We start from the raw sequence: 461,373 nt of genomic DNA on the forward strand, positions 1-461,373 counted from the left end.
CTGGCCTTGTCAAGCGACAGCGAAAAGTCGGCATCTTCCAATGAACACGACAGCGGCACATCGCATTTGATTTCAGCGAGTATTTTAGACAGTTTGAGGTCTTCAAGGCTTTCGGCGATTTTCTTCTGCTGGCTTTTTGTCAGCTGATCGAGGTTTTCAAGCATCTTTTCCACGGTTGAATACTCCCTGATCAGCTTGTAAGCCGTTTTTTCGCCGATTCCTTTGACACCGGGATAATTGTCGCTAGCATCCCCCATCAGCGCTTTAACATCGATCAGAGCATTCGGCTCGATGCCTGTTTCTTCAACAAATGTATCTTTTGTATACACTTTGTAGTTGCCGATCCCTTTTTGCATCAATGCGACTTTGACAGTGCCAGCCAAAAGCTGCAGCAAGTCTTTATCTCCCGTGAGGATGGTGATATCCGCTTTTTCGCGGAACAGCGCTGACAGCGTGCCGATACAGTCATCCGCTTCAAACCCCGCGAGGCCAATGTTTAAAACACCCAGCTCTGCTGCGGCTTCCTTTGCCAGGTCAAACTGGGGAACCAATTCAAGCGGCGGCTCGCCGCGATTTGCTTTATAATCCTTAAATAAATCATTGCGGTATGTTTTGCTCCCCATATCCCAGCAGCAGACGACATGGCTCGGTTGAAACGCCTCCACCGCCGTCAGCATATGCTTTAAAAAGCCGTGAACCCCGTTTGTGGGAATTCCTTTATCATTCATCATAAAATTCCGGTGTACCGCCGTTGCGAAGAACGACCGGAATAAGAGCGCCATCCCGTCAATAAGCAGCAGCTTCTTCGTCATCACTTTAAAACTTCCTTTCACTATACAATGCACCTATTGTACCACAGGAGCAAAAATGATCAAAACAGCGCCCAAGGACGCTGTTTTGATTGGTTATTCCTGATGGTTTTTCTTGTTTGAGATCATCTTCGCGGCTTCCATTTGCGCATAAGAATCAGAAGAAAACTCGGTATTAAAACCGTTTTTCTTTTTAGCGTTATTGTTGCGCTGCGCATTTGCATTGCCGAGCTTTGTTCTTCCCATTAACCTTCACCTCCAGCGGGCGGCTTGGATCTATTTTTTGCAATAAATCGAAAGCGCACTCGCGGAAGGATCAACCAGCTATGCGCGCGCGCTTTTACGGCTGACATATTCCTCGATCATTTCTTTGGTTACAAGCCGCCTTTCCGGGACGATGCCCTTCTTGGACAGTTCGTTCATTTTCCCCGTAATGTGATTGATGTTCTCGGTGGAAAACGGTTCATGTCGTTCACACTTGATCACGGCTTCCTCTATCGCTTTTTCTCTTTCCTGTTCGAGAAGAATGAACGCCTTGATATGCTGGTGCTGTTTTTTGGAATGTGCTGATATCGCTTTATGGACGTCTGTCATCGGTTTATCCCCTTCTCTTTTTATTTAGTCTATCATGCTTTCTTTCATGTATCCACATTCAAATTGGCTATGAATCGATCCCGGAGAGCCATTCACCCGCTGACGTATAGGCCTTTTCGATTTTGTCCCTGTCACCGCTTTCTAAAGGTTCGTGGAAATACGTTTCTTTTTGCTCGCTGATCTGCGTGAAAGCGGCCTGAACAGCAGCCTCCTCCAGATGGCGCGCGCTTTTTTCGGCGCGGCTGAAAAAAGCCTGTTTTTGCTCTTCAACCCAGTCGGCTGTTATCTCGGAAAGCTTTGAGGTGAGCGCTTCGATCAGCCTCGCTTTTCCATTTTGCTGAAAAAATGACTTCGGTGCTTTGAATGGTTTCAGCTCATCTTTAAACAATCCCTCATCTGCCGGAGGCTCCGCCCATTCTGCGCTGTTGCCTTCCGGAGACTCTGGGGCGATATGAACGGAAAAGTATGGATTGTCCGCTATTCTCTGCTTGATGGCCGCAATCCACTGCTTGTCGGTGATGCTGATCATCTCCTGCTCCAGCCGAATGTCGAGGGCTTTCAGTTCCTGCACGCATTCAAACGCATACTCCTTCAAACAGCTTTTCAAAGCTTTTTGCAGATTGTGCAGCCAACTCCCGTTTTGCAGGCCGGGATGAATCGCTGCTTTGAACAAATCATGCGCATAAAAAGACAGGCGCTGCTTCATATAATAAAATTGCTCTTCGATATCTTTTTCGATCATCTGAAAAACGGCGGACCCTTTTTCGACCTCGGCTATCGCTGTGCATGCGGCTTCATAGGCCTTCGCGATTCGCTTTTTCTCGGCTTCCGCTTCTTGTGCGGAGCGATGGAGAGAGCGGCGGAGCTGAATCACTGTCTCGCACAGCTTTTTGCCTTCATATATCAGCTGATCGACGGCCGCTTTTGTCAAGCCGTTTTCAATAAAATCGTCGAGCGCTTTTTTCAAGAAGCCGAAATCGTTAAACGACGAGGATTGACCGCTCAGTTCCTGTTTGCTTGAGACGTGATAGAAATGCGGATGCTGAATCCCTTCTTTCAGAAGCTCTCCCCTCACATATTCTTCGACTGTCCTCAATTCTTGCGAGCTTTCAGCCAGATCTGCCGCGTTTAAAATAAAGAACATTTTATCCAAGCTGAAAGCGTCTTTGATTAATCCAAGCTTTCGCAAAAACGACCGGTCCGCTTTGGAAAACGCATGCTGGTAATATGTGAGGTAAAGGAGGGCGTCAGCATCTTTCATATACTGAAAAGCGAGCTCAGTATGCCGCTTGTTGACGCTATTGGCCCCTGGCGTGTCGACAATCGTGATTCCTTTATCGGTGACAGGTGTGTGCAAATAGACGGTCACTTCCCGCACGACGCAGGCCGTTTCCTCTTCAGCCACATAGGGCTTTAGCTCGCCTGAGGCAATCGTTAATATATCCTGGCTTATGATAAAGTCGCGGAATCGTTGATACGCCTTGGCAAAATGTTCTGTGATGAGACGTTCATCATCATCGAGCTTGCCTTTTTTCAATAGGTGCTCAAGCTTTTCCGCAAGAGTGCCTCTTTTTAGAGCGGATATTTTCCCATCTAAAAGCTGATCCAGTTCGGCGGCGATTTCCGCTTCTGTTTTAAAGGATACATCAGCCGTCCCGTCTTGTTTGGCTCCCTTCGGTTTTGTGATTTTATTGATCGTTGCCGTTGTCGGCGTCGGAGAGGACGGGAGCACTTTTTGGCCGCAGAGCGCGTTGGCAAAAGAGGATTTGCCTGAACTGAAAGCGCCGAAAAGCGCCAATGTGAACTGTCTTGACTGAAGCCGCTCCGTTTTTTGCAAAAATGCCTCCCTCTGCTTTTGTAAAATCGGGATGCCTTCTAGATGACGGGCGAGCTCTGCAAATTTTTCCATGTATTCTGAAACGTTCATTTTTTGTATCTGTGTCTTTTCCGCAATGTCTGTTTTTTGGGAAATTCCGCTGTCACAAGGCGCGGCGGTCGCAAATGAATCTAGCACCGCCGCTTTTTCGGCCGCGTACCAGCCGCCTTGATCGGTGCCGTCTCCTCCGTTTTCCCACAGCTCCCAAAGACGTTTTGCCTTTTGATATGATTGCTGCTGCTGCTTCAGCCGTTCTTCTAATGCGGCGAGCTTCGCTTTTTCTTCTTCATATTTGCCTGTTGCCGCCTCCATGGCCCGCATTTCGTTTTGCTCCAGCAAGCTTCTAAACTGATCAATGAGCGGCTGGGCGCTCCGTTTTGCCTCTCTTCTGATGTTTTCAGCCAGATCCTTTGTATAGTTCAGCACATATTCAGACGTCAGTGAAGCCCCTTTTTTCAGCGAACGGAGCAAGTGGTCTTCACCTATGTCTGTCGTGAACTGCAAAGTTTGCTGCAGCAAATCATCGCTCTTAACCTCATAGCGGTTCATGTACGTTTTCAACACTTCTATGATGTGCCAGTCGATTTCAGCCTGGACCCTATTTTGGACGTCTGAAAGAAAGGCTTTTTTGCGCTTTTGTTTTTCTTCAAGCGTTTTCGTTTTGCTGAAAATAAACCCTTTTTTAAAGCCTTTATCGGTTGATTCCAAATAGGATGCTGCAAGCTCCCTCATATGAAATGGGGTTACATTCGCATTTTGAATGATGGTTTGGATTTCTTTTCTGATTTGTTCCTCCGCCTGTAGACGTTGATCTGCGGATTTGGCCAGCTGCTCATTCAGCGACTCGACTATGTTGGCCTGGGAAGCGGTTTCTTCGGCAAGGGATGAGTCCTCATCAGTGATGAGCATCTCAGCATGCTCATTCATTAAACGGACCACTTTTTGCTCGGTATAGGAATCCAATTGTTGTCCAGCCTGATGCTGCAGGCGCTTCAGCACGTCACGCAGCCGCTTGAATTCATTAAGAGGGTGTTCAATATCTGTTACCGATGTAAAAAAGAGATGATCCTCGCCGATTCCCTCTTTCTTCAGCATGTTAAGGACCTCATGTTTATAGCTGGCGAAATCCGTTTCTGTTTCATCGTGACGGTCAACTTGGTTGACGATAAAGTAGATGTTCGGAATTTTTTCTTTTATTGAACGAAGAAAATTGATGTTTTCCTCAGAGTGGACGTGATTGTAATGAACGACATAAAACAGTGCATCGGCCTGATGAAGAATCGAAGAGGCCGACAGAAAATGGGCGTCATCTGTTGAATCAATTCCGGGCGTGTCAATCAGGACGGCGTGAGGCTCGAGTCCGGAAAACGGCCCCTCGATTTCCACCATTTCAATTTGGCTGCCATCCTTGCAGTAGGCCTGCACTTTTTGTTTGTCATAAGCGCCCTTTAGCTCGGCGTATTTCCCATCGGTCGTGTGGAGCGCGGTTTTCAATTCTCCCCGGCGGACGAGGACGAGATTCGCGCTTGTCGGAATCGGACTGGTCGGCAAAACGTCTTCCTGAAGCAGCGCGTTGACCAAAGACGATTTTCCCGCCGAATAGTGGCCGGTTAAAGCGATGTAAACTTCTCTTTTTAGCCATTTTCGGATGATGCCCGCAAGCTGTGCCGCCCGCTTGTGATCTCCGTTTTTCTTCAGCTCGCTGAAAACAGCTCCGGCTCTTTTCGCCAGATCGTCTTTTATGTTGATGTGTGCCATGATTCTTACCCCTTTTATGCTTTGTTGTTAGCCACCTTAGCCCTTTTCCCCCATTTTACACAACATTTGTGTACTTTTGTTCACATTTTGCAAGAAAACATAAAAAAAGCCGCCGTTACAGCAGCTTTGCTTTATTTTATGCGGAGCGCTTGGCTATCCCCTTTAAGACAAACCCGATCAATAAGCTGTATGTACTCACAGCTGCCAGAAGAAAAAACATCGTCATAATCGCTCACCATCCTGTAATGAGAATGTTTTTCATTATTATACACGAGGTGAGAATCATTTTCAATGGCATAATTCTTTCAGCGCCCTTTCTTCGGCACGGATGCGGATCAACATCAAGACGGCATTTGAAACCGTGAATATTACTGCGGTTAAATACGCCTGAAACAGCAAGGGAAGGAGAAGCAATTCAAGGGCTACAGCCACATAATTCGGATGTCTGATCCACCGGTACGGACCTTTTCGAATAAGATCCGTTCTTGGGATGATGAGAATTTTTGTGTTCCAGCACTTTCCTAAAGAAAACAGTGACCAGTAGCGAAGCACCTGAACGAGGACAAGCCCCGCCAAAATGAGCGCTGCAGATGGTGCGGTTCCGCGCTGAAAAATGATATGTTCCCAAATCAAAGAAATGAAAAAGAGGACATGCATGGCGACGATATACGGATAGTGGTACTTGCCGTATTCGACAGCCCCCCGCTTGAACGCGTATTTTTCATTGCGCTTTGCAACCGCAAGCTCAATCAGCCGCTGGCCGATAAAGATGATCACAATCGTCCAAAACATGTCAACCACTCTCTTTTTGCGTCCATTCTATCAGGAGAAGTTCTGAAGAGAAGCCCGGACCCAGCGCTCCCATAAGACCGTATGTTCCTGATGGGGGGGTGTTGTTTAGCATATACTCTTTGAGACAATACAAAACGGTTGCCGAAGACATATTGCCGTGCTTCGCCAAAATCTTCCGTGAGCTTTCAAGGTGTTTTTCAGAAAAACCCAGACTTTCTATATAGGCATCAAGCACTTTTTTTCCGCCCGGATGAGCTAAAAACACCTCGATGTCGGGAAAACCGACATGCTTCTGCTTGAGAAAGGCTTCTACATCCGTCTTAAAATGGGTCTTGATCAAGGACGGAATATCCCGGGAAAAAACGACTTGAAAACCACTGTTTGCAATCTCCCAGCCCATCACATCTTCAGTGTGTTTTAAAGTGACCGACTGTGAACCCCGCACTTCCGGAAGCGTGTGAAGCTTGGAGAAAGCGGTCTCCGCTTTTGTTCCGCACATTAAAACAGCGGCAATTCCATCGCCGAATAGCGATGTGCCGATGAGATTGCTTTTCGTTTTATCCTGTACTTGAAATGTCAAACTGCACAGCTCCGCCGCGATGACGAGGACATGGGCCTTCGGAAAGGCTTTGCAGTACTCAAATGCACGGGCAATGCCTGATGCTCCTCCCGCACACCCGAGCCCCCAGATCGGAATGCGCTTCGTCCGATTTGAAAAGGGAAGAATGTTCATGAGTCTCGCTTCTATGCTGGGAGTTGAAATGCCGGTTGACGACACAAAAAAAACCGCTTCAATGTTTTCAAAAGGGCATTCATCTGTAAGAAACCGCTCATCGGTTAAGCACTTTGTGACGGCATCGGCACTGTGCTGAAGAGCCGTCTCTATGTACGCCTGATTTTTTTCCCTGAAGCTCTTTTCTTCTTTATACCATTCCAAAGGCATGACAAACTGCCTTGACTCGATTTCTCCATTTTTGAATGAAGCGAGCAGGCGATCAATGTCTTTAAAAGAATGTTTGAACATCTCCTTGGCAAATCGTGCGGCCTCTTCCTGATCCACATGAAAACGGGGAATGCTTGTTCCCGCCGATACGATATAGGCCATAGCACCACCTCTACCCTACAGCGTCTCCCAAAAAAAAATCTGTATGCAATCCTCATCTGACTGACTCAAAAAAATAAGCCATCAGCACCTCGTCTTCAAAAATTCCGTTTGCCAAAATTTGTTCCTTTTGCACACCCTCGATGATGAATCCGCTTTTTTTATATAATGCAAGCGCCGCTTCATTTGAAGGAAACACAGTCAGACACAGCTTATGGAGCGAATGGCGCCTGCACCAATCGAGTGTGTAGGACATGATTTTTTTGCCGATTCCAAGCCCCTGTGCCCTGCTGTGAAGCCATGTTCTGAACAGGCCGGTGTGCTTTTTCATCTGAAGTTCGCCGCGGATGACTCGGGCGATTCCATACACCTTTCCGTCCATTTCCACAGCCGCATACATATTATCCTTTTCTCTCATCTCATGGATAAAAGCCGTTTCTTCCTCAAGCGTCCGCGGACGCTCCTTTTGAATGTAGACGCCGGAATTCATCACATCCGCGACCGCTTCAATGATATCTCCCGCATCTTCCGGGCGGACGGGGCGGATCACTGCCTCTTTGCCGTCTTTTGTCCAGATGTGTTCGACATGCTCTTTCTCTGTACCCATCGGATAAGCCCCCCTTTTATACCGATAGTATGTCTTTTGACAGAACAAAAAAACCTCACGAATCGTGAGGTTTTAAACGGCGGATTTTTCGCCTGCTACCGTATCATGGCGCTCAATCGGACGGGAGAACGGGCGGATATGAAAGATCATATTCAATAAAATGGCGGTGAAACTTCCTGCGACAATCCCGTTTTCTGTCAAAAGCTTAAGCGCATCCGGAAGGTTTTGAAACATTTGCGGCACGACTGTCACGCCAAGGCCGATTCCGACTGAGCAGGCAACGATCAAAAGGTTCTCCTGTTTAGCAAAATCAACTCTGCTCAGCATCTTAATGCCGTAGGCGATGACCATGCCGAACATCGCCACCATAGCGCCGCCGAGCACCGGTTTTGGGATAATGGTCGTCAGGGCCGCGGCTTTCGGAAACAGGCCCAAAAGAATGAGAAATCCGCCTGCCAGAGCAATGACACTGTTCTTTTTGACGCCTGTCAGCTGAACGAGCCCGACGTTTTGCGAATAAGCCGTATAAGGAAAGGCATTGAAAATCCCGCCGAATAAAACGGCAATCCCTTCTGCTCGATATCCTTTTGCTAAATCTTTTTCCGACAGCTTTCTGTCCGTCAAATCACCCAATGCAAAGTAAACGCCTGTCGACTCGACAAGGCTGACGATTAATACAAGGGTCATCGTGATGATTGGTGTGATTTCAAACACGGGAGTGCCGAAATAAAAAGGATGAATCATCTGCATCCAGCCCGCGTTCGCCACTTCAGTAAATTCGACCTTCCCCATCAGGCTTGCTGCAGCTGTTCCGACAATGAGTCCGATCAAAATGGAAATCGATTTTAAAAACCCTTTTGTAAAACGGTATAAAAGGATAATCACCAAAAGAACCGAAAAGGCCAAAGCAAGATTTGACAGAGCGCCGAAGTCACTGCTGTTTTCTCCTCCAGCCATGTTGTTCATGGCAGCGGGAATCAGCGTAATACCGATCACCGTCACGACAGATCCGGTGACAACCGGAGGGAAAAACCGGACCAGCTTTCCGAAGAAAAAGGAAAGGATGATGATGATCACACCTCCGGCTATAATGCTCCCGTAGATGGCGGGAATCCCGTATTTTCCGGCAATCGCAATCATCGGAGAAACAGCCGTGAACGTACAACCCAGCACGACTGGCAAACCGATACCGAAAAAGCGGTTTTTCCAGACTTGAAGCAATGTCGCCAGCCCGCACATCAGAATATCGGCAGATACAAGGTAAGTGAGCTGCGCCGGAGTCAATCCGAGGGCATCTCCGACAATAAGCGGAACCACAACAGCTCCCGCATACATGGCGAGGACATGCTGAATACTTAGTGAAACGGCTTTACCGGCTGTGAGTTTCATGAACGAACCTCCTGTAAAAAGGTGACTTTACCGCCTGCAAGCGAGGCGATTCTTGCCAGTGACTCGACCCTGATTCCAAGTCCATCCAGTTCTTTTCTTCCGCTTTGAAATGATTTTTCGATCACGATTCCGATGCCGCTGACCTGTGCACCGGCTTGTTCGATGATGGAGACGAGCCCTTTTGCGGCTTGTCCGTTTGCCAAAAAGTCGTCAATGACAAGAACTTTATCATCTTTTGACAGATGGCTGGCCGATACGGCAATCGTGCTTTCTGTTTTCTTCGTAAATGAATAGACAGAAGCCGTCAGCAGATTTTCCGTCAATGTGAGGGATTGCCGCTTTCTTGCAAAAACGACCGGTACGCCAAGCTTCAACCCCGTCATGACGGCAGGTGCGATTCCAGAAGATTCGATCGTGACAATTTTCGTAATTCCTTCGCTTTGAAAAAGAGAAGCGAACTCTTCGCCGACGGCGAGCATGAGCGCCGGATCAATTTGATGATTTAAAAAAGCATCAACCTTCAGCACATCATCTGATAAAACAGTGCCTTGCTCTCTAATTTTTCGTTTTAGCTGTTCCATGAATAAACCCTCCGTTTATTGAAATGCCCTTTAACAAAAAAAGCATTGCCTGCTCAGTTCGACATACTGAGCGGGCAATGCTAAAAAAGACGAAAACCGTCTGCTGCATCAAGACGTTCGTTTACATGCGCCCACTCATAGTCGGACATTTACGGTGTCCGGTAGAAACTTGCGTGCCATATCCACGCGATTATACGAGTGATATAATGTATCAAATTATAACAACTTTCGCCCGGATTGGGAAGACTAAAACAAAAAATAACGAACCCGCAAGGTAAATTCAGAGGGAATCGTTCGTATTTAACAGAAAATTCAGACCTAAAAACCCTCCCGATACACCGGGAGGGTTTTTTTCGATTACAAATACAAGCTCGTGTATTTTTCTTCCAAGTAGCGGATTAAATAGCGGACGTTCAGTTCTTCGCCTGTCGCTGACTTTATCATATCAAGCGGTTTTTTTCTTTTGCCGTGGATATGGACGTGATCGGTCAGCCACTGTCTGATCGGCTGAAGATCGCCGTTTTCAATAAGCATGTCGAATTCCGGAAGATCTTTCAGCATGCTTGATTTCAGCTGCGCGGCATACATATAGCCGAGCGCGTATGAAGGGAAATAGCCGAAGTCTCCGCCGGACCAATGGACATCCTGCAAGATTCCCTTGGCATCGTCAGGCGGTGTAATCCCAAGATATGCTTCATATTTGTCGTTCCAAAGCTTTGGAAGATCCTCGACAGATGCTTCACCGCTGAAAATCGCCTTTTCAATTTCGTAGCGAATCATGATATGAAGCGGATATGTCAGCTCATCGGCATCGACCCGGATGAGTGAAGGCTTTGATTCATTAACCGCTCTGTAAAATCCTTCGGCTGTGACATCTGCAAATTGTTCGGGACAGACATCTTTGATTGTATTGAAATACCGTTTCCAGAAGCCTTGATGTCTGCCGATGAAGTTTTCGTAAAACAGAGATTGCGATTCGTGGATTCCCATTGAGGCCCCGTCTGCCAAATTGGTCCCGCTTAATGCTTCATCGATATTTTGTTCATAGATGGCGTGCCCGCACTCGTGAACCGTTCCAAAAACCGCTGAGCGTAAATCGGATTCGTTAAAGGCTGTCGTGACCCGGGCGTCCCCGCGGCTGATCGTCACCTGGAACGGATGAACCGTCTCATCAAGCCGTCCGGCATCAAAATCATACTCGAGCTCCCTTAAAAAGAAGTTGCATAGTTCGCGCTGCTTTTCTTTTGGAAAATGCTGATGCACAAAGCTTGTATCCGGTTTTTTCGGGCTTTGGGCGATCTTTTGGACGAGCGGTACGATCGCCTCGCGCAATTCGGCAAAAAGGCTGTCCAGCGCCTCCACGGTAACCCCCGGCTCATACAAATCCAAAAGCGCATTATAAGGATGCCCTTCATACCCCCAATATGTAATAAACCGTTTTTTAAAGTCGATGATCTTCTCCAAATAAGGGGCGAACAGCGAATAATCAGAGGCTTTTTTCGCTTTTTCCCAGACCGATTCCGCTTTGGATGTCAGCGTGGTATATTCTTTGAATTCGTCTTCGGGAATGTTGCAGTTTAGATCATACTCCTTTTTGGCTTCTTCAACCGCTTTCTGCGTATCAAACGGCAAGCTGTTTTTTTGAGCCCATAATTGATCCAGGAGCTCCTTCATCCGCTTTGATGTTTTCATTTGAAAAACATCGGCGGACAGCTGGCCGATCGCTTCAGCCCGGTGCTCTTCCCCCTTTTTCGGCGCACCGGTTCTCATATCCCAGTACATGACATTAATCGCTTGTTCATACTGGCTGATTTTTTTCAATGTGTCTAAAAATTCTTTTTCGTATGTATTGATGCTCATCATACCATCCTCCTCTTCCCATTGATGTTGATGAATTGTAATCAGACTAATGGAAATATTTACGAAAGTCAACTTTTTTGCAGTCGGCCGCAAAAAAAAGAAAAGCGAAAAAACCGCTTTTCTCTTACATATAGACGGGCTGAACAGAGAGAACAGCCTCCACCTCTTTTATGACGTCCCATTCTTTTTCATCTGCTATGAAAATGCCGATCGTGCCGCGGTCTTCATTTGACCGGATCAAACGTCCGATTCCCTGGCGCAGCCTTAACAGCATGTAAGGAAGATCGACTTCACGAAAAGCGTTTGCCACGCTGCTCCGCTTCGCTTCAAAGACCGGATCATGCGGCGGAAAAGGAAGCGACCAAATGATGACATTTTCCAGCGACGCGCCCGGAATATCGAGCCCTTCCCATAGATGGACAGAGCAAAGAACCGACTCTTCAATCGTTTGAAATTTTTGCACGATCGTGCTGATTTCTTCATCGCCTTCAAAATAGACTGGAAACGGCAGTGTTTCCCGGGATGCTTGCTGTTTAAACGCTTCAAGCTCCTCAAATGACGGGAACAGGATAAGCGTTCTCCCTCCGGATTCTTTCATGCTTGCAATGGCCGCATGTCCTTTTGATTCCGCGTCATCCATTCGGTGGATATGCACTTTCATCTGTTCTTCATAATCGTAAGGCGAATCGACCGTAAGCGATAGATAGTCGCGGATGCCGAGGCTCTTCGCCAAGTAATCGAAAGATCCGTTTTCCGATAATGTCGCGGAAGAAAAAATGAACGGAATCTCTTTGGAAAACACTTTCTCTCCAAGGACTTCCGATACCGTCCTCGGCATGACAACAAATGTCGATTCAAACTCTTTTCGTTCCAGCCAGCTGATCGCGTTCTTTCTGTACAAGGAAAGAGAATAAGCCATCTGCTCAAGGTATTCTTCGACGACTGTCAGCGCGTACTGGTCAATCGTGTACAATTCCCCTTCAAAAACGAGCGCTTCACCGATTTTTTCAAGCAATTCGTACAGCTCGCCGGCCGCGCTCTTCACTTTGGCATGATCCTTGATCCGCAGGCGGTCTGAACCTTCCGCTTTTTCAGCGCTCTCTTGAAGCAGGCTGAAAAATTCATCATTGACGCGGAGCGCTTCTTCCACAAGCTCTGCAAATTCCTCCCTGATGTCATTTCCGAGAAGGCGTTCAAGAAACATTTCCAATGTGGATTGTTTCACCCGGTATGTGAGCGCTTTTTGCGCCGCAAATTCAAGGAGATGTCCTTCATCAAAGACGACCGCGCTGTGGTCAGGCAAAAGCGGAAGCTGTCCTTCACGCTTTCTCGCTTCCTCTGTCCAGACATGCTCCATGTAGAAATCATGAGAACAGATAATGAAGTCCGTTGATTTCCGGTAATGGTCTCTTGACAGCGTCAGACCGCAGCGGTGCCGCATATCACAAGTCAGACAGTCTTGAAATGAATCATAACCGATTTCGGCCCATTCATCATTTGACAGAGCCGAATATTCCTTGCGGTCGCCGTATGGATAAAATGACTGCATGCCTTGGGACTCATGAACAAATTGAGGCAGCGCCTCATACAGATCAAGCCATTTCTCATCATCAGAGCGCTGCATCGTTTTCTCCAGCTTTTTCAAGCATAAATACTGGTCATGGGATTTGCTGAGCCGTGCGTCGATCGTCAGACCCAAGTGTTCGGAGATTTTTTGAATGTCCCCTTCTTTTTTGACAAGCTGCTCGATCAGCGTCTCGTCCGCACAGGCTATCACCGCGGGCTTCCCCGTATACCTGGCATAACTGAGTGCAAACAGAAGATAAACAAGCGTTTTTCCCGTTCCGACACCCGCTTCGGCAAACATGACGTTCTTTTCTTTAAATGCCCGCTCTAATTGAAAGGCCATAAAGATTTGCTCGTCACGCAAATCAAATCCCTTTTCAGGAAGAATATCGTAAAAGACATCACCAATCCAATTGTTCAGTTCTTCATAAAAATTTTTTGTTTTTGTTAAAGAAAAAGGCAGACGAGATGCTGTCACCCTGCTCCAACCCCCAACTATCAAGTTCTCAGAATTACTATCCTATCACTACGGCTAGAAGAATTCAACAAGAAAAAATTTCGCTAAAAAAAGCGGGGGGCCAGAAGCGTTTATTTCCGGTTAACCAGGTACGTCTGAAAGGGATGGTCTGTTGATTCCATATGACTGATTGCGTTTTTCAGATCTTCCTTTGCATATGTAAGCCGTTCTTCACCAAGGCTTTCCAGCTTGTTTGTTGTAGCCTCAAGCGCTTTTTGAATCATGTCGATATGCTCGTTGTTTAACATAACGTCACCTCTATACGAATGGAATAATCCCGAGTATATGCAGGATGATCCGCTTTTATACAGGCTGTTTTCACATTTTTTGCAAAGCTGTTTCCAGCGGCGAATGGCGTCTTTTCAGGAATTTGTCAACGCCTCTCACATCCCGGTGTTCTTGAAAAAGAGAGCTTTTGCTAGACAATGTGCTTTTGATCCAAAGCAACAACCCAGTCTATTCCATTTTTTCATCATATTCTGTAGGGAATTTAAAAATTATAGACAAAAGGTGGAGAGTTTATGTATTACTACGTACCGGCAAAAAAAGATTATTGGGATTATGATTATGATCCTTATCAAAAGCATGATGACTATTGCAAGAAAGATTTCTATTATCACGAGCCGTGCAAAAAGCATGATGACTTCTCTAAGAAAGACTGCTACCATCACGAGCCGTGCAAAAAACACCATGATTCCTACAAGAAAGACTGCTACTATTATGAGCCGCACAAAAAGCATGACGACGATTACAAGAAAGACTACTACTATTATGAGCCGTGCAAAAAATATGATGACTCCTATAAGAAAGACTGCTACTATTATGAGCCGCACAAAAAGCATCACGACTCCTACAAGAAAGACTGCCACTGCTATGAGCCGTGCAAAAAAGACTACGGATATGACCATTGCAAAAAAGATTATTACGATTATGAGCCGTGTAAAAAAGACTGCTATTACCGCGAGCCTCGCAAAAAATATGATCATTCATACAAAAAGAAAAATGATTCATGGATCGTCTAGTGAATCATTGGTTTAACCATGCCTTCCTTATCTAATCAGAAACCCCGCTTCTTTAAAAGAGCGGGGATTTTCTCCAAAAAAAGACGGCCTTTACCCGGCAGTCCGATTTATTCAGCTTTTTTTGGCCTTGGCGGCCTTTTGCCCCAATACTGATAATAATCCGTTTTAATAAAGCCGTTAAAAAGCTTTCGTTTTTTTGTCGCTTTTTTTCCGTAGCATTCCTCAAACCGTTCATTTGAAGTCAGCATATAAACAGACCATGTATCAAGCCCGGCAAATGCTTTCCCCATGTCCCTGTACATGTTTTCAACCGCCTGCTTTTCGCCGAGACGCTCGCCGTACGGCGGATTTCCGACAATGACACCATATTCCGCTTGTGTCGTAAAATCCTTTACCTGCATTTGTTTAAAATGAATGAGATCAGAAAGACCGGCTTCTTCGGCATTCGCTTTGGCGATCTCGATCATGCGGTGGTCGATGTCGTGCCCAAAAATGGCAAGCGGCTGATCGTAATTCGCCTTTTCTTCGACTTCCAGTCTCGCTTGATCCCAAGCCTCTTTTCCGATCCATTCCCATTTTTCAGAGGCGAAATCCCTGTTGAATCCCGGTGCGATGTTTTGTCCGATCAAAGCCGCTTCGATCGGAATCGTTCCCGAACCGCAAAACGGATCAACAAACGGCCTGTCCGGGGTCCAATTTGTCAGCAGGATGAGCGCTGCGGCGAGGGTTTCTTTCAGCGGAGCCTCCCCCTGGCCTGTACGATAGCCCCTTTTATGCAAGCCAACTCCTGATGAATCAAGCGTAATCACCGCTTTATCCTTCAAAAGCGAGATCTCTATTTTGTATTCAGGACCCGTTTCCTCAAGCCATTCGCTTTGCTTTCCGAATTGTGCTTTCAGCTTTTCGGCAATCGCTTTTTTCACGATCCGCTGGCAGTCGGGCACACTGGCGAGAACCGATTTGACCGATTTGCCTGTCACGGGAAAGGTCGCATTCTCAGGAATAAAGGCGCTCCAGTCAAGTGCTTTCGTTTTTTCAAACAACTCATCAAATGTTTTCGCCGTAAATTCGGCAACCTGGACCTTGACCCTGTCCGCCGTTCTCAGCCACAGGTTGGCTCTGCAGATGGCAAGAGCATCGCCTTTAAAAACCACTTTTCCATTGTCAACGGTACAGTCGTATCCGAGTTCCCGCACTTCTTTGGCGACGATGGCTTCGATGCCCATCGGCGCGGTTGCGATTAATGTAAAGGTTCTCATCATATCACCTGTTTTTATGTATTTTTTACATGATAAAAGCTCTCCTTTTGGCGGAGAGCTTATACATGTTCATGATCATTAATGGTGTGTAACGTTCTGTAAGCCATGTTTTGTTCCATCGTACTGCGGTCGGCTTTTTCAGCCTCGTACTCAGGTGGTAATCATCTATCTACAGAGTCATCTCTGTCCTTCTTTCCGTTCAATTCCTTCCAGAAGGTTCCCCTACCAAAATTTGGGTTTCTCGCTCGAGGGGTTTACCGCGTTCCACTCTCACCATTTCTAGTGAGACTTCGTCACTGTGGCACTTTCAAGGATACTCAGCCATATCTGAAAAGACGTAGGCTTTTTTCCTGCCGTCAGCCTGATACAGGCTGCCCTAGCTTATGGTTTCGCTAGGCACGAACACTACGGGCATCTCAGCACCGTGCGAGCATGGACTTTCCTCTACAGATTCAAAGATCTGCAGCGATTACCCGAACGTTAAGACATCCACTATTATACCCTACTTCCCATCAAAGGACAAGGTTTTTTCATTCATCGTATAATTTACTTCCAAATACATGTTTTTCCAAGTTGGACAGCCGTTTCAAGATATCAAAATTGGTCGTATTGGATTGTGCAGGCTGTCTCTTGCTGGCTTCTTCCAGCTGCTTTTTCAAATTCAGGTTCTCCTGCTGCAATTCCTCGATTTCCTGGTGGAAGGCTTCATAGTCTTTAATCACCATGTCCAGAAATTTATCAACATCTTCCTGTTTGTAGCCTCTGACGCCTGTTTTAAATTCTTTTTCTAAAATTTCTTTAGCAGAAAGCTTCACTTTATCAGCAAGCATCTTTTTCACCTCATATCGTGAATCATCATCTTATATTTTTTCAGAAAACGTGTGTGATGTCAAATTTTCTCTCCGGCTGTTTATTCTTCTGAAAAGCTGTGTTCTTCAACGGTCACTCTCAAATCATCCATCGTAATCGTGTAGATCGGATAATCGCGTTTTTCCTGGGCTTTTTTGGCCTCGTTCAGCATGTAAACCGGAGACCCTTCCACTTCTTCATCATAAAGAATCAGCAAGCCGTCAGATTTTTCAATAAAAAAACGGTTTTTCTGCCTAAATTGAACAGGGCTTTCATACGGCCTGTGCGTCAGGCTTTCCGTGTAGTCGCTTTGAGCTAATACGTCTTCATAAAGCTCCTTGTTTTTCTCATTCCAGTTCTTTTCCTGTTCCAAAAACGGAGTGATCACCGCCACCTTCAGCTCCGGATACTCTTCCTGAAGGGAAAAAGCGACCTGTGCCGTCCAGATTTCCGCTCCAAGCTGACCTGAGATGAGAATCCATTCGAGCCCTTCATCAAGCAAAGCGAGCATCCGGTTTTCAATGGCTTTTTTTATGTAAAAAAGGGCTTGATCATCTTGTTTAAATACTCCGATTTCAAACGGCTTGTACCCTGTGACAGCCAACACTTTCATTTGATCACCTGCTAAAAAATGGGGCCGGAATCCGCCCCATCTTTTGAAATATTCTGTTTCCGATCTTGATTCATCCTCGCAAAACGTCCGTCATGTTTTAGTAAGGGCCCATTCCCATTCCTGGGCCCATTCCCGGTCCTGGTACAGGTCCCTGTCCCGGGCTGACAAAATGCTGGTGGGAGGCCTCATTGACAGATGATTGTGTTTGCGGATAGTAATGGACGTGCTGAAAATGCTGATGATTAATATTGGTTGTATGCTGCGGATGAATGTGCGGAACGATCGTATTGCTTTGCGTATGATTATAACAGCATTGTGTAGGATGAACAATCGGCGACATCATGTTTGGTTTACAGTGCATGAACAAATCCCCTTTCCTAAAGCTTCTATATACACTACTAAACTATGAAGCAAGGGGTAAACATGTACTAATATAAAAACCTATTTTAAAAGTAAGCGATAAAGCTTTCCTTGAAATTGGTCAAAACAAAAACGATAAACAAGACAACGACAAAAAACAAATAAAACAACCCCTTATACATATCAGCGCTCCCTTCAAACATTTCTAACGTCATTTTACAAGAATCGCTCCGTTTCTACAATCCAAAACATGTTTCCAATGTTTACAGGCGAAGATCGTCGCTTCCTGCGCTTGCCCGGGGAATATTTTGCCCGTATTTCCTCTTCAATCGCTGACGGCGGAGGTCAAGGGCTTCTCTTTCTCTTTCCGTCAGCTCAACCTTTTCCGGGCTGCACCGCTCAAGAAGGTGCTGTGTCGTTCTTAAAGCCGCCGGTATATCGCGAACTTGATGTTCAAAATATTTGGCGAGCTCAATGCCGGCCCGGAAGACGGTCTTCCCGTCCGCGCCATTTTGCAGCTTCACCCATAGTCCGGCGGCTTTTTCAAGCTTGCCTTGTTTTTTATATTGCATCGATAAATCAAACGAGGCCCGTTCAGACTGTTCAAAACGCTCGAGTTCAAGCTCCTTTAGCTGCTCTGTCGCAAGCTCGGTTTCCCGGTTGGCCATGAGCCATTTAGCCAGCGCGTATTTTTCATTTGCTTCCGGTGTCTGATCAGGGGAAAGAATTTTCTTCGAGATATGGATATAAAGCGTAATTAAAGACAGGACGTCAAGCTCATTGTGATGCAAAACGCCTTCAATGATCTCCAGCCGTTCTTCCTTTAAAAATTGAAAATAGATCATCGGCGCGAGATACCCCGGTGTATCCTCCGTCCGCTGAACGCCGAGCTCTTCTTTTTCCACGGTGCTTAAAGACACGCGGTCGAATTTGTGCTTCCAGAGCCGCCGCGCCCCGTGAAGCAGGTCAAAGTGGCCGAAATCCGGGAGCTCGGGAACCCTGTCGCGGATCAGCGTGTGCCTCGTTTTGACCTGGGGCCAGTCAAAAGCTCGTCCATTATAAGTGACTAGCGATTTGATATCGACCTCGCTCAAAAAACTGTGGTAAAGCGCCGCTTCGTTTCCCGGCTTGGGCAATAGATGCTGTTTGACGACGACTTTGTCATCATAGACCCTGGCATGTCCGAGGAGGAAGATCGTGTTGCCCGCTCCCCCTCCGAGCCCGGTTGTTTCCGTGTCAAAGAAAAAAAGCTGGCTCGGGATGTATCCTTTGCTTGAAAGGTCGTGGGATACACCGCTCTGATTCCATTGATTGACCGTTTCATGAAGCTCGGCAAACGAGTACTTTCCGTGAACATGTGTCAGCGGATATTCGACTTCACGGATCAGGCAATAGCCGTCTTCAAACACGTACGGCCTTGCGCCGAGAGCAGTCCATTCTTTAGAAAACGAAGGGGCGGGATGCGCATTCTTGTCAGCTTGCTTTTCTTCTTTTTTTTGCGTATTTCCCAGGTGATGCTTAAAACGGTTAAGCTTTCTTTTTAAAGACATGTTCAACCTCAACCTTTCCAGCTTTCTAAAAGGCGCAGCGCATTGTCTTTGGTCTGATTGGTTTCACCGTGGACACCGATGCATGACGGACAGCCTGACCGGCACGGGCATTTGGCAATCAGCTGATGCGCTTCTCTGATGATGTTCGGCATTTGTTCGTAAACCTTCTCAGATAATCCGACGCCTCCGGGATAACGGTCATATAAAAAAATCGTCGGCTTTTCATTATGGACGGCTTTAATTTGCGGAAAAACATGCAAGTCAGACGGATCGCACATGACCTTGAGGGCGGCGACATATCCGAGGACATTCGCAGCCCCGAGCAAAGCCTCTTCCAATTTGATCTCGTTCCAATTCCGGCGCTCTTCGTCATTCACCTGCACCCAGGCAGCATTTGTGTGGAGCTCCTCTTCAGGGAGGTGAATCGGACCGGAGCCGATATTTTCATGTGTCTCAAATTTTATTTTTTTGAAAATAGTCGCCTTCGCTTGCACGGTGACATCGCCAAAACCGAACGCTGCCATATCTGTTTCCTTTATTTTATCTATTTCCAGCACTTTCAGCATGACGGCGAGATTGGCATCCGTATAATAGTCGGCTTTCACCTCGCGGACGAACGCTTTTTTCTCCTCCCAATCGAGCTTTTCCACCTGGTATTGAACCCCTTGATGCAAATAAATAGCTTCATCGTGCAGCAATGTCATCGCACTGAACCTGTCCATTTCACCAATCACTCGCGCCTTTTCACGTCTGGACTGGTCAATAATGACAACATTCTCCTGTGATGCCGATCTCAGGCTGATGCCGTGGGCCGGAAAGGCGTCATTCATCCAATGGTATGTGTCGCCGTTTAAGTACAGCACCCTTTCTTCAGCCAAATATTCTAAAATATCTTCTACTTCCGTCTCGCCAAAAGTCTCGTTTCGCTTGAAAGGAAGTTCAAACGCGGCGCATTTGAGATGATCGACAAGGATCACAAGATTGTCCGGGTTAATGACGGCCGTCTCCGGATTTTGTTTGAAGAAATAGTCCGGGTTTTGCACAATGTATTGATCAAGCGGCGCCGAGCTTGCCACCATGACGATCAGCGCTTCATTGTGCCTTCTTCCGGCCCTGCCGGCCTGCTGCCAGGCGCTTGCAATCGTCCCCGGATATCCCGTCATAATACAGGTTTGCAGCTGGCCGATATCGACGCCGAGTTCAAGGGCGTTCGTACTGACGACACCTTTGATATCCCCGCTGCGCAGCCCTTTTTCAATGGTCCTTCGTTCGTGCGGCAGATATCCCCCTCTGTATCCCTGGATGGAGTGGGCGCCGACAATCGGCTTCATGACATCCTGCAAATATGTCAAAATAATTTCCACCCTGACTCTGCTCCTTGCGAAAACAATCGTTTGAATCCCGTTTTGCAAAAATTCGGAGGCAAGCTTTCTGACTTCAAGTGTGGCGCTTTTTCTAATGTTCAGCGAGCGGTTGACAATCGGCGGATTATAAAATAAAAAGTGCTTTCTTCCCGCAGGAGCGCCATTTTTGGCAATGAGATGCATCGGCTGTCCTGTCAGCGTCTCGGCGAGCTCCAAAGGGTTGGCGATCGTCGCGGACGTGCAGATAAACTGCGGTTTGCTCCCGTAAAACGCGCAGATCCGTAAAAGCCTCCTGATGACGTTGGCAACATGGCTTCCGAAAACGCCCCGGTAGACATGAAGCTCATCAATCACGATATATTTCAGGTTTTCAAACAATGACACCCATTTCGTATGATGGGGCAAAATCGCCGAATGCAGCATGTCGGGATTGGTGATGACGATATGTCCGGCTTTTCTCACCTTCTGCCTTATCGCAGGCGACGTATCTCCGTCATACGTATAGCAGTTGATGGATGCATCGATTTCATCAATCAGTTCATTCAGCTCGCTTTTTTGATCCTGTGACAAAGCCTTGGTTGGAAACAGGTACAGAGCCCGGGCATCGGGGTCTTCCGTGATCCTCTGAATGACGGGAAGATTGTAGCAGAGCGTTTTTCCAGATGCTGTCGGCGTCACAAGCGTGACGTTTTTTCCGTTTTGACTCTGGTAAAACGCGTCAGCCTGATGGGAATAAAGCTTTTCAATTCCTCTTTTATGTAAAGCATGAACGATTTTTTCATGCAGTTGTTCCGGAAAGTCGCGGTAGTCCGCTTCCTTTTTCTCGATTGTATGCCAATGAACAATTTGTCTCTTGAAAGCTTCGTCTTCTTTCAGAAACTGGATGATATCGGTCAAATTTCGTTTTTGAAACAACATTGTCACCTCTTCTCTTATATTTTAGCGAATGTCCGTTCGTTCTGGAAGAGGTGATGGCAAGAAAAATAAAAAGCAGAGAATCGCTCTCTGCCTTTCATCTTTACTTGACTTTAAGCTCCATCAGCTTCGTCTCACTTTTTTTCGCTTCTTGTTCTTCATGCTTTGTCACGCGCTCCAGCACATCGCCGTTCATGATGACGATCGGCGTAATCGTGCTGCTCGCCTTCTCTTTGATCAGCTCCAGGTCACAAGTCATTAAAGGATCTCCGACACTCACTTTGTCGCCTTCTTTGACATGGGCGGTAAAGCCTTCACCTTCCATATTCACGGTTTCCAGCCCAATGTGGATCAAAATCTCCACCCCTGACAATGAGCGGATACCGATGGCATGCTTTGTATGAAACAGCTGGATCACTTCTCCGTCAACCGGTGACACGATCTCTCCGCTGGAAGGCTCAACGGCGATTCCGTCGCCCATCATTTTTTGAGAAAAAACGGGATCAGGCACTTCCGAAAGCGCCAGCACTCGTCCATCTACTGGGGAAAATACGGTTTCTTCTTTCACTTCATCCTGTTTTTGACCGATACCGAATAATTTTTTCAGCAAGACAATTGGGCTCCTTTCAATCAATATGCCTCTGTTTTCGCCTGGAAAAAGAGGGGCGATTGAATATCATTCTTTGGATTCCCCACTATTTAACCACACTTTCAAAATCCCATCAATTAATAACCATATGAACAGCTCCTGCATAAGCTGAAAATAAAATTTGAGGAGGTGGTCAGACATGGATTCTAAGGAAAATGAAAATCATTCCCTCAGCAAAAAGGACGATTTTCAAGAGGCCATTGAACAATTATTTTACGCCTCTCCTTTTCACGAAATCTTAAATTCATTCCAAAAACTCATATCTGATCAGCTGGAGTCCGCACGCATTTCAATGGAGATCAGAGAAGAAAACGGAGCGCTTTGTGTCGACATTGCTGTCCCGGAATCCTTTCAAAACGGTGACATCATGATCGAAGCGAAATCGAGATATCTGCATATCGCATTAAAAGAAGAAGCCAAAAACGGTGACTCGTCATCATGCACAAGCTTGTCAAGAACCATCCTGCTTCCTTATCCGGTGCGTGAAGAAACGATGAAAACCTCGTGGAAAGGCAATGTTCTCACCGTGACATTCCCAGACGTAAAAAAGCATGAATGATTTTCATCCATGCTTTTTTTATTTAAAGAATCCCATAAAGCTTTTGGCAAGCGTCCCCATCTGGTTGACCGTGTTCATCATTAAACCGGCCGTATCCATCATTTTGCTAAAATCAAGCTGTCCGTTCTTTTTCTTAAATTGCGACAGAAAGCCCTGAAACTGGGAAGGCTGATGGAGATTTGGCCGCGGCGACGGATATGGGTTCGGGTAAGGAGTGATATGAAATGGCTGGATCTGCTGATGAACGGGCTGCTGATAGCTTGAGTACGGATCAACATATGGCTGTTCATAAGCCGGCGGACGCTGGACTGGTGCAGAATATTGGAACGGTTCTTGGTATTGCTGGAGGTACTGGTTCGTGTCAAGCTGCGGATGAACGGGATAATACGGCTGTTGACCGGAAAAGGGGTATCTGGCGTCTCTCCTCTCTTCCATCTTTCATCTCTCCCTTTAGAGCCCTTTTTTTATCAGTGTATGACATGGGGGCAATTCCCGTTCCAATGGGCTGTCACAATTCTGTCAAAAAGTGTCGAAAGTTTTAATTTTTGAAAAACAGAAAAAAGTCGAATTGTTATGGTACTATATTATTAATACGAAACGAGAGGGGATGCACCACATGAACGTATCATACTTAAGAAATTGTTTTGCCGAGATGAAGCAGTACGAGACAGACTGTATGAATAAGCTGATGGATTTTGCCAAGTTTTTGTATATCCAGGGGCATCTGACATTAAACGAATTTCGCACGAGTATGAAAGTTCTTGAAGCCAATGGAGCACAGCACCCTGCCTATGACATACATTCAGACGCCGGCTGAACCGGCGATGGAAAAAGACGACCGGGAATTTATCCCCGGTCGTCTTTTTCAATGTCGTCTTCAAGATGTTTCAATGTATAAAGCACTGATTCGGCAAGATCTTTAAAGCGTTTTTTATGAATTTTGCCGAAATATGACTGCAGCACGATCTCATTCAGGTTTTCCTCAACCGCTCGCAGCTGTTCTTCATACAAGTACTTCGGGCGATATGCCTTAATATATGATAAACTTTCTTGCAGCCAGCTCTTCACTGCTTGTTCAGACCGCTCCACAGACGGTTTGACGACGCTGAAAAAGTCGTGCTCCGCGCCTTCCTCTCTGCCCTTTTGATAGCGGGCTTCCGCTTCTTTTGCCAGGGCGATCAGTTCCCGTGTTTTCTCAAGAAGAGATTGTTTTTCCAACATGCTCACCTCAAATGCTATCGTATCAAAGGAAAAGGTTCGGCACAATGAAAGAGGCTAAGCGGACTCCTCATGAGGCTTGACACCCATCAGCGTGCTGTTTAGGCAGGATGAAAGCTCCGTCAGTTCCTTTTCAATGAGATCAAGCCGTTCGTTCCAAGCTTTGCTTTTTTCGTCTTTCTCCCTGGTGACGGCGTCTGTCAGCGCTGTTTCCGCAGATTCCAGTTCTGTTTCCGTTTCCAAAAGCATTTGAAGGACCGAATCTTTGCTTACAAATCCGCTCATTTGCTTCCCTCCTTTTTAATAGCCATCTATCTTTTCTTCCTTTCCTCCGGCCTTTCCTTCACAGCTGACAAAACTAGAAGGAAAATGGCAAAGAAAATCAATTTCCCAAAAGAACGCCCGCGAATTCGACAAAGCGGGTTCTGCGAAAAATGGTATGAACGGCGCTTTTCCTGAGAAATCTATAGAGGTAAGGAGGTGCCCGCTGTGGAAAACAACAAAAAGAAATCACCTGCGAAAACCAAACCTGACGTGAAACAGACGGATACATTGGATAAGAAATTAGGCGGACCAAACCGGCCGTCCACTTAAAAAGCAAGGATTTTCCTTGCTTTTTTCTTTTGCTATTTTTTTTTCAGCAAGCGTTCCAGAGAAAAAACAGCCTCGAGCTGCCTCCTCTTTTGAAAATACCATTCCGTTAGTTCAATCGTTTTCGGCAGCTTTTCATCGCGAAACATCCCCTCCTTATCTTCCCCGCGAAACCAATCGCTTTTTGATCCGTCTAATGAATGGGTGATGACTGGATAACAGGTTCGCAAAAACGGCGAAGATCTGGATTTCACACCGGCCCAGCGCTCCATATCAAAGCGCGAGCCGGTATGCGGAACATAGGATGTAAAGTGGAAGAAAGACGGGAAAAGCTCAGGGCTGAACAAAAGCCGGCTTAATTGCTTGCCGAGCTTGATCCGTTCTTTTAAGCTTGTAAACCGCTTGACAGACACTCCGTAAAAAACGCCTTCAACCGTAGGAAAGATGACCGTGTTGAAGTGAAACCATTCATAAACCTGAAAAGGAATCGTGTGAAAAACATTCTTTTTGAACAGAGGATTTTGTATAATAGGAGTTTGGATAGTGTTTTGTTCATTGATGATGAGAGCGTACATGAGCCTTTTTTGATCGCGCTCGCGCCAAAATCGCTCCCACTCCGTTTTCATGAACAAAGACACGCCCAATCCGGGAAGCAAATCAAACAGCGGCTGTCCGATATCTTTGGACCACTGATATAAAAGAAGCTGCGGATAAGCGTCAGAAAAAATCAGCCAGTTCGCCCGTTCATATGTGATGAACAGCCATTTCTGCTGAAAAGCCGAAAGGCCGATCTGAAACAGGCGTCCTTTTAAATCGGTCATCGACCAGCCTGCATTACGGGAAACAAATGACGCCAAAAGCGACCACTTGATCTCCGGATGGCGGTCAAAGTAGCTTTTATAGGCATATGTCCGCGAAATATTATCTTTATTCAGCTTTCCGGTCAGCTCTAGTATATGACGCGTCAGCTCTCCCCCGGAGAATCTGTTTCGCAAGACCACCACTTCCGTTTATGTCCAGATTTTTTTAAAAGGAGGATGAAGAAAGTGATTCGCTATCCGAACGGCAAAGCCTATCAGCCGAAAAATGCTGCCTCATCCTTAAAAAAGAAGCCGTCATACAGCAATCGCGGGATGACCCTCGAAGACGACCTGAATGAAACGAATATGTATTATCTCAATCATTCGATTGCGGTGATTCATAAAAAACCGACACCTGTCCAAATTGTCCAGGTCGACTACCCGAAACGAAGCGCGGCAGTGATCAAAGAAGCCTACTTTAAACAGTCGTCAACGACTGATTATAACGGGATTTATAAAGGGCGCTACATCGATTTTGAAGCGAAAGAAACAAAGAGCCGGACATCGTTCCCCCTGCAAAATTTTCACGATCACCAGATCGAGCATATGAAGCAGGTGGTGGCCCAGGACGGTATTTGCTTTGTTATTATATCCGCATTTGAAGAAATTTATTTTTTGGAAGCAGAAAAATTATTTTATTTCTGGGACAGAAAGCAGAAAAACGGCAGAAAATCGATTCGAAAAGATGAACTGCAGGAAGCTGCTCATCCCATTTCACTTGGATACTCGCCAAGAATTGATTATATTAAAGTTATTGACCAGTTGTATTTTTCGCCATCATAAATTATGATTTTAAAGTCATGTGAGCGGAAAGGTTTTAACTACGAAAGGTTGAGATGTTATGTCAGATCAATTTAACAGCCGCCAGGAACGGCGAAAAGCCCAACAGGGCAAAAGCAGGTCTAATACTCATACGAAACCCAAGAAAAAGAAGAAAGCAGGACTTTTTAAGAAAATCCTTTTATCTATTTTGATCATTGGCGTCATCGGCCTGATCGCCGGAGGCGTGACGTTTGCAGTCATGATTGCAGACGCACCGTCGCTTGATGAGTCAAAGCTGAAAACGCCTTACTCATCCATCATTTATGATAAAAACGGTAAAGAAATAGCAGAAATCGGTGCGGAAAAACGGACATACGTGTCGATCAAAGATATACCCGACACTGTGAAAAACGCTTTTCTCGCCACTGAAGACGCCCGTTTTTACGACCACCACGGAATCGACCCGATCCGCATCGGGGGAGCGCTTGTCGCAAACCTTGAAGGCGGCTTCGGCTCAGAGGGCGGAAGTACGATCACACAGCAGGTCGTGAAAAACTCCCTTCTTTCACATGAAAAAACGGTCAAACGGAAAGTTCAGGAAGTATGGCTTTCATTCCAGCTTGAAAGAAAATATTCAAAAGACGAAATCCTTGAAATGTATTTAAACCGGATTTATTTCTCGCCGCAAGCCTATGGTGTCGGCAAAGCGGCTGAGCAGTTTTACGGGGTGAAAGACTTAAACGACTTGACAGTGGAACAGGCTGCAACACTCGCGGGAATGCCGCAGAGCCCGAATAACTACAACCCGATCAAACATCCGGAACAGGCCGAAAAAAGACGGAATGTCGTTTTAAGCCTGATGAACAAGCATGGCTTCATTTCCGACGCAGACTACAACAAGGCGAAAAAAGTATCGGTGAAAAAAGGCCTTGTTTCTTCTGAGGAGTATGCAAAATCGACTTCAAACAAATACAGCATGTTCGTTGAACAAGTCGTGGAAGAAGTTGAAGAGAAAGCCAACGTAAATCCTGGTAAAGACGGATTAAAAATTTACACAACGCTTGATACAGAAGCACAGGACTATGTAAATGAGCTCATGGACGGCGATTTAATCCCGTACACTGATAAAATGCAGGCCAGTATCACCCTGCTTGATACGAAAACCGGAGAAATCCGTGCGGTCGGAGGCGGTCGAAATCGAAAGGCCGGCAACTACAACTACGCAACCCAAGGAAGAACCCAGCCGGGCTCAACGATCAAACCGATCCTTGACTACGGGCCTGTCATTGAAAACAAAAAATGGTCGACTTATGAGCAGATTAAAGATGAAGAATATACGTATTCAACAGGGACACCGATCCACAACTATGACAACCGCCACAAAGGCTGGATGTCGATGAGAGCGGCGCTTGCCGATTCAAGAAACATCCCGGCTTTAAAAGCGTTCCAGGCAGCCGGCAAAGAAAACATCGTCAAATTTGCCAGCAACCTCGGCCTTTCGATTGATTCAGATGAATTAGTTGAATCATATGCGATCGGCGGCTTTAAAGATGGTGTGTCTTCTATGGAAATGGCAGGAGCGTACAGCGCCTTCGGCAACAACGGCTATTACAATGCGCCGCACACCGTCACAGCCGTGGAATTCAGCGACGGTACAAAGCTTGACCTAACGCCTGAATCAAAAGCAGCCATGAGCGATTACACCGCCTACATGATGACGGATATGCTGAAAACGGCCGTTCAAACGGGAACCGGAACCGCCGCCCAAGTCCCTGGCGTTACAGTGGCCGGGAAAACCGGGACAACGAACTTCCCTGAGGATATCGTCAACAAATACGGCTTAAACCCGAATGGTGCAAAAGATTCGTGGTTTGTCGGCTACACACCGCAATATACGGCAGCCGTCTGGACCGGAAAAAAAGGCTACAATTCGCTTAATACGAGCGAACAGCAAATCGCCAAGCTCTTGTTTAAAAAGCTGATTACCGAAGTCGACGACGGCAGCGGCTCATTTAAGAAGCCGGACAGCGTTGTCGAGGCGACCGTCTTAAAAGGATCAAATCCGGCGGTCTTGGCCAGCAGCAATACGCCGAGCGACAAAAAGGTCACCGAATTATTCGTGAAAGGCACACAGCCGACGACTGTTTCGAAAAAATATGAGGAAAAAGAAGAAGCTTCCAAGCCGACCGGCTTGAGCGCGGAATATGATGAATCATCAAAAAGCATCAAGCTGTCATGGTCTTACTCAGGTGAAGACGATGATGACGTCACATTTAAAGTCAAACAGTCTGTCGACGGCGGCGGATACAGCGAGATTCAAAACAGCAGTGCTAAAGAAGCCGTGATTCCGAACGCGAAAGAAGGATCTGTCTACAGGTTCCAGGTCACAGCCGTCACCGAGGATAATGAAAGCGATCCTGCTTCTGTGACGCTTCAAGTCAACGCTGCCAGCGACGATGAATCAAAAGAAGATGAACAGAAACAGCAGGACGATGATAAACAGAAGAATGATCAAGACAAGGACAAACAAAATAACGGAAACAGCAATCAGCCGGATGACAAAAAGCAGAATCCCGGCGATACGAACAATGGCAACCAAAACCCAGGCAATTCCGACAATAATGGCAGAAAAGATGATGAAGACCAGGATGATTCTCCTGACAATGGAACGGGCAATGACAAAGATCAAACCAATGATCCCGGAAGCCAGACGGAAACTCAATCCGGCACTTAAACAAAAAGACCACTCACACGTTGTGAGTGGTTTTTATTTATTCATCGCCGCATATTTATAAAACTGTTTTTTCATTTCCGTAAACAGTTCGTCAAGCTGAATAAAACAATGATATTGAGTCGGCTTGAGCAGGATAAATTCGAGCCGCTCCGTCCAATTGATCGGCTTGACGGGAAAATGTTTTTCAATGAGTGACTCCCAGTTCAGCGTAGTCACAGGCTCCCCCATCGTCCAATGGAAGCATGCGATCAAACAGCATATCCCGCCAAGCATCTCATCCTGGCTGCATCTCGACTTCCTCGTTTGAAATACGGGGAGAAGCCTTTCTTTCGTATTCTCCCAAATGTCAAAAAGGAGCGGCACCCATTCCTGCTGATCTTTCCATGGTTTGTGCGCCCCTTCTTCCGGCGAGAAATCAAAGTGGAGCGGATTTGCTGAAAGCACCGCAAACCGGTCACCGTTTACAGGTTTTCGGGCGCGTTCTCTCAACGTTTTTTCATAGGCATCTAACAGCGATACACTTGTCACGGCAGCTTCACCAGCCCTTTTTTATACCGTTTCTGCCCTTCCCTGCACAAAGAAAACAGCGGACATGTTTCACATTGCGGCCTTTGCGCCTTGCAGTGGTAACGTCCGAAAAAAATGAGCCGATGATGGGTGACCGACCATTCGGACTCAGGTATTTTTTTCATCAACGTTTTTTCCACTTCTGTGACTGAATCTTTCCAGCGGCAAAAGCCGAGCCTTTTTGACACGCGCTCGACATGTGTGTCCACGGCGATCGCCGGAACGCCGAAGGCAACGGAAACGACGACATTGGCGGTTTTTCTCCCGACGCCCGGCAGCTTTACCAGCTCGTCCCTGTCGCGCGGAACGTCTCCTCCGTATTCTTCAAGCAGCATTTTGCAGAGCTTTTGGATATTTTTCGCTTTATTGCGGTACAAGCCGATCGATCTGATATCCTGCTGAAGCTCTTCAAGCGGGACGGCTAGATAATCTTCAGGCTTTTTATATTTTTTAAAAAGCGTTTTTGTCACCTTATTGACCAGGGCATCTGTGCATTGTGCCGATAAAGCGACGGCGATGACAAGTTCAAATGGATTGTCGTGGACCAGTTCGCATTCAGCATGCGGAAACATGTCACCTATGGTTTCTAAACAATACTCGATTTGTTTTTTCGTTAACATCTCTTCACCTTTTCACTTTAATGTTCAAGCCAATTGTAAAAAGGAACCTGTCTTGTATACTCCTTTTGATCGCTTTGCCGTGGCGCCTTCCGCCTGAATTTTTGGCTGTAGCTTGCGGCTTGTTCAACTGTTGTGATTCCGTTTTTCTTCCATTCGAAAAGAATACGGTCGATATAGCGGAAATTCAATTTCCCCAACATGACGGCCTCTTTCAGCGCCTGCTTAATCATCTGCACATCGTGGTGATCCTGGTCAAGCCAGATGCTGAGCGTCTCGCATTCCAACGGAGACAAAGGTCTTGCAAACTCTTCTTCAAAAATCGTGTAGAGGCTTTTTTCTTCCCCTCTATTCTGTTCGTGCTGTTTTTCCTTCTCCTCCATTTCGAGATAATCAAACAGCTTGCCCCAAAGAGGCTCAAGCGAATATTTTTCATACTTGATGCCATTCTGGTCTTCGCATTCTTCTATATAGATAAAGCCTTTTTGGATAAACATCCTCAGCATATTCATGCATTGTTCGGTGGCGATCGTCATCGTTTTGCTCAACTCTTCGGGAGTTGGAAACAATGAGCCTCTTTCCACATGCATTTTGATGTTTAACAGCAGCATAAACTCTGTTTCATTCAGACCAAGCTCACGGTAATTGCTGAAGAGCAGATGAGGAATGCTGACAGATCCCATTTCCTGCATCTTGATAAATTGCTGTTTTTTCATTTGATACACCTCTTACCTTCCAGTATATCATGGATGACTGTGAAAAAGTCTCCTGTAAAAGCAGGAGACTTTTTTTTAAGGATATAAGCGATTTAAGAGTCTTGGGAACGGAATCGTTTCGCGTACGTGCGGCGCGCCGCTGATCCAGGCCACCGTCCGCTCCAATCCGAGGCCGAAGCCTGAGTGCGGAACAGAACCATATTTTCGCAATTCCGCATACCATTGATAAGCGTCAGATTCTAAACCGTGTTCTTTCAGCCGCGCTTCAAGAAGCTCAAGATCATGGATGCGTTCTGACCCGCCGATGATTTCACCATAGCCTTCCGGTGCGATCAAATCGGCGCATAACACAACATCCTCTCTGTCAGGCGCAGGCTGCATATAAAACGGTTTTAATGATGTCGGATAATGTGTGATGAACACAGGCTTGTCATAGCTTTCGGCAATCGCCGTCTCATGAGGCGCCCCAAAGTCATCTCCCCATTCAATATCATCAAACCCTTTTTCCTTCAGGAACTGAACCGCTTCATCATAGGTGATTCGCGGAAACGGCGCTTTGATCTGTTCAAGTTTGGACGTGTCCCTTCCGAGCGTATTCAGCTCGATTTTGCAGTTTTCAAGCACGCTTTGAACGATAAAAGAGACGTAATTTTCCTGAACTTCGAGGTTTTCATTGAACTCGACAAAAGCCATTTCAGGCTCGATCATCCAAAATTCGATCAGATGGCGCTTCGTTTTGGATTTTTCCGCTCTGAACGTCGGTCCGAATGAGAAGACTTTTCCTAAAGCCATTGCAGCGGCTTCCATATAAAGCTGGCCGCTTTGGGACAGATAAGCGTCTTCATCAAAATACTTCGTCGCAAAAAGCTCTGTCGTTCCTTCAGGAGCGCTTCCGGTCAGAATCGGCGGATCGACTTTGACAAAGCCTTCCTTATTGAAAAACTCATATGTAGCGCGAATGATTTCGTTGCGGATTTTCATGGTCGCATGCTGCCGTTTTGATCTGAGCCACAGATGTCTGTGATCCATCAAAAACTCAGTTCCGTGTTCTTTAGGTGTGATCGGGTAGTCCTTCGCTTCATGAATGATTTCAAGCGAAGTCACGGCAAACTCGAATCCGAGAGGTGAACGCTCGTCTTCTTTGACAATGCCCTTCACATATAAAGAGGTTTCCTGTGTGACCGTTTTAGCGGTTTGAAACACCTCTTCAGCCACTTCAGCCTTAACGACGACGCCTTGGATAAAGCCTGTTCCGTCTCTAAGCTGTAAAAACGCAATTTTACCGCTTGAACGTTTGTTCGCGATCCAAGCGCCGATTGTCACTTCTTCACCAACATGTTTGTACACTTGGTTGATTGTTGTTTTCACTATCGTTTCCCTCCAAAACACGAGAAAAAGGGTCTCTCCCTTTTCTCTCTGACATCCATAACGTATATTATACCTTTTTTGAACGGATCAGGTCAATGCAGTTCAGACCCGGAGTCGGTGCCGCAAAAAAGCGTCCGGGCAGACGGACGCTTTTATTGCCTTAGCGGCTGTGATTGACGACAAAGCGGCGGATTCGCTTTACCGCTTCTTCCAAAAGTGACAGGGATGTGGCATATGACAAACGGATATTATCCGGTGCGCCAAACCCTGATCCGGGAACAATCGCGACTTTCTCCTCTTCAAGAAGCGCTTCTGCAAACGTATCGACGCTCGCAAAACCGCAGGCTTCAGCTGCCTGTTTCGCATTCGGGAACAAGTAGAAAGCCCCTTCAGGCTTAAGGCAATTCAATCCAGGAATGTCGATCAGCAGTTCATATACTTTGTTGAGCCGTTCTTCAAATGCTTTTCTCATTTCTTCCACAGGCTCTGACGGACCATTATATGCGGCAATGGCTCCGTATTGGGCGACTGATGTCGGATTTGAAGTGCTGTGGCTGGCAAGGTTTGTCATCGCCTTAATGACGGTTTCGTTTCCTGCGGCATAGCCGATTCTCCATCCTGTCATACTGTGCGATTTTGAAACGCCGTTGATGATGATCGTTTGATTTTTAAGCTCGGGAGAAAGCTGTGCGATCGACACATGTTTTTTCCCGCCGTATATCAGTTTTTCATATATTTCATCGGAGACGATTAAAATATTGCGGCGGAGACACACTTCACCGAGGGCTTTCAGCTCGTCTTCGGTATACATCATGCCCGTCGGGTTGCTTGGAGAATTGATGATCACCGCTTTTGTTTTTTCCGTTACGGCCTCTTCGAGCTGCTCCGGAGAAATTTTGAAGCTGTTTTCTTCAAGCCCTTCCACAAATACAGGCTTGCCGCCTGCAAGCTTCACCTGTTCAGGGTAGCTTACCCAATACGGCGTCGGAATGATCACTTCATCTTCCTCATCCAGCAGCACTTGAAAAAGTGTGTAAAGAGCATGTTTTGCACCTGTGCAGACAATGATTTCAGACAGGCTGTATTCGATTCCCTGATCGCGCTTGAATTTTTCGCTGATGCTTTCTTTAAGCGCGAGAAGACCGCCGGACGGCGTATATTTTGTGTGCCCTTCATTCATGGAACGGACAGCCGCGTCAATGATGTGCTGCGGTGTATTAAAGTCCGGCTCTCCGGCGCCAAGGCCGATCACATCGTGTCCTGCCGCTTTTAATTCTTTCGCTTTTGCAGTGATTGCCAATGTTGCAGACGGTGTTAACGCTGATACTCTTTTAGCTAGATTCAACTTGATTTCCCCCTGTTTCATCTTATGGCGTAATATTTTTGTGAATTTTTCCGTTTATAAAGTCCACATAACTTAAACTGTACTGCCCATCTTGATTTAAGTATGTAACTTCCCACAATAGCACATTGCCTTCCCTTGCCAAGTGCACCTCTTGAAGCGATGACATCAGACCTTTATCCTGGACCGCTTTTGCGGCCTGGCGGCTTGTGATGCCATCCGATGCGTTTTTAACTATCGTTTTCTGCTTTTTGTCAGCCGGTACCCAAACGTACATTTTTTCGCCTTTTTTATTTTTGCCTATGACGATGTACTGCTTTTCTTTGCCGACAAATGTTTCTACATTGTCAACTTCTTTTAAGCCGGCTTCCTTTTTCGCCGTTTCAGCAGCTTCTTCATGGCCGCTTTCCTTTTGGCTCATTGCTGTCTGGTAGACATTCGCCCCCGTAAGAATGGCCGTTACAAAGATAATACCAAATATCAGTATGAAAATTAATGTTTTTTTGCCCATTTTTCCTCCTATGTACGATAAATTGTAAAAATGGCCTGTTTTTGATCCTCTTCGTCAAGGGCGAGTCCAAACATTAAATCATCCCGTTTGAGCGTCCGGTTTAACAGATCGACGATTTTGTAAAGATCTTCTGAGTGCTGCACACTGACGGTTGAAAGAATTTCAATTTTATTGTCCATATTCAAATACCTCCGAGACGAAACAATTATTGTCATTCATACTCTGTCTGGCATAAGCCATACTAGTTGTTACAACGGGAATCCCGTTTTAGATAGACAGCCAAAAAATAAACCTTAATCCACACCATTTTTTCAAGAGGAGCCGCTTTCATGCGGCTTTTTACATTTAAGTCCTGAAGACATAGTCTTCCAGCTCAAGAAGCGTCGGCTCTTCGATTGAAGCGGGAGGCAGCGCCTGCAAAAATACTCTGCCGTATGATGATGTCCGGATTCTGCGGTCAAGGATGACGACTGTACCGCTGTCTTCCTCAGTACGGAGGAGCCTTCCGATTCCCTGCCTGAAGGTTAAAACCGCTTCGGGCAAAGAAACAGCTTGAAACGGGCTTTCCCCCATTCGCTTCGCCCTTTCACACTTCGCCGATTCCACCGGATGGTCAGGCGGTCTGAAAGGGAGCCTGGCGATGATCAGCGTTGTCAGTTCATCACCGGGAAAGTCAACACCTTCCCAAAAATGATTGGTGCCGAGAAGAACGGCATGCTGATATGATTTGAACAGTTTCATGATCTTGACAGGACTTCCGCCTGAAATGCCCTGAGCCAGCAATTGACAAGGAAAGTCATCATCATTTTTCAATTCCTGATATACCGAGCGCAGCATGTCATGAGACGTAAACAAAACGAGCGTTTTCGCGTTCTGCTGTCTGGCCAGCGATTTAATGGACCGGGAAACGTCATGAATATAGCTTTCAGGATGATCATTGATCGGACTGATGTCGGTTGGAATCAAGATTTTCATACGCTTATCATAAGAAAAAGGCGACTCGATTTGCAATGTCCTCGGATAGAAATCGTTTAAACCAAGCTTTTTAATCATATAGCTGAATGAGTTTTCCACAACGAGGGTCGCCGAAGTCAGAACAACGCTCTTTTTCTCGGTGAAAAAACGATCGGCGAGCAATTCGCCAGCATCAAGCGGCTGTGCATAAACCGATGCGGCATTTTTGGCCCCTTTTGCATCGATTTCAATCCAGACGACTTCATCTTCTGCAGGATCAAAAAACAAACGGCCGAGCTTTTTTCCGTATTCCTCGAGATAGACCATGCACGATTGGTATTCTTCCAAAAGAAACGCCTGACGGCTCGTAAAAGAAGACTTTTGCTCAGAAAGCTTTTCCATTTGCTCGACAAACAGCCCGTGCATATCAAACAGCATGGCACACAGCCTTCTGGCTCCTTCCTCAAGCCTGTTCCACGCCCTGCCCTGTTCTTTTCCGACCTTATAAAGAAGACGATTCAGATCGTTTTTTGGTTTCCTGCGTTTAACAAAAGAATGGACTGAAGTAAAGAACATATCGCTTTCTTCGAGAAGCTGACTGAGCCATTCATCCATTTGAAAGAAGGACTCTGAAGTGAAGCCGGCGGACCGAAACAGCCGCTCGGCTTTTTTTAACAGCCCTTTCTGCTTCAAGGTGCCGAGCTGCATCAATTTTTTGTGCAATGAAACATAGTCGGCCCTCGCGCCAAACTGTTCACCCGCTACCCGTTCAAAGTGGTGGGCTTCATCAATGATCACCGTATCCGCGTGCATGGTGCGTTTATTCGCTTCGTCAGTCAACAGGAGGGCATGGTTGGTAATAATGAGATCGGCTTGTTTAGCCTTCGCTTTGGCCCGTTCATAAAAACAGTATTCCCTTAACGGAGCGTTGCGCGCAAATGATCGATCATCATATGAGATTCTGTCCCAAAGCAGTTTGCCTCCGGAGGGCAGATTGAGTTCAGACAAGTCTCCCGTTTCAGTATCGGTAAGCCAAACAAGGATTTGCGCCTTGGCGAGAACGGCATCGTAATTATCATCTTCCTCCTGCAAAATATGCTCGAATTTGTGAATCGATATATAATGGGAGCGCCCTTTCAAAACCGCCGCCTTGATCGGAAACGGAAAGACCTGCTCCAAAAGCGGGATATCCCGGGTTAAAATTTGCTGCTGCAACAATGTTGTAAAGGTGCTGATGACGACCGGTTTTCCGGTCTGTCTGGCGCGCAGGGCTGCAGGTACGAGATATCCGATCGTTTTGCCGATTCCCGCAGCAGCTTCAATCAGGACATGCTCATGATGATCAAAAGCGGTCCAAACCTCTTTCATCATTTTGGTTTGCCCTCTTCTATTTTCAAAATGCTCAAGCAATGAGCGAAGGCCGCCGTCCTCTTCCCAAATCAGCGGATCAGCATTGACGGGTTCGCGTTCTTCCCCGCGCTCTTCCATTGTTTGCACAGGCTCTTTAATCACAAATGAACCGGTCTTTATATAGCCTGCTTCAAGTTCTGCTCGGCTATCCTTCTCATGAATCAAACGGTCCAAAAGCTCCTGCGCGTCGCTGATCAAGTGCCAGGATAACCGCCTGATCGCTTTTAGAACAGGCAGAGGGAGCCGCTTCAGCTTCTCAAGCATATGCAGGAAGATCAAAGCGGTCACTTCCGCGTCACTGTCAGCCCTGTGAGGATTTTCATGCTGCAGGTTCAGCTCTTCACTCAGCTCTGTCAGTTTATACCCGTCAAAACGGGGAAATACGATTCTTGCCAGTTCTACCGTATCAAGTACACCGCATTCAAGTTCATCAAAGCCTGCCCGCATTAGCTCATGTTTCACAAAGCCGAGGTCGAAGTGAATGTTGTGGGCGATAAAACAGCTGCCGCTAAGGAGTTCATATATCTCTTCGGCAATGGCCGAAAACGGTTCTTCGCGTTCAACCATCTCGTTTGTGATTCCCGTCAGCTGTTCAATAAAAGTCGGGATCGGCTGATCCGGATTCACATATTTGGAGAAACGTTCGGTAATCTGTCCATTTTCAATGACAACCGCTGCAATTTGAATTATTTTATCGCCTTTTTTGGGCGAGTTCCCTGTCGTTTCCACATCAATTACTACATATCGTTGATTGTACATTAAATGGACACCTCAATTTTGTTGCGTTCGACAAAAGTGTAACACGTTTTGGAAAGATGCGGGAGCCGCTCAGTAAAAAAAGGCGGACTGACCGATGATCTATCCACATGAAAGCCCCCTAAGGCAAAGGGGGCTACAGAATGGTGCGGGCCGGCTCTTGACCCAGGATTTGCTCGATTTCGTTCTTTTCGTTCAAAACGGCTACTTTCGGCTTGTGGGTCTTTGCCTCTTCTTCAGACATCATTGCATAGGAGACAATAATGACGACATCTCCGACCTGTACGAGACGAGCTGCCGCGCCATTTAAGCAAATGACGCCGCTTCCCCTTTCACCGGGAATAATATATGTTTCCAGCCGGGCTCCGTTATTATTATTTACAATTTGCACTTTTTCATTTGCCATCATTCCGACAGCATCCAATAAATCTTCATCGATCGTTATGCTGCCGACATAATTTAAATTGGCTTCCGTTACTCGCGCTCTGTGCAGCTTGCCGCTCATTAACGTTCGGTACATGATCAATCCTCCTTTCGATCCAACGGGATATCGACGATGATATTATCAATTAAGCGGGCCTTTGAAAATTGAACGGCAACCGCTATGATGATTTTTCCAGCCAGTGTTTCCCGTTTTTCCAGATCGGGATAGGAATAAACATCTGCATAATCGATGACACCGCTTGTTTTTTCTATATGAAGGCGGACCTCTTTCTTAACGGCCTCCGGGTCCCGTTCCCCTTCCCGAATCAGCCGGGCTCCGCGCTTGAGCGCTTCATAAAGAGCGGGCGCTTCCTTTCGTTCATCCGCATTCAGATTGACATTGCGGGAGCTTTTGGCAAGCCCGTCTTCCTCACGCATCGTTTCAACCGGAACGAGCTCAATATCCATAAAGAAATCAGTGATCAATCCGTCAACAACTGCCACCTGTTGAGCATCCTTCATTCCAAAATAAACCCTTGTCGGAGCCGTGAGGTTGAACAGCTTCGTCAAGACGGTTGCAACACCGTCGAAATGCCCTTCCCTTGACCGTCCGCAAAGGACATCCGTTCTTTTTTTCACATTGACGATGACGGTTGATTCCTGTGGATAGATATCCGCCGCGCTTGGCGTGAACAATATATCCACTCCGCCTGCTTTGGCCAGCTTCCTGTCTCTTTCAATATCTCTTGGATAAGCTTCAAAATCTTCACCCGGGCCGAATTGCAGAGGATTGACGAAAATGCTCATGACCACGATGTCATTGTGTTTTCGCGCTTCTTTCACAAGCGACATGTGGCCTTCATGAAGAAATCCCATTGTCGGCACAAAGCCGATTGTTTTTCCTTCTTTCCGGTATGATGTTGTCAAGTTTTGTATATCTTTTGCGCGGTGGATTTCAATCATGATGATTTGCCTCCGTATAATCCTTCCAGCACTTCATGGTCGATGCGGAAGGAATGCGCGTCTTCGGGAAAAAAGCGGTTTCTCACATCTTTAACATAACCGGTAAGCGCTGCTTCAATCGGCTGATCGATTTGCGCATACTGTTTTACAAATTTAGGCGTCCGGCTGACTCCGTGTCCGAGCACATCATGGTAGACGAGAACCTGTCCGTCCGTACCTGCGCCGGCTCCAATGCCGATGACCGGAATGGTGAGCTCTTTTGCGATCCGTTCGGCAAGCGCCGCCGGGACGCACTCAAGAACGAGTGCAATCGCTCCTGCTTCTTCACAGCGCCGGCTGTCATCTATTAGTTTCCGAGCGCTTTCTTCGTCTTTCCCCTGGACTTTATAGCCTCCGAGAACGCCGACGGATTGAGGTGTCAGGCCCAAATGGCCGACCACCGGGATTCCGCCCCTAGTCAAAGCCGCAATCGTGTCAAACACACCGTCACCGCCTTCAAGCTTCAAGGCATCGGCACCGCTTTCCTGCACGATTTTCATCGCGTTTTTCAGTGCACTTTCCTGTGAGCAGTGGTAGGACATAAAAGGCATATCCGTGACGATGAATGTATCCTTTGCCCCGCGTTTGACGGCCTTTGTGTGATGAATCATGTCCTCGACAGTGACATAGACAGTCGAATCAAGACCGAGAACGACCATTCCAAGAGAATCGCCGACAAGGATCATGTCCACTCCGGCTTGTTCGGCAAGTTTCGCCGCCGGACAGTCATAAGCCGTCAGCATGACGATTGGCTCCCCGTGCTGTTTCATTTTTAAAAAATCAAGTTTTGTCTTCATGTTTCTCCTCCTCTTCATTCAGAGGAGATGAGCTGCCGTTTTTTCGGACAGTAAAAAAACCTTCCGCTAAAAGAAGGATTTTTTGACTCCGCGATCGGCAAGAATCATCCCTCTGTCCCAGTCCTTTTTTGGATCAAGGCAGACTTTTTTATTCCGCAATATTTCCTAAAAGGTGCAGTTCCCCAAGGATACTGCCCAACCGAAGTATACCAAAAACCAGCCGTTTCTTCCAACTAAGAAGGACTGATTTCGATATCGGCGGAGTATATTTTTTGTATGCCTTCACTTGTTTCCAGAAGCAGAACTCCCTCATCGTCTATGCCGAGCGCTTTGCCGTGAAACGTTCCATTCAGCGTCCTCGCCGTCAATTCGCGGTGCAATGATAGAGCGTAGCTTTCCCACAACAGCTTGATCGGCTGAAAACCGTGGGTAAGATAGTCTCTGTACCGTTTTTCAAATGTTAAAAGAATCGTCTGAATCAAGGCCGCCCTGTCGACCTTTTTGCCGCCTGAAAGCCGGAGGCTTGTGGCCGTCTCCTGCAATTCTTCCGGGAAATCGTCTCTCAGCTGATTGACATTGATCCCCGTTCCGACAATGACGGAATGAACCTGGTCGGCCTCGGCCTGAAGCTCAGTCAGAATTCCGACCGCTTTTTTGCCGCCGATTAAAATATCGTTCGGCCATTTGATTTCCGCGCTGATGCCGGTTGCTTCTTCGATCGCCTGAACAAGGGCGACTGCGGCCAAAAGGGTCAGCTGCGGCGTTTTTTGCACAGGGATTTCCGGCCTGAGGATGATGCTCATCCAAACGCCGTTCCCTTTAGGAGAATGCCAGCCTCTCGCCATTCTTCCCCTTCCTTCGGTCTGCTTGTCGGCGACGACGATCGTTCCTTCCGCGGCACCGTTGTTCGCCAGTTCATGTGCGATTTTTTGAGTTGAAGCCACGACGTCTTGAAAATAAATGGTTTGTCCCATTTTTTCCGTTTTTAAGCCGAGTCTGATTTCGTTTTCGCTGATTTTATCAGGTTTTTTTTTCATTTTGTAGCCGAGCTTTCGGACGGCTTCCAGCTCGTAACCCGATTTTCTTAAGTCCTCGATATGCTTCCAGACCGCCGTTCTGGAACAGCCGAGCTCCTCGCTGATTTTCTGGCCCGAAATAAATTCACCGTCAGCTTCTGTAAACAATTGAATCAGTTTTTTCCTTAAGTTTGATTGCATCCTTTTAGCCACTCCTCTATGGCTTTTTTTCGATTGGCAAGTTTCCCGTGCAGTACGGCCTGCTCAATTCGTTTTAAATCTTCAGATACCCATTTTCCAGGCGCTTTTTTCCTGAAGTTGACGAGATCCCCGCCGGTTACGGCCAAATCTTTCAGACTTTTGATCGGAAGCGCCTCGTACGCCTGCCTCACTTCAGCTAAATGGCGCTGATCGACTTCACGGCACTCATTCAGCATTTGAATCGTCAAGGCGGAAATCAGCGTCTCTTCCCCCGCTTCATACATGGAGGCCACATCCCACTTCTGCCCGATCCGGGCCGCGGTCTGCACCGCTTGTTTGATGACTTTGCCGGGCAGCTTCCACTCTTTTAAAAAGCCGTGTGCATCGGCAGGATCGATTGACATTAGAATCACGAAGGCCGCCCAGATGTCCGCTCTTCTTTCAAGTTTGAAAAAAGGAAAACGGCCGGCAGCCTGGATGTCTTCTTTTTTACCGTCCAGTCCCGGGAGTTCTCTGAAAAGGCCTGTTTCAGCTGCCGCTTTTAGCGCCTGTCCAGCCGCTTTTCCTTTTAAAAGCTTTTCAAATTCAGCCGTTTTCCGTTCTGTGGAAATATGCGCCAAAAGCCCGCTGTTTTCAAAAATCGCCTGTTTTGTGTTCGGCGAAAGCCTAAATTCAAGCTGGCTCATAAAACGAAGCGCCCGCAGCATGCGGAGCGCATCTTCATGAAAGCGCTCCGCCGGGTCGCCAACGGTTTGAATCAGCTTTTCCTTGATATCGTGAAGGCCGCCGAAATAATCGATCAGCCGTCCTTCAGCATCCATGGCCATCGCATTGATCGTCAAATCGCGCCGCTTCAAATCTTCCTTCAGCGATTTGATGAACTTAACGCCGCTCGGCCTTCTGAAATCCTCATATTCAAGCTCAGCGCGAAATGTTGTCACTTCATAAGACTCACCATCCATCAGCACAATGATCGTCCCGTGTTCTTTGCCGACATCAATCGTTTTCGGAAAAATGTTTTCAATTTCTTCCGGAGGTGCGTCTGTTGCGATATCCACATCGCCGACGGACCGGTTCATATGCGTGTCCCTCACCGCTCCGCCGACAAAATATGCCTGCCAGCCGTGCTTTTCCAGCTCATGAAGGAGAGGAAGAGCTTTTCGAAAGAGATCCTCCATTATCCGACTCCTCCTCTATCAATTGTTGATAAATATCCTCATACTGGCTGATGATGCTGCCGGAAGAAAAACGCTCCTTAATGTTTTTCAGCGCTGCTTGTGCAAAACGATGATGCAGACCGTCATCTGTTAAAAGTCGAACCGCCTTTTCAGCCGCATCATCAACATCTCCGACATTCACCAAATAACCGGAGGTTCCGTCTTTAATTACTTCCGGGATGCCTCCGATATTTGTGCCGATACAAGGAACACCGCAAGCCATCGCTTCGAGCAGGACAAGACCGAAGCTTTCCTTTTCAGAGAGAAGCAGCTTTAAATCGCTGATCGCGTAAAGCTCTTCAAGACTGTCCTGTTTCCCGAGAAAAAGGACATCGTCTTTTAAACCGAGCTGCCGGACGAGCTGACAGATGACCGTCATTTCAGGTCCATCACCGACAAGAAGCAGCTTCGCTTGCAAGTGTTTGACAATACGGCTGAACACATGGATGACATCCTGAACGCGCTTGACCTGTCTGAAATTCGAAACATGGATGACCACTTTTTCCTCAGGGGAAATCCCGTACTGCTCTTTTAAAGAATGACGGTCCTGTTTGACATAAACGCGTTCATCGACAAAGTTGTAGATGGTTTCGATTTTTTTGTCCGGCTTGATTAAATCATACGTCTGGGCCGCGAGAGCCGATGAGACCGCCGTTACGCGGTCGGAGGATTCGATCGCAAATTTGATCAGATCCTTTAAAGACGGGTCGTATCCGAGAACGGTAATATCTGTGCCGTGCAAAGTCGTAACCGTTTTGATATTTCCGTCAAGCATTTGTTTTGCCAGGAAAGCGGAAATCGCGTGAGGCACCGCGTAATGGGCATGCAGAACATCAAGCTGTTCACGTTTTGCCACTTCCGCCATTTTGCTGGCCAAAGCCAAATCATACGGCGGGTACTTAAACACGGCATATTGATTGACTTCGACTTCATGAAAATAGATATTGGAATACACTTTATTGAGCCTGTGCGGAATGCTTGATGTAATAAAATGGATTTCATGTCCTTTTTCCGCCAGCAGCTTGCCGAGTTCTGTCGCGATGATGCCTGATCCGCCGACGCTCGGATAACACGTGATTCCGATTTTTAGTTTTTTCATCATCAGCCCCCAAATAAATCATTGTTTAACAAAAGCGTTCCCTTGGAAAAGAATCCTTCCGCATATTGGACGCCGGCTTCTTTGCCCAACAGCTTCTCCCTGGCCTCAACCGTTTCAATATAGCCGTTTGTCAACGGTGTTTCCACTGATTGCTGCAATCGGCTGAACTGGCTCTTGTACGCCTTGAGGCTTTCGATTTTCACATTGATCGTCTCGGAAATATCGATGACAAATTCAGGTTTATGAAAACCGTTGATCATATAGTAGTAAATATTCTGCACTTTGTGCGCCGGCTGTTTGTTTTGATCTTCATATTTATGTATTCCGGCGGAAAAAACCGCTTCTTCGACGATGTCTGCCGCATGCCCATGGTCAGGATGCCGGTCTTTTTGATAAGGAACAAAGACGATCTTGGGCTTATACTTCCGAATGACGGAGACTGCTTCCCTGATTGCTTCCTGGCTGAGGAACAGCCCTCTGTCAGGAAGTGCGAGGGAAATCCGCGGACTGGCGCCCAAAATGTCAGCCGCCAGTGCCGCTTCGCTTTTTCTCGTATCGACAGTACCGTTTGAAGACAATTCAGCCCGGGTTAAATCGCAGATGCCGATTCGATAACCTTTTTTAGTATATTTGGCAATGGTTCCTCCCATGCCGATTTCCACATCGTCGCTATGTGCGCCAAAAGCCAGTATATCAAGCATCCTGATCCACGCCATGAACAAGCTTTCGAAAATCAAGCGCACCTTCTTCAACAGACCGGATCAAAATTTCCGCCGTTCCCATATTGGTTGCAAGCGGGATCGCATATACATCGGATAAACGGATTAATGCCGACACATCAGGTTCATGCGGCTGGGCAGTCAGCGGGTCCCGCAAAAAAATAACGAGATCGATGTCATTCTTTGCGATCATCGCGCCAATCTGCTGATCTCCGCCAAGCGGTCCTGATTGAAATCTCTCGATGGGCAGTCCTGTCGCTTCCGTGATTTTCAAACCGGTTGTTCCCGTTGCAAACAGTTCATGTTTTTTTAGGATGTGTTTGTAAGCGGTTGTCAGTTGAATCATATCCTGTTTTTTGCGGTCATGGGCAATTAAAGCGATTTTCAAAGCGATTTCCCCCTTTTTGTTACTCTATAATATTTTCCAGGCCGTAGACAAGCTGATCGATTTTCATGACTTGTTCAACAGCCAATTTCACCCCGGACATAAAGGATGCGCGGTTATATGAATCATGGCGGATTTTAAGAGTTTGGCCGTCTCCGCCGAACAGCACTTCCTGGTGGGCGATCAGTCCCGGCAAACGGACGCTGTGGAGGCGGATTCCGTTTTGCTCTGCACCTCTTGCGCCCGGCAAAATTTCTTGTTCATCAGGATGGCCCTGCTGTTTCGCTTCGCGGACTGCCGAAATCATTTCCGCTGTTTTCAAAGCTGTTCCGCTTGGCGCATCGAGCTTTTGATCATGGTGCTGCTCGATGATTTCAACATCGGAAAAATAGCTGGCGGCCATCTGTGAAAACTTCATCATCAGGACGGCCCCGAGCGCAAAGTTGGGCGCAATGATCGCACCGATCCCTTTCTCATCCGTCAGCTCCATCAGCTCATTCAGGTCGCTTTCAGAAAATCCGGTCGTTCCCACGACAGGACGGACGCCGTGCTCCAAGGCGATTTTGGTATGGACCTTGCCGATTTCCGGCGTTGTTAAATCGATCAGCACATCCGGAGCTGTTTCTGAAAAACATTCGTATATGTCTGTATATATGACGGCCTCTGACCGGCAAGGCATCACATCTGCCAGCTTCTCCCGATTGTATGTACGGTCTATTGCACCTCGCAGCTCAAAATGAGGGGTGTCTTCTACAAGCTTAACCGCTTCGCTTCCCATTCTTCCTCGCGGTCCTGCTATGACGATTTTGATTGTTTCCTTTGACATATGAATCTCCTCTACTTTCCTTCTTCTTTTCTTGTCCAGCGGTCTTTGTCACGGGTGTTGAATTTCTCCATGACCATATCATGCGCTTCATCCAATGATATATGAAGCGAATTGGCCAGACAAACCAAAACAAACAGAACGTCTCCTATTTCTTCGTCAATTTTCTTTTCAGCTTCTGTTTTTTTCTTTGGCTTTTCTCCGTAATGATGGTTGACTTCCCTCGCCAGTTCTCCGAGTTCTTCTGTCAGCCTGGCCATCATCGCAAGCGGACTGAAGTAGCCCTCTTTAAATTGGCCGATATATTCATCAACCTCACGCTGTATCTCTTTCATCGTTTTTTCCTTCGCCATTCGGTAAAACCTCCTGTCATCTCTTACATGTTAGCGAATTCAAACAAGTTTGACAAATGTTTAAAACGGGTTTGCTGTTTTAAGTGGGATAAACTATAATATTAACGCCAGCTTATGGAAGGAAAGGGGTTTTTTTATGCTCGGAAATATCAGAATGAAAAACGTCTTGTTTATATTGGCAGGTGCCGCAGTGTTTTCTTTTGGACTCGTGCATTTTAACATGCAGAACAACCTTTCGGAGGGCGGTTTTACCGGAATCACTCTGCTGCTTTACTTTTTGTTTCATATTGATCCTTCCATTTCCAACCTGGTATTAAACATTCCGGTTTTTATTATCGGCTGGAAGCTTCTTGGGCGAACGGTTTTTTCCTACACCATTCTCGGGACAGTCGGCTTGTCCGTGTTTTTGTGGATTTTCCAGCGTTATCAGATCCATATGCCCCTTCAGCATGACCTTGCGCTGGCCGCACTTTTTGCCGGAGTTTTTATCGGAACAGGGTTGGGGATTATTTTTAAATACGGGGGAACGACAGGCGGCGTCGATATTATCGTACGGCTCATCAACAAGTATTTTCAAGTCCCGATGGGAAAAGCGATGTTTGTTTTTGATGCCTGTGTCATCACGCTGTCGCTGATTTTTTACCTTTCCTATAAGGAAGCCATGTACACGCTTGTCGCCGTATTTGTCGCTTCCAAAGTGATTGATTTTATGCAGGAAGGCGGATACGCGGCAAAAGGTGCCACCATCATTTCTGAAAAGAACGATCAGATTCAGCAAAAAATCATTGAAGAAATGGAAAGAGGTGTCACCGTTTTAAAAGGCCAAGGTTCTTATACGAAAACAGAGCGGGATGTATTATACTGCGTCGTCCCGAAAAACGAAGTGTTCCTGTTGAAAAATGTGATTACTTCCATAGATCCGCATGCATTTGTCGCTGTAAGCGATGTTCATGATGTACTCGGGGAAGGTTTTACATTGGATGAAAACAAAAACCCCATCACCTGACCCTCAAAAAGCAAAAAAGAAGCTCTCAGATGATAGGAGCTTCTTATTTCGGCCAATCTTTTTCTCTTTTTTTGCGCTTGTCCCCTTCTGCTTTATACTTTCTGAACCCCACATATGTCAGGGTGGATAAAATGATGCTTCCGGTTGTCAAAATGACCCACAACAAGGAAGGGTCTGCGTCATCTTCCTCCACCTGATTAAAGACATCTTCCAAGTCTTTTTCCAGCATCGTCAAACGCTCAAGCTTGCTGCTTTCCGTCATCTGCTGAAAATCGCCGTGATCGACAACTTCGATATGGTTGGATACATTCTTTAACTGCTTCGGCGAGATATCAATCGTTAAGCTCGGATAAATCGTTTCATACAATGATAAAAAATGATTCCACTTTTCCCGAAACGTCAGGCTGTCTTCTTTCTGAATACCGGCTTTTAGCGCCCTGAATGAATCCATGATCGGTTTTTTTAATGAACCCCAAAGCGGATCATGATCGGATTCGATGGCATCCATCAGCATTCTAAACTGGGCAGCGGTTTTGAACTTGTCATTTTTCGCCATTCCTTCGTTTTCCAGGCTTTTCAGCAGATCGTGGTATGCCAGGTTAACCTGGCGGATCTCGGAACCTGTCATCACATCTTCAGCCCCGTCTCTCTTTGCGGTTTTCAGCCGCTTTTCAAAATATTGAAGAATCTGAACTGCCTCCTCATACTGAGCCTGTCTTGTTAATTGGAATACCGTATCAGACAGTTCGGTCAGCTCCTCTAAAGCGGATGAATCTTCCGCTTTTAAACCGTTCGCAGGAACAACAAGCGCAAGCAGCATGCAAAGGATCACCTTTCGTATCATTCACGGTCCCTCCCACTCCTTCTATTAAATCGTATGAAGAGAGGGACAAGGTTAGACCAAGATTGTTGAGCAAACCTTTACAGTTTGAATGCTTTTTTGGACAGGACAAGGTAATAGGCCAAGCCGATCGAAGCAATGCTGAGCCAAAATGTAAAATAGCCGATTTGCGGCATGTATTGATCAAGCATCGAATAATTAGGCATCATTCCAAACACATAATCAATGATGTCATTGTGCAGCGTCCAAACTGCCGCAAGCGCCAAATGCCATCCTTTGAACCGGTAATATGGTGCATACAGAACACCTTGCACTGCCATGGCAAAATGGGATGCAATCAGCATATATCCCGTCCAATGCAGGCTTCCGGTCGTCACAAGCACGAGGATATTCATGACAACGGCCCAGAGGCCGTATTTGACGAGCGTCACAAGCGCAAGCGCTTCAAAGAGAGAAGCGTTGCTCTTCAATAAAAGGCCGATTAGGACAAATAAAAAAAACAGGGTGGCTGTCGGGCTGTCAGGGACAAAGATCAAAAATTTTGCAGGTGTATTCGTCAGCTGGGGAAGATACCAATAATAGCCGTACACCGTTCCCAAAAAATTAATGATCAAAAGCATGATCGTCATCGGCTTTTGCCCAAGTATGTAAGATATCAATTTCAAACGAATCAACTCACAGTCTCTTTAAATCAAAAAATACGGCACGGGTCACTTCCTCAGGGATATGTCTGGAAAATATCGGACGCGACAGAACCTTTTTTGGCTCGCAAACGGCCCTATACATTCAGATGTCCAAACATGAAAGAGGCCATCGACATCGTCGACAGCCTTGAGAGGCTGACCAAGCGTCAGCTTCAGCTCTATCAAGAGTATAGCCTGCCTTTATCATCTTGACAACACTTTTTACTTGGCTGTTGTTTCAGAGATGAACTTAGACAGTTCTTTCAGTTCTTTATCTGATCCTTTAAAGACGCCGGCTGGCATTTGTCCCTTTCCTTCTTTGGCGATTTTCGCAATTTCTTCAGGAGACAATCCGTTATCGACGAGAGACGGTCCGGCGGCCCCTCCCTGCATATTATCTCCGTGGCATGAGATACAGCCCTGCTCCTGGTAAAGCTTGTAGCCTGCTGCACTCGTATCAATATCGGCTTCCTCTTTGATTTTCCCCTGCTCTTCAGCGGCGGCCCAATCGTGGGTGGCAACCGACTGCCATGTTAAGAAAACCGTCGCCGCCAGCGCTAAAAGCATTAGCCCTACGGCAACCGGGCGTTTATAAGGCCTTCTCTCTGGGCCCCTGTCGAGAAACGGGGCCAACAGGAGCGCCCCGAATGCAATCGCCGGAATGACAATGGCGCCGACCACCGTATACGGTCCGGCAGCATATTCATACTTGAGCAATTGGTACAGAAATAGAAAATACCAGTCTGGCAAAGGTATGTAGCCGGTATCCGTCGGATCCGCCATCCGCTCGAGCGGAGGTTCGTGAACGACTGTCAGCACAAGAAAACCGATGAGAAAAACCGCGCCGACAAGCCATTCTTTAAGCAGAAAGTTCGGCCAGAACGCTTCCGTTTTTCCCGGAAACTCGGAATAATCTTTTGGAATATTCGGTTTTCTTTCCGCCGGAATCCTCGAATCTCCGACAAATTTCATTCCTTTTCCCCTTTTCATGCCATCCCCTCCTTCTTTTGAGTCATTTGCTTAAAGCGGCCCTGAAATGCCTTGCTTCCGAATCATGATAAAGTGTGCTGCCATAAGGGCGAACAGAGCGGCTGGCAGGAAAAAGACGTGTATGGCGAAAAAGCGCGCCAACGTCTGAGCGCCGACAATATCAGGATGACCGGCAAGCAGTGTTTTGATTTGCGACCCGATCAGCGGTGTCGCTTCAGCAATCTGCAAACCGACTTTCGTCGCAAACAGAGCTTTCATATCCCAAGGCAGAAGGTAGCCTGTAAATCCTAACCCGAGCATGACAAAGAAGATCAGCACGCCGACGATCCAGTTCAGCTCCCTCGGCTTTTTATAAGCCCCCTGGAAGAAAACCCTCAGCGTATGAAGAAACATCATCACGATGACCAAGCTTGCCCCCCAATGATGCATCCCTCTTACGATCTGCCCGAATGCCACTTCATTTTGCAGGTAATAAACCGATTCCCAGGCGTTTTTAATGTCGGGAACATAGTACATCGTCAAAAACATGCCGGAAAGAACCTGAATCACCGTTACGAAAAACGTCAGTCCCCCGAAGCAGTATACAAAGGCGGAAAAATGGTGAGCGGGATTGACATGTTCAGGAACTTCATGATCGGCAATATCCCGCCAAAGCGGCGTGATATCCAGTCTTTCATCAACCCAGTCATAAATTTTGTTTAGCATGATCACCCTTCCTTCCTCGGCTTGGCTTTTCCTAAGTAAAGAAAGCCGTCTTTAACCTCTTGCTCATAGCGGTCTAGCGGAGCCAGAGGCGGAGTTCCGGGTACGTTGGTACCATCCTTTTCATAAAGCCCGTAATGGCACGGACAAAAGAACTTGTTCGGATTTTTAGGATCGCTGTTCCAGTTGACCGTGCACCCCAAATGTTTACAAACCGGTGATAAAGCTACAATTTCTTCCCCATTTTTGAAAACCCACGCAGACCTCGATTCTTCAGACTCGTACCAGGCGTCGACTTGCTTGATTTTAAAGTCGAAGCGCTGCGGTTCATTTGTCAGTTCATCAACGCTGACAACCTGAACCATGTCCTGTTCCTCAGTCGGTCTTAAAACCGGATCGAGCGCGAAGCGAACCATAGGCATGAGCATTCCGGCCGCCATAAAACCGCCGACTCCGGTCAGCGTGTAGTTCAAAAATTGACGTCTGGATACCCGATGTCTTTTTTCGCTCATCTTCATATCCCCCCTCAAGTCCCCAGCTACAATATAACTGAAATAGAAAAAAATTCATGAACTAGGACACCCTCATAATATATCAATATTTTAGGAAGGTCAACATTGCCAAAATCATTATCCAAAGGAAATGTAAGTGTTTTTATTAAGAGTTCCAATTTTGTAACAAAATGTTCAATATTTGCTCAATTTGGTCTTCCAAAAGCTTTTGCTTTAATGAATCTTTCATATGTTCGAGAGGAATCGCCGGAATCCAAAGCAGTTTCTGCTCATTTCCAAGCACTTGCTTCCAGCGCTCGTCCGTCGTCAAAAACACGATGTGCCGGAAATGCCGAGCTGCCATTTCCTCCAGATCAGCAAGATCCTCGGCGCTTTTCTCATCAGCGTGCAAATATGTATAGGGCGGAAACAGGTAGACGCGGCCCTTCAGCTGCCTCTCCAGCTCTTCTGCCAGTATAGACGTAAATTCCCCTTTTGATACGGCCGATTTGAATTGATCCCCCAACTGAACCGAAATCAGCGGGATCACGGCTGTATCGATATATTCTTTTGCATTCAGATAAACATCCGCATCATGCGCATTCCATTTCACGCTTCCGACTCCTCCTTATGACAGCGCTTACTCCGCCAGTTGAACAAGCCTTGCGTTTCGGCAAGGCTTGTTATTGGCGATTTATCGCAGCTGATTCAGTTGTTTCGCAAGTTTTTCGAAGCTTTCTTTATCTTGGCGGTCTAGTGCTTCATCTATTTCCCGCAGCAGCTTTTGTCTCTGAAATGTAGAAATGGAGTGCTCCAAAATCTGTTCAGCGACAATCTTATCTTTTTCATTTTCGTACAGGTCTTTCGGAATATGCGGATTAGCTTCCAAAACAGCCGCGTATTCCGGTGAATTATAAGCTGAACGGAAATTCAGCTGGATGAAGAGATCCTGCTGCTTATTCAGCCTGATATCATGAAACGATTTCTCTGCATCGGTCGTCATGACGTTTTCTTTATAAAAACGAAAAGGCACTTCTTCGACACAGTGGGTGGACATGATAATGCCCCTTGGGCAAAATTCGGCCTGCTCGACAAAATGCACTTTTTCCATCAGCGAGTCATGGCTCATTAAATAATTCAGAATCCATACACACTCTCTACGCTTTAGCTGATAGTGGTTTAAAAACCAGCGGATAAAATCTTTTTTTTCATTGACAGAAACAGGGGTCTGCATGTTATTCCCTCCTCTATCGCATCTTGTGTATTACATTAATAATTCCACACAAACCGGTCATATCCTTCTTATTCAAAGGAATTTTCGTCTTCGATTCTGAAAATCATCTCCTGGGTTTCCGTGTCTGCGGGGTTAAGCTCTGCCAGCTTTTTCAACAGCGGCAGCGCTTCTTTCCGCCTTCCTTCTTCAAGCAAAAAGCGCGAATACTCGTAAAGGAAATCTCCGTCATCCCGATAGTGCTCAAATGCGCTCTCATATTCCTGCGAAGCCTTCCCATACTCTTCCTCCCCCCTGTAAGCCGAAGCCAGAAACCAGCTGAATTTAGGGTCATCCTCGCCGTATTTGCGGACTTCGTGAACAAGGTCAATGATCCCCTCATAGTCTTCTTCTTCGAGGTAAAGAGCGAGCAGGGTTTGGACAGCTTCAATATAACCTGGATCAAGCGCCAGCGCTTCACGAAGGAGATCTGCCGCTTCTGAATGCCTTTTCGTTTTAAGGGCTGCTTTTGCTGCAGAAAGGTAAAGCTCTTTATTGAATTCATCTACGCGGATACCTTCTTTTGCCGTTTCAAAGGCCTCCTCATAAAGCCCCTCGGCTTCGTAGCTGTTCGCCAAAGGTTTATAAAGCGAAGAATAGGACGGATCCATTTCCTTGAGCTCTGTCAACTGCTTGATCGCAGTTTTAGAATACCCCGCTTTCCAAGCGGTAAAACCGAATCCGAACAGCGTATTGGGCTCCGGATTTTCCTGAGCGGCTTTTTCATACCATTCCAGCGCTTCTTCAAACTCCCCTGACGAGCTCAATGATTCAGCCAGCCTCTGATAAACATTGACACCCCCGATGACAGCTTTTTCACGGGCTGCTTTTTTGTATTGCCGCACCGCTTTTCCGTAAGCCCCTTGAGTAAAATACAACTCTCCCAAAGCAAAATCGATCACCGGTTCATCTGTCAAAATCGATTTCGCCTTCAAGAGCTTCTGCTCGCTGACTTCAAACAGTCCTTGCATCTGATAGAGATCGGCCATCAAGAGCAGGCTTTCCGGGTATGCCTGATCTGTTTCCGGAATCGTTTCCAGGACCGCGAGCGCTTTTTCTTCCTGATCGGTTTCAATGAGGAGCTCAGCATAAAAACAAGTCAGTTCTGTTTCTTCCGGATAAAGTTCATGCAAATCATTCACAATGGCAATTGCTTTATCAACAATTCCCCATTCATAGTACAGCTGGGCTGCTATTAATTTGTCTTCATCATGAAGACTGGACTCGATATCAGCAAGCTTTTTCAATCCGCTTTCCGTATGGCCTGCTTCAACTAATTTTATGGCTTCTTGAATCGAAGTATTCAAATCTAAACGTCCCTTTCTTTCGTCAAATCATCGCCTGCTCTCTTTTAGGCAATACTTTGTAAGATTATTTTTATCATAATTCACTGAAGGCGTTGTCGGCAAATTTGTTGCCCGGGTTTTTGTAAGAAAAGGGGAAGCGGATAGATTTCGCTTTAAGACAAGCTATGCTGTCATGCCCCGTTTTATGCGTAAAAAAGCCTGGAGCACGGAGGCTTCAGGCTTTTTTTGCAAGCTTTTCGATATGTTCAAAAAATGTCGGATACGATACGCTCACAGCTTCCGGATGTAAGATGTCGATTGGATGTTCACAGATCAAAGCGGCAATTCCAAGCATCATGCCGATGCGGTGGTCGCCATGGCTGGAAACTTCCGCTCCGCCTTTCAGCTGCGTCTTTCCGTAGATCTTCATGCCGTCTTCGGTCGGCTCGATACGCGCGCCAAGTTTTTTCAGCTCGGATGCGACGGTATCGATTCGGTTGGTTTCCTTCACCTTCAGTTCGGCGGCGTCTTTAATGATCGTCATCCCTTCAGCCTGTGTAGCAAGCAGGGCGATGATCGGAATTTCATCGATCAGCCGCGGAATCAAATCACCGGAAATTTCCGTGGCTGTCAGGGGCGCCGTCTTGATTTTCAAGTCGCCGTATGGTTCGCCGCTTGCGGCATCATTCGGCTCGATTTCGAGATCCGCACCCATCTTTTCAAGGACATCGATGATTCCCGTTCTTGTCGGGTTTAACCCGACATTTTTCAGAACGATTTCACTGTTTGGCACAAGCGAACCTGCTGCAAGGAAAAATGCCGCTGATGAAATATCTCCAGGGACGAATACATCGGCTGCCTTTAACGTCTGTCCCCCTGTAATCGAAACAGAGGTGTCGCTTTCCTCGAGCGTAACGCCGAACATCGAGAGCATCCGCTCTGTGTGATCTCTTGATTTGTGAGGTTCTGTCACCGTCGTGGTGCCGTCGGCCTGAAGTCCGGCGAGGAGGACGGCCGACTTGATTTGCGCGCTGGCAACAGGTGACTGAAAATCGATCGCTGTCAGATTGCCGCCCCGGACAGAAAGCGGTGTGTATTCTCCCCCGGCGCGGCCGTCGATTTTTGCACCCATTTGCTGAAGCGGTTCTGTTACACGCTTCATCGGCCTTTTGGCGATGCTTTCATCCCCAGCCACTGTACTGTGAAACGGGCGGCCGGCCAAAATGCCCAGCATCAGTCTGATCGTCGTTCCGGAATTTCCGACGTCAAGAAGCTCTTTCGGCTCAGAGAGCTGATCAAGCCCTTTGCCGTAAACCGTGACGTCGCTTTCGTTCTGTTCGATGCCAACGCCCATTTTTTTGAAGCACTCGATCGTGCTCAAACAGTCTGCTCCCGGCAAAAAGTTTTTGATGACGGTTTTTCCTTCTGCAATGGCGCCAAACATAACAGAACGATGGGAGATCGACTTATCCCCCGGAATATGAAGTTCTCCATTAAGTGAACTGACTTTTCCTCTTTTCATTTGTTCCACCTCAATCAGCGTAAAATGTTTCATATTTTGCGCGCGTTTGAATGCATTTTTCAGCTCGTTTGCGATCTTCGTCAGATTGAAAACTGATCCGGAGAACACCGTTTATCTCTTCCCTTGTCTCGATAATCCGGATGTTCGTGATGCTGATTTGTTCCTCGGCGAGAATCGCCGTTATTTCCGAAATGACCCCCGGATGGTCAGGGACATCGACATAAAGATCGTAAAAGGAAGGGATCGCGCCTTTTTGCCGCAAAGGCAGTTCATCACGGTATTCCTTCGCCTGCCGGAAAAATTCAAACAGCCCGTCTGCATCTTCATTTTCAACAAAAGACTGAATTCTGTCCAGCTCCTGCTTCCATTCGTCAAACCGCTCGATAATTTTGTCTTTATTGTGCAGAAGAATGTCCCGCCACATCGCCGGACTGCTTGAAGCAATCCGCGTAATATCGCGGAAACCACCTGCGGCAAAACGTTTGACGAGCGGATACTGGTCTTCGAATTTGACCGTCTGGTGGACGAGGCTGGCCGCCACGATGTGAGGGAAATGGCTGATGACGCTTGTGACGGCATCATGCTCTTCCGGAGTCATTTCCACAAACTTTGCATTCGTCCCTTTTAAAAGCTCTTTTAACGAGGCGACGGCTTCTTTGTCGGCGGAGCGGGAAGGCGTCAGAATATAGAACGCATTTTCAAACAGCAGTTCTTTGGCAGCGGCTACTCCTGATTTGTGGGAGCCGGCCATCGGATGGCCGCCGATAAACTGATACTCGTTAGGCAAAACTTTTTCAGCATGGCTGACCACCTTCTGCTTTGTACTGCCGACATCGGTAATCAGCATCCTTTTCATCATGCCGGATGCGGCCAGCTCATCGAGCATGTAGAGCGTCTGTTCGACGGGTGCGGCTAGAATAACCGTCGATGCTTCTTTGATTCCTTCTAAAAAAGAAGCGGCCGGGGCGTCAATGACACCAAGCTTCTGTGCGGCTCTTGCCTGCTCTCCGGAAACATCAAATCCGATGATCCTTCTTTCCGGATGCTCCTTTTTAATAGCTAGGGCAATGGAACCGCCGATTAAGCCCAAGCCGGCCAAAAATATCGTTTCATTTGATTGAGTCATGATTATCACCTGGTTCAATAGACTAAAGAGGTGACTGAAACATCACCTCTTACAACATACCGGCTAAAGTTTTTAAAAACGCTTCGTTTTGTTGTTTCGTGCCGACGGAAATTCTGATATAAGTCGGGAAGCCGAGCGCATTTCCGGATCTGACGATATAGCCCTTTGTAAGCAGTTCGCGGAAGAGATCGTCGCCATTCCGCTTAAAGTCGATCAGCACAAAGTTCGTTTGTGAAGGAAAATACTTCAGCCCATGCTCAGAGCAGAAATCGTAGTACTGCTTAAGCCCTTCATTGTTTTTCCTAACACAATCTTTGATAAACGCCTGGTCGCCAAGGGCGGCCAGCGCGGCAGCCTGACCAAGCCGATTTGTATTAAACGGCTGTCTCGCCGGTTCAATCGCCTGAACCAGCTGTTCTGAAGCGATGCCGTATCCGACCCTTAAAGCAGCCAAACCGTATGCTTTGGAAAACGTTCTGAGAATCATCAGATTCGGGTAGCGTTTTAAAAGCGGAATGGTCTCCGGATAATCCTCTGCTGTTACATATTCATAATACGCTTCATCGACAACAATGAGCACGTGCTCCGGCACTTTTTCCAAAAAGCGGAGCAGCTTTTGCTCTGATTCATAAGTGCCGGTCGGGTTATTCGGGCTGCAAACCCAGACGACCTTCGTTTGTTCATCGATCGCCTCAAGCATGGAATCGAGATCATGACATCCGTCCTCAAGCAGATCGATTTCCCGGATCTCTGCACCTTCGATGACTGCATTATGTTTGTATTGTGAGAATGTCGGGTTCGCCATGACGGTGTTTAGACCCGGCCCCAGCAAAGAACGGGAGATGATCTGAATGACCTCATCTGTCCCGTTTCCTAAGATGATGTTCGTTTCGTTTACGCCAAGGTGCCCCGCAAGCTTTGTTCTCAGTGCGGCGCTATAGCCGTCTGGATAAAGCGCCATTTGCTGGATTTCAGTCTGAATCGCTTCTTTGGCCGCTTCTGAACAGCCGTACGGATTTTCGTTTGAAGCAAGCTTGACGACTTTTTCCAGATTGAATTCTTTTTTGACCGCTTCAATCGGTTTGCCTGGCTGGTAAGGCTTTAACTGCTTTAATTGTTCTTTGATTTGCAAGATGCTGTCACCTCATTTTACCATGTGCGATACGCTGAATGTTTTAGCGTATTCCTCAAACGTTTTTAGGGCTTGCTCTCTTGTCTCGAGATTTGTGAGATCTTCTTTCAGCTCCTCGATTTTTCTGACAAGAGCGCTTCCTACGACAACACCGTCTGACAGTTCGTTCATCATCTCCACTTGTTTAAAGCTGGAAATCCCAAAACCGACGGCAACAGGGACGGAGCTTTTTTCTTTTACAGATCTGATAAATGAAGAAACAGAATCGTCAAATTCGTTGCGCACACCTGTGACACCGAGCGAAGACACGCAATAGACAAACCCTTCGGCCTGCTCTGCGATTTTTTGAATGCGGTTTTCGCTTGTCGGCGCGACAAGCGAAATATATGTGATACCTTGCTTCTTACACTCCTGCTGCAAATATACGCTTTCTTCAAAAGGCAGATCCGGAACTAAAAGTCCGTCAATTTGATTTTGTCGCAGTAAAGCGAAAAAGTGATCTGTATCTAATTGTAACACAGGATTGTAATACGTAAAGAGAATAATCGGGATATGGACGCCGTTTTTTTTCATTTCACCGCCGAGCTTGATCGCTTTTACAATGTTCATATCGTTGTCAAGCGCGCGTTTGGAAGCGCGCTGAATAACGGGTCCGTCGGCAAGCGGATCAGAATATGGAACACCGAGTTCAAGAGCCGATGCGCCCGCTTCCTGAAGGGATTTTGCCAGTTCGATCGAAACCTCCGGCAGCGGATCTCCGGCTGTAATAAACGGAACGAATAGTTTATCTGACGACTGATTTTTCAGATTGAACATCTTTATTCACCTCTTCTTCCAACACCTTCATCAAGGTGTGGACGTCTTTGTCTCCCCTGCCTGACAGGCAAACCAGAATACTTTTTTCTCCCGGCATTTCTTGTGCCATTTCAAATGCTTTAGCCAACGCATGGGCCGACTCGATCGCCGGCAAAATGCCCTCTGTCTCCGCAAGTTTTTTTAATGCCGAGACAGCCTCGCCGTCTGTTACCGATTCATAGCGGACGCGGCCTGTATGATGAAGATGGGCGTGCTCAGGACCGACGCCCGGATAGTCGAGTCCGGCCGAGATGGAATACGGTTCAATGATCTGACCGTATTCATCTTGAAGCAGATAGGTCAAAGAGCCGTGTATCACACCTTTGGTACCTTTTGTAATCGTGGCGGCATGAAGGGGCGTGTTGACGCCTTTGCCCGCAGCTTCAACACCGATCAGCTCGACAGGCTCTTCAATAAATGAAGTGAACATCCCGATTGCATTGCTTCCGCCGCCGACACAGGCGACCACTTTATCGGGAAGTTTCCCCTCCGTTTCATAAAACTGCTCCTTCGCTTCATCACCGATCATCCGCTGAAATTCTCTTACAATATAAGGGTATGGATGCGGCCCGACAACTGACCCGATCATATAAAAATGATCCTGGCAATGCTGGACCCAGTATCTGATCGCTTCGTTTGTCGCGTCTTTCAACGTTCCATTTCCGCTTGAGACCGGGACGACTTCCGCTCCCAAAAGCTTCATGCGGAAAACATTGAGCGACTGTCTTGCAACATCTTCCTCACCCATAAACACGATGCACGACATGCCGAACTTTGCGGCCACGGTTGCCGCGGCGACTCCGTGCTGTCCGGCACCTGTTTCAGCGATCAGCTTCGTTTTTCCCATTTTCTTAGCGAGCAGCGCCTGGCCGAGCGCGTTGTTGATTTTATGGGCGCCGGTATGGTTCAAATCCTCGCGCTTCAAATAAATTTTCGCTCCGCCCAAGCGCTTTGTCAGCTGGTCTGCAAAGGTCAGAGCGGTCGGGCGTCCCGAATATTCAAATAACAGTTTTTTGTATTCCTCTTGAAATGAAGGATCATCTTTTAATTGACGAAACGCTTTTTCGATTTCTTCCAAAGGCTGCATGAGTGTTTCCGGAACAAACTTCCCGCCAAAATCACCAAATCTGCCTTGTTCATTCGGATATGAATACATGATTGTACATCCTTTCTTCTAAAAGGTTGATCAGCTTTCCGCTTTTATGCCCGTTCTCTTCAATTCCGCTTGCCAGATCGATGCCCGGCGGCTCCCAGCGCAGAAGATCTGCTACGCTTTCGGGATTGACGCCTCCGGCAATCAACAGGCGCTTACCTGCCCCGGCAGCCGTTTCTTTATATTCCGGGACGCTTTCCCATGAAAATGAAATGCCTGTTCCTCCCCTCATGCCCTTTACGGAAGAGTCAATGACAAACCCGTCTGCATAGGGTGCGGCGGCTTTCATTTTCGCGATCGTTTCGCTACCGTGGTGAAGCGCCTTCCAAATCTCGCAATCTGTTATACTTCTGAGATGCTTGATATCCTCCACCGTTTCATCCCCGTGAAGCTGAATGACGTCCAACCGAACGTCTTTTACAATTTCGGCGATGCGGCGGCAATCCTCATTGACAAACACGCCGACAAGCTTTTTTTCTCCCGTATCAACCTGACTGCGCCAGCTTTTCACAACGGCGGGATCTGCCGCCCGTTTGCTGTCCGCAAAAATAAATCCAAGGTAGTCCGCCTTCGATCGGACCGTCAGCCGCAAATCTTCCAAAGAATGAATCCCGCAATATTTTAAGCTTGGTCTATTCATCGCCGGCTTCTCCGAATAAAGCATGGACCGCTTTCAGCTGTGACGCCTCTCTCATCAAGGATTCCCCGACAAGTACGGCTTGCGCCCCACAGGCTTTTACAAATGTGAGATCCTCCTTTTTGCCGATGCCGCTTTCGCTGACAAGAACGGTGCCGTCCGGAACCAGTTTCGCGACCTGTTCCGTCTGGCTGACGGAAGTTTCAAAGGTTTTTAGATTTCGGTTGTTCACACCGATGATCTCAGGCGTAAAGACGTTTAAGATCCCTTCAAGCGTCCCTTCCCCATGAACTTCAACGAGCACATCCATTCCTTTTTCAACAGCTTCTTCATGAAGTTCGAATAGTTTTCCGGGCTCAAGCGCCTCGCCGATCAGCAGGATCGCATCAGCTCCGATGCGGCTCGCTTCTTCAACCTGAATCGAATCGATGATAAAGTCCTTTCGCAAAACAGGCAGGGAAACCGTGCGCTTCACCGCTGACAAATAATCGTTTCTTCCTTGAAAAAAAGGAGCGTCCGTCAGCACAGACAAACAATCGGCGCCCGCCTGTTCGTATTGTTTCGCAATCGCTTCCGGCTGAAAATCCGCTTGGATGACTCCTTTTGAAGGAGACGCTTTTTTGACTTCGGCGATTAACGCGACAAATCGGTTTGGAGACAGGAGAGCCTTTTTAAATGACCGCTTCGGCAGATTCAGATCCTCCGGCAGCATGATATTCAACAGATCTTCCCGTTTTCTTTCAATAATTTGATTAAGCATACATCTCTTCCTCTTTCTGTTTTAATCGCTCCAGCTGGCTGAGCGCTTCACCGCTTGCGATGGTTTCAAGCGCCATTTCAACCCCTTCTTTCAAACCGCCCGCCTGACCGGCGACATACAAAGCGGCTCCGGCGTTGAACGCAGCGATGTGAAGCGCCGATTCAGCACTCCGGTTTTTCAGGATATCGATGATGAGGCGGCCGCTCTCTTCAGGCGTCTCTACCTGGATATCGCTAAACTTCCCCGCCGGCAGCCCCACATCGTTCGGGTCGACGGTATATTCATATCTTTTGCCGTCTTTCAGTTCTATCACATCTGTCGGCGATGTGATGGACAGCTCATCAAGGCCGTCCCTGCTGGAAACCAACAGGACATGATCCGGTTCAAAGGATTCTAAAGCTCCGGCCATCAGCTTCGCTTTCTCAAAGGAGTAGACGCCGATGACCTGGCGTTTCGCCTTCATCGGGTTGCTGAGCGGTCCAAGCAGATTAAACACCGTTCTAAATCCGAGAGCCTTTCTCGGCACGGTGACATGCTTCATGGAAGAATGATAGCTTGGCGCATATAAGAACCCCATATTGCGCCGTTCAATACTGCGTTTTGTTTCCTCAGGCGTCGTCTGTATGGAAACGCCGAGGTATTCCAGCACGTCCGCACTCCCGCTTTTCGAAGAAACCGATCGATTTCCGTGTTTGGCAATTTTAGCCCCGGCGGCTGACGCAATAATGGCTGCAGCAGTGGAAATGTTGAAAGTCGAATTGCCGTCTCCACCCGTCCCGCACGTATCGACAACACGTTCAGGACCGGCGATTGTAAAAGCTTTCTCCCGCATCGCTCTGACAAAACCGGTGACTTCTTCGACGGTCTCCCCCCGGTAGGCGAGAACGGATAGCAGCCCTCCAATTTCAGCTTCAGTCAGTTCACCGTTCATCATCAGATGCATGATGTTGTTCGCTTCTTCTTCATTCAGTGTGCGGCCATTAACGCATGATTTCAGCAGTTCGTTCATTGCCGTCCTCCTCCTTTTCCAGAAACATATCCTCAGCTATTTGGATCGTTTTCAGCAAAGCACCGGCCTTATTACACGTTTCTTCCCATTCATTTTCGGGGACTGAATCAGCCACAATCCCCGCACCGGCCTGGATGGAGGCCACACCGTCTTTGACGCTCATCGTGCGGATCGTAATGCAAGAGTCAATATTGCCGTCAAAGCCGATATAAGCGATGCATCCTCCATACGTTTCCCTCGGGGCGGGCTCCAGCTCATTTAAAAGCTGCATCGCCCTGATTTTCGGCGCCCCTGTCAGCGTGCCGGCGGGAAAAGCGCTCATTAAAGCGTCAACCGGATGGACATCTGCTTTCAGCGAACCGGTTACGATCGATATAATGTGCATGACATGGGAGAAGGAAACGATTTTTGTAAACTCGGGCACCTGAACCGATCCGTATTCGGCGACTCTGCCGATGTCGTTTCTCGCCAAATCGACGAGCATATAGTGCTCGGCTTTTTCTTTTTCATCTGCCAAAAGCTCTTTTTTCAGGCGCTCGTCTTCGGCATGGTCTGCTCCTCTTTTTCTCGTTCCGGCGATCGGATGGATTTCAAGATGGCCGTTTTGGACGTGGATCAGCCGTTCCGGGGAGCTTCCGACAAGCTCGCGGTCAGGCAGCTTGATATAGTACATGTATGGCGACGGATTGATCATTCTCAGCACTCTGTACAGCTCGAAGGAACTGACATTGACCGGGATATCAAACCTTTGGGAAAGCACTCCTTGAAAGATGTCCCCCGCTCTAATGTACTCTTTTAATCGTTCGACATCGGCTAAAAACTGCGGTTTTTCATATGTTGATTGAACATGTTCAAAGCTTGGAGTGTCATACCGTCCTTGCGGGAGAAAAAGCTCTTTCGCCGTTTTTCGGTCTGCCAGCCTTTTTGTAAGTTTTTTCAGCTCATTTTTAGCCTGTTGAAACAACAGCGATTTTTCGTTCTCTGTTTCACTGCCGTTAAGCCTTACATATTGAATAAAGTGCAGTTTTTTCTGCTCATGATCATAAGCGATCATGGTGCTGCAGACAAACAGCAGACATTTTGCCATCTCTGTTTCCTTTTCATGCCTTTTGATGGCCGGCTCAACAAGCGGCATCAGATCATAGCTTAAATAACCTACGGCGCCGCCGGTAAACGGTATATCAAGATCAGGCGCCTTAATTAAGCATGTTTCCGACATCCATTGAAGAACTTCCTTTAGCTGTGAAGCGGTGTATAGCTTCTCCATGTCCTCTCCGCAAGCATGAAACCGACCGCATTCTTCTTTAATCGTCAAAAAAGGGCGGAGTCCGATAAACGAATATCTTGACCATGCCGATGTGTCGTCTTTGCTTTCCAGCAAATACACGATGTCATTTTCAAGCTTTTCAACCATTTGAACAGGTGTCAGCGTATCGACGGAAAAGCTTTCTATAATGGGAATCGTTCTAAAATGTGAAGTGTCCTCCATAAACGAGGAAAAATCGCTTTGATATGTCAATGGTTTCTCACTCCTTTTTCAGGCGGAGGAGAATGAGAAGAAGCCTCTGAGGCAGACAAATTGATTGAAATGTGGGGAATAATAAACAAACCCAAAAGAACAGCGTCTTTTGGGTAGAATTTGATAAACGTTTTGTCTCAGCTCATCTCAACTCATTCTCTAACTACCCTAGTCTCATACTCAGCTTTCATTGTCAAACCTATATACACACTCCTGTGTATTTCCAAGGTTTCTACAATCGTATTACAATTCAGTCTTTTTTGTCAATGATAAATCTGGTCTGAGTGTCACCGCTTTTTCCAAATAGACGTGCCGGACTTCATCCTGGCGCTTTTCGGTCTGAACCGTCATCATCACCCTGATGCATTGTTTAAGACCATGCTCAACATCCATTTCCTGCATGCACATGACGGGGACGTGCTGCCAACCGTCAAACGTTCTGACGACTTTGGCAGGAAAAGCGGCGTGAATGTCGGAAGTAGCCGAGATCAAAATCTGCACCACTTGCTCAGGTTCGATTTTATTTTCAACAATCATTTTTTCGATCAGCTGCTTCGTTTTCGCCGTGATCTCTTTGTCTGTATCTTGTTCAACAGTTGTCGCTCCCCGAATCCCGCGCATCATCATTCGTCTCCCTCCAATCTCCACAGATTCAGCCATCGTTCGATTTCCCGAGCTTCAAAGGAGCTGAGATGTACACTGCCGATCTCATCAAGCAGGACAAATTGAATGATTCCACCGCGCGTTTTTTTGTCATTCATCATTCGGTTGACCAGCGCTTCTGTTGATATCTCTTTTTTCACGCTTCCCGGGTAGCCGAGCTTTTGCAGCCAGTTTGACATGCCTTTGACATCAATCGGAGCATTCAGGACCTTTTCACTGACAAACAAGGCGAATTGCATGCCTAAGGCAACGGCGTCTCCATGCGTGATCTCTCCATATCCATATTCGGCTTCAACAGCATGGCCGAGCGTATGCCCAAAGTTTAAAAAGGCTCTGATTCCGGCTTCACGCTCATCTTTTGAGACGATCGCCGCTTTTATCGAAATGCCTTTATAAACCATTTCATTCAGCTGTTCATTTGTCACTTCTTCAATCGAGTCTATTTTCAGAAGGTCTTGCAAGAACGATTCGTCGTGAATAAAAGCGTGCTTGATGACTTCGGCCATCCCCGACCTCATTTCTTTTTCAGGGAGAGTTGCCAGGCATTCCGTATCGTAAATCACCGCTTTCGGCTGATGGAAAGCGCCGATTAAGTTTTTGCCGAGCGGATGGTTGATGGCGACTTTGCCGCCGACCGCGCTGTCATGTGAAAGCAGAGTCGTCGGGAATTGAACATAATCGATGCCTCTCATAAAAGTCGAAGCCACAAATCCCGCAAGATCACCGACGACACCTCCGCCCAGCGCCAAAATGCATGATGAACGGTCAAGCTGAAACTGAATGGCTTCCGTTTGCAGCATCATGAACATATCGATCGATTTGGCCTGCTCGCCGCTGGGGACGGCTACCTTTTTCACTTGCCATCTGCTTTGGAGTAGATTGAACAGCTCTGTTCCGTAGCGTTTGTCAACTTCTTCATCGGTAATCAAAAGCAGTTTTGTCATGGGAAGGTTTAAAGATGACAAAAGCTCAGCCGCGTTTTTTCTGATTCCCCCTCCGATAAAAACCGGGTAAGACAGAGATGCGGTTTCGATTTGAAGTGATTTCATTAAAACTCCCTCGCAAGTCTTCTCATTTTCTCGACGTTTTCAGCGATGCGATCCATTTGATCGACGCCAAACTGTTCGACGACCGCATTGGCGATCTCCCATGCCACTACAGCTTCTGCCACAACGCTTGCCGCAGGGACAGCACAGGAATCGGAACGTTCAATGCTGGCTGTGAACGGCTCTTTCGTCTCGATGTCAACGCTTTTCAGCGGTTTATATAATGTCGGAATCGGCTTCATAACGCCTCTGACGACAATCGGCATGCCTGTTGTCATTCCGCCTTCAAGTCCGCCCAGACGGTTCGTGGCCCGCGTATAGCCTTTTTGTTCATCCCAAATAATTTCGTCATGGACTTCACTGCCGTTTTTCCTTGCCGCTTCAAAACCGATGCCAAATTCAACGCCTTTAAATGCATTGATGCTTAAAACAGCAGCCGCGAGCTTGCTGTCGAGTTTCCTGTCATAATGAACATAGCTGCCGACTCCGACCGGAACTCCTTCGACGATCACTTCGACGATTCCGCCGATGGAATCTCCGTTTGCTTTCGCCTCGTCGATCGCTGCCATCATTTTTTTGCCCGCTTCCTCGTCATAGCATCTGACAGGAGATTCTTCCGTCACTTTTTGCAGCTCTTCGATTGAAGCGTAATTTGTTTGTTCGGCCTTGACGCCGCCGATTTCAAGCACATGGCCGGCCACTTTTATGCCGAGCTGTGAGAGAATCTTTTTAGCGACAGCACCCGCCGCAACCCGAACGGTTGTCTCCCTTGCGGAAGAACGCTCAAGCACATTTCGCATATCCCTGTGGCCGTATTTGATCGCGCCGTTTAAATCGGCATGACCAGGTCTCGGCCTTGAAATCTGGCGCTTCATTTCGCTTTCCTCTTCGGCTGTAATCGGTTCGGAGCCCATGATTTTCGTCCAATGCTTCCAGTCATTGTTTTCAACGACAAGGGCGATCGGCGATCCGAGAGAACGCCCGTGCCTTACGCCGCTTGTAATTTGCGCCTCATCTTTTTCAATTTGCATCCGCCGTCCGCGACCGTAGCCTTTTTGACGTCTCTGCAGCTCATAGCTGATGTCTTCTTTCGTGATTTGAAGTCCTGCTGGAACCCCTTCAATAATTGTCGTAAGCTGCGGGCCGTGAGATTCCCCGGCTGTTAAATACCTCATGCTTTCGTTCTCCCTTCATCACATTAACGCTTTTAAGTAAAACTATAACATAACCTCTTATAAAAAGTCAGCTAACTTTTTTGATAGAAAAACGTATCTGTTGACCGGAAACCGTATTTTTCCGGATTGAAGATCTGTTCGGTGCTTCCCACAAACAAAACGCCGTTTTTCTTCAGACTTTTGCCGAATTTATGATAGATCGTCTCTTTCGCATCCTCCGTAAAATAGATTAATACGTTTCGGCATACGATAATATCAAAGTCTTTTTCGTAAGGATCAGCCAATAAATTGTGTTTTTGAAAGCGGATGTTTTTTCGAATGTCATCTTTAACGGTAAAACGGCTTCCATTTTGTGTGAAAAACCGTTCCTTCATTTCTTTCGGCACTTCCTGCAGGGATCTCTCCTGATAAATTCCTTCTTTTGCTTTGGCAAGCACCTTGTCATCAATATCAGTGGCGATGATTTGATAGTCTGACAGATCCTTCTGCCTGCTTAAAATCATCGATAATGTATAAGGCTCTTCTCCCGTTGAGCACGCCGCACTCCAAACCTTCAGTGTTTTGGAAGGCTTTAACAGCGGAAGAATCGTTCTCTCGAGCACATCCCATCTTTTATAGTTTCTGTAAAATTCAGAAACATTAATCGTCATCCTGTCTAACGTCTCCTGCAGAAGACGGTCATTCTTTTCAAGGGCGAGAGCAAACTCCCGAAAATCGCCAAATCCCTTCTTTTCATAAAGGGATGTCAGCCTTCTTTTCATTTGCGCCTCTTTATATAATGCCAAGTCAACACCCGTCATTTTTTTCCATTTATCAACGAAGAAGCTGTAATTGTCCATGTTTTCTCTCCTAATCCATCATGCTGATATGACTACAATTATAGCCTGTTTTCCTGAGAATTTGTACGTTTAAAATGAAAAAACGCCCGCTTCTTCGAAAAAGGGAAAGCAGACGTTAAGTTCCATATAAAAAATCAGCTTTTCAGCTGATTTTAGTAGATCAATTGGTTCATTAATTTTTCGTGTTCAACAAGTTCATCCTGTTTAAAAAACAAATTGATTTCGCGAAGTGCGCTTTCAGGAGAATCTGAACCGTGAATGATATTTTTCCCGACAATCATGCCGAAATCCCCGCGAATTGTACCCGGAAGCGCTTCCTTAGGATTCGTTTTCCCGATCAGCTGCCTGGCGATCGCAATCGCGTCTTCACCTTCCCATACCATGGCAAATACGGGACCGGATGTGATAAAGTCAACAAGCTCTCCGAAAAAAGGCTTCTCTTTATGCTCTTTATAATGCTCGCCTGCCGTCTCCTCTGAGACCTTCATCAGCTTGGCTCCGACTAAATGTAAGCCCTTACGTTCGAATCTTGACAAAATCTCGCCGATCAGCTGACGCTGAACGCCATCAGGTTTTACCATTACAAAGGTTTTTTCCATATTCGATTCTCCACCCCACTGTTATGTATAGGCTTTCAACACTACATCGGAAATATAACATTTTTCAATCAATTAATCAATAAAGGGTGGAGAATATTCATACTTTTGACTCAATTGCCGCCGCCTAGAATTTTCGTTTGCCAATATATTTCGCAATTTGTCCCAACGCTTTCCTGGCGCGGCTTTTCGGAAGCGTTTCAAGCAGGCGGAACGCCTTATTTAAATACATTTCACTGACTTTGAACGATTGTTCAATAGCATCGGTTTGTTTCAGATCTTCGATCAGCGGTTTGATTTGTTCAGGTGTCGTTTCACTGTTGACCAGCTTTAGGCGGGCTTTCAGTTCAGGCGATTTGAGCGCGTACAGAACAGGAAGCGTAACATTCCCCTGAAGCAAATCGCTGCCTACGGGCTTGCCAAGCTCTTCTGCGCTGGATGTAAAGTCGAGAATGTCATCAATGATCTGGTAAGACATTCCAACATAGTAACCAAACCAGTAAAGGGTTTGATGAATCTTTTCTCCGGCGCCGGCGGCGATGGCTCCAAGCTGGCAGCTCGACGCGATCAAAAGCGCCGTCTTGCGTTTGATCCGCCTTAAATAGGTTCTGAGGTTCTGCTCCATGTTATATTTATCTTTAATTTGTTCAATTTCTCCAAGACAGACTTCAACGATCGCCTTGGATAAAATTTCGTGGGCTTTCGGCTCGTTTATTTTTGTCATGGATTCCAGCGAACGGGCGAACAGATAATCGCCGGTATACATCGCAATCCGGTTATCCCACTTCGCTTTGATTGTCGGCTGTCCCCTTCTCAGCTCCGCATCATCGATGACATCGTCGTGGACGAGCGAAGCCATATGTATCAATTCCAATGAAACGGCGACATTTTTAATTTTGCTAATGTCGTATTCACCAAACATGCCGGAAAGCAGAACGAACACAGGACGGATCCGTTTGCCCCCGGCCTGCAGCAAATGAAGGCTCGCTTCACTCAGCAAAGGATAGTCGGAGTGCACGGTTCTTTCCAGCTCTTTTTCTATTAAATCAATATCGTCATTCAAAAAAGAATATAACGTTGTCAATTTCATTTCGATTCACCCGAGAGTTTCAGTAGTCATCATCGCTTCCAGCCGACATGTGTAGCAGCTACACCGCCTGTAAAGGGATGATATTGAACATTTTCTAATCCGGCCTTTTCAAATAAAGCGGCAAGCTCTTTCATACCCGGAAATTCCCTGGCGGACTCTTGAAGCCAGGAATACTCTTTATAGCTTTTGGCAAAGAGCTTTCCAAACACAGGCATAATAAAGCGGAAATACAGAAAGTAAAGCTGTTTGAATCCGAACATTTCCGGCTGGGACGTTTCAAGGCATATGACCCGACCGCCCGGTTTCGTGACCCGGGCCATCTCTTTTAGGACAGTTAAATAGTCAGGTACATTGCGAAGGCCGAAGCCGATGGTGACATAGTCGAACGTATTGTCCGGAAATGGAAGCTCCATCGCATTACCGTGGATCAGTTCGATCTGGCTGTAGTTCTTTGTTTTTTGCTCGGCGATGCTCAGCATATTTTTGCTGAAATCAAGGCCTTTGATCTCGCCATTTTCTCCGGCAGCATCCGCCAGCGCGATCGTCCAGTCCGCCGTTCCGCAGCATACATCAAGCGCTTTGGCTCCTTTTGGAACATTCATGATCCGCATCGTTTTGTCGCGCCATTTTTTATGCTGCCTGAAGCTGATAACGGAATTCATCTGATCGTAATTTTTATAAATTTTTTCAAACACGCCATGTACGCGCTGTTCTTTTGACTGCTCCATGATGGTTACCCTTCTTCCACTTTCTGATGATAAGTTCGTTTTTCAGGCCTGATCGCTTGCAGGCGGTCCAAAAGCCATTTCTGAAAGGCCGGCTTCTTTGCAAGGGATTGGTCAATCTGCAGCTTGGCTTTTGCATAAGCCGCGTCTGCCAATTGCCCGCATGAAGCCTCTTCCGGAAACTCTTCCTTTAAAATCGTCTCAAGCAAACGGGAGTCCGAAGCTTTTTCTTCGGCCGCAAACCTTTTAAACACAAGAAAGTCGTTGGCAGCTGTTTTCCAGTGAGGCAGATAAAAGTGGTCGGCGAGATGATGAAAAAGGGCAGCTTCTACGATGCTGACGCTTTTTGTCAGGCTGTTTAAGTCTTTTGCGGAATGATCATAAAGCCTAATTTTGTGTTCATTGATTTCTTTAATAGCGGCAGCCAGCGTCCGAATCATATAGATATCCTTCATTCCCGATAACAGGGAATAGTACATGCCGCTGAAATAGTCCCCGGCCAAAACCGTCAGCTGCCGGTTTTTATAGTCATCTTGCTTGATTGAAGCTGCGGTCGTGACTTCATCATGGGTGTCAAGGGCTGTTTGAACAAGCATCGCCGTTAAAATGTAATTTTCTTTGTCAGCTTCTTTTAATTCCGTTTCATCAAACAGGGCATAAAAAAGAAACAGCTTATCCTCATCCACTTTTGGCGCAGTCAAATGCTTGGCCAGATAAGGATGTGAGAGCTTTTGATTCAGCTTGAATTTCAAATGAGATAATTGTCCGTAGATGTCTTGCAAAGATATCACCCTTGTCCCAAAATTCGCAGTTTTTCTCATGATTGATTATATGCAGCGGAGAAAGTTTTAGTATATCATACTATGATAAAAAATAATCTTTTACGGCGCCTGAATAGGCTGAAAGATGTGCGCTATTTTTTCGCTTCGCTTTTCATTTCGCCGTAAGCTGTTTGAATCAAAGCCTCGCCGCGCACCTTTATGGCGGAGGTATGCTCTGTAAACTGGCAGATCATCACTTCGCCTTTGTCGAGCTTTTCAGAATGATGAAATCTCGTGTCTGTTCCTCTCGTGAGGCCGATCACGTTTACGCCGTCTTCAACGGCCTTGATCACCACATAGTCATTCGATTGAATATTGCTCATGTTCATCGCACCTTCTCATTTTTAATCGTGATGTTTAATGAGCTCCAATACTTCGGAGCGAGCGGCTACATCTTGTCTGAATGTTCCTCTTACAGCAGAGGTGACGGTTTTGGCCCCGGGCTTTTTCACGCCCCGCATCGTCATGCACATATGCTCAGCTTCAACGACGACCATCACGCCATGAGGCGTCAGCGTGTCCACGATGCTGTCTGCAATTGTCGACGTAATCCGTTCCTGCAGCTGCGGACGCTTCGCCACCGCTTCAACTGCTCTCGCCAGTTTGCTGAGACCGGTGACTTTTCCCCCCTTGGGAATATAAGCGACATGCGCTTTCCCGTAAAAAGGAACCAAATGATGTTCACACATGGAATAAAAGGGAATATCTTTAACAAGAACAAGCTCTTCGTGGTCTTCGCCAAAAATCGTTTTAAAATGCTCTTTCGGATCTTCGTTTAGACCCGCAAATACTTCGGCATACATCTTCGCGACCCGTTTTGGTGTATCAAGAAGGCCTTCGCGGTTCGGGTCTTCACCGATCGCTTCCAAAATCTGACGGACAGCTTGTTCAATTTGTTCTTTGTTGATTTCTCTCATTGTATTATCCTCCAGAAACGCATACATTTAATTCAGATTCTAGCACAATTCAGCTTATAAAAGCAAAATGAAAGGTATTGAACCGGGAAAAAAGAATCTCATCTGAAAAATATGAAAAGCCCCTTTTAAAAGGGGCTTTCCTGTGAAGAAACAATACGGTATGTATAACGCGTAAAAAACGGCATATACATACGATTATTTGCCTGCTACAGCATCTTTAAGCGCTTTACCTGGTTTGAAAGCAGGCACTTTGCTTGCAGGGATTTCGATTTCTTCACCTGTTTGAGGGTTGCGTCCTTTACGAGCAGAGCGCTCACGAACCTCGAAGTTACCGAAACCGATCAATTGAATTTTTTCACCGTTTTTAAGTGCATCTAAAATTGTATCAAAAACAGAATCAACTGCTTTGGTAGCGTCTTTTTTAGATAATTCGCTTGCTTCTGCAACCGCATTGATTAGTTCTGTCTTGTTCATGCATTTCACCTCCTCCCAAAAGATATCAATCAATAGATTATCATCATTTCTTCACAGTTCAACCTGTTTCTATACCTGTTTGAACAGAAATTTCAACTCAATATAGAAAAGGCATTTCACAGCTTTCAGGTGAAAATTTCACTTTTAGAGGAACGATTGTCCAACAAAGTGAAGATTTTCTGTATGTAGATTAACACATATGAAAAGCCATATCAAGCATTTTAAAGCTATGATCCCTTATTCGTCAAGGTTTAAGGCAAAATACGGCGAACGAATATTCCTGTTTTTCCTTTTTTCATCAGATTCTCTCCTATATTTCCAGCCCGCTGCGCCGACATTTGTACATAAACACAATAAAAAAAGACCTCCCGTATATAAAGAGGTCTTCCCTTTTATAAGATGATCGCAATCAAGCCGCCTGAGCCTTCGTTAATGATGCGCTCCAGCGTCTCCTTCAGCTTGTATCTTGCATTCTCCGGCATGAGAGACAGCTTTGCCTGTATGCCTTCCCTGACGATTGAGCTGAGGCTTCTGCCGAAAATGTCGGAATTCCAGATAGACAGCGGATCGTCTTCAAAGTCCTGCATCAAATACCGGACAAGCTCTTCGCTTTGTTTTTCCGTCCCGATGATCGGGGCGAATTCGCTTTCTACATCGACTTTGATCATGTGAATCGATGGCGCTACCGCTTTCAGGCGAACGCCGAATCTCGATCCCTGCCTGATGATTTCCGGTTCATCAAGGCTCATGTCGGTTAATGCCGGTGCAGCGATTCCGTAGCCGGTCTGTTTCACCATTTTCAAAGCGTCTGACACCTGGTCATATTCCGTCTTGGCATGGGCAAAGTCCTGCATCAGCTGGAGAAGATGGTCTTTTCCCCTGATTTCAACGCCGACGACTTCCCTTAAGATTTCATCGTACAGATCATCAGGAGCGTACAAATCGATTTCTGCGATCCCCTGCCCCATTTCAATTCCGGCGAGGCTTGCGCGCTCGATGAAATCAAATTCGCTGAAGTGCCCTACGACGCGGTCAACATCTCGTAATCTTTTAATATCTTTGACGGTCTCTTTTACTGAATCCTGATAGTTTTCCCGCAGCCAGTGATTTTCCTTCAGCACCATGACCCAGCTCGGAAGATTGACGTTTACTTCAAGAACCGGGAACTCGTAAAGCGCCTCTCTGAGAACGCTTAAGACATCGGCTTCTCGCATGCTTTCCACACTCATCGCCAGCACCGGAATATCATATTTTTCCATCAGTTCATTTCGAAGCGCCTCTGTTTCAGGATGATATGGACGGACGGAATTGATCACCATGATGAACGGTTTGCCAACCTCTTTCAGCTCATCGATCACCCGCTCTTCCGCCTCAATGTAATCCTGTCTGGCAATTTCGCCGATCGTACCATCGGTCGTAATGACGACGCCGATTGTAGAATGCTCCTGGATAACCTTTCTCGTGCCGATTTCCGCCGCTTCATGAAACGGAATCGGCTCCTCATACCAAGGCGTGTTGATCATCCTTGGGCCGTTTTCATCTTCATAGCCCTTCGCTCCAGGGACAGTATAGCCGACACAGTCTACAAGTCTTATATTCACATCGAGTCCGTCACTGACATGAACTGACATCGCCTGATTCGGAACAAATTTCGGTTCGGTTGTCATGATGGTTTTGCCAGCGGCGCTTTGAGGGAGCTCATCTTGTGCGCGCGCCCGGTCTGCTTCATTGTTGATATTCGGGAGCACCACTAGCTCCATAAATTTTTTAATGAACGTAGATTTTCCTGTGCGTACGGCTCCTACGACACCTAAGTATATATCGCCTCCTGTTCGTTCAGCGATATCCTTGAAAATATCGACCTTTTCCAAGTGATCCCCTCCCGGACTTCCAATCCTTTTCAATTTTTTACTTCTTCATCAATCAAAAACAGGACATTACAGTGTATGACGTTGTCCTATTTCAATATGACAGCTCAGGGAAATTTTTTCGGCATGCATGAAAAAACCTTTCTCCTTATTGTATGCTGCGGAGAAAGGTTCATGACTAATTCTTGCGCTTACCGTTTAGGTTGTTCTAAAAAAACCGGTTCCTGCTTATCATTGACGCTGTATTTCACAGAAAACGCCGGCACGAAAGGCGTTTCTTTCCACATGACATCCTGGATTTCATCACCCGGTTTTAAAGCCTTTTTTGATTTTTTCAGCAGTTTGGCCAAATCCATCCGGTAATCTACTTGTATGTCGCCTTTTTGATCGACAAGAAGCGGCAGTGAATCGCCTGTTACCGGACTTGTGACAGAAGGGGGTTCTTTCAGCCCCAGCTTCTGATAATCGAGTGTAAATAAATTTTTCGCTACGACTTTTTCATACGGGGGATACCGATGCTGATCTTTGTACATTTCGATCCGAAGCTTCAATTCCTTGACCGCTTCCGACATTTTCACGTCAATAAGCTTGACCGTCGGATTTTTTTCAACATCTACGAGAACATATACATACTCTCCGCCGTTTTCATAGGAAGTGCCGGGAGGCTCCTCCAAATACCGCGGAGACAGCCTGTTAAAATCGATAGGATATTTTTGATAGATTGGGATGGACATATCTTTTGTTTTAATCGGAAGGAGCCCGCCTGTCGCTTTCCTGAATTCGTCGACCGCGGCCTGCACTTCATTGAGCTGATGTTGATAGGGGACGTTGTTTTTCGCTCTTTTTTGTTCAGGGTATAAACATCCGCTTAAAAGAATGGCTGTGAGCAAAAGTGTGAACAGTACGCTGATTGTTTTCATATGCATCTTCCTTTTGAACATTATTCATTAACGGGACCGCTGAAGACGACGAAAAAAACGATCACGCCCGAGATCAGCATGCATGTATAAGCCAGAAACGACGTGACGATTTTGAGAAAAGGATTTTTGAATTTGTACCTGCTTATGTATATGGCAATCACCGCTAAGAACATCAGGCCCATCGCTCCTAAGGCAAACCACATTTTTAACAGACCGGGATTCACGCTAAAAGCCCTCCTTCTATCATTCTCTTGTGTTGTAAGCGTTATATTTCATTTTATATAAGAAAAACCAGAAGTTCAACAGCTTTTCCAATTTTTAAGAAGCGGGCATAGGCAGTAAAAAAACCTGAAGCAAAGAGGGGGACTTTGCTTCAGGCTTGTGAATGGTGACTATATAACCCAATGATTAGATACAGCTCTTCCAGACTTCGATTCTATTTTATGCAAGTGTTCGGACAAATGTATCCTCTCTTGCCTAAGTCTCCAAATGTTTCAGTTTTTTAAAAACGAACCTGGAGGAGAGCGTTAACGCCATTTCGGGCTGGTCATTTGATTTGATTTTCGAACGTGTTCACAAGATCTTCCATCTCGTGTGTTTTCACTCTTGCCATCAATGATTCAACGGCAATATCAACTTTTTTGCCATCAAATAAAACTTTATGCAGCGCTTCAGTGATCGGCATTTTGACGTCATATTTTTGTGAAAGCTGATATGCCGCTTTAGTCGTGCGTACCCCCTCAACGACCATCCCCATTTCTTTCAGAACTTCTTCAAGTTTGAAGCCTTTACCCAGCATATTACCGGCCCGCCAATTTCGTGAATGAACGCTTGTACAGGTAACGATCAGATCGCCGATTCCGGCAAGGCCTGAGAATGTCAGCGGATTTCCGCCCATTTTCGTGCCCAGGCGTGCGATTTCCGCCAAGCCTCTTGTGATTAAAGCGGCTTTTGCATTATCGCCGTATCCCAAGCCGTCGGCAATTCCAGCGGCAAGCGCAATCACGTTTTTCAGCGCACCGCCGACCTCTACTCCGATAATGTCCGGGTTGGTATAGACGCGAAAATTCTGATTCATAAACAAATCCTGAATGGTCTGTGCGACTTCGATGTTTTTCGAGGAAACCGTGACTGTTGTCGGGTGTCTTAAACCGACTTCTTCGGCATGGCTTGGACCGGAAAGGACGACGATGTCTTCCCGTAATTCGGCAGGAATTTCGTCTTCCATCATCTCTGAAATTCTGAGCAGTGTGTCAGGTTCGATTCCCTTTGAAACATGGACGAAAATCGTTTTTTTCTTAATAAAGGAGACAGCCTCTCTGAGAACCTCCCGGATCGCCTTCGTCGGAACGGCGACAATGATCGTTTGCACATCGGCCAATGCAGCCTGCAGATCCGTAGTACCGCAGACGGCATCAGGGAGTTTGACTCCCGGCAGATAATCTTCGTTTTCATGTTTTTCATTGATTTGCTTAATCAGCTCTTCGCGGTGTCCCCATACGCAAACATCGTGGCGATTGTCCGCCAGCACAAGGGCCAATGCTGTTCCCCAGCTTCCGGCTCCTAAAATCGATACTTTAGTCATTCCACTACACCTCTTTATTTTCTTGCTCTTGCGAAAATCTTGATCGGTGTTCCTTCAAATCCAAACGCATCGCGTATCCGGTTTTCCAAAAAGCGCTCATAAGAAAAGTGCATCAGCTCCGGATCATTGACAAACACGACAAAAGTCGGCGGCTTAACAGCCACTTGGGTCGCATAATAGATTTTCAAGCGGTTTCCGTTGTGGGTCGGCGTCGGATTCATGGCGACCGCATCCATAATGATATCATTCAGGATGTTCGTCTGCACCCTCATCGAATGGTTTTCACTTGCCGTCATGACGGCCGGCATCAGCGTATGAATCCGCTTTTTGGTTAGGGCGGACATGAACAGTACAGGCGCGTAATCTAGAAACAGAAAGTGATCTCTAATATTTTGCTCAAATTCCTTCATTGTCCGCTCATCTTTTTCGACCGCATCCCATTTGTTCACGACGATGACGACGGCTTTTCCCGCTTCATGCGCATAACCGGCAATCTTCTTATCCTGTTCAATGATGCCTTCCTCACCGTTTAAAACGACGACGACGACCTCTGAGCGGTCAATCGCTTTTAAAGCTCTGAGCACACTGTATTTTTCAGTTGACTCATAGACCTTGCCTTTCTTTCTCATCCCGGCCGTGTCAACGATGACAAAATCGCGCTGATTGTATGTAAACCTCGTGTCAATCGCATCTCTTGTCGTTCCGGCAATATCGCTGACGATCACGCGCTCTTCGCCGAGCATAGCGTTGACGAGGGACGATTTTCCGACGTTCGGACGTCCGATCAGGCAAAATTGCACCACTTCATCTTCATATCTCGTTTCCGGAATGTTTTTAAAATGTTCGCTGACGGCATCAAGCAGATCCCCGAGGCCAAGGCCATGCGTACCTGAGATCGGATACGGCTCCCCAAAGCCGAGCGAATAAAAATCGTAAATATTTGCCCTCATTTCCGGATTATCAAGTTTATTGACCGCCAGGACAACCGGCTTTTTCGTCCGGTATAAAATTTTCGCGACTTCTTCATCAGCAGCTGTGATCCCTTCGCGTCCATTCGTCATGAATATAATCACATCCGCCTCTTCCATAGCGATTTCCGCCTGATGGCGAATTTGCGCGAGAAACGGCTCATCACCGATTTCAATTCCACCGGTGTCAATCAGATTAAAATCATGGTTCAGCCATTCGGCAGAGCTGTATATCCGATCCCGTGTCACACCGGGTGTATCTTCCACAATCGAAATTCTTTCGCCCGCGATCCGGTTAAAGATCGTGGACTTCCCAACATTGGGTCTTCCAACTATGGCTACGACAGGTTTTCCCATAGTACCCTTCCTTTCAATTCTCTTCAGGAGCATTGTCAAATAATCATCGTGAAGAAAGAAACCCTTCTTTGTTCATGCAGAAGGGCTTAACTCATATATTATATCAATTTCTAAAGAGATCACAACTCTAATCAAAAATGTTTCACAATCAAATACAGATCATCCCCTATCCCATGGGCGATTCCGTCGAGAATGGCCTCAAGGTTTTTGGCATAGGTATCCATTTCCTCCTTGTTGTCGCAAAAAAACACGGCTGTGCCTCCAATCACCCGATCTCGCCTTGTTGTGACGACTGCCAAAATAAATTTTTCGATCGACTCGCTCATTTTATCACCTTACCGTGCTTTTCTTTTATAAATTCCATCGGCACCCGAATGGCATTTTCAAGCGTTGGGACATCTCCGATCACTTTGATGGCCATATCCTTATCCCTGATGGTCGGAAGGACAAATACTGCGACTCGACCGTCATTTAAATCCCTTTTCGCCAAAGGGGTGAGCGACGGTTCCCCTGAATCCCTGTAGACGCCGAGTACATTTGAGACATCGAATAATATCGCCTGCCTTTGGCCGAGATTGGCGAGCGTCACCGCTGAATTAAAATTTTTCGGCTTCAATATGAAGCCCATGCCATGTTCAAGGATCAACTTTTGCTTTTCGGGAATACCGATGTTCATGATGTAAATATCGTCGACATACAAGCCTGCGCCCTCAAAATGCGGCTTTTGATACTCTATATCGGCAATGTGCTTAATAAAACTGCCGGACATTAAAATTCTCCCGGCGATAAAACAGATCACGACAACCGCAAGCCCTGCCCATACGGAAGAAAAAAGGATATAGGCCAAAGTCGTTAAAAGCGATGTGAAAATGACGATATAGTTCCGGCTTTCAAAGGCTATCGCAATCCCTTCGATGTATGTGCTCCCTCTTGAAACGAGCTCATAGCCGTCAAGCTGTGTCAAAGTTTCCCTTTCCATATTGCGGACATCCCTGAATTGGGTGGCAGCCAGCGTTAAAAAGGTGATCGCTGTATAATCGGACTTTAATATGGACGGTATGATGATCGCTCCGATGCTTGCAGCGATCATCGCCAGTGCGATATGGATCGTTTTCCCGTGAAGATAGGTGGGATACTGGCGATAATCGGTCCTCAGCATATACACTCTGACGCCAATACCTGCTGTTATTCCCAAGATAATCGGATAAGTATAATGAGTCATGACATTTTTGTTGCTCCTTTATTCAATCGCTTCCATTTTTGATGAATCTGTTGGACAAGCCGCTCATATTGGGAAATCCCATACACGAGAACGATGCCGGCTGAGCACATGGACAGCCAGGTATATCCGCCGACAACGATGTCCCCGTAAAGCTTTCTGATGATAAGCGAGTACAAAAGCTCCCCCTGGCACATGCCAAGTACAAACAGCGCCAGGCGGCTGGCGAAGCTTTTTTCAAAAGCCGCCGTCATGATCATAAACAATACGATGATCAGCCATTCAGGCTTTAGGATAAACCAAACCGGATCATATAATGCAAAAAGAAACAAAAAGCCGTAGGCAAACACCATTGCAAGATGGAGAAACAGGCGCTTGATGCTTTTGTGAATCGACTGATAGCCGCCCATGATCAAAGCGCCTGTAAAAAAAAGCAGATACGCCGCATTAAAAGACAAGGAGAAGTGCAGCTGATACATACTTAAAATAATGTTGAGCAAAATAAATGCCGAAGCAAATAAACGGCTCCTGTTTTTCTTCAGGATAAACGTTGTCAAAACCCACAAAAACCACATTGACCAAAAGTAATAAAATTGTTCCATTTTTCCATCCTCCATATTTCAGTATGGAGCGGCTGACCGAATTTTAAACCTGTGTAAAGGAGGGGAGCAGGAATGGGAAAAGACAGGCAGGAAAAGAAATTGAGAAAAGACAGGCGCACCGAGTCTGACCGGGATCAGTCCATCAGGCATAACGGAGCGACCTCTCTCGAAAGCGCTGAAGAAGCACGCAGGCGAAACCCATAAAAAAACCGGCTTGGTTAACCAAGCCGGTTTTTTTAACGCAAACTGTAAGCGGAAGGATCAATACCTCTTGCTTTCAGCCAATGATATGTCTCCCCTTTTATGACGAGAGGAGCTTTTTTGAGTTCTTCAATGGTCTGACAGCCCAAAACGGTCATGATCCTTTTCAAATCTTCGATCAGGCTTGTGATTTCCTCGACTAAAGCGTCTTCGCCTGATTCTGTCAGCACCTTAAGAAAATAGCCGGCCATGCCTGCAGCAGACGCTCCTAAAGCAATCGACTTTGCCAGATCAAGAGCATCCTGAATCCCCCCTGAGGCGATAACCGGACGATTCCTGAAGGCAGAGCAGACCTCGGCTACACTTGCAGCTGTCGATATGCCCCATTGATTGAAAAACCTGACCGCTTTGTCCCTGCGCAGATTCTCGATTTTCGAAAAATTCGTTCCGCCAAAACCGCCGACATCCACCGCTTGCACCCCTGCTTCAAACAGTTTGGCAGCGGTGTCCCTGCTCATGCCAAAGCCCACTTCTTTCACAGAAACGGGCACAGAGACTTTGCGGCAAATGTCCTCGATCTGGCGCAGTCTGCCGGTGAAATCGCGGTCCCCTTCAGGCATGACCATTTCCTGAATGACATTGAGATGAATTTGGAGCATGTCTGCTTCAATCATATCAACGGCTCTTTTTGCCTCATCAACCGTCGCTTCGCTTCCTAAATTGGCGAACACAAGCCCATTCCGGTTTTCTTTACGGACAATTTCATAAGAGGGCCGTTCATCAGGGTCTTTTAAAGCGGACATTTGCGATCCTACGGCAACGGGTATGTTCACGGCTTTGGCCGCTCTCGCCAGCGCTTTGTTAATCTCAAGCGTTGCTCGTCCCCCTCCGCCGGTCATTGCATTGATAAAAATAGGCGAACTTAAGAACAGTTCGCCTATTTTTGTTGAAGTATCAACTTGTGACAATGCCGTTTCCGGAAGGCTGACGTGAACAAATGTAATATCATCAAACCCTGTCTCGCGTTTTTGTCCGGTGGACAAGGCGTGTTCAATGTGTTCCTTTTTTCTCTCGGCTCGCGTCACCATTATCACCAAATTACTTTAATTTATTCAGTTTATCTCCAATCATTTCACCAAGCTGGAATCCTGTCGATTCTTCCTTCGCCTGATATTGGCGGTAATCTTCCTGTTCAGCTTTTTCATTGTTTTCTTCAAGCTCTTTCATGCTTAAAGAAATCCGTTCTTCGGCTTCATTGACATCGAGAACCTTAACCTTCACGTCCTGGCCTTCTTCAAGCACTTCGTGAGGTGTTCCGATGTGTTTATTTGAGATTTGGGAGATGTGAACAAGTCCTTCAACCCCAGGAAGCACTTCGACAAAAGCACCAAAGCTTACCAAACGCTGCACTTTACCGTCAAGGACGTCTCCAGGCTTCACTTTTTCGCCGATGTTCGCCCATGGTCCAGGAAGCGTCTCTTTGATCGATAATGAAATTCTTTCATTGTCGCGGTCAACTGAGAGGACCTTGACTTTGACTTCCTGGCCTTCTTCAACAACGTCTGACGGTTTCTCAACGTGTGAATGGGAAAGCTGGGAAATGTGGACGAGGCCGTCAATGCCGCCGATATCAACGAATGCTCCGAAATCGGTCAAACGCTGCACCTTGCCCTCAATAACCTGTCCGGCTTCCAATGTCTGCAGGAATTCCTGCTTTCTTTCGGACTGCTCTTTTTCAACAACCGCGCGGTGGGATAAAATCACGCGGTTTTTATCTCTGTCAAGCTCAACGACGATTAATGTAAGCGTCTTTCCTTTATAATCTGCAAAATCTTCAACAAAGTGTGCTTCGACAAGTGACGCAGGGATAAATCCGCGCACGCCTATATCGACCACAAGACCGCCTTTGACGACGTCTTTGACTTCGGCTTCAAACACTTCTTTTGACTCAAATTTTTTCTCTAGGTCTTCCCAAGCGCGGTCTGCATCAACAGCACGTTTTGATAAAATCAATGCATCGTCTTCCACTTTTGTTACTTTTAATTCAAGCTCATCGTCGATATTCACGACATCTGACGCTTTTTCAACATGGAGACTTGATAATTCACTGATTGGGATAATACCGGTTTGCTTGCAGTTGGGGATGTCAACATCAACATGCTTGTCCTCAACTTTCGTTACAATACCTTTCACCACATCTCCAACCTCTGGCACCTGAACATCAATTTGATTCATTTCCTCTGTCATTTCAATAACCTCCTTGGTCCAAACCTACACAGCTTTTGTGAAAACGGTTATTCCGAACCGGATGCAACACCCAGTCCGGACAGCCGAATATGTATTCAAGAACCATTCAAAAATGGATATTTGAATGTTCTATAAAATGATTTATTATTACTAACTTCTAATAAAAGCCTGTGTTTGTCAAGTCAAAACATGTAGACAATAAGTAATTTGCCCGGAATTTTTATTTTTGAGCCTTTTTGTCTACAATTTGCAAAATTTTTTCAGCCACCTCATCAATGGACAATGATGTCGTATCGATTTCAAGCGCGTCTTCCGCTTTTCTTAAAGGGGAAATCTCACGCTCGGAATCCAGCTTGTCGCGGCGTCTGATTTCTTCTGCAAGCGTTTCATAGTTTACATTGTACCCTTTTTTGACGTTTTCTTCAAAGCGGCGTTTCGCCCGCTCTTCAACGGACGCCAAGAGAAAGATTTTCACTTCCGCATCCGGAAGCACATGTGTGCCGATGTCACGGCCGTCCATTACGACTCCGCCTTTTTCGGCAAGCTGCTTCTGCCTTTTTGTCATCTCTTCGCGAATGCCCCCGTGTTTGGCGACGATCGACACTTGATTGCTTACATCGTCCGTTCGGATGGCTTCCGTTACATCCTCGCCTGCGATATATACCTTCTGCTCCCCTTCTTTTGTAACCGAGAGATCGATGACGGCGCCTTTCAATAAAGCCGTCATCGAGGCTTCATCTGTCAGATCGACGCCCTTTTCGAGCGCTAAATACGTGATGGCCCGGTACATAGCGCCCGTATCAATATAAACATAGCCCTTTTTTTTAGCCACGATTTTCGCCACTGTGCTTTTTCCGGCAGCGGCCGGGCCGTCGATTGCGATACATAATTTCTTTTCCATAATTCCTCTCCTTGCTCTCTGGTACTCCTTATAGGATTGTATCATGTTCTAGGTGAAAAAGGGGAGATTTTCATGTGATTTACGGTTTAAATGTCTCGATCCATTCGCCGATTTTCATTTTGTTGACACCTTCATACTGCACAACTTTTGACAGATAAGGCTCGGCTTTTGAAAAATGAAAAAGAAGCTGGACACATAATAAAATCAGGCCTTGCACGATGAGAATTTTCAGCAGTATACGCTCAATTGTCTTCATAATGATTCCTCCGTGGAGACGTCCGGAAAACACCGGATCGCGCCATTTTTCAGGAAACGGCAGATGAAGCCGCTTTCCATACCATCAGTATGGAAATGTTCGGGTTTAATTATTCCACATGCCAAAAAGGAAAAGGCAGATGAGCGCCTTTTCCTTTTTGTTTAAAGATCCTTGTAGATCGGTTCCGCACTTTTCATTTTTTCGATTTTCTCTTCGCTGCCGTCATCGGCGTTGATGAACATTCGGAAGGTGTCATTTTCGATCGTACCGAGTATTTCATAGCATAACACTTCCTGAGAAAGGTCGTTTGTAATCAGTGCGAGGCGCGTTTCCTGAACCTTCACATTCGGGTTGAGGTTCGCTTTCGCTTTTTCCGGCGTCAATTTAGGCTTCGGCAGATCTCTTTTTTTATGAGCCGTGAGAAAATCCTTGGCGTTAAAGCCGACGATTTCACCGTCATCAAGAGCGACTTTGATCCGGATGCTGTCCGGATAAAGCCATACATCATCCTGGACCGGGACGAATGAAAAGACGCCGACACCGTCATATTGCGAGCTTTCATCCATTTCCAGTTCGCCGACGTTATAGCCGTTCTTTTTCAAAAACTGAAGCGCCCGGTTTGATGCATCATTCAAACTGATTTTTTCGTCTTTGATCTGTTTATTTTGGATGAGATAAACCGGATATCCGCCTTTTTCTGTAATATCCATATAAATATCCGCTTTTTGGTCAGGGTCTTTCATGCTGATGCTGTAGACATCCCTGTTCGTTTTCTTCCCGCTTTTTGCCACTTTGATATTATGGTTTTTATCCGGGGCGAACTTTTGGGCAATTTTGCGCGCTTCTTTTTCGGTTATTTTTTCACCCTCTAAATGACCGTATCCCTGCTGCTCTTTTTTCATGCTCGTCTTTGTGCCCGCGCCAAAATCGCTTTCCGAAATGGCGCTTGCGCTTTTTTCCACCGTTTTAAAGCCGTTGATAATCGTGTTGTCGCTCTGCTTTTGCCCTGATGCCAGCGCAAGCTCGACGTCCATCCATCTTAAATTATTGTCAATGACCAAATGCTGGACATTGCGCAGCTCATTTTGTATATCCTTTGCATTTTCATAAAGCTTGTTTAAAGAGGCGTACTCCTTTTTGCTCAGCGGCTCTTTATCAAGGTCCCGCACCGCTGCTTTATAGCTGAAATCCCCGACGTTTGCCAAAAACTCTTCCGTTTTGTTAAAAGGCATTAACGTCAGCGGCAGCTGGCTGACATTGTTGTGCGCTTCAGACGTCGTTTTCCACACTTCCGCCAAAGCGGGAGACAGCGTTTTTTTGCTGTTCATGGCAAGCGTGCTGCCGATTTTATCATGGAGCTGGTCCACCTGATAGGTTAAATCGTGGAACGCCCGCTGATAATTGTTTTCTGCGTGCAGGAGCACCGCATCTTTTTCCTGATGTTCTTTATAGCCCCAATAGCTTGTTCCGACAATGGCGATTCCTAAAACGGCGATTAATATTCCTCTGATCAATTGATAACACCTCGCTTTTATTCACAGAAAATGTGTTTGCCGATTCTTTTGATTTGAGGTCTTCCCCATATCCATGAGCTTGTGGCCGTATCGGGATTAAAATAGTACAAAGCGTTTTCCGAAGGGTCCCATCCGTTGATGGCATCAAGCACGGCTTTTTTCGCCGTTTCATTCGGCGTCATATAAATTTGCCCGTCAGCCACAGCGGTAAATGCCAGCGGCTCAAAAATAACGCCGGCAACTGTATTTGGAAAAGTGGAGCTTTCAAGCCTGTTTAAGATGACAGCCGCAATCGCAACCTGGCCGTCATACGGCTCCCCGCGCGCTTCTCCGTAAACCGCCTGGGCCAAGAGGTTGATGTCATTGTTTGAAAAACCGCCCGGCATGTTGGCAGCCACGGCATCTTGTTTCTTAGGTGCAGCATCCTTCGGCTTAGCCTGCTTTTTCGGCTGTTGAGGAGCTGCCTGCTGCTGTTGCTGCGCGGTATCCTGCTTTGGAGCGCCCTTTTGGCGCTGTCTGGCTTCCGCCTTCTGTCTCGCCTGACGCTGCACCTCTTTCGAAGGCTTCGTCTGATACTTCAGCGGCATACCGCCGTAATGTGTGAATTGATTGCCTTTTCTTAGCTGTCTGTGAACATAGTCTTTGTAATATTTCGTATGATTGATCAAATATCGTTTCGTTTTCGGACCGACGAGACCGTCAGTCTCATTTAATCCAAACTGATGTTGAAAATTGCGGACGGCCCAGTATGTCGCCCATCCATAAACTCCGTCAATTTTGCCATTATAATAGCTGTTATATTGAAGTCTTGCCTGCAGTTCAATCACATCATCCCCCGTTGCCCCCCGCTGTATCACCTGATCAGAAAAGGCGGAGCTTTTTTGACTGAATGGAAGTGAAAGACTGATGGCCATAATGGTACAAAACATGACTCTTAAACAAAAAGAACCTTTCGACTTCATGTTTTAAGCCTCCTCCAGCATTTTTGTATCCATATCTTTTGTAGAGAGGCAGATTTTATACACGCTTTCCTTTCTGTTTCATCCGCGGCAAAAAAATGGCAGGAACGCGATTTCAGCCAATAAAAAAAGCCGCCTCATTGGCGGCTGTCGAATTTTTGTCGTCCTTTCGCGGACTTTCAGCGGTGTGAGGACGCGGCTGTTCAGGAAGGACGTCCTGAGCCATCAGCCGCCGTTTCTCAGCACACCTGTCAACAAATATCAGCACTGAACCGGTTGACGAACGGCTAGAACTGCAGCGGCTGTTCTCCGGCATTGACTGAGCGGGCTTTTTTTGCTTTCCGCAAACCGAACCACCAGAGAAAAGCCATAAACGGCAGTATAAAATAAATCCAGTTGTTCAAGGCAAGAAGAATATAGTCATAAAGGCCGTGCAAAACGGCCGGGATCAGGAGCGAGAGCAAAAGCCATTTCCTCATCGTTTTCCGGGTTGAAAAACGGGCTTTGCCGATATAAAAACCCATGATCACGCCGAATAAGGCATGGCTTGAGACAGGGAGCAAAGCGCGCATGAATGCGTGCTCCACCCCGTTTCCGATGAGGTATAAAATATTTTCCAGCGTGGCAAACCCCAATGAAAGGCTTGTCCCGTAAACGATTCCGTCATAATGTTCATCAAAGTCGGCATGCTGAAAAATGCTGATCATCAGCAAAAACCACTTTAAAAATTCCTCTAAAAATCCGGAAGATAAAAACGAAATCAGAAAGCTGCCCTCGGAAATGTGTTCTTTTTCCAAAACATACTGTATAAACATTGTCGGAAAAACGAGCAAAACCCCCAGTATAAAGAGGCGGATCACCATATGAATGGGCTCTGATTCATATTTTTCCTTTAAGTAAAAATACATTAACAATGCGATTCCGGGAGCTATGCCTGCGGAGATAATTCCGAACATGAGGAAACCTCTTTCCTTTTCATCTGATTCTATCCTATCATGATTCGGAAGGTTTTGAAATTGAAAAAGACGCTCCGTTAGTAGCAGAACTTTTCCTTTATGCCGCTCTCATAGCTGGCAAGCAGAACCGCCAATTTCATCCTCGCTTTTTTGCTGTCGTAATCTTTGCCTAATATGACGCCTTTCTTTACCAAATCATAGCAGCTGCCGGCATAGTCATAAGTGGTATAAACTTCGCCTTCCTCAGCGCTTGTCGTGATGACGATATATACACCCCTTTTTAGCGCATCCTCAATATCCGCCATCATCTTCGGGGTCACCTGTCCCCTTCCGACCCCCTCCAGCACGATGCCGCTAGCGCCTTCATTTACAGCAGCGCGGACAAATTTTCCGTCTGCATCGAGATAGCATTTGATAATATCCACTTCCGGGAGAGGCTTTTTCAGTTGATGAACGTCCCGTCTTAATGGTTTTTGATAAACATACACTTTATCATTGTCAATGATCCCCAGATAACCAAAGCCAAAAACGTCAAAGCCCTGCAGATTGGAGGCATGGACTTTTTTGACATAGCGCGCATTAAATATTCTTTCGTTAAATACAACAACCGTGCCGGCTCCCATGAGTTCCTTGCTGCATGCCGTATAGACGGCGTGCCTGATGTTTGAATAGGCGTCACTTCCCTGCTGCTCGGGAGCGCGCTGCGAGCCTGTGACAACGACAGGCCGGTCATCCTGGATTGTTAAATCTAAAAAATACGCTGATTCTTCAAGCGAGTCTGTCCCGTGCGTGACAACGGCTCCGTTATAAGTCGGGTCCTGAAAAGCCTGTTCGACCGCGTGTTTAAGCTCCAAAAGATGCCGAAAGGTGATATGCATGCTTGGAAGCTGAAATGCCGGGAACACATCAATCTCAACATCTTCAGGAAGGTTGCAGATTTTGGCCAGCTCCGTCCCGCTGATAGCTCCCGCAGCAAGTCTTCCGCTTTCGGTTTTTCTGCTTGCGATCGTTCCGCCTGTTGTGATGAGAGCTACTTTGTTTTTCATCTCGTGCCGCCCCTTTTCGTCATGATCTGTGTGCCGATAAAAAAGAGCACATCTATGTATAGAATGTGCTCTTCTTTCCGCATTACACATCATGAAGCGGGAAATTTAGATCCGTTTGGCGATTTCAGCGGCGATTAAACCGCCGTGAAAGCGGCCGTTTTCAATGAAAATTTCATTGGCATTGTTGCCCGCTGCGATCACACCCGCTATAAAAATGCCATCCTCATTCGTTTCCATTGTGTCTTCATTGAAAAACGGACGGCCTGTTTCAGCATCGATCTGAACGCCCATTTTTTGCAGGAAGCTGTGGTCGGGATGATAGCCAGTCATCGCGAATACGAAATCGTTTTTGATGCTCTCCTCCTGCCCGTCAACTGTAAAAATCAGCCGGTCCTCCGTAATTTCTTTGACGACCGCACGGAACTCCATCCGGATTTTTCCGTGTTTGACAAGGGAGACAAATTCCGGAAGAATCCACGGTTTGATGCTTGAAGAATACTCTTTTCCCCTGTATAAAACCGTAACCCTCGCGCCTGCTTTCACAAGCTCCATCGCAGCGTCAACACTCGAATTTTTCCCGCCGATGACCGCTACATCTTTATCAAAATATGGATGGGCTTCTTTGAAATAATGAAAAACCTTCGGAAGATCCTCACCCGGTACATTCATATAGTTCGGATTGTCGTAGTACCCGGTCGCAATGATGCAAAAAGAGGCCAAATAAGTGTCTTTGGACGTTTCTACTTTAAACTGGTTCTTTTCGGTTTTCGTTACGGAATGAACCTTTTCAAAAGCGTTAATTCTCAATTTTTTCCGTTTCGCGACTTCTCTGTAATAAGACAGCGCCTGGTTTCTGACCGGCTTGTGATTCTCGGTGATAAATGCCACATCGCCAATCTCCAGCTTTTCGCTCGAACTGAAAAAGGTCTGGTGTGTAGGATATTGATAAATACTGTTTACAACATTTCCCTTTTCAATGATGAGAGCGTCCACCCCGATCTCTTGCATGTGGATGGCTGCAGAAAGCCCGCAGGGGCCGCCGCCGATAATGATCACTTTTTCTTCTTTCATGTTCCGTTCATCTCCTGTCATATCCGAAAAACAAAAAATCTCCTATTTTAGGATAGGAGATTTTTTGACTTGTTGCAAATGCTATGCTTAAATCCAGCCTCTGAACCTGGATGCTTCCGCCATCTTGCGGACGCCCACCATGTAGGCGGCCAGCCGCATGTCGATTCTGCGGTTGTGGGACATTTCATAAATATTATTAAATGACTTCACCATCATTTTTTCCAATCTTTCTTCCACTTCTTCTTCCGTCCAGTAGAAGCCCTGATTGTTCTGCACCCATTCAAAGTAGGAAACCGTCACACCGCCCGCGCTTGCCAGCACATCAGGCACAAGCAAAATATCGCGGTCGGAAAGGATTTTCGTCGCTTCAAGCGTTGTCGGCCCATTGGCGGCTTCTACAACGATTTTCGCTTTGATGTTGTGCGCATTTTCCGCCGTAATTTGATTTTCAATCGCTGCCGGCACTAAAATGTCGCACTCCAGTTCAAGCAGCTCCTGATTTGTAATCGTGTCATTGAACAGCTTTGTGACGGTTCCAAAGCTGTCACGGCGGTCAAGGAGATAATCGATGTCAAGTCCGTCCGGATCGTACAGACCGCCGTATGCATCGGAAATTCCGACGACTTTCGCCCCTGCATCATACATGAATTTCGCCAGGTAGCTTCCCGCATTTCCGAACCCCTGCACGACGACAGCAGCCCCTTCTATTTCGATGTCCTTTTTCTTCGCCGCTTCTTTAATGCAGATTGTAACCCCTTTTGCTGTCGCAGATTCTCTGCCGTGAGAACCACCTAAAACGAGCGGTTTTCCGGTAATGAAACCCGGAGAGTTGAATTCATCGATTCTTGAATATTCGTCCATCATCCATGCCATGATTTGAGAATTAGTAAATACATCGGGAGCCGGCACGTCTTTTGTCGGTCCGACAATTTGGCTGATCGCCCGAACATAGCCTCTGCTTAGACGTTCCAGTTCAGGAAAGGACATATCCCGCGGATCACAAATGATCCCGCCCTTTCCGCCTCCATATGGAAGGTCGATGATGCCGCATTTCAGACTCATCCATATAGAAAGCGCTTTAACTTCATTTTCTGTAACTCCCGGATGGAAACGGATGCCGCCTTTTGTCGGCCCTACTGCATCATTGTGCTGAGCGCGGTATCCCGTAAAAATTTTAACAGACCCATCATCCATGCGAACCGGAATTTTCACCGTTAAAAAACGAATCGGTTCTTTTAATAATTCATACACTTCTTCCGGATACCCTAATTTTTCAAGCGCCTTATGTATCACCGTTTGCGTTGATTTCAAAACGTCGAGTGTATTTTCTTCAGTATGACCGGTGTTTTGATCGGCTACCATTTTCAGTTAACCTCCTAAAGTCTTTCTGGCATGTTGTCCTTTCAGAGAATAGTATACACCCTCGCACTAATGATGCAAAGAACAATCAACCATTTTTCGTGAAAATATTCGAGAAAAATCTTATTTGTTATATTCTTATTTTCGGCAGAAAAAAACTGCTGTTTAACACAGCAGAAAAACTTTTGTAAATGCGGTCTATTTAAAGTATGTCTGAATGGTCTGGACGGCGTTGTTTTCCATGATTTTATTCCCGTATTCCTGAAGCCTGTAAATGGTTAAAGTTGTCGGGCTTCCATATTCGGCAAGGATTGAGATCACGCCGTCGACGGAACGGGAGTCGAAATCGTCGAGGCTCAGGAAGTATCTGTTTTCATAGTGATACACCGTTCCGCCTTGGATTCCGATCCGGTCGAGGTTTTTAGACAGCTCGATCAGATGCTCAAACGTTTGGAATTCATATATAATGTCAACACTTTCGCCAAGCTTGACCTGCATTTCGATATAATCCTCATCATACTCATTATCATCTTCATCTGTTTCTTGATTTTTGGTGACAATGATGACCATTCCTTGTGCCTGAAGAGAATACACTTCCACAGCAATTGGGCCATTCGCTTCAAACCCGAGCTCTGTATTCGCTTCGTTCATCATGTCTTTAAACAGCTGCTGAACTTTAAATGAGTCCTTCCAAAGGTCTTCTTTCGTCAGCCCCCGGTCTGTCAGATCATCAAGTGTCAGAAAAATCTTGATCTTATTGTAATTTAGACGCTCAAGCCGCATAACGTTCCCTCCTGCCTCTTCTTGCACACATCATATATCTTATTATATGGAGATGATGAGTCATAGGTTCTTAATTTTGATACCAGTTTACACTGTGTTTGGGTGGAAGACAAGCACTACGCCGTCTTTTCGTCCGTTTTCACTGAAAAATGCTTATTTATGTTTTGGTACGAGCTTGATGAGATGGGTTTCAGGTCGCGCCCCGAGCCTTAACGGAAGCTTAGTCGTCCCATAGCCGTTGCTGATCAGATAATATGCTTTGTGAACGGTTCCCGTTCCCCCTTTTTCATAAAAGCCCAGCCTGCCGATGCGAATTTGCCCGCCGTGTGTATGTCCGCTGAATACGGCGTCAATTCCGTCGGTCTCCTGTATTTGATGATGAATCGCCGGATTATGTGATAATAAAAGGGTCGGAGCCTCCTTTTGGATGCGGCGCACCGCCTCCTGATAATCATCCAATTCAAGCCTGATATCGTCGACTCCGCAAATATTGATGACTTCACCGTCATGATCGTATAAAACCGATTCATTGCGCAAGGCCGTGACACCATACTTCTCAAAAATAGCGGACAGCCTCTCCTGATCGACTTCATAATCATTGTTTCCCCACACAAAATACGTTTTTCCAAGGCTTGAAAGCCTTTTGATATTGTCTTCAATCGCCTGAAATGAAACGCCCTCTTCCGCCAGGTCGCCGCCGATGAACACGAGCTTAACCTTCTGCTCTTTCACTTTTTCAATGATTTCACTGCTGACGGTTCGTCTGTGAATGTCCGAAATAAAAAAGATGTTCAGCGGCTTTTTAAGTCCCCCGATCGGAAACAGACAAGAGACGATCCTCTCTTCTTTGGCGATGGCCGACATTTTCCAAATAAACGCGATGCCGCAAATCAACGCAACCATTAAGATGAGTATACAGATCATACCGATTCTCCATTCATTTTGGCTTTTTCTATAAGACGCTCTGATAAAAAAAGACGTTTCTCTTCTTAAGAAAACGTCTTCTTTCTTTTATTTGCTTTCGAAATAAAGGTTGATGTCATACTCTTGTTTCATGATCTTAAATACCGTTTCCCTTGATTTCCACATGTCAGGCTGAGGCCATAAATCCGTGCTTTTCTGAATAATCTCGCATCTCAGCTTATGGAATTCCCCCTCCGCTTTATCTTCCTTCTTTTTGAAATAATAAGCGGTGCTGTAGGCGAAAGCGGCCGACATGATCCAAAACAGGTAAATCGAATCATTGAGCACCTCGGATAAAAAACCGTTTTGCCCCAGTCCTTTCGCAGCAAGAAACAAACAAAACGAAGCGGCGCAAATCAGGGCGGCTGCCTGCCATCTGATTGTCTGCTTTCGGTAGTTTTCATACTTTCGCTTCCTTTTAATCAAACCGCGGAGCATTTGTATTGTAGGTTCGTCGGTAAAACGATCCAGTTGATCAAGCGCGCTTCCCACAGATCCTCACACCTTGTCCTATTTGTTAGTACAATGTATATGAAGATGCCGCGGGGATCATGCCATGGTTAATAAAAAGGGATATCCAGCACCTGTCCCACATAGACATCGTTGCCGGATAATCCGTTGTAGTTGCGAATGATTGCTTCTCCTGACCGATCCTTATAATATTTCATGGAAATTCTGAAGAGGTTTTCTTTTTCAGCGACCGTATGCTGAATCACCTTTTTCGGCTTTGGTTCGGGGGATTTTTGCGCCGGCTCTGATCTAGCTGTGTTTTTCTCTGCTGCCGCCCGCTTTTCCGAAGTTTTGGCTGTTTCTTTTTCTTCAGGTTCAGGCGCAGCCTTTTTTTCGGCCGGCTTTTGTTCAGCTTTTTGCTTTGGCTTCTCTTGCTTTTCGGCTTTTTCACTTTCCTTCGGTTTTTCTTCTTGGGAGGCAGCTGCAGCGGACTGGGCGTCTGCTTTTTGATCAGCCGACTGGCCGCTGTCTTGTTTTTCATTGAGCATCCCTGTCTCCCCCGATTTCTCATAAAACACATCATCATACTGGCCGGGCTCAGGATCGGAACCGTTTTGGTTCAGCATATACATGAACACAAGAAAAACGATGATCGGGATGAAAAAAAACATGACAGCAAGCGATGTAAATAAAGGATTTCTGTTTTTATTCTTTTTCCGGCTGTGTTTCTTTTTTTCACGATAGGACTGCCTGGATGGGAGCTCATCAGAGATCTCCGGCTCCGCCGGAGGCTCCCAGCTGAAGTCAGCCCGGGCTTTCTCCTGCTCCTGTTTCTTCCTTTTCCTCTCTATCCTGGACATCTCCGCCATGTGAACTCCTCCTTACATGTAGAAAACGAATCTGGCACGCAAATACAACATCAATCAAAAAATGCGCCGTGACAGGTACGAATAAGTTATCTGTCTGTTGAAAGCTCAGTCCGAGCAAAAAGCTGATCGAAACAACCATGACAAAAAGCAGCCATTTTTTCAGATAGCGAAAATGCAATATCGCAAAAATGATGCTTGCAGTCCAAATGCCGAAATGAGTCTGGATGACGCCCCTGAACAATATTTCCTCGGTAAACGCGATAAACAGCGTCAGGATCAGAATATGCGGATATGACCGGTTTCGAAAAAGCTTCTCATTAATCCCTTCATCGTCATACATATGCCGGGGAACCCATTTCATCACTGCCAGATCCGCCAGGATCACGAAAAACGCTAATGGAATCCCAAAAGTCAGGATGTTTAGGTCGAACAATTGCCAAAGCGAGAAAAAATCGCCGGCATCGGCAAATAAAAAGACGCCAAAAAGCATGGCCAACACCAGCATCAAAATTTGCGAAAAATAGAGCTGCTTCAACATTTCCCCGTCTGAAAGCCGCCTGATGATGTCGCTCTGTTTTTTCAGCATAACCGATCACGGCTGGCTGCGAATATCCTATCCAATTCCACATTCCAGGCTGTTAATGTATTCATCAATGGACGATCTCCTTTAATTTCATATGCTGCAAGGTCCAATCCGCAATATGTACAACAGGCTGAATCACCCGTTTTTTGCGGCTTTCGTTTTTCATTAAAATAAGCCAGCAGGTTTTCGCGGAAGCATTCTTCGTTTTCGGTGATCGCTGCGAAACCCGCCATCTTTTCTAATTTCAGCTGTTTGCGCCTGTCCATTTCCCGGTGGATCAGCTTACGGCCGTCATCGCCTAAATGGCGAACCTTAACGTAAAGGTGTGCGAAATGGCGGGCTTGCGTTTCTGTCAATCCCGATTGTTCGAGGATTTCTCTCAAACTACGTTCATCCTGCCGGTCGGCAAGCTTTTCATATAAAAAGCCGATCTCGCTTTGGCTGAGAGATTCGGTTTCAATCAGCTGTTCTTGAATGCCTTCATCTCCCGGGGCTTTCAAGAGGATGCTGATGCTCTCTTTCCCGTCGCGGCCCGCACGTCCGATTTCCTGCATAAAAGCTTCCGCGGTCTGCGGGAGGCTGAAATGGATCACGTATCTGACATCCGGCTTGTCAACCCCCATTCCAAAGGCGTTTGTACAGCAGACGGCATCAAGCTGATTGCGGATGAATTGCTGCTGGATGAGCATTCTGTCTACCGGATCCATGCCGCCGTGATAATGTCCCATCCTGAGCCCTGTCTCTTCAGCCAGCCTGTCAGCGAGCTCCTCAGCCCATTTTCTCGTGGGACAATAGATAAGGCCCGGCCCTTCCAATTTACGCACCAGTTCAACAAGCCTTTCCGCCTTCTCGGCTGCATCGTGCAACTTTTCAATATGGAGGGCGATATTCGGCCTGTCCACAGAATGAATGATAAATTGGGCTTTTGTCGTCTTGAGCATCCTGGAGATATCCTTTAATGTTTCCTCAGTAGCCGTCGCTGTAAGCGCCAGAGTGACCGGGTGGCCCAGCCGCGTTTTAATGTCGCCAAGCTTCGAGTAGTCGGGCCTGAAATCGTGTCCCCATTGCGAAATACAGTGGGCTTCATCTACGACAAAAAGGCTGATATTCATGGCTTCAAGCCGGCTCATCATCTGCTCGGACTGGAGTGCTTCAGGTGAAATATAAAGGAATTTCAGGCGGTGAAGCTGTCTTAAGATGTAGTCTTTTTCCTGATAGGTCAAGGCGCTGTTATAAGCGGCCGTCCTTTTTTCGCCGCGCATCTTCAGCTGCTGCACCTGATCTTCCATTAATGAAAGCAGCGGGGAAACGATCAGCACCATTCCATCCGCCAAAAACCCGGGGAGCTGGTAGCACAGCGATTTCCCTCCTCCAGTGGGAAGCATCGCTACCGTATCCCGCCCTTGCAGAACGCTTTTGATGATCGTTTCCTGTCCCTTTTTGAACGAGCTGTAGCCGAAATGGCGGCGAAGGGCCTGATGCAGCTTATCCATGGCGGCTCACCGTTTTCGACAGGGCCAGACGGATTTTAAAATAGCTGAATCGGCCCCCAAGACCTTCTTTAATATGTCTGATTTTATTCGTTTGATTGGTTTGTGCATAATCGGCAATGATTTTCTGCTCCTCTTTTGAGACATAGCTTTCAATGGAAAAAGCCGGGTCATGAATGGCGATTTCCACGATATGATCCTCGATCGTCGCCTTTTTCAGCTTCCGGATTTCCGCAATCCGATCGATGGATTTGCCTTCTTTCACGAGAAACAGCGTTTTTCTCGTCGATTGTGTCAGCGCATCTTTCAATGGGATGTCTTGAATCAGCGATTGCAGAGCAGGACTTTCACCATTTTGGGCGGATTGAATAAAATAGTGCAGCACATCCCAAAACAGCGCATATATGTACCATTCATCACGATGCATCTTTTCCGCAAGCTGTTTAACAGTAAAGCCGGCCTTTTGAGCCGATGTCAAAGAATGCACAAAAACGGAAGCCTGTTCGTGATGGTTCAATGCCTGAAGCCTTTCTTCCAGTTCCTTGTGAAGGCGTGCGGCCGTTTCTTCGGAATTGCGGTTTTTCAAATAGCGCTTGACCCAGTTTTGAATCTGGTAATCTTTTGTGATCGGCAAATAAACGCGCACACCGTGAAGCCTGTTTGACAGCACCTGGATTAATAGAGACATTCTCGCCCACATGATTTTGGCGGCCGCATGATAATATGCCCCGTGAAAGTGCGGCGGCCATGGATTGATGCTGAAGCAGCTGGCGAGTTCATCCGCGCCGCTCTCAGTGACAGTATAAGTGTCAGTTCCCGTTTTGTCGGCAATCAACGATTCCCGGTTCAATTTTTGAACACTTTCGTTTAACCGGTCTCTCGAAAGGGATGGACAAAATCCGAAATATTTTGAGACGGCAAACAAACCGGCGTCTTGTATCGTCTGTGACGATCTTTTCCCTTTTAATAAATGAAACACGGCGCTTTTCGACCGCTCTCCTTTCATAGACGAAAGGATGTCGAGGACAATGGCGTCAAAAAAATGAACCGACATAGCATCACCTGCATTCTTTTAGGACAGCATTCGAGATTTTTCTTCTTTTATTTTAACAGATTTTGCGGAGAAATCGATGTTTAAACTCATTTAAAAGGGGTATGTTAGCAGTAGAACCCTTATGTGATAAGCATTCTCAGTATTTTTGAGTTGAAATGTCAGATTAACACCATTACAATAAGGAATGGGAATAGGTTTCATATCGGATAGATAGAGGGTTAAACCATTTGTTCCACCGAAGAACAATCTGGGAGGTTTTTTATTCATGCCAAAATATACAATTGTAGACAAAGATACGTGCATCGCATGCGGTGCTTGCGGTGCAGCGGCTCCTGATATTTACGACTATGATGATGAAGGAATCGCATTTGTCACGCTTGATGATAATCAAGGTGTCGTCGAAGTTCCTGATGTCCTGGAAGAAGATATGATGGACGCGTTCGAAGGCTGCCCTACTGACTCAATTAAAGTAGCGGATGAGCCGTTTGAAGGCGACCCGCTTAAACACGAATAGAGCAAACAAATATCCGGCGCTCCTTCCGCCGGATATTTTTAAAGCAAAGCCCGGCGTTTCCCGCGCCGGGCTTCTTTATGATTATAATTGTTTGGCCATGCGCACATTTTCTTTCAGCCACGGCTTCAGCTGAAGGAAAATCGCGGTGGACACTAACGCCACTGCAAGGCCCTTGATGATATTAAAAGGCAAAATGCCTGCCAGTATCGTTGTCTTCAGCGCGCCTGCCGATAAAGCCGGAGCGTTTAAGAACCATGTGTAGGCAGGGAGAAACAAGACATAATTTAAGATGCTCATGGAAAGTGCCATCAAAATTGTCCCTGCAAAAAGAGCTGTCACAAATCCTTTGGCGGAATTTGTTTTTTTCAGCAGCAAAGCGGCCGGCATGATAAACAAGACTCCGGCGACAAAGTTTGCCGTCTGGTCGATCGGTACACCTGATGCACTTCCCGCAATAAAGTAATTCAGCACATTTTTCACCGCCTCAACGGCAATTCCCGCCCCGGGACCATACAATATAACAGCGATTAATGCAGGGATGTCGCTGAAGTCGATCTTTAAATATGGAAATGCGCCTAAAATCGGAAAGCTCAGCATCATTAAAATAAATGCAATGCTGCTCAGCATACTGATGGAGACGAGACGTCTCACCCTGGTGTGTTTCATTTTTTGTCACTCTCTCCTTTTCGATCACATCTCACGAAAAGAGGAATGGTTCTTCCCCCGCCTAAACACAAAAAACCCGCTTTTTAACGAAAGCGGGGCGGTTTTAAGACAGGTCGAATAAACGTTTGAAAGCATTTCATTTCAAAACGCGCGGAACCTCCATCTTCTCCCATCCAGACTATACTGTCGGCTTCGGAATCGCACCGAATCCTGCCTTAAAAAGGCTCGCGGGCTTAGAGCGTTTAAACTCATCACCGCCGGTAGGGAATTTCACCCTGCCCCGAAGATTGATCTGTATTTTTTAATTTTGATATTATTATAAATTAATTGTGAAGAAATGTACAGATCGATGCTCATAGGACCAGCAGTTTTCGGCGCAACGCGAGCCGTATGAAGAAAGCGCTATCTCTCATTTGTGCAAAAACCGCACATTCACAGTATTTTCATTTTTAATTTTCGTCTTTTGCCGAAAACTCATTGACACCTTTTATGGAATATGGTAAATTATCAGATATTTATGACGTCTATTTAGGAGGAAATCTTACATGTTTCGAGTATTGGTCTCAGATAAAATGTCAAGCGACGGCCTTAAACCATTAATGGAAGCAGATTTTATTGAAATTGTTGAAAAAAACGTCACTGAAGCGGAAGACGAGCTGCATACGTTTGACGCTCTGCTGGTCAGAAGCGCCACGAAAGTAACGGAAGAACTGTTTAGCAAGATGACCTCATTGAAGATCGTCGCCAGAGCAGGAGTAGGCGTAGACAACATCGATATTGACGAGGCGACAAAACACGGCGTCATCGTCGTCAATGCGCCAAACGGAAACACGATTTCAACCGCTGAGCATACTTTCGCTATGTTTTCAGCGCTGATGAGGCATATTCCGCAGGCGAATATCTCTGTTAAGTCCCGGGAGTGGAACCGTTCCGCCTATGTCGGTTCTGAGCTTTACGGCAAAACGCTGGGCATCGTCGGAATGGGGCGCATCGGAAGTGAGATTGCGAGCCGCGCCAGAGCATTCGGAATGACGGTTCATGTATTTGATCCATTCTTGACACAGGAAAGAGCAAGCAAGCTCGGCGTTAATGCGAACAGCTTTGAGGAAGTCCTGGCTTGTGCGGATATCATTACCGTCCACACCCCGCTGACGAAAGAAACGAAGGGGCTTTTGAATAAGGAAACCATCGCCAAGACGAAAAAAGGCGTGCGTCTTGTCAACTGTGCACGGGGCGGTATCATTGATGAAGCGGCCCTTCTTGACGCGCTTGAAAGCGGACATGTCGCAGGGGCGGCTCTCGACGTCTTTGAAATCGAACCTCCTGTTGATTCAAAACTGATCGATCACCCGCTGGTCATCGCGACTCCGCATTTGGGAGCTTCCACAAAAGAAGCGCAGCTGAATGTAGCCGCACAAGTGTCGGAAGAAGTGCTCCAGTACGCACAAGGAAATCCGGTGATGTCCGCGATCAACCTTCCGGCCATGACAAAGGATTCCTTCCAAAAAATCCAGCCTTATCATCAGTTTGCCAATACGATCGGAAGCCTCGTTTCCCAGTGCATGAACGAACCGGTTCAAGATGTGGCCATCGATTATGAAGGCTCCATCGCAAAGCTTGAAACATCGTTTATTACGAAAAGCCTTTTGGCCGGATTCCTGAAGCCCCGCGTAGCGGCTACAGTCAATGAAGTCAACGCCGGAACCGTTGCAAAAGAACGCGGCATCAGCTTCAGCGAAAAGATTTCTTCCAATGAATCAGGATATGAAAATTGCATATCTGTTAAAGTGACAGGCGATGTCACAACATTTACGTTAAGAGCAACATATATTCCTCATTTCGGCGGACGCATTGTCGCATTGAACGGCTTTGGCATCGACTTTTCTCCAGCCGGACATCTCGTCTACATTCACCATCACGATAAACCTGGGGTGATCGGTCATGTAGGTGCGATTCTCGGAGATCACGACGTCAATATCGCAACGATGCAGGTCGGACGAAAAGAAAAAGGCGGCGAAGCGATCATGATGCTTTCATTTGACCGTCATCTGGAAAACGAGATTTTAGATGAGCTGAAAAACATCGCAGGCATCGTCTCTGTTAAGGTAATCGACCTTCCGTAAACAGTGAGCGGAACTCAGGAAAGTGTCTTTCCCGAGTTCCGCTTTTTTTATGTCGTTCTTTTCAGGAGCTTTCCATAATTTTAAGCGGCTGCCGGGGATAGATCTCATCCCCTTTCAAATCGTTCCACTCCTGAATCCTCCTGACGGTTACACCCATTTTATCAGCAATCTGACCAAGCGTGTCTCCCTTTTGGACGATGTAAGTGCTTTGACCAGCATGACGGCCGTGGTCGCGAAGAAGCAATTTCTGCCCAATGTAGAGATGCGAATCGGCCAGGCCGTTGATTTCCATTAGCTTCTCGACAGATATCCCGTTTTCTTTGCTGATCCGCCACAACGTATCTCCTTTTTGCACGGTGACGGCCCAACCTTTCTCAGCATCCCCTTGCTGAACATGAACAGCATTTTGCTGAAACGCCTGTTCATGGTAAACCGCCAGCGGATTAATCGCATTTTTCTTATTTTCCGTCCATGAACCATGGTGCATTTCAAAGTGGAGGTGGGTTCCGGTCGATATGCCGGTATTGCCGATGATGCCGATTTCTTCACCTTTTGCAACGCGGTCATTCTTCTTTTTCAGACGTTTGCTTAAATGGGCATATACGGTTTCATACCCATTATCATGTTTGATAAAAATCACTTGGCCGTAAGAATCGGATCTGTACGATTTGCTGATCGTTCCATCTGCCGCTGCCAAAACGCTTTCTCCTTCAGGAGCAGCGATGTCCAGTCCTTTATGCTTGCCGCCTCTTGTACCAAATGGGTCGGTGATCTCGCCTTTTATCGGCTCGATCCATTCCGAGGCTTCGGCTGCCGGCGGGTTTAAGGCAAAACCTGATATCCATATTGCTGCTAACAGGAAGTGTAGATGTCTAAGCTGTTTCAAGTGGTCTAGGCCTCCTATTACATGCATCTTTCGGTAAAAATTTCTCTTTTTGGCGACAGCTTAGTATAATTCCAAATCCATTCTTTTTATACATCAAAAAAAGACCCATACGGGGTCTTTTCAGTTTTCTATCGTCATCGGATTCGGCGCATATGGAACCTGTACAGATTTTGACAAGTCATAGCTTCCGATCCTGTCGATTTTCGCATTTTCAAATCTGACTTGATTAAATCCAAAGTCCTTTGCTGTCAGGAGCAGACCTTCCACCATTAAGATGTCATCGGTTTGATTTTGAATGTCTGCAGCGGATGAGAATTGGATGACAAGCTCTTTTCCTTTTTCCTGAACATCTTGAATGAGCTTATCTCCGGTTATAATCGATTTTAAATGAGAGCCGCTTTCCGCTGTTTGCATCATTTTGACCGCTTCTTCTATACTTTGATACGATTCTTGTGACGGTGCGAGAAATCGCTTGCCGTCAGAACTTTCATATAAAAAATAGCCTCTTTGCCCCTGATGTGTGATCGCAATGTCTGCCTCCATTCCAAAAGAATCGTATTCAGCGCCAGACTCGCCTCCGTTGGATGACACAAACAATACAGAGTCATAGGACCCCCATTTAAAGGTTTGATTGATGGTTTCCCTCAACAGATTGAAATCCTCTTCAGAAAGCCCGGGGATCTTTTCATTGACTTGGATCGTCACTTTTTTGCTCTTTTTCTCTTCGCTGAATGTCACCTGATCAAGATAGGAAGTGTTGAATGATGTAAACTGGTCGACATCCAGCCGAGTGTAGGCATCCAATGCATCTTCCATATCATTGATGGCGACGTTTTTACGAAGGCTGATCGGCACAACGACAGACTTGGAATCATCAACAAATGCAAAGGTGATATAGTTGTCTTTTTGCTCGCGCGGGACGACAAAGGTGCTTGAAACTGCTGTGTCCGCGGTATCGGCCATCTCCTTTTTGCCGCTTTGGGGCTGCACCACAGAGGGCATATTCGCGTCAGAACCGTTTTGGGATCTGATTTGGTCGATTAATTGAGGAGACATCAGCATCAGAAGAAAGAGAACTAAAACCGTCGCAGCAACTGCGCCCGCCCGCTTTTTAGGCAATTTATGTTTCGGCTGTGCCAAAACCAACTTTTGATAGATCTGATTTGCCGAACGGTTATCCTTAACCGTTGGAAGTTGGCTTAGTAACGCCTTTAGCCGTTCTTCGTTCCATTCTGACTTCTTCATCCTTTTGATCCTCCTTCAAAAGCTCCATCTGTTTACGAAGCACTTTCAGACCGCGGTGCTGAGTCGTTTTCACCTTGCTTTCAGAAAAGTTTAAGGCTTTCGCCGTTTCTGAAATCGAATAGCCTTGAATGAACCGCAAAACAATGACAGATCTCTGGTCCAGCGTACATTTATCCAGCGCCGCAAAAATTTCTTTCAGATTTTCGCTCTGCATCACGATGTCTTCAGGCAGAGGCTTTCGGTCTTTTACCTCTTGTTTATCCCAGTCAAACGTCCCCAAAATCCGCTGGCGGATCGTCTGCTGCTTTCTGAACCAGTCGATTGCGACGTGACGGGCAATCGAAAGAAGCCAGGTTTTTTCGCTGCTTCTGCCTTCAAATGTCTCATATGAGTTCAAAACGCGGATATATACTTCCTGCACCAAGTCTTCCGCCTGATTTTTGTCTTTTACCATATAAAATAAGAATTGAAATAAATCCTGATGGTATTGATCATATATTTTCTGAAAGGTTTCTTCCACCGGAAACCCCTCCGTTCAATTTATTGTCGTTTGTCAATCGAAAAAAGTTACATTACAACTATTACAACTATATTACGGTTATATGAAATATGGAAGGGGATTTTGATAAAGTTAAGGTTAATTTTAACTAAACTAAAGCATAAAAGCACCCGTTCTAAATGAACAGGTGCCAAGCTTATAAGGAACCCTCGTTTTCACTAAGTGCGCTTTCGTTCTCCATATCGGCAAGTTGGCGGATTCTTTGACATGGACTGATTTCTATCCGTTTATGACTTTAAATCCAATTGTCGGCGTAGCTTTTTTGAGACCCCCTTTCTCTTTTCGTCAGTCACCAGGTGGTACCATAAGCCGTCAACTTTTTTATCTTCACCTTCAATTTCTATTTGTTTAATATCCTGACCAGCTTCTTTATAAGAGCTTTGAATATCGATCATGTTGTCAAGTGTTAAGTTCGTTTTGACGTTTTTTTCTAATGCCGTTAAAATCTCTTGATAGTTTGCTAATGATTTTAATTGTGCACCTTCATGAATAATTTGGTTGATAATCTCACGCTGACGCTCTTGACGTCCAAAATCACCGCGGGGATCGTCTTTTCTCATCCGGGCATATGTAAGAGCGGTCTGACCATCAAGATGTTGTTTCCCTTTTGCTAGATGCACCCCTTCAAGGGTAAAATCAATATGATTATTCACCGTAACTCCGCCAACCGCATCTACAATATCTTTAAACCCTTCCATATTTACTTTGATATAATAATTGATGGGAATGTTCAAAAATTGTTCCACAGTTTGAATAGTCCCTTCAATTCCGCCATAGGTGTACGCCGAATTCATTTTGGAAAAGGTATTCTTAGATTTTATAAATACCCTCGTATCACGCGGAATACTTGTCATTGTCGTTTTTTTTGTCTTCGGATTAACAGTGACCACAATCATCGAATCCGGACGGCCTTTATCACCGGGGCGCTCGTCTATCCCCAATAAAAGAATGGATATCGGATCGTGTGAAGCAGCTGCATTCTCCTTCTCGGATTCACGATGAAGAGGTTCGTACATATGACTGATTGATTTTGCCACGTTACGGTAAATGCCGTAAGACACCAAACCGCCACTAGATATCAATAGAACTAGAACCAGCAATATTATATTTTTCATTTTTAATTTTCTTTTTCTCATTTTCACTATCCCTTCCTTGTCGATGCCTGCTCATATTGCTTCCGCAGTCGAAACCGTTATCGTTCTCTGATTATTGTTGATTTATGAATTCCATCTAAAATGAACCGGCTTTATCGAATCGTGAATGGCTTTCATTTCATACCCGTTTTCTTGTAAGTATTTCAATAATTTTTCCAAATGCGCTTCAGTCGTCGGTTTTTCATGCATTAATACGACAAGCGGCTCAACTCCGGTCAGGTTATTGACTTGCTGAATCGCATTATTGACGAATTGACCATTTGTATTTGCAGACTTCCAGTCCTCTGAATCAACCGTCCAATCCCAAATGTTAAAATGCTCACGCCTAATGACTGCCTGAAATGGACCCGTAATATAAGGCTTTGATCCATATGGCGATCTGATCAAATGTGTGTTGACGTTGGCTGTTTCTTTGATCGTTTTAAGCGTATCGTTCATTTCTGCCGCAAAGCTTTCAGGAGATTGATAGATTTTCGATACTTGATGCGTCACTCCGTGTGACCCAACGGAGTGGCCGTTCTCCACCATTTTCCTCACGATTTCCGGATTTTGTTCGATATTAGGTTTTAACATAAAAAACGTCGCTTTTGCATGATATTGACTGAGCAAACTTAGAATTTTTTCTGAAGCAGCCGGGTTTGGCCCGTCATCAAATGTCAAATAGACGACCTTTCCGATTTCCGGCGGTGTTTGTTTACTTTCCTTTTTCTCTGCTGTATGTTTGCTCCTTTCCGCCACCTGCTCTGAAGCGGCGGCACTTCCTTTTATTGACTTCTGCTTTGAACCTGCAAGTGCATTCCAAGACATGCATAACAAAGTCACACCCAGGACAGTCAGCATACCCAACACTATTTTTCCTAGCCTGTTCAATTTATGAACTTTTCTTGGTGAATTCGACACTTTTTCCAACTCCTTGACTGTAGATATGATCACTAGGTTTCTTGTAAACTCGTCACATACAAATGACAATTTTTTAGTTTTGCTGATTAAAAACAAAGTTTGCTAAGAAGGATGCTCTTTTAATATAAGGGGAAGATATCGCAGAAGTTCGACCAACTTGTAAACAAAATGTCACAAAAAGAAAGAAAACATCATTTTTCGGGGATAGAAAACAGGGACTTATTACTCTGTTTGACATGATGTGATCGTAATCAACAGGAGAACATCACGAGGTAAGAAAAAAACCTTATTTCGGTATGAACTGAAATAAGGTTTTTTAGAGAACAATCGGTTATTTAAATGTGATGATATAAGCTTGATCATCAAAAAATCGCGCTGAAGCACTTTCCGTAGAAGAATACTGGTTTTGCGCATTCACGAGCAGGCTGTTGCCATCGGGACTCCAATATATTTTTGACGGTATGGTGCCGTGGTATACCGGTTCTTCACACAGGATATTTTTTCCTTGAAGCTTACCTGCATAAATACTGTCTTTATCATTCAAAAAGTAAGCGATTTTCTTTCGGTCATTTGAAAATGTGAACGCGGCTACTTTTTCGAGCAGAGCAGAAAGCTCGCCGTTTCGGCGATCGTATTCGTACAGGGTTTCCCCGGTACCGAGGAATACAAATTGATCATTGTTTAACCAAACAGGCTCGCCAAGGCTGTTTTGACGCTTGTCCTGAATATCGATGCGATTGCCGTTAACGGTTCCCATCATGATGCTTTCTTTCTTCCCCATCTGTAACACGGTAAGCAGCAAGCCGCGTCCATTATCAGAGATGTGAACTCCCGTAAGCGAATCTTTCTCGGCAAAACCCTTCAATAAATACGTTTTGTGCGTTTTGGAATCTGTATCGAAAACATGAAGGCTAGTCTGACCATCTTGCCCGGCATCTATGACTAGATAACAAACGTATTTGCTGTTATTTGACCATGAAACATCTTGGACATAAACCTCACTGCTTGAGGCGAAACTTGCGATTTCCGTTTTTTTCCCGTTTACCAACGAGATCAGATTCATTGACGCCTTATTTGATGACACGGTTACCCCGGCGATACTCTTTCCGTCCGGAGACACCTTTAGGTTGGACGTATTGCTTTCAATCCCTTGCAGATTTTCAGCTTTTTCATAAGGGGAGGATAGACGCTGAAGACGGTGTTTTGCACGTTCAGATGTCTCATCTCCCTTGAAAAACCCAACGACGGAGTCCGATGAAGACCATCCAAGCAACTGATCTGCTCTTGGAAGGCGATATATTGTTTTTACTTGAAAGGGGCGGTTCTTCTGAACATTCTCTTCCTTGCTTGGTATAATAATGGTTTCCGAGCGTTTTCCCACATTATAACTGGACACGATAATAACGAGAAACAACAGCACCCCTGCCCATATGATAAATGGTTTGTTCTTCATTATTTCTCAACCTTTGCGTAAGCTAATTCAACCTGAATCGTTGTATCGTTTTCCTTGTAGAACATCTCAATAGTTCCTCCGTGTTCATCAACAATTGTTTTCACAATGCTTAATCCCAAACCTACACTTCCCTCTTCCGTGATCTTTTGGTTGACCGAATAAAAGGGCTGAAACATTTTAGAGTGTTGGTTATGTTCAAATGGAGCACTCGGATTCTTGAACGTAAAAAGAACTTTTTCTCCAACGATCCCGGCTTTAATGATGATTTCCGAATGGGATAAGCTGTATTTGATCGCATTGTCCAGCAAATTGATAAAAAGCTGGCGCAGCCTATTCACCTGACCGTGAACGTATAGATCTTCTTCAATGTCACAGGTGATCGTTTTCTTATACCGTTCCGCCCGAAACTTCATCGATTCGCAAACATCTTTTAAAATGTCCCCTGCGTCGATTCTGGCAAACTGATCATCCTTGGACACTTCCCGGGATACTTCAAGAAGCTTGATCACCAAATTGTGCAGGCGCCGGCTTTCTTCAACAATGTGGTTCATTCCTTTATCAAAAAATACCCGATCCGCTTCCCCTTTTGCTTTTATGATCTCGGCATATCCTTGGATGGAAGTCAAAGGTGTTTTCAGCTCATGCGTCATATTGTCAAAAAAGCGTTTCTCTTGCTCGTTCAGTTCCTTTAAGCGATCCCGATCCCTTTCAATGGTTGAAATCTGTTCTCTAATCCTGTTGATCATATCATTGAAATTGACGGCAAGCTGGCCAATCTCATCTTTTCTCTGAAAGTGGATATCCACATCCAACTTGCCCTTTTTGACTTGTGATGAAGCCTCTGTCAGCTTCACGAGCGGAATCGTGATATGTCTGGAGAGGATATAGGAGAAAAGAAACGCCGCCACAAATATGGCAAGGGCGATGTAAAAAACGATATCGAGAATCTCTCCGCTTTGCTTATAGAGCAGGTCAAAATCTTTCGAAAAACGCAATATGCCTACTTTTGTTCCGTCAATGACAACTGGATATGAGAAAAATACCTCCGCTTTATTTCGATCATAGGTGATATGATAGGCGGTCTTTCCTTTGATAGCCTGTTTAAGATCATCATCACTTCCTTCGGAAAACACCTTTTTGTCGGAAGAAGACAGCAAAGTGCCATCCACGGTATAAACACCGACATTGCTTCCTGTAGAGTGATTTAAATTATCCACCATTTCATCGGCCATATCGCCAAAATAAAGTTCATTGTTTTTATAATGATTGATTAAAAATGCTTGGTTTACATACACGGTACTGTTTTTTTTCAATTCGACCAAATCCGATGTCACAATGTTTTCATTACTCGACCAAATGACGTTCTTGACCGTATGATTGAGCACAAGGAAGGAGAGAGAAAAAATCAGAAAAAAGCCCACAATAAACTTGCCCTTGATGGTGCGTAACACGCTCTACTCCTCCTGCTTCTCGAATTTATATCCGATACCGAACACCGTTGTGATCAAGTCGCTTGCATCAAGCTTTTTACGGAGTCTTTGAATATGGGTATCAACTGTACGTGTATCCCCGGCAAAATCGTATCCCCAGATGAATTCCAAAAGCTCTGAACGCGTGAAAACTTTTCCGCGATGGCCAATCAAAGTCATGAGCAAATCAAATTCTTTAGGAGTCAATTCGACTGCCGTTCCGTTTTTTGTCACAAGCCTTTCACCTGGAACAATCACAATATTTTTAAAGCGAATAACATCCTCTTTTACCGTTTCCTGCTCATTCAAATGATGAGCTTGTTCGAGACGGCGAAGTATCGTACGAATTCGGGCCACAACTTCGCGCAGATCAAACGGCTTTGTAATATAATCGTCGGCCCCGAATTCCAATCCAAGTACTTTATCCGTGATATCTGACTTTGCTGTGATCATTAGTATCGGAATATTGTAGCTCTCGGTTACTTTTTTACAAATATCCAATCCGCTGCAGTCCGGCAGCATCCAATCGAGAAGCAGAAGATCAGGTTTGGATTGATCTATTTTACTCATTCCTAACGAACCGCTATTGACAGTACACGTTTCAAATCCTTCCGCCGCCAGCCCGTAAGAAAGCAAATCAGCGATTGGTTCATCATCTTCAATAATTAGTATTTTGGTTTTATCCATTAAACATCACTCATTCCCTGTCTCATGCGCTTATTTTGCATTGCATCCTTCTATAGAGATTATACATAAATCCAGGCTAAAGTCTTCATTAGATGGACTCCACCTGATTCATTCCTCCCCAATCAATAGGGGATGGCTGCCATACTTCCGCTTTAAGCGGAAGCGGACTTTACGGTTTAGAAAAAAACGGACTGCCTTTATAGGGTATCAGAATGGAAACGACTATTTCCATATGCACTTACGACTATGAAAATTTCCGGCTTTTCGCATTCTCCGCCCGTTTTATTTTCATCTTCTCACTCTTTTAACGACAACGAAGACCTAAATGTTTCAAGGTGAGCGGAATGTTTACAAATTGGTTACATTTTTGCTGAAAAACATAAACACCTGTTCGAAATGAACAGGTGCTCTCTGTTTCTTATGGAACAATATTCTTCGTCAAATTTGGCCAGCATCTTTCCTTTTTCTTGGAATATAGAACGTAAATGTCGTTCCTTCATTCAGCCTGCTGTGGACCGCGATCGATCCGTTGTGCGCATCGACGATGTTTTTGACGATCGCAAGTCCGAGACCTGTTCCGCCTTTTCCCCTTGTTCTCGCTTTGTCGGCTTTGTAAAAGCGTTCAAAGATAAACGGAAGGTCTTCTTCCGGTATACCGCTTCCCGAATCTTTTACGGCAGTCTTCAAGCCGCTTGCGGCGGACTGCACTTCAACATGGACGGTGCCACTTGCATTTGTATGGCGCAAGGCGTTGTCAATCAGATTGGTCAGTACCTGCTCCATTTTGTCCGGATCAAACTCAAATTGCGCTTCCTGCAAATCGAGATTGTGGGAGAGGGTGATCTCCTTGTCTGCTGCCACTCCATAAAACTTGCGGAACACCCTCTCGAAAAATTCTTTGAGCTCAACAGTTTCCACATTTAAGGAAATATGTCCAGCTTCCATTCTGGCAAGATCAAGCAAGTCGTTTACCAATCTGCCCATTCGCAAAGATTCATCATAAATCACCTGGGCGATTTCCTTTTTCTCTTCTTCAGAGCTGGCGATATCATCCACTATGGCTTCGCTGTACCCTTGGAGCATCGAAATCGGTGTTCTCAGCTCATGGCTGACATTGGCGATAAAATCTTTTCTCAGCTTGTCGAGCCGTCGTTCCTCTGTCATATCCCTCAAGACGGCGACAGCTCCGCGCACATGTGCCTGGTTGTAAAGCGGGCTCATTAAGAGCACCCATGACCTTCCCTGCAACGTCATTTCAATCATCTGTTCTTTTTCCGTGCTGACGGTGTTTTGAAACAGTTCCCTCGCTTCGGGAGGCAGCTCATGTCCCTCTTTTACATTCATGTTCTGCTCATAATACCACGCCTGCAAAAAGCGCTCTGCCGGAGGGTTGGTGACAAGGATCGTGCCGTCGATATTGATGGTGATCACACCGTCGGCCATGCTGCTTAAAATGTTTGATAAATGCTCTTTTTCCTGATTTAAAGCCGTAATATGAAACTTCAGCTGGCGTCCCATTTGGTTAAAAGCGATCGCCAACTCGCCGATCTCATCCTGCGTTAAAATCGGAATTTTCGTGTCAAACTTTCCTTTGGCCAAATCCTGTGCACCTTGCCGCATTTTTCTGAGCGGGTAAGTGATCCGGCTTGACAGGAAGAACGCGAAGATCGTCGTCAAAACGATCGCGATCGCCGCAGCAAAAAGGATATATCTTGTCGTATGCTGTGTCGTATCCTTGACGGCGAGAAGCGACTGGGAAATAAACACCATGCCCCCGTTATCGCCTTTCCCGTATGGAACACCGACAATCAGCTGATCGTTTTTATGGTTTTTGAGGGCCAGCCGCTTTTGCACTTTTTGATGATGGGTGAGCGCATCATTCAAATCGGAATCCCGTTTGATTTCCTTTAAAGTGATCTGGGACACCTTTTCATTTTTGCGCGGAGAATTCCAATATTCATCATCACTTTTTATGATCGCGATACTCGTCAGTTCATCCGCAAGCTCCCATGAGATGGACCTGGCGACCTCCTGGTCTTTGTGGTTTTCCATAATCACAGCCACTTTGCTGGCGAGCTTCGTCAGATCGGCCTCCGCTTCATCGACATGGTAGTTTTCAATGAATTCAAGCAGAAAAACGGTAAGAATAAATAAGACAAATGAAACCAAAAGAAGGATGGTAAACCATAGCTTACCAACGACACTCTTCCAAAACTTCATTCGTTTCCGACCTCAAATTTGTAACCGACACCCCACACTGTGACGATTTTTTTGGCCGCCTTCGGAGAGACTTTGTTCAGTTTTTCACGTAAACGTTTGACATGGGTATCGACCGTTCTTAAATCCCCGAAAAACTCATACTGCCAAACTTCTTTGAGCAGCTTTTCGCGGTCGTAAACTTTATCAGGGGTTTTTGCCAAAAAGTAAAGAAGCTCATACTCTTTCGGGGTCAGGCTGACCTCTGTTCCGTCTGCCATGACTCTGTGAGCATCATGGTCGATGGACAAATGAGAAAAAACAAGAACATTCTTTGCTGTTGTATCCGTATTGAGATAAGAGGTTTGCGATGATCTTCTCAAGAGCGCTTTGACCCTCAACACCACTTCCCTCGGGCTGAAAGGCTTGACAATGTAATCATCTGTACCGACCTCAAATCCCTGCACCCGGTTGGCTTCTTCCCCTTTTGCCGTCAGCATAATGATCGGTGTCGCTTTTTTATCTCTGACTTGGCGGCACACTTCGATACCGTCCGTACCCGGCATCATCAAATCGAGCAGGATCAGATCATAGTGGTTGCCAAGCGCTTTTTCGATGGCTTCATCACCGTTTTCGGCTTCTTCAATCACATAATGTTCTCTTTCAAGATACATTTTTAAAAGACGTCTGATTCTTGCCTCATCATCTACTACTAATATTTTTGTCTCTTTTGTCTGTTCCATCGTAAACCTCCTGAATTGAATCTTCTTACATTCATTTTATTAGAAAAATGATAGTAATCCAAGCTGAGATTATTCCTCCATTTGACAAAAAACATCCGGAAGGTTCAGGAACCTCCTGAACCTTCCATTGCCTTCAATGGTTATGCATACGAATGTAGCCCTGCGATCACAAGGTTTACAAAAATAAGGTTGAACATAATAATGGCAAAACCGATCACGGCAAGCCATGCCGACTTTTCCCCGTGCCAGCCTCTTGAAAGCCTGAGATGCAGATAGGCGGCATAAAATAAAAAGGTGATCAGCGCCCATACTTCTTTTGGATCCCAGCCCCAGAACCTGGTCCAGGCCAGCTGCGCCCAAATCATCGCAAAAATAAGCGCGCCCAGCGTGAAAACGGGAAAACCGATGGATACGGAGCGGTAGCCGATTTCATCGACAAGATCGAGATTCACATTCTTCACCAGCGGCTGTAACAGCTGGCTGACGCGTTTTCTGATGATCAATCTGATCAAGCCGTAAAGCAACATACCGGCACCGAATGACCAAACGACCGTATTCAGCTTGCGCCCGGAAAAAACAGGCGGCACATTGAAAAGCGGCTCCATTTTTTCCTTTGTCAAAAGCTCTCCCTTATTCGGGCCGATGAGCGCAGGAAGCTCGTAAACCATGACATCTTCCTGACCGTTTTTATCGATCCACTTGAACTGCGCCTCATAACCCCCTATTCTGAATGCGGTGGTTACAATGATGAATGCAAGCGTCGTCACGAGCATAAACATCACAAACTCAAGCCAGAACGTTTTTTTGCCCGGTTTTGATTGATCGACATGCTTGAGCAGAAAGATGGCGCCGGCGACAAAGCTGATGGCGAGTATCGCCTGCCCGAGCGCAGCCGTTGTCACATGAATATACAGCCAGCTGCTTTGCAGCGATGGTATCAGCGGCGTAATATCAGTCGGGAACATGCTGGCATATGCGATTAAAAGCAGGACAACCGGCAGTGTAAACAGCCCCAAAGCGGAAAGCTTGTAAATAAAATAGATGATGAGAAAGGCCAGTACCAGCATCATGCTGAATGCCGTTGTAAATTCAAAGAGATTGCTGACCGGAGCATGTCCTGATGCGATCCATCTCGCAATAAAATATCCCAGCTGGCATACAAATCCGGCGATCGTGATCAAAACGGCGATGGATGCCCACCGGTTCTTTTTTACTGGCGCTGATGTTTTGCTTCTGATTGAGCCGCCAAAAAAGAAGACCGCTGCGAGATACAAGAGAAATGCCGCGTACAATAAATTGCCGCTAAGCTCTGCCATGAAAACCCCTCCCTATGCTGGCGTTTATTTTTTTTCCTTCAACAGTTCTTTTTGGTCGGCCGGTTCGCTTATCCCCGTGTCCGCCAGTACTGTCTGAAAGTCTTTTTTCAACCCGTACCAGTTTTTGTTTGTATGTCCGCTGGCGAGCACCTGTCCGTCTTGCGTTCTGAGCCAAATCCTTCTGTGGTGCCAATACATACCTTGTATAACACCGATCATAAAGATGATGCCGCCTGTCATGAGCACCCATAGTGTCAAATCTTTTCTGACCGTAAGCCCTGAGAGGTTCTTCGTTTCAACATGGTCAAACTTCATTTTGTATTTGTTGTTGTCAGAGCCTTCTATCGTCTCCTGAATCGCTACAAAGCTCTTTTCCCCTTTAGGCCTGTCCGGCGCGGTGATCTGAAAAACGAAAGCCGGATTGTTCGGATTTCTCGTTTTCGTGCTCGGTTCACCGGCTTTATTAAAATAAAAATCTGGCAGATAGCTTGCGAGATGCACCTTGTAACCGTTGCCAAGATCGTAGTCCGACTTCGGCTCCAGAAGGTCGATCGACACCTTGCCGAACGATTTCCCGCTGTCTTTTTCGATAAGCTGGAACACCATCTTGTCGAGCTCGCCTTCCCTGTAATCCAGCTGATAAAGCGCAAAAGAATCGAATTTCAGCGGATCGTTGACTCTGATCGTGTCGTTTTTCACTTTTTTTAATTCAGGGTCTTCACCGGGAAGGCTGGCATGTTCACTTTCATAAAGTTCGACATCTGTCTGAAAATTCTTCGCCACCATTCCGTCTCCGGCTTTATTGATCGCTTCCGAAAATACTTCTTTTTCCTTTTCACTCTTGTACATTTCCCTTTTAAACTGGTGGTTCTTCAGATAGTAGCGGCCGTCCGTACCCGGAATAGGGACGGTTTCCCCTTCCCTGATCCAAAGGGTTTCATCGACATACATCCCCGGAACAAAACGAAGCATGACACCGATGAGGAAAATGATCAGACCGACATGATTGACATAAGGGCCCCATCTTGAAAAACGCCCTTTTTCAGCAAACAGGTTGCCGTTTTCCTCCTTCACGCGGTAGCGCTTTTGTTTCAGCCGCTCGATGATTTGCGTCCTCACGCTTTCAGACATGACGGAATCGGTCCGGCTGAACAGCCTCTGCCTCTCCATAAAATTCGGATTGCGGATCACTCCCTGATTTTTCAAGGCCCTGTACAGCGGGACGACGCGGTCAAGGCTGCAAATGACCAGGGAAACGCCGATTGAGGCGACGAGGATGATAAACCACCATGAGCCGTAAAGGTTGTGAAACCCGAGAAGATAATAGATTTGTCCCAATAGTCCGTATTGTTCTTCATAATATGTATCAGCCTGCGCACCCGGCGGCAAAAACATTTCCTGCGGAAAAATCGTTCCGAAAGCCGAAGCGGTGAGCGTAATCACGATCAGCCAGACGCCGACCTTTACAGATGAAAAGAAGTTCCAAATTTTATCTACAATCGTTTTATTGTAAGTTTGGGAGCGCCTCGCGCTGCCGTCATATCGCATATCAAGGAGTTTGGCGTCCTGTTTTTTCAGCGGCTTTCCGCACGATTCGCACAGAACGGTTCCTGTCGGATTTACATGACCGCATTCGCATTTGATTTCTTTCATCATGATGATCCCTCAGGCTTGATCATTGTCATGTAATCATGGATCATGCGCTCCGTCATTGTCCCTGTGACCACTTTGACGATCTCGCCTTCCGGGTTGATCAAAAATGTGGTCGGAAGCGGGGTGACATCGTACGCATCCACCACCTGCCTGTCCTTGTCAAGCACCACGGGAAAATTGACGCCGTAGGCTTTCATAAAGTTTTGCACGGCAAGGTTTGATTCCCCGACATTGACGGCAACGATCTCCACTCCTTGATCCTTAAACTCCTTATACTGTTTAGCCATATAAGGAAATTCCTTTTTGCATGGTTCACACCACGTTCCCCAAAAGTTTAAAAAGACCCCTTTGCCTTTTAGTTCGTCCAGCTTGAGACGGTTTCCGTCCACATCCTCCAGCGAGAAATTGGGCGCTTTCTCCCCCACTGCCGCGCTTTCGTTGTTTTGAAATACAGCGCTGTAAAGCGTATAGCCAAGCGCCGCCAGCAAAACAAGGAGAATGACTGTCCGAATGTAAAAACGCTTTTTCTTCATATTCCGCCCCCTCATTTAGACACTCAGTATCATTATAGCATCCTGATACTGACTGCCTTTTTTCTTTTTTTGAAGGTTGTGTGAAAATTTAGAAAGCATGTTTGCCGTGTTCCGCCATGGCCCTGAGCCTCTTTACTTCATGCGGTGTCAGCTCTCTCTTCTCTCCCGTTTTCAGCCCCTGCAGATTCAAAAAGGCGTATTCCTCCCTTTTCAGTTTGACCACTTCATGGCCGATCGCTTCAAACATCCTCCGCACTTGCCGGTTGCGTCCTTCATGAATGGTAATTTGGACGATGCTGGTTTGCTTTTTCTTGTCGAGCGAAAGCAGTTTCACTTTAGCCGGGGCGGTTTTTCCTTCCTCAAGCTTGACGCCGCGCTCGAGCGTTTTTAAGTTTTCCTTTGCCGGGATGCCTTTCAGCTTGGCCACGTACGTTTTGTCGATCTGGTATTTCGGGTGCATCAATTTATTGGCGAAGTCCCCGTCATTCGTCAGCAGAAGCAGTCCGCTTGTATCATAGTCGAGCCGTCCGATCGGGTAAATCCGCTGCGGAACCTCTTGGAAAAAGTCGGTCACCACTTTCCGCCCTTTATCATCTTTCACCGCGGAAATCACGCCCCTCGGCTTATAAAAGAGGAAATAAACCGGCTCTTCGGATTCAAGCTGAATGCCGTTTACTTCTATCCGGTCTGAACTCGTCACTTTGACGCCGAGCTCTCTGACTGTTTTGCCATTGACCGTCACTTTTCCTTCTTTTATCAGCTCTTCCGCCTTTCTTCTTGATGCAATTCCGGCGTGAGCGATCACTTTTTGCAGTCGTTCCATATCTTTCACCTCATGTATTATCTTACTTTTTTCCAATTCAACAAACAAGCATTCAGTGCGGCTTGTTCGCGTAAAAACCTGAACTCCGCCCTTTAATGTATCCTTTCTCAGCCCAAAAGTAAAACAGTTTTGGCCAAAAAGCAAAAAAAGCGCCTGTTTAGGCGCTTCCAAACAACAAGGCAACAATGATGACAGAAGCGATGACACCCGCTAAATCGGCAAGCAGGCCCACCTTTAAAGCATCCCCCATTTTTTTGATTCCAACCGCCCCAAAATAGACGGTCAGGACATAAAGGGTCGTGTCTGTCGATCCCTGCATGACGGAGGCAAGACGGCCGATAAACGAATCAGGCCCGTAAACGGCGATCAGATCTGTCGTCATGCCGAGCGCCGCCGTTCCTGAAATCGGCCGGATCAAGGCGAGGGGCACGACCTCTGTCGGCATGCCGACGGCAGTAAAAACGGGTTTCAATATATCCATAAAAAAATCGAGCGCCCCGGAGGAGCGGAAAACCGTGATCGCCACAAGCATCCCGACCAGGTAGGGGATGATGGAAAACGCAATTTGGATCCCTTCTTTTCCCCCTTCTACAAACGCTTCATAAGTCGGAACTTTTTTAAATGTGCCATATAAAAGAATCGAGGCGATGATAAACGGGATAAGGGCTAAAGAAAGCCAATTGATGAATTCCAAACGCTCACCCCTTCTTTTTTCTTCTATAATAAAAATACCTGTCGATGATAATTGCAACAATTCCTGATATCAGCGTCGCCAAAATCGTCGGTCCGACGATGTCTGTCGGCGATTTTGAATCATAAGTCATTCTGACCGCAATCACCGTCGTCGGAATGAGTGTAATGCTTGACGTATTGACCGCCAAAAAGGTGATCATCGAACGGCTCGCCTCGGCGCGGTTTTGATTGAGCGCCTTCATTTGTTCCATCGCTTTGATGCCGAGCGGTGTCGCCGCGTTGCCAAGTCCGAAAAAATTGGCCATTAAATTGGATAAAATGTACCCCATCGCCGGATGGTCGGGAGGAATATCAGGAAACAGCTTTGAAATGAACGGACGGCACATGCGGCTGAATTTGTCGAGGAGCCCGGACTGCTCGGCTATTTTCATCAGCCCCAGCCAGAAGACCAGGACACTCATCAGTCCGATCGCGATGGTGACCGCTTCTTTCGCTCCTTTAAATACAGCTTCGTTCACTTCTTGAACCGTTCCGTTCACAAGCGCAAACACAAGACCGATGACCGTTAAACCGACCCAGATTATATTGACCATGATGGACCGCCCGCCGCTTTTTTAAAAACAGATTGAAAGGTATCAAGGAACGATTTTTTCGGCTTTTTGTTCCGTTCATTTTCATAGTACACAGGCAGGTCGGCAATCGTTTTTCCGTCCAGTTTCACCTTCATCCTGCCAATGATGTCCGGAATCGCTTTTTCGTTTTTCCGCCAAGATTTCTTCGGCTCGAGAAGTTCTAAGTCGATCTTCACCTCGTCTTTTTCCTCATCGCTTAAGAGATACTTGACATCGCGTTTAATAAAAACTTTGCTTCCATAAAACGAATCCCGCAGCCTGTGAATTTCTCCTTTTTTGGCAACAACATACGTTTTATAATGATCGTAACAATAGCTGAACATATTGATATGATCATTCCAATCATCAGGAGCGTTGATCGTGACCGCGATCAGATCTGTGCCGTCTTTAGAGGAAGTGGATACGAGCGTGCGCTTTGCAAGCTTTGTGTACCCCGTCTTGCCCCCTGTGCTGTAGCGGTACAAGCCTGTTAAAAGCTTGTTTTTGTTTCTCCAGATTCCCTGCATCGTTTCCGCTTTGTAATGCTTTGTTCCGGCGATTTTTCGGTATGTCTGATTTGTCATCGCATATTTTGTCAAAAGCGCCATGTCATATGCGGTTGAATAATGGCCGGCATGATCATCAAGACCGTGGGGATTGCGAAACACGGTGTTTTCCATCCCGAGATCGGCCGCTTTTTGATTCATCATATACACAAAGCCTTCAAGACTGCCGCCGACGTGTTCGGCAATCGCCACGGCGGCGTCATTTCCCGATCTCAGCATGAGACCGTATACAAGGTCTTTTAGCTTAACTTTTTGTCCGCTCGTCAAATATATGGAAGAACCTTCCGTACCTGCAGCCCTGTCTGAGACTGTCACGGTATCCTCCAATTTTCCCGACTCGATCGCCAAAATGGCCGTCATGATCTTCGTGATGCTTGCAATGCGCCGCTTTTCATGTTCATCCTTGGCAAATAAAACCCTGCCGGATTGACCGTCTATGACAATTGCGCTTTTTGCGCTGACATGAATGGAAGCCTCTGCTTCAGCGATTTGAAAAGAAGAGAAAAAAAGAAAAAAAAGAATGGCCGCTGCTGCAGTTCGTTTTAGAAAGCGCATTTTTCTCACGTCCTTGTTGTTGTTTGTACAAGTTTATGCGCTTGTCTAACCGATATGATCATCAAATGTGCAATTCTTAAAAAATCGCATGAAAAAACTCCCCCTCAAAAGGGAGAGTTCGGGTAATTTTATCTTGGATGAACCACCTTCATCTGATAGTCCGTTGCATAGTATTCCAATTCTTCTCTCATCGATTGGTATCCCGTTTCAAGAGAAGCCATCAATTTTTTTAATGAGGCCGGCGCTGGTTCGTGAAAGCGAATGGCGTGCCTTCCCGTATAAGCTGCTCTGCTGTCTTCATACCACGTTTCTTTTTTCGGTGTAAAAAATTCCTCTATGCATCGATGATAAATCTGATAGAGCGTCCTTTCCGCCGCAGCATCCCGAAAAGGCTCCTGCTGCAGCATGACTCGACAGGCTGAAAGTCCTTCTTCACAGTAGACCGTAAGCTTTCTTAAATTGCTGAGGACATCCCGGAAATAGGCGCTTCGTCCCGGTTCTTCCGTTTCCAGAGATGAAAGCGTTGTTTCGTTCAAATAATCGCTCAGCGTCTGTACAGCCTGTGATAAAAATTCCTCTGCCTGCTCGGTTTGGGCTCTTGCCATAGATTTTCCCATTGGTGTCGGCACCCTCTCCTCATCGCTTTGTTACAATCGTATTCTTACGTCGTTTAAATTAAACATAAAAAATACGATAATATATATTATCATACTTCGTTCTTAAGGTGAATCTATTTTAAATCTTCAAACGTCTGATTGAAATTCTCGAAGAATAAATCAGCTTCCTCCTGCACCCCGTCTTCTTCGACGTTTTCAGGCAGCGGCGGAAGTTCTTCAAGCGCCTTTAATCCAAACTGCTCTAGAAATGTGTCTGTCGTTCCGTATAAAATCGCCCGGCCCGGCCCATCCGCTCGTCCTACTTCACAGAGCAGCGCTTTTGCGACAAGGCTTTGGAGAATCCGTTCGGATTTAACCCCCCTTATATCTTCGACTTCAGCCCTTGTAATCGGCTGTTTATATGAGACGATGGCCAACACTTCAAGCGCCGCCTGGGAAAGCCCTTTTGAAGGAGCTTCGATCAGCTTTTTCAAATAGACGGCAAATTCTTTTTTTGTCGAAAGCATGTAAGTGTCTGCGTATTCAACAAGCTCAATGCCTCTGTCTTCCTGTTCATAGCTTTCCTTTACGTCATGCATAATATCCTGAAGCTCTGTTTCATCGATTTCCAAAACGGATAACAGCTGTTTTTTGGTAAGGCCTTCGTCTCCCGCCGCATAGAGCAACGCTTCGACAATGGCCTTCCAATTCACGATATCAAGCGTCATGAATCGCTTCACTCCCTGTGATGTAAATATCTGAAAAATTATGTTCCTGTTCAATGATGATCAGCTGATTTTTCATCAGCTCCAATATCGCTAAAAACGTCACGACCAAATGCTCTTTTTGTTCATACGGAAACAGTTCCGTGAAGTTGATTCTTTTTCGGGCCGATTTCAAATTGTCGACGATTTGCGCCATTCTTTCTTCGATCGGGATTTCCTGCCTTGAAATCCTCGTTTCCGAAGGACGGCTGATTTTCTTCCGGTTCAGCACCTTTTGAAATGCGCCGAGCATATCATAAACCGTTACCGAAAGCTTTTGTTCGCTCAGCTTGATTTCCTTGGCGTAGCTGCTTAAGTCGCTCGGCGGTTTGGCGAACGATTTTTGCCGCTCTTCTTCACGCTCTTTTAAATTTTGCGCCGCACTTTTGTACTTTCTGTACTCTATCAATTTTTCAATCAATTCTTCTCTCGGGTCCTCTTCCTCTTCAAGAAACTCCTCATCAAACAGCTCTTCTTCTTGTTTCGGAAGGAGCATCCGGCTTTTAATGCTGAGCAGGGTGGCGGCCATCACCAAATATTCGCTCGCTACATCTAACTCAAGCTCACGCATCGTATGCACATATAATAAATATTGCTCGGTTATCTTCGCAACAGGTATGTCATAAATGTCTATCTCGAGCCGATTGATAAGATGCAAAAGCAAATCCAACGGTCCTTCAAACGCCTCGATTTTCACCTGATATTCCATGATCATTTCTCACCATTTTCACAATCGCTTCTTTGCCGGCCTAAACTGGCTACCCTTAAGTATAAATTACGCGTCTATCCGAAGTCCAATATAATTTGCAAAGCCCCAGGAGGCATCCGCCTATACAAATTGAGAAATACACACATAGAATATGGTGAATTCTTAAATAGAGGAGGGAACAGCATGAGCGGTCAAGGCTTCGGCTACGGCGGAGGTTTTGCTTTGATTGTGGTTCTGTTTATTTTGTTAATTATTGTAGGAGCCGCATGGATCTATTAATATAAAAACGGCTGATCGCCATGAGCGTCCGCAATAAACGGACGCTCATTTTCCTAAAAACTCGCGGGCACTCCCTCGCGTTTTTTCTTTGCCGGGTTCTTGTGATACACTTGAACGGAAAAGAAAAGGAGGCTGTCGGATGTATCCCGAAGCTTACATCGATTATCTGGCTGAATTTCATGGATCAAGGGATTATTTTGAGTGCCATGAAATTTTGGAGGAACATTGGAAAAAAGAACCTCTGGGAGCACGGAAGCTTTACTGGGTCGGTTTGATCCAGCTGGCCGTCGCCCTCTACCATCAGCGGAGAAACAACTTCACCGGCGCGAAAAGGTTAATGGCAAACAGCATCCGCATTCTCGAAGGCGAGCAGACGGCCGTTGAATCACTCGGATTAGACTACAGCCGGCTCATCAGCCTGCTAAAGCATACTTACCGAAAAATCGAATCGCATTCTCCTTACGAAAGCATCATGCTTCCCATTGCAGACAAGGCGCTTGAGGAGCGATGCCGAAAAAAATGCGAACAGCAATCCTATCCATGGGGGCGGACAAGCGTTGTACAGGACGCCTTCCTCATCGATAAACACCGGCTGAGAGACCGGAGTGAAGTGCTGGCCGAACGGGAAAAAGAAATCGCGCGGCGAAAAAAGAGCAGAGGCCGATAGCAGCCTCTGCTCATTTGTTATATGTGATGTCTTCATTTTCGTGATCCTGACAGCGTTCAAAAAATCCTTTCGTTAATTCATTCGGAACCAGCGGTTTTGGGTCAAACATCTGCGAAACGGCCGATACCATTTTTTTGCCGATTCCTTGATGACGGTGAGACGGGTTTACACTGATATGCTTAATTTCAACTTCTTCTTCTCTTTTTTCTACTCCTACACAGCCGACGATATCCTCGCCTTCTTTCCAGAGGAAAAGCTGTCTTTCAGCGTCCGTTTCATAGTCTTTTATTGTCTGCTGAAGCTGCTTGACATCCTTCTCATTCGGCATGAACGAAAGGAGACCCATCGCAATCTTTTCGAATGACTTTTTATAACGAATTAACATAAATACCCCTCAATATATCAAAATGTGGATCTTACGAAGGCTAGTCGCTTCACATCACATTATAAACATTTTTAATACCTTTTTAAACTCTTTTTCGGCAATTATTGAAGCGACCGGGTCAGGTTTGCCATTTCAATCGCCGCAACAGCAGCCTCAGCGCCTTTATTGCCGGCTTTCGTTCCGGCGCGTTCTATCGCCTGCTCTATCGTTTCAGTCGTCACGACTCCAAAGATGACCGGAACACCAGTCGACATGCCGCTTGCTGCGATTCCCTTTGCCGCTTCATTGCACACATAGTCATAATGGCTTGTCGCCCCCCTGATCACCGTACCCAGCGTGATCACCGCGTCATACTTTTTCGTTTCAGCCATTTTTTTCGCGATCAATGGAATCTCAAATGCACCGGGAACCCAGGCGACATCGATATCATCAGATTTGACCCCATGTCTTAAGAGCGTATCTTCTGCACCGCTTAACAGCTTGCTTGTAATAAAATCGTTGAATCTTGATACGACAATGCCGATTTTCAAATCTGTTCCAACTACATGGCCTTCAATTTTATTCATATGAATCCCGTCCTTTTTTGTGATGATTTCTGTATTAAAAATGAAGCATATGCCCCAGTTTTGCTTTTTTCGTTTTTAAATAATGTTCGTTGTCTTTGTTCGCTTCCATCTGCAGCGGAATTCTGCCGGCGATTGTTAAACCGTAGCCTTCAAGACCGGCAATTTTCCGCGGATTGTTCGTTAAAAGCTTCATGTTTTTCACGCCTAGATCCCTTAAGATTTGAGCGCCGATGCCGTAATTTCGCAGGTCTGGACGAAAGCCGAGCTGTTCGTTTGCCTGTACGGTGTCATAGCCTTCCTCCTGAAGCTTGTAGGCCTTCAGCTTATTGATCAGACCGATGCCTCTTCCTTCCTGCCGTAAATATACGAGGACGCCGCGGCCGGCGTTTTCAATTTGCGACAGCGCGGCGGCGAGCTGCGGACCGCAGTCACAGCGGTGAGAGCCGAAAACATCGCCCGTCAGACACTCTGAATGAACCCTGACAAGCACAGGTTCGTCACCAAACGGAACATCCCCTTTGACAAGGGCAATATGCTCTTTATTGTCAATTTCGTTTGTGTAGCCAAACACCTTGAAGGTGCCGAAATCTGAAGGAAGCGTGATGCCTACTTCGCGGTTGATCAGCGTTCCTTTGCTGTATCGGTATTCGATGAGATCTTTGATCGTAATCATTTTCAGACCGTGCTGATCAGCAATTTTTTTGAGCTCCGGAACCCTCGCCATCGTCCCATCTTCATTCATGATCTCGCAAATAACGCCGGCAGGCTTGGAACCGCACGCCGCCGCAAGGTCAACGGCCGCTTCCGTATGCCCTGCTCTTTTGAGCACGCCGCCTTTTTTCGCGATCAGCGGGAAAATATGCCCCGGTCTTTTAAAATCAAGCGGGCCGGCGTTTTCGTCGATCAGCGACATCACCGTCAAAGAGCGCTCCTGAGCGCTGATTCCTGTCTTTGTCTCACGGTGGTCCACACTGACCGTAAAGGCGGTGTGATGAGCATCTGTATTTTCATCCACCATCGGATGAAGGTCGAGCCTTGACGCGATCTCTTCGGTCAGCGGCGCACAAATCAAGCCTCTTCCATGGGATGCCATGAAGTTGATCACCTCTGGTGTCGCATGTTCGGCCAGTGCGACGAAGTCACCCTCATTTTCCCTGTCTTCATCATCGACCACGATGATAACTTTCCCCTGCTTTAGATCGTGTATCGCTTCATCAATTGTATGAAACATGGGCATGCGCCTCCTTTCATCAAAACCCGTTTTCTTTTAAAAATGCTGCAGTGATTGTCGGTGTCTGCTGTTCTTGATTTTGCTGGTGAAGAAACCGGTAAATGTATTTGCCGATCATATCGCACTCAATATTGACGATGCTTCCGACCTTTTTTTCCGGAAAAATCGTTTCATCCAGTGTGTGCGGAATGAGCGAGACAGTGACTTGATCCTCGGTCAATCCGAAGATCGTCAGGCTGACACCGTCAACGGCGATGGAACCTTTTATAACAAGCATTTTCGCCAATGCTGGCTCAAGCTTTAAATCATAGTATACGGCGTTTTCCGCTTTTTCTATCCGGACAATGGTTGCCGTGCCGTCGACATGCCCCGACACCATGTGGCCGCCAAAACGGCCGTTCGCCGCCATCGCCCTTTCCAGGTTGACGGCACTGCCTTTTTTCAATGTGCCGAGCGATGTCGCTTTCAGCGTTTCCAGCATGACGTCGGCCGTAAACTGACCTTTTTTAAAATCATTGACGGTCAGGCAGACTCCGTTGACCGCAATGCTGTCGCCAAGCTTGACATCTTCGGTCACTATGTTTGATTGAATGACTAAAGACATGGCGTTTCCTGCCTTTTTCAAGTCTAAAATCGTTCCGACTTCTTCAATGATGCCTGTAAACATGGGCCACCACCCTATTCTTTTATCGGTTTAGCTGCCAGTTTTACATCCTGGCCGATTTTCGTAATGGTTGTGAATTGTAATAAGGGGACATCTTTCATCGATTGAAAGCCTTCACCGGAGATGGCACTGGGAGAAGAAAACCCTCCGATTAATTTTGGGGCAAGATAGAAGATGATCTGCTGATAAAGTCCTTCTTTGACAAAGCTTGCATGAACGGTCGATCCGCCTTCAACATAGACAGAAGCGATGCCGTTTTCCGCCAGATGCTGAAGCACTTCCTTTACTGAAATCGACTCGTTGCCGAAAACAATGATCTGAACGCCTTTTTCCTCGAGATGGCGGACGATGTCTGGATCGGCCTTGGATGTCGTGTAAATCCAAGTGGGCGCTTCTTTGTCATGAATCACCTTGGCGTCAAGCGGAATCGTCAGGCTGGTGTCGAGTATCACCCTGACCGGCTGATTCACCACACCGGGCAGCCGGCACGTCAGACTCGGGTCGTCCGCTTTTATTGTGCCCACACCGACTAAAATACTCTGATGATTTTTTCGGTACTTATGAGCATCCATCCTGGCTTCACTGGAGGTGATCCATTTGCTGTCGCCTGTACTTGTAGCCGTTTTGCCGTCAAGGCTTGCAGCGGCCTTTAATGTAACATACGGCAGTCCCGTCCGCATGAAATGCATGAATTTTTCGTTCAGCTCTTCCGCCTGCTCTTTGAGAACACCTGTCGTCACTTCAATTCCGGCTTCCTGCAGCATCTTGATTCCTCTTCCGGAAACAAGCGGGTTCGGATCTTCGGCAGCAACAACGACTCTGCTGAGCCCGGAGCGAATGATCAGCTCCGCGCATGGCGGCGTTTTTCCGTAGTGGCTGCAAGGTTCAAGCGTGACGTATATCACAGCTCCTTCTGCATGGCGCCCCGCCATTTGAATGGCGTGCACTTCAGCATGCGCTTCACCGTATTGTAAGTGGGCCCCCATTCCGACAACCTGACCGTCCTTTACGACGACAGCTCCGACAAGCGGATTGGCGCCGGTCTGCCCCTCGCCCTGTTTTGCCAGTTCTAATGCGAGATTCATATAATCCTCGTCCTTCAATTCCTTCCCTCCCTTCTTTTGTAAGCTTCACGCAAAAAACCCCGGAATATACATTCCGGGGTTTAATTTTTGTGCATGAGAAATAAAACTATGCATGACAATATTTTTCACATAGTTTACATCATCCTTCTCCCATCCAGACTTTCACTGTCGGCTTCAGCTTTTCACTGAATCCACCGCCTGCATAGCGCAGAGCGGGTCACGGGCTCTAAAGCGTCTCCAAAGCTTTACTACCGCCGGTCGGGATTTTCACCCAGCCCCGAAGGATACAATCGATATTTTCTTGTCCTTATGCGTATTATAGCGGCCCGATGTCGAAATTGCAATGAAAACCGCTTTCTATAGAAAAAACCCTCTGCAGGCAGAGGGCCGTTAGTTCGTCACCTTGACGACTTTTATCAATCCTTCGATTCTGTTTGAATTGCTGAAATATGCTTTGACTTTGTCTCCTTCTTTAATATCGGACAAGTCCTGATCGAGATTTTTCGCATCAAAAATAATTTTTGTTCCGTTATCAGCAATTCCGTGGTACTCAGTACCATCAATTTTAGTTATTTTATATTGATGAATGGTATAGTCTTTTTCTCCGGATGAGACCGTTTGACTGAGCGCTGTTGAAGCATCCTGCATGCTTCCGTTTTTTAAATAGTAGAAGCCCCCTGCCAGCACGGCGGCCAAAATCATCAGCACCGTGAGCTTGACTTTTATTTTCCCCATGATCAAAACCTCCAGAACACATTCTGAACTATCATATGTTTTTTCACTTTATTTGATGAAATAAAAACATTTTCGATTCAGACGGAAAATATGTGGTTTCTAAGTATAACGCAAAATAGTGGCAAATCGTTTCATATTCGGGCGAAATACTCCTTATAACCTACGAATGTACATTCTGTCTTCAGGGGTTGATAGGTCATTAAGACTAAAACGAGACTAAAAGACTACAAAGCCCGATCTGCCTCTTTCACCCGAGCCAAAATCGCCGGGAAGCTTTGCCCGGGGAACACCTGCCGATAACTGCAGATCTGCTGAACGGGCCATTTGATGCAGAATTTCAACAAAACACGCGCTGGCTTACCTATTATTATAAAAAAAGCCCATCCATCCTTCCAGAAAAACGCCGTGTTTTTTGTGTCGCTGTTCCTTATCAGGCGCCGAACCTAAAAAAGATCCCCAGGCAGGAATCTTTTTTGCAAGACGCACCGTCTCAGTGAAATTCAACATCTATTTTTCTTTTATGGTCTTGGTTTTCCTTTGGCATCCTTACTTCAAGCACCCCGTTTTTAGACGATGCTTTTATACCCTCATGGGAGACAGAAGCCGGAAGCATCACAGATCTGTGAAAACGGCCGACAAACCGCTCCTTTCTGTGCATGTTTTCTTCTTGCACTTCATTCGATCTGTTGACAGACCCGCTGATGTGCAGCATGTTGTTTTCAACATCAATATGAACATCTTCCTTGCTTTCAAGCCCCGGAATATCACAGGAGGCTACGATTTCATTTCCGGTTTCATGAACATCCACCCGAATGTCGCCGAACCCGTGCTCTCCTCCGGCATTTGCCGGAAAGTCCGCAAACACCCTGTCAAACTCTCTTCTGATCGTATTTAAATGTTTAAATGGGTCATAAGGTACTAACGGCATCTTTTTTCCTCCTCCTTGTTCTCATGCCTTATTCCTTATGATTCATTACTTTTTACATATTTATACATACAGAATCACCTAAGGGATGGGTGGCGGGCGATCTATAAAAAAAACAGCCCGCATATACCGGGCTGTTTCAAACATTTATGTTTTATGCGTCGTACACTTCGACTTTTTCCATTCCTTGTCCCTGCTCCATTGAAGTCACAGCATCAAGACCTGATGTGACTTTGCCGAAGACCGTGTGAACGCCGTTCAGGTGCGGCTGTGGCTCATGGACGATAAAGAATTGGCTGCCGCCTGTGTCTTTGCCGGCATGCGCCATTGAGAGAGAACCGGCTTCATGTTTATGGGGATTTCCCTCTGTTTCACATTTGATCGTGTAGCCGGGACCGCCTGTTCCTGTGCCGTGCGGGCAGCCTCCCTGGCTGACGAATCCCGGAATGACGCGGTGAAATTTCAGTCCGTCGTAAAACCCTTCGTTCGCAAGCTTTTCAAAGTTGGCGACAGTGCCTGGCGCTGCCTCCGGATATAATTCAAACTCGATTTTTTTGCCGTTTGTTAATTGTATGTATCCTTTTTTAGCCATCTTGATTCTCTCCTTTCATTTGACAAGGCTCATTATATCACAGAAGGGAATCGCAGAGCCAATGCCGAAGCAAATATACACGGCATCTTTTTTCCCGAGGAGGGCTTATAATTGTTGGAACTCTTAATGGCTCCAATGGCTGTCATCGCGATCAGCGTCCTATTGTTATCCTGTTTTATGGCTTCTGTCAAAAATTCAAGAACGATCGCCGAACAAAATGAGATCATCATTGATATTTTGCGAGACATCAGGAAGGAACTGAAAAAGAAGTGATTGAATGAAAAGGCGGGTGTAACAAGCAAATCATTTTGAAACCTCCCCCGCTTTTTATCCGTCTATATTGTCGGAATGGATAAATTCGTTCCGGCAGGCTTCTATCCCCTACAGCAATTTCTGCCTGAAGCCTGCATTTTTAAGGAGGGCATTTAGCTTGAAAAAAACACTACTTGGAATTTGCACAGCATTGTGTCTGCTCATCTTTCCGCAGGTCAGCTTTGCTGACGCCGCAGCGGGAGACGTGATTATTACACTGGGAAAAGACCTGTCAGCTCAGGACAGACAAAAAGTGCTGAATGAAATGAATGCGCCTGATAACGCGACGATCATTGAGGTGACAAATGCTGAGGAGCATAAATATTTAGGAGATTATATCCCGAAAGCGGACATCGGCACTAGAGCGATATCTTCTTCTTCGATTACGATAGCGAAAAAAGGCACCGGTTTGGAGGTCCAAACGAACAACATCAGCAAAATTACCGATGAAATGTATTTAAACGCGCTGATGACGGCAGGAGTCAAGGATGCCAAAATCTATGTCACCGCGCCTTTTGAAGTATCCGGAACAGCCGCTTTAACAGGGCTGATGAAAGCGTATGAAACAACTTCCGGCAAAGAGATTTCCGAAGATGTCAAAAAAGTCGCAAATGAAGAGCTTGTCACCACTTCTGAGCTCGGCCAACAAATCGGCGCTGACAATGCATCAGCACTGCTGGCCAAAGTCAAAGAAGAAGTCGCGAAAAACGGCGGTTCACAATCGAAGGAAGAGATAGAAAAAACGATTGATCAGGCTGCATCTGATTTGGGCATTACATTGACAGATGAACAGAAAAAATCGCTTCTGTCATTGTTTGACAACATGAAAAACATCAACATCGACTGGAACCAGGTTGGAGACCAGCTTGACAAAGCCAAAGACAAAATCACTAAATTCCTAGATTCTGAAGAAGGGAAAAACTTCATTCAAAAACTGATCGATTTCTTTATTTCCCTGTGGAATGCCATCGTTTCCGTCTTCACGGGCGGCGGCGCTTCGGAATCTAATGGATGATCGAATCTATAGTAAAAACACCTCCTTTGATTGCAGGAGGTGTTTTTCTATGAAAGAAGAGAAACTCTCTCAGTCTTGATAGTTTTTCTGAATGAAATCTGCTAACAGCTTTGTGAAGCGGTAAAATGCCGGATTTTGCGTGGACGCCCTGTCTTTCAGTGTGAAGACATCGAATAAAGATTTTCGAAAACCGGTGCTCATTTCAAGCTGGATGCTCAGTCCTGAAATGGATTTGTTGGCGATATTGTCCGGATGGGTTCCGGCATATTTGTCATCGGTGTCAAGCATTTCGGCGGCAAATCCCGCTTTGTTCAATTCGATGACCAGTCGTTTGATTTTTGTGCGGTCTGTCCCGCCCACTTTAATCAGACGTTCCTCCCCATAGTACCCGTGAAGCGACATGATATATTCATGGCTTGCAGCCATCTCGAGCGCTGTTGGCTCGTCGAAGCGGGTGCTTGTAATATGAAGCACACTGTTTCCTGAGGATTTCAGCCCTTCAAACAGGTACATGGAATAGCTTCTGGACAATTCGTTGGCTATTTCGCTTGTTCCCGGTTCTATTCCGCCCCCGTGGATTGCCATGATCAACATCCGGCTGCCGCCATGTTTGGCAACGATTCGGTAATCGGCCGGGTCTTCATGATTTTTTAGTTCTGCAAAGCTGTCATATTGATCAGCGGATTGTGAAGAAAATCCGTGAGCCGCTATTGAAAATGGGAATGAAATCACAGCTAAAATTAATAAAATATTCACAAATCTGTTGATTGCTGTAAATGACTTTGCTGTGTTACAATCAACACATTGCTTCAGGCAATGGAGCATGCGGTGGAGTAGGGATACTTTGGCCGGTTTCATCTACTCCGCCTCTACATCTGAAATCCTTCGCATTTTGATCATGTACTGAACCATCTCCTTTTGTTAAATTTTTGTTAAATTCCCAATATTATATACAATTAGCCCGGATGCTGTTCTATGTATGACATGTTCTTTTTCATAAAAAAAACACTTCCAAAAATCTGAAAGTGCTGTTTGACATTGAGCCCCGCCGCGAACGCATGAAAAAAGGAGATACCCATCGTGAGCATCTCCCTTTTGTTATGACTGTTTGACTTTCGACTTCAACGGCAGGTCCAGTTTGACAATATCTTCATAAGACTCCCTCTGAATGACGAGCTGCGCTTCCCCATCTTCAACAAAGACGACGGCCGGGCGCGGAATCCGGTTGTAATTGTTGGCCATGCTGTAGCCGTATGCACCGGTGCAAAAAACAGCAAGAACATCGCCGTCGCGGACTTCCGGCACCTCTAAATCCCATATCAGCATATCGCCGCTTTCACAGCATTTGCCGGCAATCGACACCGTATCATCACAGGCAACATTCATTCTGTTGGCGACCGCTGCTTCATATTTTGCTTCATAAAGCGCCGGTCTGATATTGTCGCTCATTCCTCCGTCAATCGCCACATATTTGCGGATGCCGGGCACCTGCTTTTGCGAACCGATCGTATAGAGCGTCGTTCCCGCATCTCCGACGAGCGACCGGCCAGGTTCGATCCAGATTTCCGGAATGTCAAAGCCGAAGTGTTCGGCGTTTGCTTTAACCGCCTCAATAATTTTCTTGACATAAACATCTGCACCCAACGGCTCATCCTCTTTTGTATAACGGATGCCGAAGCCGCCGCCAAGGTTGAGCACGCTCGGGATAAAGGAGTAGGATTCCCGCCACTCTGCGAGCTTTTCGAAAATTTTGTCTGCAGCCAGAACAAAGCCCGCCGTATCAAAGATTTGCGAACCGATGTGACAGTGTACGCCAAGCAGCCGGAAACCCGGTGCGCGGAGTACCTGCTCGATGGCTTGTTCCACCTGCCCGTTATGCAGATCAAAACCGAATTTGGAATCTTCCTGACCTGTCGTAATGTAATCATGTGTGTGCGCTTCAACTCCCGGCGTAATTCTGAGCAATACATCCACAGTTTGTCCGGAGCGTTTGCACAGCTCTTCCGTGATGGCAATCTCGTGAAAATTGTCGAGCACAATGCAGCCGATTTGATGCTGAAGCGCCATTTCGATTTCCTGCGGACTTTTATTATTTCCATGAAAATGAATCCGTTCTGGCGGAAAGCCTGCTTTGATCGCTGTAAACAGCTCTCCGCCTGAAACAACGTCCAATGACAGCCCTTCTTCATCGGCAAGCTGAATCATCGCCACAGATGAAAACGCCTTGCTTGCATAGGCGACTTGCGCCTTCAAACCGGCTTCCTGAAACGCTTGTTGGAATTTCCGGGCGCGTTCCCTGATCAAAGCTACATCGTATACATAAAGGGGAGTTCCATATTTTTCTGCTAATGATAGAACATCAACACCGCCGATTTCGAGATGTCCTCTTTCATTTTGTCTGCTGGTACCATGTAAAAACAATTGTCATCCCTCTTTCTCTATCTATAAAGGTGAAAGGAACAGTCCGGATCACTGCCCGATGCATCTTTCGCTTCATAGTGCAATTTCTTATGTTGTATTATAACATTTCGTATCAAAATCTAAACCACCATTTGTCTAAATTTTCTCGCTTTAAATTGAAAATGATTTCCATTCTTCTCTATTAACTCTAGCATAACAGAAAACAGCAATCGATCGAAATAGGCATTCTCAACATCTATGCGATATTGAAAGCCCGGCTTCATGCGGCTTCCAGAAAAAAATGAAAAATTGGGCGCTTCACCTATACAGGTAGGCACTTATCTGAATATACACATAAACAGAGTGTCAAGAAAAAATCATGTCAGAAAGAGGGTTTCAGCATGTATCAACACATTTACCCCCACCCTCCTCTTCCAGCCTATATGTATGAGGAGAGGCACGATCCATATGGGGCACCTCCGTACGATGAACTGAGAATTTATGAGCCATATGAAGGCCAGATTATAACCGCCCCTGCCAATACAAGGTTCTGGCGGAGAGGCACAGAGGTATTCCTTCATTCGTCAACCATTGATCCGTCCGGCCGCGAAATGCTGTACATCGTCTATCCGATCAGACGGCAGAACAATATTTGCAGCCTCAGGGCGGTGGCGATATCAGCCAATGAATACAGAGGAATGCAAAGATACGGATATTAAAAAAAGAGGCTTTTCATTTATGATAAGCCTCTCTAAAGTGATGGTTAAGAATGTTTCGGCTGCCTGACCCTGTTTTTCGGGTGAACAATACTCGGCCTCACTTTCCCTCCCGGAACGGATGTGCGGACAAGGACGTGCCAAAACGCTTTCCCGTTAAAGGGGAGGAGCGGCCAGAGATACGGCGTTCTCAAGGAACGGATGGAAGTCATCACAACGGTTAATATCGTTAAGCCGACGACAAACCCCTCGACCTTAAAGATGGCGACAAGGATCAGCATGAAGAGCTTCACCATTTTGTTCGCCAGGCTCAGCTCATAGCTCGGGGTAGTATAAGCGCCGATCGCTGACAAGGCCACATATAAAATGACTTCAGGGGAAAACAGTCCGACATCGATCGCGATATCGCCGATCAACACGGCGGCGATCAGACCCATGGCCGTTGACAGCGCCGTCGGCGTGTGAATCGCCGCCATTCTTAAAAACTCGACCCCGAGATCGGCTAAAAAAATCTGCATAATGATCGGGATGTGCGATTCTTTATTTAAGCCGATGTATGAAAGGTTCTTCGGTAAAAGCGACGGTTCAATGACAAACAAAAGCCAAAGGGGCAGCAAAAAGGTAGAGGCAAAAATGCCGAAAAAGCGCACCCATCTTAAAAACGTGCCGACAGCCGGCGTCTGCCTGTATTCCTCCGCATGCTGAACGTGATGAAAAAAAGTGGTCGGCGTGATGATGACGCTCGGCGATGTATCGACAATCACGATCACGTGCCCCTCCAGGATATGGCTGGCTGCCACATCCGCTCTTTCCGTAAATCTGACAAGCGGAAAAGGGTTGAAACCCTGGCCGACGAGAAATTCCTCGACCGATTTGTCAGACATCGGCAGCCCGTCGATTTTCACGTTTTCAATCTCTTTTTTTAAAACCTTGACAAGATCCGAGTCTGCCACATCTTCCAAATAGCAAAGGCAGATATCAGTCTTGGAGCGCTCCCCGATATGAAGCATTTTATAGCGGAGGCGTTCATCCCTGATCCGGCGCCTGATGAGAGCCGTGTTGACAATGATGTTCTCGACAAACCCGTCCCTCGCCCCGCGCACGACTTTTTCCGTATCAGGCTCTTCCGGCGTTCTTCCCGGATAGCTTCTGACATCGACAATAAAAGCGAAGTCCGCTTCTTCGACGATGATAGCGACCAGTCCGGACAGCACTTGATCGACAGCTTCATCAAGCGTTTTCGCTTTTGACACCTGCTGATTCAGCAGCCTGTTTTCAACGATTTCTTCAGGATCGCCCGACTCTTTTTCCGAATCATTCAGGTGAACCAGTTCTCTTAACAGGTGAATGATGTATTGCGTGTCACATAATCCGTTCACATAATAAAGCTGAACTTCACGGTCAAGGACCATGACCTTGCGGACGCCCAGGTCAAAGCTCTCCCCCATGCCGACGAACTTCTTAAAATACGCTTCATTCTTAGAAGGATCAAGGAATATTTTTGTCTTCTCTTTCTCTTTTGGCTGAGCACTCATGATACCCGCTCCTTTCTAAAATGAGCTCGACCGCTTTCATTGTGATCGGCGAACCTTTTTTCACATCGTCCTTTCTGCCCATTTTTCCAATATCGCCGATGCCGACGACAATCGGCACATCAAGCTGGTCAAGACAATAGACCGTATCACCGTTCATCCGCTGCACATCAAATTCTCTCACACCGTGTTTATCGACTCCGTATTCTGTCAGCTCACCCTCCGCATCAATCGACACATCGACTTTTGTCCACTCTGCATAATGGGTCTTTGAGGCGACGGCGATAACGCCGAGGACTTCGATATCGGGATGCTTCGCCACATATTTCATGGCCGCCTCCCCCGGTCCTTCCCCTTGCAGGCCGGAATCGTCAAACATGACAAAAACGGGATCATGCGGCGTTTTCAAAATCAGCGAAACAAGCTCGGGGCCGGTTTTCACGCTTGGGTTTCCCATCGATTGGGAAATCGAGCGGCCTCCCGTCTTCCTTGCTGCATATTCAATGGCTTTTGCAGCGTATATATCGCCGTCTGTGACCAAAATGACCTTGCGTTTTGCTGTCATCTTTTTTTATCCTTTCGGTTTAAAAATCACGGCTACGATAAAGGCGAACAAAATAGCGGCGGAAATACCGGCGGATGTCAATTCGAATATTCCCATTCCAATCCCGATCAAGCCGTGTTCTTTTGCCTGATGCATCGCTCCGTGCAAAAGGGAGTGTCCGAAGCTGACGATCGGCACCGTTGCGCCTGCTCCGGCAAAATCAATAAACCTGTCGTAGATGCCGAACCCGTCCAGAATCGCTCCTGCTACGACAAAGGTTGACATGACATGAGCCGGCGTCAGCTTAAAGATATCTAGCAGCAGCTGTCCGATGACACATATCAAGCCGCCCGCAATAAATGCAATCACATACTCCATGTTAGGCACTCCCCCTTTCGGATCGTTCAAATACGACGCCATGCGCAATGCAGGGAATCGATTCTTTTTGCTGGATAATGGTCGGGCTCAGAAGCGCACCCGTGGCGACGACAAGCACCTTCTGAAGCCGTCCCGCTTGGATTTCTTTAAAGATATGGGCGAATGTGACGACGGCCGAGCAGGCGCAGCCGCTTCCTCCTGCAAACACCTGCTGATCAGGCGTATAGATCATCAGTCCGCAATCATTGTGCTTTGTCCCGACATTGATCCCTTCTTCTTTTAAAAGGTCCTTTACAATCGGGCTGCCGACGCCCGAAAGATCCCCGGTCAAGATCAAATCATAATCATCCGGGGTGCGGCCCATATCTTCCAAATGCTGTTTAATCGTATCCGCAGCGGCAGGCGCCATTGCCGACCCCATGTCCTGTGAATCTGTAATGCCAAGGTCGATGACTTTACCGACCGTTGCACTGGTGATTTGAATATCGCCCGGATCTTGGCTGAGGACGACCGCACCGCTTCCCGTGACGGTCGAAGTCGCGGTGCCCGGCTTTTGCCCGCCGTATTCGGTCGGATAACGAAACTGCCTTTCGGCTGTGGCATTGTGGCTGCTTGTCGCGGCGAGCGCGCGTTTTGCAAAACCGCCGTCGATTAATGCCGAGCTGATCGCAATCGATTCCATGGAGGTGGAGCATGCGCCAAATAAACAAAGAAACGGAATCTTCAAATGTCTCGCTACATAGTTGGCTGTCACATTTTGATTGAGCAGATCTCCGGCTAAAAAGATATCAATGTCTTCCTTTTTGAGGTTTTGTTTCGACAAGGCGGCCTGAATCGCGTCCTCCATCAGCTTTCGTTCCGCCATTTCCCAATTTTTTTGGTTGCAATGCATTTCATCGTATGAATGATCAAATAAATGTCCTAAAGGCCCCTGCTTTTCTTTTGGCCCAACAGCTGTTCCGCTCGAATTAACATACAGCGGATTTTCGAATTCCCATGTTTGTTTTCCCTTCAGTTTCATGATGTTTTCCTCCTAAAACAGCTTGTCAAAGCAAAAGCGGATCAACCCGACAATATACGCGGCCACAACGCCGAAGACGATGACATTGCCGGCCAGTTTAAACATATTGGTGCCCACACCGAGAACATAGCCTTCACTTTTATGCTCGAGCGCCGCACTGGTCATGCTGTTGGCGAACCCCGTCACAGGAACGGCCGACCCCGCACCTGCAAACTGTCCGATTCTGTCATAGATCCCAAGCCCTGTCAAAAGGGCGGATATTAAGATAAGTGTGGCAACTGTAGGGTTTCCCGCCGTTTTTTCATCAAAATGAAAAACGGCCATATAAAAGTTTTGAAAGGCCTGACCGATCGCGCAGATCAGCCCCCCGACGAGAAAAGCCTTAATACAGTTCAGCACATAAGGCGGGGAAGGCTGATATTCTTTCACTTTTGACTGATAATCACCTTTTAAACTTGACATCATAATCCTCCTTTTATGACAGATGAACAAAGATAAGCCATTGAAACAGCGATCCGAGAATTTTCCCGAACACGATGGCCATCAAAAGAATTAAAATCCTGTCCCCCATGCCGATCCGCTTTGCCAAAATCGGCAGGACGTTCAGCACTTCTGTAAGCGCAGCTGCAAGCATTCCGATAAAAACGCCCGCGAGAAGCCCGATTGGAATGAGCAGCCATTTGGATAAAAAAAGCCGGGTCATATTCAGCGATTCCCAGCCTCCAAAAACGGCGCCCAAAATAACAGCCCATTCGTACGCCTGGATAAACGCCCCGGTTTTCGTCAGCTGGGTCAGCCTCGGAATAATGCCAAGGACCGTAAGGAAAGCGACAAATCCTGATCCTACCGCGATCCCTCCCGCAAAACCGAGAAAGATGATCAAGAGCGTATTAATGATCATGAATATCCTTTGTCGTTTCTTTATTTTCGTTCATCGCCACATACTGATCCAAATCAAGCTGATATTTAAACATCTCGACTTCCAGCGGACTGGGCTCCTCATTGAAACGTTTTTTAAATAAGTGGTTAAAAAACAAAATCATACCGAGGCCGAGGCCAATGCTGTACGGTATCTGCAACAGGTATGGATAACGATTGATCTTCCCCGTCACCATTTCATAGAGCAGAATATGCACGTCCCTCATGCTGACATCTTCATGAAAATTCATGACCGCAAGGCCGGCGCCGACAAACAAAAGCAGCCAGACAGCGATGAACAGCACTGGGGATAAATTCCGTTTTGGATATTGGATCTCCACGATGGTTTCAGAGCTGCCGACGGTTTGGACATCAAGGTCTGGACACGATATATGTATGGCTTCGATCACCTTCATCACATCCAGAACTACCATGCTTTGATCCGATTTCTTTACCTGGTAAACAGGCAGCTGTTCAAGCTTTTCCTTAAACCGACGGTCTCCCGCCACCTGTGCGATATGGCCGAGCCTGATCAATTCATCCGGATCTGCCTTGAGCCGGTGGCGGAGTCTGATAAAAACTTGACGTTCCATCTGGGTCACTTCCTATATGATGGTTATGGTTGTAGTATGTGGTTCATCCCATTTACGCATTCAGCAAGCTGCCAAAGTCCATAAATTACCACACGCAAAAAAGCCGGCCTCAGGAGAAAGCCGACATTTCAAGTTAAGGAGGCCGCCGTTAACGGCAGCCCTTTAGTTTTCCGAATGATCCATTTTGTTTTTGATCTGTTTCAAGATTTTTTTCTCGAGTCTTGATACTTGAACTTGTGATATGCCGAGGCGGTCGGCTACTTCAGATTGCGTCTTGTCCTTGTAGTACCTTAAATAAACGATCAGCTTTTCCCGCTCGTCCAGATCTTTGATGGCTTCCTTCAGAGCGATTTTGTCGAACCATTTATCCTCGGACTGATCGGCAATCTGGTCGAGAAGTGTGATTGGATCTCCATCGTTTTCATAAACCGTTTCATGAATGGACGAAGGAGAACGAACGGCTTCCTGAGCCATCACGACCTCTTCAGAGCTGATCTCAAGATGCTCGGCGATTTCCTGGACGGTCGGAATTCGTCCGTTTGACTTTGAGAGTTCATCTTTCGCCCTCCTGATTTTATTGCCGAGTTCCTTTAGCGATCTGCTGACTTTGACTGTCCCGTCATCCCTGATAAACCGCTGAATTTCGCCGATAATCATCGGAACAGCGTAGGTTGAAAACCGGACATCATAGGATAGATCGAATTTGTCGACGGATTTCAAGAGGCCGATACAGCCGATTTGGAAGAGGTCGTCGGGCTCATAGCCCCTGTTCAAAAAACGCTGAACGACAGACCAAACAAGACGCATGTTTTTTTCTATGAGGAGGTCTCTTGCTCTTTGATCGCCGTTCTGGCTGTTTTTAATCAGTTCTTTTACCTCGTGGTCTTTAAGCTGAGTGTTCTGGTTTTCTTTTTTAACCTCCACATCCATAACAAATCTCCCTTAATTGCAAAGCGCTTTGCTTTTTGATAAGTGCTTTGTTAAGTGTATTGTGGTCCCCATCTCAGGTGAGGAGTCAATCGTGATGTCGTCCATGAAATTTTCCATAATCGTAAAGCCCATTCCAGACCTTTCAAGCTCCGGCTTGGTCGTGAACAGCGGCTGGCGCGCTTCCTCCAAATCGGTGATGCCGATGCCTTCATCGCGAATCGTTAAATAGACGGTATGGTCTTCAAGGGTGACAGAAATGTATACGTTACCCTGGCCTGAGTTTTCATAGCCGTGGATGATCGCATTTGTAACCGCTTCTGAGACAACCGTTTTAATTTCGGTTAATTCATCCATTGTTGGATCAAGCTGTGCAATGAAAGCGGCAACCGTCACCCTGGCGAATGATTCATTTTGGCTGAGCGCGGAAAACTGAATGTTCATTTCGTTTTTCATGACGCCACCCCCAATGTGACAAGCGCATGCTGTTCCGACTGCTCCAGACGGATGATTTTGAACAGGCCTGACATATCGAACAGGCGCTTGACCGCAGGGGAAATCGCACAGACGATCATCTCTCCGCCCACCTGTTTAATTTCCTTATATCTGCCCAATATGACACCTAGACCTGAGCTGTCCATAAACGAAAGGTCTTCAAGATTCAAAACAATGTGGCGGATGCCGTACTGCACGAAATGATCGCTGACTTGTTTTCTTAAGGTTTCTGCTGTATGGTGATCAAGTTCACCTGTTAACCGAACGCAAAGCACGGATTCTTTGACGTTAAAGTCGATTCCGAGGCTCATCCTCATTCCTCCTTGATTTAAATCGGATAATGAGTGTTTCGATTCAGACTTTGCAAATTCCTTCACCATGACAAAACTAGTGGCCGTTCGGCATTATTCACTCCACTTTGTCCAATTTGTCATCGTCCGTTTGAACAGTGTCCACATGCCTGCTTTTTCCATATCTTTTTCTGCGACAAGAGGGCTTTCATGGAGCACCTTGCCGTCTTTTTTGAGGACGAGGGTGCCTAGTTCTGTGCCTTTTTTGACAGGCGCTTGAGTCTCGTCTTTCAGTTTGACCTCTTTTTTGACGGATTCCATATTTTCACCTTTTTTCGTCAAAAGGGAAATCGGTTCTGATGTCACGAGGTTGATGTTTTGATCGCGGCCTTTATTGACCTTCAATTCGGAAATGACTTCACCCCGCTTATACATCGGATGTGTTTCATATTGACTGAACGCGTAATCGAGCATTTTTGTGACTTGCGCATTCCGATCCTTTGGCGTGCTTGCGCCGAAAACAACGGCGATCACGCGCATGTCTCCTTTTTTCGCCGAAGCCGTCAGGCAGTATTTGGCTTCATTTGTGAATCCTGTCTTGACTCCGTCGACACCCGGATAAAATTTGATAAGCTTGTTTGTATTGACCAGCCAGAATTTTTTATCCGAATCTTCTCTCAAGTAGTCTTCATATGTGCCCGTAAACTTCGTGATTTTATCATATTTTAAAAGCTCTTTGGCCATGATGGCCATGTCATAAGCCGTGCTGTAATGGCCTTCTTCAGGAAGACCTGTCGTGTTTTGAAAAGATGTATCTTTCAGGTCCAGCTCAGCCGCTTTTTCATTCATTCTTTTGACAAATTCCTCTTCAGATCCGGCAATATGCTCTGCCATGGCTACAGAGGCGTCATTTCCCGACCCGATGGCGATTCCTTTCAGCATGTCTTCAACGGTCATTTCTTCACCGGGTTCAAGGAAAATCTGCGAACCGCCCATTGATGCGGCGTACTCGCTTGTTCTGACCTTATCCTTCATTTTAATCTTGCCTTCATCAAGGGCTTCCATGATCAAAAGCATGGTCATGACCTTTGTCATGCTGGCCGGCGGAAGCTTCTCATGGCTGTTTTTGTCATACATGATTTTTCCGGTGTCCCGTTCGATCAGAACGGCGGATTTCGCTTCATGAGCAAGCTCCGTCGATTTCTTTCCACTTTCTTTGGCAAACGCGGATGGCGCTGTCATAAGGATTATCGTAAAAATCAGCAATTTGGATAAATGACGTTTCATCACCCAGACCTCCATTTCGTAATCCTTTTTATTTTTTCCAAATCAGATGGATTTATACGGATGTTTTGGTAAAAATTTCTCCAAATCTCAAAAGAAAAAGCCAATGTCAGCTCTCTTTTTTAGAACTGGCATTGGCTTGGATGATCGTTTATTTATTGCATTTGACCGATTTTCGCAACGGCGGCTTTGACAAACCGTAAAAAGTCGGCTTTTACTTTTTCTGTTACCTCGATGACTTCATCGTGTGACAACGGCTGATCGAGAATCCCGGCGGCCGCATTTGAAATGCATGAAATACCAAGGACGCGGAGGCCGGAATGCCTTGCGACGATGACTTCCGGAACGGTTGACATACCGACGGCATCGGTGCCGATCGTTCTGAGAAAACGGACCTCGGCCGGTGTTTCATAGGACGGGCCGGAAACCGCCGTGTATACACCCTCTTGTACGCTGATGTCCAGCTCCTCGGCTGTTTTCTTCGCCATTAGGCGAAGCTTTCTATCATAAGCCGACGACATATCTGGAAATCGTACGCCAAGCGCTGAATCATTGGGCCCGATCAGCGGGTTCGTTCCCATATAGTTGATGTGATCCGAGATGAGCATCAAGTCGCCGGGACGGAATGATTCATTCACACCACCTGCAGCGTTTGTAACGATTAATGTCGAGACGCCAAGCTCTTTCATCACTCTCACAGGGAAGGTCACCTTATCGAGAGAGTAGCCTTCATAAAAATGAAAGCGCCCTTGCATTGCGACGACTTGCACATTGTCAAGCTCGCCGAAGACAAGCTGTCCGGCATGACCTTCAACAGTAGAGACCGGAAAGTCGGGGATGTCTTCATACGGAATGTGAACGGCATCTTCAATCTCATCGGCGAGCACACCGAGGCCAGATCCCAAAATCAAACCGACAGCCGGTTTGTGCTCCGTCTTTTCTTTAATATATTGCGCGGCATTTGAAATCATCTGTTTCACGTCGTTTCCTCCTATTTCAGCAGGGATAAAAAGCTTTTTCCGTATGTCGGCATTTTCGTGTTAAAGTTGTCGGCGATGGTCGCGCCGATATCCGCGAAAGTGTCGGCGAGCGGAAGCTGCCCCGTTTGTTTATGTTTCTTGCTGTATACGAGAAGCGGAACATATTCCCTTGTATGGTCCGTCCCGTGGTGGATCGGATCATTTCCATGGTCGGCGGTGATGATGAGCACATCATCTTCCCGCATTTTTTCAAATACCTCCGGAAGCCTTGCGTCGAATTCTTCGAGCGCTTTTCCGTATCCTTCAGGATCACGGCGGTGTCCGAATAAGGCATCAAAATCGACGAGGTTGACGAAGCTGAGGCCGGTAAAGTCCGCCTCAAGCGTTTGGATCAGCTTGTCCATCCCGTCCATATTGGATTTTGTTCTGAGCGATTCTGTAATGCCCTCGCCGTCGTAAATATCGGAAATTTTGCCGATCGCAATCACGTCAAAGCCGTCATCTTTCATTTCATTCATGACGGTTCTGTCAAACGGTTTCAACGCGTAGTCATGACGGTTCGGCGTCCGTTTAAACTCACCCGGCTTGCCGACAAACGGCCGTGCGATGACGCGGCCGACCATATATTTTTCATCAAGCGTCAGCTCGCGGGCGATCTCGCAGATCTTGTAAAGCTCATCAAGCGGCACCACTTCTTCGTGGGCGGCAATCTGCAAAACGGAATCCGCTGATGTATAGACGATCAGCGCCCCTGTTTCCATATGTTCGGCGCCGAGTTCGTCTAAAATCGCCGTCCCTGACGCCGGCTTGTTTCCGATCACTTTTCTTCCCGATCTTTTTTCAAGTTCATTGATCAATTCATCAGGAAAACCTTCGGGAAATACCCGGAATGGTTTGTCTATGTACAGCCCCATGATTTCCCAATGACCCGTCATGGTGTCTTTTCCATTTGAGGCTTCTTTCATTTTGCCGTGGTAGGCAAGCGGCTGATCTGCCACCGGCACTCCTTTGATCTCGCGGATGTTGCTGAGCCCGAGCTTCGCCATGTTCGGCAGGCTGATGCCTCCCATATGTTCAGCTATATGGCCTAATGTATCCGCACCCTTGTCATTAAATTTTTCAGCGTCAGGCGCTTCACCGATCCCGACGGAATCCATAACGATTAAAAATACGCGGTTGTAATGATATGCAGGCATTTGATGGCCTCCTTTTTCCTATGATCTTTATGCTTGGCATAAAAAAACCAAAATACCGCTATTAGCCAAGTATAAACCGTTTACACAACGGTTGACAATACGAACGGAAATAGTGAGAAACTTCCCGCAATTCGTACGCCAAAAAAGCCTTCCCCCGGCAAATGAAAAACCGCGCCTTGTTCTCTAGCGCGGCTATGCCCGGGGATGATACTGCTTATAGACGTCTTTCAGTCTCGTTTTCGTGACATGGGTATAGATTTGCGTCGTCGAAATGTCGGCATGTCCGAGCATTTCCTGTACCGCCCTGAGATCGGCGCCGTTTTCAAGGAGATGAGTGGCGAATGAGTGCCTTAAGGTATGGGGAGTGAGCTCTTTTTGAATCCCCGCCTCCAAAGCGATTTTCTTTAAGTTTTTCCAAAACCCCTGCCGGCTCATCTGTCTGCCGTGATGGTTCAAAAAAAGGGCGTCTTCCGTGTTTTTCTTCAAAAGCTTTCCCCTGGCCTTTGAGAGGTATTCTCCGATGGCATGTGAAGCCGCTTCGCCGAGCGGAACGATCCGCTCTTTCCTCCCTTTTCCGAAGCAGCGGATAAACCCCATCGACAAGTGGACATCGGAAAGCTTCAGTTCGATCATCTCGCTGACGCGGATACCTGTCGCATACAATAACTCCAGCATCGCTTTATCCCTGTACCCGAACGGGCTGGTGAGCTTCGGCGTGTCCAGGAGGATTTCGACCTCCTGTAAAGACAACACTTTCGGAAGCGTCCGTTCCGTTTTTTGCGATTCGATATGGACGGAGGGATCCTGGGCGGTCACTTTTTCTCTCAGCAGAAACTGGTGAAAGGCGCGGATGGAAGCGAGATGTCTGGCGATTGTCCTGCCCGATTTTCCGGCGTCTTTCAAATGCTTTAAAAACTGGATAATGTGGAGTCTTGTCACCTGATTGAGAGAAGTGAGACCTTCCGTTTTCTCCAAATGTGCGGCATAGTTGTTCAAATCCCGTTCATAGCTGACAACCGTGTTGTGGGAAAGCCCTCGTTCAACAACGGCATAATGGATAAAATCTTTAATATGAACTTTCACGCTATTCTACTCCCCGTTTAAATAAAAAAAGATTAACCGGTCAAACCAGCTGTTCTCGTCGTCTCCTTCCATCGAGGCGACCTTCATAGCGGCTCCTTCCGGTTTATCATACCGATGATAGTTTTCATACTCTGAATTTATCCATATCATAGCATAATAAAACAAGACGGTAAAACCGGTAAACAGCACGAACACTTTGATCATGTCGGCAGCCGTTTTCAGCATTTTCATCGCTCTCAGGTCCCTTCTTTTGATTCCATTACTAAAACTTATGCCAAAAGAGACAAGTTTTATACGTATGAATCAAAAAAGAACCCGCTCAGAGATGAAAGGGTTCTCGCTATCCGGTCTATTCCGCTTCTTTTTGCTGGCAGTCATGGCAGATACCATGGAATGTCAGCCTGTGGTCTTTTATTTTAAATTTCCAATCCTTTTCAACGATGTCTTCAACATCTTCAAGCAAATCTTCTTCAATTTCGACGACCGATCCGCATTCCATGCAGACGAGATGGTGGTGGAAATGAGCGGCTCCTTCTTTGCGAAGGTCATACCTTGACACACCGTCGCCAAAGTTGATTTTATCTACCACTTTTAATTCGGTTAATAATTCAAGCGTACGATATACTGTGGCAAGACCAATCTCAGGAGATTTCTCTTTTACGAGGAGGTATACATCTTCTGCGCTTAAATGGTCTTCCTCATTCTCAAGCAGCACCCTTACAGTTGCCTCGCGCTGAGGGGTGAGTTTATAGCTGGAAGAATGCAATTGTTTTTTAATTCGATCGATACGTGTTTCCATTGACTTTCCCTCCTACGCCGCATTACCTAGCTTATTATATCAAAATGGACGCGGAGAGCCAACTATAATCATTATAAATTGATAAACAAAATGAATATTTTCTAATAATGATTATAAATTAATGCTGTTTCGGCAAAATGTAGTTTGTCAATTTTTCCATCAACAGCGGTGAAAGATAAGCTTCCAATAATGAGGATGCAAAAGACATCGAAAGAATCAGCAAGAGGACAAGCGCGTACCGTCCAAACCATTGGGCCGGCGCTTCCGTGATGCTCCGCTTCACAAACAGCTGCCTGATGAGCCTGAGTGAAAAGGCAATCGCGCATGTGCCCATGATCAGGTAAGCCGGGATCAGAAGGACGTTTTGCGGGAGCACTGACACGAACGACAGGAAAAAACCGTTGATTCCCATTTGATTCACTAAAAAGCCGACTGTAAATCCGACGACGATCCCTTTTAAAAAAACCATGATAAAAATCACGGGCAGTCCGATGATCGAGATGCCGAGAATCCACATCAAACCCAAATATTTTATATTATGAAGAAAGCTTTGTACAAACATTTCCTTTGAGCCTGCCGCTTTTCCCTCGGAGAGCTGTCCAAAAAACCGGTTCAAATAATAGAACAAATCTTCTTTTTGGCTGATCGTCATACTGTTCACGATCACCGCGCCGAAAATCACACCCATCAAAAATAATACCGAAACAAATAAATAGATCGACAGATGATCCTTCAAATGCTGAAATATCTGTTCTTTCATCGTGTGTTTTCGCATCGTTCTTCCTCCCAGACGCTCTTTTGATTTTAATAGATTGTATGAGAGAAACGAGAACGGCATGACTTTTTTTAAAAAATAAAAGGAAGGCTTCAGGCAAGGCCTCCCTTTACGAGTGTTATGATTCTCGTTTTTCAGGCTGCTGATCCCCGCCGAGATTCGCTGTCTGATTGGCGGCGATCACAAACGGTAGATAGATGATCGTTGAAATGGCCAGACAGAGAAGCCCGACACCAAGCGCAATCCAATTGCCGCCCGTCCCGAGAAACGGAATCAGCGGGCCCGGGGTCGTCCACGGAACGGCATAGGCGATCGGCGGAATGATCTGAAACTTGATAAACAAATACCCGACGACAGTATTGACTGCCGGCACAATGATAAAAGGAATCATAAAGATCGGATTTAATACGACCGGCAGCCCGAAAATCACAGGTTCATTGATATTAAATAATCCCGGACCGATCGAAAGCTTGCCGATATCTTTGTAATCCCGGCGCTTTGAAGCGATAAAAATCGCGATCAAAAGCCCAAGCGTCATCCCTGAACCCCCGTAATTTGCAAACGCGTCATTAAGCGCCCATGTCTCCGGGAAAGGAGCATTCCAGGCAGATCCCGTCTTCGCCGCGAAAGCGAGATTTTCCAGATTGGCTTCGGCAAAAATCGTTTCTCTGATCGCCGCGATCGTATTGGGCCCATGGATCCCGAACAGCCAAAGGAAATTGGCGACGACACCGAGAAAGACAACCGTGAAAATATTGGTGCCCATATCCCTTAACGGCGCTTGCAGAACGGTATAAACCAGTTCGTGCAGACCGTTTTTCGTCAGCGATGTCAGCGCGAAGCTCAAGATGGCAAAGCCGATGGTGATAAAAATGATCGGAAACAGCACTTTGAACGTCCTTGCCACCGCCGGCGGAACTTGCGGGGGCATCTGAATCTGCAGACGCTTGGCGTTTGAAAGTCTGCTGAACACTTCACCGACGATGATCCCGATGATCAATGCGACAAACAGGCCCTGGGCGCCGAGCCATTTCATTGTTAAAAAGCTTTCGTTTTCGATCAGGTGATACGGCGCATAAATGATAAAATAGCAGGAAACAGCCGTCAGGCCAGCCAACAGCTCATCCGTTTTCATGGAGATCGCTAAATTGCGCGCTACGAGAAACACGACAAAGATCGACATAATGTCAAGCGATCCCCGTAATACAGGCGTGAAAACCGCCTGATAATCGGCTAAATTCGGAAACCATTTTTCAAGAAACAAGATTTTGGCGATGAACCCGTCCGGCGACAGGATGGCAAAGTTTAATAAGATGATAATGGAACCTGCCATAATAATCGGAAAGGATAAAATAAAAGCATCGCGTATCGCACAGATGTGTCGTTGTGAATTTAGTTTTGCCGCGATCGGAACTAAAAACCGTTCGACATTTCGTTCAAATTTCTCCATAAATCCGCTCAAAACACTGATCCCCTCCTTTTTATTCAATAAGCGCTAAAGCTTTTTCCAGCACGGCTTTGCCGTCCATTGTTCCGTAATCGCGCATGTCGATCACTCTAACGGGAATGTCTCCCGCTATTGATTCAACCTGGGATTTTTGATATCTGACCTGTGGACCTAAAAGAACGATGTCCGCGGAAGCAGCGGTGCTCCCAGCTTCTGAAACGGGCAAAGCGATGATGTCGACCTCTTCCTTCAGCACCTCTGCATGCTGTTTCATTCTGCTGACGAGCAGGCTCGTAGACATCCCCGCTGCACAGACCAATACAATTTTCTTCACATTGACCCCTCCTCATAGTGATCCGTAAAGAAAGCGTTTTCATTTTTGTGGATAAACGCCTTCCCGGTCTTTTATCCTATGAATGAAATAAACAACTGTTTCATAAAAAGCGAATATTTTTGCTCGCCCCTCTCCGGCATGTCTGATCCTGCTTTTAGTTAACCTTCATAAACGCTGCAAAAAAATTGTTTAGTTTGTCTGATGGAATTTTCAGATTCTTAAGTTATATTTCTTAAAAATGGAAGATCGGGAGGGATGACATGAAATCTAGCAGTCAAGAAAACATTCGCGGAGAACATATGCTGATGAACAAGGATTTGCTGCCTTTAAAGCCGGAGGAGCGCAACTGGAAAGCCGTCAATTTTGCCTCGATTTGGATGGGATGCATCCATAACATCCCAACATATGCAACAGTGGGCGGGCTCATATCTATCGGGCTTTCCCCGTGGCAGGTGTTGGGGATTATCGCTGTTGCTTCCCTTGTCCTCTATATCGCCCTTGCGCTGAACGGCCATGCCGGCGCGAAGTACGGCGTTCCCTTTCCCGTGCTGATTAGATCTTCCTTCGGGATTTTCGGCGCTAATATTCCAGCGCTTCTTCGCGGTTTTGTCGCGATTATGTGGTTTGGCATTCAAGCTTTCGCCGGCAGTACGGCGATTCACATCCTGGTTTTAAATCTGTGGAGCGGCTTTGAAAACATCGGCGGGGATTGGAATTTGTTTGGCCTTCGCTTGCCGGGCCTTTTGTCGTTTATTTTCTTTTGGGGGATCCATCTGCTCGTGCTTCACCACGGCATGGAGTCGATTAGGAAGTTTGAAGTCTGGGCCGGCCCGCTCGTTTATCTCGTTTTTGGCGGTATGGTATGGTGGGCGGTCGATATCGCAGGCGGACTTGGCCCCATCTATCAACAGCCGGGAACATTTCATACATTCGGCGACTTGATTTGGCCTTTCCTGGCCGGAGTGACGGGAATCATCGGCATCTGGGCAACGCTGATTTTGAATATTCCCGATTTTACGAGATTTGCCTCAAGCCAAAAGGAACAGATAAAGGGGCAGTTTTACGGTCTGCCGGGCACATTCGTGCTATTTGCCTTTGCAAGCATCACCGTCACGTCAGGTTCACAAGTGGCCTACGGCAAGCCGATTTGGGACGTGGTCGACATTTTGAATCATTTCGATAATCCGTTGATCATCGCGCTTTCAGTCATTACGCTCTGCATTGCCGCCATTTCGGTAAATGTCGCGGCAAACATCGTCTCTCCCGCCTATGATTTGGCGAATGCGCTGCCGAAATATATCAATTTTAAGCGCGGAAGCTATATGACCGCAGGCTTTGCCCTGTTTACGTTCCCGTGGAAGCTGATGGAGAATGAAGCAAGCGTGTTTTCCTTTCTCGGCACGATCGGCGGAATATTGGGGCCTGTCGCCGGTGTGATGCTTGCCGATTATTACATCATCCGCAGGCGCACGCTTCACATCGAAGAGCTCTACTCTCTAAACGGGAGGTACACGTACTATAAAGGCTACAATTACCGCGCATTTGCCGCAGTCGGGCTCGGAGCGTTTATGTCTCTGATCGGGACATACTTGCCGGCTTTGAAGCCGCTCTATGATATTTCATGGTTTTCAGGCGTGCTTCTCGCTTTTGCGGCATATGTCTTTTTAATGCGCATCCATCCACCCGGCGCCCTTAGAGATCAAACCGCTGATTACGCTGCCGAAAGCAATGGATAAGGTTAAGGCCGTAAGCTATAGACCGCGAAAGCGACCACCGCGGTCTATTTTTGTTATATTCAGTCATTTTCAACTAAAGAATGTGATAGACTATTGGATATAAAAAATGATTGGAGTACCTCATGAACGAAAAACACTTTGATGTCAAAGGGCTGAGCTACATTGTCAGGCCCGCCGGACGACAAGATGCAAAGGAATTGTCGGCTTTAAGGGTACAGATCGATGGAGAAACCGAATATTTGGACAGGGAAAAAGGTGAAAGCTTTATTGATGAAGCGGACTTTAGAGAACTGATAAAAAAAGACAGCGAACATGAACGCCGCTTGTTTTTAGTGGCGGTAGCGCAAAACAAAATCGTCGGCTTTTCAAGATGTGCCGGACAGGATTTAAAACGCTTCTCTCATCAAGTGGAGTTTGGTATATGCGTGCTGAAAGAGTTTTGGGGATACGGCATCGGAAACCGCCTTTTAAACGAATCGATTGTTTGGGCTGACACCGCAAGCATTCAAAAAATAACCCTGCGCGTGTCGGAAACAAATAAGAGGGCTTTTAGTCTATATCAAAAGCTTGGCTTTGAAATAGAAGGAATTTTAAAAAAAGACAAGCGGCTTTCCGACGGCACATATGAAAACACGATTGTGATGGGAAGATGGCATGATGAACCGGGCATTTAAGAAAAATTGGAGGAGACCCGTATGAATCCGATACTGCTTAATTTTCCGGACAGCTTTGAAACCCCGCGCTTTTTTGTCAGAGCTCCAAGGGCAGGCGACGGCGCGGCCGTCCATGACGCCATTCGAAAATCGTTGCCTGAGCTGAAGCCGTGGATGCCGTTTGCCAGGGAGCTGCCGAAGGCGGAAGAAACAGAAATCAACGTCAGACAGGCGCAGGCCGATTTTATTTTGCGGAAGGATCTGAGAATGCATATTTTCCATAAAGAATCCGGCGCTTTTATCGGCAGCACCGGCCTTCACCGCATGAACTGGGAAGCGAAGCGGTTTGAAATCGGCTATTGGTGCCATTCCGAATTTGCCGGAAAAGGATATATGACAGAAGCGCTCAAGGGCCTCATCGATTTCGCAAAGAACGCTCTCGGGGCAAAACGGCTCGAAATACGCTGTGACAGCACCAATCACAGAAGCAGAAAAATGGCTGAGCGGCTCGGTTTTCAGCTTGAAGCGGTTTTGCATCATGACGATCTTTCGAATGACCTGAGCGAATACAGGGATACTTGTATTTATGCCGCCGTATGTTAAGGTGTATTTTTTCCTTGAAATACAGTCAATGATATCATCAAGTCGGTTTTGAGCCGTGGATTCACCAAGCCCAGGAGCAGAGCATTAGAAAAGAGGATGTGCTGTGAAAAACGTTTGATCGGATTGGAAGAGGTTTGGTGTTTTGATACTTTTTCATGACCTTCTTTCAGAATCACGAATGATAATTCGTCCTGCTGAACGCGTTTTTTCAATTGAACTACAGAAAAAATTCCTATGGCCTATAAGGGTTTTATCATATACCTTTTCACTCGTTTCAAAATCCTTCGAAATACTAGAGCACTTAAAAATATAGCAAATAAAACAGTTCATACTTCATTACTTAAATCATATACAGAATTAAGAAACAATACTGCGATGATATACAGTGTTAAAAATATGTAAAACAACACTTCTCGTGTCCACCTCTATTCGTTTAAGAGCTTGAATTTGTTATTGTACCATGGATCCAAAAAGTGATAAAAATTCCCATACACATGGCAAAGAAAAAAATCTCTCTTTCCCTTCTGCTCAAATAAGAAAATGAATTTTGCATGAAAGGGCAAGCGAGCAAGTAGTTATAGACCCTCCAATGAGAAATACGCGCGCTTTGCGATGTTATGAAAAATGCGGTTTTAAAAAAGTGCGAATCCTTCCGAAATTAACTGCATGAGGCGAGCATCAAGATTGCGTGTTGATGGAATACAACAAACAAACTAAATCTCATCTCCTTTCACAACAGCCGCCTATTGCAAAGACGTCGCTCCCCTTCACCCGGTTTCTTGAATATTTTCCGGTATAACCTTAAGAAAAATGTACAGAAAAGAACTCGGAGAGTGAATCGATTTGAAAAAAGGTGCATCTAACCCTGAAGATGCACCTTCGGTTTTCCTTTACGGCTTTCGCCAATAAACGGAGTATGGATCGATGGGAACGAGCACGGATTGATCCAGCCCCTGTTCTTTCAGGAAATCAAGCACGGCTGCGCGGCATCCTTTTAGAGTGAAGTCATCAATAATGATAAAGCCGCCTTTTGACACCTTGTCATATAAATTGGACAGACTATCCATTGTCGATTCATACATATCGCCGTCAAGCCGCAAAATGGCGAGCTGGTCAATTGGAGCTTCAGGCAGCGTGTCTTTGAACCAGCCTTTCAAAAATTGAACGCCCTCATCAAGCAAGTCGTATTTTTGAAAGTTTTGTTTCACTTCCTCGAGCGAAACCCTTAAAAAATCAACCTTATGATGCCGGTCCCCCGTGTCTTGCGGGTATTTTTCGATGTCCGGCGCCGGCAGGCCTTCAAAGGAATCCGCCACCCACACTTTGCGGTTATCGACTCCATGCACTTTCAAGAACCCTTTCATAAAAATACAAGCACCGCCCCGCCATACACCTGTTTCGATGAAATCTCCCGCTATGTCTTCTTTCAATACCGTTTCCATGCACATCTGCAAATTGTTCATACGCACCCGGCCGATCATGCTGTGGGCAATCGGCGGCCAGTCCGTTCCCGCTTTGCGGGATTCAGGATTAGGAGCGACACAGCGCACAATTTTTAGATTGTTCCATCCGATCCTCCTTTGCAATTCATGCGGGACAGGTACATTGACCGGTATATAACGTTCATGCTCCTGCCAAATTTCAAATAAAATGGCTTTTTTTAATAGCTCTACATACATTTGCTCAGCCTGTTCCATATCATAAATGCCTCCTGTGCCAAACATTATATTTAGCATCTTATGTGTGATATGAAAGTCAGGTTCTGGTTATTTCAGCCAAAGAAAAATCCTCCTTTAGAAAAGGGAGGATTTTTCTCTGTTTTATTTTTTCTGTTGGACATTCTTGAGCATATCGACATGTGGGATGCCGTCTTCTAAATAGACTTCCGAAACTTCCGTAAATCCAAATGAGCTGTAAAAGGAGCGCAGATGGTCCTGGGCGCTGATTTTGACAGCCTTCTCTCTCCACTCGCTTTCCAAAAAACCGAGCGCCTTTTCAAGAAGCGTCTGCGCGTATCCCTTGCCTCTGTCCTCTTTGCGGACGATCACCCGGCCGATTGACGCCTCTTCATAAACCGCTCCGCCTGGAAACAGCCTGCAATAGGCCAATATCTCACCTTTTTCCTCTAAAAATAAATGGTGGGCCAGCTCATCCAAATGATCAAGTTCATGGTACGGACAGTTCTGCTCGACGACAAAGACGTCTATTCGCAGCTTTATGATGCGATACAGCTCGTCTTTTGACAAACCTTCAAAAGATTTCAGCTTCCACTCCATTCTCTTCCTTAAGTCTCCTTTTTACATTTGTACTTTTCCGTAGGTCCCTCCGCCTCCCGCTTTTAGCTCAAGCTCACCTTTTCTCGCTTTGATCACAAGCTCGGCCGTTTGCGGACGGAGCATGCCGAAAAGGTCGCTTTCCTCGGCGTAATGAAGAATATTCATTTCCGTTCCGAAGGCCTCTTTCAGCTTCTGAATCGTTTTCGGGCCGACGCCGGGGAGGAGCTGAAGCGGCACCTGGTGCACATAAGGCGGACGCTTGACCGGGCTTGTATGTTGATCGTACAGCTCTTTTAAGCGGGTGCTGACCCCTTTTGTAAACTTTGTGCTGCCGCATGCTGCGCATTCCGTTTCGCCGGCTTCTTTTAGGCGGCTGCATTTCTCACAGGCAGTCTGATAATACTTGCCAAGCTGCGGATTCATTCCGTAGTTAGCCGCGATGCGCCGCCCTTCCTCATTCTTCAAAGCAAGCGAAAATTCTTTAAAGCTCGCCTGCTTCAGCAGCAGCTTATTGTATTCCCTGCCGATTTTTGCGAGAGAATGGGCGTCGGAATTGGTCAAAAAAGCATACCGGTTCAGTTCAGACACATGCGAGGCCATTTCTGTGTCACTGCTCAGTCCGAGTTCGACCGCATCGATCAGCCGCTCATCAAAGACCTCTTTCAGGGAGTACCTGACTCCTTTTCCGTACAGGCTCTTATGCGGCGTGAAAATATGAGCGGGAATAAACAGACCGCCCAGTTCTTTGACCTTCTCCTGAAGGCGGACGCCTGTCTCATAGATGCGCTGTGAGCTGAGATGAATGTTTGTGACCCTTTCGGAGAGCCAGTCGGAAAACTGCTTCATCCTCTCGATCGTCGGCATGAACGCCAAGACGTGAATCGGCCCGCGGCATCTGCCATCATAGATTTCCAATTCAGATCCGCATAACAGCACGGTCTCTTTATATTTGATTCCGCCGTCTTCAAGCTCGGCATAGCGTCCGGACGCCACTCCTTTTTCGATTTCGGCCAGCACCTCAGGCGAATGGCAGTCGATAATGCCGATCAACCCCATTCCTTTATGTTCGCTTGCTTCAATTAAAATCTCGTCAAGCATGAGCGAGCGGGCCGCCGTTATTTTCACCGGCCTTCCTGATTCGGTCTGCCCGATATGGATATGCATGTCCGCAAAGATTTCTTTCATTTTTTTGCTTGCAAGGCTCTCTTAAGCTCAAGATACTGGATGGCATAAGCTGTCTTCGCATCGTAGATGTCCTGGCTTTCCATCATCTTCAGCGCCCCGTCAAGCGGCACCTCCATTACTTCAACAAATTCGTCTTCATCAAGTTCGCGCTTTTCTTCCAGAGGTGTCAGCCCTTCCGCCAAGTACAGATGCACCAGTTCGTCGGCAAACCCCGGAGATGTATAGAAAGCGGTGATTTTTTTGAGCACGGACGCCGTATACCCCGTTTCTTCTTCAAGCTCCCGCATTGCGGTATATTCAGGCTTCTCCCCTTTTTCGAGCTTGCCTGCCGGAATTTCGACAATCGTCCGTTCAAGCGCTTTTCTGTACTGTTTGACGAGGATGATGTTGTCTTCATCGGTCAGTGCCAAGACGGCCACAGCCCCGGGATGTTTGACGATTTCGCGCTTGCCTGTTTTGCCGTTCGGCAGTTCGACATCTTCCAGATACAGATCAATTACCTTGCCTGAAAAAAGCTTTTCTTTTGATATTGTTTTCTCCTCTAAGCGTTTCAGTTTGATCATCTCCTAAGTTCTGTTGCTGCTGTTTATCCCATACATTTTATCATACACCACGAAAAGGGGGACGCGCCATGAAGATCTACCGTTTAGCCGACAGAATCGTGATGTCGGGAAAAGCGTGGGAGATCCGCGCCAAGCTGAAAGAATACGGGCGGATGTATGAATATGTGAGAGAATGGATTTCAGATCAATAATTGACAACCTATGATGCGATATGAAATAATACTCGTCAGTAACATTACTGACGAGTATTATTATGTGAGGCGATTCAATGTGGAAAATGAAAAAGGACGAAAAGGAAAGGAAAGCAGACAGCGATTGCTTAAAGTGGCGACAAATGAATTTGCCAGCCGGGGATTTCACGACACAAAGGTGAGTACAATCGTCAAAAAAGCCGGACTGACCCAGCCCTCCTTCTATCTTTATTTTCAAAGCAAAGATGCCATCTTCAAAGAGTTAATCACCGATTTTCATACGAGTTTAAAAAAGCAGATCGAGTCCTTTCGCTTAGAAAGTGGAATCGAACGAAAAGATGTTGCAAAACGGGTGTTGTCTGCTGTAGAAACCGTTTTTATGTTTCTGGCTGAAGACTCGGATTTAACCCGCATCGGCTTTTTTCTCAATCCGGAAGCCAAACAAATCAAAAGGGATTTGACGGTGGCGCTGAAAGAAAACTTAGAAGCTGAACAGCGGCTCGGCTATTTTCGCTCCGGGTTGGATATGGAAACCGTTGCGGAATGCCTGATCGGGATGATCGAACACCTGACAGACTTATACTTGCTTACAGGAACAAAAGATCCGGCGGGTCTGGCGGCACACACAGTCGACCTTTTCATACACGGCATGCTGCCGTCTCCTGAACAGCCAGCGGAAACGGAGTGAATCTCAGATGGTATTGCTTTTTTTAAAAATCGGTTTGGCGGCGTTTATGTTGACTGGAGGCGTCATCAAGGTTTTACACGTTCCATTCCAAGTGGAACATTGGCGCCATTATCAATACCCGTTATGGTTTCTTTCAATGACAGGGGGTCTTGAAATCGTTGGGGCGCTCGGCATGGCATGGGGAGTGTGGAATCCGTATTCGGCTCTTTCTTCAGGGGTGTTGTTCTCCATTCTCATGATCGGAGCCATCCATGCTCACATATTCCGGGCCCGCCAATCTTTTTTAATGGCCATTCCCGCGGCAGTCTGTTTCATTTGCTCTCTGGCCATCGTGATAATGGAGCTGATTTAGTTGAAAACTTCGCTTCTTTGTATTACGTTCAAAGTAGCAGAAAAGGAGAGTGAAGCATATGGAAAAACGAACGCTTGGACGATCTGAATTAAAGGTGAGTGAAGTCGGCCTCGGCTGTATGTCCCTCGGAACAGACAAACAGCGTGCACGGTCCATCTTGGATGAAGCATTGGAGCTTGGCATCAATTATGTCGATACTGCCGATCTGTACGACTTTGGATTAAATGAAGAAATTGTCGGTGATGCAATCAAGGCGAGGCGCCATGACGTCATCCTCGCCACCAAAGCGGGAAACCGCTGGGAGGAAGGAAAACCGGGCTGGTTTTGGGACCCGAGCAAAGCGTACATAAAAGAAGCTGTCAAACGGAGCTTGAAGCGCCTGCAAACGGATTACATCGATCTCTATCAGCTTCATGGCGGAACGATTGAAGACAATATCGACGAAACGATCGAAGCGTTTGAAGAATTAAAGCAGGAAGGCGTCATCCGCTATTACGGAATTTCTTCGATCCGTCCGAATGTCATCAAAGAATACGTCAAAAAATCGAATATCATCACTGTCATGATGCAGTACAGCTTGCTCGACCGCCGGCCTGAGGAATGGCTGTCCTTCCTGGAAGAACACGGAATCAGCGTCATCGCAAGAGGACCGCTTGCAAAAGGTCTCCTCACCGAAAGACCTATTTCCCAGGCAAACGCCAATATCAAGAAAAGCGGTTATTTATCTTATTCTTATGGCGAGCTGATCAAGACAAAAGCTGATATTGAGAAAACGGCGCCGGATCTGACCGCAACCGAAACCGCCATGAAATACGTTCTCGCCCAGCCTGCTGTTGGCGCGGTCATCCCGGGGGCAAGCAAAATCCCGCAGCTTCGGGAAAACGTCAAATCTGTCGGCGGACGCCGTCTGACAGACCAGGAAATCAAAGCGCTGCGCTTTTATACGAAGCGCGGCGTGTATACCGCCCACCGCGGCTAGAAAACATGACAAAGCACCGTCTCACACAGACGGTGCTTTGTTATTTATACTGTCTCCAGTCGAGCCCGCTTTCATTGAGCAGTTCTTCAAAGGTTTTATTTTTTTCCTTTTCTTTTCTCTGTTTGATGAGACGCTCTTTCTCGCGCTCTTTTCTTTTTTCGTCTTCTTCTTTTAATTCGTTTTTCATTTGCTGAAGCTGCTGTTTTAGATCGTCGGCGAGCGCATCTTTCAGCTGCTGTTCATGTCGCGGCTCCTGTTTTTTCTTTGCCATGCGATTCCCTCCTCCTCCTTCGTTTGTGATGATAGTTTATCAGGAGCAGCCCATTTTCCACAAGCGGAAGGTCGTGAGGTTTTTTTACATATTTTCACGTTTTGATATGCTAAGATAGACTGCAGAAGCTTTATTTTACAGAAAGGAAGAAACAGCTGATGTACATTTTGTTTGCCGTGCTTGGGGCGGCGCTCCTGCTTCTCTTCACACTGGGCATCTATTTTACGAACCAAATCATGTATATTAAAACACGGACAAATCAATTCATTCTCGAACGGGAAACGGCGGACGGCCATTATGCGGAGGAAGAGTTTGAGGCCCTGCCCAAGGAAAGCATCACCCTGCGCTCTATTTACGGCTATGATATTAAAGGATACTATGTCCACCCCAACAAGACGAAAAACACCGTCATCATCTGCCACGGGGTCACCATGAATTTGCTGAATTCTATTAAATATATGAATTTGTTTTTGGAGCTCGGCTGGAATGCCGTCATCTATGACCATCGCAGACACGGGATGAGCGGCGGAAAAACGACAAGCTACGGCTACTATGAAAAACATGACTTGAAAACGGTGGTCGACTGGCTGAGAAAACGGAACGGGAATGATGCGCTCATCGGCATCCATGGCGAATCAATGGGCGCCGTGACGACGCTACTATATGCCGGCATGGCCGATGACGCTGCCGATTTTTATATCGCCGACTGCCCGTTCGCTACTTTTGAAGAGCAGCTGATCTACCGTCTGAAGGAGGATTTCCGCCTGCCCGGCACGCCGATTCTCCCGCTTGCCAACCTTTTTTTGAAATGGCGGGACGGCTACCGGATCCGCGATGTTGCGCCTCTTTCGGTCATCGATCAAATTCATAAGCCGGTGCTGTTCATCCACAGCAAAGATGACGACTACATCCCGGCGGAATCAAGCGAGACGCTCTACGAGAAAAAAACCGGGGAGAAACAGCTGTACATCGCCGAAAAAGGAGCGCACGCGATGAGCTACACGCAAAACCGGAACAGCTACAAAAAAGCGGTTCGGGAATTTCTCCAGAACGTCACAGGCATGAACAAAGAAAGCGAACGGGCATAAGACCCGTTCGCTTTTTTGCATTACAGGATATCTGTAATGTCTTTCATATTCTCGCCGATCCAGGCAATGGCCGACTCAATCGTATCGAATTCCTTTGTTTCAAAGGTCATTTCATCCTGAAGGAGCCAAACATCCTTTTGGACGGATTCTGTTCCGCCGATTGACCAATGGAGAAGGCTGTATGGATGATTTTGATGTAAAAACGATACCCATGTTTTGTTTTGAGCGGTTTGTTTTAACGATTTCACCTTTTGATTCAAAAAAAACGCCACCCTATTTCACTAAAATACTCATTCTCGGAGAAAGCACCTGGGCCGGACTCTTCAGCATCAGCGCCCCCGCTTTCTCATAATAGTCGATCGTCATCGCTTCATCAAAAAAGACTTTTTGCGATGATTGGATATAAACGGGAATCCCGTTTGTTTTTAACGGCTCACATGTTCCCGACAACTCGTCTGTCAGCCAAAGGACGGGAACGCCGCTGACCGCGCATCCGCAGCCTTCTGAATCATAGCGGAGCTGGATTTTTTTATCCGGATAGGCCGCTTTCGCTTGTTGAATGGCTTGTTTGGCCTGTTCGGTGATTTCAAGCTGCATCATATCATATCCTTTTGTTTTATTTTACCGACATTGTACCACATGATCAGGCCAAAGCGCATGGTTTCCGGGCTTCAGACATACATATGGAAGAGGATCGGAGGTGGAGAGATGTCAAAAAAAGCGCAGATTAAAGTGATGGATCACGGCGGATTCAGAGTGACGGGAGAAGTTGAACTGATCGACATGGAAGGAAATCCATTTCCTAAAAAAGCGGCTTTTTCCCTGTGCAGATGTGGAAAATCGCTGAAAATGCCATATTGTGACGGAAGCCATAAAGGCACGTTCGACTCTTGTGTCAGAGCCTGAAGCCGGAAGGGGCGTCACTAGTCCCTTTCGGCTTGCCCCACCCTTTAGCCAGGCGCTCCGTCTCTTTGATCCAGCCGGCTTTGCCGTTGACATAGCAATTGATTTGCCGCGGAAACCTCTTCGCCAGCCTTTTTTTCAATTCCGCGTACTCTTCCGCCCGCTCCGGATGGGCGATTAAATAATCCCTAAACAATAGATGCCGCCTGATATCAGGATGCCCGCTTTCATAAATGTGCACGTGGTGTGTCCGGTTTCGCCCGCCTTTTTGAAAATATCTTCTTCCTGGAATACCGTTTTCACCTTTCGCTTCATAGCCGAGCAATTCCATCCCTTTTTCAAAGCGGGCGCAAGATCCGATATCCTTCACTTCGAGCAAAATATCAATGACCGGTTTGGCGCTCATGCCCGGAATCGACGTGCTGCCGATATGATGGGTGTGAACAATTTCATCACGGTAAAGCGCTTCAAGCTGTCGCTTTTCTTTGATAAATTCATGCTTCCACTCTTTGTGGTAAGGCACGACTTCAACCTTTCTCGGCGCATGCAGAAAAAACTTTGAAAGAACAACCCCTTTTTCAGGCTCAAACTGCTCCATCTCAGTAAACCCCAGCTTTTGATACAGCGCTTTTGCCGGTTCATTGCGCGCTCCTGTGGTCACCTCGAACACCTCTGCTTCATCTTCCATCAGGACATAGTGAAGCAGCGCCAAGGCGATCCCTTTTCGAACATGAGCTGGATGAACGGCCAGCCTGCAAATGACAAGCTTTCCAGCCGCTAATGTGTATGAAGCTATTCCTGTCAAGACTCCGCCTTCAAACGAGCCGATAAATGTTTCATCTGTGTTGCTGATGTCAGAGACCGTTTCATACAGCTGCGGAATCCCGTCAAATTGAATGATCTCCGCTTCTTTTTGATAGGCCGGGATTTGAACATTTAAAATGAAGCGGGCGGTATCAGGATCTTTTTGATTGAGCAATTGAATCATCGCGATTCCTCTCTATCGACACCCTCAGCTTCCGAAAAACGTGCGCTTTCCACCTTCGCTACGCGCACCGCAAAGTCAGCATACCATTCTTTTCGTCCCCTTTCCTTCGCGTGCAAGTGTTCTGTGTGATACTTCCAGCCGTCAATGGCTTCAAGGCTTTCCCAATAGGAAACCGTTATCCCGTTGCCGTTTTTGTCCTTCACACTTTCCGCTCCCAAGAAACCGGGCTGGGCTTCGGCGAGCTTTACCATGTGTGCGGCCGTCTTTTCGTAGCCGTTATCCCCATCTGTTCTGACGGATGTGAAAATCACCGCGTAATACGGCGGCTCAGGTGTTTTTGAAATCATGTTCATCCTCCTTTTGTTCACAGCTCTTTTACAAACAGAACACGATCTTGATTCGGTCCGTCATAATTTGAAAACACATGGATGCCGTCCGATATTTTATCTCCTTTTTCGATTGAAAATCCCATTTTCCGGTGATAAGCGATGGACACTTTGTTGACAGGCGAAGTGATGCAACGGACTGTCTTGCACTCCGCCTCCTTCGCTTTCCGGTAAAAGGCTTCATAAAGTTTTTTGCCGACTTGGATTTTTCTGTAATCCGGATGAACACCGACAAAATGAATATACGATTCTTCCGGATTAGTCTGTGATAAAAAGCCGATCAGAAAGCCGATCAAATCTCCGCCTTTCTCAGCTATAAAACTCGTATGTTGAAAATGGTCGAAAAATAATCTCGGCAGTTTATCCTGCATGTTCCTTCCGCCCCACCAATCGTTAATGACCGGTGCAACCTTTTCATAATCTGCAGCTTCGGCATGGCGAATCAGCACTGTTCAACTCCCCCTTGTCACCTGAATGTTTCACTCGGACTTCTACCGGTACTCGTTCCTTGTTGCCTCCGCAATCAGCTTGTCATGATAATCGGCATCCCTTTTGCCGCGGGTGGAAAGGATTGCGAGCACAATCGGGTCACCTTGCACCCTTGCGGATCACCCCTTTATCAATAGATATTATGTTCTATTATAACGTTTTTTTCTTCCGCTCCGCCATTTTAATACGTCAGCAGATTAATAGGATAAAGCTCTTAGTTCTTATTCAACAGAACAAACATTTCCGCTCCCCTCTGGGAAAGCTCCTCTCTCCTTGTCCTAAAGAGGTCAGCAGGAAGCGGCGGGAAAGTAGTGTTTCATATACTGCTCTTTTTTCGGGTGGAAAAATAGATAGATGTACACTTCTTTGTCATATGTTCGTTTTATAGAATTGTCGTTGTGAATTTACTATTATTGAGGAGGAGAGACAATGCGTCGTCATTCATTTTTATCCATTCTATTGATTTGCATGCTGTCTGTTGTTTCCGTATTTTCGCTAAGGACTCCAACAGCTTCCGCCGCTTCCCACAATCCCGTTGTCATGGTTCACGGCATCGGCGGAGCCGATTATAATTTCATCGGCATCAAATCGTATTTGCAATCTAACGGGTGGTCAAGCAATCAGCTTTATGCCGTCAACTTTTTCGATAAAACCGGAAACAACCTCAACAACGGGCCGAAACTATCTGAATACGTCAAACAGGTCTTAAATAAGACGGGAGCGGAGAAAGTCGACATCGTCGCCCACAGTATGGGCGGGGCCAACACCCTCTATTACATTAAAAACCTGGACGGCGGAGATAAAATAGAAAATGTCGTCACGATCGGAGGAGCGAACCGGTTGGTCACAAACAAAGCGCTGCCGGGAACCGATCCTGATCAAAAGATTTTGTATACATCCATTTACAGCACGAGCGATCTCATCGTCTTAAACAGCCTTTCTAAATTGGAAGGGGCCAAAAATATCCAGATCTCGGGCGTAAGCCATGTCGGTCTGCTGTTCAGCAGCAAAGTGAACGCCCTCATCAAAGAGGGTCTGACAGGCGGAGGCCAAAATACCAATTAATGTGAAAAACCTTGGAGAGACAAGCCTCTTCAAGGTTTCACTTTTAGAAAGCACCATGTACGGTTTAAACTTTTCATCCGCGCAAAGCCCCTCTCTTTTTGTCCACCTGACGTGAAATAAAAAGGACTCTAAATAAACGCACCCTGTGATCGTTCATTCAGTGTCCGCGGAAGCCCACCGGTATGTTTTATTCTACAATGATTTCAAAGACTCTTTGTTCAAGGTTGTATTTAGCATCCTGGAAGGAAAATTTATAATCATCCGTTTCAGCATCAGGTGAAAGCCAAGCTCCGTATTTTCTGATTGTCTGGACGATATCTTCAATTTCAGCGGGAGTGAATTCTCCGATGTCCGTGCCTTCATTTTCGGCAGTATGGCGTATTTTAACTGTAATCCGCATCACTATGGCTCCTTTCACTTGCTGTTTCAACATCTTATTAACAGCATATTTTTTTTCTCTGAAAATCGTGCCATTAACTCTTTCGTTTCACATTATTCGGGCTTTCTTTTTTACAGACCTTTTTTTAGGGAAAAGCCGGCCTGTCCGACGATAAAATTGTGATCATGCAGAAGCCCCGCTAAAATCCAAATTGCCGGGGCAAAAATTCCTGTTTACAAAGGAGAAAATATCCCCTATGATAATGAAGATAAATCGTAACTATTACTTTTTGGAGGTGTAACATATGAATTACATAGCAAAGCGCTTCATCATGCCGATTGTTTCCCTTTTCCTGCTCGCTTCCTGCTCTCTCGGAGGCGCTGATTCAACCGCTGAAAACCAGGAAGGTGATGCGAAGAAACTCACCTTTCTTTTCAATATTCCTAGTCAAACCCTTGATCCGAATTTGGATGTCAATTATACCGCCGTCCGTGCAGGTGTCAGCGAAACGCTTGTCAAAATCAGTTCCGAGTTAACCATCGAGCCGTGGCTGGCAAAGGATTGGAAAAGCAAAGACGGGCAGACGTGGATTTTCACTCTTAAAGGCAATCTGACGTTTCAAAATGGCAAAAAAGCGGATGCAAATGCGGTAAAAGCGTCTTTGGAACGAACGATACGCGACAGCGAAGCCATGAAGAACGCTTTAAAGATCAAAGACATGAAAGCGGATGGACAAACATTGACCATTACAACGCAAGAGCCTTTTCCCGAATTCCCTTCAGAATTGGTTCATCCGAATACATCGATCATCGACGTCAGTGCGGGCGATATCGCTCAAAAACCGGTCGGAACAGGGCCTTTCCAAGTTTCCTCCTTTGAGGCCGGCCATAAGATTGAACTTGAACGATATGACGATTATTGGGACGGAAAACCAAAGCTGAAGCACGTCACATTCGCGTTTAATGAAGACGCAAACGCCCGCGTCATGGCTCTTCAGTCAAAAGATGCCGACATTATTTACAGGCCGAGTATTGAGAATATTGAACATATTCAAAAGGATTCATCAATTATTGTTGATTCGGTGCCGAGCCTGCGTGTTCACCAGATTCTCTACAATACAAAGAAGGAGGAGCTCGCCGATCGTCACCTGCGCCGAGCCTTTGATGCATTATTGGACCGCAAAGAAATCGCAGAAAGCATTTTAAACGGACATGCCCAGCCTGCGGACGGCCCTTTTTTGGCCGACTTCCCGTTTGCCTCTGGCAAGGTTCAGAAGCCAAGCGGACTGAAAGCTGCAAAAGCGGAACTGAAAAAAGCGGGCTACCAGCTTGAAAACGGCAAAGCCGTGAAGGATGGAAAAGCCTTATCTTTTACACTGCTAACCTATCAGTCTCGTCCGGAATTGCCTTTAATCGCGCAAATACTTGAGTCAAATGCGAAGGAACTGGGTATTTCGATTAAGATTCAGCAGGTGGAAAATATCGACGAGTATTTGGCGAAAAACAAGGATTGGGATTTGGCGACATACAGCTCGATGACCGCGCCTAGAGGCGACGCCGGCTATTTGCTGAACACCGCCTATATACCGAATGGCGCTTTAAACTACAGCGGGATCGAAAATCAAACCTTGATCAAATGGATTGAGGAATTCAACCGTACCATTGAGGAACAAAAGCGGAACCGCCTCGCCAAAAAAGCGGCTGAATTGATCGAGAAGGAGACGCTGAACTCTTTCCTCGTCACTCCGCAAAACATCACAGCCTATCAAAAGGATGTATTAAACTGGAAAACCAGCCAAAGTGAATATTATATGCTGACGAAGGATTTGGATGTGAAAACGAAATGAAGCAGATTGCCAAGCGGCTGTTTGAACTGATCCTGTTCTTATTCATGCTTTCATTTATCAGCTTTGTCTTTATGAAAGCAGCTCCCGGCGATCCGGTGAAACAGATGCTTCGCGTGGATGACGTGGCAGTGACAAATGAGCAGATAGAGGAATTCAGAGAAGAACTCGGATTGAACAAACCGGTCTATATTCAATATTGGAACTGGTTTAAGCGTTTTTTCCAATTTGATTTAGGACATTCCTATACGACCCGCCAGCCCGTCATCGACGAGCTCGGCCAAAAGTTCCCGGCGACATTGCTTTTGACCGGTACATCTCTTCTCATCATGCTGCTGATTTCCGTGCCGGTCGGAACGCTTTCCGCTTTATACCGGGATCGATGGGTCGATCATCTCGGCCGCTTGCTCGCTTTAGTCGGAGCCGCACTCCCCAGCTTTTGGCTCGGATTGATTTTGATTGATCTTTTTTCAGTGAGGCTGAATTGGCTGCCGTCGATGGGGGCCGGAACGTTCAAACATCTGATTCTCCCCTCTCTCACGCTTGGAATCGCAATGTCGGGCGTTTATGTCCGGCTTGTGCGGTCAAGCTTAATTGAAAGCCTTGGACAGGATTTCATCAGGTCGGCAAGGGCACGCGGCATCAGTGAAGCGAGAATTTTCTTCTTTCATGCGTTTCGCCACTGCCTGATCCCTGTGATTACGATATTCGGGACGAGCCTTGGCAGCCTGCTCGGCGGAACGGTGATTATTGAAGTCCTTTTCGCCTTTCCCGGCGTCGGCAAGCTTGTCGTTGATGCCATCATTCAGCGCGATTACCCGATCATCCAGGGCTATATTCTTTTCATGGGAATCACAGTCGTTCTGATCAATCTTTTGGTTGACCTCTCCTATCGGTACCTCAATCCGGAAATTCGCTTAAAGGAGGCTGGACGCCGATGAGAAAAAACGTCAAACACGTATTCCGCTCAAAAACAAGACTGCCAGAACTTATACTGCTGCTGTTTTTTGCCGCACTGTTTACAGCCCCCTTCTTTTTGCCGTTCGATCCGCTCCGCACCGATATGGCAAACCGGCTCCAGCCGATCAGTATTCAGCATTGGCTCGGGACCGATCATTTGGGAAGGGACTTATTTTCCCGGATGATCGCCGGTGCGAAAGCGACGGTCGGCACCGCCTTGGCCGCGATTCTGATCTCCGTTTTCATAGGTGTTCCCGCCGGACTCGCCTCCGGCTTTTTCGGCGGACGGCTGGACCGGATTATTATGAGAATCGTTGACGCTGTTATGGCATTTCCCGAGTATATTGTCGCGATTGTCTTAAGCGGTTTGCTTGGCCCGGGCCTGATGAACTTAATATTGGCCGTCGTCGCTGTCAAATGGGTCGGCTATGCGAGGCTGGTCCGCAGCACGGTTTTTGCGGAAAAACAAAAAGACTATATCGCTTTGGCCGAGCTCACGGGCTTACGGTCCGGAGCGATTTTAAAAAAACACCTGCTGCCCCACGTTCTCGGGAATGTTTCTGTGCTTGCCACCCTTGACATTGGAAAAACGGTGTTAATGATTGCCGCCCTGTCCTATATCGGACTGGGTGCCCAGCCTCCATACCCGGAATGGGGCGCCATGCTGAACGACGGAAAAAACTACTTTTTGCATGCGCCACAGCTCATGATGATCCCCGGCTTTGCGATCATGCTCATCGTCCTCTTGTCAAACCTGTACGGCGATCGCTTAAGAGACCGGTTTGATGTCAAAAACAACAAAGGAGTTTCTTAATATGCCGATTTTATCCATTGAGAGCTTATCGATCAGCTCTCGGCAGCAAACCATTGTCAAAAACGTTTCTTTTTCGATTGGCGAAGGGGAATGGCTCGCGCTGCTCGGGGAAAGCGGCAGCGGAAAAAGCCTGACCGCGTCAGCCATCACCGGGCTGCTTCCGGACGGATTAACGGCGTCCGGCGGAGATGTGCGATTCATGGGGCATCATATGCTTCAGGCCGGCCGCAAAGCGCTCCAGCGCATGCGCGGAAAAGAGATCGCCTGCATTTTTCAGGATTCTCACGGGGCATTCACCCCTTTTATAAGAGTCGGAAGACAAATTGATGAAATGGTCAAAACACATACGAATTGGCCGAAGAAAAAGCGAAAAGAAGCGATTCTCCGCTCTTTTCAAGATGTCTCTCTTCCGGAAAACAGAGTATATGAAAGCTACCCGTTTCAATTGAGCGGCGGACAGCTGCAAAGGGCTGCGATCGCTCAAGCGATGGTGCTCCGGCCGAAGCTTTTAATCGCCGACGAACCGACGACGGCTTTGGACAGCATCACGGCGGCGGACGTTTTAAAGCAGTTGGCCGTACTGCGCGATAAAACAAACTGTGCGATCCTTTTTATCACCCATGACTTGAGGCTTGTCAAAAAATATGCCGACAAGGCGGCCGTCATGCAAAACGGGGAAATTGTTGAAACCGGCTTAACCGCCGACTTCATCAACCATCCAAAACACGAATACACGAAGCGTCTATTCGCGGCCGTTCCGCCGCTTGAAAACCCTCCGCTCAGGCTGATGGCACAGCCTGCAGAAAAGAAAACGGCGCTTTCGGGAACAGGAGGTGCTTCATGACCCATCCAGAGGAGACCATCCTTCGTGTCAGCAATCTGACAAAACATTATGCTTGCGGCCACAAAGCGGTTGACAGCGTATCATTTTCCATTCGAAAGGGTGAATGTCTCGGGCTTGCCGGTGAAAGCGGCAGCGGGAAAAGCACCCTCGCCCGCTGCCTCCTGCTGCTGGAACAAATCGATCAGGGAGAGATTTGGCTTCATCAACATCGCTTGAGGAGCATAAACAAAAAAGAAGTACGCAGACAGCGCCGGAAGCTTCAGGCTGTTTTCCAACATCCAGCCGCATCATTAAATCCAAAGCTGAACATCATCGATTCATTAATGGAGCCGTTGGATGTTTCCAAACAAGACATACCGCCATTTTTAGAGGATTGCAGAGGCAGCCGCCGGCTGGCCGCTGAACGGCTGTTTTCCATGGTCGGTCTAAAGCCGCCCCTTCTTGACCGCTATCCCCATGAATTAAGCGGTGGACAGCTGCAGCGGGTTATGATCGCCAGAGCCATCAGCACCCAGCCTTCTTTCATCATCTTTGATGAGCCTACGGCAAGCCTTGATGTCACGAGTCAGGCGAAAATCCTGAACCTTCTCAAAGATTTGCAGGACGAGATGGGGCTTTCCTATTTGTTTATTTCCCATGATCTTGCGGCTGTCCACTTCATGAGCCATCGCATCATGGTGATGAAAGACGGGCAGATTGCCGATCAATTTGCAAAAGAAGAGCTGTTTTCCACAGGAAGGCACCCTTATACAAAAAAGCTGCTTCAGGTGTTTCAATCTTAAGGGGGGTTACAAAAAAATGAATCACAGGCATTATCTTGCGGTGGCCGTTCCGCTGATCATTTCAACGATCACCACTCCGCTGCTCGGAGCGGTTGATACGGCGGTGGCCGGACAGCTTTCTTCCCCTGCTTACATCGGCGGCGTTGCGGTTGGAACGATGATCTTTAATACGATGTATTGGCTCCTTGGTTTTTTAAGGGTGAGCACATCGGGATTCGCCGCTCAGTCGCTCGGCGCCCAAAACAGGTCGGAGAGCGTGCTGGCTCTCGCCCGGCCCGTTTGCATTGCGTTTTTTGCCGGACTGATGTTCATCCTTTTGCAAAAACCCCTTGAATATACGGCGCTGATCATGATCCAGCCGGATCAGCACACGGCGGAATTTGCCTCGCAATATTTTTCGCTCAGGATTTGGGGAGCTCCTTTTGCTTTAATGAGCTATTGCATTCTCGGCTGGCTGATGGGAATGTCCCTCATCAAAGTGACATTGCTTCTGCAAGTGTCGATGAATATCTTAAATATCGCCCTTGATATCGTCTTTGTTTATGTCTTTCATATGGAAGTGAACGGCATCGCGGCAGCCACCCTGATTTCAGAATTGACGGGCTGCCTGATCGGCTGCTGGCTTGTGAAAAGAAATGCCGCCATCTCGTTTAAACTTCCGCCTGTCAAGCTGTTGTTCGACCCAAAACCGTTTAAAAAAATGATGATCGTCAACCGTGATTTATTAATCAGAACATTGTGCCTGCTGACGGTTTTCAATTTATTTACGGCTAAAGGGGCTGATTTCGGAGCTGAAATTTTGGCCGCAAATGCGATCTTGATCCAAATTCATTACATGATGGCTTACGTTTTTGACGGGTTCGCCAATGCATCAAGCATTTTTACAGGCAAAGCCGTCGGGAGAATGGATCGGGAGCTCTATGCCCGCACGCTTTCCCTTTCGACCCAGTGGGCGCTTATCTCTGCAGTGCTGCTTTCGGCCGGCTATTTTCTCTTGAAAGATGCAATCATTCCTTTATTTACACCGCTTGAAAGCGTCCTGGAAGCGGCGAAAACATATGATGTTTGGATTGTTCTCTTTCCTTTGGCCGCAAGTTTTGGACTGATTTTTTACGGGATCTTCATCGGAGCCACTGAAATCGGCCCGGTTAGAAATTCGATTGCTTTGGCCGCTCTTGTCTTTTTAGCCGCCTTTTTCACCGCTGTGCCCGTTTTCGGAAACCATGGGCTGTGGCTCTCCTTTCTTTTATTCAGCTTCGGCCGTTCCTTATTTTTATGCATGGCTGTGCCTGGACTGACCGGACGGATTTTCGGAAAACGGGAGCTGCATGAGATGAAGGCTGAAGCCGAATCATAAAGAACCCGGCTCGGGAGCCCGAGCCGGGTTTTTCAGGTCAATATTTCGTTAATTGCATGACGAAATCGTTCAAATGATCTAGTGTCATGATATTTTGGTTGCATGTTTCACTGTCATAGCAAATGTAATTGCCCCTGTCCGTATAGGTTTCTTTGCCGCTTTTCACCCTGGACATGAACAGTCCGATCTCTTCGGCCCTGTTGCATATCGAACAGATTCCTTTTTTATTGCTGGGTCTGATCGTTCCGTATATTCCCGTCAGCTTTCCGCCGATATCCACAATCATATATTTTCTGCCCGAGCCTGCATCATTCCATCCTAAATAGGAATATCTCCTGAAATCCATCTGCTCAAATTCGGGAGTTTTTAACTTTTTCACCTTAGAAAACAGCTTTTTGACCTTTGCTGCCGTTACCTGCTGAAACGGGATCACAAGGTCCTCTAACTCGGCTAAAAAGCGCGCGGCTCCGCTGTTGTCTTCGACTTCAACCATTTTGCTCAGCAAAGCCTTTTGGTCATTGCTGAGATCAGGAAACAGATCTAAGACTTGATGGAAAGCATTGGATTTCAAAGCGTCAAGCACGTTTCCATCCTTGACGTTCGCATGCCCCTGGACAAGGCTGTCCGTTTGAAATTGAATAAAATGATATTGATCATTTCTGATAAAAGGTTCCATATTCGCTGTATTTACATTCTTCACTTGTGCCAGCTCCTTATTTATATATTTTAAAAATAAGGTGCAAAGCCGTATGATCAGAAATGATACCTTACAATCAGGCGATTCGTTTAGAGCTCCACCTCATGCAAAGTATCGCCTTTCAAGATAACAGGCTTTGCATGAGACGCTGCAGTTGGCAAATGAATGTCATTTACCATTTTACCACCTCCGAATGATGAATCTATTATACATGATCATCGTATTCAATCTCAATAATATCATCGAGCTTTAATCTGTGGTGTTGATCTGTACAGCTCATGATGCGGAGCTCCCGCTTCAGGGCGTCAACATAGTGAACGCGGCCGGCCAGCTTTTTCATTTCCCCTTGTTGGTAATAAGTAAATTGCAAAGGCCTGTTTTCTTCCATCGCTTCACAAATCCGTTCATTCAATTCTTCATATTTTTGTTCATCTAAAACCGGTTTTTCATGTTTATGAAGGCTCTCATGATACTCCCTAAGCAATTCCACGTGTTCCGGCAGCATCATCGAGACCCATTTGATGCTGCCTCTGTCTTTTAGCATCACACGTTCTCCTTTCTATGCCTGATGTCCGCCGACAAGCTTTGACCGCAGACGGGCGGTCCCGGCGTTTGTATAAGAAGCGGCGCGCAAAAGCGCTGTTGAACCGTACCGTTCCCTGATGCCGTCCATCACATAGCCGAGCATCCGCTTTTTTTCCTGATCGGGATGGAAAAGGTCGAGCTGCATATAGATGTCATCCTCGATATTGGAAAGGGAAACGGAAATTTTCCGAACCGTTTTTCCTTCATAAAAGCGGTCAAACAAGGCAAGGCATGTGTGATAAAGGTCCAGTGTAATATTTGAAGGACGCTCCATCGTTTTCGAACGGTAAAACCCGCCGCCAAGCTCATCGCGGCTGTATTCGATTCCGAGGCTGACGGTCCGTCCCGCCTGCCGGTGGGCGCGCGCCCTTTTGGCCACCTCTTCGCACATTTCAAGGATGACATGTTGGACTTCAGCCGGGTCCGGATAATCGCGAAGCAGAATCTGGCTCTTCCCATAGCTGACCTGTCCGGCCATGATCGGCGCTCCGAGCGCTGAAAGGTCAATGCCCCATGCATGATAGTACAGCTGGTTTCCCATCACACCGAATGTTTTCTCAAGGCGCTTGAGATCATATTGCGCCAGCTGGCCAACCGTAAAAATCCCCATCCTGTTCAGCCTTCTTTCCAGCCTGGAGCCGATTCCCCACATTCGCCGCAGCGGAGACAGCGGCCAAAGCTTCGTTTTCACATCTTCATAACCCCAAACGGCCACACCGTCCGGCGCCCTTTTCGCTTCAAGATCAAGGCACAGCTTAGCCATCAGCATATTGGGCCCAATTCCGACGGTACACGGCAGACCAAATTCCCTTGCCATGTCGTCCTGTATTTTCATGGCGATCGTCCGCGCGTCTCCCCACATGCTCTCGACGCCGTCCACCTGAATAAAGCTTTCATCAATGCTGTACGTGTGAATGGCGTCATGCGGAACATAGCGGCCAAACAGCCGGGTGAGCTCTGTGGAAACGCGGACAAATACCGCCATCTTTGGATTGACGAGCTGAATGCGCGGATCGTCCGGAATCTGATACACCCTTGTCCCTGTTTGAACACCGAACTCTCTTTTCAGAGCCGGAGAAGCCGCCAAGACGACGCTCCCCTGCCGCTCCGTATTCCCGACAACCGCCAGCAGGCAAGTCATCGGATCAAGTCCGAGCAAGACGGCGGCACAGCTTGCATAAAAACTCCGCATATCAACACACAAAATCGAGCGCGCCGGATATTGACTGTAATCCATCATCTTCACCTTCCAAAAGAACTGATGTTCGCACAATTAGTGTATGAATACTATACTGCGAATATACGTTCGATTTCCAGGTGTAAATTTACCCAATGAAAATATTCCCTTTGAGTCTTTCATTTTCCGTTAACTGAAACCGGGTTTTTGAGTAATAAAAAAAGCATCCCAAACCGGGATACTTTTTCTATTCGGTCAATTTTTCAATCTGGCCCATCACATCGCTGATCTGCTGAGCGCTTTGCACCAGCTCTGACTGCTCCAGCTTCTCAACTGTTAATTTTCCTTCCTCAACACTTTTTCAAAACATCCTCAGCGCTTTTTTGCAGTGTTTCATTATGCTTCTCAATCGTCTTATGAATCTCGGCTGCGGCATCGGGAGGGGTTAATTCATTAAAATCAGCTGCAGCCTGCCGAACAGACTCAAGCTGCGTTTCCAGCTTTTCTCTTGCATGCGTGTCGTTTACAGCCTGTTCAGCTAAGGAAGGTGCCTCCTCCGCAAATGTTTTCACTTTTTGAATATAGCCGGCCGCTTCATTTGTATAGTTCAATCCGTCAAGCATTCCGCATCCGCCCGCACCTAAAAGGCCGATTCCGGCAAGAACTGTAAGAATTCTTTTCATTGTTTACCTCCTCACCGTTTCTTCTTGATTTTTTCTTTCGCAATCGAAATTCATTTTTCTTTCGCTAAAGGCAGACCTTTCTTCACCAGTTCACGCTTCAGCCATTTCCTAAGCTTGGACACAGTCAGTCTCCTTTCCCTTTTGATAAAAATGAAAAAACTCCACCGATTTGGTGAAGTTGATAAACAAAAAGACCTTCACCAAATCAGATTTGGCAAAGGTCTCGCTAACAATTAGATTGCCAGCAAAGCCGAGGATTTAAGACATCCCGTAATGACGACTTTACTGTGACAGCTACTCCCCTTTGGAGTATTCATTTTTATTACTTTGATTTTAAAGCACAAAGCCTATCCAGTCAAATTCCTGCTAATCGGCTTATGAAAGAAATCGCTCTTTCCGCAAAAAAACCTTCTTTGGAAAGAAGGCGGTCTGGCTCACTCCCTGTGAAAAATATGATTGCCGTGTTGTCGAAACATAAAGCTTGAGCCCTGACAAGTTCGGGGATGGTCTATCTATGGGCCTGCTTTCCTACAAGCCGGAATGTTGCCGTATTCCCGGTTCTTTTTCATTTTGCGGTTTTATGCCCTCATTATACTCTACGAAAAAAAGAAAACAATTCAAAACAGGCTAAGCCGCTTGAGAACAGTGTTTTTTCTTAGTAAGATAAAAGAAGAAACGCCTAAAAGGAGAAGGCAAATGGATGAGAAACTGATTGAAAAAATGCTGGGACAGGCTCTGCGGCAGTATGGGCGAAATGTAGCAACCGATCCGCTCAGCCCCCATGAAAAGCAAATCCTGAAGCTGGCGCTGAAGGAAAGGCGGATCGAGGAGCCTGACGAGGGGCTGCATGCGCATATTGAAGACGTCATTTATGATTATGTGACAAACCAGGGCATGTTTTCCTAAACGTGACAGGCTTTAGGCTTCCTAGAAGGAGGCTTTTTTCTTTCCCACATTATAGAAAAACCTCTATTCAGCACCATCTGTTTCATGTATGATAGTACAATAAAACATGTCTGGAGAGTTCATCATGAAACAGAAATGGCAAAGTATCCACCCGCTCAGCTGGACCATTATTGTCGGAACGATTTTCGGACGGATGGGCACGACAATGAGCATTCCTTTTTTAGCGATTTACTTGACACAGGTAAAAGGCGCTTCAGCGTCTTTTGCCGGAGCCGTGATAGCGGTAAGCTCCCTGATCGGGATTGCGGCGAGCTTTTATGGAGGGTATTTGTCAGACCGGTTCGGCCGGAAAAAGATCATGCTGCTGTCGATTTTCGGCTGGGTGCTCGTATTTGCCGGCTTTGCCCTCGCTGATCACGTATGGACCTTCTTTTTGATGAATGCCTTAAACGGATTGTGCCGCGCCCTGTTTGAGCCGACTTCAAGAGCGCTGCTTTCGGATGTATCCAAACCTGAGACGCGCCTCTTTGTCTTCAACCTCAGATATGCGGCGATCAACCTCGGCGTTGTCTTCGGGCCGCTTTTGGGCCTCTACCTCGGCTCTTCGAAAACGACGCTGCCGTTTTTTATCGCCGCTTTTATTTATTTGCTTTACGGAGCGGGCCTGGTGATTCAATTTAAAAACCACGACGTCCCGGCGATGGAGACGAACAAGCGCATCAAAGTAAAGGATGCCTTGCAGGTGACAAGAACGGACCGGGTGTTTACGATCACACTGATCGGCTCGATTCTTTGTTTGTTCGGCTACTCCCAGTTTTCATCAACGCTGGCGCAGTATATGTCGGCAAGCCCTTTCATCGAAGACGGAACGAAGATATTCGGGATCATGCTGACGTTAAATGCTGCGACCGTGCTGATCGTACAGTACCCGATCGTACAAATCGCAAAACGGTTTTCGCCGATTTTGTCGCTCATCACAGGCAATGTTTTGGTCAGCATGAGTCTGTTCAGCCTTTCATTTTTCCATGACCTCTTGTCGATCACCTTCATTGTCATATTGTTTACAATAGGAGAAGTGCTGTTATTTTCGATGATGGATATATTGGTTGACCAAATTGCACGCCCTGAACTGAAGGGGACCTACTTCGGAGCGATGGGCTTCACCCAGCTGGGAAGCGTCATCGGCCCGTGGGCAGGCGGAATACTGCTGGATACGTTCGGAGCGGGAAAGCCTTTTTTCACCTTTTCGATCCTGGCCCTCGCCACCCTTTGCGGCTCACCTTTCCTCTTTGCGGCTTTCCGCAGAGTCAGAATGGTGGAAGCTGCAAAAGTGAACATCCATGCAAAGAAAACATTGCAGCATTAAAAAAAGCGCCTGGCCATCTTCCAAAGGCCGGCGCTTTTGATTATACAGTCTGACGAAAATCGGCCGGCGCCACGAGTTCAACTTTGATGCGGTCGGGATCTTCCGCATACAGCGCATAATGCCCGTCCCCGCCGGCGAACGGATGTCTGTCTTCATAGAGCAGCCGATAGCCGCGTTCCATCAGCTGCTCTGTCATATCATCGACCTGGGCTTTTGAATCCGCCTGAAAGGCAAGATGATTTAAGCCGACCCGGCGTCTGTGATAGCCCGCTTCTATAAATCTCTCTTCGGCCTGAACCAAAACGATGTAAGCCCGTTCCTTCTTCCAGCTGATGCCACCCTCCCAGCGCTGGTAAGCCTCATAGCCGAGCTCCTGTAAAAACCATCCCCAAAAACGCTTTGACCTGTCTAAATTGGAAACATACAGTTCGATATGATGAATCACAGCTTTTCCTCCCCGCTTTACACCCGTCTGACCAAAATCTTTTCGACCTTGTGGCCTTCCCCTTTTTTCAAAATTAAATCCGACCGGAATTTTGTCGGCAAAATGTTTTCATACAGGTTGGGGCGGTTGACCGTCTCCCATATCGATTTCGCCATCGCATCCGCTTCGGGATCTGTGAGATCTTTAAATTTATGAAAATAAGAAGTCGGATCTTGAAAAGCCGTCTCCCTGAGCATCCGGAACCGCTCGAGATACCATTTGATAATGAGAGCTTCCTCTGCATCCACATAAATTGAAAAATCAAAGAAATCAGATACGAAAACCCGCGGCTTTGTCCGATCATCTTCAATCGTCGGTGTTTGCAGCACATTGACGCCTTCAATAATGACAATATCCGCCTCCTCCACCGTTTCATAAACGCCTTCCATTCTGTCGTATGTTAAATGGGAGTAGACGGGTGCTTTGACGCTTTTCTTCCCTGATTTTAAATCGTTTAAAAATTCAAGCAGCGCCTTTACATCATAGCTTTCCGGAAATCCTTTTCTTGACATCATCTGTTTTTCTGAAAGAACCGCATTTGGATACAAAAACCCGTCCGTTGTAATCAGGCTGACCTTCAGACGCTCCCGCAAGCGGGAAAGCGCGGTTTGAATGATTCTGGCCGTCGTGCTTTTCCCGACCGCCACGCTTCCGGCAATCCCGATGATAAACGGAATTTTGGCTGCATGGGGGTAATTCAGAAAACCGTTCACACGGGAGTTCCGTTCATATTGAGAAGTCCGGTGCAAGTAAAGAAGCCTTGCCAGCGGAACATAAATCGTCTCAACCTCCTCCAAAGACAGATAATCATTTAAACCTTCAAGCTCTTTCGCCTCCTCTTCGGTCATCTCTACCGACATATGTCCGCCCAGATGCGCCCAGGCGTCCCGGGTATGACTCGTATATAACGTTTGCAAATTCAAATCTTGGTTTGCCATATTTCTCACCTGTCCCTCTGTTCATACGCTGTATGACTAGATATCTGATCCAAACCGCTTTTTCTATTATATAGAATTTTTAGAATATTTACGAGGGATCAGGATCGAGAAATGCTTATATCAGAAAACTGTTTTGATTTCCGTTTTAAATCAAACGGCTTCGTCAAGGTGCCCCCTGGCAGGCTCACCACGGAATGCTGAATTCGCCGGATGGGAGATCCTCAATATCCGCTTGGCTTTCTGCCGAATCCTTCTGTTTTGACAATAAAAAAAGAGCGCAGGTTCGCACTCTAAAAACAGCCGGGCATTCACACGACATATTTGCTTTGTCTGTGCGCCGCGTAATAAGCGGCGGCCGACAGCAGGCCGATGGCGGCGGCCAGAATCAGGATGATCGGAAAGATCTCTACCTTAACCGGTGTAAACAGCTTAAAATGGCCGTTGAAATTGAAAACCGCATGCCCGAGATTGGACAAAAGGTTTTTCAAATCAAATTTGCCCAGTACCGGAACCAGCAGGCTGTAGATGATATAAAGCAGAGCAGGCGCCGCAAAACTCCTCAACAGAATGCCCAAATAAAACCCGATCGTTGTGAAAATAAAGCTGACTGCCGCTATGACAATAAATTGAAGCAGGATATTGCTTTTTGACACCTCCGGTATTGTGAACTGGTCGACCGGAATCGTCCGCGCTGCCTGGGAATAAAGAATAAGGCTCGACACATATGCCGCACATAAAACGGCGGACATTCCGACAAGCATCACCATATAGACCGAGCACTGTTTGGCCAGCAAAACCGACTTCCAATCATGTCTGACCGCCTTGATTTTCACCGTCTTAAATCGCATGTCATAGGAAGAAATATAAATGGCGTAAAGCGTAAAGGCGAGCGGAAACAAAATAAACCCCATCCACTCCATCGTGGTGACGACCGCTTGTTTCGGCTGGAGATTGTGAAGCGACAGCACGAAATTCTCATAGTCATATCTTAAAATATTTTCAACGATCTCCCCGTCGCCGTCCTTGCTTTTGAGCTCCCCTTCCTTCACCTTGACTGGCGAGTCAAGCGCCTTTTGAATATCGATACCGAGCTGTTTGTATTCAGCTTCGGTTTTCAAAAACAGCCGGTAGCTGCCTTCTGTATTCTGATACTGAAAGTATATGTACCCGGATGAAATCAGCAACAGAGGAATGATCAAAAGCAAGAGCATTTTTGAATAGTATTGAAAGGCAAGCTCGTTCTTCAGGATTTTATAAATATTCTTTATAGACATCGCCCAAATCTGCCCCATTCGCTTTAAAATTTTCCACATGAACAGCCGAACCGTCTTTCAGCACGAACAATTGATCAACGATCGAAGAGTAAAATTCGAATTGGTGACCCGCAGCCACAATCGTCATTTCGCTTGACCAGTCATTGATCATCTCCTGAAGCTCTATCATTGAACGATAGTCAAATCCGTTTGATATCTCATCCAAAAACAAGTACGCCGGTTTGTTTAAGGCGGCGATCGTTAAAGCGAGCTTTTTTCTTTGCCCGTAGGAATAGGTTTTGACTTTCTTTTTCAAGAGCGAGTGATCGAGAAATGTTTGCGACGTCTGTTCGAGCTCTTCTTTTTTAACGGGTTTGTTTAATAAGATTTTGATGTTTTGATAGCCTGTGAGATTGAAATAAAACGGGGAATCATCATAAATGACATGCACCCGGTCTCTGACGGCTTCAAGGGGTTCGCCGTCATAGCGAATGCCGCCTTCGTAGTGTTCCAGCTTAAGCAGGCATTTCAAGAGCGTCGTTTTTCCGGCGCCGTTTTCCCCCATCAGGAAGCTGACTTTATTTTTTTCAATATTCATATTGAGACGGTTGAAGACCGTCTGATTTCCATACATTTTTGTCAAATGATTGATGTTAATCAATGGAAAAATCCTTTCTTAGGCGAGGATGGTGTTGCAACATTCTCCATTATACAACGCTGCCAAGATTTTCAAAATAGTCTTTTAGCAGCGTTGTATGCCGTTTGTTTATTTCAAATTAATCCTTTCCATATTTGCCTTTTTTGTTGACCCATCTTCTGTCGGTATAGGTTGTGCTGGCAAATTCAACATCTCCCCACGGCGTCACACTCCCGATACTGTGCGTTTTTTTCGCCCGCCATTTGTGAAGCCCCGTGGATTTGTAATACCTTTTGATCCCTTTCGCCCTCACGACATTCGGAAAGATGTAGCCCACATCCTGGAAGCCGCTGCTTTTGGATATTTTTTTGCCGTTGTAGTACCAGTCAATCTCATCTTTCGACCAAGCGAGAAAGCTCCCTCTTTTAATCGTGAGCCTTTTTCCCGAATAGGCCGAGAGACCGCTTTGAACACCGGCCTGTTTCGGAAGTGACTGGACATACTCTGTTTTGGCCTCAAGCAGTTCTTTCTGTTCATCTGTCAGCCGTCCGTCTTCTGAAGCCGCCGCAAACGAGGATGGAACCAGAAGCGCTGCCGACAAAGACACGCCTAAAATTGTTTTTTTCATTTTAACGCCCCCGTATTTTTTCAACATTTTTATGTATGTCTTGAGATGGCACCCGTGAAACATTTCCAGCAGCAAAAACGGTTTACGGTCGCGCATTCTATTATTTTAAGCGATGGAAAGAGTGAATCCTAGAAAATCAGACCATTTTATTATTACCTATTGGAAATTATCACCTCCTATATTCTATATTGTAGCATATTTTTCCTTATTAACAATTATATTTTCCAAGAAATAACGAATCTGTTACCGACTACTATATTCCATAAAATGATAATGGCATCTTCTTAATAGGGATTTTTTTAATTCTTGGAACTTGAGACCCAGGCGTCAGACTGATTCTCAAACTGAACGGAGGCCATGTGCAAAAAAGACGGCCAAAAATCAAGGCAGTCTTTAAATGTTGTTGGATTTATCGTCTGATTTACTTTTGGAAGGAAACATCCGCTGTTCACCCTTTTCATAAAGAACGAGCAATTGCCGAATGATAGACAGCTTTGGCGCTGTCCAGTATACAAACAGAGCTGACACGATGCCAAGGAGAGCTCCCGCGGCCACATCAAATGGATAGTGGACGCCGGACCAAATCCGGGAAATCCCTACGGCGAATGCGAGCACAAGCCACAGCCATCCCGTTTTTTTATGAAACAGGAAAAACATAAAACCGATTGAAAAAAACAGGATCGTATGGTCGCTCGGAAACGAATTGTCAATATCGTGTTCAATCAGCTTGTTGACATTTCTAAGCACGGCAAAGGGCTGATAGTTGGAATAAAGAGAGCCCGCCATTTTCCCGAGCATTTCGGCTATCGCAAATGAGATGACCGCATAAATGACCATCAATCTGTTTCTGGAAGTCCGGGTCAGCCAAAAAACGACAAGACCCAATGCGAGGACATACATCATATATTCAGCCAGAAAGTAAACGGCCGGATTCAGTATCGAATACATTTTTCCCAACTCATGAATGAAACGAAAAACGTGAATATTTAATTCTGAAAAAGACACGACTCAAACTCCTTTTTTATACTTAAATTCAATATATATCCATTTTAATTGCGTAAAAAAGCTTTAAACGATAATGAGGAATGTGCAATGGCCGGCCGCACATTCCCTTCATGTATCAATGAATATCGATTTTCTTAAAGTAGACGATCGTCGCGGCTAATCCAAGAACGGTTGTGGCGATGACACTGATAAAAGAGAATGCAGGCGGATATTCCGGAAAGAACGTACCCGAGGCGATCACCCATACCGCCGACCATGGGAATAAAGCGCTGTACTCCGTGCCGTATACCATAATGCTGACCATTGAGATAATGATCGTAAAGATAATGGTCGGCACATAATTTTTAAACAGCAGTGTCACAAATATAATTGGACTCAACAGGAAAAAAAGAAGTGCCCCGCCTGTCATAAATTGTTTCAACTCTTCTATTAAAACCGCCGAGCTGAGACCTTCAAATTGTCCGATCAGCCCAAACAGAAGCGTCAGCACCCAGGCGATTAACGTCAGCAGCATGATCCAAATGAAGAGCAGGACCAATTTGCTGATGATCAGGCTGATTCTTGAAACAGGAATCGTCAAGAGATTCTTCAGCGTGCTTTCGGCGTATTCCCGATTGAATAAATATGAAGTAATGACACCGTAAAGCGGGACTCCGATCAACAGGACAATGTACAGATTGGTATCGGAAAAAGTCTCGCTGAAGCGAATCGGTACATCAGGATACTTGGCTTTTTTAGCCAAAGATGATATAAAACAAATGAAAGGGGCTGCTGCCGCTCCCAAGATGCTGACCAGAAACATCTGTGAGCGCTTGAGCTTCAGCAGTTCGGTATACAGCAAATCAACCAATCGTCCCGCCCCCTATCAATTTGACGAAGTAGTCTTCAAGACTGTCTTCGCTCACCGTGATCTTCAATACGTCAATTCCGTTTTCGACAAACATTTTATTGAGCTTTCCCCGCTGGCCCAAGTGGGAATATACCCGGACGATTCCGTTCTGGTGAACGTCATAGTCGTGAATATTAAAATGCTGTTCCAGCAGCACGACGGCTTTATTTTGATCGGACAGTTGAAATTCCAGATATTTGCGGTTTCTTTTTCTGAGATGATCAAACGGAATTTCTTCAAGCAGCCTTCCTTCATGAATGATTCCGACATGATCGACGAGCTGTTCGATTTCAGACAAAATGTGGCTCGATATAAAAATGGTGATGTTTCTTTCTTTGGCGAGAGAATGAATGAGACTTCTCATTTCCTTGATGCCGATCGGGTCGAGGCCGTTTGTCGGTTCGTCCAGTATCAACAGCTCCGGATAATGAAGCAGGGCTCTTGCAATCCCCAGTCTTTGCTTCATTCCCAAGGAATATTTGCCGACGAGCTTTTTCGTTTCATGATGAAGCCCCACGATCTCCAATACTTCATCGATCGCATTTTTTTTATGGACACCGATGATTTTCGCGTTGATCAAAAGGTTTTCCCTTGCCGTCAGGTTCGCATAAAAGCCCGGCACTTCTACAATGGAGCCGATTCTCCTTAAAATTTCTTTTTTGTTTTTAAAAAAGTTGTCTCCGAAAATTTCAATCTGTCCATCGGTCGGTTTGATCAGCCCCAACAGCATTCTGATCGTCGTCGTTTTCCCGGCGCCGTTTCGGCCGAGAAAGCCGTATATACCTCCTTGTTTGACGTTGATATTGAGGCGGTCTACCGATCTTTGCGACCCGTACATTTTCGTGAGATTCGTCGTTTTAATGATCGTGCTCAAATTTGCATCACTCGCTTTCACTAACCTTATGGCTACATCATAAACAGAAGGATTTAATTCCTTCTTAACCAATTCTTAATTAATTCTTAAATGTATGGAGATAGCTTTGTTTAGGCAGTGAAAAAGCAAACGTCGTTTTTTCCCAGGGAACGCTCTTTGCCCATATGCGACCGCGGTTTTTTTCGACAAGCGATTTGGCGATGGCAAGCCCCAAGCCGCTGCCGTCATCAAGACTTCTCGAGCGGTCTCTGCGGTACATCCTTTCAAACACGTTTTCGATATCGCTTTCCGGAATCCCCGGCCCTTGATCCCAGACGAGAAGCTGATATTCATGCTCTGATTCCGTCAGCTCGATTCCGAGCACCTTTCCCTCTTTTCCATGGTGAATGCCGTTTCTGACGATGTTTTCGAGCACGCGGATCAGACTGAGCCGATCAGCGGTTACCCAACATTTCGTTTCCGGAATCTGCACCTTCAATTCCATATCGTGTTTTTTCAGCTCTGGCAAAAAGTCGATCAGCGTTTCTCTTGCGACTTCAGCAAGATCAAAGGACTCTGTTTTCAGCTGGATTTCGTTTGCATCGAGTTTTGCCATATTGAACATTTCATCGATCAATTGCTTTAAGCTGTTGGATTTTTTAGAAAGAATGTCGAGGTATTCCCGCCTTTCTGCCTCGGATGAAGCGACACCGTCTTTCAATGCATCCACATAGCCGATGATTGATGTGAGCGGCGTCCGGATATCATGGGAAATGTTGGACAGCAGCCGTTTCCTTGCCGCTTCCGATTTTGCGGCGTTGATTTGGATTTTTTCGAGCTTGTCGATCAATTCGTTAATGGATAACATGATGTCATGAAACGGCTCGTCGCCCTTTGCGAGCAATCTCCTTCTTACATTCCCGTCGGCCACGCGTTTCAGCTCGGTCTCGATCACCTTTAAGCGGCTGATGAAGCCAAGCCTCATCACAAACAAGAGGGCGCTGATCCCAAACAGAATGATAAACAGCGTGATGCTGTAGACCCCGAGGGATGCGCTCTTCATATGAATGAACAAAAGTCCGGCAAGCGCCGCACATTGCAGGATGAGAAGCAGCAGCTTTTTATCGCGCAGCATCTTTCTCACCTACAAACTTATAGCCGATTCCCCAAACGGTTTGAATCAATTGGGGATCGGACGGGTCCGGCTCTATTTTTTTTCTCAGCCTTCTGATATGCACCATGACCGTATTATCATCTTCTATGTATTGGTCTCCCCAAGCGTTTCGAAATAGCTGCGTCTTCGTAAATACCTGTCCCGGATTTGAGGCGAAAAACTTCAGCAGTTCAAACTCCTTCGCCGTCAGGGAGATGTCCCGTCCGCCTGCGGTGACCGTATATGTTTTCAAATCGATGGTCAATCCTTTAAATTGAATCTTTGATTGTTCATCAGAAGAGCGGCTTTCGCTGCCGAGGACCAAAAAACGCCTCAGCATAGCTTTGATCCGCGCAAGCACTTCGTTCACACTGAAAGGCTTCGTTATATAATCGTCGGCACCGATCGACAGCCCTAAAATTTTATCGCCTTCAAGGTCTTTGGCTGTCAGCATCAGGATCGGAATGTTCGTATGATTCCTCATCCTTCTGCACACTTCGATGCCGTCGATTTTCGGCATCATCACATCCAATACCACGAGGTGGTAATGGTTTTGTTCAAACAGCCTCAGCGCATCGTCTCCGTCAACTGCCACATCAACCTCATAACACTCTCTTTTTAAATATGCTTTCAATAAATCTCTGATCTCTTTTTCATCATCCGCTATCAGCACTCGAATAGCTTCCATTTGATTCACCCGCCTTGACTAAATTCGGAAAACTTCCCTCTCATTTCATTTTTACATTATAGCAGAGAAAAAACCTTCCAATTGAAAAAGGCACCTTTTTCAGGCACCTTTTTTAAACATATATTTCTTGCTCATCATTCAATCAAGAAAGCCATTGTCCAGCACATCAATGAAAGAAGAGGTTGTTTTCGCGTGCTTTTTCGTGCGTTCAACAAGTTGGATGATATCTTGATAGGCCTGCTGTGAACCCAAAACCAATAATGGTACGCCGAGCGGATCGATTTTCAGCCTTCTTGAAAACAAGCCCCCAAAGGTCATGGCTAATGGGACTGTGGGAGATGTATTTGAAAAAATCACTTTTTCACTGAGCATTCCACTGTTTTCAAACAGTTCAAGGACTCCCCGCATGGCCGGAATAACGGCTTTTGATGATCCCCTGCCGATCGTATACACCTTGCTGCCTTCTTCATCAAGTCCGTGATAGATTAATTTCCCCATTTCTTTGGGGCTGAGCCGGTTAAAGCAATCCGTGTTTAATATTTCGTTTTTGGTCGGCTTTCTGCTGAGCGGAAGTTTCTTAAGATGATAAGCGGCGGCCAGTGCAGATGAATGGGTGCCGCCATAACAATTGTAAATATAAATCAACATGATCACCCTCTGCTTGACGTCTTGTCTTTAATGTAGCCTAAATATACATTCTTTATTTCAATCTTTCTTCCAACACTTCTTTGATGACTGCTACATATTCATTAAACCGTTCATTCGACGTGCTTTCTCTCGTCTTCAATCCGAACCGCGCAAAAAAAGCCTCCCGCTGAGGAGTGCTGATCTCCAATTGAATGCTTAATCCCGTTTTACATTTATTATTCAGATTGTCCGGATCTGTCCCGGCAAATTTGTGGTCTTGATCCACCAGTTCAGCCGAAAAGCCATGCTCCTTCAGCGCCTTGGTGATGGCCTGTCCGCCTTTTTTGTCCGTTCCCCCGACAAGGGTATGTTCTTCCGTATCCTCATATCCATGAAAAGCCAAAATATAGTTGTGTGCGCTAACCGCTTCCAGCGCTGTCGGCTCATCGAAATGATTGCTCGTAATGTGCAGATCCCAATTTTGTGACGGCTTTATTCCTTCAAACAAATAGGTTGAATACTCATCGCTGAACGCCCGGACAAGTTCGCTGACCCCGCCTTCAATCCCGCCGCCGTGCGGAGATAAAACCAGGAGATCCGTTCCCATGTCGGTATATTCTATACGATAATCCTCCCCTTCTATTTCGTTTTCAGCAAGCTCGGCAAAGTTTACGTACTTATCCAAAGCCGCCGACGCTTTATTGTCCAGCGGAAATTGACAAAAGACGCATGTGCATACTCCCATGATCAACCCGATGATGCAACGTTTTTTCATCACTTGGTTCCATTCTTCCCGCACTGTTTGAAACTCCTTTTTAGCGTATTTTGTTCTCGTCATTCTTCCTTTCATTTCGGCATTTTCATAATATGGTAAAAATTTACTGATACCTTTCGTCCATTTGCCATTTTATATGTCGATTACAGCGGAATGAAACCGACCTTTACCTTATTTTTAAAAAGCGGCCCCGCCGTGTTTCCAGACGCACCGGAAGTGTTTCGAGACGCTGTTTTTATATCGATCGCCTCACACGGCCTCGGTGCCTTCAGATCACAGGTCGCCGAAGCTTGAACAGATGAAGCGCTTCCATTTTTTTAAAGGGTAAAAGTCTTCCTGCTTTTATATGATATTTTGCGTCCCTCATTCTCTGATGGAAGGGAGTAAACCAATAAAAAAAACGGATTTGCCTTGGGGCAAATCCGTTTTTTTAGAACCCGCCGAATGCGGTTCGGACTACTTTTTATAAAAAGCGCTGCGGCCAGCCCTTTCAACAAGAGCCGGAAACAGCTGGTATAGTTTGCTGACCGCGTTCATCCAGCGCGGCAGATTGATTTCACGCTTGTTCGTCATCATGATCGAAACGATTTTCAACGCCACTTGATCGGCGTCCAGCATCCATTTCCCGACGCTTTCCACATAATCACCCTTTTTATCGGCTGTCTTGAAAAAATCGGTCTTAATCGGACCGGGATTTACCGTAGTCACATGGACTCCTGTTCCGGCAAGCTCCATTCTCAGACTGTTGGAGTACCCAAGCACCGCATGCTTTGTCGCAGCATAAAGACTTGACTTCGGGGTAGAAATTTTGCCGGCCTGTGAAGCGATATTGATGATGTGACCGCTGTTTTGCGCGATCATACGCGGGAGTGCCAGCTTCGTGCAGGCAATCAGGCCAAAGACATTCACTTCAAACATCGCTTTCATATCTTCAAGAGATGATTCCAAGGCCGGCTCAAAGATCCCGAAGCCCGCATTATTGACGAGAATGTCAATCGGCCCGGCCTCTTCGAATGCCGCTGCAATTTCGTCCGTCCGGCTGACATCCAGAACGATCGTCCGGCACTTTGCATGGAGCTCGGTCGATATTTTTTCCTTCAATTGGTCAAGACGCTCTGCTCTGCGCGCCGCGAGAATCACTTCCGCTCCTGCCGCTGCGGAATAATAGGCGATCCGTTCGCCAAGTCCGCCTGAAGCGCCTGTGATCATAACCCTTTTGTCTATTAAGCTTTTTTTCATCCTTCTTCACCTACTTTGTACGATAATATTGAATTCCGATTCTTTCTTCGCTTGTGATGCGGCCGCGCGCCGCCAAATCGTCAAGCTGGCCGACCGTTTCAGACATTGTCAAAAACAGCTGCTTCTCATAGACCGAGGAAAACAGCTTCCGGCACAGGTCAAATGCGCTATGAGGTCTTTCCGCAAGCATGCGGTATACCTCGTCCGCCCTGTTTTGCTGCTTTTCCAGCCGCTTGGCGATCAGCTCCCCAGCATCATAAATCCTTTCGCCGTGGCCGGGGAAAATCACCTGTAATGGAAGCTCAGGCAGGCGTTTGAGTGATGATAGATAATCCAAAAGCGGCGTCGGACGCTCTTTTCCTTCTTGCGGCATTTCCAATAAAGGGTTGGAAGAAGACGGTTTCAACAGCAAATCTCCGCCGAACATGCTGCCGTTTGTTTCATGATAAAGGACGATATGTGAAGCTGCATGCCCCGGTGTTTCAAGAACCCGCCACCCTTTGAGCCCGTCAATCCGATCGCCTTCTGAAACGGTTTGCGTCAACGACCGTTTACACGAATACCGGTACGACTGCTTGATCGCGAGGCTGACTGGACTGATATCAACCGGGACGCCGAGCTTATGAAACAGATATGTAAAAAAGGACTGCTGTTTTTGGATAAAGGCGGGATTTTGGCTGATATACGGTTCATTATAGCGATGGCCGATGATCTTGATCCCGTCGGGCAATTCATCCAATAAACCGGCATGGTCTGCGTGATGATGGGTCAGCACCACCTGGTCAATATCGCTTACCGTCAGACCGAGTTCGCCGAGCTTTCTTGTTAAAATCCCGGCAGCTTCCTTTGTTTTCGGGCCTGCATCAATCAGTGTCAGCGCCTCTCCTATCACCAAATAAATGTTGACGTCTCCGATCGCAAACGGAGTCGGCAGCGAAACGGGGATAATACGTTCTTCTGTCATCATGTTCTTCTCCTATCCTGCAAATTGACGTTGATCATATTTTACCTTTTTCCCCCTCGTGTGTCATTTTTGCTTCACCTGCCTGTTGACATACGCTCGCCCCTCATTGCATAATGAACAACAAATATATGATGCTGATCATAAGAAGACGCAATGAAGAGGAATAGTAAACAGGCAATGGTTAAAGAGAGTGAAATTCCCGGCTGAAAGATTTCACAGCCCGCTTTCCTGTTGAACCTGCCCTCAGAGCGCTTAGGCAAACCTAAACGTTTCCCGCGTTACGGGACAAGAGCTGAGCATGTCATATGCTAATGAAGGTGGTACCGCGAAACCTTTTCGTCCTTTAAGAAGACGAAAAGGTTTTTTGTTTTTTTAAAAGGAGGACTTAAAGATGAAACGAATTGGATTTATCGGAGCGGGTTCGATGGCCGAAGCGATGATGAAAGGACTTGTCAAAAACGGTGCGGTTGCGCCCGGTCAGATTGCCGTTACAAATCATTCGAACAGCGTCCGGCTCAAAGAGCTTGAAGAAACGTACGGAGTGCGCGGCGAAACCGATACAGCAAAAGTCATCGGCTTTGCAGATACACTTGTGTTGGCGATGAAACCGAAAGACGCCGCAGACGGGATTGCCGCCATTGCACCGCATTTAAAAGAAGAACAGCTGCTGATTTCGATTCTTGCCGGCATTCCGATTGATACAATTCAGCACTACACAGGAAAAGAACTGCCGGTTGTCCGGGCGATGCCAAATACGTCGGCTTCCATTCAGCAATCGGCGACAGCCCTTGCGGCCGGCCCGCTTGTTTCAGCGGCGCAGATTGAGGAAGCCTCGGCACTTTTTGCGACGATCGGCAGCGTCACAATCGTGGAAGAAGCGGCACTCGATGCGGTGACAGCCATCGCGGGAAGCGGTCCGGCTTTTGTTTACCGTTTTGTGGAAGCGCTGGAGGCGTCGGCCCGGGAGTTGGGTCTTGATGAAGGGACGGCGAAACAGCTGATCACCGACATGATGGCGGGAGCAGTCAAAATGCTGGAAACCGGAAGAGACCCGTCTCTGATGCGAAAGGACATCACAAGCCCGGGAGGTACGACGGAAGCCGGCATTCGGGTTCTCGAAGAGCTGCAATTTGAACAAACGGTCATATCGTGTATAAAAGAAGCCGCACACCGTTCTCAAGAGATCAGAAAGCAGTTTGCCGTCCACATATAAAAGCCGGAACGAATCAAAACCGTTCCGGTCTTCCTTTAAAGCTGCACATTACTAGATAGCAATCTCTGAATTGCAAACTGAAGCAGATCGGGCAGTTTCCCGAATGAAAAAGGCACATGAAGGCGCTCCGTCCATTTATGAGGATCTTTGCCGACGGGTCCGATGTTAATAACCGGCACAAAGAGCGCATTCTCTTGTCCGGAAGGCAGTGAATAGCCATGATTAAACAGCGGCATGTTGTCTGTAAAAGCGGAAATCGACTGTTTTTGCAGCTGAAGATAGCTTAGATCCGAAAGTCCAGGGAAATATTGAATTTCCTGAAACTCAAAGCCGTACCGCTCCTCCGCATAGTCCGTCACTTCGCCGATCACCTTGCGGATGAGCGGGTCGTCTTTTGAAGAAACGGCAGGGTAGAACGGCGGACTGTAAAATAACACGATCATGGGGGTGTCATCTTTGCAGAGCGAAGCCAGGTCGGAAACCAATTTCGTGGAAAAATCGCGATCGCCAAGCTCTCCTCTGTTGGCGAACGCAAAATGAAGAATCCGCTCCGCCTCAGCCCTGCCGGCTTTTTCTTTTGCTCTATCCCACAATTCGCCAAAGGTGAGGACGGAGATGGTCCGCTCAATTGGCGTAAAAGCGGCGAACCGCTGAAAGTCCAGTGCTTTCCGTTCCATATTCGCTTTGATGTTAGCGGCCGCTTTTTTAGCGGTATCCATGAGCAGCTGATGAAGCTCCTCTGCCGAACGCTTCATCGTCAGCACATTGAACAGCGACACGGCCGTATGCGGAGTCTGTACAGAGTAGGCTTCCTTTAAATCTTTTTGCATCAGATTGACCGGAGGAGGTGTCACCTCTCCGTCGACTTCTTCGCAGTAGTCCGCACTTAATTCAAGGAGCCGGTTGATTTCCGATACCATCAAATTCGCGTTCAAGCCTGAAAACGGCTCGCCTACATGCGTTTCAATCCCTTTGCAGAAAAATCCGGCGAGCACTTTGCCGATGCTTCCCGAATAGACGTAGTGCTTCGGGTCCCCCGGGTATTGTTCAAACATCGGTTCGGAGTTTAAACAGGATGTATATTGCAGGTCAAATGCTTTTTCCCACGCTTTCAGCGTCGGCACAGCTTCAATCATCCCCTGTGAATTGACTTCTTCATCCGGTACGGTGATGAGAAGAAGGTTTCCGTCGAACTCGCCGTTCATGGCCCGTTCAAGCATGGATAACTGAACGGTAAGACCCGCTTTCATATCCATGCTCCCCCTTCCGAACAGCCACTCGCCGCTTTCCAAGTCTTTTTTGACCCGATCGGGCAGCGATTCTTTTTTTTCCGTCAATGCATCCATCAGTTCCGGCGGTTTGCATGCCATGTGCTGAAATTCCCCATAATCCGCTGTATCAACGACATCAAAGTGGCTGATGAGCAGCACCGTATTTTTTTTCGGCGACTGTTTGACAAGCGCTGTCAAAAACCAGCGTCCGTCTTTCATCGGATGAAGCTTCAAATGCTCCGGATGCTTTTGAAAATATGACCGCTCCTTTAATACATTGTACATATACTCTGCAAGCGCTACTTCCCCAGCCGTACCGGATATGCTCTCATATTGAATGAGAGAAACGAGCAGCTGCTTTAGTTCCTCCTCTGTCTGCCATTTCATGAAGCAAGCCTCCTCTTCTGATTGCCGAAGATATATTCGAAATCATATGTTGATAAAAATAGAATAATAGACAATTTTATTGTACAGAAAATTGGTATATACGGAAACGACTTGAGCAGTTTATATGACGAGGATGGTCCGAATTGGTATAATCGTTTCGAAAACTTACGGGAGGCGAAAAAGATTGAGTAATCGAAAACTGTTTACACCATGGAGCTTAAAAGGGGTTACAATAAAAAACCGTATCGTCATGTCGCCAATGTGCATGTATTCCTCCCATGAAAAGGATGGGAAAGTGCAGCCGTTTCACATGACGCACTACATAACACGCGCCGTCGGACAAGTCGGGCTGATTATGGTTGAAGCCACCGCCGTCAAGCCTGAAGGAAGAATTTCCGATCAGGATTTAGGAATCTGGGATGACAAACATATCGAAGGCCTGGCCGCTTTAACATCGCAAATCAAACCTTACGGCAGCAAAACGGCGATTCAGCTGGCTCACGCCGGAAGAAAGTCAGAAGTTGACGGGGCCATCTACGGACCGTCTGCGATTCCTTTTGACGAAAACTCCCGGACACCTGTTGAAATGACAAAAGATGATATAAAAGACACCGTTCTGGCATTTAAAAAAGGCGCGGAACGCGCGAAAGCTGCGGGCTTTGATATCATTGAAATTCACGGAGCCCACGGCTATTTGATCAACGAATTTTTATCACCTCTTTCCAACAAGCGCGAAGACGAATACGGCGGATCTCCGGAAAACCGCTACCGCCTGCTTCGCGAAGTGATCGACGCGGTAAAAGAAGTATGGGACGGTCCTTTATTCGTGCGCGTTTCAGCTTCTGACTATCAGACAAACGGCCTTGATGTAGCCGATTACGTCGGCTTTGGCAAATGGATGAAAGAACAAGGCGTTGATTTGATTGACGTCAGCTCCGGTGCAGTCGTACCTGCTAATATCAACGTATTCCCTGGATACCAGGTCGGCTTCGCCGATACGATCCGTGCACAAGCGGACATTCAAACAGGTGCTGTCGGTTTGATTACAAACGGATTGCAGGCGGAAGAAATTCTCCAAAACGGCCGCGCAGACCTCATTTTTGTAGCAAGAGAGCTTCTCAGAGATCCGTATTGGCCAAAAACGGCGGCAAAACAGCTGAATACAGAAATCGAAGGACCTGTTCAGTACGGCAGAGCCTGGTAAGCAGCAAACTTTAAAAAATATCCCGTTTTCCGCGGGATATTTCTTTTTTTCCATTCCGAGAGAAACGATCCTCCTCTATTATGCGTCTTTCCTAGTAGAACACCATATACAGAGAGAGGATGACCTCCATGAATCCAAATATTATGGAAAAAACATATACAGTTGAAGGGTGTAGATTTCATACAAAACATCGCAAAGGAAACAGTTGCGCCACCATTATCTTTGAAGCGGGCTACGGTTTTTCTTCGGATACATGGGCGCCGATTTTACCGGATATAGACGAAGATCTCGGGCTTTTTGCATATGACCGCGCCGGCCTTGGAAAGAGCGGACCGTCCCGCAAAAAAAGGACGGCGGATCAAATGGTGAAGGAGCTTATAGGGCTCCTGGATGCAGCAGAGGTTAAGCCGCCATACTTGTTTGTCGCCCATTCCTTCGGCGCCGTCATCGCCAGACTTTTCGCAAGTCGTTTTCCCGATGACGTCGTCGGCATGGTCCTGCTCGACCCCGCATGTGAAGACCAGGAGCGGAAAGTGCTGCCCCTTTTGCCTGAAAAAGCGCGCGAAGACTACTTCAATCAATTTTCTCTCGAAGCTTCACATGAAGAATTTGAGCAAAGCCTGAACATGCTGAAACAGGAAGAAGATCATTTAGGGACCATCCCTTTACTCGTCCTTTCGGCTGGAAAACGGACGCCTGTTATGAAAAAAGCCCATCAAGAATGGCTGAAGCTGCACAGCCGGCTGTTGTCGCTTTCACATCAAAGCGGCTGGATTCAGGCGAAAAACAGCTCTCATTTGATCCACCTTGATGAGCCCCATATCGTTCAGCTCGCCATTTATGATGTATGGTATGCCGCACAACAGTACGGTTTTACGTACCAAACCGCTAATTAATATAAAAAACCAGCAGGTCAGAGACCGCTGGTTTTTGATTATTTTGTTTCACGATGGATCGTGTATCTTTTCAGACGCGGGGAATATTTTTTCAATTCCAGCCGGTCCGGGTTCGTGCGTTTATTCTTTGTCGTGATATAATTTCGATCTCCTGTCTCAGTGCATGCCAATGTAATTTTAACTCTCATGCTGATCCTCCTTAAAACGTAATCATTACGCTTTATTATACAGGACTGCGGCTTCTTGTCAACAAAAAAAGCTTCTGAAGTTCCTGATTAGCGGAACAAGAAGCTTTTTTCACCGTCTGTCATCTGTTCACATCAAACTCATAAAAGTCATAAGCCGCCGTGCTGTTTGGAAAAACCTCGCGTGCTTCATCGACCAATTCACTGACGCTTTCCCCCTGATATCTGGCGCTGATATGAGTAAGAATCAATGTCTTGGCGCCGGCTTCTTTGGCCGTTTCGGCAGCCTGCTCGGCTGTGCTGTGATCATAATCACCGGCCAGTTCCCGGTCGCCTTTGGCAAATGTCGCTTCATGCACGAGCACATCAGCTCCCTCCGCCAGCAGTCTTACATTATCACACGGCTTCGTATCTCCGGAAAATGCGACTATCCGCCCCTTTTTCGGCGGGCCGATAAAGTCCGGACCATGGATTGTCCGTCCATCTTCCAGTGTCACCGTTTCACCGTTTTTCAATTTTTGATAGACCGGTCCCGGGGAAACCCCGATCTCTTTTAAGGCTCCGGCATCAAGAGCCCCGGGTATATCCTTTTCCTGCACCCGGTATCCGAAAGCCGCTATTCCGTGAGAGACTCGTTTTGCCGTTACGGTAAACTGGTCGTCTTCAAAGATTGTTCCCTCTTCAATCTCCTCGATGACCAATGGATACGTGACATACGTTCCCGTGACTTCGAGCGCGGTTTCAAGAAACGTTTTGATTCCTTTCGGCCCGTAAACGGTCAGGCGGCTCTCCCCTCCTTGAAAAGAGCGGCTGCTGATGAGGCCCGGCAGTCCGTATACATGGTCCCCGTGAAGATGGGTGATAAAGATTTTTTCGATTTTTCTCGGTTTAATGGATGTATGTAAGATTTGATGCTGTGTGGCTTCCCCGCAATCAAACAGCCAGACAGACCGCCGTTCTTCCAAAAGCTTCAGTGCGACAGATGTCACATTTCTTGTTTTTGCAGGAATACCTGCCCCCGTTCCTAAAAATAATAATTCCAATATCCTTTCCTCCTGTTGCTGATCAACATCTTACCTACAAGCATACAGGAAGTCGAAAAAAAAAGAAATGCAGGCCTTTTAGCGTACATTCAGCCTCGATCCTGAGCACAATTCCCCGCCTGTTTTCGGTAAACTTTTCATATGAAATCAGCTCAAATGTTTGCTTTACAGGATTATTAGCTTTAAAATGAAGAAAATAAACTTATGCTCGAAAAAGTGAGGTACGTTTAGTTGAAAAAAGATCAAATGCAACCAAAAGCAGTAATCGTTATATTTGGCGCAACAGGGGATTTGGCAAAACGAAAACTATATCCATCCATCCACAGGCTGTATGAAAACGGCCAGATCGGCAAAGAATTTGCTGTCGTCGGCGTTGGCAGACGCCCGTGGACGAATGAAGACCTCCGCGACACCGTTCAGCAGTCAATTTCGAAATTTCCGTTGAATGAGAAGGATGTAGATGAGTTCACCTCTCACTTTTACTACCATCCGTTCGATGTGACAAACCCAGGCTCATATCAGGAATTAAACAGCCTGTTGGAAAAGCTTGAAAGTACATATGATATTCCGAATAACCGGATGTTTTATTTGGCGATGGCGCCTGAATTCTTCGGAACCATCGCGAAGTTTTTAAAATCGGAAGGCGTCACTTCCACAACAGGATGGTCGCGGCTTGTCATCGAAAAACCGTTCGGCCACGACCTGCCAAGTGCAAAAGCATTGAATCAGGAAATACGCGAAGCATTTACGGAAGACCAGATTTATCGGATCGACCACTACCTTGGCAAGCAAATGGTGCAAAACATCGAGGTCATCCGCTTCGCCAATGCGATATTTGAGCCGCTCTGGACAAACCGGTACATCTCGAACATTCAAATTACTTCTAGCGAAGATTTAGGTGTTGAAGACAGGGCGAGGTATTATGAAAAATCGGGTGCGCTGAGAGACATGGTGCAAAACCATATTCTTCAGATGGTGGCGCTTCTTGCGATGGAACCGCCAATCAAGCTGAATACCGAAGAAATCCGCAGCGAAAAAGTCAAGGTGTTCAGAGCCCTCCGCCCGGTTCAAAAGGACGAAGTCGATCAATTTTTCGTGCGCGGGCAGTATGATGCAGGTGTGATTGATGACAAGCAGGTTCCCGCCTATCGCGATGAGCAAAATGTGGCGAAAGACTCCAATACGGAGACATTCGTTGCAGGAAAACTCTTGATCGACAACTTCAGATGGGCCGGAGTGCCGTTTTACATCCGAACTGGTAAACGAATGCAGAAAAAATCGACGCAGATCGTCGTGCAATTTAAAGATATTCCGATGAACCTTTACTACGGAAACGGAAATACGATGCATCCAAACCTTTTGGTCATCCATATCCAGCCGGATGAAGGCATCACCCTTCATTTAAATGCGAGAAAGCTTGGCGGCGGCACATTTGCACAGCCGATTAAACTCGACTACTGCCATAATTGCGGCGACGGGATCAACACGCCTGAAGCTTATGAAAAGCTGATTTTGGACTGTCTGCACGGAGACGCGACAAACTTCGCCCATTGGGATGAAGTCGCCCTTTCCTGGAGCTTTGTCGATGCGATCTCACAGCATTGGGAAGAGAACAAAACACTTTCTCCAAACTATGAAGCAGGTTCTATGGGTCCTAAAGCTTCCGACGATCTTCTCGCCAAAGACGGCTTCCATTGGTGGCCGCTTTAATACAGCAAAACAGCCTTCAATATGAAGGCTGTTTTTTTACGCTTTTAAAGCCGAAACTTCTTCCGGGCGGCTTCTGTCCCGCTTCCACATGAGCTGAAGGACGAACAGGAGAACGAACATTCCGAGCCCGATCAAATCTGTATATCCTTCGGGATAAATCAGCAATAGACCGCTAAGCGCCGCCCATATTCTTTCATACCAAAACACTTTTCTCATCCAGAAGCCGATCATCCCGGCCCCGATGGCAATCATCCCTGACAATGCGGTCACAATCACCCAGATGATCTCATACCAGTGGGCATCTATCATGAGAAGCTCCGGTGACAGGACGAATATATACGGAATAATAAAAGCGGCGATGGCGAGTTTGGCGGAATTGATTCCGGTTTTGATCGGCTCCCCTCCCGCAACGCCCGCCGCCGCAAAAGCGGCCAGGGCAACAGGCGGGGTGATATCCGCCACAATGCCAAAATAAAAGACAAACAGGTGGGCCGACAGATCCGGTACATTCAATAAGATCAAGGCAGGCGCGGCAATCGTGGATGTGATCACATAGTTCGCCGTTGTCGGCGACCCCATTCCGAGGATCAAAGCGGCGACCATCGTCAAAAAGAGTGAAGGCAATAATGCGCCGCCCGCCAAGTCGAGCAGTCCGTTTGCCAGCTTAAGCCCGAGCCCCGTCTTTGTAACGACGCCGACGATAATCCCGGCTGCAGCCGTTGCCGCGGCCACTGAAAGCGCCATTCTCGCCCCTTCAGCCAAAGCGAGCACAATCCCTTTCAGCCCCAGCCTCGTTTCTTTGTTGAAAAAACCGACAACAATAGCCAGCACGATCGAGTACAGCGCGGCATGCATGACGATGATTCCCGACATGAGCAGCAAGACGACTGAAATGATCGGCAACAGGAGGTAAATCTTTTTAAATACTTCCTTCCGATTCGGCATCTCTTCTTTTGATAGCCCCCGCAACCCCAGGCGCTTCGCTTCAAAATGCGTCATTATCCAAATGCCTGTAAAGTAAAGAACAGCCGGAATCATCGCCGCTTTTGCAATATCCCAATACGTAATCCCGCCGCCGATGAATTCCACCATTAAAAAGGCGGCCGCCCCCATAATCGGAGGCATCAGCTGTCCGCCAGTCGATGCGGACGCTTCAACGGCACCGGCAAACTCCCTTTTATAGCCAAGCTTTTTCATCATCGGAATCGTAAACGACCCCGAAGTGACGACATTGGCAACGGAGCTGCCGCTGATTGTTCCTTGAAGGGCGCTGGAGAAGATCGCTACTTTGGCGGGCCCGCCCGTGCTCCTTCCGGCGATGGCAACGGCAAGATCGTTAAAATATTGCCCCACTCCTGTTCGGACGAGAAACGCGCCGAACAAAATAAACAGGAAGATAAAGGTCGAGGAAACAGCAAGAGGCGTTCCCAAGATCCCTTCTGTCGTAAAATACATCGTTTGGACAAGCCTTTCCAAAGTCAGCCCGTTGTGAGACAGAAACCCCGGCAGATAGGAGCCGTAAAGCCCGTAAAGAAGAAACAAGCCGGCGATGATCGTAATCGGCAGGCCGACAGCCCTTCTTGTCGCTTCCAATACCAAAAGGACAGCCAGAAGACCGACATAAAAGTCGGTGGTTGTAATCAGGCCGATGCCGCCGACAATCGTTTTATAATTGATGACCCAGTAGGCGCCGACACCGGCTCCCATAACGGCTAACAGACAATCATACCAGGCCACTTTAAACTTGCCGGTTTTCCGCATGCGTTTTGTCGCCGGAAACAAGAGAAAGATCAGACCGAGCGCAAATCCTAAATGGACGGACCTTTGAATTTGAGCCGGAAAGACCCCGAAAATGGCTGTATATAATTGAAACAATGAAAATGCGAGCAAACCGATAAATGATATGGCCCCCGCCAATCCCTTCAGCTTTCTCGTTCCCTGTTCCGGATCGTATTTTTCCAGCAGTTCCTGCTGCTCTTTTTCAGAAAGTTCAGCAATGTGCTCCTTTTGCTCAGCCATTTATCTTCACTCCCCTCAATTGTTGCAAGACATTTAATTTTTGAACGGACATCCTTGTCCATGAGCCGGGGCGGATATACCGTTTTAATTCATGGACTTTGCCGTTGTACCTGATCCGGTGGTTCGCCCTGACTCTCCCGATTCTCATATCGATATATGGGAATGTCCGCTTCATATTGGAGATGGTGTATATGCCGTTTTTGATGACGAGCTTTTCCCCTTCTCCCGCGTTCGCCGGCATTCCGACTGCCGGATCATGATAGCTCAAAGCTGTTTGTCTGATCTTTTTGTTCTCCCATACATACGATTCAACCACCTTTGTTTTGTGGATGGAATGCGTATAGATCACATCAAAGTTTTTCTTCTTTTGGAGGGGAAGAAAAGCGATGAGATCACCGCTGTCTTCTTTCATGAATACAACGGCCGGCTGATATGGTATCAAACATGCTGCAATCGCTATGAAGATAAATGATAATGCGGCCAGCCCTTTCACCAGCTTCTTTTTTCTTATTTTTTCCACATCCTCATACCGAACAGAAAATCGATAGACCGTCGTTTCACCTAAAAGCGGTCTATCGATTTCGGGATGATTCCCGGTCAAAGTTATTCGTTTGGCTTTTCGATCCCTTTTTCTTTGTAATACTTGGCTGCCCCCGGATGGATCTCGATATCGCCCAATCCTTCAAGCGCTGTTTCCGGCTTGATAAACTCGCCCTTTGCATGATTGATTTTATCCGCTTCAAAAAGCGCTTTTGTCATCTTGTAGACGGTGTCTTCATCCAGCTTGTCGGTCGCAACAAGCATCGCTTTGACCGCCACTGTGTTCACATCTTTGTCGATCCCGTACGTTCCGCTTTTAATCGTATCCTTCGCATAAAACGGATATTTCTCCATCAGCTTTTTCTGTTTGTCTTCTCCAATGTTTAAGATTTTGATTTTATTTTGTGCAGACAGCCCTTCAACTGCCCCTGTAGGCGTTCCGGCCGTAATAAATGCAGCGTCGATCGCACCGGACTGGATGCCGTCGGTTGATTCTTCAAATGAAAGATTTTGCGGTTTGATATCGTCAAAGGTAAGCCCGTGGACCTCCAAAATCTGCTTGGCGTTGATGTTGACCCCTGCGCCCGCTGCGCCCACGGAAACCGTTTTTCCTTTTAAGTCTTCAATAGAATCGATCCCGCTTTTTTCCGTCGTCACAATCTGCACCGTCTCCGGATAAAGGGCGGCAATCGCTTTGATTCCGTCAATTTTTTCTTGAAACATCTCTTTGCCCTCTACGGCATAAGTGGCAATGTCAGTCTGAGAAAAAGCGACTTCAGCTTCCCCTTTTTGCAGAGTGGCCATATTTTCAGCCGATGCCCCTGTTGTCTGTGTGGTAAATTTGTCTCCTGTCGCATCCTCCCACAGATTTGCAAACTGCCCGCCAAGCGGATAATATGTACCGCCGGTTCCTCCTGTAAGCAGACTGTAGCTTCCTGATCCTTTTGACGCAGATCCCCCATCCTTATTTCCTGATGCATTGTCGCTTCCGCACGCGGCCAATCCCATGACAAGCGCCAGCATCAATACTAACCATGATAAGCTTTTCCACTTTTTCATTCATTCTCCCCCTTTGCTTGTTGGACAAATAACAATTCTATCGTACCATGAAAATTGGATTAATTGTCAATATATTCTTTCATTTCTAATTCTTTAGTCAATTTTATGAGCGACCGGTTCTTAATATGCCATGTCCGCGGCAAAATCCGTTCACCGGTCTAGGTTCGTCCAACCAACCACAAAATGGAAGTTTATTTACAAAGAAAAAATTAAAACCTGATAAAACGTCATCTTCTCAAGGACACGAAAAAGTGACCCGAGATAAAAGGACAAGTGAACCTGGAGCCAACGGTCTGCCGCACACTAAAAATGAGCATCCGCCTCCAAAAAAGAGGAAGATGCTCATTCGGTACATGATCACTTTGATATGAAATAATGGAGAAAAATCATTTATGCAGCTTAAAAAGGAATATGAATCCCAACCTTATGTTCAATAGCCTTTTGATAAAAATATTGAGCGACTACAATATCCACAACAGCTAATCCAACTGATTTAAAAACAGTGATTTCTTGATCATCGACTCGTCCGTTGCATTCTCCGCTTACAATTTGCCCAAGCTCTCCGTAGATGTCGCCAGGCTTAAAAACGCCTTCGCTTATCGGAACTTGTAAATCACCAGTCTCCTCTAATGCTGCTTCACTAGATTCCACTACGACTTTATCGGCTAGAGACATGACATGAGATGGTAACTCTTGCATTGCTGGTCTAAATGAACCTACTGCATTGACATGAACCCCCTGTTTTAATGGCTCTGAAAATACCGGTGTTGTAGAATTTGTTGTCGTTACAATAATGTCAGCTTCACGTACTGCTTCATCCGGGTCTGAATAGACGTGTACTCGTTTATTAAATTTCTTTTTAATATATTCGCTAAATTGTTGTGCTTTTTGTTCAGTTCGGTTATAAAGTAAAACCTCTTCAATGTCTCGAACAGCGAGTACAGCTTCAACCAGACCTTTTGCTTGTTCCCCTGTACCGATTATACATAGCTTTTTTGAATCTTGGCGGGATAAATATTTCGTTGCTACACCTGATAAGGCGCCTGTTCTCATCATCGTTAAATAAGAGCCTTCCAAAAGAGCGATTGGTTCTCCTGTTTTGAAGTCTGACAACATCACAACACCATTGATCGTTTTCTTCCCTAAGGTCTTATTATGAGGCGCTACGGTGACTATTTTTAATCCAAGGGTCCTGAGCTCTTCAGCTACCGAAGGCATGACCAATGCAGTATTTTGACCATGATCAAACTGTAATGCGGCACGAATCGGTGTAATTGTTCTTTCTTCTGAAAATTCTTTCAATGCGACAGCGGCGCATTCAATGATCTCATTCATATTGACTAAACTTTTTTGTTCATCAGCGTTTAAGATTAACATGTTTTTTCATCCTTTCCTGCAAATTGCGGAAGACTTATTCCGTTCTTTTGTTTCTGGTATGGTGTCTTCATGACGATCACTGCTTGACATGGACATTGAATCTGTCATACCGGAGTGGTTCAATCGGAATCGATGTATCATGTTCATTGATCATTTCTGAAATGACTTGACCTGTAATCGCCGCTAAGCTTATGCCGTCCCCTTCATGTCCCGCTGCTATATAAAATCCCGGCACCTTTTCAACATGTGAAATAATCGGAAGGTGGTCAGCGGTCCACGGCCGTAATCCCGCGTATGTTCTGATCACCGTCATATCGGCAATTTTAGGGTAAAAACGAACAGCTCTTTTGGCGATACATTTCATCACTTCATGATTCACTTTTGTGTCATATCCATTAAATTGACGACTGCTGCCAATTAAAAAGTTTTGGCTTTCGGTAGGCTCGAAAACCAATGCAACTCCGTATTGATCAGTTAAGGGATCCACTTTCCTCTCCCCGCCAAATTTTGAAATAAGGTAGCCAAATTCCATGACATTTCTTAATCCAACAGACTGTTGTCTAGAAGCAACCATGACCTGACCTTTACGCGGCTTTATTGGAATGTCTATACCGAGCATCTCTCCAATAAACGGAGCCCATACCCCGCACGCATTGACAACCTTATTCGCTGTAAAGGTTCCGTTATTTGTCTCAATGACAAATTGATTGACTTGATTTTGATAAAGCTGTTTCACTTCCGTATTCGTATGTACTTTCGCTCCGAATTGTTGGGCACGGTGAATCATCGAGTATGTGAGCATATAGGGACTGACGATCGAATCAGTCCTGCACTCAAGCCCGCCTGGGAGATCGTCTGAAAAGTAAGGAGATTCATTGCGCAAGTCTTCCCGATCCAACAGTCGAAAATCCAGGCCTGCATCTTGTTGTTGCCGGACCCATTTTTGTGCAGCTTCCATTTCCGTGTTGTTTTCACAAACTAAAACACTGCCAGGGTTCCGATATTCAAATGGGATTTCAAGCTCATGGCTTAATTCATGCACCAATTGTTGACTTTTTAGAGCCATTTGACTATCAAAGCCAGGATCCTTATCCACTGCTAAAATATTTCCATCGCATTTAGAGGATGTTCCACTCGCCAATTCATTTTTTTCGAGAACCGTGATATCCAAACCGGATTTTGAGCAATAGTAAGCGATCGCTGAACCGATAATTCCACCCCCGATGACAACAACATCGCGATGAAATGTGCTATTCATGTGACCCCGCCTCCTAGACTTCTTTTAGTAGATTGATAAACTTCCCATTGCTGTGAGATTTTCTTTCTTCCGGCCTCTATTTCCGGGTGGAATTGTATATATGCACGATTTCTGATCTGTTCAGTCATTTTAATAGAATCTTGAATCTCCATATCCAATCCTTTCTTTCCGGCGCGGTGTGCAATTGATAAACCTGCCGTTTTCCCCTGTGCAGCAGCAACCTTTGCTCCTTCAATACCCGTAATGTTTCCCGCAACATACAGTCCTTCTAAAGGGCTTTCCATCCTTTCATTATGTAAAGGGACATAGCCTCCCAGTTCTTCCACTAAATAAAATGGACAACCTGCAACTGCCGCTAATTCAGCTAATGGGTATAAACCTCCGGCAATACAAACGAAATCCACTTCAATCTGTTCCTCACTGCCATAAACGACTTCCCCATCGGCATTAATTGTTGCTATTGTCACGCCTTCCACTTTATTCTCGCCATAAATCTCGATGACAGCTTTTCGAAGTTGAATGGGAATGCCCCACATCTTCACTCCTTTTTTAGGGTATAACTGAACGCCCAATTTTTTCATAAAATCATTCTTCATGAATTTGCTGCCATAGCGAACAAGTCGAGACGGAGCCATATGGGAGACATGAAGAAGTGAATCCATGACTTCTCCTGGATGACCGGCACCCTTTGTCATACCGTTCATCTTTGGTAAAGTGAGACAAGCGATCTCTACGCCAGCTAGTTGTAATTCCATAGCAATGGCAGCCGAGAGAACATTCACACCGATTATCACCCCGCGCTCCCCGGGCTTGATCCGATGAACATTTGTCATCACCTGTGCGGCCCCAACCGACATAACGCCGGGTAATGTCCAACCGGGTACAGGTAGAGGGGATTCGGCTGCACCGGTTGCTAACAACAAATGATTGGTATGAAATGTTTGTTTTTCCGTATAAACAACCCAGCGTCCATTTGATTTCTCGATATGATGTACCGCTACATTTAAATGAAATGTCACGCCAAGCTTCACAGCTTTTTCATATAATGCAGCTGATTCTTTCATCCCATTCCACCAAGACCCATTCGGTTCTTCATAAAGCTGTCCGAGCAACCTGCCGCCAGCTTTCATATATTCATCAATGACGACAACATCCACTCCATTTTCTGCACAAGTCACTGCCGCTGTTAAACCTGCAGGTCCGGCGCCTATAATCATCGCATTATCCATTTCCCAGTCCTCCATCTCCTTTACTGGCTGGTTGCAGTCCGCCGCTGCTTTCAACAACCATTCCCTCTTTAAGAGGTGTAAGACATGCCCGGATCCCCTGTTGACCGTCTACCGATACTCTACACTCATAACAATGGCCAATATTACAATAGATACCTCTTGGTGACCCGCTCTTTTCGTGATGTCGAAGCGTGCGAATTCCATTGGCTAAAAGTGCCGCTGCCAAAGATTCATTTTCCAGCCCTTTGTAGACCTTATGATTAAATGTAAAGGAAACATCATGATCATCCTCAATTTTTCCGAGTATAGGGTGGTTTAAGATTCTGCGCGTCATCGATCTTCCCCTCCTAAATTTTTAAAGCTAACCGGTCGTATAGGCGGCTGATATTTCAATGATACACATGTCGGATTTTGATGATTCGCTGCCGCCGCTATTTGATCGACAATAGTCCGGCATGTTCTTCCGCCGCAATAGCCCATGCCCGCCCTCGTACGAAGCTTTAATTCCCTGGACGAGCATTTATACCTGGCGGCTGTAGTCTCCAATTCCTTGAAACTGACTTCTTCACACCTGCATATAATCATTTCATCTTCTTTCATTGGAAACACCTCAATTTATACTTGATGAATACGGGATGAAACCGGAATGATCGTTAGACGGTTACAATCTTAAATGAACGATATCAGGACACTTCTTCATTCCCTATATCAAGCTTTCTTTCTTCCGATTTATTCAAAACAGCGATAATCATACCGATAACAGCTCCAATCAGTCCAGTTACGATCCATCCCGCCCCGATATGAAACAGCGGGATGAAGGAAAAGGTTTGACTAATAAAATCCGCAAAAATATTTGCTTCTTTTAAAGCATCTAACAATGCGACAAATCCACTGCCAATAATTGAACCGATATATACGGATTGATAACCTTTGAATAGATTATTGATGAAGGAAAGAACAATTAACGTAATCGCTATTGGATATAAAAGAAGGAGAATTGGCGACGCTAACTCAAGTATTGTGTTCAAACCAAAATTGGTAATGATTAAACTAACAACAGCTAAGAGCACTACCCATTTTTTGTAAGAAACTTTCGGGTAGATTCTATTAAAATATTCTGCTACTGATGATAAACATGCTATGTTTGTTGTGATTCCGGTTAAAAATATAACAGTCCCTATTAAAAATACTCCGCCATATCCAAACAAATGGATTGCACTTTTTGCCAACACTTCTCCGCCATTGCTGGCATATCCAATCGCCTCAACACTCGATCCTCCTATCCAGGCTAAAGATAACTGCAAAAGCACCAAGCCAACGACCGTTATCATTCCTGCTTTCATAAAAACAACGGATATTTCTTTTTTCCCTTCAACTCCCACATTTTGAATCGATTTAATGAAAATTCCTCCGAATGTAAACGCGGCAAGAACATCCATTGTATAATATCCTTGAACAAACCCTTTAAAAAACGTATCTTGTATATACGGTTCTTTCGGTTCACCAAAGCTCCCCATTGGGGTCATCAATGACTTGACGATTAAGATGATTAAAAGCGTAACAAATATAGGCGTTATCATTTTCCCCAACCGATCGACAAACTTACTTGGGTTAAGAGAAAGCAAAACAGTCATGAGAATAAACAGAAAAGAAAACAGAAATAAGAAAGCATGATTTGATTGAACCCTCTCAGTGATGACAGGGTTTACCGATATCTCATATACGACTGATGTCGTTCTTGGAATGACGTAGATGGGTCCTAAGGTTAAAAAAAGAGCGATCGAAAATATCATCCCGAACTTTGGATGTACTCTTGACGCAAGCTTCTCTACCGTACCTCCCGAGATGGCTAATGCGATAATGGCTAATAAGACGAGTCCGACACCTGTAATCAAAAACCCTGACATCGCAATCCATGTGTTCGTTCCTGCAAGTTGACCGACCATTGGTGCGAATATGGTGTTACCGGCCCCGAGAAACATCGCAAATAACATCAGACCGATAGCCATAAGTTGTCCTGCCGACAAAGTATTTTTCATTTAAAGTCCCCCTTATCATGTAAAGAACCTCTCTCTGCATATCATCCATCCCCCTTTGTAAACGCTTTAATTTGATGCAGAGAAAATAAAAACGGTTAGCCATCACAGTGATACCTTATCCATGAATTGAACGGACACTAAAATCAACATTTAAAAATTTAAGTGACAATTAAATTTTAGACTAAAAATAATAGATAGAAGGAAACGCTAATAAAATAACTTCACCTCCTAAAGTCCATATTTTAAAACAAATTAAATTTTTAAGTGTCACTTAAATTTTAAGTGTTGATGTTATTATACTTTTCATTTTCTAAAAATTCAATCATTTAATGATTTTTCTTAAAGCATATCTTTGGTCACAGTTGTTTTTAAATATGAGAGGTAAAAATGAGATAACTTCACTTTCCAAGGTCGACATGTTAAAATTAAGAATAATTAAAAATGGATTCTTTTAAGCAGTGGTTAAATTATAAAATGAAACAAATCGGGTCGACAACTGCTTCGTGAGAACATATTACAGACGATTTCTTTTGACAAAGTTTTTTGAACCCGGATCTCTGTAATGTTGAACAGACCAGCAGCTTATTTTTTGGGGGTAAAAAATGGATTCAGATGTAGGACATTTAATTAAAAGGCTCCGCAAAGAGAAAAAAATGACATTGAAGGAAGTCTCCGAAAAAACAGGCTTATCGATCAGCTTCATATCCCAGGTAGAACGTTCTCTATGTTCCATTACATTGCTTTCCTTACGAAAAATATCTGAAGCTCTCGGGGTCAGTCCCAGTTATTTCTTTCCCGACAATATACAAATTGACAAAAACATGATTAGACGAGCTTCTGACAGACAAGTTGAACATAAGACATCCTTTACCTATTCGGATCTATCCGGCAATGTATCGAACCCCTTGTTTGTGCCCATTTTCGTTACCCTGATGCCTGGTGATAAAAGAGGCATACCTTTTTCTCATGAAGGGCAGGAATTTATTTACGTCATCGAAGGCATGATGACGATCATTTTTGATGACGTAGAATACGATCTTTTCCCCGGGGACAGCATCCATATAGAATCAACCAAACCTCACAACTGGTTTAACAAAACAGACAAACCTACGAATTTTATATTTGTTAGTGCCGCCCCCTCTCGTGATTGATTCCATATCTCAACAAGTGTCTTACGGGACAAGCAGTGCAAAATAAAGGATCGATTTTTTAAAAAAATCGATCCTTTTGTTATGGCTATGCAAACACTCCTACTCATGCAGTTTTGATCATTTCCGAATATGAACGCTGGAAAACACAAATTTATCATAGCGATGTCTTGCAAAAGAATATTCAAACGGCTCCCCCGTATTTAAAAATGCGACCTGTTCGACTTCAAGCACCGGATCGTCGGCAGCGCATTCCAGATATTTGCGGTCCAGTTCCGTCGGCTTATCCGCCCTGATTTTCCGGTGGGAGCCGGCGATTGTCAATTTCAGCGTTTCCGTGATATGCCGATAAACAGAGCTGTGAAGCACATCTTCGTTTAATTCTCGAATCACGTTGGAAGGCATGTATGTTTCTTCAATGACATACGGTTCGCCTTCGACCTTCCGGAGCCTGATGATGTGATACACCGGAACGCTCTTTTCGATTGATAATCGATCAGCCACTTCCGGCGACGGAAACTCAACATCAAACTGAATGATGCGGCTTTCGATCTGTTTGTTGGCGAGAAGTTTTGTCAATCCAAGGTTTTCACGGTCCGTCACGCTGACGGGGAGATCCTGAATGGATGATTTCACAATAAAGGTGCCGTGCCCCCGTTTGCGGTACAGCATACCTTCTGAAACGAGAATGTCGAGAGCCCTTTTCATCGTCATTCTGCTGCAGGAAAATTCTTTGGCGAGAGAAAGCTCATCAGGTATGGGCTGATCGACCGGATAGTATTCCTCCTGAATCCGCCTCCTCATTTCATTTGAAATATATTCGTATTTTCTCATGTTTTAACCACCAGTACTAAGGATTCTATTTTTATGTTCTGTCCATTCTTTCTTATTATATCTGTTTTAGGCTGGAAATAAAAAGATGGCCTAAAAGACCATCTCTTCTAACAGAACCGCTTAAAATCCGTTATTTTCGCTGACCCGCTTAAACCAGTGGCCGCTCTTTTTAACCGTCCTCTCGCCGTTTTTGTCAAGGTTGACAGACACAAAGCCGTAGCGGTTTTTATAAGCGTTCGTCCACGACCAGTTGTCCATGAATGTCCACAGGTGGTAGCCCTTTACATTCGAGCCTTCCTGAATGGCTTGATGCACCCATTTTAAATGCTCTCTAATAAACGCAATCCGGTAGTCGTCATGGATCATGCCGTCTTCGCCAAGAAAACGCTCCTCTCCTTCAACCCCCATTCCGTTCTCGGAAATAAAGCATTCAATATTACCGTAGTTGTTTTTGAGATTGATTAAAATATCATAAATACCCTTTTCATAAATCTCCCAGCCGCGGTGGCGGTTCATTTTGCGGCCCGGCATCTCATAGTTGTCAAAAAAGCGTTCAGGCATAAATGGCGCATCCGGGTGCGGCAGATGTTCTTTTGCTTTGACACGCCTCGGCTGATAATAGTTGACACCAAGCAGATCGACCGTATTCTCTTTGATCACGTCCAAATCGCCAGGCTTGGTTTCAGGCATGTATCCTTCCTCTTTTAAAATATCTGTTAAGTCTTGCGGAAACTCGCCTTTTACGGCCGGATCAAGAAACGACCTGTTGAAGAATGCGTCGGCAATTTCAGATGCTTTAACATCTGCCGGATGACGGCTTCGCGGATAGGATGGCGTTAAATTTAAAATGATGCCGATTTTTCCGTCCCCGCCAAGATTCCGGTAGGCTTCGACCGCCTTGGCGTTTGACAAAATTTCGTGGTAGGCCACCTGCACGGCTTTCGCAAAATCCACTTCATTCGGATAATGAAAATCGTATAAATAGCCGCCTTCCGCCGGAACAATCGGCTCATTATGCGTAAACCATTTTTTGACCCGGTCCCCGTAAAGGCGGAAGCAGGTTTCCGCGTATGAAACAAAATCGTCGACAACTTTCCGGTTTTCCCAGCCGCCGATTTCCTGAAGCGCAAGCGGCATATCAAAATGATAAAGGTTGACAAACGGTTCGATGCCTGCCGCAAGCAGCTCGTCGATGACTCGATTGTAAAAGGCCGCCCCTTCCTCGTTCAACAGACCTTTTCCTTCAGGAAACAGCCGCGACCATGAAATCGAAAAGCGGAAAGAATTGTGGCCAAGCTCCTTCATCAGCTGAATGTCTTCTCTATAAGTCTCGTAAAAACGCGACGTTTTTTTTGGCCCCACTCCGTCGAAAAAACGATGGGGTTCTTTTTCATACCAGTGGTCCCAAATATTTTTCCCTTTGCCTCCTTCATCGGCCGCCCCTTCGGTTTGAGTGGCTGATGCTGCCGATCCCCACCAGAAGTTTTTTGGAAAACGATATGGAAGTCGCTCTGTCTTTATTTCTGCTTTTGTCATGTCATCAATCTCCTTTTACAACCCTATCGTCGTCTTATTTTGTTCTGAAGCGCTGGTTTCCTGTTCTTTCTTCATATTCATACGGTCGATGAATTTCAAAAACGGGAACCAGATTAAAAAGACAACGGCTAAATTAAAAATCTGCAGGATGCCGCCGGCGAGCGAATTGGTGGCCATCATGCCGCTGATAAAAATCGGCACTGTCCAAGGAATCGTGACACCCGTCGGCGGCGGAACGATTCCTGAGGCCATGGCAAAATACGTGATCAGCGTGACGATCATCGGCGAGATGACCCACGGAATGAAAATCAGCGGATTCATGACGATCGGCAGGCCGAAAATAATCGGTTCGTTTACATTAAAAATGCCCGGAGCCGCACCAAGCTTCGCCACCTGCTTCATCTGCTTGCTTCTCATAAACAATAGAATCGCAACGATGACGGCCAGCGTCATCCCGGTTCCTCCCATTCCGACGGTATAGACTTCCATAAACTGTTTGTTGATGATGTGCGGCACCTCACCTGTTGCCGTATAGCTGTTTAAATTTTCAATAGATAGTGTATTCCAGATCGGATCCATCACCGAATTGATGATGATTTGTCCGTGCAGCCCGAAGAACCACAGCAGCTGCGTAAAAAAGATGGCGACAAGGGTCGGAATGATACCGCTTCCAAGTCCGACAAGCGGCGCCTGAACGAGAGTGTAGATCAAATCATGCATATTCGTGTTGAACACCTGGGTGATGATGATATTAATGATTAAATAGACCGACAGCGTCATCACCGCCGGAATCAGCGCGGCAAATGATTTAGAAACCGCCGGCGGGACACCGGAAGGCATTTTAATCGTATAATTTTTCTGGACAAAAAACCTGAATATCTCGGCCGATGTAAAGGCCGTTATCATGCCGAGGAACATTCCTTTTGCACCGAGCCTGTCAATCGGAATGACATTGGAGACCGTTTCTCCGCCTTCTCCGTTTAAAAAGAACGGCGTAAGCAATAGGAACGACGCCAAAGCGACGACTCCCCCAAACACCGCCTCGACTTTATAGCTTTTGGATAGATAGTATCCGATCCCGAATACGACAAACACAGACATGATGTTGATCGTGGCATTCGGAGCAATGCTTAAAACGGACTGAAAATTTTCAAGCGCTGATTTGCTCATCATTTTATTAAGGAACGGCAAATTCGTTAATACGACGATAATCGATCCGAAAATCGTGAGCGGAAAAGCCAGCATGAACGCGTCCCTAAGCACGCCTAAATACCGGTTGTTATTCAGCTTCCCGGCAATCGGAACGAGAAGATTGCTTAGTTTTTCAAACATGGTCGAAGTTTCCCCCTTATCCTTCGCCTTTTGCGGCTTATAGTTTTTTCTCTTTGAACAATTCCAGCAACTCAGAGACAAGTTCCTTCATCGTAAGCGTCGACATGAAATGATCTTCCGCATGCAGCAAAAGTAAAGAAAACTCGTTTTTCTCCCCGCCCGCTTCCCTTTGGATCATTTGAAAATGAATATCATGGGACTGCCGCAGATCATCCTCGGCCTGCTTGAGCAGCGCCATCGCTTTTTCTGCCCTTCCCTCTCTGTATTCCCTGAGGGACTGGATGACTTTGCTGCGGGCGTTTCCGCTGTGGAGAATCAGCTGAAAACAAATTTGTTCGTCTGTTAATTCGGCAAATGTTGTTTTTTCCATCACTGTCAATCCCCGATCAGGCTTAAAGCCTGCTCATATGCTTTTTTTCCGTCAGCCATGCCGTAAGCCATCATATCAACCACATCGACTTGGATGCCGTACTTTTCCGCTTCCTTTTGCAACTCGTCTTTCAAAAAGCTCATTTGCGGACCGATTAATACAACGTCGGCTTCTGCCATTTCTTTTTTAGCCTGGTCTTGTCCAACCGCCCAGATTGTCACTTCATCACCAAGCGATTTCGCGTATTCCTCCATTTTTGTGACAAGGAGGCTTGTTGACATTCCTGAACTGCATGCCAATAAAATTTTCTTCATGATGATCCCCTTCCTTTATTAAAAGCGCTTTCACATACTATTATTATATCGTTTTATTTTTAAATGTCTATACATTTAAAAATAAATGTTTGTATTTATTTTGTCATATCAAAAAGCCCCTCTCTTTCTGAGAGGAGCTTTTTCCGGCTATCGGGTATGCTTTTTAAAGAGCTTGACGGCTTCTTCCGGCACATAGAATGTTCCATTGCTTTCGACGATGACGCTGTCCAATTCATATTCTTTTCCTTTGATCTTGATGATGTTTTTGTTGACCGGCATTTCTGCTTTGGTGTTTTTGCGGGATGCGACCAGCACCGGGTTTTCCGGATCTTTTTTGTCGATGGTCACGCTGGCTCCCGCTTTCTTAAACGCCTGTTCGGCTTCAATAAACAATTTTTTCGTTAATTTGTTTAAGTTAAAGCCCATGGCCTTTGCCATCGTTTTCGCGATGTCGGTATTATCAACGAGCCCTTCAGGCTTTTTCGGACCGTACGAATACAGGAAGACGTCTTCCCCGGTATGACCGCCCGTTGTGAAGCCGATGTTCGCCCGGTTTGCCAGCATCTTTTTAAAGACGTCGGCTGCTTCTTCCTTGTTTTTGACACCTTGCAGCTTTTCCTTCTCAGAAGCCGTTAAATTGTCGAGGCCATACAGCCCGGCTGCTTCTTCGATATTTGATAAATCATCTTTCAGCTTTCCTGTTGCACCTTCGAGCGTCATTTTGGCTTTTTTCAGCGGATCAATATAGGCGGAAACCGGTGTTTTGTCATAGCCTTTTGTCGTATTGCTGTTCCCGATTGAAATGCCGCTGTTGCCATGGTCGGTGACGGCGATGACCATCGTGTTTTTGTCTTTCTTGGCAAAATTCAAGGCTTCTTTGACCGCGTCATCAAATGCCAGGACATCGCTGATGATGCCGATCGGATCATTTTGATGCGCCGCCCAGTCCGGCTTGCTGCCTTCAACGAATAAGAAGAAACCGTCTTTATCCTTGGACAGCGTCTGAATCGATTTTTTCGTCATCTCGGCCAGTGTCGGCTGATCGGGATTTGTGATGCTGCGATCCATATCATATGCCAGATCGCGCTCGGCAAAAGCTCCCCAGATTTTTTTCGATTTTGACTTGACCAGATCTTGTTTTGTTTCCACAAAGTCGTATTTTTTGTCATGAATCACGCTGACAAGATCTTCATTGTCCTTGCGGCTCTTTTCACGATTACCCGGCTTTAGCGATTCTTTTCCGCCGCCGAGAACGACATCGATGTTTTGATAAACCTGCTGTTCGCCCAGCACTTCAAAATTGTTTCGGTTCAAATGGTGCGCGGAATAAGAGGCAGGTGTCGCATGCTGAATTTCTGATGTCGCGACAATTCCGGTTGCTCTGCCTGTCTGTTTCGCTCCCTCGAGGACATTTGCCACAGGGCGGTAATGGTCTTTCTCACTGACGGGCTCTGCACCAGGCGAATTGACGACTGAAGGCAGTACACCGACATAGGAAGAATTTGATTTCCTCCCGGTTGCCATCGCCGTTCCAGCCGGTGCTGAATCTGTGATCGCCGATTCAGCGGAAAACGTTCTGACACCGCCGGTGACGATTTGATCCAGCGCTAAAGGCTCGCCTTTATACCAGCGCGCCAAAGTCGTCGCCGTTGAGCTTGTTCCGTCCATGACCATCATGATGACGTTTTTTGCTTTCGGTTCCTTTTTTTTCGCTGTCTCCATTGCCGCGCTGCCCGTTCCAGCTGAACCTAATGCGACAGCGCCCGCCAATGTAAAGCCGATGATTCTGTTGCGCAAAAAACCCATTATGTACCCCCTCCAAAGCTGTTGATTTGTTGACACCCCTTACTTTATCACCGCAATGTTAACAGGGTTTTTTCTGTCTATTAATCTTATGTAATGATTGTTGTCTTATGATGAAAAGAAGGCCTTTCGCCTTCTTTTTCATTACCCTTTTCCGGCTTGAAAGCCCGGGTATTTTGTCATTCCGCCGTCCACATACAAGGTCAGCCCCGTCACATAGCTCGCTTCATCTGACGCCAGCCAGGCCGCACATGCGGCGACTTCCTCCGGTTTTCCGATATAGCCGATTGGAATCAGTTCAATCACCCCTTGTTTTAATTCAGGATCGGCAAACTTCTCGGCGTTGATCGGCGTATCGATTGCGCCCGGTCCGATCGCATTGACCCGAATGCCTTTCGGAGCGTATTCAAGGGCGAGTGTTTCCGTCAATAATTTGGCGCCTCCTTTGCTCGCTGCATAATGGACAAAATGAGGCCACGGGATTTGCTGATGGACGGATGACATGTTGATCACAGACCCTTTGATGTCATGCGCAAGCATATAATCAATCGCTTCCCGGCAGCCCAAAAACATACCGGTCAAATTCGTCGAAATGACGCGGTTCCAATCTTCAAGAGATAAGTCTTCAGAAGGGACTTCGTTTTCCACTCCCGCATTATTGATCATCACATCGACTGAACCGAATGTATCAACCGCTTTTTTGATGAGCGTTTTCACATCTCCTTCTTTTGAGACATCTCCTTGAATCGCAACCGCACGGGAGCCGCCATCTTCTATTTCTTTCACCGTTTCCCCCGGATTTTCTTCTTCTTTAAAGTAATTGATGACAACATTGGCCTTTTCCGCTCCAAAACGCAGCGCCATCGCTTTTCCAAGGCCTGTCCCGGCTCCGGTGATGACAACCGTTTTTCCCTCTAAACTTGGATACATCGTATTGATTCCTCCTTATGAATGCTGATGTTTCATATGTTTCCACATAACCGCTGAAAGCATGCATTTCCGGAGTCATCAAAAAAACCGCAGCCTCTCGGCTGCGGTTTTTGCTTGTTTATTTCATCCACTCGGTGTGGAAAATGCCTTCTTTGTCTGTGCGCTCATAAGTATGTGCTCCAAAATAATCGCGCTGCGCCTGGATTAAGTTGGCCGGCAGTGTCGCAGTGCGGTAGCTGTCAAAATAAGCGAGAGCGCTTGAGAAGCAAGGTACAGGGATTCCCTGTTCAACAGCAAGGGCAATCGTTTTGCGGAGAGCCCCCTGATAGCTTTCAACAATGTCTTTGAAATAAGGATCAAGCAACAGGTTATCAAGCTCAGGATCACGGTCGTACGCTTCCTTGATTTTTTGCAGGAAGGCCGCACGGATGATGCATCCTCCGCGGAAGATCATCGCGATGTCACCGTATTTCAAATCCCAGCCGTATTCTTCTGAAGCGGCTTTCATTTGGGCAAAGCCTTGCGCGTAAGAACAGATTTTGCTCATGAAGAGAGCTTTTCTGACGGCTTCAATCAATTCTTCTTTGTTCTCCGCAACTGTTTTCGCCTCAGGGCCTGCAAGAAGCTTGCTTGCCTTGACGCGCTCGTCTTTCATCGCGGAAATGAAGCGGGCAAAAACGGACTCGGTAATGATCGGAAGCGGAACGCCAAGATCAAGGGCGCTTTGGCTCGTCCATTTTCCTGTACCTTTTTGGCCGGCTTTGTCCAAAATCACATCAACAAGCGGCTTGCCGGTTTCATCATCTTTTTTCGTAAAGATGTCAGCCGTGATTTCGATCAGGTAGCTGTCAAGCTCTCCCTTGTTCCACTCGGAAAATACCTCGTGAAGCTCATCAGATGACAAGCCGACAAGGTGTTTAAGAATAAAGTAGGATTCAGAAATCAGCTGCATGTCTCCGTATTCGATGCCGTTATGAACCATTTTCACATAATGGCCGGCTCCGTCCGGACCGATATAAGTCGTACATGGTTCTCCGTCGACTTTTGCAGAAATCGCTTCAAGTATCGGCTTGACAAGCTCATGGGCTTCCTTCTGTCCGCCCGGCATGATGGACGGGCCTTTCAAGGCGCCTTCTTCACCGCCGGATACGCCGGTACCGATGAAATGAATACCGCTTTCGGCAAGCTCTTTGTTTCTTCTTTGCGTATCTTTATAATATGTATTTCCGCCGTCAATCAAAATATCGCCTTTCTCAAGATGAGGCAGAAGTGATTGAATGGTAGCATCAGTCGGTGTTCCGGCTTTGACCATCAGGAGGATTTTGCGCGGCTTTTCAAGAGATTCAACGAATTCTTCTATGCTGTATGTGCCGACAACCTGTTTTCCCTCTGCTTCTTTGAGAAATTCGTCGGTTTTCTCGCTTGATCTGTTGTATACAGAAACCGAAAACCCGCGGCTCTCAATATTTAAAGCGAGGTTTTTTCCCATTACTGCTAAACCAACTACACCAATTTGTTGTTTTGCCATGTCTAACGTCCCTTCTAAAGCGTTTAGCATTATAGTTTAATTTTTATTTAAATTGAAATTACCACACTTTGACCCATCTTTTCAAGCTATTGATCTTTTCTCCCGTCTTGGAAAAAATCTTTGTTGAAACTTGTTCCGCTTGTACGGCTCTCTTTCCCTGCGATTTTGATTCCTTTTTGGATAAGATCCGTGCCATATTTCCCGTTCAGCTCCTCGATCACCTTTTGGATCGGCTCATCTTTGGCATCCTGCTGAAAAGAAAACAAATCAAGCTGTTTGACCGCTTCTTTCCGTTTGACAAGATCTGTCCCCGTCACACCTAAAAGCCTGACGGCGCTTCCTTGCCAATGCTGTTTAAACAGCGCTTTCGCCTCTTCGGCAATCGCGTCTGCGACATCGGTCGGATTGAGAAGGGTCTTGCTTCTTGTGATATTCGTCCAGTCAGCATAACGGATCATGATAAACAGTTTCGAAGCCATGACTTCTTTTCGTCTCAGCCTGTTGCTGACCGAAACGGACAGCTTGTCGATGAGGCCGGCGAGCTCTCTTTCATCTGTAGAGTCATGCGGAAGCGTCGAGGAATTGCCGACGCTTTTAAATTCATAAATTCTCTCCGGGTTCACCTCGCCTGTGTCGATTCCATTGGCCCGTCTTTTCAGCCTTGGACCGTTGATGCCGAGCAGCTGTTTTAAAGCGTGCTCATCTGCCGCGGCCAGATCCCCGATCTTCTCAATTTCCAGCCCTCTGAGCTTTTCGGCCGTTTTTTGCCCAACTCCGTACATTTCGCTGATATCAAGGGGCCAGAGCAATTGCGGCACTTCCCGTTTTCTTAAAATCGTAATTCCGAGCGGTTTTTTCATGTCTGAAGCCATTTTCGCCAAAAATTTATTAGGCGCAATCCCGATGCTTGACGGGAGAAGCAGTTCTTTTTGGAGGCGCTTTTGGATTTCCAGTGCGGTTTCATATGCTTGATTGCGGTAAGGTGTCTCGGTCAAATCCATATAGCCTTCATCAATGGAAACGGGTTCGACCAGATCGGTGTACTCCCTCAACACTTGAAACATTTCTTTTGAAGAGCTGCGATAACGGTCAAAATTCGGCGGTTTCACGATCAGTTCAGGGCAGATGCGCTTCGCTTCCCAAAGCGGCATCGGGGGCTTTACTCCGCGGGCTCTTGCTTCATAGCTGCATGTCACAACGATCCCCTTGCGCTCTTTCGCATTTCCCGCAATGGCGAGCGGCCTGCCGCTCAAGGAAGGATCATACGCCATTTCAACCGAAGCGTAAAAACTGTTCATATCGATATGAAAGATGACTCTTCCTTTTGGTTTTCCTGCAGTCAAAGCGTCCCCCTCCTGATTGTCCCATTAGACATCGAAACGTTCATATAGTAAGATGGTTATTGAAACGGAAGTGATCATGTTGATTCTTGAAACTTTTAACGATGCTTTTTTTCTGTTTGAGTTTTTCACAATCATTCTTCCCGCATTGACCGCCATTGGAATCGCCCTGATTTTAAAGGATTGCTGTACGGATAACGATTGGAAAAACAAACGGATTGAAGAATATAAAGCGATTCATTTTATTTACAAAATCGATTTTCTCGTTATCCTATATCATCGCATTACGGTATGGATAAGTAAAGTCATACGCATGAAGACTTCATCGAATGATGATGAAGACCATCGTCTCCTTCTTCTTTGATTTTCAATTGGACAAGGGGCTTAAAAAGAGCCCAAAAGAAGGAGGAGAACGTGTTGAACACGACATTAAAAAAATTCTTTACAGCAGCCTTGCTGCTGCTTTCAACGCTATTGATCGGAGGGCATGCCTCGGCTGCCACAGGCAGCTCCCCGGCGGGAGACGGCAACTTCTTCCAACATTATATCGTGGTTCCGTTTTCAGATCTGATCAAAGGAATCGCCGGTTTGTTTCACGGAAGCTACGGGCTTTCGATTATTCTGGTGACGATCATCGTCCGTTTTCTCGTCTTGCCTCTGTTTGCCAACCAGTTTAAAAAGCAGCGGGTCATGCAGGAAAAAATGGCGCTGGTCAAACCTGAAATGGATGCGATTCAAAGCAAATTGAAAAAAACGAAAGACCCTGCCAAGCAAAAGGAGCTTCAGCAGGAAATGATGAAGCTTTATCAAAAGCACAACATTAATCCGCTGGCGATCGGGTGCCTGCCGATGCTGATTCAATTTCCGATTTTGGTCGGTTTATATTATGCCATCCGGTCGACACCTGAAATTGCATCCCATTCATTCCTTTGGTTTAACCTTGGGCATGCTGATGTGTTCATGTCTTTATGTGCAGGCTTGATGTATTTCATCCAGTTTTATGTGACGCAAAAGATGAACGCGCAGACTTCTGCTCAGTCTAACCCGGCGGCTCAACAGTCCGCCAAGATCATGGGATTGTTTTTCCCGGTGATGATGACGATCTTTTCTCTCAACGTCCCGGCAGCACTGCCGCTTTACTGGATGACAAGCGGGCTGTTTTTGACGATTCAGTCCGTCGTTCTTCATCAGCTTTACCGAAAAAACAAGCACGCGGTTCAGCCGGCTGAACAAACATCAAAATAAAAAGGTTGCGCCTTTAAAAGGCGCGACCTTTTTTTACATTCCTTCGATGTTTCGGATGAGTTTTACTGGCAGAAAGGTTGGCATGTTGATTTCCATGTCAACCGCCGCTTTATGACGGATTGGCCACTTCCTCAATAATCGCAAGCACCATTTCTGCTGTTTTGACAAGTTCTTCAATCGGCATTTTTTCATTTTTTGTGTGAATTTCTTCATATCCTACCGCAAGATTGACGGTTGGAATGCCGTGACCGGCGATGACATTGGCGTCGCTTCCCCCGCCGCTAGTCAACAGCTCATATGGACGGCCGATTTTTTCGGCAGCTTTTTTGGCAATCTCCACAACGGGATCCCCGTCTTGATACTTGAATCCGGGATACATGACTTCGATCTCCACCTCGGCTCTTCCGCCCATTTCGGCGGCAGCCGTTTCAAAAGCCTGCTTCATTTTTTCCGCTTGCTTCTCCATTTTTTCAGGTACGAGTGACCGAGCTTCCGCCAGGATTTCGACCTGGTCGCACACGATATTGGTTTGTGTTCCGCCTTCAAAGCGGCCGATGTTGGCCGTCGTTTCCTCGTCGATGCGGCCAAGCGGCATTTTAGCTATCGCTTTTGAAGCGATCGTAATAGCGGAAACGCCTTTTTCCGGTTCAACTCCTGCATGAGCCGTTTTTCCGTAGACAGATGCCCTGATTTTCGCCTGTGTCGGCGCAGCCACGATAATATTGCCGACCTTGCCGTCTGAATCAAGGGCATAGCCATACTCCGCTTTAATGAGCGACCGGTCCAAAGCTTTCGCTCCGACAAGCCCCGATTCTTCTCCGGCCGTGATGATCAATTGGATCGTACCGTGCGGAATGTTCCTTTCCTTCAAGACTCTCACGGCTTCAAGCATGGCCGCAAGCCCTGTTTTATCGTCGGCTCCCAGGATCGTCGTACCGTCGGTTTTGACATAGCCGTCTTCAATGACAGGTTTTACCCCTTTGCCGGGGACAACCGTGTCCATATGCGATGTAAAGTAAATCGTGTCCGCCTCTTTTGTTCCGGGAAGTGTACATACCAAATTGCCGGCTCCATGTCCGGTTGATGACGCACTGTCATCTTCAACGACCTCCATTCCCAGAGCCGTAAATTTTTCTTTCAGCACTTTGCAGATGTCTGCTTCGTGCTTTGTCTCCGAGTCGATTTGCACAAGCTCTAAAAACTCTTCCAACAGTCGTTTTTCGTTCATGCTTGTTCCCCCTCCATTTTTAAAGCGGTATATTTCCATGCTTTTTTATCGGCCGAATCTCCTGCTTGCTCTTCAGCATGTCAAACGTCTGAATCAGTCTTTTCCGCGTCTCTTTCGGATCAATGATATCATCGACCATCCCGTGACGGGCGGCGATAAACGGACTTGAAGCCTGCTTGCACCGCCGGACCTTGCGAGCCCTTTCCGCCTCCGGATGTGCCGAGCTTTCAATTTCTTCGGCAAACAGCAGGTCAGCGGCTTCTTCGGCTCCCATCACCGCGATCTCGGCATTCGGCCAGGCAAATACGGCATCCGCCCCAAGGGCCTTGCTGTTTAAAGCCACATAAGCTCCTCCGTACGCTTTTCGAATAATAACCGTCACTTTGGGTGTGGTGGCTTCTGCATAGGCATAAAGGATTTTTGCTCCATGTCTGATCATCCCTCCGTGCTCCTCGCGGATTCCCGGAAGAAACCCTGGTACGTCGACCAGCGTCAGAATGGGGATCTGAAACGAATCGCAAAAACGGATGAATCGAGCAATTTTATCAGCCGCATCCATGTTCAGACTGCCTGCCAGATGTCTCGGCTGATTGGCGACAACGGCCGTCACTTCACCGGCGATCCGTATAAAGCCGATCACGGCGTTTTTGGCAAAATGCTGCTGTACTTCAAAGAATGTCCCGCAGTCTGCGATTTCATGGATGATGTTTTTCATATCGTACGGCCGCTGGCCATCGCTGGGCAGTATCGTCAAAAGAGTGGGCCTCATATCGTCGTCTTTTGCCGGCTTCATTTGAACAGGAGGTTTTTCTTCGTGATTCTGCGGGATGTAGGATAAAAGCTTGCGCACATCCTTGAGGACGGCCTCATCGGAATCCCCGGAAAAGTGCGCGTTTCCGCTGATTGAATTATGTATGGACGAACCTCCTAATTCACCGGCTGTGACATTTTCTCCCGTTGCTTTTTTGATCACTTTCGGCCCGGTAATAAACATCTGTCCGGTTTTTTCGCTCATCAGAACGAAATCGGTCAGCGCCGGTGAATAAACGGCGCCTCCGGCACAAGGTCCGAGAATGACAGAGATTTGCGGAATGATGCCAGAGCAAAGGACATTTCGATAAAAAATATGACCGTATCCATCTAATGATAGCACACCCTCTTGAATTCTCGCACCACCTGAGTCGTTCAGACCGATGAAAGGGGTTTTATTTTGAAGAGCCAGATCCATGACGGCGGCAATTTTTTTCGCATGCATCTCTCCAAGCGCCCCTCCGGTGACGGTAAAATCCTGTGAAAATAAATACACCGGCCGGCCGTCGATTTTTCCGAATCCAGTCACAACCCCATCTCCTAGAGGCCCGCCGGACTGCCTGCTTCTGACAAAGGCGTTCAGTTCAGTGAAGCTGCCTTCATCAAGCAAGAGCTCGATTCGCTCCCTGGCCGTCAGCTTCCCTTTTTGCTTCTGCCTGTCGATCCTTTCCTTCCCTCCGCCGAGAGAGGCAATGCGGCGGGTTTGAGCTAAATCATCGACTCTTTCAAACATGTCCATTATTTCTGCTCCTTCTCTAAAAAGATTGTGTTCTCGTGGCCTTCGCTTGTCCGATGAAGAAAAGCAGGATAAAATAGTGGAAGAATAGAAAACAGAGGTGAACAGCTTGTCCCAAAAATTTATCAAAATCATGGTGATTGTCATGATCAGTATTATGGTACTGACGAGCGTGCTTACAGGAATCAGCATGATATTTTAAACGATACATGTTTTAAAAGATCGTATGGATCACTGATCCGCCAGACAAAAAAAAGACCGCAGCGATTTCTCCTTCATTAGATTGGCCAATGAAGGAGAAACTCATGCGATCATGCAGGAGATTTAATCCCTTTAAAATAACTTTTGATCACCAAATACCTTTCCATTTCACCGAGAAAGTTAAAAAGGGCTGCGCGCGCTTCAAATTCCTCGCGCGTCGTCGGCAGCTCCATCTCTTCGAATGCCTCTCTCATCTCAACGAGACGCTTTAAAAATTTGTGAGCCGTATTTCCCGGATGGATGGCTCCCCTCAAATCATGAATAAACGCTGCGATGATATGGCCCTGTTCCACCGTCATCGAGATCGATGTAATCTTCGGCAGCACCCTTTCGATAATTTCGAATTGTTTTTCCCGCATTTTAAAGTAGTGATAATAAATATTTTCATGGCGCAGGACATGATTTTCGACATCGCGGTATGCCAATGTTTTCGCCTCGTCGATCAAACGATGCGTTTCAGGGATTTCCTTTCCCGTCCAATCCTGCTCTCCTGTCAGCAAATAGCGCTCGATCTCTTCGAAGATTTTGGCAAAGTTATCTTCGATTTTCTGCTGATACCCCTTAAGCTGTTTGTCCATGCTCGGCATATACAAGTTCATGAGAAGAGCGACCCCGATCCCGGTGACGATGATTAAAAATTCATTCCAGATCAACGGAAGGGTGATTCCCTCTGACATATAAAGATGAAGGACGATGACCGAGCTCGTCACAATGCCTTCTTTTATTTTCAAAAAAACGGTTGTCGGAATAAAGAACAGCAGCATGATCCCGATGACAATCGGATGATAGCCGATCAGTTCAAAAAAGCAGTAGGAAAAAACAATCGCCAGGCAGCATGCCGCAAAACGGGCCCATGAAGCTTGAAGAGACCGTTTTTTCGTCACTTGAATACAAAGGATTGTAATAATGCCTGTTGAAACAAAATTGTGGAGGCCGATGAGCTGTGCGATATAGATGGCCAATGCTGTTCCAAGCGCTGTTTTTAATGTGCGATAACCTATTTTAAACATCGTTAACCCCAATCTTTTCTGCTAGTCTTAGTGAATAAAAAAGAAGAAGATCAGCATCTTCTTCAGCTTATTTTATAGTATTTTCTCTAAAAAGTCTTGAGCTCTTTTCGATTTTGGAGAAGAAAAAAACGCTTTCGGATCATCGTCTTCGACAATGGTTCCTCCATCCATGAAAAGCACTCTGTCGGCGACTTCTTTGGCAAATCCCATTTCATGTGTGACAATCACCATCGTCATTCCGGTTTTCGCCAGATCCTGCATCACTTGAAGCACTTCTTTGACCATCTCCGGATCAAGGGCTGATGTCGGTTCGTCAAACAGCATGATATCCGGATTCATCGCCAGCGCCCTGGCGATCGCGACGCGCTGCTTTTGTCCGCCTGATAAACGGTTTGGATAATCATCTTTTTTATCGAGAAGGCCGACTTTCTCAAGCAGTTCTTCCGCTTTTTTGACTGCAGCCTGTCTGCTTTCTTTTTTTACATTAACAGGCGCATAGGTAATGTTTTCAAGAACCGTTTTATGCGGAAATAAGTGAAAATGCTGAAAGACCATTCCGATATTTTCTCTGACTTTGAGCACCTTTGCTTTTGGATTTGTGATTTCTTCGCCTTGGATGAAAATGCTTCCTTCAGTCGGTTTCTCAAGCAGGTTCAAGCATCTTAGAAATGTCGACTTGCCTGAGCCTGAAGGGCCGATAACTGCGGCTACTTCGCCTTTTTCAAAGGAAACGGAAATATTTTTGAGCACCTCATTCTTTCCGAAGGATTTCGAGAGTTGGCTAACTTTAATCATTGACATTCAGCTTCCTTTCAATCGCTTTACCGATAAACGTCAAAATCAGGACGAGCACATAATAAATAAGGCCGGCGAAAAGCATCGGTTCCAGCGGACTGTAGATGGCAGCCCCCGCCTGATAGCTCCGTCTCATAATATCGCCGAGTCCGATGACTGTCACAACGGCTGATTCCTTTGTCAGTGTAATGGACTCGTTGATCAAAGCCGGCATAATATTTTTAAATGCCTGCGGAAGCAGCAGATCCTTCATCATTTTTGCATACGGCACACCAAGAGCCATCGCCGCCTCTTTTTGCCCTTTGTCGATCGCATTGATTCCGGCTCTGATGATTTCTGATACATAAGCAGCGGAATTTAAGCCAAATGCTGTCACGGCCGCCCAATAGGCGTCAATATCAAAGCCCAGTAATTGCGGCAGACCGTAATAAACGATCATCAGCTGGAGAACAAGCGGTGTCCCCCTGAATATTGACGTGTAAAAATCCGCTATCCAAGCGAGCGGTTTTATCGAGCTGATTTTCAGAAGCGTGATCAAAACCCCTAGCAAAAATCCAAACACCGCCGCAGCAGCGACAACTTTTAAGGTAACACCCAAGCCTTCCAGGATGAAAGGCATCTCAGGTAATGTACTAGAAAAATCAAGAAAATTCATGATGATGACTCTCCCTCTCCCGCCTCAGGTAAAAGAGGCGTACAATCACTTTAGAAAAAAAGTTCAACAAAAAGTTGAACTTTTCATGCTTACTTTTTTGTTTCTCCGCCGAACCATTTTTCTTTCAGCTTATCAAGTTCTCCGCTTTTCTCCATTTCTTCAAGCGCTTTGTTGAACTTCTCGGTCAAATCGCTTCCCTTTTTGAAGGCGATCGCAGAGCCGGCTTTTTCATCCGGTTCTTTCGGCAGATTGTAGCCAACCAGTTCTTCATTTTTATCAATATATTTTTCGGCAACGATATCTTCAATGATTGCTGCGTCAAAGCGGCCCGCTTTGATTTCTTCAGTTAAATCCGAGATGCGGTTGCGGTTTTCCACTTTTAAGTTGTAGTCAGAAGTCAGTTCCTTCGCTTTTTCTTCCTGGATGGAGCCAAGCTGCACGCCGACCGTCTTACCTTTCAGGTCATCAAGCGATTTGATGCCGCTCGATTTTTTTGTGACGATCATGTTGTGGGCCGTATAGTAAACCTTTGAGAAATCAACTTGCTTTTTCCGTTTTGGAGTCGGTGTCATGCCTGACAGCACAATGTCTACCTTATTTGTTTTCAGCGCTGTCACCAAACCGTTGAAGTCCATGTCCTTGACTTCGATTTCATGACCGGTTTTTTTGGCAAGCGCTTTGGCCAAATCGACGTCAAAACCGACGATCTTGTCTCCGTCCTTCGATTCAAACGGCGGATAATCGGCAGAAGTTCCCATGACCAGCGTTTTTTTATCTTCAGAGCTGCTTGTCCCGCAAGCTGCTAAAGCCAATGTGATACAAGCTGTTACCAACAGCAACATCCATTTTTTCATGTTGTATATCCCCCTGCAATTCTTTTGAATATTTATTCGTTGTTATGTATTTTAAACATTTTTCGAGCCTATTGCAATACTTTTTGAAAAATTACTTAAAAACCCTTTTATATGCCTTGTTGAAACAACCGAAACAGAACCTTACCCGCATGTCATATTGCATATAAATAGAATTTTTATACATAAAAAAAGCCTGCCGCAAATGATCGGCAGGCGTGTGTTCTTATACTTCTTCGCAATATTCTTCAAACAATCCTTGAAGCTTCGTGATGACAGCCATCGGCTCATAGCCTTCTATTTCATGGCGTTCCACCATTTTTACAATTTTGCCGTCCTTTAATAAAGCAAATGACGGGGAGGAAGGCGGATACCCTTCAAAATATTCTCTTGCTCTTGCTGTGGCTTCTTTATCCTGCCCCGCAAATACGGTGACAAGCTGGTCGGGCCGCTTGTCATAATGAACTGCGTGATATGCGGCAGGGCGTGCGATTCCCCCGGCGCAGCCGCAGACTGAGTTGACCATGACAAGTGTAGTGCCTTTTTTCGTCAGCGCCTCGTCCACTTCTTCTGCACTTTTAAGCTCCTGGTAGCCGGCTGCCGTTATTTCCTGTCTGGCTTGGCGGACGACATCATTCATAAATAAATTAAAATCCATGTTCACCTTAAGATCTCTCCTTTTTAGCCGCTTTAGAACCAAGCAGCTGTATGATCCATCTTTTCTAATGATACTTGGAAACCGTTCATACCGCAAATCAGGTGTTTCATTTCCCCTTCAAGGGTTTATCGGTTTAAGCAATCGGGGAAAAATAAACAAACAGACGACTTACAGACAAAGGAGAGCAAAATGGATCGACGGAAAGCCTTATTGATTTATAACGGCAATGCCGGACAAAAAAACGTTGAAAAAACGCTCGGTACAGCGGTGCCGATTCTTTCCCAAGCCATAGATGAGCTGATTGTAAAGCAGACAAGACAAAAGCATGATGCATTCCGTTTTTGCCGGCACATCAGCGAAGATATCGAGCAGATTTATATTTTAGGCGGAGACGGGACGGTCCATGAATGCATCAACGGTCTCAGTCCGCTTGCGGTGAAGCCTGAGATCGGCATTCTTCCCGGCGGGACCTGCAACGATTTTTCACGGGCGCTCCAGATTCCGCAAAATATCGGGCAAGCGGCGGAAACACTTGTCAATGGTCACACCGTTGCCGTCGATGTGCTCAAGACGGAAAGCCATTACTGTTTAAACTTTTGGGGCATCGGCTTGATTACGGAAGCCTCAAGCCGGATCAATCAAACGGAAAAAGCGCTGTTGGGGAGGCTTAGCTATTTCACAAGTGCATTGCGGACAATCTCCGGCCTTAAGCCATTCCCCTTTAAGATGTCCATTGACGGAGAAAATCTGACAGATGAAGCGGTAATGATTATGGTGCTGAATGGCCATTTTATCGGCACGAGCCGCATTCCGCTTCAGGGGGCAAGCATTTGTGACGGCAAAGCCGAAATCCTTGTATGCAGAAATACGAATCTGGCTGCATTAAAAGAGCTCTTCTCCATGGAAGAACCAGAGCTGGAACCATTTAAAGGAGAGCTTTCATACTATCAAGGCAAGTCCATCAAAGTAGAAACGGCAGCGGAAATGGACGCTGATACGGATGGGGAAATCTGCACAAAAGCGCCGGCTTCGATTGATGTGCTTAAGGGGCATCTGCGGATGCTTGCACCGGCAAATAGAGAAAAAAGCTGATCCGTTAAAGGGATCAGCTTTTTCTTTAATAAACAGATGTATTCTCATCGATATGTTCAAGGATCTCTTTTACTCGGGCCAGGAATCGACCGCAGATCAGACCGTCGAGCACCCTGTGATCGAGTGACAGACAGAGATTGACCATATCTCTGACAGCGATCATGCCGTGGTCCATAACGACCGGACGCTTCACAATCGATTCAACCTGGAGGATGGCCGCCTGCGGATGGTTGATGATCCCCATGGACTGGACGGAGCCGAACGAACCGGTATTGTTCACCGTAAACGTCCCGCCTGACATATCAGCGCTTGTCAGCTTACCGGTTCGCACCTTATTCGCCAGCTCGGTGATTTCTCTGGCGATGCCCTTGATTGTTTTTTCATCGGCATGTTTGATGACAGGCACATACAAGGCATCTTCCGTCGCCACGGCGATGGAGATGTTGATGTCCTTTTTCTGAATGATTTTATCGCCGGCCCACATGCTGTTGACCTGCGGGAATTCTTTCAGCGCTTGCGCAACCGCTTTGACGAAGAAAGCAAAAAAGGTCAGGTTGAAGCCTTCTTTCTTTTTAAATTCGTCTTTTATTTTGTTGCGGTAGCTGACAAGGCTTGTGACATCGACCTCCATCATCGTCCAGGCGTGAGGAATTTCATGCTTGCTCTTGACCATATTGGAAGCAATGGCGTTGCGGATGCCTGTGACCGGAATTTCGATATCGCCCGCTGCGCTTTGAGGCGCAGGGCTCTCTTTTCGCGCAGGTTCTGGGGTCGGCGCCGCCTGTTCGGCCGGCTGATGATCAACTGCCGGCTCTTTTGCAGGTGTCACACCGGAGTCGATGATTTGCTGAATATCCTTCCTTGTAATCCTCCCGCCTCTGCCGGTGCCTTCCACCTGCTCCAAATCAATGTTATGCTCCCCGGCAAGCCGTAAAACGGCAGGTGAAAAGCGTTTTTTATTCGATGTATCCGCGGGTGCCTGCTGCCGCCCTGCCGCTTCTTTCGGTTCTTCTGAAGCTGAAGGGGTCTCCTCTTTTGTTGTTTCATTTGTTTCGACTTTGCAGATAATGTCTCCAACCTGCAAGGTCTCTCCTTCTTTTCCGACGAGCTCGGTAATCGTCCCGGTAAAAGAGGAAGGCACTTCAGCATTGACTTTATCTGTCATCACTTCGGCGATCGGGTCGTATTTGTTGACATGATCCCCGACGCTGACGAGCCATTTGCTGATCGTCCCCTCGGTGACGCTTTCTCCGAGCTGGGGCATTGTCATCTGTTCCACTGCCATACGATTGTCCTCCTTATGTGTTTAAAACTCGGCCAGTTCTCTCATTGCCGCTTCTGCTTTATCAGGATTGACCATAAAATATTTTTCCATTGTCGGCGCATACGGCATAGCCGGGACATCCGGTCCGGCCAACCGCTTAATCGGCGCGTCTAAATCGAACAAGCAATGCTCTGAAATGATGGCCGCCACTTCGCTCATGACGCTGCCTTCTTTCGTATCCTCGGTGATGAGAAGAACTTTGCCCGTTTTCGATGCCGCTTCAATGATCGCTTCCTTATCAAGCGGATAAACCGTTCTTAAATCAAGGATATGGGCGGAAATTCCGTCTTTTTCAAGCCTTTCTGCCGCCTGAAGCGCAAAGTGGACGCAAAGCCCGTACGTAATCACGGTGATATCGTCGCCTTCCCGTTTGACATCGGCTTTGCCGATCGGCAGTACATAGTCGTCATCCGGCACTTCACCTTTGATCAGGCGGTAGGCCCGTTTATGTTCAAAGAAGAGCACCGGATCTTCATCGCGAATCGCCGCCTTTAAAAGCCCCTTCACATCATAAGGCGTTGACGGCATGACAATTTTCAGCCCCGGCTGGTTGGCAAACACGGCTTCAACCGACTGTGAATGGTACAGCGCGCCGTGCACGCCTCCGCCGTAAGGTGCGCGGATGACGATCGGACAGTTCCAGTCATTGTTAGAGCGGTAGCGGATTTTTGCCGCTTCGGAAATAATCTGGTTGACAGCGGGCATGATAAAATCAGCGAACTGCATTTCGGCGACCGGTCTCATGCCATACATCGCAGCGCCGATACCGACGCCGGCGATCGCGGATTCCGCCAAAGGCGTATCCATGACCCGCTCTTCTCCAAACTGGTCGTAAAGGCCGGCAGTCGCCTTAAACACGCCGCCTTTTTTCCCGACATCTTCGCCTAAAACAAAGACGCGGGAATCCCTTTCCATTTCTTCTTTCAAAGCTAAAGTGACAGCATCTATATATGACATAACAGCCATTTGTGATTCCCCCTTACTCTGCGTAAACATGCCGCAGCGCCTCTTCAGGATCGGCATATGGGGCATGTTCGGCATAATCTGTTGCTTCATTGACAACATTTGTGATCTCGTCTGTCATTTCTTTTTCAGATTGCTCATCCAACAGGCCGGCATCTTTCAAGTATTGTGCGAATTTGATGATCGGGTCGTTTTTCTTCGCCTCCGCTACCTCTTCGCGCTCTCTGTAGCTTCTGTCATCATCATCACTTGAGTGCGGGGTCAGCCGGTATGAAATCGTTTCGATCAATGTCGGGCCTTCACCTCTTCCGGCACGTTCCCTCGCTTCTTTCACCGCTTTGTAAACTTCAAGAGGATCATTTCCGTCAACTGTCTGGCCGGGCATACCGTAGCCGACGGCGCGGTCGGAAATGTTCTCACAGGCCACTTGCTTTTCGTAAGGGACGGAAATCGCGTATTTGTTGTTTTCACACATGAAAATGACAGGAAGCTTATGAACAGCAGCAAAGTTTGCCCCTTCGTGAAAATCCCCCTGGTTTGAAGAGCCTTCTCCAAATGTGACAAATGTCGCGATATTTTGATTGTCGAGCCTGCCGGCAAGCGCTACGCCGACAGCGTGGGGCACTTGTGTCGTCACAGGTGAAGACCCTGTGACAATCCGGTTTTTCTTTTGGCCGAAGTGGCTCGGCATTTGTTTGCCTCCGGAGTTTGGGTCCTCCTTTTTCGCAAAGGCGGACAGCATCAAATCTTTTGCCGTCATGCCAAAAGCGAGCACCACTCCCATATCTCTGTAATACGGGAGGACATAGTCGTTGTCGCGGTCTAAAGCGAAAGCTGCACCAACCTGTGCCGCCTCCTGTCCTTGACAGGAAATAACAAAAGGAATTTTCCCGGCGCGGTTTAAGAGCCACATCCGCTCATCAAGCTTTCTGGCTAAAAACATGGTTTTGTACATTTCGATTGCTTGTTCATCCGTTAATCCCACTGCTTCATGACGATTATTGCTCATGTTTTTCACTCCTTCATGCTTGTTAAAAATGAATCGCTTTTCCATCCACGCCAAGAGCGGCTTCTCCGATGGCTTCAGATAGCGTCGGGTGCGGATGGATTGTTTGGCCGACCTCCCACGGCGTCGCATCGAGCACCTTGGCGAGCCCCGCTTCAGCAATCATATCCGTCACATGCGGGCCGATCATATGGACGCCGAGAATGTCATCTGTGTCCTCGTCAGCGACAATTTTGACGAAGCCGGCTGATTCGCCGTAGACGAGCGCCTTGCCGACGGCCTGAAACGGAAATTTGCCGATTTTGATCTTCCGGCCTGCCGCCTTTGCCTCTTCCTCAGTCAAGCCGACAGACGCCGCCTCTGGACTGGAGTAGATGCACTTGGAAACAAGCGAGTAGTCAATGGCATGAGGCTGATTGCCGGCGATGTGTTCAACAGCGGTGATCCCTTCGTGGGAAGCCGCATGGGCAAGCTGCAATCCGCCGATGACGTCACCGATCGCATAGATATGGGACTCTTTTGTTTGATACATGCTGTTTGTCGCGATAAAGCCGTTTTCCACCTGTATATCCGTGTTTTCCAGGCCGATTCCTTCGACATTGGCCTGCCTTCCGACTGAAAGGAGCATTTTTTCAGCGGCAAAGTGTTGCGTATCTCCGCCTTTTTCTGCCTGTATGGTGACAGACTCCCCTTTTTCCAGAGTGTCAGGAAGCACTTTTGCCCCCGTGACAATCTTGATGCCTTTTTTCGTCAGCAGGGTTTGCATTTCTTTTGAAACGTCTGCATCTTCCGTCGGCAAAATCCGTTCGGCATATTCAAGCACCGTCACGTCAACACCGAAATCGGACAGCATGGAAGCCCACTCAATTCCGATGACACCGCCGCCGACGATCAAGATGGACTCCGGAAGACGCTCAAGCTCAAGCGCTTCATCAGATGTCATAATCCGTTCACCGTCCGGCTCGAGCCCCGAGAGCGAACGGGGCCTTGAACCCGTGGCGATGATGACGTTTTTAGGGACGAGCATTTCATTTTCTTCTCCGTTCGCCATCTCGACAGATACCGTGCCCGGCATCGGCGAAAATATCGACGGTCCGAGAATCCGCCCGATTCCTTCATATACGTCGATTTTCCCTTTTTTCATCAAATGTTTGACACCATTATAAAGCTGGTCAATAATCTTTTGTTTTCGTGTTTGAACCTGGGAAAACCTCAGTTCGGTTTCAGGAATCACCACTCCGAATTCTTCCGCTTTTTGCGCTGTCCGATACACCTCTGCGCTTCTCAAGAGCGCCTTTGACGGAATGCAGCCTTTATGAAGGCATGTGCCGCCAAGCTTCCCCTTTTCCACAACAGCTGTTTTAAGCCCCAGCTGAGATGCTCTGATGGCCGCCACATAGCCGCCTGTACCACCGCCAAGAATGACGAGATCGTATTCAGTTGCCATGACTTTCCCTCCTCTGGTTCGGATATTGTTTCGCCTTTTCTTCGCCGTTCAATACGCGAAAAGCGCCTTCAGCCAAAGCCTGCAGCTCATTTTCACCGGGTAAGACGACGACATCCGAAATCCAGTCTATGTATTTTCTGATCGAGGCAACAAATGATTTTCCATAAGCCAGCCCGCCCGTCAAAATGATGACATCGACTTCACCCTTTAAAATGGCGCTGGCAGCCCCGATTTCTTTGGCGATTTGATAAGCCATCGCTTCATAGATGAGCGCGGCTTTTCGATCGCCTTCCTTGATCATTTTTTCCACTTTTACGGCATCGGTCGTGCCGAGATAGCCGGCAAGCCCGCCGCCGCCAACGAGCATCTTCATGAGCTCGTCACGGGTATATTCGCCTGAGAAACACATATCGATCAGATCTCCGGCCGGAATGGTTCCGGCCCGCTCCGGACTGAGCGGACCTTCCCCGTGCAGGCCGTTGTTAACATCGATGACACGCCCATTGTAATGAACGCCTGTCGTAATCCCGCCACCCATATGGGTGATGATCATTTTCATATCTTCATACCGCTTTCCAAACTGCCAGGCCGCTTTTCGGGCGACCGCTTTTTGGTTGAGCGCATGGAAGATGCTTCTTCTTTCGATTGCCGGGGTTCCGGAAATTTTTGCGACGGGAGACATTTCATCGACGACAACGGGGTCGACGATAAAGGCCGGTATATTTAAGCCGTCGGCAATTTCCCTGGCGATGATCCCGCCAAGATTTGAAGCATGCTCGCCGGCATAGCCGTTTTTCAAATCCTCGATCATCGCGGCGTTCACTTCATATGTGCCGCCTTCAATCGGGCGGAGCAGACCTCCTCTTGCACAGACGGCGTTCAGTTTTGAAATATTGATGCCCTGTTCATGCAGCGTCTCCAAAACAGCCTGCTTTCTGAACGCATATTGATCAATGATGGTTTCGAATTGCTTTAGCTCTTCCTCGTCATGACGGATTGATTTTTCAAAAATGGAACGGTCATCGTGAAAAACGCCGATCTTAGTAGATGTTGATCCCGGATTGATGACGAGAATACGCTTTTCCTGTATTTGCATTTCCTTGAACCTCCAGTGTATATAGGGGGTGTAATTAACGTCTGCTTAAAATGTGATGGCCGTTTTGCAAAAATTGGCTTCTGGAATGGCGCATCCGTTCTATCCGCTCCTCAGCCAGACGGTCCGCCGCCAAGTAAGTTGGAATTCGATCGCGCTTAGAGATTTCCAGAACCCGTTCGATGTTTCCGTAAATCCCTTCGACTTTTTTCAGCGCGCGCTCTGCATTATAGCCGTATAGTTCGTCGGCGACATTGATGACGCCCCCGGCATTGATGACATAATCCGGTGCATAGACGATGCCCATGTCGTGGATCTGGTCCCCATGGCGGGTCTCTTTCAGCTGATTGTTGGCTGCTCCGGCAATGACTTTGGCCTTCAGCTGCGGAATCGTATCATCGTTGATCGTCGCTCCGAGTGCACACGGTGCATAGATATCACAATTCTGCGAATAAATATCATCAGGGTCGACGGCGCGGGCGCCGAAATCCGCGACGGCGCGCTCAACAGCTTCTTTGTTAATGTCGGTGACGATCAGTTTCGCGCCTTCTTCGTGAAGATGGCGGCAAAGATTGTAGGCAACATTGCCGACGCCTTGGACAGCAACGGTTTTTCCTGCAAGTGAATCCGTTCCAAACGCCTCTTTCGCTGCGGCTTTCATCCCTTTATACACACCGTAGGCTGTGACAGGCGACGGATTGCCCGAGGAACCGAAAGCCGGTGAAATGCCTGTGACAAAGTCTGTTTCATCATGAATGATATCCATATCTTCAACAGTAGTGCCGACGTCTTCTGCGGTAATGTATCTTCCGTTCAGTCCTTGAATGTAGCGGCCGAATGCCCGGAACATTTCTTCATTTTTATCTTTGCGCGGATCTCCGATGATGACCGTTTTGCCTCCTCCGAGATTCAATCCGGCCGCCGCGTTTTTATAGGTCATCCCCCGCGCCAGGCGAAGCGCATCTTCAATTGCGGCTTCTTCGCTTTCATATGTCCACATTCTCGTGCCGCCCAAAGCGGGTCCGAGCGTCGTATCATGAATCGCGATGATCGCTTTTAAACCGGACTGCTTATCTTGGCAAAACACCAATTGTTCATAGTCATACTGTTCCATATATCGAAATAGTTCCATTTCTTATTCCTCCTCATGTCGTCCTTCAGACGTGCATAACGCCAAAGCAATCGAATACAGCTTGTTTTCTGCGGAATCGGCCCTGCTTGTTAAAGCGATGGGCGCTTTTGCCCCTGCTAAAACGGCTCCCACTTTCGCACCCGCAAAATGAATCAATGATTTATAGAGGACATTGCCTGTTTCAATTGAAGGAACAAGCAGGATATCCGCTTGGCCCGCCACAATCCCGGAAATGTTTTTATGCCGGGCAGCAATCTCTGAAATCGCGTTATCCAAAGCCAGCGGACCGTCAACGATGCAGTCCTTGATTTGTCCTCTGTGATTCATCTGTGTTAAAGCAGCTGCATTCAATGTGGCTTCCATTGCAGGATTCACCGTTTCAACAGCAGCCAGACAGGCGGCTTTCGGCATTTGGACTCCGACTGATCTTGCGACGCGGACGGCATTTTCTAAAATTTGCTTCAGCTCTTCAAGCTTCGGATTGATATTCATAGCCGCATCGGTTACATAGATGAGCCTGTCAAACCCGCTGACTTCGAATGCCGCTACATGTGACAGCACGTGAGAGGAGCGCAGCCCGTATTCCTTATTTAAAACGGCTTTTAACAGGACGGCTGTCGGCACATTTCCTTTCATGAGTACATCCGCATTCCCGCTTTTTACAGCTTGAACAGCGATTCTTGCTGAATCTGCGGGCGTTTCCGAATGGATGATATCAACATGCTGTTTTGAAATGTTCTGCTCTGTCATCATATGTCTGATTTTTTCTCTGTGCCCGATCAGCAAAAACCGGGCGAATTGCTTGTCAACCGCAAGCTTGACGGCTTGAAGCACTTGATCGTCTTCTGCATGTGCGACGGCGACCGTTTTGTTGTCGAGCTCCGCCGCTTTTTGAAATAGTTGTTTCAGCTTCATAGTACCCACCTTTCTAAGCAAACATCCGCACTCTTTATCATGCAAGATTCGTGCCACTGTCAATAAAGCGGATCGGCTCAATGATCTTGTTTTAAAGTTTGCATGATTCTGCATATTTAACTGCAACTTATTGCATGCCGCCTTTTGCAAGATTGTATTTATCCATTTTGTAATAAAGGTTGCGGATGCTGACGCCAAGCGCTTTTGCTGTTTTCGTCCTGTTATATTGATACTTTTCAAGCATTTCTTTAATCACATGAGCTTCAAACCGTTCAACGGCGTCGGAAAGCTTTTCATTTTCGATATCCGGAAAAGCGTATCCGATTTCTGTTTTCTTTTTCGGGAGGTCTGCTTCAGGCAAGTGTTCGAGATCGATAAATTCCATCTGCGGCTTCAAAAAAATCATAGCCCGCTCCAGGACATTTTCAAGCTCCCTGACATTGCCCGGCCACTTTCGCGCTTTTAAGGATTTGAGCGCATGTTTCGTCAGGCCCTTTACATTGCGGCCGTATTCCTGATTGATTTTTCCGATCAAATGCCGGCTCAAGGCTTCGATATCTTCCTTTCGCTGTCTGAGCGGCGGTATCGATATCGGATAACGATTGATCCGGTAGTACAAATCTTCGCGAAATCTGCCGTCTGCCAGCGCTTTTTCAATATTAACGTTTGTTGCGGCAATAATTCGGACGTTTACAGGAATCGGCTTCGTCCCGCCGACCCTGACGATTTCCTTCTCCTGCAGCACACGGAGCAGCTTTGCCTGTGTATTTAACGAGAGTTCCCCAATTTCATCCAAGAAAATGCTGCCGTTGTTCGCTTCTTCAAAAAAGCCCTTTTTTCCGCCGCGCCTCGCTCCGGAAAAGGCGCCTTCCTCATAGCCGAACAGCTCTGATTCCAGCAGCGATTCTGAAATGGCCGCACAGTTGACCCGGACAAACTTATTATACTTTCGGTCACTTTCGTTATGTATGGCATGGGCAAAAAGCTCTTTCCCCGTTCCGGATTCGCCTCTCAGCAAAATCGTCGCAGGGGTCTTCGCCCCCAATTTTGCCTGTTCAAGCGCGACAAGCATCTGCTCGCTTGAGCCGATAATATCGGCAAATGTATATTTCGCTTCAAGCGTACGGATAATTTGACGAGCCCTGTTGAGCTCGTTCGTCAGCGATTGGATTTCTGAAACGTCGTGGATGACGCCGATGCTGCCTTTCAGGATACCGTCAACGATAATCGGCGCGACATTGACGATCACTTCCTTTTTATTCGGTCCGACCTTCATTCTGACGCCTCTGACCGGCCGCCTTGTTTCAAGCACCTTTAAATGCATGCTTTCACCTTCTGAAATATCCGTGTTCGCAGGTTTGCCGATCACCTGCTCTTTCGTCAGGCCCGTCATCTTTGTATACGCCCTGTTGATCATCATTCCGTTTCCGTTTTCATCGACGACGGAAATGGCTTCATCAGAAGACTGAATAATCGCTTCAAGCATCGTTCTGACTTCCTTCAGGTTCGTCACCTCTTCAGCCAGTTCGACCGCATCGGTAATGTCTTTAAATATGCTGAGCGCACCTAAAAGCGTCCCTCCGTCATCGATGATCGGAATTCTCGTCGTGACAATCTGTCTGTTCGGATGCAAAAACTGTTTTTGGTTGTATTCAGGCTCCCTCGTATTCAGGATGCGGGGAAGCTTCGTAGTCGGAATGACATTCTTGATGTGCTGACCGATCGCTTCATGGCGCTTTGTTCCGGTCATTTCTTCAGCCATTTTGTTGAACAGGATAATCTCTTCACGAATGTCGATAAAAATCATGCCGTCATTCATTGAATTAAAAATGCGGTCATGCTTATAGGTTTGTTCTTTGAGCATCTGGATCAGCTGCTGTTTTTCATTCATCAGCTGGGAGATGATATATGCGAGCGAACCCGGCACAACAATCGTTCTGTCGTGTTTTTTCCGCATCACTTGCTGCAATACATCAGGATCACCGGTTGTTTCAATGATGATGTCGATCTGTTTTGTTATGTATGGCGTCCAGTCCAGAGCCGTTTCGATCTTATTCTCCTGAGCAAAGATGAGCCCGGGAGCCGCTGGGTTTTTGTCAATGACTGCGGCGATATTGAGCGACTTTGTTTTCAACAGCAAATCTAAGAGAGCTGTTCCCCCTTTTCCAGCACCAACAATCAGTACTTTTTGTATCATCCCTTAACCCCTTTGTATGAAAAATTTTGCATACCATAATCATCATTTGCAACAATTTGCACAACATCTATGTTATCATGTTTTCCATTCTTGACAAACTTTTTTTTCGAATAGACAATAAAGGTAAATCTTTGGTAAGGGGATTCGTGTATGGGGAGACTGATCGCATTGCTGATTTTGCTGATTCCCGGCGCTTTGGCTGCTGCAGGCATCAAATTAATGCGGGACACGGTTTTCGGGGTTTTAATCGATCCTTTTCAAATCCTTTGGCTTCAAGGGCTTACCGGTATGATTTGTTTTGCCGGCGGACTGTATTTGTTGGGCGGATTTATTTTTTACAGAGACCGCAAGCGAAACCAGGTGAGCCCTCGATTTAGAAAAAAACAGAACAATTAACGGCAAAAAAACCGCGGATCAATCTCCGCGGTTTTTTTACGACATGGTTTTCTTGAGCTGGAGCGCTTTTTCGGGAAAATCGGTGAAGAAACCGTCAACACCGGCTTCCATCAGTCTTTTCATATCCTCCTCGCGGTTGACGGTAAACGGCCTGACTGCTTTCTGCTTCTGGTGAGCGTTTTTGATCGTATGTTCCGACATGGAGCGGAGGTAGGGATGAAACCCGGAGGCGGGAATCATCTCAATATACTGTTCAGGCTGATAAATCACATCCATATAAAGGGCGGCCAGTTCGATTTCAGGGTTCAGCCGCCGGCAAAGAACGAGACTTTCATGATTAAAAGAAGAAAGAATCATCCGATCCTGAAGCTGATATTCGGAAATCAGCGCCATCACTTTTTCTTCCATTCCATGATAGCGGACAATGCTGTTTTTCAGTTCAACATTCACGAGAAAATCGCCTGTCGCCGCCCAATCAAACACCTCTTCAAGAGTCGGGACCGGGACAAAACCGGTCTTTTCAGAAAAGCGATGACTTGCGTCTCCCGTTTTGAGGTCCTGATATGTATAATCTTTAACATAACCTGTCAGCGATGTCGTTCTGTCAAGCTTTTCATCGTGAATCACGACAAGCCGGCCGTCTTTCGTCATTTGCACATCCAACTCGATGCCGTCGGCGCCTAAAGCGGCCGCATGTTCGAATGCCGTCATTGTATTTTCAGGAAACGTCCCTGAAGCGCCTCTGTGTGCAAAAATTTTCGTCATGTAGGTTTCACCTCTAAAAATGAAATAAACGTTACTCCTCATTATGAATACTTTACTGCTTTCTTTCCACCTTTAAGCCCTTTTTTAACATCAAAAACCTCTTCGCCTCGATGACATGCAAAAAGCCCCGGTGCTAACGGGGCTTAAAGAAGTTATTCATAATAAGAAACGACAGCTTCAGCGATCGAATCGGCCGCTTTTTTTTGATATTGTGAACTGATGAGTTTATCGGCATCAGATTCATTTGTGATAAAACCCAGTTCAACTAAAGCACTCGGCATTTTTGAATGCTTGATGACATAAAACGGCGACTCTTTTACTCCTCTGTCCGCGGTTTCCAACGCACCGGGAAGCCGCTCTTGGATTTCCGATGCCAGGCGCTCGCTTTCAGCCGCTTGATACGTCGAGTCAAAATACGTCTCTGTACCTGAAGCTTCAGGTACAGCAGAGTTTGCATGAATGCTGATGAAAAGATCTGAGCCGTCGGCATCCGCCTTTGCCACACGATCGTCAAGGGTCAAAAACGTATCATCCGTTCTCGTCATGACTGTGTCTGCCCCTTCATCCTGCAATTTTTCATTCAGCAACTTGGATACATCAAGATTAACATCCTTCTCCAAAAGTCCGTTTCCGACCGCTCCGCTGTCTTCTCCCCCATGCCCTGCATCGACATAAACCGTTTTTCCGGAAAGCGGTTCTGCCGCAAAAGCACCGGGAAGAACCATCACAAAAGAACATAGCACTATAAATAAGCTCTTTACTAGCCATTTCACCGTTTCTTCCTCCCACATCTCCATTTTACGATCCATCATTCTTTCTTTTTGATATCTTCAAGCTGCAATGTGCCGTCCTCAGCTTTCGTATAATTGACCTCCACCTTTGTCTGTTCTTCGATTCCTTTATAGCTGTCCCGTTTATCAGGCGGGACCTGCAGCATCGTCTCTTTGCCATCAATATTGACGGCTACGGTATGCTGATCAGCCAAACCGACAAATGTACCTTCCTTTGTCATGATTTCCGCGCCCGTTTCATCCTCGTTGCGGCCGTTGTGCTGAGAAGTGCCGCAGCCTGTCAAAAACAGTATGGCGGACAAAATCAGAACGACTCCTTTTTTCATTTCGATCACCTCATCCGCTGGATTTTGTACACCTGTACCTTATCTTCAACCCTCCTTAGCTGTAAAGCTCATCACTCCGGCCCATCACTCTTGAATTCCACCTTCCAACGGCTCAGCGATTTCCGGTTGTTAGCAGCCATCCGCTCTGATTCGTCCATGAAAAATGATCTATCCCGGACGGAAAATGGATGAAAAATGGAAGGGAGCCAATCTTTTTCATCATTTTTTGCTGAAAAGTTCAATAAGCGATTTTTTTGTATGAAAAAAACGCCTTTTTTCTTTTCAAAAAGACGTTTAACACGGCTTGGCTTTATATCCTTCAGTTTATGTAAAGGTTATGATGGCGTGCGACCGTTATCGCCATTTAGTCAGCTGTCTGAAACATACGGTTTCTGTTGGGTTGCCATGCTGAAAAATGGGCTTATCCTTGCTGCTGCACAACCTGTTTCCCTTTAATTTTTTTGGCCGGTACGCCGGCGATCGTTATGTTTGCTTCAGTAAAAGATTTGTTGACTACGGCGTTCGCTCCGATCGAAATGCCGTCGGCAATGTGAATGTTGCCAAAAAGCTTGGCTCCAGGTCCGATCCAGACATTGTCGCCAATCGTAGGAACATCATGATGATCATGATTTTGCCCGATGTTAACCCCTTGATGAATGTCGCAGTTTGCGCCTATTTTAGCATTGCTGTTGACGATGAGCATGCCGTAATGGTTGATTCTCAACCCTGGGCCGAATACATTCACCGGGATATCATAGCCGAGCCTCAATCCTTTCTTTTTATGCAGATACCGGTAGATGTGCTTGAACACCTTGGAATTGGTATTTGTATAATATTCATGTTTGCGAAGGGCTATCTGATACTTCCATATATCATCGCCAAACCATTTAGCCCGCTTGCGTTTGGAGATTCCCAACGCTTTTTTGTCTTGTTCGAGATAATAGCGAAGATCAGTTTTCGTTAAGATCACATCGTCACCCACTTTTTTCATAATTTTAACACAATCATCCTGCTTTGTGATCGGTTTTTCGGAGGTCTTTAGTCCATGTCAAAAAAATAATCCCGTCCGAAAAGACAGGATGTTAAGGCAAAAACAAAGGAGAATTCCCCCAGGTATCAAAGGCATTACTGAATTCCATCATATAGCTTTCGGGCATGTATCAAACGTGCTGCAATTACAATATTTCGGCATTTCGCAAGTGGGCAGTTAGGGCTTGCTTAACAAATGAGACAAATGACACATTGCACATGTTGTTTACGATTCACAAAAAATAACCTCGCCTATCAAAGACGAGGTCTTCACTTATTGGGTAAATCAATCAGCAATATCCGGGCTTAAGACGCCTTATGCTCCAGGCGCAGCTTGTCGGCGACCATCGCGATGAACTCGCTGTTGGTAGGCTTTGCTTTTGACATGCTGACCGTGTAGCCGAACAGCGATGAGATCGAATCGATGTTGCCTCTGCTCCATGCGACTTCGATCGCGTGGCGGATGGCCCGTTCGACTCGGCTTGCCGTTGTGTTGAATTTTTTAGCGATATCTGGATACAGCACTTTTGTGATGCTGCCTAAAAGTTCAATATCGTTATACACCATGGAAATGGCTTCACGTAAGTATAAATATCCTTTTATATGAGCGGGAACACCGATTTCATGGATGATCGTCGTGATGCTGGCATCGAGGTTTTTCTTCGGCGATTCAGGCTGCGGACGAAGCACGCTGCTTTGCGAAGACGGCGCGCGGTGCGTCAATTGTGAACCATTTCCGCTGACCTGGCGGATATGGCCGACCAGATTCTCCATATCAAACGGCTTTAGGATAAAATATGACGCGCCTAAATCAACAGCTTTTTTCGTCACGTCTTCCTGTCCGAACGCCGTCAGCATAATGACATTCGGCTGTTTTTTGAGCTGTGACTCCCTCAGCCTTTCAAGCACAGCCAGGCCGTCAAGATGAGGCATGATAATATCAAGAACGAGCACGTCGGGCTCCTTGTCTTTAAACAAAGAAAGACATTCCTGCCCGTTATAAGCCACACCGAGCACTTCCATGTCGTTTTGCCCCTCAATATATTCGCTTAACAGTCCGACAAGTTCTCTGTTATCATCAGCAACACATACTTTAATTTTCTCCACGTTTCTTCCTCCCCAATGTGTATGTTGATCATTTTCATTAATCTTTTTCTAATATGTTTAATTCGACAAGACCACTTTATTCCCTTTTTTAAAAAATGATTTTTCCAATATTAGTGGTTTATCTCTCTTTTTTTTCGTTTTTCTCAGATTTTCTTGATTTTTCGACTTGATATGCAGTTTGACAAACGGAAGAACGCGAATTTGTCGAAAAATCTTTCTTGTTTTATTTTAACTCACAGTGCGGGAGAATGAAAGGTGAAAACAAAAAACTGCCGGGGGATTCCCGGCAGTTAGCTTGCTTGATCCTTTTTGTAAATATCGATCCCGGCTTCGGACAGCATCCATTCGATGTGAACGCCGTAGCCGCTCGTCGGATCATTGACGAAAACGTGTGTGACCGCCCCAATGATTTTTCCATTTTGAATAATCGGACTGCCGCTCATTCCTTGAACGATACCGCCTGTCTTATTCAAGAGCTTGGGGTCGGTAATTTTCAGCACCATTCCTTTTGTTGCAGGAAACTTTTGCGGTGTTGTGCTGACGATTTGAATATCAAATTTCTCGACCTTATCGTTTTCAATGACTGTTAAAATTTGCGCAGGCCCTTCTTTGACTTCATTTGAAAATGCGATCGGCACCGCTTTGTCAGCCACATGGTTTTTGATCGATTCATGCAGCGTCCCGAATATCCCAAACGGGCTGTTTCTGTTAATGTCGCCGATCACTTTTCGTTCAGAAGTAAAGCGCGCCAGTTTTTCACCGGGGTTTCCGCCCTTTCCTTTTTCGATGGAGGTGACAGTCGATTTCACAATCTGACCGTTTTCCACGACAATCGGCTTTTTCGTATCCATATCGGAAATCACGTGGCCGAGCGCTCCGTATTTTTTTGATTTTGGTTCATAAAATGTCATGGTGCCGATCCCTGCGGCAGAATCCCTGATATATAAACCGATTCTGTATTTATCCTCAGCCTGATCTTTTTTCGGGACCAGTTTTGTTTTGATCTCCTGTTTGTCCCTTTTGATTAACAGATTTAGCGTTTCACCTGTTTTCCCTGCTTTTTGAATGAAAGGGGTGATGTCATTCATTTTTTCTATTTTCGTGCCGTTGATTTCGGTGATGATATCGCCTACCGCGATTCCGGCAGCCTCGCCGGGGGACTTTTTGCCATCAGGCGTATTGATTTGATGAAACCCGACGACCAGTACGCCGACAGAGTGTAGCTTGACGCCAATCGACTGCCCTCCTGGAACGACCTTAAGATCCGGCAGGACATTTACTTTTGTTTTTTTAACTGGAAATCCGGCAAAGTCATAAACGAGTTCTGCCTTTCCGTTTTTTTCACCTTTGATCTCGACTTCATGTTTATTCTCTTTTAATGTGAATGCCTCTGATGATTCATCTTGAGGAGTATGGACGGCTAAGCTTGTCTCTATTGCTCTTGAACCCGTCTCAAAAATGTTCATGTTTTTTGGTATTTCAATGTATTCTTTCACCGGTTTGTAAAATCCTACACTTATTAAAGAAACAAGGAGAATTATACCCACAGCTTTTCTGATTTTTTCAACATCCACCTTTTCACTCTCCTCGCACCTAACCCACACCATCTAAATTCTTTCGCTACATTCATTACTTTTGCCTTCCTGACAGTGATTTATAACTGCGAAGAGAAGAAAAACATTGGATAAAATGATAAAGAAACGTTGGAATAAGAAAATGAGACAAAAAATAAGCTGTTCAAAAGATTGAACAGCTTATCCGCCCGTTTTGACAAGTTTTGCTTGATGCAGAAGCTCTTTGGCGTGGCGTTTTGTCAAATCTGTCACTTCAACGCCGGCGATCATCCGGCCGATCTCAGCTATTTTTTCCTGTTTTGACAGCGGAGTGACGCTCGTCGTCGTCCTTCCGGATTTCGATTGCTTCGTGATCAAAAGGTGGGTATCCGCCATGGCGGCCACTTGCGGCAAATGGGTGATGCACAGCACTTGTGAACCGATTGAAACACGGTGGATTTTTTCAGCAATCGCCTGGGCCACTCTTCCGCTGACACCTGTGTCCACTTCATCAAAAATGATCGAAGTGACGTCCTGCTGCGCGGAGAAAATGCTTTTCATCGCCAGCATGATCCTTGACAATTCTCCTCCTGAAGCGACTTTTGATAAGGATTTGAGCGGTTCTCCCGTATTTGTCGATATTAAGAAGCGAACGCTGTCAATGCCTTGTTTCGTCAGCTGGACGGGTACGCCGTTGACGGTAGGAGCGTCATCGCGGGCATCTGCCGTTTTGATTTGAAATTGTGTATCAAATGTCGATTTTTCCATATAAAGCTCTTTGAGCTCCTGCTGGATTTGTCCGGCGAGCTTCTTCGCCCATGATTTACGAATGTCTGAGACATTTACCGCTTCAATCGCAACATCTTTGCCGACTGATTCAAGCTCTGCCTTTAATGCCTGAAGATGGCTGTCGCGATTTTGAATGCGGTCGATCTCTTCCTCTATTTTGGCTGAGTAGGCTTGTATGTCTTCGACAGTGGCGCCGTATTTCCGTTTCAGCTGCTTGATTTCATTCAAGCGTGATTCGATGAAATCAAGCCGTTCGGGATCATATTCCAATTCATCGAGCATGTTTCTGATCTGAAATGTTGAATCCTCAAGAATGTAATAGGCATTCGCCACTGACTCAGAGATTTTTTTGAGCCCGCCATTGATCTCTGATACATTCTCAAGCTCGCTTGAGGCCATCCCGACCCAATCGAGCCCGGCTTGCTCATTGCGCAGGGCGTTATAGGCATGCTGAAGCCCTTCATATATTTTCTCATAATTGGCAATTTGCTGGCGTTCTTCTTGCAGCAGTTCGTCTTCTTTCGGCTGAAGATTGGCGGATTCGATTTCATCAAGCTGAAATTGAATCAAATCGAGCCGGTGCGCCATTTCCTGTTCGCTTTCAGAAAGCTGCTTGACCTTTTTGACGACATTCATATAGCGGTCGTATACTTCTTGGTAAGCTTTTAATGCCTTATCAATTTCTTCGCCCGCATATCTGTCCAACAGCTGAAGATGCTGATCATCTTCCATTAGAAGCTGGTTGTCGTGCTGGCCGTGGATGTCCAATAAAAGTCTGCCGACTTCCCTGAGAGCTGCGATCGTCACAAGTTTTCCATTGACGCGGCAGATGCTTTTGCCGTTTGCATTAATATCTCTTCTCATAACGATCATATCATCCGAGGCTTCAATTCCAAGTTCGGCGCAGAGATCAAAAACGGGATGTCCGCTGTCAAGCAGAAACAACCCTTCTAATTCGGCCCTTTTCTCTCCATATCTGACATATTCACTCGACCCTCTGCCCCCGACAAGCAACGATACTGCATCAATGATGATCGATTTTCCAGCTCCAGTCTCTCCGGTTAATACAGTAAGCCCTTTTTCAAATGAAATGGTTAACTCTTCAATAATGGCAAAGTTTTTGATCGATAATTCAGCTAACAAACTTTTGTGACACCTCTTTTCGGGCCTATTTATAAAAGTTCCAGAATTTTTTTCTGAACATGTTCCGTATCTTCCTGAGTTCTGCAGATAATCAAAATCGTATCATCGCCGCAGATCGTCCCCATGATTTCTTCCCAATCCAAATTGTCCATCAACGCACCGATTGCCTGGGCGTTGCCGGGCATCGTCTTCAGGACGATCATGTGGCTTGCCGAATCAATTTTGACAAACGCATCCATCAATGATCGCTTGAGCTTGGAGAGCGGATTAAACCGCTGATCAGCAGGCAGGCTGTATTTATAGGAGCCGTTATTTGTCGGCACTTTCACCAGGTGAAGCTCCTTGATATCGCGTGAAACGGTGGCCTGTGTGACATTGTATCCGTCTTTCTTTAAAATATCGACGAGCTCATCCTGTGTCTCAATCTCATTTGCAGTGATAATTTCCCTGATTTTAATATGCCTTTGACCTTTGTTCATATTCCACCTCTGCTTATACACACATTGTGTATGTTTATACATTTATGTTATATGATTTTGCCGAAAAAGTACACGTTTGCAGCAAAAAAGGAATAATAGCCCACTATTATTCCTTTTCATCCGACTTTTTCGCTTTTAATGTGTCGTGAGCCTCTTCGACAATTTGATTGACCATATGTTCTGCGATCGGTGTTCCGGGCTTATCTGGCCCTTCCCAATGCAAATGAAGCAGAAATTCAATGTTGCCGTCTCCTCCTGTTATCGGAGAAAATGATGCATTTTTGCAATGATATCCTTCCCGGGCGGCAAATTGGCTGATATCGTTCAGCACAGCTTTATGGACGAGAGGATCGCGGACGATGCCTTTTTTCCCAACTGATTCACGGCCGGCTTCAAACTGCGGTTTGACCAGAGCGACGCAATCGCTGTCCGCCACCAAAATGTTTTTCAACACTGGCAATATGATTTTCAGCGAGATAAACGAGACGTCAATGGTGGCAAACTCCGGCATTCCTGCCGTAAAGTCAGCTGGAGTACAGTAGCGGAAATTCGTGCGCTCCATCACGATCACCCGCTCATCCTGCCTTAATTTCCAGGCAAGCTGATTATAGCCGACATCCACCGCATAGGAGCGCAAAGCACCGTTTTGCAGGGCGCAGTCGGTAAATCCGCCCGTTGACGAACCGATATCGATCATCAATTTGCCGCGGACGGAAAGTTGGAATTCCTTCAATGCTTTTTCAAGCTTTAATCCGCCTCTAGAGACGTATTTTAACGGGTTCCCTTTAATGGTCAGCGGAATCGTGCGGTCGACCTTTTCACCCGGCTTGTCCAGCCTGTTTTCATTCGTATAGACAATACCGGCCATGATCGCCCTTTTCGCTTTTTCCCGCGTTTCCATTAACCCTCTTTCTACTAATAAAACATCAAGCCGTTCTTTTTTTGCTGTCATGATCCAATTCCTTTATGAGTCTTTACAGGTGTCAGCATCCTTATTCGTCTGATGACTTCTTCTTTCGTTAAGCCGATTTCTTCAAGCAGCTTTGCAACGCTTCCATGTTCGATGAAACGATCAGGAATCCCCATTCTGTCAATCATCGGACTGTATGACTGATGGTCATGGGCAAATTCAAGAATCGAGCTGCCGAAACCGCCTTGAAGGACAGCCTCCTCGATCGTTAAGATCGGAAGACCTTCGTTCAGAATCCCCTTGAGCATCTTTTCATCAAGCGGTTTGATGAAGCGGGCATTCACTACTCTGACGGAGCGCCCTTCTTTTTGGAGCTCCTCCGCCGCGGCAAGCGCCATCGGAATGGTTGTGCCGAACGTTAAAATCACGGCATCAGTTCCGGGCCGCAACACTTCCCATGTCCCGATCGGAATCGTCTTCAACTCTTGATCCATTTTGACGCCAAGTCCGTTTCCGCGCGGAAAACGCATGGCGATAGGACCGTCATTGTATTTGACAGCCGTATTGACCATATGCTGGCCTTCATTTTCGTCTTTCGGCATCATCAGCACCAGATTTGGAATATGCCTTAAAAAGGCAATATCAAATACGCCTTGGTGGGTTTCCCCGTCTGCGCCGACAAGCCCTGCTCTGTCAATACCGATAAATACGTTTAAATTTTGCCGGCAGATGTCATGGACAACCTGGTCATATGCGCGCTGAAGAAAAGTGGAATAGATCGCCAAAAACGGCTTCATATCCTGTGTGGCAAGACCGGCAGCCATCGTGGCAGCGTGCTGTTCGGCAATGCCGACATCAAACATCCGCTCCGGAAACTCGCTTGCAAACCCTTCAAGCTTCGAGCCAACCGGCATGGCCGGGGTGATGGCCACAATCCGTTCGTCTTCGCGCGCAAGCTTCCGGACCGTTTCACTGACAAGTGAGCTCCATGACGGAGCGGCGGCTTTTGGCTTGACAAAATCCCCCGTATCGATTTTATAAGGGCCGGTTCCATGCCAAGTTCCGGTTTTATCTGTTTCCGCAGGTTTGTAGCCTTTTCCTTTTTTGGTGATGACATGGAGAAGGACAGGCCCCTTCGTTTTCTTCGCATACTGCAGGTTTTCGAACAGCTCTTCGTATGAGTGCCCGTCAACAGGCCCCAAATACGTGAAACCAAGCTCTTCAAAAAACATCCCTGACACCAACAGATATTTCAGGCTGTCTTTGATTCGCTCAGCCGTTGAGGCAAGTTTTCCGCCCACAGCGGGTATTCTTTTGAACAAATATTCGAGCTCATCTTTCACCCATTGATACTTTCCGGCTGTGCGCAGCCTTCCGAGCATGGAATGAATCGCTCCGACATTTGGAGCGATGCTCATTTCATTGTCATTTAAAATGACAATCATATCTTTTTGTTCGTGTCCGATGTGGTTCAGCGCTTCAAGCGCCATGCCGCCCGTCAGAGCGCCGTCGCCGATGATCGGGATGATGTACTCGTTTGTACCTTTTAAATCTCTGGCAGCTGCCATTCCCATCGCACCGGAAAGAGAAGTTGAGCTGTGGCCTGTTTCCCAGACATCGTGTTCGCTTTCATTTCGTTTCGGAAAGCCGCACAATCCCAGATGCTGGCGCAAAGTCGCAAAATCTTTTCCGCGGCCGGTCAAAAGCTTGTGTACATAAGATTGATGCCCGACATCCCATAAAAATTTATCTTTCGGACTGTTGAATTCTTTATGCAAAGCAATGGTCAGCTCAACGACGCCAAGATTCGGACCGATGTGCCCCCCTGATTCGGAAAGCGTTTCAATTAAAAAGCGGCGAATCTCAGCGCTTAAATCCTCCAGTTCCTGAAGGGAAAGATCTTTTAAAAATTTGGGGTCTTTTATAGATAACAGATCCAATCGGATCAACTCACTTTCAGCATGATTTCTGCAAGTATGCGCCTTGCTCATTTTCAACTGCATTTTAAGGACTGCTTTCATTATGATCAGCTTGGATTATTATATGATGAAAACATCCTCATGCGCAAACGTGCATATCGGGACGCTTTTTAATCTGAAAAAACAGCCGCTAACACATCGTGATAACGGCGCGGCGTTTCCGGTTCAACTGCTTCTATTTTAGCATAATCAGCCTTGTGTGCTCAAATGGAAACATAGGCATCAGTGATCCCGGCGGGCAATCATCTCGCAAAAATCATAAAGGAGTTCTTTTTCCAAAGAAAGCGTCGAGATTAGCTCTTTCGCCTTTTCAATATGCTCGCTGAGCTTTTGTTTAGCGCCATCCACAGAAAGGATTGCTGGATAGGTCGATTTCCCGTTTGTCGTGTCAGAACCGATCCGCTTGCCGATTTTATCCTCGGACCCCTCCAAATCCAAAATATCGTCTCTGATTTGAAAAGCGATGCCGATATGATGGCTGAATTCGCGGAGCTTTTCGATTTCATCTTCAGGTGCATCGGCCAGAACGGCGCCGGCAATCACGCTGAAGCTGAGGAGCTTGGCCGTTTTTCCTTCGTGAATCGTCTGCAGGTCCTCAAGGGAAATGGATCTTGATTCAGCTTCCATATCTAAAATTTGGCCGCCGACCATCCCTTCGGCCCCCGCCGCTGAAACCAGCTCATTTACCAGTCTCAGGCGCTTTTCGGCGGAGACGTCTGCCGGCATCTGCGAAGCAATCAATTTAAAGCTCTCGGTCAATAATGCGTCTCCTGCCAGAACCGCTGTCGCTTCTCCGAAAATTTTATGGTTTGTCGGTTTTCCTCTTCTTAAATCGTCGTCATCCATACAGGGAAGATCATCATGGATCAACGAATAGGTGTGGATCATTTCGACCGCACATCCGACCGGAATTCCGTCCGCTTCATTTTTGCCGTAAGCATGAAGAAGCGCAAGCACCAAAATCGGTCTCAGCCTTTTTCCTCCCGCTTCCAAAGAATAAAGCATGGATTCTTTCAGGGATGTCGGCGCTTGCAGTTCTTGTATATATATAGGAAGGCGTTCTTCGATCAATGCTTTTCTCGTTTTTAAAAAAACATCCAGATTAACGCTCACCTTTTTCCTCCTCCCGGACACTGAAAGGAGCTAATTCGCCATTTTCCCGCAAAATATAGTCCATTTGCTTTTCAACATTTTGCAGTTTTTCGTGGCACATTTTTGAAAGAGTCATGCCTTCCTGGAAGTAATCGATCGCTTTTTCCAAAGGCACATCCCCTTCTTCAAGCTTTGCTACGATCTGTTCCAGACCTTTCATGGCCTCTTCAAACGTAACGTCCTCCTGGTTTCTTTTCTTATCTTCAGCCATTTGTTTCGCCTCTCTTTTGCCGTACTTCACAGGCCAAAGTCCCGTCGTTTAATTTGACAAGGATTTCGTCTTTTTCCTCGACCTGTTCAATACTTTTAATCAGTTCGTTTTCCTTATATGTCAAACTGTACCCTCTTTCCATGACTTCAAGAGGGCTCAATGCATTCAGTTTACCAAGAACCGTTTGAAACTGCGAGTGAATGTGCTTAAGCTGCACTCTCATGTTCCGTTTCAGCCGGTTTGTCTGTTCCTCATGGCGCCTTTTCGCTTGTTTCAGCTGTTCAGCCGGATGTAGCATTTCCAATTTGTACGTCTTTTCGTTCAGCATCTGTTTTTTTTGCTCCAGTGTCAAGGCCAGCTGTTTTTGAAAACGGTCAAACGCGAGATCAAACTCCTGTTCTTTTTGGGCATAGAGCCTTTTGGGATAGCGGAAAGCATAGGACGACTGAAGGTGTTTCACCCGCTCCTGTCTTTTTTTTAGATCCTGTTGCATCGTGTTTGTGATTCTTGCTTCAAGTGTTTTTAAGCGCTCCAGCAAATCAATGATATTTGGGACCGCAAGCTCGGCGGCACCCGTCGGAGTTGCAGCCCGCAAATCAGCTGTGAAGTCGCTGATCGTAAAATCCGTTTCATGCCCGACGGCGGAAATAATCGGAATGTCGGACGAAAAAATGGCTCTGGCGACGATCTCTTCATTGAAAGCCCACAGCTCTTCAATCGACCCGCCGCCGCGTCCGACGATTAATACGTCGCACAACTCTCTGCGGTTGGCTTCTTCAATGCTGTTGACGATAGACTGGCTCGCGTTTGTTCCCTGAACGAGAGTTGGAAGGACGATCACTTTTACAAGGGGATATCTTCTTTTAATGGTGGTGATGACATCCCGTACAGCCGCTCCTGTAGGAGAAGTGACAACACCGATGACAGATGGAAAGGCGGGGATGGATTTTTTATGTTTTTCGTCAAACAAACCTTCTTGTGAAAGTTTTTTCTTTAATTCTTCATAAGCCAGATGAAGCGCACCGATGCCGTCTGGCTGCATTTCCTTCGCATAGAGCTGATAGCTGCCGCTCGGTTCGTAAACCGAAATGCCGCCTCTCACCAACACCTTCATCCCGTTTTCAGGGGTGAAGCCGAGACCTTTGTTTTGTCTGGCAAACATAACGGCCTGGATGCGGGCATTGTCATCCTTGAGCGTAAAATAAATATGTCCTCTGCTATGTATTTTCACATTTGACAGCTCGCCCTTGATCCAAAGATCATCAAGATGGGGATCGACGTCAAACTTGCGTTTAATATATTTTGTCAAAGCCGTGACCGTGACAAATGATACTTCACTCATGGCACAGTCTCCTTTCTTAGAGGCGCAGGTAGGTTCATCCGCCGGACATCATCCGGCGGGTGAACGTTTTTTTAAAGGGAACGTTTCGCTGATTTTACCGTGTTATGGGCAAGCATTGTAATCGTCATCGGACCGACGCCTCCGGGTACAGGCGTGATATATGATGCTTTTTCTTTTGCCTCATCAAACGCCACATCTCCGGTGAGCTTTCCGTTGTCAAGGCGGTTGACGCCGACATCAATGACAATGGCTCCTTCTTTTATCTGATCCGCTTTGATAAAATTGGCTTTCCCCACAGCTACGATCAGCACATCGGCTTTTTTCGTGTGCGCCGTTATATCGGCCGTCCTTGAATGGCAATATGTGACGGTTGCGTTTTCGTTCAAAAGCAGCTGGCCAACCGGTTTCCCCACGATATTGCTTCTGCCGACGACAACAACCTCTTTCCCTGACAGATCAATGCCGGTTTTCTTCAGCAATTCGACGATTCCCGCCGGTGTGCAAGGCAGGAATGTATCTTCGCCGAGCAGCATCTTTCCTACGTTCAGCGGATGAAAACCGTCAACATCTTTGTCAGGAGATATCCTTTCAATCACCGCTTGTTCGGAAATATGATCCGGAAGAGGCAGCTGGACAAGAATTCCGTGAAAGTCGTCATTCTTGTTGTACTGGTCGATGACTTCAAGAAGTTCCTGTTCAGAGAAATCTGCGTCAAAATGGTCCAATTGGAAGCGCATCCCCATAGCTTCAGCTGCTTTTTTCTTTCCGCGTACATATGAAAGAGACGCCGGATCATCACCAATTAAAATAACGGCCAATCCCGGGGTAACTCCCTGTTTTTTAAGCTCTTCAACTTCCTTGGCCAGCTGCCCGCGCTTTTCTTTCGCTGTTTCTTTTCCGTCGATGATGGTTGCTGTCATTTGCTCTCCTCCTAAATTATTCAAGGTCTGATTTAATGTTAGAAAGAACACCGTTTACAAACTTCGCTGACTTGTCATCACCAAATTGCTTTGCCAGTTCTATCGCTTCATTCATAGAGACGTTGACAGGTATGTCGTCCAAAAACAGCATTTCATAAGCGGATAAACGCAGAATCGCGCGATCGACATTGGCGAGCCTGTCGAGCTTCCAATTGACGAGATGACGCTTGATCATCTCATCGATTTTGCTTTTGTTCTCTAAGACCCCGTAAACAAGCTGTTCGAAAAAAGCATCGCTTTCAAGGCCGTCAAGGGCATGCTGCATTGCTTCTTTCGGTTCTATATCGCTGACATCAATCTGGAATAATGACTGCAAAGCCTTTTCTCTTGCTGTTCTTCTTTTCATCCTTACTTTTTCTCCTTTAATCCTCTTTGCTGCTGCCGCTTAAGCCACAAAGAGATCATATCATATTTTTAGTGTTTTCGCATGCGAAAATCGTGATTTTATCGCCAATAACCGAATAATAAACAATAAACTCCCAACAACATTCGTTTTTATTTTTGCGCCGGGTCTTTCATTGCTTTTATTTTTGATCGATACCACCGGAATGATGCTTATGAAAAATGATTTTTTAAACACACGGAACATGAAAAAACCAAAGGGCCGACATTCCCCTTGGTTCTCCCAAAAAAGTGCTACATCTCTTGATCGATTTCCACTTCTTGTGTTTTTGAATCAAATTGGACTCCAACGATATGAATGTTGATTTCGTTAATCGACAGAGCCGTCATATTCAGGAGCGTCTGGCGGATATTATCCTGGACGGCATTTGCAACTTTAGGAATGGAAACGCCGAATAGCATCACACAGTAGACGTCAATGATAATGCCGTCGTCGGTCAGATCAACTTTGACGCCCTTGCCGTGATTCTTTTTTCCAAAGCGTTCTACAACACCTGTTGCGAAATTGCCGCGCATTCCGGCAACGCCTTCAACTTCGGAAGCGGCGATTCCGGCAATCACCTCAATGACCTCCGGAGCGATCTCCACTTTTCCTAAATGATCTTCTTCATGGCTCATTTCCAATAAGCTGTTGTCGTCTTTCAATCTGCTCACCTCCGTATAAATTACGACCCCATTACATCATATATTTCTAAAAACTTCGTATTAAATTCTCCGCTTACAAATGTTTCATGGTCAAGCAGCTTCAAATGGAAAGGGATCGTCGTATGAACGCCTTCGATGACGAATTCGCTCAGCGCCCTCTTCATTCTTTGGATCGCTTCCTCCCGCGACTTTCCATATGTGATGACCTTGGCAATCATGCTGTCATAGTACGGCGGAATCATATAGCCCGGATATGCAGCTGAGTCCACTCTGACGCCGAGACCGCCCGGAGGCAGGTACATCTCGATTTTTCCCGGAGAAGGCATGAAGTTTTTCTCCGGATTTTCCGCGTTAATCCGGCATTCGATCGCCCATCCGTTAAAGGCGACTTCATCCTGGGTCAGGCTCAGCTTCTCGCCTGAAGCCACTTTGATCTGCTCTTTGATCAAATCGACGCCGGTCACCATTTCCGTCACCGGGTGTTCAACCTGAATCCGCGTGTTCATTTCCATGAAGTAATACTTTTGTTCGCGGTAGTCATAAATGAACTCGACTGTTCCCGCTCCCGTATACTGAACGGCTTCAGCCGCTTTGACCGCCGCCTGACCCATCTGCTCCCTGATTCCTTCATCAAGCGCAGGCGAAGGGGTTTCTTCAATCAGTTTTTGCAGCCTTCTTTGGATCGAGCAGTCGCGCTCACCCAAATGAATCGTGTTTCCGTGTGTGTCTGCAAGGACTTGAATTTCGACGTGCCGGAAATCTTCAATATATTTCTCGATGTACACACCGGGGTTGCCAAACGCTGTCGCGGCTTCCTGCTGGGTGATTTTGATGCCGTTGATCAGCTCTTCTTCCGTCCGGGCAATCCTGATTCCTTTTCCGCCGCCTCCGGCAGTTGCCTTTATAATCACAGGATACCCGATATCGCGTGCCAATGAAACCGCATCTTCTATATCCTCAATAATTCCTTGAGAGCCCGGTACGATCGGAACGCCGGCCTGCTTCATCGTTTCCCTTGCGACATCCTTTGTTCCCATTTTGGAGATCGCGTCCGCGGTCGGTCCTACGAAGGTGACGTTTACTTCTTCGCAAAGCTCTGCGAAATCTGAGTTTTCCGCAAGAAAGCCGTAACCCGGATGAATCGCGTCCGCCCCGGTCATTTTAGCAACGCTGACGATGTTGGTGATGTTTAAATAGCTGTCTTTTGAAAGCTTGGGTCCGATGCAGAATGCTTCATCGGCCATCTGTACATGAAGCGCCTCTCTGTCAGCCTCTGAAAAGACGGCAACTGTATCGATTCCCAGTTCTTTACACGCTCTGATAATTCTGACAGCAATTTCTCCCCTGTTCGCAATTAATAGCTTTTTTATCATCTCAATTGCTCCTTACTCTGCTTTTACTAAAAATAAAGGTTGTCCGTATTCAACAAGCTGGCCGTTTTCAACCAGCACCTCAACGATTTCACCTTTTACTTCAGCTTCGATTTCATTGAAGAGCTTCATCGCTTCGACGATGCAGACAACGGAAGATTCCGTCACCTTTGAACCGACGGTTACATAAGGATCAGCTTCAGGCGAAGACGATGCATAAAACGTCCCGACCATAGGGGAGGTGATTTTATGAAGGTTTTCATTGGCGTTGGCGGCTTCCTGTTGAGCCGGCGCTTCCTGGACGGGCGCTTGCTTTGCCTGAACAGCAGCTTCTTGTACCGGAGCCTGAACAGGAACGGCCGGCGCCTGCTGGATGGTTTGTACGACACCGCTTTGTTTTTTCAGTTCAACCTTCGATCCTTCGTTTTCATATGTAAATTCATTTATCGAAGATTCATCAATTAATTTTATCAATTCTTTAATTTCATCAATTTTTAACATGCTATCGCACTCCTAATGAAAAGATTTATCATGTTTATCAGTTAGTACTAAAAGTACATACTATATTCATCTTACAGGAGAGGAATGCCGAATTCAACTACAATCATAAAGGCGCCTTGTCAGCCCGCGGCTAATAGGCGCAAAAAATCCCGCTTTCTGCAAGCGGGAAACGGTTTAATCAGCAGGCTCAAACGTTACGGCCACATCGTTTAAGTTTTTGACTTCTTTTGCGACGATATCGATGATATCAGCAGCGGCAGATTTGGAATGTTCTTTCGCTTTGACGGTAATGTTGACTTTGTCGCCGTCAGCATTTACAAGAGCGTCCTTGTATCCTTTTGTTTTGATCAATGTCTCCAGCGTTTTTTCTGTTCCCTCCGCTTCGCTGAGCTCATTCATTTTATCGTAGGCTTCGCTTTTTTCCTTAGCTGTCGCTTTGTCGCTTCTGACGATCTCGGTTAGCTGCTCCCTCTCTCTGCTGCGCTGATCGTCCATTTCCATCCGATATGTCGTAAATACATCGTCGCCGGATGATTCCTCTGTGACAACCTCTCCATTGCTGCCGCTCTGTTCACTGGCTGACGTTTCTTTATCTTTTCCTTCGGTCTTTCCTTTTTCGGACTCTGTGCCTTTATCTTTCCCAGGTTCCTCTTTTGCAGGTTCCTCTTTCGCCGGTGCTTCCTGCTTTTCTTTTTCCGCGGCGACTTGTCCTTCTTGATCCACGGAAACGACGTTCTCTCCTTCAGGTGACATGATGTAATAGACACTCAGCACAACGACAAGACTTAACATGGTTAAAAGCCAGACCGTTTGTTTTTTCAGCATCATTTATGAATCCTCCTTCATTTTTTTAGGGGCGACAGCGACGCGGTGGCTCGGGACATCCAAAAACCTTGTCACTGCTTCAATAATGGTCTTTTTTATTTGAACGTTGTCGACTCCCTGAGCGACAACGAGGACACCTCTGATCTCGGGTTTTTTCGTCTGAACGACAACAGGTGTTTCTTCCTGGCCGTTTTTAATCATGACGATCTCTTCGTCTGAAGAAATTTCCGTCACCGTCCGTTTGCCTCCCTGTTTATCCGTCTCACTTGTCGATGTCTCTTGCGTCTTCTGATTTTTTTCAAATACTTTCAACGATGTTGCGTCAACATTGACGACGATCGAGACATCGTCAACACCGATGATCGTTTCCAAAATTTCTTTCAGCTGATTCTCGTATTCTTGTTCATAATCATCGATAGACTCCTTCGGCTTCTCATTGCCCGTCGGTTTAAACACTTCTTTTTCCCGGCCCTTTTCGCTCGTTTCAGTGCCGGCTTGCTGCGATGATGCGGGCTCGGTCTTGTGATCTTCAGAAGGTTCGGCAGAAAAGATCTGGCTTACCAGCATGAAGGAGACACCGAGAACAAACAACAGCAGAAAGTAATGATATTTTGTGAGCTTCTTTCCCTCTTTCTCTTCGTTCGGGAGCAGTTGTCCGATCAGCTTTCCGATCCAATTTTTATTCATGGCCGCTTTGTTCTCCCCCTTCTAAATGAACTGTGATCTTGCCGGGGTCCATTTCCCATATGTCTGCCAGCTGCTCGGCGATTCTTTCCGCTTCTTTCTCCTCTTGATCGCGCTTCGAGCTGTAGCTTTCCCCCGGGTTGATGTCCACCGGGGCGACGGCTTGGACCGTTTTTTCGGAAGCGGAGCCCATGAAGACTGCAACCTTCATATGTTCAGCGATGTCTTTCTCAGATTTCAGGTGTTCGTCTGAAGAGATTTTGACTTGTTCTATCATATATTGGTCATGATTGAACATCTCCTCCGCCCTCTTTTTTAATTGAACAGCCATCTGTTCTAAAATATATGCTTGCTGTGAGGCTTGTATTTCTTTTTTTTCTGAATTCAGCTGATTTTTTATTTCTCCTGACTGAACTTGTCCATTCTCGGTCAGATGTTCGAAAATGACTTCCGGATCGGTGCGGAACAGCGTGAAGATCGGCTTCAGGATGACGACGATCAACAGCAGGCTGATGACCATCTTCGCGTATTTTTGCATGCTGGAATTCGGCAGAAGCATATCGATGACGATGGCAAGCAGAATAAATAAAATAATATTTGTGAGCCACTCCGTCAAAAATTCCACATGAGCCCCTCCCCTACTTCATCATCATGGTCAGATTCCCGGCTGTAATAATGACGGTTAAGCTTAAGAAAAACATCAGCGAGACGATAGCCATCGCCGCGAAAATATAGATCACGCTTTTGCTGATGACATCAAGGCAGCTGATCACCGGCCCTCCCCCAAGCGGCTGCAGAACAGCGGCGGCTATTTTGTAGATCAATGCCAGCGAGAGGATTTTGATGGCGGGAAAAGCGGCGATGCAGATCAAGATCGCAACACCGAGGATTCCGACGGTGTTTTTCAGCAGAAGAGAAGCGCTGATCACCGTATCTGTCGCTTCTGTAAACATGCGGCCCAAGACGGGGATGAAATTGCCGGTGATGAATTTGGCCGTCCTCAGGGTGATTCCGTCCGTAACCGCAGCTGAGGCGCCCTGTACAGATATGACCCCGAGAAATACGGTTAAAAAAGCGGCCAGCGTCCCGATTGCCACATTCCTTAAAAGCTGGGCGAGCTGTGTGACCTTGTATTGTTCTGTCATCGTGCTGACGATGCTTAAGATCGCTGATAAAAACAAGAGCGGCAGGACGACATATTGGATAAACAAACCGCTGGAGTTCATTAAAAAGAGAATCACAGGATGAAAAAAAGCGGCTGAAACGGCTCCTCCTGAGCTTGCCAGCAGGGCGAGGAGCAGGGGTATGAGCGACAGAATAAAGCTTGTCATCGATTGAATCGCTTCATTCGCATACGTGACGGCGATCCGAAAACTGTTTAGCGCAAGAATAATCAGGACCATGTAAACGATCGCATAGGCGACTTTGCTGACGGTGCTCTGCTGGAACGCATTTTGCAGCAGCTGGAGCAGCACACAAAATATCGTTAAGAGAATCAAGGTCCCCAGGAGTTTTCCGCCAGCCAGCACTTCATGGAACAAGTAGGAAAACAGCGCCTTGACCCATTCTTCAGGGGAAAAATGCTTTTCTCCTTTTATAAAATCCAATAAACTTCCTTTTTGACTTTCAGGAAGATAGCCCCCATAGTCTGTCATGATCTTGTTCCAAAACTCTCCCACACGGTCGAGTTCCAATGCCTCGGCCTGCTCTTTTGCCATCGCTTCAGCGGATTCTTCCGTTTCTTGGGCTGAGCCTGCTTCCTGCGGCTCCTCGTCCGCTGCTTGTACATCCCGCGCTCCGAAGCATATCATCCCGATGACAAACAGCCAGAACAGAAAACGCTTCATACTAAAGAACATCCTCCTTTCTGACTAGGACATCGAAGGGATCAGCCCGATGATGGTTTCGATAATGACGGTTAAAATGGGAACGGCCATGACCAAAATGAGGATTTTTCCTGCCAGTTCGATCTTCGAAGCAATCGCCCCCTGCCCGGCGTCCTTGGCCAGCTGTGCGCCAAACTCCGCGATATACGCGATACCGATAATTTTCAAAATCGTTTCGACATACATCATGTTGATATTTGCATTGGCGGCTATTTTTTCAATCATGCGGATGATTTCATAGACCTGATCCATTAGGAATAAAAAGATAGTGCAGCCTGCAAAAACGACAATGAGAAAAGCAAAAGTCGGTTTCTGCTCTTTGACAATCAAGCTGAGGAAGGTTGCAATCATTCCCAATCCTACGATTTGAACGATTTCAATGAGTAAGCCCCCCTATCCTTGAAATAGAAAGACAGCTTTTATCTTTTGGAACAGATCATCGACGACAGTAGCCACCATGAATAAAATATAAATAAATCCTAAAAGCGTGACCCATTGGGCATATTCTTTCTTCCCCATTTGGTCGAGTATGGTGTGGAGAAATGCGACGACGATTCCGACGCCGGCTATTTGAAAAATAATGTTTACGTCTATTCCCATTTCATGTATGCTCCCCTCTTCATTACATCAATAGAAGAATCAGCAGCAGTCCTGACAGGAACCCAAGGCTTTTGACCATCTTTTCGTTTTTCGCCTGCGCCAGATTCGCTTCAGCTTCTTCTGTTTCTAAATGGGTTAACGCCAGTTTGATATGTTTTTGCTGAGAAATCAGATCATGACGGCCAAGGGTTTCTCCAAATTGCCGCAAAATATCAAGCTCTTTTTTCTTTAGAGCCGTTTGCGGCCATACTTTCTGCAAACTTTCTTCCCACGCCGCTCCGGCCGAGACGCTTCCTTCTTCCAGTTTTTCAGAAAAGGTTGCAAATATGGAAGCGACGGGCTCTTGCATCTGCTCTGCGATATGATGGGAAGCCGTGCGGAGCGGTGTGTGTCCATACATGATTTCAGCTTCCAGCGACTGCAAGGCGGCCAAGAGCTGACGGATTTGCTTCGGCCTTTCCCTGAAAGGTTTGGCCATTTCAAATCCCGTCCATGTGGCAGCTGCCAAAATCAGCGCTGCTCCCAAAAGCTTCAGCATGATAACACCCTCTGATTCGCCCCGAGCGGTTCTCCATCACCATTGTAGATGCGGTTTAAGCTGCCCGGGCCGTTCTTTCTGGAAAGCTCGACAATTCGCTGAAATACGCCGTATTCCCTGAGCAGCTTCAGCGACGGGCGCTTGGCGATATCTGAATATGTGAATCCGTGGGCGGACACAATAATTGTCACTCCTGCATGCACCGCTTCCAAAAGCGCTTCAGCGTCTTCCATTCGGCCAATTTCATCTGCAATCACAACGTCCGGGCTCATCGAACGGATCATCATCATCAGACCTTCCGCCTTCGGACAGGCGTCAAGAATGTCGATGCGATCGCCGAACCGGTATTGAGGAATGCCGTTAACACAGCCGGCAATTTCCGACCTTTCATCAACGATCGCCACCTTTTTGGCGGGGATGCTTCCGTTCCCCGCGCTAATCAGCCTTGCAAGATCTCTAAGCAGGGTTGTTTTGCCTGTTTGCGGGGGACCGATGATCAGCGTGTTGAGCCACATGTGTTGAAACAAATGGGATGCATACGGCTTGGCGATACCGATTTTTTCTTTGGCAATGCGAATATTGAATGATGAAATGTCCCTGATTCCTTTGACGGCCCCGTTTTCCACGACAACTCTGCCGGCCAGGCCGACCCGGTGTCCGCCTCTGATGGTGATATAGCCTTTTTTCAGCTCTTCTTCAAGCGTATACATGCTGTAATCGCCCAGTCTGGTCAAAAACAGCGCCGCATCTTCATGTGTGGCGGTATAATTCAAAAAAAGCGAATGCCCCTGGCGGACCAGTTCCAGCGGACGACTTGTCCTTATCCGAATTTCTTCTATTTGATCTGCTTCATGTTTTTTAAGTCCGCTGAGCGCGCGTTTTATCGTGTCAGGGAGAATCTCTGTGATGTGGTGCAAAAACACTCCCTCCTTCTCCAAGCTTGTCTTCTATAAAAATGTATGTTCAAAGGAAGACTTTATGACAAGTCCGTCTCTCCCCGCTGTTTTGGCTATTTGTAGATGCCTGCAATAATAAAAACAACACCCATGAAAATCAAAACAAGTTTGGCATATGACAGCTGCCCTGCAATTTGATATATTCCGATTGTCATCGTAATAATAAAGATCAGCGGTCCGACCATTGCCAGAACGCTGTTAACCGCCACCGCTTTGCGGACATCGTTCATCAAAAGCATCACGATGGCGGCCGTCAGCTCAATCAGGGAGGAGACAACCCTTAACGCAGCCATCGATAAAACCGTCGGATTGACTTGTCCAAAGAAAAACTTCATCATCTTAAACCTCCAGTAACACTTCCGGCTTTTTTTACAATCTATGCTCTCTTTTGAAAAAGTAGTCTTCTAAATTTTCCATTTGAAGGTAGAATGAAGGCAAAAAAAAGAGCCGGCTTTAAAAGCCGGCTCTTTATCCTGATGTTATGCTCTTGATACGTAGGATCCGTCAGAAGTGTTGACAACGAGCGTATCGCCTTCGTTCACGAAGAACGGCACGTTGACAACAAGACCTGTTTCAGTTTTTGCTGGTTTTGTTCCGCCAGAGGCTGTATCGCCTTTTATGCCCGGTTCTGTTTCAACAACTTTCAGCTCGACTGTATTCGGAAGTTCAATTCCGAGAGTCTCTGTCTGATACATCATGATTTGAACGGACATGTTTTCAAGCAAGAATTTGAGTTCGTGCTCGATTTGGGAAGCATTCAGCTCAAGCTGTTCATAGGTTGTTGTATCCATGAAAACGTGCTGATCGCCGTTCGCATATAAATACTGCATCGTTTTTGTTTCAATTTGAGCGCGCGCTACTTTTTCACCTGCACGGAAGGTTTTCTCCTGAATCGCGCCTGTGCGGAGATTTCTCAGTTTTGAGCGGACAAAAGCAGCACCTTTTCCCGGCTTGACGTGCTGAAAGTCAACAACGCGCCAGATGCCTCCGTCTACTTCAATTGTTAAACCTGTGCGAAAATCGTTTACTGAAATCATGATTATCCTCCTATTGCTCCAATCAACGGATTATAAAATAATTAATTCTTTTGCGGAATGGGTAAGGGATTCGTTCCCGCCGTCGGTCAGCACGATATCATCCTCGATTCTGACTCCGCCTTTACCCGGTATGTAGATTCCCGGTTCAACCGTGACGACCATGCCCTTTTCAAGCGTCTGGTCTGAACGCGCAGAAAGCGCCGGACTTTCATGAACTTCCATGCCAAGGCCATGGCCTGTTGAGTGGCCGAAGTAATCGCCGTAGCCCTTTGAAGTAATGTAGTCCCTTGTCAAAGCATCAGCCTGTTTTCCGGTGATTCCCGGCTTGATAGTCTCCATGCCGATGGCCTGTGCTTCAAATACGGTCTGATAAATTGTTTTCAGCTCGTCGCTCGGCTCGCCCACCGCGATCGTCCGCGTCATATCCGAGCAGTATCCTTTATAGTAGGCCCCAAAGTCGAGCGTCACAAAGTCGCCCTTCTCGATGGCTTTTTCGCTTGCCACTCCGTGGGGGAGGCTCGAACGCAATCCGGAAGCGACGATCATATCAAATGAGGAATGATCGGCTCCCTGCTTCCGCATGTAAAATTCAAGCTCATTGGCGATGGCGATTTCCGTCATGCCGGGCCGTATAACCGTGAGAATATGGCTGAATGCATCATCTGCTATCTTTGCAGCTTCCTTTAATATCTTAATCTCTTCACTTGACTTAATCAAGCGCAACTTTTCCACAGATTGTGAAACCGGAACAAGCTCGGCTGATGGAAGCTGCTTTTTATAAGAAGCATACGTCCCGTATGTCATTTTATCCTGCTCAAAACCGATTTTATTTAATCCCATTTCTTTGATCACTTCGGCTGCCTTTTGGACGATGCCGCCTGTATGCTGGACGACTTCAAAGTCTGCGACCTGCTTTTTCGCCTGCTCTGTGTAGCGGAAATCCGTGATGAACACCGCTCTGTCCTCTGAAATGACCGCAAGTCCCGATGATCCGGTAAAGCCTGTTATGTAACGCAAATTAATGCCGCTCGTCACCAAAAGCCCTTCGATTCCCAGGCCGCCGAAAAGCTCTCTCAATTTGTTCAGTTTCATTTTTGACTCCCCCTATTGGTTATTGTTCAAAAAATAACAGACAGCAAGCTTATAACCTTCAAATCCAAGCCCGGTGATCTGGCCTCTTGTGACAGGAGCAATGACCGATCGGCGGCGAAACTCTTCCCTTGCATGAGGATTTGATAGATGGACTTCGATCACCGGAATCCCGATCGCTGCCACCGCATCGCGGATCGCATAGCTGTAATGTGAAAAAGCCCCGGGATTTAAAACAACGCCATCATACTGTTCATCTGCTTCATGAAGAGCGTCGATGATATCCCCCTCATGATTGGATTGAAAAAAAGTCAGCTCGGCATGCACGCCTTCAGCAAATTGAAAAAGCTTCTGCTCCAAATCAGTCAATGTGTCTTTCCCGTATACTTCCGGTTCGCGTTTGCCCAAACGGTTTAAATTCGGACCGTTCACTATTAAAATGTGCGGCAATTCTCTTCCCCCCCTTTTCACTCAAAACATTCTCACGCCAAAAAAAATGTCCACTTACAGTGAACATTTTATCATATTGATCCGGCATCAACACTATTCCCTTGTTTCCCCCAGCGCCCGCGAAAGCTTTTCCTCATTCAGTTCATTGTACTCAAACGAAATCGAGTAACCGACAAACAAGCCGTAAAGCAGATAGATACAGAGCGTCGTCACCACTGTTTCCCTCTTTAACTCAGGGACAGTCCGGACATCGGGAAACATAGGGTTAAACAGATAAAAGACAATGAGCCACAAAACAACCCCATACGCCATACCGCCCCAGATGCCTTTCACTTGTTTCAGACAGCCGAAATAAATCAGTGCAGCTCCGATGGAGATGACTCCGATCAATAGAATACTGATCACCGTGCCGAGAAATCCGTTTTTCCAATCGCCGATGACAAAAGGCTGAAGAATCATGTTCGGATTGACTTCCGAAAATTTAAACAGATATGCCAGTTCACCGATGGTTCCCCAAATCAGTCCGCCGAAAAATCCCGTAGTGATCACCCTGCCGCTGAAGGACATCGGACTTTCCCGCTTATTCTGCTCCAACTCTTCCGATTGTTTCTGATTGTCTTCATTGCTCATGATGCTCTCGATCACCTCCATTTCCAGTATGTCCAAAAACAGCGGAGGCAACATCATTTTGCCAATATTTTTAAACCGGAGTGTAAAAATTGCACAGGCGGGTATACTTAAATTAGATTTGGCATTCGCCGGGTGTGAAATTCTTGATTTTTTAGGCCCGTCAATCTAGAGGTTTCAGCATTTTTCCTGTACAATAGGTGTAAGGAAATGGTTAATGTAATCATAGATTGATACAGATAGGTTGATGCATATGTCAAATCAAAAAAAACGCCCCGCATACGGAGGGCAGGCTGTCGTCGAAGGCGTCATGTTTGGCGGCAGGCGCCATTATGTAACAGCGATCCGCAGAAAAGACCGGAGCATTGAATTTTTCAAGCTGCCGCGCAAAACGAACCCGATGCTTGACAGGTTAAAGAAAATCCCTTTTCTCAGAGGGATCATCGCCATTATCGAAGCAAGCGCAAACGGGACGCAGCATTTGAATTTCTCCAGTGAACGTTATGACCGTGACCCCTCTTTAGATGAGCAATTGAAAGAGGAGAAGCCGTCGAAACTGACGATGATTTTCGGTCTTGCCGCAGTCGGTGTGCTTTCATTTGTTTTCAGCAAGTTTGTTTTTACGCTTGTTCCCGTGTTTCTCGCGGAGCTCACCAGGCCGGTATTTCAGTCCGACGTCGCACAGATTATGATCGAAAGCTTTTTCAAGCTGATCCTTCTCTTGGGCTATATATACGCGATATCGTGCACCCCTTTTATTAAAAGGGTTTTTCAATATCACGGAGCCGAACACAAGGTCATAAACTGTTACGAACAAAATCTGCCGATCACGGTTGAAAATGTTCAGCGCCAGTCAAGACTTCACTATAGATGCGGAAGCAGCTTCATTTTATTTACCGTGATCGTGGGCATGTTTGTTTACTTGCTTGTTCCTGCTGACCCTCTCTGGGTCCGTATTTTGAATAGAATCGCACTGATACCGGTTGTTCTCGGCATTTCCTTTGAAGTGCTGCAGCTGACCAACAAAGCGAGAAACATACCAGTGCTGAAAGTGCTGGGCTACCCGGGCCTTTGGCTGCAGCTTTTGACGACAAAAGAGCCGGCAAACGATCAGGTGGAAGTGGCAATCGCAAGCTTTAACGAGCTTCTTCAGATGGAGACCAAAGCAGAGGACGAACAGAAGGAACCTTCTAATATCGTAATTTGAATTTTAACGAATCGGTTAATTTTTTGGGAGGTGGACAATTATGAAGCAACGCGTACATCCTGTCTCAGCTTTAATTATGGCGTTTGGAATTTTTGGCTTTGCCTATTTTGCCTTCACAAGTCCAGGCCAGCTGCTGCAATACCTGCTCGTGTTTGCTGCAGTCGGCGCGATCATCTACTTTGTGATCAGGCGTATTTCCAATCGTGCTATGGGCAGTGAAGGAGCCGCTTTTAAAAAGGCAGCCAAACAATCCAACAGGCGTTTTCAGGACCATAAAAAACGCTCCTCAAAAGGCCGTGTCAATCATCTTAGAAGCGTGCCTTCTATCAATAAATCAAAGCCTGTACTGGTCAAGAAAAAAAGCCAGACGCAGCTGACAGTGATTGAAGGCAAAAAAAGCAAAAAGAAAAACAGGGCTTTCTTTTAATACGTCCACTGTTTCAAAAATAATTCTGTTCGTTTTTTACCTAGCTCAATCAGAGCTAGTTTTTTTTCTGCTGAAAGCGCAAATTCAGTCGACAGCACTTCTTCCACGGGCAAAAAAATCACGTTCCGTTCATGCTTCGTGGAAATATGCCTGGCATCGTGCGCTTCCTTCATGGTTTCAAAAAGCGCCCCGAACAGCTCAAACGCATTATTGATCGTTTTCTTCGGCCTCTCTTTTTCATTGGGCATCAATGTGACGCCTAAAACCGGGCGCTTTTTTTCAGCGGTAAACAGCCAAATCGGAAAATTGCTCAGCACCCCGCCGTCAACAACTGTACTAATGCCGGCCGAGGATTTCAGTTTAACCGGTTCAAAAAAATAAGGGATGCTGCAGCTCATCCGCACCGCCCTCGCAACCGAAAAACGGTCCGGATTCAAACCGTATCGATGAAGATCGTCAGGCAACACAAGCATCTTACCGTTCGTCAAGTCGGAAGCGATCACCTTGAGCTTTCCCTTTTCAAAATCGCCGAACACGGAAATGCCTTTCTCTTTTAATTTCGCGGAAATCCAGTTTTCTAATTTATCTCCTTTATATAACCCTAACCGCCAATAAATCGAGACCCACTGCAGCAGCTTTAAAGGCAAAAACGAAAAACGCGGATCAAGAAGATCGCCTTCATTTAGTTCCTCCAACATTCTGCGGATCTCTTGACTCGTATACCCGGCTGCAATAAACGATGCAATAATTGAGCCGGCGCTTGTTCCGGCCAGTCTCTTAAAACGGAAGCCCCGTTTTTCAAGCGTTTCATATGCCCCTGCCAGTGCGATGCCTTTCATTCCGCCGCCTGAAAAAACCCCGTCTATGTACATGCCCTTCTCCCCCCTTAAAAGATGGCCCTAACACCATTTTAAGAAGGGATCGGTAAAAAAAGACCATAAGACAAGGAGGCCGGCAAATGAAAAAAGCCGCCGGTGATCCGGTCGGCTTTTTTTACTGGTTTTCCTGTTCATTTCTTTTTTGAACGCTTCTCAAGTCGTCGATTCTTTTGCGGTCGTCTTCAAAGTATTGCACAAGATCTCCGACCCGATCGATGCTGTTCCAGCTTAAATGATGTTCAATGCCTTCGACATCATCATATATTTTCTCTTCGTCAACACCAATGATTCGCAAAAACTGCTCCAATAATTCATGTCTGTATACTAAACGCTTGCCTATTTTTTTCCCTTTAGGCGTCAGCACAAGTCCGCGATACTTCTCATAAATCAAATATTCGTCTTTATCGAGTTTTTGAACCATTTTTGTAACCGAGGAGGGATGGACGGCTAAAGCTTCTGCAATATCTGAGACTCTGGCATATCCTTTTTCTTCTATCAGCATATAAATTTGTTCTATGTAATCTTCCATACTCGGTGTTGTCATCAAATCCCTCCAAATCACACCTATTCAAATCATAACAAGTTTACACTATGTGCATGTAAAAAACAAGCAATCAGATAACGTTTTCACAGAGTTATCTCTTATAGTTCCATTCATCTGTCACATATTTCGTCCGGGCAAGTTCCTCGACAAATTCGGTTTCTTCCCGTGAGAGTTCATAGGGCTCCAAATGGATGTTCAGCCCTTTTTCAAACCCTGTTTTAAACGCAGCGCTCGCTTCTTCAATCGTCACCCGTTTGGCCGCGAGCTCATTAATGGCGACCGCCTTCTCCTTAAAGCTTCGCTGCATGCGCTCTCTGATGCGGTCGTTTTTGTAAATGAACAAATCAAACAGCTTGTCTTCATCAAGATCAAGGAGAATCGACCCGTGCTGAAGAATGACCCCTTTTTGTCTCGTCTGGGCGCTTCCGGCAACCTTTCTGCCCTCGACGACGAGCTCATACCAGGAAGGCGCGTCAAAACATACGGATGACCGCGGGCTTTTGAGGCTCTGCTTTTCTTTCTCTGTTCTCGGGATAGCGAAATACGCGTCAAGCCCCAGCTCCCTGAATCCTTGAAGGATGCCCTCAGAAATAACCCTGTAGGCTTCCGTCACCGTCTTCGGCATTTCCGGATGTTCTTCAGAGACGATGACACTATATGTAAGCTCTTGATCGTGGAGAACACCTCTTCCTCCCGTCGGCCTTCTGACAAAACCTAAACCGTGTCTTTTGACGGCTTCGAGGTCGACTTCCTTTTCAATGTTTTGAAAATAGCCGACCGATAGCGTTGGCGGATTCCATCCGTAAAAGCGGATGGTCGGCGGAATTTTCTGCTCGCTGTGCCAATAAAGCAGCGCCTCGTCAAGTGCCATATTATAAGCGGGGTCTTGTCGCCCCGAATCGATAAAACACCAAGTTTCCTTTTCCATCAACACATACCCTCTTTTTCTTTGGTATAAAATAAGTCTACCATTCCCTTTGAAAATTGAAAATAAATTCAGCTTAATCAGATGACAGATTTCTGTGCCTTTACTATAATAGTAGTTGTCTTACATATCGAAAAATCCCGCTTACAGGGATGATGGAAAAAGGAGTCGGATCAGATTGTCTACCAGCAGTATTATCATTCTCATCATTTGCGCCGCGCTCATTGTCTATGCGGTCGTTTCATACATCTATCAGCAGCGGATTATGAAAACCTTGACAGAAGAAGAATTCAGGGCCGGTTACCGGAAGGCGCAGCTCATTGATGTGCGTGAACCGAACGAATATGAAGGCGGTCACATTTTAGGGGCACGAAACATACCGCTCTCACAGATGAAACAGCGAAAAGCTGAAATCCGCCCTGACAAACCCGTTTATCTATACTGCCAAAACAATGTCAGAAGCGGGCGCGCCGCACAGATGCTGCGCAAGCACGGCTGTCAGGAAATCTACAACCTGAAGGGCGGCTTCAAAAAGTGGAGCGGAAAAATTAAAGCAAAAAAATAATGAAGCGAGCTGTCCCTTTAGACAGCAGACTGCACAAAATCCTAAAGCTTAAACGTTTTAGGATTTTGTTATGTTTATTCACCCGGCTTGGCCCTTTTAAAATACCGGGAACACAGCTTTTTTACGCAGAGAAAAAGCCGGCGCAACCGCCGGCTTCTGCATTATTTCTTCAGATCTTCAATTGAATTGACATCTTTCATATATGTTGGAACGACTAGGCCGAGTTTGACTCCGGTCATGCTTGTTCCGATGTCTTCAAACTTGCCTTCATATTTTTCCGCATATGTTTTGTGTGTTTTCGGCAGCCATGCAGCTGTTGAAGCATCGATGCTTCCGTTTGCGATTCCAGTCCACATCGGGCCGGCTTCCACTTGGCTGAGTGTGACGTCATAACCCAGATCTTCAAGAACTTTCGCGACTACATTTGTGCTGGCGATTTCACTGTCCCATGCGACATAGCCAAGCTTAATTTTTTCGCCGTCGGCTTTCTCAACGCCTTTTGTCCATTTTTCAACGAGATCTTGATGTTTTTTCACGAAATCAGCTGCAGCGTCTGCAGGTTTTTTGCCTTCCTGGATGGCAAGCATCACTTCACCCATGTCATCTTCCGTCCAGCTGAATTGGCTTAACAGCTTGTTTGCGCCTGGGTGATCGTCTTTAAATCCTTTGCGTGTTACGGTATGGATTTCTTCGGCATCACCGTATGAACCTTTAGGGTCTTTTAAATATTTAAGATCATATTTTGCGAACATCCAATGCGGTGTCCATCCCGTAATGATAATCGGTTCTTTTTTGTCGTACGCTTTTTTGAGGGCGGCTGTCATCGCCGAGCTTGATCCAGATGTTACCGTCCATTTGCTCAGATCATAGTCTTTCACCGCTTTATCCGTCGCAGTCATGATGCCTGCACCCGGATCAATACCGGTAATTTTATGATCGACCTGCTCACCTACTGAAGCATTTTCATTATTGCTGCTTCCGCAAGCGGCCAGCCCTAATGTCAGAGCAGCCGCGGCGCCGATTCCGGCCATCTTTTTCCACATTATGCATTCCCCCCGTTTTTTTTCAGTTTTATATTTTGTGTAACCCGGTCAAGTACGATTGCGATAATGACAATCGCAAGGCCGGTTTCAACACCAGTTCCCGTTTTCAGCTGTGTCACTGCGCGGTAGACTTCTTCTCCGAGTCCTGGCGCGCCCACCATTGAGGCGATGACAACCATTGATAAGGCAAGCATGATGCTTTGGTTGATACCCGCAAGGATCGTTTTTGTCGCCAGCGGCAGCTGAACCTTAAAGAGCCTTTGGCTTGTCGTCGACCCGAATGCTTCCGTTGCTTCGATCAAATCCTCAGGCACCTGCTGAATGCCCAGGATCGTCATCCGGATGGTTGGAGGCATCGCAAAAATAACGGAAGCCACAACACCCGGAACAACCCCGATATTGAAGAAGAAAATGGCCGGAAGCAGATAAACGAACGCCGGCATCGTCTGCATTAAATCAAGGATAGGCGTAACGATTCTTTGGACCGTTTTCTTTTGAGATCCCCAAATGCCGACGGGAATCCCGATAATGACGGAAATCAAAACGGATGTGACGACGAGCGCCAATGTCTCAAGCATCGCGTCCCAATACCCGAGATAATCGATAATTAAAAATCCGATCAATGTGAAAAGTGCGATTCCTCTTTTGCTGATCAGCCAAACGAGCGCGGCAAATATGACGGTCAAAATGACCGGCGGAATCATGCCGAGCCCTTGAACAATCGAATCAACAAACGTTTCCAGCCCGTTGGCGATTCCGTCGAACACGCCTCCGAACGACATGGTCAGCCAGTCGACGAACTGATCGATCCAATCGGCCAAAGGAATGCGGGGAAGCGAGGATAGTGTAAACATCTTATCTCACCTCCTGGATGACAGCTTCTGTTTCTTCAGCTGCTTGATGATCTGCGTTGATATATTGGTCATTACCGGCGAGGGCCCCGATCAGAGCGCCTTTAACGATAATGCCTTTCATCCGCTCATTTTCATCGACAACAGCGATTGGAATGCTGGCGTCTGAAACCATTTCAAAAATGTCAGTGAGGACGACATCATGTTGAACCGTCCTTATGTCTTTTGAAATGACCGTTTCCAGAGGCTGGCCTTTTTCAGCCGCTTTCTTGGCAGTCTCCGCATCAATTGTGCCAAGGAGCCTGCTGTGCTTATCAACCGCGTAAATGGATGAAATCCCCAGGTTTTTCATCAGCGTCAATGCAACACGGGGACCTTTATCAACGGGCACGGTTTCCGCGCGCTTCATAATGTGGCCGGCCGTCAGCACTTTGGATAAATCAACATCCTCAACGAATTTTTCAACATATTCGTTCGATGGATTCATCAGGATTTCTTCCGGCGTGCCGATTTGCACGATGTTCCCGTCCTTCATCAGCGCGATGCGGTCGCCGATTCGCAATGCTTCATCGAGATCGTGCGTGATGAAAATAATCGTTTTACCTACAGATTCATGCAAATCCAAGAGTTCATCCTGCATATCTTTGCGGATCAGCGGATCAAGAGCGCTGAATGCTTCATCCATCAGCAGAATATCGGGATCATTCGTTAATGCGCGGGCAAGTCCGACGCGCTGCTGCATCCCGCCGCTCAGCTGATCCGGATATTGGTGTTCATACCCTTCAAGACCGACAAGCTTTAATGATTCAAGCGCTTTTGCCTGGCGTTTCGCTTTGTCTACCCCCTGAAGCTCCAAACCATACTCCGTATTTTCCAGAATGGTTCTGTGCGGAAAGAGGGCGAATTTTTGGAAGACCATGCTGATTTTTTTCCGGCGGACTTCCCGAAGCTGGTCTTTGGACATATTTGTTATCATGTCACCATCTATGTACACATTTCCGGCAGTCGGTTCAATTAGGCGGTTTAACATCCGCACCAAAGTTGATTTACCGCTCCCTGATAGACCCATGATGACAAATATCTCACCATCGTACACGCTGAAATCTGCTTGGTTCACACCAACGGTTGCCCCAGTTTCTTTTAAGATTTCTTTTTTTCTTTTGCCGGCGGCAAGCAGCTGCAGCGCTTTTTTTGTCTGTTTTCCGAAAACCTTTGATACTTTTTCGACTTTTATTTTAATCGGTTTATCATCTAAATTCATATTTCTCCTCCCGTTCTAAGCAATCTTATATACCGTAACACTTATGTAACATATCAGACAAACGGCATATTCTCTTTAATTTTGTATCATACCTTCATATACCTCGCTGTCCCCCTGTAACCTTGCGAATGCTTCTAAATGCTCCGGTATCCTCTTTTATTAAGGTAAATTAAACCATTACCTTATGAAAAACCCTTGAAACTATCACGTTTTTAAAGATAATTATCATTTTTCATTTTAATTTACTCGTTTTTACTATTCCAGAAAGGTAAAATCCTGTTGGACCGCTATAGAATCCGCTTACAAATATAAAAAAAGCGGCGAGATCAACTCGCCGCTTTTTGGTCAGTTCTTTTGAAAGCGAAGCACGGGCTGGCGTGCCGCTTTTGTCTCGTCCATTCGCTTAACAACGGTTTTGTGGGGGGCTTCCTGAACGATTTCAGGGTTTTCCTCCGCTTCTGTTGCAATCTGGATCATCGTTTCGATAAACGCATCGAGCGTTTCTTTTGACTCCGTTTCCGTCGGCTCAATCATGATGCATTCTTCGACATTGAGCGGAAAGTATATGGTCGGCGGATGGAAGCCGAAATCCAAGAGGCGCTTGGCGATATCAAGCGTTCTGACACCGAGCTTTTTCTGACGTCTGCCTGACAGCACAAATTCGTGTTTGCAGTGGCGGTCAAACGGGAGATCGTAATGTGATGCAAGCTTTCTCATCATATAGTTCGCATTCAACACCGCATTTTCCGTGACCTCTTTCAGCCCGTCGGGACCCATGGAACGAATATACGTATAGGCTCTCAGATTAATGCCGAAGTTTCCGTAGTACGGCTTGACTCTGCCGATTGACTGCGGGCGGTCATAGTCAAATGTATAACGGCCGTCCTTTTTGACTAAAACAGGCTTCGGCAGATAAGGAATCAGCTCTTTTTTAACGCCTACCGGTCCTGAGCCCGGTCCTCCTCCTCCGTGGGGGCCTGTAAAGGTTTTGTGGAGGTTTAAATGCACGACGTCAAATCCCATGTCGCCGGGCCTTGCTTTGCTGAGCACGGCGTTTAAGTTGGCACCGTCATAATACAGCTTCCCTCCGGCTTGGTGAACGATTTCAGCCATCTCTAAAATATGTTCCTCAAAAAGGCCGAGTGTGTTTGGATTGGTCAACATCAATGCTGCCGTCTCTTCGTTTACAACCCGCTTTAAATCGTCAAGATCGACAAGCCCGTAGGCGTTTGATTTGACCGTAACCGTTTCAAAGCCGGCAACCGTTGCCGATGCAGGATTTGTGCCGTGGGCCGAGTCGGGTACGATGACCTTTGTCCTTTTATGATCGCCGTTTGCCTCATGAAAAGCGCGGATCATCATCAGCCCCGTCCACTCTCCGTGTGCGCCGGCCGCCGGCTGCAGTGTGACTTCGTCCATGCCTGTAATCTCTTCCAAATGCCCGCTCAAATCGTAGAGCAGCTCGAGCGCCCCCTGGACGGTCCGTTCATCCTGAAGCGGATGGATCGAAGAAAAACCGGGAATTCTCGCGATTTTTTCGTTCAGCTTCGGATTGTACTTCATCGTGCAGGAACCGAGCGGGTAAAAGCCCGAATCCACGCCGTGGTTGCGCTTTGATAAAGCGGTGTAATGGCGCATAATATCAAGCTCAGACACTTCCGGAAGCTCGGCCGGCTCTTCTCTGAGATAGGCATCATCAAGGAGGTCTGATACATCTGTTTCAGGGACGTCCAGCTCAGGCAGGCTATAGCCGATCCGGCCTTCTTTTGACACTTCAAAAATAAGCGATTGATCGTGATTATTCATGGCGATCCCCCAATTCGTTCATGAGTGTATCGATTTCTTCTTTCGTTCTGAGCTCTGTGACGGCAATCAGCATGTGCTGCTTTAAATCCGGGTATGCAGCGCCGAGATCGAAGCCTCCGATGATCTCTTTTTCAAGCAGGCGTTCATTCGCTTCTGAGACGGGCTCATTCAGCCTGACGACAAACTCGTTAAACATCGGCCCTTCAAATGCGACTGTAAGTCCCGCCCGTTTGGCAGCTTCTTTGGCGTACGCCGCTTTTTGCATGTTCTGCCAGGCGATTTCCCTGACACCCTGTTTGCCGAGCGCCGTCATGGCGACGGAAGCGGCAAGCGCGTTGAGCGCCTGGTTGGAGCAGATATTCGATGTCGCTTTATCGCGCCTGATATGCTGCTCTCTCGCCTGAAGGGTTAAAACGAAGCCTCGCTTGCCGTTTTCATCTTCCGTCTGGCCGACAAGACGGCCCGGAACCTTTCTCATCAGCTTTTTCGTGACAGCGAAAAAGCCGCAGTGCGGTCCTCCGAAAGCGGCCGGAATCCCGAATGGCTGGGCATCCCCGACGACGATGTCGGCACCGAATGCTCCGGGCGGCGTTAAAAGTCCGAGAGCGAGCGGATTGGCGGAGACAATAAACATGCATTTTCCTTTGTGGGCGATCGGCTCAATGTCTTTTAACGGTTCAATCCGGCCGAAAAAGTTTGGATACTGCACGACCACGGCAGCGGTTTCTTCACAAACTGCAGCATCAAGGGCTTCAAGATCTGCCATGCCATTTTTCGCAGGCACTTCAAGCACATCGATGTACTGTCCTTTTGCATATGTCTTTAAAACGTCGCGCGATTCGGGGTGAACGGTTTCGGAAACGACGATCTTTTTCTTTTTCGTATGCCCTGAAGCCAGCATCGCGGCTTCCGCCAATGCTGTTCCTCCGTCATACATCGATGAATTGCTGATATCCATTCCGGTCAATTCGCAGATCATCGTCTGAAACTCGAAAATCGCCTGAAGCTCCCCTTGAGAAATCTCCGGCTGATACGGTGTATAAGCCGTATAAAATTCAGACCGGGAAATCACATGGTCGACAATCACCGGCTGGTAATGATCGTAGACGCCGGCGCCCAAAAATGAAGCGTATGCGCCTGTGTCTTTATTTTTGGCCGCGAGCTTGACGAGTTCTTTCGTCAGCTCTGTTTCGGACTTCGCCCTTTTGATTTGATATTCGCCTTTAAATCTGACGCTTTCCGGAATGTCAGAGAATAAATCGTCGATCTTTTCGACTCCAATGGCTTCGAGCATCTCTTTTTTATCCTGATCTGTCGCTGGAAGGTAGCGGTGCTTCATCTTCAGTCTCCTTTCATGATCATGGCAAACTTATGGCTGCCGTTTATAAAATGGGGTTTTGACAACTTTTGCTTTCAGCCGCTTTTTTCTGATTTCCACTTCGACTTCGGTGCCGATTGCGGCGGCTTCTTTTTTCAGCAAGGCGAGACCGACGTTTTTTTTCAAAGTCGGCGACTGTGTTCCCGTTGTCACTTCACCGGCTTTTTCACCCTGGTAATAAACGGCGTATCCGTGTCTCGGAATCCCTTTATCAATCATTTCAAGACCGACGAGCTTTCTGTCCGGCCCGTTTTCTTTCTGGGCTGCCAAAGCGGATTTTCCGAAGAAATCAGCTTCTTTATTCGTTTTGACGGCAAAGCCGATCCCCGCTTCAACCGGAGTGATCTCTTTTGTAAGCTCCTGTCCGTATAATGGCAGCTTCGCTTCAAAGCGGAGGGTGTCTCTCGCGCCGAGGCCGCACGGCACAAGTCCCTCTTCCTTGCCCTTTTCTAAAAGAAGCTGCCAAATGTATGCGGCATCCTCATCTCGGCAGTAGATTTCAAAACCGTCCTCACCTGTATAGCCCGTTCTGGAGACAAGCGCCCGCACGGTGCCGATCGCTGTTTCATCACGGAAGGTAAACGGCGTTAACGCGGAGAGGTCAATGTCTGTTACTTGTTTTAAAATTCGTTCGGCTTTCGGTCCTTGAAGGGCAAGCAAAGATATATCGTCAGACAGATTGTTGATCACAACATCGCCTTCGGCATGCCTGTTCATCCAATCGATATCCTTGTCGATATTAGCCGCATTGATCACCAATAGATAGCGATTGGGTCCTTTTTGATAAACCAAGAGATCGTCAATCGTTCCGCCGTCTTCATAGCACATGGCCGTATATTGCGCCCCGCCTTCAGTCAGTGCGGAAACATCATTGGTCAAAAGCCTTTGCAAAAACGGAAGGCTGCCGGTTCCTGAGACTTCGACTTCCCCCATATGTGAAACATCAAACAGCCCCGCATTCGTCCTCACCGCTTCATGCTCTTCTTTAATCGATGAAAACTGAACAGGCAGCTCCCAGCCGCCAAAGTCAATCGTTTTCCCGCCATACTCCTTATAAAGATCAAATAAAGGCGTTCGTTTAAGCATTCTGCTTCCCCCTTCGATTTCAATCTAAACCAAGTTTGCCAATCATCAGAAAACGCGAAAGATTCCGTCATCAAATCCCGTTTGACGGCACAAAAAAGGACAGAGAACCCCCTTAGTCAGTTCGGAGGTTCTCTGTCCTGGCACCTGAAAGTTTACTTTGCTAAAAAACGCAAAGATGTCCCCTTTGGTGGTTTGCTAAACATGAAGATGATACAAACTCTCTCCAGAGTTGCGTCAAGCAAGAGTTCTTTTGCCTGAGAGATTCGCTATTTTTTGAGCTTGCTCCTTCGGCGCCGTCGGTTACGTTCCCCTTCGGTCTCTCCCCTTGCTCTCATTCGCTCATATTCATTTCTTTTCATGGACATACTAGATAAAGCTCACGATATTTTCGCTGATGATCTACAAATATCCTACCATCATCAAAGCGTTTGGGCAATAGAAAAAACCATTAACATTTTATTATTTTTTGTTTTCAATGTTCGTTTTTTATTGATTTCTGTATGAAATCATCTTTAAACAGAAAAGATTTTCTAAAAAAAGAGAACATTTATCTGATTTAGTATCGAGGAAAGGCGGCGTTACGATGAAACCAGACATTCATTTTGACAATGAATGGCCCGAACAGTTCAAAAAACATCTTCAGGAAGACGGACCTTGGGCGAATTGGGAGCTTTACCAGCTTTCCTGCGAGGTGCAAAAAAGGCTGGCGATTCCAACCTTTGAAGGACTGCAGGCTCCGTTTCATCTGCCTGATTTCACCCCGCTTCCCCATCAGCTTGAAGTCGCCCAGAAAGTGGTGGAGGAGATGAACGGAAAAGCCATTTTAGCCGATGAAGTGGGCCTCGGCAAGACGGTTGAAGCCGGGCTGATATTAAAAGAATACATGATTCGGGGGCTGGCAAAAAAAATTTTGATCCTTGTCCCCGCTTCCTTAGTGTCTCAATGGGTGAAAGAGCTGCGCGAAAAATTTCTGATCCCGGCCGTAGAACAGAAAAAAAGCTATGTATGGGAGCAGTGCGATGTTGTCGTCTCCTCTCTTGATACGGCCAAACGGTCACCGCACAGAGAAACCGTTTTGTCGATTCAATATGATGTCGTTATCATCGATGAAGCTCACAAACTGAAAAACAATAAAACCAAAAACTACGAGTTCGTCCGCAATCTCAAGAAAAAATATTGCCTGATGCTGACGGCGACACCGATCCAAAACAAGATTGACGAAATATTCAACCTCGTCTCCCTGTTAAAACCCGGCCATTTAGGCAATGAGAGCAATTTCAACAAAGACTATTCAAAGCAGATCAATTCAAAAGAAACGCATGAGCGCTTAAAATCGCTGATCAACAAAGTGATGATCAGGAACAGACGGCAGGATACGGGCATCACGTGGACAAAACGCCATGTCGAAACCGTACCTATCTCGTTTTCACCGACTGAGCAGGCTTTATATGACGAGATTCGAAAGCTGAAAAAAGACCATCTGCATTCATCAAGCATGTTTTCCATCATGACCTTGGAGCGGGAATGCTGTTCAAGCAGAGAAGCGGTCTACATGACGCTGAAAAACATGCTTGACAAAAAAGACAGAGAAGCGCCTGTTATCGGAGAGCCTGCGATTCATCATCTGATCGACAAAGTAAATGAAGTGGCGCAGAACTCCAAAGCCATGAAAGTCGTCGAGCTCATCCAGGAGCTCGATGACAAAGTCATTATTTTCACAGAGTACAGAGCAACGCAAATCTATCTGCAATGGTTCCTCCAGCAAAACGGCATCACCTCTGTACCGTTCAGAGGCGGTTTTAAAAGAGGGAAAAAAGACTGGATGAAAGAGCTCTTCCGCGGCAGAGTGCAAGTATTGATCGCAACTGAAGCGGGCGGTGAAGGGATCAACCTGCAATTTTGCAACAAAATTATCAATTATGACCTGCCGTGGAATCCGATGCGCCTTGAGCAAAGAATCGGACGGATTCACCGCCTCGGCCAGGAACGGGACGTCTACATTTATAATATGGCAACAAAGCATACGGTCGAAGAACATATCTTAAAACTGCTCTATGAAAAAATTCACCTGTTCGAAAAAGTAGTCGGGGACTTGGATGATATTTTAACAAAAATAGAGGTCGGCAATTTTGAAGAGCATCTGCACGACATCCTTTTTTATTCGGCTACTGACGATGAAATGAAGATCAAGATGGAAAACCTGGCGTCATTCATTTCCTATGGAAATGACGCGGCAGGAAGCCATAAACAGATTGGAGGCTGACAGATGCGTCAGGAAGAAATACACCGCTTTTTGGAACGCTTTTTCACGGCAAACGGATGTGATATCACCGACAAAAGCGACGGCCATTTAACCGTACAGCTGACGCCCGAAGTCGATAAACAAATCATGAACAGGCCGTTTTACTGGCATTGGCTTGAAAAGACGGGCGGCGAGCCAAACCCGATGAAAATCACGCTGATTACAAATGAAGATCTGGCGCCGGACGGTATCGAAGGCGATTTCATTCATTTTGGCTCGCCAAGACTTTTTCAAATTTTTCAAGCGGTCAAGAAAAACGGAAGATTCATCCGCCTTTATGAAAAAATCCATTCTCAAGGAACGCAAGTTCCACTTGAGCCCTGGCTGGGGATGAATGTGACGATCTCTTATCAGTCTGATAAGAAAAAAGACAAGCTTTTGTCTCTCGGCCTTCACTTGATCAGCGGTCAGCTCATAGAAGAGTTTCAAGAGCAAATGGAGGAGAGAGCTCTTTCTTCGCAAATATCCGATTACTGCTTTACGATGTCGCCATTGATCAAACCGGAGAGCGGCATCAAACGGATTGAGCGGTATATCGAACAGGCGGCCAGAAATGAGCCGCTCGACTGGGCGGAGGCTTCCCATAAAAGATGGGAGAGTGACCTTGCACTGCTGAATCAATTTTATGAAGAAACAGAGGAAAAACCGGAAGAGTATGAAATTGAAAAAAAGGCGCTCCAATCGCTTTACGAGCCGAAAATTGAAATAAAGGTGGAAAGCGGCGGGTTATTTTATTTGCAGAAAAAAATTTCAGGATAAATTTTCCGATTCGACATCGTTCTTGTTTTTATTCAAAAGCGGGGAATTATAATGAAATTATGGAGACAAACTATTGTTTCATTTTTTGGACAAGGATGGAAAAGTGGTGAGCCTTGAGATTTATCTTTGTTTATGACATCACAGTTGACTGAAATACATAATCAAGTATTTTAGGGGGGAAATATATGAATAAAGATAAAAATGAGAAAGAAGAATGGGATGAGGAATGGGCAGAGCTGATCAAAAATGCCCTGAAAGCAGGCATTAGTCCAGAAGAAATACGGTTTTTTCTTCGTTTAGGAAAGAAGTCTTCCGAAGCTTCCACATCAATTGAAAGAAGTCATTCAATAAATCCTTTCTGAATGTGCTATAATATCGAAAGGAAGGTGATGACATTGATTGGCCAGCGTATTAAACAATATCGAAAAGAAAAAGGCTACTCACTATCTGAACTAGCTGAAAAGGCTGGGGTAGCGAAGTCTTATTTAAGTTCTATAGAAAGAAACTTACAAACAAACCCCTCCATTCAATTTCTAGAAAAAGTCTCCGCTGTTCTGGACGTCTCGGTTCATACCCTGCTTGATGAAAAAGATGAAACCGAATACGATGGTCAATTAGATAGTGAATGGGAGAATCTAGTACGTGACGCTATGGCTTCAGGGGTTTCTAAAAAACAATTTCGAGAATTTTTAGATTATCAAAAGTGGAAGAAAAGACAAGAAAAGGAGTAAGTGCACATCTCTTACTCCCTTTTGGTCTTTTTACGCGAATACTGAGCCAATTCTTTAATAAACATAAAAAAACGGATCATTCAGATCCGTTTTTTCGCATTGCTCCATATTACTTATCTTCACTGTGAGCTCTTTCGTTTTCTTTTACATATCCGTTTTCGTCAGCATGTTTTTTGCCGTCGATTGTCAGGCCGTTCCATTGAGTGCCTTCGAATGAGAAGTCAAGCTGCACAGAATCTCCTTGATATTTGTTCTGCACCATTCTGCCATCCTTATCCGTTGTTTTGTCATTGACAAACTCAATAACAAGCTGCACTTTGTCAAAGTCATACGGATCTTTAGGAATGCCGTCATATTCAGGTGCAGTTTTGCCGTCGATTGTCGCGACATTGATTTTGCCGTTGTCATGCAGGAAGCCCGGCGCAATTGCTTTTTTGACTTTTTCCATTGCCGCTTTATCTTTCTTCGCAGACATATTGTACAGATCGTACAGGTTCGCTTCATCTAAAATGATGTTTTTAGGATAGCCGTTTCCGCCTTCAACTCCGACAGTCAGAACGCTGACTTTAAATTGTTTCAGGAAGTCTTCAGCAGAGTTTTTCCCGCCGTTTTTCGCGTTTCCGTCAATGAAATTGCTGTAGCCAAGCTGCATCAGTACTTCTTTAATAGCAAGTGAGCCATCATTTTTGAATTCGAAATCTTTGGTGAATTTGTCGCCTGGTTTCAGGTTAGACAAGTTCACTCTTGCAGATGTATCTTTAGCGTTTAGGTCAAGTGTACCTGCCGCATAAGTGGCTTGAGTTGTTTCGATATCGTTGAACGCAGCCCAAGTTCCTCCTCCTACTAATGCCAGTCCCAGCGCAGCGGAAGCAACGCCTAATCCGATTTTTTTCTTTGTACCCATTGATAAACTCCTCCTTTTATAATAAAAACTCTATATATGGAACCTGAATATCAGGTTGCCAACGAAGATTACATGGAAACTGATTGATCTTTTCCGGCAGCTTCGATCGCTTTTGCTTTTTGATCTATTTCTCTTAAAGCCGCTGATACTGTAATGACTGCGTAAAGAATCAATAAGAGTCCAGGCACGATTAACAAGATGGCCGTGCCGATTGGTTTGCTAGCAAAATCCAGCACATAGCCGGCATACGGTACCGTAAAACCCGAATATTTTGCTACTACATTTTCCGCCAAAACAGGATCGGAATCAGGGTTTTGGTTGTTGTCACCCTTTGTTTGAAAGATAAGATTTGATTTATTTTTTGTTATACCGATAATTCGGTGGGTAACCATTGTGTCTTTGTCTTGCATGAATGAAATGATGTCTCCCTTTTTCAATGAGGCGGGATTTTTCACCTTTTCAACGGCGATCACAGAGCCTGTCATAAACTCCGGCTCCATCGATCCGGATAAAACCGTTTTCAATTGATAGCCGAACAGCTGCGGCTCTCCGCCGGACGATTTCGTTGAAATCACAACGATCACCGCCGCGATGATCAGCGTGAAAATAATCACATACAAAATGTTGCTGACCCATTTCATTACTCTTTTCATGACGATTCCCCGCTTTCTAATGAATGGTCTTCGTTATTTTTTTCTTCATTGACCGATTGACTGCCGTCTGTTGTTTCTTTATGTGTGTCTTGTTTAGATTTTTTCTGTACGTCTGTCTTGTCTTTTTCTGTTGATGTTGCTTTTTTAGGTGGCTTAGGTGTTTCTTCCTTGCAATCTTGAAGAACCATTGCTTTAGACCAGATGAAAGCTTTTCCCTGTTTTTGATCAGGGTGGCCTTCAGGCTTGATCAGTTTAAACGCGTATGTTCCTTCCTTTACTGCCCGCTTTGACTCGATCCTGTACACGCCGCCTTTTCCTTCTTTTGAAACCACACCTTTATCAATGACAGTTCCGTCCTTCGGTGTCTTCGCCGGATTCTCCAGTTTGTGAAGCTCCCATTTCCATTCCGAGCTGGTTATCTTGTCACCGCTGTTTTTATATTCGGCATATAAGGCGCTAGGCGCACACACTGTCTTGTTCGTCTCGGTCTGTTTCTGAAGCTTCAAATCGCTTCCATCCCAAAGGACATCATCTGCTTGATCAAACTTTGCAGACGCTTTCAAGGGCATGCTGTAATATTCGACATCATGAAACGATGCGTTCGTATATTGATTCAGCTGACTCCCCAATCCAATTAAAAGGTAAATGATCAAAATCATTTGAAAACCGATAACTATTTTCTTGTCTCTTTTTCGGCATCTCCTAGTGCGAGAAAATCGGATCATGACCACCCTCCTAGCGAGTCAAAGTATATCCCGTTCGTTTTAAAGAACCTTATAGTTAGAGTATAAAGAACAGGGGTAAGGTTGAAAACTGTCAAAATAGTCGATTGAGTTCGTTTTACAGAACATTATCGTTTAATTCCTCAAAAAACCTCTTAAATTCTCATCTTTTTGAAAACTTTGAAGTTCTTTATAATGTACACAATTTCTTCTTAATTTTTGTATAAACCGTGTTGACAAGGAAAAAATAGTGAAGAAAGGATGATAACCCCATGCTGAAAAACTCCATCTTATGCTTGTTTTTATTGCTGGCAGGTTTCGGGCCGCTTCAACAAGCGGCAGCTCAAGACACAGCCCACATGTCAAAATGGGAAGAAAAAGCGGTTCAGGAAGCAAAAAAAAGGTATCCGTCAGCAGAAGTGCGCCTCACGAAAAAAGTATGGGATCGAAAGCGCACAGACGAAGCGGTCAAACAATACCATGTGACTCTTAGCGAAGGAAACAAAAACTTTGGTGTTTTTGTCACCATTTCATATGAACCCACAACACATAAAATTAATAAAGTGGTCGTCGTGGAAGAATATAAATAAGCCGCTTTGCGATGCAAAGCGGCTTTCATGTTAAACGAAAGGGAAGCGGTTTTCTCAGGTGGAAAGGATTTTGCCGACTGACCATTTTATTTATCGCGGCGTTTAAACAACATGGCACAGCCGACCGGCAATATGCCAAACCAGCGGTAAATTCTTGACGAAGGTTTGCTCTCCCTGCGCCTCTCTTTCATCTGTTTTCTTTCGTCCTTTGGCGTGTCCATATACTTCACAAGCTGTTCTGTCATATATTTTACATAATCGTTCGTTTTCATCAAATCACCTCATCATTCCTATATGAAGAAGTGTTGTCACCCGGCCTTTTATTTATACATGCTTGAAAGGTCTAATACTCCTTCCATTGAAGGATGTTATTTTCCTTGAAACGAAACAGAAATTCGGCATGTTTCACCGCTCCCTCCGCTGTCCTGGCCGTGATCTTCACACGCTTCATCTGTTGATCAGCTTGGGTAACAGTATATGTCGCAAGTCCATAAGCCGTTTCAACCTCTCCATCCGTCTCTTCGCGAATGTTCCGAACAGCGTGCAGTATGCCGTTTTGGAGAAGGTTTTGCTGAGTATAAAATTCTTTTGTCTGTTCTGCAAAGTCAGACCTGGTGATCAATGAAACAGCCGAATGGACAGCGCAAAGCATGCAGATCACAGCCATAAAAACAGATGCGGGATAAATGAACCCATTTGAATTGTTCACACTTGACCACCCTCTAAGCTGAATGATAGATCGGACATGCTGTATGATATGCCTTGCCGCTCAGACTTGTCACTTCAAGGTTCAATTGATGATCTTGAACCTGAAATGTGATCTGTTTGACATTTTGTAAAATCGGCACGTGGCCTTTTGAATCGACCCTTTTGCGGATGATTGTTTGATATTGTTCGTAGCGGACCGTCCGTCCCAGTGAGTTGATCATCTCCAATGCTTGACGACCGCTTTTCACTTTGACATCAACGGCAGCCCTGCACTCTTTTACAAGCTGCTCGGCTGTAATGGTCCACTCTTGCAAATTGAGATCTCCTTGTCTTGCGGGAGATAAAAACAGCTGAAAAATGGATGCCATTGTTCCGGCTATAAACAGGTAAACCGTAAATGAGAATAAAACATTAAGAAGGGTAAAGCCCTTTTGTCTGTAAAATGGTGAAGCAGTGTTTTTCCTTTTTTCCAGGTTCGATGAAAATACAGACTTTATAGTCATCCCCTTTCTCCTTCCAATCAATATTAAAACGGGTCCCCTGATACACCTCGGTTTCCCGCGGCTGAAACCGGCCTGTCAGCATGTAGCGGCTGATCTTTTCATCGAGTATGCGATACGCCTCCTCTTCTTTTTCTATCATGTCCCGATGTAATGCAATCTGATGAAACATTGGGATAAACGAGACGGTGATCATCGTCCAAATACTGAAAGCGGAGACGGCCTCAAGCGTTGTAAAACCTTTATTTCGTTTGAACATTGATTTTGCCGCTTCCTAAATAAATCGTCAATTCAAAATAAGCATCACCTGTTTCAATCACCATTTTCCCTCCTTGATTCGGGGCTCCGTTTGGACTGTAGGTTAGCTGCCGTTTCAGCGTCGATTTTTTGATGGAGATTTTACGATCATAGGTTCTTGTCAGATAAGGGTCAGAACGTTTATCAGCAGGCAGAATAACGTATTTGAAATGGTCAAAATCAAACTGCACCTTTACCTTCGTATTTTGTGCGAGCGCTGTCTGCTGCGCATAAAGCAAATCCTCCTCAAGCTGGGAAACGAAGTTCTGAACGGCTTTTTTTTCATAAATGGGAGGCAGTCCGGCAAATAAAATGACCATCATCAGTGAACTGATCATCAAAACCGTTAAGCTTTCTAAAAGAGTAAACCCTTTTTCATCCATCTCCATTAATCAGACTGCACCTTGCCGTTGGAAATCACAATCGCCTTCCCGTTTGGACATCTTACATTCTTTTTAACATATCCTTCTGATTCAAGCTCGCTCAAGCTTGGCGTCTTGCCGTCATGGTCCATCTGGTAAGCTGTGATTTGCGCTTGAATCATATTTTTCAGCCCTTCACAGCCCTTCTTTTGGATGCTTTGATTATGTTTTGTGACATTGGGGATTGTGATCAAAAGCAGAATGGATACAACGAGCATGACGACGAGCATTTCGATCAAAGTAAATCCCTTTTCATTCAAACTGTCGCCCTCCTTTATAGCTGATTCATCATTTGATACATTGGCAAAAGCATAGACAGATAAAGAATGAGTATCATCAGCGCGGTCAGTCCGTAAATCATTGGCTGGATCATGCCTGCCCACTTTGCCGCTTTCTTTTCGAGACGATCGAGCAGAAATTGGCTGTACGAATATAGTTCTCTGTGAAGATGACCGTTTAACTGGCCGTGAACAATCGCTTTGGACAAATCTTTTTCATAATAGGGGCGTCCGGCTATCATTTCATCGATCGCTTCCCCTTGTTTCAGCCTCTTGATCAAACACTTGGCCTCGTGCTGATAAAACGGCAAAAAAGGCTGGCTCTCAAATGCTTTTAGACTTTCGTATATAGACAAACCGGATTTTAAAAGGTTGCTCAGCTGAAGTGAAAAAAAATAGCTGTTAAATAATTTGAGGATTCTGCCAAGCAGAGGAATTTTGATGAAAAGAAGCATTCGGGCTTCAGGAGGCTTATGCCGGAAGCGGCAAACATAGTACACAGCTAAAACTGCGACCAACAGCAGCATGAGGATGAACAGCCATGTGAAACTGTCAAAAAACAAAAATATGAAGGAAGTCAAAAAAGTTCTCTCGATATTCATCGAATCGTAGATCGCTGAGAATTGCGGCAGAATGGCCGATTTTAAAATATAAGAGATGAGACAGACCGTCAAAATTAAGAATAAAGGATACTTTGCGGCTTTCTTGATTTTTTCGGCCTGGCCGATTTTACGGTGAAGCAGCTCTCCGCTTTGGCAGAAAGCGAAGGGCAAATTCCCATGCTGCTCGGCAAAATAGACAATGCTGACGGCGTCTTGATGAAATGACATCATATTCAAAACTTGAAAAACAGGGTGTCCTTCAGTAAGCTTCCGTATTCCAAACGAGATGTCCGCTCTTTGATGTTTGTTCAATTGCAGCGCCAGCATGCTTAAAGCGTCCAGCAGCGTATAGCCGTTTACTATCATCTCGCCGAGCTTTTCAAGAAGCTCCGCCTGTTCCCGCACAGGCCATTTGCCTTTATTCCGACTCATGATCAACCCAGCGCTCATAGGCTTCCGCCGGCAGATAGCCGAGCGCAATTCCTTTTCGAATCAGCATGCCTAAAGTTTCATCGCGGACAACGGCATATTCACCTTTTGCTTCTTTTACACATTGGTGAAGCCTTTTCCCATAAAGCAGCTCAAAAATGCTTGCTCTTCTCACAGGCCTGGACAATCGGCAAAACAAAGAGCATCTGTCGCCGCAAAACGGGCAGACAAGCCCTACCAGGCGCTGAGCGCTTACTGCGATGAGCGTCTGTTCAATTTCTGTTATGTCAATACCAAACTCAAGAAGCCTGTAAATCGCTCCCTTTGCATTTTTCGCATGCATGCTCGTGAGGACGAGATGTCCTGTCAGCGCAGCTCTGACTGCGGTTTCGGCTGTTTCGGCATCACGGATTTCCCCCAGTATGATCATGTCCGGATCATGGCGGAGAACCGCCTTTAAACCGGCCGAATACGACATTCCCGCTTTTTCATTCACCTGTACTTGCAAAATATTTTCGCTTCTCGATTCAACCGGATCCTCCAATGTAATGATGTTGCGGTTAAAGTGGCGTTTGGCATATTCGATCAGTGAATAAAGTGTTGTCGACTTGCCTGATCCGGTCGGACCGGTAAAGATCATTAAACCGTGAGCATGTTTCAGGAAAGACAGGAGCTTGAATGTTGCGCTTGGAAACAAAGAAAGCTTTTTGAGCGGCTGTCTGCTTGTCTGCGGCAAAACGCGGATCACCAGGCTTTCTTCATTTATGGTTGGCAATGTGGACATTCTTAAATGAACGGGCTCCCCCTTCATGTGCAAGGTCAAGGACCCGCTTTGCGGCTGCCTGCGTTCACCGATATCCATGGAAGACAAAAATTTAAAATGAGAAATAAGCCTCGAGCATTCATTTTTCGTTAATCGATGCTTTCTAAACAGCTCACCATCAATTCTGAAGCGTATCAGCGCGTCTTTTTCTCCCGGAACAATATGGATATCCGAAGCTTTCATCATGAATGCCTCTTCGATTAATTTCCCGCTAAATGATTCAGTCGTCTGCAAAAACCTTGCGCCTCCTTTCTAACCGCAGTTTAAACGAAAAACACCAGCAGCATCAAACCACAAAAAAATGAAAATCAGCTGAAACCGGCAGAAAAAAATAAGTTTTGGAAGGCGCAATTCTCTATTTTAGATAGCTTTCAAAGCTCATTTTATAAAATTCATCACGCGTCTACATTAGGTCGCTGCCGGCTTTATTTTCCTGCAAGCCGTGTTCTTCCCTGATGCAAAAGCCTTTTTTTCCAAGAGCTTTAGCCAAACTTTGCTCTGTTTTAATATGAGAAAAGTCGATGCCGAGCTTCACGACCGTCTGGGCGATTTCCGGGCGAATTCCCGAAATAATCGTTTCAATCCCCAAAAGTTTTGTACTGTCAACGACCTTGAACAATTGATAAGCAACCATTGTATCGACGACCGGCACACCTGAAATGTCGATAAACAGATGGGACAGGTGAAGTGCTGTACATTGGCTGAGTGCCGATTCAATAATCACTTTTGCCCGATGTGTATCGATTTCTCCAATGAGCGGTAAAATGCCGATTTGCGCTGAGATCGGAATAACCGGAGCGCTCAATTCATGAATCATCTCTTTTTGCGCTTTCAAACAGCTTGCTGTCGCCTGATCATATTCAGAAAGAAAATGTTCAATGATTTCATCCATCAGCGAGTGAAGCCGTCTGTTCCAAGCAAATAGATGTTTTTTTGAACAGTCATGATCATTTGAAAACGCTTGGATCTTATCCATTAAAATACAGCGGAAGATTTTAAATCCCTTTACGCTTTCCATAACAGGCATTTGCCTTGCGGCTCTGTCCCTGGCCATTTGTTTCAGACAAATGCCGGCTTTTTCCCAATATTTCTCCGTCTTTTCCTCTGTTAGCACATTCGAGACCGCGTGTACAAAATATTGAAATTCTGCCGCGGTGTTGTCTTTTTCCGAAGGAATTTGAGCCATCCATTCATCAGCGATTTGATCCGCTTGTTTCATCAAATAATGATAAAGAGCGGAATTCGTGCTATCCATTTTCAATCCTCCTCACTAAAATTGCTCACAAATTCAGAATGTTTCACCTGGATCTGAGAGTTTTTCATCCATATGTATAAAACAACAGATATTGTCCAACACTATTCCTACAGTACGTTGGGCTATAGCCAAGCGGTAAGGCAACGGACTTTGACTCCGTGACGCGCTGGTTCGAATCCAGCTAGCCCAGTTGTTCCATGCGAAAAAACGAAGATTGCTGAATGGGCTTTTCAGCAGATCTTCGTTTTTTTCAGGATACTGATCGATGCAGCGTGTTTTTCTTTAATTTCAAAAGTTCGCTGGGATTATATCCGACAACAAGCTTTTCTCCATTGACGATAATTGGACGTCTCAACAGTTTCGGTTTTTGAATTAACAGCTCCAATACTTCGCTGACTGTTAATTCTTCAATATTCAGGTTGAGCTCTTTAAACGCCTGGCTTCTTGTTGCCAGTATTTCATCAATGCCTTCGGTCGTCAGAGCCAGAATCTCTTTCAGTTCTTCTTGATTGGGCGTCTCTTTGAATAAATGACGCTCCTTAAAATCAATCTGATTGGCTTTCAGCCAATGTTTTGTTTTTCTGCATGATGTGCAGCTCGGGTATGAATAAAAGATCAAGTCTCCCATATGATGTCCCCTCCTCCTGTTATGTTTGCCTTTGTTATGTGTAGTACCCTTGATCTTTTTGCCTTAAACACGGCAAAGTGAATTTTTTATCCGTCATTTCATCACAAAATTGTAAAAAATGAATTGTTTTTCTCAAAATGAAAATGTTTACATTTAAAGTTCAATTGATTTATAATAGATGCAAAGGGGCTTTTTGGGAGGGATATCAATGAATCGCATGTTCCGCGTATTAGGTTTCTGGACAGGTATCTTTGCGGTCATGTTTTATTTAGGAGATATGAAAGATGCGTCACTGCTGTTTTTCGGTCAAACGGTTTTCTTCGTCTTCTTATCGTACCTTAACTTGACCGAACGAATGTATATTTATATTTTCGGGGCATACTTGACGATCTTTTTTGCCGCTTTTACATACTATTCTGTTTTTATCATGGTTCCCGGTCAGGGGGGCCATTAAGAAAAAAAGAGACGATCCTCCGGATGCGTCTCTTTTTTATGTTAAATCGTAAACCCGTTAATGAACGGATTTTGTTCCTGTTCTGTCGCTATATCTGTTTCAGGGCCGTGGCCGCTTAACACCAGCGTCTCTTCAGGAAGGGTAAGAAGCTTTTGATGAATGCTTTTAATTAAAACTTCATGGTTCCCTCCCGGCAGATCTGTACGGCCGATGCCTCCTCGGAACAAAACATCTCCCGAGATGATGAGTTGTTCTTCTTCCACATAATAGGAAACACTTCCAGGGGAATGTCCCGGGGTGAAGAAAACACGCAGCTGAAACGGACCGATTTCAAGCACCTGCTCTTCTTCGATCAGATGGTCGGCTTTTTCAGCTGTAATCGTCTGTCCGGTTAACAGAGCTGATCCGTTTAATGATGGATCTTGCAGCCACTCTGCTTCATTTTGATGTACATATACAGGAATGTCCCATTCTTTTCTTACCTTGTCCACCGCGCCGATATGGTCGAAATGGGCATGCGTCAGTAAGACGGCAAGCGGTTTAAGCCCTTTTTCTTTTATGTATTCGTTTAGTTTTCCGGCTTCGCTTCCGGGATCAAAGATCAGGCATGCGCCGTCTTCTTTTGCTAAGATATATGCGTTTGTTTGAATAGGGCCTAAAGGCATTCTTCTCCACTTCATTTCTTTCACCTCGGATTGATCATTCTTTGTTCCATTATGAAGGTTTTGTGAAAAACTTTCAATGAATCAGGTTGCCCTCGACAAAACAAATGAAAACGGTTAAAATTGAATTATTGGAAATAAACTGCAGGGGATCCAAACGAAGGGGGTTTATATTGATGTTGCTCGTGATCATATTCGGTCTTGTCACGATATTATCAGCTCTGGGTGTTCTTCGTTCGCTTAAACAAATCAATGTGCTCGGCATTTTGTTCGGCGGAGCTGCTTTTTTAGTCTTCGGCTGGTTTACGGTCATGACGATTATAAACAGCGGATATCCGACGGTACACTAAGCTGTTTCCTTTTGGACAATAGGACAGCCTTGCACCGGAAAACGCGGAGCAAGGCTTTTTCTCTGCCGTCTTTGATCATTTTAAGCGATTTTGTACGCTTGACAGCTTCCCTTCCATTGTCGTTTTCTTATCGCGCCGGTCATCAATCCTGATGTTTGTCGCCACTCTGTGTATGCCTTTTTGAAACGGCGCTTCATGAATGGTTTGAATCACCTCGAACAAAGCGCTTAGTTCCCCTTCGATTAACGTATTCATCGGTGTCAGCTGATATTTGATTTTTCCTTCTTTTTGAAATCCCTCTAAAATCGTCTGAATCTCTGCCACATACTCGCTTACGCTCGGCGTTTCCGTTCCGATCGGTATAATGGTTACATCTGCTATTGCCACTGTTTAATACTCCTTTCTATTCCTTGATCACAAGGGGCTCGTATTGACTGGTGCGGAGTGAAATGATCTGATCCCGTGTATACCCGTATAATGCATATTTCCCGTCAGGAGACAATTCAATCGGAAGCATATCGATATCCTTAACAATGACCTTCCGTTTTCCGGACTTGAGATTGACGGATATCAGATCAAACAGAGATCCTGATTCACTCGGCTGATATGTGTAAAACAATTGATGTTGATCATCATAGCCATATTCCGCTGGCGAAAGACTTGAATATTCGGAGAACAGCGGAAGCGTGAACGAGCGCAGCTTTTCCGAAGAGGAAACATCTGAAAATATGTAGGTCCCGTTTTTGCTGTCTGCGGATGTCTTAACAACCAGCCGCACGTTGTTGAAGACGTCGAGCAGCACAGCTTGATCAGCGATTTTCTTTTCCCGTCCGTCCGCCATATCATAGGAATAAACAGGAGCCGGTTTTTGCCGGTCCTGGTTATTCCATTTCAAGAATTCGAAAGAGTCGGGAGACGTCCAGTGAATAAAAGCGGCCTGGACGATGTCTCTTTTTATTTTGGCTTCTTTTGCATTGAGCAAATATGATTCATAATTCCAATCTTTCGTAAAAGCTGTCACATATAAAAGGTAAGGATCGTGCTCATTCCAGTCCACCTGCAGTTCATGTGTGCGAAAGCCTCTTGAAAAAAGCTCATCTCCCTGCACATTCATCAGCGTTAATTTGATTTCAGACCCGTCGCCGGCGGTTTGAATGAGCATCATGCCTTTTTCCCTGTTCAACTCCAGTGATATCAGTCTTTTATCTGTTTTGTAGATCGTTTCACCCGTCCCTTTAAATATATCATATGATCTGATTTCACTGCCTGCAACCGGATGTGTTCGCGTATATAAAATGGTTTCATGATCGAGCCAACCCGCAGCTTCATCAAAATGCCGGTCCTTGAGTGCTGCAACTTTTTTTTCCTCGACTACTTCATCGTTTTTCCGCTTTTTTTCAGAATGTTCCTGATGAACGTTTTCCGAGCCGCCTATGTGAAAGGGCGTACAGGCAGCTGACAAACCCGTCATCACAGCGGCAATGATACATAATGAAACTCTCAAACCGGCCATTCTCCCTCCATCAATGATTCTCTGTCTTACATTACGGTTTTGCATCAAAAAGGTTTCAGCTCTCAAAAAAACAGGATGCCCACAAGATTCCTCTGCTTTTACAATATATATCGTCAAATTGTTTCAACGGTAAAGGATTTTTCCCTTTGCCGAGTTCAACTGTATACCCTTCTTTTTGATAAAAATGAATGAACCAATCCCTGAAACCCGCATAGCTGTCAATATATCTGACTCCTTGATATCCGCTGAGACGCTCAAACGTTTGGATGACACTGAAAGATTCAGAAGGCTCAAAGCCTTTATATCCCCAATAAATTTCTTCACCCTGCGTATGAAGCGCCACAAGACGATCAGGCGGCCGGCTGGCGATTAAATCCCTCATGGCGACCGCCTCCGGCTCGGTCAGCGGCGCATCACCGGGATAGTCTCTGTACGACGGTCCTTTAGGAGGCTTGCGCTGTTTCTCGATTTCCCAAAAAGACGGAAACTGATTATTTAAATCGACCCCGTTGATATTGGCTTTCCATTCCTTAAAATCGGGCTGATGCTCATTTATGTCATCAAGTGCGCCTGACTCTATTCCCAGAGACTCGGGACCGTTCAACACCAGATCAACTCCGTCGGGATTCACGAGCGGCACGATTGAAAGCTTAGTCTGGCAAAAAAGCGCCGGTGGTGAGTAATCAAACAGTTGGCGGCCGGTACATAAATAAAGGCAATATTCTTTAAGCCATTTCATCAGCACAGAGGTGGTAATCCATTCGTTGGCATGGAATGAAGCATTGATATGAGTCGTTTTTTCTGCATCCCGGGATCCGAGGCGCAGTTCATAAATCGGCTGCCCCAGCACGGAGCGGCCAATCACGCGGGTTGTGATAAACGGGAAGCAAGACGTCAGCTTTTCGATTTCGTTTGTCAGCGCTGTTGAATCATACACGGCCGTTTCTGTCAGCCATTGTTCATCGAAGTTTCCCCGTTCCTTTACCAATAATTTCATCTGTTCATATGTTTCTGCTGTTGGGGTGTTATTTCCTGCTTCTAAAGATGCTCCCGGAAAATAAAATTCTTCTACAGAAGCGCCAAGGTTTGCGCTGATTAAAAGTTGTTCGGGTATGTTCAGGATGTCAGACAGCCTTGACAAGTTTTGTTTTAACTCCGGTTTGATTTTGATAAATGCCATCAATGATCCCTCCCACAATAGCATATGACCGATGATTCAAATGGTTTTCGCAGATTTTCATTCCCTTTCGATCCCTGCTTTATTTTGCTGTTCGTGTTGTTTTTTTGTTACTTATCAGTTGCCGTTTTTGCTGCCGGAACATATCAACATGCTCTGCGATAGACGAAAAAGGTCGATACTCGTTATGGGAAGAGTTATATGTGAGTCAATGTACCCCTGGCCATTTGCCGTATTTAAACCGCTGCCCTTTTTGAATGGGGCAGAAACCGGGGAAATCATTTAAAAATTCATTACATACATCAGATCAAGAAGGTTTTTCATGCCGCGGATTCAAAGGAGACACTAACCTCATTAAATTTGAGGATGTTGCAGGTGTAGAAATGAAGTAAGTCCTTCTTTCAGCAGAAAGGGCTTTACTCATTAGAAACTGTTTTTATTCCAAGCAGTTTTTTTGCTTCGATATGTTTTCTTATAATAATTGTCGTACGAATATGTTTTAGTGAGTTTTGACTCCTCCAAAAGCTTTTATGGCTTTTATGGCTTTTTTGATCTTTAACCGCTTTAACTAAGCTGGCCAGTACGTCACCAACAGCACCTATACAACCTAGGGCTCCTTCAGTTTTGAATGGCTTGTCCGATTGTTTAGCACATAAAAGTGTTGAGAATTCAAATATCACCATACTCAAGTCTTGGAAGTTGCCTAACTATTGATGTCTTCTTAGGTTTCTAACGATTAGCAATATTTAAGACAAAAATTGTAATGCATTTCATATGAATTGCAGGACTTCTCATCAATATTTGCTCATTGGATAATGAAAAAACACTCTCAGTGTTTGAAAGTGTTATGGTAAAATATTCATTGTACAAAGTTTTGGCTCACTCAAGGGAAGTTGGCTCATCCCCTATGAAAGGGGGTGATGCTAATGGCAACTTTTCATGCGATTTATTTAATGATCGCTTTTGGCACGTTTATTCTTGCCTTGTTGTCGTATATAAACAAGAAATAGACTTCCCTTGAGCCCGCAAAGTTCCAGGGAAAGTCTATTCAAAAGACGCTTTGAGCCAGCCCCTTGAGGGCCGCTTTGTACTTCTGACTCGACTGTTGGCGCAGTCGGGTCTTTTTTAGTTTATGCAAAGATGAATAAGAATAAACCATGTAATGCATTACATTCTTTATTTAATAGTAATCAAATTTCATTACGTTGTAAACGATTTTGTTTACATGTATGAACATTTAAAGTGCCTCTTCAACGTAAAAGAGCAGGCTTATATCCACAACCAATTTATGGTTATAAACGTGATTTTCCTGCCTTCGTCACGGCTTTCAATTCGGATTCTGTGTATGCTTTTAAAGAGGTCGATGCATTCTTTTCATCGTCTTCTTTTGATCCGTCATCCTTTGATTCATCTTTGCTCCCGGTTTCATCTTTGATTAATTCACAGTCAAATTGTTCATTGTCTTTGAGATAGAGATAAACCGATTTTTTGACGTTTCGCTCTGCTCTCAGAAGTTGATTCAAAAGCTCTTGCCTCAGTCATTATTTCCATTGTGGTAGCCTTTCTACGATAGGAGAGAGGCTATTCACCGTTAAATATCTAATGATATAGGTGCACATTAAGTCTCACTTAATAATGAACATACGTACTCTCCCCGTTTCCAAATAAAAAAGCGTCTTTGTAAACGCTTCCTCAACGAAAGAAAAAAGCTTCCGGCCTCTCCTCCGGAAACTTTAAGACAGCTTTTTATTCTACTTTGTTAAACTTTCAGTGATAAACTTCAGCTGGCCTTCCAATGAGATCGGATCAGAAAAATAGAAAGCCACCGGATCGATTTGATACACATGATCATGCTTGACGGCGTCGAGATTTTTCCAGATGGAAGTGTCAAATACACCGCCGTCTTCACCGCCTGACTGCCATGGCCCGATAAAAATATAGTCTCCGGCGAAATCAGGCAGCTTTTCAAGGGAAATGCTCGTATATCCCGGACCTTCTTTGATTGTTTTTTCTTTCGTCAGCTTTGTTGCATTCAATCCGAGGTCATGATAGACGATCCTTCCGCCTCTTCCGAATTTATCGCCGTACACATAGATCTCTTTGCCATTCGTTTGCATAATGGAAACCGTTTTGTTGCCGATGGCTTTTTGAACTTTTGCTTTTGCCGCGGAAACCTTCTTGTCCCACTCAGCCAGCCATTTTTCCGCTTTATCTTCCGTATCGGTCATTTTAGCGAAATCCTTCAGCTGTTCGAGGCTGTCCTTGCCGTATTTCAAGGCAACCGTCGGGGCGATTTTTTCCAGCTTTTCAATATCTGCATCCTGCGTCGTCCAAACCACAATCAGGTCCGGCTTTAATTTAATGATTTTTTCAGCGGAAACACCGTCTCCTATGTTTGTCACGCCATCGGTTTTCCCTTTGAAGTACGGGTTTTCAAATACCCTGTCAGGCGCCCCGACCACGTTGATCCCAAGCGTCTTGAAATATCCGTAATAGTCGTCAGCCATGACAACTACTCTTTTCGGATGCTTAGGGATTTTAACCGTTCCGTTTTCAGCCTTGTATGTAATGGTCTCTTCCTGCTTTGCATCAGAAGAAGATCCTTTATTCTCTGATTGATTTCCGCATGCCGCCAAAGCCGCAATCATGAGTAAGGCAAACAATGCAGCTCCGATTTTCTTGCACTTAAACGTCATCTGTCATACCTTCTTTCAATGTTTATATGATAAAGAAAATCATTATCAATTATACCATGGAAAGTATGCTTGACACACTGTTTTTTGTAAAGTGAGCGAACTTCACAGAACGGAAAAAACAGGCCGGATCTGTCGAAAACCGGCCTGTAAAAGCTGCCGCCGTTAAAGAACGGAAGCTTTTTTATTCTTTTTGGCTGCCCTTTTGTTGACCGGCAGCCGGCTGTTTTTTCAATCGTTCACTGTCGTAAAATCTCAACAAATCGCCGTATATGATCTGATCTGAGAGTGAAAGCTCCTGTTTGGCTTTTTCGATGTAGGGCTCACAGCTCTCTTGATTCTTCACAGGCTGTCCCGTTGATTTATCATAGCATACACCGTCTGTGTAAACTTTGTCTTTCGTAATAAAGCTTCCGTCGCGAAGCACCGTGAACTCCTCTTTATCTTTGGAAAACAAGTCATTTCCGAACTGGATTTGATCGCTTGAGTCAATTCCAAGCAAATTCAGCAGAGTCGGCCTGATGTCAATTTGCCCGCCGACGGTATCAATTGTTTTCGGCTCTTTGTCGGTTATGCCTGGAATGTGAATCACCAGCGGAACTCTTTGAAGCTGGACTTCCTCAAAAGGCGTTACTTCCCTTCCGAGGAACTGCCCCATCGCTTCATTGTGGTTTTCGGAAATGCCGTAATGGTCTCCGTATAACACGATGATGGAGTTCTCATAAAGGCCGTCCTCTTTCAGCTTTTCAATAAAACGCTTGAGCGCCTCATCCTGATAGCGGACTGTAGGAAAATATCTGTTTAATGTGCGGCTCTTTGAATCATATTCGTCAATCATCTTATCTTCTTCATCAAGTTCAAACGGAAAATGATTCGTCAGCGTGATCAGTCTCGTGTAAAAAGGCTGTGGCAGATCTTTCATCAGCTCTGACGTCTGCTCAAAAAATTCTTTGTCTTTCAGCCCCCAGCCGACAGAGTTTCCCTCATTGACTTCATATGAATTGATATCATAAAATTTGTCGTATTCTAAAGACTTATACATGATATCCCGATTCCAGAAACTTTTGTTGTTCGCATGAAATATCGCGGAATAGTAGCCGTGATTTTTCAAAATTTCCGGAGCTGCCGTATATTCATTTCCGGCATTCGTAAAGAAGACCGCTCCCCTTCCCAGCGGATAAAGGGAATTATCGACGATGAATTCTGAATCTGAGGTTTTTCCCTGGCCTGTCTGATGATAAAAGTTTTCAAAACTGTAGCTTTTTTTAATCAAGTCGTTCAAATATGGCGTAATTTCCTTGCCGTTCAGCTTCTGATTGATGACGAAGCTTTGGGTCGATTCTAAAGATACGAGAATCACATTTCGCCCTTTGGCGATACCGGCTAAATCTTTGTTTGTTTCCGTCCTGTTCGCATTGACAAAGTTTTCAACCTCTGTGAGGCTGTTGCTGTCTGCCAGAGCGCGCTGGGCGGACTGCTTCGACTGGATGAGGCCGTCATAGATATGGTAGTTGTAAAGGCTGATGTTTTTGACAAGCACCTCTCTGTCGAACGATCTCGTCAAGAGCTGCGGCCTTTCAGCCTCTGACATTCCCAAATTGAAAAAGAAAACGGCTGCGGCAAACAAAAAATATGCCGCTCGCTCCTTTCTCGTCAACGCGTTGCCGGATTTGGCGGCATGGCGTTTGTGAAGCCAAATCAAAATCGCGATGTCTACGACAAGAAGCAGGTCGGCAGGCATAAACAAAGATGTGATGCTGCTTCCCAAATCCCCCATATTATTCGTCTGGAATAAGACAGGAATCGTTAAGAAATCGTTGTAAAAACGATAGAAAACCATGTTGGCCAAAAGAATAAGTGTCAAAACGATACTCGTTCCGATAATGAAGCGGTTTCTGTTTTTTTCTTTAAAAAACAAGCCGATTCCGAAAACAACAAGCAAAAAGCTTAACGGGTTGATGAACAAAATAAACTCTTGCATGAAGTTTTCAATTTTAATGTTAAAGCTGGTTTTATAAACGACATATGTTTTCAGCCACATCAGCAATGTCGCAAGCAGCAAAAATGATACTTTCGAAAAAAATGGCTTTCTCATGCCAAACCTCCCTCTACAGCAAGACGCATAATTCCGGGAAATACTATTTCCACATCCTGTTTTTAGAAAATTAACAAAATGACTAAACGATATCTTAACCTGATTGGACAAAAAAATCAAACTTTTTTAATATTTGTTTCAAAGTGTTCAATATCTGCTTCCATTAACCGCGGAAAAGGTTTATATCACAGGCTTTGCTTGATTTTTAAGCCATGCGTTTTTCGCAATCCATGCGCCGCCGATGACTCCCGCGTCATTTCCAAGGGAGGCGATGACAATCTCAGCGGCCTTGCCCGCTCTTGGGAAGGCGTATCGCTGAAACGACTTTTCCACTTTTGAACGCAGGATTTCACCTGCTTTTGAAACGCCGCCGCCAATCACGATTTTTGCTGGGTTCAATGAGCTCGCCAAGTTGCCGAGAACAAGGCCCAAATGGTTCGTCACATAATCGATGACCTCCAAGGCGGCCGGATCGTTTTGTTCAGCGGCTTCAAAAATATGACGAGCCGTTACATCAGGAATGTCCTTTAAAACCGAATCACAGCCGGCTGCGATTTTCTCGTTGACGATTCTGACGATGCCTGTTGCAGACGCGATCGTTTCGATACAGCCGGTTTTTCCGCAGTTGCATGGCGCTCCGCCTTCAGGAACCGATGAGATGTGGCCGATTTCTCCCCCGGCTCCGTTTTTTCCGTGGACAATTTCTCCATTGACAATAATGCCGCCGCCGACTCCCGTTCCCAGCGTGACGAGAATCAAATCCTTCGCGCCGTCTCCGGCCCCTTTCCACATTTCGCCGAGAGCCGCGATGTTCGCGTCGTTTTCAATGGCCGCAGGCAAACCTGTCTCAGCCTCCAAATGGTCTTTTAAAGGATAGTTTTCCCAGCCCATATTGGTTGTTTTATAAACAATGCCTGTCTCTATATCGACCGGGCCGGGCGCTCCCATACCGATCCACTTCAATATCTGCTTCGGCTTTCCGATTTCCTCCAGTTTGCTGTCGATCGCTTTTGCAATGCTTAATGTAACGGTGTCACCCGATTTATCGGTTGGAATTTCCCACTTATGCTGGATCTCTCCATAAGCGCTTACAAAAGCGAGTTTTACAGTCGTTCCTCCAAGATCGATCCCGACCAGCCAGCTGTCATTCATTTATAAATCCCCCTAGTCCAACTGTTTTATTTTTTCTTTATATTCGTCAGTTCATTCTGCAAAATCGACATGGCTTGAATCCATTGTTCTTTTTCGATCAGATTTGAAAGGAAGATTTCTTTCAGTTCTTCCATCATGAACTCAATCTCGAGCTTTCGATCTCCGAAATATACGAAGCATCCGAATCGTTTCAGAAGCTGCTGTACATCATATACGGTTTTCATTTTATTCACCAAGCTTCCTGAGGTCTAACAATAGGTTATAAATAATGCCTGCCTGCGTCAAGCAAAAAAAGCCTGCTTTCGGAAATGAAAGCAGGCTTTTAACGGTCGGGATCCTGAGGATTTAAAAATACGGGCCGTCTATTTTTGAGAGGCATCGGCGTGCGAATCGCGATATCGCGAAACGCTCTGTAGTCAAAGGGAATGAACGGCCATAAGTATGGGACATGGAAGGACTTCATTCTGACCAAATAAACAATCCAGCAGAAGATGGCGATGACAAATCCAATCGGTCCGAATGCGCCGGCTGTGAGGAGCAGCACGATCCTGACCAGCCGGTTCGCAACACTCATTTCATAGCTTGGCGTGGCAAATGTGCCGATGGCAGCGACGGCCAGATAAAGGACAACCTCATGCGAAAACAGTCCGACTTGCACCGCGACTTCTCCGATCATTAACGCCGCGACAAGTCCGAGTGCTGTTGCAAGCGATGACGGCGTATGTATTGCAGCCATTCTCATCATGTCGACCCCTATTTCGATGATCAGAAACTGCGCGAGCAAAGGGATGGCCCCCTTTTTTTCAGGCCCGATATATTGAAGGGCATCAGGCAGCAGTTCAGGATGAACGGACAGCAAAAACCAGAGCGGAAGCAAAAAGATCGAAGCTAATACTGATATAAAACGGACAAACCGCATATAGGCACCGGCAAGAGGCTTGTTCCGATACTCTTCGGCATGCTGCAAATGGTGCCAGAAAGTAGCCGGAGTAATCAGTGCGCTCGGTGAACCGTCGACAAAGACGAGGATATGGCCTTCATATAAATGAACGGCAGCAGTATCCGGTCTTTCAGTATAGCGGACCGTCGGGTAAGGGTTCCAGTGCCGGCCGCCGATGTATTCCTCCAGCGTCTTTTCAGCCATCGTTAAAGCGTCCGTGTCGATCGCTTCCAATGACTGCTTTAGTTTTTTGACATTCTCCAAATCAGCGATGTCTTCAAGATAGCAGACGACGACGTCTGTTTTGCTTCTTCGTCCGATTTGCATATACTCCATCCTCAAGGAACGATCGCGGATTCTTCTTCTTGTCAACGCTGTGTTAAACACAATCGTTTCGACAAAACCGTCTCTCGATCCCCTGACAACCCGCTCATTATCGGGTTCTTCAGGGCTTCTGGCCGGATATGTTCTGGCATCTATGATAATCGCGTGATCAATGCCGTCGACAAGCAGCGCGGTCGGACCTGACAAGACCTGGTCTGCTACTTTGTCCAGATCGTCCTCAGTTGCAATTTCCACATAGGGAATATACGTCTTAATCAGATGTTCGAGCGGATCCTCTTCCAAACAAGCCGGTGAGAGCTTTGACAGATTTTTTTGGAGATAGTGCATGATATCGTCTTTTACAAACCCGTCGACAAGGTAAAACGCCATCTTTCTCCCCGCGTACACCACATCGAGCCTGATCATGTCAAAGCTCTTATCGACTCCAAGCTTTTCGTTTAAAAACTCAATGTTTTCAGCTAAATCTTTTTGCACAACATGCTTTTTTTCCATGATAAAAGCTCCCGTCAAATGAGTCTGTTCTCTGTTAGACCATTTTTAACATAACGGAAGCTTTTCATACTTGATCACCTAAGCCGTTTCTTTTTTAATTTGTCATGCAGCGTTTGATAGATGTCTTCATCAGGCTTTTCTTTTAAGGCCTTTCGGACGGATTGTTCCGCTTTTGACCATTCGCCTTGTCTCGCGTAAACAACGGCCAGGTTATAATGGGAGGCATGGTCTGAAGGATCTTTTTTGACAACCATTTTCAGGTGTTTTTCTGCACCTTCATATTGGTCGAGCTGCATTTCAGAGACGGCAAGCAGCTTCAGGCTTTCGATCGAAGCATTCGGGTCGTCGCCTGCCTCCTTCAACACCTCTTTTACCTTCTCATACTCGCCTTGTTCATACCATTTTCCCGCCTGATACAGCATGGAGGTTTCATGAATCGGCGCTGAATGTGTCCCCCAGTAAAGAGAACAGCCTCCAATAAGCAATAATAGCACCCAGCCGGCCAAGCGATGGACAGGCTGTCTTTTTCCCGGCAGACCGACTGCCAGCGCCGTCAGAAGTCCGCCGATCAATCCGCCGATATGGCCCGCGTTGTCAACATTTGAAATGGCGAAGCCGAGGCCGAGATTCAGAATGATCATCACCATAATGTTGGTGCCGATCGTTTTTAAGAAGGCTTTGCGATTTGAAAAGGCGAGATATAGTAAAGCGCCCAAACAGCCAAAAATGGCCCCTGACGCTCCTGCTGAAGGATACGGGTTGAACAGGAAGCTGCCGATCGAACCAAATATGCCGGCTGATATATAAATGACAAGAAAACGAAGTGAACCGAATACTCTTTCTGCGGCTGCCCCCACCGACAATAATGCAAAGGTGTTAAACATCAGATGGACGAGTCCGATGTGGAGGATGATCGGCGTCACAAGCCTCCACCATTCACCGGCTAAAAGAAGGCTGTTTTCCTTCGCTCCAAACCGAATAAGGGTATCGGTATTTTGACTTCCGCCCGACATTTCCAAAAGCAGAAACATCAAAACTTGAAGAACCGCGAAAAACCATGTAAAAACAGGCTTTCCTCTTTCAAATACCGCCGCTTCACGCCGCCTTTCTTCATCTCTCTTTTTGGCCGCAGCCAATACCTCGGCTCTGATCTGGTCAACATCTTCGTATGATGCATCCCGGATCAGGCCTGTGAGATCATCAGGACTTATATTTAAGGCAAGGGCAATCTTATGTAAGCCTTCTGCTCTTGAAGTCTGTTCGATAAAAATCGGCACGATGCTGACGCGCTGATCCGCAACCGGCTGGCTTGTGACATCCTCCCATTCATCAACAGGCGCCTGCTCCGATAAGTAGATATTCAATATGGACAGCTTGCGTCTTCCCGAAGCCGTTCTCAGACGTTCGGCCCTTTCAAAAAGATCTTCAAGATCGCGGACGAGCTCCTGCCTGAAATCGACATCCCGCCTGTAGATGCGGATCAAATCATACGGGGCATTCCCCCTCGCTTCAAGCCAAGCTTCTTCAAACGAAGGGTGAGTCTGTACAAGCTCAAAATCTCGTTTTAAAAGATTACCGATTAAATTCCAGTACATATAATCAACTGAATACATCTTTAGACGCTCCATCATTATTTTTGTCCATTATATCAGGAAACACGTCTGATTGCCCCTTTAAAAAACCCCGTTATTCAAAACGGGGTTTAGAAAGCCTGCTGGATAAATTTATTACGAACAAACGGAATCCTCATGATCCAGTGGATAAAATAATGGCGGATCCGGTTTTGGCCAAGAATGACATTGATTACACGATAGCGGTTTTGAAAAAGAATGAGAGCGGCAAGCGTGCCTAATAGAATAAACGTAACTTTTCTCATATGATCCCTCCTATAACCGTATCGTGTCTCAATTTTTTATATTTATTCAGGAGACTTCACTGACAAATGAGAGTCGTTTTTTCCGTGAAAATTTGACTGACAGGGATGTCGTGTGCCTCATGGGGAACCTTGTCGATGATCTGACAGTGGAATGCGAGAGAAGCCGTCTCTTTTGTAAATCCGGCCAAATACCTGTCATAATATCCTCCTCCATAGCCGATTCTGTACCCCCGCGGATCAAAGCATATCCCCGGAACTAGAATAAAATCGATGTCTTCGGGCGCAAGCTGCTCGGTTTTATGTACAATCGGTTCCTGCAAACCGAAGTAAACGACTTCCAATTCGCTTTCGTCTTGAAAGCGGCGGAAATGCATGTCACTTGTTTCCGGCAGACATTTCGGAATGCAAACCGTCTTCCCTTCTTTCCAGGCCCGCTCAATGATCGGCTTTGTCGCCACCTCGGGCTTTCTCGAGATCGTAAGGGCGATGACGGATGCTTCCTTCCATTGTTTTGAGCTGAAAAAAGCCTCGTGAATGGCATTTGTTTTTTGCTGATATTCTTTGTCCGTCATCTGTGCAAGCTTCGTTTTCATTTCATTCCGCAAAGCGCGCTTCATTTTTCTCCCCCCTTTAAAATTGAAAAAACAGCAGGAAAATCCCTGCTGCTTACTTTGTTTCGCGGTGTAAAGTTGTTTTTTTGTCACGTGGGCAATACTTTTTGAATTCAACGCGATCTGGATTGTTACGCTTGTTCTTTGTAGAAATATAGTTACGCTCGCCGCAATCAGTGCAAGCCAAAGTAATATTTACGCGCATTTATTTTTCCCTCCAAACTATATATCATTTGCTGTTCAGACTTATCTATAATACCACTTCTGGCGCCGGAATGCCAGGCGTTTTTTTCGTTTGTCCGCGGTTTATTCAAATGACGGGCTGTACACACCTTTCAAAAACGATTTTTTTATCCTCTCCGGGTGATGGAGATCGAAGATGAATGCTTTTCCCGCCTGTCTGACCTTTCTCAAAGCCGCCTTGTTGCGAAGAAGTCCGTCCAGCTTGCGGCCGGCTTCATACGCATCCGTAAAATCGATGTGAAAGCCTGTTTTAAAATCCATGACAAAATCGTTCCATCCTCCGGCTTTTCCGACAGCAACGGGAACGCCCGCTGCCATGCTTTCCTGAACAGCGATGCCGAATGGCTCATATCCGCTTGGAAAAACAGCCATTTCACAGAATCCGAGCCAGTTCTCCCTTTCTTGAACTGAGAGGAAAGGGAGAACTGTGAGGCGATCCTCCATGCCTAACGATCTGGCTTCTCTCTCATATGCGCTTTTGAGAGGGCCTTCACCGGCTATGACAAGTTCAAGGCCGTCCTGTAGCCTCGCGAGTTCTTTAAAGGCGCGGATGAGCTGCAAAAAACCTTTTTCCGGAACGAATCGGCCGTAAGAAAAAAGATATGGGGCGGTTTTCGGCCGGCTTTTTACCGTTTTTGTTTTTCGGCACGGATTGGGAATGATTCGAACTTTTTCCGCCGCTTCTGGAGATCTTTCTTTCACGAAGTCTTTCATCATGCTGCTCAACACGATGATGCGCCCGCTTTCTTTTAATAGCAAACGCTCAAGCAGCAGCCTATAGGGGTGCGCTTTCCGGCCAGCCGCTTTTTGCCGGTCGCTTTCAAAGCCGTGTACGGTGGAAATGAGCGGGAGATTTAAGGCGCGTTTGAGGTAAACGGCGGCGGAAGCCGTGACATCGTCATGAGCATGAATGATGTCAAAGCTGCCTTTATATTCAAACGTTTTTTTGATCATCTGAATATTCATCTCTGCCAGCGCATCCTCAAAAGAAGCGTGTGCTGCAAGTTCGAGCGGAATCTCAAGCGTTTTCCATTGACCGCCGCCATCAAAGCACCGTTCTCCTCTGTGCGTCGTTAAGACCGTAAACATGATGTCCTCTTTTAATAGGTCAAGCAGGTTTTGCAAATACCGTCCTGCTCCGCTTTTGATGGCACAAGGATTTTCAAGCGACAGCATCAGCACCTTCATCATGTGGCAGACCCCTTTCCTTCATTTAAAGAATATCCCGTATATGCGGAAAATTGATCGACCCAGTCAAGCCTTTTGTCCTCCGGGTAAAAGAGCCGGCCGGCTGCGATCCCGTTTTTCTCCAGATAGAAGCGGTCAGAGCTAAGAATCGACAGCGATATGTTCAGCGCATTATAAAGCCTGTACTCCGCTTTGTAATAAACGCCGCCTGCAGCCTGAGAAACGGTCACTTCCCCTTTGAACGATTCGATATGTATCGTCTGCACCATTTTTTGCCCGTCTTTTATGCAAGTCAGCCGTATTTGCTTTTTGATATCTCTTTTGTCTTCTAATAGCACGGCTTCAGCAGCCGAAAGGAGGGCGTCCGTTAATTCCCATGTTACGGTCAGTGCTGCTTGATCATCTGACGTTATTTTTAAAATATCGTTAGAAAACGACAAGTCGTTTCGAATACTTTCTTGAAAAGGTTTTTTCCCATCTGTCCTTTTCACCGCCACGCCCTCCCAGGGAAAGTTTTTTATTTCCTATCCTATTGGAAAGGTCCCTTGTGATGCAATAGAAATTAATTTTTTCGGCAAAATTTTTATTTTTTTGCGTAACTCCTTTTGAAGCTAGCGTTTTTATGGTATAAAAAAGAAGGAGAAAATAAGAATTGAAGGTGATGAACGTGGAAGTTGCTATCATTGCGCTGCTTGTTGTCAGTATTGCGCTGATCGCATTCTCATATTTTCAAAGAGAACCGATTAAAGAAGTCGAACAGGAATTGGAAACCCTTCAGCTGTCCGCCATGCAGGAAATTTATAAGCTGAAAAAGAAAATGACGGTGCTCGAGGAAGAGCTTCTCGATTCAAGCGTTGTCGTCCGCAGGCCAAACGCAGGAATCAGCCAGCATATCGCAAAGCAGATTCTTTCAAAATACCAAAACGGCATGTCAGTGGATGCCATTGCAAAAGCGGAGCATGTCTCTGTTGAGGATGTCAGGGCGATCATCAAAGACAACGAGAGGGTGCTTGTATGACCAGACAAAGTATACAGGCTTTTGCCGGAGGCATGATCTTGGCGACGGCGGTTCTTGCAGGCGCATTTTATCTGACTGACAACGGCAAGGCCGAAGCTTCAAAGGACGGTCAGAAAATCAGTGACGCGGATGTCAAAACCTATTTGAAAGACAACCAGCAGGTTTCTGTTAAACGTGAAGAATACCAGGAGCTTCTGCACTACAAAGAGACGGCGCTTAAGCAGGCTGACGCCTCCCAAACGAAAAAAGACAAAGAAAACGAGCAAAAAAACGAGAAGAAAAAAGAAACCAAATACAAGCTTGAAATTAAAAGCGGCATGAGCACTGCAGAGATCGCAGACCTCCTTGAAAAAGAAAAAGTCATCTCATCCGCCGACGACTTCAAAGATTATGTGAAAAAGACCGGATATGAATCCAAAATCAAAGCCGGCAAATTTGAATTAAAACGCGGAGACAGTTTGAAAAACATCGTCAAAACACTGTCCAAATAAAAAACCAGGCTGTTTCATTTCAGCCTGGTTTTTTCATATGTTTCGCTGCTCATATCAACAGGCCGCCGATTTGATCGGCGGCCTGTTTTTTTAACCGAAACGGCCGGTAATGTAGTCTTTTGTCCGATGGTCACTTGGGCTTGAAAACATTTTGACTGTATCATTGCACTCTATGAGCTCTCCCATTAAAAAGAAAGCGGTTTGATCAGAGATGCGGGACGCCTGCTGCATATTATGAGTGACAATGGCAATCGTATACTTTTCTTTCAGCTGCAGCATTAGTTCTTCAATTTTTAAAGTGGATACAGGGTCAAGGGCAGATGTCGGTTCATCCATCAGCAATACATCCGGATTTGTCGCCAGCGCTCTTGCAATGCAGAGTCGCTGCTGCTGGCCCCCTGAGAGGCCGAGCGCCTGAGAATGAAGACGATCTTTCACTTCATCCCACAGCGCCACATCAACAAGCGCCTTTTCCACTATTTCATGTAAAACTTTTTTATTTCTCTGTCCGTGAATTCTCGGGCCGTATGCGACATTATCAAAAATCGACTGCGGGAATGGGTTTCCTTTTTGAAAAACCATGCCGACTTTCTTTCGCAATTCGACAAGATCGACTTTGCTGTTTAGGATGTTGCTGCCATTATAGCTGATTTCACCGGTCATTTTGACATTCGGAACCATATTGATCATCAAGTTCAGCGTCTTAATGAACGTTGATTTTCCACATCCCGACGGTCCGATAATGGCGGTGATCTCATATTCAGGAATGGTCAGATGAATGTTTTTTAAAGCGTGATGCTCACCGTACCATAAATTCAAATCGTTGATCTGGTACACATTTTTTGTTTTTACTGCTGTTACAGCGCTCACGATGCCGTCCTCCTTATCCGAACCTGCCGTTGATATAGTCCTCTGTCTTTTTTTCCGACGGATTCATAAAGATTTTTTCCGTTCTGTCATATTCAACTAAATCGCCATTTAAGAAAAAGGCTGTTTTATCGGAAATTCTCGATGCCTGCTGCATATTATGAGTAACGATTATAATCGAATATTCCTCTTTTAACGAGACGATCAATTCCTCGATTTTCGCGTTTGAAATCGGATCCAGCGCAGAAGCGGGCTCATCCAATAGGAGCACTTCCGGCTTCATGGCAAGCGTCCTTGCGATGCAGAGGCGCTGCTGCTGGCCTCCTGACAGAGACAGAGCGGATTGGTGAAGCCGGTCTTTTACTTCATCCCAGAGCGCGGCTTTCGTCAAGCTTTCCTCCACGATATCATCCAGCACCGATTTCTTACGCTCTCCCGCATATTTCACCGCATGGGTGATATTGTTGTAAATCGATTTTGGAAAAGGATTCGGCTTTTGAAACACCATTCCGATTTCTCTGCGCAGGTTGACGACGTTAATATTGGAATCAAGGATATTCAGCCCTTCATACAATATGTTGCCCGTTGTTTTGGCGGACGGTATCAGATCATTCATCCGATTGATGCTTCTTAAAAAAGTCGATTTGCCGCAACCCGAAGGACCGATCAGCGCGGTTACGGCCTGTTTGTCAATATTGAAAGAAATGTTTTGGACCGCACGCTTTTCCCCATAATGGATATTTAAATTCTGCACTTTCAAAATATGCTCTTTTACTTCAGGGAGCGGAGCCAATCCGATATCGTCACGCACAATTTCCAAAGTCGGGACCTGAACCATATGATTTCACCCTTCCTATTTATTTCCCGTTAATTTTTTGTGAATAAAGGAGCCCAGCCATCTTGCAGCCAGATTAAAGACCAAAACGGATAAAACAAGAACCGCTGAAGCGCCGTTTGCGATCGCCTCGGCATCGGGAATAATGCCCTGTGTGTTGACATTCCAAATGTGGACGGCAAGCGTTTCCGCCGGTCTGAAAATATTAAGCGGAGACGTTTCCGAAAATGGATTCCAATCGGCAAAATTCAATCGCGGTGTTGTCAGTCCGGCTGTGAACAGCAATGCTGCAGCCTCTCCAAAAACCCGCCCTGACGCAAGGATCGCACCGGTAATGATCGATGGAACAGCCCCCGGAATCAAAACGGTTTTGATCGTATGCCATTTTGATACGCCTAATGCTAAGGAAGCTTCTTTTTGTTCTTTCGGCACGGAACGAATCGCATCCTCTGTCACCCGCACCATGACGGGAAGGTTAAAGATCGTTAAAACAAGCGCTCCGCCGATAATGCTGTATCCCCAGCCCGTCAGGTTGACGAACATCAGCATCCCAAACATCCCCATGACAATGGAAGGAAGGGATGACAAAACCTCAATACAGACTCGGATAAAATCGGTCAGTTTATTGTCTGGCGCATACTCCGCCATGTAAATACCGCCTCCGACACCTAGCGGAACAGTGATCAGCATCGTCAGCACTAAAATATAAAATGAGTTAAACAGCTGATCACGAATGCCCCCTCCGCTTGAAAGCGCGCTGGAACGCGATGTCAAAAAGTCGAGGTTGATTTGTGAAACACCGTTGATCAAAATATAAGCGAACAGTCCGACAAGAATGGCGGAGATAATCAAGGCAATCAATCCAAAAACACCGGTTGCTAGACGATCTGTTACTTTGCTGTTCATTACAGTTTCCTCCTGGATGACAGATAACGGATGAGCAGAATGAATAAGAATGACATGATCAACAGAACAAGCCCCATTGACCAGAGCGTATTGTTTTCCACGCTGCCATACGTTGTGTGACCCATGTTCAGCGTGATAATCGTGGTCAATGTTCCCGCTGGATCCAACAGGCTCTCGAAAAGATTCCGGGAGTTTCCGATCACCATCTGCACGGCGAGCGCTTCGCCGAATGCCCTCGCCATTCCCAAAACGACAGCTGTCAGAAGCGAAGGCAGCGCTGCCGGAATCAAAACCTTTCGGATCGTCTGCCAACGCGTAGCCCCCAGCGCATATGATCCTTCGCGGAGATTTTTAGGAAGCGACATGAGCGCATCTGTTGAAATGGATGTCACCGTCGGTAAAATCATGACGGACAGGACGATGGTTCCCGCCAACAGGCTGTGTCCTGATCCGCTTGCTTTAAACTGCCCAATAAACGGAACTAATACTGTAAGGCCTATGAATCCATAAACGACGGAAGGAATGCCTACAAGCAATTCAATTACCGGCTGCAGCACTTTTCTTCCCCATGAAGGTGCGATTTCCGTCATAAAAATCGCTCCTCCTATGCCAAGCGGCGCCGCAATCAGAGATGCAAGAAGGGTCACTGAAAATGATCCGATGATAAACGGAAGCGCCCCGTATTTGGGGTGATCATTCATTGGATTCCAATCTAGACTGGTTAAGAATTCAATCGGACTTACACCACTAGTCAGAAAAGATTGCAACCCCTTATTTCCCAGAAAAATCGTGATTGAAATCGCTGCTGCCATCATGATTAACGCGCACGATGAAACCAGAATTTTTCCGCGAACTTCATCCATTTTGCGGTTTTGCTTGGAGCTGATCAGCCGCTCTTTGGCGGACATTTTCTCTATTTGTTGAGTCATTTTTTACACTCCTATAAATACAAGTCATAATAGGGAAAGTGGCTAAGCAGCACACTTTCCCATCTTCTGTTTTCATTATTTTGCAGTTTGCTTTCCATCTGCGTCACGTTTGACTTCCATTTGTGTTGCCGGAATATAGCCCTGTTCTGTCACAATCGTTTTTTGAATTTCGTCACTCATTAAATAATCCAAAAATGTTTTAGCCAATCCTTCCGGTTCACCTTTTGTATAAGAATGCTCATAAGCCCAAATCGGGAATTTACCTTTTTGCACATTTTCTGCCGTCGGTTTCACACCGTCAATTGAAAGTGCTGTAACTTTATCATCCGTCAGATATGAAAATGCGAGATATCCGATCGCTCCAGGTGTTTCAGCGATTAATTTCTTCACCGTGTTTGAAGAATCCTCAGTGATTCCTTCAGCAGGAGTTTCTCCATCAAGCGCATACTTCACAAAAGTTGCGCGCGTTCCTGAAGAATCGGGACGGTTGACAAGAGTGATCTTTTGATCTTTCCCGCCAAGCTCTTTCCAGTTTTTGATTTTACCCGTGAATACCTTTTTCAGATCCTCTAATGAAAGATTATCGATGCCTACTTCAGGGTTGACGGCTGCTGCCATACCGACAACGGCTACCTGATGATCCTTGAGCTCATCGGCAGGAATGCCTTCTTTTTCTTCAGCAAATACATCAGAGTTTCCGATTTGAACGGTTCCTTCAGCCACTTGGGAAAGGCCGGTTCCAGAACCGCCCGCCTGCACTTGAATGTCGGCATCTGGATTTTCATCCATGAATTTTTCCGCCGCGGCTAAGACAAGAGGCTGCATCGCTGAAGATCCGGAAATCGTTAAAGAGCCTGAAGCCTTATTTTCTGTTTTATCGTTTTGTTTGCCTTCTTCTGCATTACCGTTTGTATTATTGCTCCCACATGCTGCTGCGAAGACAACTAAAACGGACATGATGAACATCAGTGTGATCTTTTTAAATGGTTTCACTTCTAATCCTCCCACGTAAATGTGTAATTTGTCCTACGTGTATAGCGTACCTTTCTTGTATTAATCTTGTTTAAATGAATTATTAAGGTTTTGTAAATTAAGCTTGAATATTGTATAAAAGCAGGAAAGAAAGGGAAAAGAAGCAAAAAAAAAGCACCCGCATGCTTGATGCGGGTGCTTCTTTCAAAAAAGGAACTTAAGACCTATTCGGTTGCTTCTTTTTCAATTTTGTCCTTATTTTTTTCTTTTGTGTTCTCTTTGTCCTGTTTTGATTTCAGCTCAAAATACTTATCCAGCACTTTTCTGCCAATATCATTCGTAATGGAGTATCTTTTGCTGTAATCATTGTAGGCCCAAGGAACAACGACGGAAATGGCGACCTCCGGGTTGTCGTAAGGCGCATAAGCGACAAGTGTCGTATTATACGTAGGCATTCCCGTCTTCGATTTATCCGGTCCGTCATAGAAAGACTGGGCCGTTCCCGTTTTACCGGCGGGTTTATACGATGCAGATGCAAACTCTCCTGCTGCCGTCCCATTCGTCATAACCCGTCTGAAACCTTTTTGGACGGTTTCGATTTCTTCCTTGCTCATGTCCACTTTGTTCAATACTTCCGGCTGAATCGATTCCGTCACGGCTCCGATGCCTTTTTTCGAATCAGGCTCTCTGATTTCCTTCACGATCTGGGGCTTCATGCGGTAGCCGCCATTGGCAATCGTTGACACATACTGTGCCAGCTGCAGCGGTGTGTACGTGTCATACTGTCCGATGGCAAAGTCGAGCAGGAAACCTGGCAGCTTTTTGGAGCCTTGGTATCCCGTTGCTTCATTCGGAAGGTCGATGCCGGTTTTAACACCGAGACCGAATTGATTGAAATAATACCTGAATGTACTGAAGGCTTTCGTATTAAGGTCCAGCGGCTGGTGGGGCTTATACTGCCCTTTTCCGACCGCTATCGCTGTTTTAAACATAAATACGTTCGAAGACTGTTCCAGCGCTCCCTGGATGCCCAATGTTCCGAGATTGCTGGACCAGGACTTTTTCGGTTTGCCTTGCCCGATATAAAGCGGTTCATCATAAAACGTCGTATTTAAATTAATCGCTCCCGTTTGCAGCCCTGTTAAAACGGTGGCTCCTTTGACAGCGGATCCCATTGCATACGAAGACGTCATCGTGCCGAGCGCATAGTCTTCGACTTTTAAATTGCCGTTTTTATTTTTAAGCTGCTTGCCGGCAACCGATAAAACTTCGCCGTTTCTCGGGTCCATCATGACGACGAAGGCGCGGTCGAGAAAAGGTGCGCTGTGCTGGGTTTTGGCTTTTTTCAGCTCATCCCCGATGATCTTTTCAATCGCCTTTTGCATCTCGACATCGACCGTCAGCACCAGGTCTTTGCCGCTTTCGCCCTTTGATAAGATTTCCGTGTCGACGATTTCCCCGTTTTTATCGGTTATATTTTTCACTTTCGATTTTTGACCCTGCAGCACATCTTCATATTCCGCTTCAAGATAGCTTTTTCCGACCCGGTCATTTCGGTTGTAGCCGCGTGACAAATAATAGTCGAGCTGGTTTCTCGGAAGACCTTCATTCGAATCGGAAATGCTTCCGATCATCGTTCTGAGCAGCCCGTTATACGGATAGTCGCGCTTCCAATCGGCCGTCACGTCAACTCCCGGAAGCTCGTCCAAGTGTTCGCTGACAACAGCCATTTCTTTTGAAGTCACGTCTTTATTTTTAATATATTGCGGTGTCGACGCATAACCGGAATCCATCTGCCGTTTAATCGCGAGCACTTCCAAATCTTTGTCCGTTAATTCGTTCAGCATGTCTTTTGTAATTCTGTCGAGCTGAAGCTGGTACAGATCGTCTTCGGATAATGTACCGTCTTTGACTTTCTTCCGGTCCTTTGCGGTGATCAGTTTTTCAGCTTCCTTCGGCCTCGTTAATATCCAATAGTCCTTTTTATCCCGCTCCGTTATTTTATCCGTGTCCACGTCGATCATCTCCGCCAGCTTTCGTGCAACTTCCAGGCGTTCCTTCTGCGGGGTTGAGGACGTCCTTGTGTATGTAATTGCGTTCAGCGGCTTATTTTTGACGATCGTATTTAAGTTCCTGTCATAGATTTTTCCTCTTGGAACAGTTGAAACGCCGACGTTATCCTCCTGCTGAACTTCGTTTTTATAGTCTTCCCCGTATACGATTTGTACCACGCCAAGGCGTACGACGACTGCTGTAAAAATCACAAACGCAAGAAAAAACAATATATTCAGCCTGATGGGCAGCGTTTTTCGCTTTTCTGTTTTCGGTTTCCTTTTTATCAATTGCATCACCTTCTTTAAATAAAGAAAAGACACCTTATGAAAAGGTGCCACATATATTGTAAAGTTTTTTTCGGCATTTTTCTACTAATTTCCCTCAAGATTAAAAAATTCACCTTTTGCCTTCGATATAGCTCGGTTCGGCCGTTTGCTTCTGCGCATCCTTTCCGACCGTTTCCCGGGCGGGTTCTGCCAGTTGAATATCTTTGACGAAGTAGTAAATCAGCGTATGGCCGGCCCCAAGCAATACTAAAGAAACGGGTATTCCCAAGTCCTCCTTTAATAATGAGACAAGGAGCAAAAAAACCAAAATGGAGGCAATCCGCCCGATGTTTAAAAAAACTTCCCGTACCACGATATATTCAATCCTTGCTTTCCTCGCGTACCTCGCTTTGCCGATCACATCGTAGGTCAGCGATGAATACGGAACAAGCAAAATCGGATAGCCGATCGCAATCGCTATGGCATAAAGAAGCAGTGTCACATATGTCATATGAAACAATATAAGGAAAAGGGCTCCGAATAAAACAAGGCCTCCGATTAAAATGGCTTTTTTGCGCGTGTTTTTTTTAATCATCCTTGTCGCAAAATAGTAAGCAAAAAAAGAAACAGCCGAATTCAACAGTCCGAATTTCCCCAGGGCCATCTCGCTCTTTGTCGTAATAAAGACAAAGACATTGATCAAAAAAACAAAAATCCCTTCACGAAGCCCCTGGAAAAAGTGGGCATTGGTAACGTTGCGCCAGTTTGCATCCGCATTTCGCTCCGCCCAGATTCTTTTCAACATATACCGGCCGCGCGACTCCCTTCGCTTTAAAAAGAAGCTGGTGATCACAGCTACTGTAAACAAAGCCAGCGAAAGGCTGAAGATCACCGTATATCCCGTATTGTCAGCGAGTCGCGAGATGACATAACCGGCGACGATCGGTCCGATCATGCCGGCGCCTGAATTTAAAACGCCGAGAAACCCGTTAAAAAAATCTCTCGTTTCCGGTTCAGTGATTTCAAATGTCAGTACATTAAAAGCAAGCCAATAAAATCCGTATCCGACTCCAAGGACACCGCCGAGCAGCACCAATCGCGATCCGGCATTTTCCCCCGCCAATAAAACGGTTAAATAAAACACGGCTAAAAAAGATACGCCAAACCTTAAAATAAAGACTCTGTCGATTTTTTTTGCCAAGCGCCCGGCTAACATAAAGGTAAGCGGCTGCATGACAACGATTGACAGATTATAAATCGCCAAGTCAAGAAACTTTCCCGACTGCTTCCAGAGATACACGTTCACAAACGTATTTGAAAGCGCAATGCTCAGCGAATAAAGGCCGCCGACAGTAAGCAAAAGCAGCAGGTCTCTGTTTACTTCAACATCGCCTATAATGTTTTTGATTCTGCTCATAACTGACTCCCCTTTACTGATACACCTTAGTCTGTCACATCAAAAGTCAGTTATGTACCAAGATCCAAAAGAAACGAAAAACAAAAAAGGCCCGCTTTCGCGGACCTTTCCTGCGGTCAATATTATTTTGCTTCGCTGTATAGGCGGGCAACTTCATCCCAATTGACGACATTCCAGAACGCTTTAATGTAGTCTGGACGACGGTTTTGGTAGTTCAGGTAGTAAGCATGCTCCCAAACGTCAAGGCCTAAAACAGGTGTTTTACCTTCTGAAAGCGGGGAATCCTGGTTTGGCGTGCTTGTGATTTCAAGCTCTCCGTTATTTACGACAAGCCATGCCCAGCCGGAGCCGAAGCGTCCTGCAGCTGCCGCAGCGAAATCTTCTTTGAATTGATCAAAGCTGCCGAATTTTTTGTCGATCGCTTCAGCCAGTTCACCGCTAGGAACGCCGCCGCCGTTTGGTGAAAGAAGCGTCCAGAAAAGAGAGTGGTTGGCGTGTCCGCCGCCATTGTTGCGAACCGCTGTGCGGATGCTTTCCGGAACAGCATCAAGATTTGCTACAAGCTCTTCAACAGACTTGCTTTCAAGATCTTGCTTGCCTGCCACCGCCTCATTCAATTTTGTAACATATGTGTTATGGTGCTTCGTATGGTGAATATTCATCGTTTCTTTGTCGATGTGCGGTTCTAACGCATCGTAAGCATAAGGTAATTCTGGAAGTTTGTAAGCCATTATCAATTCCTCCTTAAAATTGTATGTATTGAAATGCCGCCATTTAGCAAGCCTTTCCTCTTTCAATTTATCAAAAGAAAGGGCTTGTTTCAATGGAAATGCTCACAAAATGATCACAAATACATTTCTTTAGCGGACATACTCAACTTTATCCCTTCCTTCTTTATTTTAAACATCTTTTCGGGATTATTTCAAAACTGTATAGAGGAAAAAGCCGATCATGATCAGCTGGATCACACCTTTTGCAAACACACCGGAGATGAAACCGATGAGCGACCCGACTCCGATCTTCGCCGCGGTTTTGATGTCTTTTCGATGGACGATCATCTCTCCGGCCACAGCACCGATGAAGGGACCGAGTATAATGCCCGCCACAGGGATCGCAAACGGTCCGATCAAAAGCCCAGCCGTGCTGCCCCATATCGCCGCCCTGCTGCCGCCGAAACGTTTGATTCCGAGAAGATTTGTTACATAGTCGGCTGCAAATAAGACGGCCGTAAATATCCCTTCCACAATCCAAAATATGTATGAGTAATCGCCGAATGTAAATAAAAACCCATAGAGCACGAAGCCAGCAACGATAAATACGACACTCGGAATAATCGGAAAAACAAGCCCGGCAAAAGCAACGGCAAACATGGCCGCAATAATGAGCCAGTATAAAACGTCCATTTTTATGTCGCCTCCTGTCTAAAAATTTGCTTTTATTATACCTTGTTTCCCCCCAAAACACTCTTCCTGATCGATAAAGTTCCTTGTGTTCATTCATTTGTGACGATACAATAATGCAGATACATTATAGAAATAGGAAGTGAAGTCTGAATGAAGTTATTCCAGCTGCTATTTAAAAGTACATACTCCCCGCCCACCGTCGCCAAAACGCGATTTCAGGGGATAGGAAAATCCATTTTATACGTGTTTCTGCTCAGCATCATCGCCGCTCTGCCCAACCTTTACCATACGAGCAAAGGCATGGTGCAGACCATGAACAGCTTTCAAACAGCGGTTAAAGAAATTCCCGATTTCTCCATTAAAAACGGCACTTTGGATACGGATGCAAAGAAAGCGAAGGAAGCACAGTCGTTCGGATTTGTCGTCGTCTTTGATCCAACCGATTCTTACGGGACAAAACAGATTAAAGATAAGCGCAATTCCCTCGGCATTTTAAAAGACAAATTCGTGATCGCAATCGATGGACAAGTTCAGGAAATGCCTTACACCATGCTGCCGGAAGACATGACAAAACAGGATATATTGTCGCTCATCGAACAAAACAAATCGGTGATCGTTCCCGTATTGTGCGCGCTGCTGTTTTTGGCGACTGCTGCAGGCAAATTCATTGATGTGACAGTCCTTGCTGTCATCGGACTTTTGATTCGGAATGCGCAAAAGAAAAAGCTGTCCTATAAACAGCTGTGGGTGATGTCGGCTTATGCCATGACGCTTGCCACCGTTTTCTTCATGGTGATGGATAGCTTGCAAGCCCTTGTCCCGAGTCAGTTTTTATTAAATTGGGCTGTCAATTTTATCATGCTGTTTCTTGCTGTGAAAGAAGTGCCTTCCCAAAAAACAGCGGGATAAGCCTTTTTGTTGTCATGTTAAAAAAAGGACAAGCGTAAAATAGTAAAAAACAAACGAAATGGGGACAAGTTAAAATGAAGCGTCTTATCGTGTTCCTTTCTATTTTGCTGACCTTGTTCATTGTTTATTATGACATCAAATCAGGCACCATCCCGCAAAAGGCTCTGCCTGTAACAGCTGCAGCCCAAGAACCCGCCGGTGCCCTTCACTATAAAACGGTTACCGTAAAACCGGGACAAACGGTTTTTTCAATCATCGGCGAAAAGCATATTCCCGCTGACAAAATCGCGCAGGACTTTGAAGCGCTGAATCCGAATGTCAAAGCAGGCAGCATACAGGCAGGAGCCACCTACAAATTCCCCGTTTATCAGGAGTAAACGTTAATTTCTTGTCAGTTTCATGAACGGGCGTTACAATAAGACTTGTAAACGATTCGGTATAAGAAATGGGGCTTTCTGCTCCAGAATTATACTTAAGGAGCGAATTCAAGTGAGTGAAATCACACATCGTACAAAAACGCGTCCCGTCAAAGTGGGACCTTTAACAATAGGCGGCAACAATGAAGTCGTCATCCAAAGCATGACAACAACAAAAACGCACGATGTCGAAGCAACGGTCGCCGAAATCAACAGGCTGGCTGAAGCCGGATGTCAAGTCGTCCGCGTTGCCTGTCCTGATGAACGGGCTGCCGACGCGATCCCTGAGATCAAAAAACGGATCTCCATTCCGCTTGTCGTGGACATCCATTTCAACTATAAACTCGCGTTAAAAGCAATCGAAGGCGGAGCCGATAAAATCCGCATCAATCCCGGAAATATCGGCCGACGTGAAAAAGTCGAAGCCGTCGTTAATGCGGCAAAGGAAAAAGGCATTCCGATCCGCATCGGTGTCAACGCGGGATCTCTTGAAAAGCGGATTCTTGAGAAATACGGCTATCCAACGGCTGACGGTATGGTCGAAAGCGCCCTCCATCATATCAAAATCCTTGAGGACCTTGATTTTCACGATATCATCGTCAGCATGAAGGCTTCAGATGTCAATCTGGCTATTGAAGCTTATGAAAAAGCGGCGAAGGCATTCGACTATCCTCTCCATTTGGGGATCACAGAGTCAGGCACATTGTTTGCCGGAACAGTCAAAAGCGCTGCCGGCCTCGGTGCCATCCTTTCCAAAGGCATCGGAAACACCCTGCGCATTTCTTTAAGCGCGGATCCGGTTGAAGAAGTAAAAGTGGCAAGGGAATTGCTGAAATCTTTCGGGCTTGCTTCAAATGCCGCAACACTGATTTCCTGCCCGACCTGCGGAAGGATCGAAATCGACCTGATCAAGATCGCCAATGAAGTGGAAGATTATATCGCCAAAATTAAAGCCCCGATCAAAGTGGCCGTACTCGGCTGTGCAGTCAACGGTCCGGGGGAAGCGCGGGAAGCTGACATCGGCATTGCGGGCGCCCGTGGCGAAGGCCTTCTTTTCCGGAAAGGGGAAATCGTTCGAAAAGTCCCTGAGGAAACGATGGTCGAAGAGCTGAAGAAAGAAATCGACAAGCTTGCCGAAGAGCATTATGCCAAACAAGAGGCTGAAAAAGAAAAATTAAACACATAACAAAAAGCTTGACGGAAATCCGTCAAGCTTTTGCTTTAGAAAAATGGCGCTATAAATATGCCAAGTACTAAAGAAACTGCACCGATACCCATTGCCCAGGCTCCTAAGCCAGCTGCTCCTTGTCTTCTGGCTATATAACCGACAATGATCCCTGCGATTCCCAATAATACGGGAAGCATAAACAATGAAATAATGGAAAGCGCTAATGCGATATATCCGGTTACACGTCCGCCTGCTGCATCGGCATCACCGTTAACAGCTTCTCGATCGCGGCCGTTTTCCGCACGATACGGCTGCGGGGCAACTTCTGCGGCCGTTTCTTCTAAATATTCATCATTATCACCTAAAGTCGCATCGACTAGGTCTGCATCATAACCAGCACGGTTACGGGTTTTTTGATCTCGGTCCATTCGTTATCCCCCCTCTTTAATCCATAAAGGAGCATTTATAGTGTAAGCATTCTTGGACGAATTCATGTTTGCTAAACTTTACTGTAAATGTTAAAAGTTTATGATAAACTGAAGGAATGGATGAGAAGGAGTGTGGACATGTTACATTTAGGAATCGATATTGATGGAACGATCACAGCTCAGGATACTTTTGTTCCCTACTTAAACGAGTCATTCAGCCTTTCCATCACATTGGACGATATCAAAGACTATGACTTGACAAAGCTTTTGAACATTTCTGATGAGGATTTTTGGAAATGGATGAATGAAAATGAGCCCCGCATATATCAGGAAGCATTGCTTGCACAATACGCCAAACAGACGCTTGACGAGCTGAAACAGCAGCACAGGCTGATATATATTACAGCGAGAAGGAACCACCTCAAGGACATTACCTTTAACTGGTTCCGCCAACACAATATTCATTACGATCACATCGAACTTGTCGGCGGACACGACAAACTTGAAGCTGTGTTAAAACACGGCATTGATGTTTTTTTTGAAGATCATCATGGAAACGCCACAATGATCGCCAAAGAAGCTGATATCCCTGTCCTTCTGTTTAACACACCTTACAATCAGCTGCCGTCCGATTCAAATATTATCAGAGTCAACAGTTGGCTTGAAGCCGCAGACTGGCTCAGAAAAAACAAAAAATATCTCGAATACAAAAAAAAGCATGTAAGTCAGACTTACATGCTTTTTTTGCAAGTATAAACCGGCAATTGCCGAACGATGTCTACACCTCAATGCCGCTTTCTTCACAGTTCGGGCATGTGCCGTAAATTTCAAACTTATGACCGCTGATCTGATAACCGTCAAGATCATCGGTGAGCTTCTCCATCGGACACAGTTTAATTTCTTTCGTCTTGCCGCAAACCATGCAAATGAAGTGATGGTGGTGATGAACGGAAGAGCATTTGAAACGGAACAGCTTTTCACCTGAAAGCTCTGTCGTTTCCAATATGCCAAGCTCCTCAAACAGGGACAGATTTCTGTAAATCGTATCAAAGCTTAAACCAGGGTAATCATCATTCAAAGCGTTCAGTACATTCTTCGCCGTTAAATATTTATCAGAATCACTAAAAAGCTGAAGCATATCCTCCCGCTTGCTTGTGTATTTATACCCTTTCTCCTTTAACAGATCAAGCGCTTCCTGTACGTTCACGGCGAATCCTCCTTTTGATTTTATTAAAGCTGATGCATAATATCAGTATGAAAATAGACAGCAGCACGATCGTTCCGCCCGGTGCAAGATCCAGATGGTAAGCGAGCACAAGCCCGATAATGACGGACAGCTCCCCAAACAGTACGGAAAAGAAAATCGCCTGCTTAAACCCTTTCGCTATGCGCATGCTTGCGGCGACAGGGAGCGTCATCAGCGCGGAAACAAGCAATGTACCGACGATTCTCATCGAGGCGGCAATGACAAGTGCCACGATCAAAATAAAAATAAAATGAATCCATTTCGCGGAAATGCCTGATGCTTTGGCATGCTCTTCATCAAACGAAAGCAAAAACAGCTCTTTAAAAAGAGAAAAAATCACGATGAGAACGGCGGCCGAGATGCCGACGATCACCAGCAGGTCTTCGCGCGAGACCGCGCTGACGCTTCCGAACAGATAGCTGAACAGATCTGTATTAAATCCTTGTGCAAGCGAAATAAAAATAACGGAAACACCGATGCCCCCCGACATAATAATCGGAATCGCCAGCTCCTGATAATGCTTATAAACCGTTCTGAGCCTCTCGATAATCAAAGAACCGCCCACAGAAAACATCATCCCGAAATAGATCGGGCTGACACCGGCCAGCATCGTAAACTGCTTTCCCAAATAAAGGCTTGCAGCAATTCCGGCTAATGAAACGTGGCTGAGCGCATCTGCGATGAGTGACAGGCGCCTGACAACAATAAAGACGCCGAGCAACGGTGCGATCAAACCGATCAATATTCCTGAAATAAACGCGTTTTGCAAGAAATCATATTGAAAAAAAGGTGTCAGCATTATTCGTGTCCTCCATGATGATGGTTATGGCTGATGGCTTGGACATCATGACCGTAAAATTGCGAGAGGTCCTGATCTGTCATCGACTCAAACTCTTCCGCATTGCCGTGAAAATGAAGATGCTTATTCATACAGGCAACATGTGTGACTTTATCGGAAACCGTCCCGACATCATGTGTGACAAGAATCAATGTGATCCCTTTTTCCCGGTTTAAACTTTCCAGCAGCTGATAAAAGCCTTCAACCGTTTTTTGATCGACGCCAACCGTCGGTTCGTCAAGAATGAGCAGTTTCGGTTCGCTGACTAGCGCTCTTGCGATAAATGTCCTTTGCTGCTGTCCACCGGAAAGCTCGCCGATATTTCTGTCTTTCAATTGTGTAATCCCGACGGCTTCAATCGCCTCAGCCACTTTCTGTTTATCGGCTTTTGACATTCGTTTAAACAGGCCGAGCTTGGCGGTCAGACCGCTGGCCACCACTTCATATACCGAAGCGGGAAACCCGGTATTAAAGCTGTTTGCCTTTTGGGAAACGAAACCGATCTTATTCCAGTCTTTAAATTTTTTGATCGGGACGCCGAATAATTTCAACTCACCTTGTTGCGGCTTTATTAATCCGAGTATACATTTTAACAAGGTTGTTTTTCCCGAACCATTCGGACCGACCAACCCGAGAAAAGCGCCTTCATTAACCGTTAAATTGATATCTTCTATCACATTTCGATGTTCATAGGAATATGAAACATCTTTCATTTCGATAATGGGTTGTTTCACTTTCTTTCACCTTCAAATTCTCCAGAATCATTACGATTTAACACACAAAAAGAAAATGGCAGCCGGATGCCAGCAAGCCATTTTCAACCGATTGAACAGTTCATTCTTAAATTATACATAGAATCATAAAAAAAGTAAATAAAAGCCTAATGAATCGCGTTTTTAAACCGTCCGCCCCGCGTTTCATGCGTGTCCATGATCGTAATAAACGCCTGTTTGTCAATATCGAATACGATCGATTTAAGCTTCGTCACCTCAAGCCTTGTGACGACAGCGTAAATCACTTCTGTATCTTCATCAGAATAGCCGCCTTTTCCTTTCAGCTTTGTTGTCCCCCGTCCAAGACGGTGCAAAAGCGCGTCAGAAATTTCTTCGTATTGGTCTGATACGATAATAACGGCTTTTGTCTCATCAAGCCCTTGAATCACGGCGTCGATCGTTTTCATCGCGATATAGTACGTCATCACGGAAAACATCGCCTGTTCAGGCCCAAACACAAAGCCGGCCCACGTAAAAATAAAAACATTGACGAACATCACAAATTCGCCGACTGAAAACGGCAGTTTTTTTGTGAGCAAAATCCCCAGAATCTCCGTTCCATCCATAGAACCGCCGTTACGAATCACAAGCCCTACGCCGAATCCGAGCAAAAGTCCGCCGAAAACAGCAGCCAATATAGGCTGAGTCGTAACCCCTTCTACATGATGCAACAGTGTTTCAATAATGGACAAGCTGAATATACCGATCAGTGTAGAAATAACAAACGTTTTCCCAATATGCTTGTAGCCGGAAACCATGAATGGAATGTTCAGGACCACAACAAGAAGGGCGAAGTTGATGTAAGGTGTATCTTTAAAAAGGTAGTCTAAAATTAGAGAAATCCCAATGATGCCCCCATCGATAATGTTGTTTGGAACTAAAAATAATTCAATGCTTGCGGCTGCACAGGCAGCACCGATCAGAATCATGATGATCCGAAATAGCATCCGGACCGCTGATTCTTTTTTATGCTGTTTTTTCGTTGCCATGCTGTCTCTCCTTTTGAGCTGAACTGTCCTTTCTTATCATCATATCATTTAACAGAATGAAATAAAAAAAAGACACATTTTCCGTACTCCGCCATACATTAGTTCAGAGGGGAGGAATGGACGTGATTTTATTTCAGAAAATGGTCCTTCAGCGCTTAAACCAGGTGACGGCCGATGATGTGCTGAAGTATGCTAAACAATACGGAATTGATGTGACACGAAAACAGGCTCTCGAGGTCGAAAAGCTCGTCAACGGGAAAAACATTAATATTTTCAATGAAGAAGAGCGAAAAAAACTGCTGCGGCAAGTTGAGGCTGTTACTTCAAAGGAAGCCGTCCAGCTTTTAAATCAGCTGTTCGCACAATATGTATCATAAAAGGGGCTCTATAAGGCCCCTTTCATCATTGCGCTTTAATTTTTTCCAAAAGCTCTTCATCAAACGCTTTATTTTTAAGCATTTCGATTTCGAATTTGTATGGAGGCTTTTTATTTTTCTTATCCTCTCCTACATAAGGTGTTTCAAGGATCTTCGGGATGCTTTCAAGCTGATCGTGGTGAACGACGTATTGAAGCGCATCAAAGCCGATTTCCCCGAACCCGATGTTTTCATGACGGTCTTTTCTCGCTCCTCTGACATTTTTGCTGTCGTTGATATGAAGCACTTTTAAACGGTCGATCCCGATGATTTTATCGAATTCGTTCAACACCCCGTCAAAATCTGAAACGACATCATAGCCTGCATCGTGTGTATGGCACGTATCAAAGCAGACCGACAAATGTTCATTGTGGGTGACGCCGTCGATGATCTGTGCAAGCTCTTCAAATGTCCGGCCGCATTCCGAACCTTTGCCGGCCATGGTTTCCAGAGCGATTTGCACGTCCTGTTCAGGATCGATTACTTCATTTAGCCCTTCAATGATTTTTTTAATGCCTGTGTCAGCTCCGGCACCGACATGAGCGCCTGGGTGAAGGACGATTTGTTTCGCCCCGATGGCTGCCGTCCTTTCAATTTCAGACCGGAGAAAGTCGACGCCAAGCTCAAATGTCGCCGGGTTTGTCGTATTGGCAATATTGATGATATATGGCGCATGGACGACAATATCGCTAATCCCGTGCTCTTCCATGTGGGCTCGTCCGGCTTCAATATTCAAATCCTCGATTTTTTTTCTGCGGGTGTTTTGGGGCGCTCCCGTATAGATCATAAACGTATTGGCGCCGTATGAACTTGCCTCCTGACTGGCCGCCAGCAGCATATGTTTTCCGCTCATTGAAACGTGTGAACCGATTTTTAACAAAATGGTTTCCCCTACTTTCCTTTTCTGAATTGTTTTCTTTTTTCCTGTCTTTTGATCTTATTGATTTCTGTTTTCATTTTTTTCTTATAGCCGGGCTTGACCTTTCTCGGCTTTTTCACAAGCCGCTTGGCGGTTTCATCCGTTTCATCCGGCTTTTTTTTGCGATTTTGCCGGCGCTTTCGGTCATCGATCTTTTTCCATTCGCCTTTTTCAAGCCGCTTGTTTTCAAAGACGATCCCCATTTGCTCAAGCCTTGTCAGCGCGTCTTCATCAGATGTATCATAAAATGTCATCGCTGTTCCCGATGACCCGGCGCGCGCTGTACGGCCGACGCGGTGAACGTAAAAGTCAAGGTCTTCCGGCAGCTCATAGTTGATGACATGGCTGACGCCTTTAATGTCAATGCCCCTTGCCGCCAAGTCAGTCGCAATGATGTAGGTGAACTCAAGGTCGCCGATTTGCTTCATGACTTTTTTGCGTTCTCTCGGGGTAAGCCCGCCGTGAAGAAGCCCCACTTTCATCCCTTTGTCAGAAAGGAACGCGGCGATATCGTCAGCGGTTGTTTTTGTGTTGGCAAAGACGATCGCCAAATATGGGTTTAAGTGTGTCATGACCTCCAGCAACAGTTCATGTTTATCCCTGTGCCGTGAAGGGATCAAAATGTGCTCGATTTTTTCGGCTGTAATATGCCTCGGTTCAACATGCGCATATTTTGGATTGGCCATATATTTTTTTAAGAACGGTTTTAACTTTTCGGGAATCGTCGCGGAAAATACGAGCATTTGCAGATTTTCCGGCATGTGGGAACCGATAAAATCAACATCCTCTAAAAAGCCCATATCGAGCATTAAATCAGCTTCATCAATGACGAGCGTTTCCGCTTTGTGCACGTCAAGCGCCTGTTCTCTGATCAGATCGGCGATCCTTCCCGGCGTCCCGACTGCAAGATGAGGCTGTGTTTTCAGTTTATCGATCGTTTTCTGCTTATCAGTACCGCCGATAAAACATTTTGAACGAATCGCTTCATCCGGACGGCAAAATTTTGTGATTTTCAGCACTTCCTGATGAATTTGATTTGCCAGCTCTCTTGTCGGAGCCGTAATCACGGCCTGAACGATATCTTTTTCAGGATCGATTCTGCTCAAAATCGGCAACAGATAGGCATGGGTTTTTCCCGTCCCTGTCTGCGACTGCCCGATGGCGCTCTCCCCTTTGAGAGCTGAAGGGATCAATCGTTTTTGAATATCTGTCGGCTCATAAAAACCTAGCTGGTGTACGGCCTCTATGATAAACGGCTTTAAATCGTACATGTCAAATTTCGTTTGTTTCATTTTCCCAACTCCTTCTTGGAAGGCGTCAAAAGACGCTCCAAGCATTATCCTATATGGCTGAATTGTGCGCTTATGTATGCTTTTTTATGCCGCAGCGCCAAAAAAGGCTGGTATCATGTCCATCATTAAATTATAACTGATACCGCGAAAAAAAACCATCTTTGCCAACGCAGCTCGGGCGCCAGAGACAAAAGCACTTTAGACAGAGGCTGCATACCCTATCAAGAGAAGGATTTGGAAAGGAGGTACAAGTATGTATCAACAACAGCCGATGAGAAATCGGCCGGGATTTGGGCCGCAGCGGCCATCCAGAACCTTAATGCAGCGAAATACGGGAATGAGGATGTACCAGCAGCCTCCCGGACAACAGGGGTTTCAGCAGTTTTTTAACCCTCTCGGCCCCGTTCAGCAGCAGCCCGCCGCCCGCGGAGGCGGAATTCAGGGATTCCTGTCCAAATTGCTGCCGGGCGGATCAGCAGCAGGAGGAGGAACAGGCGCCGGATTCGGAGGCGGAGGTGCAGGAAGCGGACTCGGCGGAATTCAGGGGCTTGCCAACCCGTCTTCTATTTCAAACATGCTCGGCAATGTGCAAAAGGCGCTGGGCGTCGCTCAGCAAGTGACCCCGATGATACAGCAATACGGGCCGCTTGTCCGCAATCTGCCGGGAATGGTGAAAATGTTCAGACAGCTGAATTCGGAAGACAGCGCTGAGGAGAACGCAGAAGAGGAAAAAGAAGAACCGGAAAAAGAGACAGAAACAAGTGTCAAAAAAGAGGCTTCCAAACCGGAAAAAGCGAAATCCAAAGACAGCCTTCCGCAATCAGGACGTTCCGCCCCTAAAAAGGAAAGAAAAAGCGGAGACTCTAAACCAAAACTGTATATATAACATTCTTTGATATCTCCTCCTGGATCAGATATAATGAGGGCAAAGAGACTGCAAGAAAATAAGCCGTTTTTACGGCTTTTTATATGCTCGGTCTTAACGTTATAGGAGGACTAAAGAATGAACGTTATTAAAATATCGCCGCGCGGCTACTGCTACGGTGTCGTCGATGCCATGGTGATCGCAAAAAACGCGGCTCTTGATAAAAGTCTGCCAAGACCGATATATATTTTAGGAATGATCGTTCATAACAAGCATGTCACAGATGCATTTGAAAAAGAGGGCATCTATACGCTTGACGGTCCAAACCGACTCGAAATTTTAAATAAGGTTGACAAAGGAACCGTTATTTTTACCGCACACGGCGTATCTCCGGAAGTCCGCAAAGCGGCTGAAGAGAAAGGGCTGGTCGCCATTGATGCAACATGCCCCGATGTGACGAAAACGCATGATCTAATCCTGAAAATGAAAGCTGAAGGCTACCATGTCATCTATATCGGCAAAAAAGGGCATCCTGAACCAGAAGGCGCTGTGGGCGTCGCCCCTGACATCGTCCATTTGGTCGAAACCGAAGAAGATGTAGAGCGGCTGGATGTGGATTCAGACAAACTGATCGTTACAAATCAAACAACAATGTCCCAATGGGATGTCCACGATATTATGGAAAAGGTAAAAGAAAAATATCCTCATGTCGAGTTTCACCAGGAAATCTGTCTGGCCACCCAAGTTCGGCAGGAAGCGGTTTCTGAACAGGCGAAAAAAGCCGACCTGACGATTGTCGTCGGCGACCCGAAAAGCAATAATTCCAACCGCCTCGCGCAAGTGTCTGAGGAAATCGCCGGTACAAAAGCATACCGGATCGGCGATTTAAGCGAATTGAAGCTGGAATGGCTTGAAGGTGTCGAAACGGTGGCAGTGACCGCCGGCGCATCAACACCGACGCCGATCACAAAAGAAGTGATCCGCTTTTTAGAACAGTTTGACCATGAAGATCCGTCCACATGGTCCGTCAGCCACGATGTGCCGCTGCAAAAAATATTGCCTAAAGTTAAAGCAAAAAACTGAAGCTTCAGGTCAGCTTGTAGAGAAACCGATGTTTTTCTGCAAGCTTTTTGTTGTTTTAAATGGTTTTGATGCCAGCGTATTTTTCTGCTTTGAACTTTTTACCTCAGCATCATATGGCGTTTTTTGTTTTCTGCAGACTGACAAAGGGCTGTCTTACATATGATATGATTACAAATGACAACATGAGGGTAATTCTTTAGTTCGCATTAACAAAAGGAGGTCTCGATGGAACACTTAGACTTGCATCATATATTTGAACTAGGTTTTTTGTTGGTCATGATTGCAGCAGGAATCACCGCGATCGCCAAGAAGTGCAGGCAGCCTTATCCGATCGCGCTTGTGATTGTCGGGACGATCATAGGACTTGTACATATTCCGCTCTTTGAACCATTGAAAGATTTTATTACTGAAGGAGAAGTCTTTAACTTCGTCATCATCACGCTGTTTTTGCCGGCTTTATTAGGGGAAGCGGCGCTGAAGCTTCCTTTTTCCCATTTGAGAGAAAACAAACGGCCCGTTCTGGCACTTGCTTTCGGCGGTACGCTCATCTCGTTTCTGATCGTCGGCTTTTCTTCCATGTGGCTGATGCATTTGGCCATTCCGGCAGCATTTGTCTTTGCCGCACTGATGAGTGCCACAGATCCTGTCAGTGTATTGTCGATTTTCAAAAGCGTCGGCGCGCCAAAAAAGCTTGCGATCGTTGTTGAAGGAGAAAGTCTGTTCAATGACGGGCTGGCGGTTGTGCTGTTCAACATTTCCGCTTTTTACTTGATGACTTATTTGGATCTCGGCATCCAAGGCGCCGGTTTAGGCTTGTGGGAGTTCATCAAAGTGATTTCTCTCGGACTTATCATCGGTGGCGTTCTAGGATATGTCTTTTCCCAGCTCACCAAGTATTTTGATGATTACCCTTTAGAAATTATTTTCAGTATTATTCTGTTTTACAGTTCATTTCTTTTAGCTGAAATGGCGGGAGCCTCCGGGGTAATCGCCGTCGTGGTCGCAGCGCTTATTTTCGGCAATTATGGCGCCAGAATTGGCATGAGCCCGACGACAAAGCTGAATATCAGTAACTTTTGGGATGTCGCCGCCTTGCTCGCGAACTCCCTTGTCTTTTTAATGGTTGGGCTCGAGATCACGAGAATTGACCTGACTGACAAATGGGGGTTGGCCATGATGGCGATTGTGATAGTGCTCATCGCCCGAAGTGCCGCCGTCTATATCAGTCTGGCCTTTATCAAGAAATTCCCGGTTACATGGAAACATACCATCAATTGGGGCGGGCTGAAGGGTTCTCTGTCCATTGCACTCGTGCTGAGCCTGCCGAGAGACTTCCCAGGGCGTGAAGACATTCTCATTTTCGCCTTCAGTGTCGTTTTGTTCTCCCTTGTTGTTCAAGGGCTCACGATCAAACCGCTTCTTGAACGGTTAGGCGTGAATCAAAAAGAAGAAGGCAATCAGGAATATGAGGAATTGCTTGCAAAAGGACATCGCTTAGAAACCGCCATTCAAGAAGTCCAGCAAGTCAAACGCAATTTGCTTATACACGAAGCTGTCTCCAGCGAACTGACAGATCAGTACAAAGAAGAGATCAGCCAGCTGCATCAACAAACCAACAAATTATTCGACACATATCCGGAACTCAAAAACAAACAGCAAACCATCTTGAAAAAACATTCGTTATACGCCCAACATCAAGCGATCGAGAACTTATCAAAGGAAGGTATCATCTCAAACGAAGTCGCTGAACAAGAGCAAGCGCGAATCATTGATGAAATCGTTCGTTTGGAAAATGACCATTAACAAACACAGAAAAGCAGACTGCCCGCAGTCTGCTTTTGGCTTGTAGAGAAACCCATGTTTTTTCTACAAGCTTTTTTGTTATTTCATATCTTGATTCATGTTTCTAAAAACTTCTGGCACAGGGCTGTGAAGAAAACTGGTTCCGTTTTCCCCTCAATCTGCAACTAGCCTGGAGAAATCCACAGCCTTTTTTATATAAAAGTAAACGGATTTGTATTTGTTTCTGACGGAAAAATGGTGACATCGTATTTTTTCTTTTCACACATGACCGACAGCTTTTTTGTGACGCCCTCTTTCATGATTTGCTCGGCGTAGTGGCCTGGATCAACGACATTCAGACCGATCATCATCGCATCATGCGCCGTATGGAAATAAAGATCACCTGTAACGTAGACATCAGCCCCCATTCTTTTTGCCTGGTGGATATATTTATTTCCGTCTCCCCCGAGTACGGCGACTTTCTTCACTTTTGCATCAGGCTTCCCAACCATCCGTGCGCCATTCGCCTGAAGTTTTTCCTTCACATGGCGGGCAAATTGTTCAAGCGTCATGTCTTCCTCCAGCTCGCCGATCCGCCCGAGCCCTTTTTGCAGCGGCGCCTGCTCGACCGGATAGATGTCAAAGGCGACTTCTTCATATGGATGAGCCTTCTTCATCGCTTTGATCACCGCTTTTTCAAGACTGGCAGGGTAGACGGTCTCAATCCTGACTTCGTGAACCCGCTCAAGCTTGCCGGTCTCGCCGATAAATGGGTCGGCTTCATCTAGCGGACGAAAGCTGCCGATGCCTTCAGAGGAAAACGCACAGTGGCTGTATGCGCCGATATGGCCCGCTCCCGCATCTCCAAGCGCCGCCCGGACCTGATCCTCGTAATCCTTCGGAACGTAGACAGCGAGCTTTTTAAAGGGCTCTTCATAGGTTGGAATGAGCACCTTTGTTTTCGTTAACCCCAATGCTTCCGCGAGCATATCATTGACGCCGCCGTCCGCGACATCGAGATTTGTATGTGCCGCATAGACCGCAACATCATGCTTGATGCATTTTTCGATCAGCCTTCCGCCCGGCTGGTCTGTTATGACATGTTTCAGCGGCCTGAAAACCGGGGGATGATGGGCGATGATCAAGTCGACGTTCTTTTCAATCGCTTCGTCCACCGTTTCTTCAAGCACATCAAGCGTAACCATGACGTGTTTGATTTTTTTGTTAAGCGTACCGATTTGCAGACCGATTTTGTCTCCTTCAACGGCAAAAGACTTTGGCGAAAATTGTTCAAACAATTGAATGATTTCATTTCCGTTGATCGTTTTAACCACGTTCGAGAACCTCCTTGAGCTGCTTTATGCGCTTTAGCACGTCTTCATGCTTCAGTTTATTTTCCGCAGTCGGAGCCGCTTTCTCCAACCCGCGGCTAATACCTTCCAAATGGCTGAGCTCCTTTGACCATTTCTTTATAAAAACGGCGTTTTTTTCTTTGGACAAAAACGGGCCTGTCAACAGACCGATTTCAAAATCAACTCCCTGGTACGGACGCGCTTTGTCTCCCGGGCCGGCGGCGAGCACCTCGTAAAACTTGCCGTCTTCTTCAAGAATCTCCTCGCCGATTAGCTCATAATTCTCTTGATAGAGCCATTCCCTGATATGATAAGCGTGAATATTCGGCTGCAGAACAAGCCGCTTCACCCCGCTGAGCTTCCCCTTTCCATGTTCGAGAATGCTTGTGATCAATGCCCCGCCCATTCCGGCAATCGTCACCGTATCCGCTTCACCGGGCTTGACGACCTCTAGTCCGTCGCCTTTTCGAACCGATATCAAGTCGGACAGCTCCAAGCGCTCCACTTGATTTTTCGCGGAATTGAACGGGCCGTCTGTAATTTCGCCTGCGATCGCCCGCTTGGCCAAACCGTTTAAAAGCGCATAGCACGGCAAATACGCATGGTCTGATCCGATATCGGCAAGCACCGCGTTTTTAGGTATGTATTTTGCGACCGTTTCAAGTCTTTTGGACAACTTTACTTCATTCACTACACCATCACTACTTTTCTATATTCATTTTATCCCTTACCATCATATTAAAAAATCGCTTTTTTTCCAAGCGCCTTGCCGCCAAATAAAAAAGCCCTTTGTAAAAGGACTTTTTGGATACCTATTTAATGTTTGACACCCATTTGGCCATCTCATCAAGCTTTTCAGGCGGTACAAGTCCGGCGGGCATTCCGTTTCCGCCTTTTTGAATTTTCTCCTTAATGGCAGCTGTATCCATGTGATCGCCGACTCCTTTTAGCTTGGGACCTGAAACACCTTCATAGTTTTCACCATGACAAGTCACACAGTTCGCCTTGTAAATTTCTTCAGGCGACGCATCCGCTTTGCTTTCTTCAGCGGTTTTATTTCCTTCACCCGCAATTTCTTTTGCATCATTCAATCCCTTGAATGAAAGGAAAAAAACTAGTGCAATGCCCATAATGGCAATAAGCAGAAATGGTATCAACGGATTGCGGTTCATTTTACATCCCCCTTTTTAATTAACCCAGCCCCTTATGTAAACACTTCTAATTCTACTTTAATTTTACAAAAAGTAAACCGGTTATGAAACAAAAGCTGATGAAGTTCACACTTTAGACAAAATGATGAACAAAGAAGCCGATCATCCTGATTTTTTGATTTGCCATTTGAAAACCATATTTTGAATACGGTTACAGTAACAATTATAAAGGGCTTTTCCGGCAATCTCAAGGTTATAATGGCTTAAAATGAACTTCCACAAGTATTTGCAATATCGAAAGAAATTAAGTAAAATATAATCGAGTTTACCAATAATAGCGCTTTCATAAAAAAGATTGAAAAAAGAACGGATCTTGTGACCCGTTCAACTTATTCGAGAAAATCTTTCAAACGTTTGCTTCTGCTTGGGTGTCTCAATTTACGAAGTGCTTTAGCTTCTATTTGACGAATTCGTTCTCTTGTTACCCCGAATACTTTACCAACTTCTTCCAACGTCCTTGTCCGTCCATCATCTAGACCGAAGCGAAGGCGCAAAACGTTTTCTTCACGGTCTGTCAGCGTATCAAGCACATCTTCCAGCTGTTCCTTCAGAAGTTCATATGCTGCATGATCTGACGGAGACGTTGCTTCCTGATCTTCAATGAAGTCACCCAGATGTGAATCGTCTTCTTCACCAATCGGAGTTTCGAGTGATACCGGCTCCTGAGCGATCTTCAGGATTTCACGGACTTTTTCCGGTGTCAGATCCATGTCTTCAGCAATTTCCTCAGGCGTTGGTTCGCGGCCGAGATCCTGAAGGAGCTGTCTTTGCACACGGATCAGTTTATTGATGGTTTCCACCATATGCACAGGAATCCTGATTGTTCTCGCCTGGTCGGCAATGGCTCTTGTGATCGCCTGTCTGATCCACCATGTAGCATATGTGCTGAACTTGTATCCTTTGCGGTAGTCAAACTTTTCAACAGCCTTCATCAGACCCATGTTTCCTTCTTGAATCAGGTCTAGGAAAAGCATTCCGCGGCCGACGTAGCGCTTTGCGATGCTGACGACAAGCCTTAAGTTCGCTTCAGCCAGACGCCGCTTTGATTCCTCGTCGCCTTCTTCTATCTTTTTCGCGTATTCAATTTCTTCTTTCGCGGATAAAAGGTTTACCCGTCCGATTTCCTTCAAGTACATCCGGACAGGATCATTTATCTTAACGCCCGGGGGCACGCTTAAATCATTCAGGTCAAATTCTTCTTCGGCCTTGGCCAGCTGTTGAATATTAGGATCCTCAGTTTCTTCGTTCTCACTAATTAATTCAACACCTTGCTCTCCTAAAAATTCATAATACTCATCCATTTGGTCTGATTCGATATCGAAACTGGACATGCGCTCAGCAATTTCTTCATATGTGAGCACACCACGTTTTTTTCCGGCCTCTGTTAATTGGTCCCTTACCTGTTCAAACGTGAATTCAGTTTCGGTCTCGTGCGCTTGTTTATCAGCCATTCATGGATCCCTCCTTCCAAACTTACAGACGAATTCTAAAAAGCATCCCGCTTTATTTGTTCCTATTTCACGTTGAAAGCCTTCTTTCTAGTCTAGAGCTTCACGTAAAAGCAATCATAAATTGACAATATGTGATTAGGACAAGCATTTGCTCCTCCGTAAGGATTCATTGCCAAAAGCCCATCCTATTAGATATAACGTTTTATTTGAGCGAACGGTTCAACTTTATGATTTCTTGAGCCAATGCAGCCGCTTTGAGGAAATCTTTTTGCCTTTCGGCTTCAGCCCTTTCAGCTTCTTTTTCTTTTATCATTGACCAATTTCGATAATTCAACACTTTTTTTACATAATCAGATAATTCTGCTTCGCTCAGTTCTTCGTTTACCTGAAGCATTAAAATATCCGTCAGGAGCTGAGCAAGCTCCTGATCCTCGATTCTATTGAAGAGCTGCTGGGTGGAAATCTCAGCCCCCTCTTCATACATGGCATACAGATAAGCGGCAACAGCGCGATGCTGGTCAAGGTTGAATTCCAAACCCACCCGCTCCAACACCTTACCGATGACATCGCGGTCATGAATCATGTGGGCGAGCAGCATCCGTTCCGCATTCTCATGTGCCGGCCGCAGCCCCGTTCTCTTTCGCGGGGAGCGCGAGATAGCTGCGCGCTTTTCGTTTGATTCCTGACGGCTGCTCTCCTTATTGCGCCCCGCAACCTGCTTAATAAAGACGGATAGCTGATCCTTTAAGGAATCGAATGAAATTGAAAATTCATTTGCCAGCTGCTTGAGATATATTTCCTGCTCCAAAGGCCCGCTTAGCATGCTGGCTTCTTTGAGCACATCGTTGATGTAGGCCAGGCGGTCTCCTTCATCTGAAAGGTTTTTCCCCTTGCGGAAATAGTTCATTTTAAAGGTCATTAAGGTGACGCTGGCCCCTATTACATCCCGCTTAAACTTTTCGCTTCCGAATGTTTTGATGTAGTCATCGGGGTCCAGTCCGTCCGGTATCATGGCCACTTTGACCGTGCAGCCCTTTTTCTGAAGAATGTCGGCCGCTTTCAGCGTTGCTTCATAGCCGGCCTGATCCGAGTCATAGCACAGGATCACTTCACCGACATTGCGCCGGATGATTTTTGCATGCTCTTCAGTGAGCGATGTCCCCATCGTCGCGATCGATTCTTTCACACCCGAACTAACGGCTGATATGACATCGGCAAATCCTTCAAACAGGACCGCCCTCTCTTCTTTGCGGATATGAAGGCGAGCCTGATGAAAATGATAGAGCAGCCTGCTTTTTCGAAAGAGCGGCGTTTCCGGGCTGTTCATATATTTCGGCTGTTCACCCGTGAACGTCCGGCCGGAAAAAGCAATGGTTGTGCCGTGATGGTCATGTATCGGAAACATAATCCGGTTTCGGAAGCGGTCGAAATAACCGTCCCCGTTTTCGCGCCTGATAATGAGCCCTGCTCTTTCCATCAGTGCGGCATCAAAACCTCTCCGTTCCAAAAATTTCGTTATGAAATCCCATGAATCAAGAGCATATCCGATTTCAAACTGCTCGATCTGTTCCATCTTAAAGCCTCTCTCGAGCAGATAATCGAGCGCTTCCTGACCTTCCTTTGTATTGACCAGCAAATGATGGTAAAATTTCTTTAACAGCTCATGGGCTTCCGCCATTTTCTGTTCATTTGAGCTGCTGCCGGTAGCGGCGGTTGTTGAAATAGCCGCTTCAGGAAGATCGATGCGGTATTTGTCCGCCAAGTGGGACACCGCTTCAACAAATGAATAGCCTTCCATCTGTCTTAAAAATGAAAAAACGTTTCCTCCGGCTCCGCATCCAAAACAATGGAAAATCTGTTTTTCTCCAGAAACGGAAAAAGATGGTGTATTCTCACCATGAAATGGACAGAGCCCAAAATAATTACGCCCCTGTTTTCTTAGCTGGACGTACTCTCCAATTACTTCAACGATATCGGCTGATTTTTGTACTTGTTCCACAATTTCATCTGGTATACGATTGCCCATGTTCCAACACTCCGTCGTACATAATTCGCTGCTTAATACGTAAATCCTTCATTTTTCGACAAGATTTTTTGCAGCTCTTTGACAAATCGCTCCCGGTCTTCTTTGACCAATTTTTTCGGGCCTTTTGTATGGCGTCCGCTTCTTCTCAATTTTTGTGAGACGTGACGGCGGTATAGAGCATGGTCGATGGAACTCTCTTTGAAAAGAAAGCCTCTCTCCGACATCACAAAGACCTTTTTGCCCAGCAAGAGCGATGCAAGCCCGATATCTTGTGTGACGACCACATCGCCGGGACGAACATGGTTGGCAATATACAGATCGGCAGCTTCTTTATGAGGATCGACATAATGCCAATTCTCTTCTTCCTTCCTCGTGACTTGAAAATGTTCAAATGAGGCCACAAAAACGACATTCACTCGGAAGTCCGCTGCTGTTTTTAACACTTCATCTTTTACCGGGCATGCGTCTGCATCGACAAAAATCGTCCTTTCTTTTTCAAGAAGACTAATTCTCCATCCCTCCATCAATCTCCTGCTATAAATACAGGCAAAATCACACAGGTTTAAAAACGATCGAGCTATAAGAATTTGTCGAAAGTTTTTTTCTTGAAATTCTTGACACGATACCCATAATAGTTTATTCGTTCTGTACTTAGCTTAAACCTAAAAGTTAATTATTTTATCACAATTTTTTATTATAATACAAATGGGTAAAAGATGCTATCATTTTCAACTTTCCCGATACCGTCAAAGCAAAAACCCAGGATGGGGTGTCCTGAGTTTTGTTCGTTAGGCCCTTTTTGTCATCATGTTATGGATAATGTTGGCCGTTTCCTCGACCGCCTTATTCGATACATCTACGACTTCACAGCCGATGCGGTTCACGATTTTCTCAAAATATTCGAGCTCCTCTTTGATGCGGTTGATATTGGCATAGATCGCTTTGTCGTTGAGACCGAGCGATTTCAGGCGCTCTTTGCGGATATGGTTCAGCTTGTCAGGGCTGATTTTCAACCCGATACATTTGGCGGGGTCAACCGAAAAAAGTTCTTCAGGAGGATCCACTTCCGGAACGATCGGCACGTTGGCCACCTTGAGACGCTTGTGGGCCAAATATTGCGATAAAGGGGTTTTGGACGTTCTTGACACGCCGATCAGCACGATGTCCGCCTTCAGAATGCCCCGCGGATCTCTGCCGTCATCATATTTCACGGCAAATTCGATCGCTTCCACCTTTTTGAAATAATCTTCATCAAGCTTACGAACCCGGCCCGGTTCATATTTTGCATTGAAACCGTAGACGGATTCCATTTTTTCGATCAAGGGGCCGATAATATCATAATAGACAACATTCGCTTTCTCTGCTTCGGCAATTAAAAATTCGCGAATCTCCGGCACGACGAGGGTGAAGCAGATGATGCCGCCGTCCGCTTCGGCCAGTGCAATCACTTCTTTAATTGTTCCGCGGTCTTCCACATAAGGTATCCGCCTGATATTGGTATGTTCAGATGAACCGTTAAATTGACTGATCGCCGCCTTGACTACGAGTTCAGCGGTTTCGCCGACAGAGTCGGATACAACATAAATCGTGCGGTTACTCATGATATCCCCCCATTTGTTGTTTGCTCTACATGATTTCATTTTCAGATAAGCTGACAAGGATTTTTGTCATGTTCGTTTTGGTGATTCTCCCCACCACTTCATAGCCTTTTTCCGTATCTTTTACAACAGGCAATGCATCAATCTGTTTTTCAATCAGCATTTTGGCAATGTCCAAAATGAAATCATCACGCCTGCACAGCGTAATGTTCGGCATTCTCGTCATGATAATATGGACGGGAATTGAAGGGAGCTCCTGCTTGCCGATGCTTGCTCTGAGCAAGTCTTTTCGTGAAAGTACACCGACTAAGATGGCATTATCATCAACGACAAAAAGCGTTCCTACGTCCTCTAAAAACATCGTGCAGATCGCATCATAGACGGAAACATTTTCATGGATCACCACCGGGATGGACTGAAAGTCTTTTACCTGCAGCTTTTTAAGCTTATCTGCCAAGAGCTGCGTGCCTGTCTTTCCGGTATAAAAATAGCCGACTCTCGGCCTTGCTTCCAAAAAACCCGACATTGTCAAGATCGCCAAATCCGGGCGGAGAGTGGCCCTTGTCAAATTCAATTTCTCCGCTATATGCTCCCCTGTGATCGGTCCGTTCTCTTTGACGATCTGCAAAATTTGCTCCTGACGTTTATTTAGTTCGATTGTACTCACCACCTTTAAGTCAGCCCCGTGTTTCGTGCAATATGTATAAAAGTCGATAACATATTATAACGCATAAAGCCGCGAAAATAACAGCAATTATATTTGGATTCTATGAAAAAGACAGGCACATTTTGACAGGGATGTGAAAAATCGATACCGTTAGTTTAAAAAAGACGATTGCCGGGCTGTCAGCAACCGTCTTTTGCCGTTTATTTTACAATGATGGCATCGATGTTTGCAAAAGAGCGAATCAGCTCCGCCAGACTTGCCATTTGCGCCAGGCGGTTTTCTTTTAATCTTTCATCTTCAGCATGAACCATCGTATGATCAAAATATGCTTCAATCGGTGTTTTCAGCTTAGACAGTTCGCTGAAGGCACCATCAAAATCTTTTGCTTCATAAAAGCCTTCAATCCGACGTTTGCTTTCCTCATAAGCTTTAAAGAGCATTTCTTCCTGAGTGTTTTCAAACAGGGACGCATCCACATGGCCGTCTCCGCTTTTTTTGCTGATCGAGATGACCCTGGCCAGCGCTTCGGCCGTTTCTTTAAAGTCCGGCTTGGCGGCTGCATTCTCCAGCACAACGGCTTTTTTGAGCGCTGAATACGGCTCAAGACCGGTGCTTTCAAGCACGGCTTCGACAATATCATAACGGATGTGTTCAGCTGTCAGGACATATTTAAGGCGCAGTTTGAAGAAATCAAGCAGTTCGCTGTTTTCTTCCTGCCCTGCAAAAGAGGCGAGCTCCTCAAAGGAAATTCCCCAATTCCGGTCCAGCAGAATTTGCACGATTCCGCTCGCCTGCCGTCTTAATCCGTACGGGTCTTGAGATCCGGTCGGAATCACACCGATTTTGAAAAATGAAGCCACAGTATCAAGCTTATCGGCTAAAGCGACAACGGCACCGATGACTGATGACGGCGTCTGTCCGCCGGCTTGCCTTGGCATGTAATGCTCATTGACCGCAAGCGCCACTTCTTCTTTTTCGCCGAGCATCCGCGCATATTTTTCACCCATGATACCTTGAAGCTCAGGGAACTCGTATACCATATGGGTCACAAGGTCGAATTTGGAAATGTGTGAAGCGCGTTGAATCAGCTCAAGCGTTTCTTGATCGACACCGATTTTCCGGGCGATTCGTTCTGCGATTGCGCTTGAACGCCTTACCTTGTCTCCGAGCGAACCGAGCTCTTCATGGAAGACGATCTTCTCAAGCTTTTCAACATTCTCTTCGATATTCAGTTTTTGATCTTCCTTATAGAAGAAGGCTGCATCTGAAAGGCGGGCTCTCAGCACCTTTTCATTCCCTCTCGCAACGTTTTCAAGAGCGCGGTCATTCCCGTTGCGCACCGTCACAAAGTAAGGGAGGAGACTGCCGTTTTCGTCTTTGACAGGGAAGTAGCGCTGATGTTCCTTCATCGTTGTCACAAGGACTTCTTCAGGAATGGAAAGGAACTCTTCTTCAAATGCTCCGAACAGAACGGTCGGATATTCAACCAGATGGTTGACTTCCTCCAATAAACCTTCGTCTCTCGGAATATCCCATGATTTTTCCGCGGCTAATTCATCCAGCTGCTTCGTGATCAGCTGCTTTCGCTTTGCCGGATCAGCGATGACAAATTCGCTTTCCAGTTTTGTTTCGTATTCTGCAGGCGAACCAAGCTCCGCCGCTTTGCCGAGGAAGCGATGTCCTTCCGTCACCCGGCCGCTTTCAACATGGGCGACAGAAAACGGAACAATCTCGCTGCCGAAAAGGGCGACAATCCATTTAATCGGCCTGATGTATTTCAGCTCCTCGCTGCCCCAGCGCATATTTTTCGGAAAATGGAGACTTGTCACCAAATCGCGGAGCTCGGGAAGAAGTGTCATCGTCTCTTGGCCTTTTTGGAATTTCTGTACAAATACATACTCTGTTCCCTTTACATCTTTAAAATACAGGTCTTCCGGGCTCGCCCCTTGTCCCCGTGAAAAACCGATTGCCGCTTTCGTCCATTCACCGTTTTCATCAAGGGCGATTTTCTTTGCCGGTCCTTTGGCTTCTTCCTTCACATCTTCCTGTTTTTCAGCAACATCTTTGACAAGGACGGCAAGCCTTCTCGGCGAGTTAAAAAGCCTGACTTCCCCGTACGCGATTTTTTTGTCTTTCAGCCAGCTTTCAAGCTTTTCCCCCAATTGGGTCATGCTGTCGTGCATGAAACGAGCCGGCATTTCTTCCAGTCCGATTTCTAAAAGCAAATCTTGATTACTCATGTGAAGCCTCTTCCTCCTTCAGCATTGGAAAGCCTAACTTTTCGCGTTCATCATAATACGTTTTAGCTACTTTTCTAGCCAGGTTTCTGACCCTTGCGATGTATCCTGTCCTTTCCGTAACGGAAATGGCTCCTTTGGCATCAAGCAGGTTGAACGTGTGGGAGCATTTCAGGACATAATCATACGCCGGATGAACGAGTCCCTGATCCATTTGCCTGATCGCTTCTTTTTCATATGTGGCAAACAGTTCGAACAGCATCTCCACATCAGATGTCTCAAACGTGTAGACTGAATGCTCGTATTCGGCCATCAAGAATAAGTCTCTGATCGTATAGCCGTCTGTCCATTCCAGATCAAAGACATTTTCTTTATCCTGAATGTATGAAGCAAGCCGCTCAATCCCGTATGTGATTTCAACGGAAACCGGCTTGCATTCAAGACCTCCGACCTGTTGGAAATACGTGAATTGGGTGATTTCCATGCCGTCAAGCCATACTTCCCAGCCGAGCCCTGCGCAGCCGAGTGACGGGTTTTCCCAGTTGTCCTCAACAAACCGGATATCATGCTCCAAAGGATCAATTCCGAGCGCTTTTAATGAATCCAAATACAGCTCCTGAATATTGTCCGGAGACGGTTTGATGATGACCTGGAACTGATGATGCTGGTAAAGCCTGTTTGGATTCTCGCCGTATCTTCCGTCAGCCGGGCGCCTTGACGGCTCAACATACGCTACCTTCCACGGCTCCGGCCCGAGGCTCCGCAAAAATGTATAGGGGCTCATTGTTCCCGCGCCCTTTTCAACATCGTACGACTGCAAAAGGACACAGCCTTCATTAGACCAATGCTTTTGCAGTGTCAGAATCATTTCTTGAATATTCAAATCAAGCACCTCCACAGAACGTGTTTCGTTTTTTCATATTGGCATAGGGCTAAAGTTTTAAGCAGAAAAAACTCCCGTCCCTATGCTTGTTTTCCCACAAACATAGGGACGAGAGTTCTCCCGCGGTTCCACCCTAATTGCTGAGAGATTCGTCCCAGCCTCTTTTTTAAAAGTTGCTCATGGAATGCCTTTCATTACGCTCTCATCCCCGGCTTTCACCGTCCCGGGGTCGCTTCAATGAGGGGGCGCAACTACTTCTTTCCGTCGCCGCAACACATTATTGAAACTTATAAGCGGACTTTTAGATCCCGCAATCTTTATGACATGATCTTATAAAAAGATGAAGAGGATGTCAACTTTTGTTTTCTTTCCCCAGCATTTTTTTCATATTGTCCATTTGCTCCATGAAGCGCCGTGATTTCAAATAAATCCCGGAGTACTCATCATAATAAAGCTGGATGACTGTTTTCAGCTCCTCTTTCGTCTCCTGTTTGACCGATACATTGCCAAGCCTTGAAAGGTCAAAATAAAAAAACAGCCTCAAGAGCCTTACGGATGCAGGAGACAGCGGAACCCTGTACGGATCTTTCGCAAAACAGCGATGGCAAATGAAGCCGTTGTCCCGAATGGAAAAGTGGAATGTGCCTTCCTTACTTTTGCAGTGGACACATTCGTTTAATTCCGGATACAGGCCGAGCACACCGAGCATTTTGACTTCGATGAGATTGGTGATGATGTCGGGATCTGTACCGTCATTCAGCCTTCTCATCGACTGAAGAAGCAGTTCGAATAAAAACGGATTCGGCTTCTTTTCCTCAGTCCCCTTATCAATTAATTCTGCGATATATGCGGCATATGCCGTTAAAAAAAGATCCTCCCGGATATTCCGCATGCTATCGATCATTTCGCCCTGCTCCAATGTGCCGAGACCTGATGACGTTCTGAATAAAAACGAGCCATAAAGAAACGGCTGGGAAATGGCGGACAGGCGGCTGTTCGGCTTTTTTGCCCCCCTGGCCAGCACGCCGATTTTCCCATTTTCCCTCGTTAACAGTGTAATGATTTTATTTGATTCTCCGTAATCATTTGTACGAATGACGATACCTTCACATTTCGTCAGCATATGTGCACCATCCAAAAATCGGAGGGGTCAAGCTTGATCACAAAATTGGAAAGTCAACTTCTGCTAGCTCTTCGTCAAGTGCTTCGGGTCTTTCCAGGTTCTCCTTCTCCAATTCCTTGAAAAGGAGGTACGTATCAACGTTTCCTGTTTGTGAAAATACATTCCAAGTAAAATTCAACATAAAAGCCCCACCTTTCTGTTTATAACTAGCTTTTCAAACATCCAAATTCTTAAGATTATCTTGACCTTGAATCCTCCATTTCATGTTAAACAATTTTTTCTAATATCGCTTTGATTTCGAGAGATTTTGTAACGACTACCCGGTCAAGTGTGCCGATCAATACTCGTCTTCTCTAAATCCAAAATCACGAAGCTGAGACATCTTATTGCGCCAGTCTTTTTGCACTTTGACCCACAGCTCCAAATAAACCGATGAGCCGAGCAGCGCTTCGATATCAACCCGTGCCCGTTTGCCGATTTCTTTCAGCAGACTGCCTCTCTTACCGATGACAATTCCTTTTTGCGAATCGCGTTCGACGACAATGGTCGCACTCACATGTACAGACCCGTTTTCCCGTTTTTCGATCGAATCAATCGAGACCGCGATGCTGTGAGGGATCTCTTCCCTTGTCAGATGCAGCACTTTTTCCCGAATCAGCTCAGAAATGATAAAGCGTTCTGGATGATCGGTCACCTGGTCACTCGGGTAAAACTGCGGACCTTCCGGCAAATAATCTTCAATTTGCCTTAGAAGAGTGTCGGTATTATTCCCCTCCAGGGCGGAAATCGGGATGATTTCTTTAAAAGGGTATCTGGCTCTGTATTCATCAATAAGCGGAAGCAGTTCATCAGGGTGAATCTGGTCGATTTTATTGATGATTAAGAAAACGGGAGTGTTCAGCCCTTTTAAGCGCTCGATAATAAATTCGTCGCCTTTTCCATACCCTTCCGCCGCATTGATCATGAACAAAATTAAGTCGACTTCTTTCAGCGTGTTTTGCGCCACTTTCATCATAAAGTCGCCCAGCTTATGCTTCGGTTTATGAATGCCGGGCGTATCGATAAAAATCGTTTGAGAAGTTCCGGTGGTCAAAACACCCTGCACCTTGTTTCTCGTTGTCTGCGGTTTGTCGCTCATGATGGCGATTTTTTGGCCGATCACGCGATTTAAAAAAGTAGATTTTCCTACGTTTGGTCGTCCGATGATGGACACAAATCCTGATTTAAAGCTGTTCTGTGTCATTTAGATCCTCCGATGAAAAAGCTCCTGGCAGTAATTCTTGAACCGTCATTTCTTTCACTTGGCCGTTCAGATTGGTTAAAACAACAGGCATGTTTTTTGAACAAAGTTCAGAGATGACCTGTCTGCATGCTCCGCACGGTGAAACGGGCCCCGGTGTATCAGCGGCAACAGCGAGCATCTTAAAGGCTTTTTCACCTTCGGAATACGCCTTGAATAATGCCGTCCGTTCGGCGCAATTGCACAGGCTGTAAGCAGCATTTTCAATGTTGCAGCCTCTGTACACCTTGCCGTCCTCCGTCAAGAGGGCGGCTCCCACTTTGAACTTTGAATACGGAACATATGCATATTCTCTTGCTTTTAACGCTTCTGTAATCAATTCTTGTTTGTTCAATGTGTGTATTCCTTCCTATAGCGGCGATGATACCGCTAACACTTTTATTTTACATAAAAATGGCTGTTATTTCACGCCCAAATCAAAAATGTAAAATTTTTGTAAGAATCTTTTGCCAGGGCGCATACGCTGATCAAAACAATTTTGGCAAAAAGATGAGTAATCCAATGATACACGAAACAAAGGCAAACACGCAAACCGCTCCTGCCGCGGCATCCTTAGCGGCTTTTGCCAGCGGATGATTCTCTTTTGTGAAAAGGTCGACAGCATGCTCAACCGCGGTGTTCATGAGCTCCAATGCAAGCACTCCGCCGATGAGGATCAAAATGACGGCCCATTCCGAAGCGGTCAGCCTGAAGATGAAGCCGCAAGCGATCACAACGATTGCGGCTCCGGTGTGAATTTGAAAATTGCGCTCGGACATGAACGTTTTCAAAATTCCCGTGAAGGCGTGTGAAAAGCTTTTTCTCAGCCTGATCCATTCACTTTGTTTATGATGATCTTGAAAGCCCATAGCGATTTAACAGTTCCTTTTGCTTAGTGAACATGATTTTCTCTTCTTCCTCTGTCATATGGTCATATCCGAGCAGATGCAAAAAGCCGTGAACCGCAAGAAATCCCAGCTCTCTCATCAAGGAATGTCCGTACTCTTCCGCCTGTTCTTCCGCTTTATCTGCACTGATGATGATATCGCCGAGAACGGGCGGCATGTCGGCGCCGATAATCTCCACTTCTCCCTCACCGTCCTCTTCAAGAGCAAATGAGATGACATCTGTCGGATAATCTTTCCCCCGGTATTCTTTATTGATTTCCTGTATTTCTTCATTCCCTACGACCGTAACGGACACTTCGGCCTGATCGGCGACGCCTTCTTCCTTCGCCGCAAATTGAAGAAGCTTTTCAATTTCCTCGAGCTGCCCCTCTGAGAGACGCCCTGTTTCATCTGAGATATCGAGATTTAAACTCATGATTGTTTCACCTTCTGTTTTGGATTGGCCTCCGGATATTCGATCCGGGAATGGAAAATGCCTTTTAACGTTTCACATAGCGTCTTGGCAATGATGTTCAGTTCTTTTAAAGTCAGATCGCATTCATCAAATTGCCCGTCTTGAAGCTTGTCGGAAATGATGCCGCGCACAAGCTTTTCAATCCTTTCCGGATTCGGGTTGTGCATCGACCTGACGGCGGCTTCCACGCTGTCGGCCACGGAAATGATCGCCGCTTCTTTTGACTGCGGCTTCGGCCCCGGATAACGGAACTCTTCTTCTGTCGTCTGATCGCCTTTTTCCTTAGCTTTGTAGTAGAAAAACTTGAGCAGGGATGTACCGTGGTGCTGTTCGGCGATATCGACGAGCTCCTTCGGCATTTTATGCTCCCTCAGCATGTCCGCTCCATCTGTCGCATGCGAGATGATGATGTTTTTGCTCAGCTGCGGTGACAGTTTGTCATGCGGATTGTCAATATTCATTTGGTTTTCGATGAAATACTGAGGCCGTTTCGTCTTACCGATATCATGATAATACGCACCGACCCTTGCTAGCAATCCGTTCGCTCCGACCGCTTCGCACGCCGCCTCCGATAAATTGGCAACCATGACGCTGTGATGGTAGGTTCCCGGTGTTTCAGTCAGAATTTTGCGCAGGAGCGGGTGATTCGGATTGGAAAGCTCAAGAAGCTTCATCGTCGACAAGATCCCGAACCCGCTTTCAAAAAACGGCATGAAACCGAGGACAAGAACGGAAGATCCAATGCCTGAAACAGCTCCCATCACGAGATATGTGCCCATCTCCAGACCGGATTGGGCCGTATTTTGAATCAGCTGGAGGGTGAACATGACAACGATGTTGACAAACGAAACAAACAGTCCCGCCTGAAGGATCTTTGTTCTGGCATTATGCTTTCCTAAAAACAGTATGCCCGCTATCGAACTAATTAAGAAATACGTTCCGATCGCATAGTTAAAAGTGCCTGTGACACCCTGGTTAAACATCATGCTTCCGCAGATGGAAAGGATCATGCTCGCGAGAATCGCCAGCCGCTCGTTAATCAGCAGCTTGATCAGCATGACGCCCATTGCAATGGGCACGATATAGCCGATATGGCTGAATTCGAGCTCTTGAAACAGGCTGATGACTTCCATGACGATCAATACCATCGCTGTTATCAAGGAAAAGAGCATCAGCGATTTCGTCTTCGGCAGCCGATTGCTGTATTGTTTTTCAAAATAGTAAATCAATGCCGAGATGAAAAGCGCGATCAAAAGCAGCAGTCCGCCGACCGGTTTAAATATATTGGCTCCACTTAACAGCCCCGTCAATTGAAGCTTCCGGTACACTTCCCTGTCGATCAGCTGATTTTCCTCAACGAGAATCTGCCCCTGCTTGATCTGCACCTGCTGAACGCTGTCCGCCGCTTCCTGGCGCTTTTGCTCCGTTTTGTCGGGATCATAGACATAATTGGGGATGATCGCAAAGCGTCCGATTTCATTGGCGGCATTCTTCAGTTTTGAAGGGACCGAGTTGCCCTTCAGCTCCTTTGTAAGATTTTCTTTTGCTTCGTCAAGCTTTCCGGCAGGGATTTCTTTGCTCATCACATCGTTGACGGCCGTTATGACCGAATCCTGTGTCATGGAAAGCTCTCCGTCGCTCGCCCGCAAAAGGTTTTTGACAGAGTCCTCTGACAGGGAGTCCGTCACATCAGAAGTCAATTTTTCTTCCACGGATTTAATCTGTTTTTTTTCCTTTTGATCCCCGCTTTCTTTTTTGACTTCTTTAATGATGTCGAAGATAGACGATACAAGATCGACCCTGTTGTCAGAGTACTCTTTTTTCAGGGTGTACTGATCGGGGACCTCTTCCCTTGCTTCCTGTTTTTTGGCAGATGTTGCCTTTTGGTCTTCTACCGTAGCCGGTGCATAAATCGTATTTTCGCTGATTGAAAACAAATCAAGATCAAGCGACTCGGGTCTGACATGGAAAAAAAGCAGAATAAACATCAGCGCTGATATGGCTGTATAAAGAATAACGGGGAGAAAACGGGCTTTTTCCATTCGGGTAAGCCGGTTTTTACCGCCTCTTTTTTTCTTTTTCAACAATAGCACCTCTTTCCGGCGAGAAACTAAAAAATGGCCCGATAGCGGGCGATCGGGCCATTCGGAGTTATTTTGTCTGTTCGTATGCTTCGATAATTCGGGCGACAAGCGGATGTCTGACCACATCTGTCTGATCCAGTTCAACGAATGAAATTCCTTCGATATCAAGGAGCATGCTTTTCGCGACGGCAAGTCCTGACTTGACTCCCTTTGGCAAATCGATTTGCGTAATATCGCCTGTAATGACCATTTTAGAACCAAAACCCAATCTCGTCAAAAACATTTTCATTTGTGCAGGCGTCGTGTTTTGCGCTTCGTCCAAAATGACAAAGGCATCGTCAAGCGTCCGGCCCCTCATATAAGCGAGCGGCGCGATTTCAATGGTTCCCCTTTCAAGGAGCCTCGCTGTATGGTCCGTTCCGAGCACATCGTGGAGGGCGTCATACAAAGGCCTTAAATAAGGGTCGACCTTTTCTTTCAGATCACCGGGCAAAAAGCCGAGGCTTTCTCCTGCTTCAACGGCCGGCCTCGTCAAGATGATTTTTTTTATGCGTCCGTTTTTCAGTTCATGAACGGCTTTTACGACCGCCAAATAGGTTTTTCCCGTTCCGGCGGGACCGATGCCAAAGATTAAATCGTGCTTTTTCATTGCCGTGATATACTCTCTTTGCCCGATGGTTTTGACTCTGATCGGCTTCCCTTTGGCATTTTTCGTAATTTCCTCTTCATACATACTTTCAAAAAACTCAAGCTTGTGCTTTTTCGCCATCTTGATCGCATAGATGACATCCCGTTCAGAAACCTCAATTCCTTTGCGGATCAGATTCAAGAGGGACGCGAGCAGGCTGTCAACGATTTGAAACGTGTTCTCGTCACCGGCTACATAAACGGTTTCACCCCGTGTAACAATCGAGACGTTCAGCTCTTCCTCCATCATTTTTAGATGCGAATCCTGATTTCCAAACAGCGCCTGAGCTTCATTCGGACTTTCCAATTGCTGATTAATCGCAAGTAAGTGTTCTGTCATTCTTTAGTCTCCTGAACGATTGGTGTTGTTTGAACAATGTCTTCAATAACCTGGTAAAGGATGATCAATTTAACTTTACCATTCTCACTCGTTTCGTGCAAAACTTTTTCATTGATAATGTCCCCATCTTCGCCAATTTTTTTCCGGACGTCCCTTTTTCCCATTTTGATGCCTTCCTGAACCGCTTCTTTTTTGGTATACACCCTTTTGACCTGTTCGCTTTCCCGCGTCGTTTCTTTTTCATAAGCGATGGGAAGCTTAAAGTTCATGAAGTGAAGCGAATGTTTTTCGACTTCGGTCTTCGGACGCAAAAGCTCTTCTTTTTTCAATGCAAATCCCCAAAAAGGAACGGAAAGTGAACCGATGGAGAGCTTGTGCTTTGTCCTTACTTTACCCGTAAAAACATCAAATGATGTCTCAAGCGGTACCGTCACTTTAGACTTGTACCATGTTTCACCGTAAATTTTGCCTTTGGCGCCGACCTTTTGCTTCTCATCCTCTGTTCCGATCAGCCCTGAAACGAGCATCTCCCCTTTTTCAACATGCTGATTCACCGTAACGAGCGGCTCTCCTTTTTCAACAAACATCTTGGAGATGGTCGCTTCTTTTTTGGCGATGATATGCCTTGGACCGATGTATTTTTCCTTATCAGGCTCATTTTTCTCCACCACTTTCATGTGAAGGGCTGTCCCGTTTAATTCGATGCCGACCCAAGTAATATTTTCAACGCTCTTTGTCAGCGACTGCTGAATGTTCTCCGGGGTCAGCATGGTGAATTGAAAGCGGCCTTTTTTCACTCCGATCTGGTCAAGGTGCTGCCTGATTTGGTGCTCTGTTTCCGGATTGGCGCCGGAAATGTCAATCTTCCACAGCATATTGGAAAGGAGGAACATGATGATAAAAAAAGCTGCGATCCCCAAAGTAAACCCGCTGTTTCGCATCGATTGCCTGATGATGAAAGGCAGGCCTTTCCGTTTTAAAAAACGGCATTTGCAGTCAAAGGTCCTGATGACTTTTCGAAAGGCATGTACATCGGAAAGCAGAATATAAAGAAAGACAGAGTCTTTCTTTTTTTTCACATTAAACATCGGGATGCCGCGCCTTGTGCACTCATTTAATAAACGTTCGATTCCCATTCCCGTCACTTCAAGCTGAATCTTTCCTGAGAAAAAAGAAAGCCATTTATTCTTCACGTCTCTTCCCCCTGACTTATGAATCGATATAGCGGACGAGCTCTATCGTGCCTTCAAGCAAAATTTCCTCAGGCAGGATCGTTTTAATGACAAAGTCCTTGCCCTGGATGATGCACTGCCCCTGCTTCAGCAGCAGCCTTACTTCACGGTCGCTGAAAAGCAAAAGCCCTCTATGATTCTCGATATATATGTGAAGTCTCCCTATCATCGTCATTCGCGGAAGATCCATCATGACATCAGGGGGAATTTCCAATGTTCTTGTCAGCCACGCTTTAAATCGATTTTTCTTTTGCGCCATAAAAAAAGAACCCCCTTTCATCTCATATGTATGAGTGAGAAAGGGGTTCTAACACTTTAATTTTTAAGGGCGGCGCCTCATCGTGTAATGCGGTTTTCTTGAGCGCGGCGGACCGAATACTTCACCGAGGACAATTCCTTGGACAACACTTTTCTTATTGATGTCAAGCCGTTCGGCATGCGGCTCTAACATCCGCTTGCTTTGCTTTTTGACAGCCCGTTCCACAGCCGGCATCGACCGTTCGGCATCCGCTTTGATTCTTTCAAGCTCCTGAACGAGGTCATTGCTCTTTTTCATGGCAGCGGGCTTTGCAGTTGGCTTTTCCGCTGTCTGATGGCGCTTTTCCTGCTGCTTCGGCGCTTTTGTTTTGCGCTGTTCAGGCGCTTTTTTGCGATTATTTTCTTCGTTTTCATCATTTTTTCCGATCTTGTTGAAAATGACGGAAATGATTCCGACGATGACTGCCATGATGATCGGATTATCGAACAATAAATCAAGCAATGCGCTCCCTCCTTTTTACGGGGGCTTGTTTATTTATGATCGTCTTCATTTTGGTCTTTCGTCATTTTACCAAAGGAATCACGCATATCTGTGTCGGCATCGATGTTTTTCATATTGAGATAATCCATGACCCCGATTTTTCCGCTGCGCAATGCTTCGGACATCGCAAGCGGAACTTCCGCTTCCGCCTCGACCACTTTGGCGCGCATTTCTTCGACGCGGGCCCGCATTTCCTGTTCTTGGGCAACCGCCATGGCGCGGCGTTCTTCCGCTTTGGCCTGAGCGATGTTTTTATCGGCTTCAGCCTGGTCTGTTTGAAGAATGGCGCCGATGTTTTTGCCGATGTCCACGTCAGCGATATCGATCGACAGAATTTCAAAAGCCGTGCCTGAATCCAAACCTTTGCTCAAGACCGTTTGTGAAATCATATCCGGATTTTCAAGCACCTTTTTATGATTGTCAGACGAACCGATCGTCGAAACAATCCCTTCACCTACACGGGCGATGATTGTCTCTTCGCCTGCACCCCCGACAAGGCGGTCAATATTTGCACGAACGGTAATTCTCGCTTTCGCCTTCACTTCGATTCCATCCATCGCAACACCCGCGATAAACGGTGTTTCAATAACCTTCGGATTAACGCTCATTTGAACGGCTTCAAGCACATCGCGTCCAGCCAAATCAATGGCCGCACATCTGGCAAATGTCAATTCAATGTTAGCGCGTTGGGCGGCGATCAGCGCATTGACAACGCGGTCGACGTTCCCCCCGGCCAAGTAGTGGCTTTCAAGCTGGTTGATGGCTACATCCAGTCCCGCTTTGTGCGCTTTGATCAAAGGATTGACGACGCGGTTTGGAATGACGCGGCGGAGCCTCATACCGATCAGTGTAAAAATGCTGATTTTGACGCCTGCGGCCAAGGCCGAGATCCACAGCATCACCGGAACAAATGTAAAGAAGACAGCTAATAAAATGATGCCGGCTGCAATGATAACCAAAAGTAATAGAGTTGACGGATCCATAATATTCCTCCTAAAAAGTATGGTTTATATTTCTCTCACGACGATGCGCGAGCCTTCCACTTTCACCACTTTGACTTTCCTATCCTTTGCGGTGAACGAACCTTCGGAAACGACATCGAGCCGTTCATCGCCGATAATAACCGTTCCGGCCGGTCTGAGCGGTGTATATGTGACACCGGTTTTCCCGATCAGATCGCGCCGGGTTTCATTTGAGACATAGCCGCTTTCCGAATTGGTAGAGTCGGTTAATATTAATTTTTTAAAGAATTTCATTCTTTTCCCCAACACCCTTGTCAGTAGAATGGATGCCGCTATCGAAACAGCGGTTGCAATCAAAATCGAGACGGCCATGACCGTCACGCTTCCCGATGCTAAAAAGAGACTTAGAACAACGGCTGTGAGGCCGATAATTCCCGCGATGCCGCCCGGCAGAAAAAGTTCTAAAATAATCAATATGATACCGGCAATAAACAGAAGGAGGGTTTCCATTCCGGCGAGCCCAGCCACAAGGTGGCCGTAGAAAAAGAGCATCAGCGCCGCAAGGCCCATAGAGCCGGGAATTCCAAAGCCCGGTGAATAGAGTTCGACGATCAGCCCGAGGCTTCCGATTGAAAGAAGAATCGGAATCACGACCGGATGTGTGAGGAAGCGCGCCACTTTTTCGGCAAAACTCACTTCAGCATGCTCGATTTCGGCCCCTTTTAAATTCAGCTTTTTTAAAAGGTCGTCAAAGCTTGAGACCGTGCCTTCCGAATAGCCGACTTTCAACGCTTTGTCAGAGCTCAATGTCAAAAGCTCTCCCTTTGGCGCCCCTACTTCTTTGGCGTCAACGTCCGGATCTGCCATCGCGAGCGCATATTTTGGATCACGGCCGTTTTTTTTGGCCGCATCTTCCATTTCCGCCAGCCACAGAGATTCCGCCTTTTGATCAGCAGCGTTTCCCTCTGCATCAATGATCGCCGCGGCTCCCATTTTTCCGCCGGGCGCCATATAAATGTCGTCTGCATTCAAGGCGAGGTACGCGCCTGCCGAAAGGGCCCTTCTGTTGACATAAGCGGTCACCGGAATGTCGGAGTTATGTATCGTATCAGCCATATCAAGGACTGCGTCAACCGCTCCGCCGGGGGTATTGATATCCAAAATAATATGCTTGGCATTCATCTCTTTTGCTTCTTGAAATGAGCGCTCAAGAAATTTTGAGAGTCCCTTTTCAACCGTGTCTTCGACCGGGATCACATACACTTTGTCTCCATCGGCATCGGCTTTCACGGTCAAATGAACGCTTAATAATAAGAATAAAACAAAACCGCACGCCACAGCAACTAAAATTCTACTTTTTTTCAACAGCACCGATTTTGACTCCTCCTTCCTCCTTTATCATTAACATTACATACGTTGTAAATGTATCAAAGGTTTCAGATTTTTACTCCTTTTCTATTTTTATGACCGCGCATAAAAAAAGACACCTTTCAAATGGTGAAAGATGTCCTTTTCTTTAAGACAGTTGTTTGCTGACAAGCTTATTGACGAGGCCGCCGTCAGCCTTGCCTTTAACCTTCGGCATGATCGCGCTCATCACCTTGCCCATGTCCGCTTTTGAAGAGGCGCCGACTTCTGCGATCGTTTCGTTTACGATCGCAAGCAATTCCTCTTCCGTCAGCTGTTCAGGCATATAAGCTTCCAGAATGTCTAACTCTTTTTGAACTTTATCTACTAAATCTGAACGATTAGCGTTTGAAAATTCATGGAGGGAGTCTTTACGCTGTTTTAATTCACGAGAAAGAACAGTCAGTTCTTCATCTTCGGTCAGCCTGTCTTTCTTAAGCTTGATTGCTTCGTTTTGAAGCGAAGCCTTCACCATGCGAATGACAGTCAGTTTGTCTTTCTCACGGTTTTTCATATAGAGCTTCATGTCTTGATTCAGACGCTCAAGAAGACTCATAAATCCACCCTCTTTTAGTATTTGCGCTTTCTGGCAGCTTCAGACTTTTTCTTGCGTCTTACGCTAGGTTTTTCATAAAATTCACGCTTTCTTGCTTCTTGCAAAGTACCTGTCTTTGATACACTGCGTTTGAAGCGACGAAGAGCATCTTCAAGCGATTCGTTTTTTCTAACGACCGTTTTTGACATTCTCTTTCCCTCCCTCCGAATACACCAATCGACTGCTTTAAAAAAAGACATACATTTAAACATGTACCTTGACATTATAATATAAGCATTCGGCAAGGTCAACCAAACGAGATTGTTTTATTGTTTAGTCATCATTTCGGCAGCTTGTCTGTATACATTTATAAAGGAGGCTGTTCGAAAATCTGATGCTGATCTTGATCTTATTTGTGCTGCAGATCAGCCTTTTTCTGGCGGGCATGGGCATGCTGAGAAAAGGCCTGATCTCCCTGACGTTCGAGAAGATTGAAAAGCGCCTGCTTTTTTTTACGGATCATCCATTGAAGGCTTTCCTGGTGAGCATAGTGTTTACAGGCGTTCTGCAAAGCAGTTCGGCATTTATGGTGATCGTCATCGGGTTTGTCAGCATCGGCGCTCTTTCTTTTAAACGCTCGATTCCGCTGATTTTGGGGACAAACATCGGCTCCACATTCACAACTGAATTTTTGGCCGTCAAGCTGGAATTTTTGATTTTCGCCCTTTTTGCGGTTGGCGCGGTCCTTTTCCTCACCAGAAAACCGCCCTTTCGGCATGTCGGGGTGAGCCTGATCGGTTTGGGCGTGATTTTTTTCTGCATCAGCGGGTTCAGCAGGCTTGCCGTTCCCTTGTCACAGCTTGACTCAGGCGCCTATATCGTCCGCCTGGTCGAACATTCATCACTTTACGCACTTCTCATCGGCACGGTGCTGACTGCCATCATACATTCAAGCTCGGCCTGTGTTGGCATTCTGATGAGCTTTATGGATCAGGGGGTCGTCGGACTGACTGAGGCGATGAGCGTTGTCCTCGGCTCCAATATCGGGACATGCATTACTGCAGTCATGGCGGCTTTCAAAGGGGGCCCCGCCGCCAAGCAAACGGCTTATGCCCATGTGCTGTTCAATGTGATCGGCGTGGCGGCCGTCTATCCGCTGCTCACATCTTTAACCGGATTTATTTCCGCCCTTTCGGCAAGTCCGGCACAGCAGATCGCCCATTTCAGCCTGCTGTTTAACGTTGTGACTTCGCTGTTGTTTTTGCCGCTGACCCATTTATTTCATTCGTTTATCATGTTCCTCATCCCAAACAACGGCCAGGCCCGCTAATGTATTGCTCTAACTGTGGTACCGCGGCAGCAGCCGTCTGTAAATCCGCAAAAAAGCCGGGATCACATGGCTGTGAACCCGGCTTTTCATATTAAGAGGATAAGCGGATGTTCTCCTCCGCCGCATCCTCTGCGATGCGGACGAACAAACCTTTATTGTAAGGATAGCCCGCTTTGATAATCTTCACTTTGACAAGCTTGCCGATCATGTCTTCAGACCCTTCGAAAACAACTTTCATATAGTTGTCGGTATAGCCGACAAACAAGTTGTCTTCGCCTGTTTCGGTGAACGGCTCTTCAGGGATGATTTCGAGCACGTCGCCTTCATAGTCTGAAGCATACTCTTTTGCAAGCTGGTCTGAGAGGGCGATCAGCTTGTGAACACGTTCGTTCTTCACGTTTTCATCAACCTGATCGTCCATGCGTGCGGCCGGTGTGCCGGTCCGTTTGCTGTACGGGAAGACATGGAGTTCGGAAAACTTGTGCTCTTTAATAAAATTGTACGTTTCCATAAATTCTTCATCCGTTTCCCCTGGAAAGCCGACGATAACATCTGATGTGACCGCAAGCCCTGGAAGAGCTTTTTTCAGCTTTGTTAAACGGTCGGCGAAAAATTCCATCGTATATTTTCGTCTCATCCGCTTCAACACGCTGTTTGAACCGGACTGCAAAGGAATGTGCAGATGTCTGACGATTTTATCGGACCGATCCAGCACCTCGATGACTTCATCGGTGATCTGGCTCGCTTCAATAGAGGAGATTCGGATTCGTTTCAAGCCTTTCACACGGCTGTCCAATTCTTTCAAAAGCTGTGCAAAGTTATAATCTTTCATATCTTCTCCATATCCGCCGGTATGGATGCCGGTCAGGACGATTTCTTTATATCCGGCGTCAACCAGCTGCTGCGCCTGGCGGATGACTTCTTCCGGATCGCGGGAGCGAAGCAGGCCGCGCGCCCATGGAATGATGCAGAATGTGCAGAAATTGTTGCAGCCTTCCTGAATTTTCAGAGAAGCTCTAGTCCTGTCTGTAAACGCGGGAACGTCAAGCTCTTCAAAAACCCTTGCTTTCATAATGTTGCCGACGCCGTTGATCGGCTGTCTTTCTTCCTGATACTGCTCAATATATCCAAGCATTTTTTCGCGGTCCTGAGTGCCGACGACGATGTCAACGCCCGGAATGGCCATGATTTCCGCCGGAGACGTCTGAGCGTAGCAGCCCGTCACACAAATCACGGCATCGGGATTTTGGCGAATTGCCCGTCTGATCACCTGTCGGCTTTTTTTGTCGCCCGTATTGGTCACGGTGCACGTATTGATCACATATACATCAGCAGTGCTTTCAAATTCTTTTCTTTCATAGCCGGCTTCTTTGAAAAGCTGCCAGATCGCTTCTGTTTCATAATGGTTGACCTTGCAGCCAAGTGTATGAAATGCAACGGTTGCCATTGTTATTCACCTCTTAATAACTCTGTATGATAAGAAATTGCCGCCAGCGCGTACAGCGGGGCTGTTTCCGCTCTTAATATCCTCGGACCGAGACCGCAGGCGGCGGCTCCTTTTTCTTTAAGCGCCTCGATTTCCGCTTCTGAAAATCCGCCTTCAGGACCAAATACAATGAGCACCGAAGAACCTTCCGGCAGGCTTTTGACCGCGGATTGAAACCGGCTCTTCTCACCCTGTTTAGATGATTCCTCGTATGCAACGACACATTTATCGAAACCCTCAAGGCTGTTCAGCAAGCTTTGAAAAGTATGGACGGCGGCCACTTCAGGAACGATGTTTCGATGGGACTGTTCCGCAGCTTCTTTGGCGATTTTCGCCCATCTTTCCCGTTTTTTCTTTGCTTTTTTATCATCAAGCTTGACAACAGACCGGGACGCTTCAAAGGGGATAAATGAACTTGCGCCGAGCTCCGTCCCTTTTTGAATGATCCATTCCAGTTTATCGCCTTTCGGCAGGCCGTTTGCAATGTGGACCCGAACCGGCAGTTCGCGATTGTCACCGGTCCACTCGACAATGCTCAACACAACCTCTTCTTTTGATAATGACTCGATTCGGCATCTGGCCTCATGCCCGTCTTTGGCACAGCAAACGACGTGATCGCCGGCCGACATTCTCATCACATTGACGATATGGTGAACGTCCTCTCCTTGAATGGAGAGCATAGGTTCCGCTTGAACCTCTTGTTTTGTTTGTTCGATAAAATATCGTTGCATACGCTTTTTGACACCTACTAACGATTATTTTTGGGCAATGATGCTGACCCAGTCTTCCATCGAAAGAACTTCAATGATTTTGAATCCTTCTTTTACAAGGGCGTCTTTCACTTCCTGTTTTTTCTGCTGAATGATGCCTGAAGTAATGAAGTAGCCGTCCTTTTTCAACAGGCTGTGCGCCTGTTCTGTAAACCGCAAAATCACCTCAGCTAAAATATTGGCGACGATCACATCTTTTTCTCCCTCGACACCGTCGAGCAGATTGTTTTGTTTGATGGCGATCTGGCCGCTGACTTTATTCAGCTTTGAATTCAGGCGGGCGCTTTCTACAGCTACCGGATCAAGGTCGTACGCCTCGACACTGCCTGCCCGCAGCATGGCGGAAGCGATGCTTAAAATGCCCGTTCCCGTGCCGACATCGACGACTGAATCCCCTTCCTTTACATACCGCTCAAGCGCCTGGATGCAAAGAACGGTCGTCGGGTGCGTCCCCGTGCCGAAGGCCATTCCAGGGTCCATTTCGATAATCAGTTCATCCGTATGAACAGGCGTGTACTCTTCCCAGGTTGGAACGATCGTAAACTTTTCGGAAATTTTGACGGGGTGATAATATTTTTTCCACGCCGTCGCCCATTCTTCTTCATTCACTTCGCTGATGGTGATCTTATTTCTCCCAAGGTCAATGTCATATAACAGCAGGTTATTGATCGTTTCCTTGATTCCGTCCACCGTTTCTCCCAAAAAGCTGTTGATCGGGAGGTACGCTTTGATGATGACCCCTTCATCCGGGTAATCGTTTGGATCGAGCTGGTAGATTTCTCCGTACACATTCTCACGTTCTTTGATTAAATCAAGCGGATCTTCGATGACCACTCCACTTGCGCCAGCTTCATGCAAAATATTCGAGATGGGCTCAACCGCTTCATGTGTTGTGTGAATGCAGATTTCGGACCATTTCATACTACCAACTCCTCATCCAATCATTAATCGCCTTTAAATGCGCGCTTTACTTTGTCAAAAAAACTCATTTCCTGTTCATCTGGCATATTTCCGCTTACTTCAGCAAATTCGCGGAGAATATTTTTCTGGCTTTCCGTCAAATTCGTCGGCGTGACGACGCGGACAACGATATGCTGATCGCCCTGGCCGTAGCCGCGGACATTGGCAACGCCTTTTCCTTTCAAACGGAATTTCGTACCCGTTTGCGTTCCTGCAGGCACCTTTAACTTCACTTTTCCGTGAAGAGTAGGCACTTCGATCTCGTCTCCGAGCGCCGCTTGTGCAAAGGTCAACGGCATTTCACAGTAAATGTCGTCTCCATCGCGCTCGAAAAATTCGTGCGGCTGAACGCGGAACACGACGAATAAGTCACCCGACGGTCCTCCGTTCACCCCAGGTTCACCTTGTCCGGAGACCCTCAGCTGCTGGCCGTCATCCACACCCGCCGGAATGGTGACATTGATTTTTTTGCGTGTTTTCACTTTTCCGGTGCCGCCGCATGTTGAACACTTGTGTTTGATTTGTTTGCCCGTTCCATTACAGTAGTGACATACTCTTCTGTTGACGACTTTGCCGAACGGTGTGGACTGCTCCATGTTCAGCTGGCCTGATCCTCCGCAGTGTGAGCATGTATCCGGTTTTGTACCGGGTTTTGCTCCTGAACCGCGGCATGTGTCACACGTTTCTTCACGCGGGATTTCAATCGTCGTCTCTTTTCCGAAGGCCGCTTCTTCAAAAGACAGCGTCATCGTGTATTGCAGATCCGCTCCCTGCCGCGGGGCATTCGGGTCTCTCCGTCTTGTGCCGCCGCCGAAAATGCTTGAGAAAATATCGTCAAACCCAAAACCGCCGAAGTCGCCGCCTCCACCGAAGCCGCCGCCGCCGAATCCCTGGTTTGGATCGGTGTGGCCGAACTGATCGTAATGCGCCCGTTTTTGGTCATCAGAAAGTGTTTCGTAGGCTTCTTTGACTTCTTTGAATTGCTCAGCCGCTCCGGCCTCTTTGTTTATGTCAGGGTGATATTTTTTAGAAAGCTTGCGGTAAGCTTTTTTTATCTCATCTTTCGAAGCGCTCTTACTTACCCCAAGCACCTCATAGTAATCACGCTTACTCATCTTTTCACACTCCCGATTTTCTCACATAGATTAGATTGTATCATTTCAAATTACGTTTTTTCAATTCCTTTTGTCCCCTGGGAAGAAAAAAGTCAAAGCCAAGAGATCCTGACTTTGACTTTCGCGCCTGTAAGGTCATAATGACTGTGCGGAACGGAGCCGCACAGTCATTCTATTTTTCTTATTTTTTATCGTCGTCGTTTACTTCTTCATATTCAGCATCTACGACATTGTCATCCGCTTTTTTCGCTTCTCCGCCTTCTTGCTGGGCTTGAGCTTGTTGAGCCGCTTCTTCGTAAAGCTTCATGGAAAGCTCCTGAACGATCGTTTGCAATTCTTCTTTTTTCGCCTTGATTTCTTCAAGGTCATTTTTCTCAATTGCGCTCTTCAACGCGTCTTTTGCTTCATTCGCTTTTTTCACTTGCGCTTCGTCGACCTTGCCTTCGAGGTCTTTGAGCGTTTTTTCAGTTGTGAAAACGAGCTGATCGGCTTCATTGCGAAGCTCGATTTCTTCTTTTTTCTTCGCATCCGCTTCCGCGTTTTCTTCAGCTTCTTTGACCATGCGGTCGATTTCGTCATCGGACAGGCCTGAAGAAGATTTGATCGTAATGTTTTGCTCTTTGCCTGTACCAAGGTCTTTTGCGCTTACATTAACGATACCGTTTTTATCGATATCAAAAGATACTTCGATTTGCGGCACACCGCGCGGAGCCGGCGGGATGTCGGTAAGCTGGAAGCGTCCAAGCGTTTTGTTGTCGGCAGCCATCGGACGCTCACCTTGAAGGACGTGAATGTCAACCGCTGTCTGGTTGTCAGCCGCTGTTGAGAACACTTGGGATTTGCTTGTCGGGATTGTCGTGTTGCGCTCGATCAGCTTCGTGAACACGCCTCCCATTGTTTCAATACCAAGTGACAGCGGAGTTACGTCAAGAAGGACAACGTCTTTTACGTCACCTGTGATGACACCGCCTTGGATCGCCGCACCAAGAGCCACGACTTCATCAGGGTTTACGCCTTTATGCGCTTCTTTTCCTGTTTCTTTTTTGATCGCTTCCTGAACGGCTGGGATACGAGTTGATCCGCCGACAAGGATGACTTTGTCGATTTCGCTTGCAGAAAGGTCTGCATCTTGAAGCGCCTGGCGGACAGGGCCCATTGTGCGCTCAACCAAGTGTGAAGAAAGCTCTTCAAATTTCGCGCGGGTCAGCGTCAGTTCAAGGTGAAGCGGACCTGCGTCTCCCGCTGTGATAAACGGCAGTGAGATTTGTGTAGAAGATACGCCGGAAAGGTCTTTTTTCGCTTTCTCAGCCGCATCTTTCAAGCGCTGAAGCGCCATTTTATCTTTTGAAAGGTCGATGCCGTTTTCTTTTTTGAATTCTGAGACGAGATGATCGATGATCACTTGGTCAAAATCGTCTCCTCCAAGGCGGTTGTCACCTGCTGTAGAGCGGACTTCAAATACGCCGTCTCCCAGTTCAAGGATCGAAACGTCAAATGTACCGCCGCCAAGGTCGTATACAAGAATCGTCTGATCTTCTTCCGTTTTATCTAAACCGTAGGCAAGCGCAGCTGCAGTCGGCTCGTTGATGATCCGCTCAACTTCGAGTCCGGCGATTTTACCGGCATCTTTTGTCGCTTGACGCTCTGCATCATTAAAGTATGCAGGAACGGTAATAACGGCTTTTGATACAGTTTCGCCAAGATAGCTTTCAGCATAGGATTTCAAATGCTGAAGGATGATGGCGGACACTTCTTGAGGCGTGTACTTTTTGCCTTCGATTTCAACCGTATGGTCGGTTCCTATGTGGCGTTTGATTGACATGATTGTATTTGGGTTTGTGATGGATTGGCGTTTCGCCACTTCACCAACCTGGCGTTCTCCGTTTTTAAATGCAACAACCGACGGAGTCGTGCGGGCTCCTTCTGGGTTTGGGATGACTTTCGGCTCTCCGCCTTCAAGCACTGCAACGCATGAGTTCGTTGTTCCCAAGTCGATTCCGATAACTTTACTCATGTTCAAAACCTCCTGCTATGTAGTTATTGATTTACTTTTACCATAGAAGGACGGATTACCCGGTCCTTAAGTTTGTAGCCTTTTTGCAGCTCTTCAACGACTGCATTGGATTCGTATCCTTCTTCCTCAACCTGCATCACGGCCTGGTGCAGATTCGGGTCAAATTGTTCGCCGACTGAAGGAATCTGTTCAACCCCTTCATTTTTAAGGGCCTCCAAAATTTGACGGTGCACCATTTCCATCCCTTGCAGCAGGCTTTTCGTCTGCTCATTGTCAGGCTCGATCTGCAGGGCGCGTTCAAAGTTGTCAAGCGCCGGAAGCAAATCGCCGATGATGCGCTGTGAACGATATTTCTCCGCTGCCTCAAGATCAAGACGGGCACGTCTTTTATAGTTTTCAAAGTCTGCTTGAACACGTAAAAGTTTATTTTCTTTTTCTTCAAGGCTCTCTTGAAGCTCTTTTAATTGTTTTTCAAGCTCTACAGTTTGATTTTCTTCTGTCCGGTCATCGGCTTCCAAAGCCGCATCCTCTGCTTCGGCTGTTTCCGCCTCTGTCTGGTTCAGTTCTTCTTGATCCATTCGTTCTTCTTGATTTTGTTTTTCTTCTGCCATCTGTGTTCACCTCCCTTAAAGGTTCGTTTCATGATGAAGAGAAGGGAGCAGTCCCTTCTTCGGTGTTTGCTAATACTGCCTTACCCATCATACAAACTAGTCAGCGCTTTTGACAAGTCAGACGATACGTGCTGAAGCAAGCCGACGACTCGCGAATAGTCCATCCGCGTCGGACCGATGACCGCAATCGAGCCGATCTGTTTTGATCCGACTGTATATGTCGCGGTAATCAGGCTGCAGTTTTCCATTTCTTCATAGTCATTTTCCTTACCGATTTTAATGGTGATTCCGGATTCCGTCGATTGAAAGAGCCTCAGAATCTCCTGTTCTTTCTCGATCAGCGACAAGAGTGATTTTATCCTGTCAATATCGTGAAATTCGGGCTGATTCAGCATATTAATCTTGCCGCCGAAAAACAGCCGGTCGGTATGGACTGAAGAATCAAATGTAGCGCCGAGCGCTTGCAGGATTTGGTCATAGTTTTGAATATGCGACCGCAAAAAGATGACAACCTCTTTGAAAATCCTGTCTCTCAGTTCAGAGATCGGCACGCCTGCGAGGCGCTCATTTAATATATTAACCAGCTTTTCGAGATCTGACAGTTCGACCTCGGCCGGAAAATTAATCGTTTTATTTTCGACATGGCCGGTGTTCGTCACAAGAATGGCAACGGCCTTGTTGGGCTGAATCGGTACAATTTGAATTTGCTTCAAATGGTTTTCGCTCAGTCTTGGACCGAGGACAATCGATGTATAATTCGTCAGGTCAGATAATACTTGGGCTGACTTCTGAACGGCTTTTTCAAGTTCAAAGATTTTCTCTTTGAAAATGGAATGGATTAATCGCAAATCCGTTTGGCTCAGCTTCCCTGGAGAAAGCAGATGATCCACATAGTAGCGGTAGCCTTTTTCAGAAGGAATCCGGCCTGAGGAAGAGTGTGTTTTTTCGATAAAACCGAGCTCTTCCAAGTCGGCCATTTCATTTCTGATCGTGGCCGAGCTGAATGTGATGTCTTCCTTTTTAGATAGCGTTCTTGATCCAACCGGCTGAGCTGAACGAATGAAATCATTAACGATGACCTGCAAGATTAACAGCTGACGATTTGTTAACATCCATATCACCCCTGTTAGCACTCTCAGACAACGAGTGCTAATTGTATATCAAAATTACCAAACCGCAATCAAAATGTCAATTATAACTCACCTAAGAATGCCTGAAACACTTCATTTCCCAACAGTTTTCCATGATGTGTCAAACACACGCTTTTGCTCGTGTTTTGGATCAGCCCTTTTTCTTCGAGCGTGCGGAGCACTTCAGGAAAGAGGCTGTCAAGCGCTTCTCCGTATTTTTCAAAAAACCTCACCTTACTGACGCCGGCGGTTTTGCGGAGACCGAGAAACATCTCCTCTTCAATCCGTTCGTTTCGTGTCACCTGATGCGTTTCTTTATAAGGAAAACCGCAGTTGTCGATCAGGTCGATATAATGCTTGACAGGGCCGGCGTTGACGGTCCTTTTTCCATTGATATAGCCGTGTGCGCCCGCCCCGAAACCAAAGTACTCTTCATTGTTCCAATACGTGAGGTTGTGCTTGCTTTCACAGCCTTTTTTTGCGTAATTGCTGATCTCATACTGGCTGATGTCCGCTTCAGCCATCTTGTTCATGACAAGCTCATACATCTCGGCTTCCTGATCCTGCGGCGGGAGGTGGAGACGGCCTTTTTTCATCAAATTATAAAAGACGGTTTTCGGCTCGACAATCAGCGAGTAAACCGAATAATGCTCGGCGCCGAGCGCGAGCGCAGTGTCAAGTGAAGCGGCGAGATGATCGATTTGTTGCCCCGGAAGGCCGAACATCAAATCGAGACTGATGTTGTCAAAGCCGGCGCTCCTCGCTCTCTCAAAGGAGACGAGCACGTCCTTTTGCTTGTGGACCCGGCCGATTTTTTCCAAGAGCTCGTCTTCAAACGTTTGGACGCCAAAGCTCAGCCTGTTGACACCCGCGGCTTTCAAGACGTTCAGCTTTTCAGACGACAAATCGTCGGGATTGGCTTCCACTGCAAATTCGATCAGGTTTTCAGACGGCTTTAAAATGTTGCGGATTGAATCAAGCAATTGTTCAAGCTGGCCGGCTGACAAAGATGTCGGCGTTCCCCCGCCGATAAAGATCGTTCTTAGCTCCGGATGTCCGGCTTCTTCCATTGAATTGGCCATTTCCTTCTCAAGCGAACGCAAATATTCGTCAACAGGCTGGCTCTGAATAAAAAATTTATTAAAATCGCAATAATGGCATATATGCTCGCAAAACGGTATATGGATATATGCTGATTTCATCGTTTTCACCTTCTTTACAGGAAGAAGCCGCAGTTGTTACGCTGCGGCGAAAAAGGATTTATGATTTCTGGCCGCTGTCGTCCATTTTCAGGACAGCCATGAAGGCTTCCTGCGGTACTTCGACAGAACCGACCTGTTTCATTCTTCGCTTTCCTTCCTTTTGCTTTTCTAGCAATTTGCGCTTTCGGGAAATATCTCCGCCGTAGCATTTCGCCAAGACGTTTTTCCGCATCGCCTTGATCGTTGAACGGGCGACAATTTTTGTGCCGATGGCAGCTTGAACCGGCACTTCAAATTGCTGGCGCGGAATCAATTCCTTCAGCTTTTCGACGATGACCTTTCCGCGCTCATACGCATAATCGCGATGAACGATAAAGGAAAGGGCGTCGATTTTTTCGCCGTTCAGCATAATATCCATTTTCACAAGCTTGGACGGTTTATATCCGATTAACTCATAATCGAATGATGCATAGCCTTTCGTATTCGATTTGAGCTGGTCGAAAAATTCATAAACGATTTCAGCCAGCGGGATTTCATAAACAATGCTGACGCGGTTTGCATCAAGATACTGCATATCGATAAACTGGCCGCGTTTGCCTTGGCACAGCTCCATGACCGCTCCGACAAAGTCGTTCGGCACCATCATCGTCGCCTTGACGAACGGTTCCTCTACCCGGTCAATCTTTTGCGGATCAGGCATATTTGACGGGTTGTCGACGATGATCTTTTCACCGTCTGTCATGTAGACGTCATAAATAACGCTCGGCGCCGTCGTGATCAGATCGATTTTAAATTCGCGTTCAATCCGTTCCTGAATGATTTCCATGTGCAGCATCCCAAGGAAACCGCAGCGGAAACCGAATCCAAGGGCTTGCGATGTTTCAGCTTCATACTGCAGGGATGAATCATTGAGCTCAAGTTTTTCGAGCGCTTCCCGCAAATCGTTGTATTTCGCTGTATCGATCGGATACAGTCCGCAATAGACCATCGGGTTCAGTTTTCTGTAACCTGGCAATGCTTCCGGCGCAGGGTTCTCCGCGCTTGTAATCGTATCCCCCACACGAGTGTCCCCGACGTTTTTGATCGCAGCGGTCAAAAAGCCGACATCGCCGACCGTTAATTCGTCAACCGGAACAGCCTTAGGTGTGAACACCCCGACTTCAGTGACTTCAAACTCCTTTCCGGTCGCCATCATCTTAATTTTTTGACCGGCCTTCACCGTTCCCTGCACTACCCTGATATAGGCGACAACACCCCTGTAGGCATCATACAGCGAATCAAAAATCAAAGCTTGCAGAGGCGCATCAGGATCGCCGCTTGGAGCTGGGACCTTTTCAACGATCTGCTCAAGGATCTCTTCAATTCCGATGCCGGCTTTTGCCGAGGCAAGGACGGCTTCCGAAGCATCAAGACCAATGACGTCCTCCACTTCCTGGCGGACGCGCTCAGGCTCAGCGCTCGGCAGGTCGATTTTATTGATGACCGGCAGGATTTCGAGGTCGTTGTCGAGGGCAAGGTAGACGTTTGCCAGTGTCTGCGCCTCGATCCCCTGGGCGGCATCAACGACAAGAATCGCGCCTTCACAGGCGGCCAAGCTTCTTGACACCTCATAGGTGAAGTCGACGTGTCCCGGGGTATCGATCAGATGAAAAATATATTCCTCTCCGTCTTTTGCTTGATATTTGAGCTGTACGGAGTTCAGTTTAATGGTGATTCCTCTTTCGCGTTCTAAATCCATCGAGTCGAGCAATTGCTCTTTCATTTCTCTTTGAGTGATTGCCGCCGTTTTTTCCAATATTCGATCAGCCAGGGTTGATTTTCCGTGGTCGATATGGGCGATAATCGAGAAATTCCGGATTCTCGACTGTCTTTGCAATCGTTTGTCTTTGTCTGTCACACTTATCACTCCTACTATGAAACGCAACATGCGCTAGCTTAGATTATATCAATAGGGTTATGAAGATTCAATACGTGACAGCCTTGTGGCCGGTGCTCTGTTTTTTAAAGAAAAAAAACGAGGCGGGCGCCTCGTTTTCCGGCTATTCGGTTTTCTCTTTCACCCAGTCATAAACCGACCTGGCGGAGTTTGTAACAAAATCGGACAGCGCGCGGCCGGCAGAAGAAAAAAGGTTGAATGCTTCCAGTTGTTCAAGCTCTTTCTGTTTTTCTTCCAAATCGACTTCATGGCCGAGGATGGACGCCTCTTTTGCGTCTCCTTCGGAAACCGTGAGGGCGCCTTTTAAATCAGGGTCCTGATAGCCCTTCATTTCGATCATCCCGTTATTCGCCTGCTGCATGCCGAACAGCACACCGAAAAACATGACAGCGCAAGCCAGTATGCATTTCCCCAGAAAAGAAGCCACTTTCATCACCTGCTCCTATTGTTTTGTCTTATCGTCTTCACCTGAATTGCCATCGACCTTCTCAGCATCCCAATACATTTCGCTGAAGACGTCCGCCATGGCGTCCGCGGACCGTTCGAGTTCCTTGCGGTTATTGTCAACGCCGCCAAACTCTATTAAAATGGAGCGTTCATTTAAATCCTGGTTATAGACCCCATTATCCCCAGAAGCGCCTTTGGATATAACGCCGCGGCTTAAGCCGGGGTATTTTTTTTCAAGCCGGTCATGCAGCTCTTTCGCCAGCTTGAAGTTGGCTTCAAAATTGGAGCTTTTTTTGCCGATCACAAACGCGAGCCGCGCATAGCTTTTCCCGTTGATCGTCGTTGTCGTCGTTTTTTTGCGGGACGCATCCCTGTGAATGTCGATAAAATACTCGAGATTTTTATTTTCGGCCATCGCTTCTTTAACAACCGGTCTAGATTGGTCATATGACCGCGAATAATCCCAGCCCTTTTTCTTCAGGTTCGCCTGAACATCCGTTTTGTCAACCATCGCGCCGACGCCTTGGGATTCCAGCGCATCACCGAACATATCGCTGACAATCGTAACATTGGCCTTTGAATGAATGGCAAGATTCGGATTGGTCTCACCCTTTAAAAAGGGAAGATAGGATTCCGTATTATGGGTGTTGTAAATAAATACGACTTTGCGGTCCCCTGTGGACTGCTCAGGCGGACTTTTCTTCTCTTCTCTCTCTTTCCCGGTCCCTTCAAGCTCTGCAAGGTTTGCTTCTCTTTCTTCTTTTAACACTTCGGTCGGCGGCTGAGATTCAGATGGCATGTTCGTATAATCCGTCCCCTGCCCCGCCACGAGAATTTCTGAATCATAATGGGAAAAGCCCGGGAGCTCGCGGCCGAGAAAGCTGCGCGGATCTTTTAAATTAATGCTTGTCGCCAGCTTCAGGATCAGAGGTGAAAGCTCGAACTTCTTATGGGGTTCAGGCAGCTCGGAAGCAAAGTAGTGGTTTTCCATCCCTAAAATGCGGCCGAATGTCTCGCCCCCCAGCTCATCCGCCACCCGATACAATGTTGAAGACGGCCTTAATTCAGGACGGAGAGATGTAAGTGCTCCTGACAAAATAAAAATCAACACAAGGCTTGCGATAAACAGGAAGACCGCCTTCACCGCGTTTCTTCCATTTACAGCCAGAACCAACTGACGGTTTCTGCCTCTTCTTTTCATCATCTATCCCTCCAGAGCTTGTCTAGTAAATAGACTATGTACAAGATAGAAGAAGTAGAACAAGTTCTCGGGATTCGCAAAAAATACAAAAAGGCGGCTGTTCAGCCGCCTCTCCTTAGTGGTTGTACATCCCTTTGTTTTCCTGTGACACTTGTTCATGAAGTGCGGTGTTCAGCCCGTTTGCAATGACATTGGCCATATCATCGATAAATGTATCGACTTCTTTTGGCGTCACCATTAAATTATGGCCCAGTGGAGCAAGCACTTCATAAATAAGCTGTCTCTTTTCATCCTCTGCCAGGCCTCCGACGATGCCGAGAAACGATTTGCGCTCTTGTTCATCAGGAAGATCTTCATCAGTGAGCACTTTCTTTTTCCCAAAGCTCATCCCCGCCGGAACGAGGGAGCGGGACGGACTGTCATCTTTCATCTCCCGGCCGAAGTGCTTGAGCATATAATCGATCGTATCGCTTGTTATGGTTACCGCATCGACAACGGTCGGAACGCCGATTGCAATGACAGGGATGCCGAGCGTCTCCTTGCTCAGCTCTTTTCTTTTATTTCCTACGCCAGATCCGGGATGGATTCCGGTGTCAGAAATTTGGATGGTAGAGTTGACCCTTTCGATCGCTCTAGATGCCAGAGCATCAATGGCAATCACAAAATCAGGTTTTGAGCGGTCGATCACACCCTGGATAATATCGCTCGTCTCGATCCCCGTCAGGCCCATCACTCCAGGCGAAAGCGCGCTGACCGGACGATATCCATCCTCGACATTTTCCGGCTGCAGCTTAAACAGGTGCCTTGTGACCAATAGGCTTTCGGTGACCAGCGGTCCAAGCGAATCCGGCGTGACATTCCAGTTTCCAAGCCCTACGATCAAACAGCTGGCGTCTTTTTGGATATTTAAATAGTCCAGAAAAGCGGAAAATTCCTTTGCAAACACATTGATCACATTGTCTTGCATGTCTGAGTCCTGGTGGCGGATGCCCTGGGTCTCAAACGTCAGATAACGGCCGGCTTTTTTTCCCGACAGCTTTGCGCCTTCTTCATCAATATCCATCGTCTGGATCTTGATGCCGTCTTCTTCATACTCTTTGATTGTAAATCCTTTCAGCTTATTTGTCGGGGCAGCTTCCTTTTCCTGCGCCAAATCCTTTGCCTCAACGGCCAAATCTGTCCGCACGGTATATTGACTTAAGTCGAGCTTTTGATTGTCCATCACTAGCACTCCCTTCAAAACATTAACTGTTGTTTAGTGTTGCCCAGCCGATCTGTAAACATTCCCTTCAAGAGGTGCTTTCAAACAAAAATACTTTACATTTATATTGCAATCTAAAGGTGTGTTTGATAGAATACAATTTGTTCTATTGTGAAGATTTAACCTATCGAAAAGGAACAGAGGTTATGTCTTAGGAGGTGAAACACATTGCCAAACATTAAATCAGCGATCAAACGCACAAAAACAAACAACGAGCGTCGCGCACACAACGCTACAATCAAATCTGCAATGCGCACTGCGATCAAACAAGTTGAAACGCTTGTAAGCAACAACGAAGCAGACAAAGCGAAAGCAGCTCTTTCTGCAGCAGCGAAGAAAATCGATAAAGCAGCGAAAAAAGGTCTTGTCCACAAAAACACTGCAGCTCGTTACAAATCAAGCCTAGCAAAAAAAGTGAACGGACTTTCTGCATAATAGAAAGCTTGGCCAAAGCCAAGCTTTTTTGCTTGCCATCATAAAAACGGCTCTCTAAGAAATGAAGGGAACTTCCTTTGGAAGTTCCCTTTCTTGTCCGAAGACAGCAAATAAATTCTCGGTTATACAACTTTTCGTTACATATAATCATTCTTGATGTCTAGCTTTTAAATGTTAACCCATTTTCATTCAAAACAGCCCTTAATTTAGGTAAAGATGCCGGCCCCATACCGTGAAATTTCAAAATCTCTTTTTCGCTGTATTTTGATAGCTGCTGCAAAGAAGTTATTCCATTGTGTTCCAATGCTCGTCTGGCTGGTGCAGAGAGTAATGAAAGAAATCCGTTGTCAGGTTTGCGCTCTTGCTCACAAATCGGGCAAACAGGACAATCACTGCTTTTATAATACTGGTGTCCTTTGCTGCAAGTCCTTAAATTCTTTTTTGAGGTTGTCATTTTTACATTTCTCCCTTTCTCAATTATTATTTTCCAGCAGACGTTCAATCCTTTGCTGAATGGGCGCAAAATTGCATAAGCTCTGATAAAAGGCAGACCAAAATGTATGGCCGGACCTATATTTATTTGAACATGACAAGCAGCGAAAAATAGAAGGTATGTAAAGATTTTTAAGACAAACTCTCTTCATCATTTATTTGCCGCACAAAGTAGAGATGCTTATATCCCCAGCTGCACATACCGGTCAACACCGGCGCCAACGTTTTCCATGCTCGGTTAAACTATATTCGACCTTCGGAGGGATTTACTGACACACTTAAAACATCATGTTCAAGCTCCCGAAGCTGATTAGTCAGCATACCCTATGTAATTCCAGGGAGCATCCGGCTCAGCTCTCCGAAGCGTTTGGTGCCTTCATGAAGTAATATCAACCAGGATCAGCGTGATCCCATTTTCCCCTATGGCATCCAATGTGATGATGATCCCTTCTGTCGTCTTCATTTCTTAGACGTTTGACTTCACCTATATCAACTCCCGATTCGGTATTATCAGTTACGTTACCATATCATCCAGATTCGCGGCAGTACTCTTATTTTACATACATCGTACATTTTACCGTATTACTATGAAAAATTCTGCCGCCGTCAAAAGAACAAATAAAAGGCTGTCGAGAAAATCTCAACAGCCTGACGGCTCTCTCATCTAAGAGAACCGTTTTTTCAATCGGACTGCAAAAGCTTCAGCAAAAACAGCTCAAGCACAAGCTGCTTGTCCTTTTTGCCTGTTTTCATTTCATAATCCATGACGGCGAGCTGCTCGATGATGCTTTTCAGCTCTTCTTCTGAAAACAGCCTCGCCTGGTCAATCGCGAGCTTAACCCTGAACGGGTGGACTTTGAGGTTTGAGGCGATTTGCTTTTGCCCGTACCCCTGCTGCGAAAAATACTTGGTCTGCATTAAGAGTCTGAACTGGTTTGCGATCAGCGCCATCATTTTGATCGGTTCTTCATTTTGCTTTAACAGGTCATAGAAAATTTGCAGCGCTTCTGTACGCTTCCGGTTCACGACTTTGTTGATCAATTCAAAAATATTTTGCTCAAGTCCTCTGGCAACGAGCTTTTTGACATCGTCAAGCGTGATCGAGTCACGATCACCGATATATGTACTCAGCTTTTTCACCTCTTGGGCAATGGCCGACAGGCTGGCATTACACAGGATGACAAGCTCCTCCGCCGCCTCTCGTTCAATGAGCTTCCCTTCTGATTTTGCAAGCCCTGCGATAAAATCGGCCGTTTCCCGGCCGTTCAGCTCTTTCGCTTCGACCATTTGGGCGTGTTTTTTCAACAGCTTGGTCAGCTTTTTACGCTCATCAAGCTTCTCATAAGGGGCGAGCAGAACAAAAACGGAATAAGGCGCCGGCTGTGCAATATAATCCTCCAGACTCCCCAGGTTATGTTCCAGTTTATCTTTCTTTTTTTCAGCTGTTAAAAAAGAAGGGTTTTTGGCAACGACAAGACGCCTCTCCCCCATAAACGGAAAGGTTTCAGCATCTTCAACGGCAAGGTCTAATGCCTCTTCTTCCAAGTCAAATACGGAAAGGTTGAAATCCTTCGTCTCTTCATCAACGACAGCTTGTCTAATCCTTTGAACCGTCTCCTGCAAAAGATACGTCTCTTTCCCGTACAAACAGTAAACAGGATGAATATCGCCTTTTTTTAAGCTTTTCCAAACATCAAATACCATCATCTGCTCTTTCCTCTCTTTTCATCCTTCCCTTCATATCGTAAATCCTGTTCAGCAATTAGTAAAGAGAGAAGCGGACTCATCCGCTCTCTCATTTATAATAAACGCCTTCTATAAACCCCCGGGTCAGTTTATAAAAGACGATGTTCATAAATTGTAGAAAACGGTTGCATACAGCTTCTAGATTTTTGTAAAGAATTGAATTATACTGGATATCAATAGGAGGGGTAAATTGTGAATGAGTTTGAAAAAGACGTACAAAGCAAACGCAACGATCTTGTAGATTCAGGTGTCGGCTTTATTGTGACTTTTGGATTTTTCGCTACAATGTTTATCATTGCCACAGTTATCCATCTTGCCGCTTAGATCGAACTTGGCGGAAAAGCCGGATGCTGCTTCGAACGGGTTCCCGGCCGAAAGCTTCGCTTTTTATCAGCTCGGCTTTTTTATGACGACTGCTCAAGGCGGCAGTCTTTTTTATTGCGTGGAATGTACTTTATCATATGGGGGATGGAGCAAAAACGTTCCCTTTCCCCTGTCAAATAGGTATTGAACTGCTCCGTCGCGATCTGTCCGGTATACCTTGACGCGATGGCGTTTTAAGATGTCTAACACCTCCTTGTGCGGATGGCCGTACCGATTATGTTCCCCGGCTGAAATCAGGGCTGTCTTCGGCTTGATTTGTTTGATGAAATTCTCTCCTGTCGACCCTTTACTCCCGTGATGGCCGACTTTCAACACATCGGCTTTCAGTTCCGGATAGGCTTTCATGATCTCCCGTTCGCCATCCTGTTCCAAATCGCCTGTTAAAAGCCATGTTAAACCACCCAGCTTCATCCACAAAACGAGTGAGCTGTTATTTTTGCTATCGCCATCCACCTTTTCCGGTGAAAGCACATAAAATTGCAAACCGCCTATGTTCAGCTTATCGCCTCTTTTGGCAGCTTTTACAGCAACCCCATGTTCGATAGCAGTGCGAAGCAGCTTTTCATCCGCCGGATCGGCCGCATAGCCTATCGGAACAACCAGCTCTTTCACCTTATGTTTTTTGATGAGTACTTCCGCTTCACCGACATGGTCTTGGTCGGCATGCGTTAAAATCAAAGCATCAAGCTGTTGAACCCCTTTGGTAGCGAGAAACGGGATAATCACGTTTTCCGCCAGGGAAAAAGCTTTTTTTCTTTCTCTCCACGGCTCCTTTTTGAACGAAACCATTCCCCCGGTATCAATCAAAACATTCCCTTTCTGTCGGGGCCCACTGATATAGATGCTGTCACCCTGTCCGATATCAAGCATGGTAACCTCTCCATCTTGTGTGAAATGCGGCAGCATCACATGCCAGAGAAAAACGGAAATGAAAAGACAGGAAGGGATGAAAAGTTTTCGGAGGGAGACCGCATTTTCCATAGCAATAAGGAGCATACCGATGGACCCGAGATAAAAAAGCAGCTGCAGCCCATCCGGTTTGCTGGCAGCGAATGTGAACATATCTGCCGAAGATATGATTTTGACAGCCTCGTGGCTCCATCCAAGTAAAATGTCAAGGATTCCCGCCGCTATTTCCCCCGCGGGGCGAATCAACATCAGCCCCAGCAAGCTGGCGAACGACAGCGGGATCACGGCAAATAAATAAAATGGTACGAAAAATAGATTCGCCAGAACACTGAGAAAGGAAAACTCCTGAAAGTGAAAAAGGAGGATCGGAAGCGAGCCGAGCTGAGCAAGAAAAGATGCAAGCAGCAGCTGCGCCGTTTTGTTTTTCGGTCTGAGCAATATGCCTTTTGAAAGAATAAAAACGAAGGATACTGCAAAGGAAAGCTGAAAACCTGCCTGAAAGAGCAGATACGGGTTGTACAACAACAGGCCGAGGAAGGCTATGCTGAGAACATCGGCGCTTTTCAGCCGTTTTTTAGACAATGAAGAAAGCAGATAGATGTCCGACATAAACACGGCCCTCAACACGGACGGAGCTCCGCCGGTGATCACGGCGGCAGCGGGAAGTGCAAAAATCAAAATCCATTTTGCACCTTCCCTCGTAATGCCAAGGCGCAGCAGGCAATAAAACAGCGCGGCGGCCAAAATGCCGACATGGAGACCCGAAATCGCTAGCAGGTGGATGATTCCAAGGCTTTGATATCCGTCAAGGACTTCCTGTTCAATGAGAAACCGATCGCCGAATATCAGCGCACATACAACCCCGGCCGCGGTTTCCGACATGTTATCTTCAATAAAATCCAGGCCTGATTTTCTGATGTTTAACAAAATGGAAGAAAGCGCGTCTTTCTGCTTGCAGTTTTTGATAGATTGAATGGCAAAGTTCCAGTAGATGCCTTGTGTGCGCAAATATTCTTTTTCATTAAATGTTCCGGGGACCGTCGCGTTTTTAGGCTTTTTCAATTCGCCTTTCATGAAACATATACTGCCGGGGCCAAGGTCGGCCAGCTTTCTTTTTTCTTCCCGTGACTGAATGGTATAGCGGGCTTTCAAGGACTCTCCGTCCGGGGTTTCGGCTTTGAAAGAAAGGCGGTCGCCGTCGATTGTTGGAACATTTCCGACTGATGCGGACGTTTGAATGGCACCCTCTTGATAGATGGAGCCGTTTAAATGGTCAATCACCAAAAAATAAATCGAGTAAAAACCGCAGCACACTGCGCAAAATAGAAAAAGGAGGTACTGTTTTCTGACCATGCTGACGGCGGCCGGCACCGATATGAACACGGCGAAGAAGAGGAATGATGAAGAGTGGGCGAAGGCAATTCCAACCGCCGCTGAAATTGCCCCGCAGGGGAGGAGTCGGTGTTTGTCCATTCCAGATTAAACATAGCTTGTGAACAGTTTGTTGGCCTGCTCATGTATGTTTTTGATTTCCTCTTCCTCAAGCCCTTTTTCAGACAGCTTCCTGATCAAATCGGCTACAAATGATACTTTCTCCTGGTTTTTCAAATCAATAATCATTTCTTCCAATTCAACCTGCTCCACTTTAACGGAAGCCTGTTCAAACAGCTCCACTGCATAAGGGTGGTTTTTATAATCCTTCGCATAATAAATCGTTTTAATTCCTGCTTGTATAATCGATTTGCAGCATTGAATGCACGGAAAGTGGGTCACATAGATTTCGGCACCTTCTGTCGGAACGCCGAATTTTGCGCATTGCAGGATCGCGTTCATCTCGGCATGAATCGTCCTGATGCAATGCCCGTCCACGATATAGCAGCCTTCATCCGCACAATGGACGCCGCCTGCGATTGATCCGTTGTATCCTCCGGCTATGATGCGTTTATCTCTGACAATCGTCGCTCCCACGGCAAGCCTTGTACATGTGCTGCGAAGCGCGAGCAAATGGCTTTGCGCCATAAAGTATTGATCCCATGAAATGCGTTCCACTTGTTTTCCCTCCAAAAATACGATGTAAGCTTCCCTAAGTGTACATATGTTTATCCAAGGACGTCAATTTACTTTACCGATATTGACGATTTTATTTTTTCAAATGATTTTTCTCCAATACCTGACACATTGGTGATGTCTTCTATCGTCTGAAATGGGCCGTTTTCCTCCCGATATGTGACGATCGCTTCCGCTTTTGAAGGGCCAACACCGGGAATGCCCTCAAGCTCTTTTGCAGAAGCTGTGTTGATATTGATCATGTTTTCCGCTTCTCCTTCTGCCAAATACGCCCCTGATTCAGAATGAGCGGAGGCTTCTTCTCCTTGAAACGGAATATAAACGACCATGCCGTCCCGTAAAATGGCGGCTAGGTTGACTTGTTTTTGATCGGCTTTTTTCACGGTGCCGCCCGCTTTTTTTAGTAAATGATGAACTCTGTCACCTGCCTTCATTTCGTAAACACCGGGCTGCTTGACCGCCCCCTTCAGATCGATGACGATTTCTTCTTTTTCTTCGTTTTTCTTATCCTCTGGCAAACTTGCCGTCTTCTCAGGTGATTGCAAAGCTTCATCCGGCACACTCGAATGAGCTGAGGATAGATCGTCACCGCCCTTTGTGACGACTGCGGCGGCAATGATGACCACTAGCGCCAATCCCCCTGCCGCAAACCATTTGTATTGTTTGAGCCAATTTAGCATACAGTTCACCCGCTTTCATACATAAATTAACTGCCGCTTTCATATCGTTTAAAAGATACAGGTTGAAAAGGAGGGGAGAACGATTGAATATCGGCTTTATCGGAACAGGAAACATGGGGACGATACTCATTGAGGCGCTCATTGAATCCAAAGCGGTCATTCCCTCATCTTTAACAATCACAAACCGAACGATCGACAAAGCGTTGAACATAAAAAAACGATTTCCGGAAATCCAGGTTGCAGAGCGGCCGGAAGATGTCATTTCCGAAAGTGAAGCCGTATTGATTTGCGTGAAGCCGCTTGACATTTTTCCTTTGTTAAAACGATTGGCACCCGCGTTCACAAAAGATCAGATTCTCATCACGATAACCAGCCCGGTACAGGTCGAACAGCTGGAAGCGGTCGTTTCCTGCCAGGCGGCAAGGGTGATTCCGAGCATCACAAACAGGGCGCTTTCAGGCGTTTCACTTTTAACGTTCGGCGAAAGCTGCACCGAAGAGGCGAAAGAAAAAATCACAAATATGATGAAAAAGATTTCGATTCCGCTGGAAATCGAAAGCGGCATTACGCGAGTCGCCTCAGATATAGTCAGCTGCGGCCCCGCCTTCATCAGCTATTTAACCCAATTATTCATTCAAGCCGCTGTTGAAGAAACGGCGGTGTCAAAAGAGGACGCCATCTTGATGACGAAGGAGATGCTGGTAGGTCTTGGGAAACTCCTTGAAACAGAGCTTTACACACTGCCCGCTCTTCAGGAAAAGGTTTGTGTAAAAGGAGGTGTCACCGGGGAAGGCATCAAAGCGCTGGAAAACGGTGTCGGGGATATGTTCCGGCAGCTGTTCCGCAACACGCATCTGAAGTATGAAGAAGATATCGCCGCAGTCAAAAAGCAATTTCCCGTTTGAGCCATTGTTTCACATCTTGAACGCCTGCTCAACAATGGAAAATGGCATTTTTAAAACCATCGTCATATTAAACGATGGTTTTAGCTTTTTTAGCGATATAAAAATGCCGTTCTGTATCCGCCTCTGGTTCAAGACCGGAAAAATCGGCCGTGATCTTTTGAATGTCAAATCCGGCCTTCTCCAATAAGCGGATGTATACCTCAGTCTCAAATGTCCGTTGTTCATGGGATTCATCAAACCGTTCATAAACGCCGCCGCTTTCTACGAAAAACGTCAGGTCATGAATAACGGAATGAGCTTCTTCCCCTGCATAGCTTTGCCAGATGACGCTGATGGCCTCATCCTGGTCAGCGTACGTGCTGCCCGGAAATACAACGTCCATCTTGTAGACGGAATGGACATCAAACAACAGAAGGCCGCCGTCTTTTAACAACGAAAAAACGTTTTTAAAGGTAGCGAAAACACCTTTTTCATCAGGTAGATAATTTAATGAATCACAGCAAATGACAACGGCGTCAAATGCTCGGCCGAATCCCCCAAGCTCACGCATATCCTGCTGTAAAAATTGGATCTCCAGCCTGCGGTCAGCCGCTTTTTGCTGGGCCTGTGACAGCATATCTTCACTGATGTCAACGCCTGTGACATCATAGCCTTTTTCGGCAAGGCGCACAGATATTTCACCTGTTCCGCAGGCCAGGTCAAGAATGCGAATATCTTCTTTCCGTTTTTCGCTGAGCGCGTTCTCTATCCATTCGACCCACTGATCGTAAGGAGCATGGGCCATCAGGCTGTCATAAATGCCGGAAAAACCTTTATAAATCATTAATTGACTCCGAATGAAAGGTCTTCAAGAGGAGCATCTCCCCACAGTTTCTCAAGGTTGTAATAACCTCTTTCTTCCTTGTGGAAAACGTGAACGACGACATCGCCTAAATCAATTAAGATCCATCTGGCTTCGTCAAACCCTTCCATTTTCTTTACGTCAATTCCATTTTCTTCAGCCTGATCCTTTATTTCCCGGGCAATGGCTTGAACCTGCTTATCAGAATTTCCGTGGCAAATCAGAAAATAATCAGCGACAAGGGAAATCCCTTGCATATTCATGGCGATGATATCTTCTGCACGTTTATCATCACAGGCTTCGGCAGCTATTTTTAATATTGAAGCTTGATCCATTCACAAATTCCTCCTATTGTCTTTCTTTTACAAAAGCATTATATGTCGCGACCGTTTCCGGATAAACGGCTTGGTTCTTTGATAGTAAAAAGGTAATCGTATTTTTCAGCGCCTGAATGAGCGCAAGATCCAAATCTTCTTCAGCCAGTGAACGAACCTCGTCAACCCCCGGAAAACGGCGGCCCGGTTCAATATAATCGGCTACATAAACCACCTTGTCGAGCAGGGTCATGTTCGGCCTCCCCGATGTGTGATATCTGATCGCCGACAATATGTCTTCATCGGTGATTCCGACTTCGGCTTTGACAAGCGCCGCCCCGGCGGGTGCATGCCACAATTCATGATGAAAATCGAGCACATCCAAGGGCCTGCCTTCTTTTTGAATGATATGTTTCAATTCCTCTTTTGGACGAAATTTGGCATAGTCATGAAAAATCGCTGCGGTTTCCGCTTTTTTCACATCGGCGCCAAACCGTTCCGCCAGCTGCACAGCCGTTTCCATTACCCCGATTGTATGGATGTAGCGCTGCTCTGTCAGCTGCTCTTTCACACAAGCTAGTGCTTCCTCACGTTTCATATAAATGATGCTCCTTTACATAGACCTTTACATCGTCAGGAATTAAATAATCGGTCGGCTGACGATTTTTGATGCGGTCCCTGAGTAAAGACGATGATACTTCAAATACCGGCACGTCTACGAAAACAAGCGGATAGGGCGTTTCAATTTGAAAGCCCGGCCGCTTGACCCCGACGAATTGGATCATTTCGATCAGCTTGTCAATGTTAGACCATTTCGGTAAATATTCAATCATATCCGCCCCGATGATAAAATAAAATTCGTCATTCGGATACCGCTTCTTCAACAGACAGACCGTATCATATGTATAGGAAGGGCCTTCCCTTTCAAGCTCGATCGTCTCCAGTTTAAAATTCCTTTTTCCCTTGATGGCGAGCTTCAGCATTTCAACACGGTGACGGCTTTGCGAAAACGAATTTTCCTGTTTATGCGGCGGAATTTGATTGGGCATAAACCATATTTCATCAAGACCCATTTTATACAGCACTTCATTTGCCATCAGCAAGTGCCCGTTGTGCGGAGGATCAAACGTCCCTCCAAAAACCCCGATTTTCCTCATGTCTACCACCTTTTAAGAGCCTAAGGAAGTTCAATTTGTTTATTTTCTCTTGACTCCTTGTACAGCACAATGATATTACCGATCGTTTGCACCAGTTCGGCGCCTGCTCCGCTTGCCAAAGCATCCGCGACCTCGTCTTTCGGCTGTTCGCAGTTTTGCAGCACGCTTACCTTAATCAATTCTCTGGCTTCAAGCGCTTCGCTGATTTGTTTTACCATATTATCGTTGACTCCGCCTTTTCCGACTTGAAAAATCGGTGACAGATGATGCGCTTCTTTTCGTAAATAGCGCTTTTGTTTTCCAGTTAACATGTTGTTCCTCCTAATTTTCGCAAAACAATGGATTTCATTTTTTCAATATTCGGCTCACGTCCGGTCCACAGTTCAAATGATAAAGCGGCCTGGCCGATGAACATGCCGACACCGTCCAGTATTTTCAATCCCTTTGCTTCAGCTTCTTTCAATAAAGCGGTTTTGAGCGGATTGTAGATGATGTCGCAAACAAGGCTCGCCTCTTTTGCATTCGCTAAAGAAATCGGGGCGTCATCGACGTCCGGGTGCATGCCGACAGATGTCGTTTGAATCACGACATCGTACGCTGACAGGTTGGCTTCCGCCTCCTGCAAAGTCAGCGCCTGCACCTCTCCCTCAAAAAGCCCGGTAAACGCTTCTGCTTTTTCAGGTGTGCGGTTTGCCACATCAAGCCGCTGCGGCCGCTGTGACGCAAGCGTCGTAAAGATCGCCCGGGCCGCGCCTCCCGCGCCGACAATCAAAACAGAAAGCTCGCGAATCGGCCGATCAAGAGACTGTTTCAGCGATTTTAAAAATCCTTCCCCATCTGTATTATATCCGACAAGCCCGTCTTTTTCTCTTCTGACAGTGTTTACCGCCCCGAGCGCTTTGGCGCTTTCATCAATGCGGTCAAGGTATTTCATAATGGAGACCTTATGCGGCACCGTCACATTAAATCCTTGCACACCGAGGGCCCGCATACCTTTGACCGCATCTTCCAGATCGTCTTTTTCAACACGGAAAGCATGGTAATGCCCGTCCAAGGAAAGGTCTTGCAAAGCGGCATTATGGATGTCCGGAGACATGGAATGTGCGACAGGATTTCCAATCAGTCCGTAAATCGGTTTCATCATCCTCTCCCCCTATCTTCAGATTAATGATCTGCGCAAAAAGACGGAAACGCCTTTAGGAGCGTGTGCGACAATTCTTTGCTTAGCGCCCTGAATCGTCACCCAGCCAAGCCCTGAAAAGACGACATCGGTTTTCTGATCCTTTATCGTGAATGTGTGTCTGACAAACTCGGGAAACGTTTCAAGATCCTCTTTCGCAGGTGGGGCCAGCATGTCCCCCGCATGCTTTTCATAAAGCTGATCCGCGTTTTCAAGCTTTGTTCTGTGAATATTGAGTTCATTTGGCATATAGCATACAAACGGCGACCTGTCTCCGGATTCAAAGTCAAGCCTTGACAGTCCGCCGAAGAAGAGCGTCTGCCCGTCATTCAGCTGAAAAGTGCGGGGCTTCAGTTCTTTTTTCGGCGACAATATTTTCAAATCGCGTTTTGCGACGTAATGGGCCATCTGATGGTGATTGATGATTCCCGGAGTGTCGTACATTGATGAGCCGTCATCAAGCGGGATTTCAATCGCGTCAAGCGTTGTGCCGGGATACTGGGATGTTGTGATGATGTCTTCTTCTCCCGACACCTCTTTGATAATCCGGTTGATAAAAGTGGACTTTCCGACGTTCGTGCATCCGACGACATACACATCTTTGCCGTTTCTGTAATGCTCAATCGCATCGATCGCTTCTTTCATACCCTGGCCGCGCCCTGCGCTGACAAGCAGAACATCGACGGGCTTTAACCCGAGCTCTTTCGCTTCGCGTTTCATCCAATGAACTAGGCGATCCCGCTTGACCGATTTCGGCAGAATATCCGCTTTGTTTCCTATTAATAGGATCGGATTGCCTCCGACAATACGGCTTAATCCGTTAATCCAGCTTCCGTTGAAATCAAAAATGTCGACGATTTTCACGATAAGCGAATCCGTTTCCCCAATGCCGTGCAAGATGTTTAGAAAATCATCATCCGTCAGAGAGACGTCCTGGATTTCGTTGTAATTTTTCAGTCTGAAGCAGCGCTGACAAATCACGTCTTCCTTCAGGAGAGATGATTCAGGCGCATAGCCCAGTTCATTTTTATTTTCGGTTTGGATGGCAACTCCGCATCCGATACATACTACCTTTTCCATGCTTTAATCCTCCCACTGAATATGGCCTTTTCGTTTTAACGAACTGAGAATCCTCCGTTCCACCTGACGGTTAAAACGCGTAAAAAAGCCATCGGAAGCGGCCACAGGCACAACAAGAATCGTGTGAAAGCCATTGCGGTTTCCTCCGAGGACATCGGTCATGAGCTGATCCCCGATCACCACAACGTCCTCTTTTTTCAGTCCCATATTTTTCACAGCTTTCCTGAAAGCTCTGCCCATCGGCTTTTTCGCTTTATAAATAAACGGGATATTCAGCGGTTCCGAGAAAATTTTGACCCGTTTTTCATTATTATTGGAAACGATGGTAACTTTAATGCCGTTCTCCTTCATCTCTTCAAACCACTCGATGAGACGCGGTGTAGCGCTTGGCCTGTCCCATTCCACAAGCGTGTTGTCCAAATCCGTAATAATCCCTTTAACATTGCGCTCTTTCAGCTTTTCAGGGGTAATATGAAAAATATTTTTAACAAATTCATCCGGCAGAAAAAACTTTTTTAACACAAGCCGCACCCTTTCCTTTCACTTACTGCTTTTTTCTATGTGTCGAATCAAATCTAAAAGTGTCTTAAAAAATCGGCTGTCCGAAAAGTTTTCGACATATAATAGGATTCTTCAACAGGTGTGGATAAAATTACACACAGTATCCACTCTTATTTCATCAACCTTTTATTAAATTATAAACATGATACCCACAAGTTATCCACTTTTTGGTGTGGATAACAGAACGATTGTTCTTGCCCAATATTCATGATAGATTATAGGTACTTCAAACAAGATCATATAACTTAACATTTTATGCAGTTTCAAAACTGGTTATTCCAATTTTCATGAGGAGGTGTCTTCCCCATTAAATGGGTACCAAGTATGAGAAAGCTGTCTGATGAACTTTTAATAGAATCATACATTAAAGCAAATGAGATGAATTTAAACCGCGAATTCATCGAGCTGATTGAATCTGAAATCAAAAGAAGGTCGCTCGGTCATCTGCTTTCCGTCTCTTCTTAAGTTAGCACTTCCGGGCGTTCTTGCCGCTTTTTTCACTTAGGTTGATATTATATCACTTGAATAATACGCTTACTACTGTTTTTCATGAAAAAACACCTCTGTCAGAAGAGGTGCTATTTGAAGAATCCGTACGGACTCAACCAGTAAAATCCACCGATCACCAGCAATACGACCAAGAGAACGACAACAAAAGCATAGCCGTATGCTGCACCTGCGTAGCCGGGATAAGCCGGATATGAATACGGATATCCGAAGGCCATCACATCATTCCTCCTTTTAAGACTATTGTAGTAACAGCCTATGACCAAAAAGGAGAAATGGCTAGGCCGTTGACCGATTCTCAAGAAGTTTTTATGACGCCGCTTTTTTTGATGTCTTCAAAAATGATCCGAGCGCCTTTTGGGGTTAAGTGGTTTCCCGACGGATCGATATACCCCGATTTGATCAAGTGCTCATCCGTTTGTCCGCCAGCCTTGTCAACGATGCTTTTCCAGTTGTCAATGAGTGGCACATCCAATTTGCGCGCCGTTTTCCTTGTGACCTCATTATAGGAATCATGCCACTTTCTCGCTCCTCCGTACTTTTCAAACGAAGCAGCCCTGTATCTCGAATAATAAAAAATGTTGTTCCCGCTTCCTTCAACGAGCGGAAGACATGTCATCAACACCGGTTTTATCCCATGGCGGCGGCTTTCTTTGACGAAATAAGACAGATTTTCTCTAAATCTTTTTTTCGACACGCGCGGAACCCCTTTTGCAAGAATTGCCGCATCATTTGTTCCGAACATGATCAAAAGGTATGCCGGATGCTTGTCGAGCACATCCTTTCGAAAGCGAAATCTGGCGTCTTCCGTCGTTTCTCCGCCGATACCCGCATTCACGATGCTGTACTTCCCGCGAAGAGAAGTTTGTAGTAAATTGACCCACTTCTCCGCTTTTGGATATTCGCGAAACTGCCAATTTGAACCGCGTGTATTGCTGTCACCGAACGCAACGATTTTTCGGGTGCCGTCCTTTCCGCATCCGGAAAGAAGCAGCAGGAAAACGAGGACCATTGCAAACATTTTTTTCATCGTTTCACCTCCAAAAGCCAATAATACGATCATATAAAAGAGATTGGTCAATTTCAACGGAGAAACTCTCTCTGAATGATTGATACTACGCTTTTAATCTGTTCTTTTCGACTCAGGAACATTCACATCCGCCCGTTTATCCGACAAACAATGAATAGGTTTTGATGGGGCGAAACCCCAATTTCCCGGCGAGCCGGATGGACGCTTTGTTTTGCGAATCACAATCCCAGCGCGGCTTTATCCCAAGATCCTGACAGTATGAGATGAATGCGCGGGCGCATTGTGCGGCAAATCCCCGTCCCCTGAAATCCGAATGTGTGGCGATATCAATCTCAGCGAAGCGTTCCGAGCGGAAAATCGCGACGCATTCGCTGACCGTCCGCCCTTCATAGAGGATTTTAAAACCGAAGCCGCTCTTCAAAAAATTCGCGGTTCCTCCCCAATATTCATCAGCATACTGTTCATCGAAATGCACGCTGCGCTTCAGATCGCCTTCGGAAAACATTTCAACGACTGCACCGACGTCTTCCTCATCATGATCAGGCTCCTTTGTAAAGGAAAAGACGGTGCGCTTCATCTGTTTTATATCATCCAGGGCGGCTCTTAAAAAAGCGTCCCATTCCGCCGAGCCGGAAAAGACGGTAAACCGCCCGGCGTTCCTTTGCTCATTCAAGTAATGATGCCATTTGTCCCGCTTCATTTCAGGGGGACTCCCGGCAAGATAATAAATTCCCGAAGGTGTTTGAAAAAGCGCTGTGCGCGGAACATCCGATCGATCGGCAAATATTTTGCCGCCTGTGACTCCGTCTGCTATCGCATGGGCAAATGTCGGACTGCCCTCGTGCAGCATCAATTTTGCCTTGGACATATCTGCTGTTTTTAGCCGTATCATCTTATCCTCCAATTAATTTGCCGCCTCATCGCTTCCGGCGATGTTCCGGTCAAAAATAAACACGGAAACGGCAATATCCTCCTGGATTTTGATATCTGAAAACAGATGCTCCAATTTTGCACCGATCAGCTCTTCCATGCCCTCCGGGGTATGATTGGAATAATGATCCTGAATCAGGACCGTCCTAGCCGCATGCACCATTTCTTTGCCTTCAGGTGTACTTGCGATAAATTGCTCGCTTGCGGTCAAATTGCCGTAAAGCGTCGAAACCGCCATATTGTCGACAAATACGGTATGAATCCGTTCAGGCCCCTTGCCGAACAGCTCTTTCCGCAGCTTGCGAATGATATCATTAAACTGATGGATTTTTTTAGACATTGTTATACCCCTTCCCCTTTAAACCATGCAAATTATCGTGATGTTCCCTTAAACACTTAACTTGGTTAAAATTTTCCTGTTCTATTGAATTATAATAAATATTATTTTATAATAAAAGTTATGTTGATGGATTTATGATAGAGACATGTTATAAATCTATCTGTTTCTACATATTGGGATTGGTCTGTTAGTAAGGATTGCTAGTAAACTACTCCGCCATGTATGTTTATGCCGCTTGCCAGGACGGGAGCCGGTATATGTGTACATGGCTTTTTTTGATTTCTTGACAACGATGGAGGGACAAAAATGATGGACGAAAAGCCGCTCAAGATCTTAATAGACGGCACAGAATACGTGGCTCGGGAAGGGGCGACGGTTTTAGACATCTTAAATGAAAACGGGATCGAACATCCGCAAGTTTGCCATGTTCCCGAGGTTGATCCCATTCAAACGTGCGACACCTGCCTCATCGAAGCAGACGGAAAATTAAAGCGCGCCTGTTCGCTGAAAGCGGAAAACGGCATGTCGATCAGCCTTTCGAATGAGCGGGTGAAAAAATCGCAGAAGGAAGCGATGGACCGAATCCTCGAAAACCACTTCCTTTATTGTACGGTTTGCGATAATAACAACGGCAACTGCAAGCTGCATAATACGGCGGAAATGATGGGCATTGAAGAGCAAACATACCCTTATACGCCGAAGGAAGACCCGGCGACTGCCGTCGATATGTCGCATCCTTTTTACCGCTATGACCCGAACCAGTGCATTGCGTGCGGACAATGTGTGGAAGTGTGTCAAAATCTCCAGGTCAATGAAACGCTGTCGATCGATTGGGAGCGGGAACGCCCGCGGGTCATCTGGGATGACGGTGTTTCGATCAACGACTCTTCATGCGTCAGCTGCGGACAGTGCGTGACCGTCTGCCCGTGCAATGCGCTGATGGAAAAGTCAATGCTCGGGGAGGCCGGATTTTTGACAGGCATCAAACAGGACGTCATGGAGCCGATGATCGACCTCGTGAAAAACGTAGAGCCCGGTTACAGCAGCATTTTCGCCGTTTCCGAAGTAGAAGCGGCGATGCGGGAAACTCGGACCAAAAAGACAAAAACCGTCTGCACTTTTTGCGGTGTCGGCTGCTCCTTTGAAGTTTGGACGAAAGGCCGGGAAATCTTGAAGGTCCAGCCGGTATCAGACGCGCCCGTCAACGCCATTTCCACCTGTGTCAAAGGAAAATTCGGCTGGGATTTCGTCAATTCCGAAGAGCGGCTTACAAAGCCTTTAATCCGGAAAAACAATACGTTCGTCGAATCCACCTGGGAGGAAGCGCTTGATCTTGTCGCCAGCCGCTTAGGGTCGATCCGCCAGCAATATGGGAAGGGGTCTGTCGGCTTTATTTCTTCTTCCAAAATTACGAATGAAGAAAACTACCTGATGCAAAAGCTGGCACGGCAAGTCTTTGAAACGAATAACGTCGATAACTGCTCCCGCTACTGTCAATCACCGGCAACGGACGGGCTCTTCCGCACGGTCGGAATGGGAGGTGACGCAGGTACGATCAAAGATATCGCAAAAGCCGGCCTCGTCATTATCGTCGGGGCAAATCCGGCCGAAGGCCACCCGGTCCTTGCAACCCGCATTAAGCGTGCCCATAAGCTTCACGGGCAAAAGCTGATCGTCGCCGACCTTCGCAAAAACGAAATGGCCGAGCGTTCAGACCTGTTCATCAGACCGCGCCAAGGGACGGATCAAGTATGGCTGATGGCCGTGACAAAACACATGATCGATCAAGGCTGGCATGACCAGGCGTTCATTGAAGAAAACGTGAATTTCTTTGAGGATTATAAAGAATCTCTTGAAACATATACCCTTGAATATGCAGAAAACGTCACAGGCATCAAGCAACAGACGCTGATCGAAATCGCGGAAATGATCCGGGACGCTGACGGCACCTGTATCTTGTGGGGGATGGGCGTGACTCAAAATACCGGAGGCTCTGATACGTCTGCAGCGATTTCAAATCTCTTGCTTGCGACCGGAAACTACCGCCGGCCCGGTGCCGGAGCCTATCCGCTTCGCGGCCACAACAATGTCCAAGGCGCCTGTGACATGGGGACGCTGCCAGGCTGGCTTCCTGGATACCAGCATATTTCCGATGACAAAGCGCGGAAAAAATTCGCAGAGGCTTACGGCGTGACAATCGACAGTGCACCCGGCCTTGATAATATCGAAATGCTTCATTCGATCGAAAAAGGTGATATGAAAGCGATGTATATCGTCGGCGAAGATATGGCCCTTGTCGATTCCAACGCCAACCGCGTCCATGACATTTTATCCGGGCTTGAATTTCTCGTCGTTCAAGACATATTCCTTTCGAAAACGGCTCAGTACGCCGATGTTGTCCTGCCTGCGGCGCCTTCTCTCGAAAAAGACGGAACCTTTACCAATACGGAGCGCCGTGTTCAAAGGCTGTATCAAGCACTCCCTGCCCTCGGGGATTCAAAGCCCGACTGGCAGATCATCCAAGCCATCGCAAATCGGCTCGGAGCTGACTGGAATTACAATCACCCGGGAGACATTTTCTCAGAAATGGCGAGCCTGTCTCCACTGTTTGGCAAAGCGAGCTACGAAACGCTTAAAGGCTGGAACAGTTTTCTCTGGGGCAGCTTGAGCGGAGAAAGCACACCGCTGCTTTATGAAGACGGATTTCACTTTCCTGACAGAAAAGCGCGCTTTGCGCCGGCCGATTGGACGGAGCCGGCCGAATTCCCTGAGGAATACGACCTCCATATTAACAACGGGCGGATGCTTGAGCACTTCCACGAAGGAAATCTGACCAATAAATCGGCAGGGATTCAAGCGAAAGTACCGGACGTCTTTGTTGAGATTTCACCCGACCTGGCAAAGGAACGGGGAATCTGTGACGGATCTCTCGTAAGGCTCGTCTCTCCATACGGCGCCGTGAAATTGACCGCGCTTATTACGGATCGCGTGCGGGCGAATGAGCTGTACCTGCCGATGAACTCAACAAATAAAGAATCGGCGATTAACTTTTTAACCGGTCCGGCAGTCGATGCACGCACGAACACGCCAGCCTATAAACAAACGAAAGTGCGAATGGAAGTCCTCGAAGGCTGCACAGCGCCGCCACTGCCGAAAACGAATCCGCGCAACAAAAAACGCAACCCGCAAAACGGGGTCGAAGTGGAGCGTAAATGGAAACGTCCGGGATATATCCATCTGACAGACTAATGCAAGGAGGAAATCATAAATGGCCACCCCCATTACTGCGATTCAAAAGGAGCGCAAATCAGATGAGCAAATCAAGCTTGAAAAACTAGAAGAGCTAAAATCGCTATTGGCAGAAAATGAAGACGCCCTCTCTAAAACGATGACCCTCATCGGCGAGCTGAACGGACTCGGCGTCTTTGATGCCGCAGACAGCATGCTGCAGGCGAAAGAAGACATCGCTAAAATCGCGCTCGGCCAGCTGTCCCGAGAACCGGTCGTCAATTTGATCAACACGGCAATGGCGGCCGGCGGAGCCCTGTCAAAAGCCGATCCCGAATTGACGGGAAAGCTTGCGGAAAGCCTGGTAGCAGGTATAGAACAAGGACAGCGCTTTTTAAAGGAAGATCAAAAAGTCAGCGTCTTCGCCCTGCTAAAAGCCATGAACGACCCTGACATCAACCGCGCCGTCGGCTTCGGCCTTCAGTTTTTAAAAGGCATGGGGAAAGCGCTGAAAGAGTAAAATGAAAAAACCGGCTCGCTTGGTCCGAGCCGGTTTTCTGATGATGAGGGCCATCGTTCATTTGCTGTGTGTTCCATCCTGTTTGCTCAACGATTCTTTTAAAATCTGAAATACGGTCGTCACAATGACTACAATCATTAAACCGGTCGTGAGCGGGGTCGCATGTGTTTCCTGAATTCCAATCATAATGACGCTCAACACAATCAATGAAAGAATGAAAATACGTTTGTTTTTCATTTGCCGCACCGGACTTCATTTATGATCGCTTTTTGCTTGACCGTCCGGCACCCTCACCCCCTACCTTTATTATCACGCACCTGTTAACTTTTGTAAATACACAAAAGGCGGAAGCGGTTGCAAAAAGCATTGGAAGGCATGCCGGTTTAAGATTCGTCTAGCACTGAAGCCTCATTAAACTGATCAGCTTCAGCGCTCGGTTAGTTCTACTGCATGTCCATCTCCTCCTGATTTGATTATAAGGTTAAATCCCGCAAAAATCCGGTAATTTTATCGTACAGACACAGACGACCCCCAACCCACATACATTTACATATAGGCTTCTGCCTACATACATTTTGTGGAGGTGCCGTTAATGACAGGTGTTTTTGCAGCGCTCGGCTATGTCATCAAGGAACTCGTTTTTTTAGTATCGTATGTGAAAAACAATGCCTTTCCACAACCGCTATCAAGCAGTGACGAAAAAAAGTATTTAGAATTGATGGCCCAAGGGGATGAGCATGCGAGAAACATGCTGATTGAACACAATCTCCGGCTGGTCGCCCACATCGTCAAAAAATTTGAAAACACCGGCGAAGACGCCGAAGACCTGATCTCCATCGGAACGATCGGCCTGATCAAAGCGATCGAAAGCTATTCTGCAGGAAAAGGAACAAAGCTTGCCACTTATGCCGCGCGCTGTATTGAAAACGAGATTCTCATGCATTTGCGCGCCTTGAAAAAAACAAAAAAAGACGTCTCACTCCATGATCCGATCGGTCAAGACAAAGAAGGCAACGAAATCAGCCTCATTGATGTCCTCAAATCGGAAAACGAAGACGTCATCGACACCATCCAGCTCAACATGGAGCTTGAAAAAGTCAAAAAATACATCGACATCCTGGACGGCAGAGAAAAAGAAGTCATCGTCGGCCGCTTCGGCCTTGATTTGAAGAAAGAAAAAACGCAGCGCGAAATCGCGAAAGAGCTCGGGATTTCGCGGAGCTATGTGTCGCGGATTGAGAAACGGGCGCTGATGAAGATGTTTCATGAGTTTTATCGGGCGGAGAAGGAAAAGCGGAAGAAGGCGAAGGGGAAGTGAGATCAATGAAGAGGCTAGGAATAATATAAAACCCAGCCTCTTTTTATGCCAGCTAATTTGGCTGGATAACGGGTGCGTCTTCTGCTCGATGCAGTTTCTCCGTATGGAATAAATCAGCCAATTTTGATTGCTCTTGGAGCGTGTCAACTTCACCAGTGATCATTTGTTTATTTAGCTTTTTTATGTGTGGGATGAAGATTATGGCAAGGATAATTGTAGAAACTAAGAACCCGGCATGATAACCTTTTAAGCTATTCGCAATCGTTGGTTGCAATCCTTCCATGACAGTTGCGCCAACGGTTGCGATCACAGCTGAACCGAAGCTTGAACCAAGGTTTTCAATAATTAATTCCGACACTTGCTTCTGGAAGTTGTTTTCTGTCAAGCCCTGTATAAGCGTCGCTCGTCAAAGGAAGATTAATACCCCCGATACTTGTGCCGCGGATGAACAATACGGCGGATGGAAATCCAAATCATACTTGTTTTATCGGTGATAAGGATAAGCGGAATAGATCCGATAAGCGAAAGAACAATCATTTTTCCGATCATTGGTCTGGTAACGAGCATCCCGCCCCCCAAAGCAACCAAACAGATTTTTTCATTTCATCTGCCTACCTTTAGGGGAGCATATAATAACACGTAGATCATTTTATAACAAAAAACCATTTATATCCGTCCAGCCGATAGCAATAGCTTTGAAATAATCTTCACCGAATTGTATTTGTTTTGTTGTGCTCTGCCTTCCACCTAATTTTTCATAAAAATTTATCGATGGATTACCGGCTAAAACCCATACCATTAATGATTTTATGTTTTTCTTTACAAGCTCCTCTACAATCGCCTTCATTAGTTGAGATCCGATTCCTTTTTTCTGATACTGTAACAACAGATAAATCGCGGAAACTTCACCCTTATATTTGCTAAGATGATCGCGGTTTGGACCCCCGGAAGCAAAGCCTATAATTTTACCGTCGGTTTCTTCTGCAACATAGACAATATCTTGATTTTGAGGGTCACTTAATGAGGTTCTCCAAAGCTTTGCCTGATTTTCGACAGAAAGCTTAGATAACGTGTCATCAGGCAATACTCCTTGATATGTGGTTTTCCAACTTTCCACATGAACTTTGGCAATTGAATTAGCGTCTGACACTTTGGCTTTTCTTATTAAAATCATTTTTCCTCCTATAATTAATATTTTTCTTAAAGAGGATATCGCAAATATCTGCGGCTTCTCTTAAATGGTTAAAATCTGAATATATCAATTGTTCAGAAGGAATCTTCACAGATAAATTAACTAATGTAGATATTGCTTCACCCATATTTAACCCTAAGTTTATATGTTGTGTTAATAAAGCTTTTAATATTAAATAGTTATCTAATTTTTTTATTAAAGGGGAAGAAATATGACCCATTTTTTTATCTAATATTATAATTTGTTTAATTACTGTTGGTGTATCGGCAATCCGTTCGCAAACTTCTGTAGCTGGTACGTTTATTTTTATAAGCCCACACTCTGAATTATTTTCCCAAATTCCAAGTGGCCGTGGGTAAGGTTCAACTATATTACTTCGATTATGTATTATCGATAATTCATCAGTAACTAAATAATAACCATAATTGTTAACTAACTCTAAGGATAAAGTACTTTTTCCATATCCCCTTTCTCCGACAATTAACATACTATTACCATTATTGTCAGATATACAAGAGGCATGAATTCCAATAAATCGATTTGATAAAGGTGGTACTGAAAAAGGCGGCAAAGGGGGGTCAAGCTTGTCCCAAACAGTATAATCAGAAGAACCTCCAGGCAATTTTATACGAATACCTTCTAAATATACCAGTTTGATTTTCAGGTCTTGATCGAAACAAATATCGCCCTTGTTCTTTCCAGTCACACTCTACTATAATATCAGGACCTGTATATGGATCTTCACAAATAAAAATTGGGAAATGTTCCTTGATTTGTTTCAAGCATTCTTCATGTAAACATTCTACTTTTATAAGAGAACCAAACATTTCAAAAAAAGCTAAATGTTTTTTTACCATAGAATCATCCTTTATTTTTTAAAATATAAAGTTAGTTTATTTAATGAATCAAATTCACCTAATTTTTCAAGCAATAGCTTCAATTCCGAACCGGAAATAATAACCATGTATTTTTCTTTAGGATCGAATAAAAAAATTTTTTCTTTAGAATTTAATAAGGCACATTTCCATCCTTTTTTAAAAACTTTTTCAAACAATAATTCGAACAACATATTATCTTTCTCCTTTCGGAACTCCAATACTGAATAAATATGTTGCACATCTATCATATTGTGTAATTCCTAATTTTTTAAAAAGAGCCTTGTCTTTCACTGCAGGGGTTAAAAATACACCTAGTTCTTCTCTCGTAGCAGTTAAACATATGCGCTGACCTAATTTTCCTAAAGATATAAATTGTTCTTCGTATTTTTTTGATGAAGAACCATCCATTTCATTTATCATTAAAATATTAAACGCTCCTGCACTTGCAGGATACTGCCCAATTGCTAAATCCTGAAATTCTTTTCTGTTTAAACTGATCCCGGTTTTTTTTATTTGCCAGCAGTCATCTTTATTGATAATCTTATAACAACCATTTTTTATTTTTGTTATATTAAAAGCGACTATATATATATTTAAAGATAAACCTTCTGCTATAGGGAAAATTGAATCGATAATGTTTTTAAAAGATTCAAAGGTTACAATATCATTCTCGAATTCTCTAACTGTTCTTCTTTTCATTAATGAATTTTCTAAATTCTCAAATTCCCTTCTTGGACTTTCTTCATAAAGACTTGAATTTTTTTTGTAGCTCAGTTCTGTAATAGTATGGGCATGTTGAAGTAAAGAAGGATACCAACCATATATCGACCACTTGGCTATATGATGATACCAACCTTTAGCTATGGATTCAGGAATGAGTCCATAATTGTTTATGAGATTATAGAGTCTCTTTTCTGGATCTTCATTATAATAGTTAACAGAGTTTAATATGTTCTTTATATCAGTTAATCGATCCCCTCTTTGAGAGGGTAAACAATGAGTTAGTACTTCAAGGTCTGAAATATTTAAATGTAGTTGTCTTTGTTCTGGATAAATGATATTTAAGAAAATTACACCGTTTTTAATTTTAATCCAGGAAAATGAATTTGTTAATAAATTCAAAGCACTATATGAACTTTCTCTATTAACTAATTTTTTTAGAAAAGCCGGGGTGTAAATTTCGTTTTGGTTATTAAGATTCATTTTTTCTATACCAACATGTAAAATGTTAAATGCAGGCTCTTCCATCCAATTAATTCCCAATTCTTCTGCTACTTCAGTTGCTTCAGTTATTCCCCCTTTAATTAAATTATAACTGGCCTTTGATATTAAAAGTTTAAATGTTTCTATAACATGTCCAATATCGATTAGCATTGGACGAAAGGCTCGAATGTCTCTATATCTCCACATAGCTCTTTCTGGACAAACAGTGAATAATATTGAAAAATCTGTCCCTTCTGGTAAGATATGATCTAATTTAATATTACTGCTATCTAGTTTTACAAGTGAATGGGTTTCTGTATCATAGGCATAATTCCCCTCTTTAATATTCCCGATTGCTTTTCTGATAAGTAAAATCCCTTCAGTAGGATGTCTCCCACCTCCTGAAGAACTTGTTCTTTTTAACAAAGGTCCTGTAGGACCTTTAATTTCTCCTATTTTTCCAAGAGTTAAATATAATAAATTAGCAATGAAATTTTCATTTATTGGTCCGTTTTTAACAATGCTCACTGTATCATTCAATGTCGGTTTTTTTAGAAATATTGGTTCTCCTTCTACCTTACGATATATTGAAGGAGGTGTAGTATGTCTTTTATATTGGTCCATAATTTTTAAGTCCTTTTCTAGCCAAAGGGGATCGCTATAATCTCGAAAAGGATAATTAAAGTTTGATAACTGATATAAATATGTATAATTTGTTTGGATTTTCAAAGGAATTGATTTTCGAATTATATTTAAATCAATTAATTTATAGATTAAATCTTTTGTTACTTGGCTATCATTTTTAAAGTAACTTAAAAGGTCATCTATATTAATAGGAACAGAAGCTTCGGTTAATATACTGATTATTTTGAAATTTGAAATTAAAAAACTCTTTTTGTTCTCAGCATCGAAAATAATCCATTTAGCAGACGAATAAAGATTTGGATTATGGAGACGACTTTGAATGATTAATAAGTTAGGGTTTGTTACAATGTTTGTTTGAATGGTTTTTATTAAGGCTTTCAAATAAATCACTCCTTTTGTTATTCCTTAGAGTTTAAGATGAGCCACCATTAAGTTTTTTATTGGATTACATCGTAGGTCTAGGGGTATTGTTTTGAAGAAGACCTCGCCTTACACCTGGCAATTCTTCAATCAAATTATTTCTAGGAACTATAAAAGTTAGAGCTTCCTGAGGTATATCTCCCCAAGATTCTGGAAGATTGCATTTATATTTTGTTAGCTCCCCTGAATTGATATAATAAGCAACATTGTTTTCGGGATCTTGAATTAAAATACTAATTTCCTTTGATTCATCAACAGGAGTTATCTCTGTCAATTCTTGCAATAACCCTTCATTCGAAAGGACAAATGTAACCGTTCCTGCTTCAAGATTTGTCCATCCTTCAGTTAAATATTTGTTTAAAGCAGTGCTTGATAGATAATAAGCACAATTACGAGCAGGATCTTGAATTAATATGGTATTTATTTTAGTTTGTTGACAGTCTTTTTCTTTTAACATGAACTAATTACCTCCTTAAAACCCCTTTACCTAATGGTGGATACAATAACAAAATTATCCAAATAAAATAAACAGTCAATACAATTCTGAATTTTCGATCTTTTATACTAAGTTAAATAAAATTACTTAATATACATAAAACAGCGCGAAATCGCGAAGGAGCTTGGGATTTCGCGGAGCTATGTGTCGCGGATTGAGAAGCGGGCGCTGATGAAGATGTTTCATGAGTTTTACCGGGCGGAGAAGGAGAAGCGGAAGAAGGCGAAGAGGAAATGATGTCGTAGAGGCCGGTCTAAAATTCCGGCTTTTTTCTATTTCATTTCACTAGCACCAATTAAGTAAAAGGTTGTTTCTCCCCCCCCCACCTTTGACAAATGCACTTATTTTAAATATAAATAAACATTAGTCATCTCATTGAATACTCGATCTTTTAATGTGATATGATTGGTGACCGACAATTACCTATTTTTAAACCAATCTTTTTATAATGGGCCTTTATATTAACAATGGGTTGACCGTTTGTAACTTCATTGATGAGATCGTTTAATTTATTTCGGTTAACAGGTTTATTTTCTAACAAGTTATTGAAAGCTTCTTTGATTTCTTTAGGATAAACATTTCCAACCATACTGGATAACCCGTTGCATCCATGATTGATCATCTCTGCGAAATCTACATCTCCTGCTGCAAACATAATAAAATCGTTAGGGAAATTTGTTTGTCGGTGACGACGAACGTCGCCTCCTTCTTTAAGTCCAATCATATTAGGATGCCAGCTGATTAAGTCTTTAAGTGCTTTCTCGCTCAAATCAAAGCAGGTTCGGGAAGGATTATTATATAGTACAACCTTTTTAGATGTGTGCTTAAGAAGTTCCTCCACATAATAAACAGCTTGCTGTTGTGTTGGTTTTATATAAGGTGGAAAGCCAAGTAATATAACATCAATATTCGTTTTCTCGATTTTTTCAATAAGCTTTCTAGCATCACTCGTTCTTGTCGATGACACGCCAAACATGAGTTCAATATCTTGAAATTTTTGTTGATCGAAGTACTCGATGATTTGTATGCGTTCATCAATGCTGAGTGAATGTTGCTCACCAGTAGTGCCGCAGATAAGTAATGAATCGATGCCGTTGTTTTTCAAATGTTCAACAATAGGGTCGAATCCTTCTAAAAATAGACTTTCATCCTCATGTAAAGGAGTAGGGATCGCAACATTCAAATTTTTCATTGTAAAATTCCTCCAATTTAATATTCTATTGATTAGCTTCCTCGTTCTGTAGTTTGACAGGAATCTCGGTATTGACTCAATTTTTATTTATATTTTCTTGCATGAGACTGGAGATGGTCTGTTCATTTGTATGTGGTATTTGCTTGAGTTGTTTAACGACCATTTCTTGTCGCAAAATTGAATGGTTTTGGCTTAATTTCGCTTTCCCCTCGATTTTGTTGGTTTTGATTTTAAAACCTTTTACTCCTTTGTTCATGCCCGCCAACAATTTAGAATCAACTTCCTCCAATTTATATGGACTGTCAGGGCTTTCATATTTCAATACCAAATCACTCATTGATTTTGCAGTTTCTTCCTCGTCTAGAAGTTCAACTTCCCCGTAAACATGAACAGCTACATAATTCCATGTAGGAACAGCTTGATTCGTCTCATACCACGAGGGCGAAATGTAACAATGAGGTCCTTGAAAAACTGCTAAAACGGGTTGGTTTACAATATCTTTCCATTGGGGATTTGCCAGAGCAAAATGACCGTATAAGCAATTTTTGTCGACACTCATCATCAATGGCAAGTGAGTTGCATATGGCATACCATCATGCATTGAAAACAATGTTGCAAAACCGTTCTCTTTGATCACATCGCAAGCTTCTGTTTCACTCAGTTTAAAATGAGCAGGGATAAACATGAAAAACTCTCCTCTCGTACTAAATTGGAACACATGTATTTGAGTTCTAAAATGGTTCCATTACAGCTTTTAGGATATAATATGATACAGACTGACATTTTCAAAGGTACAATTTCGGATAAATAAGCATGTCAGAGGAGAAAGCGATGAAAAATATCATTTTTGCTTTTAAAGATGATGCTCCAAAATACAAACAAATTTACGAGCAGTTTAAATTATTAATTGAACAAGGAAATATACATGCCAATGAGCAATTACCATCTATTCGTGAACTGGCGAACTCCCTGCAAGTAAGCCGCAATACAACGCTTATGGCCTATGATCAGCTTTTAGCGGAAGGCTACATTCGGGCAGAAAAACGAAAAGGGTATTTTGTAAATGAAGTAGAACCCCATTTATTTCAAGGGAAAGATGACTCTTTACAAAATAAGCAAACAGAAACGATACAACCGGTTTTAATTGATTTCCGTGCGGGTGCCGTAGATCAAGCGCATTTCCCCATGAAAATATGGAGGAAATTGTCCAATCAAGTTTTGACATTACAGAAAAGCTATCAATACGGTGAAGCATTCGGAGAAATGTGCCTCCGTGAACAAGTGGCTACGTATCTATTAGAATCCCGGGGAGTAAAAACAGAGGCAAATTCCATAATCATTGGCAGCAGTACACAGCAGATGCTGATTTATCTTGGTCATATTCTGAAAGATGAGTTTTCTGGAGTTATAATTGAAGATCCCGGATACGACGGTGCGAGAGAAGCATTTCGATTTCATGGGTTTACTCTGGAAACGTTACCGGTTTTTGAGACAGGAGCTGATTTTTCTAACTTAAATCGACTGCAAGAAAGATTAATCTATGTGACACCTTCTCATCACAGTCCTTACGGAGTAAGCATGCCGATTCAGCAACGGCAAACGCTTATTAATTGGGTCAATAAAAAAGAGGGGTATATTCTTGAAGATGATTATGACAGTGAATTCCGTTATACGCAGCAGCCATTTCCTGCCCTTGCCTCCATTCATTCAGAAAGAGTTATTTATTTAGGGAATTTCTCAAAGTCCTTTCTCCCAGGCATTCGTCTCAGCTACATGGTATTGCCGCAGCCGATTTTACACCGGTACAAAAAACGATTTCGTCAATTCGAAAGCACCGCTTCTGTACTCAGCCAGCTCACCATGGTCGAGTTTATGAAGGAGGGAGAATGGCTTCGCCATATTAAACGCATGCGCGTTGTGTACAGAAAAAAAATGCAGCACTTTATTTCCAATATAAAGCACGAGCTCGGAGATCATGTAACGATTATTGGCGAGCAGTCTGGATTATACATCTTAGTGAAAGTTCATCTGAACTGTTCAGAAGAAAGGCTAATACAGCGTGCCTTTAAATACGGAGTAAAAGTATATCCTACTAAGATTTATTTCGTTAACAGAAATCCTGAAACACCCGTCATTAAACTAGGTTTCGGCCATCTTGACTTTGATGAAATAACACAAGGTGTAAAACTTTTGAAAAGTGCTTGGTTATCATTACACAGATAACTTCTTCATCTAATATAATTTGGTCATTCCATAGGTTACGCAATACGATTTTTTACGGGTTGACTTTCCATATAAACTCTTGAAGTACTGTTATGTTAACAAAGTTGCTAAATAAGAGATGAATTTGACCTTGTGATTCCTGAACAAAAAAAGCCAAACTCTTTATCACTTTAACGAAACAAAAACGGATAACCTGTGAGTGGCATTGAAATTTCGCTCATCGATGTCTTAAAATCTGAAAACGAAGACGTCATCGACACCATCCAGCTCAGGCACAGAGCTTGAAAAAGTCAAAAAATACATCGACATCCTGGACGGCAGAGAAAAGGAAGTCATCGTCGGCCGCTTCGGCCTTGATTTGAAGAAAGAAAAAACGCAGCGTGAAATCGCGAAGGAGCTTGGGATTTCACGGAGCTATATGTCGCGGATTGAAAAGCGGGCGCTGATGAAGATGTTTCATGAGTTTTACCGGGCGGAGAAGGAGAAGCGGAAGAAAGCGAAGGGGAAATGATGTCATGGAAGCCGGCCTAAAACACCGGCTTCTATTTCTTTCCACCAGGCCCTCAATAAAGCTGGAGCTTGTTATCCAATTACAGAGGCCTGTTGAAGTTACCTTTTAATTTTCTTCTGGGTTTACTTGTGTTGCTATAATGTTCATAACCTTTTTCATAAATTCCTCTTTTGTTAATGAAGCAGTCCCTCCGCCTTGAGCGAACATTTTATTTCCTCCGCCTTTTCCATCAATGAGGGAAAGGGTTTCTTGCATTAGGTCTCTCATGTTCATTTTATTTGCTTCTCCTCGCCCGCAAACCAATTGGAAGCGATGATCGTTCTCTGATAAGAAAAAAATAAGGGACCGTTTTTCTCGATCAGCGATCATTTTTGCTAACTTTTGAAGTTCTTGAAGCGATCGATCTGAAAACGTTTCTATCACCATTACAGTATCATTTTCAATTGCGCTTTTTGCTAATAATTCATTGGCTTCATACTGAAGGTTTTTTTCATTAGATTCTAGAAGCGCTTTGTCTAGCTTCTTTACATTTTCTAGTAACCGTTTGACAGCTTCGCTTAATTCCCCTTCAGGACGATTAAGTAATCCAGTCAATTCAACGATTGCTTTTTGTTTTTGATCGAATTGGGTTATGACCCGATTACCGCATACAAAATACAGACGAATTTTTTTCCTCTGTCTTTCCCAATTCAATACTTTTATTGCTCCGACTTCTCCTGTAGCGCTCGGGTGTGTTCCGCCGCATCCGTTGTAATCAAATTCATCAATCATGACAAGACGAATATTTTCTTTTACAGATGGGAGTTTACGAATCGGATAATTTACTAAGTCATCATATTCTACCCACTTCGCGACGATGGACCTATTTTCCATTATGATCTCGTTTGCAAGCTTCTCTGCTTTGCCTGCCATTTCCTCTGTTAATTCTGATACATCAAGGTCAATGGTAACCGTATCATTTCCAAGATGGAATCCAACTGTATGAAGATCATACAACTGCGCGAATGCCGCCGACAAAATATGCTGCCCGGTGTGCTGTTGCATGTGATCAAAACGACGTTCCCAATCAATAACCCCAACCACCTGATCATATAAATGCGGCAAAGGCCTTTCTACATAATGACGAATTTCTCCATCTATCTCTTCAACGTTTAAAACTTTGACTCCGTTCAATGTTCCTGTATCATGAGGCTGGCCCCCGCCTGTTGGATAAAAGGCTGTTTCCTCTAGGGTAATATAAATATCACCTTTTTTGTCCTGTTGTTGTTTCAAGATTTTCGTTTTAAACGTTTTAAGATAGGGATCTTTGTAAAAAAGTTTGTGATGATTCGGACTCATGCCATCTCCCCTTATTTTTTAAATTATTGAAGTCTTCCTCTACCTTCAATATTTAATTCGTCTACAACCTCTCCATTATCGACTAGATAGGCTTTATCGTGCAAGTTACATACTGGACAGATATGATTTGGAATAATTCGCACCTTATCTCCAATGCTTACTTTTTTGTTGAATTCTTCATGATAAATAATAGCATGTTCGTCGAATACGCCATGAATATAAACGTCCTCGTATTCTTTGATACGGCCAAGCCCTTTGGTTGCAGTAAGCCCTTCGCTTCGTGTTTGGGCAGTAATTCCCTTAGCCCCTACATCTGTAATGACTCGTTCTTTTGTTGGTTTACTAATCACGGTTGTGAGCACAGAAGCAGCACAGCGATCATACGTACCAATTACATTTGCTTGTGAGGCGTCCATAAAAATGTAAGTGCCAGGTCTAATTTCTGTAACCCCTTCTGGAATATCAAACTTAAACATGAAGGGAGGAGTAGAGCCAATACTAACCACTTTCGGCTTTAGATTCATTTCTTCCGCAATTCGGGCGAAATGTAATGTTCGTTCTACACTTTCTTTATAGATTTCTTTACAATGTGCTATACTTTTCGCTTTATAAGAATGTCCGTCATGTGAGAAGATTCCTTTAAGCTCGACATTTTGACACGTTTTGATTAATTCTAATAAAGTACGAAAATCATCTTCTTCAATAATCCCGGAGCGTTGTTCTCCTACTTCAATTTCCACTAACACTTGGGCTTTCTTTGTGGCTCCTTCAAATACTTCTTCAATTTCACGTACTTGATACGCACTATCGATTCCCAAAGAGATATCAATCGTTTCAGATAGTTTTCTAATACGTTCAAGCTTTGGTTTCCCAACAATTTCATTTGCGATAAAGATATCTTTTAAGCCATTTCTGGCCATCACTTCAGCTTCTCCTACTTTCGCTACAGCGATTCCTACAGCTCCCATTTCTTCTTGCAGTTTAGCTAATTTAGGCATTTTATGTGTTTTTGTATGAGGGCGTAAGCTTACCTTCTGTTCGTTAGCGTAATTTTGCATATCCTTCATATTGCTTAACATCACGTCTTTATCGATTAAAAGAGCTGGTGTATCTAATTGTAAATCATTCATTGTGCCCCCTCCTTTATCGCTGCAATGGCTTCAACTTCCACCAGACATCCGGCATATAAATGATTTGATGGAACAACTACTCTTGCCGGTTTATGATTGCCGAAGAAATGAGCATAAACCTCATTGATATCCGGCCAATACTTGACATCTGGGGTATAAAGTCTGCATAATATCACATCTTCCTTGGCTAATCCCCGTTCCTTGAGGACAAGCTCCATATTTGCCAATGCCTGTTTTGCTTCTTCTTTTATGCCCCCAGCTGGAATTTTCCCCGTTTCCGGATTCATCGACAGCTGCCCTGAAATATAGAGAACATCATTGTGTTCCATAGCTGGCACGTAATGGCCTCCATCACGTGTTGAATATTTCGTGTGTACAGACTTCAATATAATCTCCCCCATTCCTAGTATTTAAAGCTAGCCTCATCAATCTTCTGGTCAGCAGCCAGCAAAACAGCCAGTTTGATCCTTGCTTTCTTACTGTCATAGCTGCCGCCTAGTATGATTCCGACATCTGCATATGTTGAAGCACTTCCTTGGAATCCATATACTCCCTTGACTTCACCTTCGTCAGCACTTGTTGTCAGAACGACAGTAATTCCTTTCTCTGCGGCTTTCTTTGCACTTTCTAAAATTGCCGGAGCCGTATGGCCTCTTCCCGGCGCCTCAATAATGATTCCTGCACTCCCGCACTCGGCTGCATAATCTATAAACTTTCCGTCTGATCCAAGTGAACACTTAATGAGTTCTACATTTGGCAATGGTTGAATCAGCTGATACGTCTCACGCTTGATTAATCTTTGATGAATTGCGATCTCATCTTGATCGGCCGTTCCCAAATAACCGAATCCCGGTGAGAAAAAACCATCAACATTTGACGCATGCTGTTTTTTCACATATCGAGCAGCAAAGACCCTCTCATTAAACAACACTGTTACCCCTAAGCCTCTCGCATCAGGATGTGCCGCTAATAAGAAAGCTTGTCTTAGGTTCACAAATGCATCTGTACCGTCAAGTGTCGGTCCTCTTTGTGACCCTGTTAACACAACCGGCCTTTCATCAGAAATAACCAGATCAAGGAAATACGAAGTCTCTTCAAGGGTATCTGTCCCATGCGATATCACAATTCCGGCAACATCTTCATTCCGGAAAAAACTCTCTATATTTTCTTTTAAAATTTTAAGGTGATGAAATGTCATATGGCTGCTGGGTAATTGAAAGACTGACTTAATTTCAATATCTATATGAGAAGGCAGTCGGCACATTTCAGAAAGCTCTTCACCTGTCATAGCACCTGCTTCTAATAGACCTGTTTCAGGATCAGGCTTACTTGCAATTGTACCGCCGGTACTCAGCAAAATGATTTTCTTGTTTTCCATGTTAACTCCCCATTTTCATATTAAAGGTTTCTCTCTTAGTTCCTAATTAGATTTAATCCCAGCCCCGCATAATGGAATCACGATTTTTTCATCAGAAGAATGACTGTATTTTAAATATCCTGCATAGTTAGCCGCTGTTGTTGGCTCAACATAAAAGCCTTTACTTGCTAATGCTGTACGAGCTTTTAGAATCTCTTCCTCATTGGTTGTAATGATTTGACCGTTTGTGGCACGGATGGCTTCTAATATTTGAGCAGATCTTGCCGGTTTGGCAATCGCGATGCCCTCTGCAAGTGTTCCGCTGTTTTCGACGGGTTCAGCAGCTTGTTGATTGTTGATAAATGCCTTTGCCAACGGCGCACAATTCTCTGCCTGTATCGCAACCAGCCTTGGCATTTTGTCTATACATTTGTTCTCTAGTAACTCTTTAAATCCATAGTAAACCCCAAGTAATAACGTACCATTGCCAACTGGAATAATAAGCGTATCCGGCGCTCCATTCATTTGTTCCCAAATCTCAAAGGCATACGTTTTTGTTCCTTCATAGAAATATGGATTAAAAACGTGACTGGCATAGAATTTTTTCTCTATATCCACAGCCTTTTGCGCTGCTTCAGCCACATCTTCTCTTGTGCCTTCAATTTCGCGAACGTTGGCTCCATGCGCTTTCACCTGCGCGATTTTCTTAGGCGATGTACCCTTTCGAAGAAAGATGTCACATGCGATGTCAGCCCGCTTGGCATAAGCTGCAATAGATGTCCCTGCATTTCCGCTGCTGTCGGCGATCACATGCTTCACTCCCAGCTGCTTTGCCTTAGCTATTAATACAGCCGCACCGCGATCTTTAAAAGACAAAGTAGGCATCATATAGTCCACTTTCACAAAAGTATTCGGCTCCCCGCTGTCTAACACGATGAAAGGCGTGTATCCCTCCCCCATCGTGATACCGCGCCATATGTCGGAGTCGCGATCAAATGGCATAGCATCAATATATCTCCACATAGAAGGCATATCCTTGAGCACTTTTGAATCGGACCATTCTACTTTTTCTTTTACAAGGTCTAACACTCCGCCACACTGGCATTTCCACACCTGTTCAGACACATTGTATTTCGTACGGCAGGAATGACATTGATACTGTTCCATTATTTTTAGACCTCCTATTATATATTTTTTTATATGTTATATATTTTTTTATATTCTTTAGACAAAAAAATATATTACAGACTGGCGATTGCTTCAATTTCAACCTGAAAACCGTAATGCAGCTCGTTCGTCGGAACAACTGACCGTGCTGGGCGATAATCGTGAAAAAAACCCTGACAGACATTGTCAACACGGTCTAATAAATTGATATCGTGTAGATATAGGGTCATCTTTACAATTTTGCCTTTATGACTGCCGGCTTTTTTTAAGATATACGCTATATTTGACAATGCCTGTAAAGTCTCTTCTTCAATGGTGCCAAATTTCTTTTCCTGCGTGATGGGATCAATGGCAAATTGCCCTGATACATAGACCGTGTTTTGATGAACCACAGCTAACGCATAATGACCGTTCGATTTTAAATTGCCTGCCTCAAAAATACTCTCCACTTCGCTCACTCCGATTGTCTTTTTTTCACTTCATCCAAATAGCTGTAGACTGTGACCTTTGAAATGCCTAATTGTTCTGCTACTTTATCAATGGCACCTTTCATGAGGAATATCCCCTTTTCATCCATAAATCTGATCAGCTCGATTTTTTCCCGGCGTTTCATCATAGAGTGTTTGCGGTTCGCTACAATTTGTTCAATTAACTGGTTCGTGATCTCTTCTACATTCTGAATCGAAGCTTCCTGTTCCGCCGTATTCGAAGTTTGTATTTGATTTTTCTTTTCAACACCAGGCATAAATGCATCTAACATTTCTTTCATTTGAATCATTACATTCATGTCATAGTTGATGCAAAAAGCCCCAATCACCTGCTGTTGGCCATCTCTAATGAGGGTAGTCGATGATTTTATTGTTCTCCCATCATCTGTTTGAATTTCATATCCAGCTAAGTAATCCTCTTTAAATTCATTGGATAAAAGAACCTTTTTCACTAAGTGGTCAAAGGATTGGCCAACCTCTCTTCCTGTTACATGATTGTTGATTGTGAAAATGACGGAAGACTGTGGTGTTGTCAAATCGTGAATGACGACCTCACAATTTGGACCAAACATTTCCCCTATCGTTTTTGCAAATGGTATGTAACTTTTTAAAATCTGTTTTGCTTCAGTCAAAACCTGAACACCTAACTTTCATTTACCTGCATTTATCTCAAGTGATTTCATTCATGGATTCATTATATAATTTTTTATACAAAAATGAAACAAAAATATATTTTTTTATACAAGGGATTGATCATTCATTACACTTATTTGCACCTTTTTTGGGCCACAAAATGGGCTATATTTTAAGCTATAAATAAACCACTGAACAATTGTTGTCGTGCATCGATATCCTCTGGCGAGAGAGAATACATCGTCGGCCGCTTCGGCCTTGATTTGAAGAAAGAGAAAACGCAGCAGCGGGAAATTGCAAAGGCTCTCGGAATTTCGCAGAGTAGTGTCCGGACCTGAGAAGCGTGCACTGCTGAAGATGTTTCACGAGTTTTATCGGGCGAAGAAGGAGAAGCGGAAGTGACAAATAAGAAAATATGAAGCTACTTATATTAAGTACGTATGGAATCTTTCGTTCTTCATGGAAATACGTTGATGCATTAAGACTGCTTCACGACTTAATAAGAAAATAATGAATGAATAAGACTTAAAGCTCTTGGATGGTTTTTTATGCAATGAACATAAAAGAGGCTATACTACAGCCCCTTTCTTTTGCACGTTTAACATACTTGATTCAACATTTAAAAAACTAATTTAAACACAAAGAAAATAACTAACGTTGTAAAAATTTGACTTCCTATAAACACTACATATCCTTTGCGAACTTGGCTATGTTGAAGAAATTCACTTCGCTTACGAAAGATTACTTGTTTTTTCTCCTCAAAATGTTTAATCAATAGATACTCGGTAGCAAAACAAGTGAAATTGGCAAGAAATAAGAAAATGAACGTTAAATAAAATCCATTCTCATCGCCTATGAATGCCCGGGAAAATAATATGATTGTTATTCCAAGAAAAATATACGAAAAGTAAAATTTTCTAAAATAATTCATTATCTCTCAACCCTTTTTAAAAATTACACATTTTTAACACAGGGTGCTTCCTAAATAATATGCAGTGGATATGATAAATGGAATCGAGGCTGAAAGCCCGCCTGAAATCCCAAGAGCAAGAGCGGCGGCGGTATAAGAACCAGAATGAATCAAACCAATAGCCCCTAGTACATTACTACATGTGATAACACTGTTGATCCTTATTTCGCTAGCCCCATCTTTTGTAATTTCGGCTAAGTCACTAGAAACATCATTTGTAAAATCAGATACAGCGCCATCTTTCCCAATTCATTCATTAAAGTTATGAATATAACCTTCCAATTCAGAGGCAGTCATCGAATATTCTAATTCAGCAAGCCCCTTATCTAAAGCTTTTTTATCAACAACTTTCATTAACTTTTTACCATTGTCATCAACATATGTATGTAGGTGTTTCATTATTAATTCAGCCGCTTCGAAGTCTTTATCGCTCCATAAATCACTGACGGTTTTTGATGATGTAGCTTTAGCAATAAACGGATCCGAAAAAGTCGTTATTGCAAGTATAAGAATCAGAAAAAAGCATTTTTTAACATTCAACCATTCAATCCTAATTTTGCATTTTAATTGGTATTTCATTGCCATGCTAACATAATTAAGAAAATCCTCGCAATATCAAAAATTAGGAGCATTTAAAAAAATACATTGATAAAAATCCCATGCTTCTTTCTGCGATCTTTTAGAAAAAAACGATCTTATTTTTTTATATCCTATTCTACATTTATATTTTCTCACAGAAGCTTTTATCCTCATTTCGATAACCAAAATACGCTGCTGATTGTATCATCACTTACACGGATAACCTCTAATACTCAATGAAATCAGCAAGAGGAAGCCGGATTTCATTTTCCGGCTTCCTCTATTTCATTTTAAAAAACAAGAAATCACTTTATGCTGCTGGATATAAACATTGAAGCATCTTGATCCATAAAAATACGATGGCCGTGATAGAATGTCTTCATTTCAGTTGATTTAAATCCAACATCGGATAATCTTTTTTTCAATTCTTCGTGCGAAAAACCGCTGTGAACTTTCGGATGTTGAATTTTATCGTTTTTGTCAAAATCAATAATCAAGAGCTTGCCGCCATTATTTAAAACACCGAACAATTCTTGTAAAATTTTATTCGTATCCGGAATATGAAGAAGGACGAGTGACATTAAAACGATGTCTGCCTTCAGTTCAGGAGTTTCTTCGGTAAAATCTGAATAAAGCACTTTTGCGTTGGCAATTCCTTTGCGAAAAATTTTAGCTTTCGCCACCTCCAACATTTGTTTTGATGAATCGACCAACAAAATAGAGTGTACTAAATCTGATAATTCTAAACTAATGAGACCAGTACCACTCCCATAGTCGATTAAAGATTTTGATTGACTATTTCGCAATTCCGGTCTTACTTCATTCACGATCACTTTTGCTATTTCAATTCTTTCTTCTGTATCATATCGTTTTGCCATCTGTTCAAAAACGTTATGTTCCATATTCCACTCCCTATTTTTATTTAAAAATAAAGCTACATCGTGGTCATTATAGCTTGAGGTGCTCCACTCAGGACTTATGGGCGGATTCTATTTGCACTTTTGAGCAAGGATATAAAACCATACAATTTTGTCAGCTTGCGGCCCGTTGAAAAAAAGCCGCACCGGTATACTGCCAAGCTGACGGAAAATATCCCAGACATCCTCATGAAATATCCTGCCTGAAAGGCCTTCAAACGAAGCCAAATCAGCTGATCACTACTTTTGTTTTTTCAGGTATGTTTTCATAATCCATTTTGCATCTGGAATCGCAAGCCTGATGCATCCATGGGAAGCTTTTTTTCCTAATTTTTTTGCTTCCTTTTCAATGACCTTCTTATCTTTGGTGAATGGTACGCTATGAAATAAGAATTCACCATGATTTTTCCATGAAACCCAATACTCTGCACCTTCCTGATATTTTGGAGAGAAAAACCACTCACCTCGTTCAGGCTCTACATAATATGTACCCTTTGGTGTTGAATCATCCTCTGTTTGATCAAGACCTGAGGAAATATTCATCGTGTAGATTGTTTGACTTCCATCTTTGATGTAGGCCTCCTGTTTTTTTGTAGACACATCAATCCAGATAGAATCTTTATTTTTAATGTCAGGGTATTTTCCGTCTGAAGGTTTTGTCCAGTCGATTTCTTTTTTCTCTATTTTTGTTTTTACATTGTTAGATGTTTCTGTTGATGACGTATCAGCAGGCTTGCTTACTTCAGCGTTCACCTGTTCCATTTCAGCTTTTGACTTTGAACAAGCTGCCATCATGCCAACCAGAGATACAGAAGCTACTAATATTAATCCAATTCGCCGTTTATGCTTCATATGAAGTCTTTCCTCCTTGCTTCCCCATATAAATCTTAAACATTACGATTTAGATTGTAGCTTAGTGTATCATTTTTTGTCAAAGCACAAGGCCATTCAAAAAGCTCAGGCTTCATTCAAACTCGGAGCATCTTCATTTCCATGCTTCTCTAAAACTCGTTTTAATCCAAGCACTGCCGGCACTTTAGTCAATTGTTGTCGTGGTCATTTTTAAACGTTAGCTAAAATCTTTCCTTAGATTGAAATTCCTTTTTTAGCACCGAAACTATAAGCTGGTCAGCAGGCTTTCCCTGAAATTCTCCGCTTTCTCGCAAACAGCCCTCATAAGAGAAACGGAGTCTCTGAGGTACAGCGAGGCTTCGTTTATTTTGGCTGATCACTTTTATTTCTAAGCGATTTAGCCCTCGCGTCTGATAGGCAAAAGCAGCCAGCTGTTTTACAGCTTGTGTCACGAGTCCTCTTCCCTCAAAATCCGCACCTATATAGTAGCCAATAGAGGCTGTTTTGATTCTGTCATTGATTTGATATAAGCACACTTTCCCTGCCAAACGGCCTTTTTCAAAAATGTCGAGATGCAGCGAAGATCCGGATTCCGCTTCTTCTTGTGCAAACGTAATGAACCCTTGACTGTCTTTCACACTTTTCACCTCATCACCCACGGAAGCCATTCATTCAAAAAACAGGTTCAATATCCACTTTTTGCAAACCATTAATAATACCGGTTCTTTTATCAATGAGCAGTTGATCATCCAGAGGTAAACTCATATGAACACCTCTCTAACAATGAATTTTCTATTGGTATTTTGAGATGTGACAGCATGTGTTCAGAATGCCATAATGCAATATGTCCATTGCACCACGAAGCGAGCTCCGGGGTTTTGGATTAGAAAGCCAAGGATAAGTAAGGGAATTATGGTTTCATCACCTTCGCCACCCGCGCCTCAAATTCCGCGTACGTGATTTTACCCGAAGCCAAATCCATACTATGAAGGTAAATCTGTTCTGTTTTAGAATAGTCACCATTCACTTTCAGTGATTGCTCCTCTCCCGAAATGGGTTTCAGGATATGGTACTTTTTCGAAAAAGCCTCGAAATAGCGGTAACCGAATTTGCGTTGTGAAGCTGCGTCTAAATGAATGCCATCAGGATTCGCAGTCAAACCTGCTGCAGTAACAAAATAACAATTCTGTTGTTCATTAGCAAAACGCAGCAATTGTTCATTAACCTGTCGAAATTCGGTCGCGTGCTTTCCAAAACCGGTCTTCCCAAGAAAGTCACCAAGCCCTCCAATAATCAACGGTACCTCATCAAGTTTCAACTCGTTTCTTAGCGTTTCGATAATAAGGGTTAATTTCTCGTAATAAGTTTCATGTAGCGAACGATAACTGTCACTCTCACCTTGGTGCCAAAGGATTCCACAAATTTGACTGGACCGGAGGGCGAAGCGGGCTTCGGACAAAGCATGCTGAAAAAGGATGCCTTCCGGATGCCAGTCATTCAATGAACTGCCACCTTCCGCACAAGGGATCAAGCCAATTTCTTCATCGGGATGAGCTCTCGACCATGCATCTGCAAAAGATGCCGCCAGGCCAACGCCGGAAACCGGACGGTCGTAATTAATCGGCTCTGTCATCATCTGCCACTGTCCATTGCGCAGCATTTTTATTTTTTCATTATAGATAGGGTCTACTTCATTCAAAAATCCACGGCCCGCCATATTCGACTGCCCCAACATTAAAAAAGACTTTATCATCTAATTTTCACTTCTTTACATCAATATTTTGGTCTAATTAGACTATAGTGAATTCAGTTTGTCTTGTAAAGTTTTAACAGTTTTTATTTTTTTATTAGCATGTATGAAAAACAAACTAACATTGAAAATTTGGTGGATGTATTTGTGAAATAGCATGTTCTTTTGCTTTTCTTATTCAACTATCGGGGGCTTTAGTTTAATAATAACGATCTTCCACAATCGGGCGCGATTATTGAACAAGAACTAAAGGAGTTATACATATTAGTCATGTAAAATATGTATAACTCCTTATTTTTTATGACTTTTTTTGATTTAGGTCTTGATAAATAACGAAATTTCTCGTATAAAAATACACAATTAGATGACCGGGTGTATTGCTGAAACATACACCCGGTCATCTTTATGCAGCTTTTCAATTACTTCCCTGAATGTGCAGGTATTCTTCAGGAAAGCGGTCAACTTCCCCTGCCTGCCCCGCAAGTAAAAACGTTCGAAAAAAGTTAAATCCTATTTAATTTGAATTTCCTTCACTTTTTTTATCTGTTTTGCTTGGAACAGGATCAAAGCCTCCCGGATGAAGAGGGTGGCATTTCAGTAATCATTTGATGAGCAGATAACTGCCTTTGATAAACCCAAACCTTTGAATCGCTTCAAGACCGTAGTTGGAACATGTTAGATAAAATCTGCAAGTTGGTGGGAAAAGAGGTGATATCGCCTTTTGATAGAATCGAATCAATACTTCGCTGCCCGTTTCATGATTCCTCCCGAAGAAATTTTGCTATATCCTTTGCAAAATATGTAACAATCAGATCCGCACCCGGCACTGCCGCTGATCTTTCGTCAGCCGACAGGTCACCATATTAATCGGTTAAAGTAAATGTTTAGAATAAAAAATAGAAGATAACATGACTCCAACGAGCTATCGCTTTTGTCAAAATTGTGACCAAAAAAAGCTTTTCTTGTTGATATGAACGTTACATCTGCATGATTCAGAAAAGTGGTTTTTCTCGTGAGATTCTTCACTTGACAAGATCTCTTTTTCGGGGAAATAAAGAAGAGTAGCGGGAGATCATGTTAGCAGATCAGTTTCTTTGTTCATTTTTTGGACACTGAGCAGAAACCTTCAATGAAGAGCCTCCATCTCATCTCTCGTCACTATACTATCCTCTGTGTCTGCTCTCGTTTAGATATTTACTGGTTGTGGTAAAATAATATGAAGAAATTCAATGCAATATCTGAACAACAAGGCAGGCGATGCCGGATTCCTTGATTGTGCGTGAATATGATCACCCGACAACACAAGGCTCTGAAGTGAAATTCAAACAAAGGTTAGAACAAATTTCAGATTGGACTAAAAGGAATAATGAATAATTGGAACACTTGGCATTCCTCTAAGATCAAGTTGTATAGAAGAAGCCTATATCTTTTTGGATATTCATATTCTTTGCAGCCGTTCTTACACAATGTGAATTTTACAAAGAATGGAGGTGTCCTATTTATGACGAAAGCTGAAATAATCGAGTACTGCCTGTCTTATTCAGATACTTATAAAGACCACCCTTTTGGTGAAGGATGGACTGCGATGCGTCACAACGGTAATAAAAAGTTGTTTGCTCTTATCTTTAATCTTGATGGCCACTTATGCGTAAATCTTAAATGTGAACCTCATCGCGCTCATTTTCTCCGCGGCATATTTAAAGAGGTGAAGCCTGGGTATCATATGAATAAAGAGCACTGGAATACCATCATATTAGATGGTGATCTCCCAGAGGATGATCTTCATGATATGGTGCAGCATAGTTTTGAATTGACTAAGCCAAAGGCACGTATCTGATACACATTTATTTATTGCATTAAATCGATAACGTCTCTAGGTATTAATGAACTCCCCTTAGGGATTGACCGAGTTGTTTATAAAGAAAAGGAACCTCTGATGAGTTCCTTTTTGTATATCATTGTGTTTATATAAAATACCTCTGTAGAGCCCTGACATATAAGAACTCAAAAGTCAGCCCATTTCAAAACATGATGAAAACTTCTGTGCCGGAGTTTTTTTAACGCTTAATTATACAGATAACTCACCTTCAAACACTTTTTCCTCACTTTGATTGTAGGTGAACAACTATAGGCTCAAGCACTCTTCATTTTGTGAGGACATGATAGGAGCATCTTTCCATGGTGAGGGAACATAAATATCAAAAGACCGCCAAGCTTTCTTGAAGAAGCTTGGCGGTCTTCGGGTCTCTTTTTTGCTTAGTATATGTCAATGGATTTCCAGCAAAATCCACTGTCCATACATCATTGATGTTTTATTTTGATGTTTCCTCTTACGAATCATTTGTCTGAGAAGATAGAATTCATTTGGACCGTGTGAGATGAACCCAAGCCATAGCGGCTTTATGCCATGTAACAATAAATGTGGAGGAACCTGCATGTCTCAGTTAGTTTCGGGATAAAATGCGTGTTGATGTTCCTCTGCTTCACTATTTAATATGCGATAGCTAGACCCTCCAATATGAAGCGGAATATCCAGTTTCTCTAAATTTGGCATTCCATTTCTTAAGAAAAGCTCTTTATCTTGATATCTCTGTAAAACTTCTCCCACAATCCACTCTTGATCCCCTAAAGTGGAAACACTGTGTACTTTACACTCATAAGCAAAATACGTATCAGTTAAAATCGGTATCTCAGCTCTTCGTCCTTCTTCGTATTGAATATGAAATGCTGCAAACTTATTGATATCTCTGCCGCTATGGGTGCCTAATGCTTGAATTAATCCCGAGCATCTTCCCGGAAGAAAATTCACACCGAAAACACCGCTTTTCTCAATCAATTTGTAGGTATATGTCTCTTTGTTTACTGATACCCCATACATTCCGGGAGAAGATCCGATATACGTATGCCACCCGGAGGCCATTGCGTTTTTTTCACCTTTATATTGAGCCGTAACGACAGCTACCATGCCGGGGTAGGCGTACCAAATTGGTTCATCGATCGGTGCTCTCATCTTCATCGCTCCTTTTGTTTTAGATTCATTTTTTATTAAAATTTGAGAGGCTCGCATCAACATCGACATGTTCTTCTTCAAATGGACCGTTCGTTTTAGCTGCAAGCCAGTTTAACAAATGGACTCCCGGCGGGTTGTTTCCGACTTGCCATTGCGGCGTGAGTAACCGAAGCGTCTTATTTTCTGTCATCTTACACATCCTTCCTTTCCAATATTCACGAGAAGATGCATAAATAATAAACCCTATAGCAACTATAGGGTCAAGGGGTTCGTTATTTTTTCAGCACTCTAAATTCTGTGAGGAAGTCTTCTTCTTTTAATGAGTTATAGCTGTTTGGAAAAGAAACTTGATATACTTTTCCATCCGTTTGAATGCCGTGAGATTCAATAAAATGGTACAGTTTTTGATAGTATGAAAAATAATTTGTTGAAGAGCAATCAAATGAAATACATACATATTCACCGGACGGGATCGTATCTATCCCAATATTTTGTTCGTCTGTATCTATCTTTACTCCATCATAAATCGTCGTATAAACACTGTTGCAATAAATATCACCGGAATTTTTATAAGGCTTTAAATCATAAATCAGTCCATAATAGTTATCAACCATATCTCCTCTTTCTTCAAGGACTTCAGCCAGTTTGCGGTAATACCAATCTGATTGATTATGAGGATTCACTTGAGGTGTCGCTGCTTTTAAAATGGTTTGGCCTTCTATATGCCGAACATAAACCAGACCTTCTTCTTTTTTAGTGCGTATCTCCAATTGTTCGTGAAGCTGATTCTTTCTTCTTTGAAGCAATTGCCTGGCACGTTCGAGTCTTTCCATTTCACGCTCAATCACGCTTTCTTGCTCTTCAAGAAAGGTTTGCATCAGTTCAGGGGTACATGTATATGAGATCATGCGCTTAATTTCTTCCAAAGGCGTTTTAATAGATTTGAGATATTTTATAATATCCAAATAAAAGAACTGTTTAACATGGTAATATCGATAGCCATTATCCCGGTCTGTACATTGAGGCTTGAAAATTCCGATCTTATCATAATAGCGCAATGTTTGAATGGAAATGTGATTTAGACGGGCTGTTTCCCCAATTGAAAAATATTCCTTCATCAATCCCACCCTTTCTTTTATTCTTTCTTCCACTATATACGATTACCTTCAAAATCCTAACTGAACGACCTTGAGAAAAAACCTGTCTAAGACGATCTTCATTTTGTTCTATGTTGAACATATCCACGAAGACATGATCTTTCCTGTCTCATCACGATTGTATGAGCCGCTCAGGAAATATCGGCTTCTTTGAACAGATTTTTCGTAAAAAGGATATACAGCAAAGACGACATCAAACAGGCTGACTCCGCTTTACGTTAAAATCGCACCCATCAATACGATAGCGACCAGCCTGACAATGGTCTTCGCAATCGACGCAACCAAACCGGAAATCTCGACGACCTTCCCGAAAATAGCGCCAAGCAGAAATACCGGAAAGTACAGCTTAAAAAACCCGCCATCTTTTCCATAAATACTGTTAGAAAAAGGAAGTGTAAAGCTTGGATCTGTCAACAGCACAGCAAATAAAGCACCAATCGGAGCAAACAAGATGACGACAAATCCCCGATAGACGAAAAACATCAGCAACCCCACCGCCAAAAGAGTAATGATCATGTCCACAAACATCCCCTCCCTTTCCGCCATATTATCGTGCAAGTTCCGTGCCAGTTGCCAAAACTCCATTTCAGCCTCCCATATTTTCAGGGAACATGAGCAACAACGATTCCGGCCAGGCGGATTTTTCCGCTTTTACGGAAAAAAAGAAAGCTCTTTTTTAGAGCTTTTCTCATCTCCTTCCCGGGACGGCAATAAAAGCAATCCGGTCACCAAGCCCTCTCTCGAGCCCCTTATTCGTCGGAAGCCGCTAAAAAACCTCCCGTACATACACGGGAGGCCGTCATTAAAACTCAATTTTAATTTTTTGCGAATCACTGATTTTCTTGTGGTTTTTATCAAAAACGTCACTCGTGGTGATCTCGATCCACTTCAAATCCTTTGTCTTCTTGTTGTCTTCTGCTTCCTTGTGATGCCCGTGTCCGCTTGCTGTGTTAACGATAAAACCTAAGTTTCCGGCTTTTGCAGCGCCGCCTTCTAATTCTCCATTTAACTCCTCAAGGTAAATATCCTTTTGCCAATCAAAGGTTTCACCTGTGTTTGTTTTCAGTAATGCAATTGGTGCAAAATTCACTTTCTCAGAAGACTTGTTTTTGATTTCAACGAAAACCTTAACGAAATCAAACTCCTCATCATGTGTCAACACGTGAAAATAATCAATCATGCTGTAATCCGGACGTAGGTGAATCAGCTTCATGTTTCTTACGGTTAATTCGATTGCTCCGATGTCATATGTTTTGTTCACGTTTTTGATATCTTTTAAAACGGCTTCACCTTTGTCATCAGCAAATGTTTGATTAACCTTTTCTAAAGACCTGTCATCTGTAACTTGCGGATTAGGCTGGTACTCATTTATTTGCCTGTCTGCTTGAGCTGAAACGTTCTGCGTTTTGACTTCTGCTGTTTGGCCGCCGCCTGTATTGTTATGGCCGGCGTTTGATGAGCAGCCGGCAAGCATCATGATCGAAAAAAAGATGAAAAGAGCCTTTCTCACCTTAATGGCCTCCATTCAAAATAGAGATCCCGTCACTTCATACAAGCAACGGGACACCTTGTATTCTCTTACTTATCGTTAATCTTGATTTTGTATTGTAAAGCATCAAAAACATTTTTGGCGATTTCAGTGTTATCGATTTGCCCGGCAAATGTCTCGCTTGACGGTCCGTATGCATAGACAGGAACATCTTCACCTGTATGTCCGCTCGTTGTCCAACCGGTGTGAGAGCGCTTGTTGAAAATGTCTTCAATCGCATTGTCGATATCAAGCACTTTCTTCGATTTGGCTGCTTCTTCAACCGATTGAATTTCCCCTTTCGTTAAGGCTAACTTTTTTTGATCAATATATGTCTTTAATGTTTTTTCCACATCCGCACCGCCGGCGATTTTTTCTGCCATAAAGTCAGGCGTGCGCTTTGCGGCTTTAATCGGTTCACTGAACCAGTTGTAGATGCCGTCTGCACCGATGGAGTATCCGCCGGTTGAGTGGTCAGCTGTTGCGACAACCAATGTATGCTTGTCTTTTTTGGCGAACTCAATAGCCGCCTTATAAGCTTGTTCGAAGTCTTCCATTTCACTCATCGCGCCGACAATATCATTGTCATGGCCCGCCCAGTCAATCTGGCTGCCTTCAATCATAAGGAAGAATCCGTCTTTATCCTTGCTTAATTTTTTAATCGCTGTGTTTGTCATATCTTTTAATGAAGGAATATCCTTCGTGCGATCCATTTTTTTAGGCAGGCCGCCGTCAGCGAATAGGCCGAGAACTTGGCTGTCTTTATTTTTCAGCATGTCCTTGCGGTTATCCACATAGCTGTATCCCGCTTTTTTGAATTCCTTGATCAAATTGCGGTCCTTACGGTCAAAATTGCTTTTTCCACCGCCTAAAAGGACATCGATTTTGTGCTTGCCGTTTACCATTTCATCAAAATAATCATCGGCAATTGCGTTCATATTTTTCCGGCTGTGGTCATGTGAACCGAAAGAAGCCGGAGTGGCATGTGTAATTTCTGAAGTGGCCACAAGTCCTGTTGATTTCCCTTTTTCTTTTGCCGCTTCAAGAACGGTTTTGGCCTCTGACCCGTCGTTATCCACCGCAATGGCGTTATTGTATGTTTTAATTCCCGCAGACATGGCCGTTGCCGCAGCTGCAGAATCCGTCACATTTTGCTCAGGGTCTTCGGGGTAAGTCGTTTGCTGGCCGACAAGATATTGGTCAAAAGCCGTAGGCTCCACAGCCTTTGTCTTTTTATTATCCTTTAAGTAGCGATAAGCGGATGTATACGACACACCCATGCCATCACCGATTAGAACGATGACATTTTTAATGTCATTTTGCTTCCCCTTCTTCTTTTCTTGAGCGCTGGCTTCAAGCACACTGCCGCTTGCTAAGCTGCTGAACGCAATAGATGATAAAACCGCGATAGGCAGTAATTTCTTCGGGAATTTTTTCAACTGGATAACCTCCTAAAAATATATGAATCTCAGGGTGACAACCCTATTATATTTTTAAAGTATTAAGTTCATATTAATCGTTTATAAAGATTGGATTTACAAGATGAGAAACGCGGACAAATTATGTAAAGGAAGCGGGATGGTGGTTTGCGAATTCTGACCTTCCATTCTCTATCACTTTCATGTAAACGAAATGTCTTCTTTTTTACATCCAAACCTAACTCTGTCTTCATGCAGGAAATTTAAAAATCTAAAACAGGATCTTTAAATGTTTTGCTAGAAACCAAATGTCTATATTCTTACATTGACAAGAATATGCTTCCTCCTTAAAATGAAAATGATTATCAACATCATTCAGGAGGAAACTATGCATGTTTAGCGGAAGGATTAGTTTGAAAATTAAAATTACTTTCTTATCGATACTCGTCTTTTCAATCTTATTAGCTGGATGTACAAACGCAGAAAATTCAACAGAGACGAAAGATCATAACAATATGATCACAATGGCTTGGCCAAGAGATATAGGCGAACTGAATCCCCATGTCTATAATCCTTCTCAATTGTTTGCCCAGTCGATGGTATATGAACCTTTGGTCACTTATGAAGCGGGCGGAAAGCTTAAACCGCATTTAGCAGAATCATGGGATATATCTGATGACGGCAAAGTGTATACGTTTCATTTGCGTAAGGATGTCAAATTTTCAGATGGAACAGCGTTTAATGCAAAAATCGTGAAAAGGAATGTTGATTCCATTTTAAAACATACAGAGCTGCACAGCTGGTTGGGGTTTATCACAAAAATAGCTCAAACGGAAGTGATCGATGATCATACATTTCAATTGACGCTGACTGAACCATATTACCCAACCATTCAGGAGCTGGCAGTTGTTCGGCCGGTTCGGTTTTTAGGAGAAGCTGGATTCCCTAAGGATGGCGATACATCAAAAGGTGTCGAAAAACCGGTGGGAACGGGTCCATGGGTATTGGAAGAGTATAAAGCTGATGAATATGCGGTTTTTAAACGCAATGAACATTATTGGGGCGAAAAGCCAAAAGTCGAGAAAATCAAGGTGAAAGTCATCCCAGACGCAGAAACAAGGGTGCTGGCATTTGAAAAAGGTGAACTGGACCTCATTTACGGTGAAGGCGTCATCAGTTTGGATGCATACAAGCAGCTGCAATCGACAGGTAAATATGAAACAACCCTTTCTGAACCAGTGGCGACGAGACAGCTTGTCATGAATACGAAAAAAGAACAGCTTTCAGATGAACGGGTGCGCCAAGCCCTTCATTATGGTTTTAATAAAGACGCCATGGTCGAAGGTATCACCTCAGGGTTAGAAGAAAAAGCAGATTATATTTTGCCGACAACCTTCCCATACACGTCTGATATTGATGTAAAACCAGTAAAATATGATATTGAAAAAGCGAAAGAGCTGTTAGATGCTGCAGGCTGGAAGCTTTCGAACGGAAAGACGGTGCGTGAGAAAGACGGAAAGCCGCTTGAATTTAGTTTAATGTATGATTCAGCAGAATCCATTCAAAAAACAATGGCAGAAACCCTGCAAGCAGAATGGGCAGCGATCGGGGTAAAGTTGAATCTTGAAGGAGTAGAATTGGCAACTCAAGTAAAACGGTTTAAAGCGAATGAGTTTGATATGAACTTCTTTAGCAACTATGGTGCGCCTTATGACCCGCATACATTTTTAAACATTGTCGCGTCAAAAGGATTTGGATTTAATGAAGCGATCTCAGCCTATCCAAACAAAGAGGAGTTATTGAAGCAGATGTCAAAGGTCCCTCAAACAACTGATGAAAAAGAGCGGCAAGAGCTTTATTCATCTATTTTAAAATCTCTTCAAGAACAAGGAGCCATCGTTCCGATCTCTTATATTAAAAAGACAGCGATCTATCAAAAGAATATCACCAACTTTACTTTCCCTGCTAACCGTGACGAACATCCGTTTACAGGTATTCGCATTAAGCAGTAGGAGGCTTTTATGGTCAACTATATATTGAAACGAATCATATCCATTATTCCAGTGTTTCTTTTAGCTGCGCTTTTGACAACTGGAATGATTCATCTCTCACCTGTTGACCCAGCTGAAGCGTATTTAGCCGCAGCGCATATTCAGCCAACCGATGAAATTTTAGCGCAAAAAAGGCATGAGTTTGGCCTAGATCAACCATTCTTTATTCAATATGTCAACTCTATTTTGAAGATATGCCAATTCGATTTTGGCATATCTTATGTTTCGAATCAGCCGGTTTGGGACGAGGTTGCACTCAGAATACCAGCAACGATCGAGCTTGCGCTTGGGAGTTTATTGATCGCGGTGCTTGTCAGTGTCCCTCTCGGCTTCTTTGCGGGAATCAAAAGAAATGGGGCAATTGATCATATCAGTCGCTTCATTTCCTTTTTCGGAGCATCCATTCCGACCTTTTGGTTAGGGTATATGTTGGTTTTTTTCTTTTCTGTTCAATTAGATCTTTTTCCGGTAGAGGGAATTGGGACTTGGCAGCACCTCGTACTGCCGTCAATGACGTTGGCGCTTCCTTTAATTGCGATGTATACAAGGCTTTTGCGCGCCAGCGTGATTGAAAACTTGCAAGAACCATATGTACAATTCGCACGAATCAGAGGACTGAAGAATCAACACATATTGGCCAAGCATGTGTTGAGAATGGCCATTTCTCCGATGATTACAGGACTGGGAATGAATCTTGGGAAGCTGCTTACCGGAACCATTATTGTTGAGGTGGTTTTTTCTTGGCCTGGCTTTGGCCGCTATTTTATTGAGGCGATTTTCAATCGCGACATCCCTGTCATTCAATGTTATGTGTTCATAGCAGCTACCTTATTTATATTGAGCAGCTTAATCGTTGATCTGATTCAAATGTATATTGATCCGCGCATTTCGAGGAAAGAAGGACAGCATCGATGATCACAAGCATACGCAGAATATACAAAGGTCAAAACGTGATAACGGCATGTATCATCATATTATCCATTCTGTTTATCATCGCTGTATTTGCCCCCTGGATTGCGCCGCATAACCCAGTTGCTGTTCATTTGGCTTATAAGCTGCAGCCTCCGTCCTGGACGTTTCCTTTAGGAACCGATCATTTAGGAAGATGCAACTTATCCCGCCTTTTGTATGGCGCACGGATTTCTCTGGGGTTTGCGATGCTCATTTTTATTTCCTCCCTGGTTATCGGTCTCATTGTCGGTACGATTTCAGGGTATAAAGGCGGCTGGATTGATCAGCTGTTAATGAGACTTTGTGATGGTGTGATGGCTTTTCCGAACTTAATTTTAGTTCTTGGTCTTGTGGGCATATTCGGACCTGGACTTCCTCAAGTCATTCTTGCCCTCATCCTTGTGCAATGGGTCTATTATGCAAGAATCTTTAGAGGAATGGTGCTAAGTCTGAAAGAGAAGAACTTTATTGCGGCTGCAAAAATCAACGGATCTTCGCAGTGGAAGATTATTAAAAACCATATCATTCCCAATGTGCTCCCCCCTCTCGTCGTTATGGGTACATTGGAGATGGGCTGGGCGATTATGGATATATCCGCTATGTCGTTTCTTGGATTGGGGGTTCAGCCTCCGGCGGCTGAATGGGGAGCGATGATTCATGAAGGTAAATCGTATATTCGGACGAATCCTGAGTTGATGATTTATCCAGGGATGATGATCATGATTGTCGTTGTGACGTTCAATTTATTGGGCGAAACCTTATCAGAAAAATACGGAATCAAACGTCGATAATAAAAGGAATGAGGAAGTTGGGAACAGAACAATCACCGGTGCTGAAAGTGAGAGATTTACATGTCCAGACCAAAACGCCAAAAGGCGCTTCTACCCTCGTGCAAGACATCAATTTCGACCTGAAGCGCGGCCAAGTCTTCGGTCTGATTGGCGAGAGCGGATGTGGAAAAACGGTCACAAGCATGTCTATTCTTCAAATACACGATCAAAAAACAACCAAGGTGGAAGGAAGTATCGGATTACAAGGTCGAGAACTGAACGGATTAACAGATAAGGATATGCGTAAAATCCGCGGCAAAGATATTGCCTACATTATGCAAAATCCGATGAACGCTTTCACACCCGTTTTCACGATTGGTCAGCAAATGATCGAAACGATTCGCTCCCATACGTCACTCACAAAGAAACAGGCAAAAGAGCTTGCAATCGAAGCATTGCATGATATGAACTTACCCGCTCCTCTTAAGCTTTTAAAATCTTATCCTTTTCAATTAAGCGGGGGAATGCTTCAACGGGTTATGATTGCAATCGCTGTATGCATGCATCCAGCCATTCTCATAGCGGATGAGCCCACCACTGCACTGGACGTGAATAATCAAAAGACAGTGCTGAAACATTTAAACGACATGCGTTCTAAATTTGGAACAGCGATTTTGCTCATATCTCATGATTTAGGAGTCATTGCTGAAATGGCAGATGAAGTCGCTGTGATGCAGTATGGAAGAATCGTAGAAAAAGCAGATGTGTTTCAGCTGTTTGATGCACCAAAGCATGACTATACAAAGAAGCTGTTAAATGCACGTATGACCTTGCCAATTGCTATTGGGTCAATTTAACAAAAGATCGGCATTTTAATGGGGTGAACAAGTGAGTTTATTACAAGTGAAGGAAGTCACTCATCGTTATGCGGAGCGTTCATTGTTCAAATGGAAATTTCAGTCTAAACAAGTCCTTTCCGATGTCAGCTTTTCGATTGAGAAGGGCACATGCTTAGGCATGATTGGGCCAAGCGGGGCTGGTAAGAGTACATTGGGAAGAGTGCTGCTTGGTTTAGAGCGGCCGCAATCAGGTCAAATCCTTTTCCAAGGCCATGATGTATATCAAGCAGATCAATCGATCCGCCGCAAAATTCGCCGCGACCTTCAAGCCGTCTTTCAGGATTCATACTCGGCCGTCAATCCGCGAATGACGGCGGAACGGATTATTGCAGAACCATTAGAAAACTATGAAACTCTCACCATCTCAGAGCAAAGGCGAACCATTATCGAGCTGCTGGAACGAGTCGGCTTGAGTGAAAAGGATTTAACAAAATACCCACACCAATTCAGCGGCGGTCAATTGCAGCGGATCAATATCGCAAGAGCCATCTCGCTCAAACCGAAGCTGATCGTATTAGACGAATCAGTCAGCAGTCTGGACATGGTGACCCAAACGCTCATATTAGATTTGTTAAAAGAGCTCAAAGACGATTTTGGGTTATCGTATTTTTTTATTACGCATGATTTGAAAGCCGCTTATCAATTGAGTGACACACTAGCTGTATTGGATAAAGGCAAATTAGTTGAGCTTTACGAGTCCAAACATCAGTTTTTTTCGTCAGATCATCCAGCTGTAAAAAAGATGAAAAGTTCCATACTTGCAGAACACCCGCGCTTTCGTTCGATAGGAACAAAGACGATGCAACAATAGTTGGTTACTTAGCTTAAGGCCCCGCGAATGATTGGGGGTGTTACAGCGAACCGGCCCTGCTATATTCCCCTGTGCTTTCCCTTCTGTTTGATCAAGTGGTGCTTTTTTTCCGTTGCGCTGTTTGATCTTTTGTTACCTGATCATCAGGTTTCTACTGAGTGTTTTCAACCCAAATATGAGCCACTTTTAGAAAGGTGGCTCATATTATTTTTCATATTTTCCCCTGAACACTTTCCCGCCAAAATTCCCTTTAAAAAACAGCTTTCAGGGATACTAAACCTGTGACTCAGCATCAAAGTGCGAGTTGACAGGGCGGTATTCAACACATATCGAAGGAACTGTATATGACAAGTGTCATGTATGAAGCATGATGTGTGCTACTACAAAGTATGTGTCTCTTAGGCGTATACTTAAGCGAGACACATCAATGAGAGGATACTTTACTATGACTGAACAAACCATCGCCCATAAGCAAAAACAGCTGACAAAACAAGTTGCTGCTTTTGCTCTGCCTGATAACAAAAAAAGTCTGATTCAGCTCTTCAATACGTTTGTCCCTTACTTTGGACTGTGGTTTCTTGCCTATCTCAGCCTCGATGTCTCCTATCTCCTTACTTTAGGATTAACAGTGATTGCCGCGGGGTTTTTGACGAGAATTTTCATTATTTTTCACGACTGCTGCCATCTCTCCTTTTTCAAACAAAAGCGTTATAACCATATGCTTGGTTTTTTGACAGGCGTTCTGACGCTATTCCCATACCTTCAATGGCAGCACAGCCATTCGATTCATCATGCGACCAGCAGCAACCTTGACAAACGCGGGACGGGTGACATCTGGATGTTGACGGTAAACGAATATAAAGCCGCGCCTCTCCACACAAAAATCGCATACAGACTTTATAGAAATCCGTTTATCATGTTTATTCTCGGACCGATTTATGTTTTTCTGATTACAAACCGTTTTAACAAAAAAGGCGCCAGACGGAAAGAGCGTGTGAACACATACCTGACGAACCTTGCAATCGCGGCTTTGGCTGCTCTGTGCTGTGTCATCTTTGGCTGGCAATCGTTTTTGCTCGTGCAAGGTCCGATCTTTCTGATCTCCGGTTCAATCGGCGTTTGGCTGTTTTATGTTCAGCATACATTTGAAGATTCTTATTTTGAAGCGGATGAAAACTGGAGCTACGTTCAGGCCGCGGTAGAAGGAAGTTCATTTTATCAACTTCCGAAACTGCTTCAATGGCTGACAGGCAATATCGGGTACCACCACGTTCACCATCTGAGTCCAAAGGTGCCCAACTATAAACTTGAAGCAGCTCATGAACAGCACGAACCATTAAAAAACGTCCCGACAATCACCTTAAAAACAAGCCTGCAATCACTCGCCTTCCGCCTTTGGGATGAAGAGAAAAAGCAATTTGTGACATTTCGGGATATCAAACAAATACCGATCCACCTTCCGCCTGATTCTATAGAAAGACAGAAGCTGCGGAAAAACGCCTGATGAAGAGGAGGTCTTCTTATATCCAAGAAGACTTCCTTTTTATGGTTCAGTGATGCAATCCGGCTCTGGCAATGGTAAAGTTACTCTTAAGACGAAAAGTTGAAAATGAGGTTATATCATGGTTAAAAAGCATTTTACATTTCAAAAACTAAGCGGGATCTCGCCATATATATGGACGATATTTTTTATCCTCCCCTTCTACTTCATATTCCAATCACCATCAACGTTTGTGATCGTCGTCGGCATCATTTTGACGCTTTTATTTTTTTCGATTTACAGATTTGCTTTCGTCTCAAAAGGCTGGGCCGTTTATTTATGGGCGTTTATTTTAATCGGCATTTCAACGGCTTCGATTACACTGTTCAGCTATATTTATTTTGCTTTTTTTATCGCATATTTTATAGGAAACATTAGAGAACGCGTCCCTTTTCACATTTTATATTACATTCATTTAATAAGCGCAGCCGTCGCCAGCAACTTCAGTCTCGTGTTAAAAAAAGAATTGTTTCTGACACAAATTCCTTTTGTGGTCATCACGCTCATCAGCGCGATTTTATTGCCATTCAGTATAAGAAGCCGCAAGGAGCGCGAACGGCTTGAAGAAAAACTCGAAGATGCAAATGAACGGATTGCCCATTTGGTAAAATTAGAGGAACGGCAGCGGATCGCCCGCGACCTCCACGATACACTTGGACAAAAGCTGTCTCTAATCGGTTTAAAAAGCGACTTGGCGAGAAAATTAATTTACAAAGATCCCGATCAGGCAGCGTATGAGCTAAAAAGCGTTCAGCAAACAGCGAGAACTTCTTTAAATGAAGTCAGAAAAATTGTATCCTCTATGAAAGGCATCCGGCTCAAGGATGAAATCAGAAACATCAAACAAATTCTCGAAGCAGCTGACATCACGTTGATCTATGAAGAAGAAAAATTGCCGGAAAATATCTCATTGCTCAATGAAAACATTTTGAGCATGTGCTTAAAGGAAGCTGTCACAAATGTCGTCAAACACAGTCAGGCGAAAACCTGCCGTGTTGACATTCAGCAGCTTTGGAAGGAAGTTGTCATTACAGTGGCGGACGATGGAGAGTTTCAAGGTGAAGAAATGTACTTTTCAAAAGGACATGGCTTACTCGGGATGAGAGAACGGCTTGAGTTTGCCAACGGCAGCCTTCACATCGATACCAAAAACGGCACAAAGCTTACCATGACAATCCCTAATAACTCAAAATAAACAAAAAGGATGGCTTAGCATGATTAGTATATTTATTGCGGAAGATCAGCAGATGCTCTTGGGTGCATTAGGATCGCTCTTGAATTTAGAAGATGATATGAAAGTCGTCGGCAAAGGAACAACCGGGCAGGATGCCGTTGACTTCACCAAAAAACATCGGCCTGATGTATGCATTATGGATATTGAAATGCCCGGAAAAACGGGACTTGAAGCTGCTGAGGAATTAAAGGATACAGGCTGCAACATCATTATCTTAACCACTTTTGCCCGCCCCGGCTACTTTCAGCGAGCGATTAAAGCCGGTGTTAAAGGCTACTTGTTAAAGGACAGCCCGAGCGAAGAGCTTGTGAGCGCCATCCGCAGCGTCATGAACGGAAAGCGCATCTATGCGCCTGAATTGATGGAAGATATGTACGGTGAGGCCAACCCTCTCACAGATAGAGAAAAAGAAGTGCTCGAACTCGTAGCCGATGGAAAAAACACAAAAGAAATCGCCCAAGAACTCAGCATCAAAAGCGGGACGGTCCGCAATTATATCTCAATGATTCTTGAAAAGCTGGAGGTGAAAAACCGAATCGAAGCCATTACCCGTTCTAAGGAAAAAGGCTGGTTTAAATAAAAAGAGGATCTGGTCAAGATCCTCAGCAGGTAAGTGGATTGGCTATTCAACTCGGCATTTCTGCCACATCATGGATACTTTAGAGAGACTAAGTAAATGGCGACGAAGGAAAAACCACCAACTAAATGAGATCGGCAGTAGACCACTTCCCCAAAATATTGAATACTTCCGTCAATTCTTTCTTTTATTTCAAGGAATTGTATTTTTCATTGGAGCAATTTATGCGTTTAGGCTGCACAGAAATGAAACGAAATAATTTTTAAAAAGAATTGTTATACAAGTATGGCAGCAAGTCTTTTTTAGACTGATCCATTAAACTTCTTTTCACATTTCATTCTTGAGGCTACGGCATAAGTTCGCACATAACTTTTATGTTCCGCGGATAGAGTTCTATATTCCTTCTATTAACGGATAGTTCAGGTTGTTAAAATGAATATATTTAGGATTCAACCTTCTCACGAACAAAGGGCGTTCCTTGGTCTGAAATATCAGAGCCGGCGAACACCCTTTTGCTTTTTGTTTTTATCTTGAGTGTGCCTTCGGGCTACCCGAACATCTTCTTCACAAGCTCGCGGTTGCGCTCTTTGAAAACCTCATTATGCGACGACACCATCGCGCTCTTATGCGCTTCGGGATCAATATAGCGTTTGGCGCTGTTCACTGCGTTTGCCGCATCCTGAAACGCACCGGCGATCAGGTGCAGCTTGCCGTCGTAATGCAGGATATCCCCAGCCGCATACAGCCCTGGCACCGAAGATTGAGAGTTGGCGGTACCCGCGATAAAATAGTCATCAACCCGGGTAATATCCAGCCGGCTGTTCTCCAGCAGCGATTTGTCGCGTTCATATCCATGATTAATAATGACTTCGTCTACAGGCAGCTCGATAACCTCACCGGTTTGAGCATTTGTGAGCTCGACTCGTTCGATCACCTCATGATCATCTGAAGCGATCAGCTTGGTAATCTCGGTATGGAAGAAGCAGCTCACCGAGCTGTTCAGAAGCTGATCCACCTGGGCCTCATGCCCGCTGAGCGCTTCTTTACGGTAAGCGAGGTAAACCTTCTTCGCTACAGGCTCAAGCTCGTTGGCCCAATCGACAGCCGAATTGCCGCCGCCTGAGACAATGACCGTTTTATCTTTAAAATGCTGCAGCGACTTGACCGTATAATTCAGATTGGACACTTCAAAACGCTCTGCCCCTTCAATCTGAAGCTTTTGCGGATTCAGGATACCACCGCCTACAGCAACGATGACCGTCTTGGACAAATGCACCCCTGAGGCAGCCGTATGTAATTCAAACAGCCCTTCTTCATTACGGGCAATCGACTCCACTTTCTCATTCAGCAGCACTTCCGGATGAAATGTTAATCCCTGCTGCACCATCTGTTCAATCAGCTTCGCTCCCGATATCGGCGTTTGCCCTCCGACATCCCAAATCATTTTTTCCGGATAAACATGGACCTTCCCCCCCAGCACGGGCTGATATTCAATAATCTTTGTTTTCATCCCCCGCAGTCCGCTGTAAAAGGCGGAATATAATCCAGCCGGTCCTCCGCCGATAACCGTCACATCATATACTTCATTCCTGTTCATCGCTCTTCACTCCTAGTATAGTGCATGGCTTATCTCCATGTCGTAAATGATTATCATTATCATTTAGTGTACTTTGACTTGTTCATTTTTACAATCCATTTTTGATTAAAAATTGATCTTGCGGGTCCACACAATCATCAAAGCAGCCGATCATCAGTGAGGCTTTTAAAAAAAAACTGCAACCTCTCCATTACAAAAAGATTCGATAAAGTCATAAATCTTTTGTAACAATGTGAAAATGTGTATATCTTACACGAGCAAAGATGAACAATACACTCGTCTTTATCGGTGATGATTTAGACCATGACAATCTTCAGAAAATGCTGTGTGACTTAAAGAATAGGAGCGTATCAACGGCTCATTCATGCAATTTAGCCTTTTCTTCTGTTTGCTTTTGACTTTGAAAAGAGATAAAATAGGTTGTAAATCGTAATTATTACGATTTAATTGACTATGGATCGGTGCAAAAGCTGGCGAGCGGTTTATCCCCTGCTCGTTTGTATCATCTTTGTGAAATGACAAAAAGAGCCGGAGGATGTTTAAGACAGTTTATGATCGGCGCTTTGATGCATTTAAATGCTCCATTACAAATCGTAATAATTTTGTTTTATTTGGAGGGAAATGACACATATGGCGACATGGGATTTAAGTAATATGAAACATCATATCTTTATTTGCAACGGCAGCAGTTGCAATCGGGTCGGAGCTGAGGAACTGACTCAAGTGATTCGGCAAGAAATCTCAGACCGGGAGCTTGACAATGTTATTCATACAACGCGCACGCGCTGTAATGGCAGATGCCAAGATAAGTGCGTGGTCATCCACTACCCGAAAGGAACTTGGTATAAAGATTTAAAACCTGAGGATGTCCCCCTCCTGATTGACTCGCTTTGTACCAATGAAGATTATAAAGAAAAAGCAAGCCATTTGTATGATGGCCAACGTTTCGAGCGTTCATCTGACGTCATCGCCGGAGTTGCAAAAGACAAAGAAAAAGTAGTCAAAGTATCGAAAAAATTTTAAATGGAGTCGAATGATCATGCCTTTAACTAAAAAGAAAATTCCTGTCACCATTCTCACTGGATATTTAGGCGCCGGGAAAACCACACTTTTAAATCGAATACTTACGGAAAAACACAATCAAAAGGTTGCGGTTATTGTTAATGAGTACGGAGAAGTCGGGATAGACAATCAGCTCGTCGTTGATTCTGAAGAAGAAATTTTAGAAATGAACAACGGCTGCATCTGTTGCACGGTCCGCGGAGATTTGATTCGTATTCTGAGAACTCTTGTATTCTCAATGGATCAAGGGAAAGTTGCATTTGATCGCGTTTTAATCGAAACAACGGGACTGGCTGACCCTGCCCCCGTTGCCCAGACTTTTTTTATGGATGAACTGTTATCCGACATATTTGAAGTTGACAGCATCGTCACGGTAGTAGACAGCAAGCATGTCACCAGACATCTGGATGATCAGGATGAAGCGCAAGAGCAAATCGCATTTGCTGACGTCATCATCCTCAATAAAACAGATTTAGTATCGAATAACGATCTGAAATCCTTGGAGCAAAGACTTGTCAACATTAATCCTACGGCTAAGAGGCTGCATGCCAGAGATTGCAAGATCAATTTAAGAGATATACTGGGAATCAATACGTTTGACGTCAATCGAAAAATTGAAATCGATCCTCATTTTCTAAAGGATCATCATCACCACCATCATGATGATAAAGTGTCTTCTATTGCTTTTCGGGAAGAGAAGCCTCTTGACTTGGCAAAGGTGGATCATTGGATGAGTTATCTCGTACGGGAAAAAGGAGAAGATTTATTACGTTATAAAGGAATCCTTTCTATTAAAGGGGAAGAATATCGAATCGTATTCCAAGGGCTTCATATGTTGTTTTCAGGACGTCCCGATCGGAAGTGGAGCGAAAACGAGACAAGACAAAGCGAACTTGTTTTCATTGGAAAGGACTTAAACAAAGAAGAATTGGAACAGCAATTTAAAAACTGCATAGCGAAGTAGCCTTAAATATTTATGATCAACTGTTGACATCAATCAAGAGCAATATGTGCTTCTACGCTTGGACGTTATAATAAAACGAACAAAATAGCAGCCTTCCTCAAGGGAGGCTGCAAATATAATATCTTAAATAATGGTTTCAGTTATCTACATGTTAACCTCAGCTATCATCTCCGCTTAACCATATTCAATAGGATGAAACTTCGCTCTGTTTATTCAACACATCCCATGAATGAGAGGCAATGAAAAAAACGAACTTCTCTTCCTGTACTTACTCAAATATATGTCCTGTGGTCAGGATAAAATATCAATGGGTTTCCATTGATATAATGAGTCTCTGTTTTCAATCATACCAAGCCCCGGGTAAGGAAAATGACAGGAATGAATGAAGGCTTGCTCCTTGCAAGCCAATTGTATCAATTGATTCCTAGTAGTTATCCCCTGTACAGGATCTTCTTCTAGTACGACACGCAAACTTGTATTAGAAATGCTGTGTGGAATATTGAATACATCATTCGTGATCAAATATACGCCATGATTTGTACGGACTTCAACAGTTAGATGTCCGGGTGTGTGACCCGGTGTATGTTTCAGCCATACATCCGGTAATATTTCAGTATCCTCTTCAATCAATGTCAGAAGCGGAAGTACTTTGTTTATGACCTTGAATTGTCTGGAATCAGGAGTTTGTTTCGCATATAACCATTCTTTCTTACTCATGATATGAACGGCATTTGGAAAAGCAGGTTTTTCATTTTTTACAAGCCCTCCGGTATGGTCTGCATGACTGTGTGACAAAACAACGTAATCAATCATATGACGATGAATCCCAGATTGTTCTAAGCGTGTTAATAAATGCCCTGACTCCTGTTCGCCTGCCTCTCCAAACCCTGTATCAATTAAAATAAGCTTACTCCCGATTTGCAGGCAGACAAAATTCAGCGCTACCTCGAATTCACCAGGAAAGCGCTCAACTTCCCGGTCACCATTTGCCCCTGCCAGAAAAAAATCCTTTGTTACAGGAAACTGTCCATCAGAAAAAACCATCATGCGAAAAGAGTCAAATTTGATTTGATATGGCCGGTTCACAGGGAGTCCCCCTCACTTTTTTGATCTGTTGCTCGGAACAGGATCAAAGCCTCCCGGATGAAGAGGGTGGCATTTCAGCAATCGTTTGATGAGCAGCCAGCTGCCTTTTATAAATCCAAACCTTTGAATCGCTTCAAGCCCATAGTTGGAGCATGTTGGATAAAACCTGCAGGTTGGCGGAAATAGAGGTGATATCGCCTTTTGATATAATCGAATGAATGCGATCGCTGCCTGTTTCATGATTCCTCCCGAAGATATCTTGCTATATCCTTTGCAAAATATGTAACGATAAGATCGGCTCCGGCCCGCTTCATAGAAAGCATGCTTTCCAATACTGTATTTTTTTCATCAATCCAGCCGTTTTGCGATGCTGCTTTTATTTGCGCATATTCGCCGCTTACTTGATATGAAACCAGCGGAATATGGAGAGAATTTCGCATATCCCTCATGATATCTAAATAAGGAAGACCCGGTTTAATAATAATAAAATCTGCTCCCTCTTCAAGGTCAGACTGAGCCTCGCGAAAAGCTTCTAAACGATTTGCCGGGTCCATCTGATAGGTTCGACGATCACCGAAAGCAGGCGAATTATCCGTGGCATCTCGAAATGGTCCATAATAGCTTGAAGCATACTTGATACCGTACGACATGATCGGTATGTCTTGATAACCGGACTCATCCAGCGCATGTCGTATATACGTCACAAATCCATCCATCATGCTTGAGGGCGCCAGAATATCGGCACCTGCCTCAGCTTGAGATATGGCGACTTTTGCATGTATATCTAAAGACACGTCATTATCAATCCTGCCGTTTACCGGTATGCCGCAATGGCCTTCTGTTTGATAGTGACATATACATGTGTCTGTTATGATGACCAAATCAGAATCTAAAGCCTTGATTTGCCTAACCGCTCGTTGAACAATGCCATCTGATGTATAAGCAGACGTTGCCAAATCATCTTTCCAACTCGGAATGCCGAAGAGAAGAATCGCTTGAATCCCCAGCTGTTTTAATTCTTGAATTTCCTTATCTAATAAATCTAATGTCAGTTGATAAACGCCTGGCATGGAAGGTACTTCTGTCTTTAACCCGATACCCTCTTGGACGAACAGAGGATATATGAAATCGTTAATGGAAAGCCGATTTTCTCTTACTAAATCCCGTATACCTGGCGTTGAACGCAGTCTGCGATGCCGAGAGAATGTGAAAAATTGCTTCAATGTTATTGCACCACTTTTCTAAATGAGTTAACCTTAAATCGTAATGATTTCGATTTGTATTTTAAAGTATATACAATCACATCAATCATTTCAATGTTAAAGGAAAGGAGCAATCATGATGTTAGAAGATTTATATCGAGCCGTTATCATGGACCACTCAAAATATAAGCGGAATTTTCGAAGAATCGAGCATCCCAACGCTTTATTTGTTCATTATAAAAACCCCACTTGCGGCGACGTCATCACTCTGTATATTGATATAGAGGATAACAGGATAAAGGACGCTTCCTTTATAGGGGAAGGATGCAGCATTAGTATGGCGTCTTCATCCATAATGACTGACCTTATAAAAGACAAAACAATGACAGCAGTCGAAGACATGCAAAAATCCATGGAAGATATGATACGCAATGGGACAGAACCACAAGAGGAAACACTGGGAGATGCGGTTTCCTTCATAGGCGTTCACCCTTTAAAAGCTCGCCATAATTGTGCTTTAATGCCTTGGCAAGCCTTAGAAAAAATGAAAAAATTGACGGGAAAACCGCAATAAATAAAAACGACCAAGCTCGCAAAAGTATCCCATGGTTCATGCAGCCTCACGATAAATGAGCCTGCAAACGACTGCCAGCTCCCTCCTTCCCTGTCAGGAAGTCTGTGGCTTGTTCCGACCTGCTGACATTCGATCTATGCATAAAAGGTCGTAATACTGACGATCTCGCACCTAAAAATAAAAAACACTTCACAAATCGTAATGATTATGATTTAATAGGGAATTAGTTCATGAAGTTAAGTGTTTTTGTTGATTTGAATGATCAATCACACGAAATGAACGAATCAATACTTTTCAAGAAAGAAGGAATAAACATGAAAAAATATACGACAGCAGCTTTGATTGCGGCGACATGTCTTTCACTATTTGCTGGATGTTCGGGAAATGAGGAAAAACAAGCAAGCGGTTCCTCATCAGATGATCAAAAATTACAGGTCATCACAACATTTTACCCAATGTATGAGTTTACAAAGCAAGTTGCCGGAGAAAAAGCAGATGTTGATCTTTTAATTCCATCTACTGTTGAACCCCATGAATGGGACCCCTCTCCAAAAGATGTTCAAAAGATCGGGGAAGCGGATGTCCTGATTTATAACAGTCCTTATATGGAAACATGGGAACCCTCTATCGAAAAAAGTGTAGGAAAAAATGGACCGACTTTTGTAAAAGCAAGCAAAGGCATTGAACTGATGAAAGGAACTGGAGAAGAGGAAGAAGAACATGAAGAATCCGGGCATGAGCATACATATGATCCCCATGTATGGTTAAGTCCTGTCCTTGCCCAGCAGGAAGTAAAAAACATTACAAAAGCGCTTGAAAAAGCAGACCCGGACAATAAAGCTTACTATGAAAAGAATCGCGATGCGTTTTTGCAGAAATTAGAGGATCTCGATCAACAATATGAGTCAACATTAAAAGATGTTCCAAACAAAGAGCTCATTACACAGCATGCAGCGTTCGGATATTTAGCGAAACAATATGGATTAACGCAAGTGCCTATCGCAGGCCTTTCCCCTGAACAGGAGCCAAGTGCAGCTAAGCTCGCAGAATTAAAGAAGTTTGCCCAGAAACACCATATTCAAACCATTTTCTTTGAAGAACTCGCTTCTCCGAAAGTTGCGAAAACATTAGCAGATGAAATTGGAGCTAAAACAGAAGTGCTCCATACGTTAGAAGGACTAAGTAAAGAGGAGCAAAAACAAGGGCTGGATTATATTGATTTAATGAAAAATAATTTAAAACAGTTAGAATCGTCATTATCTCAATGATGAGACACGCAACATGTTTTTGATGGAAAGGTAAGATTGATATTGGAACTTATTTCATTACACAATGTGATATACGGATATGAGCATACACCTCTATTGGAAGATATCACATTCACCATTAATAGCGGAGAATTTGTCGGGATTACGGGACCTAACGGAGCCTCAAAATCCACGCTTCTCCGCCTTATGCTTCGTTTGTTAAAGCCCTGGCATGGACGTGTGGATATCAGCACAACCAATTCTAGCGGAGAACGTTTGAAAATCGGATACTTGCCACAGCAGATCGCATCTTTTAATGCAGGGTTTCCGAGTACTGTACTTGAGCTTGTACGCTCAGGGCGGTACAAGAAAGGAAGCTGGTTTAACAAATTAAAGGAACAAGATCATAAAAAAATAGAAGAATCACTAAAGATGGTCGGAATGTGGGAATTTCGTGATCGCAAGATTGGCCATTTATCTGGGGGACAAAAACAAAAAGTTTGTATAGCAAGGATTTTGGCTTCAGAACCTGACATACTTGTCCTGGATGAACCTACAACAGGTATGGATGTTGAAAGCCGCCGGTCCTTTTATCAAATGATGGACCGGCAAGTGCAGCAACACCAACAAACCGTTATCATGATCACCCATGACCAAGACGAAGCGGAGCCATATTTAACAAAGAATATTCGATTAGAGAGAGGTGAGAACAGCAGATGGAAATGTTTCATTTGGAATTCATGCAAAGAGCCTTCTACGCAGGATGCTTAATCGCGATCATCGCTCCATTACTCGGGGTCTTTCTCGTCCTCAGACGACAGGCTCTAATGGCCGATACTCTATCTCATATTTCACTAGCCGGCGTCGCCATCGGTTTCTTTGTCCATACGAATATCACGTTATCAAGTTTTTTAGTTGTAACGGTTGGAGCCGTAGGCATTGAATATATGAGGAGGGCTTACCGTACGTATTCCGAGGTCTCCATTGCCATTTTAATGGCTGCTGGTCTTTCTTTTGCCCTCTTTTTATTAAGTGTTACAGAGGGCGGTATGACAACGAATATTGAGCAATACTTATTTGGCTCTATTGTAACGATCAGCACTGAACAGCTTTACATTATGGGCGGAATTACGCTGCTTGTCTTATTATATTTCTTTATGTTTAAAAGACAGCTTTATTTAATGACTTTTGATGAGGATACAGCCGAAACAAGCGGAGTAAATGTTCGGCTGCTTTCTCTTTCATTCAGCATTCTAGTTGGAATGACAGTCGCTGTGATTATACCAACAATCGGCGTTTTGCTTGTGTCGGCATTATTAGTGCTTCCAGCGGCATTTGCCATTCGGCTGTTCAAAGGCTTTACAGCTGTTTTTTCGGTTTCTATCATCATTGCTCTTTTTAGTATTCTCTCTGGTCTTACCTCTTCTTATAAGTGGGGTACACCTCCGGGAGCAACCATCACTTTATTGCTAGTCGTATTTTTAATAGCGGGATTTATGATACAGAAGGCCGCTTTTCTGGTCAAAAGAACACGACTTTAAGATTTTTTAAAGAGGTTGAATCGGGCACAAAAAGGAAAAATCAATGAAGAGGCCTGGGATGATATAATCCCAGGCCCCCTTTTTAATTGGTGTCGCTTTAAGTAAGGGAATCATTTAAACATAACTGCCTGACGGGGCGAGTAGTCAGCTCCATTCCCCCGGCTTCTAACCGTAGCATTCCAGACAGCTAATGATACTTTTTGTGAAATAAGTTACGCCAAGGTAAATGTGTCTCTTTCAAATTTCCTCAATCATCCCTTTCGAGACCTTACAGCTTCCCAGTCAAAAACTGCGCTTCGCCGAGGCCGAAACTCCAATCGGCATCTCCGTTTTCGGTAATGGAAACCATTACATCTTCAGGGGAAATTCCGCATTCTGCTTCAAGTTTTTCAGCCAGTAAGGGGTACAATTTCTCTTTTTGACTCTTCGTTCTCGTTTTACTGGTGATACTGATCACAACCAAATCCTTGGATCTATTTAATCCCAAACCTGTATCTTGAATAATGAGCTCATTTGCCGGATGCTGATGGACAATTTGATAGCGGTCTCTCTCAGGAACGTTAAAAGCTTCCACCATCGCATCGTGTGCGGCATCCAACAATGTTTTTAATGCTTTTTCATCGCGGCCCTCTATTAAATCGAAACGTAATAATGGCATCTTGTTGATTTCCTCCTTCATGGTTTCAAAGCTTGTTAGACAAATAAAAGGGTATTATTTCGATTTGTACACAACGGTTATATCCAAAATGATTTCTGCTAACTTGATAACAACATATCACATAACCAAAACATAATCAACAATTAATCATTTGTTGTTTTGTCTGACACAGGATAGAAAACGTCCATTCTGAACGCAAAAAAGTGTTGATGATACATTGTGACAAGATTAGTATGGAAATAACAGTTAACCAAAACATAACAATAAAATAATCATAAAGTGATTGATCCATATTTCAGAAAGTGCCTTTTTGTATTCTGGTTTGATGGTCATTGTTTGGCTCTGTTAAAAGACACACAATCTCCCGGAGGTTATGTGATGTCGATTTTCATTGTGGCCATTGGCATTCTTATTCTGCTGTTTCTCATCATCAAAGTAAAATTAAATACCTTTATCTCGCTTTTGGTCGTTTCATTATATAGTGGCAATCGGGCTTGGGATGGCTCTTGACAAAATCGTTCTTTCTATTGAAGCCGGAATCGGCGGTCAGCTTGGTCACTTAGCTCTCGTTTTCGGGCCGGGTGCGATGTTAGGGAGGCTTGTGTCAGACGCAGGCGGCGGTTTGATTCATCTTCCGCTCCGCGCCTCCTATGGCTGAACCATAACAAAAAAGCTATGCTCCTCTGTCCCTTTTCAGGCCCTCCCCTATCTACAACCATCGTAAAGTTGCTGTTCAAATGAAACGATCTTCCAAGATAAAAGGAACGAATACTGTCTTAACAATTTTGAATATCACTTCATATGAGAGGTTAATGATAAAATGAAGCATCGGCTGCATCGATAGCAGCCGGCTTGTTGCAGCCGTTACAAATTTCGACGTAATCGGCAAGTAAAATGGCGCCATTTGCTAGTTACAAAGCGCCATTGGGTAGGTAAAGTCATAACTGTCCCGGCAACAAGGCGGAATTCTAAAACGAAAACTTAGGAGGCCGATCTGTATGACGTCCCATACTCGTATAAAAATGCCGGCGGGATTTTGGGCAGGATTACGTCAATTAGGGATTGCCCCCCACGATGTGGTCCGAAAAGCACGACTGCCGCTCACCATTATAGCTGAACCGGTTGTCACCACCGCCCAATATTTCGCGATTTGGCAGGCTTATTCCGATCTCATTGATGACATTGCCGAAGGAATCATCAAGCTTACAACCGCCTTTGAAACAGCACATTTCCCACCGACCGTCTTAGCGACTTACCATGCCCGTGACTATCGCGACGCGCTCAAGCGAATGGCCCGCTACAAACAACTGTGCCCCCCGGAAAGGTTACACATCACTGAGAAAGGTGAGCACTGTACAATCGAACTGGAATCGCTGAATACCGAACAATCGGTTCCTCCGATGCTGGTGGGTATTACGCTGGCATTTCTTCTGGAGCTGGGCCTCCGGGGGACTGGTCAACATTTGCAGGCGAGGTTCGTCGAATTTTCGCAGCCAATGGGCAATGTGCAAACACTTGAAGCTTACTTCGGCTGCCGTATTCAGATCGGTACAAATTGTAACCGGTTGACATTGCATCGAGAAGATCTGGACCGCCCCTTTATCTCGTACAACGCTGAGTTGCTGGAGGTTCTGACCCCTGTGCTGGACCAATCGTTGAATCAGCAGCAAGCAAGCCTCTCAATCACCGGAATGGTCAAGTGGATATTGAAACGCAGCCTAACGAGCGGGCGGCCCGATATTCAGACTGTCGCGAGCGAATTGGGGATGAGCGATCGTACCTTGCAGCGTCGGCTTACAGACGAAGGCACAAGCTTCAAACAGCTGTTGACACATGTCCGTCACGAGCAGGCTCGAGAGTACTTGGCAGACCCCTTGCTTGATATTAAAGAAGTGGCCTTCCTGATTGGCTATGAAGACCAAAACTCGTTCTACCGCGCCTTTCGCCTTTGGGAAGGTGAGACTCCTGCAAATTGGCGTACTGAACACTTAGGTGCAAACTCGGATAAATGAACATTGTCTTAAACGTAAATTTTTCAACACGATAAAAGGAGAACTCGATAATGGATATGGGATTAAGCAATAAAACAGCTTTAGTTACTGGATCAACGAAAGGCATCGGTAAAGCCATTGCCATCGAACTTGCCAAGGAAGGCGTGAATGTACTCATCAACGGCCGAAGCGCTGAAGAGGCGGAACGAACTGTAAAGGAAATCAAATCCGCTTTTCCGGCCACCTCTCCGCAAAATGCTGCAGCCGACATTGTCGATATCGGACAAAGAGAAGCTTTATTTGAAAAATATCCCAATGTTGATATTTTAGTTAACAATATGGGGATCTATGAAATAATGCAATATGAGGACGTGGATGATGAAGTATGGGAAACATACATCCGCACCAATGTTCTTGCTGCAAATGGTTTATCTAAATTTTATTTACCTAAAATGCTGAACAATAATGATGGCCGGATTATCTTTATTGCGAGCGAAGAAGCCATTATGCCTTCAGGACAAATGCCTCAGTACTGTATGACAAAATCAATGCTGTTATCTTTGTCAAAAAGTCTATCGAAATTAACAAAAGGAACAGAAGTGACTGTCAATACGATCATGCCGGGACCAACACTTTCTGAAAATGTGCAGCAAATCATTGAGGGTATGTACCTTGATGAAGAGATGACGTTTTCAGAAAAAGAGAAAGACTTTATGGCAGCAAACTTGCCTCAATCTGAAATACAGCGTTTTATCAAGCCAATTGAAATCGGCAGACTCACAACATTTGTATGCAGCCCTTATGCATCCGCCTTTAAAGGTTCGCCAATCCGTATGGACGGAGGGATGGTACCGACTATTTTTTAATATTTTCATAGTTAGAGAAATTAACCGTGATCAAGGGTGAAATTCAACGGTTTAGCGATTTGACTTTTCGGTGATGGATGAAACGGCGGTTTTGATGTTGGAGCATCCTATCGTTTAACAAAACATACTGCATCTTTCCTGCGCTCTCTTATGAGGGCTTTTTTCACATTAAAAACAGCAATATTTTTTGTAAATCCTCTTGAAAATGACATGTTTTTGGAGGATGATTATAGATGTTTTTTAAACGATAGGGGGAATTCTTTTTGAAAAAATGTTTACTGGCTATAGCTGCATTGACTTTCAGTTTTTCATTGACAGCTTGCAACTCAAGTACCGCTTCTCATAAAACCGAAGAAACCGCCGATGTGACGGCTGAAAACGCGGATCGTGTTCCTGTAACACTGACGAAAGCTGTTGATGGAGATACAATCAAAGTCAAGTACAAAGGAAAAGAAGAAACAGTCCGCTATTTACTGGTTGATACTCCGGAAACAAAAAAACCAAATTCATGTGTCCAGCCCTACGGAAAAGACGCTTCTGAGAGAAATAAAGAATTGGTTAGCAGCGGAAAACTCGAATTGGAATTTGATAAAGGTGACCGCACTGATAAATATGATAGACTGCTGGCCTATGTTTATGTCGACGGTCAATCCGTCCAAGAAAAGCTGTTAAAAGAGGGCCTTGCCAGGGTGGCTTACATATATCCTCCAAATACAAAATACGTGGAGCAATATAAAGAAGTTGAAAAAAGCGCGCAAAGCAAACAACTTGCGATTTGGAGCAAATCCGGCTATGTAACCGATAAGGGTTTTAATGGGTGCGTTTCCGCCAAAGCAAAAACGGTACAAAAAACAAATCCAAAACAGAGCACTCCTCAAAAACCGGCCAATTCGCCAAGTGAAAAAAGCGCTTCTGACTCCGCTCCGGCAACAGGAAGTACTGAAGTTTTTGCAAATTGTACCGAATTGAGAAAGAAATACCCGAATGGTGTGCCAAGCTCTCACCCCGCTTATCAATCAAAAATGGATCGCGATCATGACAATTATGCTTGTGAACGATAGATAACTCGACCACGGGCTTTTTAGGCTTCAACACATTCAAAACAAGCTGGGGCGATAAGCGCCAGCTTGTGAGGTATATGATTGAACTTATAGGGCCGGCGCTTTTCTGATCACCATTTAAGCCGGCAGGACTCAAATCGACTTAGACTCGATTTTCAGTTTGATACTGTTGGATTTATAGATCACCTTCACATTGTACTTACTCGGCAAACCCTTCGTCTCGATTGAAGAAAATGATCCATGACCTTTATTAAAGGTGATGATCGCAGCTCCATCGGCCGGTACATAATTGTTCGAAAAATGGAGGCGCAATGTCCCTTTCATTTTTGCCTTGCCTTTGATTTTAAGGATATCTTCTTTACCGCTAAGATTGAGCTCAAGTACACCTTTGGCAGATTGTTTGTAGTCTCCCCCGATGATCAGTTTTCCTGACACATCTTCCTTCAGAGTGCCTCCGTTGTTTGACACATCACCTCTTCCAAAGGCTGTTTCCGAGCCGCCTTCAAGTGTTCCCTGGTCAATCCTTGTACCGCCGGAATAGGTATTGTTCCCCTCCAGCTTTAAAGTGCCTGTCCCTTTTTTGGTCAGCTTTCCGGAGCCGGAGATATCGTTGCGCCAGCGATCCCATGCATAGAAGCCGCCTTTTGCAGAATCCATGGTCACGGTAACGTCTTTAGGAAGTGCCCCATATCCATCGGCTGCGGAAAAGAGATTAAGCCGCCCCCACCCTTCAGCATCATCAAGAACAGGATATCCGGAAGGAAGTCCGGTAGTCGCTAAAACCAAACGGCGCTGCTTTTTATCAAAGTATGGGAAGCGTGTTTCCAGCAGGACTTCAGCGCCCTTAGGAACCACCACCGGTTTCGTCGTCCGCTTGATTTGACCAAATCCATATGTTAGTCGCTGCGTATATTGTTTTTTATTGACACTATAATCGTTGAATCTATCTTGGGCTGTACCTGTTTCGGTTAACAGCTTGCTGTGAGCTTCATCATAAGCAGCCTTCTTCAAGCTTTCATTGGCTGGATCAGATAGGATAGCAGCTGCCAATGCGGTTGCCATGACCCGTCCTCCCATGACATCGAGCGGGGAATGCATACCGGCGACAATACGGTTATGGCCGAGCTCCGAAGCCCTGGTAAGCAGCTCCTGATAGCGCTCCGGTATTGCATAGGCCATGGCAAAAGCGCTGAGATATGCGGCATTTGTATGTCCGCTCGGAAAACCTCCATCTTTGTTTGGATCAGGATTGATAGCGGGAACAAGGGTTGGAACAATGATGGAATTGTCTTTCCAGCGAAACGGGCGAGGATAATTGAAATAGCCTTTAGCCGGATTCGTTGAAGAATAGTTGCCGCGTAAAGTGTTGACCAAGCTCACGACGTGACCAAGACTCGAACCCGTGCTGCCTGAATTGGTTCCTTCATCATGATATTTTATCATCGAGGCGTCGGCCGGGATGCTGTTGATCGTTGTCGTCGCTCCCGCTTTCGTTCGATATACGTCAGTAAGTGAACCAAGACCATCAATCACACTGTAGCTCTGCTGCCTGCGATCATCAAAATATGCAGCATTTTCCTCAAGCGGGGTCCGGCTTTCAGCAATATCAACGACTTTTTGAATATTGGCATCCAACACGCCGCTGTTCAGCTTGATACCGCTATCCCACGTATGTCCGGGAACCCAAAGCTGATTAAATCCGGAAAGCATCCCGATCACCGGATTGGAATTCACTGTCATATTAGCAGCGTTATTGTTTTTGTAATGATCTATGAAATGTCCTGAAGGGGTCGGAGCTGCTGTTCCCATTTTGGTTGCCGCGCCCGCATGGCTTACACTCAGGGAACTTTGAAGAAGCGCCAAAGAAAATACAGCGGCCAATAGCTTTCTCATCCTTAGTCGTTTCATTCTCACATCATATCTCCCTTACTCTTAATCTCCAAAAGCGTTTCCCAACGATCAAGTTATAAATGATCGTATCGTAAATTTGTTAATCAAATCGTGTTGTTTTATTAATGTTTTGTTTATATTTTGGGATTTACGGGCTGGAGAAAAGCTAAAAAGAGGCCGGAAAAAATTCCGCCCCCTTTTATGAATTCCATTTTCGCAGTGGTTCGCGTGCCTTTACTTTACATCTGCCCTTTAAATTTTAACAGCCTTAATGCGTTTAAAATGACGATCAAGGCTGCGCCTGTATCACTTAATACGGCCATCCAGAGGGTAAGCCAGCCGGGAAAGATCAAGGCTAGCGCAGTGATTTTAATGATGATCGAAAACCATATATTTTGTTTGATAATGGCTAAGGATTTCCGGCTTAATGTTAGGGTGTGAGGAAGTTGATCGAGATGATCCGCCATTAAAACAATATCTGCTGTCTCCATCGCTGTGTCGGTTCCTGCTCCCCCCATGGCTATCCCTAAATCAGCCGTTGCCAACGCGGGAACGTCATTAATGCCATCTCCAACCATGGCTGTTTGATACCCTTCCTTTTGCAATGTCTTGACGATATCAACTTTATCCTCCGGTAATAATTCAGCAAAATAACGATCGACCTTCGCTTCTGCAGCCACCATTTTTGCAGTTCCTTTGTGATCTCCAGTCAACATGACCGTTTGCGCTACTCCGCTGTCTTTTAATGCTTTTAAAGCAGAAGCAGTGGTTTCACGAATAGGATCAGAAACGGCGACAAGCCCAATCAATTGCGTTTCCGTCCCTATCAAAACAACCGTTTTTCCATTGCTCTGCATCTCTTGAACATGTTCCTTCACATTCTCTAATGATATATTCTTTTCACTGAACAGTTTAGGATTTCCCGCATAAAAAAGAGTGCCATCAATTGTCGCCTGAACGCCTTTTCCGACTATGTTTTTGAATAATCCGGCATTCTTAGCCTTTATTCCTTTTTCATTCGCGTAATCGACAATCGCTTTCGCAATAGGGTGTGTTGAGTAGGTTTCCAGCGTTACAGCTGTTGAAAGCAATTCTTCCTCCGGGACATTCAATGCTTTTATTTCTGTCACTTTAGGCTTACCTTCGGTTAAAGTACCTGTTTTATCAAATGCAATCGCATGAATAGAGCCTGCGACCTCTAAGAACGTTCCACCTTTGATTAAGACTCCGTTTTTCGCCGCATTGCCGATGGCAGATACAATGGCAACTGGAGTTGAAATGACTAAAGCGCACGGACAAGCGACAACGATTAGTTCGAGCCCTTTATAAAACCATTCTCCCCAGGCGCCGAATCCAACAACCGGAGGCAGAACCATGACCGCTAAAGCTAAAAGGAAGACAACCGGTGTATAAATACTTGCAAACCGATCAACAAATGCTTCAGTCGGCGCTTTTTGCTCCTGAGCTTCTTCAACTAAGTGAATGATTTTTGATATGGTTGTATCTTCAACCAGCTTTGTCACTTTGATCTCCAGTGATCCATTTTCATTGATCGTCCCTGCGTATACTTTGTCACCACGTACCTTATCGACAGGAATGGATTCTCCTGTGATCGGAGCCTGATTGACGCTTGATTCTCCTTGTATGATTTCACCATCTAAAGGAATCTTATCGCCCGGCTTGACGATGATCGTCTCCCCTATGGATATTTCTTCGACAGGCCTCTTCATGATCTCAGCATTCCCTTTAACCCAAGCTTCAGGAGGGGCCAGATCCATTAGATCCCGTATCGAACTCCTTGTACGATCAATTGATTTGGTTTGCAGAAAGTTGCCGATGGCAAATAGCCAAATCACAGTAGCACCTTCAACCCATTCCCCTATAAGAGCGGCTCCGATTGCCGCAGCAGACATCAGTACATTCATATCAAGGGATCGACTTTTGATTGCATAAAAAGCACTTTTAACCGGCTTATACCCACTGATCACCATTGCAGCTGCATAAAGCAAGGCAGACACCAATGCTGAAACACCTGTCAAGGATCCGATAAAACCAAAGGCAATGAATAAACCGGACATGATGATCAAGCCGCTTTCCTTATTGCCCTTTTTCACTTGTATTGGTTGGCTTCTCGAATGTAATGAAGCTTTATAACCGATTTTAGCTGCTTCAGAAATGATTTCTTCAACACGGCCGGAATGCGCAATTTTCATTTTTCCGGCGGAGAAATTCACACTGACATGTTGAACAGACGGATGAGTGTGAAAGTGATTTTCAATGCTTTTGGCACAACTTCCACAATCCATACCTTCAATATTGTATATTTTAATATTTTTATGTTGATTGAAAGATTCTATAGCATATCCGAGTCTGTTTATTTCATTCTCAATCGGAAGCAAAGCATCTGCGCGATCTGCAGTCACAAGCATTTTTGCTGTACCGTAGTTAACCTTGACCTCAACGATATCACTTAAGGCCATTAAACTTTTTTCGATCGTTTTTGCACAAGCGGGACAATCCATACCGTGAACGCTATATTCTTTCCGTACCGTTTCTTTTGAACTGCAGTTCTGTAACCGCTGGGCTGCAACAGCTGCCGTCTTCTTGTGTATTCTTGTTGGATTGAGAGTGACTGCAGCAATTAACTTCACCCGGAATGCCATCAGACACCGAAGAAGAATGAATAAATCCAGCTTTGTTCGCGGAACAACAACTTGACATCATTTTTCCAGTTTTTTCGCTGTTGTGATTTGTACTGCAACATTTGTCAGCCATTTTCATTCCCCCTGATCGATATGCCTGTCACAACACGCAACATCATGCTGAACATCACCTAAAACAATATCGAACATCGCCAGCAAGTCTCTTATATGTTGATTGCGTAAACTGTAATAGCAGTATTTCCCCTCATTTCTGCCGACAATAATTCCACAACCTTTTAGGCAGGCAAGGTGTTGTGAAATATTTGATTGATTGCCGTTGATCTCTTCTACAATCTGAGAGACTGTTTTTTCTTTGTCTTTGATACATTCAAGAATTTGCAGTCTTGTTTTATTTGAAAAGCCGTGAATTAATTTCACTTTTGTATCTATTTTGTTATGTTCCATCTATTCTCCCCCTCACATATTAGCCACACCTAATATGTTTGTTGCTATCATATTAGCGCTGTCTAATATGTGTGTCAATCAAAAGAAGAAGAAAATGGCCGTTACAATAGAAGTTTAGCGACTCTTTTTCTATATATGCGGCGCCATTGATCCTTGATCCCCTCCTGCTGAAGCTGCAAAACCCGCTGCAAAATTAAGCTTTTCCTTTTGAAAACCGGATGAATTTTAAAAAAGTGCAGTTCAGCACATTCACAATAAAACTCAAGCTTGATTGTTCTTTTATCTTCATGCAAATACATACTTTCAAAAATCAAGTCAAACCGCAGAAAGACTTGATTTGTTCCATGTATTTATTAAAAGGCTGTATTTATACTATACATATCTTAAAGAAAAGGAGTTTTACACGTGAACATTCAACAAATTCGTAACGCTACACTTGTTGTCGAATATGCAGGCAAAAAGTTCTTAATAGATCCAATGTTAGCCGAGAAAGGTGCTTATCCTCCATTCCCGAATGCGCCAAGACAGAATCAAAACAATCCTTTAGTTGAATTACCAACATCTGTCGACAATATGATTAAAGATATTGATGTTGTTATTGTTACCCATCTACATTATGATCATTGGGATGAGGCTGCTAAAGAGGTATTGCCAAAAGATATCAAGTTGTTCTCCCAAAATGAAGAAGATGCAGCTGAAATACGAAATGCCGGATTCAAAAATGTCGAAGTGTTAACAAAAGATACAGTATTTGAAGGTATTCAATTAATCAAAACGAAAGGCGAACACGGAAGAGGAGACATGTTAAAAATGGCAGGCCTTGTATGCGGCGTCGTCTTCAAACACCAAAGCGAGAAAACATTATATGTAGCTGGAGATACCGTATGGTATGAGGGGATTCAAGAAGAGATTGATACACATCAACCAGAAATTATTGTCGTAAATGGCGGTGATAATCAATTCTACGAGGGCGGTTCTCTCATCATGGGTAAAGAAGATATCTATAAAACGCATAAGGCTGCCCCGCATGCGAAAATGATCGTGAGCCACATGGAAGCTGTGAACCATTGGGGATTATCAAAAGAAGAATTAAAATCCTTTATTCATGAAAAAGGAATCGCTTCTCATGTTTTAGTGCCTGATGATGGGGAATCCTATTCATTTTAAATTGAAGCGTGAGTGTCTTGTAGTTAAGGAGAGGAGTGTTCAGATGTCAGTTGAAAACAATAAAGAATGAATCCGTCGATACTTTGCAACAATTGAACAGGAAAAGTACGATGACTTAAAAGACTTTTGCCATAAAGACTTTGTATTCTATCCGCAATTAGATACACTGTTTCCAGGTGTAGAGGGTTTGCTTTCCCAAGTTTCAAAATGCCGATTAAAGCGATGACAGCTGAAGGTGATCTTGTAGCCGTTTATTTTATTTTTGAAGGTAAGCACACAGGTGCCCCATTTGCCGGAGTTCCTGCGACGAGGAAATGTTAAATTCTCTCTTATGATGTTGTTACGTATTGCCATGTGGATGTACATGATATTCTTGTCCAGCTTGGCGCCAATGCCTAGTGAGAGAAATAAGAAAATCATTTTACTTCAGAGATCAAGCAATGGCTTGGTCTCTTTTTTTATGTTGTGAAGCCTGCCTCGGACTATTTTTAGACGATGATAGCATTTCATCACTCTAGATCACCACCTGTTACAAATCCGATCTTCGCGGTCATATCACATCATGATCTCAATCCAAATGTTCAAAGCGGTACCAAGAATCAACACCGCAAGAATGGCCCGAAGAACTTTGGTATTCATTTGCTTGCTTAACATCGTTCCCAGTGGCGCAGCCATCATACCGGCGATCACCATGATGAGAGAAGGCCAGACTAACACAGCACCAGCCATCAATTTCCCGATAGCTGATCCGATGGATGATATGAATGTAATGGCAAGTGAAGATCCAATCGCGATTCTCGTAGGAATCTTGAGGATGATCAGCATCATTGGGACTAAGATAAACGCGCCTCCAGCTCCGACAATACCGGAGGCGATTCCGACAATCAATGCGAATAATACAGCAGTTGTTTTATGAAAAGTAACGCTCGTTACCTCCCGCTCATCGATTCCCCTTTTTGGCATGAACATCATGATCACAGCCATAGTAGCCAAGATGGCATACACGACATTGATGACATCTGCCGAGAGGAATCTTCCGCCATATCCTCCCAACAGACTTCCGATAATAATAGCGCTACCCATATACAAAACGAGCTGATAATGGATCAGCTTGTCTTTTCGTAAAGACCAGAGAGCTGAAAGGGTGGCAGAAAAAGTTTGGATGACAATGATTCCGGATACTTCGTGGGATGTGTAGGCCGCAAATCCGAGCGCTGGAGGAATGTACAGAAGCATGGGATAATTGATGATCGATCCCCCGATTCCAAAAAGCCCGGACATAAAAGATCCTGTAAAACCGATCAAAAACAATGTCATAATCAAACTGATTGTCATATGTTCCCCTTTCACCCTAAGCGCAGTTGGAAATGTCAAACATGTGTCTTCCAGTTGCGCCGGGGAATCGATTTGCATAAAAGATTAGAGGCTGCCCCTTATCACACCAGGGCCAGGCCGTCTTTCTGCCACTGGACAATTCCGCCCTTCAAACTCAAGACTTGTTTGAAACCGCCGTTAGCTTGCAAGATGCTGGCCCCAATGGCAGACCGGGCTCCGGAACGGCATTGCACAAGGATCGGACCGTCTTTGTTGATTTCTTCCAGCCGCTCTTGAAGCGTTCCCAGCATGATGTGCTGCGCATTCGGTATGTGACCTTCCTGCCATTCAGTCAGATTGCGAACATCAAGTACGTGTACAAAACCGTCTTCCACTAATTTTGCGATCTCAGGTGGTGTGATTTCCGCGTATGTTTCAAGTGAAAAAGCACCGCTTGCCAGGATTTTTTCACGATCCACAAACCCTCCCACATTGTCAATGCCAATGGAGCGGAGTGCTTTTAGGAGTTCATCCACTTCATCCGGAGTCGTGATGAAGTACACAGGACGATTGTAGTCGATAAACCAGCCTGCCCAGTTCGTAAATGCTTTGTTAAATGGAATGTTGATCGTACCTTCCACATGTCCTTCGGCAAATTCCCGGGAAGGGCGGGTATCGACAATTTGTCTGTTTCCCTGCAAACTTTTTACTTGGTCCATCGAGGTGATTTCCCGCACGGCAGGGAGGTCTTTAAGCAAGGCAGGGCCTTCTTTATTGACCCGTTTCATCACGGCGAAATATGTTGGCGGTTCCGGTTGTCCATCAAGCAAAGCTTTGACGAATTCCTCTTCATCGCTGTAACCCATTGCCCAGTTAAACATCTTCTCATAGCCAACGGTGGAAGAAGGAATCGCTCCAAGTGCCTTGCCGCAAGCGCTGCCCGCGCCATGAGCCGGCCACACCTGCAGATAATCCGGAAGTTGTTTGAACTTCAAGAGAGACTTGAACATCGCTTTTGCCCCCGCTTCTGACGTTCCCTTGATCCCCGCCGCTTTTTCCAGCAAGTCGGGTCTGCCGATGTCGCCTACAAAGACGAAATCTCCTGTAAAGATGCCGATAGGACGGTCTTTATGTCCTCCGCGATCTGTTAACAGAAAAGAAATGCTTTCAGGGGTATGACCGGGGGTATGGATAACCTCAAACATCAGGTTTCCGATCGAAAAGCGATCGCCAGCTTTCACTAGTTGATGGTTCAATTCATCGGCATATTGATATTTCCAATCTGCATCGCCTTCATCGGAAAGATACAGCTTCGCTTGATGGGTAACGCCGAGTTCGCGTGCACCGGAAACAAAATCGGCGTGAATATGAGTTTCAGCGGCCGCTCTGATTTTTAGCCCTTCTTCTTTGGCTGTTTTCAAATATGGTTTTAGATTGCGGCCTGGATCAATTACAATCGCTTCCCCTGTTTTTTGGCAGCCAACCAGATAGGATGCATGGGCCAGCTTTTCATCGTAAAAGTAACGCAGCAACATGTTACATTCCTCCTCTTGGATCATGATTTGTTTTTCTCTATATGCACTTTTAATAGCGATTGGATAGCGCAGCATTTTTACCGGAGATTATGACCGTTTCGGGGCTTGTCCTTTTTTCGGTGTGACGTCTTACATCCATCCTTTTAACATGCCATTCCAATAAATCATGGGAAGCAGCCTTCTTTTCAGCAGGTACATGCTGAACCGTTCCTTAGACTGATCAAACGGAAACGTTTCCTGCGGCACCTTGTTGTAGTCAAACTCAGCCAGTACCAATTTATTGTATCCTGTCACAAGCGGGCAAGAGGTATAGCCATCGTATTTCGCATTTAATGGCGAGCCGTTCATCAAAGACGTCAGGTTTCGGACCACAACCGGCGCTTGTTTGCGAATCGCTGCTCCTGTTTTGGAGGTCGGGAGGCTTGCGCAGTCTCCAATTCCGAAAACATTGGCAAACTTTTTGTGCTGCAGCGTATACGGATCAACATCGACCCATCCGCCGGCATCCGCCAACTCGCTGTCTTTTATACATTCAGGCGCTTTCATCGGCGGGGTGACATGAAGAAGATCGTATGTTAATATTTCCTGTTCATTCGTCTCCAGATTCTCGAACAAAGCTTCTTTTGAATCCGGCCGAATTTCGATCAGGTTTCTTTTGTACATCGTTTGGATGCCCTTGCGCTGGACGACTTTTTCGAGCGCATCTGCATATTTCGGGACATCAAAAATGTTTGCTTTCGCTGACGCAAACATCAATTCCGACCGGTTGCGAACATTTGACTTGCGGAAATAATCGTCTGCCAAGTACATAATTTTCTGTGGAGCTCCCCCGCATTTCACGGGAGAATCAGGATGAGTGAAAATGGCGGTTCCACCTTTAAAACTGCGGATATTTTCCCATGTGCTGTCCACCGTATGGTATGAATAGTTGCTGCAAACCCCGTTTTTTCCCACCGCATCTTTCAAGCCTTTGATCCCGTCCCAATCGATTTGCAAACCGGCTGCTGCAACGAGATAATGATAGGAAACAATCATTCCTTGTTTGGTCAAGAGTTTGTTTTGTTTCGGCTGAAACCCTGTTACAGCATCGCCAAGCAAGTCAACGCCGGCAGGGATCAGGGTGGCTAGATGACGCTCCGACTCTTCCTTCTTCACTACACCTCCCCCAACTAATGTCCACAAAGGTTGGTAGTAGTGCTTGGTTTTCGGGTCAATGATGGCAATTTGTCCTTTGAGTTTTTTCGAAGCCCGGACAAGACGGGCAGCTACCGAAATACCAGCAGTCCCAGCCCCTACAATGATCACCGAATAATGAACGTGTTTTGTCATAGTTCCCCCCCTTTTCTGTAACTGGATCCTTTAGTGCGTGTTGATTTTTCATAAGATGCATATCTCTATTTTTAAGTATACGCTCGTACCATTTTTTCCATATAGGGGAACTCCCCTATTTATGCAGGCCCCTGCACCCTCAAAAAAAATCCCCTGAACTGCCAAGAGACAGGTCAAGGGACGAGAGGTTACAACGCCAGCTCCAAATACTTGTTTTTGATCGCATATTGGATTAACTCGTGTTTGGAATCCAGCTCTAACTTCTGCATGATATTCGATTTGTGGTTTTCCACTGTTTTAACACTAATTGACAGTTGATCAGCGATTTCCTTATTGGCATAGCCCAGTACAATGAGCCTGACAATCTCCTTTTCGCGAACGGTTAAAACAGAAGGCGGTTTTTCCGACTCTGATTTCAGCCATTGACTGATCATGTGTTGGGATACGGATGTCTTGTAAAAGTATTTTCCCCTGTTTACCTCGACAATTGCCTGAAAAAGCAGTTCGCAATGGCTATTTTTTAAAACATACCCTTGAGCCCCTGCTTCGATTGCTTTATGGACAAAGATCTCCTCGTCATGCATCGTCAAAATGACGATTTTAACCGATGGTTTCAACTTTCGGATCTGACTGCTCGCTGTAAATCCATCCAATCCATCTGGCATCGACAAATCCATCAGCACCACATCAGGTTCCAACTGATTCGTCTTGATGATAGCCTCGTTACCATTGTGGCTTTCTCCCACAATGGTGATTTCGGGATAACCTTCTAAAAGCACACGGATACCTTTCCGAATCATCGTATGATCATCGACCAGCAATACCCTGATCACTCTCCTTCCCCTCCCTATACTGTACTTGCACATGAATAGATGTCCCTTTCCGGGGAATGGAGTGAATCTGAAGACTTCCTTCAATCTGATCTACTCTTTCTTTTAGATGGTTAAGTCCCAGACCTTCCTGCACCAGTTCGCGCTTAAATCCTATGCCGTTGTCCTGAATCTTCAACATCAAATCGTCGCCTACTTTGAACAAGATGACCTCAATCAGCGTGGCTTTCGCATATTTCAGGGCATTATGCAGCGCTTCCTGAATGACACGGTATAAATTGATTTCCAAAACCGGCTGCAAACGATCATTGACATTGCTGCAGGTAAACGTAATCGAAACATCCTGATGAGTCTTGTTCAAGCTGCTAACGAGATGCTTGATCGCAGGGACGAGTCCCAGCTGATCGAGACTTTGCGGACGTAATTGGAGAGAGTAGAGCTTGACGTCTTGTATCGCTTTTTCCAGCTCATCCACGATCTCCTGCATGTACGTTCTATATTTCTCTTCCTGGTCAATGCGCGATTGAATCGCTTGAATACCTACTGAAACCGAATAAAGCGATTGTCCTAAGCCATCGTGCAGCTCCTGAGCCAACCGCTTGTGTTCGTTTTCCTGCGCTTCCAACGTCTTCTGCAAAACCAGCTTGGAGATCCTCGCTTCTTCTTCCTTTTTCTTCATCGTTAAATCTTTTAAAACCAAAAGGACTTTCTGTTTCTTTTGTTCACCGTTTTCATAGATGACAGCCGTGCTCATCTCCATGTCGACGAATCGTCCCTCATAGGTAGGCATTGAGGAAAGAAAATAAGGAGCTTCCCGCTTGGCCAGCAAATAACAACGCTCCTCTCCCGCTTCCAGTTTTCTCGCTTGACAGTAGGAACAGTACGGTACCTTGTCCCCCAATTTCCATCCCGTCATCTTCTCTGCTGATGGATTCATCACCAGAATTCTACGTTCTTGATCCATCATAATGATTCCATCTTGCAAGTGTTCGTAGATTTGCCTTAAATAGCGGCATTCCAGCGCTCTTCCTTTTCCATCTGGTAGCAAACCATTAGAAAATGTGCCTGTCTCCAATGATTGACAACAATTTTTGTCGCCGCGGGCCAGCTTTTTACGTTTCAATTTAGATCCCCCTTACTCATGATGAGAGAATGACCTTCAAAGATTCGATAGATTCCGCCATTTATAACAAGGATGTCTCGCTATGCGGGTTGCTCTCTCTTTGGACAGACTCATCAAAGTGGTCTACATGCGGTTGATTGGCAATGACTGCATCGAACGTGGTCAAGCTGACTAAACAATTTTATTAATCTCTTGTAAGAATTCAGGAATGGCGGGCAGGTGCCTTGCTCCGATCGCGATTCAAAATGTTTCATTTCGAATGATTGAATAACTCTTTTCTTTATTTTACCTCTAGCCGATGACGGAATACATGGACAAAATCAAGTCTTTTTGCCGTTTGAATTGATTTTTGAAAGAGTTTAATCTATGGATCAATGCCCTTTCCCTGGAGTGAAATGACTCTTTATACAATTGATAGATTGTGTTCAACTTTTGTTCCAATTGTTCAAAATGTATAAAACGGGCTTCTCTTAAAAGAAGCACAGGAATTGTGAAGACTGAAAGCCAATTGAAATACGGGTTGAAGCCCGATTCTGAACCTCTTGGGTGTAAAACAAACGATTTAATTAAAAAAACCCTTTTGAGGGCTTTTTTATAAGAAAGCTTGTGCCGCTTCAGCACTTTACAAATCAACTTATTTGTTTTTCTCCTTTAAAAACGCCATAACAGCTTTTGTCAAATCCTGTGCTTCTGTCGGTGCATCCGGAGAACCGAGCATTTTATTTAAATTGCTGTGAGATAAGTTCTTGACTCGGTAAACAAAATCAGACCCTTTCGCATGGTTTGCGATTTCTGCAAATTTGTAAACAGCAGGATCTTCCCATCGGGTAACTAAATAGGCCGGCGGCAGATTGGAATGGTTGATGTAGGTGAGCGGTGATGCTTCTGTCCACACCTTTTCATCAGAGCCAAACACCTTTTTGTAGGACGGGATCGCTCCGATGAATGACTTCAGATTCAAAGGCCCGTCTAATATCACAATCGACTTGAGTGATGCCGGTTTTAGGCCTACACTGTTTAAATATTTAGCATCTGCGGCGATTAAGCCCGTTAAGTGCCCTCCTGCCGAATGTCCCATCACATTGATTTTCGATTGGTCGATTTGATACTCATCTGCATGATTCACCACCCATTTGATGGCTTGGGCAACATCATAGGCCATATCATCATACTGAGCATCAGGATGAAGCCGATAGTTTAAAGACACGAAAACATAGCCGTTTTCTGTAAAAAACGCCGGCTTGGAAGCAGCCCCGCTCTTGTCCCCGCCTGTCCATCCCCCGCCGTGAATGTAGATGAGAACGGGATGTTTTTCATTTTCGTCGGTCTTCGGTGTATAAATATCCAGTGTTTGTTTTTCGTCCTTTGCATATTGAATATTTTTTGCGTTTTTGTCTGCATTACATGCGATGAAGCTGATACATAGAATGACTAATGCTGTAAATGCTGTCCATTTGATGATGTTTCTCAAATTTACACACCTTTCTTCTTCAGCGTTTTCAAGCTTTCCGACGGTGGACTCATATTCCGATCAATTTCTCAAATCTCAATGGGTGTTTCAGTTAAAATGCCATGCTTGTTTTGCTTCTAAGGTTTCTCAAATGCATATCCTTTTTTATCACCGATGACACCGATAAGAAAACACTTTTTCAAGCTTTGATCTATCTGCTCTGATGCCGAATTAGGCGTATGATGCTCCATTTTTATAATAAAAACTACTTCTGAAGTTGTTTTTATTATATTTTAATTTCCTGCTTAAAGATACAGGTTTGTTCTGTTTTTCACACAAATTCTACCACAAGACCAAGCACTTCATTTCCTGGCGAACAAAATTTTTTCTGTTAGCACCCCTACTGTGATATGCTAAAAGTACTAGTTTGCGTCATAGGATAAAGGTCTTCTCCGGCTCCTTAATCTGCGATTTATAGCAATCATCATAATTTGATTTTTGGAAGAACACCAATAATACAAGTGAATCTAATTGCTATTTCCCTTCTAAAGTACATAAGCAAAAAGAACTGAAATCTTTAACAAAAATGGTAAATCACTGTTGAAAAAACATGAATTTTAACCTATGATAAAAGACGTATAAAATAACATAGGGGGACATGATCATGAAAAAATTTTTAGTCTTATTCTTATCGCTTGGTTTAGCTATGGCATTAGCTGCCTGTGGCTCAACTGATGATGTATCAACTGGGGCAGATGATTCAAAAGATAAGAAGACAGAAGAAAAGAAAGATGATGATTCAAGAAAGATTGATGCCAGCAGCCAAAAGACTGAAGCTTTAGGAATGAAAGTTAACTTAGGTGATATTAAAATCATGAAAGACAAAATTAATGTCGGCATCAACATTGAAAATACGACTGATAAAGTATTAAACTTTTATCCTGATCAAGGAAACGCAGTAGTTGGAGATATGCAATTGTCAGCCAACATGTTTTTAACTGACGGTGATGTTGGTGGAGAAGTCCAAGGCGGGGTTAAACAAGATGGCGTTCTTGAATTTACAGTGCCGGAAGGAAAAGAGCTTGATATTGATCAAGTAAAAGAAATCAAGTTAAACTTTGGTGATGTAACGACTGAAGACTTTATGAAAAATCAAGCTGTTTCACTGACTGTTCAAGTAAAATAGCTCATCTCTGATTTCCTGCTGTCCGCTTGGACAGCAGGAATGATCAATATTAAAACGGCGGGCAAGCACGGTTCATTCCTTTCCAACCCTCTTTTTCTTTTAAGATACTTTCCCGTTTATCGTTCCGAAAGAGCCCAACCTCCTCTTTCCGCCGGTATTTGGACCATCAGAGGCATACCCCTATTCAAAAAATGGCAGCGAACCCAATACCCTTACATCCGCTTTTTCAGCAAAGCCTCCTTTTCGGAAATGAATCCATCAAAAAGTGAAAGACTCAGGATTCCCTTCCTTCAGATGGATAGCACGACATGATTAGAAACGCAATGGCAGTTCTTCTAAAGCTCGCATCAAAAAGTTCCCTTTCCATTTGATCTGTTCCCTTTCGCCATTTATCTGTAGATTTGGGCAGCGGCGCAATAATGTTGAAATGCCTATCTTTGCTTCCAAGCGGGCAAGCGGTGCGCCGAGGCAAAAGTGGCTGCCGTGGCCAAAGGCAATATGGCGATTGTTCTTTCTTGCAATATCAAACATTTCGGCATTCTGGAATACTTGTTCGTCGCGGTTTGCCGATGCCAATGAAATGATGATCACATCTTTTCTTTTGATTTCCTGTCCGTGTAATGTAAACGGTTCAGCCGCCCAGCGCAAGGTCGTTAATTCCACAGGGCTGTGGAATCGTAACGCCTCTTCTATCGCTGAATCCATCAAGCCCGGATTGCGGAGAAGCTTCTCCAATTGGTCAGGGTGACTCAGCAAGGCATATGTCATATTGGCGATCAGGTTTACGGTCGTTTCATGACCTGCAACGATAAGCAGCATAATCGTCGAGTACAGCTCTTCTGTGCTTAATGTTGTTCCTTCACTTTCCGCCTCAATTAATGCACTGATTAAATCTTCTGCAGGCTCATCTCTTTTTTTATGAACTAAATATTCCAGGTATTTTGCGAATTCTCCTATTTTCTGATTGTTTTCCTCCATGCTTTCAGGGGTATCTGGAAACTCAATAATCGCTTCCGACCAAACCCTGAAATTTTGTCGATCTTCAAGGGGAATGCCAAGCATTTCACTGATCACGATAATCGGCAGAGGGAAAGCGAAATCGTCTAGAAGGTTCATAGAATGGGTGGGATATACTTCATCCAGTAAAGAATCAGCGATATGTTGGATTCTGTCTTCAAGCTGCAAAATCATCCGGGGAGTAAATGCTTTTTGAACAAGGGTCCTCAAGCGGCTGTGATCAGGAGGATCTGAGTTCAGCATATGCTTTGTCAAGGCTTCTTCATTTTCCGAGAGAATGGGGCGGTTCTCTTCTTCCTCGGTGAATACATTTTCATAGTTTTTCTTTAATTTTGCATCCTTTAATAGACGTATTGCATCATCATACCTTGTCATGAGACAGCCTTCCCCCAGATCGCCCAAAGATACAGGATAAAGAGGGCGGGAAACGCGCAATTCTTTGTAGAACTCATACGCCTCATCTTTAAATGCCGCCGACGATAAGTGTTGTTCCGATAAAATAGCGGAGCTTTCCTCATTTTTTGAAACCATTCCTGCAAGCCTCCTTTTCCCGTAAAACATTGTTAATTTAATCCTTTGTTAGCATTATAAACCACAATGGTAGATTATGCTATCTATATCCAACATTCGAAAAGTGCAGCAAAGTATTTTCAAATGCCGGTTCTTCCTTACAACTTTTAGATATGATGAAAGAATGAGCTTCGATATCTTAAAATCCGTACACGAAGAAAAACCGCGGAAATGAAGAAACGTTAAAAACGTGATATACCCTCACATTGAAGGCATACGCTGGATGGAAAATTGCGTGCGTTCGGCTGAACTTGAGTCAGCATGGGTTGATTTTAAATAAATGCGCCGCTATATCACAAGGCATTTTAGGCCGTGGTATGATCACGGCCTCTTCTATTGAACACTTAAAATTTAAAGCTCTTTATACATAAAATAGGAAAAGTCGGCATGTTTACACGCTCCGCTTGTATCCTGGCACTGTATGCCTACAAAAGCTCCTGTGAAGAATCCCCCTCCTCGGATATAATCGTCTGATAACTTTTTAGACTCTAACATGAGCTCAATTTTATGCCAGTCTTCTTTGTTAAAAGAATACGAGTAATGATACGTCTCATATTCTACATTTACCCTTAAATAAACATATTCTGTTTCGCCGGGGATAACAATTTTATCTTTTAGCGGCTGTGAAAACGAAAAGTTATCACATACCGTTACATCCAGAATGCGCCCAAGGTTTTCATCATACGTGATTTGCAGAGCCGTCCAATTCTCGGTGTTGTAGTAATTCACCAATCCGGCTGCTTGCTGAAAGGTATCGGGGTGGAATTCAACGGCCGTTTCCGCAACAAAATGGAGGCTTTGCCAGCGCCTTGCCACAAACGACTGGGTAAATGTGGATGTTAATGAGTCCTGGCCGAATAAGCGTAAATGGTTCGGCCTTTCCGTTAGTGAGCCTAATTCTTTCGTAAATGGAATCCGTAATGTCTGAAAGTTGATATTTAATGTTGAATCTTCAAATTGATCAATTTGCGGGTATGTCGATGGAAACTTTGTTTCACAAATACGGGGCGCTTCCACCTCAAGGCTCCCTTCTTTTCCCCCGACCACATAAGGCCATCCGTCTTCCCATGCCAACTTTTGAATCGCTGTTTCTCTTCCCAGAGGACAATATCCTCTTTGGTGAATCACCGAATCGTCATCCGGGTGAATCGGACGCCCTGTCAAATGAGCCAAATACCACTCACCTGTATGTGTTTGCACAATTGATGCATGTCCGCATTTTTGCAATGGATGTTGCGGAGCGTGCCAAGACGTTAAAATTGGGTTATCAGGGTGAACTTCGTACGGCCCTTCAATGTTTTTTGAGCGGGCAATCGTGGCTGCGTGCTCGAACCGTGTTCCGCCTTCCGCCGTTAATAAATAGTAATAATCCCCGATATGATAAAGGTGCGGTGCTTCAGTCAGTTTGATATCTGTACCTTTAAAAATGATTGTCGGATGTTTGATCAGCCTTTTTTCCTTTTCCGAATATTCCTGCATCACAATGCCCCCAAATGAATGGCGGTCTGTTCGATGGTCCCACAGCATATTTAATAAATATTTTCTTCCGTCCGTATCATGGAACAAAGAAGCATCAAAGCCGGAACGATTTAATGTGATGGGTTCCCCCCAATCACCGTCAACGGTTTCACAAGTGACCAAGTAGTTACGGCAGTCTTTCCATGCTCCATCGACAACCTTTACATCCGTATATACGAGCCAAAACTTGCCCTCGCTGTAGCTTAAACAAGGCGCCCATACCCCGCCTGAGTCGGGATTTCCTTTCATATCCAATTGCGAAATCCGCTGCAATGGACGGGCAACCAAACGCCAATTCACCAGATCTTTTGAATGATGGATTTGCACCCCCGGAAACCATTCAAAGGTGGATACAGCTATATAATAATCCTCACCGACTCTGCAGATGCTCGGATCGGGATTGAAGCCTTTCAGTACCGGATTGCTAATTTTCATCTTCATTCCTCCTCATCTTGAAAGTGCTAAGCTACCTTAAATGTCCAAGTCAACTTTATCTCTATTCTCTAATTCACGTACGACTTTGGCATATTTTTCTTCGTTTAAATGATAAAAATTAATGTCGATCATCGCTATGATCAGGAATATAACAGGGACGACAGTTGTCGTGATTAATATCCCTGTCAATGCTTCAGGAGATTGAACTTGACCGGCAACATAGCCGAACTTGTCCAGTATCAGTCCCGGAACGATTCCGCCGAGTGCCATGCCGAACTTAAAGAAAAAGCCGATAATCGCATAAATCAATCCGCCCAAGCGTTTTCCTGTCCGATATTCGCCGTATTCGATCGTTTCCGGAATAAGCGCCCACATATATCCCCCTGCTGTAACACTTCCTACTGCGGCAATGACACGAAAGAAGAGCACCAGAAACACATTGCTTGGCGGAATAATGAGAATGGCTAAAAGTCCAATGATATTTAATAATAAAGCGGCATTTAACAGCTTTCTCTTTCCCAGCCATTGATTGATTCGCGGTATAAACGGCAGAACGGCCAATGCAGGAAGACTTCCCAGCAAGCCATACCATTTCACAAGGTCTTCTCTGCCAACATTGTATGTCATGTAATAGATTCCGACAGAATTGCTGATCGAGTTGACGCCAAAGATAATAATGAAGAAAATGCTCAGTACAACCAATGGCCGATTCACCCGGAATTGCTCAAAAATATCAGAAAATTTGATTTTCTCATCCGGATTTTTCAGGGTGACCCTCTCTTTTGTACTTTTAAAACAAAAGATTAACAAACAGGCGCCAATGATGCTTAACATGCTCATCGTCAGCTGCCAGCCAAGAGCTTTGTTTCCGGTTGTATCACCTAAATAAGCAGATAATAATGGAACGAAAAAAGATACGATCAGTCCGCCGAGATTGGCAAAGACCATCCGAACAGATGTGATGCTGACGACCTCTTGATGATTTCTCGTCATTGCGGAAGTTAACGCACCGTATGGCACATTTATCGTCGTGTATGTAAGCGATAAGCCGACATACGTCACGTAAGCGTAGACTAATTTGCCCATATGGGAAAAATCCGGTGTTGTGAAACAGAGGATGGCAAGTACAGAAAGAGGAAACGCACCAAACAGCAAATACGGTCTAAAACGCCCAAATTTACTATTTGTTCTGTCTACGATTGTTCCGATAAAAGGATCGGCAAGCGCATCAATCATTCGCACAACTAAAAACATCGTGCCGGCAGCCGCTGCTGATAAACCGTACACATCGGTATAGAAAAATAAAAGATACGTTGAAACGGTCGTGTAAATCAAATTACATGCCAGATCTCCAGAGGCGTAGGCAGATTTCTCAAACATACTGATTGTTTTAACATGTTCACCAGCCATATTCTTTCCCCCCCTAAAAGCAGACGCTTTTTGATATCTACTAACCACTCAAGGTTTGTCCCCATCACAAGCTTTCAAACAATCGCGCTGCAATTCAGCGGATTTCTCCTCCAAACACGGCAAGCCTCCTTTCATTTTTTGTTCTGGACAGTGATCGCCCAACTTTGTTTATTCGTTAAACTAAGTTTAGTTCGTTATGAAAGCGTTGTCAATCATTTGTTATATGACACAAAAACAGATAGAAACAATGTGCTAAAAGGCACTAAAAAGTACCTATGTGACTTAAAAGTGCGCACTTCTTTTTTTGACTCTTCTGTTTGATAATGGGTATAGATGGTTATAAAGAAAACGGAGGGATGGATGATGAAACTTGATTTACAAAGAAAAACGGCATTGGTGACCGGGTCCACATCAGGGATCGGCAAAGCCATTGCCGCTTCACTCACGGAAGAAGGGGCGGCTGTCGTCATCAATGGGCGCCGGGAAGAGAAAGTCATAGAAACGATAGACGAATTGAAAGCGCGGTATCCTGAGGCTGTTCTTTATCCGGCGGCTTTTGATCTTGGGACCGAAAACGGATGCCAAGACTTGTTTGCCGCATTCCCTCAAGTTGACATTTTGGTGAATAATTTGGGGATTTTTGAGCCGGCGGATTTCTTTGAGATACCGGATGAGGAATGGTTTCGCTTTTTCGAGGTGAATATCATGAGCGGGGTAAGGCTCTCGCGCAGGTATTTACAGAAGATGATCGAGAAAAAGGAAGGCCGGGTCATTTTTATTGCAAGCGAAGCCGCGGTGATGCCATCACAGGAAATGGCGCATTACAGTGCGACGAAAACGATGCAGCTCTCCATTTCCCGGAGCCTGGCAGAGCTTACATCGGGCACAAATGTGACGGTCAATACCGTTATGCCGGGCTCAACCTTAACTGAGGGCGTTGAAACGATGCTGCATTCTCTCTATCCGGGCGAAAACCTGACCGCAGAAGAAGCGGAACAGCGTTTTATGAGAGAAAACCGGCCGACATCGATTATCCAGAGGCTGATTCGTCCGGAAGAAATCGCACACTTTGTCGCGTTTTTAAGCAGCCCGCTTTCCTCGGCGATCAATGGTGCCGCATTGCGGGCGGATGGCGGATTGGTCCGCAGCGTCATTTAAAAAAAGGCTGGAATGTTGATTCCAGCCTTTTTTTCATTGATTGACGTAAACATTTTGAAAGAATGCCGTCGCCTCCCACACGTTTAAACCAAGTAAGCCGCTGGAAAAAGTTGAGTCATTGGCATCGATCACTAAGCGGCCATCTAAATAGATGTTAAAGCGGGTACCGTTAGCCACCGTTTTAAGATGATAGGTTTGATTGATATCGATCGGTGTTTTATATTCGGCGATGATTGTAGCGTTTCCGTCTACAAACTTAAAAAATTTAACGACGTCATGTTTGGCGTCAACATTGGCAAGATAGCCGTTTTTGACATCTTGGTCAGCCCGAAACACAAGAGCCCCCGCCCCTCTTCCATTTCCATCCTTTATCGTGATATCGGATTCGTATGTGAAGTCTGTTCCCGATTTTGAAGATACAATGAAAGAATCACCGTCAGAGCGCCCTTGTTTTCCATCTATTGTGTCGGCCCACACGCCGTTGACAGTCGTCCAGCCGGTTAAATTGGACTTGAAGGGTGACGACCTCCATATGTTTTGCAGAGGTTGGATCGTAAGCGAGTTTAGCTTGACTAAACCGTTTGACGCATACAGCTCAAGACCTTTGCTGGATGGATCAGGGAGAATGATATCGGTGATCACCCGCCGTCCATCGTTTCCAAAGACTTCGACTGACGAGCGGTCCACAAAAATGCGCATCTTCACCTTTCCATCAATCGGACGCATTGGCGCCATATGCTTCCCATTGTTAAAGCTCGGATTGAAGGATATGTTTCCTGAACGGCTCCGGTCAACGAACAGACCGGCGCTGTTTGAATCATAACCGATTTTTGTATATTGATCTCCTTTTTTTCGCACCTTAAAACCGAATTCGGACGCCATCCCCGGCAATATTTGAAATTCAGCATTGATTTCATAGGCATCCCCTGAAAAACCGGCCAGCAAATTCCTGCTTCGCGGTGAAATCATCTTGTGTCTCCACTCTTGTGACGCTCCCCGGATTGATTGAAGCTCCGCGACTGGGGTTTGAACGACTCTGAATCCCTCAGAAAGCGCTTTCAATTTTAGCTGTCTTGGAAGGGTCATGGCCCCTCTCCACGGGGATGTCGGCACATCGTTGGCATATTGCCAGTTGCTCATCCATCCTAACCAAAGCCGCCGTCCGTCTGAAGACGGGATGTCTGACCAAGTAACAGCCGCATAGAAGTCTTTACCGTAATCTGTCCAAAGGACCTGTTCCGGCGGATTTTCATTCTTAAAGGTCGTTCCATCAAAGCTGCCAACGAAGTACTGCATGCCTGATCCTCCTGAAACCGATCCGTTTCCAACACTGACTTGCATGACCCATTTTTTTTGATTTGGACGGCCTTCCACAGGAAGCTCAAATAAATCCGGACATTCCCATACTCCTCCATGGCTCCCCTGCCCGTGGCCAAATTGACTTGCATAAGCCCATTCCTTCAAATCGGGCGATGTGTACATCAAGATGCGATCTCCGGCGGCAAGCACCATCACCCACTTGTTTGTCTTTTCATGCCAAAACACTTTCGGATCGCGAAAGTCTTTTTTGCCCGGGTTTGGAATAACAGGGTTGCCTGCGTATTTCGTCCATGTTCTGCCTTTGTCATTGCTGTAGGCAATGCTTTGCACTTGAACGCCACCCCGATCTTGTGTGTAAATGGCGACAAGCGGCTTCTCTGCACCTGTTTGAAAACCGCTTGTATTATGCCAATCTACCACGGCGCTTCCGGAAAAAATCGTCCCTTTATCATCCGGTTCGAGCGCAACCGGAAGGTGTTCCCATGAGACTAAATCTTTGCTTACCGCATGACCCCAGTGCATCGGCCCCCATTTGAGGCCGTATGGATGATATTGATAGAACAGATGGTATTCCCCTTTATAATAAACCATTCCGTTTGGATCGTTCATCCAGTTGGCTTCAGGTGTGAAATGGTACTTTGGCCGATGCTTTTCATCATAGTAGCCCGGGTCGGCTGCAGAAACAGGAAGGGCTGACAACCACATCATCATCAAAATGATTCCAACTTGCATACATGCCTTTTTCACTTTTTTGCTCCTCTCTTTTTCCTTTTTAACACCTTACCGCCGCTTCCTGCTGCAGCTAAGCTACTATGATTATTGTCCAACAGCTGCTAAACGGCCAAGAATGTCTACGGCCGCACAGCCCGCTTCCATTTCGCGGCTGACTTTCTCCCTACTTCAAAAATCCAGCCCAATAGCCGAGAATCCCAATTACAAAAATACCCAATATAATCAACAGAGGATTCACACCTTTGCGCAGCATCCAGGCCACGAACAATGTCAATCCCAAAGGGAGAGCTCCCGGCATGATGCTGTCTAACACATTTTGCACCGTTTGAACATCGACTTTGCCTGACTCATCCTTAATTCTTGACACCACGACCGGGATGTTGATGGTGGTCCACTTGGAGACGAGGGCTCCCATGACAAACAAGCCGAGGATGGTGGCGCCTTCCGTCAACTTTTGAATGCGGTTTCCGACCAAGTCTTGCAGAATTTCCATTCCTTTTACATAACCGTATTTTAAACCGTAATACTTCGTGCTTAATCGAATCGCATTGATTAAGAAGAAAAACAGCAAAGGACCGGCGATGTTCCCGCCTAAAGCGAGCGATGCCCCTAAAGCCGCCAGTACCGGGCGCAATGTTCCCCAGAAAATAGGGTCGCCCACACCGGCCAAAGGTCCCATTAATCCGATTTTCATTCCGCTGATCGCTTTGGCGTCAATTCCTTTATTGTTGGCCATTTCTTCTTCCATGGCGGCTGTGACGCCGAAAATGGGCGCTGTCAGCCATGGATGCGTGTTGAACCATTCCAGGTGGCGCTGGAGCGCTTCACTTCTTTTCGCTCCCGGGCCGTAAAGCTTTTTAATCGCCGGAATCATGACATAGCAATACCCCATGGCCTGAACACGCTCAAAGTTAAATGATCCCAGCAAAAAATTGGAACGTATAAACATGCTGAAAATTTCTCTTTTCGTTAATCTTTTTTCTGTATCCATCTTCATCCCTCCTTATGATTTAGGCATCGAGATCATCATCGTCGTCATCATAGACAGCCACACTGCTGTCGCTGGCAGCGGCGACTGCGCCATGCGCGGTGTTTTTTTGCATGACCTGCTGATATAAGAGCGCCAGACAAAGCCCCAGTGCGCCAAACCCAACCAGGTTGAAATCTGTAAATGCTGCCAGTAAAAATCCGATATAGAAAAATGGCTTTAAATAAGGGATGTTCATCATATTGATGACCATGGCATACCCGACGACAACGATAATTCCCCCGCCTACCTGCAAACCTTTTGTGATGACTTCAGGTATATTTCCCAAGAAGGCCTGAACGGCGCTGACGCTGATCAATGCCACAATCAAAGTCGGGATCATGACCCGCAGCGCTTGAAAGACCATCGCGGTGATGTGCATGATTTCGATTCCTTTAAAATTCCCGTCTTTCGCATATTTGTCAGCGCGATGAATGAGAAAGACGGTGATTGTGCGGACAAAAATGGTCAGCGCCTGCCCTGCAGCGGCGAGTGCGACAGCCACGGCAATGCCTTCACCGATTCCCTGATCAGCGGTAATGACTAAAATCGTTGAAATCACAGAGGCGATCGCTGTATCCGGCGCCATGGCAAGACCGACATTCATCCAGCCGAGCGCCATCAGCTCAAGTGTTCCACCGAGAATGATTCCCGTCTTTAAATCACCGAGCACCAAGCCGACCAATGTGCAGGCAATCAGCGGACGGTGCGTCTGCCCCTCGTCCAGCACGCTGCCTATGCCTGTAATGGCTGCGATGATCAGCAACAAAACGATTTGTATGGTCGTCATCTTGTTTCATCCTCCTTTTATTTTGCGGCGTTTCTTAAAAGCTGCATAAAATCTTCACTGTTATCGGAAGGAAGCTGCCGCAGCTCCAGTTTCACACCCATTTCATGCAGTGCTTCAAACGCCTCGATATCTTTTTCTGTAACACTGACCGATTTTGTTATTTGCCTGCGGTTATTCTCAAAGCGCATGCCGCCGACATTGACTGTCTCGATTGGTACACCTGCTTCAACGAGGGATACGATATCACCCGGTTTTTCAAATAAAAGCATCGCTGTTGTATCCTGATAGCGCGGACTGTGAAACGCTTTGGCCATCTTCGAAATCGAGACGGCGCTCGCTTTTACATTAGAAGGCGCCACAGAAAGGATCAGCGTTTTTCTCATTTCATCAGCCGCAATCTCATCTGAGACGATGATGATGCGGTCGGCGGCATGAATTTTAATCCACCTTGTTAGCACCTGGCCGTGAATGAAGCGGTCGTCAATTCTTGCAAGTACAATCTTCATAATAATTCATCCTCTCTTTCTTGATGGGAGATCTTTACTTTTTCTAAATGTTCACTGCACACTTGAAAGGTTTCTTGACTCATCTTTTTCAAATTGCCGAGCAGCTCTTTCAGCGGCATATGTCCTCTCAAGCTTAAGGCTTCCAACAGAATCGGCAGGTTGACGCCGGCGGCCATATCGATTCTTCGGTCGCCGACGATGTAAGGGGTGGCCGCGTTATATGGCGTCCCTCCAAAAATATCCACCAAAAACAGAACTTCATGTTCCTCGGGAATGCCCTTCAGCGTCTCTTTATATTTTTCTTGCAATGTTTGGATGCCTTCACCTTTCAAAAACGGCACCGCCATGAGGTTGTCTTCTTCACCGAATATCATGCCTGAAGACTCTTTTAATGCTGTGGGAAAATGTCCATGTCCACTGATAATGACTGAAATCATGATGTTTGCTCCTTTCCTTTTTTCGTTCGCTTATTATTCATGCAAGTATCGTGCCAAGGTAGGAGTATCAGCATTTTTTATTGAATCTTAAGTCGGTGATTTTTTCGGTATGAAACACATTTCAAATAAAAAATAAACCTGTATTAAAATGGGGGTCCATTTAATACAGGTTTATAGAAAAAAGGCGGATTTAAAACAGCCTGCATTTCATGAAGACTGCAATTCTTCGGCAAAAATCGAGGCGATAAACAGTTTTTCATCACGGCTGATGTTGAGTCCGAGCTTTTCTTCGTAAGGTATTAATGTCTGCTCCGTCACGCGGTAGACCCGTTCCAGCTGATCGGTTATCTCTTCTTCGTCCGCAAAAGCGATCGGGTTCTGTTTGATCACCCTTTCAAAAGCAAATGCGGTGTGTACGATGACTTTGATCATCACTGAGTTGTTTAAGATGATGCCCAATTCGTCCTGGATTGTTTGCAGCCACTCCAATAAAATCTCTGTAATATGGTACGGGTTCAAAAAGACCAGATACTTTTTCAAACTATCTTCGCAAAGCTCCCGCACAACGATATTCGGGCTGGTTAGTCCGACGTTTGCCGGTGCATGACCTTTTGTGATCGCCTGCTGAAGAATTTTTTCGCCTTCTCCTTCAATTAATACTTCCAAAGATACATGGGGAGCGTCGATTTTCGGGTTTTTCGTTCCGACTGTGGCAACGATCTCATATTCTTGTTCGATTTTTTTGATGCTGTTTGCCAATTTCATGGATGAAACGGTCAGGATTTTAATCGGATCATCAGATGCTTTGTTGACGATCGTTGTTAAAATCTCTTCCAGCTTTTTGGCCGTTCCGCTGCCTGTCGTGCAAATCGAGACCAGCGCCTTCCTTTTGCCGGATGCCGCAGGCTGCTGGTCCCATAATTCGATAAAGTCCTTTTTAACCGAATCATAGATCGCATGAAGGTTTAGATTCAGATAGTTCACCTTTCGAACCGCATCCAGCACCATTGCTGTGGTAACATTGCTGATCGTTTTGATTTTGACGCCGGTTTTTTCTTCGAGCCTGCTTCCCAGCATTGCAAGCGATCCCATGTCGACGAGCATTAAAACGCCCTCTCCTTCGTCCACTTCCTCAACCTTTACCGCCAGGCATTCGATGATTTCCGCCGGTGATACAGTAAGGGGCATATCCACGGCTACAATCGGGGTGCTGCCCAACAGTTCAGTTGCCACCTCCACCAGGGAACTTGCCATGCTGTTTCCGTGCGCAGCCACGACAATCCCCACCCTTTTCGTTTCCTCCAATGATTTGATCGAATGAATGAGCATCGTTAAATAGATGACTTCGATTTCCGGAATGACGACTCTAAAATATTCTTCAATCTTATCTTTGAAAATCAGGGCGACCTGATATTCTTTCACATGGGTGTCACGGATTTCGTCCGTCTCCTGTGTATTCAAGACATCAATTTGCTTTCCGCGCTTTAAAAATGAGTCGATATGCATGCTTAAAAAGTAGATGAATTTACGGTCAAATTTGCAATTCAGCTCATGTTCGGCAACTTCTTTTAATGCTTTCGTAATGTGAAGCACATCGTCTTCCACAAATTTCAGCAGGCTGTAGTTTTGAAATGTTCGTTGATGGAAAAAGCTGCGGACATGCAGATGGATATCAGTTAAAATGTATTGATTAATCTCCTTTTTTGATAAACCTTCCTGATTTAAGATTTTGACTTTTTCCTCTATCAAATGATACAGATTAAAGGAAAGATCGTCTTCGATCTTGGTTGTTTCATCCTCGACAATCGGCGAAATGATCGTGGTAATATTGACATATTCAGAAATCATTTTGCTTCTTTCAATATTTTTGCTGCTGGAAATCCAGTCTTGCTTGATGTCCTCCGGAAGGTCGCGGACGGTCAGTTCCACAACATCTTCCCGGTCCAGGTGGTTTAAAAACCCGTGTGCACAAACAAGCTGTACATTCGATTTCAGCTGTCCCACATTTCCGAATTTCGCCGAATGAATCAGCGCGTTGTACACATCAATGTGGACGCTTAAATTTTTCTTAATCCGCTCTGCTTCTTTCCCCAACAAAAACGTCGTCAGCTCGACTCTTTCCTGCAATGATCGTTCATCAAGCGAGGGAATATGTATCGTCATCGGAATTCTTCGCAGAAATGTTTTTAATAGAGCAGAGCTCGGGTTTTCTGTCGTCGCGCATATGAACAATACCTTTGCTGTCCGTTTATGTTCCGTCTCCCCAAGCCTGTTATATGTTCCGCTGTCAATAAAATAAAACAGCATTTCCTGTCCTTCCGGGGGAAGGCGGTGGATCTCATCCATAAACAGAATGCCGCCGTCGGCCTGTTCGACCAAACCGACTTTATCGTCGCCGGCGCCGGTAAAGCTCCCTTTTTTATGTCCAAACAATTGCGAAAGCAGCAATTGCGGATTGTTATAGTAGTCTGCACAGTTAAATGTAATAAACGGAGCGCCCGGCTTCAATATGTCGGAATAAATGGCGAACTGGTAAATCCGGTTGGCAAAAAGCGATTTGCCCGAACCCGTCGGTCCTAAAAGGAGCATATGGAGGCCGTGCGGAGGATAAAAGACAGCGGCTTTCGCTTGCGAGATCGCTTTTTTTAAGCTGCCTTTCGCCCCGATCATAAGTTCCAGCGGATTCGTGGAAATATCCCGGCGGGGCTTTTTCGAATGGCCGGCATACTGCTTCAGTTCCTCGACTTCCATCACGTCTTTATTCCATTTACGTCCGAACGTTTTTTCCACCGTTTCAACAGGGACATAACGAACAGGGAATGTTTTAACTTTGATGACCTTTTTCGAGCGTACAAGGTTGTTCAATTCAAAGCTAACATTGGAGCGCTCCATTTTCAGCTGTTCAGCGATTTCTTTTGCAGAATATCCTTGCACCTTTAAAAGGTGATCCAAGGTTGTTTCATGAAAATTTTGCATAAGCTGCTGATACACTTTATCGATTCTTTTCATGTCTATCATCCTTTGTCCTTTTTGGATATTGTCCGTTGCCGTTTGCTAGTTTTTTAGAAAATTCCGAATACGAATCCTGAGTGTTAGCCGGACGTTTGAACGCATCAAGCGTTTCATCTCATATTAAAAAGGATTCTAGATATTCCATATGCGATATTGGTCATAGATACCCCCTTCCAAAGTACTGTTTGTCAATAGTTTACCATTCTCTGAAACGATCATATATATCGATGATGATATTTTTCTTGCAAATGACAAGAGCGGAAGGTAAGGAATATTGATGCCTATTCAGATGAGTAGGATGCGGGGGAACGATTTCAAATCAAACGGCCCTCATCTGATGAGGGCCGTTTTAACCTTTGGCGGGAACATTCGCTTACTTGCCTCTATGCTTCGCTTTTGCCTTTTGCTTTTTCAAGCGGTATTTTTGCATGTTTTCCTGTTCCCGGCGGTGTTTATTCAAGCGTTTTTTCTTTTCTTTTTTGGCTTGCTGTTCCTGTTTGATGGCTTCTTGAGCTTTAGTGGATATCCGGGCATGCTTCATTTCTTTGGCCACTTGGCGCTGAAGCCTTTTCGGATTGATTTTCCTTTCGGGTTCAGCTTGTATCCGAATCCCTTCCTGTTCAGCATCTGCAATGATCCGCATAAGCTGATGGTTGACAAACTCGAGCACTTCCTTATCTTTCGGCTCCTGGCCAAACATATGGCGAAATGCCCTTAATTTGCCTTCCCGTACAACTTCAATAATCCCGACGTAAAACTGGCCATCATGGTAAATCGTTAATTTCATCACGATTCCCTCCTCTATTAAAACTTACGAAGAATGATGGACATCCCGAGGAGGGGAAGGTTACTGACATCATCAAGATGCATCTGGACTACCAACCGGATCGTGTTTTTTCATTCTTCTAGATCAATGTAGCAGACTTTTCAATTCAATGGAAGGGTGTTCCGTTTATTTTCTATGACCTTTTATGTCGCCCCCATCAGTTGCGGGCATTCGATGTGAATGTAAATGTCTCCTTTAACATTCTTCCTTCAGTTCCTTTTTCCGTCCATAGGATATCGACTTCTAATTCCGATGCTTTTTCGGCTACCAAAATATTGCTGTAGCTGACAGGCGTTCCATTATTCAAACTTTTGGCCAACAAAGCTTC

At 45.4% G+C, this 461,373-nt stretch carries 494 protein-coding genes, 1 tRNA gene, 1 other RNA gene, 13 pseudogenes, 4 riboswitches and 1 other annotated feature (2 of these 514 cut by a window edge); of the genes and pseudogenes, 101 read left to right on the plus strand and 408 right to left on the minus strand.

Features of this window, described 5'->3' with window-relative positions; translation table 11 throughout:
- From M654_RS14280 to M654_RS23600, 13 genes are all read right to left on the minus strand, one after another.
- Window positions 1–812, minus strand: partial view of a 5'-3' exonuclease gene (locus tag M654_RS14280; protein WP_026587554.1) — the 5' portion only. The gene continues 76 nt to the left of window position 1, outside the view; only the first 812 of its 888 coding nucleotides appear in the window; its start codon is at window positions 810–812; its stop codon lies off the left edge, out of view.
- A 93-nt stretch (window positions 813–905) separates the two neighbouring features.
- Window positions 906–1,055 (minus strand): hypothetical protein, encoded by a 150-nt coding sequence (locus M654_RS23595; protein WP_179115717.1) that lies wholly within the window; start codon window positions 1,053–1,055, stop codon window positions 906–908.
- A gap of 78 nt (window positions 1,056–1,133) precedes the next feature.
- Entirely contained in the window at window positions 1,134–1,403 is a 270-nt protein-coding gene (locus tag M654_RS14285) for a YpbS family protein (protein ID WP_026587555.1), read from the minus strand.
- Between the two features lie 67 nt (window positions 1,404–1,470).
- Entirely contained in the window at window positions 1,471–5,037 is a 3,567-nt protein-coding gene (locus M654_RS14290; RefSeq protein WP_026587556.1) for a dynamin GTPase, read from the minus strand.
- A 136-nt stretch (window positions 5,038–5,173) separates the two neighbouring features.
- Window positions 5,174–5,263: a Fur-regulated basic protein FbpC gene (fbpC, locus tag M654_RS14295; protein WP_035428152.1), complete on the minus strand. Its 90-nt coding sequence runs from the start codon at window positions 5,261–5,263 to the stop codon at window positions 5,174–5,176.
- Window positions 5,264–5,325: 62 nt separating this feature from the next.
- On the minus strand, window positions 5,326–5,829 hold the full coding sequence (locus M654_RS14300; protein WP_026587557.1) for an isoprenylcysteine carboxyl methyltransferase family protein: 504 nt from the start codon (window positions 5,827–5,829) through the stop codon (window positions 5,326–5,328).
- A 1-nt stretch (window position 5,830) separates the two neighbouring features.
- Window positions 5,831–6,934, minus strand: a complete 1,104-nt coding sequence (locus M654_RS14305; RefSeq protein ID WP_026587558.1) for a type III polyketide synthase — start codon at window positions 6,932–6,934, stop codon at window positions 5,831–5,833.
- Between the two features lie 52 nt (window positions 6,935–6,986).
- Window positions 6,987–7,538: a GNAT family N-acetyltransferase gene (locus M654_RS14310; protein ID WP_026587559.1), complete on the minus strand. Its 552-nt coding sequence runs from the start codon at window positions 7,536–7,538 to the stop codon at window positions 6,987–6,989.
- 72 nt (window positions 7,539–7,610) lie between these two features.
- The gene (locus tag M654_RS14315; protein WP_026587560.1) at window positions 7,611–8,927 is read right to left on the minus strand and encodes a nucleobase:cation symporter-2 family protein; all 1,317 of its coding nucleotides are present in this window, start codon (window positions 8,925–8,927) and stop codon (window positions 7,611–7,613) included.
- Window positions 8,924–9,508 (minus strand): xanthine phosphoribosyltransferase, encoded by a 585-nt coding sequence (locus M654_RS14320; RefSeq protein WP_026587561.1) that lies wholly within the window; start codon window positions 9,506–9,508, stop codon window positions 8,924–8,926. The genes M654_RS14315 and M654_RS14320 overlap by 4 nt, the downstream gene beginning before the upstream one ends.
- Window positions 9,509–9,626: 118 nt before the next feature.
- Window positions 9,627–9,726: riboswitch (purine riboswitch) on the minus strand.
- A gap of 139 nt (window positions 9,727–9,865) precedes the next feature.
- A complete protein-coding gene (locus M654_RS14325) occupies window positions 9,866–11,368 on the minus strand; it encodes a carboxypeptidase M32 (RefSeq protein WP_026587562.1) in 1,503 nt (500 codons plus the stop codon).
- A 124-nt stretch (window positions 11,369–11,492) separates the two neighbouring features.
- Window positions 11,493–13,412 (minus strand): ATP-dependent DNA helicase, encoded by a 1,920-nt coding sequence (locus M654_RS14330; protein WP_026587563.1) that lies wholly within the window; start codon window positions 13,410–13,412, stop codon window positions 11,493–11,495.
- Between the two features lie 110 nt (window positions 13,413–13,522).
- Window positions 13,523–13,699, minus strand: coding sequence for a hypothetical protein (locus M654_RS23600; RefSeq protein WP_179115715.1), 177 nt, complete (start codon window positions 13,697–13,699; stop codon window positions 13,523–13,525).
- A 273-nt stretch (window positions 13,700–13,972) separates the two neighbouring features.
- Here M654_RS23600 and M654_RS14335 point away from each other — a divergent pair, with 273 nt between their 5' ends.
- Window positions 13,973–14,473 carry a hypothetical protein gene (locus M654_RS14335; protein WP_026587564.1) on the plus strand — a complete coding sequence of 167 codons (501 nt, stop codon included), beginning with the start codon at window positions 13,973–13,975 and terminating at the stop codon, window positions 14,471–14,473.
- Window positions 14,474–14,580: 107 nt separating this feature from the next.
- Here the strand turns inward: M654_RS14335 and M654_RS14340 are convergent, their stop codons facing one another.
- The 8 genes from M654_RS14340 to M654_RS14375 form a co-directional block, all read right to left on the minus strand.
- Window positions 14,581–15,732 carry a THUMP domain-containing class I SAM-dependent RNA methyltransferase gene (locus M654_RS14340; RefSeq protein WP_026587565.1) on the minus strand — a complete coding sequence of 384 codons (1,152 nt, stop codon included), beginning with the start codon at window positions 15,730–15,732 and terminating at the stop codon, window positions 14,581–14,583.
- A gap of 94 nt (window positions 15,733–15,826) precedes the next feature.
- Window positions 15,827–16,213: RNase P RNA component class B (gene rnpB, locus M654_RS14345), an RNA gene on the minus strand.
- Window positions 16,214–16,262: 49 nt separating this feature from the next.
- Window positions 16,263–16,562: a cell division regulator GpsB gene (gene gpsB, locus M654_RS14350; protein WP_026587566.1), complete on the minus strand. Its 300-nt coding sequence runs from the start codon at window positions 16,560–16,562 to the stop codon at window positions 16,263–16,265.
- Window positions 16,563–16,642: 80 nt separating this feature from the next.
- Entirely contained in the window at window positions 16,643–17,194 is a 552-nt protein-coding gene (locus M654_RS14355; protein ID WP_026587567.1) for an SLOG family protein, read from the minus strand.
- Between the two features lie 97 nt (window positions 17,195–17,291).
- A complete protein-coding gene (locus tag M654_RS14360; protein ID WP_026587568.1) occupies window positions 17,292–17,555 on the minus strand; it encodes a CotD family spore coat protein in 264 nt (87 codons plus the stop codon).
- Between the two features lie 262 nt (window positions 17,556–17,817).
- Entirely contained in the window at window positions 17,818–19,104 is a 1,287-nt protein-coding gene (locus M654_RS14365) for a ribonuclease H-like domain-containing protein (protein WP_026587569.1), read from the minus strand.
- A gap of 8 nt (window positions 19,105–19,112) precedes the next feature.
- A complete protein-coding gene (locus M654_RS14370; RefSeq protein WP_035428154.1) occupies window positions 19,113–21,386 on the minus strand; it encodes a DEAD/DEAH box helicase in 2,274 nt (757 codons plus the stop codon).
- Between the two features lie 100 nt (window positions 21,387–21,486).
- On the minus strand, window positions 21,487–21,993 hold the full coding sequence (locus M654_RS14375; protein ID WP_026587571.1) for a PTS sugar transporter subunit IIA: 507 nt from the start codon (window positions 21,991–21,993) through the stop codon (window positions 21,487–21,489).
- 178 nt (window positions 21,994–22,171) lie between these two features.
- On the opposite strand from M654_RS14375, the gene M654_RS14380 reads away from it, so the two are divergent.
- Window positions 22,172–22,591, plus strand: coding sequence for an Hsp20/alpha crystallin family protein (locus tag M654_RS14380; protein WP_026587572.1), 420 nt, complete (start codon window positions 22,172–22,174; stop codon window positions 22,589–22,591).
- Between the two features lie 18 nt (window positions 22,592–22,609).
- Here M654_RS14380 and M654_RS14385 read toward each other — a convergent pair whose 3' ends face one another.
- Window positions 22,610–23,026 (minus strand): YppG family protein, encoded by a 417-nt coding sequence (locus tag M654_RS14385; protein ID WP_026587573.1) that lies wholly within the window; start codon window positions 23,024–23,026, stop codon window positions 22,610–22,612.
- 181 nt (window positions 23,027–23,207) lie between these two features.
- Between M654_RS14385 and M654_RS14390 the strand changes: the two genes are divergently transcribed.
- Window positions 23,208–23,408 carry a YppF family protein gene (locus M654_RS14390; RefSeq protein WP_026587574.1) on the plus strand — a complete coding sequence of 67 codons (201 nt, stop codon included), beginning with the start codon at window positions 23,208–23,210 and terminating at the stop codon, window positions 23,406–23,408.
- 29 nt (window positions 23,409–23,437) lie between these two features.
- Here M654_RS14390 and M654_RS14395 read toward each other — a convergent pair whose 3' ends face one another.
- Both M654_RS14395 and M654_RS14400 read right to left on the minus strand, forming a co-directional pair.
- On the minus strand, window positions 23,438–23,812 hold the full coding sequence (locus M654_RS14395; protein ID WP_236251137.1) for a YppE family protein: 375 nt from the start codon (window positions 23,810–23,812) through the stop codon (window positions 23,438–23,440).
- A gap of 54 nt (window positions 23,813–23,866) precedes the next feature.
- Entirely contained in the window at window positions 23,867–24,094 is a 228-nt protein-coding gene (locus tag M654_RS14400) for a YppD family protein (RefSeq protein WP_026587576.1), read from the minus strand.
- 204 nt (window positions 24,095–24,298) lie between these two features.
- On the opposite strand from M654_RS14400, the gene sspM reads away from it, so the two are divergent.
- A complete protein-coding gene (sspM, locus tag M654_RS14405; RefSeq protein ID WP_026587577.1) occupies window positions 24,299–24,403 on the plus strand; it encodes an acid-soluble spore protein SspM in 105 nt (34 codons plus the stop codon).
- A gap of 32 nt (window positions 24,404–24,435) precedes the next feature.
- Here sspM and M654_RS14410 read toward each other — a convergent pair whose 3' ends face one another.
- Window positions 24,436–25,368, minus strand: a complete 933-nt coding sequence (locus M654_RS14410; RefSeq protein ID WP_051290419.1) for a DUF2515 domain-containing protein — start codon at window positions 25,366–25,368, stop codon at window positions 24,436–24,438.
- 78 nt (window positions 25,369–25,446) lie between these two features.
- Between M654_RS14410 and recU the strand changes: the two genes are divergently transcribed.
- Together recU and M654_RS14420 are read left to right on the plus strand one after the other, a co-directional pair.
- On the plus strand, window positions 25,447–26,043 hold the full coding sequence (gene recU / locus M654_RS14415; protein ID WP_026587579.1) for a Holliday junction resolvase RecU: 597 nt from the start codon (window positions 25,447–25,449) through the stop codon (window positions 26,041–26,043).
- Between the two features lie 58 nt (window positions 26,044–26,101).
- Window positions 26,102–28,756, plus strand: a complete 2,655-nt coding sequence (locus M654_RS14420; protein WP_026587580.1) for a PBP1A family penicillin-binding protein — start codon at window positions 26,102–26,104, stop codon at window positions 28,754–28,756.
- 33 nt (window positions 28,757–28,789) lie between these two features.
- Here M654_RS14420 and M654_RS14425 read toward each other — a convergent pair whose 3' ends face one another.
- The 18 genes from M654_RS14425 to M654_RS14510 all read right to left on the minus strand — a co-directional run bounded on the left by M654_RS14425 (window position 28,790) and on the right by M654_RS14510 (window position 45,032).
- Complete coding sequence (locus M654_RS14425) at window positions 28,790–29,284, minus strand: YpoC family protein (protein WP_026587581.1); 495 nt, start codon at window positions 29,282–29,284, stop codon at window positions 28,790–28,792.
- Window positions 29,281–29,943 carry an endonuclease III gene (gene nth / locus M654_RS14430; protein ID WP_026587582.1) on the minus strand — a complete coding sequence of 221 codons (663 nt, stop codon included), beginning with the start codon at window positions 29,941–29,943 and terminating at the stop codon, window positions 29,281–29,283. The genes M654_RS14425 and nth overlap by 4 nt, the downstream gene beginning before the upstream one ends.
- A 17-nt stretch (window positions 29,944–29,960) precedes the next feature.
- Window positions 29,961–30,656, minus strand: a complete 696-nt coding sequence (locus M654_RS14435) for a DnaD domain-containing protein (RefSeq protein WP_026587583.1) — start codon at window positions 30,654–30,656, stop codon at window positions 29,961–29,963.
- Between the two features lie 75 nt (window positions 30,657–30,731).
- On the minus strand, window positions 30,732–32,024 hold the full coding sequence (asnS, locus tag M654_RS14440; protein WP_026587584.1) for an asparagine--tRNA ligase: 1,293 nt from the start codon (window positions 32,022–32,024) through the stop codon (window positions 30,732–30,734).
- Window positions 32,025–32,184: 160 nt separating this feature from the next.
- On the minus strand, window positions 32,185–33,369 hold the full coding sequence (locus M654_RS14445) for a pyridoxal phosphate-dependent aminotransferase (RefSeq protein WP_026587585.1): 1,185 nt from the start codon (window positions 33,367–33,369) through the stop codon (window positions 32,185–32,187).
- Between the two features lie 22 nt (window positions 33,370–33,391).
- Window positions 33,392–33,877 (minus strand): cell wall elongation/penicillin-binding protein regulator TseB, encoded by a 486-nt coding sequence (gene tseB / locus M654_RS14450; RefSeq protein WP_026587586.1) that lies wholly within the window; start codon window positions 33,875–33,877, stop codon window positions 33,392–33,394.
- An 8-nt stretch (window positions 33,878–33,885) separates the two neighbouring features.
- Window positions 33,886–34,056, minus strand: coding sequence for a YpmA family protein (locus M654_RS14455; RefSeq protein ID WP_076758946.1), 171 nt, complete (start codon window positions 34,054–34,056; stop codon window positions 33,886–33,888).
- 166 nt (window positions 34,057–34,222) lie between these two features.
- Entirely contained in the window at window positions 34,223–37,000 is a 2,778-nt protein-coding gene (gene dinG / locus M654_RS14460; RefSeq protein WP_026587587.1) for an ATP-dependent DNA helicase DinG, read from the minus strand.
- 133 nt (window positions 37,001–37,133) lie between these two features.
- On the minus strand, window positions 37,134–37,517 hold the full coding sequence (panD, locus tag M654_RS14465; RefSeq protein WP_026587588.1) for an aspartate 1-decarboxylase: 384 nt from the start codon (window positions 37,515–37,517) through the stop codon (window positions 37,134–37,136).
- Window positions 37,518–37,519: 2 nt separating this feature from the next.
- Window positions 37,520–38,383 (minus strand): pantoate--beta-alanine ligase, encoded by an 864-nt coding sequence (gene panC, locus M654_RS14470; RefSeq protein ID WP_026587589.1) that lies wholly within the window; start codon window positions 38,381–38,383, stop codon window positions 37,520–37,522.
- Complete coding sequence (gene panB, locus M654_RS14475) at window positions 38,380–39,219, minus strand: 3-methyl-2-oxobutanoate hydroxymethyltransferase (protein ID WP_026587590.1); 840 nt, start codon at window positions 39,217–39,219, stop codon at window positions 38,380–38,382. The genes panC and panB overlap by 4 nt, the downstream gene beginning before the upstream one ends.
- Before the next feature lie 233 nt (window positions 39,220–39,452).
- Window positions 39,453–40,436, minus strand: coding sequence for a bifunctional biotin--[acetyl-CoA-carboxylase] synthetase/biotin operon repressor (locus M654_RS14480; RefSeq protein WP_026587591.1), 984 nt, complete (start codon window positions 40,434–40,436; stop codon window positions 39,453–39,455).
- Window positions 40,421–41,614, minus strand: coding sequence for a CCA tRNA nucleotidyltransferase (locus M654_RS14485; protein WP_026587592.1), 1,194 nt, complete (start codon window positions 41,612–41,614; stop codon window positions 40,421–40,423). Before M654_RS14485 ends, M654_RS14480 begins: the two co-directional genes overlap by 16 nt.
- A complete protein-coding gene (gene bshA, locus M654_RS14490; protein ID WP_026587593.1) occupies window positions 41,574–42,752 on the minus strand; it encodes an N-acetyl-alpha-D-glucosaminyl L-malate synthase BshA in 1,179 nt (392 codons plus the stop codon). The genes M654_RS14485 and bshA overlap by 41 nt, the downstream gene beginning before the upstream one ends.
- Window positions 42,753–42,754: 2 nt before the next feature.
- Window positions 42,755–43,453, minus strand: coding sequence for a bacillithiol biosynthesis deacetylase BshB1 (gene bshB1, locus M654_RS14495; RefSeq protein ID WP_026587594.1), 699 nt, complete (start codon window positions 43,451–43,453; stop codon window positions 42,755–42,757).
- Window positions 43,446–43,859: a methylglyoxal synthase gene (gene mgsA, locus M654_RS14500; RefSeq protein ID WP_026587595.1), complete on the minus strand. Its 414-nt coding sequence runs from the start codon at window positions 43,857–43,859 to the stop codon at window positions 43,446–43,448. The genes bshB1 and mgsA overlap by 8 nt, the downstream gene beginning before the upstream one ends.
- 19 nt (window positions 43,860–43,878) lie before the next feature.
- Entirely contained in the window at window positions 43,879–44,682 is an 804-nt protein-coding gene (dapB, locus tag M654_RS14505; RefSeq protein ID WP_026587596.1) for a 4-hydroxy-tetrahydrodipicolinate reductase, read from the minus strand.
- An 11-nt stretch (window positions 44,683–44,693) separates the two neighbouring features.
- Window positions 44,694–45,032, minus strand: coding sequence for a nucleotide pyrophosphohydrolase (locus tag M654_RS14510; protein ID WP_026587597.1), 339 nt, complete (start codon window positions 45,030–45,032; stop codon window positions 44,694–44,696).
- Window positions 45,033–45,168: 136 nt separating this feature from the next.
- Here M654_RS14510 and M654_RS14515 point away from each other — a divergent pair, with 136 nt between their 5' ends.
- On the plus strand, window positions 45,169–46,038 hold the full coding sequence (locus M654_RS14515; protein ID WP_026587598.1) for a YitT family protein: 870 nt from the start codon (window positions 45,169–45,171) through the stop codon (window positions 46,036–46,038).
- A gap of 43 nt (window positions 46,039–46,081) precedes the next feature.
- On the opposite strand, the gene ypjB is transcribed toward M654_RS14515, so the two are convergent.
- The 36 genes from ypjB to M654_RS14695 all read right to left on the minus strand — a co-directional run bounded on the left by ypjB (window position 46,082) and on the right by M654_RS14695 (window position 77,879).
- Window positions 46,082–46,882: a sporulation protein YpjB gene (gene ypjB, locus M654_RS14520; RefSeq protein WP_026587599.1), complete on the minus strand. Its 801-nt coding sequence runs from the start codon at window positions 46,880–46,882 to the stop codon at window positions 46,082–46,084.
- Window positions 46,883–46,959: 77 nt separating this feature from the next.
- Window positions 46,960–47,508: a lipoprotein heptaprenylglyceryl N-acetyltransferase LhaT gene (locus M654_RS14525; RefSeq protein WP_163170580.1), complete on the minus strand. Its 549-nt coding sequence runs from the start codon at window positions 47,506–47,508 to the stop codon at window positions 46,960–46,962.
- Window positions 47,509–47,784: 276 nt separating this feature from the next.
- On the minus strand, window positions 47,785–48,552 hold the full coding sequence (locus M654_RS14530; RefSeq protein WP_026587601.1) for a menaquinol-cytochrome c reductase cytochrome b/c subunit: 768 nt from the start codon (window positions 48,550–48,552) through the stop codon (window positions 47,785–47,787).
- Window positions 48,553–48,582: 30 nt separating this feature from the next.
- The gene (qcrB, locus tag M654_RS14535; RefSeq protein ID WP_026587602.1) at window positions 48,583–49,257 is read right to left on the minus strand and encodes a menaquinol-cytochrome c reductase cytochrome b subunit; all 675 of its coding nucleotides are present in this window, start codon (window positions 49,255–49,257) and stop codon (window positions 48,583–48,585) included.
- A gap of 2 nt (window positions 49,258–49,259) precedes the next feature.
- Complete coding sequence (locus M654_RS14540) at window positions 49,260–49,766, minus strand: QcrA and Rieske domain-containing protein (protein ID WP_026587603.1); 507 nt, start codon at window positions 49,764–49,766, stop codon at window positions 49,260–49,262.
- A 145-nt stretch (window positions 49,767–49,911) separates the two neighbouring features.
- Window positions 49,912–50,358 carry a YpiF family protein gene (locus M654_RS14545; protein ID WP_026587604.1) on the minus strand — a complete coding sequence of 149 codons (447 nt, stop codon included), beginning with the start codon at window positions 50,356–50,358 and terminating at the stop codon, window positions 49,912–49,914.
- An 81-nt stretch (window positions 50,359–50,439) separates the two neighbouring features.
- On the minus strand, window positions 50,440–50,979 hold the full coding sequence (locus tag M654_RS14550) for a ReoY family proteolytic degradation factor (RefSeq protein ID WP_026587605.1): 540 nt from the start codon (window positions 50,977–50,979) through the stop codon (window positions 50,440–50,442).
- A 68-nt stretch (window positions 50,980–51,047) separates the two neighbouring features.
- The gene (locus M654_RS14555) at window positions 51,048–52,322 is read right to left on the minus strand and encodes a tetratricopeptide repeat protein (RefSeq protein WP_026587606.1); all 1,275 of its coding nucleotides are present in this window, start codon (window positions 52,320–52,322) and stop codon (window positions 51,048–51,050) included.
- Between the two features lie 214 nt (window positions 52,323–52,536).
- On the minus strand, window positions 52,537–53,823 hold the full coding sequence (gene aroA, locus M654_RS14560; protein ID WP_026587607.1) for a 3-phosphoshikimate 1-carboxyvinyltransferase: 1,287 nt from the start codon (window positions 53,821–53,823) through the stop codon (window positions 52,537–52,539).
- Between the two features lie 10 nt (window positions 53,824–53,833).
- Window positions 53,834–54,949, minus strand: coding sequence for a prephenate dehydrogenase (locus tag M654_RS14565; RefSeq protein ID WP_026587608.1), 1,116 nt, complete (start codon window positions 54,947–54,949; stop codon window positions 53,834–53,836).
- Window positions 54,950–54,998: 49 nt separating this feature from the next.
- Window positions 54,999–56,081: a histidinol-phosphate transaminase gene (hisC, locus tag M654_RS14570; protein WP_026587609.1), complete on the minus strand. Its 1,083-nt coding sequence runs from the start codon at window positions 56,079–56,081 to the stop codon at window positions 54,999–55,001.
- 12 nt (window positions 56,082–56,093) lie between these two features.
- A complete protein-coding gene (gene trpA, locus M654_RS14575) occupies window positions 56,094–56,897 on the minus strand; it encodes a tryptophan synthase subunit alpha (RefSeq protein ID WP_026587610.1) in 804 nt (267 codons plus the stop codon).
- Complete coding sequence (gene trpB, locus M654_RS14580; protein ID WP_026587611.1) at window positions 56,866–58,092, minus strand: tryptophan synthase subunit beta; 1,227 nt, start codon at window positions 58,090–58,092, stop codon at window positions 56,866–56,868. Before trpB ends, trpA begins: the two co-directional genes overlap by 32 nt.
- Window positions 58,073–58,729, minus strand: coding sequence for a phosphoribosylanthranilate isomerase (locus tag M654_RS14585; RefSeq protein ID WP_026587612.1), 657 nt, complete (start codon window positions 58,727–58,729; stop codon window positions 58,073–58,075). Before M654_RS14585 ends, trpB begins: the two co-directional genes overlap by 20 nt.
- Entirely contained in the window at window positions 58,722–59,486 is a 765-nt protein-coding gene (gene trpC, locus M654_RS14590) for an indole-3-glycerol phosphate synthase TrpC (RefSeq protein ID WP_026587613.1), read from the minus strand. Before trpC ends, M654_RS14585 begins: the two co-directional genes overlap by 8 nt.
- A complete protein-coding gene (gene trpD / locus M654_RS14595) occupies window positions 59,479–60,495 on the minus strand; it encodes an anthranilate phosphoribosyltransferase (protein ID WP_026587614.1) in 1,017 nt (338 codons plus the stop codon). The genes trpC and trpD overlap by 8 nt, the downstream gene beginning before the upstream one ends.
- Window positions 60,467–62,014 (minus strand): anthranilate synthase component I, encoded by a 1,548-nt coding sequence (gene trpE / locus M654_RS14600; protein ID WP_026587615.1) that lies wholly within the window; start codon window positions 62,012–62,014, stop codon window positions 60,467–60,469. The genes trpD and trpE overlap by 29 nt, the downstream gene beginning before the upstream one ends.
- 243 nt (window positions 62,015–62,257) lie before the next feature.
- Entirely contained in the window at window positions 62,258–62,641 is a 384-nt protein-coding gene (aroH, locus tag M654_RS14605) for a chorismate mutase (protein ID WP_026587616.1), read from the minus strand.
- Window positions 62,638–63,726: a 3-dehydroquinate synthase gene (aroB, locus tag M654_RS14610; RefSeq protein WP_026587617.1), complete on the minus strand. Its 1,089-nt coding sequence runs from the start codon at window positions 63,724–63,726 to the stop codon at window positions 62,638–62,640. The genes aroH and aroB overlap by 4 nt, the downstream gene beginning before the upstream one ends.
- Window positions 63,726–64,898: a chorismate synthase gene (aroC, locus tag M654_RS14615; RefSeq protein WP_026587618.1), complete on the minus strand. Its 1,173-nt coding sequence runs from the start codon at window positions 64,896–64,898 to the stop codon at window positions 63,726–63,728. Before aroC ends, aroB begins: the two co-directional genes overlap by 1 nt.
- A gap of 71 nt (window positions 64,899–64,969) precedes the next feature.
- Complete coding sequence (locus M654_RS14620; RefSeq protein WP_026587619.1) at window positions 64,970–65,737, minus strand: CheR family methyltransferase; 768 nt, start codon at window positions 65,735–65,737, stop codon at window positions 64,970–64,972.
- A gap of 152 nt (window positions 65,738–65,889) precedes the next feature.
- On the minus strand, window positions 65,890–66,336 hold the full coding sequence (gene ndk, locus M654_RS14625; protein ID WP_026587620.1) for a nucleoside-diphosphate kinase: 447 nt from the start codon (window positions 66,334–66,336) through the stop codon (window positions 65,890–65,892).
- A gap of 124 nt (window positions 66,337–66,460) precedes the next feature.
- Window positions 66,461–67,423: a heptaprenyl diphosphate synthase component II gene (hepT, locus tag M654_RS14630; RefSeq protein ID WP_026587621.1), complete on the minus strand. Its 963-nt coding sequence runs from the start codon at window positions 67,421–67,423 to the stop codon at window positions 66,461–66,463.
- Between the two features lie 29 nt (window positions 67,424–67,452).
- Window positions 67,453–68,151, minus strand: coding sequence for a demethylmenaquinone methyltransferase (locus M654_RS14635; RefSeq protein WP_026587622.1), 699 nt, complete (start codon window positions 68,149–68,151; stop codon window positions 67,453–67,455).
- A gap of 5 nt (window positions 68,152–68,156) precedes the next feature.
- A complete protein-coding gene (locus M654_RS14640; RefSeq protein ID WP_026587623.1) occupies window positions 68,157–68,930 on the minus strand; it encodes a heptaprenyl diphosphate synthase component 1 in 774 nt (257 codons plus the stop codon).
- Window positions 68,931–69,061: 131 nt separating this feature from the next.
- Window positions 69,062–69,292 (minus strand): trp RNA-binding attenuation protein MtrB, encoded by a 231-nt coding sequence (gene mtrB, locus M654_RS14645; RefSeq protein ID WP_026587624.1) that lies wholly within the window; start codon window positions 69,290–69,292, stop codon window positions 69,062–69,064.
- 21 nt (window positions 69,293–69,313) lie between these two features.
- Window positions 69,314–69,886: a GTP cyclohydrolase I FolE gene (folE, locus tag M654_RS14650; RefSeq protein ID WP_026587625.1), complete on the minus strand. Its 573-nt coding sequence runs from the start codon at window positions 69,884–69,886 to the stop codon at window positions 69,314–69,316.
- Between the two features lie 195 nt (window positions 69,887–70,081).
- Window positions 70,082–70,360 (minus strand): non-specific DNA-binding protein Hbs, encoded by a 279-nt coding sequence (gene hbs, locus M654_RS14655; protein WP_003183006.1) that lies wholly within the window; start codon window positions 70,358–70,360, stop codon window positions 70,082–70,084.
- Window positions 70,361–70,752: 392 nt separating this feature from the next.
- On the minus strand, window positions 70,753–72,231 hold the full coding sequence (spoIVA, locus tag M654_RS14660) for a stage IV sporulation protein A (RefSeq protein WP_026587626.1): 1,479 nt from the start codon (window positions 72,229–72,231) through the stop codon (window positions 70,753–70,755).
- 188 nt (window positions 72,232–72,419) lie between these two features.
- The gene (locus M654_RS14665; RefSeq protein WP_077736576.1) at window positions 72,420–73,148 is read right to left on the minus strand and encodes a hypothetical protein; all 729 of its coding nucleotides are present in this window, start codon (window positions 73,146–73,148) and stop codon (window positions 72,420–72,422) included.
- A gap of 20 nt (window positions 73,149–73,168) precedes the next feature.
- Window positions 73,169–73,372 carry a DUF2768 domain-containing protein gene (locus M654_RS14670; protein WP_026587628.1) on the minus strand — a complete coding sequence of 68 codons (204 nt, stop codon included), beginning with the start codon at window positions 73,370–73,372 and terminating at the stop codon, window positions 73,169–73,171.
- 323 nt (window positions 73,373–73,695) lie between these two features.
- Window positions 73,696–74,733 (minus strand): NAD(P)H-dependent glycerol-3-phosphate dehydrogenase, encoded by a 1,038-nt coding sequence (locus M654_RS14675; protein ID WP_026587629.1) that lies wholly within the window; start codon window positions 74,731–74,733, stop codon window positions 73,696–73,698.
- 14 nt (window positions 74,734–74,747) lie between these two features.
- The gene (gene der, locus M654_RS14680; protein ID WP_026587630.1) at window positions 74,748–76,058 is read right to left on the minus strand and encodes a ribosome biogenesis GTPase Der; all 1,311 of its coding nucleotides are present in this window, start codon (window positions 76,056–76,058) and stop codon (window positions 74,748–74,750) included.
- Window positions 76,059–76,189: 131 nt separating this feature from the next.
- On the minus strand, window positions 76,190–76,384 hold the full coding sequence (locus M654_RS14685; protein ID WP_026587631.1) for a capping complex subunit for YIEGIA: 195 nt from the start codon (window positions 76,382–76,384) through the stop codon (window positions 76,190–76,192).
- Window positions 76,381–77,280 carry a YIEGIA family protein gene (locus M654_RS14690; protein WP_026587632.1) on the minus strand — a complete coding sequence of 300 codons (900 nt, stop codon included), beginning with the start codon at window positions 77,278–77,280 and terminating at the stop codon, window positions 76,381–76,383. The genes M654_RS14685 and M654_RS14690 overlap by 4 nt, the downstream gene beginning before the upstream one ends.
- The gene (locus M654_RS14695) at window positions 77,277–77,879 is read right to left on the minus strand and encodes a YphA family membrane protein (RefSeq protein WP_026587633.1); all 603 of its coding nucleotides are present in this window, start codon (window positions 77,877–77,879) and stop codon (window positions 77,277–77,279) included. Before M654_RS14695 ends, M654_RS14690 begins: the two co-directional genes overlap by 4 nt.
- Before the next feature lie 72 nt (window positions 77,880–77,951).
- On the opposite strand from M654_RS14695, the gene M654_RS14700 reads away from it, so the two are divergent.
- Window positions 77,952–78,083: a YpzI family protein gene (locus M654_RS14700; protein WP_077736575.1), complete on the plus strand. Its 132-nt coding sequence runs from the start codon at window positions 77,952–77,954 to the stop codon at window positions 78,081–78,083.
- Window positions 78,084–78,115: 32 nt separating this feature from the next.
- Here M654_RS14700 and fni read toward each other — a convergent pair whose 3' ends face one another.
- The 17 genes from fni to M654_RS14785 form a co-directional block, all read right to left on the minus strand.
- The gene (gene fni / locus M654_RS14705; RefSeq protein WP_026587634.1) at window positions 78,116–79,165 is read right to left on the minus strand and encodes a type 2 isopentenyl-diphosphate Delta-isomerase; all 1,050 of its coding nucleotides are present in this window, start codon (window positions 79,163–79,165) and stop codon (window positions 78,116–78,118) included.
- 13 nt (window positions 79,166–79,178) lie between these two features.
- Window positions 79,179–80,327 carry a 30S ribosomal protein S1 gene (gene rpsA, locus M654_RS14710; protein WP_026587635.1) on the minus strand — a complete coding sequence of 383 codons (1,149 nt, stop codon included), beginning with the start codon at window positions 80,325–80,327 and terminating at the stop codon, window positions 79,179–79,181.
- A gap of 220 nt (window positions 80,328–80,547) precedes the next feature.
- Window positions 80,548–81,228, minus strand: a complete 681-nt coding sequence (gene cmk / locus M654_RS14715; protein WP_026587636.1) for a (d)CMP kinase — start codon at window positions 81,226–81,228, stop codon at window positions 80,548–80,550.
- Window positions 81,229–81,307: 79 nt separating this feature from the next.
- Window positions 81,308–81,484 carry a YpfB family protein gene (locus M654_RS14720; RefSeq protein WP_163170561.1) on the minus strand — a complete coding sequence of 59 codons (177 nt, stop codon included), beginning with the start codon at window positions 81,482–81,484 and terminating at the stop codon, window positions 81,308–81,310.
- A gap of 161 nt (window positions 81,485–81,645) precedes the next feature.
- Window positions 81,646–82,998 (minus strand): germination protein YpeB, encoded by a 1,353-nt coding sequence (gene ypeB / locus M654_RS14725; protein ID WP_026587637.1) that lies wholly within the window; start codon window positions 82,996–82,998, stop codon window positions 81,646–81,648.
- Between the two features lie 17 nt (window positions 82,999–83,015).
- Window positions 83,016–83,927: a spore cortex-lytic enzyme gene (sleB, locus tag M654_RS14730; protein WP_372709714.1), complete on the minus strand. Its 912-nt coding sequence runs from the start codon at window positions 83,925–83,927 to the stop codon at window positions 83,016–83,018.
- A gap of 317 nt (window positions 83,928–84,244) precedes the next feature.
- The gene (prsW, locus tag M654_RS14735) at window positions 84,245–84,913 is read right to left on the minus strand and encodes a glutamic-type intramembrane protease PrsW (protein WP_026587639.1); all 669 of its coding nucleotides are present in this window, start codon (window positions 84,911–84,913) and stop codon (window positions 84,245–84,247) included.
- Window positions 84,914–84,990: 77 nt separating this feature from the next.
- The gene (locus tag M654_RS14740) at window positions 84,991–85,959 is read right to left on the minus strand and encodes an asparaginase (protein WP_026587640.1); all 969 of its coding nucleotides are present in this window, start codon (window positions 85,957–85,959) and stop codon (window positions 84,991–84,993) included.
- A 105-nt stretch (window positions 85,960–86,064) separates the two neighbouring features.
- Window positions 86,065–87,030 carry a YpdA family putative bacillithiol disulfide reductase gene (locus M654_RS14745; protein WP_026587641.1) on the minus strand — a complete coding sequence of 322 codons (966 nt, stop codon included), beginning with the start codon at window positions 87,028–87,030 and terminating at the stop codon, window positions 86,065–86,067.
- 87 nt (window positions 87,031–87,117) lie between these two features.
- Entirely contained in the window at window positions 87,118–88,392 is a 1,275-nt protein-coding gene (locus tag M654_RS14750) for a Glu/Leu/Phe/Val family dehydrogenase (protein ID WP_026587642.1), read from the minus strand.
- Window positions 88,393–88,587: 195 nt separating this feature from the next.
- Window positions 88,588–89,172 carry a genetic competence negative regulator gene (locus M654_RS14755; protein ID WP_026587643.1) on the minus strand — a complete coding sequence of 195 codons (585 nt, stop codon included), beginning with the start codon at window positions 89,170–89,172 and terminating at the stop codon, window positions 88,588–88,590.
- Window positions 89,173–89,325: 153 nt separating this feature from the next.
- The gene (locus M654_RS14760; RefSeq protein WP_026587644.1) at window positions 89,326–90,096 is read right to left on the minus strand and encodes a metallophosphoesterase; all 771 of its coding nucleotides are present in this window, start codon (window positions 90,094–90,096) and stop codon (window positions 89,326–89,328) included.
- Between the two features lie 87 nt (window positions 90,097–90,183).
- The gene (locus tag M654_RS14765) at window positions 90,184–90,573 is read right to left on the minus strand and encodes a YpbF family protein (RefSeq protein WP_077737215.1); all 390 of its coding nucleotides are present in this window, start codon (window positions 90,571–90,573) and stop codon (window positions 90,184–90,186) included.
- Between the two features lie 122 nt (window positions 90,574–90,695).
- The gene (locus M654_RS14770) at window positions 90,696–91,454 is read right to left on the minus strand and encodes a LysM peptidoglycan-binding domain-containing protein (protein ID WP_026587646.1); all 759 of its coding nucleotides are present in this window, start codon (window positions 91,452–91,454) and stop codon (window positions 90,696–90,698) included.
- Window positions 91,390–92,040 (minus strand): CPBP family intramembrane glutamic endopeptidase, encoded by a 651-nt coding sequence (locus M654_RS14775; protein WP_026587647.1) that lies wholly within the window; start codon window positions 92,038–92,040, stop codon window positions 91,390–91,392. The genes M654_RS14770 and M654_RS14775 overlap by 65 nt, the downstream gene beginning before the upstream one ends.
- Window positions 92,034–93,530, minus strand: coding sequence for a RecQ family ATP-dependent DNA helicase (locus tag M654_RS14780; RefSeq protein WP_026587648.1), 1,497 nt, complete (start codon window positions 93,528–93,530; stop codon window positions 92,034–92,036). The genes M654_RS14775 and M654_RS14780 overlap by 7 nt, the downstream gene beginning before the upstream one ends.
- Window positions 93,523–94,581: a YpbB family protein gene (locus M654_RS14785; protein ID WP_026587649.1), complete on the minus strand. Its 1,059-nt coding sequence runs from the start codon at window positions 94,579–94,581 to the stop codon at window positions 93,523–93,525. Before M654_RS14785 ends, M654_RS14780 begins: the two co-directional genes overlap by 8 nt.
- A 265-nt stretch (window positions 94,582–94,846) precedes the next feature.
- Here M654_RS14785 and M654_RS14790 point away from each other — a divergent pair, with 265 nt between their 5' ends.
- Entirely contained in the window at window positions 94,847–95,095 is a 249-nt protein-coding gene (locus M654_RS14790; protein ID WP_003183064.1) for a ferredoxin, read from the plus strand.
- Between the two features lie 81 nt (window positions 95,096–95,176).
- Here M654_RS14790 and M654_RS14795 read toward each other — a convergent pair whose 3' ends face one another.
- Entirely contained in the window at window positions 95,177–95,761 is a 585-nt protein-coding gene (locus M654_RS14795) for an ECF transporter S component (RefSeq protein WP_026587650.1), read from the minus strand.
- A 157-nt stretch (window positions 95,762–95,918) separates the two neighbouring features.
- Window positions 95,919–96,053, minus strand: a riboswitch (FMN riboswitch).
- Window positions 96,054–96,306: 253 nt separating this feature from the next.
- Here M654_RS14795 and serA point away from each other — a divergent pair.
- Window positions 96,307–97,884, plus strand: coding sequence for a phosphoglycerate dehydrogenase (gene serA, locus M654_RS14800; RefSeq protein ID WP_026587651.1), 1,578 nt, complete (start codon window positions 96,307–96,309; stop codon window positions 97,882–97,884).
- A gap of 61 nt (window positions 97,885–97,945) precedes the next feature.
- Here the strand turns inward: serA and M654_RS14805 are convergent, their stop codons facing one another.
- The 20 genes from M654_RS14805 to M654_RS14900 all read right to left on the minus strand — a co-directional run bounded on the left by M654_RS14805 (window position 97,946) and on the right by M654_RS14900 (window position 117,998).
- Window positions 97,946–98,770: a M23 family metallopeptidase gene (locus M654_RS14805; protein ID WP_026587652.1), complete on the minus strand. Its 825-nt coding sequence runs from the start codon at window positions 98,768–98,770 to the stop codon at window positions 97,946–97,948.
- Between the two features lie 120 nt (window positions 98,771–98,890).
- Window positions 98,891–100,015 (minus strand): hypothetical protein, encoded by a 1,125-nt coding sequence (locus tag M654_RS14810; protein ID WP_026587653.1) that lies wholly within the window; start codon window positions 100,013–100,015, stop codon window positions 98,891–98,893.
- Window positions 99,951–100,535 (minus strand): RNA polymerase sigma factor SigX, encoded by a 585-nt coding sequence (gene sigX, locus M654_RS14815; protein ID WP_026587654.1) that lies wholly within the window; start codon window positions 100,533–100,535, stop codon window positions 99,951–99,953. Before sigX ends, M654_RS14810 begins: the two co-directional genes overlap by 65 nt.
- 266 nt (window positions 100,536–100,801) lie before the next feature.
- The gene (locus tag M654_RS14820; RefSeq protein WP_026587655.1) at window positions 100,802–101,719 is read right to left on the minus strand and encodes an LCP family glycopolymer transferase; all 918 of its coding nucleotides are present in this window, start codon (window positions 101,717–101,719) and stop codon (window positions 100,802–100,804) included.
- Between the two features lie 72 nt (window positions 101,720–101,791).
- Window positions 101,792–102,628, minus strand: a complete 837-nt coding sequence (locus M654_RS14825; protein ID WP_026587656.1) for a polysaccharide deacetylase family protein — start codon at window positions 102,626–102,628, stop codon at window positions 101,792–101,794.
- A gap of 331 nt (window positions 102,629–102,959) precedes the next feature.
- Window positions 102,960–104,081 carry a hypothetical protein gene (locus M654_RS14830; protein WP_035428156.1) on the minus strand — a complete coding sequence of 374 codons (1,122 nt, stop codon included), beginning with the start codon at window positions 104,079–104,081 and terminating at the stop codon, window positions 102,960–102,962.
- On the minus strand, window positions 104,081–105,532 hold the full coding sequence (locus M654_RS14835; protein WP_026587658.1) for a sensor histidine kinase: 1,452 nt from the start codon (window positions 105,530–105,532) through the stop codon (window positions 104,081–104,083). The genes M654_RS14830 and M654_RS14835 overlap by 1 nt, the downstream gene beginning before the upstream one ends.
- A 3-nt stretch (window positions 105,533–105,535) precedes the next feature.
- On the minus strand, window positions 105,536–106,237 hold the full coding sequence (locus M654_RS14840) for a response regulator transcription factor (protein ID WP_026587659.1): 702 nt from the start codon (window positions 106,235–106,237) through the stop codon (window positions 105,536–105,538).
- A 438-nt stretch (window positions 106,238–106,675) separates the two neighbouring features.
- Entirely contained in the window at window positions 106,676–108,457 is a 1,782-nt protein-coding gene (locus M654_RS14845; protein ID WP_026587660.1) for an ATP-binding protein, read from the minus strand.
- Window positions 108,454–109,176 (minus strand): response regulator transcription factor, encoded by a 723-nt coding sequence (locus tag M654_RS14850; RefSeq protein WP_026587661.1) that lies wholly within the window; start codon window positions 109,174–109,176, stop codon window positions 108,454–108,456. The genes M654_RS14845 and M654_RS14850 overlap by 4 nt, the downstream gene beginning before the upstream one ends.
- A 140-nt stretch (window positions 109,177–109,316) precedes the next feature.
- Window positions 109,317–110,492 (minus strand): c-type cytochrome biogenesis protein CcsB, encoded by a 1,176-nt coding sequence (gene ccsB / locus M654_RS14855; RefSeq protein WP_026587662.1) that lies wholly within the window; start codon window positions 110,490–110,492, stop codon window positions 109,317–109,319.
- Window positions 110,493–110,516: 24 nt separating this feature from the next.
- Window positions 110,517–112,145: a cytochrome c biogenesis protein ResB gene (gene resB / locus M654_RS14860; RefSeq protein ID WP_026587663.1), complete on the minus strand. Its 1,629-nt coding sequence runs from the start codon at window positions 112,143–112,145 to the stop codon at window positions 110,517–110,519.
- Entirely contained in the window at window positions 112,145–112,678 is a 534-nt protein-coding gene (resA, locus tag M654_RS14865; RefSeq protein WP_026587664.1) for a thiol-disulfide oxidoreductase ResA, read from the minus strand. The genes resB and resA overlap by 1 nt, the downstream gene beginning before the upstream one ends.
- A gap of 88 nt (window positions 112,679–112,766) precedes the next feature.
- Entirely contained in the window at window positions 112,767–113,501 is a 735-nt protein-coding gene (rluB, locus tag M654_RS14870; protein WP_026587665.1) for a 23S rRNA pseudouridine(2605) synthase RluB, read from the minus strand.
- Window positions 113,502–113,658: 157 nt separating this feature from the next.
- On the minus strand, window positions 113,659–114,195 hold the full coding sequence (locus tag M654_RS14875) for a spore maturation protein (RefSeq protein WP_026587666.1): 537 nt from the start codon (window positions 114,193–114,195) through the stop codon (window positions 113,659–113,661).
- A 4-nt stretch (window positions 114,196–114,199) separates the two neighbouring features.
- Complete coding sequence (locus M654_RS14880; RefSeq protein WP_026587667.1) at window positions 114,200–114,787, minus strand: nucleoside recognition domain-containing protein; 588 nt, start codon at window positions 114,785–114,787, stop codon at window positions 114,200–114,202.
- Window positions 114,775–115,926, minus strand: coding sequence for a D-alanyl-D-alanine carboxypeptidase family protein (locus tag M654_RS14885; RefSeq protein WP_026587668.1), 1,152 nt, complete (start codon window positions 115,924–115,926; stop codon window positions 114,775–114,777). Before M654_RS14885 ends, M654_RS14880 begins: the two co-directional genes overlap by 13 nt.
- Before the next feature lie 128 nt (window positions 115,927–116,054).
- Window positions 116,055–116,543 carry a YpuI family protein gene (locus tag M654_RS14890; protein ID WP_026587669.1) on the minus strand — a complete coding sequence of 163 codons (489 nt, stop codon included), beginning with the start codon at window positions 116,541–116,543 and terminating at the stop codon, window positions 116,055–116,057.
- A 113-nt stretch (window positions 116,544–116,656) separates the two neighbouring features.
- Window positions 116,657–117,250 carry an SMC-Scp complex subunit ScpB gene (gene scpB / locus M654_RS14895; protein ID WP_026587670.1) on the minus strand — a complete coding sequence of 198 codons (594 nt, stop codon included), beginning with the start codon at window positions 117,248–117,250 and terminating at the stop codon, window positions 116,657–116,659.
- Window positions 117,240–117,998: a segregation/condensation protein A gene (locus M654_RS14900; protein ID WP_026587671.1), complete on the minus strand. Its 759-nt coding sequence runs from the start codon at window positions 117,996–117,998 to the stop codon at window positions 117,240–117,242. Before M654_RS14900 ends, scpB begins: the two co-directional genes overlap by 11 nt.
- A 180-nt stretch (window positions 117,999–118,178) precedes the next feature.
- On the opposite strand from M654_RS14900, the gene M654_RS14905 reads away from it, so the two are divergent.
- Together M654_RS14905 and M654_RS14910 are read left to right on the plus strand one after the other, a co-directional pair.
- Window positions 118,179–118,274, plus strand: coding sequence for a YjcZ family sporulation protein (locus M654_RS14905; RefSeq protein ID WP_077736562.1), 96 nt, complete (start codon window positions 118,179–118,181; stop codon window positions 118,272–118,274).
- A 139-nt stretch (window positions 118,275–118,413) separates the two neighbouring features.
- A complete protein-coding gene (locus M654_RS14910; RefSeq protein ID WP_026587672.1) occupies window positions 118,414–118,941 on the plus strand; it encodes a DUF309 domain-containing protein in 528 nt (175 codons plus the stop codon).
- Between the two features lie 10 nt (window positions 118,942–118,951).
- Here the strand turns inward: M654_RS14910 and M654_RS14915 are convergent, their stop codons facing one another.
- The 8 genes from M654_RS14915 to M654_RS14950 all read right to left on the minus strand — a co-directional run bounded on the left by M654_RS14915 (window position 118,952) and on the right by M654_RS14950 (window position 125,124).
- Window positions 118,952–119,326: a GNAT family N-acetyltransferase gene (locus tag M654_RS14915; RefSeq protein ID WP_026587673.1), complete on the minus strand. Its 375-nt coding sequence runs from the start codon at window positions 119,324–119,326 to the stop codon at window positions 118,952–118,954.
- A 101-nt stretch (window positions 119,327–119,427) separates the two neighbouring features.
- Window positions 119,428–119,892 (minus strand): 6,7-dimethyl-8-ribityllumazine synthase, encoded by a 465-nt coding sequence (gene ribH, locus M654_RS14920; RefSeq protein WP_026587674.1) that lies wholly within the window; start codon window positions 119,890–119,892, stop codon window positions 119,428–119,430.
- Between the two features lie 34 nt (window positions 119,893–119,926).
- Entirely contained in the window at window positions 119,927–121,123 is a 1,197-nt protein-coding gene (locus M654_RS14925; RefSeq protein WP_026587675.1) for a bifunctional 3,4-dihydroxy-2-butanone-4-phosphate synthase/GTP cyclohydrolase II, read from the minus strand.
- A gap of 19 nt (window positions 121,124–121,142) precedes the next feature.
- Window positions 121,143–121,790, minus strand: a complete 648-nt coding sequence (gene ribE, locus M654_RS14930; protein WP_026587676.1) for a riboflavin synthase — start codon at window positions 121,788–121,790, stop codon at window positions 121,143–121,145.
- A gap of 11 nt (window positions 121,791–121,801) precedes the next feature.
- Window positions 121,802–122,872, minus strand: a complete 1,071-nt coding sequence (gene ribD, locus M654_RS14935; RefSeq protein WP_035428352.1) for a bifunctional diaminohydroxyphosphoribosylaminopyrimidine deaminase/5-amino-6-(5-phosphoribosylamino)uracil reductase RibD — start codon at window positions 122,870–122,872, stop codon at window positions 121,802–121,804.
- 138 nt (window positions 122,873–123,010) lie between these two features.
- Window positions 123,011–123,161, minus strand: a riboswitch (FMN riboswitch).
- 101 nt (window positions 123,162–123,262) lie between these two features.
- On the minus strand, window positions 123,263–123,607 hold the full coding sequence (locus M654_RS14940; RefSeq protein ID WP_026587678.1) for a hypothetical protein: 345 nt from the start codon (window positions 123,605–123,607) through the stop codon (window positions 123,263–123,265).
- Window positions 123,608–124,097: 490 nt separating this feature from the next.
- Window positions 124,098–124,535: an Hsp20/alpha crystallin family protein gene (locus tag M654_RS14945; protein ID WP_026587680.1), complete on the minus strand. Its 438-nt coding sequence runs from the start codon at window positions 124,533–124,535 to the stop codon at window positions 124,098–124,100.
- A gap of 151 nt (window positions 124,536–124,686) precedes the next feature.
- Entirely contained in the window at window positions 124,687–125,124 is a 438-nt protein-coding gene (locus M654_RS14950; RefSeq protein ID WP_026587681.1) for a peptidylprolyl isomerase, read from the minus strand.
- Window positions 125,125–125,235: 111 nt separating this feature from the next.
- Here M654_RS14950 and M654_RS14955 point away from each other — a divergent pair, with 111 nt between their 5' ends.
- Together M654_RS14955 and M654_RS14960 are read left to right on the plus strand one after the other, a co-directional pair.
- Window positions 125,236–125,397 (plus strand): hypothetical protein, encoded by a 162-nt coding sequence (locus tag M654_RS14955; RefSeq protein WP_163170562.1) that lies wholly within the window; start codon window positions 125,236–125,238, stop codon window positions 125,395–125,397.
- A gap of 157 nt (window positions 125,398–125,554) precedes the next feature.
- The gene (locus tag M654_RS14960; protein ID WP_026587682.1) at window positions 125,555–126,451 is read left to right on the plus strand and encodes a DUF1002 domain-containing protein; all 897 of its coding nucleotides are present in this window, start codon (window positions 125,555–125,557) and stop codon (window positions 126,449–126,451) included.
- A gap of 69 nt (window positions 126,452–126,520) precedes the next feature.
- Here M654_RS14960 and M654_RS14965 read toward each other — a convergent pair whose 3' ends face one another.
- Both M654_RS14965 and lysA read right to left on the minus strand, forming a co-directional pair.
- The gene (locus tag M654_RS14965; RefSeq protein ID WP_026587683.1) at window positions 126,521–127,309 is read right to left on the minus strand and encodes a poly-gamma-glutamate hydrolase family protein; all 789 of its coding nucleotides are present in this window, start codon (window positions 127,307–127,309) and stop codon (window positions 126,521–126,523) included.
- Window positions 127,310–127,549: 240 nt separating this feature from the next.
- Window positions 127,550–128,872, minus strand: a complete 1,323-nt coding sequence (lysA, locus tag M654_RS14970; protein ID WP_026587684.1) for a diaminopimelate decarboxylase — start codon at window positions 128,870–128,872, stop codon at window positions 127,550–127,552.
- A gap of 380 nt (window positions 128,873–129,252) precedes the next feature.
- On the opposite strand from lysA, the gene M654_RS14975 reads away from it, so the two are divergent.
- A complete protein-coding gene (locus M654_RS14975; RefSeq protein ID WP_026587685.1) occupies window positions 129,253–129,570 on the plus strand; it encodes a hypothetical protein in 318 nt (105 codons plus the stop codon).
- Window positions 129,571–129,614: 44 nt separating this feature from the next.
- Here M654_RS14975 and M654_RS14980 read toward each other — a convergent pair whose 3' ends face one another.
- The 19 genes from M654_RS14980 to M654_RS15070 all read right to left on the minus strand — a co-directional run bounded on the left by M654_RS14980 (window position 129,615) and on the right by M654_RS15070 (window position 144,163).
- The gene (locus M654_RS14980; protein WP_026587686.1) at window positions 129,615–131,102 is read right to left on the minus strand and encodes a spore germination protein; all 1,488 of its coding nucleotides are present in this window, start codon (window positions 131,100–131,102) and stop codon (window positions 129,615–129,617) included.
- On the minus strand, window positions 131,056–131,664 hold the full coding sequence (locus M654_RS14985) for a stage V sporulation protein SpoVABEA (protein ID WP_026587687.1): 609 nt from the start codon (window positions 131,662–131,664) through the stop codon (window positions 131,056–131,058). The genes M654_RS14980 and M654_RS14985 overlap by 47 nt, the downstream gene beginning before the upstream one ends.
- 6 nt (window positions 131,665–131,670) lie before the next feature.
- Window positions 131,671–132,021, minus strand: coding sequence for a stage V sporulation protein AE (spoVAE, locus tag M654_RS14990; protein WP_026587688.1), 351 nt, complete (start codon window positions 132,019–132,021; stop codon window positions 131,671–131,673).
- Window position 132,022: 1 nt separating this feature from the next.
- Window positions 132,023–133,042, minus strand: a complete 1,020-nt coding sequence (spoVAD, locus tag M654_RS14995) for a stage V sporulation protein AD (RefSeq protein WP_026587689.1) — start codon at window positions 133,040–133,042, stop codon at window positions 132,023–132,025.
- 12 nt (window positions 133,043–133,054) lie between these two features.
- The gene (gene spoVAC / locus M654_RS15000) at window positions 133,055–133,504 is read right to left on the minus strand and encodes a stage V sporulation protein AC (RefSeq protein WP_026587690.1); all 450 of its coding nucleotides are present in this window, start codon (window positions 133,502–133,504) and stop codon (window positions 133,055–133,057) included.
- Between the two features lie 13 nt (window positions 133,505–133,517).
- Window positions 133,518–133,943: a stage V sporulation protein AB gene (locus M654_RS15005; protein ID WP_026587691.1), complete on the minus strand. Its 426-nt coding sequence runs from the start codon at window positions 133,941–133,943 to the stop codon at window positions 133,518–133,520.
- Window positions 133,933–134,553, minus strand: a complete 621-nt coding sequence (locus tag M654_RS15010; protein ID WP_026587692.1) for a stage V sporulation protein AA — start codon at window positions 134,551–134,553, stop codon at window positions 133,933–133,935. The genes M654_RS15005 and M654_RS15010 overlap by 11 nt, the downstream gene beginning before the upstream one ends.
- Before the next feature lie 162 nt (window positions 134,554–134,715).
- A complete protein-coding gene (gene sigF, locus M654_RS15015; RefSeq protein ID WP_026587693.1) occupies window positions 134,716–135,483 on the minus strand; it encodes an RNA polymerase sporulation sigma factor SigF in 768 nt (255 codons plus the stop codon).
- A gap of 12 nt (window positions 135,484–135,495) precedes the next feature.
- On the minus strand, window positions 135,496–135,936 hold the full coding sequence (gene spoIIAB, locus M654_RS15020) for an anti-sigma F factor (protein WP_026587694.1): 441 nt from the start codon (window positions 135,934–135,936) through the stop codon (window positions 135,496–135,498).
- Window positions 135,933–136,286 (minus strand): anti-sigma F factor antagonist, encoded by a 354-nt coding sequence (spoIIAA, locus tag M654_RS15025; protein ID WP_026587695.1) that lies wholly within the window; start codon window positions 136,284–136,286, stop codon window positions 135,933–135,935. The genes spoIIAB and spoIIAA overlap by 4 nt, the downstream gene beginning before the upstream one ends.
- A 93-nt stretch (window positions 136,287–136,379) precedes the next feature.
- Entirely contained in the window at window positions 136,380–137,552 is a 1,173-nt protein-coding gene (locus M654_RS15030) for a D-alanyl-D-alanine carboxypeptidase family protein (RefSeq protein ID WP_026587696.1), read from the minus strand.
- Between the two features lie 152 nt (window positions 137,553–137,704).
- Window positions 137,705–138,520: a purine-nucleoside phosphorylase gene (locus tag M654_RS15035; RefSeq protein ID WP_035428355.1), complete on the minus strand. Its 816-nt coding sequence runs from the start codon at window positions 138,518–138,520 to the stop codon at window positions 137,705–137,707.
- 20 nt (window positions 138,521–138,540) lie between these two features.
- Window positions 138,541–139,725, minus strand: coding sequence for a phosphopentomutase (gene deoB / locus M654_RS15040; RefSeq protein WP_026587698.1), 1,185 nt, complete (start codon window positions 139,723–139,725; stop codon window positions 138,541–138,543).
- A gap of 192 nt (window positions 139,726–139,917) precedes the next feature.
- Entirely contained in the window at window positions 139,918–140,808 is an 891-nt protein-coding gene (gene xerD, locus M654_RS15045; RefSeq protein WP_026587699.1) for a site-specific tyrosine recombinase XerD, read from the minus strand.
- 6 nt (window positions 140,809–140,814) lie between these two features.
- On the minus strand, window positions 140,815–141,039 hold the full coding sequence (locus tag M654_RS15050) for a YqzK family protein (protein WP_026587700.1): 225 nt from the start codon (window positions 141,037–141,039) through the stop codon (window positions 140,815–140,817).
- Window positions 141,040–141,157: 118 nt separating this feature from the next.
- Window positions 141,158–141,607, minus strand: a complete 450-nt coding sequence (gene fur / locus M654_RS15055) for a ferric iron uptake transcriptional regulator (protein ID WP_026587701.1) — start codon at window positions 141,605–141,607, stop codon at window positions 141,158–141,160.
- 118 nt (window positions 141,608–141,725) lie between these two features.
- Window positions 141,726–142,382: a stage II sporulation protein M gene (spoIIM, locus tag M654_RS15060; protein ID WP_026587702.1), complete on the minus strand. Its 657-nt coding sequence runs from the start codon at window positions 142,380–142,382 to the stop codon at window positions 141,726–141,728.
- A 118-nt stretch (window positions 142,383–142,500) separates the two neighbouring features.
- Complete coding sequence (locus tag M654_RS15065) at window positions 142,501–143,832, minus strand: PTS sugar transporter subunit IIC (RefSeq protein WP_035428357.1); 1,332 nt, start codon at window positions 143,830–143,832, stop codon at window positions 142,501–142,503.
- A gap of 31 nt (window positions 143,833–143,863) precedes the next feature.
- Window positions 143,864–144,163: a PTS sugar transporter subunit IIB gene (locus M654_RS15070; RefSeq protein ID WP_026587703.1), complete on the minus strand. Its 300-nt coding sequence runs from the start codon at window positions 144,161–144,163 to the stop codon at window positions 143,864–143,866.
- A 299-nt stretch (window positions 144,164–144,462) separates the two neighbouring features.
- Here M654_RS15070 and M654_RS15075 point away from each other — a divergent pair, with 299 nt between their 5' ends.
- The 3 genes from M654_RS15075 (at window position 144,463) to M654_RS15085 (ending at window position 147,155) form a co-directional block, all read left to right on the plus strand.
- Window positions 144,463–145,899 carry an NCS1 family nucleobase:cation symporter-1 gene (locus tag M654_RS15075; protein ID WP_372709710.1) on the plus strand — a complete coding sequence of 479 codons (1,437 nt, stop codon included), beginning with the start codon at window positions 144,463–144,465 and terminating at the stop codon, window positions 145,897–145,899.
- A 122-nt stretch (window positions 145,900–146,021) separates the two neighbouring features.
- A complete protein-coding gene (locus M654_RS15080) occupies window positions 146,022–146,573 on the plus strand; it encodes a GNAT family N-acetyltransferase (RefSeq protein ID WP_035428160.1) in 552 nt (183 codons plus the stop codon).
- A gap of 21 nt (window positions 146,574–146,594) precedes the next feature.
- Window positions 146,595–147,155 (plus strand): GNAT family N-acetyltransferase, encoded by a 561-nt coding sequence (locus tag M654_RS15085; protein WP_026587706.1) that lies wholly within the window; start codon window positions 146,595–146,597, stop codon window positions 147,153–147,155.
- Window positions 147,156–148,045: 890 nt separating this feature from the next.
- On the opposite strand, the gene M654_RS15095 is transcribed toward M654_RS15085, so the two are convergent.
- The 4 genes from M654_RS15095 to M654_RS15110 form a co-directional block, all read right to left on the minus strand.
- Window positions 148,046–148,852: a TylF/MycF family methyltransferase gene (locus M654_RS15095; protein WP_026587708.1), complete on the minus strand. Its 807-nt coding sequence runs from the start codon at window positions 148,850–148,852 to the stop codon at window positions 148,046–148,048.
- A 123-nt stretch (window positions 148,853–148,975) separates the two neighbouring features.
- The gene (locus tag M654_RS15100; RefSeq protein WP_026587709.1) at window positions 148,976–149,431 is read right to left on the minus strand and encodes a GNAT family N-acetyltransferase; all 456 of its coding nucleotides are present in this window, start codon (window positions 149,429–149,431) and stop codon (window positions 148,976–148,978) included.
- Window positions 149,432–149,452: 21 nt separating this feature from the next.
- On the minus strand, window positions 149,453–150,616 hold the full coding sequence (locus M654_RS15105; protein ID WP_026587710.1) for a TIGR00375 family protein: 1,164 nt from the start codon (window positions 150,614–150,616) through the stop codon (window positions 149,453–149,455).
- Window positions 150,613–151,170 (minus strand): NUDIX hydrolase, encoded by a 558-nt coding sequence (locus tag M654_RS15110; RefSeq protein WP_026587711.1) that lies wholly within the window; start codon window positions 151,168–151,170, stop codon window positions 150,613–150,615. The genes M654_RS15105 and M654_RS15110 overlap by 4 nt, the downstream gene beginning before the upstream one ends.
- A 77-nt stretch (window positions 151,171–151,247) precedes the next feature.
- On the opposite strand from M654_RS15110, the gene mciZ reads away from it, so the two are divergent.
- From mciZ to M654_RS15130, 4 genes are all read left to right on the plus strand, one after another.
- The gene (gene mciZ, locus M654_RS15115) at window positions 151,248–151,370 is read left to right on the plus strand and encodes a Z-ring formation inhibitor MciZ (RefSeq protein ID WP_026587712.1); all 123 of its coding nucleotides are present in this window, start codon (window positions 151,248–151,250) and stop codon (window positions 151,368–151,370) included.
- Between the two features lie 79 nt (window positions 151,371–151,449).
- Entirely contained in the window at window positions 151,450–152,058 is a 609-nt protein-coding gene (locus M654_RS15120) for a TetR/AcrR family transcriptional regulator (protein WP_026587713.1), read from the plus strand.
- 7 nt (window positions 152,059–152,065) lie between these two features.
- On the plus strand, window positions 152,066–152,410 hold the full coding sequence (locus tag M654_RS15125) for a DoxX family protein (RefSeq protein ID WP_026587714.1): 345 nt from the start codon (window positions 152,066–152,068) through the stop codon (window positions 152,408–152,410).
- 58 nt (window positions 152,411–152,468) lie between these two features.
- A complete protein-coding gene (locus tag M654_RS15130; RefSeq protein ID WP_026587715.1) occupies window positions 152,469–153,389 on the plus strand; it encodes an aldo/keto reductase in 921 nt (306 codons plus the stop codon).
- Window positions 153,390–153,429: 40 nt separating this feature from the next.
- Here M654_RS15130 and M654_RS15135 read toward each other — a convergent pair whose 3' ends face one another.
- The gene (locus M654_RS15135) at window positions 153,430–153,660 is read right to left on the minus strand and encodes a YqkE family protein (protein ID WP_026587716.1); all 231 of its coding nucleotides are present in this window, start codon (window positions 153,658–153,660) and stop codon (window positions 153,430–153,432) included.
- Window positions 153,661–153,818: 158 nt separating this feature from the next.
- Here M654_RS15135 and M654_RS15140 point away from each other — a divergent pair, with 158 nt between their 5' ends.
- Window positions 153,819–154,748: an alpha/beta hydrolase gene (locus M654_RS15140; protein WP_026587717.1), complete on the plus strand. Its 930-nt coding sequence runs from the start codon at window positions 153,819–153,821 to the stop codon at window positions 154,746–154,748.
- 20 nt (window positions 154,749–154,768) lie between these two features.
- Here the strand turns inward: M654_RS15140 and M654_RS15145 are convergent, their stop codons facing one another.
- Both M654_RS15145 and M654_RS15150 read right to left on the minus strand, forming a co-directional pair.
- Window positions 154,769–155,008: a YqkC family protein gene (locus tag M654_RS15145; RefSeq protein WP_026587718.1), complete on the minus strand. Its 240-nt coding sequence runs from the start codon at window positions 155,006–155,008 to the stop codon at window positions 154,769–154,771.
- A gap of 13 nt (window positions 155,009–155,021) precedes the next feature.
- Window positions 155,022–155,345, minus strand: coding sequence for an iron-sulfur cluster biosynthesis family protein (locus tag M654_RS15150; protein WP_026587719.1), 324 nt, complete (start codon window positions 155,343–155,345; stop codon window positions 155,022–155,024).
- Window positions 155,346–155,456: 111 nt separating this feature from the next.
- On the opposite strand from M654_RS15150, the gene M654_RS15155 reads away from it, so the two are divergent.
- A complete protein-coding gene (locus M654_RS15155) occupies window positions 155,457–155,654 on the plus strand; it encodes a CDGSH iron-sulfur domain-containing protein (protein ID WP_026587720.1) in 198 nt (65 codons plus the stop codon).
- Here the strand turns inward: M654_RS15155 and M654_RS15160 are convergent.
- Genes M654_RS15160 through M654_RS15170 form a run of 3 tightly spaced genes read right to left on the minus strand, consistent with a single transcriptional unit; the run spans window position 155,644 to window position 157,474 of the window.
- Window positions 155,644–156,639: a GNAT family N-acetyltransferase gene (locus tag M654_RS15160; RefSeq protein ID WP_026587721.1), complete on the minus strand. Its 996-nt coding sequence runs from the start codon at window positions 156,637–156,639 to the stop codon at window positions 155,644–155,646. The two genes, M654_RS15155 and M654_RS15160, sit on opposite strands and share 11 nt — an antisense overlap.
- A complete protein-coding gene (locus M654_RS15165; protein ID WP_026587722.1) occupies window positions 156,636–156,992 on the minus strand; it encodes an antibiotic biosynthesis monooxygenase family protein in 357 nt (118 codons plus the stop codon). Before M654_RS15165 ends, M654_RS15160 begins: the two co-directional genes overlap by 4 nt.
- Window positions 156,993–157,003: 11 nt before the next feature.
- Window positions 157,004–157,474, minus strand: a complete 471-nt coding sequence (locus M654_RS15170) for a GNAT family N-acetyltransferase (protein ID WP_026587723.1) — start codon at window positions 157,472–157,474, stop codon at window positions 157,004–157,006.
- Window positions 157,475–157,943: 469 nt separating this feature from the next.
- Here M654_RS15170 and M654_RS15175 point away from each other — a divergent pair, with 469 nt between their 5' ends.
- Window positions 157,944–158,579, plus strand: a complete 636-nt coding sequence (locus M654_RS15175; RefSeq protein WP_026587724.1) for an esterase/lipase family protein — start codon at window positions 157,944–157,946, stop codon at window positions 158,577–158,579.
- Between the two features lie 187 nt (window positions 158,580–158,766).
- On the opposite strand, the gene M654_RS15180 is transcribed toward M654_RS15175, so the two are convergent.
- A complete protein-coding gene (locus M654_RS15180; RefSeq protein ID WP_026587725.1) occupies window positions 158,767–158,979 on the minus strand; it encodes a hypothetical protein in 213 nt (70 codons plus the stop codon).
- 283 nt (window positions 158,980–159,262) lie between these two features.
- Between M654_RS15180 and nikA (M654_RS15185) the strand changes: the two genes are divergently transcribed.
- From nikA (M654_RS15185) to M654_RS15210, 6 genes are read left to right on the plus strand one after another with little or no spacing between them, the layout of a single operon-like run.
- Window positions 159,263–160,804 carry a nickel ABC transporter substrate-binding protein gene (nikA, locus tag M654_RS15185; protein WP_026587726.1) on the plus strand — a complete coding sequence of 514 codons (1,542 nt, stop codon included), beginning with the start codon at window positions 159,263–159,265 and terminating at the stop codon, window positions 160,802–160,804.
- On the plus strand, window positions 160,801–161,742 hold the full coding sequence (gene nikB, locus M654_RS15190; protein ID WP_026587727.1) for a nickel ABC transporter permease: 942 nt from the start codon (window positions 160,801–160,803) through the stop codon (window positions 161,740–161,742). The genes nikA (M654_RS15185) and nikB (M654_RS15190) overlap by 4 nt, the downstream gene beginning before the upstream one ends.
- Window positions 161,739–162,575 carry a nickel transporter permease gene (nikC, locus tag M654_RS15195; protein ID WP_026587728.1) on the plus strand — a complete coding sequence of 279 codons (837 nt, stop codon included), beginning with the start codon at window positions 161,739–161,741 and terminating at the stop codon, window positions 162,573–162,575. The genes nikB (M654_RS15190) and nikC (M654_RS15195) overlap by 4 nt, the downstream gene beginning before the upstream one ends.
- A gap of 1 nt (window position 162,576) precedes the next feature.
- On the plus strand, window positions 162,577–163,419 hold the full coding sequence (locus M654_RS15200; protein ID WP_026587729.1) for an ABC transporter ATP-binding protein: 843 nt from the start codon (window positions 162,577–162,579) through the stop codon (window positions 163,417–163,419).
- Window positions 163,416–164,201: an ABC transporter ATP-binding protein gene (locus M654_RS15205; protein ID WP_026587730.1), complete on the plus strand. Its 786-nt coding sequence runs from the start codon at window positions 163,416–163,418 to the stop codon at window positions 164,199–164,201. The genes M654_RS15200 and M654_RS15205 overlap by 4 nt, the downstream gene beginning before the upstream one ends.
- Window positions 164,202–164,217: 16 nt before the next feature.
- On the plus strand, window positions 164,218–165,558 hold the full coding sequence (locus M654_RS15210) for an MATE family efflux transporter (RefSeq protein ID WP_026587731.1): 1,341 nt from the start codon (window positions 164,218–164,220) through the stop codon (window positions 165,556–165,558).
- A gap of 37 nt (window positions 165,559–165,595) precedes the next feature.
- Here the strand turns inward: M654_RS15210 and M654_RS15215 are convergent, their stop codons facing one another.
- The 4 genes and pseudogenes from M654_RS15215 to M654_RS15230 all read right to left on the minus strand — a co-directional run bounded on the left by M654_RS15215 (window position 165,596) and on the right by M654_RS15230 (window position 168,700).
- Entirely contained in the window at window positions 165,596–166,234 is a 639-nt protein-coding gene (locus M654_RS15215) for a FusB/FusC family EF-G-binding protein (protein ID WP_026587732.1), read from the minus strand.
- Window positions 166,235–166,460: 226 nt separating this feature from the next.
- Window positions 166,461–166,799, minus strand: coding sequence for a YolD-like family protein (locus M654_RS15220; RefSeq protein WP_026587733.1), 339 nt, complete (start codon window positions 166,797–166,799; stop codon window positions 166,461–166,463).
- Window positions 166,800–166,814: 15 nt separating this feature from the next.
- The gene (locus tag M654_RS15225; RefSeq protein ID WP_026587734.1) at window positions 166,815–168,077 is read right to left on the minus strand and encodes a Y-family DNA polymerase; all 1,263 of its coding nucleotides are present in this window, start codon (window positions 168,075–168,077) and stop codon (window positions 166,815–166,817) included.
- Window positions 168,078–168,264: 187 nt separating this feature from the next.
- Window positions 168,265–168,700 (minus strand): annotated as a pseudogene (locus M654_RS15230) (DUF6376 family protein).
- Window positions 168,701–169,396: 696 nt separating this feature from the next.
- On the opposite strand from M654_RS15230, the gene M654_RS15235 reads away from it, so the two are divergent.
- Both M654_RS15235 and M654_RS15240 read left to right on the plus strand, forming a co-directional pair.
- A complete protein-coding gene (locus tag M654_RS15235) occupies window positions 169,397–169,606 on the plus strand; it encodes a YqzH family protein (RefSeq protein ID WP_026587735.1) in 210 nt (69 codons plus the stop codon).
- A 124-nt stretch (window positions 169,607–169,730) separates the two neighbouring features.
- Window positions 169,731–170,972 carry an MDR family MFS transporter gene (locus M654_RS15240; RefSeq protein ID WP_026587736.1) on the plus strand — a complete coding sequence of 414 codons (1,242 nt, stop codon included), beginning with the start codon at window positions 169,731–169,733 and terminating at the stop codon, window positions 170,970–170,972.
- Between the two features lie 40 nt (window positions 170,973–171,012).
- On the opposite strand, the gene M654_RS15245 is transcribed toward M654_RS15240, so the two are convergent.
- The 14 genes from M654_RS15245 to M654_RS15310 form a co-directional block, all read right to left on the minus strand.
- Complete coding sequence (locus tag M654_RS15245; protein ID WP_026587737.1) at window positions 171,013–171,414, minus strand: VOC family protein; 402 nt, start codon at window positions 171,412–171,414, stop codon at window positions 171,013–171,015.
- Window positions 171,415–171,434: 20 nt separating this feature from the next.
- Window positions 171,435–172,394, minus strand: a complete 960-nt coding sequence (gene coaA / locus M654_RS15250; RefSeq protein ID WP_026587738.1) for a type I pantothenate kinase — start codon at window positions 172,392–172,394, stop codon at window positions 171,435–171,437.
- Between the two features lie 308 nt (window positions 172,395–172,702).
- On the minus strand, window positions 172,703–173,668 hold the full coding sequence (locus tag M654_RS15255) for an ABC transporter permease (protein WP_026587739.1): 966 nt from the start codon (window positions 173,666–173,668) through the stop codon (window positions 172,703–172,705).
- Window positions 173,646–174,308 carry an ATP-binding cassette domain-containing protein gene (locus tag M654_RS15260; protein ID WP_026587740.1) on the minus strand — a complete coding sequence of 221 codons (663 nt, stop codon included), beginning with the start codon at window positions 174,306–174,308 and terminating at the stop codon, window positions 173,646–173,648. Before M654_RS15260 ends, M654_RS15255 begins: the two co-directional genes overlap by 23 nt.
- Window positions 174,309–174,423: 115 nt before the next feature.
- A complete protein-coding gene (locus M654_RS15265) occupies window positions 174,424–174,912 on the minus strand; it encodes a hypothetical protein (RefSeq protein ID WP_026587741.1) in 489 nt (162 codons plus the stop codon).
- Window positions 174,913–175,305: 393 nt separating this feature from the next.
- The gene (locus tag M654_RS15270; protein ID WP_026587742.1) at window positions 175,306–175,917 is read right to left on the minus strand and encodes an undecaprenyl-diphosphatase; all 612 of its coding nucleotides are present in this window, start codon (window positions 175,915–175,917) and stop codon (window positions 175,306–175,308) included.
- Between the two features lie 115 nt (window positions 175,918–176,032).
- A complete protein-coding gene (locus tag M654_RS15275) occupies window positions 176,033–176,767 on the minus strand; it encodes an ABC transporter permease (RefSeq protein ID WP_026587743.1) in 735 nt (244 codons plus the stop codon).
- A complete protein-coding gene (bcrA, locus tag M654_RS15280; RefSeq protein WP_026587744.1) occupies window positions 176,760–177,680 on the minus strand; it encodes a bacitracin resistance ABC transporter ATP-binding subunit BcrA in 921 nt (306 codons plus the stop codon). The genes M654_RS15275 and bcrA overlap by 8 nt, the downstream gene beginning before the upstream one ends.
- Window positions 177,681–177,759: 79 nt before the next feature.
- A complete protein-coding gene (locus tag M654_RS15285) occupies window positions 177,760–178,794 on the minus strand; it encodes a sensor histidine kinase (RefSeq protein ID WP_026587745.1) in 1,035 nt (344 codons plus the stop codon).
- Window positions 178,781–179,500: a response regulator transcription factor gene (locus tag M654_RS15290; protein ID WP_026587746.1), complete on the minus strand. Its 720-nt coding sequence runs from the start codon at window positions 179,498–179,500 to the stop codon at window positions 178,781–178,783. Before M654_RS15290 ends, M654_RS15285 begins: the two co-directional genes overlap by 14 nt.
- A 138-nt stretch (window positions 179,501–179,638) precedes the next feature.
- Window positions 179,639–180,145, minus strand: coding sequence for a DUF3189 family protein (locus M654_RS15295; RefSeq protein ID WP_026587747.1), 507 nt, complete (start codon window positions 180,143–180,145; stop codon window positions 179,639–179,641).
- A 55-nt stretch (window positions 180,146–180,200) separates the two neighbouring features.
- Complete coding sequence (locus M654_RS15300) at window positions 180,201–180,926, minus strand: poly-gamma-glutamate hydrolase family protein (protein ID WP_026587748.1); 726 nt, start codon at window positions 180,924–180,926, stop codon at window positions 180,201–180,203.
- A gap of 432 nt (window positions 180,927–181,358) precedes the next feature.
- Entirely contained in the window at window positions 181,359–182,141 is a 783-nt protein-coding gene (locus tag M654_RS15305) for an SDR family NAD(P)-dependent oxidoreductase (RefSeq protein ID WP_026587749.1), read from the minus strand.
- Window positions 182,142–182,151: 10 nt separating this feature from the next.
- Window positions 182,152–183,105 carry an MBL fold metallo-hydrolase gene (locus tag M654_RS15310; protein WP_026587750.1) on the minus strand — a complete coding sequence of 318 codons (954 nt, stop codon included), beginning with the start codon at window positions 183,103–183,105 and terminating at the stop codon, window positions 182,152–182,154.
- Between the two features lie 144 nt (window positions 183,106–183,249).
- Window positions 183,250–183,452: a binding site (T-box leader), on the plus strand.
- Between the two features lie 44 nt (window positions 183,453–183,496).
- Between M654_RS15310 and proC the strand changes: the two genes are divergently transcribed.
- Window positions 183,497–184,318 (plus strand): pyrroline-5-carboxylate reductase, encoded by an 822-nt coding sequence (proC, locus tag M654_RS15315; protein WP_026587751.1) that lies wholly within the window; start codon window positions 183,497–183,499, stop codon window positions 184,316–184,318.
- A gap of 35 nt (window positions 184,319–184,353) precedes the next feature.
- On the opposite strand, the gene M654_RS15320 is transcribed toward proC, so the two are convergent.
- On the minus strand, window positions 184,354–185,976 hold the full coding sequence (locus M654_RS15320) for a M20/M25/M40 family metallo-hydrolase (RefSeq protein ID WP_026587752.1): 1,623 nt from the start codon (window positions 185,974–185,976) through the stop codon (window positions 184,354–184,356).
- A gap of 133 nt (window positions 185,977–186,109) precedes the next feature.
- On the opposite strand from M654_RS15320, the gene namA reads away from it, so the two are divergent.
- Window positions 186,110–187,180 (plus strand): NADPH dehydrogenase NamA, encoded by a 1,071-nt coding sequence (gene namA / locus M654_RS15325; RefSeq protein WP_236251272.1) that lies wholly within the window; start codon window positions 186,110–186,112, stop codon window positions 187,178–187,180.
- Between the two features lie 128 nt (window positions 187,181–187,308).
- Window positions 187,309–188,076, plus strand: a complete 768-nt coding sequence (locus M654_RS15330) for an alpha/beta fold hydrolase (protein WP_026587754.1) — start codon at window positions 187,309–187,311, stop codon at window positions 188,074–188,076.
- Window positions 188,077–188,114: 38 nt separating this feature from the next.
- Here the strand turns inward: M654_RS15330 and rpmG (M654_RS15335) are convergent, their stop codons facing one another.
- Window positions 188,115–188,264 carry a 50S ribosomal protein L33 gene (gene rpmG, locus M654_RS15335; RefSeq protein WP_006637447.1) on the minus strand — a complete coding sequence of 50 codons (150 nt, stop codon included), beginning with the start codon at window positions 188,262–188,264 and terminating at the stop codon, window positions 188,115–188,117.
- Between the two features lie 119 nt (window positions 188,265–188,383).
- Entirely contained in the window at window positions 188,384–189,304 is a 921-nt protein-coding gene (gene rnz / locus M654_RS15340; protein ID WP_026587755.1) for a ribonuclease Z, read from the minus strand.
- Window positions 189,305–189,550: 246 nt separating this feature from the next.
- Here rnz and zwf point away from each other — a divergent pair, with 246 nt between their 5' ends.
- Window positions 189,551–191,014, plus strand: a complete 1,464-nt coding sequence (gene zwf / locus M654_RS15345) for a glucose-6-phosphate dehydrogenase (RefSeq protein WP_035428361.1) — start codon at window positions 189,551–189,553, stop codon at window positions 191,012–191,014.
- A gap of 36 nt (window positions 191,015–191,050) precedes the next feature.
- Here the strand turns inward: zwf and M654_RS15350 are convergent, their stop codons facing one another.
- The 9 genes from M654_RS15350 to brnQ all read right to left on the minus strand — a co-directional run bounded on the left by M654_RS15350 (window position 191,051) and on the right by brnQ (window position 200,535).
- A complete protein-coding gene (locus M654_RS15350; RefSeq protein ID WP_026587757.1) occupies window positions 191,051–193,033 on the minus strand; it encodes a TRAP transporter permease in 1,983 nt (660 codons plus the stop codon).
- Window positions 193,026–193,553, minus strand: a complete 528-nt coding sequence (locus tag M654_RS15355) for a DUF1850 domain-containing protein (protein WP_236251139.1) — start codon at window positions 193,551–193,553, stop codon at window positions 193,026–193,028. Before M654_RS15355 ends, M654_RS15350 begins: the two co-directional genes overlap by 8 nt.
- 83 nt (window positions 193,554–193,636) lie before the next feature.
- On the minus strand, window positions 193,637–194,632 hold the full coding sequence (locus M654_RS15360) for a TAXI family TRAP transporter solute-binding subunit (protein WP_026587759.1): 996 nt from the start codon (window positions 194,630–194,632) through the stop codon (window positions 193,637–193,639).
- 399 nt (window positions 194,633–195,031) lie between these two features.
- A complete protein-coding gene (locus M654_RS15365; protein WP_026587760.1) occupies window positions 195,032–196,009 on the minus strand; it encodes an ornithine cyclodeaminase family protein in 978 nt (325 codons plus the stop codon).
- A gap of 76 nt (window positions 196,010–196,085) precedes the next feature.
- Window positions 196,086–197,267 (minus strand): NAD(P)/FAD-dependent oxidoreductase, encoded by a 1,182-nt coding sequence (locus M654_RS15370; protein ID WP_026587761.1) that lies wholly within the window; start codon window positions 197,265–197,267, stop codon window positions 196,086–196,088.
- Complete coding sequence (locus tag M654_RS15375; RefSeq protein ID WP_026587762.1) at window positions 197,264–198,496, minus strand: NAD(P)/FAD-dependent oxidoreductase; 1,233 nt, start codon at window positions 198,494–198,496, stop codon at window positions 197,264–197,266. Before M654_RS15375 ends, M654_RS15370 begins: the two co-directional genes overlap by 4 nt.
- On the minus strand, window positions 198,489–198,830 hold the full coding sequence (locus M654_RS15380) for a (2Fe-2S)-binding protein (protein WP_026587763.1): 342 nt from the start codon (window positions 198,828–198,830) through the stop codon (window positions 198,489–198,491). The genes M654_RS15375 and M654_RS15380 overlap by 8 nt, the downstream gene beginning before the upstream one ends.
- Window positions 198,827–199,096, minus strand: coding sequence for a (2Fe-2S)-binding protein (locus M654_RS15385; RefSeq protein WP_026587764.1), 270 nt, complete (start codon window positions 199,094–199,096; stop codon window positions 198,827–198,829). Before M654_RS15385 ends, M654_RS15380 begins: the two co-directional genes overlap by 4 nt.
- Window positions 199,097–199,179: 83 nt before the next feature.
- Window positions 199,180–200,535: a branched-chain amino acid transport system II carrier protein gene (gene brnQ, locus M654_RS15390; protein ID WP_035428176.1), complete on the minus strand. Its 1,356-nt coding sequence runs from the start codon at window positions 200,533–200,535 to the stop codon at window positions 199,180–199,182.
- A gap of 602 nt (window positions 200,536–201,137) precedes the next feature.
- Between brnQ and M654_RS15395 the strand changes: the two genes are divergently transcribed.
- A complete protein-coding gene (locus tag M654_RS15395) occupies window positions 201,138–201,686 on the plus strand; it encodes a helix-turn-helix domain-containing protein (RefSeq protein WP_026587766.1) in 549 nt (182 codons plus the stop codon).
- Between the two features lie 117 nt (window positions 201,687–201,803).
- Here M654_RS15395 and M654_RS15400 read toward each other — a convergent pair whose 3' ends face one another.
- From M654_RS15400 to M654_RS15440, 9 genes are all read right to left on the minus strand, one after another.
- On the minus strand, window positions 201,804–202,517 hold the full coding sequence (locus M654_RS15400) for a GntR family transcriptional regulator (RefSeq protein ID WP_026587767.1): 714 nt from the start codon (window positions 202,515–202,517) through the stop codon (window positions 201,804–201,806).
- A gap of 120 nt (window positions 202,518–202,637) precedes the next feature.
- Window positions 202,638–204,053: a glycoside hydrolase family 1 protein gene (locus M654_RS15405; protein ID WP_026587768.1), complete on the minus strand. Its 1,416-nt coding sequence runs from the start codon at window positions 204,051–204,053 to the stop codon at window positions 202,638–202,640.
- Between the two features lie 15 nt (window positions 204,054–204,068).
- A complete protein-coding gene (gene celB, locus M654_RS15410) occupies window positions 204,069–205,385 on the minus strand; it encodes a PTS cellobiose transporter subunit IIC (RefSeq protein WP_026587769.1) in 1,317 nt (438 codons plus the stop codon).
- A gap of 37 nt (window positions 205,386–205,422) precedes the next feature.
- A complete protein-coding gene (locus tag M654_RS15415; protein WP_026587770.1) occupies window positions 205,423–205,755 on the minus strand; it encodes a PTS sugar transporter subunit IIA in 333 nt (110 codons plus the stop codon).
- Between the two features lie 5 nt (window positions 205,756–205,760).
- Complete coding sequence (locus M654_RS15420; RefSeq protein WP_026587771.1) at window positions 205,761–206,069, minus strand: PTS sugar transporter subunit IIB; 309 nt, start codon at window positions 206,067–206,069, stop codon at window positions 205,761–205,763.
- A 147-nt stretch (window positions 206,070–206,216) separates the two neighbouring features.
- Window positions 206,217–207,875, minus strand: coding sequence for an alkaline phosphatase (locus M654_RS15425; protein ID WP_026587772.1), 1,659 nt, complete (start codon window positions 207,873–207,875; stop codon window positions 206,217–206,219).
- Window positions 207,876–208,016: 141 nt separating this feature from the next.
- On the minus strand, window positions 208,017–208,802 hold the full coding sequence (locus M654_RS15430) for a glucose 1-dehydrogenase (protein ID WP_026587773.1): 786 nt from the start codon (window positions 208,800–208,802) through the stop codon (window positions 208,017–208,019).
- A gap of 118 nt (window positions 208,803–208,920) precedes the next feature.
- The gene (gene gndA / locus M654_RS15435) at window positions 208,921–210,330 is read right to left on the minus strand and encodes an NADP-dependent phosphogluconate dehydrogenase (protein WP_026587774.1); all 1,410 of its coding nucleotides are present in this window, start codon (window positions 210,328–210,330) and stop codon (window positions 208,921–208,923) included.
- Window positions 210,331–210,416: 86 nt separating this feature from the next.
- Window positions 210,417–211,673: a DNA polymerase IV gene (locus M654_RS15440; RefSeq protein ID WP_026587775.1), complete on the minus strand. Its 1,257-nt coding sequence runs from the start codon at window positions 211,671–211,673 to the stop codon at window positions 210,417–210,419.
- A 79-nt stretch (window positions 211,674–211,752) separates the two neighbouring features.
- Here M654_RS15440 and M654_RS15445 point away from each other — a divergent pair, with 79 nt between their 5' ends.
- Together M654_RS15445 and M654_RS15450 are read left to right on the plus strand one after the other, a co-directional pair.
- Window positions 211,753–212,034, plus strand: a complete 282-nt coding sequence (locus tag M654_RS15445) for a hypothetical protein (protein ID WP_026587776.1) — start codon at window positions 211,753–211,755, stop codon at window positions 212,032–212,034.
- Between the two features lie 53 nt (window positions 212,035–212,087).
- A complete protein-coding gene (locus M654_RS15450) occupies window positions 212,088–212,915 on the plus strand; it encodes a membrane protein insertase YidC (RefSeq protein ID WP_026587777.1) in 828 nt (275 codons plus the stop codon).
- Between the two features lie 109 nt (window positions 212,916–213,024).
- On the opposite strand, the gene M654_RS15455 is transcribed toward M654_RS15450, so the two are convergent.
- Together M654_RS15455 and M654_RS15460 are read right to left on the minus strand one after the other, a co-directional pair.
- The gene (locus tag M654_RS15455) at window positions 213,025–214,143 is read right to left on the minus strand and encodes a tripeptidase T (RefSeq protein WP_026587778.1); all 1,119 of its coding nucleotides are present in this window, start codon (window positions 214,141–214,143) and stop codon (window positions 213,025–213,027) included.
- A gap of 19 nt (window positions 214,144–214,162) precedes the next feature.
- Window positions 214,163–215,692: an acyl-CoA carboxylase subunit beta gene (locus M654_RS15460; protein WP_026587779.1), complete on the minus strand. Its 1,530-nt coding sequence runs from the start codon at window positions 215,690–215,692 to the stop codon at window positions 214,163–214,165.
- A 97-nt stretch (window positions 215,693–215,789) separates the two neighbouring features.
- On the opposite strand from M654_RS15460, the gene prli42 reads away from it, so the two are divergent.
- The gene (prli42, locus tag M654_RS24410; RefSeq protein WP_372709190.1) at window positions 215,790–215,891 is read left to right on the plus strand and encodes a stressosome-associated protein Prli42; all 102 of its coding nucleotides are present in this window, start codon (window positions 215,790–215,792) and stop codon (window positions 215,889–215,891) included.
- A gap of 109 nt (window positions 215,892–216,000) precedes the next feature.
- Here the strand turns inward: prli42 and M654_RS15470 are convergent, their stop codons facing one another.
- The 5 genes from M654_RS15470 to M654_RS15490 all read right to left on the minus strand — a co-directional run bounded on the left by M654_RS15470 (window position 216,001) and on the right by M654_RS15490 (window position 219,925).
- Window positions 216,001–216,960, minus strand: coding sequence for an aromatic acid exporter family protein (locus tag M654_RS15470; RefSeq protein WP_026587780.1), 960 nt, complete (start codon window positions 216,958–216,960; stop codon window positions 216,001–216,003).
- Between the two features lie 72 nt (window positions 216,961–217,032).
- Window positions 217,033–217,755, minus strand: coding sequence for an arginine ABC transporter ATP-binding protein ArtM (locus tag M654_RS15475; RefSeq protein ID WP_026587781.1), 723 nt, complete (start codon window positions 217,753–217,755; stop codon window positions 217,033–217,035).
- Complete coding sequence (locus tag M654_RS15480) at window positions 217,748–218,410, minus strand: arginine ABC transporter permease ArtQ (RefSeq protein WP_026587782.1); 663 nt, start codon at window positions 218,408–218,410, stop codon at window positions 217,748–217,750. Before M654_RS15480 ends, M654_RS15475 begins: the two co-directional genes overlap by 8 nt.
- An 89-nt stretch (window positions 218,411–218,499) precedes the next feature.
- Window positions 218,500–219,264: an arginine ABC transporter substrate-binding protein ArtP gene (locus M654_RS15485; protein ID WP_026587783.1), complete on the minus strand. Its 765-nt coding sequence runs from the start codon at window positions 219,262–219,264 to the stop codon at window positions 218,500–218,502.
- Between the two features lie 223 nt (window positions 219,265–219,487).
- Window positions 219,488–219,925 carry a BrxA/BrxB family bacilliredoxin gene (locus tag M654_RS15490; RefSeq protein WP_026587784.1) on the minus strand — a complete coding sequence of 146 codons (438 nt, stop codon included), beginning with the start codon at window positions 219,923–219,925 and terminating at the stop codon, window positions 219,488–219,490.
- Window positions 219,926–220,108: 183 nt separating this feature from the next.
- Between M654_RS15490 and M654_RS15495 the strand changes: the two genes are divergently transcribed.
- The gene (locus tag M654_RS15495; RefSeq protein ID WP_026587785.1) at window positions 220,109–221,011 is read left to right on the plus strand and encodes a YegS/Rv2252/BmrU family lipid kinase; all 903 of its coding nucleotides are present in this window, start codon (window positions 220,109–220,111) and stop codon (window positions 221,009–221,011) included.
- Between the two features lie 25 nt (window positions 221,012–221,036).
- Here M654_RS15495 and M654_RS15500 read toward each other — a convergent pair whose 3' ends face one another.
- The 8 genes from M654_RS15500 to M654_RS15535 form a co-directional block, all read right to left on the minus strand.
- Window positions 221,037–222,296 carry a dihydrolipoamide acetyltransferase family protein gene (locus tag M654_RS15500; protein WP_026587786.1) on the minus strand — a complete coding sequence of 420 codons (1,260 nt, stop codon included), beginning with the start codon at window positions 222,294–222,296 and terminating at the stop codon, window positions 221,037–221,039.
- Window positions 222,297–222,317: 21 nt separating this feature from the next.
- Window positions 222,318–223,301 (minus strand): 3-methyl-2-oxobutanoate dehydrogenase subunit beta, encoded by a 984-nt coding sequence (bfmBAB, locus tag M654_RS15505; protein WP_026587787.1) that lies wholly within the window; start codon window positions 223,299–223,301, stop codon window positions 222,318–222,320.
- A 13-nt stretch (window positions 223,302–223,314) separates the two neighbouring features.
- The gene (locus M654_RS15510) at window positions 223,315–224,307 is read right to left on the minus strand and encodes a thiamine pyrophosphate-dependent dehydrogenase E1 component subunit alpha (RefSeq protein ID WP_026587788.1); all 993 of its coding nucleotides are present in this window, start codon (window positions 224,305–224,307) and stop codon (window positions 223,315–223,317) included.
- 22 nt (window positions 224,308–224,329) lie between these two features.
- The gene (gene lpdA, locus M654_RS15515) at window positions 224,330–225,751 is read right to left on the minus strand and encodes a dihydrolipoyl dehydrogenase (protein WP_026587789.1); all 1,422 of its coding nucleotides are present in this window, start codon (window positions 225,749–225,751) and stop codon (window positions 224,330–224,332) included.
- Complete coding sequence (gene buk, locus M654_RS15520; protein ID WP_026587790.1) at window positions 225,741–226,847, minus strand: butyrate kinase; 1,107 nt, start codon at window positions 226,845–226,847, stop codon at window positions 225,741–225,743. Before buk ends, lpdA begins: the two co-directional genes overlap by 11 nt.
- Window positions 226,848–226,881: 34 nt before the next feature.
- The gene (bcd, locus tag M654_RS15525; RefSeq protein WP_026587791.1) at window positions 226,882–227,976 is read right to left on the minus strand and encodes a branched-chain amino acid dehydrogenase; all 1,095 of its coding nucleotides are present in this window, start codon (window positions 227,974–227,976) and stop codon (window positions 226,882–226,884) included.
- Window positions 227,977–227,979: 3 nt separating this feature from the next.
- Complete coding sequence (gene yqiS, locus M654_RS15530; RefSeq protein ID WP_026587792.1) at window positions 227,980–228,891, minus strand: phosphate butyryltransferase; 912 nt, start codon at window positions 228,889–228,891, stop codon at window positions 227,980–227,982.
- Window positions 228,892–229,018: 127 nt separating this feature from the next.
- Window positions 229,019–231,085: a sigma 54-interacting transcriptional regulator gene (locus M654_RS15535; RefSeq protein WP_026587793.1), complete on the minus strand. Its 2,067-nt coding sequence runs from the start codon at window positions 231,083–231,085 to the stop codon at window positions 229,019–229,021.
- 153 nt (window positions 231,086–231,238) lie between these two features.
- On the opposite strand from M654_RS15535, the gene M654_RS15540 reads away from it, so the two are divergent.
- The gene (locus M654_RS15540) at window positions 231,239–231,484 is read left to right on the plus strand and encodes a DUF2627 domain-containing protein (protein ID WP_026587794.1); all 246 of its coding nucleotides are present in this window, start codon (window positions 231,239–231,241) and stop codon (window positions 231,482–231,484) included.
- A gap of 36 nt (window positions 231,485–231,520) precedes the next feature.
- Here the strand turns inward: M654_RS15540 and M654_RS15545 are convergent, their stop codons facing one another.
- The 31 genes from M654_RS15545 to M654_RS15695 all read right to left on the minus strand — a co-directional run bounded on the left by M654_RS15545 (window position 231,521) and on the right by M654_RS15695 (window position 257,653).
- Window positions 231,521–232,249, minus strand: coding sequence for a glycerophosphodiester phosphodiesterase (locus M654_RS15545; RefSeq protein ID WP_026587795.1), 729 nt, complete (start codon window positions 232,247–232,249; stop codon window positions 231,521–231,523).
- Window positions 232,250–232,401: 152 nt separating this feature from the next.
- Window positions 232,402–233,022, minus strand: a complete 621-nt coding sequence (locus M654_RS15550; RefSeq protein WP_035428363.1) for an N-acetylmuramoyl-L-alanine amidase family protein — start codon at window positions 233,020–233,022, stop codon at window positions 232,402–232,404.
- A 35-nt stretch (window positions 233,023–233,057) separates the two neighbouring features.
- Window positions 233,058–233,366, minus strand: a complete 309-nt coding sequence (locus M654_RS15555; protein ID WP_026587797.1) for a hypothetical protein — start codon at window positions 233,364–233,366, stop codon at window positions 233,058–233,060.
- Between the two features lie 421 nt (window positions 233,367–233,787).
- Window positions 233,788–234,357, minus strand: coding sequence for a serine O-acetyltransferase (locus M654_RS23610; RefSeq protein WP_236251141.1), 570 nt, complete (start codon window positions 234,355–234,357; stop codon window positions 233,788–233,790).
- Window positions 234,358–234,701: 344 nt separating this feature from the next.
- A complete protein-coding gene (spo0A, locus tag M654_RS15565) occupies window positions 234,702–235,502 on the minus strand; it encodes a sporulation transcription factor Spo0A (RefSeq protein WP_026587799.1) in 801 nt (266 codons plus the stop codon).
- Window positions 235,503–235,792: 290 nt separating this feature from the next.
- Window positions 235,793–237,076, minus strand: a complete 1,284-nt coding sequence (spoIVB, locus tag M654_RS15570) for a SpoIVB peptidase (protein ID WP_026587800.1) — start codon at window positions 237,074–237,076, stop codon at window positions 235,793–235,795.
- A 180-nt stretch (window positions 237,077–237,256) separates the two neighbouring features.
- Window positions 237,257–238,987: a DNA repair protein RecN gene (gene recN / locus M654_RS15575; RefSeq protein WP_026587801.1), complete on the minus strand. Its 1,731-nt coding sequence runs from the start codon at window positions 238,985–238,987 to the stop codon at window positions 237,257–237,259.
- A gap of 29 nt (window positions 238,988–239,016) precedes the next feature.
- Window positions 239,017–239,466 carry a transcriptional regulator AhrC/ArgR gene (gene ahrC / locus M654_RS15580; protein ID WP_026587802.1) on the minus strand — a complete coding sequence of 150 codons (450 nt, stop codon included), beginning with the start codon at window positions 239,464–239,466 and terminating at the stop codon, window positions 239,017–239,019.
- 106 nt (window positions 239,467–239,572) lie between these two features.
- The gene (locus M654_RS15585; RefSeq protein ID WP_026587803.1) at window positions 239,573–240,418 is read right to left on the minus strand and encodes a TlyA family RNA methyltransferase; all 846 of its coding nucleotides are present in this window, start codon (window positions 240,416–240,418) and stop codon (window positions 239,573–239,575) included.
- Complete coding sequence (gene dxs / locus M654_RS15590; protein WP_026587804.1) at window positions 240,415–242,316, minus strand: 1-deoxy-D-xylulose-5-phosphate synthase; 1,902 nt, start codon at window positions 242,314–242,316, stop codon at window positions 240,415–240,417. Before dxs ends, M654_RS15585 begins: the two co-directional genes overlap by 4 nt.
- Before the next feature lie 261 nt (window positions 242,317–242,577).
- The gene (locus M654_RS15595; protein WP_026587805.1) at window positions 242,578–243,468 is read right to left on the minus strand and encodes a polyprenyl synthetase family protein; all 891 of its coding nucleotides are present in this window, start codon (window positions 243,466–243,468) and stop codon (window positions 242,578–242,580) included.
- The gene (locus M654_RS15600; protein ID WP_026587806.1) at window positions 243,458–243,718 is read right to left on the minus strand and encodes an exodeoxyribonuclease VII small subunit; all 261 of its coding nucleotides are present in this window, start codon (window positions 243,716–243,718) and stop codon (window positions 243,458–243,460) included. Before M654_RS15600 ends, M654_RS15595 begins: the two co-directional genes overlap by 11 nt.
- A complete protein-coding gene (gene xseA / locus M654_RS15605; RefSeq protein WP_026587807.1) occupies window positions 243,711–245,060 on the minus strand; it encodes an exodeoxyribonuclease VII large subunit in 1,350 nt (449 codons plus the stop codon). The genes M654_RS15600 and xseA overlap by 8 nt, the downstream gene beginning before the upstream one ends.
- 71 nt (window positions 245,061–245,131) lie before the next feature.
- Window positions 245,132–245,980, minus strand: coding sequence for a bifunctional methylenetetrahydrofolate dehydrogenase/methenyltetrahydrofolate cyclohydrolase FolD (folD, locus tag M654_RS15610; RefSeq protein ID WP_026587808.1), 849 nt, complete (start codon window positions 245,978–245,980; stop codon window positions 245,132–245,134).
- Between the two features lie 16 nt (window positions 245,981–245,996).
- Complete coding sequence (gene nusB / locus M654_RS15615) at window positions 245,997–246,386, minus strand: transcription antitermination factor NusB (protein WP_026587809.1); 390 nt, start codon at window positions 246,384–246,386, stop codon at window positions 245,997–245,999.
- Window positions 246,387–246,676: 290 nt separating this feature from the next.
- On the minus strand, window positions 246,677–247,060 hold the full coding sequence (locus M654_RS15620; protein WP_035428366.1) for an Asp23/Gls24 family envelope stress response protein: 384 nt from the start codon (window positions 247,058–247,060) through the stop codon (window positions 246,677–246,679).
- A gap of 47 nt (window positions 247,061–247,107) precedes the next feature.
- Window positions 247,108–248,460, minus strand: a complete 1,353-nt coding sequence (gene accC / locus M654_RS15625) for an acetyl-CoA carboxylase biotin carboxylase subunit (RefSeq protein WP_026587812.1) — start codon at window positions 248,458–248,460, stop codon at window positions 247,108–247,110.
- 12 nt (window positions 248,461–248,472) lie between these two features.
- Window positions 248,473–248,958, minus strand: a complete 486-nt coding sequence (accB, locus tag M654_RS15630; protein ID WP_026587813.1) for an acetyl-CoA carboxylase biotin carboxyl carrier protein — start codon at window positions 248,956–248,958, stop codon at window positions 248,473–248,475.
- Window positions 248,959–249,132: 174 nt separating this feature from the next.
- Window positions 249,133–249,783 carry a SpoIIIAH-like family protein gene (locus M654_RS15635; protein ID WP_026587814.1) on the minus strand — a complete coding sequence of 217 codons (651 nt, stop codon included), beginning with the start codon at window positions 249,781–249,783 and terminating at the stop codon, window positions 249,133–249,135.
- Between the two features lie 3 nt (window positions 249,784–249,786).
- Window positions 249,787–250,470 (minus strand): stage III sporulation protein AG, encoded by a 684-nt coding sequence (spoIIIAG, locus tag M654_RS15640; protein ID WP_026587815.1) that lies wholly within the window; start codon window positions 250,468–250,470, stop codon window positions 249,787–249,789.
- On the minus strand, window positions 250,463–251,092 hold the full coding sequence (gene spoIIIAF, locus M654_RS15645; protein ID WP_026587816.1) for a stage III sporulation protein AF: 630 nt from the start codon (window positions 251,090–251,092) through the stop codon (window positions 250,463–250,465). Before spoIIIAF ends, spoIIIAG begins: the two co-directional genes overlap by 8 nt.
- A 13-nt stretch (window positions 251,093–251,105) precedes the next feature.
- Window positions 251,106–252,314, minus strand: coding sequence for a stage III sporulation protein AE (spoIIIAE, locus tag M654_RS15650; RefSeq protein WP_026587817.1), 1,209 nt, complete (start codon window positions 252,312–252,314; stop codon window positions 251,106–251,108).
- A gap of 24 nt (window positions 252,315–252,338) precedes the next feature.
- Window positions 252,339–252,734 (minus strand): stage III sporulation protein AD, encoded by a 396-nt coding sequence (gene spoIIIAD, locus M654_RS15655; protein WP_256860478.1) that lies wholly within the window; start codon window positions 252,732–252,734, stop codon window positions 252,339–252,341.
- 12 nt (window positions 252,735–252,746) lie between these two features.
- Window positions 252,747–252,953, minus strand: coding sequence for a stage III sporulation protein AC (gene spoIIIAC, locus M654_RS15660; protein WP_026587819.1), 207 nt, complete (start codon window positions 252,951–252,953; stop codon window positions 252,747–252,749).
- Window positions 252,954–252,975: 22 nt separating this feature from the next.
- On the minus strand, window positions 252,976–253,491 hold the full coding sequence (spoIIIAB, locus tag M654_RS15665; protein WP_026587820.1) for a stage III sporulation protein SpoIIIAB: 516 nt from the start codon (window positions 253,489–253,491) through the stop codon (window positions 252,976–252,978).
- Window positions 253,485–254,408 (minus strand): stage III sporulation protein AA, encoded by a 924-nt coding sequence (gene spoIIIAA, locus M654_RS15670; protein WP_026587821.1) that lies wholly within the window; start codon window positions 254,406–254,408, stop codon window positions 253,485–253,487. Before spoIIIAA ends, spoIIIAB begins: the two co-directional genes overlap by 7 nt.
- Before the next feature lie 92 nt (window positions 254,409–254,500).
- Window positions 254,501–254,782: a YqhV family protein gene (locus M654_RS15675; RefSeq protein WP_026587822.1), complete on the minus strand. Its 282-nt coding sequence runs from the start codon at window positions 254,780–254,782 to the stop codon at window positions 254,501–254,503.
- 144 nt (window positions 254,783–254,926) lie between these two features.
- Window positions 254,927–255,484, minus strand: a complete 558-nt coding sequence (gene efp, locus M654_RS15680) for an elongation factor P (RefSeq protein ID WP_026587823.1) — start codon at window positions 255,482–255,484, stop codon at window positions 254,927–254,929.
- Window positions 255,485–255,514: 30 nt separating this feature from the next.
- Window positions 255,515–256,576, minus strand: a complete 1,062-nt coding sequence (locus M654_RS15685) for a M24 family metallopeptidase (protein ID WP_026587824.1) — start codon at window positions 256,574–256,576, stop codon at window positions 255,515–255,517.
- A 12-nt stretch (window positions 256,577–256,588) separates the two neighbouring features.
- Complete coding sequence (aroQ, locus tag M654_RS15690) at window positions 256,589–257,023, minus strand: type II 3-dehydroquinate dehydratase (RefSeq protein ID WP_026587825.1); 435 nt, start codon at window positions 257,021–257,023, stop codon at window positions 256,589–256,591.
- A gap of 93 nt (window positions 257,024–257,116) precedes the next feature.
- Window positions 257,117–257,653 (minus strand): YqhR family membrane protein, encoded by a 537-nt coding sequence (locus M654_RS15695; protein ID WP_026587826.1) that lies wholly within the window; start codon window positions 257,651–257,653, stop codon window positions 257,117–257,119.
- Window positions 257,654–257,903: 250 nt separating this feature from the next.
- On the opposite strand from M654_RS15695, the gene M654_RS15700 reads away from it, so the two are divergent.
- Both M654_RS15700 and M654_RS15705 read left to right on the plus strand, forming a co-directional pair.
- The gene (locus M654_RS15700; protein WP_026587827.1) at window positions 257,904–258,857 is read left to right on the plus strand and encodes a DUF1385 domain-containing protein; all 954 of its coding nucleotides are present in this window, start codon (window positions 257,904–257,906) and stop codon (window positions 258,855–258,857) included.
- Window positions 258,858–258,897: 40 nt separating this feature from the next.
- Entirely contained in the window at window positions 258,898–259,284 is a 387-nt protein-coding gene (locus M654_RS15705) for an SA1362 family protein (protein WP_026587828.1), read from the plus strand.
- Here M654_RS15705 and M654_RS15710 read toward each other — a convergent pair.
- The 3 genes from M654_RS15710 to M654_RS15720 all read right to left on the minus strand — a co-directional run bounded on the left by M654_RS15710 (window position 259,281) and on the right by M654_RS15720 (window position 261,634).
- Complete coding sequence (locus tag M654_RS15710) at window positions 259,281–260,156, minus strand: patatin-like phospholipase family protein (protein WP_026587829.1); 876 nt, start codon at window positions 260,154–260,156, stop codon at window positions 259,281–259,283. The two genes, M654_RS15705 and M654_RS15710, sit on opposite strands and share 4 nt — an antisense overlap.
- 121 nt (window positions 260,157–260,277) lie before the next feature.
- Window positions 260,278–260,706: a transcriptional regulator MntR gene (mntR, locus tag M654_RS15715; RefSeq protein WP_026587830.1), complete on the minus strand. Its 429-nt coding sequence runs from the start codon at window positions 260,704–260,706 to the stop codon at window positions 260,278–260,280.
- 91 nt (window positions 260,707–260,797) lie between these two features.
- Window positions 260,798–261,634 carry a lipoate--protein ligase family protein gene (locus M654_RS15720; RefSeq protein ID WP_026587831.1) on the minus strand — a complete coding sequence of 279 codons (837 nt, stop codon included), beginning with the start codon at window positions 261,632–261,634 and terminating at the stop codon, window positions 260,798–260,800.
- A gap of 175 nt (window positions 261,635–261,809) precedes the next feature.
- Here M654_RS15720 and M654_RS15725 point away from each other — a divergent pair, with 175 nt between their 5' ends.
- Complete coding sequence (locus M654_RS15725; protein WP_026587832.1) at window positions 261,810–262,196, plus strand: rhodanese-like domain-containing protein; 387 nt, start codon at window positions 261,810–261,812, stop codon at window positions 262,194–262,196.
- 161 nt (window positions 262,197–262,357) lie between these two features.
- Here M654_RS15725 and M654_RS15730 read toward each other — a convergent pair whose 3' ends face one another.
- From M654_RS15730 to gcvT, 6 genes are all read right to left on the minus strand, one after another.
- Window positions 262,358–263,239: a glycine betaine ABC transporter substrate-binding protein gene (locus M654_RS15730; protein WP_026587834.1), complete on the minus strand. Its 882-nt coding sequence runs from the start codon at window positions 263,237–263,239 to the stop codon at window positions 262,358–262,360.
- On the minus strand, window positions 263,239–264,093 hold the full coding sequence (gene opuAB / locus M654_RS15735) for a glycine/proline betaine ABC transporter permease subunit OpuAB (RefSeq protein ID WP_026587835.1): 855 nt from the start codon (window positions 264,091–264,093) through the stop codon (window positions 263,239–263,241). The genes M654_RS15730 and opuAB overlap by 1 nt, the downstream gene beginning before the upstream one ends.
- A 1-nt stretch (window position 264,094) precedes the next feature.
- A complete protein-coding gene (opuAA, locus tag M654_RS15740; RefSeq protein WP_026587836.1) occupies window positions 264,095–265,351 on the minus strand; it encodes a glycine/proline betaine ABC transporter ATP-binding protein OpuAA in 1,257 nt (418 codons plus the stop codon).
- Window positions 265,352–265,696: 345 nt separating this feature from the next.
- The gene (gene gcvPB / locus M654_RS15745) at window positions 265,697–267,157 is read right to left on the minus strand and encodes an aminomethyl-transferring glycine dehydrogenase subunit GcvPB (RefSeq protein ID WP_026587837.1); all 1,461 of its coding nucleotides are present in this window, start codon (window positions 267,155–267,157) and stop codon (window positions 265,697–265,699) included.
- On the minus strand, window positions 267,150–268,496 hold the full coding sequence (gene gcvPA / locus M654_RS15750; RefSeq protein ID WP_026587838.1) for an aminomethyl-transferring glycine dehydrogenase subunit GcvPA: 1,347 nt from the start codon (window positions 268,494–268,496) through the stop codon (window positions 267,150–267,152). The genes gcvPB and gcvPA overlap by 8 nt, the downstream gene beginning before the upstream one ends.
- Window positions 268,497–268,526: 30 nt before the next feature.
- Window positions 268,527–269,621, minus strand: a complete 1,095-nt coding sequence (gcvT, locus tag M654_RS15755) for a glycine cleavage system aminomethyltransferase GcvT (RefSeq protein ID WP_026587839.1) — start codon at window positions 269,619–269,621, stop codon at window positions 268,527–268,529.
- 232 nt (window positions 269,622–269,853) lie between these two features.
- A riboswitch (glycine riboswitch) is annotated at window positions 269,854–269,956 on the minus strand.
- Window positions 269,957–270,204: 248 nt separating this feature from the next.
- Between gcvT and M654_RS15760 the strand changes: the two genes are divergently transcribed.
- The 4 genes from M654_RS15760 to sinR all read left to right on the plus strand — a co-directional run bounded on the left by M654_RS15760 (window position 270,205) and on the right by sinR (window position 273,413).
- Entirely contained in the window at window positions 270,205–271,884 is a 1,680-nt protein-coding gene (locus M654_RS15760) for a DEAD/DEAH box helicase (RefSeq protein WP_026587840.1), read from the plus strand.
- A 3-nt stretch (window positions 271,885–271,887) separates the two neighbouring features.
- Window positions 271,888–272,682: a YqhG family protein gene (locus M654_RS15765; protein ID WP_026587841.1), complete on the plus strand. Its 795-nt coding sequence runs from the start codon at window positions 271,888–271,890 to the stop codon at window positions 272,680–272,682.
- A gap of 185 nt (window positions 272,683–272,867) precedes the next feature.
- Complete coding sequence (gene sinI, locus M654_RS15770; protein WP_026587842.1) at window positions 272,868–273,044, plus strand: anti-repressor SinI; 177 nt, start codon at window positions 272,868–272,870, stop codon at window positions 273,042–273,044.
- A 33-nt stretch (window positions 273,045–273,077) separates the two neighbouring features.
- Window positions 273,078–273,413: a transcriptional regulator SinR gene (sinR, locus tag M654_RS15775; RefSeq protein WP_006637528.1), complete on the plus strand. Its 336-nt coding sequence runs from the start codon at window positions 273,078–273,080 to the stop codon at window positions 273,411–273,413.
- 109 nt (window positions 273,414–273,522) lie between these two features.
- On the opposite strand, the gene tasA is transcribed toward sinR, so the two are convergent.
- The 3 genes from tasA to tapA form a co-directional block, all read right to left on the minus strand.
- Complete coding sequence (tasA, locus tag M654_RS15780) at window positions 273,523–274,317, minus strand: biofilm matrix protein TasA (protein WP_026587843.1); 795 nt, start codon at window positions 274,315–274,317, stop codon at window positions 273,523–273,525.
- 68 nt (window positions 274,318–274,385) lie between these two features.
- Complete coding sequence (sipW, locus tag M654_RS15785) at window positions 274,386–274,970, minus strand: signal peptidase I SipW (RefSeq protein WP_026587844.1); 585 nt, start codon at window positions 274,968–274,970, stop codon at window positions 274,386–274,388.
- Entirely contained in the window at window positions 274,967–275,695 is a 729-nt protein-coding gene (tapA, locus tag M654_RS15790; protein WP_026587845.1) for an amyloid fiber anchoring/assembly protein TapA, read from the minus strand. The genes sipW and tapA overlap by 4 nt, the downstream gene beginning before the upstream one ends.
- 269 nt (window positions 275,696–275,964) lie before the next feature.
- Here tapA and M654_RS15795 point away from each other — a divergent pair, with 269 nt between their 5' ends.
- On the plus strand, window positions 275,965–276,282 hold the full coding sequence (locus tag M654_RS15795; protein WP_026587846.1) for a YqzG/YhdC family protein: 318 nt from the start codon (window positions 275,965–275,967) through the stop codon (window positions 276,280–276,282).
- An 86-nt stretch (window positions 276,283–276,368) separates the two neighbouring features.
- Here M654_RS15795 and M654_RS15800 read toward each other — a convergent pair whose 3' ends face one another.
- From M654_RS15800 to M654_RS15840, 9 genes are all read right to left on the minus strand, one after another.
- On the minus strand, window positions 276,369–276,554 hold the full coding sequence (locus M654_RS15800; protein ID WP_026587847.1) for a YqzE family protein: 186 nt from the start codon (window positions 276,552–276,554) through the stop codon (window positions 276,369–276,371).
- A 71-nt stretch (window positions 276,555–276,625) separates the two neighbouring features.
- Window positions 276,626–276,991 (minus strand): competence type IV pilus minor pilin ComGG, encoded by a 366-nt coding sequence (comGG, locus tag M654_RS15805; protein ID WP_026587848.1) that lies wholly within the window; start codon window positions 276,989–276,991, stop codon window positions 276,626–276,628.
- Between the two features lie 13 nt (window positions 276,992–277,004).
- Window positions 277,005–277,493 carry a competence type IV pilus minor pilin ComGF gene (comGF, locus tag M654_RS24145; protein WP_077736493.1) on the minus strand — a complete coding sequence of 163 codons (489 nt, stop codon included), beginning with the start codon at window positions 277,491–277,493 and terminating at the stop codon, window positions 277,005–277,007.
- Window positions 277,402–277,749, minus strand: coding sequence for a competence type IV pilus minor pilin ComGE (gene comGE / locus M654_RS15815; protein ID WP_026587850.1), 348 nt, complete (start codon window positions 277,747–277,749; stop codon window positions 277,402–277,404). The genes comGF and comGE overlap by 92 nt, the downstream gene beginning before the upstream one ends.
- Window positions 277,733–278,176, minus strand: coding sequence for a competence type IV pilus minor pilin ComGD (gene comGD / locus M654_RS15820; RefSeq protein WP_236251143.1), 444 nt, complete (start codon window positions 278,174–278,176; stop codon window positions 277,733–277,735). Before comGD ends, comGE begins: the two co-directional genes overlap by 17 nt.
- The gene (comGC, locus tag M654_RS15825) at window positions 278,176–278,469 is read right to left on the minus strand and encodes a competence type IV pilus major pilin ComGC (RefSeq protein WP_026587852.1); all 294 of its coding nucleotides are present in this window, start codon (window positions 278,467–278,469) and stop codon (window positions 278,176–278,178) included. Before comGC ends, comGD begins: the two co-directional genes overlap by 1 nt.
- A gap of 14 nt (window positions 278,470–278,483) precedes the next feature.
- Window positions 278,484–279,521 carry a competence type IV pilus assembly protein ComGB gene (gene comGB, locus M654_RS15830; RefSeq protein ID WP_026587853.1) on the minus strand — a complete coding sequence of 346 codons (1,038 nt, stop codon included), beginning with the start codon at window positions 279,519–279,521 and terminating at the stop codon, window positions 278,484–278,486.
- A complete protein-coding gene (gene comGA, locus M654_RS15835; protein WP_026587854.1) occupies window positions 279,508–280,575 on the minus strand; it encodes a competence type IV pilus ATPase ComGA in 1,068 nt (355 codons plus the stop codon). Before comGA ends, comGB begins: the two co-directional genes overlap by 14 nt.
- A 169-nt stretch (window positions 280,576–280,744) precedes the next feature.
- Window positions 280,745–281,596, minus strand: a complete 852-nt coding sequence (locus M654_RS15840; protein WP_026587855.1) for an STAS domain-containing protein — start codon at window positions 281,594–281,596, stop codon at window positions 280,745–280,747.
- 118 nt (window positions 281,597–281,714) lie between these two features.
- Between M654_RS15840 and M654_RS15845 the strand changes: the two genes are divergently transcribed.
- Window positions 281,715–281,786: transfer RNA gene (locus tag M654_RS15845), tRNA-Gln, on the plus strand.
- Window positions 281,787–281,846: 60 nt separating this feature from the next.
- Here M654_RS15845 and M654_RS15850 read toward each other — a convergent pair.
- Window positions 281,847–282,224, minus strand: a complete 378-nt coding sequence (locus M654_RS15850) for a Spx/MgsR family RNA polymerase-binding regulatory protein (protein ID WP_035428189.1) — start codon at window positions 282,222–282,224, stop codon at window positions 281,847–281,849.
- A gap of 208 nt (window positions 282,225–282,432) precedes the next feature.
- On the opposite strand from M654_RS15850, the gene M654_RS15855 reads away from it, so the two are divergent.
- Entirely contained in the window at window positions 282,433–282,678 is a 246-nt protein-coding gene (locus M654_RS15855; protein ID WP_026587856.1) for a DUF2626 domain-containing protein, read from the plus strand.
- Between the two features lie 41 nt (window positions 282,679–282,719).
- Here the strand turns inward: M654_RS15855 and M654_RS15860 are convergent, their stop codons facing one another.
- Window positions 282,720–283,358: an MBL fold metallo-hydrolase gene (locus M654_RS15860; RefSeq protein WP_026587857.1), complete on the minus strand. Its 639-nt coding sequence runs from the start codon at window positions 283,356–283,358 to the stop codon at window positions 282,720–282,722.
- Between the two features lie 158 nt (window positions 283,359–283,516).
- Between M654_RS15860 and M654_RS15865 the strand changes: the two genes are divergently transcribed.
- Entirely contained in the window at window positions 283,517–283,690 is a 174-nt protein-coding gene (locus M654_RS15865) for a DUF2759 domain-containing protein (RefSeq protein WP_003183486.1), read from the plus strand.
- A 75-nt stretch (window positions 283,691–283,765) separates the two neighbouring features.
- Here the strand turns inward: M654_RS15865 and M654_RS15870 are convergent, their stop codons facing one another.
- From M654_RS15870 to M654_RS15885, 4 genes are all read right to left on the minus strand, one after another.
- Window positions 283,766–284,077: an MTH1187 family thiamine-binding protein gene (locus M654_RS15870; RefSeq protein WP_026587858.1), complete on the minus strand. Its 312-nt coding sequence runs from the start codon at window positions 284,075–284,077 to the stop codon at window positions 283,766–283,768.
- A gap of 16 nt (window positions 284,078–284,093) precedes the next feature.
- A complete protein-coding gene (locus M654_RS15875) occupies window positions 284,094–285,203 on the minus strand; it encodes a YqgU-like beta propeller domain-containing protein (RefSeq protein WP_026587859.1) in 1,110 nt (369 codons plus the stop codon).
- A gap of 55 nt (window positions 285,204–285,258) precedes the next feature.
- Entirely contained in the window at window positions 285,259–286,383 is a 1,125-nt protein-coding gene (locus M654_RS15880) for a M14 family metallopeptidase (RefSeq protein ID WP_026587860.1), read from the minus strand.
- Window positions 286,384–286,796: 413 nt separating this feature from the next.
- A complete protein-coding gene (locus tag M654_RS15885; protein ID WP_152520976.1) occupies window positions 286,797–287,069 on the minus strand; it encodes a hypothetical protein in 273 nt (90 codons plus the stop codon).
- Between the two features lie 237 nt (window positions 287,070–287,306).
- On the opposite strand from M654_RS15885, the gene M654_RS15890 reads away from it, so the two are divergent.
- Complete coding sequence (locus M654_RS15890; RefSeq protein WP_201278511.1) at window positions 287,307–287,390, plus strand: putative holin-like toxin; 84 nt, start codon at window positions 287,307–287,309, stop codon at window positions 287,388–287,390.
- Between the two features lie 282 nt (window positions 287,391–287,672).
- Here M654_RS15890 and M654_RS15895 read toward each other — a convergent pair whose 3' ends face one another.
- The 12 genes from M654_RS15895 to M654_RS15945 form a co-directional block, all read right to left on the minus strand.
- On the minus strand, window positions 287,673–287,903 hold the full coding sequence (locus tag M654_RS15895) for a hypothetical protein (protein ID WP_051290388.1): 231 nt from the start codon (window positions 287,901–287,903) through the stop codon (window positions 287,673–287,675).
- A 228-nt stretch (window positions 287,904–288,131) separates the two neighbouring features.
- Window positions 288,132–289,076 carry an iron-hydroxamate ABC transporter substrate-binding protein gene (locus M654_RS15900; RefSeq protein ID WP_026587862.1) on the minus strand — a complete coding sequence of 315 codons (945 nt, stop codon included), beginning with the start codon at window positions 289,074–289,076 and terminating at the stop codon, window positions 288,132–288,134.
- 181 nt (window positions 289,077–289,257) lie between these two features.
- Window positions 289,258–291,168: an LTA synthase family protein gene (locus M654_RS15905; RefSeq protein WP_026587863.1), complete on the minus strand. Its 1,911-nt coding sequence runs from the start codon at window positions 291,166–291,168 to the stop codon at window positions 289,258–289,260.
- Between the two features lie 180 nt (window positions 291,169–291,348).
- Window positions 291,349–292,320, minus strand: a complete 972-nt coding sequence (locus M654_RS15910; protein WP_026587864.1) for an ROK family glucokinase — start codon at window positions 292,318–292,320, stop codon at window positions 291,349–291,351.
- A gap of 26 nt (window positions 292,321–292,346) precedes the next feature.
- Window positions 292,347–292,544 (minus strand): YqgQ family protein, encoded by a 198-nt coding sequence (locus M654_RS15915; protein ID WP_026587865.1) that lies wholly within the window; start codon window positions 292,542–292,544, stop codon window positions 292,347–292,349.
- Window positions 292,545–292,642: 98 nt separating this feature from the next.
- Window positions 292,643–294,097: a spore germination protein gene (locus tag M654_RS15920; RefSeq protein ID WP_026587866.1), complete on the minus strand. Its 1,455-nt coding sequence runs from the start codon at window positions 294,095–294,097 to the stop codon at window positions 292,643–292,645.
- Between the two features lie 74 nt (window positions 294,098–294,171).
- Window positions 294,172–295,710 (minus strand): rhomboid family protein, encoded by a 1,539-nt coding sequence (locus tag M654_RS15925; protein ID WP_026587867.1) that lies wholly within the window; start codon window positions 295,708–295,710, stop codon window positions 294,172–294,174.
- An 89-nt stretch (window positions 295,711–295,799) separates the two neighbouring features.
- A complete protein-coding gene (locus M654_RS23615) occupies window positions 295,800–295,973 on the minus strand; it encodes a hypothetical protein (RefSeq protein WP_201278477.1) in 174 nt (57 codons plus the stop codon).
- A gap of 56 nt (window positions 295,974–296,029) precedes the next feature.
- Window positions 296,030–296,590, minus strand: a complete 561-nt coding sequence (locus M654_RS15930) for a 5-formyltetrahydrofolate cyclo-ligase (protein WP_026587868.1) — start codon at window positions 296,588–296,590, stop codon at window positions 296,030–296,032.
- 49 nt (window positions 296,591–296,639) lie between these two features.
- Window positions 296,640–296,789, minus strand: coding sequence for a 50S ribosomal protein L33 (gene rpmG, locus M654_RS15935; RefSeq protein WP_077736422.1), 150 nt, complete (start codon window positions 296,787–296,789; stop codon window positions 296,640–296,642).
- A 101-nt stretch (window positions 296,790–296,890) separates the two neighbouring features.
- Entirely contained in the window at window positions 296,891–298,018 is a 1,128-nt protein-coding gene (locus tag M654_RS15940) for a glycosyltransferase family 4 protein (protein WP_035428192.1), read from the minus strand.
- Window positions 298,015–298,506 carry a hypothetical protein gene (locus M654_RS15945; protein ID WP_026587870.1) on the minus strand — a complete coding sequence of 164 codons (492 nt, stop codon included), beginning with the start codon at window positions 298,504–298,506 and terminating at the stop codon, window positions 298,015–298,017. Before M654_RS15945 ends, M654_RS15940 begins: the two co-directional genes overlap by 4 nt.
- A 176-nt stretch (window positions 298,507–298,682) precedes the next feature.
- On the opposite strand from M654_RS15945, the gene M654_RS15950 reads away from it, so the two are divergent.
- Window positions 298,683–299,033: a hypothetical protein gene (locus M654_RS15950; protein WP_026587871.1), complete on the plus strand. Its 351-nt coding sequence runs from the start codon at window positions 298,683–298,685 to the stop codon at window positions 299,031–299,033.
- Window positions 299,030–299,524, plus strand: coding sequence for an endolytic transglycosylase MltG (locus M654_RS15955; RefSeq protein WP_026587872.1), 495 nt, complete (start codon window positions 299,030–299,032; stop codon window positions 299,522–299,524). Before M654_RS15950 ends, M654_RS15955 begins: the two co-directional genes overlap by 4 nt.
- Window positions 299,525–299,614: 90 nt before the next feature.
- Here M654_RS15955 and pstB (M654_RS15960) read toward each other — a convergent pair whose 3' ends face one another.
- The 9 genes from pstB (M654_RS15960) to M654_RS16000 all read right to left on the minus strand — a co-directional run bounded on the left by pstB (M654_RS15960) (window position 299,615) and on the right by M654_RS16000 (window position 309,174).
- Entirely contained in the window at window positions 299,615–300,394 is a 780-nt protein-coding gene (gene pstB, locus M654_RS15960) for a phosphate ABC transporter ATP-binding protein PstB (protein WP_026587873.1), read from the minus strand.
- 13 nt (window positions 300,395–300,407) lie between these two features.
- Window positions 300,408–301,229, minus strand: a complete 822-nt coding sequence (gene pstB, locus M654_RS15965; protein WP_026587874.1) for a phosphate ABC transporter ATP-binding protein PstB — start codon at window positions 301,227–301,229, stop codon at window positions 300,408–300,410.
- Window positions 301,230–301,244: 15 nt separating this feature from the next.
- Complete coding sequence (pstA, locus tag M654_RS15970) at window positions 301,245–302,132, minus strand: phosphate ABC transporter permease PstA (RefSeq protein ID WP_026587875.1); 888 nt, start codon at window positions 302,130–302,132, stop codon at window positions 301,245–301,247.
- A complete protein-coding gene (gene pstC / locus M654_RS15975; RefSeq protein ID WP_026587876.1) occupies window positions 302,132–303,061 on the minus strand; it encodes a phosphate ABC transporter permease subunit PstC in 930 nt (309 codons plus the stop codon). Before pstC ends, pstA begins: the two co-directional genes overlap by 1 nt.
- A 75-nt stretch (window positions 303,062–303,136) precedes the next feature.
- Window positions 303,137–304,054 (minus strand): phosphate ABC transporter substrate-binding protein, encoded by a 918-nt coding sequence (locus M654_RS15980; protein WP_026587877.1) that lies wholly within the window; start codon window positions 304,052–304,054, stop codon window positions 303,137–303,139.
- A 203-nt stretch (window positions 304,055–304,257) separates the two neighbouring features.
- On the minus strand, window positions 304,258–306,375 hold the full coding sequence (locus M654_RS15985) for a peptidoglycan D,D-transpeptidase FtsI family protein (protein WP_026587878.1): 2,118 nt from the start codon (window positions 306,373–306,375) through the stop codon (window positions 304,258–304,260).
- 109 nt (window positions 306,376–306,484) lie between these two features.
- Window positions 306,485–307,771, minus strand: coding sequence for an MFS transporter (locus M654_RS15990; RefSeq protein ID WP_026587879.1), 1,287 nt, complete (start codon window positions 307,769–307,771; stop codon window positions 306,485–306,487).
- Between the two features lie 122 nt (window positions 307,772–307,893).
- The gene (gene sodA, locus M654_RS15995) at window positions 307,894–308,502 is read right to left on the minus strand and encodes a superoxide dismutase SodA (RefSeq protein ID WP_026587880.1); all 609 of its coding nucleotides are present in this window, start codon (window positions 308,500–308,502) and stop codon (window positions 307,894–307,896) included.
- Window positions 308,503–308,688: 186 nt separating this feature from the next.
- The gene (locus M654_RS16000) at window positions 308,689–309,174 is read right to left on the minus strand and encodes a DUF456 domain-containing protein (protein ID WP_026587881.1); all 486 of its coding nucleotides are present in this window, start codon (window positions 309,172–309,174) and stop codon (window positions 308,689–308,691) included.
- Window positions 309,175–309,324: 150 nt separating this feature from the next.
- On the opposite strand from M654_RS16000, the gene M654_RS16005 reads away from it, so the two are divergent.
- From M654_RS16005 to ispG, 3 genes are all read left to right on the plus strand, one after another.
- Complete coding sequence (locus tag M654_RS16005; RefSeq protein ID WP_026587882.1) at window positions 309,325–310,083, plus strand: DUF1189 domain-containing protein; 759 nt, start codon at window positions 309,325–309,327, stop codon at window positions 310,081–310,083.
- Between the two features lie 74 nt (window positions 310,084–310,157).
- A complete protein-coding gene (locus M654_RS16010) occupies window positions 310,158–310,460 on the plus strand; it encodes a LysM peptidoglycan-binding domain-containing protein (protein WP_026587883.1) in 303 nt (100 codons plus the stop codon).
- 106 nt (window positions 310,461–310,566) lie between these two features.
- On the plus strand, window positions 310,567–311,685 hold the full coding sequence (gene ispG, locus M654_RS16015) for a flavodoxin-dependent (E)-4-hydroxy-3-methylbut-2-enyl-diphosphate synthase (protein WP_142246142.1): 1,119 nt from the start codon (window positions 310,567–310,569) through the stop codon (window positions 311,683–311,685).
- Window positions 311,686–311,720: 35 nt separating this feature from the next.
- Here the strand turns inward: ispG and M654_RS16020 are convergent, their stop codons facing one another.
- A complete protein-coding gene (locus tag M654_RS16020; RefSeq protein ID WP_026587885.1) occupies window positions 311,721–312,095 on the minus strand; it encodes an MFS transporter in 375 nt (124 codons plus the stop codon).
- Window positions 312,096–312,233: 138 nt separating this feature from the next.
- Between M654_RS16020 and M654_RS16025 the strand changes: the two genes are divergently transcribed.
- Complete coding sequence (locus tag M654_RS16025; RefSeq protein WP_051290389.1) at window positions 312,234–312,851, plus strand: nucleotidase; 618 nt, start codon at window positions 312,234–312,236, stop codon at window positions 312,849–312,851.
- 22 nt (window positions 312,852–312,873) lie between these two features.
- On the opposite strand, the gene M654_RS16030 is transcribed toward M654_RS16025, so the two are convergent.
- The 5 genes and pseudogenes from M654_RS16030 to M654_RS16045 form a co-directional block, all read right to left on the minus strand.
- Complete coding sequence (locus tag M654_RS16030; RefSeq protein WP_026587886.1) at window positions 312,874–313,302, minus strand: zinc uptake transcriptional repressor Zur; 429 nt, start codon at window positions 313,300–313,302, stop codon at window positions 312,874–312,876.
- Window positions 313,280–314,140: a metal ABC transporter permease gene (locus M654_RS16035; protein WP_026587887.1), complete on the minus strand. Its 861-nt coding sequence runs from the start codon at window positions 314,138–314,140 to the stop codon at window positions 313,280–313,282. The genes M654_RS16030 and M654_RS16035 overlap by 23 nt, the downstream gene beginning before the upstream one ends.
- Window positions 314,140–314,460 carry an AAA family ATPase gene (locus tag M654_RS24415; protein ID WP_409444678.1) on the minus strand — a complete coding sequence of 107 codons (321 nt, stop codon included), beginning with the start codon at window positions 314,458–314,460 and terminating at the stop codon, window positions 314,140–314,142. The genes M654_RS16035 and M654_RS24415 overlap by 1 nt, the downstream gene beginning before the upstream one ends.
- A gap of 6 nt (window positions 314,461–314,466) precedes the next feature.
- Window positions 314,467–314,892, minus strand: a pseudogene (locus M654_RS24420) (metal ABC transporter ATP-binding protein); the annotation flags it as partial.
- Between the two features lie 167 nt (window positions 314,893–315,059).
- Window positions 315,060–315,941 carry a YitT family protein gene (locus M654_RS16045; protein ID WP_026587889.1) on the minus strand — a complete coding sequence of 294 codons (882 nt, stop codon included), beginning with the start codon at window positions 315,939–315,941 and terminating at the stop codon, window positions 315,060–315,062.
- A gap of 122 nt (window positions 315,942–316,063) precedes the next feature.
- Between M654_RS16045 and M654_RS16050 the strand changes: the two genes are divergently transcribed.
- On the plus strand, window positions 316,064–316,318 hold the full coding sequence (locus tag M654_RS16050) for a DUF2624 domain-containing protein (protein ID WP_026587890.1): 255 nt from the start codon (window positions 316,064–316,066) through the stop codon (window positions 316,316–316,318).
- A gap of 25 nt (window positions 316,319–316,343) precedes the next feature.
- Here the strand turns inward: M654_RS16050 and M654_RS16055 are convergent, their stop codons facing one another.
- Window positions 316,344–317,237 carry a deoxyribonuclease IV gene (locus tag M654_RS16055; protein ID WP_026587891.1) on the minus strand — a complete coding sequence of 298 codons (894 nt, stop codon included), beginning with the start codon at window positions 317,235–317,237 and terminating at the stop codon, window positions 316,344–316,346.
- A gap of 11 nt (window positions 317,238–317,248) precedes the next feature.
- Window positions 317,249–318,568, minus strand: coding sequence for a DEAD/DEAH box helicase (locus tag M654_RS16060; RefSeq protein WP_026587892.1), 1,320 nt, complete (start codon window positions 318,566–318,568; stop codon window positions 317,249–317,251).
- A gap of 253 nt (window positions 318,569–318,821) precedes the next feature.
- Here M654_RS16060 and vrrA point away from each other — a divergent pair, with 253 nt between their 5' ends.
- From vrrA to M654_RS16075, 3 genes are all read left to right on the plus strand, one after another.
- Window positions 318,822–319,454, plus strand: coding sequence for a VrrA/YqfQ family protein (gene vrrA / locus M654_RS16065; RefSeq protein WP_026587893.1), 633 nt, complete (start codon window positions 318,822–318,824; stop codon window positions 319,452–319,454).
- Between the two features lie 117 nt (window positions 319,455–319,571).
- The gene (locus tag M654_RS16070; protein WP_026587894.1) at window positions 319,572–320,516 is read left to right on the plus strand and encodes a 4-hydroxy-3-methylbut-2-enyl diphosphate reductase; all 945 of its coding nucleotides are present in this window, start codon (window positions 319,572–319,574) and stop codon (window positions 320,514–320,516) included.
- A gap of 225 nt (window positions 320,517–320,741) precedes the next feature.
- A complete protein-coding gene (locus M654_RS16075; RefSeq protein ID WP_026587895.1) occupies window positions 320,742–322,319 on the plus strand; it encodes a Na+/H+ antiporter in 1,578 nt (525 codons plus the stop codon).
- Window positions 322,320–322,510: 191 nt separating this feature from the next.
- Here M654_RS16075 and M654_RS16080 read toward each other — a convergent pair whose 3' ends face one another.
- The 25 genes from M654_RS16080 to rpsU all read right to left on the minus strand — a co-directional run bounded on the left by M654_RS16080 (window position 322,511) and on the right by rpsU (window position 345,742).
- Window positions 322,511–323,632: a Nif3-like dinuclear metal center hexameric protein gene (locus M654_RS16080; protein ID WP_026587896.1), complete on the minus strand. Its 1,122-nt coding sequence runs from the start codon at window positions 323,630–323,632 to the stop codon at window positions 322,511–322,513.
- A complete protein-coding gene (locus M654_RS16085) occupies window positions 323,625–324,341 on the minus strand; it encodes a tRNA (adenine(22)-N(1))-methyltransferase (RefSeq protein ID WP_026587897.1) in 717 nt (238 codons plus the stop codon). Before M654_RS16085 ends, M654_RS16080 begins: the two co-directional genes overlap by 8 nt.
- 121 nt (window positions 324,342–324,462) lie before the next feature.
- Window positions 324,463–324,822 carry a cytochrome c550 gene (gene cccA, locus M654_RS16090; protein WP_026587898.1) on the minus strand — a complete coding sequence of 120 codons (360 nt, stop codon included), beginning with the start codon at window positions 324,820–324,822 and terminating at the stop codon, window positions 324,463–324,465.
- 368 nt (window positions 324,823–325,190) lie between these two features.
- Window positions 325,191–326,312, minus strand: a complete 1,122-nt coding sequence (gene rpoD, locus M654_RS16095) for an RNA polymerase sigma factor RpoD (RefSeq protein ID WP_003183609.1) — start codon at window positions 326,310–326,312, stop codon at window positions 325,191–325,193.
- A gap of 202 nt (window positions 326,313–326,514) precedes the next feature.
- Window positions 326,515–328,338 carry a DNA primase gene (gene dnaG, locus M654_RS16100; RefSeq protein WP_026587899.1) on the minus strand — a complete coding sequence of 608 codons (1,824 nt, stop codon included), beginning with the start codon at window positions 328,336–328,338 and terminating at the stop codon, window positions 326,515–326,517.
- Between the two features lie 32 nt (window positions 328,339–328,370).
- Window positions 328,371–328,862: a YaiI/YqxD family protein gene (locus M654_RS16105; RefSeq protein WP_026587900.1), complete on the minus strand. Its 492-nt coding sequence runs from the start codon at window positions 328,860–328,862 to the stop codon at window positions 328,371–328,373.
- Window positions 328,863–329,126: 264 nt separating this feature from the next.
- Window positions 329,127–329,939, minus strand: a complete 813-nt coding sequence (locus M654_RS16110; RefSeq protein WP_026587901.1) for a pyruvate, water dikinase regulatory protein — start codon at window positions 329,937–329,939, stop codon at window positions 329,127–329,129.
- A gap of 25 nt (window positions 329,940–329,964) precedes the next feature.
- Window positions 329,965–330,603 carry a transcriptional regulator CcpN gene (locus M654_RS16115; RefSeq protein ID WP_026587902.1) on the minus strand — a complete coding sequence of 213 codons (639 nt, stop codon included), beginning with the start codon at window positions 330,601–330,603 and terminating at the stop codon, window positions 329,965–329,967.
- A gap of 200 nt (window positions 330,604–330,803) precedes the next feature.
- Entirely contained in the window at window positions 330,804–332,843 is a 2,040-nt protein-coding gene (gene glyS, locus M654_RS16120) for a glycine--tRNA ligase subunit beta (RefSeq protein ID WP_026587903.1), read from the minus strand.
- Window positions 332,836–333,723, minus strand: coding sequence for a glycine--tRNA ligase subunit alpha (gene glyQ / locus M654_RS16125; protein WP_026587904.1), 888 nt, complete (start codon window positions 333,721–333,723; stop codon window positions 332,836–332,838). The genes glyS and glyQ overlap by 8 nt, the downstream gene beginning before the upstream one ends.
- A 352-nt stretch (window positions 333,724–334,075) precedes the next feature.
- Window positions 334,076–334,846 (minus strand): DNA repair protein RecO, encoded by a 771-nt coding sequence (recO, locus tag M654_RS16130; protein ID WP_026587905.1) that lies wholly within the window; start codon window positions 334,844–334,846, stop codon window positions 334,076–334,078.
- A gap of 37 nt (window positions 334,847–334,883) precedes the next feature.
- Window positions 334,884–335,027, minus strand: coding sequence for a YqzL family protein (locus M654_RS16135; RefSeq protein WP_077736405.1), 144 nt, complete (start codon window positions 335,025–335,027; stop codon window positions 334,884–334,886).
- 156 nt (window positions 335,028–335,183) lie between these two features.
- Window positions 335,184–336,089 carry a GTPase Era gene (era, locus tag M654_RS16140; RefSeq protein ID WP_026587906.1) on the minus strand — a complete coding sequence of 302 codons (906 nt, stop codon included), beginning with the start codon at window positions 336,087–336,089 and terminating at the stop codon, window positions 335,184–335,186.
- Window positions 336,070–336,480, minus strand: a complete 411-nt coding sequence (locus tag M654_RS16145) for a cytidine deaminase (RefSeq protein WP_026587907.1) — start codon at window positions 336,478–336,480, stop codon at window positions 336,070–336,072. Before M654_RS16145 ends, era begins: the two co-directional genes overlap by 20 nt.
- Window positions 336,481–336,613: 133 nt before the next feature.
- Entirely contained in the window at window positions 336,614–336,994 is a 381-nt protein-coding gene (locus M654_RS16150) for a diacylglycerol kinase family protein (protein ID WP_026587908.1), read from the minus strand.
- Window positions 336,972–337,448, minus strand: a complete 477-nt coding sequence (gene ybeY, locus M654_RS16155; protein ID WP_026587909.1) for an rRNA maturation RNase YbeY — start codon at window positions 337,446–337,448, stop codon at window positions 336,972–336,974. Before ybeY ends, M654_RS16150 begins: the two co-directional genes overlap by 23 nt.
- Complete coding sequence (locus M654_RS16160; protein ID WP_142246141.1) at window positions 337,445–339,529, minus strand: HD family phosphohydrolase; 2,085 nt, start codon at window positions 339,527–339,529, stop codon at window positions 337,445–337,447. Before M654_RS16160 ends, ybeY begins: the two co-directional genes overlap by 4 nt.
- Window positions 339,530–339,638: 109 nt before the next feature.
- On the minus strand, window positions 339,639–340,598 hold the full coding sequence (locus M654_RS16165; RefSeq protein ID WP_026587911.1) for a PhoH family protein: 960 nt from the start codon (window positions 340,596–340,598) through the stop codon (window positions 339,639–339,641).
- Window positions 340,595–341,791, minus strand: a complete 1,197-nt coding sequence (gene yqfD / locus M654_RS16170; RefSeq protein ID WP_026587912.1) for a sporulation protein YqfD — start codon at window positions 341,789–341,791, stop codon at window positions 340,595–340,597. The genes M654_RS16165 and yqfD overlap by 4 nt, the downstream gene beginning before the upstream one ends.
- A gap of 16 nt (window positions 341,792–341,807) precedes the next feature.
- The gene (gene yqfC, locus M654_RS16175) at window positions 341,808–342,089 is read right to left on the minus strand and encodes a sporulation protein YqfC (protein WP_026587913.1); all 282 of its coding nucleotides are present in this window, start codon (window positions 342,087–342,089) and stop codon (window positions 341,808–341,810) included.
- Window positions 342,090–342,152: 63 nt separating this feature from the next.
- Window positions 342,153–342,590 carry a hypothetical protein gene (locus M654_RS16180; protein ID WP_026587914.1) on the minus strand — a complete coding sequence of 146 codons (438 nt, stop codon included), beginning with the start codon at window positions 342,588–342,590 and terminating at the stop codon, window positions 342,153–342,155.
- A 29-nt stretch (window positions 342,591–342,619) separates the two neighbouring features.
- On the minus strand, window positions 342,620–343,612 hold the full coding sequence (gene floA / locus M654_RS16185; RefSeq protein ID WP_026587915.1) for a flotillin-like protein FloA: 993 nt from the start codon (window positions 343,610–343,612) through the stop codon (window positions 342,620–342,622).
- A gap of 24 nt (window positions 343,613–343,636) precedes the next feature.
- Window positions 343,637–344,962, minus strand: coding sequence for an NfeD family protein (locus M654_RS16190; protein WP_035428196.1), 1,326 nt, complete (start codon window positions 344,960–344,962; stop codon window positions 343,637–343,639).
- A gap of 145 nt (window positions 344,963–345,107) precedes the next feature.
- A complete protein-coding gene (locus M654_RS16195) occupies window positions 345,108–345,554 on the minus strand; it encodes a GatB/YqeY domain-containing protein (RefSeq protein WP_026587917.1) in 447 nt (148 codons plus the stop codon).
- 14 nt (window positions 345,555–345,568) lie between these two features.
- Window positions 345,569–345,742: a 30S ribosomal protein S21 gene (gene rpsU, locus M654_RS16200; protein ID WP_003183654.1), complete on the minus strand. Its 174-nt coding sequence runs from the start codon at window positions 345,740–345,742 to the stop codon at window positions 345,569–345,571.
- Between the two features lie 185 nt (window positions 345,743–345,927).
- On the opposite strand from rpsU, the gene M654_RS16205 reads away from it, so the two are divergent.
- Window positions 345,928–346,863: a Na/Pi symporter gene (locus tag M654_RS16205; protein ID WP_026587918.1), complete on the plus strand. Its 936-nt coding sequence runs from the start codon at window positions 345,928–345,930 to the stop codon at window positions 346,861–346,863.
- A gap of 91 nt (window positions 346,864–346,954) precedes the next feature.
- Here M654_RS16205 and mtaB read toward each other — a convergent pair whose 3' ends face one another.
- The 12 genes from mtaB to gpr all read right to left on the minus strand — a co-directional run bounded on the left by mtaB (window position 346,955) and on the right by gpr (window position 360,957).
- Complete coding sequence (mtaB, locus tag M654_RS16210) at window positions 346,955–348,310, minus strand: tRNA (N(6)-L-threonylcarbamoyladenosine(37)-C(2))-methylthiotransferase MtaB (protein WP_026587919.1); 1,356 nt, start codon at window positions 348,308–348,310, stop codon at window positions 346,955–346,957.
- A gap of 2 nt (window positions 348,311–348,312) precedes the next feature.
- Window positions 348,313–349,080, minus strand: coding sequence for a 16S rRNA (uracil(1498)-N(3))-methyltransferase (locus M654_RS16215; protein WP_026587920.1), 768 nt, complete (start codon window positions 349,078–349,080; stop codon window positions 348,313–348,315).
- 24 nt (window positions 349,081–349,104) lie between these two features.
- The gene (gene prmA / locus M654_RS16220) at window positions 349,105–350,040 is read right to left on the minus strand and encodes a 50S ribosomal protein L11 methyltransferase (protein ID WP_026587921.1); all 936 of its coding nucleotides are present in this window, start codon (window positions 350,038–350,040) and stop codon (window positions 349,105–349,107) included.
- A 23-nt stretch (window positions 350,041–350,063) separates the two neighbouring features.
- Window positions 350,064–351,194 carry a molecular chaperone DnaJ gene (gene dnaJ / locus M654_RS16225; protein WP_026587922.1) on the minus strand — a complete coding sequence of 377 codons (1,131 nt, stop codon included), beginning with the start codon at window positions 351,192–351,194 and terminating at the stop codon, window positions 350,064–350,066.
- 181 nt (window positions 351,195–351,375) lie between these two features.
- Window positions 351,376–353,208 carry a molecular chaperone DnaK gene (dnaK, locus tag M654_RS16230; RefSeq protein ID WP_026587923.1) on the minus strand — a complete coding sequence of 611 codons (1,833 nt, stop codon included), beginning with the start codon at window positions 353,206–353,208 and terminating at the stop codon, window positions 351,376–351,378.
- A 23-nt stretch (window positions 353,209–353,231) separates the two neighbouring features.
- On the minus strand, window positions 353,232–353,819 hold the full coding sequence (gene grpE / locus M654_RS16235) for a nucleotide exchange factor GrpE (protein WP_026587924.1): 588 nt from the start codon (window positions 353,817–353,819) through the stop codon (window positions 353,232–353,234).
- Window positions 353,820–353,899: 80 nt separating this feature from the next.
- On the minus strand, window positions 353,900–354,931 hold the full coding sequence (hrcA, locus tag M654_RS16240) for a heat-inducible transcriptional repressor HrcA (RefSeq protein ID WP_026587925.1): 1,032 nt from the start codon (window positions 354,929–354,931) through the stop codon (window positions 353,900–353,902).
- 80 nt (window positions 354,932–355,011) lie between these two features.
- A complete protein-coding gene (hemW, locus tag M654_RS16245) occupies window positions 355,012–356,151 on the minus strand; it encodes a radical SAM family heme chaperone HemW (protein ID WP_026587926.1) in 1,140 nt (379 codons plus the stop codon).
- A 58-nt stretch (window positions 356,152–356,209) separates the two neighbouring features.
- A complete protein-coding gene (lepA, locus tag M654_RS16250; protein WP_026587927.1) occupies window positions 356,210–358,048 on the minus strand; it encodes a translation elongation factor 4 in 1,839 nt (612 codons plus the stop codon).
- 142 nt (window positions 358,049–358,190) lie between these two features.
- Window positions 358,191–358,514, minus strand: coding sequence for a YqxA family protein (locus M654_RS16255; protein ID WP_026587928.1), 324 nt, complete (start codon window positions 358,512–358,514; stop codon window positions 358,191–358,193).
- Window positions 358,515–358,529: 15 nt separating this feature from the next.
- Window positions 358,530–359,735, minus strand: coding sequence for a stage II sporulation protein P (gene spoIIP / locus M654_RS16260; RefSeq protein WP_026587929.1), 1,206 nt, complete (start codon window positions 359,733–359,735; stop codon window positions 358,530–358,532).
- A 115-nt stretch (window positions 359,736–359,850) separates the two neighbouring features.
- Entirely contained in the window at window positions 359,851–360,957 is a 1,107-nt protein-coding gene (gene gpr, locus M654_RS16265; protein ID WP_026587930.1) for a GPR endopeptidase, read from the minus strand.
- A gap of 207 nt (window positions 360,958–361,164) precedes the next feature.
- Here gpr and rpsT point away from each other — a divergent pair, with 207 nt between their 5' ends.
- The gene (gene rpsT / locus M654_RS16270) at window positions 361,165–361,431 is read left to right on the plus strand and encodes a 30S ribosomal protein S20 (protein ID WP_026587931.1); all 267 of its coding nucleotides are present in this window, start codon (window positions 361,165–361,167) and stop codon (window positions 361,429–361,431) included.
- Between the two features lie 160 nt (window positions 361,432–361,591).
- Here rpsT and M654_RS16275 read toward each other — a convergent pair whose 3' ends face one another.
- The 3 genes and pseudogenes from M654_RS16275 to holA all read right to left on the minus strand — a co-directional run bounded on the left by M654_RS16275 (window position 361,592) and on the right by holA (window position 363,627).
- Window positions 361,592–361,885 (minus strand): RNA polymerase alpha subunit C-terminal domain-containing protein, encoded by a 294-nt coding sequence (locus M654_RS16275; RefSeq protein WP_026587932.1) that lies wholly within the window; start codon window positions 361,883–361,885, stop codon window positions 361,592–361,594.
- A gap of 170 nt (window positions 361,886–362,055) precedes the next feature.
- Window positions 362,056–362,386, minus strand: a pseudogene (locus M654_RS23965) (winged helix-turn-helix transcriptional regulator).
- Between the two features lie 218 nt (window positions 362,387–362,604).
- Window positions 362,605–363,627 carry a DNA polymerase III subunit delta gene (gene holA / locus M654_RS16280; protein ID WP_026587933.1) on the minus strand — a complete coding sequence of 341 codons (1,023 nt, stop codon included), beginning with the start codon at window positions 363,625–363,627 and terminating at the stop codon, window positions 362,605–362,607.
- Window positions 363,628–363,861: 234 nt separating this feature from the next.
- Between holA and M654_RS16285 the strand changes: the two genes are divergently transcribed.
- Window positions 363,862–363,993: a YqzM family protein gene (locus M654_RS16285; RefSeq protein WP_026587934.1), complete on the plus strand. Its 132-nt coding sequence runs from the start codon at window positions 363,862–363,864 to the stop codon at window positions 363,991–363,993.
- A 111-nt stretch (window positions 363,994–364,104) separates the two neighbouring features.
- Here the strand turns inward: M654_RS16285 and M654_RS16290 are convergent, their stop codons facing one another.
- The 3 genes from M654_RS16290 to M654_RS16300 form a co-directional block, all read right to left on the minus strand.
- The gene (locus M654_RS16290; protein ID WP_026587935.1) at window positions 364,105–366,435 is read right to left on the minus strand and encodes a DNA internalization-related competence protein ComEC/Rec2; all 2,331 of its coding nucleotides are present in this window, start codon (window positions 366,433–366,435) and stop codon (window positions 364,105–364,107) included.
- Window positions 366,436–366,441: 6 nt separating this feature from the next.
- The gene (locus tag M654_RS16295; RefSeq protein WP_026587936.1) at window positions 366,442–367,011 is read right to left on the minus strand and encodes a ComE operon protein 2; all 570 of its coding nucleotides are present in this window, start codon (window positions 367,009–367,011) and stop codon (window positions 366,442–366,444) included.
- Window positions 367,012–367,079: 68 nt separating this feature from the next.
- Entirely contained in the window at window positions 367,080–367,709 is a 630-nt protein-coding gene (locus M654_RS16300) for a helix-hairpin-helix domain-containing protein (protein ID WP_026587937.1), read from the minus strand.
- 83 nt (window positions 367,710–367,792) lie between these two features.
- On the opposite strand from M654_RS16300, the gene comER reads away from it, so the two are divergent.
- Window positions 367,793–368,614, plus strand: a complete 822-nt coding sequence (gene comER / locus M654_RS16305; RefSeq protein ID WP_026587938.1) for a late competence protein ComER — start codon at window positions 367,793–367,795, stop codon at window positions 368,612–368,614.
- Window positions 368,615–368,681: 67 nt separating this feature from the next.
- On the opposite strand, the gene M654_RS16310 is transcribed toward comER, so the two are convergent.
- Genes M654_RS16310 through M654_RS16345 form a run of 8 tightly spaced genes read right to left on the minus strand, consistent with a single transcriptional unit; the run spans window position 368,682 to window position 373,708 of the window.
- Complete coding sequence (locus M654_RS16310; protein WP_026587939.1) at window positions 368,682–369,437, minus strand: class I SAM-dependent DNA methyltransferase; 756 nt, start codon at window positions 369,435–369,437, stop codon at window positions 368,682–368,684.
- On the minus strand, window positions 369,437–369,790 hold the full coding sequence (gene rsfS / locus M654_RS16315; RefSeq protein ID WP_026587940.1) for a ribosome silencing factor: 354 nt from the start codon (window positions 369,788–369,790) through the stop codon (window positions 369,437–369,439). The genes M654_RS16310 and rsfS overlap by 1 nt, the downstream gene beginning before the upstream one ends.
- 13 nt (window positions 369,791–369,803) lie before the next feature.
- Entirely contained in the window at window positions 369,804–370,367 is a 564-nt protein-coding gene (gene yqeK, locus M654_RS16320; protein WP_026587941.1) for a bis(5'-nucleosyl)-tetraphosphatase (symmetrical) YqeK, read from the minus strand.
- Window positions 370,357–370,926 (minus strand): nicotinate-nucleotide adenylyltransferase, encoded by a 570-nt coding sequence (locus M654_RS16325; protein ID WP_026587942.1) that lies wholly within the window; start codon window positions 370,924–370,926, stop codon window positions 370,357–370,359. Before M654_RS16325 ends, yqeK begins: the two co-directional genes overlap by 11 nt.
- 20 nt (window positions 370,927–370,946) lie before the next feature.
- Window positions 370,947–371,237 carry a ribosome assembly RNA-binding protein YhbY gene (yhbY, locus tag M654_RS16330; RefSeq protein WP_026587943.1) on the minus strand — a complete coding sequence of 97 codons (291 nt, stop codon included), beginning with the start codon at window positions 371,235–371,237 and terminating at the stop codon, window positions 370,947–370,949.
- Window positions 371,231–372,067, minus strand: a complete 837-nt coding sequence (aroE, locus tag M654_RS16335; protein WP_026587944.1) for a shikimate dehydrogenase — start codon at window positions 372,065–372,067, stop codon at window positions 371,231–371,233. The genes yhbY and aroE overlap by 7 nt, the downstream gene beginning before the upstream one ends.
- Before the next feature lie 18 nt (window positions 372,068–372,085).
- Entirely contained in the window at window positions 372,086–373,186 is a 1,101-nt protein-coding gene (yqeH, locus tag M654_RS16340) for a ribosome biogenesis GTPase YqeH (protein ID WP_026587945.1), read from the minus strand.
- A 3-nt stretch (window positions 373,187–373,189) separates the two neighbouring features.
- Window positions 373,190–373,708, minus strand: coding sequence for a YqeG family HAD IIIA-type phosphatase (locus tag M654_RS16345; protein WP_026587946.1), 519 nt, complete (start codon window positions 373,706–373,708; stop codon window positions 373,190–373,192).
- Window positions 373,709–374,071: 363 nt separating this feature from the next.
- On the opposite strand from M654_RS16345, the gene M654_RS16350 reads away from it, so the two are divergent.
- The gene (locus M654_RS16350) at window positions 374,072–374,212 is read left to right on the plus strand and encodes a sporulation histidine kinase inhibitor Sda (RefSeq protein ID WP_026587947.1); all 141 of its coding nucleotides are present in this window, start codon (window positions 374,072–374,074) and stop codon (window positions 374,210–374,212) included.
- 113 nt (window positions 374,213–374,325) lie between these two features.
- Here the strand turns inward: M654_RS16350 and M654_RS23620 are convergent, their stop codons facing one another.
- From M654_RS23620 to M654_RS16365, 4 genes are all read right to left on the minus strand, one after another.
- Window positions 374,326–374,472: a hypothetical protein gene (locus M654_RS23620; protein ID WP_179115706.1), complete on the minus strand. Its 147-nt coding sequence runs from the start codon at window positions 374,470–374,472 to the stop codon at window positions 374,326–374,328.
- A gap of 80 nt (window positions 374,473–374,552) precedes the next feature.
- Window positions 374,553–375,284, minus strand: a complete 732-nt coding sequence (locus tag M654_RS16355) for an SGNH/GDSL hydrolase family protein (RefSeq protein WP_035428200.1) — start codon at window positions 375,282–375,284, stop codon at window positions 374,553–374,555.
- A 136-nt stretch (window positions 375,285–375,420) separates the two neighbouring features.
- Window positions 375,421–376,176, minus strand: a complete 756-nt coding sequence (locus M654_RS16360) for a GNAT family N-acetyltransferase (protein WP_026587949.1) — start codon at window positions 376,174–376,176, stop codon at window positions 375,421–375,423.
- A 12-nt stretch (window positions 376,177–376,188) separates the two neighbouring features.
- Window positions 376,189–376,554: a Na-translocating system protein MpsC family protein gene (locus M654_RS16365; protein WP_026587950.1), complete on the minus strand. Its 366-nt coding sequence runs from the start codon at window positions 376,552–376,554 to the stop codon at window positions 376,189–376,191.
- Window positions 376,555–376,863: 309 nt separating this feature from the next.
- Here M654_RS16365 and fdhF point away from each other — a divergent pair, with 309 nt between their 5' ends.
- Together fdhF and M654_RS16375 are read left to right on the plus strand one after the other, a co-directional pair.
- A complete protein-coding gene (gene fdhF / locus M654_RS16370; protein ID WP_026587951.1) occupies window positions 376,864–379,803 on the plus strand; it encodes a formate dehydrogenase subunit alpha in 2,940 nt (979 codons plus the stop codon).
- Between the two features lie 19 nt (window positions 379,804–379,822).
- Window positions 379,823–380,302 (plus strand): helical membrane plugin domain-containing protein, encoded by a 480-nt coding sequence (locus M654_RS16375; protein ID WP_026587952.1) that lies wholly within the window; start codon window positions 379,823–379,825, stop codon window positions 380,300–380,302.
- 57 nt (window positions 380,303–380,359) lie between these two features.
- Here the strand turns inward: M654_RS16375 and M654_RS16380 are convergent, their stop codons facing one another.
- Window positions 380,360–380,539: a hypothetical protein gene (locus M654_RS16380; protein WP_051290390.1), complete on the minus strand. Its 180-nt coding sequence runs from the start codon at window positions 380,537–380,539 to the stop codon at window positions 380,360–380,362.
- Between the two features lie 355 nt (window positions 380,540–380,894).
- Here M654_RS16380 and sigK point away from each other — a divergent pair, with 355 nt between their 5' ends.
- The gene (gene sigK, locus M654_RS16385) at window positions 380,895–381,620 is read left to right on the plus strand and encodes an RNA polymerase sporulation sigma factor SigK (protein WP_003183729.1); all 726 of its coding nucleotides are present in this window, start codon (window positions 380,895–380,897) and stop codon (window positions 381,618–381,620) included.
- Window positions 381,621–381,783: 163 nt separating this feature from the next.
- Here sigK and M654_RS16390 read toward each other — a convergent pair.
- The 7 genes and pseudogenes from M654_RS16390 to M654_RS16420 all read right to left on the minus strand — a co-directional run.
- Window positions 381,784–382,199, minus strand: a pseudogene (locus M654_RS16390) (hypothetical protein); the annotation flags it as partial.
- A gap of 70 nt (window positions 382,200–382,269) precedes the next feature.
- Window positions 382,270–382,794: a GNAT family N-acetyltransferase gene (locus M654_RS16395; protein ID WP_026587953.1), complete on the minus strand. Its 525-nt coding sequence runs from the start codon at window positions 382,792–382,794 to the stop codon at window positions 382,270–382,272.
- Window positions 382,757–383,434, minus strand: a complete 678-nt coding sequence (locus M654_RS16400) for a phosphoenolpyruvate carboxykinase (ATP) (protein WP_152520978.1) — start codon at window positions 383,432–383,434, stop codon at window positions 382,757–382,759. Before M654_RS16400 ends, M654_RS16395 begins: the two co-directional genes overlap by 38 nt.
- Complete coding sequence (locus tag M654_RS16405) at window positions 383,415–383,669, minus strand: hypothetical protein (protein ID WP_152520979.1); 255 nt, start codon at window positions 383,667–383,669, stop codon at window positions 383,415–383,417. The genes M654_RS16400 and M654_RS16405 overlap by 20 nt, the downstream gene beginning before the upstream one ends.
- A gap of 11 nt (window positions 383,670–383,680) precedes the next feature.
- Entirely contained in the window at window positions 383,681–383,881 is a 201-nt protein-coding gene (locus M654_RS16410) for a hypothetical protein (protein WP_026587955.1), read from the minus strand.
- Window position 383,882: 1 nt separating this feature from the next.
- Window positions 383,883–385,919 (minus strand): nitroreductase family protein, encoded by a 2,037-nt coding sequence (locus tag M654_RS16415; RefSeq protein ID WP_026587956.1) that lies wholly within the window; start codon window positions 385,917–385,919, stop codon window positions 383,883–383,885.
- A gap of 64 nt (window positions 385,920–385,983) precedes the next feature.
- Window positions 385,984–386,415, minus strand: coding sequence for a hypothetical protein (locus M654_RS16420; protein ID WP_026587957.1), 432 nt, complete (start codon window positions 386,413–386,415; stop codon window positions 385,984–385,986).
- A gap of 141 nt (window positions 386,416–386,556) precedes the next feature.
- Here M654_RS16420 and M654_RS16425 point away from each other — a divergent pair.
- Window positions 386,557–386,691: pseudogene (locus M654_RS16425) on the plus strand (sigma factor-like helix-turn-helix DNA-binding protein); the annotation flags it as partial.
- Between the two features lie 154 nt (window positions 386,692–386,845).
- Here the strand turns inward: M654_RS16425 and M654_RS16430 are convergent.
- Both M654_RS16430 and M654_RS16435 read right to left on the minus strand, forming a co-directional pair.
- A complete protein-coding gene (locus M654_RS16430; protein ID WP_026587958.1) occupies window positions 386,846–387,646 on the minus strand; it encodes a dihydrodipicolinate synthase family protein in 801 nt (266 codons plus the stop codon).
- A gap of 76 nt (window positions 387,647–387,722) precedes the next feature.
- Entirely contained in the window at window positions 387,723–388,331 is a 609-nt protein-coding gene (locus M654_RS16435; protein ID WP_026587959.1) for an FMN-binding negative transcriptional regulator, read from the minus strand.
- A 146-nt stretch (window positions 388,332–388,477) separates the two neighbouring features.
- Between M654_RS16435 and pdxR the strand changes: the two genes are divergently transcribed.
- Window positions 388,478–389,869 (plus strand): MocR-like pyridoxine biosynthesis transcription factor PdxR, encoded by a 1,392-nt coding sequence (gene pdxR / locus M654_RS16440; protein ID WP_026587960.1) that lies wholly within the window; start codon window positions 388,478–388,480, stop codon window positions 389,867–389,869.
- Between the two features lie 201 nt (window positions 389,870–390,070).
- Window positions 390,071–390,380, plus strand: a pseudogene (locus tag M654_RS16445) (sigma factor-like helix-turn-helix DNA-binding protein); the annotation flags it as partial.
- Window positions 390,381–390,485: 105 nt separating this feature from the next.
- Here M654_RS16445 and M654_RS16450 read toward each other — a convergent pair.
- From M654_RS16450 to M654_RS16480, 7 genes are all read right to left on the minus strand, one after another.
- Window positions 390,486–391,718 carry a serine-tRNA(Ala) deacylase AlaX gene (locus M654_RS16450; protein WP_026587961.1) on the minus strand — a complete coding sequence of 411 codons (1,233 nt, stop codon included), beginning with the start codon at window positions 391,716–391,718 and terminating at the stop codon, window positions 390,486–390,488.
- Between the two features lie 23 nt (window positions 391,719–391,741).
- On the minus strand, window positions 391,742–392,848 hold the full coding sequence (locus M654_RS16455) for a D-TA family PLP-dependent enzyme (protein WP_026587962.1): 1,107 nt from the start codon (window positions 392,846–392,848) through the stop codon (window positions 391,742–391,744).
- A complete protein-coding gene (locus M654_RS16460; protein ID WP_026587963.1) occupies window positions 392,845–393,234 on the minus strand; it encodes a RidA family protein in 390 nt (129 codons plus the stop codon). The genes M654_RS16455 and M654_RS16460 overlap by 4 nt, the downstream gene beginning before the upstream one ends.
- Before the next feature lie 17 nt (window positions 393,235–393,251).
- Window positions 393,252–394,226 (minus strand): asparaginase, encoded by a 975-nt coding sequence (locus M654_RS16465; protein WP_026587964.1) that lies wholly within the window; start codon window positions 394,224–394,226, stop codon window positions 393,252–393,254.
- A gap of 42 nt (window positions 394,227–394,268) precedes the next feature.
- A complete protein-coding gene (thrC, locus tag M654_RS16470) occupies window positions 394,269–395,372 on the minus strand; it encodes a threonine synthase (protein WP_026587965.1) in 1,104 nt (367 codons plus the stop codon).
- A gap of 74 nt (window positions 395,373–395,446) precedes the next feature.
- Window positions 395,447–395,821 (minus strand): RidA family protein, encoded by a 375-nt coding sequence (locus M654_RS16475; RefSeq protein WP_026587966.1) that lies wholly within the window; start codon window positions 395,819–395,821, stop codon window positions 395,447–395,449.
- 5 nt (window positions 395,822–395,826) lie between these two features.
- On the minus strand, window positions 395,827–396,492 hold the full coding sequence (locus M654_RS16480; RefSeq protein ID WP_026587967.1) for a helix-turn-helix transcriptional regulator: 666 nt from the start codon (window positions 396,490–396,492) through the stop codon (window positions 395,827–395,829).
- A gap of 228 nt (window positions 396,493–396,720) precedes the next feature.
- Here M654_RS16480 and M654_RS16485 point away from each other — a divergent pair.
- A pseudogene (locus M654_RS16485) lies at window positions 396,721–396,895 on the plus strand (sigma factor-like helix-turn-helix DNA-binding protein); the annotation flags it as partial.
- A gap of 817 nt (window positions 396,896–397,712) precedes the next feature.
- Here M654_RS16485 and M654_RS16490 read toward each other — a convergent pair.
- From M654_RS16490 to yidD (M654_RS16515), 6 genes and pseudogenes are all read right to left on the minus strand, one after another.
- The gene (locus M654_RS16490) at window positions 397,713–398,003 is read right to left on the minus strand and encodes a hypothetical protein (protein WP_026587969.1); all 291 of its coding nucleotides are present in this window, start codon (window positions 398,001–398,003) and stop codon (window positions 397,713–397,715) included.
- Window positions 398,004–398,347: 344 nt separating this feature from the next.
- The gene (locus M654_RS16495; RefSeq protein WP_026587970.1) at window positions 398,348–398,944 is read right to left on the minus strand and encodes a class I SAM-dependent methyltransferase; all 597 of its coding nucleotides are present in this window, start codon (window positions 398,942–398,944) and stop codon (window positions 398,348–398,350) included.
- 244 nt (window positions 398,945–399,188) lie between these two features.
- Window positions 399,189–399,637: pseudogene (locus tag M654_RS16500) on the minus strand (L,D-transpeptidase); the annotation flags it as partial.
- Window positions 399,638–400,032: 395 nt separating this feature from the next.
- Entirely contained in the window at window positions 400,033–400,449 is a 417-nt protein-coding gene (locus M654_RS16505; RefSeq protein ID WP_163170564.1) for a GNAT family N-acetyltransferase, read from the minus strand.
- A gap of 272 nt (window positions 400,450–400,721) precedes the next feature.
- Window positions 400,722–401,564: a sialate O-acetylesterase gene (locus M654_RS16510; RefSeq protein WP_026587971.1), complete on the minus strand. Its 843-nt coding sequence runs from the start codon at window positions 401,562–401,564 to the stop codon at window positions 400,722–400,724.
- 511 nt (window positions 401,565–402,075) lie between these two features.
- Window positions 402,076–402,300 (minus strand): annotated as a pseudogene (yidD, locus tag M654_RS16515) (membrane protein insertion efficiency factor YidD).
- A gap of 762 nt (window positions 402,301–403,062) precedes the next feature.
- On the opposite strand from yidD (M654_RS16515), the gene M654_RS16520 reads away from it, so the two are divergent.
- Window positions 403,063–403,398: an MmcQ/YjbR family DNA-binding protein gene (locus M654_RS16520; RefSeq protein ID WP_026587972.1), complete on the plus strand. Its 336-nt coding sequence runs from the start codon at window positions 403,063–403,065 to the stop codon at window positions 403,396–403,398.
- Window positions 403,399–404,001: 603 nt separating this feature from the next.
- Here M654_RS16520 and M654_RS16525 read toward each other — a convergent pair.
- The 6 genes and pseudogenes from M654_RS16525 to phoB form a co-directional block, all read right to left on the minus strand.
- On the minus strand, window positions 404,002–404,571 hold the full coding sequence (locus M654_RS16525; protein WP_026587973.1) for a flavin reductase family protein: 570 nt from the start codon (window positions 404,569–404,571) through the stop codon (window positions 404,002–404,004).
- Window positions 404,572–404,596: 25 nt separating this feature from the next.
- A complete protein-coding gene (locus M654_RS23625) occupies window positions 404,597–404,761 on the minus strand; it encodes a hypothetical protein (protein WP_201278478.1) in 165 nt (54 codons plus the stop codon).
- An 82-nt stretch (window positions 404,762–404,843) separates the two neighbouring features.
- Window positions 404,844–405,689 carry a MerR family transcriptional regulator gene (locus M654_RS16530; protein ID WP_026587974.1) on the minus strand — a complete coding sequence of 282 codons (846 nt, stop codon included), beginning with the start codon at window positions 405,687–405,689 and terminating at the stop codon, window positions 404,844–404,846.
- A gap of 176 nt (window positions 405,690–405,865) precedes the next feature.
- Window positions 405,866–406,250: pseudogene (locus M654_RS16535) on the minus strand (GntP family permease); the annotation flags it as partial.
- A 280-nt stretch (window positions 406,251–406,530) separates the two neighbouring features.
- Window positions 406,531–407,238 (minus strand): DUF4352 domain-containing protein, encoded by a 708-nt coding sequence (locus M654_RS16540; protein WP_026587976.1) that lies wholly within the window; start codon window positions 407,236–407,238, stop codon window positions 406,531–406,533.
- Window positions 407,239–407,306: 68 nt separating this feature from the next.
- Window positions 407,307–408,695, minus strand: a complete 1,389-nt coding sequence (phoB, locus tag M654_RS16545) for an alkaline phosphatase (RefSeq protein ID WP_026587977.1) — start codon at window positions 408,693–408,695, stop codon at window positions 407,307–407,309.
- Window positions 408,696–409,066: 371 nt separating this feature from the next.
- Here phoB and nikA (M654_RS16550) point away from each other — a divergent pair, with 371 nt between their 5' ends.
- The 8 genes from nikA (M654_RS16550) (at window position 409,067) to desR (ending at window position 417,510) form a co-directional block, all read left to right on the plus strand.
- Window positions 409,067–410,686 carry a nickel ABC transporter substrate-binding protein gene (gene nikA, locus M654_RS16550; RefSeq protein ID WP_026587978.1) on the plus strand — a complete coding sequence of 540 codons (1,620 nt, stop codon included), beginning with the start codon at window positions 409,067–409,069 and terminating at the stop codon, window positions 410,684–410,686.
- Between the two features lie 9 nt (window positions 410,687–410,695).
- A complete protein-coding gene (gene nikB / locus M654_RS16555) occupies window positions 410,696–411,640 on the plus strand; it encodes a nickel ABC transporter permease subunit NikB (protein WP_026587979.1) in 945 nt (314 codons plus the stop codon).
- Window positions 411,637–412,467 carry a nickel ABC transporter permease subunit NikC gene (gene nikC, locus M654_RS16560; protein ID WP_026587980.1) on the plus strand — a complete coding sequence of 277 codons (831 nt, stop codon included), beginning with the start codon at window positions 411,637–411,639 and terminating at the stop codon, window positions 412,465–412,467. Before nikB (M654_RS16555) ends, nikC (M654_RS16560) begins: the two co-directional genes overlap by 4 nt.
- Window positions 412,468–412,484: 17 nt before the next feature.
- Entirely contained in the window at window positions 412,485–413,303 is an 819-nt protein-coding gene (gene nikD, locus M654_RS16565) for a nickel import ATP-binding protein NikD (protein WP_026587981.1), read from the plus strand.
- Window positions 413,304–413,334: 31 nt separating this feature from the next.
- The gene (gene nikE / locus M654_RS16570; RefSeq protein ID WP_026587982.1) at window positions 413,335–414,156 is read left to right on the plus strand and encodes a nickel import ATP-binding protein NikE; all 822 of its coding nucleotides are present in this window, start codon (window positions 413,335–413,337) and stop codon (window positions 414,154–414,156) included.
- Between the two features lie 445 nt (window positions 414,157–414,601).
- On the plus strand, window positions 414,602–415,660 hold the full coding sequence (desE, locus tag M654_RS16575) for a Delta(5) desaturase DesA (protein ID WP_026587983.1): 1,059 nt from the start codon (window positions 414,602–414,604) through the stop codon (window positions 415,658–415,660).
- Window positions 415,661–415,778: 118 nt separating this feature from the next.
- Window positions 415,779–416,891 (plus strand): two-component sensor histidine kinase DesK, encoded by a 1,113-nt coding sequence (locus M654_RS16580; protein ID WP_026587984.1) that lies wholly within the window; start codon window positions 415,779–415,781, stop codon window positions 416,889–416,891.
- Between the two features lie 19 nt (window positions 416,892–416,910).
- Window positions 416,911–417,510, plus strand: a complete 600-nt coding sequence (gene desR, locus M654_RS16585; protein ID WP_026587985.1) for a two-component system response regulator DesR — start codon at window positions 416,911–416,913, stop codon at window positions 417,508–417,510.
- A 544-nt stretch (window positions 417,511–418,054) separates the two neighbouring features.
- On the opposite strand, the gene M654_RS16590 is transcribed toward desR, so the two are convergent.
- Entirely contained in the window at window positions 418,055–419,104 is a 1,050-nt protein-coding gene (locus M654_RS16590) for an NAD(P)/FAD-dependent oxidoreductase (RefSeq protein ID WP_026587986.1), read from the minus strand.
- Window positions 419,105–419,734: 630 nt separating this feature from the next.
- Here M654_RS16590 and M654_RS16595 point away from each other — a divergent pair.
- Window positions 419,735–420,127 (plus strand): (2Fe-2S) ferredoxin domain-containing protein, encoded by a 393-nt coding sequence (locus M654_RS16595; protein ID WP_026587987.1) that lies wholly within the window; start codon window positions 419,735–419,737, stop codon window positions 420,125–420,127.
- A 10-nt stretch (window positions 420,128–420,137) separates the two neighbouring features.
- Complete coding sequence (locus tag M654_RS16600) at window positions 420,138–421,130, plus strand: CobW family GTP-binding protein (RefSeq protein WP_026587988.1); 993 nt, start codon at window positions 420,138–420,140, stop codon at window positions 421,128–421,130.
- 291 nt (window positions 421,131–421,421) lie between these two features.
- On the opposite strand, the gene M654_RS16605 is transcribed toward M654_RS16600, so the two are convergent.
- The 3 genes from M654_RS16605 to hemB are packed head-to-tail and all read right to left on the minus strand — an operon-like array spanning window position 421,422 to window position 423,439.
- A complete protein-coding gene (locus M654_RS16605; protein WP_026587989.1) occupies window positions 421,422–422,216 on the minus strand; it encodes an MBL fold metallo-hydrolase in 795 nt (264 codons plus the stop codon).
- 12 nt (window positions 422,217–422,228) lie between these two features.
- Window positions 422,229–422,456, minus strand: a complete 228-nt coding sequence (gene yidD / locus M654_RS16610) for a membrane protein insertion efficiency factor YidD (RefSeq protein ID WP_026587990.1) — start codon at window positions 422,454–422,456, stop codon at window positions 422,229–422,231.
- Entirely contained in the window at window positions 422,453–423,439 is a 987-nt protein-coding gene (gene hemB / locus M654_RS16615; RefSeq protein WP_026587991.1) for a porphobilinogen synthase, read from the minus strand. Before hemB ends, yidD (M654_RS16610) begins: the two co-directional genes overlap by 4 nt.
- A 112-nt stretch (window positions 423,440–423,551) precedes the next feature.
- Between hemB and sufU the strand changes: the two genes are divergently transcribed.
- From sufU to M654_RS16635, 4 genes are all read left to right on the plus strand, one after another.
- On the plus strand, window positions 423,552–423,992 hold the full coding sequence (gene sufU / locus M654_RS16620; protein ID WP_152520980.1) for a Fe-S cluster assembly sulfur transfer protein SufU: 441 nt from the start codon (window positions 423,552–423,554) through the stop codon (window positions 423,990–423,992).
- A 314-nt stretch (window positions 423,993–424,306) separates the two neighbouring features.
- Entirely contained in the window at window positions 424,307–425,260 is a 954-nt protein-coding gene (locus tag M654_RS16625) for a metal ABC transporter substrate-binding protein (protein WP_026587993.1), read from the plus strand.
- A 42-nt stretch (window positions 425,261–425,302) separates the two neighbouring features.
- Window positions 425,303–426,010, plus strand: coding sequence for a metal ABC transporter ATP-binding protein (locus tag M654_RS16630; RefSeq protein WP_026587994.1), 708 nt, complete (start codon window positions 425,303–425,305; stop codon window positions 426,008–426,010).
- Window positions 425,956–426,780, plus strand: a complete 825-nt coding sequence (locus M654_RS16635) for a metal ABC transporter permease (protein WP_026587995.1) — start codon at window positions 425,956–425,958, stop codon at window positions 426,778–426,780. Before M654_RS16630 ends, M654_RS16635 begins: the two co-directional genes overlap by 55 nt.
- 268 nt (window positions 426,781–427,048) lie before the next feature.
- On the opposite strand, the gene M654_RS16640 is transcribed toward M654_RS16635, so the two are convergent.
- On the minus strand, window positions 427,049–427,438 hold the full coding sequence (locus M654_RS16640; RefSeq protein WP_026587996.1) for a tautomerase family protein: 390 nt from the start codon (window positions 427,436–427,438) through the stop codon (window positions 427,049–427,051).
- A 378-nt stretch (window positions 427,439–427,816) separates the two neighbouring features.
- Here M654_RS16640 and M654_RS16645 point away from each other — a divergent pair.
- From M654_RS16645 to M654_RS16660, 4 genes and pseudogenes are all read left to right on the plus strand, one after another.
- A pseudogene (locus M654_RS16645) lies at window positions 427,817–428,060 on the plus strand (GntT/GntP/DsdX family permease); the annotation flags it as partial.
- A gap of 376 nt (window positions 428,061–428,436) precedes the next feature.
- Complete coding sequence (locus tag M654_RS16650) at window positions 428,437–429,450, plus strand: AraC family transcriptional regulator (RefSeq protein ID WP_026587997.1); 1,014 nt, start codon at window positions 428,437–428,439, stop codon at window positions 429,448–429,450.
- Window positions 429,451–429,500: 50 nt separating this feature from the next.
- On the plus strand, window positions 429,501–430,295 hold the full coding sequence (locus M654_RS16655) for an SDR family NAD(P)-dependent oxidoreductase (RefSeq protein ID WP_026587998.1): 795 nt from the start codon (window positions 429,501–429,503) through the stop codon (window positions 430,293–430,295).
- Between the two features lie 263 nt (window positions 430,296–430,558).
- Window positions 430,559–431,356 carry a thermonuclease family protein gene (locus M654_RS16660; protein WP_026587999.1) on the plus strand — a complete coding sequence of 266 codons (798 nt, stop codon included), beginning with the start codon at window positions 430,559–430,561 and terminating at the stop codon, window positions 431,354–431,356.
- Between the two features lie 132 nt (window positions 431,357–431,488).
- Here the strand turns inward: M654_RS16660 and M654_RS16665 are convergent, their stop codons facing one another.
- The 3 genes from M654_RS16665 to M654_RS16675 all read right to left on the minus strand — a co-directional run bounded on the left by M654_RS16665 (window position 431,489) and on the right by M654_RS16675 (window position 436,353).
- Entirely contained in the window at window positions 431,489–433,264 is a 1,776-nt protein-coding gene (locus M654_RS16665) for an acid phosphatase (protein WP_035428213.1), read from the minus strand.
- Between the two features lie 221 nt (window positions 433,265–433,485).
- Window positions 433,486–435,897, minus strand: coding sequence for a heavy metal translocating P-type ATPase (locus tag M654_RS16670; protein ID WP_236251144.1), 2,412 nt, complete (start codon window positions 435,895–435,897; stop codon window positions 433,486–433,488).
- A gap of 126 nt (window positions 435,898–436,023) precedes the next feature.
- On the minus strand, window positions 436,024–436,353 hold the full coding sequence (locus M654_RS16675; RefSeq protein ID WP_026588001.1) for an ArsR/SmtB family transcription factor: 330 nt from the start codon (window positions 436,351–436,353) through the stop codon (window positions 436,024–436,026).
- Window positions 436,354–436,758: 405 nt separating this feature from the next.
- Here M654_RS16675 and M654_RS16680 point away from each other — a divergent pair, with 405 nt between their 5' ends.
- Entirely contained in the window at window positions 436,759–437,520 is a 762-nt protein-coding gene (locus M654_RS16680) for an MBL fold metallo-hydrolase (protein ID WP_026588003.1), read from the plus strand.
- 222 nt (window positions 437,521–437,742) lie between these two features.
- Window positions 437,743–437,841 (plus strand): ester cyclase, encoded by a 99-nt coding sequence (locus M654_RS16685; protein WP_236251279.1) that lies wholly within the window; start codon window positions 437,743–437,745, stop codon window positions 437,839–437,841.
- 234 nt (window positions 437,842–438,075) lie between these two features.
- Here the strand turns inward: M654_RS16685 and M654_RS16690 are convergent, their stop codons facing one another.
- From M654_RS16690 to M654_RS16720, 7 genes and pseudogenes are all read right to left on the minus strand, one after another.
- Window positions 438,076–438,855, minus strand: coding sequence for a sulfite exporter TauE/SafE family protein (locus M654_RS16690; protein ID WP_026588004.1), 780 nt, complete (start codon window positions 438,853–438,855; stop codon window positions 438,076–438,078).
- Between the two features lie 101 nt (window positions 438,856–438,956).
- The gene (locus tag M654_RS16695; RefSeq protein WP_026588005.1) at window positions 438,957–440,369 is read right to left on the minus strand and encodes an MBL fold metallo-hydrolase; all 1,413 of its coding nucleotides are present in this window, start codon (window positions 440,367–440,369) and stop codon (window positions 438,957–438,959) included.
- A 129-nt stretch (window positions 440,370–440,498) separates the two neighbouring features.
- Window positions 440,499–441,698 (minus strand): NAD(P)/FAD-dependent oxidoreductase, encoded by a 1,200-nt coding sequence (locus M654_RS16700; RefSeq protein ID WP_026588006.1) that lies wholly within the window; start codon window positions 441,696–441,698, stop codon window positions 440,499–440,501.
- 188 nt (window positions 441,699–441,886) lie between these two features.
- On the minus strand, window positions 441,887–442,531 hold the full coding sequence (locus M654_RS16705) for a response regulator (RefSeq protein WP_026588007.1): 645 nt from the start codon (window positions 442,529–442,531) through the stop codon (window positions 441,887–441,889).
- Window positions 442,506–443,576, minus strand: a complete 1,071-nt coding sequence (locus M654_RS16710; RefSeq protein WP_026588008.1) for a PAS domain-containing sensor histidine kinase — start codon at window positions 443,574–443,576, stop codon at window positions 442,506–442,508. Before M654_RS16710 ends, M654_RS16705 begins: the two co-directional genes overlap by 26 nt.
- Window positions 443,577–444,053: 477 nt before the next feature.
- A pseudogene (locus M654_RS16715) lies at window positions 444,054–444,152 on the minus strand (thioredoxin family protein); the annotation flags it as partial.
- Between the two features lie 133 nt (window positions 444,153–444,285).
- Window positions 444,286–445,122 carry an alpha/beta hydrolase gene (locus M654_RS16720; protein WP_026588010.1) on the minus strand — a complete coding sequence of 279 codons (837 nt, stop codon included), beginning with the start codon at window positions 445,120–445,122 and terminating at the stop codon, window positions 444,286–444,288.
- A gap of 643 nt (window positions 445,123–445,765) precedes the next feature.
- Between M654_RS16720 and M654_RS16725 the strand changes: the two genes are divergently transcribed.
- Complete coding sequence (locus tag M654_RS16725) at window positions 445,766–446,287, plus strand: hypothetical protein (protein WP_026588011.1); 522 nt, start codon at window positions 445,766–445,768, stop codon at window positions 446,285–446,287.
- A gap of 312 nt (window positions 446,288–446,599) precedes the next feature.
- Here the strand turns inward: M654_RS16725 and M654_RS16730 are convergent, their stop codons facing one another.
- Window positions 446,600–447,835, minus strand: a complete 1,236-nt coding sequence (locus M654_RS16730) for a cytochrome P450 family protein (protein WP_026588012.1) — start codon at window positions 447,833–447,835, stop codon at window positions 446,600–446,602.
- 197 nt (window positions 447,836–448,032) lie between these two features.
- Here M654_RS16730 and M654_RS24425 point away from each other — a divergent pair.
- Window positions 448,033–448,154 (plus strand): annotated as a pseudogene (locus M654_RS24425) (gfo/Idh/MocA family oxidoreductase); the annotation flags it as partial.
- Window positions 448,155–448,225: 71 nt separating this feature from the next.
- Here the strand turns inward: M654_RS24425 and xynB are convergent.
- Together xynB and M654_RS16740 are read right to left on the minus strand one after the other, a co-directional pair.
- Window positions 448,226–449,827 (minus strand): xylan 1,4-beta-xylosidase, encoded by a 1,602-nt coding sequence (gene xynB, locus M654_RS16735; RefSeq protein WP_026588013.1) that lies wholly within the window; start codon window positions 449,825–449,827, stop codon window positions 448,226–448,228.
- A gap of 36 nt (window positions 449,828–449,863) precedes the next feature.
- The gene (locus tag M654_RS16740; protein ID WP_026588014.1) at window positions 449,864–451,237 is read right to left on the minus strand and encodes an MFS transporter; all 1,374 of its coding nucleotides are present in this window, start codon (window positions 451,235–451,237) and stop codon (window positions 449,864–449,866) included.
- Window positions 451,238–451,600: 363 nt separating this feature from the next.
- Between M654_RS16740 and M654_RS16745 the strand changes: the two genes are divergently transcribed.
- Complete coding sequence (locus tag M654_RS16745; RefSeq protein ID WP_026588015.1) at window positions 451,601–452,395, plus strand: SDR family NAD(P)-dependent oxidoreductase; 795 nt, start codon at window positions 451,601–451,603, stop codon at window positions 452,393–452,395.
- Between the two features lie 33 nt (window positions 452,396–452,428).
- Here M654_RS16745 and M654_RS16750 read toward each other — a convergent pair whose 3' ends face one another.
- The 8 genes from M654_RS16750 to M654_RS16785 form a co-directional block, all read right to left on the minus strand.
- Complete coding sequence (locus M654_RS16750; RefSeq protein WP_026588016.1) at window positions 452,429–454,462, minus strand: glycoside hydrolase family 32 protein; 2,034 nt, start codon at window positions 454,460–454,462, stop codon at window positions 452,429–452,431.
- A 148-nt stretch (window positions 454,463–454,610) separates the two neighbouring features.
- On the minus strand, window positions 454,611–455,438 hold the full coding sequence (gene levG / locus M654_RS16755; RefSeq protein WP_026588017.1) for a PTS fructose transporter subunit IID: 828 nt from the start codon (window positions 455,436–455,438) through the stop codon (window positions 454,611–454,613).
- Between the two features lie 19 nt (window positions 455,439–455,457).
- Window positions 455,458–456,264, minus strand: coding sequence for a PTS fructose transporter subunit IIC (gene levF / locus M654_RS16760; RefSeq protein ID WP_026588018.1), 807 nt, complete (start codon window positions 456,262–456,264; stop codon window positions 455,458–455,460).
- 17 nt (window positions 456,265–456,281) lie between these two features.
- Window positions 456,282–456,770, minus strand: coding sequence for a PTS sugar transporter subunit IIB (locus M654_RS16765; RefSeq protein WP_026588019.1), 489 nt, complete (start codon window positions 456,768–456,770; stop codon window positions 456,282–456,284).
- The gene (locus tag M654_RS16770; RefSeq protein ID WP_026588020.1) at window positions 456,767–457,207 is read right to left on the minus strand and encodes a mannose/fructose/sorbose PTS transporter subunit IIA; all 441 of its coding nucleotides are present in this window, start codon (window positions 457,205–457,207) and stop codon (window positions 456,767–456,769) included. Before M654_RS16770 ends, M654_RS16765 begins: the two co-directional genes overlap by 4 nt.
- A gap of 207 nt (window positions 457,208–457,414) precedes the next feature.
- Complete coding sequence (locus M654_RS16775; RefSeq protein WP_026588021.1) at window positions 457,415–460,216, minus strand: sigma-54-dependent transcriptional regulator; 2,802 nt, start codon at window positions 460,214–460,216, stop codon at window positions 457,415–457,417.
- 376 nt (window positions 460,217–460,592) lie between these two features.
- The gene (locus M654_RS16780; RefSeq protein ID WP_026588022.1) at window positions 460,593–461,006 is read right to left on the minus strand and encodes a YjdF family protein; all 414 of its coding nucleotides are present in this window, start codon (window positions 461,004–461,006) and stop codon (window positions 460,593–460,595) included.
- Between the two features lie 196 nt (window positions 461,007–461,202).
- Window positions 461,203–461,373, minus strand: the 3' portion of a protein-coding gene (locus M654_RS16785) for a hypothetical protein (protein ID WP_026588023.1). Its footprint extends 321 nt past the window's final position; the window shows 171 of its 492 coding nt (coding positions 322–492); its start codon lies beyond the right edge, outside the window; it ends in the stop codon at window positions 461,203–461,205.

The sequence above is a fragment of the Bacillus sp. NSP9.1 genome (assembly GCF_000465465.2).
Taxonomy (GTDB): domain Bacteria; phylum Bacillota; class Bacilli; order Bacillales; family Bacillaceae; genus Bacillus; species Bacillus sonorensis_A.

Bases quoted from the DNA above. Each gene is read 5' to 3' on its own strand.
- aroC (WP_026587618.1), bottom strand. From the start codon at position 64,898: ATGAGGTATTTAACAGCCGGGGAATCTCACGGCCCGCAGCTTACGACA.
- M654_RS14325 (WP_026587562.1), bottom strand. From the start codon at position 11,368: ATGAGCATCAATACATACGAAAAAGAATTTTTAGACACATTGAAAAAA.
- spoIIAB (WP_026587694.1), bottom strand. From the start codon at position 135,936: ATGAAAAACGAAATGAACATTCAGTTTTCCGCGCTCAGCCAAAATGAA.
- spoIIIAG (WP_026587815.1), bottom strand. From the start codon at position 250,470: ATGAATAAAAATTGGATCGGAAAGCTGATCGGACAACTGCTCCCGAAC.
- M654_RS15235 (WP_026587735.1), top strand. From the start codon at position 169,397: ATGGATGAGAAACTGATTGAAAAAATGCTGGGACAGGCTCTGCGGCAG.
- M654_RS14790 (WP_003183064.1), top strand. From the start codon at position 94,847: ATGCCAAAATATACAATTGTAGACAAAGATACGTGCATCGCATGCGGT.
- pstC (WP_026587876.1), bottom strand. From the start codon at position 303,061: ATGACTCAACAAATAGAGAAAATGTCCGCCAAAGAGCGGCTGATCAGC.
- M654_RS15540 (WP_026587794.1), top strand. From the start codon at position 231,239: ATGGGGAGACTGATCGCATTGCTGATTTTGCTGATTCCCGGCGCTTTG.
- opuAB (WP_026587835.1), bottom strand. From the start codon at position 264,093: ATGTTTACACTATCCTCGCTTCCCCGCATTCCTTTGGCCGATTGGATC.
- M654_RS15165 (WP_026587722.1), bottom strand. From the start codon at position 156,992: ATGAACATGATTTCAAAAACACCTGAGCCGCCGTATTACGCGGTGATT.
- M654_RS15400 (WP_026587767.1), bottom strand. From the start codon at position 202,517: ATGAGAAAATACGAATATATTTCAAATGAAATGAGGAGGCGGATTCAG.
- floA (WP_026587915.1), bottom strand. From the start codon at position 343,612: ATGGATCCGTCAACTCTATTACTTTTGGTTATCATTGCAGCCGGCATC.
- mntR (WP_026587830.1), bottom strand. From the start codon at position 260,706: ATGACAACACCGAGTATGGAAGATTACATAGAACAAATTTATATGCTG.
- M654_RS14915 (WP_026587673.1), bottom strand. From the start codon at position 119,326: ATGTTAATTCGTTATAAAAAGTCATTCGAAAAGATTGCGATGGGTCTC.
- M654_RS16530 (WP_026587974.1), bottom strand. From the start codon at position 405,689: ATGAAGGAATATTTTTCAATTGGGGAAACAGCCCGTCTAAATCACATT.
- vrrA (WP_026587893.1), top strand. From the start codon at position 318,822: ATGTATCAACAACAGCCGATGAGAAATCGGCCGGGATTTGGGCCGCAG.
- M654_RS23620 (WP_179115706.1), bottom strand. From the start codon at position 374,472: ATGGCCTTCGGATATCCGTATTCATATCCGGCTTATCCCGGCTACGCA.
- recO (WP_026587905.1), bottom strand. From the start codon at position 334,846: ATGCTGACGAAATGTGAAGGTATCGTCATTCGTACAAATGATTACGGA.
- rluB (WP_026587665.1), bottom strand. From the start codon at position 113,501: ATGGAACGACTGCAAAAAGTGATCGCTCACGCCGGAATTGCATCAAGA.
- M654_RS14565 (WP_026587608.1), bottom strand. From the start codon at position 54,949: ATGACTCAATCAAATGAAACGATATTTTTGGCCGGCTTGGGCTTAATC.
- M654_RS16740 (WP_026588014.1), bottom strand. From the start codon at position 451,237: ATGGCTGGTGAACATGTTAAAACAATCAGTATGTTTGAGAAATCTGCC.
- M654_RS15730 (WP_026587834.1), bottom strand. From the start codon at position 263,239: ATGTGGAAAAAGATGGCCGGAATCGGCGCCGCGGCTGCTCTGACATTA.
- M654_RS16070 (WP_026587894.1), top strand. From the start codon at position 319,572: ATGAACGTTATTAAAATATCGCCGCGCGGCTACTGCTACGGTGTCGTC.
- M654_RS14360 (WP_026587568.1), bottom strand. From the start codon at position 17,555: ATGCACTGTAAACCAAACATGATGTCGCCGATTGTTCATCCTACACAA.
- M654_RS15365 (WP_026587760.1), bottom strand. From the start codon at position 196,009: ATGTTAATCTTAAACGCTGATGAACAAAAAAGTTTAGTCAATATGAAT.
- M654_RS15130 (WP_026587715.1), top strand. From the start codon at position 152,469: ATGGAAAAACGAACGCTTGGACGATCTGAATTAAAGGTGAGTGAAGTC.
- M654_RS15585 (WP_026587803.1), bottom strand. From the start codon at position 240,418: ATGACAGCAAAAAAAGAACGGCTTGATGTTTTATTAGTAGAAAGAGGG.
- xynB (WP_026588013.1), bottom strand. From the start codon at position 449,827: ATGAAAATTAGCAATCCGGTACTGAAAGGCTTCAATCCCGATCCGAGC.
- M654_RS16135 (WP_077736405.1), bottom strand. From the start codon at position 335,027: ATGTTGAATTTTACTTGGAATGTATTTTCACAAACAGGAAACGTTGAT.
- M654_RS14885 (WP_026587668.1), bottom strand. From the start codon at position 115,926: ATGCGCTTTCTAAAACGAACTGCAGCAGCGGCCATTCTTTTTTTTCTT.
- M654_RS14620 (WP_026587619.1), bottom strand. From the start codon at position 65,737: ATGGACAATTACAGCTTCTTCGTTGATAAATGGAAAAAAATGACGGGT.
- M654_RS14775 (WP_026587647.1), bottom strand. From the start codon at position 92,040: ATGCTGAAAAAACAGAGCGACATCATCAGGCGGCTTTCAGACGGGGAA.
- brnQ (WP_035428176.1), bottom strand. From the start codon at position 200,535: ATGAAAAATACTTTGTCGGCAGGACAACTTATGGCTATCGGTCTGATG.
- M654_RS16700 (WP_026588006.1), bottom strand. From the start codon at position 441,698: ATGACAAAACACGTTCATTATTCGGTGATCATTGTAGGGGCTGGGACT.
- M654_RS14455 (WP_076758946.1), bottom strand. From the start codon at position 34,056: ATGGACAATAAAATTGAAATTCTTTCAACCGTCAGTGTGCAGCACTCA.
- M654_RS15460 (WP_026587779.1), bottom strand. From the start codon at position 215,692: ATGGACATGTTTGAAAGAGTCGATGATTTAGCTCAAACCCGCCGCATT.
- M654_RS16420 (WP_026587957.1), bottom strand. From the start codon at position 386,415: ATGTTAAAAGAAAAAGACTGTCAACAAACTAAAATAAATACCATATTA.
- rpmG (WP_006637447.1), bottom strand. From the start codon at position 188,264: ATGAGAGTTAAAATTACATTGGCATGCACTGAGACAGGAGATCGAAAT.
- bcd (WP_026587791.1), bottom strand. From the start codon at position 227,976: ATGGAACTATTTCGATATATGGAACAGTATGACTATGAACAATTGGTG.
- opuAA (WP_026587836.1), bottom strand. From the start codon at position 265,351: ATGAATTTAGATGATAAACCGATTAAAATAAAAGTCGAAAAAGTATCA.
- M654_RS15485 (WP_026587783.1), bottom strand. From the start codon at position 219,264: ATGAAAAAATGGATGTTGCTGTTGGTAACAGCTTGTATCACATTGGCT.
- M654_RS16195 (WP_026587917.1), bottom strand. From the start codon at position 345,554: ATGAGTCTTCTTGAGCGTCTGAATCAAGACATGAAGCTCTATATGAAA.
- M654_RS15035 (WP_035428355.1), bottom strand. From the start codon at position 138,520: ATGATTTCAAATGCCGCGCAATATATTAAAGAAAAGACGGAGCACAAA.
- M654_RS16075 (WP_026587895.1), top strand. From the start codon at position 320,742: ATGGAACACTTAGACTTGCATCATATATTTGAACTAGGTTTTTTGTTG.
- ribD (WP_035428352.1), bottom strand. From the start codon at position 122,872: ATGAATCTCGCATTAGAACTGGCAAAACAGGGCGAGGGGCAGACCGGC.
- M654_RS16770 (WP_026588020.1), bottom strand. From the start codon at position 457,207: ATGATTTCAGTCATTATCAGTGGACATGGACATTTTCCCACAGCATTA.
- M654_RS15955 (WP_026587872.1), top strand. From the start codon at position 299,030: ATGACCAGACAAAGTATACAGGCTTTTGCCGGAGGCATGATCTTGGCG.
- sinI (WP_026587842.1), top strand. From the start codon at position 272,868: ATGAATAAAGATAAAAATGAGAAAGAAGAATGGGATGAGGAATGGGCA.
- M654_RS14695 (WP_026587633.1), bottom strand. From the start codon at position 77,879: ATGGAACAATTTTATTACTTTTGGTCAATGTGGTTTTTGTGGGTTTTG.
- era (WP_026587906.1), bottom strand. From the start codon at position 336,089: ATGACACAGAACAGCTTTAAATCAGGATTTGTGTCCATCATCGGACGA.
- M654_RS14785 (WP_026587649.1), bottom strand. From the start codon at position 94,581: ATGTCGGTTCATTTTTTTGACGCCATTGTCCTCGACATCCTTTCGTCT.
- M654_RS15420 (WP_026587771.1), bottom strand. From the start codon at position 206,069: ATGAAGAAAATTTTATTGGCATGCAGTTCAGGAATGTCAACAAGCCTC.
- coaA (WP_026587738.1), bottom strand. From the start codon at position 172,394: ATGGCAAACCAAGATTTGAATTTGCAAACGTTATATACGAGTCATACC.
- M654_RS14320 (WP_026587561.1), bottom strand. From the start codon at position 9,508: ATGGAACAGCTAAAACGAAAAATTAGAGAGCAAGGCACTGTTTTATCA.
- accB (WP_026587813.1), bottom strand. From the start codon at position 248,958: ATGTTAAAAATTGATGAAATTAAAGAATTGATAAAATTAATTGATGAA.
- M654_RS15350 (WP_026587757.1), bottom strand. From the start codon at position 193,033: ATGGCTGAGCAAAAGGAGCACATTGCTGAACTTTCTGAAAAAGAGCAG.
- resA (WP_026587664.1), bottom strand. From the start codon at position 112,678: ATGAAGAAAAAGCGTTTTTACATTCGGACAGTCATTCTCCTTGTTTTG.
- M654_RS16350 (WP_026587947.1), top strand. From the start codon at position 374,072: ATGAGAAAGCTGTCTGATGAACTTTTAATAGAATCATACATTAAAGCA.
- ribE (WP_026587676.1), bottom strand. From the start codon at position 121,790: ATGTTTACAGGCATCATTGAAGAAGTCGGAACGATTTTAGACTTGAAA.
- M654_RS16215 (WP_026587920.1), bottom strand. From the start codon at position 349,080: ATGCAACGATATTTTATCGAACAAACAAAACAAGAGGTTCAAGCGGAA.
- M654_RS16590 (WP_026587986.1), bottom strand. From the start codon at position 419,104: ATGAACAGGAATGAAGTATATGATGTGACGGTTATCGGCGGAGGACCG.
- spoIIM (WP_026587702.1), bottom strand. From the start codon at position 142,382: ATGCGAAAACACACGATGAAAGAACAGATATTTCAGCATTTGAAGGAT.
- trpA (WP_026587610.1), bottom strand. From the start codon at position 56,897: ATGTTCAATCTGAAAAATCAGTCGTCAGATAAACTATTCGTTCCGTTT.
- M654_RS23610 (WP_236251141.1), bottom strand. From the start codon at position 234,357: ATGAAAAAAGTGGGTGACGATGTGATCTTAACGAAAACTGATCTTCGC.
- M654_RS14795 (WP_026587650.1), bottom strand. From the start codon at position 95,761: ATGAAACACACCAGGGTGAGACGTCTCGTCTCCATCAGTATGCTGAGC.
- M654_RS15095 (WP_026587708.1), bottom strand. From the start codon at position 148,852: ATGGAACAGGCTGAGCAAATGTATGTAGAGCTATTAAAAAAAGCCATT.
- M654_RS16685 (WP_236251279.1), top strand. From the start codon at position 437,743: ATGACAGCTGAAGGTGATCTTGTAGCCGTTTATTTTATTTTTGAAGGT.
- M654_RS15620 (WP_035428366.1), bottom strand. From the start codon at position 247,060: ATGAGCCATGAAGAAGATCATTTAGGAAAAGTGGAGATCGCTCCGGAG.
- ribH (WP_026587674.1), bottom strand. From the start codon at position 119,892: ATGAATAAAATTGAAGGCCATGTAGTTGGAACAGATTTGAAAATCGGC.
- M654_RS14585 (WP_026587612.1), bottom strand. From the start codon at position 58,729: ATGAATAGACCAAGCTTAAAATATTGCGGGATTCATTCTTTGGAAGAT.
- nusB (WP_026587809.1), bottom strand. From the start codon at position 246,386: ATGAAAAGAAGAACAGCAAGAGAAAAGGCTTTGCAGTCATTATTCCAG.
- M654_RS14540 (WP_026587603.1), bottom strand. From the start codon at position 49,766: ATGAGCGAAAAAAGACATCGGGTATCCAGACGTCAATTTTTGAACTAC.
- M654_RS23600 (WP_179115715.1), bottom strand. From the start codon at position 13,699: ATGTTAAACAACGAGCATATCGACATGATTCAAAAAGCGCTTGAGGCT.
- M654_RS15765 (WP_026587841.1), top strand. From the start codon at position 271,888: ATGCGTCAGGAAGAAATACACCGCTTTTTGGAACGCTTTTTCACGGCA.
- M654_RS14845 (WP_026587660.1), bottom strand. From the start codon at position 108,457: ATGAAGTTTTGGAAGAGTGTCGTTGGTAAGCTATGGTTTACCATCCTT.
- celB (WP_026587769.1), bottom strand. From the start codon at position 205,385: ATGTTTGAAAAACTAAGCAATCTTCTCGTTCCGATTGCCGGGAAGCTG.
- M654_RS15160 (WP_026587721.1), bottom strand. From the start codon at position 156,639: ATGATTCAATTGCTCAATCAAAAAGATCCTGATACCGCCCGCTTCATT.
- spoVAD (WP_026587689.1), bottom strand. From the start codon at position 133,042: ATGAAACTGAAGGGAAAACAAACATGGGAATTCGAAAATCCGCTGTAT.
- namA (WP_236251272.1), top strand. From the start codon at position 186,110: ATGGTCCGAATTGGTATAATCGTTTCGAAAACTTACGGGAGGCGAAAA.
- M654_RS15150 (WP_026587719.1), bottom strand. From the start codon at position 155,345: ATGCAGCTTGAAATCACCGAACAGGCCAAACAAGCCATTCAACAAGCG.
- M654_RS15225 (WP_026587734.1), bottom strand. From the start codon at position 168,077: ATGGATTACAGTCAATATCCGGCGCGCTCGATTTTGTGTGTTGATATG.
- M654_RS15155 (WP_026587720.1), top strand. From the start codon at position 155,457: ATGTCAAAAAAAGCGCAGATTAAAGTGATGGATCACGGCGGATTCAGA.
- M654_RS16595 (WP_026587987.1), top strand. From the start codon at position 419,735: ATGGCGACATGGGATTTAAGTAATATGAAACATCATATCTTTATTTGC.
- aroH (WP_026587616.1), bottom strand. From the start codon at position 62,641: ATGATGATGCGCGGGATTCGGGGAGCGACAACTGTTGAACAAGATACA.
- M654_RS16695 (WP_026588005.1), bottom strand. From the start codon at position 440,369: ATGTTGCTGCGTTACTTTTACGATGAAAAGCTGGCCCATGCATCCTAT.
- M654_RS14700 (WP_077736575.1), top strand. From the start codon at position 77,952: ATGGGAAAAGACAGGCAGGAAAAGAAATTGAGAAAAGACAGGCGCACC.
- M654_RS14810 (WP_026587653.1), bottom strand. From the start codon at position 100,015: ATGAAGAAGTCAGAATGGAACGAAGAACGGCTAAAGGCGTTACTAAGC.
- M654_RS15705 (WP_026587828.1), top strand. From the start codon at position 258,898: ATGAAGCAACGCGTACATCCTGTCTCAGCTTTAATTATGGCGTTTGGA.
- trpC (WP_026587613.1), bottom strand. From the start codon at position 59,486: ATGCTTAATCAAATTATTGAAAGAAAACGGGAAGATCTGTTGAATATC.
- zwf (WP_035428361.1), top strand. From the start codon at position 189,551: ATGCAACCAAAAGCAGTAATCGTTATATTTGGCGCAACAGGGGATTTG.
- M654_RS14480 (WP_026587591.1), bottom strand. From the start codon at position 40,436: ATGCAATCAAACTTAAGGAAAAAACTGATTCAATTGTTTACAGAAGCT.
- scpB (WP_026587670.1), bottom strand. From the start codon at position 117,250: ATGACGCTTGATATCGTGAATTGGAAGGCCATTGTCGAAGCGTTGCTC.
- M654_RS16150 (WP_026587908.1), bottom strand. From the start codon at position 336,994: ATGGGCTTTCAAGATCATCATAAACAAAGTGAATGGATCAGGCTGAGA.
- M654_RS16290 (WP_026587935.1), bottom strand. From the start codon at position 366,435: ATGGACAAACACCGACTCCTCCCCTGCGGGGCAATTTCAGCGGCGGTT.
- yqfC (WP_026587913.1), bottom strand. From the start codon at position 342,089: ATGGCGCAAAAGAAAAATCGATTTAAAGCGTGGCTGACAAGAACATTG.
- M654_RS15030 (WP_026587696.1), bottom strand. From the start codon at position 137,552: ATGAAACGTCATTTATCCAAATTGCTGATTTTTACGATAATCCTTATG.
- M654_RS15080 (WP_035428160.1), top strand. From the start codon at position 146,022: ATGAACGAAAAACACTTTGATGTCAAAGGGCTGAGCTACATTGTCAGG.
- buk (WP_026587790.1), bottom strand. From the start codon at position 226,847: ATGCAAATACAGGAAAAGCGTATTCTCGTCATCAATCCGGGATCAACA.
- M654_RS14880 (WP_026587667.1), bottom strand. From the start codon at position 114,787: ATGGTCAATATAATCTGGGTCGGTTTAACGGTCATCGGTCTTGTGTTT.
- M654_RS16430 (WP_026587958.1), bottom strand. From the start codon at position 387,646: ATGAAAAATTTGAATGTTGCGATCCCTACTCCTTTACATGAGGATGAA.
- M654_RS16600 (WP_026587988.1), top strand. From the start codon at position 420,138: ATGATCATGCCTTTAACTAAAAAGAAAATTCCTGTCACCATTCTCACT.
- fur (WP_026587701.1), bottom strand. From the start codon at position 141,607: ATGGAAACACGTATCGATCGAATTAAAAAACAATTGCATTCTTCCAGC.
- resB (WP_026587663.1), bottom strand. From the start codon at position 112,145: ATGAAAGAAATCAAATGCGAATGCGGTCATGTAAATCCGACAGGAACC.
- M654_RS14355 (WP_026587567.1), bottom strand. From the start codon at position 17,194: ATGAAAGTGTTGGCTGTCACAGGGTACAAGCCGTTTGAAATCGGAGTA.
- M654_RS16005 (WP_026587882.1), top strand. From the start codon at position 309,325: ATGAAGTTATTCCAGCTGCTATTTAAAAGTACATACTCCCCGCCCACC.
- rpsU (WP_003183654.1), bottom strand. From the start codon at position 345,742: ATGTCAAAAACGGTCGTTAGAAAAAACGAATCGCTTGAAGATGCTCTT.
- spoIIIAE (WP_026587817.1), bottom strand. From the start codon at position 252,314: ATGAAGCGTTTTCTGTTCTGGCTGTTTGTCATCGGGATGATATGCTTC.
- M654_RS15105 (WP_026587710.1), bottom strand. From the start codon at position 150,616: ATGAAAGAAATCTTTGCGGACATGCATATCCATATCGGGCAGACCGAA.
- gcvT (WP_026587839.1), bottom strand. From the start codon at position 269,621: ATGCTTAAACGAACGCCTTTATTTGATCTTTATAAGGAGTATGGCGGG.
- M654_RS16405 (WP_152520979.1), bottom strand. From the start codon at position 383,669: ATGGTAAAAAAACATTTAGCTTTTTTTGAAATGTTTGGTTCTCTTATA.
- lpdA (WP_026587789.1), bottom strand. From the start codon at position 225,751: ATGGCAACTGAATACGATCTCGTCATTCTTGGCGGTGGTACAGGCGGC.
- xseA (WP_026587807.1), bottom strand. From the start codon at position 245,060: ATGAGTGAAGTATCATTTGTCACGGTCACGGCTTTGACAAAATATATT.
- M654_RS14285 (WP_026587555.1), bottom strand. From the start codon at position 1,403: ATGACAGACGTCCATAAAGCGATATCAGCACATTCCAAAAAACAGCAC.
- pstB (WP_026587874.1), bottom strand. From the start codon at position 301,229: ATGGTTCAGGTCCCGACTTTGGAAATTGTGCGTGACGATATCGGATTG.
- M654_RS15385 (WP_026587764.1), bottom strand. From the start codon at position 199,096: ATGAAAGAAGATGAAATGATTATATGCAGGTGTGAAGAAGTCAGTTTC.
- folE (WP_026587625.1), bottom strand. From the start codon at position 69,886: ATGAGAGAAATCAACAAAGAACAAATTGAACAAGCTGTCCGTCAGATT.
- M654_RS15720 (WP_026587831.1), bottom strand. From the start codon at position 261,634: ATGGAAAAGGAAACTTGGTGTTTTATCGATTCGGGGCGACAAGACCCC.
- M654_RS14765 (WP_077737215.1), bottom strand. From the start codon at position 90,573: ATGCTCCGCGGTTTGATTAAAAGGAAGCGAAAGTATGAAAACTACCGA.
- M654_RS15990 (WP_026587879.1), bottom strand. From the start codon at position 307,771: ATGAGCAGAATCAAAAACATTATAGGCGATGTTGAAGTAAACAGAGAC.
- gcvPA (WP_026587838.1), bottom strand. From the start codon at position 268,496: ATGAAGCACCGCTACCTTCCAGCGACAGATCAGGATAAAAAAGAGATG.
- M654_RS16160 (WP_142246141.1), bottom strand. From the start codon at position 339,529: ATGGAAAAAGCCCGTTTTCTCCCCGTTATTCTTTATACAGCCATATCA.
- M654_RS16725 (WP_026588011.1), top strand. From the start codon at position 445,766: ATGAAAAAATTTTTAGTCTTATTCTTATCGCTTGGTTTAGCTATGGCA.
- M654_RS15330 (WP_026587754.1), top strand. From the start codon at position 187,309: ATGAATCCAAATATTATGGAAAAAACATATACAGTTGAAGGGTGTAGA.
- M654_RS15305 (WP_026587749.1), bottom strand. From the start codon at position 182,141: ATGAAAAAAAGCTTAATAGACAAAAGGGTTATGATCACAGGCGCTTCA.
- bshB1 (WP_026587594.1), bottom strand. From the start codon at position 43,453: ATGCTTGATATACTGGCTTTTGGCGCACATAGCGACGATGTGGAAATC.
- M654_RS15760 (WP_026587840.1), top strand. From the start codon at position 270,205: ATGAAACCAGACATTCATTTTGACAATGAATGGCCCGAACAGTTCAAA.
- hemW (WP_026587926.1), bottom strand. From the start codon at position 356,151: ATGAAATCAGCATATATCCATATACCGTTTTGCGAGCATATATGCCAT.
- M654_RS16105 (WP_026587900.1), bottom strand. From the start codon at position 328,862: ATGGAGGGATGGAGAATTAGTCTTCTTGAAAAAGAAAGGACGATTTTT.
- sigF (WP_026587693.1), bottom strand. From the start codon at position 135,483: ATGGATGTGGAGGTTAAAAAAGAAAACCAGAACACTCAGCTTAAAGAC.
- hbs (WP_003183006.1), bottom strand. From the start codon at position 70,360: ATGAACAAGACAGAACTAATCAATGCGGTTGCAGAAGCAAGCGAATTA.
- comGD (WP_236251143.1), bottom strand. From the start codon at position 278,176: ATGGAGATGGATGAAAAAGGGTTTACTCTTTTAGAAAGCTTAACGGTT.
- M654_RS15915 (WP_026587865.1), bottom strand. From the start codon at position 292,544: ATGAAAACCGTATATGATGTACAGCAGCTTCTGAAACGATTCGGATGC.
- M654_RS15210 (WP_026587731.1), top strand. From the start codon at position 164,218: ATGAATCACAGGCATTATCTTGCGGTGGCCGTTCCGCTGATCATTTCA.
- fbpC (WP_035428152.1), bottom strand. From the start codon at position 5,263: ATGACGATGTTTTTTCTTCTGGCAGCTGTGAGTACATACAGCTTATTG.
- yhbY (WP_026587943.1), bottom strand. From the start codon at position 371,237: ATGTTAACTGGAAAACAAAAGCGCTATTTACGAAAAGAAGCGCATCAT.
- M654_RS14850 (WP_026587661.1), bottom strand. From the start codon at position 109,176: ATGGAACAGACAAAAGAGACAAAAATATTAGTAGTAGATGATGAGGCA.
- M654_RS15920 (WP_026587866.1), bottom strand. From the start codon at position 294,097: ATGGAAAAAAAGCATGTTGTGCAAAAAGATTTAGCTGAAAACATTGAG.
- M654_RS16640 (WP_026587996.1), bottom strand. From the start codon at position 427,438: ATGCCATTATTACGTTTCGATTTAATAGAGGGCCGCGATGAAAAAGCA.
- M654_RS15220 (WP_026587733.1), bottom strand. From the start codon at position 166,799: ATGCTAAAAGACAGAGGCAGCATCAAATGGGTCTCGATGATGCTGCCG.
- M654_RS14390 (WP_026587574.1), top strand. From the start codon at position 23,208: ATGAACGTATCATACTTAAGAAATTGTTTTGCCGAGATGAAGCAGTAC.
- M654_RS14370 (WP_035428154.1), bottom strand. From the start codon at position 21,386: ATGTTGTTTCAAAAACGAAATTTGACCGATATCATCCAGTTTCTGAAA.
- M654_RS15425 (WP_026587772.1), bottom strand. From the start codon at position 207,875: ATGGGTTTTTTGCGCAACAGAATCATCGGCTTTACATTGGCGGGCGCT.
- hrcA (WP_026587925.1), bottom strand. From the start codon at position 354,931: ATGTTAACAAATCGTCAGCTGTTAATCTTGCAGGTCATCGTTAATGAT.
- M654_RS23615 (WP_201278477.1), bottom strand. From the start codon at position 295,973: ATGAGAAAAGTTACGTTTATTCTATTAGGCACGCTTGCCGCTCTCATT.
- M654_RS14530 (WP_026587601.1), bottom strand. From the start codon at position 48,552: ATGAAAAGGGGAAAAGGAATGAAATTTGTCGGAGATTCGAGGATTCCG.
- panC (WP_026587589.1), bottom strand. From the start codon at position 38,383: ATGATTGAAATCCACCGCGCAAAAGATATACAAAACTTGACAACATCA.
- M654_RS16510 (WP_026587971.1), bottom strand. From the start codon at position 401,564: ATGATAAAGTCTTTTTTAATGTTGGGGCAGTCGAATATGGCGGGCCGT.
- prmA (WP_026587921.1), bottom strand. From the start codon at position 350,040: ATGAAATGGTCCGAAATCTGCATTCACACAACACATGAAGCGGTTGAG.
- M654_RS16655 (WP_026587998.1), top strand. From the start codon at position 429,501: ATGGATATGGGATTAAGCAATAAAACAGCTTTAGTTACTGGATCAACG.
- M654_RS16650 (WP_026587997.1), top strand. From the start codon at position 428,437: ATGACGTCCCATACTCGTATAAAAATGCCGGCGGGATTTTGGGCAGGA.
- M654_RS14665 (WP_077736576.1), bottom strand. From the start codon at position 73,148: ATGAAAACAATCAGCGTACTGTTCACACTTTTGCTCACAGCCATTCTT.
- gpr (WP_026587930.1), bottom strand. From the start codon at position 360,957: ATGGACAATCAAAAGCTCGACTTAAGTCAATATACCGTGCGGACAGAT.
- M654_RS14395 (WP_236251137.1), bottom strand. From the start codon at position 23,812: ATGTTGGAAAAACAATCTCTTCTTGAGAAAACACGGGAACTGATCGCC.
- mtrB (WP_026587624.1), bottom strand. From the start codon at position 69,292: ATGAGCAATATTCAATCGAATGACTATGTGGTGATCAAGGCCGTTGAA.
- rpoD (WP_003183609.1), bottom strand. From the start codon at position 326,312: ATGGCTGATAAACAAGCGCACGAGACCGAAACTGAATTCACGTTTGAA.
- panD (WP_026587588.1), bottom strand. From the start codon at position 37,517: ATGTACCGAACGTTAATGAGCGGCAAGCTGCACAGAGCGCGAGTAACG.
- M654_RS14675 (WP_026587629.1), bottom strand. From the start codon at position 74,733: ATGACTAAAGTATCGATTTTAGGAGCCGGAAGCTGGGGAACAGCATTG.
- nikC (WP_026587980.1), top strand. From the start codon at position 411,637: ATGATCACAAGCATACGCAGAATATACAAAGGTCAAAACGTGATAACG.
- M654_RS16395 (WP_026587953.1), bottom strand. From the start codon at position 382,794: ATGATTTTAATAAGAAAAGCCAAAGTGTCAGACGCTAATTCAATTGCC.
- rpmG (WP_077736422.1), bottom strand. From the start codon at position 296,789: ATGCGCGTAAATATTACTTTGGCTTGCACTGATTGCGGCGAGCGTAAC.
- M654_RS15310 (WP_026587750.1), bottom strand. From the start codon at position 183,105: ATGACAGAAGAACGTATTATCCCCGTTTCGCTGCCGACTCCGTTTGCG.
- yqeK (WP_026587941.1), bottom strand. From the start codon at position 370,367: ATGAAACGTGAGGAAGCACTAGCTTGTGTGAAAGAGCAGCTGACAGAG.
- ccsB (WP_026587662.1), bottom strand. From the start codon at position 110,492: ATGGCAGAGCTTAGCGGCAATTTATTGTACGCGGCATTTCTCTTGTAT.
- M654_RS14305 (WP_026587558.1), bottom strand. From the start codon at position 6,934: ATGGCCTATATCGTATCGGCGGGAACAAGCATTCCCCGTTTTCATGTG.
- M654_RS15875 (WP_026587859.1), bottom strand. From the start codon at position 285,203: ATGGCCGGTTTGAGAGTTTCATTATGTATCATTGCCGCTGTGATGACG.
- M654_RS15075 (WP_372709710.1), top strand. From the start codon at position 144,463: ATGCTGATGAACAAGGATTTGCTGCCTTTAAAGCCGGAGGAGCGCAAC.
- M654_RS15010 (WP_026587692.1), bottom strand. From the start codon at position 134,553: ATGGAACGTCAAGTTTTTATCAGACTCCGCCACCGGCTCAAGGCAGAT.
- M654_RS15180 (WP_026587725.1), bottom strand. From the start codon at position 158,979: ATGCGGATTACAGTTAAAATACGCCATACTGCCGAAAATGAAGGCACG.
- M654_RS23625 (WP_201278478.1), bottom strand. From the start codon at position 404,761: ATGACAGAAAATAAGACGCTTCGGTTACTCACGCCGCAATGGCAAGTC.
- M654_RS15855 (WP_026587856.1), top strand. From the start codon at position 282,433: ATGAATCGCATGTTCCGCGTATTAGGTTTCTGGACAGGTATCTTTGCG.
- aroE (WP_026587944.1), bottom strand. From the start codon at position 372,067: ATGAAACCGATTTACGGACTGATTGGAAATCCTGTCGCACATTCCATG.
- M654_RS23595 (WP_179115717.1), bottom strand. From the start codon at position 1,055: ATGGGAAGAACAAAGCTCGGCAATGCAAATGCGCAGCGCAACAATAAC.
- M654_RS15065 (WP_035428357.1), bottom strand. From the start codon at position 143,832: ATGGAGAAATTTGAACGAAATGTCGAACGGTTTTTAGTTCCGATCGCG.
- M654_RS15050 (WP_026587700.1), bottom strand. From the start codon at position 141,039: ATGAAAATGCTGAAAACGGCTGCCGACATGATCAAAGTGTTCGTGCTG.
- M654_RS16520 (WP_026587972.1), top strand. From the start codon at position 403,063: ATGACGAAAGCTGAAATAATCGAGTACTGCCTGTCTTATTCAGATACT.
- M654_RS15795 (WP_026587846.1), top strand. From the start codon at position 275,965: ATGCTGAAAAACTCCATCTTATGCTTGTTTTTATTGCTGGCAGGTTTC.
- M654_RS16025 (WP_051290389.1), top strand. From the start codon at position 312,234: ATGTTACATTTAGGAATCGATATTGATGGAACGATCACAGCTCAGGAT.
- M654_RS15175 (WP_026587724.1), top strand. From the start codon at position 157,944: ATGCGTCGTCATTCATTTTTATCCATTCTATTGATTTGCATGCTGTCT.
- M654_RS15710 (WP_026587829.1), bottom strand. From the start codon at position 260,156: ATGTACATAGACGGGGTTTTTTCAGGCGGCGGAATGAAAGGCATCGCA.
- M654_RS14940 (WP_026587678.1), bottom strand. From the start codon at position 123,607: ATGGGGAAAATAAAAGTCAAGCTCACGGTGCTGATGATTTTGGCCGCC.
- serA (WP_026587651.1), top strand. From the start codon at position 96,307: ATGTTTCGAGTATTGGTCTCAGATAAAATGTCAAGCGACGGCCTTAAA.
- M654_RS14985 (WP_026587687.1), bottom strand. From the start codon at position 131,664: ATGACAGCAAAACGCAAGGTCATTTTGGTCACAGACGGCGATATATAC.
- accC (WP_026587812.1), bottom strand. From the start codon at position 248,460: ATGATAAAAAAGCTATTAATTGCGAACAGGGGAGAAATTGCTGTCAGA.
- M654_RS15255 (WP_026587739.1), bottom strand. From the start codon at position 173,668: ATGTCTATAAAGAATATTTATAAAATCCTGAAGAACGAGCTTGCCTTT.
- M654_RS14890 (WP_026587669.1), bottom strand. From the start codon at position 116,543: ATGGGAAAATCTATGGCAAGAGCCCAAACCGAGCAGGCAGAGGAATTT.
- cmk (WP_026587636.1), bottom strand. From the start codon at position 81,228: ATGGAAAAGAAATTATGTATCGCAATCGACGGCCCGGCCGCTGCCGGA.
- grpE (WP_026587924.1), bottom strand. From the start codon at position 353,819: ATGGCAGAAGAAAAACAAAATCAAGAAGAACGAATGGATCAAGAAGAA.
- M654_RS16495 (WP_026587970.1), bottom strand. From the start codon at position 398,944: ATGGAACATAACGTTTTTGAACAGATGGCAAAACGATATGATACAGAA.
- desE (WP_026587983.1), top strand. From the start codon at position 414,602: ATGACTGAACAAACCATCGCCCATAAGCAAAAACAGCTGACAAAACAA.
- M654_RS15265 (WP_026587741.1), bottom strand. From the start codon at position 174,912: ATGAAAAAAACAATTTTAGGCGTGTCTTTGTCGGCAGCGCTTCTGGTT.
- M654_RS14515 (WP_026587598.1), top strand. From the start codon at position 45,169: ATGCTCGGAAATATCAGAATGAAAAACGTCTTGTTTATATTGGCAGGT.
- M654_RS16410 (WP_026587955.1), bottom strand. From the start codon at position 383,881: ATGTTGTTCGAATTATTGTTTGAAAAAGTTTTTAAAAAAGGATGGAAA.
- spoIIAA (WP_026587695.1), bottom strand. From the start codon at position 136,286: ATGAGCCTCGGAATCGACTTTAACGTCAAAGAATCCGTGCTTTGCGTT.
- M654_RS16205 (WP_026587918.1), top strand. From the start codon at position 345,928: ATGCTGATCTTGATCTTATTTGTGCTGCAGATCAGCCTTTTTCTGGCG.
- M654_RS16625 (WP_026587993.1), top strand. From the start codon at position 424,307: ATGAAAAAATATACGACAGCAGCTTTGATTGCGGCGACATGTCTTTCA.
- desR (WP_026587985.1), top strand. From the start codon at position 416,911: ATGATTAGTATATTTATTGCGGAAGATCAGCAGATGCTCTTGGGTGCA.
- M654_RS15395 (WP_026587766.1), top strand. From the start codon at position 201,138: ATGGATTCAGATGTAGGACATTTAATTAAAAGGCTCCGCAAAGAGAAA.
- M654_RS14780 (WP_026587648.1), bottom strand. From the start codon at position 93,530: ATGGATAAGCTGCATCAGGCCCTTCGCCGCCATTTCGGCTACAGCTCG.
- dinG (WP_026587587.1), bottom strand. From the start codon at position 37,000: ATGTACAATCAACGATATGTAGTAATTGATGTGGAAACGACAGGGAAC.
- M654_RS16300 (WP_026587937.1), bottom strand. From the start codon at position 367,709: ATGCTAAATTGGCTCAAACAATACAAATGGTTTGCGGCAGGGGGATTG.
- M654_RS15860 (WP_026587857.1), bottom strand. From the start codon at position 283,358: ATGAAGTGGAGAAGAATGCCTTTAGGCCCTATTCAAACAAACGCATAT.
- dnaK (WP_026587923.1), bottom strand. From the start codon at position 353,208: ATGAGTAAAGTTATCGGAATCGACTTGGGAACAACGAACTCATGCGTT.
- M654_RS15545 (WP_026587795.1), bottom strand. From the start codon at position 232,249: ATGACGAAAATTTTTGCACACAGAGGCGCTTCAGGGACGTTTCCTGAA.
- dnaJ (WP_026587922.1), bottom strand. From the start codon at position 351,194: ATGAGTAAGCGTGATTACTATGAGGTGCTTGGGGTAAGTAAGAGCGCT.
- M654_RS15925 (WP_026587867.1), bottom strand. From the start codon at position 295,710: ATGTATTCAGTTGATTATATGTACTGGAATTTAATCGGTAATCTTTTA.
- M654_RS16000 (WP_026587881.1), bottom strand. From the start codon at position 309,174: ATGGACGTTTTATACTGGCTCATTATTGCGGCCATGTTTGCCGTTGCT.
- cccA (WP_026587898.1), bottom strand. From the start codon at position 324,822: ATGAACCGCAATCCGTTGATACCATTTCTGCTTATTGCCATTATGGGC.
- dapB (WP_026587596.1), bottom strand. From the start codon at position 44,682: ATGTCAAAGGAAACAATCAAAATCGTCATAGCAGGACCGCGAGGAAGA.
- sodA (WP_026587880.1), bottom strand. From the start codon at position 308,502: ATGGCTTACAAACTTCCAGAATTACCTTATGCTTACGATGCGTTAGAA.
- M654_RS14770 (WP_026587646.1), bottom strand. From the start codon at position 91,454: ATGGCGGAGATGTCCAGGATAGAGAGGAAAAGGAAGAAACAGGAGCAG.
- M654_RS16435 (WP_026587959.1), bottom strand. From the start codon at position 388,331: ATGTTTATCCCTGCTCATTTTAAACTGAGTGAAACAGAAGCTTGCGAT.
- M654_RS16355 (WP_035428200.1), bottom strand. From the start codon at position 375,284: ATGAAAAAAATGTTTGCAATGGTCCTCGTTTTCCTGCTGCTTCTTTCC.
- spoVAE (WP_026587688.1), bottom strand. From the start codon at position 132,021: ATGGAGTATGTGATTGCATTTATTGCGGGCGGCTTGATATGTGTCATC.
- nikA (WP_026587978.1), top strand. From the start codon at position 409,067: ATGTTTAGCGGAAGGATTAGTTTGAAAATTAAAATTACTTTCTTATCG.
- M654_RS15375 (WP_026587762.1), bottom strand. From the start codon at position 198,496: ATGGATAATGCGATGATTATAGGCGCCGGACCTGCAGGTTTAACAGCG.
- spoIIIAC (WP_026587819.1), bottom strand. From the start codon at position 252,953: ATGGGAATAGACGTAAACATTATTTTTCAAATAGCCGGCGTCGGAATC.
- bshA (WP_026587593.1), bottom strand. From the start codon at position 42,752: ATGAAAAAACTAAAAATCGGAATCACGTGTTATCCGAGCGTCGGCGGA.
- M654_RS15205 (WP_026587730.1), top strand. From the start codon at position 163,416: ATGACCCATCCAGAGGAGACCATCCTTCGTGTCAGCAATCTGACAAAA.
- M654_RS16060 (WP_026587892.1), bottom strand. From the start codon at position 318,568: ATGAAACAAACGAAATTTGACATGTACGATTTAAAGCCGTTTATCATA.
- M654_RS15900 (WP_026587862.1), bottom strand. From the start codon at position 289,076: ATGACGTTTAAGTGCAAGAAAATCGGAGCTGCATTGTTTGCCTTACTC.
- M654_RS14525 (WP_163170580.1), bottom strand. From the start codon at position 47,508: ATGACGATCATGCTTTTGATCATTAATTTTTTGGGAACGGTGTACGGC.
- M654_RS14510 (WP_026587597.1), bottom strand. From the start codon at position 45,032: ATGGCGAAGGAAAAAACGATGAAAGAGATACAGCGTGAGGTTGATGAA.
- tseB (WP_026587586.1), bottom strand. From the start codon at position 33,877: ATGGGCAAAAAAACATTAATTTTCATACTGATATTTGGTATTATCTTT.
- rpsA (WP_026587635.1), bottom strand. From the start codon at position 80,327: ATGACAGAGGAAATGAATCAAATTGATGTTCAGGTGCCAGAGGTTGGA.
- M654_RS15510 (WP_026587788.1), bottom strand. From the start codon at position 224,307: ATGAGCAATAATCGTCATGAAGCAGTGGGATTAACGGATGAACAAGCA.
- M654_RS15890 (WP_201278511.1), top strand. From the start codon at position 287,307: ATGGCAACTTTTCATGCGATTTATTTAATGATCGCTTTTGGCACGTTT.
- M654_RS15685 (WP_026587824.1), bottom strand. From the start codon at position 256,576: ATGAAACTGAACAAATTGAGAGAGCTTTTCGGCGGCCTGGGAATCGAA.
- M654_RS16310 (WP_026587939.1), bottom strand. From the start codon at position 369,437: ATGATTTATAAAGGTTTTTCCGGCATTTATGACAGCCTGATGGCCCAT.
- M654_RS16360 (WP_026587949.1), bottom strand. From the start codon at position 376,176: ATGATACGGCTAAAAACAGCAGATATGTCCAAGGCAAAATTGATGCTG.
- qcrB (WP_026587602.1), bottom strand. From the start codon at position 49,257: ATGCTAAACAAAATTTATGACTGGGTTGATGAAAGACTGGATATCACG.
- M654_RS14980 (WP_026587686.1), bottom strand. From the start codon at position 131,102: ATGAGTGCTCAGCCAAAAGAGAAAGAGAAGACAAAAATATTCCTTGAT.
- M654_RS15675 (WP_026587822.1), bottom strand. From the start codon at position 254,782: ATGAAGTTTTTCTTTGGACAAGTCAATCCGACGGTTTTATCGATGGCT.
- M654_RS15800 (WP_026587847.1), bottom strand. From the start codon at position 276,554: ATGAAAACGAACGATTATGTAAAATATATGACAGAACAGCTTGTGAAG.
- ahrC (WP_026587802.1), bottom strand. From the start codon at position 239,466: ATGAACAAAGGTCAAAGGCATATTAAAATCAGGGAAATTATCACTGCA.
- M654_RS14550 (WP_026587605.1), bottom strand. From the start codon at position 50,979: ATGCAGACCCCTGTTTCTGTCAATGAAAAAAAAGATTTTATCCGCTGG.
- M654_RS15910 (WP_026587864.1), bottom strand. From the start codon at position 292,320: ATGAATGACAGCTGGCTGGTCGGGATCGATCTTGGAGGAACGACTGTA.
- M654_RS15905 (WP_026587863.1), bottom strand. From the start codon at position 291,168: ATGAGAAAGCCATTTTTTTCGAAAGTATCATTTTTGCTGCTTGCGACA.
- M654_RS16745 (WP_026588015.1), top strand. From the start codon at position 451,601: ATGAAACTTGATTTACAAAGAAAAACGGCATTGGTGACCGGGTCCACA.
- pdxR (WP_026587960.1), top strand. From the start codon at position 388,478: ATGAAAAATATCATTTTTGCTTTTAAAGATGATGCTCCAAAATACAAA.
- yqiS (WP_026587792.1), bottom strand. From the start codon at position 228,891: ATGAAGCTGAAACAACTATTTCAAAAAGCGGCGGAGCTCGACAACAAA.
- M654_RS15930 (WP_026587868.1), bottom strand. From the start codon at position 296,590: ATGAAGCGCGCTTTGCGGAATGAAATGAAAACGAAGCTTGCACAGATG.
- M654_RS14945 (WP_026587680.1), bottom strand. From the start codon at position 124,535: ATGCCGTTAGTACCTTATGACCCATTTAAACATTTAAATACGATCAGA.
- M654_RS16035 (WP_026587887.1), bottom strand. From the start codon at position 314,140: ATGCTGACACCTTTTTTTCAATATGATTTCTTGCAAAACGCGTTTATT.
- mciZ (WP_026587712.1), top strand. From the start codon at position 151,248: ATGAAGATCTACCGTTTAGCCGACAGAATCGTGATGTCGGGAAAAGCG.
- M654_RS16580 (WP_026587984.1), top strand. From the start codon at position 415,779: ATGGTTAAAAAGCATTTTACATTTCAAAAACTAAGCGGGATCTCGCCA.
- tasA (WP_026587843.1), bottom strand. From the start codon at position 274,317: ATGGGTACAAAGAAAAAAATCGGATTAGGCGTTGCTTCCGCTGCGCTG.
- M654_RS15470 (WP_026587780.1), bottom strand. From the start codon at position 216,960: ATGTTTAAAATAGGTTATCGCACATTAAAAACAGCGCTTGGAACAGCA.
- M654_RS14400 (WP_026587576.1), bottom strand. From the start codon at position 24,094: ATGAGCGGATTTGTAAGCAAAGATTCGGTCCTTCAAATGCTTTTGGAA.
- hepT (WP_026587621.1), bottom strand. From the start codon at position 67,423: ATGAAATTGACAACGTTATATTCTTTTTTGAATGACGATATTGATTTA.
- M654_RS16775 (WP_026588021.1), bottom strand. From the start codon at position 460,216: ATGAAAAGAATCGATAAAGTGTATCAGCAGCTTATGCAAAATTTTCAT.
- comGE (WP_026587850.1), bottom strand. From the start codon at position 277,749: ATGTTCAAACGAAATAAAGGTTTTACAACGCTTGAGGCCGTCTCCGCT.
- M654_RS14760 (WP_026587644.1), bottom strand. From the start codon at position 90,096: ATGATCTGTATACTCATCTTAATGGTTGCGTTGATTTGCGGCATCGCG.
- comGB (WP_026587853.1), bottom strand. From the start codon at position 279,521: ATGAGTCGGAATAAAGGCAAATGGCCTGTGCGGGAACAGGCGGAGCTT.
- ybeY (WP_026587909.1), bottom strand. From the start codon at position 337,448: ATGAGTTTAAATCTCGATATCTCAGATGAAACAGGGCGTCTCTCAGAG.
- M654_RS15635 (WP_026587814.1), bottom strand. From the start codon at position 249,783: ATGCTGAAAAAACAAACGGTCTGGCTTTTAACCATGTTAAGTCTTGTC.
- yidD (WP_026587990.1), bottom strand. From the start codon at position 422,456: ATGAAACAGGCAGCGATCGCATTCATTCGATTATATCAAAAGGCGATA.
- glyS (WP_026587903.1), bottom strand. From the start codon at position 332,843: ATGAGTAATCAAGATTTGCTTTTAGAAATCGGACTGGAAGAAATGCCG.
- M654_RS15880 (WP_026587860.1), bottom strand. From the start codon at position 286,383: ATGGCATTTATCAAAATCAAACCGGAGTTAAAACAAAACTTGTCAAGG.
- M654_RS14420 (WP_026587580.1), top strand. From the start codon at position 26,102: ATGTCAGATCAATTTAACAGCCGCCAGGAACGGCGAAAAGCCCAACAG.
- panB (WP_026587590.1), bottom strand. From the start codon at position 39,219: ATGAAGACAAAACTTGATTTTTTAAAAATGAAACAGCACGGGGAGCCA.
- M654_RS15940 (WP_035428192.1), bottom strand. From the start codon at position 298,018: ATGATGAAGGTGCTGATGCTGTCGCTTGAAAATCCTTGTGCCATCAAA.
- M654_RS16275 (WP_026587932.1), bottom strand. From the start codon at position 361,885: ATGACAACCTCAAAAAAGAATTTAAGGACTTGCAGCAAAGGACACCAG.
- M654_RS15850 (WP_035428189.1), bottom strand. From the start codon at position 282,224: ATGGGAGACTTGATCTTTTATTCATACCCGAGCTGCACATCATGCAGA.
- dnaG (WP_026587899.1), bottom strand. From the start codon at position 328,338: ATGGGCAATCGTATACCAGATGAAATTGTGGAACAAGTACAAAAATCA.
- M654_RS14905 (WP_077736562.1), top strand. From the start codon at position 118,179: ATGAGCGGTCAAGGCTTCGGCTACGGCGGAGGTTTTGCTTTGATTGTG.
- M654_RS16110 (WP_026587901.1), bottom strand. From the start codon at position 329,939: ATGAGTAACCGCACGATTTATGTTGTATCCGACTCTGTCGGCGAAACC.
- spoIIIAB (WP_026587820.1), bottom strand. From the start codon at position 253,491: ATGCTGAAGCTTTTGGGAGCAGCGCTGATTTTGGCAGCTGCCACATGG.
- M654_RS15475 (WP_026587781.1), bottom strand. From the start codon at position 217,755: ATGATTAAAGTTAGCCAACTCTCGAAATCCTTCGGAAAGAATGAGGTG.
- M654_RS14745 (WP_026587641.1), bottom strand. From the start codon at position 87,030: ATGAAAGAAGAAAAAGTGATCATTATCGGCGGCGGCCCCTGCGGGCTT.
- M654_RS14290 (WP_026587556.1), bottom strand. From the start codon at position 5,037: ATGGCACACATCAACATAAAAGACGATCTGGCGAAAAGAGCCGGAGCT.
- sigK (WP_003183729.1), top strand. From the start codon at position 380,895: ATGACAGGTGTTTTTGCAGCGCTCGGCTATGTCATCAAGGAACTCGTT.
- nth (WP_026587582.1), bottom strand. From the start codon at position 29,943: ATGTTAACGAAAAAACAAATCGAGTATTGTTTAGAAACCATAGGTGAC.
- prsW (WP_026587639.1), bottom strand. From the start codon at position 84,913: ATGTTCGGAATTATCTCCGCAGGCATAGCTCCCGGAATCGCATTGTTA.
- M654_RS16455 (WP_026587962.1), bottom strand. From the start codon at position 392,848: ATGAATGATTTACAATTAGATACACCAGCTCTTTTAATCGATAAAGAC.
- M654_RS15320 (WP_026587752.1), bottom strand. From the start codon at position 185,976: ATGAAATGGCAGACAGAGGAGGAACTAAAGCAGCTGCTCGTTTCTCTC.
- mtaB (WP_026587919.1), bottom strand. From the start codon at position 348,310: ATGGCAACCGTTGCATTTCATACACTTGGCTGCAAGGTCAACCATTAT.
- M654_RS16675 (WP_026588001.1), bottom strand. From the start codon at position 436,353: ATGGAACATAACAAAATAGATACAAAAGTGAAATTAATTCACGGCTTT.
- M654_RS14750 (WP_026587642.1), bottom strand. From the start codon at position 88,392: ATGGTAGCCGATCAAAACACCGGTCATACTGAAGAAAATACACTCGAC.
- M654_RS14300 (WP_026587557.1), bottom strand. From the start codon at position 5,829: ATGTTTTGGACGATTGTGATCATCTTTATCGGCCAGCGGCTGATTGAG.
- M654_RS16450 (WP_026587961.1), bottom strand. From the start codon at position 391,718: ATGAGTCCGAATCATCACAAACTTTTTTACAAAGATCCCTATCTTAAA.
- M654_RS15500 (WP_026587786.1), bottom strand. From the start codon at position 222,296: ATGGCAGTGGAACAGATGACAATGCCCCAGCTCGGAGAAAGCGTCACC.
- M654_RS15200 (WP_026587729.1), top strand. From the start codon at position 162,577: ATGCCGATTTTATCCATTGAGAGCTTATCGATCAGCTCTCGGCAGCAA.
- M654_RS16525 (WP_026587973.1), bottom strand. From the start codon at position 404,571: ATGAGAGCACCGATCGATGAACCAATTTGGTACGCCTACCCCGGCATG.
- M654_RS14635 (WP_026587622.1), bottom strand. From the start codon at position 68,151: ATGGAGCAGTCAAAAGAACAGCGCGTACATGGCGTGTTTGAAAAAATT.
- M654_RS16375 (WP_026587952.1), top strand. From the start codon at position 379,823: ATGGCCACCCCCATTACTGCGATTCAAAAGGAGCGCAAATCAGATGAG.
- M654_RS14925 (WP_026587675.1), bottom strand. From the start codon at position 121,123: ATGTTTCATACAATTGATGAAGCGATACACGATCTAAAGCAGGGGAAA.
- M654_RS14340 (WP_026587565.1), bottom strand. From the start codon at position 15,732: ATGAGAACCTTTACATTAATCGCAACCGCGCCGATGGGCATCGAAGCC.
- M654_RS14485 (WP_026587592.1), bottom strand. From the start codon at position 41,614: ATGGAGGATCTCTTTCGAAAAGCTCTTCCTCTCCTTCATGAGCTGGAA.
- M654_RS14380 (WP_026587572.1), top strand. From the start codon at position 22,172: ATGGATTCTAAGGAAAATGAAAATCATTCCCTCAGCAAAAAGGACGAT.
- M654_RS15455 (WP_026587778.1), bottom strand. From the start codon at position 214,143: ATGAACGAAAAACGACTGTTGGAAGAGTTTTTAGAGCTTGTGCAAATC.
- M654_RS14310 (WP_026587559.1), bottom strand. From the start codon at position 7,538: ATGGGTACAGAGAAAGAGCATGTCGAACACATCTGGACAAAAGACGGC.
- M654_RS14975 (WP_026587685.1), top strand. From the start codon at position 129,253: ATGTATCAACACATTTACCCCCACCCTCCTCTTCCAGCCTATATGTAT.
- M654_RS15380 (WP_026587763.1), bottom strand. From the start codon at position 198,830: ATGACGCGCAGAATCTTAAACCACCCTATACTCGGAAAAATTGAGGAT.
- comGF (WP_077736493.1), bottom strand. From the start codon at position 277,493: ATGACTATAAAGTCTGTATTTTCATCGAACCTGGAAAAAAGGAAAAAC.
- M654_RS15240 (WP_026587736.1), top strand. From the start codon at position 169,731: ATGAAACAGAAATGGCAAAGTATCCACCCGCTCAGCTGGACCATTATT.
- nikB (WP_026587979.1), top strand. From the start codon at position 410,696: ATGGTCAACTATATATTGAAACGAATCATATCCATTATTCCAGTGTTT.
- M654_RS15405 (WP_026587768.1), bottom strand. From the start codon at position 204,053: ATGACAAAAGCAGAAATAAAGACAGAGCGACTTCCATATCGTTTTCCA.
- M654_RS16045 (WP_026587889.1), bottom strand. From the start codon at position 315,941: ATGGCAACGAAAAAACAGCATAAAAAAGAATCAGCGGTCCGGATGCTA.
- ypjB (WP_026587599.1), bottom strand. From the start codon at position 46,882: ATGATACGAAAGGTGATCCTTTGCATGCTGCTTGCGCTTGTTGTTCCT.
- sleB (WP_372709714.1), bottom strand. From the start codon at position 83,927: ATGTTTTGTACCATTATGGCCATCAGTCTTTCACTTCCATTCAGTCAA.
- M654_RS14740 (WP_026587640.1), bottom strand. From the start codon at position 85,959: ATGAAAAACAAAGTAGCTCTCATCACAACAGGCGGAACGATCGCAAGC.
- M654_RS15085 (WP_026587706.1), top strand. From the start codon at position 146,595: ATGAATCCGATACTGCTTAATTTTCCGGACAGCTTTGAAACCCCGCGC.
- M654_RS14950 (WP_026587681.1), bottom strand. From the start codon at position 125,124: ATGGCTAAAAAAGGATACATACAATTAACAAACGGCAAAAAAATCGAG.
- aroB (WP_026587617.1), bottom strand. From the start codon at position 63,726: ATGAAATCACTTCAAATCGAAACCGCATCTCTGTCTTACCCGGTTTTT.
- M654_RS15290 (WP_026587746.1), bottom strand. From the start codon at position 179,500: ATGGAAGCTATTCGAGTGCTGATAGCGGATGATGAAAAAGAGATCAGA.
- M654_RS14755 (WP_026587643.1), bottom strand. From the start codon at position 89,172: ATGCGGCTTGAGCGTCTAAATTACAATAAGATCAAGATTTTTCTGACA.
- M654_RS14910 (WP_026587672.1), top strand. From the start codon at position 118,414: ATGTATCCCGAAGCTTACATCGATTATCTGGCTGAATTTCATGGATCA.
- M654_RS14690 (WP_026587632.1), bottom strand. From the start codon at position 77,280: ATGACTCATTATACTTATCCGATTATCTTGGGAATAACAGCAGGTATT.
- M654_RS14720 (WP_163170561.1), bottom strand. From the start codon at position 81,484: ATGAAGACAATTGAGCGTATACTGCTGAAAATTCTCATCGTGCAAGGC.
- levG (WP_026588017.1), bottom strand. From the start codon at position 455,438: ATGGATACAGAAAAAAGATTAACGAAAAGAGAAATTTTCAGCATGTTT.
- M654_RS16780 (WP_026588022.1), bottom strand. From the start codon at position 461,006: ATGAAATTAACGATTTACCATGATGGCCAGTTTTACGTCGGGATTATT.
- sipW (WP_026587844.1), bottom strand. From the start codon at position 274,970: ATGAAAAGAGTAATGAAATGGGTCAGCAACATTTTGTATGTGATTATT.
- M654_RS14830 (WP_035428156.1), bottom strand. From the start codon at position 104,081: ATGAAGAACAAACCATTTATCATATGGGCAGGGGTGCTGTTGTTTCTC.
- M654_RS16730 (WP_026588012.1), bottom strand. From the start codon at position 447,835: ATGGTTTCAAAAAATGAGGAAAGCTCCGCTATTTTATCGGAACAACAC.
- M654_RS15865 (WP_003183486.1), top strand. From the start codon at position 283,517: ATGTTGCTCGTGATCATATTCGGTCTTGTCACGATATTATCAGCTCTG.
- der (WP_026587630.1), bottom strand. From the start codon at position 76,058: ATGGGAAAACCTGTCGTAGCCATAGTTGGAAGACCCAATGTTGGGAAG.
- M654_RS16465 (WP_026587964.1), bottom strand. From the start codon at position 394,226: ATGGAAAACAAGAAAATCATTTTGCTGAGTACCGGCGGTACAATTGCA.
- M654_RS15370 (WP_026587761.1), bottom strand. From the start codon at position 197,267: ATGAATAGCACATTTCATCGCGATGTTGTTGTCATCGGGGGTGGAATT.
- holA (WP_026587933.1), bottom strand. From the start codon at position 363,627: ATGGTATTTGATGTTTGGAAAAGCTTAAAAAAAGGCGATATTCATCCT.
- bfmBAB (WP_026587787.1), bottom strand. From the start codon at position 223,301: ATGGCTGTTATGTCATATATAGATGCTGTCACTTTAGCTTTGAAAGAA.
- thrC (WP_026587965.1), bottom strand. From the start codon at position 395,372: ATGGAACAGTATCAATGTCATTCCTGCCGTACGAAATACAATGTGTCT.
- rsfS (WP_026587940.1), bottom strand. From the start codon at position 369,790: ATGGATCAAGCTTCAATATTAAAAATAGCTGCCGAAGCCTGTGATGAT.
- M654_RS16020 (WP_026587885.1), bottom strand. From the start codon at position 312,095: ATGGACCGAGATCAAAAAACCCGTAACCGTGCTGGTTATGATGCAGAC.
- M654_RS15430 (WP_026587773.1), bottom strand. From the start codon at position 208,802: ATGTATCCAAGTTTAGAGGGAAAAACGGTTGTCATCACCGGAGCCGGG.
- gpsB (WP_026587566.1), bottom strand. From the start codon at position 16,562: ATGCTTGCTGATAAAGTGAAGCTTTCTGCTAAAGAAATTTTAGAAAAA.
- M654_RS16380 (WP_051290390.1), bottom strand. From the start codon at position 380,539: ATGAAAAACAAACGTATTTTCATTCTTTCATTGATTGTGTTGAGCGTC.
- M654_RS14385 (WP_026587573.1), bottom strand. From the start codon at position 23,026: ATGGAAGAGAGGAGAGACGCCAGATACCCCTTTTCCGGTCAACAGCCG.
- M654_RS16665 (WP_035428213.1), bottom strand. From the start codon at position 433,264: ATGAAACGACTAAGGATGAGAAAGCTATTGGCCGCTGTATTTTCTTTG.
- M654_RS14315 (WP_026587560.1), bottom strand. From the start codon at position 8,927: ATGAAACTCACAGCCGGTAAAGCCGTTTCACTAAGTATTCAGCATGTC.
- M654_RS15480 (WP_026587782.1), bottom strand. From the start codon at position 218,410: ATGAATTTTCTTGATTTTTCTAGTACATTACCTGAGATGCCTTTCATC.
- M654_RS16765 (WP_026588019.1), bottom strand. From the start codon at position 456,770: ATGAAGATTGTACTTGCAAGAATTGACGACCGCTTCATTCACGGCCAG.
- M654_RS14685 (WP_026587631.1), bottom strand. From the start codon at position 76,384: ATGAGCGAGTCGATCGAAAAATTTATTTTGGCAGTCGTCACAACAAGG.
- M654_RS15360 (WP_026587759.1), bottom strand. From the start codon at position 194,632: ATGAAAAAGTGGAAAAGCTTATCATGGTTAGTATTGATGCTGGCGCTT.
- pstA (WP_026587875.1), bottom strand. From the start codon at position 302,132: ATGAACAGCAAAGTAACAGATCGTCTAGCAACCGGTGTTTTTGGATTG.
- trpD (WP_026587614.1), bottom strand. From the start codon at position 60,495: ATGAACGAACTGCTGAAATCATGCGTTAATGGCCGCACACTGAATGAA.
- gcvPB (WP_026587837.1), bottom strand. From the start codon at position 267,157: ATGAATAATCACGATCAATCGCTTATTTTTGAAGTGTCAAAAGAAGGC.
- M654_RS16365 (WP_026587950.1), bottom strand. From the start codon at position 376,554: ATGTCTAAAAAAATCCATCAGTTTAATGATATCATTCGCAAGCTGCGG.
- M654_RS15555 (WP_026587797.1), bottom strand. From the start codon at position 233,366: ATGAAAAAAGGAGTCGTTCTGATTTTGTCCGCCATACTGTTTTTGACA.
- M654_RS15135 (WP_026587716.1), bottom strand. From the start codon at position 153,660: ATGGCAAAGAAAAAACAGGAGCCGCGACATGAACAGCAGCTGAAAGAT.
- M654_RS15600 (WP_026587806.1), bottom strand. From the start codon at position 243,718: ATGGCTGAAGATAAGAAAAGAAACCAGGAGGACGTTACGTTTGAAGAG.
- M654_RS14365 (WP_026587569.1), bottom strand. From the start codon at position 19,104: ATGTCTTTAAAAAGAAAGCTTAACCGTTTTAAGCATCACCTGGGAAAT.
- proC (WP_026587751.1), top strand. From the start codon at position 183,497: ATGAAACGAATTGGATTTATCGGAGCGGGTTCGATGGCCGAAGCGATG.
- deoB (WP_026587698.1), bottom strand. From the start codon at position 139,725: ATGCCTGCATATCATTACAACCGCGTATTTTTAATCGTTATGGATTCC.
- nikC (WP_026587728.1), top strand. From the start codon at position 161,739: ATGAGAAAAAACGTCAAACACGTATTCCGCTCAAAAACAAGACTGCCA.
- spoIIP (WP_026587929.1), bottom strand. From the start codon at position 359,735: ATGAAAAGAAGAGGCAGAAACCGTCAGTTGGTTCTGGCTGTAAATGGA.
- M654_RS14965 (WP_026587683.1), bottom strand. From the start codon at position 127,309: ATGAAACCGGCCAAAGTATCCCTACTCCACCGCATGCTCCATTGCCTG.
- trpB (WP_026587611.1), bottom strand. From the start codon at position 58,092: ATGTATTCATATCCGAATGAACAAGGCAGATTTGGTGATTTTGGCGGG.
- M654_RS15495 (WP_026587785.1), top strand. From the start codon at position 220,109: ATGGATCGACGGAAAGCCTTATTGATTTATAACGGCAATGCCGGACAA.
- M654_RS14840 (WP_026587659.1), bottom strand. From the start codon at position 106,237: ATGGATAAAACCAAAATACTAATTATTGAAGATGATGAACCAATCGCT.
- aroA (WP_026587607.1), bottom strand. From the start codon at position 53,823: ATGAAAAGAGGAAAAGTCAGTTCACTTAATGGAGAACTTCATATTCCG.
- M654_RS15005 (WP_026587691.1), bottom strand. From the start codon at position 133,943: ATGATCATTAATACGCTCTTGATCATCTTTCTCGGTTTTGCGGGAGGG.
- levF (WP_026588018.1), bottom strand. From the start codon at position 456,264: ATGACGACCATACAAATCGTTTTGTTGCTGATCATCGCAGCCATTACA.
- efp (WP_026587823.1), bottom strand. From the start codon at position 255,484: ATGATTTCAGTAAACGATTTTCGCACAGGTTTAACAATTGAAGTAGAC.
- M654_RS16010 (WP_026587883.1), top strand. From the start codon at position 310,158: ATGAAGCGTCTTATCGTGTTCCTTTCTATTTTGCTGACCTTGTTCATT.
- ndk (WP_026587620.1), bottom strand. From the start codon at position 66,336: ATGGAAAAAACCTTTGTAATGGTAAAACCTGATGGCGTTCAGCGTCAG.
- M654_RS14435 (WP_026587583.1), bottom strand. From the start codon at position 30,656: ATGAAAAAACAGCAATTTATCAAGATGCAGGAAATGGGATCTGTCAGC.
- M654_RS15140 (WP_026587717.1), top strand. From the start codon at position 153,819: ATGTACATTTTGTTTGCCGTGCTTGGGGCGGCGCTCCTGCTTCTCTTC.
- M654_RS16325 (WP_026587942.1), bottom strand. From the start codon at position 370,926: ATGAGGAAAATCGGGGTTTTTGGAGGGACGTTTGATCCTCCGCACAAC.
- M654_RS15700 (WP_026587827.1), top strand. From the start codon at position 257,904: ATGTCAAATCAAAAAAAACGCCCCGCATACGGAGGGCAGGCTGTCGTC.
- fdhF (WP_026587951.1), top strand. From the start codon at position 376,864: ATGGACGAAAAGCCGCTCAAGATCTTAATAGACGGCACAGAATACGTG.
- nikA (WP_026587726.1), top strand. From the start codon at position 159,263: ATGAATTACATAGCAAAGCGCTTCATCATGCCGATTGTTTCCCTTTTC.
- M654_RS15100 (WP_026587709.1), bottom strand. From the start codon at position 149,431: ATGGAGTGGAAGCTGAAATCTTTTGAAGGTTTGTCAAAAGACGAGCTG.
- M654_RS14335 (WP_026587564.1), top strand. From the start codon at position 13,973: ATGTATTACTACGTACCGGCAAAAAAAGATTATTGGGATTATGATTAT.
- tapA (WP_026587845.1), bottom strand. From the start codon at position 275,695: ATGATCCGATTTTCTCGCACTAGGAGATGCCGAAAAAGAGACAAGAAA.
- spoVAC (WP_026587690.1), bottom strand. From the start codon at position 133,504: ATGTCAAGTTTAAAAGGTGATTATCAGTCAAAAGTGAAAGAATATCAG.
- gndA (WP_026587774.1), bottom strand. From the start codon at position 210,330: ATGGCAAAACAACAAATTGGTGTAGTTGGTTTAGCAGTAATGGGAAAA.
- M654_RS16690 (WP_026588004.1), bottom strand. From the start codon at position 438,855: ATGACAATCAGTTTGATTATGACATTGTTTTTGATCGGTTTTACAGGA.
- M654_RS16635 (WP_026587995.1), top strand. From the start codon at position 425,956: ATGGAAATGTTTCATTTGGAATTCATGCAAAGAGCCTTCTACGCAGGA.
- M654_RS15125 (WP_026587714.1), top strand. From the start codon at position 152,066: ATGGTATTGCTTTTTTTAAAAATCGGTTTGGCGGCGTTTATGTTGACT.
- yqeH (WP_026587945.1), bottom strand. From the start codon at position 373,186: ATGGAAAAGGTAGTATGTATCGGATGCGGAGTTGCCATCCAAACCGAA.
- nikB (WP_026587727.1), top strand. From the start codon at position 160,801: ATGAAGCAGATTGCCAAGCGGCTGTTTGAACTGATCCTGTTCTTATTC.
- M654_RS15840 (WP_026587855.1), bottom strand. From the start codon at position 281,596: ATGGATAGCACGAATTCCGCTCTTTATCATTATTTGATGAAACAAGCG.
- M654_RS15215 (WP_026587732.1), bottom strand. From the start codon at position 166,234: ATGGAACCTTTTATCAGAAATGATCAATATCATTTTATTCAATTTCAA.
- M654_RS15695 (WP_026587826.1), bottom strand. From the start codon at position 257,653: ATGAGCAATGAAGACAATCAGAAACAATCGGAAGAGTTGGAGCAGAAT.
- M654_RS15285 (WP_026587745.1), bottom strand. From the start codon at position 178,794: ATGCTGCGCGATAAAAAGCTGCTGCTTCTCATCCTGCAATGTGCGGCG.
- M654_RS15415 (WP_026587770.1), bottom strand. From the start codon at position 205,755: ATGGAAAAAACAACATTTGCCGAATTAACAGACGAACAAATTTGTTTT.
- folD (WP_026587808.1), bottom strand. From the start codon at position 245,980: ATGACAGCAACCATCATCGACGGAAAAGAAACAGCGAAAGAAAAGCGC.
- M654_RS16165 (WP_026587911.1), bottom strand. From the start codon at position 340,598: ATGACAGAACACTTACTTGCGATTAATCAGCAATTGGAAAGTCCGAAT.